This window comes from Glycocaulis abyssi (assembly GCF_041429775.1).
Lineage (GTDB): Bacteria > Pseudomonadota > Alphaproteobacteria > Caulobacterales > Maricaulaceae > Glycocaulis > Glycocaulis abyssi.
On record NZ_CP163421.1, the window covers coordinates 1,631,329 to 2,087,917 of the forward strand.

Genomic DNA, 456,589 nt, shown 5'->3' on the forward strand with positions numbered 1-456,589 from the left:
TCGGGGATGAATTTCGGCACCACAAACAGCGATATACCCTTCACGCCCGCCGGTGCGCCTTCGACGCGCGCCAGAACCAGGTGGATGATATTCTTGCTCATCGGATGCTCACCGGCCGAGATCCAGATCTTCTGGCCCGTGATGCGATAACTGCCGTCGCCATTGGGCACAGCCTTGGTGCGCAGCATGCCAAGGTCAGTGCCGCAATGCGGCTCGGTCAGGTTCATCGTGCCTGACCACTCGCCGGAGATCATTTTCGGCAGGTAGAGCTGCTTCTGCTCGTCCGAGCCGCCCACATAGAGCGCCTGTGCAGCGCCGCCGGTGAGGCCCGGATACATGCCGAACGCCATGTTGGTGGCGGTCACCATCTCGTTGAAGGCCAGGTTCAGATAGTGCGGCAGGCCCTGCCCGCCATATTCGGGATCGGCTGACAGCGCCGTCCAGCCACCCTCGGTCAGCTGGTCATAGGCTTCCTTGAAGCCTTTGGGGACCACAACTTCGCCGTCGGGCTGAAGCTGGCAACCCTCATGGTCGCCCACCTTGTTGAGCGGGTAGAGCACGTTCTCGCAGAACTTGCCGCCCTCGTCGAGAATGGCATCGACAATGTCCGCGCTGGCGTCGGCAAAGCCCGGCAGGTTGCCGTATTGCTGGACGTTGAGCACATCGTTGAGGACAAAGCGCTGGTCACGGATCGGGGCGCGGTAGCTGGGCATGAGGGGTGTCTCCGGGTCGCAAATTGAAAATCATTCAGTCAGCATGGTGCAGGCGGGCTAGTCCGGCGGTCCGACCGACCATTGTACAAGGCGCGCAGCAGCAAGCGCCTCGAAGGCGCGCGCGCGGCGTTTGATGTCTTCGGGCGGCTCGCGGTCATTGAGCCGCTCTTCCATCCACACGACGCCTGCTTCCAGCTCGCCTATCGCGTCATCTATGTCGTCGCGCTGGCGTTTCAGGTCTTCGATACGCGCGCGGAAACGCTCAATGGAGTTTTCCAGATGACCGCGACTGGCGTGCTCTGTCGCCTCAAGATCAAGCATTTCCTTGATCTCGGCCAGCGAAAACCCGACGCGCTTGCCGCGCAGGATGAGGATGAGGCGCGCCCGGTCCGCCGCCGTGTAGAGCCGGGTTGCGCCCTTGCGCTGCGGCGTGATGAGCCCCTGCTGCTCGTAAAACCGCAAGGCACGCGGCGTCACGCCGAACGAGGCGGCGAGATCACGTATCGAATAGAGTGTCTCGGACGGGGGCGTGGCCTTCATGCGCGCACTTTCGATCAAGTTGACGTTCACGTCAACGTCAATTCGAGTTAACGCGCGGCATCCTGCATGCCGCCTTGACCGCGCCCCAATGGCGCGCTTGGCTCTGGCTCGAGACTGCACCGAGGGAATGATACGCCATGCCTGTCAGCACCATACTACTCGCCCTGTCACTGGCGGCAACGCCGCCTGCCGGGCCGTCGCGGCTTGATCCGACCGACATCGAGGCGCTGGAGGCCCTGCTGCGCGCGATGGATGCCGCCGAGGAGGAACAGGAGGCGGCCAGTGATCAGGACGCTGCCGATGAGGCTCTTCCTGTCAATGATGAGCTCGATGACAGCGCCGCGCCCGCAGACGATATCGGGCAGGAAGACGCAGCCGGAGACGACGGGGCCATTGACGAAGAAGCCCGCGACGAGGCCATCGTAGACGAGGAGGCCGTTGAAAGCCCGGCGCAGCCGGATGCTCCCGATGCCGATCTGGCTGACGAAACAGGTGATGAAACAGGCGAAAGCCCGGAGCCGTCAGAGGCTCCCGAGGCCAGCCCGGCTGACGAAATGGACGAAAGCCCGGCCAGTGACGCGCAAGCACCGGATGCCGAAATGGCGGCGGATGATGATGAGGCGGCGCAGCCCGCCTCCCCCGAAGCCAGCGCCATGCCTGCGCTGCGCCGGATGACGCCCCATGTCGGCATGGACCAGTATGAAGCGGTGCGCGGCACGGCTCTGGGCGATGGCGTCGCGCTAAGCTGGAATATCAAGGTCGGGCCGCTGGATAGCTCCGGCGCTCCAGATGCCGACACGCCGCTGGCCAATGGGGCAGGGCTGCGATCGCGCACTTTCATCGCCGGAAACAGCTGGGCGGCGGAGCGCTCCGACAGCGGGACATGGCTTTATGACTTCGAGGCCAACCGCATCCTGACGCTCAATAGCGCCAGCAGCAGCTATAGCAACACATCGATTTACGCCGCCGTCCGGCGCAATGTGGACATCTACGCAGCCCTGTCGCAGGGCGGACAGGCTGAAGAGATCGCGTTCGGGCCGCAGACAAGCTTTCACCGGTTCTGGCTGGAGGCTGCCATGAGCGTGGCCGCCGCACCGGCGGACCTGACGCAAACCACGCGGCCAGCCGAGGCGCATGATGGCGCAACCGGCGACGGCACCGTCACCAGCTGGTATCGCGAAGAAGGCGGTTCGCCCGTGGCCAGCGCGTGGACCGGGTGCGAGGGCGTGGAGCTGAGCCCTGCCCGGCACCGCAATCTCATCACGGCCTTCGCCCACCGGGTGGCTATTCATCCTGATATTGTGGCGGCCTTGCGCGATGGCGGTGAGCCATTGTGCGCGCTGTCATTTGCCGTCATCAGCCCTGAAAGCCCGCAAGGCCGGGTCGAGCACTGGCGGCTGGACAGCACAGAATCGATGGCGTTTGCCGCGCTCGGCTTTGAAGATGCCAGCCTTGGTTCCGGCAATCAGGACCTCATAGATGCAGAGTTGCGCGCTGCCATTGCCTCGGCGCTGAGCGGTGAGCTGGGCGACCCGCCCTCCCCGCCTGATTTCATGGTGGAAATACAGGGCCTGCAGCGCGAAGACGATTTTGCCGGTGCCTTGCTGACGCTCACGCAGGAAACCACCCATTTTGATCTGTGCCCGGCCGAGACGATCGGTTCTGAGCGTCTCGCATGTGCCGGTGCCGAGAGGCTGGCCGCGGCAGGCGTGGGCAATGCCGGGTTCGAGGCCATATCCGAAGCCACGCAGGCCGCCGGCGAAGGCGCGCACCGTCTCGCGGTGGAGCGCCTGCTGCCCTATCTGGACCGTGACGGTCACGCAGGCTCGGCCGCCCGCGCCATGGTGGCCCGCCAGCTGATCGAATGGGGCGAGGAAGGGCTGACCGAACACCCCGATCTCGATCCGGCCGGGCTGCTCACCGAGGCGCTGGCGATGGACCCGTTTGCCGCGAACCTCTACTGGCATCTCGCCACGCGCTATATGGCCGCCGGAGCGCCAGACGAGGCGTGGTTCTTCCTCGACACAGGGCGCGCCCTGCCCGGACGTGCGTCCACACCCACGCTCGACCAGGCAGACAGCCTGGAACGGCGGCTGCGATTGCTTGCTCCGGCTCTGTTCCCCGGCCATGCAGAACAGTGACCGCAATTTAAGGAAACTTTACGTGCCGTTAACCGCATCGCGGGCTCTTGTTAACTGTTAAGGACGGGGGTGGAACGCCCGTGTGCAACGGATAGCTGTGGAAACACCACATATTGCGGTCAGCGATCCGGTTTACACAATATTAACCGTTCCGCTACCTTCGCCCTATCGGGTCGGGAGCGCGTGAGTCGGATGACATCCGGGACACCTTGGAGCGTTAAAGGCATCGACCCGCGCGCGCGGGCGATGGCCAAGACAGCTGCGCGCCGCGAGGGCATGACACTCGGCGAGTGGCTGAACCGCGTCATCCTCGAAGACGGCCCTCTGTCCAGCGACTGGTCCGACCGGCTGAGCGCCTTTCCCGGCTTCACCGCGCCCGATGGTGATGGCGGCGGTGGCGGCGATGATCTCCATGAAATGATCGCGCGTCTGGGTGCCCGCATCGAGGCAGCAGAGTCGCGCGCGCAACTGGCTATCTCTGGCGTCGATCAGTCGGTAAACGGGCTGGCCCGGCGTCTGGAGCGTATCGAGGACGGGCTGGAGGACGAGGAAGAGTCCACCCAGGCGGCCCTCACCCGCATGCGCGCCAGCCAGGACGAGCTGATGGACCGGCTGCGCAAGCTGGAGCGTAATGGCGGCAGCGGTGACACCGCGCCGGTGCGCGCGGTCGAGACGGCGCTGGGCAAGGTGGCCGCGCGGCTTTACGAGACCGAGCGCGATTTCCGCGCCGAGATTGACGGGCTGCTGGACCGTGAGGACCGCCGCAAGGATGGCGCGGAAAAATCGATCCGCACGCTGGCCGAACGCATTGAGGAGGCCGAGCGGCGCACGCGCGCCGAAGAGCAGTCACTGCGCGATCTGGTGGAGCAGCGCCACCGCGACATGACCAGCGCGCTTGAAGGCATGCATGACAGCTCGCGGACCATGCAGCGCCGCCTTGTCGCCGCCGAAAGCGCTACCCATCAGGCCGCCGATGCGCTGGCCAAATCCCATGAGCGTCTGGAAGCGCGCCTTGCCCAGCTGGAGCAGGGCAACAGCTCTGCCATGACGCAGGAACAGTTCCAGCAGCGCTTTGACCGGCTGGCGACCGAGCTGGCCGAAGTGATCCGCGATACCCGCCGGGAGTTTGCCGGACAGCTTGATGCGCTGGCGCGCTCTGGCGGTCAGGGCGGCCGTTTCGAGCAGGCCCTGCAGGCGACCGAAGCGCGCCTGTCTGCCGCTGAAACGCGTCAGGCCGATACGCTGGCGCGCATCAGCCAGGAAGTCTCCCGCCTCGCCCGTGCTATCGACCGGCGCTTCACCGACAATGAAAGCCGGATGGAAGCGCGTCTGCGCGAGGATGAGCAGCGCCGCCACCAGCTGCGCAATCAGGCCGATATCGAAGCGCGCCTTGACGATGTGCGCCGGGAAAGCAGTCATGCTGTCCGGCAGATCGGCGAACAGGTGGCAAAGCTCGGCGAAACGCTGGCCGAGCGCGTCAACAATGCCGAGGAACGCTCTGCCAGGGCGCTGGAGGCCGCTGGCGAACGCATGGCCCGCGTGGTGGAAACACTCGATGCCAATGGGCGCGCACGTCCCGAGGACGATGTGCTTCAGGAGCGCATTGCCGCCTCGGAAGAACGCACCGCCCAGCGTATCGCCGAGGCGATGGAAGGCGTGCACGCCCGCCTCGACGCCGCGCGCAGCGAGACCGCCGACACGCTTTCGCCCGTCCAGCGCGCCATGACGGCGCTCGCCGAGCGGCTGGAAGCCATCGAGCAGAATGCGCTGCACGAACCGCCCCGGCGCAAGATGCCGCCAGCAGCGTTTGAAAAGCGCGCTGAAACAGCAAGCGAACCGGCGCCAGAGGCCGACAGCTTTGCCAGCCCGCTCCAGCCGCCGCCCGGCCAGCGGGACGCGGCCCTGCAGGGCGAGTTCGCCATTAGCGGCGCTGACAGCTTTGTCGTTGCGGTGGAAGACCCGCTCACCAGCACGCAGCGCCAGGATTTCGACGAGCCGGCAGACAGCCACGCAGATGACGATGTCTGGCAGGAAGCGCCGCAGCCCGCGCCGATGCCCGAACCCTCCCGGCGCACGCGCGCCTCGCAAGTGCTGGGCGCTACGGCGGACGCCGAGTTCCTCTCTGCGGCGCGGCGCAAGATCCGCATGGGCGGTTCTGACCCGGCACGCTTTGACTATGCTGCCGCGCAAACTCCCAAGGCTGAAGGGTCACGCAGCCGCTGGCTGCTGGCGGGGGTGAGCCTTCTGGGTTTCCTCGCGCTGGGCGCGGCGGCTGCCTTCGTGCTGACCGATGGCTTTAATCGCGGCACGCAGACGGCTCAGAGCGATATTTCTCCTGAAGCGCTGTCCAGCCTGTTTGCCGATGTGCGCACCGAACCGACCGCACAGGCAGAACCGGCTCCGGCTGAACCTGCCAGCGCGGACGAGAGCGCATCAGCCAGCGGCGATGAGGCAGCGGCGGCGGACGCGCTGGATACGCCGGTCGAGGTGAGCGCGGCTCCGGCACGGCCCGTTCAGACCCCCTCGCCTTCCACGCAGCAGGCAGAAACCCCTGCAACGGCCCAGCCTGCCGCCAATACGCTTCCCGACACCCCTATTACCCTGGAGGCCGCCGCGACCGCTGGCGATCCGGTGGCACGCTACCAGCTGGCTCTCCAGCGGTTTGAGGCGGGCGACACGCAAGGCGGCGTCACCCTGATACGCCGGGCCGCCGAACAAGGCGTACCCGACGCCCAGTTCCGCTATGGCCGCATGCTGGAGCGTGGCGAGGGCGTGACGGCTGATCCTGAATCTGCCCGCCAGTGGATCGTGCGCGCGGCGGAGAACGGCCATCTGCGCGCCATGTACGAGGCTGGCGTGGCGTATGTGAACCTGTCCCCCACACCGGCCAACCAGCAGGCTGCCGCGCGCTGGTTTGAGCAGGCCGCCCTGCACGGCATGGGCGACAGCCAGTTCAATCTGGGCCTCTTGTTTGAAGAGGGCTTTGGCGTGCCGCAAAGCGCGGCTGATGCCTATGCCTGGTTCCTGATTGCGGCAGCGGGCGGAGACAGCGCCGCCTCCGAGCGCGCCGCTGGCCTGCGCCGGGAGCTCTCTGCCGAGGAGCGCGCTGCCGCCGAGGATGCCGCCCGCAATTTCGCGCCGCGCACGCTGGACCCTCAGGCGCAGGGACGCTACCCCGCACAAGCTTGGGAACAGGGTACCAGCCCCCGGCTGATTGCACGGGCGCAGGAATTACTGCTTGCGATGGGTTATGATACCGGTCCGGCTGACGGGGCCTATGGCCCGCGAACCCGAGAGGCAGTGGTGGCATACCAGCGCGCACAAGGACTGGAAGCGAGCGGAGCGATCGACACCGCTCTGGTCTCCCGGCTCGAGCGCGGCCCGTCCCGGTAGGGCGGAGCGATGGACATCTACCTTCCCATCGCGGAAGTCTCGGTAAATATCTTTCTGATACTCGGCCTTGGCCTGGCGGTCGGCTTCCTGTCGGGCATGTTCGGGGTTGGCGGCGGCTTCCTGATGACGCCGATCCTCATCTTCATCGGCATTCCGCCTCCGGTGGCGGTGGCGACCCAGACCAACCAGATCGTCGCCTCGTCCGCATCGGGCGCCCTTGCCCATTTCCGGCGCAAGAGCCTCGATCTGAAGATGGGGCTCTACCTGCTTGCAGGTGGCATTGCGGGGTCGATCGGCGGGGTGCAGCTATTCTCCTTCCTGCAGGCTACCGGCCAGATCAATCTGGTGATCTCGCTGTGTTACGTGGGCTTTCTGGGCATTATCGGCGCGCTGATGCTGGTGGAGAGCGCGGGCGCGCTCTGGCGGCGCTACCGGCAGGGCAAGGCGGGCATCACGCCGCGGCCCAGGCGGCGCAGGCGCGGCCTGATCGATGCCCTGCCCTTCAAGGTGCGCTTTCCCGTCTCCGGCCTTTATATCAGCCTGATCCCGGTTATCGGCATTGGCGCGCTGGTGGGCCTGCTGGCGGCCCTGATGGGGGTGGGCGGCGGCTTCGTCATGGTCCCGGCGATGATCTACATCCTTCGCATGCCGACCTCGGTCGTGATCGGCACCTCCCTGTTCCAGATCCTGTTCGTCACCGCGCTGACCACCTTCCTGCAGGCGGCGCAGAACCAGACGGTCGATCTGGTACTGGCGGCCCTGCTCATCATTGGCGGGGTTATCGGCGCGCAGTTCGGCGCGCGCGCCGGCCAGCGCATCCGGGCCGAGGAATTGCGCGCGGCGCTTGCCCTGATGGTGCTGGCGGTCTGCCTCAAACTCGCCTTCGATCTGGTCTCTGATCCCGCTGACATGTTCGAGCTTATGGAGACCGCCGGAAGGAGCGCGCCATGATCCGCGCCCTGCTGGCCCTGCTGGTGTTTTCCGGAGCGGCGCACGCCGCGCCCGAAGACGAGATCCAGCCTGTCGGCATTGTCGCCGCCCTGACGCAGGAAGTGGTGGAGATACGCTCCAACTTCACCGGCGCGGATTTTCTGGTCTATGGCGCTGTGACGGGTCTGGCCGAGGGCGACGATATCGTCGTCGTCGTGCGCGGGCCGCAGGAGGATTTGCGCGTGATGCGCAAGATCCGCACGCTGGGCATCTGGATCAACCGCGCGCCGATCGCGTTTGAAGACATTTATGGCTATTACGCGGTCGCCTCCACACGGTCTTTAAGCCAGTTTGCCACCTTCTCCTCGCTGCGCCGCGAAGGCATCGGCATGGAGCATCTGCGCCTGTCGGCGCCTGCCCATGTGCGCGAAGAGACCCGCTTTGGCGTAGGCGGCGTGGTCGTTACCGAGCTGGGCGCGGAGATCGTTGATTACCGCCGGGCCATCGTGCGCAACCGCGCGCGCGAGGGCCTGTATGTGGAATCGCCCGGCGGGGTGGAGATACTCGATGGCGGGCTGTTTCGCGCAGGCGTACGCCTGCCGCCCGTCACGCCGGTGGGCGAGTACGCGCTCGACATCTATCTGTTCCGCGACGGCGTACCCATCGCCAGCCGCCGCACCAGCCTGCAGGTGCGCAAGGCGGGGTTTGAGCAGGCCATCTATGATTTTGCGCATGAGCGCGCGCCGCTCTATGGCATGATTGCCGTCATCATCGCGCTCATCGCAGGATGGAGCGCGGCTGAAGTTTTCCGCCGCAGATAGGAATACCGACCATGCTCAGACAACTCAGCGAAGCGCCCGGCACACCGCTCCTTCTGGGCTTTGCCGGCCTTGTCCCCTTCTTTGCCGGTGCGTTCGGCATTGCGCTGGGCGGGCAGGCAGGGCTGCAGGCCGCGAACTTCCTGCCGATCTATGCCGCTGTCGTGCTGTCCTTCCTGGCGGGCGGGCGCTGGACCGCCGAGATCGTGCTGCGCGCCGATGCGCCGCGCACAGGTGTGTTGCTGCTGGCCGTGCTGCTCTCGCTGTCGGGCTGGTTTGCGGTGCTGCTGCAGGTCTGGAACCGGCCCGACCTGCCCTTTGATACCGAGCTGGCCGGATGGGGCATTCTGATCGCCGTTTTCGTCATCCAGTATCTCTGGGACCGGGGCGCGGTGCGCGGCGGCACGCTGCCACGCTGGTATCTGCCCTTGCGGCTGGTGCTGACGCTGGGCGCGGTGATCGGCCTTGGCGCAGCGCTGGCGATACGGGCGATGTGATGAAGACTCTGCGAATTGTAGCCAATATCGCCACGCCGGACGTAGCCGCCGCCAAACGCTTTTATGAAACGGTGCTGGGGCTGGACACGCTGATGGACCATGGCTGGCTGGTCACCTATGGCACCGACGCGGCGGCACGGGTGCAGATCAGTGTGGCGTCGGAGGGGGGATCTGGCACGCCGGTTCCTGATCTGTCAGTCGAGGTGGACGATCTGGACGAAGCCTTGCGGCGTGTCCGGGCGGGCGGATTTGCGATTGAGTACGGGCCGGTGACAGAGCCCTGGCAGGTTCGTCGCTTCTTCACCCGCGACCCTTTCGGGCGGCTGGTGAATATTCTCACCCACCTCTAATCCCCCAGCACGCTTTTACCCGGCACGCGGTAGACCCGCTCCCGGCCCAGCATCCAGACATCGGGCGTGCGTTCAAAGCAGGCGGCAAAGGCATCGTCACGTACATTCAGCCCGCCCGTATAGGCGCCAAAAGCGGGCAGGATGAGGCGGCTGCCATCACTGGCAAAGGCGCGCCGGCGCACCGAGCGGCCATTGCGGCGCACCTTGGCGCACGGGTGGAGGTGGCCCGCCAATTCGCCCGGTGACGCGCCCTCACGCGGCTCATGGCGCAGGGTGAGGCCGTCCAGCTCGATCTCCCCCGCCAGCTGCCCGCCATAGCGCGGCGAAGGCGCGGGATCGTGATTGCCGGCAATCCAGACCCAGCGCTCCACGCAAGCCACCAGATCCTTGAGGAAGGCTTCGTCCTCACCATGCATGCGCGCTTCGGCTGTCTGATCGTGGAAGCTGTCGCCCAGCGCGATGACGGTGCGCGGCTGCAGGCGCACCATCGCATCGGCGAGGCGCGCCAGCGTCGCGCGTGTGTCGTAGGGCGGCAGCATCACGCCCTTGGCGGCGAAGGATGAGCCCTTCTCAAAGTGCAGATCGGCGACGATCAATGCCGCCGCACTTTCCACGAAGGCCACGCCCGAGACATCGGCGAGCACCGGCACGCCGTTGACGTTTATGTGCTGAACGATGGGAGCGGCGGCCTGTAGCATCTGCCCAGACAAGCGCGTTCCCCATCCGTTCGTCAATCACCGTCTTGCAGGGCACGCACATCGCCCGCCCTTAGCGCATTGATATGGCGTGATATTTTCTCCACCGGCCAGTCCCACCACGCAATACGCGAGAGCGCCGCTATAGTGGCGCCGTCAAAGCGCTTCTTCTTCAGCTCCGCCGGATTGCCCGCCACGACGGCGTAGTCCGGCACATCACGGGCCACCACGCTGTGCGCGGCGATGATGGCGCCATTGCCGATTCGCACGCCGGGCATGATGACGGCCCCGCGTCCGATCCAGACATCGTGGCCGACAATCGTGTCGCCCTTATAGCCGCTGTCGAGAGAGCTTTCCTCAAAGCTCTTTTCCCAGCCGCCGCCGAAAATCTGGAACGGATAGGTGGAGAGGCCGTCCAGCGCATGGTTCGCGCCGTTCATTATGAAGGTCACGCCGGTGGCAATCGCGCAGAACCGGCCGATGACCAGCCGGTCGCCGGTGAAATCGTAATGGTAGAGGACGTTGCGGTTTTCGAACTCTTCGGGCGCGTCCGGGTCGTCATAATAGGTGTATTCGCCGACCTCGATATTGGGCCGGGTGATGACGGGTTTGAGAAAGCAGACGCGGTCAAATCCCGCCATCGGGTGCGGGTTCATGGGGGCAGGACCATGCATGGGGTAGTCACCTTTCACGCCCGCACGCCAGATGGCGGGGCGTCTCTGTTGCCAATGAGGGCGGAGAGGGCGCGGGGCGCGCCTTGAAAGGTGCTAGTTCATAATGGCCATGCTTATGCGCTTGGCCGGCATGGCTAGTCAAGCCGGACCGCCTCCTCGATCAGGTCTTCGGAGGCCGCTTCCAGAATAGCCTCATGGGCCTCGCCATAGACCGGCTCGCGCCCGATCTCCAGCATGACCGGAACGGCCAGCGGCGAGATGCGCTCCAGCGCTACCGCATCAATCCGGCCCTCAATGGCGGCGAGACGATCCGACAGGCGGCGAATGTCGAGCAGGCCCGTCGCCGCATCGGCCCAGGCCGCCTGCAACAGGATATGATCCGGCTCATGCTCGCGCAGCACGTTGTAGATGAGGTCGGAGGAGAAGCTGACCTGCCTGCCGGTCTTCTCCAGCCCCGGATGGCGGCGCTCGATCAGGCCGGAGATGAGCGCGCAATGGCGGAAGGTGCGCTGCATCAGCACGCTTTCATTCAGCCACGCATCAAGATCATCACCCATCAGGTCAGCTGAGAAGAGCGCGGCGAAATCGACGCCTGCCATGTCCTCCAGCGCCCAGACCGAGAGCGCATATTCATTGGCGACATAGCCGAGCGGCTTCAGCCCCAGCCGCTCCAGCCGCCGGGTCAGCAAGACGCCTAGCGTCGCATGCGCCAGCCGCCCCTCGAACGGGTAGCAGACCAGATAATGCTTGCCCGCACGCGGGAAGGTTTCCACCAGCAGCCGGTCAGCCTGCGGCAGGCGCGAGCGAAGCTGCTGCATCTCCAGCCATTCGCGCACCTGGTCTGGCAGTTTCGGCCATTGCTCCGGTTCGCTGACCAGCTTGCGCACCCGCGCGGCGAGATAAGTGGAAAGCGGGAACTTCCCGCCCTGCCATGAGGGGACTTTGGGGTCTTCACCGCTCGCCCGGCTGACGAAGAGGTCGGTCTGGCTGGTGCCTTCAAAGCGCAGCACCTGCCCGGCAAAGAGGAAGGTGTCGCCGGGGCTGAGCTGGTCTGCGAACCACTCCTCCAGCTGGCCCAAACGAGGGCCTGCGGCGCGCAGGCTTTTTGCACCGCTGCGCGCGCTGACCACGCGCACATCCAGCATCGGGCTCTCCACGATAGTGCCGATATTGAGCCGGTGACGCTGCGCCACATTGCGGTTGCGCGCCCGCCACAGGCCATCGCGCCCCTTCACGATACGGCAGAAGCGGTCATAGCTGCCTAGCGCGTAGCCGCCGGTCGCGACGAAGGCCAGTACCCGGTCGAATGTCTCTCGCGGCAGGTCTGCAAAGGGCGCAGCGCGGCAGACTTCCGCATAGAGCGTGTCCGCCTCGAACGGATCACCGCAGGCCCGGCCCATCACGTGCTGGGCCAGCACATCGAGCGCGCCGCTTTTCAGCGGTTCACCGTCCAGCGCATGTTCGGCCACGGCATCGCGCGCCGAGAGGCATTCAAGATGCTCAAACCTGTTGGTGGGCACCAGCACGGCGCGTGACACCTCATCGAGCCGGTGATTGGCCCGGCCGAGACGCTGGATCAGGCGCGAGGTGCCCTTGGGTGCACCCAGCTGGACCACTAAATCCACATCGCCCCAGTCGATCCCCAGATCGAGCGTGGAGGTACACACCACCGCGTGCAGTTTCCCCGCCGCCATCGCCCCTTCCACCTTGCGCCGTTGCTCGACGCTGAGCGAGCCGTGGTGAAGCGCGATGGCGAGATTGTCCTCATTGATGCGCCAGAGCTGCTGGAAGGCGAACTCGGCCTGCGAGCGCGTGTTCACAAAGACCAGCGCGGTACGAGCGGTCTTGAGCAGGGCGTACACCCCTTCCATGGCGTGATGGCCCATATGGCCGGCCCAGGGGATGCGCGCATCGGGGGTGAGGATGGAGACCTCGGCTTCAGCCCCCGCAGCGCCGCGCACGATGCGGGTGGTCAGCACGGGACTTTGCGGGTCACGCGACAGCCAGCGTGCATGGCCCTCCACATCCTTCACGGTGGCAGAGAGGCCGACACGGCGCGCAGCGGGCGCATAATGGCTGATCGCCGCCAGCCCCAGCGCCAGCAGATCGCCGCGTTTTTGCGGGGCCAGCGCATGCACCTCATCCACGATCACGGCTTTCAGGTCGGCAAAGAAAGCCGCGCCGTTTTCCTGTGCCACAAAAAGGGCGAGCTGTTCGGGCGTGGTCAGCAATATGTCCGGCGGGGCGGCACGCTGGCGCGCGCGTTTCGATTGCGGCGTATCGCCGGTACGCGTCTCGATGCGCAGCTTCAGGCCCATCTCCTCCACCGGCACCATCAGATTGCGCGCGACGTCTTGCGAGAGCGCCTTGAGCGGCGAGATGTAGAGCGTGTGCAGGGCGTGGGGCCGGTCCTTGCCTGCGCCCTCCACGATATCCGCCAGCTCGATCAGCGAAGGCAGGAAGCCGCCAAGCGTCTTGCCGCCGCCTGTCGGCGCGGTCAGCAGCACGTCCTCGCCCGCCTTTGCCGCCTCCAGCATGGCCAGCTGGTGCGCGCGCGGCTGCCAGCCCCGGCTGGCAAACCAGCGGGCAAAAAGCGGCGGCAGAGTGGGCGTGGGAGACGCGCTATCCATGACGCCAACAGATAGAGCCAATGCCTGTTGCGGTCGACAATTTCGCCCTGCCCGCCTAGGTTTCGGCCCAAACATTCATCATGCAGGAGCGCATCACATGAAGCGTGCAACTCTTCTTTCGCTGGCCAGCATTCTGGTTCTGGCCGCGTGCGGCGATCAGGTTGCCACAGGAGACGGTGACGCCCGCGAGGTGGTCGCTGGCGCGGCGCATACGCAGGATCGCCTTAATTATCCGACCACCCGCGCGGTGGAGCAGACCGATATCTACCAGTCGGCGGCCCATGGCGAGGTGGAAGTGGCCGACCCCTATCGCTGGCTGGAAGAAGATGTGCGGGTAAGCCCGGAGGTCGCTGCCTGGGTCACGGCGCAGAACGCCGTGACCAACCGCTATCTGGAAAACCTGCCCGGACGCCCGGCGATTGCCGCGCGCCTGCGCGAGCTGTGGAATTATGAGCGCATCTCGGTCCCGGCGGCACGCGAAGGGCGCTATTTCTATGCCTATAATGACGGGCTGCAGGATCAGTCTGTCTACATGGTGCGTGAGGGGCTGGACGGCGAGGCGCGTGTCCTCATCAACCCGAACGAGCTTTCAGATGACGGCACGGTGGCGCTGGCCGGCACCTGGCCAAGCCCGGATGGCCGCTACGCCGCCTACATGCTGCAGGATGGCGGGTCGGACTGGCGCATCGCGCAGGTGATCGATGTGGAAACCGGCGAGGCACTCGAAGACCGGATTGAATGGATCAAGTTTTCAAATCTGTCCTGGGCCAAGGACGGGTCTGGCTTCTTCTACTCGCGCTATCCCCAGCCTGAAGCCGGTGAGGAATTCACCTCGCTGAACATGGATCAGGCGATCTATTTCCACGCGCTGGGCACAGACCAGAGCGAAGACCGCCAGATCATGGCCGATCCGGAAAACCCGGAAGTGAGCTGGCGCGCCGGGGTCAGCGATGATGGCGACTATCTCTTCATCTATTCGTCCGCCGGCACTGACGGCAACGCCATCCACATCCTCGACCTGACGCGTGATGACGCCGAGCCGGTCGCGATCTTTGAAGGGTTTGACAACAACCACTCGCCAGTCGGCAATGATGGCGAGACCTTCTTCTTCATGACCGATCTTGATGCGCCCAACCAGCGCATCGTGGCGGTTGATCTCTCCGATCCCTCCACCCTCACCGACATCATCCCGGCAGGCGATTTCCCGATCTCTGCGGCCAGCCATGTCGGCGGGCATCTGATCGTGCGCACGTTTGAGGATGTGCGCTCTGTCGTGCGCGTCCACACGCTGGAAGGCGAGGAAGTGCGCGAGGTGGAGCTTCCCGGTCTTGGTGTTGCCAGCGGCTTTGATGGCCGCCCGGACAGCCCGGAAACCTTCTACAGCTTCACCAGCTTCAACCGGCCTGGCACGGTCTACCGCTATGATGTGGAGACGGGCGAGAGCACGCTCTTCCATGAAGCGCCGCTTACCTTTGATCCCGATGACTATGAAGTCAGCCAGGTATTCTATGAGAGCACGGGCGGGGTGCAGGTGCCGATGTATATCGTCCACCACCGCGACGTGACGCCCAATGGCCAGCAGCCCACGCTTCTGTTCGGCTATGGCGGCTTCAACATCCCGATGACGCCCGCCTTTGATGTGCGCCGTCTGCAATGGATGGAGATGGGCGGCGTGTTTGCGCTGGCCAATATCCGGGGCGGTTCGGAATATGGCCGCGACTGGCATGATGGCGGCCGCCTCGCCAACAAGCAGAACGTCTATGACGACTTCATCAATGCCGCCGAGCACCTGATCGAGCTGGACTGGACCAGCCCGGCCAATATCGCCATCGAGGGCCGGTCCAATGGCGGGCTGCTGGTCGGCGCGGTTGCCAATCAGCGCCCGGACCTGTTTGCCGCCGCCCTGCCGGGCGTGGGCGTGATGGACATGCTGCGCTTCAACCAGTTCACCGCAGGCCGCTTCTGGGTGTCTGACTATGGCAGCCCGCAGGACCCGGACATGTTTGACGTGCTCTACGCCTACTCGCCGCTGCACAACATTCCCGAAGGCGAGGGCTATCCGGCAACGCTGGTGACGACGGCCGATACCGATGACCGCGTGGTGCCCAGCCACTCGTTCAAATATATCGCCGCGCTGCAGGCGGCTGATACCGGCACTGCGCCCACCCTTATCCGCATCGAGACGCGGGCCGGCCATGGCGCAGGCACACCTGTCTCCATGCTGATCGAGGAGACGGCGGACAAGTGGGCCTTCATCGCCTTCCACACCGGGCTGGAGGTCCCCCAGGCGCAATAGAGCGTCTTTGCACGCCTGACTAAAAGAACCGGCAGGGCATCGCGCCTTGCCGGTTTTTTTCGTTAGTGAGACAATGGCGCCATGAAACGCGATGAGCTTCTGGCCCGCCTGCGGGCGTTGAAACCATGGTTTGAGGACCACGGCATCATCCGCGTGCGCGTTTTCGGCTCCCATGCCCGCGACGAGGCCGGCCCTGACAGCGATGTGGACCTGCTGGTGGAGTTTGCTCAAACACCCAGCCTGCTAGGCATGATCGGCCTTGAGCGCTCTCTTGGCGAAAAGCTGGGGTGCCCGGTGGACCTTGCCACCGAGCGTGGCCTGAAGCCGCGCGCGCGCGCCCACGCCGCGGCAGAGGCCGTTGATGCCTGAACGGGGCGATCACGACTGGCTCGCCGACATTCTCGACGAGGCAGCGCTGGCCCGTCAGCTCACCCAATCCATGGACTATGAAGCGTTCGCTGCGGATCCGTTCGCCCAGCGCGCCCTGCTGCATATGCTGCAAACCATCGGAGAAGCCGCAGGCAAGCTCTCGCCAGAGACGCTTTCAGCCCTGCCGGACCTGCCCTGGCCGGACATCCGGGGAATGCGGAACCGCATTGTCCACGGCTATTTCGGAATCGATATGGAGGCCGTCTGGCGGACCGCCAGCGAGGACCTTCCAGAGCTGGAAACGGCTATCCGCTCAAGCGGGCTCGCCGAAAGCCCCTGATTGTCTTGCCGCCTTGGCCTGTCGGTGGGACAATGGCGCCATGAAACGCGATGAGCTTCTGGCCCGCCTGCGGGAGTTGAAACCATGGTTTGAGGACCACGGCATCATCCGCGTGCGCGTTTTCGGCTCCCATGCCCGCGACGAGGCCGGCCCTGACAGCGATGTGGACCTGCTGGTGGAGTTTGCGGAAGACGGTGCGCCGGACCTCTTCAGTTTCTCCGGCATTCGCCTTGAGCTGGAGAAGCGGCTTGGCCGCCCGGTCGACCTGACGACACCGCGCGCCCTGTCACCGCGTATCGCACACCGCATTCAGGACAGCCTGGTCGATGCCTGAGCGAGACAAGGCGCGGGACTGGAGGGTCCTGGTTGCCGACATGATCGAGCACGCTGACTATGCCCGTTTTCATGTAAAGGAGATGGACCGCGACACGTTCTGCGCAGACCTGAAAACCATTCACGCCGTGACGCGCTGTGTGGAGGTTATTGGAGAGGCTGCGCGGCATGTTCCCGACGAGATCAGAGCGCAGGCTCCCGATATCCCATGGGCGCAGATCGTCGGGACACGCCACATCCTTGCTCACCACTATGGCCGTGTTGACCCGGTGCTACTCTGGAATCTGGTCAACACGCGGCTGGAACCGCTTGAGCGGGAGCTTCAGGCGCTGCTCGCCGAATACCCCTAAACGCCCTGCTCGATCATGCGCTTATAGGCTTCGCGGGCGTGGGCGCGTTTCAGCCAGTCTTTGGCGGCGGGCGCGTTATCCAGAAGACCGGATTTCTCCATGCCATCAAGCTGGAAGCCCATCAGGCAGTCCGCCGCCGTGAACATGTCCCCGGCAAACCAGGTATGGCGGACAAGATGGTCCTCAATGGTGGCAATCGCCTTGTCGCGCTCGCCCGTCATCCAGCCAGCAAGTAGCGAGTCCTGCAGCCCCGTAGCGCGGGTGAACACCAGAATGAGACCCGGCAGGAAGGGCGAGCCTTCGGCTGCATGCATCCATTCGAGATAGCGGGCAAATTCCGGGCGTCCGGGCTTGGGGTGCAGGCGGTGCTCAGTGTCGAACACGGCGAGAACGTACTGCGCAATCGCGCCCGTTTCCGCGATGACCTGCCCTTCATGCTCCAGCAGGGGCGCCTTGCCCATCGGGTGAACTTTCAGGAGTTCGGGCGGTGCAAGGCGCGTCTGCGCATCGCGCTCATGGCGAACCAGCGTGTAGGGCAGGCCCAGCACGATAGGCAGAGGCAGGCCCGATTGCTGGATTGCGTTCGCGCCATTGACCGCCGAGATGATCCCCAGATTGGAGAGATTGAACATCTCCACGAAATAGGCCGCCGCGAAGGCCAGCACGAGATAATAGCCCATATCCTTCATGCCACCGGCCATCATCTCCACCGTGTCGCGGTGGTTCTTGATGGTACCCGCTGCCATGCCGTAGGCGATACCGGCCGCGAGGAAGAGCACGAGGAAGCCCGCCACCAGCGAGGTGAAGAAGGGCACCAGCTGCTGGGTCACTTCCAGCGCGGGATCAGGGTTGAACAGGGGCGGGTTACCGCCCCAGACCGAAAGCGCACCGAAACTCACCAGTGCCACCAGATCGATGGTCAGGAACACCCAGATGAACATCACCGCCAGGACGGCGAGGCCCGCATGGGCAAGGCCCTTCTTCTGACCAGCGGTCAGCGGGGCGTCTGCATCGTCGTCAGCAGAATCGCTGCCCGCAACCGCGCCGCCCGTCCATGGGCCGAGGCGCTTTTCGATGATCGCGTCGGTCACAAACCAGATGACGGGCAGGTAGACGACCGTCATGGCGGCGATGAAGTACCAGTTACCGGCGATATTCATCACCCAGTCAGCCACAAGGCTGCCCACGGCTGCCTCGGTAATGCCGAACAGCAGGGCATCAAGCTGGCCGGGGAATAAATTGGCCGAGAAGCCGCCTGACACACCGGCAAAGGCGGCCGCGATGCCCGCGATCGGGTGGCGTCCGGCCGCAGCGTAGATCACCGCTGCCAGCGGGATCAGCACGACATAGGCCGCGTCTGCGGCGAGGTTTGCCAGCATGGCAACCAGCGCGACAGCTGGCGTCAGCAGGAAGCGCGGCGCGTTGCGCACGGCTGCGCGCATGGCCGTACCAAAGAGGCCCGCGCGCTCGGCGACACCCGCGCCCAGCATCACCACCAGCACATAGCCGAGCGGATGGAAGGAGGTGAAAATGGTCGGCATGCGCACCAGCAAGTGCTCGATCAGTTCGGAGCGGAACAGCATGCGGGCCGGTTCGATAACCGGCGAGCCATCCTCCGCGACCCGGACCGGGTGCTCAACCGACACGCCCAGCAGATCGGTGATCACCGAGACAACGATCAGAATGCCGATCAGATACGCAAAGATGATGACCGGATCAGGCAGCTTGTTGCCGGTTTTCTCGATCCAGCCGAGAATACCTTTCTGGTGCTCCTCCACTGCGGGCGCGTCGACCTTTGCCATATTGCAATTCCCCCCTGGCGCGCGGATCGTCCCGAAACGGGCGGCCCGGCCATTTTTCCATACAGAGCAGATCATGCCGCTCCCGAAGGCCCAAGGTTAAGCATTCACGAGGCTTTTAGGGAACCCCGCTTTTTCCGTTCAGGGAAGGGTTCAGACAGCATGGCGCGGTATTGCGCGGCCCGCTCAAACCGGCAATTCGACCTTCCCGCCATTCCATGCTAGAGGCCCGGCACGTTCTGAAATCATTGGGAAAAGGACATCCGCTCATGGAATTTGGCGGCGAGATAGACGGTCAGATCAACACCATGCTGGAATACCTCGCGACGCTGGGCGTTGCGGTCCTCTCCAACATCGCGCTGGCCGCCCTCATTCTGATCGTCGGCCTTTACATGGCCGGCTTCGTCTCACGCCGGGTTCGCAAATGGGCGGTGGACCACCCCAAGATCGACACGACGCTGGCCGTCTTCTTCGCCTCCATGGTGCGTTATCTCATCATTGCGGTGGTCATCATCGCCGTGCTGACCCGGTTTGGCGTGGAGACCACTTCTCTGGTGGCGGCGCTCGGCGCCATGACGCTCGCGGTGGGCCTCGCCCTCCAGGGTACGCTTTCCAACGTCGCCGCCGGGGTGATGATCGTCTTCTTCCGCCCCTACAAGATCGGCGATTTCGTGGATATTGGCGGCGCGGCAGGCACGGTGCGCGACATCACCCTGTTCTATACCGAGCTCAACACGCCCGATAACCGCCAGGTGATTGTTCCCAATGCCCAGTCCTGGGGCCGGGTCATCATCAATTTCTCCGGCTACTCGACGCGCCGTGTCGATTTCACCTTCAGCGCATCCTATGACAGCGACATCGAAAAGGTGCGCAGCACGATCCGGCGTGTGCTGGAAGATGATGAGCGCGTCCTGCCCATGCCGGAAGTCGTGGTGGAAGTGGCCGCCCACGGAGCGTCTTCCATCGACTATACCGCCAGGGCATGGGTCAATAGCGCCGATTACTGGCCCTATTTCTGGGAGAAAACCCGGCTGATGAAGCTGGCGTTCGACGCCGAGGGCATCGAAATTCCCTATCCGCATCAGGTGCATATCAAGAAAGAGGGGTAGAGGCGATTTTCGCCTCACACGTGCCGCAATCTTTGCGTTAATCTCGGCGCCATGAGCGATACACCCACACCCCGCAAGTCCTTCGTGCAACGCGTCATCGCGGTGCGCCTGCGCGACATACTCGTGCTGTTCCTGCTGTGTGTGCTCGCGGGCGTGGTACTGGCGCTGTTCAATATCGACCCGGCCGAGCTGTGGGTGGATTTCTTCGGCACGATTGCGCGGGCCTGGGACCGCTTCTTCCTGATCATCACCGAGTCGCTTGGCTGGTCGGTGCGCTACTTCCTGCTGGGCGCGGTTCTGGTGATCCCGCTATGGATCGTCTGGCGCATCATCTCCGCCGCTGGCCGCCGGTCCTAGGGCCTGTACTCATAAAGGTTTCGGGCCCCGGAGCGAACTTTGGTTCGCTCCGACTCTTTGCTAAGTGAGGCAAGCGGCTTGCAGCCGCTTGCCGGGGCGTAGCGGATTTGGTGCCTGACAAGGAGAGACGACCGCCGTGGAGCATCCCTCCACAAGGGCGGCTCGACGCCGTCAGGGGTGAAATCCGCCGCGCCCCGAAAGGGTATGGCGAAAATCGCCCACTATGGCGTCGCAGTCCCTCGAAAGGGGGAAACCCTTCCATCGGGCCTGCTCCTGATAGTGAACCATTTTCGCGCATATCACGCTCCAAACCCTTTGTGAGTACAGGCCCTCGGCGAACTTACCGGCCATTAACCCTGTCACCGGTTTGCGCGCGAAAACTCCCGCGCCTGCTGCTAGCTTGCCTTTTCAAGGGAAGCGTTGCGCCGGCGGGGACAGCATGAAACTGGACGATATCGAGACCAGCACGCCTGTGCGCGTGCCCGTTTCCGCCAGATGGCAGAACCGGCCCATCCTTATCGTGGATTCTTCCAACTTCCTGCGCCGTCTGATCGCGGACGTGCTGCGTCATGCCGGTGCCGATCACGTCCACACATTCGCGTCCAAGGATGACGGGCTGTCGGCTGCCGTGACCTATGCCCGCCCGATCATCATCACTGACTGGTCGCAGGCCGCGTCCGCTGGGCCATCACTGACGCGTGCGCTTCGCCGCAAGAACCTTCCGGTGCGCCGCGCGCCCGTGATCGCGCTGGGCAATAGCGGGCAGATGCGCGAAGTCGAGCGTGCGCGCGATGCCGGCGTCAATGCCTTCCTTCTGCGCCCCGTAGCCCCTGCCTCCCTGTTTGCCCGGCTGGATGAAACTGTCGCCCGCCCGCGCCCCTATGTGGAAACCGAGAGCTTTGCCGGACCGGACCGCCGCATACGCCCAAACCAGGATGGCCGCATCGCCTGGAAGCGCGGTGTGGACGTTGAATCGGGCCTTGCCACGCCGCTGGAAGCTGCTCTGGCGCAGGCCGACGCGATGGCAGAAGCCATGATGCGTCAGGGCGACATGATCGCGGCACGGGTCGGCCGGTCCCTGCGCCAGTATCTGGAAACGGTGCGCGATGTCGGCCCGCGCGAGACTGAAGTCATCACCCTGCACCGCTCGGCTCTGCGCCGCCTGCAGGAGTTTGAGCACGCGCCCGACGCTCACCGCAACGAGCTCGTGAACGGCCTTGAAGAAATCACTGCCCGCAGGCTGGCCGCCTGACATCGCCCCCCCTGACCGCCCCTCTGGCCTAATCATGCGCTGCCCATTAAACGACAGCTGATGGCTGACGATTTACAGACCCTTCTGGACACCCTCGCCCCGCTATTGGTGGATGGTTCGCCCCATGCGGTGGCGCTTGGCTTCAGGCTGGAGCGCATCGAGCCGGGCATGGCCGAAATGCGCGCGCCTTACCGCGATGATCTGATCGGCGATCCTGATACCCGCGTGCTGCACGGCGGCGTGGTGACGGCGTTGCTGGACCATGCCTGCGGACTGGCGGCGTTTGCCGGCCTTGGCGGCAAGGATGCGACCGCCACGCTCGATCTGCGCCTTGACTATATGCGCCCGGCAGAACCCGGCCGCGATGTTGTTGCCGTTGCCCGCTGCGTGCGCGCGTCGGGGCTTTTCGCCTTTGTCAGCGCCATCGCCCATGACGGGGATGAAACCGATCCGGTTGCGACCGCTGCCGCCGCCTTCATGGTCAGCCGGGTCAGTCAGGAAGCGGCCGCGAAGGCAAGGCGTGCCTTTGGCCAGTCGGCTACACCGATCAGCAAGGTGGAAGAAGAATGAGCCCGCTAGAGCCGCTCCTCTCCAGCCCCTACGTACAGATGATGCGCGTGCGTTTCGACGGTCATGGCGACGAGCTCACCGCCATCCTGCCCTACACGGAAACACTGGTCGGCAATCCGCTGATCCCGGCTTTGCATGGCGGCGCCATTGGCGCCTTCATGGAGATCACCGCCTCTGCCGCCCTGCTGGCCGGCACGCGGCTCGCCGCCCAACCCAAGCCTATCGATGTATCGGTGGACTATCTGCGCCCGGCACGGCCTCAGGACGTGTATGCCAGAGGCATCATCACCCGGCAGGGTGCGCGCGTGGCCAATGTGCGCGTGGAAGCCTGGCAGGACCGCCGGGCTGCGCCCGTCGCCGCCCTGCACGGCCATTTCCTGATCAAGCCAGAGGGTGAAGGCTAGCTCCATCCTCTGTCATCCTCCGACCGCGAAACGATCCGGGGGATCCATGCCTCTTTTAGCTTCGCGACGCACGGATGTGCGGAGCATCAGGAAAAGATGGGATGTCCTCCCCCGTTTACGGGGGAGGTGGTCCGAAGGACCGGAGGGGGGATGTTTTTCTGGACTCCCCCCTCGCCGCTTCGCGGCACTCCCCCCGCAAGCGGGGGGAGACACCATGGGTGGCTAGGTTTTAGCCAGCGCCTGTCCCAGAGCCGCGCCGCTATCCCATGCCAGCTCTGCCCGTCCGCCGAGCCGCCAGTCGCCCGCGCAGCCAACCGTTCCGGTCTCATCAAGGGCAAAGGGTGTGCCGGGCGCCTTTTCGCTCAGCGCGTAGCGCCAGCGATGGGCCGCGCTCCAGGCCGGGTGCGCCGGGAAACCGAAGCGGATATGCGCCTCTTCGAGAAGATTGCGCACCACCGCGTCGGGGCTGGCTTCCAGATTGGCCCGCGACCAGCCGGTTGTTGCGTGCAGTATCCACGCCTCCGGCCCCGTCCGGCCCGGACGTGACCCCATGCGCGCCATCCACGCAAGCGCGCCGCCATAGAGCTTTGCGCCGTCAAATCCCGGATCGAAAGGCGCATCCAGCACCGCCATCACGGCCTGACACGGCCCGATCACGGCATTGTTTCCTTCCGCGATCTGCGCCGAAAAATCGCCGTCCGTGCGCGCCAGCAGATCGGCCATCTGTTCGGGCGGAATGGTGATCGCGACCGCATCGAACGGGCCTTCCCGGCGGCCATCTTCCAGCACGAGCATCCAGGCGCCGGGGCTGCCGGTCAGCCGCACCACTCTTGCTGCAAATTGCACGTCAAACCCGCCCAGCGCGTGCTTTACCAGCGCATTCATGCCCGGCACACCGATCCAGCGGTCTTCCTTGCGCAGCGGCTCCACATTGCCGGCCCGGTCGATGGAGACCAGCCGCGCATCCCATACGGCAGCAGCGCCCGCATCACGCGCGTCCTGCATGAGGGCTGAGAACCCCTCGCCGCGTGCAGTGATGAATTGTGCGCCATGGTCAAAGCCTGCTTCACCCAGCGGCGTCTCCACCCGCCGCGTAGACAGCCGCCCGCCGGGCCCGCGTCCCTTGTCGAAAAGCTGGCAGGTGTGGCCGGCTGCCTTCAGGGCGTGTGCGCAGGCTGCGCCGGCCAGTCCGGCCCCGATAATGGCTATGCGGCGTTTTGCCATGTCTTCTTCCCTGCCCCCCGGCGTCGGCCTAGATAAGACTTCAAATGGACCACAAAACGCAAACACAAGATCAACACACTGCAAACGAACCTGATAATGGTGCGTGTGAGGTGTTTTTCGATGGCAGCTGCCCGATGTGCCGCGCGGAAATCAGCTTTTACCGGCAACAGGGTACAGGCGCCGCGTTTCACGATGTCCACGCATTGCCGGATAACCTGCCAGCCGCTCTGAGCCGCGAAGCGGCGATGGCCCGCTTCCATGTGCGCTGCGCCGACGGGCAGCTGGTGAGCGGCGCGCGTGCATTCGCCGAACTCTGGAAAGTCACGCCAGGCTGGCGCTGGCTGGGCCGGATCGCGGCCGTGCCGCCGCTTGTCTGGGTTCTGGAGCTTGCCTACCGGCTCTTCCTGCCGGTCCGGCCACACTTGCAACGGCTCTGGCGGCGGCTGGCGCGATGAGGCGCAAGGGCGATCTGCCAGAGAAGAAGTGCGCGGCCTGTGGTCGGCCCTTTGCCTGGCGGAAGAAGTGGGAACGCGTCTGGCAGGAGGTGCGCTATTGCTCGAAACGCTGTTCGGGCGAGGCGAAGAAAGCACGGCAGAACGCAGCGCCTTAAATCAAGTTCACGCGCGCGCCATCGAGGCGCAATCTTTCCCGCTCCAGAGTGTGCCTTGCGTGGCTGGCACGACCGGGACGTCAGATCCCGGCACCTGCCCCGCATGGTCGATAGCACACTCAGGAAACAAGGAAACACGCCCCATGAAAGCCCTCCCCCTCATGCTCGCCGCCATCGTGGCGATTAGCGTTTCTGCGCCGTCTTTCGCCGCCGAACCGCCCGTCCGCTCCGTCAGCTTTGATACCTCCGAACTGCGTTCCGCCGAGGGACGCCAGGCAGTTGAGGAAAGACTTGAACTGGCCGCGCGCCAGGTCTGCCGCCAGCCCGGCCTCCATGGCCTTGCCCGCCATACCCATGAGGCACGCTGCCGGGAAAACGCGCTGCAGGATGCCTATGCCGAGCTGGATGCCAGGGGATACCGCGCGGCCAGCGCGCCGGCATCCGCTCACACAGCGCAGCTGACCTCCGCCCGCAGCAGCCGCTAGCGGCCAGCTGCACGCCCTGTTTGCCCGGCTCTGTTTCCCCTTTGCCGAGGCAGTCACTGGCCCTCGCGCCCTTGCGGTGCGGGGGCCATTTTTCGTCACGCAAAGTCGTTTTCCAGCACGATGCGGTAGCGCGGCTTGCCTTCGCGAAGGCGCTGGAATGCCTCGTCAATCTGGCTCATCGGCATATATTCGACATAGGGCGCGATTGAATGCCGGGCGCAGAATTCCAGCATTTTCGCCATTACGGCCGGACTACCGACCGGAGAACCGGAGACTGATTTCTGACCGCCAATCAGGGCAAAGGCCGGTACCGGAATAGGCTCTGAAATGACCCCCACCGTATGCAAGCGCCCCTTGGGTGCGAGCGCGGCGATATAGCGGTTCCAGTCCAGCGGGACAGCCACCGTGGACAGGATAAAGTCGTGACGCCCCGCCTCGGCTCTAAGCGCGTCTTTTGAACGGCTGTCGACGACCCGGTGCGCGCCGAGCGCACGCGCTTCCTCCGCCTTGGATCCTGTAGAGGTAAACGCCGTCACCTCACAGCCCCAGGCTTTGAGGAACTGGACGGCGAGATGGCCCAGCCCGCCAATCCCGATCACGCCCACGCGGTCGGTCGGCTTCACACCAAATTCGAGAATGGGCGCAAACACGGTGATGCCGCCGCAAAAGAGCGGACCGGCGCTGCGCGCATCCAGCCCCTCTGGCAGCTTCACCGCCCAGGCCGCCTGCAGGCGCACAGCCTCGGCAAACCCGCCATGGCGGCCAAGCGCGATGCCTTCGGAGTCCTTGCAGAGATTATGATCCCCGCTCATGCAGTTGTGACAGGTGAGGCAGGAGCGGGACATCCAGCCCGCACCCACCCGGTCGCCGGGTTTGAGATGCGTCACCGAGCGGCCCACCACCGCCACTGTGCCGACCACTTCATGGCCCGGCACCAGCGGAAACTGTGTCTCACCCCATTCCTCATCCAGCAGGGAAAGGTCGGAATGGCAGAGCCCGCACGCCTCCACCTTCACCTCCACCTCATCATCGCCCAGAGGGCCGGGATCGAAGCTGATCTGTTTGAACGCTCCGGCGCGTTCGCTCGCGGCATAGGCACGGATCATGGCTGGGGTCCTTGTCTGGGGCATAGGGCAGTCACACGTCGCAAGCTAATGTGAACACACATCGTTTGCGAGGGGCGGCAATTGGATTTATGCGGCGGTGATGACAGCTGCGCCGCCCCTCACCCGCCGTAAAGTCCTGGCCCTTGCCGTGCCGATCATGGCGGCGAATATCGCAACGCCGCTGGTGGGGCTGGTGGACATTGCCGTCATCGGCCGCACCGGCACAACGGCAGAGATCGCCGCCGTGGCACTGGGCGCGCTGATCTTCAACTTCATCTTCTGGGCGTTCGGCTTTTTGCGCATGGGCATGACCGGCCTGACCGCGCAGGCAGACGGGCGCGGCGATGAGGCGGAAGTACGCGCCAGCCTCTGGCGCGGCATCATTACCGGGCTGGCCATAGGGTGCGTATTGCTGGCGGCCCAGTGGCCCTTGCGCGAGCTGGCCTTCACCCTGTTTTCCACTGAAAGCGGCGTGGAGGCAGCAGGCCGGACCTATTTCGATGCACGCATCTGGAGCGCGCCTGCGGCGCTGGCCGGATTTGCGCTTTATGGCTGGCTGATCGGGCTGGGGCGTACCGGCATGGCGCTCGCCCTGCAGGCGGCGCTGAACGTCATCAATGCCGGGCTTTCCATCCTCTTTGTGGCCGGGTTCGGCTGGGGCGTGGCCGGTGTCGCCTGGGCGAGCACGCTGGCGCTGTGGCTGCATCTGCTGCCCGGCATCGCCATCGTGGCGTGGATACTGCGCAGCCGGATCGCGGCAGCCGTCCCGCTTGCGCTCATTCTTGCGCCCGCTGCCGTCCGCCGCCTGCTGGGCGTCAACCGCGACATCTTCCTGCGCACGCTCGCCCTGCTGGCGGGTTTTGCCTGGTTCAACGAGGCGAGCCTGCGCGAAGGCACCGAGGTCATGGCTGGCAATGCGGTGCTGCTCCAGTTCATCTCCATCATCGCCTATTTCCTCGATGCCTTCGCCCATGTGACCGAGACCGTGACCGGCAAGGCCGCAGGAAAAGGCGACTGGAAGGGGCTTAAACGCGCGCTGCGCCTGACAACCGAACAGGCCGCGGGCTTTGCCGTGCTGGCAAGCCTGATGCTGCTGCTGGCGGGCGAAGCGCTGATCGGCCTCATCACGACTGACCCCGCCACGCGCACGGCGGCGATGGCCTATCTGCCGTTCTGCGCACTGGTGCCGCTGATGGGATTTGCCAGCTGGCAACTTGACGGGCTGATGATCGGAACGACCCGAGGCCCGCTCATGCGCAATGCGATGATCGCCGCGCTATTGATCTATCTGGCGCTGGATTTCGCCCTGCGCCCCGCCTTTGGCGGGACGGGGCTGTGGCTGGCGTTTCTGGGCTATTATTTAGCGCGGGCAGGCACGCTCAGCCTTGGCCTGTCAGGGCTGAAACGCGATATCATCGCTCAGGCGTCAACGCCCACCGCTTCGGCGAGAGAATTATAGCCATCGGCCCTGATGCGCGCGGCGAGACCATCGCGCAAGCGCTTCACAAGTCCCGGGCCTTCATAGACCAGCGCGGTGTAAAGCTGGATCGCGCTCGCGCCTGCGCGGATCTTGGCATAGGCGCTCTCCACCGAATTGATACCGCCCACACCAATCAGCGGCAGGTCCGGCCCGGCGGCTTTGCGCACCTGACGCAGCACTTCGGTGGAGGCATGGGTGAGCGGCTCGCCGGACAATCCGCCCGCCTCGCCTTTATGTTGGCTTTTCAGGCTATCAGGCCGGGCGAGCGTGGTGTTCGACACGATGAGGCCGGAAATACGGTTCGCCATCGCCACGCGCACGATGGATTCAATGCCTGCTGCATCGAGGTCAGGCGCGACTTTGAGGAAGACAGGCTCGGCCCAGCGCGCATCATTGACGCGTGCGAGCAGCGCGCCCAGCGCTTCCTCGCCCTGCATGTCGCGCAGGCCCGGCGTGTTGGGTGAGGAGATATTAATGGTGAAAAAGCTGGCGAGACCTTTGAGCGCCTTGACCAGCGTCACGTAATCGCCCGCCCGGTCCTCGCTATCCTTGTTGGCCCCCAGATTGATGCCGACCACGCCCGGCTTTCCGGCGCGGGCCTCCAGGCGGGTTTTGAGCGCGTCCAGCCCCTCATTGTTGAAGCCCATCCGGTTGATGACCGCGCGGTCTTCGCGCAGGCGGAAGAGGCGCGGCTGCGGATTACCAACCTGAGGGCGGGGCGTGACCGCGCCCAGCTCCACAAACGCAAAACCAGCCGCCAGCAGCGCGTCGGGCGCTTCGCCATTCTTGTCATAGCCTGCGGCCAGCCCGACCGGGTGCGCCAGCTCTATGCCTGCGATGGAGGTCTGTAATACCGGATCCGCATTGGCGGGCAGTTTCGGTCCCAGCCCCGCTGCCAGCGCCTTCAGGCTCATTCTGTGGGCGGTTTCCGGCGGCAGAAGCGTGAGGCTTTTCGCGGCGAGATCAGCAAGCGCCATCACAATTCCTCCGGCATGCGCCAGCCGCCCGTATCGTCACGCCGCAGAATATGTACAGACATAATCGCGGCAAACGGCAGGGGCCCGTAAATATGCGGAAACAGCTCGCCGCCGCGCGATTTTTCCCATTTCAGACTGCCGCCCAGCGCCCTTGCGTCGATCACGGCCAGCGCTACGCGCTCCACGCCCTCAAAATGGGCTGCAAGCGTGCCTTCCAGCTGATGGCGGGCCGAGCAATGGATGAAGCCGTCGGCGCTGTCGTGGGCCTCGCCCTCATAGCTGCCCGACAGCGCAGCCGCGCCCAGCGCGGCCGGATCGGCGAAACGGTAGATCACATCATCGGTCATGGCATCGCTCTAGACCGCCCCGAACGCTCCGGCAAGGGCGGGCCGAAGGGTTGACATTCTTCCCCGGCAAAGGAATAAATTCCTCTTCTATGGTTAAAGGAGGCGCGGCCATGCTCACCCACGCCCAGGTCTGGCGCGGCATTGACCGGCTTGCCCAGCGCGTTGGCACCTCGCCTTCGGGGCTTGCCCGCATGGCGGGGCTGGACCCGACCACATTCAACCCCTCCAAGCGCGTCGCCTCGTCTGACAGCAAGCCGCGCTGGCCCTCCACCGAGAGCCTGGCCAAGGCGCTGGACGCGGCAAAGGTCAGCTTTGCCGAGTTCGCCGGTCTTGCCACCGACTCCATCGCTGGCCGCTCAGTGCCGCTGATCGGCATGGCGCAGGCCGGCAATCAGGGCTTTTTCGATGATGCCGGCTTTCCGGTGGGATCGGGCTGGGAGGAGGTGATCTTCCCCGGCCTTGATGACGAGGCGTGCTATGCGCTGGAAATCTCCGGCGAATCCATGCTGCCGGTTTATCGGCCCGGTGACCGTATCGTGGTCGCCCCCCATGCCCAGCCCCGGCGCGGCGACCGGGTGGTGGCCAAGCTGCGCTCCGGCGAGGTGATGGCCAAGGAACTCGGCCGCACCACGGCGCGCACGGTGGAGCTGGTCTCGCTCAATACCGAGTACGAGACCCGCGTGCTTGATGTCACCGAGCTGGTGTGGATGGCCCGTATCGTCTGGGCGAGCCAGTAACTCAGTGATGCTCCGCACATTCGTGCGTCGTTTCGGGCAAAAGTGCCCGGCGGCCGGTCGGCCTTGCGGACGGCGGAACTCCATCCGAAGAGCGCGAACGCGCGCCCGCGACTTTTCGCGGAACATCGCAACGCGGATGCGTTGCGGAACTAAAAAGCCCCTCACTCTCTAATCCTCGTAAGAGAACACCTCTTCGAGCGGCTTGCCGAAGACGCGCGCCACGCGGAAGGCCACCTCCAGCGAGGGCGAATAGCGTCCCTGCTCCATGGCGATCACGGTCTGGCGGGTGACGCCCACCGCGTCGGCGAGCTCGGCCTGCGTCATCTCGCCGGCGTGAAAACGCTGCTCGCGGATCGTGTTGGCGATGCGGGTTTTGCCCTTGCCCATAGGGTCAACCGACCCGGTAGGCGATGGCCCGCATCACGCTCTTGGCAATTTCGCTTGCCACCAGCGTAAACATCAGCGCATGGGCGATCCAGTAGGGCTCGATATCGGCGAACAGCAGTATCAGCGCCCAGACAATCCCGATGCCGAGCACGACGCCCGAACGCGCCTCGGCCCTGATCTCGATGGAACGGTCGCGCTCATCTGGCTGTTCAGAATCCTTCGGTGCAAACACCGTCGCGGTGATGTGAAACGCCACCATCAGCGCGACCAGCAACAGCACCATGCGCAACAGGCTGCCCCACACCGCATCAAGCGCAGGCGGCGGCGCATCGGAGATGAGATGCCCGGCCACAGTGTAAAAATATCCGCCGAACACGATGGCGAGGATGACCAGCATGGCCAGATTGGTTTTCTCGTGAAACGACATGTCAAAAAAACTCCGCCAACAGGTATGAATTACCTTACACATGGGTGTGTAGGATCACGAGGCTGGCATGTCAAGTTTTTCGTACAAATTGGCGCGAAGCCCTAGCGCTCCATCTCCGCAACGGCGAGGCGGGCAGCATGGGCGGGATCATCCTCAAGCGCACGCAGCAACATGCGGGCGCGGGTGCTAAGCGCGGTATCGAGCGCAGCATCAAGACCCTCGCGCGGTGGCAGCTCAGCCGAGCGGGCAAGCTGCGCGCGGCCCGCATCCATATAGGCCGCCTCACCACTGGCCAGCAGCGCCACGGCGAAGAAATAGGCGATCACCGGATCATCGGGAGCACGCGCGATGGCCTCGCCATAGGCAGCCATGCCCTCTGTCAATGATGCGCCGAGCGCCCGTCCGCCGCCCCGGCGCACCACTTCAAAATGCCACGCGCCCAGCATGGCCGGACCCCAGGGATCATCGCGATCAAGCGTCATGGCCTGCTGGATATGGCTGTGGCCCTGCTGGGGCAGGCGGCGCATGAAGGACCGGAACGTGCCCACATAGCGCCCCTCGAACCCTATTGCTGCGGCCATGCGCAAATGGGCATCGGCCAGCGCATCATCGGCGGTTACCGCGCCGCGGGCATGGGCGAGAAGGCGGGCGGCCGCCGCGCGGCGGTCAGAGGTCTGATCCGCCATCAGAAGCGCGAGCGCTGCCCCGGCGGCGAACGCCTGGCCTTCAGCGGACGGGTCTGCACTGGCAAGGGTCTCCGCGCGGGCAAAATCCCCCGCCGCATAGGCCGCGCGCGCGGCAGGCAGATCGGCCATGGCCGGAGCCGACAAGGCCAGCGCGCACAGCAACCCCGCCAAGCCCCGCAAACCCGCCAATGCGTCGTCCTCCACCGCCTCACGGTGAAAGATTAGCGCGTATCGTGGCAAGGTGAAGGCCCGGCGCCTAACCCTGGCTCAGATCCTCGCCTGCAAGTGCGCGGCGGATAAGGGCAATCGTGCGCGGCAGGCCGTATATCGCCGCAAAGCCGCCAAAGCGCGGGCCTTGCGACTGGCCGAGCAGCACTTCGTAAAGCCCCTGGAACCAGTCACGAAGCTGCTCAAAACCTGCATCCTTGCCGGCTGAATAAACCTCGGTCTGGATTAGCTCAGCATCGCGTTCATCCGGTGACAGCGCCTCAAGGCGCGCCACGAGACCCTCCAGCCCTGCCCGCTCCTGCGCGTTCGGCGCGCGGTAGGATTTGGCCGGTTTCACGAAGTCCTCATAGTAGGCAAGGGCGTAGTCCGCCAGCCGGTCCAGGAAGGGTTCGCTCGCCGGGCTGGCATCGGGCGCATAACGGCCGATAAAGCCCCACAGCGTCTCCTTGCTGGAGGCGTTCGCTGCCGACACCAGATTGAGCATCAGTGCAAAGGAAATGTCCGCGCCGGGGGCTGGCGGATTGCCCGAATGGATGTGCCAGACCGGGTTCTCGATGCGCTTGTCAGCCTCCTGCCCCTGATAGGCCGTGAGATGCTGGCGGTACTCGTCGACGGCCTTGGGGATCACGTCGAAATAGAGCCGCTTGGCGGTTTTCGGCTTCTGGAACATGTAGAGCGACAGGCTTTCGGCCGGCGCATAGCGCAGCCATTCCTCCACCGCGATGCCATTGCCCTTGGTCTTGGAGATTTTCTCGCCCACCTGATCCAGGAAGAGCTCGTAGCAGAACTGCACCGGCGGCTCGGCGCCGATAATGCGGCAGATGCGCGAATAGATGGCGCCATTGACCTGGTGGTCCTTACCATACATCTCGAAATCGACACCCAGCGCCGCCCAGCGCGCGCCAAAGTCCGGCTTCCATTGCAGCTTGGTATTGCCGCCGGTGACGGGCAGGGTCAGCTCCTCGCCATCCTCATCATCAAAGGTGATCGTGCCTGCCTTCGCATCGATGGCTTTCATCGGCACGTAGAGCACGCGGCCCGTCTTCGGGCTTAGCGGCAGGAAGGGGCTGTATGTGGCGCGGCGTTCTTCCCCGAGTGTAGGGAGCATCACCTTCATGATGTCGTCATAGCGCTCCAGCGCCGTGAGCAGCATCTGGTCATATGCGCCGGAGCGGTAAAGCTCGGTCGCGGAGAGAAACTCGTATTCAAAGCCGAACCCGTCGAGAAACGCGCGCAGGCGGGCATTATTGTGATGGCCGAAGCTTTCATGCGTGCCGAACGGATCAGGCACATCGGTCAGCGGGCGCTGCAAATGGGCTTCGAGCTTTTCCGGGTTGGGGATATTGCCCGGCACCTTGCGCATCCCGTCCATATCGTCGGAGACGCAGATCAGGCGGGTCGGGATTTTTCCATCGGTGAGCACCTCGAAGGCATGGCGGACCATGGTAGTGCGCACCACTTCGCCGAACGTGCCGATATGCGGCAGGCCGGACGGGCCATAGCCCGTCTCGAAGACTACCGGTTTTGAATTGTCGCCGCGCTTCTCCACCCGTTTGACGAGTTCCCGCGCAAGCTCGAACGGCCAGGCTTTGGCGTTGGCGGCAAGGGCGGCGTACTCACTCATGGGGCGGGCGTCCTGTCTGTCGTTGAAGGATGGGCTGGCAGGTAGACTTAGCGGGCGGGCGCGTCAATGGAGGCAGGCGCTAGCCTGCGTCATGGCCATCGTCAAAAATCGCCTCGATCGGCTGGCCGAACAGGCGCGCGATTTTAAAAGCCAGCGGCAAAGACGGGTCATATTTGCCGTTTTCCAGAGAGATGACGGTCTGGCGCGACACGTCCAGCTGCTCGGCCAGATGCGCCTGACTCCAGCCGCGCTCCCCGCGCAATTCCTTCAGCCGGTTATTCATTTGACGCGCCGGGTCAGGATACCCGCCACGACACCATAAATCGTGGCAAAGGCCGGGAAGAGGAATATCGCGCCGAATTCAGGCAAGTCCGAGTTCAGTGTCACCAGCGCCCAGAATGTTGCGAGGCACAGCACCGCACCCGCCGATATGGCTGTCGCGGTTATCATCAGCAAGCGGATCATCTCATCGCTCTCGACGATGATGAATATCCAAACGACCACCCATCCGGCAACCAGCCCGATCGGTAGACTCTGAATGAACCCTTTCAGAAAACCGTCAAGACCGGGAACGTAATGAATCGAGGCCATCAGAGCCGCCACATAGGCCATCACCAGACCGGTCTGCAGCGGGATCAGCCAGGCGGCCTTTATCTCATGGCGCGGGGCCGCTGGTGCATTGGCCGCCATTTGCGCGATACGGTTCTCGCGTGCCCAGAGCAGGAAGCTGACGATGGTTGCGCCACAGGTGACAGACAAGGTCACGGGCCCGCCAGCCCGGCCCACGAGCGCGAAGGTAAACGCCACAAACAGGCCGACGGTGAGTAAAAGCAGCAATATGGCCAGCGTGCCCGTTGTCCGGATCGGGTGGCGTACACGCGCCGGGGCGTTTCGGGACGATGTCATGATCCGGTCTCCGGTTCTGACGGGTCAGCGGTAGTAACGGCCGACGAGAAACAGCGAAATATAGTAGCCGGGTACCGCGATAAGTATGACCAGCATCGGGTCAAACCGCACGCCCAGCCCCAGATGAGCGGCGATGCCGCAGATGAAGGCGACATGCACCGCAAGTCCAAAACCTATCGCCCACGCGAGCACATGTATGCGCTGCTGAAGCTCGTCGAGCGAGCGTATCAGCGCGATCATCTCGAATACGACGGCGGCGATAAAGACGATAAGCAATATGACCATTGCCATGTTCAATCCGGCGCGTTCCGGCTGCCCTCCACCCACGCCGTAGAAGACCACGAAGCCCACCAGCAGAGCGGCCACCAGTCCAAGCGTTCGCCAGATATAGCGCCGGCGGGCGGCGGGCGGTGCGGTGTGGGCTTCGGGAATGAAATCGAACATCGTGTCCTCAGGCCTGATGCGCCTCACCACGCTTCCGGGCGCCAGTAAACAGGCGTACCAGCCAGTGGCGGTTGGCAAAAGCTGTCCAGCCCAGAACGAACATGGTCAGCCAGAAAAGCGCCTCGGTCGCCAGGGCCGCTGCAATCAGCGCAACCACAAAGACCGCCCGCGGCGCGTCCAAAAAATACGCGGCCCCCGCACCCGTCCATGCCAGCAATGTTGCCGAACCTGCCAGCACGACCAGACCGATGCGAAGTTTCTTTGAGAAAGTCATAATTCACCTCCGTTGTAAAGCGTGCTTTACGATATAGCGTCAAGCTCGCTTGACGTCAAGGGTGCTTTACAACTTTTTTGCGGAGCGGTGGATCAACCTTCGATGGCTTGAGCGGTGACCCCGTAGGAAGCACCTATAAGTGGTGCTGTGTCGTGAAATGAGTGGCATGGAGCTATGAAGTGCAGCTGGTCCCCGTCGCGATTTAGCTCTCGAACACCCTGAACGCCTTGAAGCTGAGCAACGGCTTCCTCCAACGCCGACTCTCGCAACTCGTCATCGATATTGGGCGCCACTGTGAGGATCATGCGGCAGCATGAGACCTCCGGAGCATCACAGGCCGCCAGAAACATGGCGGCAAGGAAGATCAGCTTTGCGGACGTCCGGATTACATGCGTGCCTTGTCACTCTGACCAGACGCGACTCTTTTTGTTATACAAATAATAACGCCTTAAAAAATGAACAGATAAGCCACAGAACAACAATATAATAAATGATACAAAAATTAATATATATTCGAAATATCCGAAAAACATCATGTGCACAAAAATAACAAATACTGGAGCAATCAGCGAGACATCATACCAATCATTCCACCACCTTAAATTCATTGTTACTACCTCACGAAAAAAATTATGAGCACCGTATACACGAGAAAATATACGAAGAACACAACGGATGCTTTCTTAAATTCTGCTTGTGATTTGCCCATTCGAACAATAACATATATGAATCCCATTGCTGTACACAAAATATAGAGATACATTCCTCTGAAGTCTAAAGCCATTTGTACTGAAACGGCAATTGCAACCAACCCTAGAAGCAGCAACAAGAAAATTCGCATTTTGTAACTACCCAAGACCGTTCATTCGAAACAACTTGCGCATGCCCGCATCCCGTTCAATTTCATCTGCTGCTGAGCTGGCGCATCAGGGTCGCCTTATGCGGCATAAGGGTCGGTCTGGCATGATCTGTTAATCCACTATCGCAACTCACGAATGATCAGCTCGATTTCCGGCCGCTTCAAGTGCGACCCACAAGAAAAAACCGGGCCCCTTTCGGAGCCCGGCCTTTCCGGCATTCCTGCAATGAGTGCGCCTACTTGTTCGGTTGCGGCGTGACGCGCAGGTATGGCTTGATCTTCCTGTAGCCCTTGGGGAAGAGCTTGTCGGCGTCTTCATCGGAGAGGCTTGGCACCACGATCACGTCATCGCCATCGGTCCAGTTCACCGGCGTGGCCACCTTGTAGCCATCGGTGAGCTGCAACGAGTTGATCAGGCGCAGCACTTCGGTGAAATTGCGCCCTGCGCTCGGCGGATAGGTGAAGGTGGCGCGGATCTTCTTGTTCGGGTCGATCACATAGACGGCGCGCACCGTTACCTTGGGATCGGCCTTCGGGTGGATCATCGTGTAAAGGGTGGAGACCTCCTTGTTCACGTCCGCGATGATCGGGAAGTTCATCGCCGTGCCCTGGGTTTCCTCGATATCCTTGATCCACGCCTTGTGCTGGTCGAGCGGATCGACCGACAGCGCGATGGCCTTGGCGTTTCTCTTGGCAAACTCGTCTTTCAGCTTGGCGGTAAAGCCGAGCTCGGTGGTGCAGACGGGCGTGAAATCAGCCGGGTGGGAGAAGAACACCACCCATTTATCGCCGATCCAGTCATGGAAGCGGATAGGGCCTTCGGTGGTGTCGGCGGTGAAGTCCGGGGCGGTATCGCCGAGGAGAAGGGACATGCAGATGCTCCAGATTGTTTGCTGGCGGAACGTTAAGCGCTTTACTTAGGAAGCGGGCTTGGGCGATGTAAGGCCATCGCCCCTCCACCCCTCATTCAGAATTACTGGCGGACCCATTATGCCCAGCCTCATCATCATGCGCCATGCCAAAGCCGTCGACCGGATGGAGGCCGAGGACGATTTCGAACGCGGGCTCACGCCGCGCGGTCACGCAGATGCCGCGCGCGCCGCACAGGAAATGCACAATGCAGGGCTTAGGGCCGATTTCGCACTGGTCTCCCCTGCCCGGCGCACACGCGAGACCTACAAGCCGCTGGCCGCCATCTTCCCCGATGCAGTGATCGAAGACCCGATGGCGCTCTACCATGCCTCACGCGAAATGCTGGAGCGGGCCGTGACCGAAGCGCTGGAAGCCGGCGTGAAGGCTATCGTTCTGGTCGGGCATAATCCCGGCATAGGCGAATTTGCCCACGGGCTTGCGGCGCGGGCCGAAGCGATGGAGGGCGTGCCCTATGGCTGGCCGACCAGCGCCGCCATCGCCTTTGATCTGGCCGATGCCAGCCTGACCCGGCCCACCCGCACCTTCCTGTTCAATCCGAAGGCGTAGCCGGAATCGATTCGCCCTAAGGGTTAATTTGCGTTAACCATACCGGCCGTTTCGCGAGGAACAGGCTGCTATGGGGCATATTGCCGGGCATAGACCGCGTCACGCACCGTCACTGGCGTCCACCCCGGTCAGTGCGATCATGGCCACACGCAGCCATTCGCAGGCATACCGGGCTGCCTACGCCCTTGCAGACCAAACCCCGCAGGCCAGCGCCGCCCATCCGCTGGGTGTGCCTCATGTCCTGTGGGCCGGGCCTGCCAGCTTTCTGGTCATTCTGGAGCTGATAAGTGCAGGCGCCGGGCTGGCCGTGCTGGGCCTGCTGGCGGCCTTCCTGTTTTTAGGGGTTGCCGGCCTGCGCCTGGCCGCTTCGATGCTGCCCGCCCATACCAGCGCGCGCCGCACAGTGCTTACCCATGCCCTGCCCTCGGTAACCGTGCTGGTAGCGCTTCACCGGGAGGCATCTGTCGTTGCCGGTCTGGTAGAGCAGCTGGCGCGCATGGACTATCCGCGCGACCGGATGGACGTCGCCCTCGCCATAGAGGCCGATGACTGGGAGACGTTGCGCGCCGCCCACGCGGCCGCGAAAGCCAATGCCAGCCGCCTGCCCGTGCGCGTCATGGCGGTACCGCCCGTGGGGCCGCGCACCAAACCCAAAGCCCTCAATTTCGCGCTGCAGCGCACGACGGGCGAGCTGGTCGCCGTCTATGACGCGGAGGACGCCCCTGCCCCGCAGCAGCTGCGCGCCGCGGCAGAAGCGTTTGCCGCAGACCCGGCGCTGGGCTGCGTGCAGGCCCCTCTGGGCTGGTATAATCGGTCGGAAAACTGGCTGACGCGCATGTTCGCGCTGGAATATGCCGCACAATTCCATGTTCTGCTGCCGCTTTTCCTGCGGATGGGCTGGCCGCTGCCGCTGGGCGGCACCAGCAATGTCTTCTCGCGCGATGCACTTCTGGTCTGCGGGGGCTGGGACGCCCACAATGTCACCGAGGATGCGGATCTGGGCTTCCGTCTGGCGCGCCATGGCTGGAAGACCGGCATGGTGACGCATGGCACGCTGGAGGAAGCGCCTGTTACGCGCCGAGCCTGGACGCACCAGCGCAGCCGCTGGCTGAAAGGTCATGCGATCAGCTGGTGTGTGCAGATGCGCCAGCCCGGCGGGCTCGTCAGCGAGAGCGGATTTGGCGGACTTGTATCCCTGCAGGCATCACTGGGCATGAATGTCCTGAGTGCGCTGGCGCACGGGCCGGCGGCTCTCTTCGTCATCTGGATGACCGCCAGCAGCCTTGCCGCCGCCAGCCTGCCCTGGATCGTGCTGCCTGCGCTGGCCGGATACGGCGCGGCGATACTGGCAGCGGCCACTGGCGCACGCCGGGCGGGGTTCAAGCCGCTGGCGCGCGATCTTGCCATGCTGCCCGCCTACTGGCTCTTGCAGACGCCCGCCGCCATCCGGGGCTTGCGCGAGATTGGCAGCCAACCTTATGTGTGGGCGAAGACCGAACACGGCATTACCGCCCAGCACAGGATGGCCCCCGATGAGCCTTACCCTCACGCTCATCCTGATGATTGCGGGGCTGGCCCTGTTCGCCTTCAGCGCGTGGCGTAGCGGACGGCCGTGGAACCCGGTGCACGGGCCACGCATGGTGCCGTGGACGCTGATCTGCATCGCTCTTGCGATCTTCCTGCTGCTCTTGCTGGCCCATTTGCTCAGCTTTATCGGCATTGAAACCGGCCAGCGCGTGCGCACCTTCTAGAAAGATAGCGCGATCAGCCAGACAAACAGCGCGGCGAAAAACGCGATCAGCAGCCACCGGCCCCAGCGGGGCAGCCACAGCCAGCCCGCCACGATCCGGTCGCCCACCGCATAGAGCACCAGCCCCATGGCGAAATAGCGCAGGCCCCGCCCCAGCGTGATCGCCAGCGCGAACCACACCCCGCCAACGCCCGCCAGCCCTGCTGCCAGGCTGGTCAGCTGTACCGGCACAGGCGTCAGCATGGCGGCAAACACCGCCAGTGCGCCGCCCGTCTCGATGCGCGCACGCGCGTCTGACAGGGTTGCCGCCGCGCCGCTATCGTCAACGATCATCGGTGCAATGGCATCAAAGGCCAGCCGGGCGAGCGTGTAGACCAGCAGGCCGCCCAGAATCGACCCCAGGGCCGCTGCTGCCGCAGCCGGAAAGACAAAGCGGCGCCCGCGCAGCATCTGGGCGGCCAGCGGCAGGGCGACCGGCCAGGGAAAGATCGTGGAATCGATGAAAGAGCCAACGAAAAGGGCAGGCACGGCCCATTTCCCCCTCGCCGCGCGTATCAGGCGCAAGCGGACCAGCCGCACGGTGCGCGACCACCCTGAGGGGCGCGATCTCGATGCGGGGCGGGTATCGGGCTTGCTCATCACCAGCCGGTCTTTACCCGCTTGGCAGCGGTGCGCAAAAGCGGCCTAACGCCGCTACCCACCCGGCAGGCCGGTCTGGAAGCTTTCCACCAGAGAGCCGGTCACCAGACGCCAGCCATCAACCAGCACGAAGAAGATCAGCTTGAATGGCAGCGAGATGATGATCGGCGGCAGCATCATCATGCCCATCGACATCAGGATGGAGGCCACCACCAGGTCGATAATCAGGAAGGGGATGAAAAGCAGAAAACCGATCTCGAAGGCCCGGCGCAGCTCTGAAATCATGAAGGCGGGCGCGACCACATGCAGCGGCGTGGCTTCAGGCGTTTCCACCTCCACCTGCGCGATGTCGAAAAACAGCGCCAGATCATCCTCGCGCGTATGGGCGAGCATGAACATCTTCACCGGCGAGGTGGTGCGCTCGAACGCCTCCTCGGTTTCGATCTCGCCATCAAGATAGGGCTGGATGCCCTCGCCATAGGCTTGCGTGAACACCGGCGCCATGATGAAGGCGGTGAGGAACAGGGCGAGCGAAACCAGCACCGCATTGGGCGGGCTCTGCTGCAGGCCGACCGCCGTGCGCAGCAGGGACAGCACGACGATAATGCGCACAAAGCTCGTCGTCATGATGAGGATGGACGGAGCCAGCGACAGCACCGTCAACAGGATGACGAGCTGGATCACCCGCTCGGTCAGGCCATCCTCCTCGCCGACATCAATGCTGATTGACTGCGCCTCGGCCATGCCGCCAAACGCCAGCCCGGCCAGCAGCAGGGCGAGCGCGAGGCTCCACAGGAGCGCCGGTCCGGACCGCAACCACGCCATCAGGTTGGATCCTCCGGCGCGGTGCCATCGGCCATGCCCGGCTCTACCGGTTCAAAGCGCGGCGGGGCGGGGCGGCGGTCGAGCACGGTCTCGCCAGCCAACCCCAGCAGAATCACATGCTCCTCATCATCCACGCGCACCAGCACCACGCGGCGGCGCGGATCGAGCATGAGGGTGGAGGCCACTTCCATGCGGCGCGGCGCATTGGAGCGCTGAATGCTGGGCAGAAAGTGAGCCAGCCCTGCCCGCCTCGCCAGCAGTGCCAGCCCGCCAAGCAGGCCCAGCACGAGCAGAAGCGCCGCGAAATAGCGTCCGAAATCCATTACGTCCATCTGGCGCGCTCCCCGGCGGACAGGCGCAGCCCCTCGGCACCAATCCCTTCTTGCGGACTTCAATCGCTAGCGGGAGTCGCGGCTTTGGTTAAGCCACTCTTAACCGCATCAGCACAAGGCTTGGATTGGAGCCTTATGCGCGCCAGAACGGCCAGCGCGAAAACAGGAAGCAAAACGCATGCGTCCGGATGACATTCCAGTCCTTGGCATTCTGCGCCAGGCGCTCGGCTATCACTCCGACCGCCAGCGCGTGATCGCGGAAAACGTCGCCAACGCCAATACGCCCGGCTATGTCCCCGGCGACATTCCGCAAAGCGAGTTCGAGCGCGCCCTGTCCGGCGCGGAGACCACCCGCCGGGTCACGCTGAGCGCCACTGAAGCGGGCCATATTCAGGGGCGGGTCAATTCTGGCGGATCGGGCGCATGGCGCTCCATGGCAACGCCGGATAGCGAAACCACGATCAACGGCAATTCGGTCGTGCTGGAAGAGCAGATGGTGCGCTCCGGCGAGAACCGGATGCGCTTTGAAACCGCGCTGGGGCTTTACCAGAAGAGCCTGTCACTCATCCGCATGGCGGCCAGAGGGCCGGGCGCGTAAGGCAAGGGAAGGATATAAGCCATGTCCAACAACGCATCAGATACCTTGCAGATCGCCGCGGCGGGCCTTCGTGCCCAGTCCGCGCGCATGCGCATCATTGCGGAGAACCTGGCCAATGCATCCTCTACCGGGCGCACGCCGGACGAAGACCCCTATCAGCGCCAGATGCCGGTTTTCCGCGCCGAGCTGGACCGGGTTACCGGGGCCAACCTTGTGCGCATGGCCGACGTGCGCGCCGACGAATCGGATTTCCGTATGGTCTATGAGCCGGGCCACCCGGCCGCCAACGGCGAGGGCTATGTGCGCTATCCCAATGTCTCCAGCCTGATCGAGCTGATGGACATGCGCGAGGCACAGCGCTCCTACGAGGCGAACATGAACATGGTGGAAGGCACGCGGCGCATGATGGAGCGCACGCTGGACCTTCTGCGCCGCTAGAGAATTGACCGGAGACTGAACGATGGATCTTGCAGCCATCCGCGCCTATGCACAGGCCGCCCGCCAGGTGTCCGACCCGAATGCCGCCAGCGCTGCCAGCGCAGGCAATCCGGTCGCATCCGGCTTTGGCGACATGGTAATGAACGCGCTGAGCGAAACGCAGGCCGTCATGCAGGCATCAGAAAGCCTGACCGCGCAGAACGCCGCCGGACAGGCCGAGCTGGTTGATGTCGTCACCGCCATGGCCGCCGCAGAGGTGCAGCTGGAAACCGTCATCGCCGTGCGCGATCAGGTGATCCGGGCCTATCAGGAAATCCTGCGCATGCCGATCTAGGGCAGACCGTCCGTCAAGTCTCAGGACGGCCCCTGCCCCTCGCCTGCCTCGAAGCGGCGTGCAAACCCTGCCAGAAACGCATCCATCGTGCCCCGGCTGGCGAGGCTGGAGACCAGCTCTGTCAGCCGCCGGTCGCCCGGCGCTGGCAGTTCGGTCGTGACAAGGCTGAAGCCCCCGCGATGGCGGGTTGTGGCCATGGCCTCGCCATAGCGCGCCTCGATCCGTTCCAGTGATCCGCTATCGCCTACAAGCGCATAGGCAATCGCCGCGCGCATGACATCACGCGATTCGGTGTCACTCAGGGGGCCGTCCTCGCGCCAACGCGCGCCCAGCACCGCTTCCAGTCCGCGCGCGGCACCCGCCCAGTCGCGCTGCTCCCAGGCGATATCAGCGCGCAGGCGGCGCGCCGGGGCGCTGTCATCATCACCAATCATTTCCAGCGCATGGTCCGCCCGGCCAATCCCGGCCATGGCGCGCGCTTCCAGCAGGCGGCGCTCTGTAACCAGCGCGGATGCCAGCCCGGTCACACGGGTGGCACGCAACGTGCGCAGCGCCTCCTCATGGCGGCGGCCCATCAGATAGATGACGGCCAGATCCGATGCGATGGCAGCGCGCGCCTGCGCGGGCATGGAGCGGTTATCGACCTGATGCTGGAGAAGCTGCGCGGCCGGGTCGAGCAAATCCACCGCCACCAGACGCTCGGCCACGCGGCGCACCATCCGGTCACCATCCGCGCCCTGCGGGGTCAGGGATGCGTACTCGTTGAAGAGCGACAGAGCCTCCAGCGGCGACATGCGCGCGGCCTCATCATCCAGAAACAGCCGGCGGAACAGGGCGTCCATGTCCGAGGCGATGCGCCGCGCCGTGGCGCTGCCCGGCTGGCGCAGACGCGCCTGGCTCATCACTTCGAGCGCCTCGCCATAGCGGCCGGCTTCGGCGTAGAGCGCGCCCAGCTGGCGGGCCGCTTCTAGCTCGGTATCATCGCCGCGCCAGCGCAAGGCGGTGCTGGCCAGCGTATCGGCGGCCTGTGTGGGCGCTATGCGTTCTTCTGCCAGCTCCAGACGCACCTGATTGAGCAGGGACACCGCCTGAATGGGCAGCCACGGGTCTTCAGCCAGAGCGGCGAAACGCCTGATCGCCTCGTCATTGCGCCCGGACAGCGCCGCCACGCGCGCGGCGGCAAATTCGGCTTCGGCGCGCGCCTGCGGATCGTCCAGCTGGGGGTCGATCCCATCAAGCAGACGCAAGGCCGTGCCGATATCGCCCGTCTCGGCTGCGGCGCGGGCATGGGCTGCCTGAATGCGCGCGCGCCAGAGCGGATCGAGGAAGAAGCCCGTTCCTTCGGCGGCATCGAACCGGCGGCGCGCTTCGGCCCAGTCCGACCGGCGTGCGGCTATCAGCCCGCGCCAGGGCTGTACGGCCGGGTCTTCATTGAGGGCGGAGCCGGAAAGAAACACTTCGGCGCGCGGCAGGCGGCCCATCATCAGCATGGCGATACCGTTTATAACACGCAGCTCCACACTGTCGGCCAGCTCGCCATCGCCCTGCGCTGCCAGCCGTGCCGCGCCCAGCGCTTCGGGTGCCAGCTCCCACGCCAGATAGAAGCGGGCCAGATTGAGAAGTTCGTTCGGCTCCCCGCCAGAGGCACGATACAGGGCGCGCGTCAGGCCGCTCTGATAATCTTCGTTCCCCCGCCATGCCACGAGATCAGTAAACGCGGGCGAGGTCGGCATTACCGCATCAGCCATGGATGCCGGCCCGCCAGAGCGCGACAGGGCCATGCCGCCCGGCCGGGACAGCTGCGCGCCGCCCTCCAGCAGGGTCAGTTCCAGATCGTCCGCCAGCGGTTGCACTGCAACGCCGTGCACCGATGGCAATATGTGCGCCTCGACCATGCGGTAGGGCAGAAGAACACCGCTCTTGGCCCCATCGGCGGTCAGCACCAGAAGGCTGTCGCCCATCACGGGATCATCAATCCTGACGGCAGAGCGCGCGCCCTCCTGACCAATGCGCAGGCGGGCCGGTTCGCCGGGCGGCGTCTCGCGCATCAGCACGACCGGGCGTGAGGGCTGGTCAATGCTGTCGCGCAGGCCGACCGTCCAAGTGGCGCCCGCCGCAACAGGGTCAGGCAGGGTGGCTTCGGCCGCTTCGATACGCAGCGCGGTATAATCCTCTCCGGCCACGACCTGATATCTGCGTACATGGCGGCGCGGGGCGTCAGACAGCTCCGACACATCCAGCTCGGCGCGCGCGTCGAACACCAGCCACACGGCTTCGGGGCGGCGGAAAACGGCCAGTCCCGGCAGGTGCGCCCACTCAAAGTGCAAAAGCGCATCATTGCCGCTGCGCGTCAGGCGCACGCGCACAATACCGCTTTCCGGCACCGGGTCCGGGCGGATCCCCGCCACGGCCACCGGTTCCGGCTCGGGCGCTTGCGGCTCGCCGGCGGGCGGCGTCTCCGGCTCAAGCCCGCCCAGCGCGGCCAGCAGGGCTTCAGGCGACACATGACCCTCAGGCAGCACATCCAGCACGATGCGGCGGCCATCCTCATCGTCCCACGCGCGGGCCGAAGCACCCTCGTCGAGGCGCAGCGAGATCGTCAGACCGCCATCCTCGTTGGCACCGCGCAGCTGCCCGATCAGGCGGGGCGGGCTGGCAGAAAGCTGGCGCAGATCAACTTCGCCCGGCGCATCAAAACGCAGGATCGCGCGGCGATTACCGGTTTCCAGCGCATAGCCGGTGGGCGACGGCCATGAGAATTCGATCCGGGTATATTCCGCCGCCTCGCCGGTGCGCACGGCAACATTGGCCGGCGGGGGCGGCGCATTGGCCGCCGCGGCGCGCTCGGCAGCGGCCTGCGCCTCGGCACGGGCGTTGCGCTCGAACTGCGACACGATGGGCGCAGGCGCGGACGCGCCGGGTGCTGTCAGATCAATGGCGATGACATTGTGCGAGATGCTGACATGCGGCTCGGCCTCACGATTCAGCGCAAGGCGCAAGGTGCGGCCATCCTCGTCCAGACGCGCCATGGCCGCCAGCCCGCCAGTCTGGGCGGGAATGGACGGGGCATCGAAATAGACAGGCTGTGAAAAGCGCGCGACGAGCACCGCGCCAGCGGCAATTTCAGCCTCCGCCGACAGATCGCCGCCCATGGATTCAGGATAGGTGATGACCAGACGCGTGCTGGCAGGGGTGCGCTCCACGCCAACGCTGCCCGTCACCTGCGCCCACGCGCCCTGGGTCAGCCCCGCAAGGAGCAACGCCACCGCAAGGATGGCAGGTCTAGCTGTCCCGGCCGGCAAGGCGGGCCTCCACCTCGGTCTGGGTTTCAGGCGGATTGGCACGCGAGCGCAGCCGCAAGGTCAGCTCCGCCGCGAAGCCGGGGTCCATCTCCGCCAGGATCGCCGCATAGCGCCGCGCCTGATCGCGCTGCAGGGATTCAGCCAGCAGGACCAGCGTATCCTCGTCCATGCGCGACATGATCGCGGCTGCGTTTTCCGGCTCCAGCTGGGCGTAGACCGAAACGATCTCGCCAACGCGGCGCTCGCGCTCGGTTTCCAGCGTACCCAGAAGCGTTTCCAGGCTGGTCTCCAGCGCTTCCATGCGCGCGATACGCGCCTCGATGCGCTGTTCGGCAACTTCCAGCAGCGCCTCGCGGGTATCGAGATCCTCCTCGCGCATATCCAGCTCCACGCGCCGGTTCTCCACCAGCTCGCACAGCTGGAACTGGGAGCGCGTCACGTTGAACTCATCGGGTTCAGGTTCAAACACGGGCGCAGGCGTCACGGCTGGCGGCGCGGTTTCAGGCTGGTCTTCCGGCTCCGCGCGCGGGGCCAGCACTTGCGGCTCGTCTGCGCCTTGCGTGCTCATCAGCGCCACGGCGCTGTCGGCCAGCGACACTGATTTGAGCGCAAACATGGCCGCCAGCAATATCGCAATCACGGCAAGGGGACGAAGGCCGGGCATGGATCAGACTTCTCCTAGCGCAGTGTCTTGAGGTGTTCGCGCTCACGCGGATGCTGTGCGCCTTCGCGTTCACGGGGCAGCTCGCTGGCCGCCTGCGGGCGGCGGGCGCGCTCAAAACGGTCAAGACGCGTCTCGCCTGCACTAGTGAGAAGACGCAGCTCATCAGCCAGCGCCCGCGCTTCAACTGTGCGGTGCTCGAGCACCTCGCCAGTTTCTTTCGAGGCCCGGTCCAGCGCGGCGAGGCCAGCGCGCGCGCGGTCCACCGCATCATTGAGCGCAGATACGGTCTCCTTGAGTCCGTCCTGCCCGTCGCGCAGGGCTTTGAGCCGCCGGTCGACGCGCCAGCACATCACCGCGGCGCCCACCAGAAGGACACCGATCAGCGCTTCGAACAGGAAGGCGGCCATGCTCATGTGAACCTCGTCAGGGTGCGCCGTGCGGCGGGTGTCAGCGGCGAATCAAGGCGCACGGCCACGTTATGGGCCAGGCGGCCCATGCGCCCGCGCGTCAGTGGAATGGTGCCGCAGCGCAGCTCGACGGCGCTATCGGGTCCGGCATCAAGCATAATGGTGTCCCCGACCTGAAGTTTCATGATCTCGCCAAGGGGCCGCTGCAATTCGTCAACGACGGCGTGAACCTCCATCTGCGTGGACCACAGCTCGGTCGCGAGGTGGCTTTCCCAGATATTGTCCCGTCCGAACTTCTCCCCCATGAATTGCTGGAGGAGCATTTTGCGGATGGGCTCAAGCGTCGCATAGGGAAGAAGAAGCTCGATTCGCCCGCCGCGGTCCTCCATATCGATGCGCAGCTTGACGAGAATGGCTGCATTGGCAGGCCGGGCGATGGCGGCAAAGCGCGGATTGGTCTCCACCCGGTCGAGGGTGAAGTCCACTTCGGTCAGCGGCGCAAACGCCTGCTTGGCGTCGGCCAGCACCACTTCGATCATGCGCTGGACCAGTGTGCGCTCAATGGTCGTGTAGGGCCGCCCCTCGATACGCATGGCGCTGGTACCGCGCCGCCCGCCCAGAAGCACGTCCACCACCGAGTAGATCAGGTTGGAATCGACCGTCAGCAGTCCGTAATTGTCCAGCTGCTGCGCCCGGAACACCGACAGGATGGCAGGCAGCGGAATGGAGTTGAGATAGTCGCCAAAGCGGATGGAGGAGATATTGTCGAGGCTCACCTCCACGTTGTCGGAGGTGAAATTGCGCAAAGATGTCGTCATCAGCCGCACAAGGCGGTCAAAGACGATCTCCAGCATGGGCAGGCGCTCATAGGAGACGAGCGCGGAGTTGATGATCGCGCGTATGCCGGAGCGCTCGGCTCCGTCCTCGTCCGAGACGGAGAAGCCCAGAAGGCTGTCGATCTCGTCCTGATTGAGGATACGCTCAGGGCCTTGTGCGCCCTGCTGGGGCAGGAAGGTCTCGCCATCGGCGCCGACCATGGCCTCCCATTCAGACGCAAGCGCATCCGAACCGGCAGCATCAAAGTCGGGCTGTTCGGCGCTGGCGGCCGCTTCCCATTCAGCGGCCAAGGCTTCCTGATCTACATCACTCATCGCGCAATCCGGTCTTTATCTCTTCGTGTGAACGGGCTGTATCAGGTCTGGGTTATCAGGATTTCAGTCAGCAGGACGCGGTCCACCTGGGCGGGCGCAATCGCCAGATTGGTCCGGCGCAGCAATTCCAGGCGCAGGCGGTGCTGGCCGGCAGACCCGGCAATATCGTCAGGGGTCAGCTCGCGCAGGAAGCCCTGATACTGGTCGAGAATGCGCTGCATACCCGCCTGCAGGGCCAGCTCCACCGCCGGATCCGTGAACTCGAAGCTCACTTTCAGCGTCAGGATCGGCCGCGTATTGCCCGAGCCGGAAATCTGCACGACCAGCGGCTGCTCGATTTCAAAGCTGTGAAGGTCCGGCCGGATCTCGGCCATCTCCGCCTCGCCCTCGCCATCCAGCGCCTCGTCGTCATCACCGCCACCGCCAAACAGGAAGAGCCCGCCAGCTACCAGCGCCAGAATGAGGATGACGGCCGGCAGACCGATGAACAGCGCCAGCTTCTTGATATCAGGCTTTGATTTGCCTTCGCCCTCGGCATTCTCGCCGTCCGCTGCGTCTTCGTTTTCGTCGTTTTCTTCGGCCATGATGATCCCGCCAGATCGCACTGATTCACGCTTCATCAAGGATTAGGGGGCGTCCCGGTTAACGATCCGTTGGGAAAGTCTCCCGATAGGCAGTTTTTTCCGCATTGAACTGCATTGCCTGCCGGGCCTGGCGGTTTATGCCGCATGACCTTCGACACAACCCATTGTAATTAATCGACATTAACCATGGCACGGCCCTTGCGATGGACCGGCCAGCGCGGCTGGCAAAAGTCCGGTCGTACGCGGCACACGGCCAGAAAGGGCGAGGACGGCGCGATGGACAACATGATGATGATAGGTCTGAGCCAGCAGCAGGTGCTGCGCCGGGCCATGGACATCACTGCCAACAATATCGCGAACGTTTCGACGGCCGGGTTCAAGGCCGAGCAGTTGCTGGTCGAAGCGGACCCCTATACCCGCGCCCGCGCCGAGGATGGCCCTGCCCGCCTGAACTATGTCGCCGAGTGGGGCATGGGCCGCGATTTCAGCCAGGGCTCGCTGGAGCAGACCGGCCGCCCGCTGGACGTTGCCATCACCGGCGATGGCTTCTTCACGATTGATACGCCGCAAGGCGAGCGCTTTACCCGCGATGGCCGGTTTTCCATGGATGCCGCCGGCACGCTCACTTCGGCCAATGGCGCGCCCGTGCTGGGCGAAGGCGGCGCACCCATCACCATCGACCCGGAAGCGGGGCCTGTCACGATCCTTGCCAATGGCGAGGTCAGCCAGGACGGGCTTGTCGCGGGCCGCATCGCCATTACCCGGTTCGAGGATAATGGCCTGCTCTCCAAGATTGGCGACAATCTCTACACCGCCCCGGAGGACGCGCCGCGCGAACTCGCGCTCGAACCGGTCATCCGGCAGGGATTTGTCGAAAGCTCCAATGTGCGCCCGATCATGGAGATCACCTCCATGATGGAAGTGTCGCGCGCCTACTCATCCGTTACCCGCATGCTCCAGCAGGCCGACGAGCTCAGCCGCAAGGCCATCGAGCGTCTTGGCCGGCCCGGCTAGTGAATTACTGACAAGGAAACCCAACTGATGCGCGCACTGTCTACCGCCGCCACGGGAATGGAAGCCCAGCAGCTCAATGTCGAGGTGATCGCCCACAACCTCGCCAACATGAACACGACCGCCTTCAAGCGGCAGCGTGCCGAGTTTCAGGATCTGCTCTACCAGAATATGGGCCAGGTCGGGGCTGCCAGCTCTGATGCGGGCACCATCGTGCCGACCGGCCTGCAGATCGGTCTGGGTGTGCAGGCTGGCTCAGTCTACCGCATCACCGAGCAGGGCAGCCTCTCACAGACCGGCAATGAGCTGGATCTGGCGATTTCAGGGCGGGGTTATTTCCGCATCGAGCTGCCCAATGGCGGCGAAGCCTATACCCGCTCAGGCAGCTTCTCGCGCAGCCCGGAAGGCCAGCTTGTCACCTCTGACGGCTATCTGGTCATGCCGGGCATCGCCATCCCGGAAGAGGCGCGACGGGTGGACGTCAACCAGCAGGGGCAGGTCCAGGTGATGATGGACGGCGATGCCGAGCCTCAAATCCTCGGCCAGCTGGAGCTTATCACCTTTGCCAATGAGGCGGGCCTCGAGGCGGCGGGCGACAATCTCTACCTCGAAACCGCCGCCTCCGGCGCGGCCAATGTCGGCGTACCCGGCCAGCCGGGCTTCGGCATCATCCGGCAGGGTTTCGTGGAAACCTCCAATGTAGACGCCGTCACCGAAATCACCGCGCTGATCCGCGCCCAGCGGGCCTACGAGATGAATGCCCGCGTCATCAGCGCCGCCGACGAAATGCTCGCCGCTTCTGCAAATCTCCGCTAGCCCACACCTGCAAGGCAAGGATAGCCGCCATGATGCGCATGCTCACCGCCGCCCTGATCCTCGCGATCCTCGGCACCGCCTATGCCGCCGCCCAGCAGAACGTGCTTCTGCGCGAACGGGTGGTGGTCGAGGGGGCCGTTGTCACGCTGGGCGATCTGTTCGAAGGGGTCGAGGGCGAGGCGGCACAGGTCACGCTGGCACGCGCACCGCAGCCAGGCGCGCGCACCTTCCTGGACCCGGCCTGGGTCAGCCGTCAGGCCAGCCGGAACGGACTGGAATGGGCAAACGCCACCGGCATTGAACGCGTTGCCGTGGAGCGCGCCTCGCAAAGCCTGTCGGCGGGCGATATTGCCGAGCTGATTGCCGCGCACATGTACCGCGAGACCGGGCGCAGCCATGAAGTCACCTTGTCCAACCGCATGATGTCCATCCACGCGCCGATTGATGCCGCCGCCGCGCCAGAGATTGTCCGTCTGGAGCTGGATGGCCGCACCGGGCCTTTCCGCGCCGAAATCCGCAGCCATGAGGGCGGCGATCCTGTCACCGTGACGGGCCGCGCCGACCCCGTGCTGGACGTGCCGGTACTGGCCCGCCCGCTGGCGCGCGGCGAGGTGATCGAGGCTGGCGATATCGAATGGGTGCGCATGCGCTCTGACCGTATCCGCGCCGACGCCATCACCAGCGAGACCGCCCTTGTCGGTCAGGAAGCGCGCCGCGCCCTGCGGGCCGGTGAGGCGCTTCGCGGCTATGATTTGCGCGAACCGGCCGCCATCACGCGCGGCGAAACGGTGGCGCTGGTCTTCCAGTCCGGCCCGCTGACACTGACCGCGCGCGCACGCGCGCTTGAAAATGCCGCGCTCGGCCAGACCGCGCGCTTTGTGAACCTGCAATCGAACCGCACCGTTGAAGGTGTGGTCGAGGGCCCGGGCCGCGCGCGCGTGACGGGTGCTTCCGGCCACATTTTCTAACCGTCAGGAGACGACGATCATGCCCAACACCCACCTGACGCGCCTTGCCCGCCTTGGCGTCTGTGCGCTGGCCCTGACGGCGATGAGCGCGTGCGCGGTACGTGACCGCGCCAGCTATATCGGCCAGCCCCCGCCTTTGTCTCCGCTGTCGGCGGACGCGGCCATTCGCGGTGTCGGCATTACCGAACAGCATGGCGCGGCAAGCGAGCGCCAGATGGAGGCCCTGCAGGCCGCCATCGCCGCCCGCCAGAACGATACCGGCAATCTGAACTCGCTGTGGCGGTCGAACTCGTCCACCTTCTTTGGTGATCCGCGTGCGGCGCGCGTGGGGGACATTCTCACCGTCAACATCAATATTGCCGATCGCGCCCAGGTGAACAATCAGACCAACCGCTCACGCGTGACAGCCGAAAGCGCCGGCATTCCCAATTTCTTCGGCGGAGAAGCGGCCCTCGACGGCTTCTTCAACGACGCCGTTGACCCGGCGAACCTCGTCAATATGGGATCGAACAGCTCCACGCGCGGCGCCGGGTCGGTCAACCGCTCCGAGACGATCCGCCTGACGGCCGCCGCCATCGTGGTGGACGTTCTGTGGAACGGGAACATGATCGTGCATGGGCGTCAGGAAGTGCGGATCAATAACGAAGTACGCGAGCTTCTGATCTCCGGCATTGTGCGCCCGCAGGACATTGCCTCGGATAACACGATCGACCATTCCAAGATCGCCGAAGCGCGCATATCCTACGGTGGCCGCGGCCATATCTCCGAGATGCAACGCCCGCCGGTCGGCCAGGAGATCTACAATCTGCTCTGGCCCTTCTAGAAGCGCGCCCTGAACCGGAAAATGCTAACACTTTGCTCATCATTCGGCTCCTAGGATAACGCCCGGGCGAAAGCTCGAAGGGGGCCGAATGACTGGGCGTTTCTCATATATTACAAGGATGCTGGAACCCGAACGGGTGATGTATGTCCGCGTCTTTGGCGTCAACCGGCCCGATATAAGCCGTGACCGGGGCGGCATGCTGCTCGACCGGGTTGCCAGGGGCGGCGTCAACGCCGTCATCTTCGACTACCGGCGCATGCTCTACACCCATGACACCTTCCAGATCGGCACGCTCGCCGGACGGGTCGCCGGGCGTCTGCCGGCGGGCTTTCCCGTCGCCTATGTCCTCGCCCGCCAGCATGCCGGCTTTGTCGTCACCCTCATGCGGACGCTGACGCGCAAGGGCATCATCACCGAGCCCTTCGCCAGCCACCGCCCGGCCATCGCCTGGGCAAGCGAACAGGTGAGGATCGCCCAGCTTGCCGCGGTCACACACCATGAAAGCCCGGTCCTGCATGCCCGCAGCGCCTGACGCTTCCGACCTCAACATCGAACGCTTCGAGCTAGAGGACGCAAACGTGTTCTGCGCCCGTCTGATCGGCACTCACCGCGTGAAGGACAGCCTCATCAACGCGCAGCGGCTTTCAGAGCGCGTCGTGCGCGAGAACCGCGATGCCATCATTCTCGACTACACCCAGTGCAAGCTGGAGCATTCGCTGGAAGAGTTCATCAAGATCGGGGAGCTATTCGTCCAGCATATGCCGGCGCATGTGCGCATCGGCTATGTCTACGGCCCATCCAACATGATGCACGCCGCCTACATGACGAAAATGCTGCACAAGGCGGGATTCAAGGCACGCGCCTTTGACAACTGGGACGATGCGGAGCGCTTCGCGCGCGGAATCGACTGAGTATCAGTCGTCGCGATGCACGCGCTCCGAGCGCTCATGGCGCTCCTGGGCTTCCAGGCTGAGGGTCGCCACCGGGCGCGCGTCCAGACGGGCCAGCGAAATCGGCTCCCCGGTCTCGTCGCAATAGCCGTACGTGTCTTCCTCAATCCGGCGCAGGGCCGATTCGATCTTGGCGATCAGCTTGCGCTGGCGGTCGCGGGCGCGAAGCTCCAGCGAACGGTCCGTCTCGGTGGATGCGCGGTCAGCCAGGTCAGGCAGTGCGCCGATATCTTCCTGCAGGGCATAGAGCGTGGTCTTGCTCTCCCGCAGGATCTCGTCTTTCCACGCCATCAGCTTGCGGCGGAAATATTCCTTCTGCCGGGGATTCATGAAGTCCTCGTCCTCGCTGGGACGATACCCCTCAGGCAGCTCGATCTTGGATTCAAACGCGCTCATACGACCGCCTCCATGACGCTCACGCCCCTGCCCATGAGCGCGGCGGAGAATATCGGCGCAACTCATCAAGTCAACGACGCATGACCGTTGCGGCGCAAGTTTGATGCCAATGTGAAAACATTATGACTTACAGGCACTAATGCTCTGAGATGCGCACGGTCAGGCGTCGTATTTGGCCAGCTCGACCGCTGCGCGCGTCTCAACTTCGTCCAGCATGGCTTCCAGACGCGGGTCGGACACCGACTCGCGGCGCGCCTTGAGCACGTCCATGAGGCGGACCAGTTTGGAGCGCGGCACGCCGCCTTCCAGCAGGGCGATTTTCAGATCGTCGAGCACATCGAGCAGGCTGAAGGCACGCTCGGTAGCACGCTGGCGCGCACCGGCCTCGTCGTGATCGCCCTGCAGCGCCAGAAGCGCCTCAACCGATCCGACCGACGCGACCGGCCCAGTGCCGGCAATGCTCGAAGATGCCGGGGCTGGCGCCGGCGAGGCAGGCGCGAAGCTGCCAGACCCGCCTTGCGTGCGGCTGGTGCGCTTCGGGGCGCTGGTGCTCTGGGTCCCGCCAGGACCGGTGATCTTCATCGGTCGAGCCTCTTCGACAGGTTTATCAAACGCAAATTGCTTAAGCTTGCTTAACAGACCCTTAAACCGCTTCGCGCGCCCGGCAAAATCTTCCCGGCAGCCCGCGTGCCGTCATGGTTTTGCCGCCCGCCTGGAAAAGCGGCCTCTTATATATCAGTGCATTAGCGCTACTGAAGCTGGCACGCATTTCGCATGGTTAACGCGCGAACAGACACCCAGGCGGAGAACCGCGCCCGATGATGATCCGGATTATCACTGTCCTTGCCCTCGGCCTGGCGCTCTGCGCGCCGGTTCACGCCAATCCGCGTATCAAGGATATTGCCGATATCGAGGGCGTCCGGGACAACCAGCTGGTTGGCTATGGCCTCGTGGTCGGCCTCGACGGTTCGGGCGATACGCTGCGCAATTCGGCCTTCACCCGCCAGTCGCTGAACTCGCTGATGGAGCGCTTCAACGTCAATATCCGCGATGCGGATTTGCGCACCGGCAATGTCGCCGCCGTGCTGGTGACGGCGCATCTGCCGCCGTTTGCCACGCAAGGTTCACGCATGGATGTCACCGTGTCGGCCATGGGCGATGCCAGCAGCCTGCAAGGCGGCGTTCTGATCGCCACGCCGCTAATGGGCGCTGACGGGCAGGTCTACGCGGTAGCGCAGGGCTCTATCGCGGTCGGCGGGTTCACCGCGCAGGGTCAGGGCGCCAGCATCACGCGCGGCGTGCCAACCAATGGCCGCATCTCCAACGGCGCGATCATCGAGCGCGAGCTGCGCTTTGACCTCGCGAGCCGCGACGAAATCCGCCTCGCCTTGCGCAATCCCGATTTTACCACAGCGCGCCGCATGGCCGACGCCATCAACGCCTATATCGGCACCGGCACCGCCCATGCCAGCGACCCGGCAACCGTCGTGGTCAGCCGCCCAGCAAGCTTTTCCGGCGATATGGTCGGCTTGGTGGCTGATGTAGAGCAGCTGCGCGTCGCCGCCGATATGCGCGCGCGCGTTGTCATTGATGAGAGCACCGGCACCATCGTGATGGGCGAGAATGTTCGCGTTTCCACCGTGGCCATCGCGCAGGGCAATCTCACCATCACCGTCAGCGAGACCCCGATTGCCAGCCAGCCGGGCGCCTTCTCCGAAGGCGAAACCGTGGTTCTGCCGCGCACACAGGTTACCGCCGAGGAAGACTCCATGCAGCTGGGCGTGCTGCAGGGCTCAGTGTCCTTGCGCGAGCTGGTGGACGGGTTGAACGCGCTGGGCGTCTCGCCGCGCGACATGATCACCATCCTGCAGACCATCAAGGCAGCAGGCGCCCTGCAGGCCGAGATCGAGGTGCTGTGATGGATGATTTCCTCGCCAGTCAGGTTCAGGGCGCTTTTCAGACCCGCGAGCCCTCCCTGCCCGGCACCGGCGGCATCACCAATGCCGAACAGGCGCGCCGCGTCGCCGAGGAGTTTGAGGCGGTCTTCCTGGCCCAGCTCATGGAACAGATGATGGGCGAGAGCACACAGAGCGAGATGTTCGGCGGCGGGCCGGGCGAGAGCGCCTTCCGGGGCATGCTCAATGAGGAATACGCGAAAGTAATGGCGCGCGCAGGGGGCATTGGCCTGGCCGATGATCTGGCCCGCGAGATTCTGCGCCTTCAGGAAGCAGGAGCATAGCCATGAGTGAACTGGCCGCCAAAACCCCTGCCGAGCGCGCAACCGCTCTGGTCCGCCTGACGGCGCGCCTGACCGAGCTATTTGATACCGAGACTGCCCATTTCGAGGCGCGCCAGCCGCACAAAGCCTTCGATCTGCAGGACGAGAAGATGCAGCTGGCCAATATCTACCGGCGCGAAACCCAGCTGGCCGCCAGCGATCCGGAACGTCTTTCGGGGCTGGAACCGGCGCTCAAGGCGTCCTTGCGGGCAAACGTGGAAAAGCTGGACGCCGCCGTGCAGCGCAATGGCGTTGTGGTCGAAGCGCTCAAAGACATTACCGAGGGGCTGGTAAAGTCCATTGCCGACGAAGCTGTCCGCCAGAAGGCGCAGAACGCCGGCTATGGCCCGCAATCGGCGCGCGCAAGTCAGATAGGCGCGATAGCCGTCAACCAGAGCGCCTGATGCAAGAAAGCCTCAAGTCTGAGGGGTCAGCCGCGCCTCTGCCTCACTGCGCGACAGGCCGGCAATGCGCACCGTCTTTATCCGCGCGGTATGACCTGAAACCAGCTCCAGCGCGGATTTCGGCACGCCCAGCGTTTTGGCCAGCAATTTGAGAACTGCCATGTTGGCCGCGCCCTTGTCCGGCACGGCGCGCACGCGGATTTTCAGATAAGCCAGCCCGTCGGCGCGGGTCTCCACGCCCTCTATCGTGTCTCTGGAGGCGTTCGGCGTAACACGAAGGCGAAGGATTGCTCCTTCGCCTTCATCGCTTATCCAGTCTGCGTTCAACGCGCTCAGGCCGGGCCGGGCCTGGGCTCCATGCCGCCGGGCGCAGACACTTCATCCTCGTCCTCATCATCGATGACCGGCACCGCACTATCGGGCGTGGTGGGGCCTTCGCCGGAGGCGGGGATGTCGGTATTGCGCACTGGCGGCTTGCCATTGAGCAGATCGGTAATCTCCTCGCCGGACAGCGTCTCGTATTCGAGCAGGCCCTGCGCGATGGCTTCCCAGTCCTTGTTGTACTCGGTGAGGATGCGGCGCGCCTCGTTAAGGCCGCCTTCGACCAGACCCTTCACCTCGCGCTCGATCTTGGCAGCCGTCTCGGCGGACACAGTGCGCGATTGCTGGACCAGTTGCTGGCCAAGAAACACATCGCCCTGATTGTCGGCATAGTCGATGGGACCCAGCTCTTCAGAGAAGCCCCATTGCGTGACCATGGCGCGGGCGAGGCGGGTTGCCTGCTGGATGTCGCTAGCGGCGCCCGAGGTCACATTGTCCTTGCCAAATTTCAGCTCCTCGGCGATGCGTCCACCCATCATGATGGCCAGACGGCTCGTCATTTCCTGATGGGTCATGGACAGCTTGTCGCCTTCAGGCAGCTGCATGACCATGCCGAGCGCACGCCCGCGCGGAATGATCGTCGCCTTGTGCACCGGGTCAGCAGCCGGCACTTTCAGCGCCACAATGGCGTGACCGGCCTCGTGATAGGCGGTGAGTGTCTTTTCCTTCTCGCCCATGACCATGGAGCGGCGCTCCGGCCCCATCATCACCTTGTCCTTGGCTTCTTCGAACTCGGCCATGGAGACAAGACGGCGATTGCGGCGCGCCGCCAGCAGGGCCGCCTCATTGACCAGATTGGCCAGGTCCGCGCCGGAAAAGCCCGGCGTGCCGCGCGCGATGACCTTCGGATCCACATCAGCGGCCAGCGGCACGTTGCGCATATGCACTTTGAGGATTTTCTCGCGGCCCGTGATATCCGGGTTCGGCACAACAACCTGACGGTCGAACCGGCCCGGACGCAGCAGCGCCGGGTCCAGCACGTCCGGCCGGTTGGTGGCCGCGATGAGGATGATGCCCTCATTGGCTTCAAACCCGTCCATCTCGACGAGAAGCTGGTTCAGCGTCTGCTCGCGCTCATCATTGCCGCCACCAAGGCCGGCACCGCGTGAACGGCCCACCGCGTCGATCTCGTCGATGAAGATGATGCAGGGCGCGTTCTTCTTGGCCTGCTCGAACATGTCACGCACGCGGCTGGCACCGACACCGACGAACATTTCGACGAAGTCCGAACCGGAAATGGTGAAGAAGGGCACGCCCGCCTCACCGGCAACAGCGCGCGCGGTCAGCGTCTTACCCGTACCCGGAGGGCCGATCAGCAGCGCGCCCTTGGGGATCTTGCCGCCCAGACGCTGGAATTTGGAGGGGTCTTTGAGAAATTCGACGATCTCGGAAAGTTCTTCCTTGGCCTCGTCAATGCCCGCCACGTCATCGAACGTGACCCGGCCGGTTTTCTCGGTCAGCAGCTTGGCCTTGGACTTGCCAAAGCCCATCGCGCCTTTGCCGCCGCCCTGCATCTGGCGCATGAAGAAAATCCACACCCCGATCAGCAGCAGCATCGGGAACCAGCTCAGCAGGATGCCAAAGAGGTTCATGCCGCCTTCGGCCGGCGCGCGGGCGGTAATCTGGACATTGTTCTGGCGCAGCGCATCGGTCACGCGCGCATCGGCAGGCACTTCGGTGCGGAACGCCTGACCGCCACTCAGCTCGCCCGTGATGGACTGGCCCTCAATGGTAACCTCGCGGACGCGGCCCGCCTCCACATTGTCCATGAACTGGGTGTAGGTAAGCTCATTGGTCTGCGCGGCCGGGCGCGGCCCCTGGAGGATGTTGAACAGGGCAACCAGCAATACCAGCAGGATCGCCCACACCATGATATTACGCAAATTCATCAACTTACCTTTCGCCGGGCCTGCATGCCCGCTTCAAGTCCGGTAACCTCTGCGCCATGTCTGGCACCAAGCATTGACCTCAATATTGGACGGCGTACGCGTTTTCGCCAGCCCTGCGCGGCCAGCTGCCGCACATCATACACTGTTTTCGCCTGCCGTGCCGTTTGCGGACACACCCAGCAATCCCTCCAGCCGGTCTGCAATCAGTGCGCCAGCCGCGCCGTCTCCCGGCGGTGTCTCCAGCCCGGCAATCACGCTGCGCCCTTCGCTCTCGATAACCGCCAGAGATGGCCGCAATCGGGCAGGCACGCCCTCCACGACGCGGTTTTGCTCCAGCAAAGGCTTCACGATCAGGGGCGCCGAGCCTGCGCACACCAGCATCCGGCCATCAAACACGCCGCAATCACCCGGTTTTACATGCAGCGCGCCAACGCCCCGGCGTCCATCGGCGCGCCCCGCCACAGCGCCCGGATCACGCCCGATCACGCCCTCACGCGTCAGCAATACGCCCGCAGCGCTGAACGCGCGGCCCGCTTGCAATGCGTCCAGCAGGCCGGAGACATTGTCCGGCCCCGGCATGGCCTGTTCACCGCTGACCGCCAGTATCAGCGCCTCGCACGCCCGCAAGCCCGCCTCGCGCGGGGCGGCTGCCAGACGCCCGCCATCCAGCGCTGCACCGCCCCAAGGCAGGATATCGGCGATAGCGGCCAGCAGCTGACGTGCTGCGCGGCGTGACGCCCGGTCTGCCGCCAGCGCCGCATCGTTGAGCGCAAGAAGCCTCCGCCCCGCCTGGCTGGCGGGCAGCGGCGCAGCGGCCCGGATGCGGACCCGCTCGAACGCGCGATTGGCGTTGGAGGGGTCGTCCACCCAGTCCACGCCTTCACGTTTGAGATAGTCGCGCAAGGCCGCCCGCGATACGCGCACCAGAGGGCGCGCCAGGCGTACGCCCCGCCCCTGCGGCCAGGCCGGGCTGGGACCGGACTCTCCCATCGCGGCGAGCGCGCGCCAGCCAGCGGCGGTACGCGACAGGCGCATCAGAAGCGTTTCGATAACATCGTCTGCGGTGTGCGCGAGAAACAGGCTGCTTGCACCGAGCTGGCGCGTTGCATCAGCCAGAAGCCCATGGCGCGCGCGCCGGGCGGCGCCCTGTCCGGGGGCGGGTGTATTCCAGACGAGAATGTGCGCTTTTGCGCCCAGCGCCTCGGCCCGCTGAGCCACCAGAGCGGCTTCGTCTGCGCTCTCCGGCCGCAAGCGATGATCTACGATGAGGGTATGAAGTTCGCGGCCTGAACGGGCCGCCTCGCCCGCCATCAGGCAGGCCAGCGCCATGGAATCGCCCCCGCCCGACAGAGCCAGCACCAGCGGACCTGCCGGGCACAGGCGCGAAACCGCGCGTGCGCCCTCGGTAAGGTCAGACTCTAGCGGCACCCTGCCCGCGAACGCTCCCGCTCGGCGCGCTGGCGCGCATCCGCGCCGGCATTGGGGTATTCCTGGGAGAAGGAGCCAAGCACGTTGCAGGCGGCGGCCCGCTGGTCCATCGCCGCCAGTGATGCGCCCAGACGCACCAGCGCATCGGGTCCGCGCTCACCGCGCCGGTCAGCGCGCAGCGAGGACATATAGGCGTCTGCCGCGTCCTGATAATCGCCTTGGGCAAAATGGGTTTCACCCAGCCAGTACCATGCCTGACCGGTCATCGGATGTGCGGAATAGACCTCGACAAAACTGGCAAAACGTTCCTGCGCACCGGCAAAATCACCGTCGAGAAGGCGTGAGCGCGCACGCGCAAACGCTTCATCAGGATCAGACGGGGCAGAGGCCGCTTCGCGGCTGGAGGATTCTGCAGCACCGGAAGACGCGGCCGCAGCCTCCGCGTCTGCGCGTGTGGCCGGCAGATTGCTGCCCTGAAGGCTCAGGGGCCGCGTCGCGGCGGCACGCGCATCCGCATGGGGGTTGTCCGGATCGGTGACGGCCAGTTCGCCATCCTCGCCGGACAAAAGGCGGCGCATGGCGGTGTTGAGCCGGTCGACTTCCTGACGCAGGCGCCGGTTCTCGAAGGTCAGCGTTTCCAGCTCACCGGTCAGGGAGCGCTGCTCGCGCTCCAGCGCCTCGACCCGCATTAGCAGGCTTTCGGCCACCGGATCACCGGCGAGCGATTGCTGCTCCATCTCGTTCAGGCGCGCCTCTATGGCGTCCATGCGCATGGTCAATGCCCGGCTGGACTGGGCATGGGCCGTCCCCGCAAGGAGACCAAAGCCAATCAGGAGAGAAACGAGCCAGCGCATGCCATCACCTCTGGAAAACAAAATCCATCACCAACCGGAATCGCGCGTCAGCCGCGCCCGGTCAAGGGCCAAGCGTGACGAATGCAAGGGGCGAAATTGCGGCATGGCCTGTCTGGCCCGGCCGGTCTGCGCCCCTGCGGGCAGACCCCGGACATAGTAAAGGCCCGCCAGCATGACCGGAAGATCATGCCGGCGAGCCTTTAAGCTCCGCAGTGGCAACGGGGTTACCCGTTGACTAGGACAGGCCCTAGGACACCGCGCCAGAGGTCACGACAGTGATGCCGTTCCGGTTCTGGGCCCAGCACGATTCCGTGGACTGGGTGCAGGACGGACGCTCTTTGCCGTAAGAGACTGTCGAGATGCGCGAGGCGTCGACGCCCTGGCTGACCAGGAAGTCACGCACCGAGTTTGCACGGCGGGCGCCAAGCGCGAGGTTGTATTCACGCGTACCGCGCTCGTCGCAATTGCCGGCGATGAGGATGCGGGTGCCGGGGTATTGGGCAAGCCACGCAGCCTGACGGCGCAGGGTTTCGCGCGAGGCGTTGTCCAGATCGAAGCGGTCGAGACCGAAGAAAACGCGGTCGCCCGCATTCTGTTCGAAGTCCGCGATCGAACCGGGCACAGGGCCGGTGGTGCGGGTGTCGGTGGCGCCGCCAGTATTGGTTTCCGGCACGACCGGGGTTTCATCCGGGCGGCTGGCGCAGGCGGTTACGAGAAGGCTGCACGCTGCCAGAGCAGCGAACGGAGCGAGTTTCATCGGAGCTAAGTCCCTCAATAGTGTCCGTGCAGCACGCCTGCACGGCCTGTTCCTCCATACACCACATTCGAAGGCAAATCGATATGGGTGCGCGAACTATTTTCTGCTGCCAGATCAATCCAGCAGTGGCGACCAGGCAGCATCGGACGCGGCCCCCTGGGTAGGCAGCCGGCGCAGGTTGAACCCGCCCAGATCCACGCTCCAGATCGCGTAGCGCGTCCCGGTCGTGGAATAGTCGCCACGCGTAAACAATAGCATGCGGCCATTGGGCGACCAGGCAGGTGTATCTACAAAATACCCGTCATAGAGAATGCGTTCCTCACCAGAGCCATCGGCACGCATCACGCCCAGCGAGAACATCGAGCCCTGCTGCTTGATGAAGGCGATCAGATCACCGCGCGGAGACCAGACCGGGCTGGTATAGCGGCCCGGCCCGAAGCTGATCCGGCGCTGGTCGGTGCCGTCAGCGTTCATCACATAAATCTGCGGCTGGCCCGAACGGTTTGAGGCGAACGCGATCTGGCGGCCATCGGGCGAATAGGTCGGCTCGGTGTCATCAGACGGATTGCTGGTCAGCTGGCGCAGCGCGCGCGTGCGCAGGTCAAATCCGTAAAGATCATGGCGGCCGCGGCGCTCAACCGACATCACAAGCTCACGCCCATTGGGGTGGAAGCGCGCCGAGAGAGACTGCCCGCCGCCGGTGATGGCTGCATTGCTGCTGTCAAACAGCGCTTCCTGACGGCCGGTCTGCAGATCGTAGAGATAGCTGGTCGCCTGCAGGTCACGGAATGAGACATAGGTGATCTGCTGGCTGGTCGGGGAGTAGTTGGGCAGGAGCGCCATATAGGAGCGGTCAGTCAGAAAGGAGGGATTGGCCCCGTCCTGATCCATGATGACCAGGCGGCGCGTCGGCTCGCCATCCGGCCCCTCGCCTTCGGACACATAGACGATGCGCGTGTCGAAAAAGCCGCTCTCGCCGGTAAGCCGCTCATAGACCGCGTCGGAAACCTTGTGAGCCAGGCGGCGCCAGTTTTCCGGCACCGAGGTGAACTGCATGCCCAGAAGCTGCTGCTCGGCAGCCGTGTCCCAGAGACGGAAAGCCACCAGCAGCCGGCCCTGATCGTCAATGCTGACCCGGCCGACCAGAAGGGCGGAGGCATTGATGAGCCGCCAGTCGGCAAAACGGGGCCTGAGATCGATATTGGTGATGTCCTCGATAAAGGCGTCCTGGGACACGGGCGCAAACAGGCCCGAATTGGCCAGGTTATTGGTCACCACCCGCGCAATGTCGACGCCCGTCTCGGCGCTTTGCGCGTCCTGCGCAATGAAGTCGGTAATCGCGATCGGGAAAGGATCGACATTGCCGTCTGTGACGGTCACGACAAGCGGGCTGCCCGACTGGGCAAGCGCAGGCGCCGCAAGCGCTGCAATCATGGCGAACATGGCGGCTAGGCGGGCCAGAAAACGCATCTGTTAGCTCCTGTCGTTCAGGCGGTTTGTGTTTGTACCATAACTACCGATTGGACGGCTCGAAATTGACCGTAATGCGGCGCCATTGCTGATACTGGCCGGCGGGCATGGTGTAGGGCGCACATTCGATCACGGCGCGCACAGCCCGCTCACCGGCGAGGCGCATATAGGGGTTGGGCGAACCGAGAACGCGGTTGGCATCGACCAGCCTTGGCGGCGCGCTCAATGACCCGTCGCGCTCCAGCTGCACCTCAACCGACACGCGCAAGGAAGCAGGGTCCGGCGCATCGGAGGGTTCACGCCAGCAGCGCGAAGTCTGGCTGCGGAAGAGATCGGACATGGTAGCCGTCATCGCCGTTCCGGCCCCGGCGCCCTGGCGGGTTTCACCCTCGTCGGCGGGCCGGTTCTGCGCGCTCTGCTGGCGCGAACGGTCCACCAGGCTGGAGAGCGCATCCAGATCAAGCCCCTGCTGCTGTTGCGGCTGGGGACGCGGCTGCGGGCGCTGCGGCTCAGGTTGAGGTTCAGGCTGGGGCGGAACGGGGTCGGGTTCCGGTTCGCGTACCGGCTCCGGTTCGGGTTCGGGCTGGGGCTCTTCGCTGGGCGGCAGCGGAATGGGCTCAGGTTCGGAAACCTGCGGCTCTGGCTCTGGTTCGGGCGCTACGGGCTGCGGGCGCTCGATCACTTCCGGTTCGGGTTCCGGCACCGGATCGGGAGCCGCCGCGCGTATATTGGTCGTGTCCGCCAGCGTTACCAGCTCGACGGGAACCAGCACGCTCTCACTGTCGAGCTGGCTGGCAGAACGGGGAAAATAGATGAACGCGCTCGCAAACAGCGAGAGGTGCAGCACCAGCGATAGGATGAAGCTGGCAAACGAGCGCATGACGCTTAAAAAACGCTTTCCTGCTACTGGTTCAACGGATCGGTCACAAGACCGATATTGGCGTAGCCAGCCGATGACACGCGCGCCATCACGCGCATGACCTCACCATAGCCCACCGCCTCGTCCGCGCGGATATAGACCCGCGCCTCAGACCCCGTCCGCGAGATCGCCTCCAGACGCGGCACCAGCTCGTCAAAGCCGACCCGCGTTTCCTGCAGGAAGATCGAGCCATCGGCCTGGATGGTGATGGTCAGCGGCTCTTCCGACGTGGTCATCGCCCGCGCTTCGGTGTCGGGCAGGTTCACATCCACGCCGACGGTCAGCAGCGGGGCTGCGACCATGAACACGATCAGCAGCACCAGCATCACATCGACGTAAGGCACGATGTTGATCTCTGCCTTGGGCTTCCAGCGGCGGCTGCTCCTGCGGCCGCCCATATCGACCGGACCGGCCATCTATCCCTCCCGCGCTGCGAGGGCGGACAGATCGTCGACAAAGCCTTCCAGCCGGACGGCGTATTTGGCGAGCTGGGAGGAGAGCGCGTTGAAGAAAATCACCGCCGGAATGGCAGCCACAAGGCCCAGACCCGTTGCAAACAGCGCCTCTGCGATACCCGGCGCCACGACGGCCAGATTGGTGTCGCGCGATGCGGCGATGGAGCGGAAGGAGTTCATAATCCCCCACACCGTGCCGAACAGGCCGATAAAGGGCGCGGACGAGCCGACAATGGCGAGAATGCCAAGACCCTGCTCCATCCGGGTCAGCTCCCGGTTGGCCTCTGCCCCGCCTGAGCGCGCGACAGAGAAGCTGTCCCAGTCACGCAGCGCAGCGGCCAGCACCCGGCTGAACGGGTCTTTGGGGTTGCGCGCATAGCGGTTAGCGAGATCGTCAATCGAGCCGCCAGCCCAGAAATCGTCCTCGAAGCGGGCTGCCTGCGAGGCCGCCTTGCGGAACTGCAGGAATTTCTCGATGGCCACCGCCCATGACCAGACGGACATGAACAGCAAGATCGCCATCACCGCCTTCACGATGATATCGGCGCGCATGAAAAGGTAGAAAATAGTCAGTTCCTGCGCTGGCTGGGCCAGCTCTACGGCGACGCTATCCATGGCGGTTCCCTCACACTCCCGGCAAACGGATGAGCACGTTGCTTAGCCGCGCGCAAAACACAAGCCAAGCCTGACACGCTCAAAACCCGCCCTCACATGTTCCCGGCGAACTTTCTCTGATCCGATTGGGGCGATTTGAAGGAGGAAGGGTTAAGGGCGCGTTGGAATTTGCAGTGGGGGTGAAAGCAGCCCTCGTCCTTCGAGACGGCCTGACGGCCCCTCAGGATGAGGGCTTTCATTGCGCTTTTCCCTCATCCTGAGGGTGAGCGATAGCGAACGTCTCGAAGGATGAAGGAGTCAGCCCGCCCCCACGCGTCCCAGCGCATCCTTCAGGCCCGCAGGCAAGCGCTTGGGGCGGCCCTCCATATCGATGCAGACCGCTTCCACCTCGGCGCTGGCGAGTAAAACCCCGTCGCGCGTGATCGCCTGCTCGATCTGCATGCGCACGCCGGAGAGGCTGGCGAAACGGGTTTCCACGGTTAGCGCGTCATCGATGCGGGCGGGGGCGTGATACTCCACAATCACCTTGCGCACCGCAAAGCCCAGCGGCGGATCGGCTTTTAGAAGCTCGGCATGACTGAGGCCCGCCGTACGAAGCGCATCGGTACGCCCGCGCTCGAAGAATTTGAGATAGTTCGCGTAATAGACGATGCCGGTAAAATCCGTGTCCTCGTAATAGACCCGGACGGGGAGATAATGCGCGCCGCCCTGCCAGCGTCCGGCCTCCGGCGCGCTCATTTATCGCCCCCAAAGAGGTCCGGCGAAGTGCGCGGCGGCTCCAGCCCCATATGCGTCCAGGCGCGCGGGGCGGCGATACGGCCGCGTGGCGTGCGCTGGATGAAGCCCTGCTGGATCAGGAAAGGCTCGACCACTTCTTCGAGCGCATCGCGCGCCTCGGCACAGGCAGCCGCCAGCGTCTCCACGCCCGCAGGCCCGCCGGCAAAGCCTTCGATGAGGACGCGCAGATACCGCCGGTCGAGGCTGTCGAGACCGACCTCGTCCACCTCAAGGCGTTTCAGGGCCAGGTCGGCGACCTTCGCCGAAATGCTGGTCTCGCCATCGGCCTCGGCAAAGTCGCGCACCCGGCGCAGCAGGCGGCCTGCCACGCGCGGCGTGCCTCTGGCGCGGCGGGCAATCTCTCGCGCGCCGTCTGGCTCTATGGCCGCGCCGAGCTTTCCGGCGGCGCGGGTGACGATGCTGGTCAGTTCCTTCTCGCCATAAAATTCCAGCCGCACCGGCACGCCGAACCGGTCGCGCAGGGGCGTGGCAAGAAGGCCTGCCCGCGTGGTCGCGCCAACAAGCGTGAAGGGCGGCAAATCGATGCGCACCGTGCGCGCGCTAGGCCCTTCCCCGATCACAAGGTCCAGCGCGAAATCCTCCATGGCGGGGTAGAGGATTTCCTCCACCACCGGCAGCAGGCGGTGGATTTCGTCGATGAAGAGCACGTCGCGTTCTTCCAGATTGGTGAGGATCGCGGCGAGATCGCCTGCACGCGCGATGACGGGGCCGGAAGTGGCGCGGAAATTGACGCCGAGCTCTCGCGCCACGATCTGCGCCAGCGTGGTCTTGCCAAGCCCGGGCGGGCCGGAAAGCAGCACGTGATCAAGCGCTTCGCCCCTGCTGGCGGCAGCGCTCACGAAAACTTTGAGATTATCGATGGCCGCGCGCTGGCCGACGAACTCGTCAAAGCTCAAAGGGCGCAGCGCCTTGTCGCGCCCGTCTCCGGGCGCGGGTTCGGTCGAGATGATGCGGTCTGCGTCGGTCATCGCATCCCTCTCTTTCCTCCCCCGTTCACGGGGGAGGTGTCAGCGTAGCTGACGGAGGGGGGAGCTTTCTTGAACAATCCCCCCCTCGGCCTTTCAGGCCACTCCCCCCGTAAACGGGGGGAGAAAAAGCATGTGACGCCCCTCACCGTGCCAGCTCCTTCAGAGCGGCGCGGATCAGCATGGTCTCGCCGGCTTGGGGGTTGGCGGTGATGGCGAGCGCGACCGCGTGGCGCGCTTCACTCTCGCCATAGCCCAGATTGACGAGCGCGCTGATCGCCACTTCGCGGGCATCGTCATCTTCGGTTTCGGGAGCGGCTGCGGGCGTGGCAACAACCGCCGGAGTGTCGCCATCGGACAATGCCTCCACAAGGCTCTCAGAGTCCTTCTGGGAGCGCCGGCGCGCAGGCGGCGCCTTGCCCTTCAATTCCACCGCGATGCGCTCAGCGAGCTTTCTACCCACCCCCTTGGCGCGTTCAAAAGCCGACGCATCGCCGAGCGCCGCCGCGGTCTCGATGCCCGAAGCCGAAACGGCATCCAGCAGCGCCAGGGCGTGCTTCGCGCCAACGCCCTGCACACCCTGCAGGCGCACGAACCAGGCGCGTTCCGCTTCGGTCAGGAAGCCGAACAGCCGGAACGCATCCTCGCGCACATAGGTCTCGATATGCAGGGTGATGCCGGTGCCGAACTCCAGGCGCGAGCGCGCGCGGCTGCCAAGCGAGACGAGATAGCCCACCCCGCCGACATCGATGACGGCATCCTCATCGCCGAGCGCCACCACCACGCCTTTGAGCATCCCGATCATGCGCTCATCCTCGCTATCGAACCGCGATGATGCGCATGACAGATCGCCACCGCCAGAGCATCGGCGGCGTCCGCCGTGGCGCGGCTGCCCGGCAGGATGACGGCGATCATGGCGGCCACCTGCCCCTTCTCTGCCGCGCCTGTGCCGACGACAGACTTCTTCACCAGACGCGGCGCATATTCGGCAACGCTCAAACCCGCCCGCGCGGCAGGCAGGATCGCGGCTGCGCGCGCCTGCCCCAGCTTCAGGGCTGTGCCTGCGTTCGCGCTGACGAACTGGTCTTCTACCGCCGCCTCATGGGGCGTGTACTGCGCCACCAATGCCTCCACGGCGGCAAAGATCGCTTCCAGACGTTCAGGCAACGGCGCTTTCACCGGCGCCTTGATGACGCCGTGGGCCACCAGAGACAGGCGCGTGCCGGTCTGGTCGATCACGCCCCAGCCGGTGGCCGCAAGGCCCGGATCAATGCCAAGAATGCGAATCGTCTGGCTCATCGGGCGAGCATACAGGATTGCCCCCGCCCTTCGAGCGTCAGACCCGCTTGAGCGCTTCCTCGACGACACGCTCCGCCGTGATGCCAAAATGCTCATAGAGCTGTTCGGCAGGTGCGGACGCGCCAAAGCCTGTCATGCCGACAAATCCGCCCTCGCGGCCAATGATGGCATCCCAGCCCCAGCGGATTGCAGCTTCGACGGCGACGCATGGCACGCCGTCCGGCAGGATCGAGGCGCTATAGGCATCATCCTGTTTGAGGAAGCGCTCCAGAGAGGGCGCACTAACCACGCGCGCCTTCACGCCCTTGTCGGCCAGCATGTCACGCGCCTGCACGGCCAGTTCCACTTCGGTGCCGGTGGCGATCAGCACAATTTGCGGCGCACCGCCTTCGGCCTCGCGCAGCACATAGGCACCGCGTGCGGAGAGGTTTTGCGATCCGTCATCCTCGCGCAGATGCGGCACACCCTGACGCGACAGGGCGAGGATGGCCGGGCCGTCATTGCGCTCCAGCGCGCAGGACCAGCTTTCGGCTGTCTCCAGCGCGTCGCAGGGCCGCCAGGTTTCAACACCCGGAATGGCGCGCAGGGCCGAGAGGTGCTCGACCGGCTGGTGGGTCGGGCCGTCTTCGCCCAGCCCGATGGAATCGTGGGTCAGCACATAGATGACGCTCTGGTTCATCAGCGCAGACAGGCGGATCGCCGGGCGGCAATAATCAGAAAAGATCAGGAAGGTGCCGCCATAGGGCGTGATCCCGCCATGCAGGCTCATCCCGTTCATCGCGGCGGCCATGCCATGCTCGCGCACGCCGTAATGGATGTAGCCGCCGGAGAAATCGTCAGACCTGATGATGGCCTGCGAGCTCGCCTTGGTCAGGTTCGAGCCCGTGAGGTCTGCCGAGCCGCCGATCAGCGCGGGATAGTCCGCCGCAATCGCTTCGAGCACCTTGCCGGACGCGGCGCGCGTAGCGAGCTTGGGCTTTTCGGCCACCACTTTGGCAATGTGCGCCTTCAGCGCTTCCTGCGCGGCCTTTGGCACGCCGCCGGCCATGCGCGCGATGAAGGCATCGCGCACATTCGATGCCGCCAGACGGTCATTCCACGCCTTGCGGGCGGCGGCGCTGCGCGTGGCCATTTCCTGCCAGTCGGCATAGATGTTTTCCGGCACCTCGAACGGGCCGTGCTCCCAGCCGAGCGCCTTCCTTGCGCCTTCGATCTCTTCTGCACCCAGCGGCGAGCCGTGCGAACCGGCAGTGCCCGCCTTTTTCGGTGCACCATACCCAATCGTGGTGCGGCAGGCGATCAGGACCGGGCGGTCACTGGCTTTGGCGCGCGTCAGCGCCGCGTCCACTGCTGCGGGATCATGGCCATCGACGCTGAGCGTATCCCAGCCCGCCGCTTCAAAGCGCGTCTTGTGATCGACCGTATCGGAGAGCTCGGTCGAGCCATCAATGGAGATGGAATTGTCGTCCCACAGCACAATGAGGCGGTTGAGTTTCAAATGGCCTGCCAGCGAAATGGCTTCCTGGCTGATCCCCTCCTGCAAATCGCCGTCTGATGCGATCACCCAGGTATGGTGATCGACCAGCGCATCGCCGAAATGCGCATTGAGGATACGCTCGGCCAGCGCCATGCCGACAGCGGTGGAAATGCCCTGCCCCAGCGGGCCGGTGGTGGTTTCGACGCCGGGCGTGTGGCCGAACTCCGGGTGGCCGGGCGTTTTCGAGCCGAGCTGCCGGAAGTTTTTCAGCTCATCGATGGTTACCCCGTCCACCCCGATCAGGTGCAGGATGGAGTAGATGAGCATGGAGCCATGGCCCGCCGACAGCACGAACCGGTCCCGGTCGGGCCATTGCGGATCAGCCGGATCGAACTTGATATGCTTGCCCCAGAGCACCGCCGCCGCGTCGGCCATGCCCATCGGCATGCCCGGATGGCCGGACTTGGCCTTCTCGACAGCGTCCATCGACAGGGCCCGGACCGCATTGGCCATCGGACGGATACGGTCAAGATCAGGAGCGGTCATGGGGATGGGCCTCTGGTGAGTTTCGCGAATATGGCGGCGTCAAAGCCTGAATAGCCGGGCAAGGTCAAGACTGGCACGGTCAAACCGGCTGTGATTACCTTCGAGGAGATCGGTTGTGAGCCGCTTGCCCAGCTCTACCCCCCACTGGTCGAACGGGTTGAGGCCGTAGATCAGCCCCTCGCAGAACACTTTGTGTTCATGGACGGCGATCAGCGCGCCCAGCCCTTCCGGGTCAAGGCATTCAAGCATGATGACAGAGCTGACGCGCCCGCCGGGCAGGGTCTTGTGGGCGGCCAGATCGCCCTCGCCCTGATGTCCGTCCAGAAGCGCCGCCGTCTGGGCCACCAGATTGGCGCCCAGCGCCTTTGCACGCTCATCCCCGCTGGCGTAAAGCGCCTGTACCGCAATGAAATCGACCGGTACTTCGTCCACGCCCTGGTGGAGCCACTGGAAGAAGGAGTGCTGGACGTCAGACCCCTTGCCGCCCCAGACAAGCTGGCCGCCGGAATGCGCGGGCAGGGCCGAGCCATCGAGCCGCACCGCCTTGCCGAGGCTTTCCATTTCCAGCTGTTGCAGATAGGCGGGCAGAAGCTCCAGACGCGTTGAATAGGCGGCGACGCAGCGCGACAGCAGGCCGCGCCCGGCCCGGTTCCACACATCGATCAGCGCCTTGGCCAGCGGCAGATTGTCTTTCGCCGGAGCGGCTGCGAAATGCGCGTCAATCTGGCGCGCGCCTTCGAGGATACGCGCAAACACCTCCGGCCCCAGCACGATCTCAAGGCACAGCCCGGCTGCCGACCAGAAGGAGTAGCGCCCGCCCACGCCTTCCTCGAACGGGAAGATGCGCGCCGGTGCAATGCCAAAGCTTTCCGCCCTGTCGGGCGCAGCCGTGGCAGCAGCCATGCGGGCATTGGCCGCCTCTTCGCCAAGGCTTGCCGCCAGCCACGCCTTGGCCGCGCGCGCATTCATCAGGGTTTCGGACGTGGTGAAGGATTTTGACGTGACACAGACCAGCGTCGTTTCCGGGTCCGCGCCCTCAATGGCATCCTCAAGATCTGCCGGGTCCAGATTGGACACGAAGCGCAGATCGACGCCCTCGCGGCGGAACGCCTTCATGGCGCTGTAAACGAGGCGCGGGCCCAGATCAGACCCGCCAATGCCGATATTGATGATGCGCGTGACCGGCTTGCCGCCCGGCGCATCCGTGCCCTGACAGGCCCGCGCAAAGGCCGCCGTGCGCGCACGCGCCGCCTCGATACGTGCCGCCAGCGCCCGGTCTTTCAGCGCGGAGGCATCACGCAGCGCCGAATGAAGCGCGGGACGCTCTTCTGTCGGATTGACGATATCGCCAGACAGCAGCGCGGCGCGCGCGGCGTCGAACCCTCGCGCCTCAGCCAGTGCGAAAAGCGCGTCCATCGCATCCGTATCAAGGCGCTGATGACGGGCATCGAGCGTCACAGTACCGGCCTGCCATTGCAGGGCCGCGTCACGCTGCCCGCCCGCGCGCACCAGAGCGCCGAGCGGTTCGCCTGCAAGGCGCTTCACATGCGGTGCAAGCTGGCGGGCGATATCCATCGGAGGCGCGCTCATGCCTTCGTCGCCGAACATATCAGCACGGTCAGCCCGCCATCGCGGTTTGCGGCCTCAAGCGGATCGATACCCAGCGGCTGCAGCCCCGCCCCTTCCAGCCAGGCGCGCAACTCTGCCTGCTGGAAGCCCAGATGGGCGTGATGGTATTCGGCGCGGAAACCCTCAAAGTCGTGGGCCTCAAAGTCCGCGAGCAGCAGGAGCCCGCCCGGTGCCAGCACGCGCGCCCACTCAGCCAGCGCACGCTGCGGCTGGGCGATATAGTGGAGGACCTGATGCACGGTGATGAGGTCGGCAGAGCCGGTCTCCAGCGGCAGGGCGGTCGCATCGGCCTGACGCACCAGACGGTTAGCCAGCCCCGCCTCGCTCATCTTGGAGCGCGCGACGGTGAGCATTTCGCGGCTGAGATCGACACCCATGCCGTCCTCCGCCCGGTCGGCGAAAATCTCCAGCATGCGGCCCGTGCCTGTGCCGACATCCAGATGCAGGCGGAATTGACGTTCGCCTGCCGCTTTCAGCATGGCAGCCTCTACCGCCTCTTCGGAGAAGTGCAGGCCGCGGATACGCGCCCATTGTTCGGCGGCGACCTCGAAATATTTCTGCGCGGTCTCGGCGCGCAGGCGGCGCACCTCGCTCAGACGCGCCAGATCGCGCGCGACTTCCACATCATCGCTGCGCTCCATCTCTTCGAGCAGCGCAGCAAGGCGTTCGCCCACGCGTGAACGGGCCAGCCGGTAGAACACCCAGCCCCCTTCGGGATAGCGCTCGCACAGCCCGGCATCGGCCAGGAGTTTGAGATGGCGGCTGACGCGCGGCTGGCTCTGCCCCAGCACCTGCATGATCTCGCTGACCGTCAGCTCGCCGCGCAGCAGCAAGGTGACGATACGCAACCGGGTCGGCTCGCCCAGTGCCTTCAGCTTGGTCAGCAACTCTGCGTGCATCGGCACCCTGTCAGTTGGGAAGACTCATCCGTCCACCGGCCATAGCCAGTCTCGCATGAAAAGTCGATTCAGCCACCCGCGCCCAGCGCTGTCATGGCCGCGATATTGGCGGCGAGGTGCTCTTTGCGGGTCGTGGTCATCACCACGCAGTCAGCCAGCCCGTCAAGGACAGGGTCTGTCAGAGCGTCCGGCATGGCCGCGCGCGGACCGTCCGCCGCCCCCGACCGCAAGCGCCGGGCAAGGGCGTAGAGATCGGACATTTTGCGCGGCGGGCGCAAGGGCGGCGGACCATCGCCAGCGGCCTCAATTCCCATCACAGCGACGCCTGCGCCCCGCGCCGCCCGCAGGCGCGACCGCGCCGCCTCGCCAATGAAAGGATGAACCGGCGCCATTAGGATTGTGAACGCGCCGGTCTCCAGCGCCGCATCCAGCTCGGCGCCCCTTCCGGCCACGCCGAGATGGCGGAAGGCTCCGGCAGATTTCATGTCAGACAGGCGCGCCAGCAGGGCCGGGGTCAGCTCTAAAGGTGCCGGGCCATGCAGGACCAACCCGTCCACGCCCTCGAGGCCAAGCCGGGAGAGGCTGGCGCGGATGGAGCGCTCGATACCATCAGGTGAGAAGTCGCGAACGCGCCGGGCAAGACCGGCACTGGTCACCCCCGCCTTGGTGGTGATGAAAAGCTCGTCGCGTGGCAGGCCGGCCAGCGCCTTGCCCAGCCGCTTTTCCGCTTCGCCCGCGCCGTAGGCTGGCGCGGTATCGAACACGCGCACCCCTCCTGCAAACGCCTGCTCGACAAGCATCCGTGTTGCGCGGGAGGGCAGCAGTGCCGTGCCATGCGGGCCGGACACACCAAATCCGAGGCGGGAGGGTAGCGCTGGGGGCGGCAAAGCGTTCATGACTTCTGGCTATAACGCGGCAAGCGCGCTGCCAACCGCAATTCGCCTCAGCGTGCGGCCTCGACGATGGCGATGGCGGCGCGGATGGCTTCGCCCTCATCCATGTCGGTCGTATCCAGCTCGACCGCATCATCGGCCTTCATCAGCGGCGCATCGGGACGCGAGGCGTCGCGCCCGTCACGCTCGGCAAGCTGGCTCATTATCTGTTCCAGGCTGACCGTCTCGCCGCGCCCGACCAGCTCGTTCCAGCGGCGCGAAGCGCGCACTTCGGCGCTGGCGGTAACGAACAGCTTCACATCGGCGTCAGGGGCAATCACGGTGCCGATATCGCGCCCGTCCAGCACTGCGCCGCCCGGCTGGCGGGCAAAAGCCTGCTGCACGTCTTTCAGGGCCGCGCGCACTTTGGGGTGAGCCGATACGATAGAGGCGGCAGCGCCCGCGCCAGCAGTGCGGATTTTCGCTTCATCAATGCGGGCAGGATCAAGCGCGCGCGCGGCCGCCTCGGCGGCGCCAGCGTCAGCCGGGTCATTGCCTGCATCCAGCACAGCCACCGCGACCGCGCGGTAGAGCGTGCCGGTATCGAGATGGGGAAGGTCGAAGCGTGCCGAAAGCGCCCGCGCAATCGTGCCCTTGCCCGAGGCCAGCGGTCCATCAACGGCAATCAGCATGCCTGTCACTCTCCGTCGCGCGGCCCTCTAGGAGGCGAGCTTGCCCATCTCGTCTTCGGAAATGTCGAAATTGGCGTAGACATTCGACACATCATCGAGGTCTTCGAGCGCTTCCATCAGCTTCATCAGCGTGGCCGCCTTGTCGCCGTCCACCTCGATCAGGTTTTGCGGACGCCAGATGATATTGGCCGACTTGGCCTCGCCAAAGCGGCCTTCCAGCGCCTCACTCACCTCGGCCAGGTCCTCACGGGCACAGAAGATGACGTGTTCGCCCTCTTCATCCTCGCTGCCCTCTTCCTGCGTCACGTCCTCGGCGCCAGCCTCGATAGCGGCTTCCAGAACGGCTTCCTCGTCACCAATGGAGAGGGGGAAGCGTATCTCGCCGACCTGATCGAACATGAAGGAGACAGAGCCGGTCTCGCCCAGATTGCCGCCATTCTTGGAGAAGGCGGCGCGCACGTCAGAGGCGGCGCGGTTCTTGTTGTCGGTGGAGGCTTCCACGATCAGGCCGACACCGGCAGGGCCAAAGCCCTCATAGCGGATCTCGAAATACTCCTCGACATCCCCGCCCTGGCCCTTCTTGATCGCGCGCTCGATATTGTCCTTGGGCATGGACTGGCCCTTGGCGTTGGCGACGGCGAGGCGCAGGCGCGGGTTCATGTCCGGGTCGGGGCCACCCATTTTCGAGGCAATGGTGATTTCCTTGGAGAGTTTGGAAAACAGCTTCGCGCGCGCCTTGTCCTGACGGCCCTTGCGATGCTGGATATTGGCCCATTTGGAATGCCCGGCCATGGGGAACCTCCTGCAAACATGTCTGCCCGCCAGAGCGGGGAGCGCGCCTTCTATCGCATAGGCCGGGCTTGGGCAAACCCGCTGCTGGCAGCGTTGTGAAAAAGTGCCGTCCGGCTTGCCGGACGCCGCTTTTCCCGGCTATGCGTTGAACAGGCTCTCGAAAGGCTTGGCTGATGCGCATCTGGTTGAAGCGGCTGCAATCGCGATTGCAGGACCCCCGCCAGTTCTCCGTACCGAAGATGAAGCGCGAATGCCCGATCTGCGGATATGAAGGCGTGTTTCTGGCGCTGGGGACGCCGCCGCGCTGGGACGGGCGCTGCCCGAACTGTTCCTCGCGCGAACGCCACCGGCTGATCCACCTCTTCCTTGAGCGCGAGCAGATTGATCTCACCCGGCTCGGCACCATCCTGCATTTTGCGCCTGAAAAGCACGTCAAGCGGATGCTGTCGGCCCACCCTGGATACAAGGCCGCCGACATCGTGCCCGGCAAGGCCGACCTGACCATGGACATTGCCGACATCACCCTGCCGGAAGGCTCCGTCGACATGGTGGTGGCCAATCACGTACTTGAGCACGTTCCCGATGACCGCAAGGCGATGGCCGGGATTGGCCGCTGCCTGGCACCGGGCGGGATGGCGATCATCACCGTGCCGCAGAACTGGGCGCGCGAAGAGACGTTCGAGGCCGCGCCCGATATCAGCGAAGCGGAACGCTTTGCCCATTACGACGATACCGGCCATGTGCGCTATTACGGGCGTGATTTCGCGCAGCGCTTTGCCGATGCCAGCGGGCTGGATGTCGAGGTCTGGCGCCTGCCGCCGGAGGAGGAGCCGCGCTGGGGGTTGTTCCGCGGCGATGTGCTCTATATTGGCCGCAAGCCGCAGGCGGCCGCAGCCGCATGAGCGTGATCGCCGTCATTCCGGCGCGCTACGGCTCCACGCGCTTTCCCGGCAAGCCCCTGCACGAGATTGCAGGCGTACCCATGGTGGAGCGTGTGCGCCGCCTCGCGCTCGCCGCCGGCAGCGTGGGCCAGGTGATCGTCGCCACGGATGATGCCCGCATTCTGGACGCCGTTGCCGCGCAAGGCGGGCAGGCCGTGATGACGCCGGAAACCTGCCGCAACGGGACTGAACGCGCCTATGAGGCCGTGAAGGGCTTTGCCAAACCTGATGATGTCATCATCAATCTGCAGGGCGATGCGCCGCTGACCCCGCCCTGGGTGATCGAGGCGGTGGCGGCGGAGATGGCGGCCAATCCGGATCTTGCCCTGGCAACCCCGGCTGTGGCGCTGTCAGAGGGTGCCTACGCGAAAATGGCCGACGCCAAGGCGAAGGGCGAGGTTGGCGGCACAACAGTCGTCTTCGACCGGCAGATGAACGCGCTCTACTTTTCAAAGGCGGTCATCCCCTTCCAGCGCGAAAAGAGTGCCGGTACGCCCGTCTACAAGCATATCGGGCTTTACGCCTATCGCTTTGCCACGCTTGCCCGGCTGGTGGCGATGGAGCCGACGCCGCTGGAAAAGGCAGAAAGCCTGGAGCAATTGCGCGCTCTGGAAAACGGCATACCGATCCGCATTGTACTGACCAGCTATCAGGGGCGCACGCCATGGTCGGTGGACAGTCCGCGCGACGCTGAAATCGCCGCCAGCATCATCGCCGCAGAAGGCGAGATCGTCTGATGCGCCTGATCCTTGCCCGTCACGGCAATACGTTCGGACCGGGAGACATTCCGGTCTGGGTCGGCGCGGCCGAAGATTTGCCACTCACCGACACCGGCCGCGTGCAGTCTGTACAGTTCGGCCTGGCCCTGAAAGAGGCTGGTATCATCCCGGCCCGCATCATCGCCGGGCCGCTGCAGCGCACGGCCAATGGCGCGCAGCTTGCCGCCGCCGAGTGCGGTTTTGACAGCGAGATTGAAATCGATACCCGGCTGCGCGAGATCGACTATGGCAGCTGGGGCGGGCGCAGCGATGCCGAGATCGCCGCTAGGTGGGGCGAGAAGGCCATCGACGACTGGCGTGAACGGTCCATAGTGCCTGCCGGGGCCGGCTGGACGCCGCAGCCCGCAGACATCGCCGCCAATGCACAGGCGGTTCTTCAGGGGATCACGGGCGCAGCCAAAGCCGGAGATACGGTTCTGCTGATCTCGTCCAACGGTATTCTGCGCTATTTTCATGCGCTGCTGGGCGGCGATCCGGGGCGGCCGGAAGCGTCCAAGATGCGCACCGGACACTGGAGTGTTGCAGCCTACAGCCCGGCTGGCTGGGCGCTTGAGGTGTGGAACGCACCCCCGCACCCGGAAGCGCTGGGAGGGGCAGGCTGATGGGCCAGATCCTGCGCGCCGTGCTGAGCGAGGAGAACCGGGCGCTCTGGTCATGGCTCTGCGTCATGGTGCTATCTGCCCTGCTGGTTCCCGCTGGCGGGCTGGGACTGGCATCGGCTGCCGGCCTGTTTGCCATATTCGCCTTTCCGGGCGGAACGCTGGCGGCACAGCTGCGCTCACCGGGCGCGGCCACCCTTCTGACGGCTCTTGCGCTGGTCTGGATGACGGCCAGCTATGCCTGGTCGCCCAACCGCGATCCTGAAGAGGTGCTCAAGCTGGCCCTGCTGACGCCGCTCTACATCATCGTGCCGGTGGCCGCCGCGCGGGTGCGCGCCGCTGACCTGCCGCTTGCCCGCGCCGCGCTCATCGCCTCAGCCGTCTTCATCCTGTGTGTGATGGCGCTCGAGGCCGTGACCGGCGGTGAACTGTCACGCAGCTACAAGCTCGCGGTGGAGGGCTTTGATGATGGCCGCACGGACCTCGACATACGTGTCAACACCACGCTCAGCCGCGCCGCCACCGCGGCCATCATGCTGGCGGGTGTGGCCATCATCATGTTGTGGACGCAGCGCAGTGCGCCCTTGCGGGCGCTGGCGGCTCTGGCCGGCATCATCACCATCGCCATCGCGCTGGATTTCGGCGTCCATGCCAATGCGGTTGCACTTGGCGCGGCCATCATAGTCACCGCACTCGCCTGGCGCTGGCCGACCCTGACGCTCCGGCTATTGCTGGCCGGGCTGGCCATCTTCATCCTGGCCGGGCCTCTCCTGTTTATCGGGCTGCTCGCCCTCATCAGCCCGGAGACGGGCGCAGCCATGCCCATGTCGTGGGAATGGCGGCTGGAGATATGGCGGTTTGCCCTTGAACGGATTGGCGAGGCACCGCTGGCCGGGCACGGGATTGGCGCCGCGCGTGCGATTGACGGGTCGATGGAGCTGCGCGGGTACGAGATCGATCTGCTTCCCCTGCACGCCCACAACGCCGCCCTGACCATCTGGCTTGAAACCGGGCTGGTGGGCGCGGCGCTTGTCGCCTTGGTGCTTGCCGCCCTTGCCCGCGCCCTGCCTTCGGCTGAGACCCTCACCCGGCCTGTGATAATGATGATCGCGTTCGCGGTCACGGTCTGGTCGGTGAACGTAGTGGTCAGCTATGGCGTCTGGCAGGAATGGCATCATGGCGCGCTGGCCCTTGCCATAGCCGCCGCCTTCATCGCCCGCACCCGTCCCGGCGGCTAACCGGCAGGATTCTTGCGTCTTCTGAGCAAAATCCGGTGCAGAACGCGCCGGACTGCCCGGGAGAGCGTGATGGCGTATCAATATGGATCAGACAGCGCCCTGAACACAGCTGGCAAGACCAGCGCCGGCGAGCTCCTGCGTCCTGTCTTGCGGCGCGCAAACGTGCTGCGCGCGTTCGGTTTCAGCGATCTGCTGGCCTTCTCGATCTGCCTTTGCATCACCATGCCCATGGCCTCGCCCCAGCAGGACGATCTGCAGATGCTGCGCCATGCCGGTGCCAGTCTCGCCCTGTTTGGCGTGGTCATGCTCTGGCTACGCTCGCGCGGGCATTATCGCGCCCGTCAGGGCCTCGCCAACCAGATCCGCCCTGTCCTGACCGCATCGCTGCTCGCCCTTCTGGGCGCTGGCACCATCCACATGATGAGCGGCGAGCCGGGCCTGCGGACAGCGACGCTTGTGCTGTGGGTGGCGCTTCCCGCGATGATGATGATTTTGCGCTTTGGCACGCGCGCGGCGCTGGAGGCATCGGGCCAGTGGGAGCAGCCCGTCACCCTGCTGACCGCTGCCGCCCAGCGCACCGAACAGCTGACGATCCTTAAGCGCAATGCCGATCACGGACTTGCCGCTGCCACTGCCGTCCCGCTGGAGAGCCTGCAATCGCTTGACGACACGGCGCTGGCGCGCTGGCTCGATACGCTGGACGACATGCCGGCCTTCCTGGCACCGGACGAGGCAACCCAAGGGGTCGCAAACCGGATTGCCAGCCTGCTCAGCGCGCGCGGCGAATGCTTCTACTACCAGCCGTCGATTGGCCGCATCCCCACGCAGAATATCGACCTGATCGACTACCCGCCTGCCGACGGGTTCGTGTTCCGTATCGGTGACAGCCTGGACCGCCCGCTGGCCCAGCGCGCCAAGCGCGCTTTCGATCTGGCTGCGAGCGCGCTCGGCCTGCTGCTCATCGCGCCGGCCATGCTGGCCTTCGCGTGGGCGATCCGGCGTGATGGCGGCCCGGCCCTGTTTGTCCAGCCGCGTGTCGGCAAGGACGGCAAGACGTTCGGCTGCCTGAAATTCCGCACGATGTGCGTCGACGCCGAGGAGAAGCTGGCCGCAGTACTGGCGCAGGACGCTGAACGCGCCGCGCAGTGGCACACCTTCAAGAAGCTGGATGACGACCCGCGCATTACCGGGACGGGGCACTGGCTGCGCAAGTTCAGCCTTGATGAACTGCCCCAGCTCATCAACGTGTTCAAGGGCGATATGAGCCTTGTCGGCCCGCGCCCGATGACGCTGGACCAGCAGGCCGATTACGGGCCGTCGCTGAGCGCCTATGTGCGCATGCGCCCCGGCATTACCGGGCTGTGGCAGGTCAATGGACGCAACACGACCAGCTTTGCCGAACGCGCCCGGCTGGATGACTGGTATGCCCGCAACTGGTCGCTCTGGCGCGACGCCGTGATCCTGGTGCGGACATTGCGGGAAATCGTGATCCCGTCAGGGCGGTGACAACGGGGACCGGCCATGCCAAAAGAGCGGTCATCGACCCCGTAATTCTGAACGCAAGCCCTGCCTGGGAGGCAGTTCCGGCACCATGATGTCCAGGCTCGCCACACTAGGCCGGATCAATATTCCTGACTGGGCCTTCTATCCGTCAGCCGCCGCGCTGGCCGGCCTGATGATCGCGCTCGCCCTGGTCATGCAGCCGCGCAATGCGGGCGCAAGCGTGAGCGAGCGTGAACTGGTCTTTCAGGGCGCTGCGCTCACTGATCTTGTCAACGGGCCGGGTACCAGTGTCCGCTTCGACCCCGGACATAGCGACGGCCCCGTGACGCGCGCCTCCTCGGCGGCCAGTTTCGAGATGGCCGGCAATATGTCGGCCGGTGTGGCCGCCTTCGTGCCCGACGCGTTCGAAACCCGCATTTCAGGGCGCCGCGTCCGGGTGGAGTTTGAAGTGCGTGCCTCCGGCACAAACGGGCCGGATACGGTCCAGATCGCGTATTTCACGACCGGATATGGTGATAGCGGATGGCGCGAACGGCCCATATCACCGCAATACTCGACGATCTCCTTTGAGTGGGACGCGCCCGTTCACCAGGGTCAGGAATTCAACGAGGCTGTTGGCATCTGGCCCGACCCGCAAGGGGAAAACCGGGAAATCCTGATCCGGCGTATCCGCGTCTTCATCCTCCCTGACAACTCCTAGGGTCCATACTCATGCAGCTTTTCCTCGATACCGCAGATATCTCGCAGATCACCGCGCGCATGGAAGGCGGGCTGGTGGACGGCATCACCACCAACCCGTCCCTGATCGCAAAATCGGGCGCAGACATTATGGAGCGCATCGCGGAAATCTGCGCCGTGGTGCCGGGCCCGGTATCGGCAGAAGTCGTCGCCACGGGCTTTGAGGGCATGCTGGAAGAGGGGCGCCGCCTGCGGGCCATTGCGGACAATGTGGTGGTCAAGCTGCCGCTCACGACAGACGGGCTGAAAGCGTGCCGGACCTTTGCCGATGAAGGCATTCCCACCAATGTCACGCTATGCTTCTCGCTGAACCAGGCGCTGCTGGCGGCCAAGGCCGGGGCCACATTCGTGTCGCCCTTCGTCGGCCGGATTGACGATATGGGCGGCGACGGGCTGGGCCTTCTGGAGGCCATCCGGGAGGTCTATGACCAGTACGGATACGAAACGGGCATTCTTGCAGCCTCCCTGCGCTCTGTTACACATGTGGAGATGGCGGCCAGAATTGGCTGCGATGCGGCCACGCTGCCGCCGGGGATATTCGATTCAATGGTGAACCATCCACTGACCGATAGCGGGTTGAAGGCATTTCTCGACGACTGGAAAAAGACAGGGCGCAGCGGGTTGAGCCAGGGGTAGGCATCCATGATTAAACGCTATTTCGGAACAGACGGCGTTCGCGGCACGACCAACCAGTCGGTGATGACCGCTGAAACCGCCCTGCGTCTGGGCATGGCCGCCGCGCACTATTTCAAGCGCGAGAACGGCCGCCGGCATACGGTCGTGATCGGCAAGGACACCCGCCTGTCGGGCTATATGATTGAATCGGCGCTGGTCGCGGGCTTCACCTCTGCGGGTATGGATGTCTACCAGTTCGGACCGGTGCCGACCCCGGCCACGGCCATGCTGACGCGCTCGCTGCGCGCCGATATGGGCGTGATGATTACCGCTTCGCACAATCTCTTCCATGATAACGGCATCAAGCTGTTTGGCCCGGACGGGTACAAGCTGGACGACGCAGCCGAGCTCGAAATCGAGCGCATGATGGACGCCGATACGGCCGATCATCTGGTCTCGCCCAAACATATCGGCCGCGCCAAGCGCATTGATGACGCCGAAGCGCGCTATATGGAAATCGCCAAGGCCACCCTGCCGCGCGCCATGCGCCTTGCCGGGCTTCGCATCGTGATCGATTGCGCCAATGGCGCCGCCTACAAGGTGGCCCCGAAAGTGCTGTGGGAGCTGGGCGCGGATGTCGTGCCGCTGCACAACAGCCCCAATGGCTTCAATATCAACGAGGATTGCGGCGCTACCGCGCCCCAGGACCTTGCCGAGAATGTGAAGCGCTACCGCGCGGATCTGGGCATTGCGCTCGATGGTGATGCCGACCGCGTCATCCTGTGCGACGAACGCGGCAAGCTTGTTGATGGCGACCAGATTATCGGCCTTCTGGCCACCGCCTGGAAAGCCAGCGGCAAGCTGAATGGCGACACGGTGGTCACCACCCAGATGTCCAATCTGGGCCTTGAGCAATATCTCGAGAAGCAGAAGATCAAGCTGCAGCGCACACAGGTGGGTGACCGCTATGTGGTCGAGGCAATGCGTGCCTCCGGCGCCAATCTGGGCGGCGAGCAGTCCGGCCACGTGGTCTTGAGCGATTTTGCCACGACCGGTGACGGGCTGATCGCGGCGCTGCAGGTGCTCTCCTTGCTTATCGAGTCTGGCAAACCCGCCAGCCAGCTTCTGAAAGTCTTCACGCCCGCACCGCAAATCCTCAAAAATGTGCGCTATACCAATGGCGCGCTGCCGCTGGAGAATACACGGGTGAAAGAGGCGATTGCCGAGGGCGAGACGCGCCTGAACGGCAAGGGCCGCCTGCTGGTGCGCAAGTCCGGCACCGAACCGCTGATCCGCGTCATGGCCGAGGGCGACCGCAAGATGATTGAGGCGGTGGTGAGCGATATCTGCATGGCGCTGGAGAATACCAAGGGGGCTTGAGGTAACACGCCCTCGTGCTTCGAGACGCTTTCTTCGAAAGCCCTCAGCATGAGGGCTTGTGGTGCTTTCCCTCATCCTGAGGGTGAGCGAAGCGAACGTCTCGAAGGATCAGGGAAAAGCCATCTCTCAGGCATGGTTGGCCCGGACACCCGCCTGCGCGGGCGCAGGCAAGCCGGGCCATGACAGTTATCTTCCTCAAACCACCGGCAAAGCTTCCGACAACACGCCGCCAAAGCGGATAGGCTCCACGCGCACCGCAAGCCCGGTGCGGTCATCGGTTTCGACATACACACCGCAAGCGGTTGCCGGGCCGCTGGCCGCCTGCATCCGGCCTGAGCGCATATGCGTCGTGAAGCGGCGCAGCGGCTCTTCCTTGTCCATGCCGATCACGGAATCATAGCTGCCGCACATGCCCGCATCGGTCTGATAGGCCGTGCCGCCCGCGAGTATCTGGTGGTCAGCGGTCGGGATATGGGTATGCGTGCCGACGACAAGGCTCGCCCGCCCGTCGCAGAAATGGCCCATGGCGTGCTTTTCGCTCGTCGCCTCGCCATGCGCATCGACGATGATGGCATCGGCCACCTGCCCCAGCGGCGAGGCCGACAGCGCCTCATCCACGCAGGCGAACGGATCGTCCAGCGGCTGCATGTAGAGACGCAGGAGCACGTTCATCACCATGACGCGCGCGCCTGATCTGGTCTCGTAGAGTCCGGTCCCCCGCCCCGGCGCGGTACCGCTGGGATAGTTGGCCGGGCGAAGCAGGCGCGGCTCACGCTCGATATAGGTCAGCGCTTCGGACTGATCCCAGGAGTGATTACCAAGGGTGAGCACGTCCGCGCCGGCATCAAACAGCTCGATGGCCGTGCGTTCGGTAATGCCAAAACCGCCTGCGGCATTCTCGGCATTGACCACCACGAAATCGAGCTTCAGCCGGTCACGGAAAGCGCTGAGCTCCTCCACCAGCACGTCGCGGCCCGACTTGCCAACCACATCTCCGAAAAACGCCAAGCGCATGGTCTGTTCCTATCCCACAAACGCCTTCTCGACCACAAATGCGCCGGGGCGGGCATTGGAGCCTTCCTCCAGCCCGGCCGCTTCCACGCGCGCCTTGCAGTCATTGATCATGTTGATGGAGCCGCAGATCATCACCCGGTCAGTTGCCGGGTCCAGCGGCCCGCCCGTCTCGTCCCAGAGCTGGCCGGTATCCATCAGCGCGGTGATACGCCCCCTGCGCGGATGATCCTGGCGCGTCAGCGAGGTGTAGTGGACCAGCTTGTGGGCATGTTCGCCCACCAGCGGATCGTCTTTCAGCGATGCCACCAGCTCCTCGCCATAGGCGAGTTCGGCGGCTTCCCGGCAGGTATGGGTCAGGATCACCTGCTCGAAGCGCTCATAGGTTTCAGGATCGCGTATAATGCTGGCAAAGGGGGCTATGCCGGTGCCGGTGGAGAGCAGGAAAAGCCGCTTTCCCGGCAGCAGCGCATCATGGACCAGCGTGCCGACGGACTTGGTCCCCAGAAGGATTTCGTCACCCTCCTTGATGCCCTGCAGGCGCGAGGTCAGCGGACCGTCAGCCACCTTGATCGAGAAAAAGTCCAGCCCGTCATCCCAGGCCGGGCTGGCCATCGAATAGGCGCGCAGGAGCGGCTTGCCATCGACCTTGAGGCCCAGCATCACGAACTCGCCGGAGCGGAAGCGGAAGCTCGCGGGGCGCGTAACGCGGAACGAGAAAAGACTGCCGGTCCAGTGGCGCACCGAGAGGACGCGCTGTTCGCTGAAAGCTGCCATGGGGGAAGAGGTCTCGCATCTGGGCCGGTTGCAAATCTGGTGCGGGATGTAGCGGCTTAGCCCCATTTCGCCAATGCCTGCCGGTGAGATCGGCGGTGTCAGACTGCCCGGTAGCAGCCCGCCTCCGTCACCACATAGTCCAGCGCCACATCATGGCGCCCTGCCGGCACCCTGGCGACGCGCTGGCCCTCATAGGCAAGCCCGACCGCCACCACAGGTCCGCTGGCGCGCAGTGCGCTTAGCGTGCGGTCATAAAAGCCCGCCCCATAGCCGATGCGGTGGCAGCGCGTGTCGAACGCCACCAGAGGCACCAGCAGGAGGGTGGGTGTGAGCACCGGACGTTTCGCCCCCGGCACGTCTATGCCGAACGCGCCCGCCTCCAGCACATCGTCCGGGTGCCAGGCGCGGAACTGCAGGGGTGCATCCCTGGCCATCACCACCGGCAGGGCAAGTTGGGCCTGTTCCAGCAGGAAGGTCTCCATGAGAGGACGCGGATCGATCTCGCCGCGCACCGGCCAGTAACCGGCAACAACCGCGTTCACGGCGGGCCATGCGGCGTCAGGAAAATGGCCGGCGAGCATTTGGCCCGCATCGCCCTGCGCCGCGGCCAGCGCGATCCGGCGCGCCAGCGCCTTGCGCCGCAGACGGTTTTTCTGCCAGCCGCTCAACATGGGCAGGTACAGGCAGGCAAAGGTGTGGCGGCACCAGACGGGCCGTTGGCTATGTAACAACCCTGATGACCCGGACTACCAGGTGGGCGCCGCGTGATGGAGGCCACGGCCAGCATCAGAGGCAGCTCCCGTTCAGAGATGTAAGGTCGCCGGGATGTGAGAGCCTGACGAGAACTCCAGTCACCGCCACAGGGATGAAGATGGGCCTTCACGGGGCTTTGCTCAAGCCTCACTGCCATCTGCCCCTGCAAGCGCTTCCAGACGCTCTGCAGCCTTGACGATGGTTTCCGCTGCACGGGCGCGGTCAGCGCGCCGGCGCGCCTCGCCCTGCGAGATGGTCCCCTTGGCATCCAGCAGGTCGGACTCCAGCGCCTCCACCCTGCCTTGCGCCTCACGCATCTCGTCGGCGACGATCAGGGAGGCCATCAGCAGAAGGCGCAGCTCGCCGATCTGGCCAACCTTCTCGGCCAGGTCACGCACATGGGTATCGAGATGCCCGGCCAGCTCCTTGAGATAGGCTTGCTGGCCCTCTTCACATCCGATGGTGAAGGGGCGTCCGTTGAGGGAGATCGTGACCTTCGACATTAGCGGCCCACCTCCCCGAACAGATCGTCCGGCCCGCTATCGGCAAGCCCGGCACCGGCAATCGCCGCTTTCAGCTCGCTCATCGCCTCTGCCAGCGCTGCGCTGGCTTCGCTGGCGGCTTCGGCCAGCTCCGCTTCGCTGGAGCGCGCGGCATCAAGCTGTTCGGCCAGCCGTGAACGGTCCTCATCGGCATGGCGGGCGGCGCGCGCATCGCCTTCTGCCTCGCCCATGCGGCTGACGAGCTGCCCTAGCCGGGTTTCGACCGCGCTGATGGCGGCCAGCAGCCGCGCCTCGGCCTGGGTGAGAGGATCGCTATCGGGCGTTTCGGCAGGCGGGGTTGTGGTCATGGACGTCAAAATCCGCTCTTGCGCACAAAAGTTCAAGTGTCAGATGAGGTGTGCAGGCGCTTCTATACACCGGGTTTTCAATTCCGTCCCCGTCCACTAGACAGGCCGCGGCGGGATAAGGCCGGTTATTGAAGGGGTTGACGCGTGGGACAGGAACGAGACGGGCTTGCCAAGGCGTTTGCCGATATCTGCCTGAAGGCCGCCATCGAGGTGATGGATGTCTATGAAAGCGGCTTTATCGCTCAGTCCAAGGATGATCGCTCGCCCGTTACCGCCGCCGACACCCGCGCCGAGGCGGTCATTCTTGAAGCGCTCAGACATGTAATACCCGGCGTGCCGGTGCTGGCCGAGGAAAGCTTCTCTGCTGGCGTGCGGCCCGACATTAATGGCGATTTCCTGCTGGTCGATCCGGTCGATGGCACCAAGGAATTCATCAACCGCAATGGTGAGTTCACCATCAATATCGCCCTCGTCTCCGGGCGGGTGCCAATAGCGGGCTGCGTCTACGCACCGGCCATGAAACGCATATTCATTGGCGGGAAGTCAGGCTTTAGCGGGACTTTTCCGCCGGGCGCAAAACTGGACGCAGGCGCGCTGTCTCCCATGCAGGCACGCGCCATGCCGCAATCGGGCCGTATCGCCGTGATGAGCCGCTCGCACGCCGATGAACAGACCCGCGCCTTTGCCGCCGCCGAAGGGGTAAGCGAGACGGTCAGCGCCGGGTCATCGCTGAAATTCTGCCTGGTCGCGGATGGCAACGCAGACCTCTATCCGCGTTTCGGCCCCACCATGGAGTGGGACACGGCAGCCGGTCATGCTGTCGTGCTGGCGGCGGGCGGCAGCGTCACCCGCCCGGACGGATCGCCCTTCCTCTACGGCAAGACCGAGACCGGCTATCTCAATGGCGCGTTTGTCGTACGCGGGCGCCAACCGGCCTGACCAGAGGCCGCCGGGTCAACAAATCCAGCGGGCTATAGGCCAGCATGCGGGCGAAACCTGCTGCCGTGACCTTGCGGTCAGACTGCACCGCCCGGCGCTTGGCCCACAGGCCCGGCAGTCCCTTGAACGCGTTTTTGAGCGCGCGGCCAAACAGGGCAAAATGCCCGAAGCGCGCCGCCGATACCCATAGCACCAGCGTCATCGCCAAGTGTAGCGGCAGGGTTAGAACGAGCAGCGGAAACGGCATGATCTTCACATAGGTCCACAGCCGGTTGCGCGTACCGTGATAGGTGGCAAACACCGAACGCCGCCCGCTGGAACCGTAGCCGACATGATCGACCACCGCATTCTGCACATGGACCGCAGTGTGACCGGCCAGACGCGCGCGGGCGGCCAGGTCCACATCCTCCACATAGCAGAAATAGTCTTCATCAAAGCCGTTCAGGCCCTCGAACACATCGCGGCGGATCATCATGGCCGCCGCGCAGGGTGCGAAAATTTCGCCATCAGGCGGGGAGGCCATCTGGCGTCCATAAGCGCCGCGATAGGGGATGCCGGTAATGTGCCAGACATCGCCCGCCCCATCGAGTACACCCTGATGTCCGTAAGCGCGCTGGGTGGAGCCAAAGAGGCTGGCGTGTGGATAACGCTCCGCCGCCGCCATCAGCTGTGCCAGCCAGTCCGGCGCAGGGAAAGCATCCGGATTGAGCAGGACCAGCCAGCGCGTATCGGCCATCGCCGCCAGCCGGTTATTGCCGCCCGCAAAGCCCAGATTGGTGTCAGAGACGACCAGCTCGATCCCGCCTGGCATGTCAGCCGGGGTCAGCTTGCCGGTCTGCGAGCCGTTTTCCAGCACCAGTATGCGCGCGGGGCGAAGGGACTGCGCAGCGAGGGCGGCTTTGAGCTGCGCCCAGTGCTGCGCGCTCTCATAGGCAACGATCAGGATCGTTACGTCCGCAACCACCGCTAGCCCTCTGCCGGGCCGGGCAGCAGGCGCGCGCGTATCGTGCCGTCCAGCGCATTGATCCGGTCAAGGAAATCTGCCGGCAGATCGCCTTCGAGGTCGGCAAGCGCATAGCCGATCTCGGCATCGGTCTGCAGGAACTGGGCGGCGACGTTGGCGCCTGCCTTTTCGGCGGCATCATTGAGGCGGCGCAGGAAACCCGGCGCGTTGATATGGGGCACCGCCACGCGGGTGCGGCCCGGCTTGATTGGCCCCGGCTCAACCTGCGGGAAGTTCACCGCATGGCCGGTCGAGCCCAGATAGAGATATTTGGCCAGCTTGATCGCGCTGTCCTGACCGATGGCGGCCTGCGCCTCCAGCGTCGAGCCGCCAATGTGCGGGGTAAGAATTACATTCCTGAAGCGCTGCAGTGGCGATTCAAACCGGTCGCCTTTCGCGCTCGGTTCCACCGGGAACACATCCACCGCCGCGCCGGCGATATGCCCGCTTTCCAGCGCCGCCGCCAGCGCATCAATGTCGACGAGATCGCCGCGTGCCTGATTGATAAGGAAGCTGCCCGGCTTCATGGCGCGGATGCGCTGCGCATTCATCAGATTGCGCGTCTGCGCGCTGGACGGCACGTGCAGCGTGACCACATCGCACTCGGCCAGCAGCGCCTCCAGGCTCTCCATGGGCCGTGCATTGCCGTGCGCGAGCTTCGGCTCGACATCGTAAAAATAGACATGCATGCCGAGTCCCGACGCCAGCACGGAGAGCTGGGTGCCGATATTGCCGTAGCCGACAATGCCGAGCTTCTTCTTGCGCACTTCGTTCGAGCCTTCGGCCGTTTTCAGCCAACCGCCCTCATGGATGGCGAACATCTTCTCCGGTACGCGGCGCATCAGCATGATGATGGAGGCAAGCGTCAACTCCGCCACCGAGCGCGTATTGGCAAAGGGCGCGTTGAACACCGGAATGCCCCGGCGCGCAGCCTCGGCCAGATCGACCTGATTGGTGCCGATGCAGAAACACCCCACCGCTTGCAGGTCCGGCGCGGCATCGAGGATGTCTGCATCGATATGGGTGCGCGAACGGATACCCAGCACTGATGCGCCTTTAAGCGCGGCCTTGAGCTCACTCACATCGGGTGAACCTGCCATCCGGGTAATATCCATCGGCCCATAGCTGGTAAGCGCGCTATCAGCATCGGGATGAACATTTTCGACAAGGAGGGCGCTGAATGGAGTGGTGCTCACGGGAGGAACGGGCCTTCATGCTGGAGTTGCTGCACTGCGGCACAAAGCATGCGCCTGCTCTGCGGCAACTTGCAACACCCTTGCTGGAATCAGGAGGGCGGACCGGGCAATTGAACACTCACCGGCTGGCCGTCCACCGTCACCGGCTGATCTGCCGCCTCCAGCCGGTCCACGCGCAGCAGAGCCAGCGCGAAGCCCTGCCCGCCGGACAGTATCTCGCCCAACGGCGTCTCGCCTGCCGTGACGGCAAGGCCGCTGGCAAAAGCACCATCCCCGGTGAGATACACGGTCCGCTTTCTCACCCCACCCTTGCGGTGCATGCGGCTGGCCACTTCCTGCCCGACAAAGCAGCCCTTCTTGTAATTGATCATGTGCAGAAGATCGTGGTTCACATCGGTGGAGAAGACCTCCGCCGGGCCATAATCGTGCGGCATCTCAGTGACGCACGCCGCCGCCTTGGCCGCGAAATAGCCGGCTGTGTCGTCACTGATATTTGCGCTGGCCGGAACGATCGCGCGCATGCCCAGCCCCGGCCCGCGCGGGTCCGGCGCCATGGTCAGCGCGGCTGCTTCCAGTGCTGCAACGGCATCACCACGCGCCGCCGCAACGGCCAGATCATCACGCAAGCCAAGCTCTGCCTTGGCGCGTAGCCGGTAGAGCGTGAAGCGTTTCAGGAGGGCATCGGCTTCACCCGCCGGAACGTCCACGAACAGCCCGCCCTCGCCATCATCAAGGAAGATGAAATCGGCGAGCACCTTGCCTTGCGGGGTCAAAAGCGCGGACCCAAGCACCTTGCCGGGCGTGACGCCCTGCGGACCATTGGTGACGACGCGCTGCAGGAAATCGCGCGCATCCGCTCCGGTGATATGGATCACGGCACGGTGGGAAAGACGGGTGAGGAAGCCGGTGTCTGACATGGCTCCGATGTGGCCTATCTGCGGCCCTGCCGCAAGGGCGTCAGTGGCGTGTCATTTGCCCCTTGCCGCATTATCGGCAATCATCGCCCACCGGCATTGAAGGAGGGGGCGATGTTTGGACGGGGCAAGGACCGCCTGCGCGGTGCCAGAGCCAGCTTTCAGGACGTGCTGACGGCTCTGCCCTACCGGCAGGCGATATCGTTCGATCCCGGCCAGCCCAACCTCATCACGCACCAGCTCAAGCATGGCGACTATCTGGCAGGTGTCGGCACCGATAGTCTCGGCTCGGCCATCGCCATTATGAAAAAATTCCGCGACTGGGCGAGCGTGCGGGCCAGCACGACCCTTTTACGCAAGGTGGAAGCGGTCTGCCCCGACATCCTGTTTGATCTGGAACAGAAGCTCTCCTTCACCAGCAATCTGGTGGAATACTCGCTGGATTTCATGGACTGGGCACAAAAAGCCCTGCAGGCCGTCGAAGATGCGCAGGCCGCAGGCGATGAGCAGCGCACGGCGGACGCGCTTGTTACGCTCATCACCGGCTTTGCCGCCTATATCAGCCAGATCGGCAGCTATTACCATGATTTCCAGAGCTATTTTGGCAAGGAAACCTATGACCGCTACCGGGAAAATCTGAACACGCTGGCCAATGATGACCGGCGGGCCATCCACGCCTTCTACGCGCATTTCGAGGTCGCCGTGGCCAGCATGGGGCGCATATACGGCCAGGAGATTCCCGCCATCCGGGCCATGGGCGAGATACCGCCTGCCTTCATCGTCAAATGGGCGCTCTCGCTCGCAGGCTCGATCCAGAAGCTCTATGGCAGCGCTCTCGATCTGCTGCAGCGCTGACCTGACGCGGCGGCTTGATCTGGCGGGCAGGCCCGCTCTGCGCTAAGCCACGCGCCATGACGCGAATTCTCTTCATCACCGCGACGCGCATTGGCGACGCGATCCTCTCCAGCGGTTTGCTGGACCATGTGCTGCGCACTTACCCTGATCCGCGCGTGACGATTGCCTGCGGGCCGCTGGCCGCGCCGCTCTTCCGCGCCGTGCCTGGTCTGGAGCGCGTGATCGTGATGACCAAGAAAAAGGGCGGCGGCCACTGGTTCGATCTGTGGCTTAACACCGTCACGCATCGCTGGGACATCGTCATTGACCTGCGCGAGAGCGCGACGAGCTGGTTCCTGCTCGCGGGCAAGCGCCATGTGAAGCGCAACTGGCCGGGTGACGGCACGCCGGTTCACCGCGTCGAGGAGGCGGCGGCCTTTCTGGGCGTATCGCCCGCGCCCTCGCCCGTGCTCTGGCTGGATGATCTGGCACACGCGCGCGCACGCGCCCTGATGCCCGATGCGCCAGTGCTGGCGCTGGCCCCGGCGGCCGCCGCACGCTTCAAGGAATGGGCGCCGGAGCGCTTTGCCGGGCTGGCACTGGCGCTGACTGGACCCGATGGCGCGCTGGCGGGGGCGCATGTGGCGATTTTCGGCGGGCCGGGCGATGAGGCGACCGCGCGCGCCGTCACCTCGAAGCTGGACCCTGAACGCACGCACGACTTTACTGGCCAGCTTGATCTGGTGGAAACCGGGGCCTGCCTGTCACAAGCCGCGCTGTTTGCCGGCAATGATAGCGGGCTGATGCATATGGCGGCGGCAGCCGGCACGCCGACGCTCGGCCTGTTCGGGCCGACCGATGAACGCGTCTACGGGCCTTGGGGCCGCAGAACCGCGACCGTACGCGCGGGCGATCAGGCCGATGAGCGCACACGCGACCGGCTGAAAACGTCTGAGACCAGCCTGCTGGCCGATCTGGAGCTTGCGCCCGTGCTGGCAGCGGCAGACAATCTGATCAGACAGGAGAGCACGCCATGAGCGAGACATTCGACACCCTCATCAAGGGCGGCACAATCGTCAGCCATGCCGGGCGCACGAAGGCCGATATTGGCATTCGCGATGGCCGCTTTGCCGCCATGGGCGATCTCTCTGCCGCCAGCGCGGGCGAAGTGATCGATGCGACCGGCCTGCACGTCCTGCCCGGCGTGATCGACACGCAGGTTCACTTCCGCGAGCCGGGCCTTGAGTGGAAGGAAGACCTTGAAAGCGGCAGCCGGGCTGCGGCTCTTGGAGGCGTGGTGTGCGTCTTTGAAATGCCCAACACCAACCCGGCGACCACCACGCCGGAGCTGATGGCCGACAAGGTGAAGCGCGGCCACCACCGCATGCACACCGATTTTGCCTTCTATGCAGGCGCGACCAAGGAAAACGTCCATCTCCTGCGCGAGATGGAGCTGATGGCCGGGTGCTGCGGCGTGAAGGTGTTCATGGGCGCCTCCACCGGCGATCTGCTGGTCGATACCGACGAAGGCGTAGCGGCAGTCCTGAACGTGATCGAGCGGCGCGCCGCCTTCCATTCGGAGGACGAATTCCGCCTCGCGGACCGGCGCGCGCTGGCCCGTCATGGCGACTGGACAAGCCATGTGGAGGTACGTGACGACATCGCCGCCATGCAGAGCACGCAGCGCCTGGTGCGCCTGGCGCGCGCGGCCGGCAAGCGCATCCACGTGCTGCACATCTCCACCGCCGACGAGATCGAATATCTCCAGCACCACAAGGATATTGCCAGCGTGGAGGTGACGCCCCAGCACCTGACCCTGGCTGCGCCGGAATGCTATGAGCGCCTTGGCGCCTACGCCCAGATGAACCCGCCCGTGCGCAACGCAAAGCATCGCGAGGGGCTGTGGCGCGGCGTCGATCAGGGCATTGCCGATATTCTCGGCTCTGACCACGCGCCACACACCGTGGAAGAAAAATCCAAGCCCTATCCGGCCTCCCCGTCCGGCATGCCGGGCGTGCAGACGCTGGTGCCGCTGATGCTGGATCATGTGAGCAAGGGCAGACTGACGCTGGAGCGCTTTGTCGACCTGACGAGCCACGGGCCGCAGCGCGTGTTCGGTCTCGCCAACAAGGGCCGCATTGCCGCCGGCTATGACGCCGATCTGACGCTGGTCGATCTGCATGCGGTGCGCACTATCGAGGAAAGCTGGCTGGCCTCGCGCTGCGGCTGGTCGCCCTTTACCGGCGATACCGTCACCGGCTGGCCGATGGCAACAATCGTGCGCGGCAAGGTCGTGATGCGCGATGACGAGCTGGTCACGCCGTCTGTCGGAGAGCCTGCGCGCTATGTGGAGACGCTAGGGGCGGTTTAGGCAGGTTCTAGCTCGGGGAACTGGGAACCACGGCGTTTATCACCGATCTTCTCAACCGGGTTCCCGGGCTTGCCTGTCCCCATGAAAACGGGGAACCCGGGATCCATATTTTCAGCTATCGAGTATTCCCATGGGTCCCCCGTCGGGGCGGGGGACCCCGGCGGAACAGCCTGTTAGCGCTGGGTTATCCTGCACGAGGTCCCGGATCGCACTACGCGCGTCCGGGATTTCAGCGAAAAAAGCCCTCACCCCAGCTCAATCACCGCATCGACCTCCACCGCTGCACCGAGCGGCAGGACCGGGCAAGCGACGGCGGAGCGGGCGTGACGGCCCGCATCGCCAAACACTTCCACCATCAGGTCTGAACAGCCATTGATGACTTTGGGAATGTCGGTGAAGGCCGGGTCTGCCGCCACGAAGCTGCCAAGGCGCACCACGCGTTTTACCCGGTCCAGATCACCCTCACAGGCGGCGGCAAACTGGGCGATGAGATTGAGCCCGCACAGGCGCGCAGCAGCCTGCCCGGCGGCCACATCCATGTCCTGCCCCAGCGTGCCCTTCACAAGGCCGTCCGGCCCGATGGAGACCTGGCCGGACACGAACACCAGATTGCCGGAGCGCACGAAAGGCACGTAATTGGCCACCGGCGCGACGGCCTGCGGCAGGGTGATGGCGAGCTCTGCAAGGCGTTTGGCGATCTGGGACATGGGGAACTCCTGACTGCGTATGCCCTCTCAAGCCTGTCATCACCCGCTTCATGCGGGTGACCCAGCCCGGAGAGGTTCCGCTTGTACGTTCGTTGCAGGCATGGCTCCCCCGGACCTCGCTTACGCTCGGCCGGGGGATGACACTATTGAGCCTAAAACCGCTCCACAGCCATCGCCGTGGCTTCGCCGCCACCGATGCAGAGCGAGGCAACGCCGCGCTTCTGATCGTGCTTTTCCAGCGCCGCCAGCAGCGTGACGAGGATGCGGGCACCGGAGGCCCCGATCGGGTGGCCGAGCGCGCACGCACCGCCGTTTACGTTGATCACGTCGTGCGACAGGCTCAAGTCCTTCATCGCGATCATCGGCACGCTGGCGAACGCCTCATTGATCTCGAACAGGTCCACATCCTTGGTCGACCAGCCCGCACGCTCCATCACCTTGCGCATGGCCGGCACCGGCGCGGTCATGAAGTAGGCCGGCTCGTGGGCGTGGGCCGCCGTGGCGACGATTTTCGCGATGGGTTTCAGACCCCGGCGTTCAGCCTCTGACAGGCGCATCATCACAAGCGCCGCCGCGCCATCAGAGATGGCCGAGGCATTGGCCGCCGTCACCGTGCCGTCCTTGGTGAAGGCCGCGCGCAGTTCCGGGATTTTCTCGGGGCGTGCCTTGCCGGGCAGTTCGTCATGCTCGACCGTCACATCGCCCTTGCGGGTGGAGATGGTGACGGGGGCAATCTCGCGCTTGAAAATGCCGTCCTCGGTCGCCTTCTTGGCGCGCGAGAGCGTCTCGATGGCGTAGGCGTCCTGGTCCTCGCGGGTGAACTGGTATTCCTGGGCCACCATGTCGGCATAGACGCCCATCGCCTTGTGCTCATAGGCATCTTCAAGCCCGTCGAGCGCCATGTGATCCTTCAACGTGTCGTGGCCATATTTGAAGCCGCCGCGATGGGTCGGCAGAAGGTGCGGCGCGTTGGTCATGGATTCCATGCCGCCCGCCACGATCACGTCGGCTTCGCCAGAGGCGATCATTGCGCGGCCATAGATCGCCGCCTGCATGCCGGACCCGCACACCTTGTTGAGCGTGGTGGCCTGAGCGGATTTCGGCAGGCCCGCCTTGATGGCGGCCTGACGGGCGGGCGCCTGGCCCTGACCGGCGCTCAGCACATTGCCCATGAAGACCATGTTGACATCGTCGCCGGCGACACCGGCTTCGGCCAGAGCGGCCTTGATGGCGATGGAGCCAAGCTCCGGCGCGGCCATGGCCGCCAGATCGCCCAGCAGCCCGCCCATGGGGGTGCGCGCCATGCCCACAATGACGATGGGATCGTCTGCGCTCATGTTTGTCTCTCCTGTTTCAGGATGAAAGGGGTATGCGTTCTAAAAAACTGGCGCGCATGTGAAGGCCCCGCGCCGCGCCGCGTCAAGGCTTTTCGCAGGTGCAATGTCAGGCGCGGTCCAGCGCAACCGCCTCGGCGAGGATGACGGCCAGCCCGTCATCGAGATCATCGCCCGAGTAAATCTTCACATGGCGCATGGCCTTGCCACTGCCTTCCACGCGCACATGACCGGCCAGTTCAGCACCGCGGGAAAACTGCAAATTGATGTGCGCCTTGTGAGGCACGATGGCGCAGACCAGTGCCTCGCCCTGATACCAGGGATAGCCCCATTTGAGTATTTCGGTCAGATGCGGCGCACGCGCCCGGATCCAGCCGCGCAAAGCCCGTGCGAGCGGCGCGCTGGCCTTTTCCCGGTCGAGCTTGTCGAAATAGGCATCTGCGCTCATTCGGCTTTGTCCTCGCTTCTGGTGGCCATGATCCACCCGCCGCCCAGCACGCGGGTATCCTCGTCCACGCTGTAGAAGACGCAAGCCTGACCGGGCGCCACACCTTCCTCGCCCGCCGCCAGCGTCACACTGACAGCGCCGTCTGCACCCACATGCAGGCTGGCGGGGCTGGGCGGCCGTGTGGAGCGCACTTTCACGGCGATCTCCATCCCGTCAGCATCGGCCAGCGCGCCATCGCCAATCCAGTTCACATCGGCAAGCTGGATGGTGCGCACGGCGAGGGCCTCGCGCGGACCGACAATGACCTGCGCCTCGGCGGCATCCAGCCGGATCACGTAGAGCGGCTCGCCGGTGGCCACACCAAGCCCTCGGCGCTGACCTACCGTGTAGTGGATCACGCCATCATGGGTGCCGAGCACCCGGCCATCTTCATGGACGATCTCGCCGGGCCGGGCGGCATCGGGGCGCAGGCGTTTCACGACGCTGGCATAATCGCCATCGGGCACAAAGCAGATGTCCTGACTATCAGGCTTGGCCGCCACGATCAGGCCCAGCGCCAGGGCCAGCTCGCGCGTCTGGTCCTTGGTCAGATGACCCAGCGGGAAGCGCAAGTAATCGAGTTGCTCACGCGTGGTCGCGAACAGGAAATAGGACTGATCCTTGCCGTGATCTTCGGCGCGCAGCAGCACCGGTCCGCCCGCGCGGTCTTCGCGGCGGATATAATGGCCCGTCACCAGTGCAGCCGCGCCCAGTTGCTGCGCCGTGCTGAGCAGATCAGCGAACTTCACAGACTGGTTGCAGCGCACGCACGGAATGGGCGTGGAGCCCGCCAGATAGGTATCGGCGAAGTCTTCCATCACCGCTTCGCGGAAACGGCTTTCATAGTCGAGCACGTAATGGGCAAAGCCCATGGCCTCGGCCACCCGGCGGGCATCATGGATGTCCTGCCCGGCGCAGCACGCGCCCTTGCGGTGGATGGCAGCGCCATGATCGTAAAGCTGCAGCGTCATGCCGACGACCTGATAGCCCGCACGGTGCAAAATGGCCCCGACGACAGAAGAGTCCACGCCGCCAGACATGGCCGCGACAACGCGGTGATCTTGCGGGTTTCCGCCCAGCCCCAGAAACTCGCCGGTCAGGCCGAACTCGGCCATCAGCGCGTCCACACGCGCCTTATCGGCAGCCGGGTTTGCAGAACGGGTGTCACGCGACCCTGCGGGGCGCGCCTGAATAAGGGTCGTCATCTCTCTTTCCTTTCCCGCCGGTTCAAGGCCGGTGGCAATGGGCGTCAGGCGCGGCATATAGCGCATGGACGCGGCAAATAGAAGGCATGGCCGCGCCGCGCGCGCCGTTAGCATGGCGTTTACGATTATTACGGGTTTCGATGGATTTCGGGCGGCCTTGGGCGCATCGTTGTCCCATGAACGCTGCCTTCGCATCCGGTGTTTCGGGCTTTGCCTCTGCCGCGGCTCTTATGAACCGCGCGGCAGACCGGGTGTCCGGCGTTCGTGACCTGACCATCCCCGACCGCTCTTCCCGCGCGGTCAACACTCCAGGCGCGCCTGCCGGTCCTTCCCCTCAAAACCCCGCACCCGGCGGGCGCGTCACTCCTTCCCCCGACTACGCTGCAGCCGCCGTGGACATGATCCAGGCGCGCAATCTCGCCGCTGCATCGTGCGCCATCGTGCGTGCCGCTGACGACATGGTCGGCGCGCTGCTGGATGTGAAAGCCTAGCTTGCACACATCAGGGCTAGGCCCGATGCCCTGCAGCGCATAGTTTGCAGGCCATGAGCGACGTTCAGGTAGATCTTGTCCTTGATCCGGTATGTCCCTGGTGCTGGCTTGGCCATCGCTACTGGCAAGCCGCGCAGGAGCTCGTACCGGAAATCCCGGTGGAGACCGTGCTGCGCCCGTTCCAGCTGGATGCCTCCATCCCGAAAGCGGGACTGCCCTATCAGGACTATATGAGGAAGCGTTTCGGCGGCGATCCGTCCGGGCGCTTCAAGGCCATGCGCGAGCATCTGGAAGCGGCCGGACCCGCGGCCGGTATCGTCTTCAATTTCGATGAAATCACCATGCGCCCCAACACGATGGACGCGCACCGCCTGATCCGCTGGGCGCAAGGCCAGGGCAAGGGGGCAGAGGCCGCCGAGGCGCTGTTCAAAGCGTATTTCGAGGAGCGGCGCGATATCGGCGCGGCCACAGAACTGACCGCGATCGCGGAGGCTATCGGCCTTGACGTCAATCTGGTGGCAGAGCTGCTGGCCACCCATCGCGACAAGGAGGCGCTGGAGCGCGAGGAGAAATTCTACCGCTCGCTGGGCGTGGCGGGTGTGCCCTGCTTCATTTTCAACGGTGCATTTGCCGTCTCGGGGGCCGAGGCACCAGAGGTGCTGGCAGACGCCATCCGCAAGGCCGCCAGTCTGCCACCGGAGGAAGACGCATGATGCGCGCGCTTCCCGCTCTTGCCGCTGGCCTGCTGGCTGCCTGTTCGCCCGGCCAGCGCACGCCGCCGGACGGGGCCGAGCAGGCCCGTTTCATTGCCGTATGCACAGAGCGTTTCGACTATGGCGATGAAGCCTGCGCCTGCCTGTCAGAGCGCGCCGCGCGCCGCTTTGATGCGGTGGCCTACTCGATCCTGATCGACTCCATGACCGGCGAGCCTGTCCGCGCGCGCATGGATGCCGCCGGGCTCAACTCCAGCGTCCAGGGCGCGCTCAGCCGCTTCGTCGCCGAAACCGCCCTCACCTGTTATCCGGAAACCTGATTGCGCCTGCGTCCGGCGCACCCGATAGTGCGCTGCAAAGGCTGAACTCAATCAGCCCTGCGGGAGGGTTATCACCATGACACCAGTGGCCGTCGCCGGTCTCTATATCGGCATCAATCTGCTCATTCTGCTCGCTCTGGCCTGGAACGTCATCGACGGCCGGCGAAGCAGCAAGGTCGGCTTTGGCGATGGTGGTGATGAAAGCCTCGCCCGCCGCATCCGCGTGCATGCCAATGCGACCGAATGGGTGCCGGGCATGCTGATCGGCCTGCTGACGCTGGCGCTACTCGACGCGCATATCTACATCCTGCACGCGCTGGGTATCGCCCTGACGCTGGCACGCGTGCTGCACGCCTTCGGCCTGACGGGCAGTTCGGGCACCAGCTTTGGCCGGTTCGGCGGCGCGCTCATCACCCTCATCGTCTATCTGGCAGGCGGTATTGCCATTTTGTGGTACGCGCTGAGCTGAACGGACTGCGGGCCGTTGCGGGGCAGCAGTCCCGCCGTTATAGCCGGTGGCCATGACCGATAAAAACGCAAACGCTCCCGCCTCGCCCGCCAGCGGACCGGACACCAATGTCCTGTTGCCGCTGGCTGAAAGCCTGCTCAAACGGGCCATGGCCGCTGGGGCGGATGCCGCCGAAGTGATCCTTGGCGAATCCCGCTCACTGGAGGTTTCGGTACGCGAAGGCGCGCTGGAAGATGTCGAGCGCTCTGAGGGGCGCAGCGCGGGCCTGCGCGTCTTTATCGGCAAGCGCATGGCAGGCACCAGTTTTTCCGACCTGACCGACGAGGGCGCGAGCCTGGCGGTGGAGCGCGCCATCGCCATGGCCCGCGTCGCGCCCGAAGACCCGTATTGCGGCCTTGTCGAGCCTGACCAGCTTGCCCGCACCATCCCCCATATCGATCTTTACGAGGATATGGACTGGGACGCGGCCGCGCTGGAGGCCGAAGCGCTGGAAATGGAAGCGGCCGGGCGCGCGGTTGAGGGCGTTGCCATGGTTGCCAGCTCCGGCGCGAGCCTGTCGGCCAGCGCCGCCGTGATCGTCACCTCCACTGGCTTTACCGGTGCCAAGCGCGGCTCCATGGCGTCGCGCGGGATCGCCGCCATCGCAAAATCGGGCGAGACGATGGAGCGCGATTACGACCAGCATTCCATGCGCCAGCGCGCCGCCCTGCGCAGCGCAGCGCAGCTCGGCCGCTCTGCCGGTGAGCGCGCCGTTGCCCGCCTTGGCGCAGAAAAGATGACATCCGGCAAGATGCCGGTTGTCTTTGATGAACGCGTAGCCACCAGCTTCCTCGGCGCGCTGCTGGGTGCGATCTCCGGGCCGTCAATTGCGCGCGGCACATCCTTCCTGCGCGACAAGAATGGCACGCAGATTTTCGCCGAAGGCATCGACATTATCGAAGACCCGCTAAAGCCATGGGGCCATGGCAGCCGCGCCTTTGACGGCGAAGGCATTGCCACACGCCCGCGCGCCATCATCGAGGATGGTGTGCTGACTGGCTGGCTCATGAACGCCGCCAGCGCCCGCCAGCTGGGCCTGCCCCTGACCGGCCATGCCAGCGCCAATCCGGGCGGCCCGCCGGGGGTGAGCGTGTCCAATCTGCACCTCGCACCGGGCGAGCGTTCGCGCGTCGAACTCATCGCTGATGCGGGCAATGGCCTGCTGGTGACAGAGATGTTTGGCGCCTCGCTCAACTCCAATACCGGCGACTGGTCGGTGGGTGTGGCCGGCCACCGCATCGAGAACGGCAAGATCACCGGCGCGATCAGCGAGAGCACGGTGGCCGGGAACATGCTGGATATTTTCGCCCGGCTGCAGCCCGGCAATGATCTGGAATTCTCTGGCCGGATCAATGCGCCGAGCGTGCTGGTGGACGCGCTTTCCGTTGGCGGGCGCTAGCGCCGATCTCGATCTTCTGGCCGGGGCGGCGCGCGATGCCGGCCACCTCGTCATGGAGTATTTCGGTGAAGGCGCGCGCCTTAAGCACTGGGAAAAGCGCCCCGGCGATCCGGTCAGCGCAGCCGACATGGCCGCCGATGCCTTCCTGAAAGACACGCTGCTTAACGCCCGCCCCGATTATGGCTGGCTGTCAGAGGAAAGCCGGGCCGAACCGGGCTCATCGGGCCGCATCTTTGTCGTCGATCCGATTGACGGCACCCGCGCCTTCATCAAGGGGCGTACCGATTTCTGCATCTCGCTGGCCGTCGTGGACAACGGCCAGCCGGTCATTGCCGTGATCTGTGCGCCTGCGCGTGAGGAGTTTTACACCAGCATCAAGGGCGAAGGCGCGCTGTGTAATGGCGACCGCCTGCAGGTCTCGCAGCAAACCGCCATTGCGGGCGCAAAGCTGCTGGGCGATGCCGGAAGGCTGGGTGATCTGCGCGCTATCGGGGCTGAAACGATCCACGTCAATTCTGTTGCGCTAAGGCTCGCCCTCACCGCCAGCGGACAGGCCGACGGGCTGGTGGCGGTGCGCCCGAAAAACGACTGGGATCTGGCAGCGGGCCACCTCATCGTGACGCAGGCGGGTGGACGCCTCTCCTCGCCGGACGGCGCGACGCTCAGCTATGATGACCAAAGCCACCGCCAGCCAGCGCCCATCGCGGCTGGTCCGGCGCTCCATGCTTTGCTATTGCAGCAGCTTGCCGGACGGATAAAGGAATCACCATGAGCCAGCAGCTTCTCCATCTCGTGATCGGCGGCGAACTGACAGAGGTTCGCCCCGATGTCCACGAGTTCAAGGATCTGGGTGCGGTAGAGTTTGTCGGCGCGTTTCCCGACTATGAAAGCGCGCGCATGGCCTGGAAGGCCGCCGCCCAGCGCACCGTGGACAATGCGCATATGCGTTTTTTCATCATCCACGCCCACAAGCTGCTGGATCCCGCCAATGGCGGGCCGCAGGGCTAAGAGGCCAGGACGCTGAGCGATCCCGCCCTTCCGGCAAGGTCCGGCCCGCAATCGGCCGGAACGCTCGCGCTCGCCGCGCGGCTGTTTTCCGGCTGGATCGCGCCCAGATGGCCTTTACTCCTGCTGGGCCTTTTCCTGTCTGCCGTAACGGCCGCCTCTGTAAGCGGCTATGCGCTGGTGGTGCGCGAGATGACAGCGCTGATGGAGCTGCGCGATGCGCGCGTCATCTGGCTGGCACCGGCCATCGTGCTGCCGCTGGTGCTGATCCGCAGCTTAAGCCTCTACTGGCAGACGCTGGCCACCAACAGGCTGGCGCTGGGCGTCATGCGCGATCTGCAGACGGCCATGTATGCCCGCCTGATGGACGCCGACTTTGCCCGCCTGCAGGGCGAGGGCGCAGGCTCCCTCGTCTCGCGCTTCACCAATGACATCACCACCCTGCGCGAGAGCCTGGTGCGCGCCGCCAACAATCTGACCCGCGACACCCTGCAGGTGATTGGCGGGGTGGCGGTGATGATCTGGCTGGACTGGGTGCTGGCCCTTTTGCTGCTGCTGATCCTGCCGCTGGCCGGTGCGCCGGTGCTGCGCCTTGGCGCTATCATCCGCAAGCGCTCGCTCAGCGTGATGAGCCAGATGGGCAATGTGACGAGCTTTCTGGAAGAGACCCTGAGCGGGACGCGCCTCATCAAGACCTTCTCGCTGGAAAACTACGCACGCGGGCGCTCACGCACGGCCTTTCAGGAACGCTTCAGGCTCTTGCAGGCCATGGTGCGTGACCGCTCCAAGATCGAACCTCTGATGGAAATGGCTGGCGGCGTGGCGCTGGCCGGTATTTTTGCTGTCGCGGGCTGGCGCATGGCGACAGGCGATAGCGATGTGGGCCGCTTTCTCGGCGTAATCGCAGCGCTTCTCATCGTCAGCCCGGCCTTGCGCGCGCTCGGCTCGCTGGCCGGTGCGATACAGGAAGGCATGGGCGTGCTGGAGCGTGTCTTCAACCTGCTCGATGAAGACCCGCGCCTGGTGGAGCGCTCAGGGGCAAAGCCGCTGAAACTCAAAGGCGGGGCGATAGCACTCAAAGACGTGCACTTCGCCTATGGCCCGGAGGCCCCGGCCCTCAATGGTGTCTCTCTGGAGGTGCCTGCTGGCAAGACGGTCGCGCTTGTCGGACCGTCCGGTTCGGGCAAGACCAGCGTTCTCAACCTCATCGCGCGCCTGTTTGATCCGCAATCGGGCCATGTGGAGATTGACGGGCAGGACATTGCAGCCGCCACGCTGGCCAGCGTACGCGGCTCTCTGGCGCTGGTCAGTCAGGACACGACCCTCTTTGACGACACCATTGCCGCCAATATCGGCTTTGGCGCGCTGGAGGCCGATCAGGACGCCATCGAGGCCGCCGCAAAGGCTGCCGACGCGCATGACTTCATTGCCAGCCTGCCGGGCGGGTATGAATTCCGCGCCGGGCCGCGCGGCAATCAGCTCTCCGGCGGGCAACGCCAGCGTATCGCCATCGCCCGTGCGCTCCTGAAGGACGCCCCCATATTGCTGCTGGACGAGGCCACGTCGGCCCTCGATGCGCAGTCAGAGGAACGCGTGCAGGCCGCTCTGGAGCATCTGAGCGAAGGGCGCACCACACTCGTCATCGCCCACCGGCTCTTCACCGTGCGCAATGCGGACTGGATCTATGTGATGGATCAGGGCCGGGTGGTCGAACAAGGCCGCCATGACGATCTGGTGGCGGCAGGCGGGCTTTATGCCCAGCTGTGCCGTATCCAGTTCCGCGAGGATGGCGGCGCTCAGGCGACGTAGAGCGTGTCCGCGTCAGCTTCCGAGCGCAGCCAGGCATCGGCTTCGGCAACCGACTCAAAGACGAGGGCTTCATGGCCGGTAGCGCTCAGGCCGCGCCGCCAGACACGGGCATAGGCGCAATCAAGTTCGCGCGCCACGATGGCAACCCGGCTGGCGGGCATTTGCCGGCCACAGGCTTCCGCCAGATGCATGGCCTTGCCGCTGTCGAGCGCGGCGTAGGCGAGCCTTGTGTCAAACAGCACCTTGCGGGCAGGCTGGGAGAGGAAAAATTCGAGGAAGTCGGGCGTGCTCTGTGAATAGGTTGAGGTGTCACGGGCGCCGGAAACGGCGACAATCACAGTTGAGCGGTCCGGGCTCAGTGATATGTGGTGACGGCCCATTTGCCCTCCCAATGGAGAGCCATACTGCCATGGGAAAGGTTAATATCCCGTGGCCCCTGATACCGGTATCATTCCCGGCGCAGCAGGCGTTCTGTGAGGATTGAGCCCCACCAGCTGGCCATGAAGCCGTCATGGCAAGCCTGGCGGTCATACTCGGTCCTGACCCAGGTCAGGAAATCGATGGGTTCTTGCGCATTGCGGTCAAGATAGAGCTGGAAGAAATGGTCCAGCATGCCGGTTTTGCCGTGCTTTACATGGCCGTATCTGAGCGAGAGATGCGAGACCGCCTCTTCCACCGGCTTTCCCTCATGCAGGATGAGGTACATCACGGCGACAATACCCGCCCGGTCGGAGCCTGACTTGCAGTGCATGAAGGCGGGATACTTGATCGTGTTGAACACCTCGGTCAGGCGTTCGATACGCTCCACATAGGGCGCTTCACGTGATCCCCAGCCCAGATCGATCACCGTCAGGCCGTGCTTTTTCGCCGCCCAGTGCTCCAGATCGTAATAGGCCCTGCCGGGCTGCACGCCGCGCAGGTTGAGGATGGTACGAAAGCCCTGCCCGGCCAGCCAGGCTATACGTTCAGGGTCCGGTTGGTTGCCGCGCCACATCTGCCCGCCCACATGGCGGTGATTGTGCCAGGCCCGGCGCAGCACGCCATGATCGTCCCACATCAGGCTACGGCGGGCGCGGGCGAGAATCGCCGGATCGTCAAAATTGGCTGTCATGGGGCGGGACTTAAGCGGTGATGGCGCCACGCGCAACAACACTTGATGCTTGACGTAAGGCGGCGCTCTGGCCAGCAACAGGACATGGCAAGGTCCGTCTTGAGCTTTACGCCTGTCCAGATCGCGCTCGGCGCGCTGATGGGCGGGTACATGTCCCTCGTCCAGCACACCACGCGCTGGGAGGTGCGGCGCAGCGAAGCCATGCGCGAGATTGCTGCGCGCGGCGGCGGTGCCATTGGCGCGTTCTGGCATGGACGCCTGCTGATGAGCATTGCGCTCTGGCCGCCACGCACCCAGCCGCCCGCCATTCTGGTTTCGCGCTCTGCCGATGGCGACATTATCGCGCGCGCCGCCGCCCACCACAAAGTGGCCGGCATTCGCGGCTCGACGCGCAAGCGCCGCCGCGATGGCAGTTTCGACGACAAGGGCGCGATGAGCGCCTACCGCGCCATGGTGCGTCATGTGGAAGATGGCGGCGTGATGGCGATTACACCGGACGGTCCCAAAGGCCCGCGCATGCGGGTGACGCCCGGCGCGCTAAGGCTGGCAGAAGCCACGGGCGCGCCCCTGCTGGCTGTCACCTGGTCGATCCGCTGGCGCAAGGTGTTCAACTCCTGGGACCGCTTTGTACTGCCCTTCCCGTTTTCGCGCGGCGTCATCATCTGGAGCGAGCCCTACCAGCTGCCGGATAATCCCACCGCCGAAGACCGCGAAGCGGCCCGTGTCTGGCTGGAGGAGACGCTGATCGCGCTGACGCGTGAGGCGGACCTGGCCTGCGGTGTGGAGCCGGTTGAACCGGCACCGCCAGGAGGGGCGCGCAAAGCATGACCGGCCTGCCTCCTGCCCTTTCCCTCTATCGCCTTGCATCCGGATTGGCCGCGCCGCTGGCCCCTGCCCTGTTGTCGTCGCGCGCGGCCAAAGGCAAGGAAGATGAGAGCCGGATTGGCGAGCGCCTCGGTCACGCCTCCCTGCCCCGGCCCGATGGCAGCCTTGTCTGGATCCATGGCGCCAGCGTTGGCGAAAGCCGTGTCGCGCTTACCCTTGCCGCTGCGCTGATCGAGGCGCGGCCCGGGCTCAACGTGCTGCTGACCTCCGGCACCATCACCTCAGCCGCGCTTGTGGGCCGCGAAGCACCGCCCGGCGTGATCCATCAATACGTGCCGGCCGACACCCCAAAGGCGGCACGGCGCTTCGCCGCGCACTGGAAGCCGGATGTGGCCGCCTTTGTGGAGAGCGAGCTCTGGCCCAATCTCATCCTCGAAACGGCGCGCTCTGGCGCACGTCTGGCGCTGGTCAATGCGCGGATGAACGCGGCGTCCTTGCGGCGCTGGCAGCGCTGGCAGCGCTCGGGCAAGGCACTGGTCAGCCAGTTTGACTGGATCAGCCCGGCAGATGGGCGCACCGCGCGCGGGCTGGGACATTTGCTGGGCCGCAAGCTGTCTGTCGCAGGCAATCTGAAGCTGGAAGTCCTGCCCCCCATGCCATCCAGGGACAAGCTGGATGCTGCACGGACCATAGTGAACGGGCGGCCCATCTGGGTGGCGGCGAGCACGCATGCGGGCGAGGAGGAGATCGTGCTGGATGCCCATCAGCACCTGCTCGCCCGCCATCGTGACGCCCTGCTGATACTGGTGCCGCGCCACCCCGACCGCGCCGATTCCATTGCCACGCTGCTTGACCAGCGCCAGCTCGAATTCGCCCGGCGCTCCCTTCGCGAGGCGCCGCGCCAGGATGTGCCAGTCTGGCTGGCTGACACGCTGGGCGAAATGGCGCTCTGGTTCGAGCTGGCTCCTGCCGCGCTGATTGCAGGCAGTCTCAAACCGGGCATTGGCGGGCATAACCCGATCGAGGCGACAAGGCTGGGCTGCGCGGCGATTTCCGGTCCCTGGCGCGACAGCTTCTCCGACATTTACGACGCCTATGAGGCGCATGGCGCTGTGACAACGGTGCAGGATGCAGGCGGGCTTGCCGAAGCGGTCCGGCACGTATGGGCCGGTGAAGGAGAAGGTGTGGCGGCAGCTCAGATCGCCCTGGAAGCCCTGACGGGCAATGTGCTGGAGACCACTACGCGCAAACTGCTATCCCTTCTCGATACGCGTTCGGAGGCACGCTGATGCGCCCGCCCGCTTTCTGGAATGACAAGGCTGGCCGCTCCTCCGGCGCGGTCACGCGGGCGCTCCTGTCCCCGCTGGGCTGGGCCTATGCGGCCGCGGGTGCCGCGCGCATCGCCCGCACAACGCCCTTCAAGGCGGACGTGCCGGTGATCTGTGTGGGCAATCTTACCCTTGGCGGCACCGGCAAGACTCCCGTCAGCGCGGCCCTGCTGTCCATGCTCGGCGAGATGGGGGCCACACCGTTTGCCCTGTCGCGCGGCTGGGGCGGGCGGCTGAAAGGGCCTGCAAGGGTCGATCCGGCCCGCCACAGCGCCGATGATGTGGGCGATGAGCCGCTTTTGCTGGCGCGCGTGGCGCCTGCGGTCATCTCACCGGACAGGCCCGCCGGTGCGCAGCTGGCGGCCCGTGAAGGTGCCAGCATCATCGTCATGGATGACGGCCACCAGAACCCCACCCTCCACAAGGATTTTTCCTTCGTCGTGGTTGATGGCGAGACAGGCTGGGGGCCGGGGACGATCTTCCCGGCAGGGCCTTTGCGCGAGCCTGTCAGCGCCGGGCTTGCCCGCGCCGACGCGGTGATCGTGATGATGCCCGATAGCGAGACCTTGCCGGACCTTGCAAAGCTGAAGCTCGATACGCTGGACAGGCCGGTTTTCCGCGCCTGGCTTACCGCCACCGGGCCGGTGCCGCAAGGCAAGCTGCTGGCCTTTGCCGGCATTGGCCGGCCGCAGAAATTCTTCGATGGGCTCAAAGCGGCGGGCGGTGACATTGCCGATGCCATCCAGTTTCCCGATCATCACCGCTTTACCGCCAGCGATCTCAAACGCCTTGCCGATCTGGCAGAGAGCTGGGATGCGCGCCTGATTACCACGGGCAAGGATCATGTCCGCCTGCCCGCCGGGTTCCGCGACACGGTGCTGGACTATCCGGTGCAGGCAGTGTTTGCCGACGAGGCGCGGATCAGGGATTGTCTGGACGCGGTTCGCAGCGGGGTAAAGATGCAGCCATGAGTTCGGTTCTCAAACGTGCGGGCTGGCGCGCGGAAGCGGCCCTGTTCGACGGATATGAAGCGTCGATGCGCGCGCTGGGCATGGAGCGGGCCAGCGATACCGGCTCGGCCATTGTCTCGCGGCTGGGACCGCTGATGCGCCAGCACCAGATCGCCCGGCGCAATATGGAACTGGTGTTTCCGCACGCGAACCCCGGCGAGATCGACGCCCTGCTGGGCGCGATGTGGGACAATATTGGCCGCGTGGCCGGGGAGTTGCCGCTGCTGGGCCGCATGGATCTCAGCGGACAGGGCGAGCAGGTCCGCATTGAGGGGCTGGACATATTGCGTGAGCTGCAGCGCCAGCAGCGCCCCATCCTGCTTTTCGGCGGGCATTTCGCCAACTGGGAAGTGCTGGTGGGTACGGTGGCTACGCAAGTGCCCGATTGCTGCCTGGTCTACCGGCATCTGAACAACCCCTATATCGACGCCCGGCTGCGTGGCCGGCGCGCCTCCATGGGCGGGCATGTCTTTGCGCCCAAGGGAGATGCCGGCGCGCGCATCATCCTCAAATCCATGCAGGAAGCCCGGCCTGTGGCGATGATGGTCGATCAGAAGATGAATGACGGGATCGAGGCGCCCTTCTTCGGCATGCCCGCCATGTGTGCATCCGGCGGCGCGCGCATGGCGCTGCGCTATGACGCCGCCATGATCCCGATGTCGATTGCCCGCACGCAGGGACCAAATTTCATCGTGCGCATACACGAGCCGCTCGCTCCGCCCAAAGCCACCGAGCGCAATGCCGCTGTGACCGAAACGATGACGGCAATGAACCGCTTTATCGAGGAACGGATTCTGGCCACGCCGGCCCAGTGGTTCTGGGTGCACCGGCGCTTTGCCAAGGATGTTTACCGCAAGGCGGAGGGCTGAACGTCCAGCGTGGCGAACGGGTCGACATTGCGCCCGTGCCAGCGGATACGCCAGCACAGGTGCGGGCCGGTGGAGCGCCCGGTCGAGCCGACGCGCGCGATGAGCTGGCCCTGCTCGACCACATCACCTTCTTCCACGAGCACTTCGGACAGGTGCAGATAGGCCGAGTTGAAGCCCTGCCCGTGATCGATGAAAATCAGCCCGCCTTCGAAATACATGTCCGTATCGGCCAGCCTGACGATGCCGCCAGCCGGTGCCAGCACAGGCGTGCCGGTCGGCGCGGCGATATCGACGCCATAATGAGGGGTGCGCGGCTCGCCATTATAGATGCGCTGGCCGCCAAACCGGCTGGAGATACGCCCCTCTACCGGCTGGATGAAGCCTGACAGGAACCCGTCCCCCTCCCAGCGCGAGGCGTGGGCCTGGCCTTTGCGCACGCCTTCGGCGCGAATGCGCTCCAGCACCTCCGGCGGCGGGCTGACCATGGCGGGCGGCAGGCCGTCAATGCGCTGGATGGCATACTCGGCCGGTGCCACATCATAGCGCGCGTCGAACACCCATTCGCCATCGACGCGCACGCGCAGGCGCGTCTCGGCGGGCGCATCGCGGTCATGGCCAAGAATGACCCAGCCCTCGTCATTGGCGCGGGTGTCTACCTCATCCAGCCGGACCAGCGCGCCAGGCGCCGTACGGCAGACCAGCACGCCGCCCTGACGATGTTCACCGCTGCACGCAATCGCGGGCTCAGGGCTGGCAACGGACAGAAGGAGCGCCAGAAGTCCGGTCATGTCTGCATTCCCGGCTCTGAGTGGATTTCCAGCCAGCGTTTGGTCGCGGCCTGTGCGTCCTTGAAGGCTTCCTGCAGCTCGGAGCTCCAGTAGCGCAGCTGGTTCAGGGGGATTTTCTCACCCGTGACCGCGCACAGCACATAGGCACCCGGCTCCAGTATCATAAAGTCGGCATCGCCATATTCCAGCTTGGCTTCGCCGGTGAAGTCGCGGTCAAACCGGTTCATGCTCTCTCCCGCACTGTCCTGATGGTCCTGTCTATCACGGGCGCTGCGCTGCATCAAAGTGGGAGACAGCGCCTTGACCGCAGTGCAACATACGCCATCTGTTCAGGACACCTCCTTTCATCCCTTCATCCGTCCGGGATTTCTCCATGACCAATGCTGCCGCCCTGTTCCAGCCCTTCCAGCTGGGCTCGCTCTCCCTTGCCAATCGTATCGTGATGGCCCCGATGACGCGCTCCTTCTCGCCGGGCGGCGTGCCGGGCGATGACGTAGCGGCCTATTATCGCCGCCGGGCAGAAAATGCGGTCGGCCTTATCATCACCGAAGGCACCACGATTGACCGTGCAGGCGCTAGCTTTGATGCCAACGTGCCGAACTTCCATGCCCCGGAATCGCTCGCTGGCTGGAAAAAGGTCGTCGACGCCGTCCACGCCGCAGGCGGCAAGATTGCTCCCCAGCTCTGGCATGTGGGCCTTGCCCGCCGTCCCGGCACCGGCCCCCACCCTGATGCCCCCTCCGACAGCCCGTCGGGCATTCTTCCCAATGGCAAGACCGTTGGCGAGCCGATGAGCGAGGAGGACATTGCCGACACGATCCACGCCTTTGCCAAGGCTGCAAAAGCCGCTGCCAGCATTGGGTTTGATGCGATCGAGCTGCACGGCGCGCATGGCTATCTGATCGACCAGTTCTTCTGGGAAGGGCTCAACCGGCGCTCCGACCGGTTTGGCGGTGATATGAAGGGGCGTCTTACCTTCGCCGAGGAAATCATCCGCGCGGTACGCGCCGAAATGCCCGCCGCCATGCCGCTCATCCTGCGCTATTCGCAGTGGAAGCAGCAGGATTATGGCGCGCGCCTGGCCGAAACGCCGCAAGAGCTGGAAGCCTTCCTCAGCCCGCTCTCCGACGCTGGCGTGGACATTTTCCATGCCTCGACGCGGCGCTTCTGGATTCCCGAATTTGAAGGCTCTGACCTCAATCTGGCGGGCTGGACGAAAAAGCTCACCGGCAAGCCGGTCATTACCGTCGGCTCGGTGGGCCTCAATTCAGATTTCCTCGGCGCCTTCATGGGCGAGGGTTCTCCGGCGGCGTCTCTGGATGGCCTGCTGAAACGCTTTGAGGATGGCGAGTTTGATCTCGTCGCGATTGGCCGGGCGCTGCTGTCCGATCCGCAGTGGGCCGCGAAGGTCCGCGATGGCCGGTTTGACGAACTGGCTGATTTTTCGGCTGAAGCGCTTAAAGAGCTGGTATAGGCATCAAGCCTGACAACAATAAGGGGAGACAAGGCATGAGCCTTCTGGAGCAGTACGCAAGCCGCATCGGCGAAACCGTCACCTCGGACTGGTTTGAGGTGGATCAGGCACGGGTGAACGCCTTTGCCGACGTGACGCTGGATCATCAGTTTATCCATGTGGACCCGGAACGGGCAGCAAAGGAAACGCCGTTCGGCGGACCGATTGCGCACGGCTTTCTGACGCTCTCTCTGCTCTCCCATTTTGCCGAATCCAGCCTGCCGGCCTTTCCTGACAAGGTGATCGGCATCAATTACGGCTTCGACAAGGTGCGCTTCCTCTCCCCGGTCCGGGTGGGCTCGCGCATCCGGGGCAAGTTCACGCTGGCAAAAGCCGAAGAGCGCAAGCCCGGCCAGATCCAGCTGGTGCAAAGCTGCGCGGTGGAGATTGAGGGCTCGCAGACCCCTGCCCTCGCCGCCGAGTGGCTGAGCCTGGTGGTTTACGGCTAGCGCAAACCCTAGCGCAGGAAGGGCAGGAGCGAGACCTGGCTCATGTCGGAGAATACGAGCGCTGAGACCTGAACGGCGGCCTGTGCCTGTGCCAGGCGGGTCGCGGCCTCCGCCATGTCGGCCTCCTCCAGCCCGGCAATCATGCCGGTGAGATAGTCCGAGCGCTGGGCGTTACTGCGCTGTGCGTTTTCCAGACGTGCCTGCATCGAGCCGTTCTTGCCAAGGGCGACGGAAATATTCTCGAACGCCGCGATGACATTGCCGATCTCGGTGGAGAGGAAGTTCTGCTGCGCCTCGGTGACGGTGCCATCGAACGGGCCGTCCGGGCCGTCATTGAAATCGGCAATGCGGGCGAAAATCTCCATCAGCTCTGTCGCCAGATCACTGGCCAGAAACCCGGTCTCGACCGTGGTGTTCTCCTCGATCCGCCCGGTCTGGGCCTTGGCGGAGTTCTGGAACAGATCGGCTATGTCGGCTGCGCCCTGAACCTGCCCGATCGTGTCAGCGGTAAAGGGAAGCGCATCGGTGCGCGTGCCGCCAAAGATGAAAGAGCCGTTGAACTGCGTGTTTATCGCCGCCGTAAAACGGCTGAAGGCCGACTGCACGTCATTCATCAGGAAGGTGCCGTCATTGGTCGTCAGCGCCAGGCGCAAGTCCTGTACGGCGTCCGACATCTCGTTCAGCGCCAGATCCTGCACATCCAGCCGGCTGGCCAGGCGCTTGCTGGCATCGACAAAATTGTCCGAACGGGCCAGCGCGCCGCGCGCGAACAGGATCGTCTCGGCCTGATTGCCATAGCCTTTCAGGTCCGGCGCCTTCATGCCGGTCGAAATCTGCTGGCTGGATTCATACAGTTCGCGCTGCGCGCGCATCAGGTCCATGAGCGCGGACTGGGAGGCGGCCTGTGTTGAAATGCGCATCGCGGTCAAACCTCCTGGCTATTAGCGGCCCATATTCAGCAATACGTCAGTCATTTCCTTGGACGCCTGGATCATCCGCGCGGCAGCGTTATACGCCTGCTGATAGAGGATCATGTTGGCCAGTTCCTCATCCATGTTGACGCCCTCGACATCCATGCGCTTGCGGTCGGCCGCTTCCTTGACCGACAGGGCGGAATCCGCGGCCCTCTCCGCGCGCGCGGCACGCGTGCCGACATCGCCGGCCAGCCGCGCGCCATATTCCTGCAAATTGGCCGTGCCCGCAGCAAACCCGCCCGCCCCGTCAAAGCGGCGTGAGCTGGAAAACGCGTTGTAAAGCGCCTGCCCGCCCCGCCCGTCACCCTCGGTCAGCACCAGATCGCCCGGCACGGTGCCTGCGCCGATATCCAGCTGCGAGAAAGCGATGGCGGAGGAATTGCTGCGCAGATCATTACGCACCGAGAACGCTTCGGAGCGCGACATGCGCGCCGCATCGCCAATGCCAAACAGCTGTGACAGGGCAAGACCTGTATCGCCGCGCGAGCTGGTGTCGCCGACAAGATCGAAATCGTAATTGGCATAGGCCCCCGACGGGGTGAAGTTGAGCGCGCCATCGCCATTGAGCGACCAGGTGCCAAACCCGCCCATGCCGGTGGCCGGATCGTTCAGCGCGTTGACGAAATCGCCAAGGCTCGCCTGATCGGCCGGAATGGTGATCTCGGTGGAGGAGCGCCCGTCCGGTGTGGAGATGCGGAAGGTCATCTCCTGCCCGGCGCCGGTGCCCAGCGGTGTGGCGGCGCCCAGCCCCGTATCGAAGAAGGATGGCCGCGGCGAGGTGATGATGTCATTCAGGCCGAAAAAGTGCGCAAAGCCCCGTCCGCCGCCGAGATCGGACGGGCTGTCCTCGTCCTGCACCGCGGCAAGCCCGGTTCCCGGCGCGGTGGCATTGATAACCAGACGCCCGCCAGAGAAGCTGGCTGTGCCGTCCCCGCCCAGCGCTGCGTTGAGCTGGGTGACAAGATCATCAACGGTGGTTCCGGCATTGCCATTGACCGTGAAACCACCAGCGGTGAATTCCAGGTCAATCCGGTTCACCAGCTCGCCGCCGTCTGTGACAACGGCCAGCGTGGCCTCGCCTGATCCGCTCAGCAGATCAGTGGCGATCAGCCCGGTATTGCGCCCGTTCATGGTGGAAGGCGGCGGATAGGAGACGGAGTTATTGTGCGCGGCGTTGAGCGCATCGGCGGTGCCGGAGGTGAACTCGGCCAGCTGGGCGGCGATGGCCGGCAGCTCGATATCGCGCATATCCATCAGCGCGCGCAGCTCTCCCGACCGGATCGAGCTGGTCAGGTCAACCGTGGCGCCCGAGGACGAGACCACCGCTGTGATGCGCCCGTAATCGGCACCATAAGCGCCCGTTCCGGACGGCACATAGCTTAGTTGCAGCCGGGCATTGTCCAAAAGGGCCGTGCCGTTCTCGGTGCGTACGAAAAGCCGCCCGTCGGGCTGCACCTCTGCGCGGATATCCATCAGGCCGGACAGCTCATCAAGCAGTTCGGCCTGCCGGTTGGTCACGCCGGTGGAATCCGAACCCGACGCGTTGAGCGTCTGGGCCTGTGTGTTGAGCGATTGCAGCTCGGTGAGGATTTCATTGACGCGTTCCACGCCGCTGCCAATGCGCCGGTCGGTTTCATCGCGCAGCGCGCGTACCTCGGCTGACAGACGGGTGGCTTCATCGAAAAAGGATTGCAGGTCAGAGGCCGCCGAAAGACGGGCAACCTTTTCGGCCGGGTCGACCGCCGCCGCGCCGATGGATTCAAATGCCTTCACCAGCCGGCCATAAAGCGATCCGGCATCATTGGTGCCGCCAAACTGGCTCTGCAGCCGGTCGAGAATGGCGGCGCTGGCCGTGGCTTTTGACGCATCGGAACCGGCGCGCAGGGAGGCCGCCTGCAGGAAGACATCGGCCACGCGCGTAATGCCCGCCACCTGGACGCCCATGCCCATCCCGGCCGCCGAGCGGGCGATGAGATCAACCTTGGTGCGCGCATAGCCGGGCGTGTTGACGTTGGCGATATTGTTGGAGACCGAACGCATCCCCAGCTGGCTGGCCTGGATGCCGGACATCGCATTGCCGAGAATTCCGTTCAGCGCCATGACGCGCCTCCCCTGGCGGTTGCGGCACGCTCAAAGGCCCGCAGATAGGCAAAACCCTCCACAGGGCGGCAAGTCCTGCCGGTGGCAGGGAGTGTCACTAATGACCGCTCCGTCCAGGTTTTGATTGCACAAGCCATTGTAATCACGTGCCTTAAACTTCTTCTGCGCCTGATACGCGAAGCTGAGCGGATCAGAAGCCGTCTCTGTAAGGGGCAAAAGCCGGGCCAGAAGCGGGATGAGGCATCATGCGCCGCTGACGGGCGCGCAACCCGGCAAGACTCGGCACGGTGACAGGGGAATTTTTGCCGCCCGGCAGGCACGCACCGGCGCGCTCTCCATATTATCTAATTGCTTTTATTGATATATCTGAAAACCTTTCACTGGCATGAAGCTTGAAAGCCATGGCCTGACCGGCTCCTGCCCCAAGGGCATGAAACGCCGCCCGCCGCAAAATGCGCGCAACATCCTGATCGTCTTGCCGAAGGACTGCCGCGCCCATGCTGCCTGGCTTTGCCATTGCTGACATGCTGTTTGCCAACCCGGCTACGGGCCGCGGCGATGCTGCGCGCGCCTCTGGCGGCGAGGCAGAAGGGGCAGGCGATTTCGAGGCCCTGCTTGCCGGCGAGGCTGGTGACAAGGCCACATCGGCAAAATCATCTGCCAGTCAGTCAGGCGGCCAGGAGCGGACCGCCACCACTCAGGTAAGCGCTGAAATTCGCGGGCAGGGCGCACCCGCGCCGTCACCGGTGCCGGAGCCTGACGCGCCGGAATTGCTGGCGCCGGAACTGCTGCCCGGCGAGGACGACAGCGAAACCGCCACTGATACCGGCGCTGCCGCCATACAGTCTGAAGACAGCGCGGACCCCGATAGCGGCGAAACCATCCCGGCTGACGAATCCGAGCCGTCCGCTTTCCGCCCCGACAGCCTGTTTGACGGACAGCCCCCGGCTGCAGGCGTGCAGACCGACACAGCTGAAGCTGGCCCATCTGAAAACGACAGCTCAGACGATGCCAGCGATGCGGCCGGCAAGGGCGAAGACGCCAAGAGCGCCGGGGCCGAACCGGCTGCCCCTGCGGCTCCAGCTAAAGACGCCGCGCCCCCGCCCGCCAGCAACGAGCAGCGCCAGACCACCGAGCCGCGAACCCCGCAGGCCGAGCCAGGGCCGACCACGGCTCCGCAAGCTACGGCCCAGCCAGCAACAGGCACCTCCGGGCAGGGCGCAGCCCAGCCAGGACCGGACGCCGCCCAGCAGGGCGCGGCTGAACGCCCGGCTCCGCCGCCTGCACCGGCCAGCGACCAGACAGGCGTCACGCGCACGGCAGAAGCCCAGCAGGCTGGCACCGCGCAAGGCGCGCAGCAGGCAAAAACTGACCTTGCCGCCCAGCCCGCAAAAGCTGACGGCGAGGTCTCCAATGCCGCCGCCATCCGGCGTGAGATGGAGCGCGGCGGCACGCGCGGCGGGGGCGATTTCGAGAATGCCCGCGTGATGGCTGAAAAAGCAGAATCCGCCTCGAAAGAGGCACCTGCGCCCCAGCGCACAGCCATGAGCGCGCCTGCGCTCGCACCGGCTGCTGCCAGCACGCCGCAACCGGCCATCCCTGCCGCCCAGTCGATGGCCGCCATGCTGACCGCCCTGCAAACCGGGCTTCCGGCCCAGGAATTGCCGGACCTGCACCAGAGCAGCGAGGGCGGCGAGATCCGCCTTGAAAGCAGCTCTGCGCTGCTGGCCCGCAATGAGAGCGCCAGCGTGGCTGGCACGCGCACTACATCGGCCATGCCGCATTTGCGCATGGCATCGGGTCATGTGGCCGAGCTTGGCCAGATGATCGCCCGGCGCTTTGCCGACGGATCGCGCAGCTTTGATATCCGCCTCGACCCGCCAGATCTCGGCCGGGTGCAAGTGCGCCTGGAGATCGGGGCTGACCGCTCTGTCCAGGCCATGCTGACGGCCGACAAGCCCGAAGCGCTCGCCGAGCTGCAGCGCAATGCGCGCGAGCTGGAAAAGGCGCTGGCCGATGCCGGGCTGGATCTCGGTGAAAACGCGATCAGTTTTGCCCTGAGCGAAGGCGGCGGGGATGAGGAGCGGTCTGCGGACCGCGAAGAGGACACCTCCGCACCCGAGGCCACCAGCAATTTGACCCTTTCAGACAATTCCACCTCCGCGCCGGCAAGCCGTTACGGCTTTCTCATGGCCGGGCGGGCAGGCGTGGATATGAGGATTTGATACGATGACTGAGCTGAACCCCATCGCGCAGGCCCAGCAGGCGGCCGCCGGCGTCAACCAGACGAACACGGCCTCGTCTTCAGAGAGCCTGACGGAGAATTTCGACACCTTCCTGACCCTGCTGACCTCCCAGCTGCAGAACCAGGACCCGCTAAGCCCGATGGAATCGCAGGAATTCGTCTCCCAGCTGGTGCAGTTCTCCTCCGTCGAGCAGCAAATCCAGTCCACACAGGCCATTCAGGCGCTTCTGAACGTTCAGGCCGCGCTCGCCCAGCTCTCCAGCGTCGATTACATCGGCAAGTACGCGCTGGTGGAAACCACTGGCTCGCTGCTCAATGAAGGCCGCGCCGAGTGGACCTACCAGCTGCCGCAGGACGCCACCTCCACCCAGCTTGTCATCACCAATGAGCAAGGCGCGACGGTTGGCACGATCAATGGCCAGACCGGCGCCGGTGACCACCGCCTGGTCTGGGATGGCAAGGACACGGAAGGCAATGACCTGCCTGACGGCGTCTATCATCTTGAAGTTGTCGCCTATGACGCGGACGGCGAGCGCATCGAGGATGTCAGCGTTCTCGTTGGCGGCCGCGTGACCGGCGTGGAGCTGAGCAATGGCCAGGCCATTGTCGAGGTGGGCGGCATGCAGGTGCCGGCCTCGCGCATTGTCCGCCTGCGTGAGGTACCCCCCGACCCGGTTGAACAACCACCCGTGACCGACCCCATCGATGATGAAGAGGACGAGCCTGAAGCCGTCTCCTAACCCGATACCCGACAGGCCGTCCCAGAAAGGCTCCGGCCAGTAACCCCGCAACGCAGAACGTTCCAGAAAACCAAAAATAAGCAGGAGCAAGACAATGAGCCTCAATTCAGCCCTGGCGGCCGGCGCCTCCGGCCTGATCTCCAACTCCTCCGCCCTGGCGGGGATTTCGGACAATATCGCCAACGTGAACACGGTCGGCTACAAGCGCGTGAACACGAATTTCTTCCCCAACTACTCGCTGACCTCCGGGGCGGGCGATGTGCGCTACGCAGCCGGCGGCACCTCGACGCTCTCCAAGCTGGATGTGTCGACCAGCGGGCTTTTGAACCCGGCCAGCTCCTCCACCGCGCTGGCGATTGACGGCAATGGCTTCTTCGTGGTGCGCCCGAACTCCCAGAACGCGACCGGGTTTGATCCGGTCCTGTTTACACGCTCGGGCAATTTCGAGACGGACTCTGCCGGCTTCCTGCGCAATGCGGCGGGCATGTATCTCTATGGCTGGCCGGTGCAGGCCGACGGCACGGTCAATGCCAACCCGTCCAATCTGGACCAGCTTGAAGCCATCAACCTGTCCAATATCGGCGGCGCGGCCGAAGCGACATCCTCGGTGCGCATCAACGCCAATCTGCAGGCCAGCCAGGAAGTGTCTCCGGCTGCTGCCACCTATGATCCCACCGACCCGACGCTGAACATGGCGTCCGGCGCCGTGACGGCCGACTTCCAGCGCACCATCCAGATCTATGACAGCCAGGGGGGGGTGCGCTCGGTTACGCTATCGCTGCTGAAATCGGCCAATGCCAATGAGTGGCATGCCGAGCTGCACATCGACCCGGCGGCCGACATCACCACAGGCGCTGGCCTGAACTCCGGCCAGATCGCCACCGGTGTGCTTGCCTTCAACACCGATGGGCAGATCGATGTGGGCAACACCACCCTGCCGTCCAGCCTCAACTTCCTGGGGTCGGACAATGCCGCGCCGCTGGGTGCCAATGACTTCCAGTGGGCGGCGGCGACCGGTATCGGTGCGCAGGCGATCCAGCTGGATCTGGGCGCGGCCGGCACGCCGGGCGGCATCACCCAGTATGACAGCCCGTCCACGCTCAACTCCACGCGGGTCAATGGTGCGATATTCGGTTCCTTTGCCAGCGTGGACGTGGACACGCAGGGCTTTGTCTCGGCGCGCTTCACCAATGGCGTGGTGCGCCAGATCTACCAGATCCCGGTGGCTACGGTGGCCAACCCGAACGGGCTGGCAACGGCTGGCGGGTCGGCTTTCTACGTAACGCCGGAATCGGGCGCGTTCACGCTGAACCTTCCCGGTGCCGGTGCTTCGGGCCAGATCGCTCCCAAGGCGCTGGAAAACTCCAATGTCGATATCGCGACGGAGTTCTCCAATCTCATCATCACCCAGCGCGCCTATTCGGCATCCTCGCGTATCATCACCACGGCCGATGAGATGATGGCTGAAGCGATCCAGATGAAGCGGTAGAGTTAAGACCACTTCCGGAGGCTGATTATCACCCCGGTGGCTTCCATCGGGGTGAATCATTTCTAAACCGCTGATTTGTAGAAAATTTACCAAAGCGTTTAGGCCGTCGTTAAAACGTCTCACGTATAACGGTCCCATCAAGAGCGCCATCAAGAGCGCCTTTATGGTGGAAGGACCGGGTTGGATGGAACGTCGTATCAAGAAAGAAAACTATGTGATCGGGCCGGATGGCAGCCCGCTCACGGTGGCTGACCTGCCGGCGGCCAACACCAAGCGCTGGGTCATCCGCCGCAAAGCGGAAGTGGTGGCTGCGGTACGCGGCGGGCTTATCAGCCTGGACGAGGCGTGCGAGCGCTATCGCCTGACCGTCGAGGAGTTTCTCGGCTGGCAGCGCGCGATCGAACGTCATGGCCTGGCCGGCCTGCGCACGACCCGCATTCAGGATTACAGGCACTAGATACCTTATCCTCCCCCACATCCGTGGGGTCGGTTCCGCGAAAAGTCGCGGGCGCGCGTTCGCGCTTTTCAGGCCGCTTTGCGGCCTGCAAGGCCAAGGGCCGTCCGAGCCTATGCGAGGAGCGACGCGCGGATGCGCGGAGCATCAATAAAAAACACGCGCGTTCGCGCTTGCGGCGGCCATAGGCCGCCGAAAAGGGCGACTGCCCGCCCGGCCTCGTGGCCGGAACATTGCAGCCCGGATGGGCTGCGCAGCCAAAGATCACGCGCGTTCGCGCTTTTCAGGCCGCTTTGCGGCCTGCAAGGCCAAGGGCCGTCCGAGCCTATGCGAGGAGCGACGCGCGGATGCGCGGAGCATCAATAAAAAACACGCGCGTTCGCGCTTGCGGCGGCCATAGGCCGCCGAAAAGGGCGACTGCCCGCCCGGCCTCGTGGCCGGAACATTGCAGCCCGGATGGGCTGCGCAGCCAAAGATCACGCGCGTTCGCGCTTTTCAGGCCGCTTTGCGGCCTGCAAGGCCAAGGGCCGTCCGCGCCTATGCGCGGAGCATCAGGAAAAAGCTGGGTCTCCCGTTCCCCGTTTTCACGGGGACAGGCGGTGCGGGAGACCCCGGCTGTGTTGGGGTTCCGCAATATTTCCTCGTCATTCCGGCAGCCGCGAAACGCAGAGCCGGAACCCAGCTTTTATTAGCTCCGCAACGCAGCCCCGGCCCGCGCGGCACAGGCCGTCGCGTGCGGGTGTTTGACGCGTTTCACCGGCGCAAGCCGGTGCCCAGCCCTTCTGGACCCCGACTTTCGTCGGGGAAACGCAAAGGATATTCCCTTCCCCCGTTGAAAGCGCCCTGCTGGCAATAGCGGTGCTTTTCCACAGGCATGGGCTGGGATTTGGTAACTCTCGTTAAACACTCGTTTACGCGGGCAGTGGGAAAAACTTGCCTACCAGTCCGGCAAATCGCCGCGCTGGCCAGAGGGGCAAGGCTTTTCACCCGTGAACGCGCTATTTGAACAACTGGCAAAGTTTGGCGTTGGGCGCCTGACGGCCATTCTCGGCCTGACCATCGGGGCGGCTGCCGCACTGGTCATCTTCACGATGAGCATGAATGGCTCACGCGAGGCATTGCTCTATTCGGGCCTGCAGCCGCAGGACGCGGCTGCCGTCAGCGAGCGCCTCGGCCAGGCCAATATCTCCTATACCTTGCGTGAGGGCGGCACGGCCGTGTTTGTCGACCGCCAGCGGGTGGACGAGGCGCGCCTGCGCGTGGCGCAGGGCGGCGCGCTCGGCTTTGGCTCGGTCGGCTATGAAATCTTCGACGAGACCGACGCGCTGGGAACCACCAGCTTTGTGCAGAACATCAATGCCAAGCGGGCGCTGGAAGGCGAGCTGGCGCGCACCATCAACACGATCGGCGTGGTCAGCGGCGCACGCGTGCATCTGGTACTGCCCGAACGGCGCCTGTTTTCCCAGCAGGTGCAGGAGCCGTCAGCCTCCGTCATCCTGACCTTGCGCGGCCAGATCACGCCTGAGCAGATCGCCACCGTTCGCGATCTGGTGGCAACGGCTGTCCCCGGCCTCGGCGCCGGACGCATCACCATTGCCGATGACCGGGGCCGCCTGCTGGCAAGCCCGTCGGAGGATGGTTCTGTTACCAGCGCCGCTCTGGAGGGACGCCGTTCCAGCCTGGAGTCCGAGCTGCGCGACCGTGTGCGCGACGTGGTGGAGGGCATAGTCGGTCCGGGCGCTGCGCGCGTGGTCGTGACCGCTGATCTCAGCCGGGAGAGCGTGACCGAAAGCAGCCAGACCTATGACCCGGACGGTCAGGTGCGTTCGGGGCGCGAAATCAGCGAGGAATTCACCCGCGAGCCCGCAGGGCGCAATACCGGCGCTGTATCGGTGGCGGAAAACCTGCCTGAGGCGGGCGGCGGCGAGGAGGCTGCGGCCGGCCCGATGGCCGAAACGGGCCGCAACTCACGGGTGGAGAACTTCCTCAACTCCTCCACTACCCGCACGCGCGTCGTGGAAGCCGGCGCGATTGAACGCCTGTCGGTCTCTGTCGTTGTCGACGAGGTGATGACGCGCGGCGAGGACGGTTCGCCCGTGTTCACGCCGCGCAGCGAAGAGGAAATTGCCCGCATCCGCCAGCTGGCCGGTGTCGCAGCCGGGTTTAATGCCGAACGCGGAGACGTGATCGAAGTGGCGCAGCTGCGTTTCTCGCGCCCCGATCTGGATCTGGGTACGCCCGCCAGCTCCGGCTTCTCGCTCAATCGCGGCGACATATTGCGCATTGCCGAGATCGCCGTGCTGTTCATCACCGCCCTGCTGATCGTGTTCATGGTCGCGCGCCCGCTCATCAAGGGGGCGATCAGCGGCCCGGCACCGGCACTGGCTGGCGCAGCTTCGGGCGGTGGCGCGCATGCCCTGCCCTCCCAGCCGCACCAGGCCGCCATCGCGCATTCGGGCGACGGCCAGCTGGCCCTGCCGGATTCCGGGGAGTCTGAGGAAACCATCGATATCGCCCACATTGCCGGTCAGGTGAAAAAATCGTCGGTGAAAAAGGTGTCGACGCTTGTCGAGAAGCACCCCGACGAGTCGATGGCGATCCTGCGCACCTGGATGCACGAGAGTTAGACAATGATTGCAGCCGCTGCAAAACGAAAGCTGATCGACGACCCTTCCTCCCTGGAAGGGCCTGAAAAGGCGGCCGTCATCCTGATGGCGCTGGGCGAGGAGCAGGCCGCCCTGTGGGAGATGATGGATGAGGAGGAAATCCGCATCGTCTCCCAGGCCATGGCGTCGCTCGGCAATGTCTCCTCGCAGGCGGTGGAAAAGCTGATCGTCGATTTTGTCGGCTCGATGTCGACAACCGGATCGATTTCCGGCTCGGTGGAGCGCACCCAGCGCCTGCTTTCCAGCTTCCTGCCCGAAGAGCGCGTCGAAGCCATCATGGAAGAGCTGCGCGGCCCGGCCGGGCGCACCATGTGGGACAAGCTGGGCAATGTGAACGAGATGGTTCTGGCCAACTATCTCAAGAACGAATACCCGCAGACTGTCGCGGTAGTCCTGTCCAAGGTGCGCGCCGAGCATGCCGCGCGCGTGCTGTCCGCCCTGCCGGAGGATTTCGCGCTGGAAGTGGTGCAGCGCATGCTGCGCATGGAGCCGGTGCAGCGCGAGATTCTCGACAAGATCGAGCAGACCCTGCGCACCGAATTCATGAGCAATCTGGCGCGCACCTCCAAGCAGGACAGCCACGAAATGATGGCTGACATCTTCAACAATTTCGACCGGCAGACCGAGAACCGCTTCCTGGCCGCGCTTGAAGAACGCAACCGCGACAGCGCGGAGAAAATCCGCTCGCTCATGTTTGTCTTCGAGGATCTGGGCAAGCTGGACCCGCAAGGCATCCAGACGCTGCTGCGCGCCGTCAACAAGGACCAGCTGGCCCTGGCGCTCAAAGGCGCCTCGGACACGCTGCGCGACCTGTTCTTCTCCAACATGTCCGAGCGCGCCGCGAAAATCCTGCGCGAGGACATGCAGACCATGGGGCCGGTACGCCTGAAAGATGTCGATCAGGCCCAGCAGGCCATGGTCAACACCGCCAAGGACCTCGCCGCCAAGGGCGAAATACTCATCGCCGAAGGCGGCGGTGATGATGAGCTGATTTACTAGGAAGGCATGTTTTGAACACGCGCCACACACCTTTCGGCTTTGACCGTGTCTTCGCATCGGATGGCACGGTGCTGCGCGATGGTGAGCGCGTCAAACGCATGCTCACCCTGTCGGAAGCGCAGGAAAAGGCCGACGCCGCCGCCGCCGAGGCGCTCAAAGCGGACAATGCCGAGGCCGCGCGCATCGCCGCCGAGGCGCTGAAAGTCCTGGCCGGGCGGATACAGGCCATTCTGGCGCGCATGGAAGCGGAATCTGAAGCGATGAGAGCGGATGCAGCCCGCCTGGCCGTGGCTGCTGCCCGCCAGATCGCCGGCGCGGCGCTGGCCGCCCATGGCGAGGACACGGTCCTGGAGTGCGCCCGCTCGATCATGGACGATCTCAGGGCTGAGCCGCGCATTGCGGTGCGCGTGACGCCCGATCTGGCCGACACCATCGCCGAACGTCTGCAGGCCGAAGCAGAGCGCCTCGGTCTTGAAGGCGCCGTCATCGTGCGCGCCGACGAGGAAGTGGCCACCGGAGACTGTGTGCTGGAATGGCGCTCAGGCTCCATTGAACGCACCGCAACAGACATTGAAGCGCGCATAGCCGAGCTGGTTGAACGCTGGCTGGCCACGCCGCGCGATGGCGTAAGCGAAACACAAAACTCAGACGAAGCCGAGCCGCTCAAGGAGCTCAACCATGGCTGATACAACCGATCTGGACCTGCCCGATCTCAATAATGGCGGCGGCGAGGCCGCGCCGGAGGAAACGGCCTCCGCTGATCTGCCATCCCAGTCACTGGTCGATGAGGCCATCCGCACCGCCGTTGATCTCGCGCCTGTCTATGACGTGCCGGTCAATATCTCTGCCGTGCTCGGCAAGACTCATATCGATGTGAACTCGCTATTGAAGCTCACCTCCGGCTCGGTGCTGGAGCTGGACCGCAAGGTCGGCGAGGCCATCGATATCTATGTGAATAACCGCCTCGTGGCGCGCGGTGAGGTCGTCGTCGTCGATGACCGGCTGGGCGTGACCATGACCGAAATCATCAAGGACGGGGACTCCGCATGACCTCCGCCACCCCCATCCCCGCTGCAAGGAGAAACTGAGCCATGCGTGTACTCATAGTCGGCTCGCTCGCAGGGCAATCAGGAACCGCCACCAAGATGGCCATGGACCGGGGCGCGAAAGTCTCCCAGGTCGATACGCCAGCCCAGGCAACGGCCTATCTTCGCGCCGGGCGCGGGGCCGATCTGGTGATGGTCGATGTCGGCCTGGACATCGGCGCCTTCATTGCCGCCAACGAGGCGGAGCGCATCACCGTGCCGGTCGTCGCCTGCGGGGTGAATGTGCGTCCCGAAGCCGCCGCTGCGGCCATACGCGCCGGGGCCAAGGAATTCATTCCGCTGCCCGCCGATGCCGAGCTGATGGCCGCCGTGCTGGAAGCGGTCAGTGATGATGAGCGCCCCATGGTGGCGCGCGATAAATCCATGCTGGCGGTCGTCGAACTGGCCAACCGGATTGCGGCGTCCGATGCCTCGGTGCTCATCACCGGGGAGAGCGGCGTCGGCAAGGAGGTGATGGCGCGCTTCCTTCACCGCAAGTCAAAGCGCGCGGCCAAGCCCTTCGTCTCGGTCAATTGCGCGGCCATCCCTGAAAACCTGTTGGAATCGGAACTCTTCGGTCACGAGAAGGGCGCGTTTACCGGCGCTGTGGCGCGCCGGGTCGGCAAGTTTGAAGAGGCTGATGGCGGCACGCTGCTGCTTGACGAAATCTCCGAAATGGATGCCCGCCTGCAGGCCAAGCTCCTGCGCGCCCTGCAGGAGCGCGAGATTGACCGGGTGGGCGGCTCTGGCCCTGTAAAGGTCAATATCCGCGTTATCGCCACCTCCAACCGCGACCTGCAAAAGGCCGTGCGCGACGGTATTTTCCGCGAAGACCTGCTGTTCCGGCTGAATGTGGTGAACCTTGCCATTCCGCCCTTGCGCGAACGCCCGGAGGACGCGCTGGCGCTGGCCGAGCATTTCCTGAAGAAATACGCCGCCGCCAACGGCCTGCCGCACCGCACGCTCAACGAGGCGGCCAGGCTGCAGATCACCACGCGCAGCTGGACGGGGAATGTACGCGAGCTGGAAAACGCCATGCACCGCGCCGTGCTGCTGGCCTCAGGCACCGAGATCGGACCTGATGCCATCCGCGCGCCGGACGGCTCTGCCTTCCATTCCAGCGGCGGGGTGGCCCGGCAGGCGGCTGAAGCGGCCGATGCGGCCCACCACATGGTCGGGCGCACGGTGGCGGAAGTTGAACAGGACCTGATCCTGGACACGCTGGATCATTGCTTTGGCAACCGCACCCATGCCGCCAACATTCTGGGCATCTCGATCCGCACGCTGCGCAACAAGCTCAAACTCTACACCGATCAGGGCATTCACGTGCCCGGACCCGGTGAGAGCCGCGCCGGGGCGGCGTAAGACGAAGGTTGATGTCCTCCCCCGCCTGCGGGGGAGGTGTCAGCGAAGCTGACGGAGGGGGGAGCTTGTTTCGTGCAATCCCCCCCTCGGCCCTCCGGGCCACTCCCCCCGTGAACGGGGGGAGACAGGAATGGAAGAAGGACAGAAACTCCCTTGGCTGACACACCCGCATCCGGCGCCTCTACGGGCCTCGACTGGCAGAAAATCGGCCAGCGTTTTGCGCGTGGTGATGTCGCCATGGCGGTGGGCGTGCTGGCGATCCTCGTCATGCTCATCCTGCCCATGCCGCGCGCGCTGCTGGACATTTCGCTGGCGATCTCGATCTGCTTTTCGGTGCTGATCCTGATGACGGCGCTGTTCATCCGCACGCCGCTGGAATTTACCGCCTTCCCGGCCATTCTGCTGATCGCGACCATGCTGCGATTAGGGCTGAACGTCGCGTCCACGCGCCTCATCCTGTCGGAGGGCCATCAGGGCACGGCGGCTGCCGGTGACATTATCCAGGCTTTTGGCGCCTTTGTGATGCAGGGCAATTTCGTCATCGGCATCATCGTTTTCATCATCCTGGTGATCGTGAACTTCGTGGTCATCACCAAGGGTTCGGGCCGGATCGCCGAGGTCGCCGCGCGCTTCACCCTTGATGCCATGCCCGGCAAGCAGATGGCGATTGACGCCGATCTTTCTGCCGGCCTGATATCCGAGGACGAGGCCCGCACGCGCCGCAAGGAGCTGGAGGACAAGTCCAACTTCTTCGGGGCCATGGACGGTGCCTCAAAGTTCGTGCGTGGCGATGCGGTGGCAGGCATCCTCATCACCTCGATCAACCTGATCGGCGGCATGATTATCGGCGTGGCCCAGTCCGACATGGCGTTTGGCGATGCGGCCTCGACCTATTCCACGCTGACCATCGGCGATGGTCTGGTCTCGCAGATACCCGCCCTGATCGTCTCGCTGGCGGCCGGTCTTCTGGTCTCCAAGGCGGGCGTTGATGGCGAGGCGGACAAGGCTGTGTTCGGCCAACTCGCCGCCAACCCGACCGGCATGGCGATGGTGTCGGCAGCGGCGATTTCCATCGGGCTTCTGCCCGGCATGCCGCTTTTCCCGTTTGCGGCGCTGGCAGCAGCGGCGGGGACCACAGCCTTCATAATGAACCGGCGAAAGATACAGACCGCCGAGCGTGAGGCCACGGCCATCCAGACCGAGGCCGCCGAGGCGCAGCAGCAGACCGAAGCGCCGATCGAGGACTCCCTGCATATCGACGAGCTGAAGATCGAGCTGGGCTATGCGCTCCTGCCGCTCATCAATGATGTCGAGGGGCGCCGCCTGACCGACCAGATCAAGGCGCTGCGCCGCAATCTGGCGCAGGATACCGGCTTCATCCTGCCCAGCGTGCGCATCATCGACAATATGCAGCTGACGGCGGAAGACTATGTGATCCGCATCAAGGAGATGGAGGCAGGCGCAGGCCAGCTGAAAATGCGCCATCTGCTGGTCATGGACCCGTCCGGCCAGCAGGTCTCCATGCCCGGCGCCCATGTGAAGGAACCGGCCTTCGGCCTGCCCGCCACCTGGATCGAGGAAGAGGGCCGCGAGGAAGCCACTTTCCGCGGCTATACCATTGTCGATCCGGCGGCGGTGCTCGTCACGCACCTGACCGAATTGCTGCGCGAGCACCTGGCCGATCTGCTCTCCTACTCCGAAGTGGAGAAGCTGATCGACGGCCTGTCCAAGGAGCACAAGAAGCTGGTCGACGACATTACGCCGTCCCAGATCACCCGCGCAGGCATTCAGCGTGTGCTGCAGAACCTGCTGCGCGAGCGTGTCTCGATCCGCGATCTGGCGGGGATTATCGAGGGTATCGCAGAAGCCTCCGGCGCGACGCAGAACCTTGATGCGATCACCGAGCATGTACGCACGCGCCTGGCCCGCCAGCTCTGCTTTGCCAATCGCGGCCCGGATGGCGCGCTGCCTGTGCTGAGCCTCTCCCCGCAATGGGAGCAGGCATTTGCCGAGGCGATGATCGGCGATGGCGAACGCCGCCAGCTCGCCCTTGCCCCGACGCGCCTGCGTGATTTCGTGGCCGCTGTGCGCGATGCGTTCGACCGGGCGGGCGCATCAGGCGATGTGCCGGTATTGCTGACCAGCCCCGCCATCCGCCCCTATGTGCGCTCGCTGACCGAGCGCTTCCGCCCGTCTACAGTGGTAATGAGCCAGAACGAGATTCACCCCAGCGCGCGGCTGAAAACCGTCGGCGCGGTCTAGAAAGGCAGCATCATGCGCCTTCGCACCTTCACTGCCGCATCGATCAGCGAGGCCATGGCGCAGGTGCGCCGGGAGCTGGGGCCGGACGCCATCATCGTCGCCACGCAGGAACGCGCCGATGGCGGGGTGAGCATACGCGCGGCCGCCGAGGAAGGTGCGGTGCAGCCCTCCAAGGACTCGCCAAAGCTCGCCGCCAAGCGCCGCGAGGCCGAGCGCACGCGCGGGCGCGGCGATAATGCAGACGGGCTGACCCGTATCGCCCGCGCGCTCGCCTGGCATGATGTGCCCGACAGCGCCGCCGAGGCCATCATGGACGCGGCGATCAGCCTGGAAGATGCCGAGCCGACCGCCACCCTCGCCCATGCGCTGGATGCGCGCTACGCGGTGCATCCGGTCGAGATCATGCCCGCACGGCCCATCCTCTTTGCCGGTGCGCCGGGCGCTGGCAAATCCTCCGTCATGGCGCGCCTTGCCGCGCGCGCGGTCTCGCAAGGAATGACCCCGCTACTGGTCTCTTGCGATCAGCGCGCAGGCGCAGCCGCCCAGATGCAGACCTATGCCAAGGCGCTGCAGCTTGATTTCGAGGCCGCGCCCGGCGCACGCGAGCTGGATCTGGTTCTGGACGGTGCCAATGGCCGCCCGGTCTTCATCGATACCGGCGGGGTGAACCCGTTCGAGCTGGATGCGCTGGAAAGCCTCACTTATCTCGCCGCCACCGCCGATGCCGAGATCATCGCGGTCATGGAAGCGGGCCAGATACCCGCCGACGCCGAAGACGCCGCCGCGCTTTTCACCTCCATCGGGGCGGCGCGCGTGATCTTCACCCGGCTCGATATTGCACGGCGCATGGGCGCGCTGCTGGCGGCCGGAGAGGCGGGGCTTTCCTACGCCCATATCGCCGCCTCGCCCTTTATCGGGTCGGGCCTGGCCCCCGCGACGCCCTTGCGGCTGGCGCGCGCGCTGCTTGAAGACCCGCATGACGATTCTGGCGAAGACGGGCCTGAGGAGGCCGCACCATGAAGCAGTATTTCAGCACCAGCGCAGACGACCAGCCGCGTAAAGCCGGCTCGCTTCTGGCCATAGCCTCCGGCAAGGGCGGGGTCGGCAAGACGGTCGTCGCAGGCGCGCTCGCCAGCGCCTTTGCCGCCCGCCAGGAACGCACCCTGCTGGTCGATGGTGATCTGGGCATGGCCAATATCGATGTGCAGCTGGGCCTGGATCCGCGCGGGGATCTCTCCGGCGTCATGTCCGGTCAGATTTCGCTGGCCGAGGCCGTCTCCTGCGTCGCGGGTGGAGCCGACATGACCGGCGGGTTTGACGTCATCGCCGGGCGTTCCGGCTCAGCCGCGCTGGCGGGGCTCGACAGTGCAGGCGCGGCGCGCCTTGCCGCGGGAATTGCGGCGGCCTCCATGACCTATGACCGCACGCTGATCGATCTGGCCGCCGGGGCCGACCGCGCGACGATCCGCCTTGCGGCGGCAGCAGATGACGTGGTGCTGGTCATGTCCGATGAGCCGACCTCGCTCACCGATGCCTATGCGTTTGTGAAGCTCCTGCGGCTGAGGGATGAGGGGGCGGCCCCCTTCATCATCATCAATAATGCGCCCGACAAGGCGAGCGCGGAGATGGCCTATGCCTCGTTCGCGCGCACCTGCGAGAGCTTCCTCGGCTTCCGCCCGCCGCTGGCCGGCATTATCCGCCGGGACAGCAATGTGCCCAAAGCCATCCGCGCGCAGACGGCGCTCAAAACCCTCGCCCCCGGCACGCCTGCCATTCAGGATATTGAGGCCATTGCCGGACTTCTTGCTGCGGGGGCCGAGAGCGCTTACGCTTGAGCTTTCCGGTGGGGGCCGGTTTGAAAACCGGGGGGAACCATGATCGAAGAATTCGCCACCCGGCTCATCGCCGGGTTCACACCTGCAACGCTGATCCTGTTAACGCTGGTTTCAATCGTGGCCGCGCTCGTCATGCGCCGCTGGAGCCAGCTTTACGCCGCGACGCTCTTTGCCTTCGCGGCTGACTGCGTAGCGCGCTACCTGCTGGAGCTGGGCGCAGCCGACGGCGTGCCGGTCAATTTCGCCATGGAACTCGCCATGACGCGGCTCGACGCAGGCGCGATCAGCGCCATGGCCCGCCCCTTCCTCTATCTCGCCGTCATCGCCGCCCTGTTCTGGGTGAAGAAGCGATATGGGGGGCGGTAGGGGGGTCACAGGGCGCGACGCGATTCAGCTTAGTCAAGCACGCTTGGTGACTAGCGCGAAGGAAGCGGACCCTCGCACAAATGATATTCCCCATTGCGCGGCTCTACACGCCAAACAGAATCCACGACACCTCCAGGCGAATACAGGGCCGTTAGATAAACGTCACAACTTTCTACAATAATCCGGTCAACACACGAGTTGAATGCTGCGAGCTCTTCATTAAGAATTACCGAAAAGAGCGGTCCGCGTTCGTCAGAAAACTCATAACCACTCTGATTTCGCGCCAAACACCCAATAAAAACATACATTGTTCGCTCATTTAACGAACTGCCTTCAATCAGGGATCGTTGGCTTTCAACTGAAAGGTGAATGAAATCATCGTCCTCGGAGCAACCGGTGAAGAGAAACAATAAAGTAACGAGCGCTATAACCGGCGTTTTCACTCCAAATTTATGCATGCGCCGCTCTCCCTGCCCGTAATCTCGCCAGCCGCGTTGGGGTGCCTGATACCAATCGGTCGTCAAACTTGTCCCCTGCATCTTGGGAGAGTGGTTGGGCCATATTCGCCCTCATCTCCCGCCGGTCATCACATTGCCCGGTCAGACACATACTACACCCGTCAGAGACCGGGGTGGATAAGTTTAAGAATGCCGTGTTTGGGAAAGGTCGGGACGCGGTTGCCCCTCTCCGGGTCATGGATCCCGGGTCAAGCCCGGGACCCCTGTGGAGAGGTCAGTGTTAAACTGGCAAGGCAATGGATACCGGCACCACAATCCGGGGCCCCGGCCCCCGAGCCGGGGTCCACATTCAATTTCGTGCAGGGTCTGACCGTCCCCCTCGCCCCCTTCGGGGGCACTCCCCCCGTAAACGGGGGGAGACACCGGCACCCTGACCACTTCTACCCCCCAAGAAACTGCGGCGCGCGTCAGGGCAAACGCGCGCCGCAGCATCTAACCGTCCGATGTAAAGGGACAATCCCTTCAGGGGAGGATATCGGCCGGCTGTCCGTTGGCCGTCACCCGCGTCTCGATGATCGCGGCGGCATTGGCAAAGGCTTCTTCGGTCTCGCGCGCGCCCATGAACACGGCCTGACCTTCAGAGAGGACCGGGCCATAGAGCAGCGTGCCTTCGGCGTCGTCGTCGGCGGTGAAGACATCAGCCAGCATGATCTCGTCCCACGCGGCGCGCACCTCCGCCCAGTAATCGGCGGTAGCGGCCCAGTAGCGGTGGGCGTTTTCCACGCCGCTGAGCTCGGTACGGCGATAGGTGTTGATGCCGTGCTCGCGCACCAGCTCGCGAGGCTCGCCGTCACGCAGGACCAGCTTTGAATTGTCCTGCTCATGGGTCCAGCCCCAGGCGGTGATGGTGTGGCGGTTTACGGCTGCGATCGTGTCATAATCATCGCGCGTGGTGGCATCGCGGCGCGGCAGCGGACGCCATGAAACAGCCGGCGTCCAGGTGGACGCGCCCACACCGTGCTCCCAGCGGGCAAGCCCGGCATAGCGCGGGGAATCGTCCACCTGATAGACGGTCTGCGACCATGCGCCCCGCGCATCCTCCGCGCTGACCGCTTCCATCTCCCAGCTGTTGAAGCCGCGATAGGCCATCAGGCGGGAGGGCTGATACTGCCAGTCCTGACGCCAGTGCTTGATGACCGTCGGGTCTTCACGGTCGCCCACCAGCAGGAGGTGTTGCAGCGAGATGAAGCCCGGCTCGTCGGCGATCACGATCACCACTTCGCGCGCCGGTGTCTCGGTAGACGGGCGCAGCTCATAGCCTTCGGCAATCGGCAGATATTCATTGAAGGCGAAGGTGACGGCGTATTCGCCCTGCATCGCCAGAATGGCCTGACGGTCGGCTTCAGCCGGAACACCGGCCTCGCCTTGCGTCTGCACGCTTTCCGCTACCGTCCCACCCAGCGCGGCGGCCGGTCCGGCCAGCATGGCCAGCGCCAGAAAACTGCCCGTCAGCCCTGTTACCACTCGTTTCACCGTCACATCTCCATCTGTTGCGTTGCTCAGCCCCGCAAGGGCTGCAGCGATCTCTGCCTGCCTCAGGGACGCGTAATTGTGTCCCTTGCGCATGGCCTACTCCCTCAATTGCAGTTTTGCAAACGATTCTGACTTGCATTCCTAAGATTGCCTCGACATAGATGCCGCAATTGAGACTTATTCGCAATAAGGAAGCTGCATCATGTCCTCCCCAATCCACACCCTTTCCCTTTCCGCCCGCGCGAGCCTGCTGGCCAGCGCTGCCGCTCTGGCCCTGCTGCCCGCTGCTGCGTTCGCCAATGATTCCGACACCGCGCAGGTGAACGAGGCGAGCGAGACGATCATCGTCACCGCCACGCGCACCCGCCTGCCCAATTTTGATTATCCCGGCATGGCATCGGTGATTGATCTGGACTGGCTGGAATCCGAGCGCCCTTCAGACCTGAACGACCTTCTGCGCGATACGCCGGGGCTTGAAGTCGCAGGCGGTCCGCGCCGGACGGGCCAGACGCTGTCTCTGCGCGGGTTTGGCCGCGAAAACATTGCGCTTCTGGTCGATGGCGCGCGGCAGAATTTCTCCTCCGCCCATGACGGGGTGATGTTCATCGATCCGGGCCTTCTGGGCCGTGTGGAGACAGTACGCGGCGCAGCCTCCTCGCTTTATGGTTCGGGCGCTTCGGGCGGCGTGATCGCGTTTGAAACCGCCAATGCCGACACCTTCCTGCAGGCCGGCGAGACGCGCGGCGCGCGCGCCTCCATCGGCTACCGCTCCGGCAATGAGGAAACGCGCGGCTCTGCGGCTGTGTTCGGACGCAATGATGCGGTCTCCGGCCTGGTTGCCCTGTCGGCGCGCTCCTCCGGCGATATTGCGCTGGGCTCCGGCAATGATCTGCCGGCTGATGACGAAGTGATCTCCCTTCTGGCCAATGGCGAATGGCGCGTCAGCCCCGGCCTGACGCTTTCTGGCGGCATCCTCTCCTTCCGCAATGAGGCGCGCGAGCCCAATAACGGCCAGGGCGCGCAAGAGGTGACCAGCGGCAATCCGCTGATGGAGAAAGATGTCAGCGCTGACACGTATCGTGTGGGCCTGCGCTTTGCGCCTGAAGCCCAGTCGCTGATCGGGCTGGAGATGACGCTCTACCGCACCGAGGGCGGGGTGGATGAGCGTGACCCGCTCACCGGCCGCTTCATCACGCGTGATCTCACCACGAATGGCATCCGCGCCGAAAACCGTTCCGAGTTCCTGCTGGGCACGCTTCCCGCCGCGCTGACCTTTGGCGGGGAATGGTATGAGGACGAGCAGACCGGCACCGACAGTGACGTCCCATCGGGCCTGCGCGGCGGTGTGCCGAACGGCACCACCACTTTCTACGGCGCCTATGTGCAGGGCGAGACGGAGTTTTCCGCCGGCGGTTTGGGCCGTGTCATCCTGCTGCCCGGCGTGCGCTGGGACCGGTTTGAAAGCGATAGCGATATCGGCGGCGCCAATGAGGACGAGGCCGTATCGGCCCGCTTCGGTGCCACCTGGGCGCCGGTGGAGCCGGTGCGCCTCTTCGCCAGCTGGTCAGAAGCCTTCCGCGCGCCCTCGCTCAACGAGCTTTATCTCGATGGCACGCACTTCTCCCTGCCTCACCCCATCCTTGGCGCGCCGAACTTCATCACCAATGACTTCATTCCGAACCCGGCTTTGCGCCCTGAAAGCAGCGAGACCTTCGAGATCGGGGCGGGCTATACCCATACCGGCCTGTTCACACCTGCTGACCGGCTGGAGGTGAAAGGCGCATGGTTCCGCACCCGCGCCGATGACCTCATCAATCTGGCGGTGGATTTCGCGCTTGATCCCACCTGCTTTGCCCCGCCCTTCTTCGCGCCCTGCTCGGCGGGCACCTCGTTTTCCAGCAATGTGGCCGATGCCGAGCTGACGGGCTTCGAGATCGCCGCTCTCTATCAGAACGGGCCGCTCACCCTTTCCGGCTCGGTCTATGAGGTGGATGGCGAGGATCGCACCACTGGCGCGCCGCTGGGCTCACTGCAACCGGTGCAGGGCTATGTTCGGGGGTCATGGAGCTTTGATCGGGCAGACATAGGCGCGCGCCTGAGCTTCGCCGGTGATTTTGACAATACGAGTGCTGGCAATGAGCGTGACGGGTTTGCGGTGCTCGATGTGTTTGGCAGCTGGCAGCCCTTTGAGGATCGCCGCGTACGCATCAATGCCGGCGTGGAGAATGTGTTCGACGAAAACTACGAGCGCGTGTTTGCGGGCGTCTCCGAAGCGGGCCGCACCTTCCGCATCGATCTGTCCTGGACCGGGGGTTGGTAGGGCGCGATTCCCTCCACTATCCCGGTCTTGGTCCGGGAAGTGACTGAACGCTTCAGTTTGCGTTTCACCGGCGCAAGCCGGTGCCCAGCCCTTCTGGACCCCGACTTTCGTCGGGGAAACGCAGATAGGTTTATCGGAAGTGCTTGCACTCAGGCGTTGAAGGTCGCGCGTCTGTCCGGCAGGACTTGAAAGCACACCCAACACGGCCGGTTGAGGGACTGGCCGCATGAGACCCCCGCACCTGTCCAGAGGGTGCGGGGGTTTTTGTTTCTTCAGCGCCCCTCACCGCTCCTTCTTTTCGTCATTCCAGAAGCCCGAAGGGCTATCTGGAACCTAGAGTTTTTTTCTGGGTTCCGGGTCTCGCAAAGCTCGCCCGGAATGACGAGGGAAAATAGCGGAAAAGCAATCTGGGTCCCCGGTTCCCCGTTTTCACGGGGACAGGCGGGGCGGGGGACCTAAGATGTTTCTGGCGAATGCCTCTCAACCGGGTCCCCGGCCACCGAGCCGGGGTCCATCTTTCCGGCCACCGAGCTTGTCCATGGGTCCCCCGTCGGGGCGGGGGACCCCGGTGGAGAGGGTATCGGTCAAGCTGGCAAGATTTTCAGAATGGCAACACGACCGGAGTCTCCCGCACCGACGGGAGACCCAGCTTTTTTCTGTCCTCCCCCACATCCGTGGGGTCGGTTCCGGCCATGAGGCCGGGCGGGCAGTCGCCCTTTTCGGCGGCCTATGGCCGCCGCAAGCGCGAACGCGCGCCCGAGCTAATGCGAGGAGCGACGGGGCGGAGGCCCCGGAGCATCATTAAAACTAATGCGCCGCCCGGCGCATGCGTCCGGCGATCTCGTCCATCTCGGCCTGTTCGGCGGCGCGTACCGCATCCTCGATGCGCGCCACGCGGCGCTCTTCGAGAAGCTCGTACTTTTTCAGCTCGCCGAACGCCGTCTCCAGCCGCTCGCGCAACTCACCGGCCTGGACCTCCACCTCGCGTTCGGAGGCACGCAGGTTTTCCTTGCGCTGAATGACAGAGCGCGCATAGGAGCCATAGGCCAGATAGCCTTCCTTGCTCTCCGATGCGGCGGCCTGTTCGCCCGGAACGCTGGCTTCGAGACGCTCGATCTGGTCGGCAATGGCCGCGCGGGCGCGATCAATGTCGGCCATCTGCTTTTGCAGTTCTTCCACCTTGAACCGGGCCAGCCGGATCAGCGGGGCATGAGAACGTGTGCTCATGGTTTACTCCTTTCCATCCACCACAATCTCCGACAGGGCTGCGAAACTCTCTTCGATTGAGGAGGTTTCGTCTTTTCCCTGGCGGAGGAACGCTTCTAGCGGGCCGTTAAGCGCAATCGCGCGGTCGACCTCTGTATTGGACCCGGCGGCATAGGCCCCCAGCCGGATCAGTTCTTCCATGTCGGCATAGGCGCTAAGCACGCGCCGTGCCTCGACAATGATCTCAGCCTCGCCGGGCCCATAGACCTCCGGCGCGGTACGCGAGATGGATTTGAGGACATCGATGGCCGGGAAGCGGCCGCGCTCGGCAATCGCACGCGTCATCACGACGTGGCCGTCGAGAATGCCGCGCACGGCGTCGGCAATCGGTTCGTTATGGTCATCGCCATCCACGAGAACGGTGAACAGCGCGGTGATCGACCCGCACCCGTTCTCGCCCGGCCCTGCCCGCTCCAGAAGACGCGGCAGCTCGGCAAAGACGGACGGGGTATAGCCGCGCGTGGTCGGCGGTTCGCCTGCCGCAAGGCCAATCTCGCGCTGGGCGAGCGCAAAGCGCGTCACCGAATCCATCAGGCACAGCACGTTCAGGCCCTGGTCACGGAAATACTCCGCGACAGTGAGCGTCATATAAGCCGCCTGCCGGCGCGACAGGGCGGGCGCATCGGAGGTTTCGGTGATGACAACGGCGCGGGCGCGGCCCTCCTCGCCCAGCACCTCATCGACAAACTCGCGCGCTTCGCGGCCCCGCTCGCCAATCAGGCCGATCACGATCACGTCCGCGCTGGTGCCGCGCGTAATCATGCTCATCAGGACAGACTTGCCGACGCCCGACCCGGCAAACACACCAAGGCGCTGGCCGGTGCGCATCGGCGCAAACGTGTTCAGCGCACGCACGCCCAGATCCAGGCGCGGGCCCAGCGCGTCGCGCTGGTGGGCGCAGGGCGGCGCACCCTTGACCGGATAGGCGGTAGCGCCTTCGGCCAGCTTGCCCTTGCCGTCTCGCGGTTCGCCAAACGCATTGATGACCCGGCCCAGCCAGGCAGCATGCGGACGGATCACCATGCCTTCAGGATCGATCCGGGCAGGCGCACCGGCGCGAATGCCGGACAGATCACCATGGGCCATCATCAGGGCGGTATCGCCCCGGAAGCCCACAACCTCGCAGCGCTGGGGATTTTCGCCTGCGCCGATATAGGCGCTGGCACCGAGGGTAAGCCCGGCACGCGGGCCTTCGGCCTCGATCAGAAGGCCGTTAACCGCCTTCACGCGCCCCTTGAAGGTGCGCGTCTCGATCTCCTCGATACGCTCGATCAGACCTTGCACGGCGGTTCCCGCTTCGCTGTTGTCCGGCATCGTTCTGATACCGGTCTTGCAAGCTTTTAACGCGCGTGCGGTTTCAACGGCGTAAACGACTGTGCAACGCCTCGCTCATACTTTCTCCACAGGCCATTGCAGCAAAAACTCTGCGGTAGCGGCACACGCCGCAGCGTGTTTTATCAATACGTTAACCAGGCGCAGTGCTGGAGGGACTCGATTCCACCGGTCGAGTCAAATCGCTGTTAACTTTCTCGAAGGAATTGTCGCGCCATTCTGCGAAGCACGTTAACCATGGGGACGACGCGCGGGATCAGGTGATTCGCGCGAGCGGCTGCGGAGAGGGACCGATGCGGGTACTGCTCATCGAGGATGATCGCGCGACAGCGCAGGGCATCGAACTGATGCTGAAGTCCGACGGCTTCAACATGTATACGGCCGATCTGGGCGAAGAGGGTGTCGATCTCGGCAAGCTCTACGACTACGATATCATCCTTCTGGACCTGAACCTGCCGGACATGCCGGGTTTTGACGTCCTGAAAACGCTTCGCCTTGCCAAGGTAGATACGCCCATCCTTATCCTGTCGGGCAATGCCGACATTGATAACAAGGTGCGCGGCCTCGGCTCGGGCGCGGACGACTACATGACCAAGCCCTTCCACAAGGAAGAGCTGATCGCGCGCATCCACGCCATTGTGCGCCGCTCCAAGGGTCACAGCCAGTCGATCATCCGCACCGGCGATATCGCGGTGAATCTCGACGCCAAGACGGTCGAAGTGAACCAGCAGCGCGTTCACCTGACCGGCAAGGAATACCAGATGCTGGAGCTGCTCTCCCTGCGCAAGGGGACGACGCTCACCAAGGAAATGTTCCTCAACCATCTTTATGGCGGCATGGACGAGCCGGAGCTGAAGATCATCGACGTCTTCATCTGCAAGCTTCGCAAGAAGCTGGAAGCGGCCACCGGCTCCAAAGCCCCGATCGAGACCGTTTGGGGCCGTGGCTATGTGCTGCGCGATCCCGTCGAGGAAAAAGGCGCGGCGTAACGCCCCGCTGCCTGAACTGACACGGAAAAACCCCGGCCCCCGCGCCGGGGTTTTTCCTTGGGCGCAGTGAGACCGGGGCGCCGCCCGCAAGGACCGATTTGCAATTAACCACACCCGGCGCCCGTGCTATATTGCCTGTGTTACAGGGCAGCCCCGGACGGGGGCTTTGCATCCCCTCACCTGCCCCCGGACGGCTGACAGAACCAAGCGCTCGCCCCTTGTAACAGGAGGTAGAGACATGCGTTTTCTGATCAGCCTTGCCGCTCTCGCCATCATCGCTCCGGCCAGCGCAACCGCACAATCGGTCGTCACTATCGGTACCAGCCAGGCACGTGGCTGCTACGAGGCGGCCATGAGCGTGACCAGCCGCGCCAGCACGGGCCTGGCCCTATGCGAGGCCGCTCTGGCCCAGGACGCGCTATCACGGCGCGACCGCGCAGCCACCGAAGTGAATATGGGCATCTTGCTGATGCACGCAGGCCGCTCCGATGAAGCGCTGGCAGCCTATGACCGCGCGCTGGGCATACAGCCACAGCTGGCCGAAGCCTGGCTCAATCGCGGGATCGCCCGGTTCGCCGCGCGGGAATATGCCTTGGCCGAAGCCGATTTCACCCGTTCGCTGGAGCTGAATATCCGCGAGGCGCATAAAGCCTATTATCACCGGGCTCTGGCGCTGGACGCGCGCGAGCTTTACCCGCAAGCCTATGCCGACTTCCAGCAGGCGCTGGAGCTGGCACCGGGTTGGAACCTGCCCTTGCGCGAACTGGAGCGCTATGAGGTGGTCAGAGCGCCGGTGAACGGGTAGCGGCGCTACGCCACTGCGCGCGCGGCCGCCGGAGCGATCTGCGTGTCAGGCTGGTTGCGCACATAGAGCCCGCGCTGACCGGGAACCGGTTTCAGGCTGTCGGTCAGCCCGACAACCGTTTCAGCTGCGCCCAGCACGAGATAGCCATCGGGCGGCAGCAGGGCGGCAAGGCGGTTGAGAATCTTCGCCTTCGCCTCGACATCGAAATAGATCAGCACATTGCGGCAGAAGATGATGTCCTGCGCGCCATAGCGGGAAAAGTCGTCCAGCAGATTGCCCGGTTCAAACCGGATCATCTCGCGCAGTTCCGGTTTTACCCGCCAGCTATCCCCGCTCTGTTCGAAATGCTGGACCAGGCGCTGGATGGGCAGGCCGCGCTGCACCTCGAACTGGCTGTAAAGTCCGGCCTTGGCCTTTTCCAGAACGTGGGCGCACATGTCTGTGGCGAGGATTGAGGCGCCAAGCCCGCTCGTCTCACGGATCAGCATGGCCAGCGAGTAAGGCTCCTGCCCCGTGGAGGCGGCGGCGCACCAGATCTTCAACGCACGTCCGCCGCGCGCCTGACGCAGGGCCGGCGCCATCACCTCGCTGAACAGCTCGAACGGCGTCTTGTCGCGGAAAAAGAAGGTTTCGTGCGTGGCCAGCGCTTCGGAGGCTGCGGCGCACAGGCGCTGATCGCCGCGCATCATCGCATCAACAACCGCTTCAGGGCCGGACAGGCCCTCGGCGCGCGCCAGCGGGGCCAGGCGGCTCTCGATCAGATAGCCCTTCTCCGGGCCCAGAACGAGACCGGAGCGCTTCTTCACCTCGGCGGCGAGGAATTTGTATTTGGGTTCGCTCAGCATTATCGCGCTCCTGTCAGCCGGCGGGCGAGTTCCGGTCCGATCTGGTTGAGTGGCAGCACAAGATCTGCAAGGCCCGCTTCGGCGACGGCGCCGGGCATGCCCCAGACCACGCTGGATGCCTGGTCCTGCACGATCACGCCGCCACCGGCCTTGCGCACATGGCCCGCGCCGCCGCGGCCATCAGAGCCCATACCGGTAAGGACAAGCGCCAGCAAATTCTTGCCCGCTGCGCGCGCGCAGCTTTCAAACAGCGGATCGACAGACGGACGGCAGAAATTGATCGGCGGGTTCTGGTCCAGCCTGGCGCGGAACTGGCCCGGCGTGCCTTCCACCGTCAGGTGGAAATCGCCCGGCGCCACATAGACATGGCCGGCTTTGAGGGTTTCACCATCGCTGGCTTCACGCGCGGGCAGTCCCTCACGCGACAGATGCTCGGCCAGAATGGCGGTGAACACTTTGGGCATGTGCTGGGCGATCACCACCGGCATGCGGATCGAGGCCGGAAGATTGTTTATCACCTGACGCAGGGCCTGCGGCCCGCCCGTGGACGAGCCGATGGCCAGAAGATCGATGCGCGATGGCAGCTCGCGCCCCGAAGGCGCCGGAACGGCACCGCTCTCGACCGGCATTGCCGCAGCTGAGGTCCGGACAGTGCCAACAGGGCGATGGGGCGCATAACGCGGGGCCAGCACGGCCAGCTTGTCGAGCAGTTCAACGCGGTAGCTCTCCGCCCCGCCCATGCGGCTGGTATCGGGCTTGGGCGCAAAGTCGGCCGCGCCAAGGGAAAGCGCCTGCAGCGTAACCTGCGCACCCTTTTGCGTCAGGGTGGAGGCCATGATGACGCGCGCTTTTGGCGCCGCTTTGAGAATTTGCGGCAGGGCGGTCAGCCCGTCCATGCGCGGCATTTCAATGTCGAGGACAACCAGATCAGGCTGCAGCTCGCCAGCGCGCTTTACCCCCTGCTCGCCATCCGAACAGGTGGCCGCCAGCGCCAGACGCGGATCAGCCTCGATCCAGCGCGCCACCAGCCCGCGCACCACGGCGGAATCGTCCACGACCAGTACACGCGGCAGGGTTCCGGGGGTGGCTCCGGGTGGAAGATTGGCGGCGGCGTTCATTGCGACGGCCAAGCTCACACCAGCCCGGCTTCGGCGAATTTGGAGCCGATAATGTCGCCGTCGAACGGCTTCATCACGTATTCGTCGGCCCCGGCACGCAAAGCCTGGGTGATATGGGACATGTCATTTTCGGTGGTGCAGAACACCACGACGGGGCGCTTGCCATTCTGCTCGGCGCGCAGCGTGACGAGGAAATCAATGCCGTTCATCACCGGCATGTTCCAGTCCAGCAGGATCGCGTCGGGCATGGATTTGCGGCACTGGTCCAGCGCCATCTTCCCGTCCTGGGCCTCTTCGCAGGCAAAGCCGAGATCTTCCACGATTTTACGGGCCACCTTGCGGATCACCCGGCTATCATCGACTACCAGACAGGTTTTCATTGCCCTATTTGCCTTTCGCGCGTCAGGCCGCCATCGCCATGTCGGCGGCGATCAGCCTGTCCATATCCAGTATGGCCAGCAATTCGGTTTCCAGACGGTGAACGCCGGACAGCAAGGCCCGCCAGCGCGGGTCGAGATGAGCGGGTACCGGCTCGAACGTGTCCTGGCCAAGACGCAGCACCTCGCCGACCTCATCGACGAGCACGCCGAACAGTTCCGCGCCCCGCTCCAGCCCCAGTGACATGCACGGCGCGTCGGCCTCGCGCGCGGGCAGGCCAAGGCGGATGCGCGCATCAATCACCGTCACGATGCGGCCGCGCAGATTGAGCAGGCCGGCGATTTCCGGACGCGCGAGCGGTACCGGGGTGATGGCCTGCGGCGCGAACACTTCGCGGATTTCGCTGACCGGCGCGCCGCACAGCTGGCCTGCGATGCGCACCGTCACAAATTCACGGCTGGTCTGATAATCGAGTGCCATGATCGTCTCTCCTAAGCCGCGCGTGTTTCGCCGGAGCGTGCCGCCCGGTCGAGCGCGGCGATCAGCCCGCCCCTGTCAGCCGGGCGCATCACCGCCACCATGCCTTCGCCATGCCCACCGCTCGCGCGGTCGCTGACCCCAAGGCGCGGCACATCGGCCCAGTGGCCTTCGCTGGCCAGCGTGTCGAGCGCCGCCGGATCACCCACCAGCGCGGCGTATTGCGCGCCCATCTGGGCAGCGTCGCGTGCCTCATGCAGGCCGCCCACGACCGTCACGTCATAACCGGCAGCGGCCAGCAGGGGCGCCATCATGCGCCGGGCAAAGGCATCAGGTTCGACCAGCAGGATCGGGTGGCGGCCCGAACGCGCGGGGCGCTGCGGCGAACCAGACCAGGCCCGCTCCATGTGCCAGGCAATGTCGAGCACTTCGGTCGCGCGGCCCTTGATAATGGCCGAGCCGATAACGCCGGGGCGTTCAGAGCCCATTTGCAGGTCGAGCGTTTCTTCCACCACGTCGAGAATTTCATCGACCGCGACACCGGCCGAGCGGTCCTCCTCGGAGAAGACCAGCACGGCCTGGCGGCCTTCGCGCTTGAACTCGTCCACACCCGAAGCGTGGGCCAGCGGCAGCAGGCGGCCCCGGTACTGCACCACGTGACGCGCATCGACGATCTCGATGGTGGAGCCGTCAAACTCTTCAAGCCGGGTAATAAGACTGACCGGCACGGCCTTCACATCGTCCTCGCCTGCGCGCACCAGAAGCAGGCGCTGGCGCGAGGGATCGATGCTGCTGGCGGCGGCGTCCTCGGAAACCTGCGTCTCCTCGGTGGAGTGCGCCAGCTGCTGGGAGAGGCCATTGGGATCGAGAATGATGATGACCGAGCCATCACCAAGCAATGTCGCGCCGGAATAGACCTGTATGCCGCGCAGCTGGGCCGAGAGCGGCTTGACCACGATCTCCTCGGTATCGAGCACATCGTCGACGACCACGCCGAGCTTGCGTCCCGCCGCCTCAATGACCACGACATAGCCGTGGCTGGCATCACTGGACGTTTCTTCGGGCAGGCCCAGAACATTATTCAGGCTGACTACCGGCAGGAGCCGGTTGCGCAGGCGGATCATGCGCGCGCCATTCATCGACTCTATGGAGTGGGCCGAACCCTCACCGGCGCGCACCAGCTCACGCACGGCCAGTTGCGGCAGGGCGAAGCGCGCATCGCCTGCCTTCACGATCAGCGCCGAAACGATGGCGAGGGTCAGCGGAATCTTGATGGCAAAGCTGGTGCCCTTGCCGACCTCGGAGGTGAGATCGATGGAGCCGCCAATCTGTTCGATATTGGTGCGCACCACATCCATGCCGACGCCGCGGCCAGACAGGTTCGTCACCTTGGCGGCGGTGGAGAAACCGGCAGCGAAGATGAAGCGCTGGATCTGCTGCTCGCTCATGGAGCTGAGCTCTTCAGGCGTGGCCAGACCCTTTTCGAGCGCCTTGGCGCGGATTTTCTCCGGGTCGAGACCGGCCCCGTCATCGGTGATCCTGATGATGATCGCGCCGCCTTCATGGTAGGCGGACAGGCGGATCGTACCCTGCTCAGGCTTGCCCGCTGCGGCGCGGACATCAGGCATTTCAACGCCGTGATCGGCGGAGTTGCGCACCATATGGGTGAGCGGATCCTTGATGAGCTCAAGCACCTGGCGGTCGAGCTCGGTCTCCTCGCCCTCCATGATGAGGCGGATCTTCTTGCCCAGATCCTGCTGGGTGTCGCGTACGATACGCGGCAGCTTGCGCCAGGCATCGCCGACGGGCTGCATGCGCGTCTTCATCACCCCGTCCTGCAGCTCGCCGGTCACCGATGACAGGCGTTGCAGCGGGCCTTTCAGGGCGGAATCTTCGGTTTCGCGGACGATCTGGTGCAGCTGGTTACGGGCCAGCACCAGCTCGGACACCGTTGTCATCAGGGTTTCGAGCACATCCACATTGACCCGGATGGTCGATTGCGCGCGCACGCCCTCAGACTTCGGCGCATCAGCCTCCGTTGCAGCTGGCGCCTTGGCCGATGCGGCAGGCGCAGAGGCAAGAGGCGCGGCGGCAACCGGCTCGGCCTCGTCCTCGATATCAGCCTCCTCGTCGTCAGCCGTAGCATTGGCCAGCTCTGGCCCTTCGGCGGACATGAAGGCGGCCTCAAGATCAGCCAGCGACACCTCGCCCGGACGCAAGGGACGGCCCAGATCAGCGTCGAACGCCTCGCCGCCTTCGTCAGAAGCTTCGATAACGGGTTCCGGCTCAGGCTCGGGTTCAGGTTCGGGTTCCGGTGCCGGAGCGGGCGCTGCGCTCTCGCCCATCGCCAGCGCTTCCAGCTCGGCGATCAGCTCTGAATCGTCGCCTTGCGGCTCGCTGCCCGTCTCTTCCAGACCACCCAGCACCAGCTTGATCCGGTCGAGCGATTGCAGGACCAGCGTCACGGCGGCGCTATCGGCAACCAGCGTACCATCGCGGAACTTGCCCAGCAGGGTCTCACCGGCATGGGCAATCGCCTCAAGGCGCGACAGGCCGAGAAATCCGCACGTGCCCTTGATGGTGTGAAGAAGGCGGAAAATATTGTCGAGCGTGGCCCGGTCGGTCGGGTCGGATTCGAACTTCACCAGTTCGACGTCAATCGTATCAAGGCTTTCTGCCGTTTCGGCCAGAAATTCGCCAATCAGCTCATCCATGGTGAACCCGTCCCCTGATTGCCCGCTGGACGCAGGCGCGGTGCGCAAGGCACGCAAGTGTGATCGGGGACAAAAATCACATGGACAGGGTTAACGTATCGTTTGGCTGGCAGACCGTTCGTCAAGGGCCGCCCTGGCAGGGAGGAAATGCGCTCAATCGTCACCGCCGGCGCGCCAGTCGCTAGGCGTAGCGCCGAAGCTTGCCTTGAAGGCCCGCGAAAAATAGCCCAGCTCGGTAAAGCCCCATGCGCTGGCGATATCGGTGACAGACTGGCTGGCGTAGCGCGGGTCACGCAAATCGCGCGCGCAGCGCATCAGTCTCTGGTTCCTGATCCATCCCGTCAGGGTGGTGCCATCGCTCTGGAACAGGCGTTGCAGCTTGCGCGGCGTGATGTTGAACCTTGCCGCCAGCGCCTCCCCATCGGCGCGTACCGGATCAGCAAGCCGGGTGGCAAGATCGGCCTTTATCCGGCCCAGCAAGAGCCGGTCGCGCTCCACGCGGCTGGCGGCCAGAGGTTCCAGCCCGGCATCGATGCTGGCCGCCGTCATGCCGAGAAAATGGGTATAGAGCCGGTTTTCGTGCGGAGCGGGGCCGGCTTCGGCCAGCAGGGCGGTCAAGAGCGCGGCAATTGCCGGCCCGGCTGGCGGCGCGATCTCACCGCCATGGGCCAGTACATGGCGCGGCGTGAGCGCTTCGAAATCCTCCGCCGGGACCATGGCGCTGACAAAGGTGAAGGTCTCGTCGAAATCAAGCGTGTAGGGCGTATCGCCCGACACATAGGTGACCCGTCCGCGATCCACGCCCATCCGCGTGCCATTGGCCACCAGCCAGCCATGGGCGCTTGTCATGGTGGATACGAAACACACGCCTCGCGCCTCGGCGCTGATGAGGTCTGCATCGCGGATGAGGCGCTGGGGTGATCCCGATACCTCGATCAGCATGACCGGGCCGAACGGCCGTACACGCATGCTGGCATGGAAGGGTTTTGCCTCGGCCTCCACCCGCATGGGCAGGGCCATGTCGGCGACATGGCGGCGCCAGGCCTCCAGCGCTGCAGGCCCGTCCAGACCCTTTGTCGACCAGAACCAGCCGCCGGGCAGATTGTCGTTTGCGTCAAGCAGGTTTGTCGCTTCCAGCACAGCAGCAAGGCTCGTGAACCGCTAGCCTCAAGGGACTGATTATAGAGCGCAAAGGTGGGGCGTCACCTTTTGCGGGCAGACGCGCTTTGCGCGTGTCCCAGGTGGGGGGATCACCGGGCCAGTCCGCCGCGCCTCAAGCGGGAGCAAGAAACCATGCCGGATATCATCAAGCCGCGCGCCAACGGTGCGCTGCGCATCAAATGGGCCATCCTGACCACTACAGCCCTTCTGCCGCTGGCGCTGGCGGCAGAGGCGGCCGGGCAGACAGCACAAGAGTGTACTGACGGCACAACCGGGCCGGGCCAGCAGGACGGCACCGGGAATGCTGCCTGCGAGACCAGCGCCAGCGCCTATGGCCAGTTCAATCTGGCAAGCGGCACCTTCAGTAGCGCCTTTGGCTATTCAAACATCGCCAGCGGCAGTTCCAGCAGCGCATTCGGCATGTTTAATGTCGCCAGCGGTCCGACGAGCAGCGCCGTAGGCAGAAATAACCTTGCCAGCGGCGATGCAAGCAGCGCATTCGGACGTTTGAACTCTGCCACGAGCGAATTCAGTAGTGCTTTTGGCTACACCAATTCGGCAAGTACGTCGCGCAGCAGCGCGTTTGGATTTGGCAACAGCGCCAGTGGTCCGCGCGGCAGCGCATTTGGCCACGTGAATTTGGCCACCGGCGCTGACAGCAGCGCTTTTGGCACCCGTAACACCGCCTCGGGTGAATTCAGCGCCGCCTTCGGGGTCCTGAATTCGGCGGATGGGCTTTTCAACAGCGCCTTTGGCGTCCAGAATGAGGCGTCCAATGACGAATCCTCGGCGTTCGGCTTCAGAAACATAGCCGATGCTTGGAGCGCCAGCGCCTTTGGATACAGAAACACCGCTGAAGGGGACAATAGCAGCGCCTTCGGTTTCCGTAGCACAACCGGCGTTGACGCCGTCGGCGCTCTGGCCGTCGGCGGCTGGTATGACCGCGACGGGGACGGGCTCATTGAGCCGGACGACGAGCTGACCTCCGCCCGTGGCCGCTATTCCGCCGCCGTTGGCACGGGCGTGATTGCGGAAGGCGAGGCTTCGTCCGCCTTCGGGGTAGGCACGACCGCAGGAGGCGATTTCGCCAGTGCCTTTGGATTCCTCAATCTGGCGGGCGGCGATAACAGCGTTGCCTTGGGTTACGAAAACACGACGAGCGCGAATTTCAGCAGCGCGGTCGGCTATACGAACACGGCCAGCGGCGAGGAAAGCCATGCCCTTGGCGGCTTTAATGAGGCGCAGGGCTTCCAGAGCAGCGCGGTGGGGTATTTCAACATTGCATCCGGCATTCAGGGCAGCGCCTTTGGCGCGTTCAGCCTGGCCAGCGGCGATTATAGCAGCGCGTTTGGTTACGGCTCCATTGCCAGCGCGGAAGGGGCAACGGCCATCGGCTTCGAGGCCGTGGCGGACCGGGCCTACACGGTGGCGATCGGCTCAACTGGCAATGAGCGCAATCTCATCCATGTAGCGGACGGCACCGAGGACACTGACGCGGTCAATCTGCGTCAGCTCAATCTGGCCCTGAGCTCGGCAGGCGGGTCCGTCCCGCTGGCCCATTTCAACGATCCGGATTTCCCGCGCGCGGCACCGAATGCAGGCGCGGTCGATGCGCTGGCCATTGGCTGGGGTGCTGATGCGGGCGGGCTCGCCAACATCGCGGTCGGCACGCTGGCACAGACGGGCAGCGCCTATGGCTCCATTGCCATCGGGTTTTTCTCCAGCGCCACCGACTGGAACACAATTGCGCTTGGCAATGGATCAGATGCCTCTGGAGACGGTGCCATGGCCCTGGGGAGCTATGCATGGTCGCCGGGGTTCAGCGCCCTGTCGATAGGCACCTATGCGATGGCGACGGGGCCGGAATCGACAGCGCTCGGCTATCTGTCCGAGGCGACGGCGGACAATGCGGTAGCCATCGGTGCGGGTTCAGTCGCCAGCCGGGAGGACAGTGTCTCCTTCGGCTCGTCTGGTAATGAACGCCTGCTGGTCCATGTCGCTGATGGCACGGACGATACCGATGCGGTCAATCTGCGCCAGCTCAATGCAGCCATGGCCGGCGGCGGCGGGGCTGACCTTGCACCCATAGCCGCGGCTCTGGGCGGCGGGGCGAGCTTTGCGGGCGGGGTGTTCGGCGCGCCAGAATATGTGGTGCTGGGCAACAGCTTCAACAATGTCGGCGGAGCCATTGGTGCGCTGAATACACAGGTCGAAGAGAACACCACAGACATTGCCGATCTGAAGTCTTCGGGCGGACGCGGTCCGGGTGGTGGTACGGGCGACCCGGCGCAGGAGGCGCGCATTGCCGCGCTGGAAGCACAACTGGCCGCCCTGCAGGGCGCGCTGCAGGACGCGATGGGCGAGCTGGCCGCTCTCAGCCAGGGCAATGTCACCGGCGGCACCACGAGCGACAACACCAATCTTGCCACTGGTCCCGGCTCTGAGGCGACCGGCCACGGGGATACGGCGTATGGTGTGGGCGCATCAGCGACGGGCGATCCTTCAACTGCCGTAGGATTTCAGGCACAGGCGTCCGGCCAGCACTCCACTGCCATTGGCGGTAATGCCGCAGCCACCGGCAATCTCTCCGTGGCGCTGGGGCAAGCGGCGGTGGCATCGGGCGCTAACAGCATGGCGCTGGGTCAGGGCGCTTCGGCGGCGTTCGACAATTCCATCGCCATCGGTCAGGGCGTGGCCACGACGCGGGACGGGCAAGTGGCCATCGGGTCGGCGTCCAACACCTACACGCTGGCCGGGATCAATTCCGCTGCCAGCCGTGCCGCCCAAAGCGGGACGGCCTACATGGTCACCTCCGATGCGGCGGGCAATCTGGCCACGATGGATATCCAGCCCTGGTTCGGGCGCATTGAGGAGCTGGAGGAAGGCGCGGCACGCACCGATGACCGCTTCCGTACGCAGGCTGATGGTATCGCCGTGGCGCTGGCGCTTGGCGGCGCGCAGGTGATCCAGCCGGGTCAGACCTTCGCAGTCTCGGCCAATCTTGGACACTTCGACGGCTCCAACGCGGTCGGCTTCGGCGCCATCGGCCGCGCGCGCGAGAACATGTTCGTCAATATCGGTGTCGGCACCGGCACGCGCACCGGCGCGGTGGCTGGCCGGGCCGGGGTCAGCTGGGGCTGGTAGCTTACGCCGCTTCGGCCTTGGCCTGCGGGGCGAGCAGAGCGATGTATTCAATGCGCTCTTCTTCCACGCGGGCCTCCACCCGGCCGCCATTTTCACGCGCGACCAGCCCGGCATAATAGGGCTGGATGGAGCGGCCATCATAGCCGTCCTCGCCTGCCCGGCCTGCCAGCGCCTCGATATAGCTGGGGTCAATGCGTGCGCGCGGTCCGGCGGCGACGATGCGCAGACGGCTATCGCCGCCCTCGCTGGCCGATGCCTCGACCGTGACGGTGCCGCCGCGCGGGACATTATCCACCGCCAGCCAGACCAGATTGAGCAGCACGCGCGCGGCCGGCTTGTCCAGGCCCGCCGCCTGCACCTTCCACACCAGCTCCGGCTTGGCGCTGGCAAACATCGCCTCGGCCAGGCGTTTGAGCTCGCTGGTATCGATGCTGCCGGGGCGGGACCCCCCTGCCCCGAAGGCCAGACGCACATATTCCAGCTTGGCATGCGCCTGATTGGCGCCGGTGCGGATCAGCTCGATGGCATCATCGCGCATGTCGGCGGCGTTTTCATCATCCAGCACCGACAGGGCCGCGCCGAGCGCGGACACAGGGCTGACAAGATCATGGCAGAGCCGGGCGCACAAAAGCGCGGCAAGCTCGGTGGCGGAGGGTGTGTTTTGCGTGCTCATGGACGCAGCATTATCCGATTCTCGATCGCGAAAGGGTTAACGCGGATGCGGCACCTCCCGGGTGCCCTAAGGCTCGCGATCATCCTCGTCATAGCCGCGCCGGGACGAGAAAAAGACCAGCGCCATCAGGCCCGCCCCCACCACAAAGGTCAGCACCGCGCCGATGACCAAAGCGGCCCAGCCATGGCCGCCAACTGCATTGTCCATGCTCATCCACAGCCGCGCCGATAGCGCAATTGCGCCAATGAGCATCGCGCCCAGAACCACCGCCAAAAGCCAGGTTTTCATAAATATCCTTCCTGTGCGCCGCGCCGGGATGCATAACATGCATTATGGTTAAGGGAGACATTAACCCTGCCTGGGGCACACATCCCCCCTTGGCAAGACGATTCGTCCTTGTCAGTGTATGTGCCGCTCCGGCACGGTCCGGGAAAGATGACAGCATGTCACGGGGGGTGATGTTGGCCTGCATCTTGCCTTGCTGGACTGGCGGCTGAAAACAACCGCGCGGGAAGAGGGAAATATTACGCATGTCCGGTTTTGACGTCCGCCTCGCTGACGCCCACCGCTCCCGTGCGCTGGTTTTCTTTGCCACGCTGACCATGGCCCTGCTGCTAGTGGCGGCCATACTCATCAGCCGGACCATGACAGGCAGTTCGGCCTCCGCGGCCGCCCCCGATCTGGACCAGCTTGATCCGGCAGGTGCGGCCCTCATGGCCGAAGCTGCTGAAACTGCGCCCACGCTTGATGACATGGTGATGGCCGAACATGCCGTGTTCGCCAACTGCATTGATTGCCCGGTCCTGATGGCGGCGGAAGTGACCGTGCGTTCGGGCCAGACCTTTGCCAGCGTGCTGGCCGAGGCTGGTGCCAGCCGCATTGATGCCGCGCGCGCGATTGCCGCGCTGGACCCGGTCTATCCGGCCCGCTCGCTGCGCGCCGGCCAGACGCTCAATCTCTTTTTCGAGCGCAGCCCGCTACAGAATATTTCCGCTGACGAGGATGACGGCCTCACGCTGACCGGCATTTCCTTCCGTCCTGATAGTGAGCGCACGCTGACCGTGGCGCGCAGCGCTGACGGTCAGTACCGCACCCGCGAGGCGGTGATGACCGTGGAGCGCGAGATCGTGCGCGCGCGCGGCGAGATTTCCTCCAGCCTCTATGCGGCCGCGCTGGACGCTGGGGCCACCGACCGTATCGTCACCGACATGGCGCTCGTTCTGGGTCATGCGGTGGATTTTCGCACCATCCGCTATGGCGACACGTTCGACATCGTGTTCGAGCGCTATACCAACCGCGCAGGCGAGGTGATCCGCACCGGCCGCATCCTCTACATGACCTTCGAGGGGCGCGGGCGTCCGCTGGAGTATTTCCGCTATGAAGCGCCTGATGGCGATATCGGCTACTACACCGCCGAGGGCGAAAGCGCGGCCCGCCTGCTGATGAAAATGCCGATCAATGGCGCGCGCATCTCCAGCCAGTTCGGCATGCGCTTCCACCCGATCCGCCGCACCAACCGGCCTCATAACGGCACAGACTTCGCCGCCCCGACCGGCACCCCGATCTATGCGGCCGGCAACGGCACCGTGGAGCGCGCAGACTGGTTCGGTACGTTCGGCAACTATATCCGCCTGCGCCATTCCAACGGCTATCAGACCGTCTATGCCCATCTGAACGGATTTGCGCGCGGCATCCGTGCCGGCACGCGCGTCACGCAAGGCCAGACCATCGGCTATGTCGGCACGACGGGCGCCTCCACCGGCCCGCACCTGCACTATGAGGTGCATCTCAATGGCCGTCCGCTCAACCCGATGAGCCTGGACCTGCCGACGGGCCGCCGTCTGGAAGCGGATGAGCTGGGCATTTTCAACACCGAGCGTGACCGGATCATCGCCCTGCGCGATCAGGCCCGTCCCGCAGCTGAGGAAGAGCCCCAGCCCGTTCTGGTGGCCGAGCGTGGCGAGGAGCGCCGCGCCAGCGCCGGTTCAGGGGCGAGCGCCCGTCCGTAAACGGCGCGGGTGAGCATTGCCCTACTTCGTGGCCGCCATCAGATAGTTCACGCCCGCATCTGAACTGATGAAGAAGCTGTCTTTGAGCGGATTATAGCTGACGCCGACGGGCGTTTCAGGCGCAAGGCCGGCTGATTTCAGCGCCGCCTCCACCTCCTCCGGCTTTACCAGCCTGGCAAAGCGGTGCGTGCCGCGCGGCAGCCAGCCCAGCACGTATTCCGCGCCGAAAATCGCCGTCACGAAGGCGCGGCTGGTGCGGTTGATCGTGCCGACAATCATTATCCCGCCCGGTTTCACCAGGTTCGCGCAATCGGCAAGGAACTGCGCCGGATCGGCGACATGCTCGACCACTTCCAGATTGAGCACGACATCAAACCGGCCCGGCCCTTCGGCCTCCAGCAATTGCTCGGCCGTGCCGTGGCGGTAGTCGATCTCCAGCCCCGCCTCGCGCGCATGGACCAGCGCCGTCTTGATATTCGGCTCGGCGGCGTCCACGCCGGTCACGCGCGCGCCAAGGCGCGCCATCGGCTCGGACACGAGCCCTCCCCCGCAGCCGATATCGAGCAGTTCAAGCCCCGCCAGCGGCTCGCGCCCCTCACGGGCGAAATGGGCGCACAGGCGCTCGCGTATCCAGGTGAGGCGCGCCGGATTGAATTTGTGCAAGGGCGCGAACTTCGATTTCGGATCCCACCACTCGGCAGCCATCGCCGAGAACTTCTCCACCTCCGCCGGATCGATGGACGGGCTGGACAGCGTTTCAGGCGAACTTGTCTGGGCCATGGTTTTTCCTGCGGTGCGGGAGGGGAGATCGCACCGGCCAATATACGCTGCCACGCGCGGGCGTTAAGGGCCGTGAGTGAGGTGAAATGCCGCCGTCTGAACCGGGCAGGAAAACTCTACCCGCCTGCGCCAGTGCCGTTTGCTGGTGCGCCTTCGGCACGCGCCGCGCGCCAGTTGCGCACGAAAGTGTCCATGGGAAGCGATTCCAGTATCTGTCCGGAATTGCCCAGCACGCCGATATCCTGCGCGCCGGAGCGCACACGCAGCGCACCCGCATCGGTGGCGGAAACTTCAAGCCCGGCCTCGTCGGGTGCGCGCCAGGAGGCTCCGGCCTCCATCTCGCGGGCAAACAGGACACGGCCAGATCCGTCGCGCACTTCCAGCGTCACCGGCGATATGGCGGTGAAGACCAGCGCCTCAGGTGCCGTGGCGGTCGGCAGACCAGCCCAGATCTGGGCCGGATCAGGCGCGCGGCTGGATTCCACCACAGGGCGCGGCGTGGCCAGCAGGCTGGCCGGGTCAGGCGCATCGGCAAACGCGCCTGTGCGGGTGATGTGCACGCCATACCAGCTGGTGGCGGCGAGCACGCTGCCCAGAATGACAACGGCGCCGATAACGCCCTTGGGCAGTTTGAATTCGCGTTTCTTCTTCGGGGCGGTCGGCTGGGCGCGGCCGGTATCGCATTCGACCTCCAGCTTGAACTGGTCCACCACATCAGTGACGTTCAGCTCGAGAAATCCGGCATAGGCGCGCAGATAACCGATCGTGTAGGCGCGTGAGGGCAGCCCGCGCGGATCCATCGCTTCGAGGGCTTCGAGATAATCGCGTTTGATGCGGGTGCGTGCGGCGGCGGAATCGAGCGTCCAGCCATGTTTGAGGCGCGCCTGGCGCAAAATATCGCCGATACTGGCCGGGCCGCATGGGGCCACTGGCGCGTTGGCGAAGACTGCATCCATGGGCACGTATTGACTTCCCGCTACCTGACCGGCCAGCTTTTGCATCGCGTTATGAACCGCTTAACCGCGGTTTCCCCTCACCACCCGCGCCGACTCAACCACTTCTGTGTGACTTTTTGATCGCAGCGCAAGTGGATTAAATCAAAATGCAGCACGGTTATCAACAAGTCGTGAAGAAATTCCGGCTTCTTGCGCAGCCGCGATCAGCTTTTCTCTCAAGGATTTATCCGCGTCCGGAGCACCGGGAGCCATGTGGTGTGCCAGCCAGGTGCCAAGACGGCCCGCATCGCACTCGCCCAGCGCGGCCTTGACCGGGCCAATACTGCCCGCCGACATGGAGAGCCGCCGGTAACCAAGACCGGCCAGAACGCAGGCTTCAAGCGGCTTTCCGGCCAGCTCACCGCATACCGAAACCGGCTTGCCTGCCGCATCGCACGCCTCGCGCACGGATCTGAGCAAGGCCAGCGGGGCGGGGCTCAGCACATCATAGCGATTGGCCACTTGCGGGTTCTGACGATCAGCCGCGAAGAAATACTGCATCAGATCGTTCGCGCCGACGGCGGCAAAATCGCACAAGGCCAGATAGGGTTCGGGCGCAAACGCCACCGCCGGCGTCTCGATCATCAGCCCGGTCTCGACGCTTTGCGGGGTTTCATGGCCATGGCGGCGCGCCAGTTCCAGCTCCGTGTAGAGAAGGTCGCGCGCGCGGGCGAGCTCGCCAATATCGGCCACCATCGGGAACAGGACTTTGAGCGCCTGCCCCGCACTGGCCCGCACCAGCGCGCGCAGCTGGTAACGGGTGAGCGCAGGCCGGTCGAGCCCCATGCGCAGCGCCCGCCAGCCGAGCGCCGGGTTGGGCTCGCGCAGCTCCGGGATGAAGCGCGTCACCTTGTCTCCGCCAAGATCCAGCGTGCGGAACACGACCGGCCTGCCCTCCGCCGCCTTGAGCACCGCCTTGTACATCTCGATCTGGGCGGAGACGCGCGGCAGGGTGTGGGAGATCATAAACTGGAATTCGGTGCGGAAGAGGCCCACCCCGGCAGCGCCGGTTTCGCCAAGGCGCGGCATCTCGATCAGCAGGCCGGCATTCATCGACAATTCCAGCCCCGCGCCATCGGCAGTCACGGCCGGTTCATCGCGCCGCGCCGCATAGGCGAGGTTCGCGCGGGAGAGGCCCTCCATGCGCTCGGCATAGGCGGTCAGCACCTCATCACCGGGGCGCACATGCAGGACGCCGAACTCGCCATCAATTATCAGCGTGTCGCCGTCTTCCACCCGGTCGAGCGCGCCTTCCACCTGGCCGACCATGGGAATGCCCAGCGCCTTGGCGACGATGGCGGCATGGCTGGTGGCAGAGCCTTCCTCAATGGCCAGCCCCGCCAGGCGCGAGCGGTCCAGCTCCATCAGCTCGGCCGGTCCTATCGAGCGGGCCACAAGCACCGCATTGGCCGGCAGATCGGCCATGGCGCGTACCGCTTCGGGTCCGGCCAGATGGCGCAGCAGCCGGTTGGCCAGGTCTTCAAGATCATGCAGGCGCTCGCGGAAATGGGCCTCGCGCGCCTTCATCAGCCGGGCGCGGTGGGCATTGCGCACGCGCTCCACGGCGGCCTCGGCAGTCAGGCCGGAGCGGACTGCCTCGCGCAGCTGGCCGGTCCAGCCCCGGTCATGGGCGAACATGCGATAGGCTTCCAGCACATCGCGCGAGGGCGTGCCGATGGGCGCGCGCCCCGATTCCAGCAATTCATCGAGCCCCCGGCGCAGATCAGCCACGGCCGCGTCGAGACGTGCTTCCTCCGCCTCGGCGTCCTCTGCGATCATGCGCGCGGAATTGACGTGCGGCTCGTGAACCACCGCCACGCCCATGGTGATGCCCGGCGACAGGGCAACACCGGCATAGCGTTCCGGCCCGGATGCGCGCAGTTCGAGATCGGAGAAGGCTTCGGCGCGGACAAGCTCGCCCGACGCCACGATCTCGGCCAGCAGCATGGCGACCGTCTGCAGCGTCTCGATTTCCTCTTCGGTGCTGGGGCGCGCCGATTTGGACTGGGCGGTGAGCACCCCTACCAGACGGCCCCCGCGCAGGACCGGCACGCCGACAAAGCTCTTGAACGGTTCCTCGCCGGTTTCGGGCTTATAGGCAAAGCGCGGGTGGGCGGGCGCATCCTCCACCGATATGGGCCGCGCGCGCTGGGCCACGAGACCCACAAGCCCCTCATCGCGCGCCAGACGCAAGGCGTGAACCGCCTCGGCCTTCAGGCCGTGCGTCGCCGACAGCTCCAGCGCGCCGCTGGGCAGGACCAGATAGATCGAGCACACATCCGAGCCGGTTTCTTCCGCGATGATGCGCGTCAGCCGGTCAAGACGCGCCTGCGCCTGATCCTGCTGGGCCATCAGATCGCGGATACGCTGCAAGAGCCGGCGCGGTCCGCGCAGGCCCGTCCTGTCCAGCATGGGCTTCTCCGGCGTCATGTTTACTAGCAATCCATCCCGTGGCCGCGGGCGGGCAATGTCAGGTATTGCGCGGGGCAGTGGCCCCTTTCGCCCCTGACGTCAAGCTTGGCCGTGTACTCATAAAGGGTTTGCATGCGTGGTATGAGGCAAAATTATCCAGTTCGAGGAGCGAAGCCGAAGGTGGAGCCGTCCTCCATCGAGGTTTCGCGACGTGGAAATGGACGGTTTTGCCCATATCCTTTGAAGACGCGGCGGATTTGGCCCCTGAAGGCGTCGAGCCGTCCTTGTGGAGATCTGCTCCACGGCTGCCGCCTCTCCTGTTCAGATGCCAAATCCGGCTCGCGCCACGCACGAAACCTTCATGAGTACACGGCCGTGTCCAGCCGGTAGGCTGCATGAAGGGCGCGAACGGCGCGTTCCAGCGCATCTTCGTTCACGAGTGCTGAAATCTTGATCTCGGAAGTGGCCAGCATGCGCACCTCGATGGCTTCAGCTTCCAGCACACCATAGAGCGTGCGCGCCACGTCCGCGCGTCCGCGAAGGCCGGTGCCGACCACCGACACCTTGGCCAGGCCGACCTCAGAGCTAAGACCCTCATGCCCGGCCAGCGCCTGCAGGGCGGCGCGCAGATCACGCCCCTCCACGGAAAATTCCAGATTGGAGCCGCCCGAACGCGCCCGGCCCTGCACGATCATGTCGACATGCACGCCCGCCCCCGCCAGCGCGGCAAACACGCCGCCCGGCCCGCTGGCGCTGTCTTCAATGCCCGGCACGGCGATGCGCGCCTGCGCTCTGGCATAGGCAATGCCCGACACCACGCGGCGTTCGGCCAGCGCGCTCTCGCTCAACACTTGCGTACCGGCGCTCGCCCCCGGCGCGGCAAAGCTGGACTTGACCCGCATCGCCACGCCCTTGGCCTTGGCATACTCGACAGAGCGGGTCTGCAGAACCTTCGCGCCCATCGCCGCCAGCTCCAGCATCTCGTCATGGGAGATGCGCGCAAGGCGCGTGGCCGCAGGTTCGATGCGCGGATCGGTGGTGAAGACGCCGTCTACATCGGTGTAGATATCGCACTCGGCCCCTATCGCCGCCGCAATCGCGGCTGCTGACAGATCGGTGCCGCCCCGGCCCAGCGTGACAAGGCGGCCTTGCGCATCCACGCCCTGATAGCCCGCCACGACCGGGATCACCCCGTCGGCCAGCAGGCTTTCCAGCACCTCGCCATCTATGCCGGTAATGCGCGCCGAACCCGGTACGCCGTCCACCTCTATCGGTAACTGCCAGGCTAGGATTGAGCGCGCTTTCAGGCCCAGTTGTTTCAGCGCCAGCGCCATCAGGGCGGCAGCCGCCTGCTCACCGGCGGCCAGCACCGTGTCGGTCTCGATCTCGCCCAGGCCCCCGCCCAGGCTGGTGGCATGGCCCAGATAGCGGTCGGTCTCGCCGGACATGGCCGAGACCACCACCGCAACCTGATTACCCCTGGCCGCCTCTGCCGCGACGATGGAGGCCGAATGGGCAATCCGCTGAGGACTGCCCATGGAGGTGCCGCCAAATTTCAGGACCAGCCGTGTCATGGCCCTTCTCTAGCAGGATTGGTGCCGGGAGAAAGCGGGGGATGTCTTTTCCCTCGTCCCTCCACTTCGTCATTCCGGGGGAGCGCAGCGACACCCGGAGCCCAGCTTTTTATGACGAACTGGGTTCCAGATAAGCGCTTCCGCGCTTTCTGGAATGACGAGTTGAGATGTCAGTTCAACTCACCGGATCCCCGGCCACCGCCTGTCCCCGATGGAGAGGACATCAGTCGTTCTGGCAGAATAACCCGGACGGCAAACTCACCGGGGTCTCCCGCCCCGACGGGAGACCCAGAAAAAGCTGAAACGCGCCTCCTTACTCAGCGCTTCACCAATTTAGGCCGGGGGAATGAAAAACATGGGTCCCCCGTCTGGGCGGGGGACCCCGGTCGAGAGGGCATCGGGGAAGCGTTGCGCAAAGCAGAGACGTTTAGCCGCCTTCACCTCGTCACATCGCTCCTATATGTAGAGGCAGGCGCGAAGGAGCAGGTTTCATGGCGGTCGAGGATCACACCAAGGTCAGGCCCTGGCGGGCGATTGACCGGCGGAGCTCGCGCAAAATCCGTGTCGGGTCTGTCGAGGTCGGCGGCGATGCCCCCATCTCCGTCCAGTCCATGACCAACACGCCCACCAGCGACGCGCGCGCGACAATTGACCAGATACGCGGGCTGGAAGAGGCGGGCGCAGATATTGTGCGCGTCTCCTGCCCGGATGAAGAGTCCACGGCCGCCTTCCGCACGATTGCGCGCGAGGCAAAAGTGCCGCTCGTTGCCGACATTCACTTCCACTACAAGCGCGGCATCGAGGCGGCAGAGGCGGGCGCGGCGTGCCTGCGCATCAATCCGGGCAATATCGGCTCCATGGCGCGCGTGAAGGAGGTTGTTTCCGCTGCGCGCAATAATGGCTGCTCCATCCGTATCGGGGTGAATGCCGGGTCGCTGGAGCGCGAGCTGCTGGAAAAATACGGCGAGCCCTGCCCCGACGCGATGGTGGAAAGCGCCCTCAACCACGCCCGCATTCTCGATGATCTCGATTTCCGCGAATACAAGATCTCGGTGAAGGCGTCTGACCTCTTCCTCACCGTCGCCGCCTATCAGATGCTGGCCGAGGCGACCGACGCGCCCCTGCATCTGGGCGTTACCGAGGCTGGCGGGCTTCGCTCCGGCACGATCAAATCGGCCATCGGCATGGGCTCGCTCCTCTGGGCGGGGATTGGCGATACGATCCGGGTGTCGCTCTCGGCCGAGCCGGTGGAGGAAATCCGCGCTGGCTTTGATATGCTCAAAGCCCTCGGCCTGCGTACGCGCGGGGTGAACATCATCGCCTGCCCTTCGTGTGCGCGGCAGGGCTTTGACGTGATCCGCACGGTGGAGGCGCTCGAAGCGCGGCTTGCCCACATCTCCGAGCCGATCTCGCTCTCCATCATTGGCTGCGTGGTCAATGGCCCCGGCGAGGCGGCCTATACCGATCTGGGGTTCACGGGCGGCGGCAAGGGCGCAGGCATGCTCTATTTTGCCGGCCAGCAGACCGAGAAAGTCTCCAACGAGACCATGATCGAGCGCATCGTCGCCGCGGTGGAGGACAAGGCCGCGAAAATGCGCGCGGAGCGCGAGGCGCTGGCGGCGGCGGAGTAGGGAGCATTTTTCCTGTCGTCATTCCGGGCGGAGCGAAGCGCAGACCCGGAACCCAGCTTTTTGATAGAAACTCGGGTTCCAGATAGCGGCTGACGCCGCTTCTGGAATGACGAATGTGGGGCAGCAAGGCAGATATTCCGGGTCCCCGATCAAGCCGGGGACCCCGGTTGATAGGCCGAAGGCGAAACTGGCAGATTATTCAGGAAGCCAACATTTCCGGGGTCTCCCGCCCCGACGGGAGACCCAGAATAACTATCTAGAAAATTGCCAACCCGGCGTTTCACCGGCGTAAGCCGGTGCCCAGTCCTTTCTGGATCCCGGCTTTTGCCGGGAAAACGCGAGTTCTGAGCTTAAACTCAGAAAATGGATCCCCGTTCCCCGTTTTCACGGGGACAGGCGGTGCGGGGGACCCCGGTTCTTCGACGTTTGAGGGTGCTCTGGCTCTGAGCAGAAAAGAAGGTCCTAAACCCCCAATTCGGCCTGCACAGCCTTCGTCCAGCCCACATGTACCGCGCCGCCGGTAACGATCACGGGCCGCTTTATCAGCGTGCGATGCTCATCGAGCAGGCTGGCGAGTTTACCTGCATCATCAGCCCTCGCCTTGTCGGCGTCGGAGAGCTTACGCCAGGTCATGGAGGCGCGGTTGATGATTTTGGCCTCGCCCACTTCCCTGATCCATCCGGGGATCAGTCCGGCCACGGAAGGTTCGGCGCGAATGTCAACGAAGGCAGGATTTCTCCCGCCTTCGTTCAACGCGGTCATTGCCTTGCGGCAGGTCTCGCAATTTTTCAGTCCGTATACGGTAAGGCTCATACCGAAAGCGCTATCACATTGCGGATGGCGATGACAACGAGGCAGAGCGTGGCCAGCGCGTAGATGCCAAAGCGCAAGGGAATGAAATTGATCGTGGACTGCACCAGCGAGTGGATGATGCGCAGGATCACATAGGTCCAGGCAAAGCCAATATTGATGGCATCGCCGACGCCAACGAGATGGCTGTAGGTGACGAGCGCGTAGAAGATGACCGGCTGCTCGTGCAGATGGTTATGATTGTCCGCAATCTGACGGACGCTGCGCGGCAGCACGTCCATCTCGGACTTTTCCTTCAGCTTGACCGGATCAATGCCGGCCTTCTTCATGGCCGGAATGCGCGTGACATACATCCACACCCACATCACCAGCGTCCAGCACACCAGCGCCAGCAGCGGCACCATCATGGATTGATACATGGCTTGATCTCCTCCCGTCCGGGGTGGCTTTCACCCTCTGGTCAGGAGAGATAAGCGCGACTCTGCCCGGGCGGGAAGGGATTTGAAGTTTCCCCTGTCATAGCCCTGCCTGGTGTCTCCCCCCGTTTACGGGGGGAGTGGTCCGAAGGACCGAGGGGGGGATAACTCAAAACAAGTTCCCCCCTCCGTCAGCTGCGCTGCCACCTCCCCCGTAAACGGGGGAGGACATCACCCTCAGGCACAAGCTCCCGGATAACCCTTTCGGGCTTCCGGGAGTTCAGGAGACCATATTCACTGAACCCCTATTGGATCATGGCCTCCGCCGGTGGCAGGGCGGAGCGGGAGACGGCCTGTCCATTAATGGTCAGCGATCCGGCCTCGGCAGAGACCTTCACCTCGTCGCCATCATTGATGGCACCTTCCAGGATCAGGCGGGCGAGCGGGTCCTGCAGCTCCTTCTGGATCACGCGTTTCAGGGGCCGCGCGCCATAGGCGGGATCATAGCCCTTCTCGGCCAGCCACTGCTTTGCCTGCTCATCGAGAGAGATCGTCATGCGGCGGTCTTTGAGGAGCGCTTCAAGGCGTTTGAGCTGGATGTCCACGATCGCGCCCATGTGCTGCGGCTCAAGGCGCTGGAACAATATGGTCTCGTCGATCCGGTTGATGAATTCGGGCCGGAAGCTCGCCCGCACCGCCTCCATCACCATCGGACGCGCGGCCTCCACCGAGCCGGAGAGAAGATATTCCGAACCGAGATTGGAGGTCATGATGATGAGCGTATTGCGGAAATCGACCGTGCGGCCCTGACCATCGGTCAGGCGGCCATCATCGAGCACCTGCAGGAGCACGTTGAACACGTCCGGGTGGGCCTTTTCCACCTCGTCAAAGAGGATGACCTGATAGGGCCTGCGCCGGACAGCCTCTGTCAGCGCCCCGCCCTCGTCATAGCCGACATAGCCTGGCGGCGCGCCGATCATGCGCGCGACCGAGTGCTTCTCCATGTATTCGCTCATGTCGAGGCGGGTGATCGCCGTCTCGTCATCGAAGAGGAACTCGGCGAGCGCTTTGGTCAGCTCGGTCTTGCCAACGCCGGTGGGGCCTAGGAAGAGGAAGCTGCCGATGGGGCGGCTGGGGTCTTTCAGGCCCGCGCGTGCACGGCGTACGGCGTCGGAGACTGCGGCCACCGCCTCGTCCTGACCGACCACGCGGGCATGCAGCCCCTCCTCCATTTTCAGGAGCTTGGCCCGCTCGCCCTCGAGCATTTTGTCGACCGGCACGCCGGTCCAGCGCGAGACGATGCCGGCAATCTGCTCCTCATCGACCACTTCCTGTACCAGAGCGCCCTTGCCATTGGCCTCGCCTGCCTTTTCAGCCTCGCCAAGCTGGCGCTCAAGGTTGGGGATGCGGCCATATTTGATCTCAGAGGCACGCCCCAGATCACCGCGCCGCTCCGCATTGGCGAGCTCCGCGCGAAGCTGGTCGAGCTGTTCTTTCAGCTGGGTGGAAGAGGCGAGCTTGTCCTTCTCCGCGCGCCAGGCCGCCGTCATCTCCGCAGAGCGCTGCTCAAGGTCTGAGAGCTCCTTGGTGAGCGCTTCAAGGCGCGCCTTGGAGGCCGCATCAGACTCTTTTTTCAGCGCCTCGCCTTCTATCTTCAGCTGGATGATGCGCCGGTCGAGCTCGTCGAGCTCTTCGGGCTTTGAATCCACCTGCATGCGCAGGCGTGCCGAGGCTTCGTCCATCAGATCGATGGCCTTGTCGGGCAGGAAGCGGTCAGTGATGTAGCGGTTGGAGAGGGTGGCAGCCGCCACGATGGCCCCATCGGCGATACGCACGCCGTGATGGACCTCATACTTCTCTTTCAGGCCGCGCAGGATGGAGATGGTGTCCTCCACGCTCGGCTCGTCGATGAAGACGGGCTGGAAGCGGCGGGCGAGCGCGGCGTCCTTCTCCACATGCTTGCGGTATTCATCGAGCGTGGTTGCGCCGACGCAATGCAGCTCCCCGCGCGCAAGAGCGGGTTTGAGGAGGTTGGACGCATCCATCGCGCCATCGGTCTTGCCGGCACCGACAAGCGTGTGCATCTCGTCGATGAAGAGGATAATTTTCCCATCCGCGCTGGTCACTTCGGAGAGCACGGCTTTGAGGCGCTCTTCAAACTCGCCGCGATACTTCGCGCCCGCGATCAGCGCGCCCATATCGAGCGCGAGCAGGCGCTTGTCTTTCAAGGATTCCGGCACATCGCCATTGACGATGCGCAGGGCCAGCCCTTCAGCGATGGCCGTCTTGCCGACGCCCGGTTCGCCGATAAGGACTGGGTTATTCTTGGTGCGCCGGGAGAGCACCTGAATGGTGCGCCGGATTTCCTCATCGCGGCCAATCACCGGATCAAGCTTGCCCTTGCGGGCGACTTCGGTGAGGTCGCGCGCGTATTTCTTCAGCGCCTCATAGCTGTCTTCAGACGAGGCGCTGTCGGCGGTGCGGCCCTGACGCAGCGCATTGATCGCGGTGTTGAGGCTCTGCGGGGTCACGCCCGCCTGCTTCAATATGTCGTAGGGCGCGGTGCCGGGCGTGATCGCAAAGGCCAGCAGCAGGCGCTCGGCCGTCACATACTGGTCACCGGCCTTCTTTGCGGCCTCTTCGGCAGCCGACAGGATTTCGGCCGTCTTGGGCGCGAGATAAAGCTGGCCGGACCCGCCCTCCACCTTGGGCAAGGCATCCACGGCGCGTCTGGCCAGATCAGCGGCGAGGTCTGCACGCCCGCCCGCGGCGTTGATGAGATTGGGGGCGAGGCCCTCTTCCTCCTCCATCAGCGCGCGGAACACGTGCTCGGGGGAGAATTGCTGGTTCTTCGCCTTCATGGCGAGGCCCTGTGCGGTCTGGATCACAGTGCGCGCACGGTCGGTATAGGTGTCGAAATTCATGCCTTCAGGTCTCCTGAAAAAGGGCAGCGAGACTAGGGTCCAGACTCAATCAGGTTTCGGGCGTGACGCGTAGCGGATTTGGTTTCTGACAAGGAGAGACGGCTGCGGTGGAGTATTTCTCCACAAAGGTGTTTCGACGCCGTCAGGGATGAAATCCGCCGCGCCTCGAAGAGGTATGGCGAAAATTGCCCACTCTTGCGTCGCAGTCCCTCGAAAGGGGAGCACCCTTTCATCGGGCCTGCTCCTGATATTAACCCATTTTCGCCGATATCACGCACCAAACCCTGATTGAGTCTGGACCCTTGGGTTGGAGATAGACCGCCCTCTTGGAGGCACGGTCCGCCAACCCTGATGACATGCATGTAGGTGTGGCAACGAGACCACACAAGCAGGAGGGAAATAAATTTGGTGGCCACCATCATTCGTCACCCCCGCGCAGGCGGGGGTCCAGAGATGAAGCGCGAAGTCCGTGCAAGCGGCTCTGGGTTCCCGCCTACGCGGGAACGACGAAGAGAGACCCATTCTGGCGTTTTCCCGACGCAAGCCGGGATCCAGAACACGGCTGGGCACCGGCTTCAAGCCGGTGAAACGCATTAGGGGCTGGAGAAGATGGGTCCCCGCTCGGGGGCGGGGACCCCGGGTGTGTGGACTTTTCCATAGTTCTGCCGGTTTTACCGATGACCCCTCCACCGGGGTCCCCCGCCCCGACGGGGGACCCAGAGATCATGGAGCTACGCTGGGCACCGGCTTCAAGCCGGTGAAACGCGAAGGCATGAAACCCGGACGGGCCAGCATAAAACCCTAAGCCGCTGCGTCGGCATCGCCGCCGGAGGCGGATTTGAGGGCCGCTTCGGCCTCGGCATCGGCGCGGGTGCGGCGCGGACGGCGTGTACGGGCCGGGCGGGGCGCATCGTCACCCGGCTGCTCACTGCCTTGCGATGCGGGCGGGCTGTCACCGCCAGCGGTACCGGGATCTACCATGCGCAGCGGATCGGACCCGGCATTGTCAGCGCCCGCATCCTGGCGGTTTTCACCGCCGGGGCGGCGGCTGGGACGGCGGCCACGCGGCTGGCGCTCGCCATTGCCCTGATTGTCGCTGCGCTCAGCATTGTCGCCATCGCCGCCATTGCGCGATTGCTGATGGGTGTTGCGGCTATCGCCGTCATCCCCGTCATCGCTGTCATCATCGCTATTATTGTCGCGCTCTTCGCGGCGCGGCTGGGTCAGTTGCACGATGCGGAAATAGTGCTCGGCGTGCTGATAATAATTCTCCGCCATCACGCGGTCACCGGAGGAGGAGGCATCGCGCGCCAGCTGGAGGTATTTTTCATAGATGTGGGCAGCATTGCCCCGGATTTTTACATCCGGCCCATTGCTCTCGAAATTGCGATTGCCCTGATTATGACTGGGCTTACGCCCGCGGCCGCGTTGACGCTTCATATCGTATTCTGGTCCTCATGCTGTGACCTTGCCGGCGAAATATCTGTCTGTTTCGGTCTGACCCTGCGGGCGGATGCGCCAAATCGCGTTGCGCCAAGTCACGAAGCACCGTGCCGGTGGTGCTGCGAGTCTCTGCAAGATGAGAGCCGGTATTACAGCAGGGTGCGCTTGCCACTTTTCAGTTGTAACTGCCCCGTTCCGGCGCGCAACAACCGCTGTATCCCGGCGAGTCTAAACTCATCTGCCAGCCATTTCCAAGTTTTTTTCAGTTGCGCAGGGCCAGCACCCGGTCGCGCCCGGCCAGATCGGTGAGGATCGTGGCATCCTCAAAACCCGCCGCGCTTGCCAGCGCCCGCGCAGCCGCGCCCTGATCGTGACCGATCTCGAAGAAGGCATGACCGCCGGGGCTGAGCAGGCGGCGCGTTTCGGCCAGCAGGTGCGGGTAGGGCTCCAGCCCGCCCTGCCCGCCATCAAGCGCCAGACGCGGCTCGAAATCACGCACTTCAGGGTCCAGCGTGTCGATGACTTCCGGCGCGATATAGGGCGGGTTGGAGACGACAAGATCAAACGGGCCGTCCACGCCGTCCGCCCAGTCGGTCTCCAGAAAGACGATGCGGCCTGACAGCTGATTGCGCGCCGCATTGGCTTTTGCGATCTCCAGCGCGGCAGCAGAGATGTCGGTAGCGATGGCTGTCGCGTTTGGCAGCTCGCACAAGAGCGCCAGCGCAATCGCGCCGGAGCCGGTGGCGATATCGAGGATGCGCAAGGGCGCGGCGCGGTCCGGGATTTGCTCCAGCGCGGCGCGCACCAGCGTTTCGGTATCGCTGCGCGGGGTCAGCACATCGCGGGTGACGATGAGGTCCAGCGTCCAGAATCCCACCGAGCCGATGATGTGGGAGAGCGGCTCGCGGGCCGCGCGGCGGGATATCAATGCCTCGAAGCGGGCGGTTTCCTCATCGCTTAAAGGCACGCTCCCCCGCGCAATCATACCGGCCGCATCCAGCCCCAGCGCATGGCGCAGCAGCGCGCGCGCCTCCTCGCGCGCATCCTCAATGCCGGCGGCGGCGAGGCGCTGTGTGGCGGTTTTGAGGGGGGTGGGGGTCATGGCCGGTTTCTCTTTTTCGTTTTCCCGGCGCAAGCCGGGATCCAGAAATAAGACTGGGCACCGGCTTACGCCGGTGAAACGCGATTGGTCAGGCCCTGTCCTCCCCCGTTTACGGCGGGGTGAGACGCAAAGCGACGAACGGCAGCGCAGCTGACGGAGGGGGGACACTTTCCTTTTGCAAATCCCCCCCTCGGCCCTTCGGGCCACTCCCCCCGCAGGCGGGGGGAGACACCGGAAACACCGTGAGAGAGAAAAACCCCTACCCCTCATCCATGGCGGCGAGGCGGGCGGCCTGATCCTCGGCCAGAAGCGCGTCGATCACCTCACCCAGCGCCTCGCCGGAGACGATCTCGGGCAGCTTGTAGAGTGTCAGATTGATGCGGTGATCGGTGACGCGCCCTTGCGGGTAGTTATAGGTGCGGATGCGTTCAGACCGGTCGCCGGAGCCGACCTGGCCCTTGCGCTCTGCGGCGCGGGCGGCGTCCTTCTCGCTGCGCTCTTTCTCGTAAAGCTTGGTTTTCAGCACCTGCATGGCGATGGCGCGGTTCTGGTGCTGGGATTTTTCCTGGCTGATGACGACAATGCCGGTGGGAAGGTGCGTCATGCGCACGGCCGAGTCCGTCTTGTTGACGTGCTGACCGCCCGCACCCGAAGCGCGCATGGTGTCGATGCGGATATCATCATCGCGGATGACGATATCAACATCTTCCGGCTCTGGCAGCACAGCCACCGTGGCGGCACTGGTATGGATGCGCCCGCCAGCCTCGGTCGCCGGCACGCGCTGGACGCGGTGGACACCGGATTCAAATTTCAGCTTGCCGAACACGCCCTTGCCGTTGAGCGAGGCGATGATTTCCTTGTAGCCGCCGACCTCGCTCTCGCTCGCCGACAGCACCTCCACCTTCCAGCCCTGCTTGGAGGCGTGGCGCTGGTACATGGCGAAGAGATCACCGGCAAACAGCGCCGCCTCGTCCCCGCCCGTACCGGCGCGGATTTCGAGGATCACATTGGCCTCGTCATCCTTGTCTTTCGGCAGGAGAAGAAGCTGCAATTCACGCTCCAGCGCCGGGATGCGCTCTTTCAGCTCCGCGCGCTCTTCCTGGGCGAGCTCGGCCATGTCCCTGTCGCCGCCCTCTGCGATGATGGCTTCGGCCTCGGCAAGCCCGGCGCGCGCGGCTTTCAGCTCACGCGCCTTTTCGGTCACCTCTTTAAGCTCGGAGTGCTCGCGCGACAGCTTGACGATTTCCTCGCCATCACTGGCCGCGCCGAGGCGCGCCTCGATCTGGTCGAAGCGGTCGAGAATCTGTTCAAGTTTCTGGTCGGGCAAGCGCATGGGACTGGCGATACACCCTACATGCGCGCGCGTTCAAGCGAAGGTATCATGCCGGGATGGTCATAATCGCCCATGCGGGCGAGCAGATCGGCCACATCGCTACCTGAAAACAGCATGTCACGATGGCGGGCTTGTACAAAACCATCGGCCTGCATCCGGTCGAGAAACGCCAGAAGCCCGTCATAATAGCCGTTCACATTGATAAGCCCGACCGGCTTTGTGTGACGGCCCAGCGCGCTCCAGGTCCAGATCTCGAACAATTCCTCCATCGTGCCAATACCGCCGGGCAGCGCGATGAAGGCATCGGACTCTTCTGCCATCACGTGCTTGCGCTCATGCATGGAAGTGACAACGCGCATGTCAGACACGCGCGGATGGGCGATCTCGCGGTGATGGAGAAAATCCGGGATCACGCCGGTGACAGCCCCGCCCGCCTCAACGGCAGCATCGGCCAGCACACCCATCAGGCCCACCTGCCCGCCGCCATAGACCAGGCGCAGGCCCTCGCTGGCCAGATGGAGCCCCACTGCACGCGCCGTGGCGGCATAGGCCGGATCACCGCCGGGGCTCGCCCCGCAATATACACAAACCGATTTCATGGGGAGGTGTGTAGCGGCAGGGGAGGATTCGGGGAAGGGGTTGCGAGTTCGTCTTTACTGCGTTTCCCCGACGCAAGTCGGGGTCCAGCGGAAGCTTCTACCTAGGCACCGGCTTTCGCCGGTGAAACGCAAAGAGGGGAGTGAAACGCGAAGAGGGCGGTGGAATACGAGAAAGGCTGGGTCCCGACTTTCGTCGGGAAAACGCTGTGGCGGGTTTTCACGCTAACCGTGCGCGCCTAAGCTAAAATCATGCGTGAAGAGCCGTTCCAGCCTTGCGTGTATATCCTCGCCAGCCAGCGCAATGGCACGCTCTATTGCGGTTCCACCTCTACGCCGATCAAGCGCATCTGGGACCATAAAGAGGGTGCCGGCTCTGTCTTCACCCGCAAGTATGGCGTGACACTGCTGGTCTGGTACGAGTTCCATGATCTCATGGCTGCCGCCATCAAGCGTGAGCTGCAAATCAAGGAATGGAAGCGGCGCTGGAAGCTGGAACTGATTGAGGCCGCCAATCCTGAATGGCGCGATCTCTATCAGGACTGGTTCTAATTCCCTATTTGCGTTTCCCTATTACGCGTTTCACCGGCGAAAGCCGGTGCCCAGTCTTTTTTTTCTGGATCCCGACTTTCGTCGGGAAAACGCCGGAATGATGGAAACGCGGGGGCAAAAACTACCCCTGCCTCTCCACCAGCAATTCCTTGATATGGCCGATGGCTTTGGCGGGATTGAGCCCCTTCGGGCACACATTGGTGCAGTTCATAATCGTGTGGCAGCGATAGAGCTTGAACGGGTCTTCAAGGTCATCGAGGCGTTCGCCGGTGGCTTCATCGCGGCTGTCGGCGATCCAGCGATAGGCCTGCAGGAGCGCGGCCGGCCCCAGATACTTGTCCGAATTCCACCAGTAGGACGGGCAGGCCGTCGAGCACGAGGCGCATAAGATGCACTCGTAAAGCCCGTCCAGCTTTTCGCGGTCTTCAATCGACTGGCGCCATTCGCCCTGCGGAGTCGGCGTCACGGTCTGCAGATAGGGTTTGATGCTGGTCAGCTGGGCGTAGAAATTGGTGAGATCCGGCACCAGATCCTTGATGACCGGCTGGTGGGGCAGAGGCGAGATGGTGACGCTGCCCTTGTAGTCATCGATGGCGGCGGTGCAGGCGATAGTGTTGCGCCCGCCAATATTCATCGAGCACGAGCCGCAAATCCCCTCGCGGCAGGAGCGGCGGAAGGCGAGCGTGGAATCGATCTCGTTCTTGATGAAGAACAGCGCGTCCAGCACCATCGGGCCACACTTGTCCATGTCCACCTGATAGGTGTCCCAGCGCGGGTTCTCGCCCGTATCGGGGTCATAGCGGTAGACCTTGAAGGCACGGGTATTGGTCGCGCCCTCCGGCTTCGGCCAGGCCTTGCCTTTTTTGACTTGCGAGTTTTTCGGCAGCGTCAGCTGGACCATGTCAGTCGTGTCCTGTTTGCAGTCGGAACGTTCAAAAGTCAGGCGTTGGCCAGATCGAGACGGCGGTCGATCCGGTCCAGACGGCCCTCGAAGCCGTCGATACGGTGTTCCAGACGCATGAAGTCACGACGCAGACCGGCAGTCTGATCCTCAAGCGAAGAGAGACGCTCGACAACATTGCCGAGGCGCTCTTCCACCTTGGCCATGCGCTGGTCAATCCGGCGCAGGTATTCAAGGACAAGATTTTCCGGTTCGCTGCTCATGCGTTCAGTCTACCACATTTTTCCCTAATACACCCTCGCCTTGGGCTCGATATAGGCGATGTCGTTGGAGAGCGTGTATTCATGCACCGGACGGTCGCCAAGCGTGACCTTGCCGGTCTTTTCCTCATACCAGGCAAGCGTGTGCTTCATCCATTGCTTGTCATCGCGGTCGGGGAAGTCCTCTCGCGCATGCGCGCCGCGGCTCTCGGTGCGCGCCGCTGCCGAGTTCACGGTGACGGCGGCCTGGGCGATGAGATTGTCAAACTCGAGGGCTTCAACGAGATCGGTATTCCAGACCATGGAGCGGTCTTTGATCGCAATATCGCCCGCGCCTGAGACAACCTTGGCGATGCGCTCCACGCCCTCATCCAGCACGTCCTGCGTGCGGAAGACCGCGCAGTTTTCCTGCATGGCGCGCTGCATGTCGAGGCGCAGCTTCGCGGTCGGCGTGCCGCCATTGGCGTTGCGGAAGCGGTCAAGGCGCGCGAGCGTCGCATCGCCTGCATCCTTGGGCAGTTCGGCCTGCGTCGCCCCGCTCTGCGTGGTCTCCGCGCAGCGCAATCCGGCCGCCCGGCCAAACACGACGAGATCGATCAGCGAGTTCGAACCCAGCCGGTTCGCGCCGTGGACCGACACGCACGCCGCCTCGCCCACCGCCATCAGGCCGGGCACGACATGGTCGGGATCGCCGCCCACCTTGGTGAGGACTTCGCCGTGATAATTGGTCGGGATGCCGCCCATATTATAGTGGACGGTCGGCAGGACCGGGATCGGCTCGCGCGTCACGTCCACGCCGGCGAAGATTTTCGCGCTTTCGGAAATGCCCGGCAGGCGCTCGTGCAGCACTTTGGGATCAAGGTGATCGAGGTGCAGGAAGATATGGTCCTTGTTGGGACCGACGCCGCGCCCTTCGCGTATCTCGATCGTCATGGAGCGTGAGACGACATCGCGGCTGGCGAGATCCTTGGCCGAGGGTGCATAGCGCTCCATGAAGCGCTCGCCTTCGGAATTGGTCAGATACCCGCCCTCGCCGCGCGCGCCTTCAGTGATGAGGCAGCCTGCGCCATAAATCCCGGTCGGGTGGAACTGGACAAACTCCATATCCTGCAGCGGCAGGCCCGCCCGCAAGACCATGGCATTGCCATCGCCGGTGCAGGTGTGGGCGCTGGTGGCAGAAAAGTAAGCGCGGCCATAGCCGCCGGTTGCCAGAATGACTTTCTGCGCGCGGAAGCGGTGCAGCGTCCCGTCATCGAGCTTCCAGGCGGTGACCCCCCGGCAGGCGCCGTCCGCATCCATGATGAGGTCGAGCGCGAAATACTCGATGAAGAACTCGGTCGAGTGACGCAGCGACTGGCCATAGAGCGTGTGCAATATGGCGTGGCCGGTACGGTCTGCCGCCGCGCAGGTGCGCTGGACCGGGCCTTCGCCATAGTTGCGCGTCATGCCACCAAAGGCGCGCTGGTAGATCTTGCCTTCTTGCGTCCGCGAGAACGGCACGCCCCAGTGCTCCAGCTCATACACGGCCGCCGGGGCCTCCCGGCAGAGATATTCAATCGCGTCCTGATCGCCCAGCCAGTCGGACCCCTTGACGGTGTCATACATGTGCCAGCGCCAGTCATCCTCGCCCATATTGCCAAGGCTGGCCGAGATACCGCCCTGGGCTGCCACGGTGTGGGAGCGCGTGGGGAAGACCTTGGTGATGCAGGCCGTCTTCAAACCGGCTTGCGCCGCGCCGAGCGCTGCACGCAGGCCCGAACCGCCCGCGCCCACCACGACAACATCAAATGAGTGGTCGATCCATTTATAGTCAGACATCAGCGTCGAACTCCTAGCGCGCGAGCGCGAGTACGGAATAGAGGACAGCGATCCACAGGCCCGCCGCCACGAAGGTGTTGAGGATCAGCAGGATCGCCTTGGTCGCCGGACGGTAGATATAGTCCTCAATGACGACCTGAAGACCCAGGCGCATGTGGTAGAGCGCCGCAGTCATGGCCAGAAGCGTAAGGATCGCGCCAAGCGGCGAGCCGACCCAGGCGGCGGCCTCGGCGTAGCCTGCCCCGGCATTCTTCGCGAGCTTCACGAGAAACAGCGGCATCAGCACAACAAGCGCGATGGCGCTGACGCGCTGGGCGATGAAATGGCCGGTGCCGGATTTGGCCGAGCCCAGGCCGCGGACACGCGCCAGAGGGGTACGAAAATCACCCATTACACCAGCCCTCCCACAATCCAGATGGCGGCGGTGATGATGACCGCGCCGGCAATGATGAGGATGGAGCGCAGGTTCGAGCCCTTGGCGTCAAAGCCCAGCCCCGCATCCCAGGCGAGGTGTCGCAAGCCATTGAGCAGATGGAAGACCACCGAGAAGGTGAAGCCGATAAAGGCGAGCGTGATGAGGACGCCCAGCGGCCCAGCGTTCAGATCTTCCCAGATCGCGTAGGTTTCCGGCCCTGCGGCCAGAAGCACCAGCCAGAGCGAGACCAGCACCGCGCCGATATAGTTCGCGACGCCGGTCGCGCGGTGCAGGATGGAGGAGGCCATGGTGGCGTGCCAGCGCCATATCTGGACATGAGGGGAGAGGGGCTGGTCAGGTCTGGTTGCCATGGGCGCTGCTTTCCGCCTTCGGTTAAGCCGTGTCAGGTGTCTTGCACGCGAAGGAACGGTGCTTTCCTTGACAGCGCCTTAACCGGGCAATCCCGGTATCAGTCATGCCCTGTCAGACCGCCCCTTGCCTGTTCGCGGCCAGACAATAATCCGGCAAGGCGCAAGGTCAATGCGGGCGGGTGCTACGGGGGTGGGCGATTGACCGCGCCCGCCCCGCTTGCCACCGTAAGTGCCGGCAAGGGCGGGAGGCCAAGTAGATGAATGATCTGGTGCGCAGCGCGCTGGTAACGGGGGCATCAACCGGCATTGGCCGGGCCTGCGTGGAGAAATTCGTGGCCGAAGGCTGGCAGGTCTTTGCCAGCGTGCGCAAGGGTGAAGATGGCGAACGCCTGAAAGCCGAGATCGGCGAGGCGGTCGTTCCGCTGATCTTTGACGTTACTGACGGCCCGGCCATTGCCCACGCGGCAGACCAGATGCGCGAAGCGCTGATGGGCGCGACGCTGGGCGCGCTTGTGAACAATGCCGGTATCGCCGTTGCCGGGCCGCTATTGCATCTGCCCATCGAGGAGATGGAAAAGCAGATGGATGTGAACGTGACCGGCCAGCTGCGCGTGGTGCAGGCGTTTGGCCCGCTGCTGGGCGCGGACCGCAGCCTCTCCGGCGCGCCGGGGCGGATCGTGAATATCTCGTCCGTGGCGGGTTTCAGCGCCGCGCCCTTCGTGGTCCCCTATGCGTGCTCGAAATTCGCGCTGGAGGCGTTCACCCAGGGGCTGCGCCGCGAACTGACGCCTTATGGCATTGATGTCGTCGCCATCAATCCGGGACCCATCGCCACCCCGATCTGGGACAAGGCGGAAAGCGTCGATCCCGAACAATACGCCCATACAGACTACATCAAGCCCATACGCCGGCTGGTCAATTACATGCTGGAGCGCGGGCGGGGCGGCCTGCCTCCATCAGCGGTGGCCGATGCGGTCTGGGCGGCGGTAACATCGCCAAAACCGAAATTGAATACCATCGTCACGCCCGAACCGTTCACGCAGTGGTTACTGGGCATCATGCCGCGCCGGATGGCAGACAGGCTGATCACCAAGCGTCTCGGCCTGACGCCGGACGCGCTGGAGCCATGAGGGCAGCCATGCCCTCCAACACACGAACCAACGGGGAAAACACCATGCGCCATCTGATCTGCGGCATCGCCGCCAGCGTGCTGATCGCGGCCGCAGTCCATGCCGCTCAGGCCGACGAGTTCGCCAGCCTGGTCGCCGACTATGAAGCCTGGAGCGAGGCGCAGAATGTGCAGGCGCGCGTCCGCGCCGGTGATCTCGATGCGATGCGCGAATGGCGCGATATCTCGGCTGAAACGCTGCAGCAGCAAGACGCGGAAATTGCCGGGTTTTATGACCGGATGCGGGCGATTGACCCGGCCACGCTGGAGGGCAGCGATACCGCCTCCTACGCCGTGCTGGAACACATATTGCGCCACGGCGTCGCCCTGCCGCGTGTGCAAGGCATGTATTTCCCCTTCACCAACGATTCCGGTTTCCACACCTGGGCGGACTTTGCCGCGATGAGCGTGCGCATCCGCAATGAGGACGAGGCGCAAGCGTGGATTGACCGGCTGGCCGGATACCCCGCCCATCTGGACGCATGGATGGGCTGGCTGGACGAGGCGATTGAGGCCGGCTGGACCCAGCCGCGCGAGATCGTCCCCGGCGTGATTGACCAGATCGCCGCGCAGATTGTCGATGATCCGCGCGAAAGCGCGCTTTACCAGCCGCTCGCCAATCTGCCTGCGAGCATTCCGGCAGAGGCGCGCGAGGCGCTGCAGGCGCGCGGCGCGGCGGTTATCGCTGATACGGTCATGCCCGCCATTGCAGGCCTGAGAGACTATTTCGAGAACACCTATATGCCGGCCGCGCGCGAGAGCATTGGCGTGTCCGAAGTACCTGGCGGGCGCGAATATTACCGCGCTCTGGTGCGCTATCACACCTCGCTGGACCTGACGCCGGAGGAGGTTCACCAGACCGGGCTTGATGAAGTGGCGCGCATCCGCGCCGAGATGGACGATGTCATCGCGCGCACCGGGTTTGAGGGCAGTTTTGACGCATTCACCCATTATCTGCGCACCGATCCGCGCTTCTACGCCCAGAGCGAGATGGAGCTGATGATGCGCGCCTCCTACCTCTCCAAGCTGGCCGATGATGCGATGCCGGCCGTGTTCAACCGTCTGCCGCGCCTGCCCTATGGCGTGCGCCCTGTGCCGCCCGCGCTCGCGCCGAACTATACGACGGGCCGCTACTGGCCGGGTGATGCCGAAACGGGGCGGGCAGGGGGCTATATGGTCAACACCTATGCGCTCGACCAGCGCCCGCTTTACGAGCTGCCCGCCCTCACTTTGCACGAGGCGGTGCCCGGCCATCACCACCAGATCGCGCTCGCCCAGGAGATCGAGGACATGCCGGACTTCCGCCGGCGCGCCTCCATCACCGCTTTCACCGAAGGCTGGGGCCTCTATTCGGAATTCCTCGGCCTCGATATGGGCTTTTACGAAGACGCGTATGAGGATTTTGGCCGCCTCTCCTACGAGATGTGGCGCGCCTGCCGCCTGGTGGTCGATACCGGCATGCATTATTTCGGCTGGACGCGCGAAGAGGCTGAAAGCTGCTTCCTCGACAATTCCGCCCTCGCGCCGCTGAACGTCACCAATGAGGTGTCGCGCTATATCTCATGGCCGGGTCAGGCGCTCGCCTACAAGACCGGCGAGATTCTCATCCGCCGCCTGCGCAGCCAGGGCGAGGCGAGGCTGGGCGAGGATTTCGACCTCGCCGATTTCCACGACACGATCCTGGAAGAAGGCCCCCTGCCGCTCTCCTATCTTGAAACCAGGATGGAAGCCTGGATCGCAGAACGGGAGGGGTAGGGGATTTTCCTTGGACCTCTCCACCTTAGGTCCCCCGCCCCGCCTGTCCCCGTGAAAACGGGGAACGGGAGACCCATGCCGATGAGCGTGAGGGCATTGGGCTTCTCCCTCATCCCTTCACCACGTGGCAACCCAACAACAAGATCAAGGCGCTGGGGAGTAGGGGCACTGCTCTTTACAGGAACATATATAGAACATATGGTGCATTCTGTTAACGAATTCATCTGCGCGTAGGTAGAATCGTTAACCAATTGCGATTCTTCTTCGCTAAAGCGGGACGGCACCATGGCGAGCAAATATACAGCAATCGACTTGTTTTGCGGCGCGGGCGGCCTTTCGGAAGGGCTTCGCCAAGCGGGCTTCCATGTTCTCGCAGGCAACGACTACGATGCCGCCGCCGGGGCGACCTTTGCCCATACCCACCGCGAGGCCAAATTTCTTCCGGGTGCGATTCAGGACATTGATGCGGAAGACTTTCTTCAAGCTGCAGGCTTGAGACGGGGTGAACTCGATTGCCTCGTAGGCGGTCCACCTTGCCAAGCGTTCAGCGTTTACAACCACCAGCGCGGCATGCATGACGAACGGAGCCAGCTTTTTCACGAGTATCTGAGGCTCGTAGAGGGCCTTCATCCACGCTGGGTGGTCATGGAAAATGTCACAGGCATTCTGTCGGCCGGCAATGGCGCAGCCGTCGAGGCGATCACCGACGGCTTGAGGAAGCTTGGCTACAGCAATGTTCAACACCGGACCCTCAAGGCTGAAGAGTATGGCGTTCCACAAGAGCGCCGCAGGGTGGTGTTTATCGGAAATCGCGTAGGCGCACCGATCGTTTGGCCTGAGCCGACGCACGGGCCGGGCAGGCTGCCGTTTAACACGATCAAGGATGCAATTGGTGATCTGCCGTTACTCGAGAACGGCGAAGATCGAGGTGTGACGAACTACGCTGCAGAGCCATGCAGCTACTTTCAGTATCTAGTGCGCGATGGATCGAATGCGGTTCTCAACCACGCGGCACCGCGCTTGTCGTCCATCAATATCGAACGGATGCGCCATATTCCGCCGGGCGGCAGCTGGCGCGACATTCCATTCGAGCTTTTGCCGAACGGAATGAAAAAGGCTCGCCGTTGCGACCACACCAAGCGGTACGGGCGAATGAAGTGGGATGGTCTCTCCTGCACCGTGCTCACCAAGTGTGACGTGCATTGGGGTGCTTACATCCACCCAGAGCAAAACCGTTCGATTAGTGTTCGAGAAGCGGCTCGGCTGCAGTCATTTCCTGATTGGTTCGAGTTCTTGGGTTCAAAAACCGAACAATATGTCCAGGTGGGCAACGCGGTTCCGCCCCTACTGGGCCGCTGCATAGGCGAGGCGATTTTGAAAGCAGACACTTATCACAAGGCCGCTGCCACGCTCGTTGCTGCTGAATAATGCTGATATCAGAAATATTTGGCTTCGGCGTTGACAACCAGAGCCCCGAAGCCCGCTCTTCACGCAGCCAGAAGCGTTGCCCGTTCAGAAGCACCGCCTGCACAAAAGCCAGCAAGTCTGATCCGATCGGCATTTGCTCTCTATCTGACGGCAACGAGGCGGCCTCATTGTGCCCTGTACGTTTTCTGGAAGGCGGGAAAGTGTTCCGCGATGCTGCACACATCGCTTTTGGCGAGGGAGCTGAGATCGCGGTATTTCCGGAAATCCGTATCCTTAAAGTTGTCCAGGAAGGACAAAAGACCCGTAAGATCGGTAAAGTGGACTTTCTAATAGGCAAAATTGAATCAGATAGAGTTGCAGACTTTGCCGCTATAGAAGTTCAAGCGGTATATTTTTCCGGTGGCGAAACAAGATCGCCAATGAAACATTACTTGCAGCACGGCACCTTAGATATCGCAAACTCGGACAGGCGCCCCGACTTCCGGTTGTCGGCACAAAAAAGACTGGCACCTCAGCTTCAGCTAAAAGTTCCTGTTTTCCGTCGCTGGGGAAAGAAATTTTTTGTGGTTGTGGATAGCCACTTTTTCGCCAGTCTGCCGTCTTTCAAATCGACGACCGCAAGCAACAGCGAGGTCACTTGGTTGAGCTATCCGATTGCGAAGTCAGGTGATGATTACACTCTAGGCGCGGCCAACGTCGTTTATTCCGAGTGGGACGAAATTCAGACATCGCTCAGAGAAGGCACTCCACCGGAGCCGGCTGATATAATTCTGGAACTTCAGACCAAGCTGGATTCAAAGAAGCCGCCGCTTCGTATCAAATCCTAGTTGCAGTCCGGTGTGGCAATGCGCACAGCCATCGACGTCGCCATCACGTTCCGCCTCCGCCCCTTCGCCATTCCGGGCGAGCCATCGGCGAGACCCGGAATCCAGCCATTCCCAGAAAACACACTGGATTCCAGACAAGCGCTTCGCGCTTTCTGGAATGACGAGGGAGGCGGCTGGAAAACGGACCCCGGCTCAGAGGCTGGGGACCCGGTGGGTTTGCCTTCCCAAATACCCTGCCAGATTGCGCATATCCTACCCCAACCCGCCCTGCAGGGGGATAACTCCACTCCTTACCCCCCCAATTCCCACGAATAGGGGGATAGATGCCGCCGGCGGGCATCTGTCCTCCTTGTTGCGCTTTGGCAACACGGTGGAATCGGGGCCTTCGAACCGTGGAATCGGGGGGTGTGCACCCCTCATTTCGGGGCTGAAAACCCCTTAAAACGGGGATAGACGCCCTGCCCGCCCTCGCCAAGCGTCAAAAGGGGTGTTATCCGCCCCCCTATCCCCCATGGACAGGTGTGTCATGCCCGCTATCGATCTTGCCCTTCTCTCTGCCGCCTTCGTCACGTTTTTCGTGGTGATCGACCCTATCGGCGTAATGCCGATCTTTGCGGGGCTCACTCAAGGCACCAGCGCGGCCCACCGGCGCAACATGGCCATCAAGTCGGTGGCCATCGCCACCATCGTCCTTTTGGGCTTTGCCTATGGCGGGGAATGGCTGCTCTCGGCGCTGGGGGTGAGCCTTGATGCCTTCCGCGCGGCGGGCGGCGTGCTGCTCTTCCTGGTGGCGCTCGACATGATCTTTGAAAAGCGCACCGAACGGCGCGAGGACCGGGCCGGAAAACTGCATCACGAGGGCGAGCACGCGCCGGAGGATATCTCCGTTTTCCCCATGGCTATCCCCATGCTGGCGGGGCCGGGCGCGATTGCCTCCATCATGCTCTACATGTCCGGCTCTGGCGGGGACTGGGCCACACAAGGCGTCATTCTGGCGGCGATGGCGGCCAATCTCATCGTGTGTCTGGTGCTGTTTCTTGCCGCCGGTCCGCTCATGCGCGTGATGGGGGATACAGTCGCCGCGATGATTACACGTATCCTCGGGGTGATCCTGGCCGCACTGGCCGCCCAGTTCATCTTTGACGGGATCGCAGGCGCCTTGCTGGGCTAGGGTTTATGGTCAATGCGCCGTAAACGCTGCGCTCACTGAAATTTAGCCGGTTTCTGCCATTATCCTGCCTTCAGGGTGCGGGAGAAAATGCGCCATGACACGGTTTCGCATCAGCTTGTGGATTGCCTTTGCCGGCGTGCTGGCTCTGGGCCTGACGGCCGGAGGTTTCAGCCTCGCCAGCGGTATGGTGGATCAGGCGATAGCCTTTACCTGGCCGAGCGCGGGCGCGGCGCTGGCCATCGCCCTTTTGATCCCCGGCGTCCGGCGCGAGTAGAAAACGGCCTTTATTTGCAGTGGCTTAGTTGCGCCCTGCTCCCGGCCCGTCATTCCATACAATGCGGTATAGATCAAAGCGCCGGTCGCGCAAATTGCGCACCGTGCCGGAGCGGCGTGCTTCGGCCAGATCATCGAGGCGCAGATCGGCGACGGCGATTGTCTCAACATTTTCAGATGTTTCTGCCGCGATACCATCACGCGCAAACGGGAAGTCGCACGGCGTCAGAATGGCGCTCTGGGCGTAGTTCACATCCATGTTTTCAACGTCCGGCAGATTGCCGACATTGCCTGCTGTGACTACGTAAAACTGGTTCTCGATGGCGCGCGCCTGCGCGCAATATCGCACCCGCAAATGGCCGGTACGGTTGTCGGTGGCGTAAGGCACGAAGAGGATGCGCGCGCCCTCATCGGCCAGGCGGCGGGCCAGCTCTGGAAATTCGCTGTCATAACAGATGAGTACGCCAATCGGGCCGCAGTCTGTCGGGATGGCGTGAACGAAGTCGCCGCCCTTGATATTCCACCAGAAGCGCTCGTTCGGCGTCGGGTGGATCTTTTCCTGCGCGTGCACCGAGCCATCGCGCAGGAAGACATAGGCCACGTTCTGGATCTCGCCGTCATCGGTCTCGGTGGGGTGAGAACCGCCAACGATATTAATGTTGTAGCGCACTGCCAGCTGGCTCATAAATTCAAGGAAGCGCGGCGTGTGGCGCGACAGGGCGGCGATGGATTCCTGCGGCGAGAGGCGCCGCTTTTCGAGCGATAGCAGCGCCACGGTGAACATTTCGGGGAAGACGCAGAAATCGGCCCGGTAGTCGGAACAGACATCGACGAAATATTCCACATTACGCTCGAACTCGCGCGCGCTTTCCACCGCGCGGGCCATGAACTGGACGGCGGCCACGCGCACGGTCTGCGGGTCGGGACGCCTGCCTGCGCTGGGCATTTCGACGAATTTGGGATTGCGCCAGACCATCAGCGAGGCATGGCCAAGGGAGTCGGTGTCTTCGGGGTAGTAGTTCTTCAGAACGCCGACCGGCTCAAAGCCCATACGCATCTGGAAGTTGGAGACAGAATCCTTCACCTCGCGCGCCTCGATGGCGGCGAGATATTCTTCCGGTGTGGGATAGGCTTTGCGGCGGCGGCGATAGCCGGGCAGGCGCCCGCCAAAGACAACGCCTTTCAGACCCCATGCCTGGCAGAGCTGTTTTCTGGCATTGTAAAGCCGCTGGCCGATGCGCAGGCGGCGGCGTGTCGGATCGACCGCCACCTCCATGCCGTAAAGCCACTCGCCGTCCTCGTCATGGCGCGCCGCATAGCCATTGCCGGTGATTTCCGCCCAGGTGTGCGGGCTCATCGCCAGCGCTTCGCTGATGATGAAGGTCGCGCACCAGCCGACCACATCGCCTTCATATTCCACGAGAAACTGGCCTTCGGGGAAAGCCTGTATCTGACCGCGTATCATGCCGGGCAGGTCTGGCGGCAGGTTGGGATAGGCCCGGTCCTGCAGCGCCAGAATCTCCGGCACATCGGCCAGCGTGGCATTGCGTACGGTCAGGGTCGCGCTCTGGCGTTGTTCGGTCATGTAAAATGGGGTCCGTATAGATCGGTGCGCCGGTCCCGGAAAAAGCCCCAGGCGGCGCGGTGACGGTCAAGAAAGGCACGGTCGAAACGCGCAACCGCCACGCCTTGTTCCGCCCGGTCCAGTTCGGACACCACTTCGCCGGTATGATCGCAGATGAAGCTCGTGCCGTAGAAGAGCTGGCCGTTCTCGTCGCCCACCCGGTTGGCTGCGCCGATGGGTATGACATTGGAGACGGCATGACCCTGCATGGCCCGGCGCCAGCGCGCCGCCGTGTCCAGGCCCGCATCATGGGGTTCAGAGCCGATGGCCGTGGGGTAGAGCAAGACTTCAGCGCCCATCAGCGCCATGGCGCGCGCGGTTTCGGGGAACCACTGGTCCCAGCAAATGCCGACGCCGACGCGGCCGTGGCGCGTGTCCCACACCTTGAAGCCGGTATCGCCGGGGCGGAAATAATACTTCTCCTGATAGCCGGGACCGTCAGGAATATGGCTCTTGCGATAGGTACCCAGCGCCTTGCCGTCCGCATCCAGCATGACCATGGAATTATAGTAGCGCGGACCGTCGCGCTCGAAGATGGAGACAGGGATCACGACGCCGAGTTCCGCGGCGAGCGGCTGCAGCGCGGTCACGCACGGATGCTCCAGCGCCGGGTAGGCGGTGGCAAACCAGTGCTCTTCCTGGCTGGTGCAGAAATACGGGCCCTGAAACAGCTCCGGCGGCAGGATCACTTGCGCGCCCTTGCCCGCCGCTTCGCGCACGAGGCCCTTCACCGTTTCGATATTGGCGTGCATGTCCGCGCCGAACGCGCCTTGCAGCACGCCCAGCGTAATCGTCTCGTTGGTCAAGATCAGTCCTCGTTCAGCTCGTCGAGCCAGTCACCCGGCCCGTCGCCCGTGCGCAGATCCATTACTGTCGGCCAGAGCCGCCACGGGGCTGCGGCATCGGCATTCCACAGCGCTATGTAGGCAAATCCCGTCGCCGGTTCCATGACTATCTGCGCGCCATAGCCAGACAGATAGCCCGAATGGGCAACAAGGGTGCGCTCGCCCCAAGAATAGATGCGCCAGCCGAGCCCGTAATGGGTTTCCTGCACGCGCCCCGGAAAGCGCCGGTCCAGCCCGCGTGTTTCACGCGGGGTCGCCACGTAAGGGGTGAAGATGCGCTCGCGTATGTCCGCCGGGATGCCGCCGGTTTCAGAGATATGGGCCTGCGCCCATGCCATCAGATCTTCCAGCGACACCACGGCCGCGGCCGCAGGCGCAACCGCATCGTAATTGCTGGCCGGGCTGCCGGGCGTGTCTGCGCGGCGCTGCCAGCCCCGGTGGGGCCGCGCCCAGCTCGCCGCGCGCGTCAGGTCGCGTTCGGCAAATCCGGCCGTCGTCATGCCATAGCGTTCAAACAGACGGCGGCGCACATTGCGCTCATAGCTGGAGCCGGTGGAACGGCGCACCACTTCCGCCGCGCCGGAAAACACAATGTTCTGATAGGTATAGCACTCACCGACCGCGCAGACCGGATCGAGCTGGGCGGTGTCGGTAAGGATGGCGTCAATGGCGCGCCCCTCCTCCAGCCGGTTGTCATAGGCATTGCGCGGCAGGCCGGTGCGGTGGGAGACCAGATCGAGCACGGTCGGCTGGCGCGAATTATTGACGCGGATGATCTCCGGTGCCGGATCATCAAGGCGGATACGGCCCTCATGCTCCAGATGGGCCAGCAGCACGCCCGTCATCGTCTTGGTCAGCGAGGCGGCTCGGAACACGGTGCGCGGCGTTATGGGTTCACCCGAGCCGGCCGCCGTCTCGCCGGAGGTGTAGATGAGGGCCGGGCGGCCCTGCTCGATAATGGCAACGGCCAGCCCCACCACGCGGCGCGCACTGGCGGCCTGATTGAGGCGTACGATCACGTCGTCAAGATAGGCCAGGTTTGAATAGAGCGAGACGCGCGGCGCGTGCGGATCGCTCATCTGGGCCAGCGTCTCGGCCTGGTCAACGAGCGTTGGCAGGAGGCGTTCGGGCGCAATCTCCCAGACAAACTCGCCGCCATCGGCCGGCACCGCCACCGGCACCACGCTGCCCTCGCTGACATAGGCCATGTCGAGCGATTCCGCGATGGCCGCCGCTTCGGCCAGCGCCGCCTCCGGGTCCATGTCCGGAGCGCTGGCGATGAAGGGCGCCTCCGCCTCCGCGCCCGCTACGGGCGCAATACGATAGATGGTTTCGCTGTCCGCCTCTGGCGTAGCGGTTTCTTCAGCGCCGGTGCGGCTCTCTGGCAGATAGCGTTCGGGCAGGACGGGCGCGGCGTCCGCATTCGTGCCTGCCATGGCTGCACCCGCGTCAGCGATGGCGTACACCGCCTCACCGCCATCGCTCATTTCAGACACGCCTTCAGCCTCGCGGCGCGCTTCGGCAGCGGCAATCAGCGCGTCGGCCTGCTCCATGGTCAGGCTGGCTACCGGGGATGGCGCATCTTCAGCCGAAGCCAGCGCACTGGCCGTCATCGCACGCAAATACGGCACTGGCGGCGCCGCACTGGATGCGGCCGCCATGGCAAGCGCAGCAAAGGCATAGGCTGTATAGCGCATGGGATCAGACCCGTGGCTGGTTGCACGTCACACAATGAAAGGACCCGCCGCCTGACAGGATATGCGAAGACGGGCTGGCGGCAAGAGTGTGCGACGCAAAGTAAGGTTTCAGGATTGCTAACGCCGCATCGGCGTGCGCGTTAAACGACGGAATTACCACCGTTTTCGGCGAAATCACCCAGTTCATGTGGGAGGCGGCCTTCGGCTCGCCCTCCTCATCCACAACCCGTCCCGGCGAGGGAATGCGCACGATTTCCAGCCTGCGGCCCTTCGCGTCACGCGCATTTTCAAGCTGGCGTGCGATGGCATCGAAGATTTTCGCATTGGGGTCGTCACCGCCGCTGGCGCTCTGGCAAGCCACGATGCCGGGCGCGATGAAGCGGGCGATATTGTCGACATGGCCATCGGTATGGTCGCCGATCAGACCCTCATCGAGCCAGATCACGGCGCTGACCCCCAGCGCCTCTTTCAGCCGGTCTTCCACCTGCGCTTCGGAAAGCGAAGGATTGCGGTTGGCGTTGAGAAGACACTGGCGCGTGGTGAGAAGTGTGCCCTCGCCGTCAAACTCCAGCGCGCCGCCCTCGCAGACCAGATCGATCTCCTTGAGCGCGGCACCGGCGCGGGCAGCGACGGCCAGCCCGATCTGCTGGTCGCCATCAAGCTCATACTTGCCGCCCCAGCCATTGAAGCGAAAGCGAACCGCCTTGAGCTGGCCATTCGAGACGGCAAAGACCGGGCCGGTATCACGCACCCAGACATCGCCATAAGGATTGCGCACAACCTCAACCGTATCGCCCAGGCGCGCACGGACATCGCGGGCCGTTTCCTCACTGGCCGCATGCACGGTGACGGCCTGGCCGCCGCGCACCAGATGGCTGACAAAGCTGGCAAATTCGGCGCGGGCGGGGGCGAGGTTTTCTTCCCACAGATCGCCGTCTGCCGGCCAGCAGGTATGGATCACGCTCTGCGGCGCGGTCTCGTGGGGGATGTGAAGATGGGCGGTCATCGTGTTGGACGCAGCTTTCAGCAGCAGGGACGGATGGCTTTGCCATACCATGCCCGCCAAGGCGTAGCGATGGGGTTAAGCGGGACCGCCAGGCGCCGCGCACACAAAAGAAAAGGGCGGCTCAGCCGAGCCGCCCTTCCCTTAGTCTCAGAGCCGTAAAGGCTGGCTACTAGAACTCGTAGCGCAGGCCGATGCGGACCGACCAGAGCGAGGCCGAGCCCTGACGGCCCTGCACCACACGGTTCGGGTTGAAGCTGCGGTACTCGATCTGGTTACCGCCATTGATCAGTCCGGCGCTGGCAGCTTCGATCGTGCCGGGGAAGCTGGCCTGACGGAAGATGCCCCACTCGTCATTGATGAGGTTGGGCAGGTTGTCGATCACGATGAACGCCGCGCTGCGGTGACCATCGCGAAGACCGGGCAGTTCCTGCTCGATGCGCAGGTCGGCCTTGATCCACCAGTCAGAGTTGAAGGCGTTGCGCGGAACGAAACCGCCCGCATAACCCATCAGACCCTGCTGCTCGAGATAGCTGAAGAAGCCATCCACATCGAAACCGCCGGCAAAAGCGACATTGGGATCGCTCGGACCGGTGGGCACGTAGAGCAGTGAGCTCGCGCCTTCCTGGAAGGGATTGAAGCCCATCACGCTGTTCGACGCAAAGCCGTAGCCGTAGGGACGGCCCTGAGCGGCCTGGCCGAACAGGGTGAAGCGCGTGCGGTATTCCTGCACGAACTCATGCTCATAGTTCAGCAGCAGCGTAAAGCGGTGCGGAACGTTGTAGTTGGACTGGGCGATTTCATCCACTTGCGGGTTGAAGTAGGCCCGGTTGCTATAGTTCGAGAAGGCCACCGAGCTGGTCATCGGCTGGATGTCCTGGGCGTCCGAATAGGAGTAACCGGCAACCCAGCTGAGGCCGAAATCATATTCGCGCTGAACGGTGAGGCCGAAATTGAAGGAGTCGACATCACGCGTGGCGTTGGTCAGCACAAAGGACGGCTCGCGATTGCTCGCAAAGACCGGGATGCCGGCAACAGCCGTGCCAACCTGGTCCAGGTCACCGCGGCGGATAACCGCCGAGTTCTGGGCGCGGTTGAAGAGCAGGTCGGCATTGACGATGTACTCACCGCCCAGGAAGCCGGCCAGCGGCACATCGACAAGCCAGGTGGCGCCCAGCGAGAACTTCCACTCAGCCGGAATGTTGAAGCTCGGATCGAGATAGTTGATCTCGAAATTGTCACCCACGCCCGCAGCAACGCCGTCAACCAGCTCCTGCGGCACCGCAAAGCCCGGTGTCAGACCGTTCGGGTAGACAACATCGGCATCAAACAGCGAACGCGTGCCGTTCGTGTAGCCGAAATTGCGGCCGCGCTGGCCGAACTGGGTCACGTTGTTCGCCGAGTAATTGTTCGACAGCCAGACATTGGGGTTGCCGCCGGAGAACAGGCCGATGCCACCGCGCACGGTGAGCGTGTCGCTAACATCCCATTGCACCGCAAAGCGGGGCTGGATCAGGCCGGTACCGTCAAGCGTCTGCGAGTTCGAGAAGCCGTAATCGGCAACGAAGTCGGGATTTTCCGGCGGAGCATCGCTGGTGGTGTACCAGTCATAGCGAAGGCCGCCCGTGATCGTCAGGTTCGGCGTAACCTGCCACTCGTCCTGCACGAAAACCGTGTTGATCGCGTAACCCCAGTCGGCAGCCGCGTCGGCGGGATTTTGCGAAGGCGCATTGTTGTAATAGATCGCGCTCGGGAAGCCGTTCTCGAAGTCGGCAATGCTGTTGAAGCGGAATTCACCGATCGTGTGCTGAACGAAGAGGTTGTAGATGTCGTACTGCTCACGTTCGTAGCCAAACGAGATCGAGTGGTTGTCGAGCTGGTAGTTACCACGCAGCTGGGCCGACAGGATCGAGTAGTTCAGCTCGTTGGACTGGCGGCTGTCGTCACCCCCAAGGTAGATGGTGTTGCCGCCAACGCGGATCTGGACTTCACCAAACCCGTCCGTGTCGAGCGAGTTCTGGCGATTGACCAGATCAATATAGCTGAGACGCATCTCGGTGGAGAAGTTGTTCGTCCAGTCAGAGAACAGCGAAGCCGTATAGGAATTCAGCTCAGCGCCACGCTCATAGAGGTGATTGGAATATTCGAACTGGCTATTGCCGCCATCGGACTGCGTGATGTTGAAGCCGTCATTGTAATTGTAGACGAAGCTTGCGCGGTGATTGTTATTGATTTCCCAGTCCAGACGCAGAAGGAATTTCTCGTCCGTATTGCCGTAGCTGGACGGGATGCCGCCCGGATCGTAATTGTACACATCACGCGAAATGCGGCGGATTTCCTCGAAATCGGCCAGCGTGAAGCCGGAGATTTCAACTGTTGCGCCGGAACCTTCCGGACCGCGGTCGAACGTATTGGTGCCTTCGCGGCGCTCATAGGCAGCGAAGAAGAACAGGCGGTCCTGGATGATCGGGCCACCGACATTGATGCCGTAGCGGTAATCGTCAAACGGCTCGATGGTGACGCTATTACCTTCCAGGCTGCTGCCAGTCAGGCTGTCACTGGTGTAATCCACGAAGAAGCCGCCGCGGAACTCGTTCCCGCCGGACTTGGTCACAGCGTTGATGTTACAGGCCGAGAAGCCGCCATAACGCACGTCGTACGGGGCCAGCTCGACCGCGACCTGCTCAATGGCATCATAGGAGAAGGGCTGGCTCTCGGTCGGGAAGCCGTTGCTGTTCAGACCGAAACCGTCATTGAGGCGCACGCCGTCGACGGTCAGGCTGTTGAAGCGCGGGTTGGCACCGGCACACTGGATGGCGTCAACGAAGGACTCGTCGACATAGATGCGCGGATCGATACGCACGATATCGCCAAGGCTGCGGTTGATGGCGGGCGCTGCAGTCAGCACGTCCTGGCCGAAGGTCGCGTTCGGGCCGATCGCGGTTTCAACGGTCTGGATGGCCGAACCCGTGACAACGATGACTTCGGTGGCCTGCGATGCCTCCAGAGACTGGTCGAGGCGGAACGTTTCGCCCAGGTTCAGCGAGATGCCTTCAACCTGACGCGGCTGGTAGCCATTCGCCGTGATCGTCACCGTGTAGGGGCCGCCTACGCGAAGGCCGCGGGCAGAAAACACGCCGCCCGCCGAGGTGACGCTGTTCGACACAGAGCCCGAAGGCTGGTGAATAACCTGCACGCTCGCGCCGCTGATCGGCGCGCCGTTCTGATCCGTAATCTGGCCACGAATGTCGGACGTGATCTGCTGGGCGTGTACGGCAGCAACCGGGGCCATCGCGGCGAGCGCGGCCACAGAAGCGCCATAGGCAAACTTCTTGAGGAAAGTCATGGGTAAGGTCCCCCTGGATCGACCAAAATGAAGCGAAGCCCGCCGGAATACGGGCGTTCGGGAGACCGCTTACGGGTGCTGGGAGTCGGTTCGGTGACACAAGTGTGAAGGTTTTATTTCACCGCTACCAACTTATTAACAGACTGTAAGGACGCACACGGAGCATCGGGCGTGCCGTCACCGGTGTAAATTCAACGCAATGCAGCAATTTCCGGCGGCCGTTTGAGCGTATACGCCCTCCTTTCGCCCTTTCGGGGCTGCACCGGGGCTGCGGCTTCATCTGTGATACCGTGTCTTCTGGGCAACGCCTCATGCCGGCCGCGCCTGCGATCAGAGGCGCAAGCCGGATGCGCTGCCGGTGCGGACGTTATATGAAGGGTGAAGACCATTATTCTTCGACGCTGCCCGGCCCGACACACCCCATGACCCCGCCACCCGATTTCAAGACCGCTCTGACCGCGCAAAGGCTTGTCCTGGCGGCGGGCCTCTTCGGCCTGCTATTGCTGAGCGCGCGGATCACCGGGCTGATCGTCAACCCGTCCAGCCTCTATGCCGACGAGACGCAGTACTGGGTGTGGTCGCGTGATCTGGACTGGGGCTATTTCTCCAAGCCGCCGCTCATCGCCTGGATCATCGCTGCCACCACCGCCGTGTTCGGTGATTCGGACTGGGCGATCCGGCTCGCCGCGCCGCTGCTTCATACGGCAACCGCGCTGCTGCTGGCGCTGAGCGCAGACCGATTGTTTGGCCGGGTCGCTGCCGCCTGGACCTTCATCGCCTGGGTCACCCTGCCCTCGGTCTGGCTGTCGGCGGCCGTCATTTCCACCGATGCGGTATTGCTGACCTGCTGGGCGCTGGCGCTTTACGGATTTGTCCGGCTGCGCGAAGGCGCGGGCTGGAGCGCCATTGTCCTGCTGGGCGCAGGCTTCGGTTTTGGCATGCTGGCGAAATACGCCATGGGCTATTTTGCAGCCGGGCTGGTGCTGGCGGCCATTCTCGATCCGGTCTCGCGCCGCGCGCTCATTCGCCCGCGGCTTCTGGTATCGCTGGCGCTGGCCGGGCTGATCCTGGCGCCGAACCTCATCTGGAACTGGCGCAATGACTTTGCGACCGTCTCCCACACGGCGGCTAACGCCAACTGGGGCGCGGACATGTTCAATCCCGGCGAGTCCCTCTCCTTCCTGGTTGACCAGATGGGCGTGTTCGGCCCGGCCTTCTTCATCGCGCTGGTGGCGATCCTCATCGTGCTGGTGCGTCAGTGGCGCACTGGCAGCGCCGACCCGCGCCTCATCGTGCTGGCCTGTTTCTGCGTGCCTGCGATACTGGTGGTGACGGGTCAGGCTTTCCTGAGCCGTGCCCACGCCAACTGGGCGGCCAGCGCCTATGCCGCCGCGACGATTATCGTGATCGCCGTGCTGCTGCAGGGTCCGCGCTGGCGGCGCTGGGTGCTGACCGGCTCGATCGCGCTGCATACACTTGTCGGGATCAGCTTTGCCACGCTGGCCATGAGTCCGGCCCTGACCGAGCAGGTGGGCCTTGCCAACGCCTTCAAGCGGGTGCGCGGCTGGCCGGAAACCGCAACTGCCCTGGCAGAGGCCGTGGAACGCACGGGCGTGGAAACGCTCGTCTTCGATAACCGCAATGATTTCCACCAGATGCAGCGCTATGGCGGCGCCATCAATGCCGGGCTCTTCATCTGGATGCGCTATGCAGGCATTACCAATCACGCCGAACAGGGCTGGGCGCTGCCGGCCGGCTATGAAGGCCCGGTCCTGATCGCGTCAGAACGGCCGCTGGAAGTGCCCGTGATGGCGTATGATTTTGCGCAGATGGAGCACGCTGGCGATATCCGCATTGATCTCGGCGGCGGGCGGGAGCGCCATTACCAGCTCTTCATCGCGCAGAACTACCGGCCCGTGGTCAGGACCGATGCGTTCGAAGAGGCTATCCGCCTGTCGCGAGAGGCCCGCGAAGCGGCGCTTCAGTAGCCGCCCGCCTCATCGCCCCAGATTTCGCGCAGGCGCTGGTCGCGCCGGCAACCAAAGCGATAGCGCTGATAGCGGATCGGATTATTTTCTGCATAGTTCTGGTGATAGTCCTCCGCCGGCCAGAAGGCTTCAGCCTCGCGGATACGCACCGCCAGGGGCTGGCCGAAGCGGGCCTCGACTTCGGCGGCGCTGGCCTCGGCAGCGGCACGCTGCGCGTCATCAAGGGTGAAGATGGCGGGCGCATAGGCCGCCCCCCGGTCACAGAACTGCCCGCCCCCGTCGAACGGATCGACATTGCGCCAGTAATGGGAGAGCAGCGCCTCATAGCTGACGATTTGCGGGTCGTAGATGATCTCCACCGCCTCGACATGACCGGTATTGCCATTGACCACCTGCCGGTATTCCGGGTTCTCCACATGGCCGCCGGTGAAGCCGGAGACCACGTCAATCACGCCGTCGAGGCGTTCAAAATCAGCCTCGGTGCACCAGAAGCAGCCAGAGGCCAGTATCGCGCGGGCCTGCCCGTCAGGCAGGGCGGCGGGTTCGCCAGCCTTCTGCGCGGTGCCGGCCGGGCTGTCTGAACAGGCCATCAGGAAGGCGGCGGCAAGAAGGGCGAGCAGGCGCATGGCGGTATCCTTCGGATCAGCTGACAGTCAGTAAATGACGCAGACTGCCGTCAGGGAAAGCCCCGCGCGCGAAATTGTGACACGTAAGGCCGGTCAGGCGATCCCGCCCAGCTCCTCAAGCCCGGCAGCCAGCGCAAGGTTCTGCACGGCCTGCACGGCAGCGCCTTTCAGGAGATTATCGAGCGCGCAGACCAGCGTCGCATTGCGTCCGCCTTCACCCACAGACCAGCCGCCCACGACTGCGCCGGGAATGTCCTGCCCGTCGCGGACTTCAGGGATGGCGTCGCTGAGGCGGATCAGCTTTTCGCCCTCATAGGCCGCTGCGTATCGGCTTTTGAACGCGTCCAGCGTTACCGGCGCAGCAAAGTTCAACTGTGCGGTCAGGGTGATGCCGCGGAAGAAGGCGGCGACATGGGGGGAGAAGCGCACCTCATGGCCGAGATGACGGCTCATCTCGCGCTCATGCATGTGCCCGGTCAGGGCGTAGGGCATGAGATTGTCGCGCAGCGCCTCGACATCATTCTTGCGGCTGGGCGTCGTGCCGGCACCTGAATAGCCCGACACGCCGAACAGATGTGCCGGACCGGACAGAAGATCACGCACCGGATGCACGCAGAGCTGGCCCGCCGTCGCATAGCAGCCCGGATTGGAGATACGCGTCTCGCCTTTGAGGCGCTCGCGCCCATAGAGCTCCGGCAGGCCGTAGGTCCAGCTGTCGTCAAAGCGGTAATCAGCCGAGAGATCGACCAGAATCGTACCCGGTGCCGCCGCTTCAATCGCCGCCACGTAAGGCGCGGTCTCGCCATTGGGCAGCGCCAGTATCACCGCGTCGGCCCCGCGCGCCGCCACGTCTTCCGGCCCCATCGCCTCGAAGGCCAGCCCATCGCGGGCTTCAGGCGCGAGGTTTGATACCGGCTCACCCGCCATCGCCCGTGAGGACGCGAACACGAGCCGCATATCGCTGCGCCGCGAAAGGATGGCAACCAGCTCCTTGCCGGTATGTCCGCGCGCGCCCACAAGGCCAACTTTCAGCATGGCCCTAGCTCCTCAGCGTCGGCGGCAGGGCCGCGATGCGCTCCACCATGGCCGGAATGCGCGACAGATCGGCTTCTCCGCGCCAGAACACCGTCCAGTGGCCGGTCTTCACCGCGCCATGGCAGGTGGCGAAGTAGAATTCATTGACCGGATTATCGGTGCGCGAGCGCCAGTAGAGGCGCGGCGCATAGGCGATCAGCTTGCGCCAGACCGCCCCGCCCAGCCCCTCGCCGCGCGCATCGTCGAGCACCGCAAACTTGTCGAGATAGATCACATCATCGAGCCTGGAGGTGATGGCCGCCGCCCGGTAACTTTCAGTGACGAAAGCGCGGTCGAAGTCCAGCCGGTCGAAATACCCGTCCACCAGTCGGCGCTCGAAAGCTGCCTCAATCAGCGGGGCGGCGCGCGCGGTATCGAGATCGGCCTTGGCGGTGATCTCCAGCATGCGCTCGCCCTTGCGCACCAGCGTGCCGGACCCGGCATGGGTGAAGAGCTCCTTGGCGAGCTCGCCCGGCGCGGTGATGGAGACCGAGCTGGACAGGGGCAGATCATCAAGCAGGCGCTTGATCTCTTCCATTTTCAGGCGCATCCCGCCCGATACCCAGTCCGCGCTCATCAGCTCGTCAAAATCGGTGGCGAGGTTGATGGCGGACAAGGGCTTGCCCGCTTCATCCAGCAGCGCGCCGGTGCCGGTCAGGAACACGATCTTGTAGGGCTGGAGCGCATGCACCAGCGCGCGCACGGCCGCATCGGCATTGATGTTGACCAGCCGCCCGTCTGCGGTATCGCCAAGGCAGGCCAGGATCGGGGCTTGTCCGGCGCGTGCGGCGGCGGCGACCAGTTCAAGGCGCACTTTCGTGGGATCACCAACGCGGCCCAGCTCGCCCTCGTCCATCAACTCGGCTTCAAAGACACCTGAGGGAATGGCAGCCGCGCGTCCGCCGCAATCGCGGATTGCCTGCACCAGTTCCAGATTCACGCGCGTCAGCGTATCGCGGATCACAGGGATCGCTTCGGGCGGGGTGACGCGCAGGCCCTGCTTGCGCACGGTCTCGATGCCCGCCTCGCTCAAAGCTTTGTCGAGCTGTGGCCCGCCGCCATGCACCACGATAGGGGCCAGCCCCACCGTCTGCAGGAAGGCGAGCGAGGCCGAAAGCGCCTCCATCTCCTCTTCCATCACCGCGCCGCCGACCTTGATGACGGCAAAGCGTTCCTGATCGAGGCGCGAGAAGCGGGTGAGATACTCGCGTATCTCCTTGCCGTCGCGCATCTGGGAGAGAAGCTGGACGATGGCCGAGCGCACCGGCACGGCTGCGCCGCCGCGTTCGCTAGCGTGATGGTCTGCAGGTTTCCCGATCACGGCTCCGCTCCATTGGCGAGGGTTTCCATGATCGCCTTTTGTACGTGCAGGCGGTTTTCCGCTTCGGCAAGGCCGATAAAGGCGGGCGAATCCACGACCGAGTCGGCAATCTTCACATTGCGCCGCATGGGCAGGCAGTGGCTGACGACCGCATTGTCGGTCAGCGCCATCTTGGCATCGTCAATCATAAAGCCTGCACCCTTGGCACGGTAGGGCGCTTCGCCGTCCCACTGGCCGAAAAAGGGCAGCGCGCCCCAGCTCTTGGCGTAGACAGCGTGCGCGCCGCTATAGGCTGCCTTCACGTCGGTGGTGACGGTCAGCGAGGTGCCGGCATCGCCGCAGAATTTCTCCGCCGCATCCATGTAGCGCTGATCGAGGCGGTAAACCTCGTCCGGGATCAGAAGGCGCACATTCATGCCGAACTTGGACGCGATCAGCAGGGCGGAATTGGCCACAGCCGTGTTGAGCGGTTTGGGGTGCGGCACCCAGGTCAGCAGAAACTCCTTGCCGCGCACATCGCCAATCGTGTCCTGCAGGGCCATCATGTGGGCCAGCTCCTGACAGGGATGGACGATGGTCTCCATGTTGATGACAGGCACCGTCGCGTATTTCGCATAGGCCATTATCAGCGGGTCTTCGCGCTCGGCCGTCCAGTTCTCGAACTTCGGGAAGCAGCGGATCGCGATGAGATCGACATAGGAGGACAGCACGCGCGCCGCCTCCTTCACGTGCTCTTCGGCCGTGCCGTCCATGATGGCCCCGTCCTCGAACTCGACCGGCCAGGTGCCGCCGCGCGCATCCAGCACGATGGCATGACCGCCCAGCTGGTGGGCCCCAAGGTCAAACGAGGTGCGGGTGCGCAAGGAAGGATTGAAGAAGACGAGCGCGATGGACTTGCCTTTGAGCGCATCGCCTTGCGGGCTTTCCCGGTATCGGCGCGCACGGTCGATCAGGGCCTGAAGTTCTTGTCTCGACCAGTCGGCGGTAGACAGGAAATGCCGCATCGTTTCACGCGCCTCCCTTGGGCGTTGGAAAGCTCACGCGTTTAGCGCTCCTTGCTGCAATGCGCAAACGGGTGTGTGAGCGGGAATGAGTTGCCGCCCCTCGTCCTTCGAGACGTTCGCTATCGCTCACCCTCAGGATGAGGGGCGGGAAAGACCAGAATCCCTCATCCTGAGGAGCTTTCGACAGAAAGCGTCTCGAAGGACGAGGGATGTATGACAGCCATTTCCTCCACCACGCTGTCCCCACGCGCATCGGCGTCCAGCGCCGTGATCAGGGCGCGGTCGCGATTGTAGATATCGTGGATGAAGCGGGCATTGCCGAACCGGTCGGAGACGACGGTGAAATAGAGGATATGGACCGGGATGTGATGGCGCAGCCAGACGCGGCGCGTGCGCCCGCTGTCGAACGCTTCCTCCATCGCCTCACGGGTCCAGCCCGTCTCGCCCTGCAGCACCCACCAGGCCAGCTCGCGCGGCTCGTCCACCCGGACGCATCCAGACAACTCGTTGCGCTGGACATTGTCAAACAGGGCGCGCTCCGGCGTGTCATGAATGTAGATATTGTGGATATTGGGGAACATGAACTTCACCTCCCCCATCGAATTGCCGGCGCCCGGCACCTGGATGACGCGGTAGCGCCCGTTCGCCCAGTCCGCCTGCGACGGGTTGATCACCGCGCCTGTTGACTGGTCCACCAGCCGGTAACCGGACGCCAGCGCATAGCCCGGATTGGTCTGGAAACGGCGCAGCCACGGCGCACCCAGGCTGGTGGGTGTGTACCAGACCGGGTTGATCTCGATGAAGGTCATGTCCTCGGAGAAAACCGGCGTGCGGTTATAACCCCGCCCGATCATGGAGCGGTGGGTGCGTTCCACCTGCCCGCCTGACCACGCCTCCAGCCGGTAATCGGCCAGATTGACCCGGATATGGCGCTCGCCCAGATCGCGCGGCACCCAGCGCCAGCGCTCCAGATTGGCGCGCACCTGATCGAGCCGGTGGCGCGGCGGCGTGTTCAGCTCGCGCATGGTGGACGGCCCGGCCACCCCGTCCGTCGCCAGGTTGTGGCGGGCCTGAAAGCGGATCAGGGCCGTGCGTAATGTCTCGTCGAAGGGCGCGCCTGCCTCCCCCCTGACAGCCAGCAGCCCCTCCTGAAAGAGGCGGGCGCGCAAGGCATCCACGCGCTCACCGCTATCGCCCTGCTCCATCCACGGCCCGTGCGCGATGGGTGTGTGGGCGCGCAGCAGGGCATGGCGGCGGATCAGCTCCCGGCGCAGCGCCATATAGTCGGGATGTGACGGGCCAAGCCCCTCCAGCGTGTCAAACACCGTGTTCTCACGCAGGGCCGTTGCCAGCACCAGATCCAGATCGGGGACGCGGGCGGGGGCTGTCCAGTCCGGCTCCAGCTGGCGCGGGTCGATGCGCCCTGCCGCCAGATCACGGGCCAGCGCCAGAAAGGCATCGCTGGCCAGGGCGTCGCGTTCCGGCCCTGCCGGCAAGGCGGTCACCTCTTCCGGCGACGGGTAATGACCGGGTGTCAGCCCGTGCGTCCACACCTCGGCCAGCGCGTCGGCCAGATCGGCGGCATGCTCATCGCTCCATGCCTGACGCGCGTGTGCAGCGCCGGCCGCAACCAGCGCCAGCATCAGGACCGGCATCGTTATGAAAAGCGCGCGTGCGCCCATCCTGGCACCTCCCCCTCCGGCGTGAAGTTAACAAGGTGCAGCGGCGTTGAGAACGCCAATTACGCCCAAAACAAAACCCCGGATCGGATGATCCGGGGTTTTGCCAGTCACTCAGACAGCGTAACGAGCCTTATTCAGGCGCGCCGTCTTCCGGGCTTTCCTCAGTGGCCTCTTCCCAAGCCTCTTCGGCATCCTCAGCCCATTCTTCTACCTGATCGGCGGCATCCTCTGCCGCGTCGGTGGTCGCATCCCAGGCATCGCCAGCGGCGTCGGTCGTATCGTCCCACGCCTCTTCTGCCGGGCTCTGCTCCTCGGTGCCCAACGCCTCGTCAATCGCCTCACCCGCTTCTTCTGCCGGACCCTGCTCCTCACAGGCGGCCAGAATCGCGCTTGCGGCGAAAGCAGCCAGAACAAACTTTTTCATCGTCATAATCTCCATCAATGACCTGTCCATCAGAGAGGCCGGCGGCGCGTTTCGTGCCCCGGTTATCAGCAGCCCCCACGGAATAACCGCGAAGGAAAGCCAACAGCTTATTGGCTTGCCGTCAAGCAATAACAGACCTCAAGGCATCAAAATTGCCGTTCGAACCGCTGACAATAAACGCATGGGTGCCGCATTTCGTTGCAGCCCATTTGCCGTAAACAGCATTCACAAAGCTTACACGCCTGTCATGCAGGCATGGTGGACGGCGCGCGCGATGGCCCGCGCCAGACAGTCGGCCGCCAGACTGCCGAGGCCCGCTACGCACAAGGGCGCCGGGCCGGACAGCGCGAGGCGCCCTGTCGAGGCCACGAACACCACGTCACCGTCAAACGGCGTGTGAACCGGGCGGATGGCGCGCGCCATGCCGTCCTGCGCCATGATGGCCATGCGCCGCGCCTGATCGGGTGTCAGCACGGCGTCAGTGGCGATGACGGCCAGCGTGGTGTTGGTACGCAGCGCGGGATTGAACTTCGCCTCGCCCCAGTCCTCCAGATCAACGACAGGGCCGGGCGCGCAGCCAAGTCCGCCAAACTCGCCATCGCGCTCAAACGGTGCGGCCCAGAATTGCTGCGTGCCCGGCACGCGCACCGAGCCGAAACTGTTCACGCAGACAAGGGCTGCCACGGTGTGACCATCGCGCGATTTCGCGCTGGCAGAGCCGGTGCCGCCGGGCAGCGACCCTGCCCGTGCGCCAAACCCGGCCCCTGCCCGGCCAAGCCGGACCGGAGCGCGAAGCCCGGCATTTTCCAGCGCAGCGCGGCCAAGCCGGGCATAGGGCGGGCTGTCGCCCCAGTCCTTGGCGCCGCCATTGGCCAGATCATAGAGAATGGCCGCCGGCACGATGGGAGAGGCCGGCACGCCCGGCTGGGGCATCAGCGCATAACCGCGCCCCTGCGCGCCAAGGCTCGCGCATACCGCATCAGCCGCGCCCAGCCCGTAGACCGAGCCACCCGACAGCACGATGGCATCCACGCCCTCGACAAGCCCGCCGGGACGCAGGACATCGCTTTCCCGCGTGCCCGGCCCGCCACCGCGTACATCAATAGCGGCAATGGCAGGCTCATCGAACACAACCAGCGTCACGCCGGTGCGCACCGCCTCGTCCTCGGCCTGGCCGACGCTGAGGCCGGCAATATCGGTAAGGTTGTTGCGCATTATCCGTCTCTCTGTGTGGTGTGCCGGTCCTCGCTTCGCCCTTGCTTCACCGCATCATCGAACGCCAGGAATGCCGAAACGATCCGGCGATAGCTGGCCTGTGGCAAGCTTCCATGCACACAGCTCTGGGTACCCGGCACCGGTCTGAGATCGTGGCCGGGCCAGCTGAACCGGTTCAGTTCGGCCAGGACTACCCAGTGTTCTGCGTCATCCGGGCCGGCAAGCCGGCACTCGGCAGGCGTTAGCTTGAGATGGGTGATGGCATCGGCCGCCAAAGGTGGGGTGTGCGTAATCGGCAGAACCGATACCCGTCTTGTCTCCGCGCCGGGTGTCTGAACCACCAGAATGATGGCACACGGCCTGTCCTTGCTGCCTTCAATAGCGTCCTGCTGTGCCTCGTGGCTCCAAAGAAAGCTGTAGCGGATGAAAGACCCGCTTCAGGTTCGGGAATGAGCACGCCCGATTACCTGTCTGTTCTGGCCAGCTGCTCGTGCAGTGCGTCCACCAGATCATCAGGCACCTCGCCTGCCCGGATGACTTCACGCTGCTCGCGCTTGAGCCTTTCGTAAAGCTGAAGCTCACGCGGCGACAGGAACCCGCCCACCAGCCGGTTATGGCTGATGACACGCACTACGCCGTGCTCGCGTACATCCTCTTTCACCCGGCCAAACTGGCGGGAGAACTCGGTAGCACTCATTGTCAGCGGGTCAGCCATATCTTAAACCCTGAAATTACGTATTTTTTAAGTTATACGAGAATTCCACAATTTACAATCCCGGCAAAGCCCCCCCCCCGCAAGGCGGGCCTTCCGGCAGGGCTCCACGCTCTGCCCTGCCCGGTCAGCAGCGGGAAGAATATCTAACGGGCGGCGATCCGGGCGCGCGCAGCAATCGACAGATATTGCGCGAGTTTGTAGACAACGGGATTGGAACCACACCCCGAAACGGTCAGGCGGGCATTGTCATGGCATTAGGAAATCTGAACGAGGAAAGCCTGGCTGCAGGCGCATCTCAGGCCCTGTTGCCGCTCAATGCCTTGCGCACGTTCGAGGCGGCGGCCCGGCGCGGCAGTCTTGCTGCGGCGGCCAGAGAGCTGGGTGTGACGCCGGGCGCGGTGTCCCAGCAGATCCGGCTTCTGGAGGATGTGCTGAAAACCCGCCTTCTGGAGCGGACAGGCCAGGGCGTGCTGCTGACCGTGGAGGCTGCAGATGCCGCGCCTTATCTGCACGAGGCTTTTGCGAGCCTGGCCGAGGCCAGCGCGCGTCTGCGCTCTGCTGGCGCTGCGCCTGCGCGGGTGCGTCTGGGGGTTCCCGGTGCCTTTGCTGCCGCCTGGCTGGCCCCGCGCCTTGCCAGAGCCGGGCGCAATGATGTCAGCCTGATCAGCGATCCCGGCACGGACGATCTGGACCGCTTCCGGCTGGATATCGAGATCCGCTTTGGCGACGGGCAATGGCCGGGTTATGCGGTGCGGCCCCTGCTGTCCGACAGCCTGATGCCGGCCGTCGCGCCCGACCTGCTGGAGCAATGCGATGGCGACTGGCGCAAGGCCGTCATGTCCCTGCCCCTCATCCACGATACCACCCCGGCGCGGGACCCCGCCCAGCCTGACTGGCAGGTCTGGCTGGCGCGCCGCGGGCTGAACCGGGCGGACATCGCACAGGGCGATCATGTGAGCGCGCCAGACCATGCCGTACGGGCGGCGGTATCGGGGCGCGGCGTTGCGCTGGTGCGCGCCTCGCTGGCCGAAAGCGCCGTCGCGGAAGGACGCCTCATCACCCTCATCGCCGACGGGGTGACGCCGCTCTCCTGGCGCTATCATCTATTGTCGCCAGAAGGACGCCCGTTGAGCCGCGCCGCGCGCGCGCTCGCAGATTTTCTTGCCGAGGAGGCGCGGCCCTTTGAAACAGCCGGGGTCTAGCCAGACTGCCTCCGGCACCACAATTTGATATCCATACCTTCGACAAGAGAGACCCTCCATGCATCTGAACCGCTTCCTCCTTACCGCCGCCCTGCCCTTTGCCCTGATTGCCTGCAGCGGTGATGACAGCGCGCCGGGAGGTGCCTCCGGCCCGGTGACAGGCAGCGAGGACGCGATGGTCTCCGCTGCCCACCCGCTGGCTGTGGAAGCCGGTCTGGAAGCCTTGCGCCGGGGCGGCGATGCGGTGGATGCCGCCATCGCGGTGCAGATGGTGCTGGGTCTGGTCGAGCCGCAAAGCTCCGGCATTGCGGGCGGGGCCTTCCTGGTGCGCTATGACGCGCAGACAGGCGCGGTCACGGTCTATGACGGGCGAGAGACGGCCCCGGCGGCGGTGAGCGAAGACTACTGGCTGGACGAAAACGGCGAGCCTCTGGCCTATCTTGATGCCTGGCAGAGTGGCCAGTCCACCGGCGCGCCCGGCGCGGTGGCGATGCTGGCCATGGCCCATGAGGAGCATGGCCGTCTGGACTGGTCGGCCGGTTTCGAGGCCGGCATTGAACTGGCAGAAGAGGGCTTTCCTCTGTCGGGCCGCACCTCGTCCATGGCGGCGCGCGTGGCGCAGATTTCCCAATTGTCGCGTCAGGAACCGGCCCGCTCCTATTTCTACGATGAAGAGGGCAATGCCCACCCTGAGGGCTTCATCCGCACCAATCCAGCCTATGCGCAGACCCTGCGGGCCGTCGCGGCTGACTGGCGCAATTTCTACACTGGCGAGATAGCCGAGGACATCATCGCCACCGCGTCGCGTGATCCGCGCGGCGGGCTGCTGACGCTGGAAGACCTGGAAGCGTATGAGCCGATCCGCCGTGAGGCGCTGTGTGTGCCCTATCGGGTTTACCGCGTATGCTCGGCTCCACCGCCCTCATCGGGCGCGGTGGCGGTCGGTGCCATCCTGACCTTGCTGGAAGGGTTCGAGATGAGCGCGTTCGGCCCGGACACGGTCGAGGGCTGGCACCTCTTCATCGAGGCCAGCCGCCTGGCCTATGCCGACCGGGACCAGTATGTCGGCGATCCGGCCTTTGCCGATGTGCCGGTGGAGGGCCTTCTGGACCATGCCTACCTGACCGAACGCCGCCGCCTGATCTCCGTCGATGCAGCAATCCCGGCAATTCGCCACGGCACACCGCCCGGCGCGCCGGAAGTGATCGCCGATACGACGCCGGACGTTCCCGGCACCACGCACTACTCTATCCGCGACACCTTCGGCAATGTCGTCTCCATGACCACCACGGTGGAGTCCGTCTTCGGCAATAACCGGATGACCGACGGCGGCTTCCTGCTGAACAACCAGCTTACCGATTTTGCCTTCGTGCCGCGCGATGCAGACGGGCGCACGCACCCGAACGCGCCAGCAGGCGGCAAGCGTCCGCGCTCGTCCATGTCGCCTACAATCGTGCTGGATGCGGAGGGTGATTTCCTTATCGCCACCGGCTCTCCGGGCGGCAATTCCATCATCGCCTACACGGCCAAGACGCTGGTTGCGATGCTCGACTGGGGGATGACACCGCAGGAAGCGGCAGCCCTTCCCAATATCGTCGCGCGCGGCGATGTGGTCAGCATTGAAAGCGGCTTTGACGCAGAGCTGCTGGAGGGTTTACGCGCGCTTGGCCACCAGATACGCGGCGAGCAGGGCGAAAACTCTGGCATCCACATCATCCGCATGGGTGAGGACGGCACGCTGGAAGGCGGCGCTGACCCCCGCCGGGATGGGGTGACCGGACGGCCTTAGGGGGAAGCCCCATCGTGAACTCCCGGCCAGCAACCTATCCGCGTTTCCCCGACGCACGTCGGGGTCCAGTCTCTTTTTGATGCTCAGCCCATCCGGGCTTCGCTGCGGGCAAAAGTGCCCGGCGGCCGGTCGGCCTCGCAGGCCGCATAGCGGCCTGAAAAGCGCGACTGCGCGCCCGCGACTTTTCGCGGAACATCGCAACGCGGATGCGTTGCGGAACCAAGAAGAAGCTCCCTACCCCGACACCACGCTGACAAAAGCCGGGTCCAGGGAGAGAGACACCGCATCACCGGCCTGTGCCGGGTGGCTGACAGGCGCGCGGGCCGTCACGCGCTCACCCGTCGCCAGCGCGATCAGGAGCACGACCACAGGTCCGGCGGGGCGGCGCGCGAGGATATGGCCCTGAGGCCCGCGCCCGCCGCCCGCCCCGTCTGCGCCGACCAGAATGCCTTCCGGGCGCACCAGCACGGTGACGGCGCTGCCCTCTGCCTGAGGCGCGGCAACCGCGCCCAGCGGCGTTGATGCCTTGCCACCCTCTACCCTGCTGGCAAAGGCTTCCGCATCGCCCAGCATGCGCGCCGCGCTTTCGCTGGCCGGAGCCAGATAGAGCGCGTCAGGCGTGCCGGACTGGATAATGATGCCGCGCTCCATCAGCGCGATCTCGTCGGCGCTGGCCAGCGCATCTTCGGCGTCGTGCGTGATGATGAGCGAAGCCGTGCCGGAGCGGCGCAGCACGTCCAGCGTCATCGCCGAAAGGTCGGCGCGCAGCCGCCGGTCCAGCCCGCTGAAGGGTTCGTCCAGCAGCATGACGGAAGGTTCGGGCGCGAGCGCGCGCGCCAGCGCAACGCGCTGCTGCTCACCGCCGGAGAGCTCGTGGGGATAGGCGCGCGCGCGATGGGTCAGCTCTACGGCCTCAAGGCTTTCCATCACGCGCTTCTTGCGTTCATCGCCGCCTAAATGGCGCAGACCGAAGGCCACATTCTGGATCGCGGTGAGATGCGGAAACAGGGCGTAATCCTGAAACACTACCCCGCAGCGGCGGCGCTCCGGCGCCAGATGCACGCCCGGCCCGCTCCACACATTACCGTCAGAGCGTATCTCGCCCGCATGCAGACGCTCCAGCCCGGCAATCGCCCGCAGCAGCGTGGACTTGCCCGCCCCCGACGGCCCTAGCAGCGCGGTCACCTGACCGGCGCGCAGCGACAGATCGCACCCGCGCACAACCGCGCCATCATCACCGCCAAGGCGTACCTCGGCGCGAGTAATGGTCACGCGGGGGCTATGGTCTGCCATCATGTTCATTCGGCCAGCCCCGGTATCGCTTCAGACGGTGGCACGGCGTCGCGCGCGCGCTCGGTCGCGGTGATGCGCCGGGCGATCCAGATCATCGCCGGCAATGCCGCCACGACCAGCAGCACCGCTGGCAGGGCCGCCTCGCCCAGCCTTTCATCGGCGGCATAATTGTGCGCGGTCACGGCCAGCGTGTTCATGTTGAAGGGCCTTAGGATCATCGTCGCGGGAAGCTCTTTGAGAACCTCCACAAATACAAGCAGGCCCGCCAGCGCGACGCCTGATGAGACCAGCGGCCAATGGACGCGCCGGGCGAGCTCCAGCGGCCTTGCGCCCAGCGAACGCGCCGCTGCGTCCAGCGACGGCGTGACGCGCGACAGCGCGCTTTCGCTGGGGCCGATGGCAGCCGCGATGAAGCGCGCCTGATAGGCAAAGATCAGCGCCAGCGCACTGCCCGTCAGCACCAGCGGGAAGGGCGAGCCGGTGAGGACACGCCAGCTGGTATCCAGCCATCCTTGCAGCGTGCCGAATATGATGAGCACGCCCAGCGCCGCCACGGCGCCGGGTACGCCATAGCCCATGGAGGCGATGCGCGCAGAGGCTCTTCCGGCAAGCTTTCGGGTGCGGATGGCATAGGCCAAGCCCAGCCCGATGACCGCCGCCAGAAGCCCCGATACCCCTGCCAGCACCAGCGAGTTTACCGCCGCATCCATCAGCCCGGTTGCCGCCGGTGTATAGGCTGCCCGCCAGCCCAGCCTTGCCGCCGGAATGACGAGGCCCATCAGCACCGGCAAGAGACAGGCAAAGGCGGCCAGCATCCCGGCGAGCGGGGAGAGGCTCTGACGGCGAAACGCGCGCACATGGCCAGACGCCGCCGTCTGGCGGGCGCGGCGGCGCAAGGCCCGCTCTGCCATGAAGATGAGGAAGGTGATGGAGACCAGCAGCATGGCGAGGCGCGCCGCATCGGGGATGGAGCCCTCGCCCGCCCAGGCGCGCATCAGCGCCACGGTCAGGGTCTGCGCGCCCAAATGACTGACCGTGCCATAGTCTGCCAGTGCCTCCATCACGACCAGCGCAAGACCCGCCGCGATGGCCGGGCGCACCATGGGCAGGGCGGTGCGGGCAAAGGCGGCAAAGGGCGAACAGCCCAGCGTGCGCGCCGCGTCATAGGCGTCGGCGGACTGGGCCGAGAAGCTCTCGCGCGCCAGCAGATAGACATAAGGGTAGAAGACGAGGCCAAAGATCGCGCCCGCGCCCAACGGACCGTGCACGGCGGGGACCCACCCGCCAAGCGGGCCTGCGCCTTGGGTCAGATCATACCAGCCATAGGCCGCCGCATAGGCGGGCATGGCCAGCGGCAGGGCCAGCATCCACTGGAAGAGATTGCGGCCGGGAAACACATAGCGCGTCACCAGCCAGGCCGTGCCTGTGCCGATGACACCGGCAAGCGTCGCCGCCGTCAGGCCGACAATCGCGGTATTGATGAGGAATTCTGCCAGGCGCGTATTGGCGATGTGGATCAGATAATCGCTCCACGGGCCGGACACGCCCAGCCACACCACGGCCAGCAAAGGCGCAGCGCACAAAAGGCCCGCAAAAGCAGCGAGCCAGACAGGATGCAATCCTGTCCGGCCCGTCAGCGTGCGGCGGAGTGTGGCAGTATCGGTTATGGCCATCCCACCCGGTCAAAAATGCGCTGGGCTTCAGCGCCGTTTTCGCCCAGCGCGTTGACGTTCAGATCACGCGCCTGGAAACCGGCAAACCCCTCAAGAACGGTGTTGTCATAGCTGACAGACGGGTCGGCGGGAAACTCATTGGTAAGCTCGGCAAAGGCGCGCTGGGCCCGCTCTGACAGAAGGAAGGCCAGCAACGCGCGCGCAGCTTCAGGGTTGGGTGCACTGGCCGCCAGGCCCGCGCCCGACACGTTCACATAGGTGCCGCCCCGGCCCTGATCGGGGAAGACGATGCCGACAGCCTCGCCCACGGCGCGGTCGGCACTGTCCGAGGCGTTCAGCAGACGGCCAAGATAGTAGTGATTGACGATGGCAACGTCGCACTCGCCAGCTGCCACGGCGCGGATCTGGTCGGTGTCGCCGCCCTGCGGGGTGCGGGCGAGATTCTGCGCGATACCGCGCGCGAAGCTTTCCGCCGCCTCCGCGCCGTCTTCGGCGATCATGCCCGCAACCAGTGACTGGTTATAGACATTGGAGGAGGAGCGCACACACACCCGGCCTTCAAATTCCGGGCGGGCAAGGTCTGCATAATTCTGCACTTCGGACGCATCCACGCGGTCACGCGCATAGACGATGACGCGTGCGCGGGTCGCGAAGCCGAACCAGAGATTATCGGGATGCACCAGCGTATCGGGCACCCGCTCCAGCATGCCGCCCAGATCGCCTGCGGGCTGGAACAGGCCCGCCTGCTCGGCCCGGTGCAGACGCCCGGCATCCACCGTGATGATGACATCGGCCTGCGAACGCTCGCCATCGGCGCGCACCCGCTCGATCAGCAGATCGCCGCTTGCCTCGACCAGATTGATGCGGATGCCGGTCTCCTCGGTGAAGGCGCGGAACACCTCCTGATCGGAGGCGTAATGGCGCGCGGAGAACACGTTGACGACGCTGTCCTGTTCAGGCTGGCCGCAGGCAGCAAGGCCGAGCGTGGCAATGACGGCGCCGACAAGGCCGTAACGGAGGCGTTCTGACATGACATTCCTCTTCCATCTGGGGCCGCCGGACCCGGACATCACACGATGCCGGGCCAGCGGTATGGATGCGTCATGCCAGTTTTGCGAACGCTTCGCAAGAGCAAGTCTGAATTAACTGGTACCCGATGCAGCCGCCAGCGAAGCGTGAGCGTTTCCCAAGGGGAAGACAACATTTCCATGACGGCGATATCGAAAATCGGCGCGCCAATGGTCACTTTAAAGTGATCCGCGCCTTACGGCGTGCCGCTGGCCTTTACGCACGCGCAAACCGGCATCGACTGCCCTTGCAGGCATGGCCTGCAGGCAGTCGAAAATCCGGCATTACACAGATTTAATGAGGAAATCTGGTGGGCGATACTAGGATCGAACTAGTGACCCCTTCGGTGTGAACGAAGTGCTCTACCGCTGAGCTAATCGCCCGGAGGGAGCGGCGTATAGAGGCAAACCACGCATGTGGTCAAGCACTGGATCGCTCAATGAACCGGAATTCGCTGCACGCATTCACTGGTTGGATAACAAATTCGCGAGGACCCCTCTCGTCACACTTCCGTCAAGAAGGCAAAGCATCTATATGGCTCATACCGCCGGGCGCACGACGCGGCCCCGGTATGACACCCGACAGTCACCTAAGCCGGTGCGCTTCAAGGCCCTGAGCGCGTCCGAAGGAGAATAGAGACATGGCCAGCAATGACCTTTGCACGCCTGAAGGCGCGCGCCGCCTGAAAGAACGTATTGAAGCCTACTGGAAAGAGCGCGGTTACGACGTGACCGTTGATCTGGTGGATGCCGGCTTCATGCCCGCCATGCGGTCTGCCCGCACCGATGTGCGTTCCAACCTGGTCAACGGCATGCCCCGTCCGGCCAATGACCGCGGCGAGAACCGCCGCAGCGCGTAAATTCAGGCTGATCGCCTGTGTGCAGCCAGCTCTGCGAGGATAGCCGGCAGATCGCCGTAGGAATCGAAAAGCCGGTCAGCGCCCAGCGTGCTGACCGGCTTTTCGCTGTAACCCCTCGAAAACAGCACACAGGCCGCGCCCGCGCCCTGCGCCGCCAGCGCATCAGGCTCAGAATCGCCCACCAGAGCGATGAAGCGTCCCGGATCGCCCTCACCGGCAGCCGCCAGCAGATGCGACGGGTCCGGCTTCTTTGCCGGCGCATCCTCCGGTCCGGTGATGCGCTCAAACCGCGCCGTCAGGTTCAACGCGTCCATGAGCTGGCGCGCCAGCGCTGACGGCTTGTTGGTGCATACGCTAAGCCGTGCGCCCGATGCGCTGAGCACATCCAGCGCGCGCTCCACGCCCTCGAAGGGGCGGCTGTGCGCGGCGATATCGGCTCCGTAGGTCATCAGGAAGCGTGACAGGGCCGATTCGGCCATATCCGGCTCCAGAACGGCTCCGGCCCGGTCAAACGCCCGCACGATCAGCGCGCGCGCGCCGCGCCCGACCATGGCGCGCACATCTTCTACCGGCACCGGATCAAGACCGTAGGGCGCAATGGATTCGTTGAGCGCCCGCACCAGATCAGGCGCGGTATCCACCAGCGTGCCGTCGAGATCGAACGCGATGGACGCGCCGCGCAGAGCCTCGAAATGCGTCATGGCCAGTCTTCCCCTTCGCAAGTACGCGCCGGATGGGATAGAGCGTATTTTGTTCAACTGGGAGCGGTTTGATGGTGAGTATTTTTTGTGCTGGCGAGGAGAAGACCGCAGCATGATGTGACCATCATGCGAGGATTTCGACAAAGCCGGAACAAAAAAGACCGCCAAGCCGGCGAAAGGCTGTCCCTTGTTTGAGAAAAGCACACCGCAACCGTTTCAGCTGGGTATTTCTTGCCCCGGACGGCGTTGCGCAAAGCTCACGGTATTCACACCGCATCGCTTCACGCGCCTTGCCGGACCATGAAATACCGGCGCTCAAACGATTCCATTTGAACGAAATACGCTCTATAGCGCGGGCGGGCCTGTGATAACAGCGCCCGGCGGCAGGCACGAGGAAGGACAGCTCCATGGCGAAGGCACGCGCAGTCATCATTCTGGCAGCCGGTCACGGCACGCGGATGAAGTCGGCCCTCCCAAAGCCGCTCCATGCCGTCGGCGGACGCTCCATGCTGGACTGGAGCCTGGCGCTGGCAAACGAATGCGGCGCGGAGCAGCAGGTCGTGATCTGGGGCGCGCACGGGCCGGAGGTGAAGACCCGCGCAGAAGCCGCGGGCGCAGCTACCGCCCTGCAGGACCCGCCCATGGGCACCGGCCATGCCGTACTGTGCGGCAGAGATGCACTGGCCGGTTTTGACGGCGATGTGGCCGTACTCTTCGCCGACACGCCGCTCATTCGCGCAGAAACACTTCAGGCGGTGTTTGTCGCTCTCGATTCAGGCGCACACATCGCCGTTCTGGGCTTCGAGCCGGAAGACCCTACCGGCTATGGCCGCCTGATCGAAGACGCGTCCGGCGCGCTCACCGCCATCGTGGAAGAGAAGGAAGCCAGCGCCGAGCAAAGGGCCGTGCGCCTGTGCAATTCCGGCGTGATGGCGGCGCCTGCGCGCGTGCTCTTCGACCTGCTCTCGAAAGTCACCAACGACAACGCGAAGGGCGAATATTACCTCACCGACATCGTCGCGCTGGGCGTCGCTGCCGGGCACACCGCCCGCGCCGTGCGCGCAGACGCGGATGAGGTGCTGGGCGTCAACTCCCGCGCCAATCTGGCTGAGGCCGAGGCCGCTTTTCAGGCCCGCGCCCGCGCCGCCGCGATGGAAGCGGGCGTCACACTGATCGCGCCGGAGACCGTCTTCTTCAGCCATGACACGCACATCGCGAATGACGTGATTGTGGAACCCAATGTGGTCTTCCGCCCCGGCGTGCGCATCGAGACCGGCGCGGTGATCCACGCCTTCAGCCATCTGGAAGGCGCGCACATTGGCGAGAACACGTCGGTTGGGCCCTATGCCCGCCTGCGTCCCGGCGCGGTGCTGGAGACGGGCGCGAAGATCGGCAATTTTGTCGAGGTGAAGAACGCGGTCCTGCACGCCGGCGCGAAGGCCAATCACCTGGCCTATATCGGTGATGCGGATATTGGCGCGAAGGCCAATATCGGCGCGGGCACCATCACCTGCAATTATGACGGCTTCTTCAAGCACCGCACGATTGTGGGCGATGGCGCGTTTATCGGCTCCAACTCTTCGCTGGTGGCACCTGTCACCATCGGCAAGGGGGCCTTTACAGGCTCAGGCAGCGTCATCACATCAGACGTGCCCGACGATGCGCTGGCCTTGTCGCGCGCCAGGCAGGAGAACAAGCCCGGCTGGGCGGCGCGCTTCCGCCAGATGATGCAGGCCCGCAAGGACAAGAAGAACGCCCAATAGACCGGGAAACCGGCCCCACACGCGAAAGGACCTCCCCATGAGTGATTACAAGTCCCGCCTGAAAGATTCCGGCCTTTGGCGCACTGACTCCTGGATCAATGGCGAGTGGGTGAAGGGCAATAGCCGGTTTGACGTCAACAACCCCGCCAATCGCGAAAAGGTCGCTGATGTGGCAAGCGTCGGGGCAGAGGGCGCCAAGCGCGCGGTGAAGGCCGCTGCGGCTGCGAACCTTGCTTGGCGGCGCACCTCGGCGTTCGAACGCTCGCGCATCGTCAATCGCTGGTATGAGCTCATCATGGAGCATCAGGATGATCTGGGGATCATTCTGGCCGCCGAGATGGGCAAGCCGCTGAAAGAAGCCAGGGGCGAGGTTGCCTATGGCGCAGGCTTTGTCCAGTGGGCCGCAGAGGAAGCGCGCCGCGTGCATGGCGAGACCCTGCCCGTGCCGACGCCCGGCGCGCGCGGCTGGACCATCCGCCAGCCGGTGGGCGTTGTCTCGTGCATCACGCCTTGGAACTTCCCCTCTGCCATGATTACCCGCAAGTGCGGCCCGGCGCTGGCGGTGGGCTGCCCCATCGTCATCAAGCCGGCGTCTGAAACGCCGCTTTCGGCGCTGGCGCTGGCCGAGCTGGCAGACCGCGCAGGCTTCCCCAAGGGCGTGTTCAACGTCGTCACCGGCGAAGCACGCGAGATCGGCCCGGTCCTGACCAGTTCCGACGAGGTCGCGATGATCGCCTTTACCGGCTCCACGCCGGTGGGCGCGCTGCTGATGGAGCAGGCGGCCAAAACCATCAAGCGCGTCGCGCTGGAGCTCGGCGGCAATGCGCCCTTCATCATCATGGATGACGCCGATCTTGAAAAAGCCGCTGACGGGCTGGTGCAGGGCAAGTTCCGCGCGGCCGGCCAGACTTGCGTCTCGCCCAATCGGGTCTTCGTGCAGGAAAGTGTGATGGATAAGCTGACCGAGCTTCTGAAAACGCGCGTCGCGAAACTGAAGCTGGGTGATCCCTTCGCGGGCGATACCGATGTCGGCCCGCTGATCCATGAGGAGGCCGTTGGCCGCGTGGCCGAGCTGGTGGACAATGCCGTGTCCAGGGGCGCCAAAGTGCTCGCGGGCGGCAAATCGCGCGTGGACGATATGGGCGGGGCGTATTTCGAGCCGACCCTCATCACCGGCGCGGACCACTCCACCAGTCTTGCCTGCAACGAGATTTTCGGCCCCGTCGCCGCGCTCTACCCGTTCAAGGACGAGGACGAGGTCATCAGGCTGGCCAATGACACGCCGTATGGCCTCGCCGCCTATCTCTACACGCGCGATGCCGGGCGCATTCACCGCATCTCCGAAGGCATTGATTTTGGCATGGTAGGCGTCAACGCGCCCATGGTCGGCTCGCCAGCCACACCGTTTGGCGGCATGAAGCAGTCCGGCATTGGCCGCGAGGGTGGCAAATGGGCGGCTGAAGAGTTCACCGAGCTGAAATTCGTCCTGCTGGGCGGGGTCGATCAGTGAGCGCGCAGAGCCAGAAGGCCAGAGCCGCTGAAGCCGCGCTGGAGTATATCGAGGACGGCATGATTGTCGGCCTTGGTTCGGGCTCCACCGCCGCCCTTTTCGTCAAGGCGCTGGGGCGCCGCTGCGCGGCCGGTGATCTCTCGATCAAGGGCATCCCCACCTCGCGCGAGACCGAACAGATCGCGCTTGAGGCGGGCGTGCCTCTCATCCCGATCGAGCAGGCCGACCGCATTGATGTGGCCGTCGATGGCGCCGACGAGGTTGATGGCGGCTTCCGCCTCATCAAGGGCGGGGGCGGCTGCCTCCTGCGCGAGAAGATCATCGCCGATGCCGCCGATTACATGATCGTGCTGATCGACGAGACCAAGCTCGTCGAGACGCTCGGCGCCTTCCCGCTGCCGGTCGAGATCGATCCGTTCGGCTGGACGATCACCGCCAAGAAAGTGTTCGACGCGCTGCGCCGCGCAGGCGTGGAGCGGCCTCTGGTCGATATCCGCCGCCAAGGCGACCGGGCCGAGCCCTTCATCAGTGATGGCGGGCATTACATTCTCGACTGCGCCTGCGGGGCCATTGAAGACGCCTACAGCGTGGATGCCGAGCTGCTGGCCATACCCGGCGTAGTCGATCACGGCCTCTTCCTCGATCAGGCCCGCGTGGTGATCGTCGGCGAGGATGACGATGTGAAAGTGATGGAGCTTTAGCGCTCTCTTTCCTGACCAGCATTGTCAGCCGGTGGCAGGTATCGCCCCGGCAGGCCCGGCGCTAGGCTTCTTTCCGGTTCAATGATCGCCGGAAAGGGCCTGCCAATGCGCGCGTTTCTCACCGCCCTCGTCATGATTGTGGCCCTGCCGTTTGCGGGCCTTGCCGATGACCGCGCCGAACGCATCGAGGCCGCGCGCAGCTTCGCGCTCACCAGCGGCTTGTGGCAGGCCATCCTCAGCAATATCCCGGATCTCGGCGAGGTCGTGGTTGAGGGCATACGCGAGACGCGGCCAGACCTTCGCGGCGATCAGGCCCGCGATATAGCTGCGCTGCTCAATGCCCGCTTTGAGGCCGAGCAGCCTGCCTTCCTCAATACGGTGTCCGGCGTGCTCGCCAACCACCTCTCAACGGCCGATCTTCAGGCTTTGACGGCCTATTTCGAGAGCCAACCCGGTCAGATCCAGGCCCGCGCGATTGCGCACGGCAACGAAACGAGCGCCGAGGAATTGACCGCGCTGATCCTTGCACTGCCAGCCGAGCAGCAAGCCGCCATCGAAGAGTTCGGCAATAGCGCGGCGGCCCGTAACTGGCTTTCGGTCCAGCCGCGCTTCATCCCGGAAATCGAGCAGGTCTCGGAAAGCTTCGGCGAAAACCTGGTCTACAGCTCCGCGACGGAGATACAGGCGATTCTGGCGCGCTGACCCCCACACAGTGAAACCCCGGAACCGCGAAGCGGTATCCGGGGCCTGTTGCCTCATCGGCAAGCGCTTTTCCCTCGTGCTTCGAGACGCACTACGTGCTCCTCAGCATGAGGGGAAAAGCGCACAAAGCCCTCATCCTGAGGGGCTTCGTAAGAAGCCGTCTCGAAGGACGAGGGCTTAATCCCGCAAAAGCGCGTTGATGCCTGTCTTGGAGCGGGTCTGCGCGTCCACACGCTTGACGATCACGGCGCAGGCAAGCGACGGCCCGCCCTTGGGATCAGGCAAGGTCCCCGGCACCACGACGGCATAAGACGGGATTTCCCCGCGCGTAACCTCGCCGGTCGCCCGGTCCACGATCTTGGTCGATGCGCCCAGGAACACGCCCATGGAGATCACCGCGCCCTCGCGCACGATCACGCCTTCAGCCACTTCCGAGCGCGCGCCGATAAACACATTGTCCTCGATGATGACAGGCGCGGCCTGCAGCGGCTCCAGAACGCCGCCAATGCCCACCCCGCCGGAGATGTGTACATTCGCCCCGATCTGCGCGCAGGAGCCCACTGTGGCCCATGTATCGACCATCGTGCCTTCACCGACATAAGCCCCGATATTGACGAAGGACGGCATCAGCACCGCGCCCTTGGCGACAAAGCTGCCCCGGCGCACGACGCTGCCCGGCACGGCGCGGAAACCCGCAGCCTCGAACTGGCCGGCTGACCAGCCCTCCCATTTGACCGCCACCTTGTCCCACCACGGGCCCGGCACCGGCGCGCCGGGCAGGCCCAGGCGACGATTGGGTTCAAGGCGGAAGGAGAGCAGCACGGCTTTTTTTAGCCACTCATGCACCTGCCAGTCGCCATTACCGTCCCTGGAAGCCACGCGCAGACGGCCAGCATCCAGTTCGCCAAGCGCGGTGTTAACCGCATCGCGCAGCGCGCCTTGTGTCGCGGTGGAAACGCCATCGCGTGCCTCCCAGCCAGCCTCGATCACGGATTTCAGGGCAGCGGTGTCGCTCATGCGGGTCTCTCCTTGAGGGTCTCGACCACTTCGCCAAGGAAGGTATCGAGGCAGTCTACGGCATAGTCTACAAATTCAGGGTGCTCGCCCGGCCCGGCGGTGTGGCCATTGCCGACATTCTCGCGGGCACGCACCAGCACGGTCGCAAAGCCGATCCCGGCAGCGGTTTCGAGGTTGCGCGCACTGTCTTCAAACATCACCGCGCTCGACGGGTTTACGGCGTGGCGCTTGAGGAAGCGGTCAAAGCTCTCGCGCTGGGGTTTGGGCGTGAAGTCTGCCGCGGCGATGTCGAATATGCCCTCGAACAGATGATCGAGCCCCAGCCGCGCCAGCACATTCTCCGCATGGCGCACCGAGCCATTGGTGTAGATGATGCGCGCGCCGTCCAGCGCCGCGATGTGCTCGGCCAGCACCGGGTTGGGCGTCAGCACCGAATGGTCGATATCGTGGACGAAATCGAGGAAATCGCTGGCGGCGATCTTGTGGTTGACCATCAGCCCGTTCAGCGTCGTGCCGTAATCATGCCAGTAGCCATGCTGCACCTTGAAGGCGGCCTCGCGCTCCAGATCCAGAAGCTGCATGACGAACTCGGTCATGCGCGTCTCCACCTGGCTCATAACAGCGGTGTGGGCGGGGTAGAGCGTGTTGTCGAGATCAAATACCCAGACATCGCGCTGGAGGAGGCGTTTCACTGGACGAGATCCTCGAAGTCAGCGTTTTCCAGCGTCAGGCGGGCAACGCCGTCCACCGGCACCGGGCTGGCGCGGAACAGGACCTGGGTATAGCCGCGTTCGGCGCAGTTGGAACGGCCTTCGGCCGTGAAGCGCCCCGGCGCCACGCAGAATGCTTCCACCCCGCGCCGCAAGGGCTCGGAGCGTTCACCATCGGCGGTCTGAGCGTAAACAAACAGCTCGCCGGGCTGCAGCCGGTCTGCGACCACCCGCATGCAAGAACCCGGCTCGATGCGCCACCAGCCGCGGCTCTGCCAGCGCTCATTGCGCTGGCGGGCAATGGCTATGCCTGTCGGGCCGGATGTCTGATTGCACACATTCAGGCCGACCTCGCCGTTACGCTCCAGCGCGGTTTCATGCAGGCGCTCGGCCAGACGCTCGTAATTGCCGCCAAACGACGCGCCGATATCACGCTCGAACGCGGCGATCTGGGCGCGTGAGCGCCGGCCGGCAAAGCCGTCAACGACACGCACCTCATAGCCCAGCGTCTGCAACAGGCGTTGCACGCCCGCTTCCAGCGCCCGGCTGCCAAAATCATCGGGCTCCACCAGTACGGCGCGGGCCCGCTCGGACGGGGCAAGCTGGCGGAACTCGCGCTGCTCCAGCCCCATCGCCTCGCAATCCTGCGCGCCCTCGATCTGGAAATTCTCACGGTCCACGCAGACCGGTGTGCGGCCCAGCCATTCACGCGCGCCGCCGAGATATGCCTCGCTGGTGCGCGCATAGAGAAACTGCGGCACGCCTGCGGGTATGCCGGAAAAACGCACGCAGGAACCCGGCGCAATGCGCTGCCAGCCTTGTGCCGAGAGACCGTTCTCTCCACCCCAGGCTTTGGCCGCATCCACGTAATAGCTGGTCTCGTTACACACCTCGCCCGCGCGCGCCTGCGGGGCAAACATCCCCGCCAGAACCAACGCCGCCAGCACCATCACAGCCCGCATCATGTCTCCTGCTCCGGTATTGCGAGGTCCGCAATATCGGCGCGCAATGCGTCAAGGCCAAGGCGTTTGGAGGAGGATGTTGCAGCGATGACCGGATAGGCCGCGACCTTCTTGGCAATCTGGCCTTGCGTGGCGGCGATCATCGCCTCGCGCTCGGCGGGTTTGAGCTTGTCCAGCTTGGTCAGCGTGATCTGGTAGCTGACGGCTGCCTCGGTGAGCACTTTCATAATGGCTTCGTCAGCCGGCTTGATGCCGTGGCGGCCATCGATCAGCAGGATGACGCGTTTCAGATTGACCCGCCCGCGCAAATAGTCGCGCGTCAGCGCCATCCAGCGCGCGGCCACGTCCTTTGGTGCCTTGGCGAAGCCATAGCCCGGCAGGTCGACAATGCGGATGCGTCCGGCCAGATCAAAGAAATTCAGCTCACGCGTGCGCCCCGGTTCGCCAGAGGCGCGCGCCAGATCCTTGCGATTGGTCAGCGCGTTGATGAGCGAGGACTTGCCGACATTCGACCGGCCCGCAAACGCGATCTCCGGCATGTCGGCAGGCGGCAGCCCGTCCATGCCGACCGCGCCCTTGATGAAGGTCACATTCTGGGCGAACAGGCGCTTTCCGGCGGCCAGGCGGGCCGCCTCTTCCTCGCTTGGCTCGTCAGGCGCGCTCAGTCTTCTCCCTCCGGCCTGGCAGGCGGGGTGCGACGGGTGCCGGGGCGTTTGGCGGCCGGCTTCTTCGCCGGAGCTTTACGCGCGCCCTTGGGCTTCTTCGCTGCCGGGTTGGAGGTTGTCCGCCGGCCCGGCGTGGCGGGTTTGGGCGCAGGCTTGTCCGCTTCGGCTACGCTGCTTTCCACCTGCTCGGTCACATCGACCGGGGTGGAATCGTCCTTGGCACCCTTCGCCTTGCCCTTGGCCGGTTTGACGTCATTGGCTGGCTTGGCCGCCGCCGGCGTCAGGCCCGGCGCGGCGCCGGGCAGGGCAAATTCAGGCACCGGCTTTCCGGTGACGCGCGAATGCAGGCGCGCCGCGATCTTGTCGACTTCGGTGTAGGTGCCGTGACGGCGCATGATGACGTATTGCTGCAGGATCGTCAGGAAGTTGTTCCACGTCCAATAGATCACCAGCGCAGCGGCAAACGGCGACAGGATGAAGGTGAAGACGATCGGCAGAAGCGCGAAAATGCGCCGCTGCATGGGATCGGGCGGCGGAGGGTTCAGCGATTGCTGCGCCCACATGGTCAGACCCATCAGGATCGGCCAGACGCCCAGCGTGTAATCGCCCAGCAGCCACCAGCCCTCGACCGAATAGGGCAATAAGCCAAACAGATTCCACACGGCGGTCGGGTCTGGAGCGGAAAGGTCCTGAATCCAGCCGAAGAAGGGCGCATGGCGCGCCTCCAGCGAGACGAACACCGTCTTGTAGAGCGCAAAGAAGATGGGGATTTGCGGCAGGATCGGCAGACACCCGGCGAGCGGATTGATCTTCTCGCGCTTGTAGAGCTCCATCATCTCCTGGCTCTGTCGCTGTTTATCAGCGGCAAAGCGCTCGCGGATCTCGGTCATTTTCGGACCGACCGCGCGCATCTTGGCCATGGAGGCAAAGGCGCGGTTATTGAGCGGGAAGAGCGGGATCTTGATGAGCACGGTCAGCAAGAGGATCGCGACGCCGAAATTGCCCGTCCACTGGTAGAAAGTGTGCAACAGCCAGAAGAAGGGCCGGGTGAAGAACCAGAAATTGCCCCAGTCCACCGCCATGTCGAGGCGGGGGATGCCCTGCTCGTCCTGATAGCGCTGCAGGATCGGCACCGATTTGGAACCGGCATAGACATGCGACACGCTGGTGATCGAGCTGCCCGGCGCAATCGTGTCAGCGGTGCGCACATAGCTGGATTCAAAAATCGTCTGCCCGCCGGAGGGGCGCGCCTCGAAGCGGGCGCGGATCTCGCCGTCATCGCTGGGCGCGACCGCCGTCAGCCAGTATTTGGAGGTAATGCCCATCCAGCCGCCAGCGCCGGTGCGCTCCATCGAGCCGTCGCGCTCCAGACCGTTATACTTGCGGTCCATCAGCGATGCGCCAACCACCCCGATAGGGCCTTCGTGCAGGATGAAGAAATTGGTGATGTTGTCGGGAATGCCTTCCTGACGCACCAGGCCAAAGCGCGAGAGCGAAACGGACTGCGCGCCATTATTCGTCACCGTATCGGTGACGGTGAAGAGATAATCCTCATCGACCGAGATCACGCGGCGGAAGGTGAGATCACCGGCCGCATGCTCCAGCGTGACCGGGCTGGTGGGGGTGAGCGTGGTGTTGCCGACAACCTGCCAGCGCGTGGAGGGGCCGGGCAGGCCCGAAGGCGCACCGGCCGCGCCCGTCCACCCGTCCACCGCATAGTGCGCCCCGCGTGAGCCTTGCGGGGAAAGCAGCGTCACCGGCTCTTCCGACCCTACCGCCAGGTCATAACGTAAAAGGCGCAGATCATCGAAGCGCGCGCCATTGAGTGCGATGGAGCCTTCCAGCGCAGGCGTACGCACGGTGATGCGTTCAGAGCGCGCCAGCGCATCCTCGCGGCTGGTGAACCCGCCAAGCGCTGCGGGCGTCTCTTCACCGCCAAAGGCGCCGGGCGTTTCGTCGCCGGGCGCCGCCTCGCCGGTCTCTGCTTCCACCGCGGCTTCCTGCGCGGCGCGCTGCTCGGCCATCATCGGTTCCACGATGAAGAGCTGGTAGGGGATGAAGATCGCCAGAACGATCGCCACGATGAGGAGGATATTGCGGGGTTCACCCATGAGCGGGTCAGTCCTTCACGGTGTTTCGGGGCCGGGACGGCGCGGCGAGGCTTAGCAATGCGCTTTTCATATCGTCAAGCAAAGCCTCCCATTCACGCGCAGCCGTGCCGGCGCGCGCGATGAACACATAGTCGGTGCCGGGCAGGCCATGGACGGGGAGAATCTGGCGCGCAGCCTCCTTCAGGCGGCGCCGCGCCCGGTTGCGCTGGACGGCATTGCCCACCTTCTTCGAGGCGGTGAAGCCAGCCCTGGCAGGGCCTTCTAGCGGCTCACGCGCCACCATCTGCACGACAAGGCCGGGCCGGGCGGCAGAGCGGCCGTCACGCGCACGCAAAAAATCGCGCCGTACGCGGATGCGCGCGGCGCGATCGGGATATTGCAGCGCTTTCAAGTCGAGTGGCGATTAAGCCGACAGGCGCTTGCGGCCACGCGCACGGCGGCGGGCGACAATCTGACGGCCGGCCTTGGTGGCCATGCGGGCGCGGAAACCGTGACGCCGGGCGCGGACGAGTTTGGACGGCTGGAAGGTACGTTTCACGGCACTGGCTCCTGAAAAGGCAAACGCGCCGGTCTCATCACGTCCGCGCTCACGCGCGAGAGGACGGGGCAAAGCCCGGCGAAAATCGAGCCGCGGTAACTACCGGCGCGGGGGCCAAGTGTCAAGCGGGGGAGATGATCTGCGCCATGCCATCAGCTTGTTATCGCTGGGTGGCATGGCGGCCTTCCGGGGAAGGTCTTAGACGCGGATCGCCGAAGCGAGAGCCGCTATCGCCCACTAAGATGGCTACTCAGAGCGATTTAGTCAATCCAGCCAAGCCAATTCCAGCCAGAATCGCCTTTCTTATTTTCTTCAAGTCGTCATCTGAAACGGTATCAAAACAATAACGCCTCCGTCCATCTGGGGTCCTTCCGATCCGTATCAGGTCGAGGCGATGAAACCCCACTGCGGCAATCATATCGCCCTTCACCCAAACGTCGCCTGCTTTGAACCTGTCCGGCAACCTGCCGGGCATACCAACGCGGCAATGATATTGCATCACGGGGTCGGGTGCGGTGGTGCTTAGAGCGACGATTGTACAAAGACCTGGTCTGGCCCGGATTTTCGGGCTGACGACAATCACTGGACGCCGCTTAACCATCTCGGGCTCGCGAAACCCAATGTCGAAATCACACATAAGAACTGTGCCGATTTCAGGATGCTCGTTAATAGCCAAACTACTGACCAGCTTTCAAAATGATCATGTCGATACGACTTTACTCGCCAAAACGAGGCATCGCCAAGTCAGGAAAGTCCACCTTGTAACTTTGCGCGTAAGATGAACGAATGACCTCCGGATCGGACATCGCCGCCGCCGGTCCAGCCCGTGCCGCCACTGCCCTCCCCCAGCCACCCAAGGACATGCCATGACCGCTCCCACGCCCCCCGATGCGCCGCAAAAGGCGAAACCCCTGTGGCTGCGCCTCCTGCCGGTGCTCGTTCTGGCGGCGGCGCTGATCACGGTGCTGGCGAGCGGGGTCTGGCGCGATCTGAACCTTGAAACCCTGCAGGAAAATCAGGCTGCGCTGGAGGCTTATGTCGCGGCGAACCTGATCCTGGCGGTGCTGACCTACACAATCATCTACGCGCTGGCGGTGTCGATCTCGGTGCCCGGCGCTATCTGGTTCACCATCGGGGCGGGCTTTCTGTTCGGGCCGATTGTCGGCACCGGGGTTGCGGTTACCGGCTCCACCATCGGCGCGACGATCATCTTCATTGCCGTGCGCTATGCGTTTGCCGACTGGGCGCGAGCCAAATTCGGCAACTGGGTGAAACGCCTGCAGGACGGGTTTTCCTCGGATGCCTTCAGCTATGTGCTGATATTGCGCCTGATTCCGGTATTGCCCTTTTTCGGCATCAATATCGCGACCGCTTTGCTGAACGTGCCGCTTCGCGCCTATGTGCTCGGCACGTTTATCGGCGTCATGCCGCTGGCCTATGTCTACGCGACGGTCGGCTCCACCATTGGCCGGGCCGCAGGCGGCGTGCCGAGCCTTCTCGATCTTCTGACCCCGGAGCTGATCACGGCCATCTGTGTGTTCGCGCTGGTTGGCTTCCTGCCCTTCATCTACAAGCGCGTCACCGGTAAGAAGCCACCCGCCGCCAATGGGGGCGAGGCATGAGCCGGGAAACGATCAGGGCCGATTTATGCATTATCGGCGCAGGCGCGGCCGGGCTCGTCACGGCGGCGGGCGCGGCCATGCTGGGGCGCAAGGTGGTGCTCTTTGAAGCGGGCGAGATGGGCGGGGATTGCCTGAACTATGGCTGTGTCCCGTCCAAGGCGATCCTCTCTGCCGCCCACGCAGCCCACTCCGTGCGCTCGGCGGCGAAGCTGGGCGTGAAGGCGGGTGAGCCACAAATCGATTTTGCCGCCGTGATGGATCATGTCCGCAAGGCGATTGCCGATATCGAGCCCAATGACAGCCAGGAACGCTTTGAGGGGCTGGGCGTGCGCGTGATCCGTGAGTGGGCGCGCTTTACCTCGGCAGACACGGTGGAAAGCGACAGTTTCTGCGTGAAGGCGAAACGCTTCGTTATCGCGTCCGGCACGCGTGCGCGCATCCCCTCCATTCCGGGTCTGGATACCCTGCCCTACCTTACCAATGAGACGATCTGGCAGCTCGATGCCCTGCCCGCCCATCTGTTCATTCTGGGTGCCGGGCCGATTGGCTGCGAGCTGGGGCAGGCGTTTGCCCGCCTCGGATCGAACGTGACCATCGTGGAGGCCGGCACCGCGCTTGGCGCGTTCGAGCCGGAGCATGTGGCGGTCTTGCGCGAGGCGCTGGCCGCCGATGGCGTGCGCCTGATCGAGGAGACGGGCGTTGAACGCTTTTCCGGCGAGGCGGGCGCCATCACCGCGCATCTGGCGGGCGGCGAGAGCATTAATGCCAGCCATGTGCTGGTCGCCGCAGGGCGCGAACCCGTCACCGACACGCTGGGTCTGGAGGCTGCGGGCATTGAGGCCGATGCGCGCGGGATTGTCTGTGACGACAAGCTGCGCACCGCCAACAGGCGCGTTTACGCCGCGGGCGATATCGCCGGAAAGGGCGCGCTGACCCATCTCGCCGGCTGGCACGGCTCGGTCATCCTCAGAAACCTCTATTACGGCGTGCCGACGAAACAGTCCTCCAACCCGATACCAGGATGCGTCTATACCAGCCCCGGTCTGGCGCAGATCGGCCTGACTGAGACCAAGGCGCGCGAGGCGCATGGCGACAAGGTGTCTGTCGTCTCCTGGCCCTTCGCCGACAATGACCGCGCGATTGCCGAGGGCGATACCGCAGGCGGGGTGAAGCTGGTGCTTGGCAAGGGCGGCAAGCTCTTGGGCGTGCATGTGGCAGGCGCGCGCAGCGACGATATCGCCGCGCTGGCCGCCATCACCATGGCCAAGGGCGGCACGGTGCGTGATCTGACCAGTCCCGTCCTTGCCTATCCGACGCGCGGCGAGGCTATAAAACGGGCAGCAGGCAAACATTTCGAGCCTGTGGTATTTGGACCCTTCGCGAAGGCGTGGGCCGGGTTATTGTCCGCGCTGCACTGATTTGCATGCGCGGAGATGGGCTGGCTTGGCCAAAGGGGCAATCAGGGAGGGACTGGCGCGCACCGGGCAGATCGTCCGGGCGGGTACAGGTTCGCTTGGCGGGCGCCTGCTGGCGCTGACCATCGTCTATGTGCTGACAGCCTCGATGCTGATTTTCTTCCCGTCGGCGGCCAATTTCCGCAATAACTGGCTGGGCGAGCGCGCCAATGCCGCGCATCTGGCCGCCATTGCTGCGGAGCTGGCCGAAGACAATCTCTCCGAAGAGGCGGTGCGCGAGCTGCTGGACGGGGCGGACGCCATCGCCGTGGCGCGCATAACCGGCGGCGCGACGGAGCTGGTGCTGGGCGCCGATACCGGCAATGCGCCCCTGCTGGACGAGGACCAGACACGGCGGCGCCCCCTTCGCGAGATGGCCGCCGTAATCAACACCTTCACCGGGCCAGAGGACCGGCTGGTCGTGCTGACCGCCATTCCCCAGACCCGGCCCGATGAGCGCATTCTGGTCATCCTGCCCGAAGCGCCCTTGCGTGAGGCGCTGATCGGGTTTTCCGCGCGCCTGTTCTGGTTTGCGCTGTTTGCCTCTCTGGTCACGGGCGCGCTCATCTATCTGGCGCTGCTTGTCATGTTTGTCGGGCCGATGCGCCAGCTATCGCTGTCCATGACGCGGTTTCAGGAAAACCCGTCCGATGCCGGCCGTGTGCTGTCGCCTAGCCAGCGCCATGACGAGATCGGCGAGGCGGAGCGCGCTCTGGCCGCCATGCAGGCCGATATTCTGGCCGCCATCCGTCAGCGCGAAAGGCTGGCGAGCCTGGGTCTCGCCGTGGCGCGGATCAATCACGATCTCAGGAACGTGTTTGCCTCTGCCCAGCTGGTTTCTGACCGGCTGGCGGCCAGCAAGGATGAGCGCACCGCCGCGATGGGCCAGCGCCTGGTGCGTGCCATCGGGCGCGGCATCCGGCTATGTTCCGATGTGCTCGACTATGGCCGCTCGGCCGAGACCCGGCCCGAATTGCAGCCCGTTGCGCTTGCCCCCCTTCTCGACGAGGTCGCGGGTGAGCTGGTACCGGCAGGCGAAGGCGTGATCTGGGAGAACATGATTGCGCCGGAGATCGCCGTGATGGGCGACCGCGACATGCTGCACCGCCTGTTCGGCAATCTGATCCGCAATGCCATCACGGCCATGAAGGGGCGCGATCCGGCCCGGCTGAGCGTCAGCGCCGAAGTCAGTGGTGATGAGGTGCATGTCACGCTGGCCGATACCGGGCCGGGCATTCCCCCGGCGGTTCAGGCACGCCTGTTCGAGCCCTTCTCCTCCGGCGGTGGCGAGGGCAGTACGGGCCTTGGCCTGTCGATCACGCGCGAGCTCGCCGGGTTGATGGAGGGCGCCATCACCCTGCAATCAACCGGGCCGGAGGGGACGGTGTTTGTGGTCAGCCTGAAGGGTGCGGGCTAGGATTTTATCGGGGACCACAAACCCCTCTTCCTCGTCATGCCCGCGCAGGCGGGCATCCAGAGATCATGAGGCTCAAGCGGTTGCCAGTGGCTCTGGGTTCCCGTCTTCACGGGAACGACGAAAGGGGTAATGCACGAAGCCCTCAGGCCAGAAAGGCGGGGCGCTCTACCGCGTCAAACCGGTTGCGGTGAACAAAGCGCGCGACCGAGCAATGGGCAAAGTCGGCCAGTGCCTCGCCTTCGGGCAGGCTGGGCAGCCCTTCCAGACGCAGGCGCAGGCGCGCGCAATGATCGCCCGGCGCACCGGCATGACTTTGCCACTGTGCCAGTGCCGCCTCGACCGCCGCGCCCTCATCGGCGCGCAGATGGCGCACGCTCGCATTGACGCTCATATCGCTGATCTGGCGCAAATCGGCGACAATCTGGATTTTCAGCACATCGCCAAGGCTCCACAGGCGCATCCGCCCGCCATGGGGACGCACGCCGTGCAGCGGCTTTACAAAGCCCAGCCTCTGCAGCGGGCGGATAAGGCTGGCCGCATCGCCCTCCACCGCCGGATCATACCGGCCCTCGCCGAGCAGCTCGGCGTCGGTGAGTATCTGGCGCGCACGCCAGTCATAAGACAGAAGCGCCTACAGAGCCGACGGATCGCGAAGCGCAAATTCGGCACGTGAAGATGACAGCATGAAAACCCCCGCCCGGAAGTGAACTCAACCCTCGCACTAGTTATTCACTTATTGCGTTAACTGAGTGCGTTTAGTGAACTCATATGACACCGGCTACCTTTATATCGGGTTAACGCCCCCTTTCGCATCGCGCCGCCGGAGCCAAACCGTTTGCCGCGCGTTGTTTACGGCCTAGATCACATGCATCCGGACGGGAGCTCGCCCCATGTACCGCCACGCCCTTTTCGCCTGCCTTGCCGGTCTTTTCGCAGCCGCCTGCCAGCCGCCCTCCGGCCGCGATGCCAATGCCCCGCCCTTGCAGACGGTGGAGAATGTAGAGATCGAGCGCTATCTGGGCCGCTGGTTCGAGATTGCCCGCTATGACCATCGCTTCGAGCGTGGCTGCGCAGGCGTGACGGCCGACTATGCCCTGCGTGATGACGGCCTCATCGATGTCACCAATACCTGCTACCAGGGCGGGCTGGACGGCCCGGTGGAAACCGCCAATGGCCGCGCGCGCATCGCCGACGAGGCAACGAACGCGCAGCTGGAAGTCTCCTTCTTCGGCCCGTTCTGGGGCGATTACTGGATCATCGATCTGGCCGGCGATTATAGCTGGGCCATCGTCTCGGAGCCTGAGGGGCGCTATCTGTGGATCCTCTCACGCACCCCCCAGATAGACGAGGACACGCTTGGCGACCGCCTCGCCTGGCTGGAAGCACAAGGCTTCGACACCGCCATGCTGATCATGGTGGAGCAATGGGAGAGCGCGGAGGATGTGAGGGGGTAGGTTCGGAGCTCTTCCCCGCGTTTCACCGGCGCAAGCCGGGGAACGGGAGACCCAGAAAATGGTTGACTGCGCACAAGTCTGAAAACAGGGATTCCAGGTTACTGAAACCCCGGAAGCGCGAAGCGCTATCCGGGGCCCGTCCCTTCCCCTCGTCATTCCGGGCGAGCCTTTGGCGAGACCCGGAACCCAGAGATCAAAAACGCTGGGTTCCAGATAGCGGCTACGCCGCTTCTGGAATGACGAAAGAAGGGATCACCCCGCCTTGCGGCGGCGGCGCTTTGGCTTGTCCTTGGTGGCGGCAATGACGGGGTTTTTCAGCCGCTCATAGAGCATGAAGAGATGCTCCACCCGCTCGCGGTCAGAGCCGAACGCTTCCCGGCGATAGAGCCGGTCCACGGCGCGGTCATTATCGCGGTGCGCTTTTCGCAAAGCGGGCGGCATAGTGACGGGATCATAGAGATCTGCCAGCGTCGCGTCCGGAAACGCCGCGCGCGCATCGAGTATGGCCTGCCCGGACGCTTCGAGTTGCGCCCTGGCCTTATCGGAGAGGTCCGGCCAAGGGAAGGTGTTGTAGACGATGCCGATGGAGTAGCGATACCGGCTCTCCAGCCGACCGCCTACTTCTCGCAACCATGCCATATGCATGGCGCTCGTCAGGACGGCGAAATGGGCAAGCGTGGCGTCGGCAATCACACGGACGAGATTGCTGGGGATTACAGGAGGCTCCAGCCATCCAATGGGCGCATAGTGGCGCCGCTCCGAACTGACCTCCGGCAGGACGAGAAACGGGCGGTCGGGAATGACATTCACGTGATAAAGCGTTGGCGTATCTGCCAGCTTCTGCGTCGGCAGGCTCTTGGAAGCCAGCCGCGTCTCCCGCACCAGCGCAATACGCTCCATGACCTGCGGCATCGCCTTCAATTCTGAAGGGGATGCTGTGTGCAAGGACAATATCCAGCGCTTGCGCCCATTGATGAATTCTTCCGCCCCCACAAATGGGCGCATGAAGCGCGCTGCTCCGGGCTCGTTGCGCAGGAACGTATCGCGCCCTGCTTCGTCGAAAATGTAGTGGCCTCCATCGATGGGTTTGGAGCCGATAATCACTTTCGGCATGCCCGAAAGCGAGGTTGAGCTTTCCTCCACCACCGTGTGCGGATCGGCCAGACCGCCCGCGTCAAAAAGGTAGGGCGAAAGCGCGCCATGGCGGCTTTCCAGCGGCTCGCCATTGACATGATCATAGCTGAACAGGCGCTTTTCCGCCGGTTCTGCCCCTCGCGGAGCCAGCCCGATAATCACCACATGGACATGGGCTTTACCGGCGGCGTCCGAGCCCCACGCGAAAGTGCGGTGGGCAAAGCTGATCTCCAGCCTGTACCGGTCAAACAGTATGGGCCAGAGCTGGGCCACCTGTTCGCCCTGCGTGATGGAATTGGTAGACACGAAACCGATATGGGCGCGCTTGCCCCCGGCATTCACATAGGCCCCTGCCTTGATGAACCACGCGCACACATAATCGAGCGTGCCACCCGACCCGCCAAGGCCTGCAAGCGCGCGCACCTGCTGGCGCTGCTCTGCGCTCTGGTATTTCGCGCCAATGAAAGGCGGGTTGCCCAGCACATAGTCGCACTGGTCTGGCGGCAGCACGTCTGCCCAGTCCACCTCCAACGCGTCGCCATGGCGGATGACGGGCGATTTCTTCAAGGGAATGCGCGCATAGACCTGCCCGAAGGCCTGGCTGAGCGCATTATTCATGATGTGGTCCATCATCCACATCGCCGTTTCGGCAATGCGGGCGGGAAACTCGAACAGCTCGATCCCGGCAAACTGGTCGACATCCACGCGGGACAGACCCGTTACATCCAGCTTGCGCTGAAGCTGGCCTTCCGCGTCGCGTTCCTCTGCCGCCAATGCCAGCAGCACCTCCAATTCCAGCTGGCGCAGTTCGCGATAGGCGATGACAAGGAAATTGCCGCACCCGCAAGCCGGATCGAGAAAGTGCAGGCTTGCCAGCCTGTCATGGAAGGCGCGCAGGCGCTTTTCCCGCTCGCGCTTCAGCCCTTTGAGATGTTCGAACTGGCTACGCAGATCATCAAGGAAGAGCGGGCCGATCACCTTCATGATGTTCTTTTCGGTGGTGTAGTGCGCGCCCGCCTTGCGGCGCTCCGCCCCATCCATCACCGACTGGAAGAGCGAGCCGAAAATCGCCGGGCTGATCTTCTCCCAGCTGAACTCGCAAAGCGTGATGAGTTCCTCACGCATAGCCGCCGTGAAATACGGCGTTGGCAGGCGCTCTGCGAACAATTCCCCGTTCACATAAGGCAGCTGGTTCAGCTCTGCGCTGATATTGGCCTGCCGCCTGTCCTCCGGCGTGTTGAGCACTTCGAAGGCTTCATTGATGAAGCCGCCGACATTGGAGCCGTCCTCACGGGTGAAATCGCGGATCAGATCCTCGAAAATCCCGCGCTGGAAAATGCCGGTATCGTCGGCAAACAGGCAGAAGAGCAGCCGGACAAGGAATTGCTCCAGATCATGCCCCTCATAGCCATTGGCTTTCAGGGAATCGTGCAGCTTGCCCAGAAGTTCGGCCGCCACGATGTTGACCGGGTCCTGATCTTTGAAGCTGCGCTTCTCCACACCCATGATGAAGCCGAACTTCTCGACATGGCTGGGCAGGTCGGCCAGCGCGAAGGCGGTGTGCTCGCGCGTCTCCAGATCGTAAAGCTCGAACGTCTGGAAGTCCGACAGGAGGATGTAGCGGGGGAACTGCTCCGGCTTCAGCCCGTCACAATAATCCAGCGCCTGCTTGTAGGCCGCTTCCAGCGACCGGCCTGCGCTCTTCTGCTCCACCAGAAGCGTGCCCGGCCAGAACAGGTCAATGAAGCCGCTCTTGTTGTTGAGAAGCTTTACCCGCTCCTCAAAGCTCGCCACGCGGCGGCGGCGAATGCCGAAACTCTCGAAGAACTCATTGTAGAAGGATTGAGTCTCGCCCTTCTCATAATGGGCATCCTTCCATTCACGGGCAAATTCCGCTGCGCGCGCCCGGACCTCGTTGAACTGAAGACGCATGCCGCCTCTCTCCCCTTGTTGCCACACGCTAGCCGTGTTGCGTGGCGAGGGGCAATTGCTCAGTGCTTTGGCGTCATGTCTCCCGCGCTTCACCGGCGCAAGCCGGGAGAAACAAAAAGCATGGGTCTCCCGTTCCCCGTTTTCACGGGGACAGGCGCGGCGGGAGACCCCGGTGGAGAGGTCAGCGGTGAGACTGACAGATATTCAGGAAGGCAACACATCCGGGGTCTCCCGCCCCGACGGGAGACCCAGAAAAAGTTCAATAGCGTGGGAAGGCTGGAAACATGGATCCCGGGTCAAGCCCGGGACCCCGGTGGAGAGGTCGGTGGTAAACTGAGAAGGTTTGCACTAACCAACAATGCCGCCCCCTCGTCACCCCCGCGCAGGCGGGGGTCCAGAGATCATGAGGCTCAGGCGGTTGCCAGCGGCTCTGGGTTCCCGCCTGCGCGGGAACGACGAATTATTGGATACCGTCCGGGCAACCAAAGGCGTTTCATCTGGATAAGCCGGGATCCAGAAACATGGGTCCCCCGTCGGGGCGGGGGACCCCGGTGGAGAGGCCAAAGAAACCACCCCCCTACCCGAAATCGACCTCGTCTTCGGGGTTCATGTTTTCCTTGTCGGTCGCGCGGCGGAACGGCCCCGGATAGCGCGGATCGGTGCGCCGGCGGCGGTCCGGGCCGAAATAGCTGCCCGACTTGATGAAGCGGCGCGGCCGCTCGATCAGCGCCACCATGCGGTTATAGAGATCGACCGGGCGCACGGGCTTTGCCAGATACTCGTTCACGCCCGCATTGATGGCTTCCATGATGCGGGTGCGGTCGGTATGGCCGGTGACCATGATGATGGGCAGGTATTTGTTCGGGCTGTCCGACGCGGTGCGCACCAGCCGGGTAAACTCCAGCCCGTCCACATCGCCCAGCGCATAGTCAACGAGCGCCACATCGGGATTGGCCGAGCGCATGGATTCAAACGCGTCCGCCGCATCGCGCACCTCGATCACGGTGCGCACGCCAAAACCCTGCAGCACCTTGCGCAGGATGGTGGACATATGCGCGTTGTCCTCAACGATAAGGACCCGCACGCGTTCGAAACTGCCTGACATGCCTCGCCCGATGGATTCGCGACTGTAACGGCCATTGTGCACACGCAGCGTTAACCAAAACTTGCAGGCCCGGTGCAACAGCACCCTCGCTTTCAGGCCGGGCGTGTTGCATATATGTTCTCATGGTGAAGCTGACCCGAGACGATACCGCCTACGCCCCGCCGGAGGAGACCGCCCCCGGCGGCGTCGCCGATATGGGCCAGGCGGAGTTTGTGCGCGATGTGGTGCCGGCCGGCATTCATGATGCGCTGAAACTGCCTGCCAACTGGACCCCGCACCGCCCGGACCGGCCCGACAAGTCCGAGGGCGGGCGCACCTTCCAGATGGTCAGCGATTTCGAGCCCTCCGGCGACCAGCCAACCGCCATTGCCGAGCTGGTGGAGGGTTTGAGCCAGAACGAGCGTGATCAGGTGCTCCTCGGCGTAACGGGTTCCGGCAAGACCTTCACCATGGCCAAGATCATCGAGGCGACGCAGCGCCCGGCTTTGATCCTGGCGCCCAACAAGACGCTCGCCGCGCAGCTTTACGGGGAGTTCAAGAGCTTCTTCCCCCACAATGCGGTGGAGTATTTCGTCTCCTATTATGACTACTACCAGCCGGAAGCCTATGTGCCGCGCACCGACACCTATATCGAGAAGGAATCCTCGATAAACGAGGCCATCGACCGGATGCGCCACGCCGCGACGCGGGCGATCCTGGAGCGCGATGACGTGATCATCGTGGCGTCGGTCTCCTGCATTTACGGCATCGGCTCGGTGGAGACCTACACCGCCATGGTGTTCGACCTGAAGGTGGGCGATGTATCCGATCCGCGCGAGATCATGCGCCAGCTCACGAGCCTGCAATACACGCGCAATGACGCCGCCTTCACGCGCGGCACGTTCCGGGTGCGCGGCGATGTGCTGGAGATCTTCCCCGCCCACTATGATGCGCGGGCCTGGCGGGTCAGCTTCTTTGGCGACGAGATCGAGAGCATTGCCGAGTTCGACACCCTCACCGGCAAGGCGGTGGCGGCGCTGGAGAAGGTGCGCGTCTACGCCAACTCCCACTATGTCACCCCGCGCCCGACGCTCAATCAGGCGATCACCCATATCAAGGCGGAGCTGGCCGAGCGGCTGGAATGGATGGAGGCCAATAACAAGCTGCTCGAAGCCCAGCGCCTCGCCCAGCGCGTGCAGTTCGATATCGAGATGCTCGAAGCCACAGGCAGCTGCAACGGCATCGAGAATTATTCGCGCTACCTGACGGGCCGCAAGCCCGGCGAGCCGCCGCCCACCCTCTTTGAATACATCCCGGAGAACGCCCTCGTCTTCACCGATGAGAGCCATGTGACGATCCCGCAGCTCGGCGCGATGTACAAGGGCGACTTCAGCCGCAAGCGCACGCTCGCCGAGCACGGCTTCCGCCTGCCCTCCTGCATGGATAACCGCCCCCTCAAATTCGAGGAATGGGAGGCGATGCGCCCGCAGACCATCCACGTCTCGGCGACGCCCGGCAGCTGGGAGCTGGACAAGACCGGCGGCGTCTTCACCGAGCAGGTGATCCGCCCCACCGGCCTCATCGACCCGCCCGTGGAGGTGCGCCCCGTCGCCAGGGAAGGCTTCAGCCAGGTTGATGACATTATCGATGAGGCCCGCAAAACGGCCGCTGCCGGGTATCGCACCCTCATCACCACGCTTACAAAACGCATGGCCGAAGACCTCACCGAATACATGCACGAGCAGGGCCTGAAAGTGCGCTACATGCACTCTGATGTGGACACGGTGGAGCGCATCGAGCTGATCCGGGATTTGCGCCTTGGCGTCTATGACGTGCTGGTGGGCATCAACCTGCTCCGCGAGGGGCTGGACATCCCGGAATGTGGCCTCGTGGGCATTCTCGATGCCGACAAGGAGGGCTTCCTGCGCTCCGAGACGAGCCTGGTACAGACCATTGGCCGCGCGGCGCGGAATGCCGATGCGCGCGTCATCCTCTATGCGGACAGCGTGACCGGCTCCATGCAGCGCGCGATGGATGAAACCAGCCGCCGCCGCGACAAGCAGATCGCCCATAATGAGGCGCACGGCATCACCCCGCGCACGATTGTGCGCGGCATTTCCGATGTGCTCGAAGGCGTGATGGAGAAGACGGCGGCGGGCAGGGGCTCACGCAGCCGCCAGCGCTCGGCAGATCGCTTGACCGCCCGTGAGGAACAGGCAAAGTTCGAACCCAACAACCTCAAGGCGGTCATCGCCGACCTTGAAAAACGCATGCGCGAGGCCGCCGCCAATCTCGAATTCGAGGAAGCGGCAAGGCTAAGGGACGAGATCAAGGCGCTGGGGGAGTAGGGGATGGACACCGCTGCTAAAATTTATTCGCCAGCCTGCAATTTGGCAGGCCGCAAAATAATCGGAAATATAACCAAGAATACATGGACCGTAAAGGAAAAAACTCCAGCAGAAAGAGGAGAATACTGGCGGCACTTTTTCTGTTCAGTATATCGCTGAGAATGAAAATGGTGACCGTCACTTTGTAAAAGCAACTGACTTGACACTCCTCCAGATAGCGGACGGAGACTCGGCTTTTGAGAGAACTAGAAAGGCGTTTACAGAGCAAGGTTTTGAGAGGGATATACTCTTTCTATGTAAAGACAAAAAATTGGATAAAATCGTAATAGCGCATGACTATGGAGAAATGGAGACATCCGAACGAGGCGTTAGTGAATACGTTTTTTATACAATATTCGAGCTCGCAAACCACGACGTTAGATCAGCGCTCCTATCGGGACGTCGTGGAGACTTAGCTTGGGTGTGCCAGACGGCGCACGACATGGCGGTCGGCGTGTCACAGCTGCACACACAGGAAATTGCCCACAACGATCTTAGGCCCTCAAACGTTTTGTGCTTTTCCGACACTCAAAAAATTGCTGATCTCGGACGCGCGACCTCAGCAAACCACGCCGGCCCGTGGGACCCGCTTATGCATCCGGGAGCCCGCGCGTACCGTCCGCCAGAGTGCTGGGGTTATGGCTACATTCAACCGAGACAGTACGGTCGAGTAACGTTCGATGCACGTGCTCAATCGGACCTATTTCTTCTCGGCGCAATGATGTTGTTTTTGGTTTCAGAGATATCCTACACTCAAAAACTTCGGATATGTTTGCGACCTGAGTATGACCCAGGAAATAATGGCAGGGTCTCATTCGTTGATGCCCTACCACACATAAACGTAGCTCATGCGAAGGCGTTAAGTGATGTAAAATCTGAAATAGAAAGCGCTTTCGATGCAAAGTATTCAGTTGTTTACGATGAATATATTGAACTTTGCAAAATGCTCGTTGATCCTGATCCGAGTGTTAGAGGAGATCCACGGATGCAGCAGATCGGGGCACCAAGAAGTTCTTTGCAGAGGATAATTTCGAGACTAGATTATCTAGGAAAAAAGGCGTCGCTAATTGCAAGAAAGTAAGAACAGAGACCGAAGGGTTTTACCGCGATGGCAGAACGCGCTGCAGATGCATCAAGATTCAATTATAGAGTATAGGGATGAGATAGTTAAAGTCTCGCCGAATCCAGAGTCGGTTGCGCTATACCATGTCTGGCAGAGCCACCCGTCACTTGCGAACGCTTTGCGTACGCTTGACCATATAGAAGTTGGTGGAAGCGTCGATTTATATGTCGGTCCACTAAAGCAGATAATGAATTCGCCTGAAGCGAGCAAGCCTTCTAGACAGCTGGCGCATGATATTTTTCATAAAAAGAGATCAATTCTGGATTGGAATAACAATCTAGTAGAATACAACATAAAGGCACTTAAAAATCTTATACAGGAAAGCCCCAGGTCACCGCTATTTTATATAGAAAAAGCTAGAAACCATTATTTACTCGGGCAAGATTCTAGCGCGAAAGCAGATTTACAAGTTGCCTTAGGGTTGGCGCCATATAGCAGGCAAATTCTGCGCCCCTTCACTCGATTCGCAGCGCACCACAGTGAAGACCTGATGGAGGAGGCGCTACACCGTCTCAGGCACGCCCCTACTCTAAGATTCGACCCATGGTTGATGTCTGCCGAGATATCTCTTTCGAGTCGGTTGGGAGTTGCACCCGAAATGACAGGTGCGGCGCGAAAGATGGCTGACTCCCGTGAAATTTCGGCGAGGAGCCTCACCGAGCTACGTGCCGCAGTTGGCACTTTTGATCTCGTTGACAAACAAAAGCGAAAGGGAAAGCGCTACCTTCGTAGTTCCATTGTTGGCGCAAATGGGAACTCCATATCCCAGTATGCATGGGCCTACCAAAACGGATTAATTATACCAGATGAAGACGGCATTGTTGAAAACTTCTCGCGCGATCACGAGGCGTCATTTTATCTCGCTGTCCGAGAGAAGCGCTGGAACGATGCGCTTTCTTGCTTGAAGGAGTGGCGCAGTTTTGAACCCACGTCAAATTATATAGCAAGCACAGGATCATATATAGCATCTTCAATTTGCGGCAATTATACAGCTGGCTTAGAGTTTTGTGAGCATTACCTACAATACTATCCGGATGATAAGGGCATACTAAACAATAAAGTTGTAGCTCTTTGCCATCTTGGACGTGTAGAAGAAGCTAAACCACTCTTCATCCGATCACAATACCACTCTGATATTCAAAGAGAAAATATTATTTCAATGGCAACAGCAGGATTGATACATTATCGCGCGGGGAATCCTGAGTTGGGAGGGGAGATGTATAAAAAATCGGTGGATTCCGCAATTAAACAAAAGCAAAAAATGCAAGCAGTTAGGGCAAGCATACATTGGCTTTATGAGGAAACACGCGCTTGCGGAGTTATGCTTTCTTATCTCAATGAAACGCTGGATAAGATAGATAAGAAAATAAATAAATTAGTTTCAGTTAAAGGGGATAACGACTTCATTATCGATATATGGAACGCGTATAAAGAAAGGATGCTTGATGGCGCTACTTATACAGAGCGCGGGCGCCCTTCAAAGCAAATTCAAAACTTATCCAACTTGATACAAAGCCTTGATTAAGCCCGCTCACCCCACCTTCCGGTAAATCCCGTCAATCCGCACGTCGCCGTCCAGAATGTCGAGATAGGTTCGTATGACCTGTTCGAGCTGGTCAAGCGTTTCTATCGAGCAGAAGCCTTCCGGGTCGCGAATGATGCCGGCCTCGGCCAAAGCCTCCTCGGTCAGCACATGGCAATCGGGCTGGTGATAGGTGGTCATGTCCTCATAGATGAAGACAATGCCATAGCCGATCCCGTCCTCGCGCGGCCACTGGCCGATATAGATATCGCCCGACAGGCGGCGCAGCCTGGCATTCTGGTGCGGGAAGTTGGGCGCGTCGGAGGTATAGCGCCGCGAAAAGAAGCCGTAATCGATACGGCCCTGCCACGTTACCCCGCCCCATTCCACGCCCTCTGTATCGAACGGCGTATGGGTGTACTCGCCCGGCGGCATGGCGCGCCTGGCATCGCGCGCGCCGATCAGCTCCACCTCGCTGGTAAAGCACCCGGCCAGCATCAAAGCTGGCGCGAGGAGGAGGAGCCGGGCGAGCCTCCTCATACCGGCGCGCAGGCCGCTTTCAGCCAGGCATGCACCTCTGCCTCGTCCGCCACCAGCGGGCCGACTTTCTCCAGCACGTCGGCGTGATAGGCATTGAGCCAGTCACGCTCCTCTGCGCTCATCAGGTCCACATCCACCAGAGCGGTGTGGATGGGCGCGAAGGTGAGCGTTTCAAAGCCCATCATCGGCCGCTCGCCGCCGGGCAGATCCTCCGGCGGGGTGACGACCTGCAGCGTCTCGATGCGGATGCCCCACTTGCCGGTATTATAAAAGCCCGGCTCGTTACTGAAGATCATCCCCGGTTTCAGCGCGATCGTGTTGGGCGCCTTGGCGATGCGGCCCGGCCCTTCGTGTACGGAGAGATAGCTGCCGACCCCGTGGCCGGTGCCATGATCATAATCCATTCCCGCCATCCATAAGGGCTGGCGCGCGAGGGCATCGAGCTGTGATCCGGTGGTACCTTCGGGGAAGCGGATGCGCGCCAGCGCGATATGCCCCTTTAGCACCAGGGTGAAGGCGCGGCGCATGGCGGCGTCCGCCTCGCCGATGGGCACGGTGCGGGTGATGTCGGTGGTACCGTCCGGGTACTGACCACCGGAGTCGACCAGATAGAGCGTGCCGCGCTCCAGCTTGCGCACCGAGTCGGTGCTGACGCGATAGTGCGGCAGCGCGCCGTTCGGCCCGGCGCCGGAAATCGTCTCAAAGCTGATATCGCGAAACTCGGGGAGCGCCCGGCGGAAGATTTCCAGCTTCACCGCCGCGCTGATCTCGTCCTCATGGCCGGACTGTCCTTCGGTATCCAGCCAGTGGAGGAAGCGCACCATGGCCGCGCCATCGCGGATATGGGCCTGGCGTGCGCCCTCCACCTCGACCGCGTTCTTGATCGCGCGCGGCAGGGCCACCGGATCGGCGCCGCGCTTGATGATCGCGCCGGCTTTTTCAAGCTGGCTGAAGACATGGGCGCTGGTGATGGCCGGGTCCACGAGCACGGTTTTTCCGGCGAGCGCGGCGAGCGCGGAATCGAAGCTGTCTTCAGATTCGATGGATACTTTGTTGCCGCCCACAGGATAGAGCTCAGAAACCCCTTTTTCGGGGTCGAAATACCCCGAAATCGACCCGTCCGCACCTAAGATTGCCCGTCCCAGACCTATCGGGGCGCAAGCGACGTCTCCGCCGCGCAAATTGAGGATCCAGGCCACCGAAACCGGGTCTGACAGCACGGCCGCATCGGCGCCGGCCTCTTTAAGTGCCTGAGAAACCTCATCGAGTTTCTCCTCCACGCTGCGCCCGGCCAGGCTGACCGGGTGGGGATAGATTTTGGCTTTCGGGGCCGCGGGGCGGTTTTCCCAGATTCTATCCACCGGGTTCTCGTCAACTATCCGCATGTGGATACCCGCGCGTGAGGCCGCTGCCTCTATCCGCGCAATGGCGTCGGGGCTGTGCAGGCGGGCATCATAGCCGATTGTCTCGCCTTTACGGGCGTTTGCGGCGATCCAGCCCGCGATTCCGGGCTCCGGGAAACCCTCGAAGGCGAAGAGTTGTCCATCAACCTGGTCGCGCACCTGCAGGGTATAGCGCCCGTCGGTAAAGATGGCGGCCCTGTCCCGCATGACAATCGCCGCCCCGGCACTGCCCGTGAAGCCGGTTACCCATGCCAGACGGTCCGCGCTGGCGGGGACATATTCGTTGTTATACTCGTCCTCATGGGGCACGAGAAAGCCGTCAAGGCCAAGGCGCTCCAGCTCTTTTCGTAGCAGTGGCAAGGCTTTACGGCCATTGGCGGGGCCGCCCTTGGGGGTGAAGGTCTGGATGGTCTCGGGGGGGATAATTTGGGTCATGGGGGCAAGCTAATCCCCCTGCTGGCGGCGATCAATCGGGGCGTGCTGCGGGCCATCTATCCGGCGGGGCAATAATGGCGGCCGATTGGCGGGAACACTGATCTATCCCTCAAGAAATTGTCACACACATGCTGGCCTCAGCGCGGTATATCCAGCACTTGCCTGTTGTCGAGGACCCCGCCATGATCCGTTTTCTCAGCATTTTTGCCGCATTTTTGCTTCTGGTTTCGGTGGCTCACGCCGATCCGGGCGCCCGCTTTGCGCAAGATCACACCCGCGCGCCAGAGGCGAACCCCCATGCCGCGCTGGAGGCACAAGTCTCTGATATACTTGACAGGTTCGCTGCCACTCTGGAGCCCGAAGCGCTCGTCGCCCTCACCCCGGAGGCGGTCGCCAGCGCCCTGACGGAGGAAGAAAGAAATTATCTTTCAACGGCTTTCGTCCATTTCTCCATCGATCGCCCGGCCCGCATCTATCTCGCCTATGACGGCATGTATGGCGAGCGGCCTTTCTGGCTTGAGGAATTGGGCTTTGAACGGCGCGACGACATTGATTTCATTGTAGATTTGGAGGATCCGTACGAGCTCTGGCAGCGCGAGTACGAGGCCGGAGAGGTGCGCCTCGGCATCCCTTCCTTCTCCGGCGAGCTGAAGCCCTATATCGTATTCGCCGCGCCTCTGGGTGGCGGTGAAACTATTGAAATCACTCCGCTTGTTGACGGCACAGATGTGCAGATCGCCGCCGAGGGCGGTGAGCCTTTCCTCGACGATAATGACTATTTCAACGCCCTGCCCGCCGAACTCGACGGTCTTCCCGTCCTAAGGTCTTATGAAAGCTGGGAGTTTGTCTCCCGCATGGTCGGCTTCTTCCGCACCACCGACTACCCGTCATCAGCCACGCCCGACCACATCATCCAGACCTGGCAGGGTGATCCGCGCGAGGAGATCACCATCCAGTGGCGCACCAGCGCGGGCGCGGCCAGCGATCCGGTGCTCTGGTATGCACCTGAAAATGAAATGGAATCTGTCTCCTATGCGCGCGCCGAAACGGTGACGCTGCGCAGCCGCCAGATCGTCAATGACCCGGCTGTGGACTTCCACCGCGTGCGCCTGACCGGGCTGGAACCGGGCGGGCGATACGCGTTCGGCGTCAGTGCGAACGGCGGCGAAAACTGGAGCGAGGTGAGGCACTTCCACACCGCCGCCGAGCCGGGCGCGCAGAGCTGGCAGTTTGCCTATCTGGGTGATCCGCAGAACGGGCTGGATGAATGGGGTGATCTCATCCGCCAGGGCTATGAAAGATTTCCGGAAATCCGCTTCTGGATGATAGCGGGCGACCTGATCGACAAGGGTACCGAGCGCGATAACTGGGACCAGTTCTTCGAAGAAGGCTCGGCTGTTTTCGACCGTTCAGCCGTGGTCCCGGCCATTGGCAACCATGACAGCCATGGCGGCCACCCCACCCTTTATCTTCAACAGTTTGCCCTGCCCGATAACGGATCCGAGCATCTCGATCCCGGCCGCACCTATCACCTCACCTATCAGGACATGCTGATCGTGGTGATGGATTCCAACTATGATCTGATCGAGCCGGAAACACAGACCGAATGGCTGGACCGGGTGCTGGGGACAAGCGATGCGCGCTGGAAAGTGGTGATCTACCACCACCCCTTCTATGCCTCGCGCCCCGGCCGCGACAACCAGCCCTTGCGCGATGCCTGGGGCCCGATTTTCGACCGGCACAATGTCGATATCGCCTTCCAGGGCCACGACCACGCCTATATGCGCACCGTGCCCATGAGGGACCACCGCCCGGCAGAACCCGGAGAGCATGGCACGATCTATCTGGTCGCGGTGTCCGGCACCAAGATGTACGAGCAGGAATTGCGTGATTTCGTGGCCTTTGGCACCACGAATGAGCGCACCTATCAGATCATCGATATGGACTCAGCCGCCGGCACGCTCTCCTACCGCGCCATCAACGCCGATGGCGTGGAGATCGATGCCTTCGCGCTGGAAAAGGAATAGCCGGCCGGCACCTGTCGAAACGGTAATACTTTGCAGGCTTGCCCTCTGGCCGGGTTCGGCTAAACCGGCCCGCCCTGCTGATTATGGGCGAGCCTGGCCATGACCACACCTGCCATTGAAACTCGCGCCCTTGTCCGCCGCTTCGGAGAGAAGCGAGCGGTCGATGGCATTGATCTCGACGTGAAGCGCGGCGAGATTTTCGCCGTGCTTGGCCCTAATGGTGCGGGCAAGACCACGCTGGTGCGCATGCTGGCGACGCTGCTGAGGCCTTCGGGCGGCAGCGCGCGCGTGCTGGGCCACGATATCGAGCGCGAGGCGCGCGAGGTGCGCCGCAAGATCAGCCTGACCGGCCAGTTTGCCTCGGTCGATGAAGACCTCACCGGATATGAGAACCTGCTTTTGCTGTCGCGCCTGTCGGGCCTCAAAGGCAATGACGCAAGGGACCGGGCGTCGGGCCTGCTCGCCGCGTTTGATCTGGCCGAAGCTGCCAGCAAGCAGGCCAAGGACTATTCGGGCGGCATGCGGCGCAAGCTGGATATTGCGGCCAGCCTGATCCGCCGTCCGGAGCTATTGTTTCTGGACGAGCCGACTACCGGGCTTGATCCGCGCTCGCGCAATCAGGTCTGGGACATTGTGCGCGGGCTCGCGGCCAGCGGCACGACCATCCTCCTGACCACACAGTATCTGGAAGAAGCCGATCAGCTCGCGGACGAAATTGCGGTCGTGGACCATGGGCGCGTCATTGCGCGTGGCACCAGCGCGGAACTCAAAGCCAAAGTTGGCGGCGGTGTATTGCAGATCAATCTGGCCAGCGCAGAGCGGCGCGAGGAGGCATCCCGGCTGCTTGCCGACATGCTGGTGGGCGAGGTGCGCACGGACGGCAATGGCGTCTCCCTGAATGTGGATGTGGCCGACCCGGATGCGGGTCTGGCGGCGCTCGGCGCGCTGTCGGCGGCGGGCATAGCGCTGACCGGCTATGCCCTCAGCCAGCCGAGCCTTGATGAAGTGTTCTTCGCCCCGACCGGACGTCCGCCAGAACCGGAGAAAGAGGCAGAGACGGAGGCAGCACAATGAGTGAGACTGTGAAACCTCTTGAGCAGGCCGCCGAGAATGCCGTGCTGTCTGCGCCCGCCATTGCGGCGCGTCCGCCCCATGCGGTGTCGGTCAGCCTCACCTATGCGTGGCGGGCGCTGCTGAAGATCAAGCACATGCCCGAACAGCTTTTCGACGTGGTGGTCACCCCCATCATGTTCACGGTGATGTTCACCTATCTGTTCGGCGGCGCGCTGGCCGGTTCCACCGATGCCTATCTGCAATTCCTGCTGCCGGGCATTCTGGTGCAGACAATTGTCTTCACCTCGGTCTATACCGGCTTCACGCTCAATACCGACATTTCCAAGGGCGTGTTTGACCGCTTCCGTTCGCTGCCCGTCTGGTCGCCGGGACCGATTGCGGGCGCGATGCTGGCCGATGTTTTCCGCTTCACCGCGTCGGGCGTCATCGTCTTCATCATCGGCACGCTGATGGGCTACCGGCCCGAAGGCGGCTTCATCGCCGTCATTCCCGCGCTCGCACTGATGAATGCGTTTGCACTGGGCTTTGGCTGGATCTTCACCGCGCTGGCTCTGTCGGTGCGCACGCCCTCTACCGTTATGACGCTCGCCTGGCTGGTGCTGATGCCGCTGACCTTTGCCTCCAACATCTATGTCGACCCGGCAACCATGCCGGGCTGGCTGCAGGCGATCGTGTCGGTCAATCCGGTCTCGCTGCTGGTCACGGCCATACGCGACATCATGGCTGGCACACCGGATGCAGGCGCTATATTGCTGGCCCTGCTCGCCCCCGGCGTGATGGCAGCCATATTCGGCCCCCTCACCATGTGGCTCTACAGACGCGAGCGCTAGCGAAGGAACTCATTGCCATGTCCACACTCTGGCGTCTGCTTGCCATCGGCCCGGCTGCCCCCATGAAGGCCGCCGATGCGGCTCTGGGTGCCATGGAGGACGGGCCGATGCTGTCCTGGTCCTTTTTCGAGGATGGCGGCCCGGAAACCTGGCGGCTGGATGTGCTGTTTCCCGGCCAGATCAATGTGGATGGCTTTCTGGCTGAGCTGGGCCTCGCCCCCGGTGTAGCGGAGGTGCAGTTCGCGCCCCTGCCGGAAGAGGACTGGGTGCGCCTCTCGCTGGAGGGGTTGCCGGAAGTGACCGCCGGCCGGTTCGTCGTCTATGGGGAGCATGCGCGCCGGACGCTGGAGCCCGGCGAGCTGGGCATCGAGATCGAGGCTGGCCCGGCCTTTGGCACCGGCCATCACGGTACCACCAAGGGCTGCCTCATCGCATGTGACAGGCTGGAGCGCGAAGGTCTGAAAGTCGCCCGCGCGCTGGATCTGGGCTGCGGGACGGGCGCGCTCGCCATCGCGGCGACGCTGGTCTGGCCCAATGCCGACGTGCTGGCGACCGATATCGACCCCGAAGCCGTCACCGAGACGGAGATCAATACTGCCAAGAACGGTGTGGCCGACAGAATCCAGGCCATCACCGCAGACGGGTTTGACCATCCCGCCTTCGATGGCGCGGTGTTTGACCTGATCTTCGCCAATATCCTTGCCGGACCGCTGCAGGAGCTGGCGCGCGCGCTGGCTGAGCGGCTGGCACCGGACGGCCGGGCCGTGCTGTCCGGCCTGCTGGAAGAGCAGATTGGCGCGGTGGAGGCGGCTTACAGACAGGCCGGGCTGAAGACCGCCCACACCGACATTATCGATGAATGGGCGATCCTGACGCTGAAAGCGGGCTAGAGGATCACGCCTTCAGGATCAGCTCCAGACAGGCGTCGATATGCGCCTCGATCTGGCGGGCATCGATCGAGTTCTTGCCCGTGAGGATCTCGTATTCCGGGGCCAGCACGATCGGCAGTGAGAACGCGCCTGACAGCACGAACATCAGATGCGTCGGATCACCTGCCGCGATCAGCCCCTCGCCCTGCGCTGACACGATAAGGTCAATGATCTTGTCGTTGAGCGGTTTCTGATGCGTGGCGATCAGCCATTCCAGGCGCGTGGTGCGTTCCGCCCCCTCCTGCAGGAGCAGGCGCATATGCTCCGGATAGGCGGCCAGACTGGCGATATGGGCGCGGATGGCCGCCTTGTAGAAGGGCAGGCCGGTGAGGCCCTTCGTGCTTTCCATCTCGCCGTCCAGATGCGCGTTGACGCGCGCATAGAGCCGTTCAACCGCCGCTTCCCACACGCCCTGCTTGGACTTGAAATGATACATGATGAGCGGCACCGGCGCACCGCAGGCGCGCGCCACATCGCTGACCGAAGCGCCGGCAAAGCCGCGCTGGGCAAATAGCGGTATCGCCGCATCGAGGATGCGGCTCTGCGTCGCCTCTCTCTGGGCCTCGCGTTCATTGATCCGCGCCGGGCGGGTTTGCGTTTTCGTGCTCATGGGCAAAGGTTTAGAGCCATTGTGGCGGAAGGTCGATAGTGTGCGCTGGCAACACGCGCGGCCAGGACCTCACGCCTTCTCGACAAAGCTCGAAACCACCTTCTTCTCACCCGCCTTGTCAAAGGCCACCGTCAGCTTGGCGCCATCGGCCACGAGAATACGGCCATAGCCGAATTTCTGGTGGAAGACCCTGTCTCCACGCTTGAACCCGCCAGCGCCATTGTCCCCGCTCTCGATCAGCCTGGCCTTGCCTTCAATCACGCCGGGATCACGGCGCGAACCGCTCTCCTGGGCTGCCTTGAAGCGCTTCCAGCCGGGGCTGTCATAGGCGGAGCGGAACGGATCGGCAGGCTCTGACACGCCAGCAAAACCGGGGCCGGCATCGTAATATCCCGTCTCGGACTTGGCCTCGGCATGTTCGGGCGGCAGTTCATCGATAAAGCGCGAGGGCAGGACAGACTGCCAGCGCCCGAAGATCATCCGGTTGGCGGTGAAGGAGATGATCGCCCGCTCCCTCGCCCGGGTGATGCCCACATATGCCAGGCGGCGCTCTTCCTCGAGACTGGCCGTCCCGCCTTCATCGAGCGAGCGCTGGGAGGGAAACACCGTCTCCTCCCAGCCGGGCAGGAAGACCAGCGGAAACTCCAGCCCCTTGGCGGCATGAAGCGTCATTAGCGAGACCTCGTCGCCGGTTCCTGCCTGATCGAGATCGGCCACCAGAGAGACGTGTTCCAGATAGGCTTCCAGCGTGTCGAACTGGCCCATGGAGCGGACGAGCTCTTTCAGGTTATCCAGACGGCCTGCGGCCTGCGGGCTCTTGTCCTCGCGCCACATCGCCGTATAGCCGCTTTCATCGAGGATGACTTCAGCCAGTTCGTCATGGCGCATGGCGTCAAGCTGGCCGCGCCAGCGCTCCACATCGCGCAAAAATACCTGCAGGCCCGTGCGCGCCTTGCCGCGTATCTCGTCGGTCTGGACCATGAGCGCAGCCATCTCGCTCATCGAGACACCGGCAGAGCGGGCAGCCGAGGCGATCTTCTGCACGCTGGTCTCGCCAATCCCGCGCTTGGGGACATTCACGATCCGCTCGAACGCGAGATCATCTTCGGGCGAGCGCACAAGGCGCATATAGGCGTGGGCATCGCGTATCTCGGCGCGCTCGAAGAAGCGCGGCCCGCCAATGACCTTGTAGGGCAGGCCCAGCATGATGAAGCGGTCTTCAAACGCCCGCATCTGCCAGGAGGCGCGTACCAGAATGGCGATATCATTGTGCTGGTTACCGGCGCGAACGAACGCCTCGATCTCGTCGGCAACGAAGCGGGCTTCGGCCTCGCCATCCCACAGGCCCCTCACCTGCACTTTTTCGCCGGGATCATCCTCGGTCCACAGCGTCTTGCCGAGGCGCGCGCGGTTGGACTGGATGAGCCCGGAAGCCGCGCCCAGAATATGGCCCGTGGAGCGGTAATTGCGCTCCAGACGGATCACGGTCGCGCCGGGAAAGTCGGTCTCGAAGCGCAGGATGTTGTCCACCTCTGCGCCGCGCCAGCCATAGATGGACTGGTCGTCATCGCCCACACAGCACACATTGCCAGACCCGCGCGCGAGCAGGCGCAGCCAGAGATACTGGCACACATTCGTGTCCTGATACTCGTCGACCAGGAGATAGCGGAAGCGCCTGTGATAGAGCGCCAGCACATCGGCGTTCTCAGTGAAGATCGTCAGATTGTGCAGCAGCAGATCGCCGAAATCGCAGGCATTGAGGACTTTCAGGCGCTCCTGATAGAGCCGGTAAAGAACATCCGCCTTGCCGTCAGCAAACGTCCAGCGATCCTCTTCGCCGAGCTTCTCCGGGCGGATGCCCCGGTTCTTCCAGCCATCGATGAGGCTGGCGAGATGGCGCGGCGTCCAGCGTTTGTCGTCAATGCCTTCGGCCTGCAGGATCTGTTTGATAAGCCGCAGCTGGTCATCGGTGTCGAGGATGGTGAAGGAGGATTTCAGCCCCACCAGCTCGGCATGGCGGCGCAGTATCTGCGCGGCGATGGAGTGGAAAGTGCCAAGCCAGGGCAGGCCCTCCACCGCCTCGCCGATGATCGCGCCGACGCGCTCCTTCATCTCGCGCGCGGCCTTGTTGGTGAAGGTGACCGAGAGGATTTCCCACGGGTTCGCCCGGCCCGTGGCGAGGATATGGGCAAGCCTGGTGGTCAGGACGCGCGTCTTGCCCGTGCCGGCTCCTGCCAGCACCAGAACCGGGCCTTCGGTCGCTTCCACTGCGGCGCGCTGCTCAGCGTTCAAGCCTTTGAGATAGGCGGGCAGGCCGGTCTCTCCGCCTGAGGGCGGACGGGCAGAAGCCTGCTGGGACAAGGGGACAGAATTCATGGCGGCCTTGATGCTGAGCTGTCGATTCGCGGCGGGCGAACAAAACTAGCACGCCATGGGGCAATCGGCAGGGGCGAAGCTCGCGCTGATTACACCCCCGCGCGGTATTTTGACCCGGCTTGAAGCTTGCGGTTAGCGTGGGAAAAGGATAATGCTGTGCATAACACAGGATGGAGTTTAACCGGATGTGACTGGCGCAGGACAGCGCTGTTTCGATTACCTCACGCGGCCAAGGTGCTGCGCAACGTCCGGCTATCTCCCATGTTTCAGAACAACCAAATCTCCAGCGAAGCCGCGAGCGCTCGCTCCACAGCAGCATCCGGACAGCAGCCCGGCCTGATTCTGCGAAAATGTCCGCATTGCGCAAGCGGAGTACACCGGCGCATTCATCTTGAACGCGATCATTGGCGCGTTGTCGAGTGTGCCGACTGTGAGTTTGTGTACCTTGTGGAAGCGCCGCCAGTAACCGAGTTTGCCGCCGAACTGTCATGGGACAAGGCCGTGGTCGAGGAACGATCACGTCGCCGCACTGATCAACCCCTCCTGCAATGGCTCGACGATAAAACCCGTTGGCGCCTGCACCTGTTTGAGCGGCCAGAGACGAGCCGATTCCTTTCGGAACTCGCAAAGCCCGGACAGATTCTTGATCTAGGGTGTGGAAATGGCAAGGCGGGACTGGCGCTGGACGATCACTTCACCCCGTTTGGAATAGAGATTTCGCCGACGCTCGCCGACGCGGCAAACAAAGCATTTATCAAGCGCGGCGGCCGGTGTGTGGCTGCTGATACGCTGTCTGGCCTGCGGGAGTTTCCAGACGCCTACTTCAGCGGAGCAATGCTGAACTCCTATCTGGAGCACGACCCGAACCCTCTCCCGGTCCTGCGCGGTCTTGCACCCAAGATGAAGGCCGGTAGCCCGGTCATCATCAAAGTCCCCAATTACGGCTCATGGAACGCCAAGGTAATGGGTAGAAACTGGTGTGGTATCCGCCTGCCTGATCACGTGAATTACTTTACCCGGACAAGCTTGAAGGCCATGGCGGGGTCTGCGGGATACACGGTGCAGGAACCAGGCGGCGTCAACCTTCCTACCAATGACAATATGTGGATGTTTCTCTACCCCATCACAGGACGCTCAGGGGCGGAGCAATGAATAGCGGCGATCTACAGGCGCTAGAACCCTTGAATAGCGCCGATTACGGCCTCCTTCGCGATTTCTGGTATGTTGCCTGTCCTGCGCGGGAGCTGAAAACCGGGCGCAGCCGGAGCGTGAGTGTTTGCGGCCTTGCGCTTGAGCTCGTCCGCGATACTGGCCCCGGCCGGGCGGTCAGCGGCCAGACCGGAGCGGGCGACAGCCTGCATGTCACCGAGCAGGACGGGCTTGTCTGGGTCTTCATCCCTGAAACGCAGGGTGACGCCCCCACAAGCTCTCCACCCGCGTTTGACGGGCCGGGCGGCGGCAAGGTGCGCTTCGTGGAAGAGGCGCTCCTGCCCTGTCATATTGATGATGCGGCCTATGGCCTGCTGGACCCGGCCCATGGGCCTTACGTCCATGCCAGCCCGATCTGGCGCAGCTCCAAGACGCTCAAGGACAAGGCGAAATCCTATGAGCCGAGCGAGCTGGGCTTCACCATGGTGCCGCATGAGCCGGTTAACTCGAAGCTCTACAACATTATTGGCGGATCGATCCGGGTCTCGATAGCCTTCCGTCTGCCGGGCCTGCGCATTGAACGCATCTGGAATGAGAAGCACACCGTGCTGGGCGTAACCGCGCTGACGCCTATTGACGCGAACCGCACCATCATCCGCCAGATTTTCTACTGGGACACGCCCGTGCTGACGGTGGTTCGGCCGATTGCCCGCCTGGTCTCGCGCCCCTTCCTGCAACAGGACGTTCACATCATGGCGCTGCGCCAGAAGGGGCTGGCCTTCGGCGCAAAAGGCATGCTGATCCGCGACGCCGACCAGCTCTTCATCTGGTACCAGCGCATCAAGAAGGAAATTCTTGATGCGCGTGCACAGGGCCGCGCCTTCGTGAACCCGGTCAAGCCCGCCACCTTGCGCTGGCGGACATAAGCACACGCCTTCACCTCCTCAGCAAAACTTGACACAGCGCCGGTCAGCATTGAGCGTTCGCCCTGCAATAGGCCGGGGAGGGCAAAGAATGACCGATACTGCACTGGATACGGCACCGGGAGACATGCCGGACAACCCGCCTGCACCGCGCTTTTTCTTCTACATGTCGCTGGTCTTGCTAACGCTCGTCTTGGCGGGGTTCTCAAAGACATTTTACCTGCGGGCCTTCTTTGAGCAGGAACCTTTTCTGGCTGACGCGTTCATGACGCGCGAGCTCTATGTCCACGGCTCGGTGATGACCGCCTGGTTTGTGCTGCTGGCCGTCCAGACCTCACTCATAGGGCGCCGCGCCTACCGCATGCACAAAATGCTGGGCGTAGCCGGACTGGTGCTCGCCGTGGCCATGATCGCGACAGGCATTCCGGTAATTACGGGCTTCGCCCCGCGCCTGATCGCCGCCGGGCTGGAGGCGGACATGGTCCTGCCCGTCATTTCGGTGCTGATCTGGTTTGATATTCTCGCCCTGGTAGCGTTCGGCCTGCTGGTGGCCCTCGCGATTGCGTTTCGTCAGACCGGTGCCGTACACAAGCGCCTGATGATGATGGCGAGCATCACCTTCATGCTGCCGGCCACCTTCCGCATCGTGAACGGGTTTGCCCCTGACTGGCCCGCCATGCCGATCGCGTTGGTCGTATCGGTGCTTTTGCTGGCCGCCATGGCCGCCCACGATCTTCACTCCTTGCGCAAGCTGCACCCGGCAACCCTGTTCGGCGGCTCCTTGGTCGCCGCCCTTACCGCACTGGGTTTTGCCATCGGCGCGTCAGGCGCGGGCCAGGGTTTTGTGGCGGGGATGCTGTAACAGAACTCGCGTCCTACCCCCTGAAGCCTAGCGCCACCAGATAGGTTTCCGAGCTGTCGGCGCGGCTGGCGGCGGGCTTGGCGTGCTTCACCTTGTCAAAGCGTGGTTTCAGCCGCGCGAGAATCTCGCTCTCGGTGCCGCCCTGAAACGCCTTGGCGATGAAGGCACCGCCGGGTTTAAGCGTTTCCAGCGCAAAGTCTGCCGCCGCCTCCACCAGATTGACGATGCGCAAATGGTCGGTGCTCTTGTGGCCGGTAGTCCAGGGGGCGAGGTCTGACATGACGAGGTCTGCCGGCCCGCCAAGCGCCTCTTTCACGGCCTCCGGCGCGCCCGGATCGGTGAAGTCCATGGTCATCAGGACCGCGCCCGCGATGTGGTCCATCTCCAGCAGATCAATGCCGACGACATGGCTGGCACCGCGTTTCAGCGCCACCTGCACCCAGCCGCCCGGCGCCGCGCCGAGATCGGCAATGCGCATGCCGGGCCTTAAAAGCCCGAACTTCTCGTCCAGCTCTATCAGCTTGTAGGCCGCGCGCGAGCGATAGCCTTCGGCCTTCGCGCGCTGCACATACGGGTCGTTGAGCTGGCGCTCCAGCCAACGCTGGGAGGAGACTTTGCGCTTCTTGGCGGTCTTTACCCGCTCGTGAAACTGCTTGTCGGCGCGTTTGCTGCCACCGGCCGTAACCGGGCCGGAGCGTCTGCGGCGCTTTTCCTCAGGCGGATCTTCATCCTTGCTGCTCACGATGACGCTCCTGCACTGGTCTTGCCCCGCCCACGCGATTTGCGGCCGCGGCGGCCGCGCTTGCGCCTTGGATAGATCAGATTGAGCAGAAGACCTTCGCGAAGCCCCCTGTCGCCGACCCGCAGGCGCGGTACCGGCCATCCATCCATCACCGATTCCAGTATCGCGCAACCGGCCACAACCAGATCGGCCCGCTCGGTGCCGATACAGCCCTCGCCCGCGCGCCCGGCTGCATCCTTGGTCGACAGCCGGTCACAGGCGGCGCGTGCCTCATGGGCTTCCATCCATGACCCGTCCACCTGGTTGCGGTCATAGCGCACCAGATTGAGATGGACCCCGGCCACGGACGTCACCGTGCCCGATGTACCCACCATATGCGCCCTGCCCTGCTCGAACAGCGGACGCAGGCGGCGCGCGCCTTTGGGAATTCGCGTTTCCTTGCGCACTTCAGCCTTCATGGCCTCATACCAGGCGCGGCGCTCCTCAGGTGTGGCGTTTTCCGGTTCGGGGCAGCGCTCCGACAGGGTGACAACACCCAGCGGAATGGTGGTCCAGCCGCGAATGCCCGGACGGCCGGCATCGGGATAGCCGCCCCGCTCGCGCCACTCGGCCAGATCCAGCCAGCACAGCTCGGTAGAGCCACCGCCAATATCAACCACCACAGCCGCGTCAAAACTGTCATCAAGCAGATCAAGACTGCCCTGCACGGCAAGGCGCGCTTCTTCCTCGGGCGAAATGAGGTCAAGCTTCAGGCCGGTCTCGCGCTCCACCCGGTCAAGGAAGTCCTGACCGTTGGACGCCATGCGGCAAGCTTGCGTGGCGACCGCGCGCAGGCGCGTCACCTTGCGGCGTTCCAGCTTCTGCGCACAGACCGCCAGCGCCTCGACGGCGCGGTCCATGGCCTCGTCGGACAGAACGCCGCTGGCACCCAGCCCCTCGCCCAGCTTCACGATGCGTGAAAAGCTTTCCACCACGCGAAAACCGCGATGGGCGCGCTTGGCCATCAGCATACGGCAATTATTGGTGCCAAGGTCTATCGCGCCATAGATCACGTCATGGCGGGCACGGCCTTTGGACGTATTGCGCGAATCGGTCCCCGGACGGGCGCCGGGGTCATGCGTATCCATGAACTGTACGGTCCTGCTGACCGGACTGACTGGCAAGGCGCGCAACCCTTCGGCGCGCAGCCCGTTACCCGACCAGGCCGGTCTGGTTCGTGTGTTGAATACAATGATAACACGATCGTGACAGGATGACAGATATTAAGCCGCGCATTGTGACATGCAGCGCAAGGCTTGGTCTGGCGGACATATGCCTTACGTCAGGCGTAGGGCATTATGATAAAAGAGGTTATCCCGTGCGCAGCGCGCAATTTGCCATTGGCGATGTGGTCCGGCACCGGCTCTTCCCCTTCCGGGGCGTCGTGTTCGACGTCGACCCGCAATTTGCCAATACGGAAGAATGGTGGCTGTCCATCCCGGAGCGGATACGCCCTCACAAGGACCAGCCCTTCTACCACGTGCTCGCCGAGAACGAGCAGAGCTACTACACGGCCTATGTCTCCGAGCAGAACCTCCTGCCCGACGCCCATAACGGCCCGGTCGGCCACCCGGACGCCGCCCAGGTTTTCGAAGGCTTTGATGGTACACGCTACAAGGTGAAGGCGGAGATCGCGTCGAAAGCGAACTAGCTATTTCTGATATCGCACGACTTCCTGCTCGATGGCACCGAAGATCGACTTGCCATTCTTGTCGCGCATATCGATGCGGATCGTGTCACCCGGCGTCATGAAGGGTGTTTTCGGCTTGCCGTCATTGATCGTCTCGATCATGCGGATTTCCGCGATGCACGAATAGCCCTTGCCGCCTTCGCTGACCGGCTTGCCCGGACCACCATCCTGTTTGTTAGACACCGTGCCGGAACCGACAATCGTGCCTGCCGTCACGGGCCGGGTCTTGGCCAGATGGGCGATCAGTTCTGGAAAGCCAAACGTCATGTCGACGCCGGCATCCGGCTCGCCAAAAAGCTCTCCGTTATACTGCGAGCGCAGGGGCAAGGAGAGGCGCGCGCCGTCCCAGGCTTCGCCCAGTTCGTCAGGCGTTACGGCGATGGGCGAAAAGGCCGTCGGCGGCTTGGACTGGAAGAAGCCGAAGCCTTTTGCCAGTTCGCCGGGAATAAGCCCGCGCAAGGACACATCATTGCAGATCATCACAAGGCGGATCGCCTTTGCCGCTTCATCGGTCGTGCAGCCCATGGGCGCATCGCCGGTGATGACCGCCACCTCGCCTTCAAAGTCGAGACCCCAGGCGTCATCGCCGAGCGGGATGGGCGCGCGCGGTGCCAGGAAGGCGTCCGATCCGCCCTGATACATCAAAGGATCGGTCCAGAAGCTCTCTGGCATTTCCGCGCCGCGCGCTTTCCTGACCAGTTCCACATGGTTCACATAGGCCGAGCCGTCGGCCCACTGATAGGCGCGCGGCAGCGGCGAAAGCGCGTCATGCTCGTGGAAGCGCTCGCGCGGAATCGTCTCGCGGTGCAGCTCTTCGGAGAGGGTTTCCAGCTTCGGGGCAGCCACGTCCCAGTCATCCAGCGCGGCCTGCAGGGTGGGCGCGATATGGGAGGCGTCCGTGCACCAGGCGAGGTCTTTCGAGACGACGACCAGCTTTCCATCGCGGGTGCCGTTTTCAAGGCTGGCGAGTTTCATGTGCGCGCTTCCTTCTTTTTCAGCTCATCTTGTGTGTGGCGGGTCCACCAGCGGACGGGCGGGATAGGGTGATTGGGGAGTCCGCGCTACAGACGCGCTCCAGGCGATAACCGCATCGAAATGGGAATCCATCAGAGGTTTCAGCCCGGCAGGCGCCCGGCGCGAAGCGGGATCAAATGCCTTGCCTGGATTCTTCACGTCGCGGCTCATCAGCGGGCCTGCCGCAACCGTCTGCACGGCTTGCGCATCGAGACCGAGGCCGAGGAACCGGCTGGCCGCGTCAAGCGAGGCTTCCGGACGGGCGAGAAAATCATCACCATCCAGCCAGGCCGTGCGCGCCGGGTCCAGCTTTGCCGAAGCCTCGCGCATCATCGCCAGCTGCGCCTGCCAGACCAGCGCTGCTATCTGGATATCGGTAAGCTGAAACGCCTGTTCGGGCGGAATCTGACCCAGCAGCGACCCGTCACGGGCGAACATGGTGTAAAGCTGGCGGGCAAAAGCCCGGCCCGGCTCACTCTTTTTCAGGATTGATGTCAGAAAGACCGGCAGCTCGGACGTCACGAACAAATGGCGCGCATCAGGCCACAGGGCCGCGCAATCGGAAATCAGTGTATTGGCCGCATTGGTGGGCTTGATGACCACCCGGCCAGCGTCAGCGGGCGGCCTGGCCAGCAGATTCATGTAGAGCGGGAACAGGCGGTTGAACTCTGCGGTGCGCCCATGCCGCTTCAGGCTGGCCAGCGTCGCCAGCCCGGAGGGTTCACTATAAGCGATCGTGCGCCCCTCCACACTCAGGCAGCGTGCCAGCAGGGTTGAAGCGCAAAATGCCGAATGCCAGATGAAAGTCGGCGCTGCCTGCTTCTCAGCGGGGGCAGGCAGCTGATTGAACGCCAGCGCGGCGCGGCGCTTGCCGGTCAGGTCGGCACGCTGATCGAGAAAGGGCGTGGATTCGATAAAGGCGCGATCGGCTTCGACGAACAGAAACTGTCCGGCGCGCAGATCCAGGTCGAAAGGCAACCAGCGCGGATCTTCGAGCAAGGTGCTCGCCGGCAAGGATACAGCCCCGCCGTTCATGACGGGCCGAACCCGGCATCAACAATTTCGAAGCGGCCATCGGCGTTGAGCCATTCCAGCTCGCCATCGGCAATGCCGAAACGTGCACCGTGCAGGACCAGCGTGCCGGATTGCACGGCCTCCGCGATGAAGGGGAAGGACATCAGCCGCTCCAGCGAGCGCTTGATCGAACCCAGCTCCATCGTGTCACACAGATGCTCGGTATCGGCGTCCTCACCCAGCTCGCGCCGGGCCTCGTCGAGTACGGGTTTTAGCGGATCGAGCCAGCGTTCGATGAACTGCGTGCCCGCCGCACCGCCCGTTGCGGCGGCGTGGACCCCGCCACAGCTCTTGTGGCCCAGCACGACGATATGCGCGACGCCCAGCGCCTTGACGGAAAACTCCAGCGCGGCGGAGACGCCATGGTGTGCGCCGTCCGGCTCGTAGGGCGGAACGAGATTGGCGACATTGCGGATGATGAAAAGCTCGCCGGGACCAGCATCGAATATCGCTGCCGGATCAACGCGGCTGTCAGCGCAGCCAATCACCAGCGCATGGGGTGTCTGCCCCTTGGCGAGATTTTGCCAGATGCGTTGCTTGCGCTCGAAGCGCTCGGCGCGGAAGCGGGCGAAGCCCTCATGCAGGCGGGTCGGTATCATGTCTGGCGGTCTAACCTTCGATCAGGTGAGCGGCAAGCAGGCGGGTCAGAAGCGCTCGGCGCGCACGACCTGCACGTCGGACACCATGACGATGCCGATCTGGCGCTCCAGCAGCGCGTAGACGCGCTCCAGCACGGTGTCGAGCATGGCCGGATCGATGACGGCAAGCACCATCATCATGCGGTCCGCATTGGTGATCTGGCCCTCGCGCGACCAGCTACCGTTTGCCCCGCGCCCTGATTTGGCGGGCAGCACGGTCCAGCCCTTCACACCCGCCTTTTCCAGCACGCCCTCAAGGCGCGGCACGGCGGGCATTTCGATAATGATCTCAAGGCGCTTTTTAAGGCTGGTCTGCATCGGTCTAGCCTCCAGTGCCGGTTACAAGCCGGGCAAGCCAGAAATAGAGCGGAATGCCCGCCACCAGATTGAACGGGAAGGTGATCCCCAGCGCCAGCGTGAGCGAGATGGCAGGGCGCGCTTCGGGCAGGGCAAGGCGCAGGGCTGCGGGCACGGCGATATAGCTGGCAGACGCCGCGAGCGTCATCAGAAGGCCCAGACTGCCTGCGTCCAGCCCCACTGCGAGGCCCGTTCCCATCCCCGCCAGTGCGCCGATGAGCGGCATGTAAAGGCCAAAGCCGATGACGCCGGGTTTCAGGACGCGCCAGTTGCGAAGAAGTCCCCTGCCCGCCACCAGCCCCATATCAAGCAGGAACAGGCAGAGCACGCCGCGGAAGATATCGTTGAAGAAGGGAGACACCGCCTCCATGCCGCGCGGGCCGGTCATCCAGCCGATAAAGAACGCGCCGATCAGCAGCACGATGGAGCCGTTGGCGGCGATCTCTTTCAGGACCGAGAGGCGGCTTTCGCCATGCCCCTCCCCGCCATTGGAGGCGCGCGCGGCGGAGCCTGCGAGGATCAGCGCGGTAACAATCGCTGGCGCTTCCATGGCAGCCGCAACCGCCACCATGAAGCCTTCGCCGGGCGTTTCGAGAAAGCGCGCCGCATCGCTGGCGGCGATGAAGGTGACGATGGAGATGGAGCCGTAATGGGCGGCGATGGCGGCTGCATCAATGCGCCCGACCTTCGTGGTCAGCATGAGCATGCCAAAGCCCAGAACCGGCAGGAGCGCGGAGAGCACGATGCCCGACAGGATGGCCCCGCCGACCGACCAGGTGAGGTCTCCGGCGGCCATCTCGGCCCCGCCCTTGAAGCCGATCGCCATGACCAGATAGAGCGAGAGCGCCTTGGCGATAGCCTCGGGGATGGAGAGGTCCGACCGGACAAAAGCCGCGATCAGCCCCAGCACGAAGAACAGGATGGGCGGGGAGATCAGATTGGCTTCAGCCAGCGTGAAAATATCCATGCCCCGCCCCGGTCAGATGTTCGCTACTCAGCCGCCTGTTTCGGCTTCCACGAGTGAACGTAGTCGAGATTCTCGACGCTGGCAGCGCCCTCGCCCACATCCAGCGGATCACGGGTATCGATCATCACGGCATACTCGTCCGTCGCAGGCTTTTTCTGCGTGAACATGTTGGCCAGCGCTTTGGGGTGCGGGCCGTGGGTGAAGCCTGCCGGGTGGAAGGTCATCATGCCCGCATCGATGCCGTCGCGGCTGAAGAAATCGCCCGCGTGGTAGAACAGCACTTCATCGTAGTCATTATTGTTGTGGAAGAACGGCACTTTGAGCGCACCCGGATCAGTCTCGAAGGGGCGCGGGGCAAAGGTGCAGATCACGAACCGGTCCGACAGGAAGGTCGTGTGCGCGCTCGGCGGCACGTGATAGCGATGGCTCATCAGCGGGCGGATATCGCGCACGTTCAGGCGCACCGGATAAAGCTCTCCATGCCAGCCTGCGGCATCGAGCGGATTATACGGGTAGGTGATGCGGCTGACCTGCCCGCGCTTTTTCACGTGGACCACCCATTCATGGTCCTCATCGGCCTGCTGGGCGAAATACGCCTCGTCCATGGCAGGCACGTCCAGCACGGCCGGATCGAAGATCGCATGGGGCCCTAGCAGGCCGCGGTCGGGCAGGGTGAAGTGGGTATTGGTGGCCTCCACCATCAGCACGGAGGTCGCTTCGGACGGCACCAGCCGCCACATCGTCGCGCGCGGCAGGATGATGTAATCGCCCGCCTCATAGGCCAGATGGCCGAAATCGCAGAAGAGCGAGCCCTTGCCGGTATGGATGAAGAGCAGCTGGTCGCCATCGCCATTGCGGGCAAGGCCGCTCATCGGCTTTTCCAGCTTCCACAGGCGTATATCGCAGCTATTGTTGAACAGCACGGACGGGCTCGACCACGGCACGTCGTCCGGGCGGTTCAGCTTGGTCAGATCAAACGCGCGCGGCTGCAGCGGGCCTTCAAACTTCACCCAGCCAGTGGGCGGGCGCTTGTGGTGGAGGAAGGCGGCGGGGCCGAAGAACCCTTCCTTGGACATTTCGCGCTCATAGGGCGCGTGTTCGGGAAAATCGGCATGGGCCTGACGCGAGGCATCGCCTTCGCTGCGGGAGGTGTAAATCCATTTGCGCGCCATGACATGTTCTCCGTTCTGCCGGACCATCAATTTAGTTACATTTGAAACTAAATGAAAGAGGCTTCGCGGCAAGGGGTGTCTGGCGTCGCAGTCTGCCTGAGCGCAGATGGGCTGGCAAAGGGTGAGTGAGGGCTCCTACTGCGCCGTACAGGCGCGAAAAGCCGTCACCGTGTCCTGCCGCGTTTCCAGCGCCTCATAGGCCGGCCAGTGCAGATCCGTGGCGATCATCGCCACGCCCGCGTCGGCAAACGCCGCAAAAATGCTGGTATCACCGCTTTCGAGCACTTCGCCATCGATATGCCAGAGCGTGCCGGCAACCGGCGGGATGCCCGCCTCCAGAAGATGGGCCCAGGCCGCCGGGTTCAGCTCGCGCTGGACGCCGGACCAGCCGATGAGACGGGCCGGGTCGACGCCGGCAGCGCGCAGTGTCTCAAGGCGTTCAGGGTCGGTGAGCTGGATCGAGATCACGACCTCATCGCTGACTGCCGCTGCGCGCAACGCATCCTCAACCTCATAAGTGATGACCATGGCGTAGGAGAGCGCGTCATTGGCGAGGATCGCCTCCACCAGCTCCTCCACCGGCACGGTGCGCTTCAGGTCCAGCTGGACGAAGGCGCGGCCGCGCGCCCAGCTGAGCACTTCTGACAGGCTGGGGATACGATAGGGGGTCAGCTCACCTTCATTATCAACCAGCTGGACAGCCGACAGCTCGGCGAAGGTCAGGTCAGAAATATTGCCGGTTCCGTTGGTGGTCCGGTCAAGGCTTTCATCGTGCATCATCACCAGCACACCATCGGCGGTGCGGCGCACATCCATTTCCAGCAGCATCGGACCACCCGATAGCGTATTGGCGAAAGTCTCGATCGCGTGCTCGGGAAAGCCCGGCTCGACCCCGCCACGATGCGCGCTGATAAGCGTCACATCCCGGTCCGTCAGGCAGCGCAGTACATCGGGGATGGACTGCCCTTCGGGCGCGATCGCCGCCACCAGCGGTTCCGGCAGGGAACTCTGGACAGGCTCCGCATCCGCCAGACGCCGCTCGGCCTCTGAAACCTCGCCGGACGGTTCGGGCATTTCGATCTCGCCGACCGGTTCCGGGCAGGCGGCGAGCATGAGAGAGAGAGTCGAAATGCCGACCAGTTTCAGAACAGCAGGATCAATGAGACGCATGGAAACCCCACGAGGATTGATTGGACGTTGCAGGGCTACTAGCCCAAACAGGCGACAGGGCTGTGACGGCCCGAAACCCTACTCATCACCATAGATGGCCACATACGGCTCGCGCCCCAGCCCCCAGCTGGCCCGGTACATGCCCGGCGTGTTCATCGCCCAGATGGGCTGGCCCACGAACAGCATGACGATACCGCCATCCCCGCCATCGGCCTCAAGGGTTTCCATCATGCGGTCGGCGGCGATCTGTGCGGCTTCCTCAAAGCTGTGCTGCTCGAACATCAGCCGGTTGGCCTCATGGCAGATGGCGGCGGCAACGTTGAAGCGGATGAAATACTCGCCCGTGCCGGTGGCCGAGAGGCCGCAGCGCCGGTCCGCCCAGGTGCCTGCGCCGATGATCGGGGTGTCGCCGACCCGGCCCCATCTTTTGGCCGTGGTGCCGCCGGTCGATGTGCCAGCGACGGTGACACCATGCGTATCCATCACCACCACGCCGACCGTGCCGAAGCGGTGCTCGCGCTCCATCAGGTCCAGCGCGCCTTCACGGATCGGTTCAGGGTCCGGCGCGCCTTCGGGGCGCGGCGGGACGGGCAATCCCATGCGCTCAACCTGGCGTTCCATCGCCTGCCAGCGCCGTTCGGTGAAGAAGAAGGATTGTTCAGCCGTCTCCAGTTCGCGCTCGGCGGCGAAGTTCTCCGCGCCGTCGCCGATCAGCATGACATGCGGGCTGTGCTCCATCACGGCTCTGGCCAGCGAGATGGGATGGCGCACCCCTGTCACGCCCGCCACCGCGCCGGCAGCGCGCGAATGGCCGGCCATGATGGAGGCATCCAGCTCCACCCGGCCTTCGGAGGTAAACACCGCGCCGCGTCCGGCATTGAACTTGGGATCGTCTTCCAGCACGCGGATGACGGCTTCAACCACATCCACCCCGTCCGCGCCGCCGGACAGCAGATTGCCGCCCAGCTCCAGAGCGGCCTGCAAGGCAGCGCGATAGGCGGCCTCGGTTTCGGCGTCCATGGCGCCGCGTTCGATCACCCCGGCCCCGCCGTGAATGATGATGGACCATTCCAGCTCGCCCGATCTTTCCGAACCCGCCTGCGCGGCCGGGACGGCGAACAACAGGGCGGCAAGGGCAAGCAGTGTACGGATCATCATCAACTCCATGACTTGGCGGCAACGGGACATGATAGCGCGGGATCAGAAGGTGAGGATAACTTTGCCCTTCACCCGGCGCTCCATGATGTCGGCAAAGGCTTTGGCAAATTCGTCCAGCGGATAGGCGGCGGAAATGTGCGGCACGATCTTTCCGGTTTCGTAGAGATCGAACAGTTCTTTCATGTTCTGCGCGTTCTCACGCGGATTGCGGCCTGCCCACGCGCCCCAGAACACGCCGAGAATATCGCGGCTGTTGAGCAGGGCCAGATTGAGCGGAACTTTCGGGATCGGCCCGGCCGCAAAGCCGATGACGAGATAGCGCCCACCCCAGCCGGTCGCGCGCAGCGCCGCTTCGGAATAATCCCCGCCGACGGGATCGTAGACCACGTCCACGCCCTTGTTTGCCGTGATCTCGCGCACGCGGGCCTTCAGGTCCTCGGTGGCATAATTGATCAGCTCGTCGGCCCCGCCCTCGCGCGCGATTTCCAGCTTCTCTGCCGAGCTGGCGGCTGCGATCACCTTCGCGCCCATGGCTTTCGCCAGCTGCACGGTGGCAAGGCCAACGCCACCGGCAGCGCCCAGCACCAGCACGGTCTCGCCGGGTTGCAGCTTCGCGCGCTGTTTGAGCGCGTGGTAGGAGGTGCCGTAGATCGTGGTGAAGGCAGCGGCATGCTCAAAGCTCATTGCGTCGGGGATGGGGATTACCTGGGCTGCGGGCGCAACGGCCTGCTCGGCAAACCCGCCCAGCATGGTCGCCACGATCACCCGGTCGCCCGGCTTGAAGCCGGCGGCGCCCTTGCCAAGCTCGGAGACCACGCCGGCGCATTCCGTTCCCGGAATGAAGGGGAAGGGCGGCTGGGCCTGATACTTGCCCTCAACCAGAAGGATATCGGGGAAATTGACGCCCGCTGCCTTCACATCAACCTGCACAAAGCCCTCATTCAGCGGCGGAGCGTCCACCTCGGCGACTTCCAGATTCTCGTAGGGGCCAAATTCCTTGCAGATCAAAGCGCGCATGCGGCGTGTCCTTTTTGCGAACGGGTCGGTTCGCCCAGACCATAGAGGCCAAGGCGCACCAAGGGCAATGCGCGCCTGCCTCACGGCTCCTGGTGCGGCCCTCTGACACTTGATGGCGCTGGCGCTTCGCCGCATAAGGCTTGGGTCACGCCAGCGAGGCCCGCCCCATGTTTCTGCGCAATATCTGGTATTATGCCTGTCCGGCGAGCGATCTGAAGCCGGGCAAGATGCTGCACAAGGTTCTCCTGGGCGAGCCGGTCGTGTTTGCGCGCGGCAGTGACGGCGCAGTGTTCGCCTTGCGCGATCTGTGCCCGCACCGGGGCGTGCCGCTCTCCGCGGGCCGCCTGTGCGCTGCGGGCAGCACGGTGGATGGCAAGACGCTGTCCGAGCCACAGATCGAATGCCCCTATCATGGCTGGCGCTTTGGCGCGGATGGGGCCTGCAAGGCCATTCCGGCGCTGGTCACCGGCCAGGAGATGGATGTCGGCAAGATCCGGGTGCGCCGCTATCCGGTGCGCGAGCTGCAGGGCAATCTGTGGATATGGATGCCGGCCGCCAGTGATGGCCCGGTGCTGGACGATACGGCCGAACCCGATCACGAACCGCCCGTCATGCCGGAGGTGGGCGCGCGCACGCCTGCCCTGATCGAGCGGATGATATTTGACTGCCATGTCGATCACGCCGTCATCGGCCTGATGGATCCGGCGCACGGGCCTTATGTGCACCGATCTGTCTTCTGGCGCTCGGAAAAATCCATGCACGAGAAGGAGAAGGCGTTCGGCCCCAGCGAGCTGGGCTTTACCATGCTGCCGCACACGCCATCGAAGAACTCGCGCTTTTACAAAATCCTGGGCGGCGATCTGACGACCGCGATCAGCTTCCGCCTGCCGGGCGTGCGCGTGGAGCATATCCAGGCCGGCACGCGCGGACATGTGGTGGGGCTGACGGCTGTTACGCCGGTCAATGAAACCACGACCGAAGTGACCCAGAGCTTCTACTGGACGCTTCCCGTGCTGGGCGCGCTCAAACCGCTACTTCGCCCCTTTGCGCGCGGCTTCCTGAAACAGGATGGCGATATGGTGAACATCCAGAAGGAGGGGTTGAGGTTCGATCCCCGCCTGATGCTCATCAATGACAGCGATGTGCAGGCGAAATGGTATTTCCGCCTGAAGGATGCCTGGGAAAAAGGTGGAGGCATGCGGGCCGGATTTGAAAACCCGGTCAAACCCGCCACCCTGCGCTGGCGGAGCTGAAATCAGGGCCAGGGCTGGACCCCGCCAGCCCTGCCGGGCAAGGTAGGCGTTTCCCCGAACAGCTGACGAGTTTGCCCCGTGACAGAAACGAGCCCTGCGACGCGCGCCGGAAAACGCGGTGCCATGACCCGCTTTCTTGATGGTGTGGAGTGGCTGGGCAATCTCCTGCCACACCCCGTCACCCTGTTTGCGATCCTGGCCGGGCTGATGATCCTGGCATCAGGACTGTTCGGCGGCGTGTTGCAGGTCGCGGTGGAAGACCCGCGCCCCGAGGGCGCGGCGGGGCGGGCCGCCGACGGCATGATCCGCGCCGTCAGCCTGATGAACGAGGATGGCTTCCGGCGCATCTTCACGAGCCTCACCACCAACTTCACCAGTTTTGCCCCGCTGGGCGTGGTGCTGGTGGCGATGCTGGGCGTGGGCGTGGCGGAAAAGTCCGGGCTTCTGTCTGCCGCCGTACGCTCCATCGTGCTGGGCGCGAACCGCCACACTGTCACCGTGGCGGTGGTGTTTGCGGGCGTATTGTCCAACACCGCTTCGGAGATGGGTTATGTCGTGCTGGTGCCCCTGGCAGGCGCGGTGTTCTACGCGCTGGGCCGCCATCCGCTGGCGGGTATGGCCGCCGCGTTCGCGGGCACATCAGGCGGCTATAGCGCGAACCTGCTGATCGGCACGATTGACCCGCTGCTGGCGGGCATCACGACCGAGGCCGCCCAGCTGATTGATCCGGGCTATGTCGTCTCGGCACCGGCCAACTGGTACTTCATGGTGATCTCGACCTTTATGATTACGATCATCGGGTCGCTCGTCACCATTTTCATCGTCGAGCCGAAGCTGGGCAAATATGATTCCAGCCGCGCCGACCCGGCCGTGCTCGACAAGAACATGATGCAGCCGGTCTCCGGCGCAGAGAAGAAGGGCCTGATGTGGGCGGGGATCGCCTCGCTGGCCGTGTTTGCTGCGATGGCCTGGACGCTCATGCCGCAGGTTGACCTGGCCGGCTGGCTGCCTGGCTGGGGCGCGCTTCGCAATCCCGATACCGGCTCGATCTTCCAGCAGGCTCCCTTCTTCATAGGGTTTGTGACCTGGATATTCCTGTTTTTCCTGATCGTCGGCTTTGCCTATGGCCGCGCTGCCGGGACGATGAAGAACGACCGCGATGTCATTGACGGCATGGCGTCTGCCATCTCCACGCTCGGCCTCTACATCGTGCTGGTCTTCTTCGCCGCCCAGTTCGTGGCGTTTTTCGGCTGGTCGAATCTGGGCGCGATCACCGCCGTCACCGGCGCGCAATTTTTACAGGATACCGGCCTGACCGGCCCGGCCATCTTCATCGGCTTCATCCTGATGTGCTGCTTTGTGAACCTGATGCTGGGCTCTGCCAGCGCGCAATGGGCCGTGACCGCGCCGATCTTCGTGCCGATGCTGATGCTGGTGGGCTATTCGCCGGAGGTGATCCAGGCCGCCTACCGGATCGGCGATTCATCGACCAATATCATCACGCCCATGATGAGCTATTTCGGCCTGATCCTCGCCTGGATGACGCGCTATGACAAAAAGCTGGGGATCGGCACCGTCATCGCGATGATGCTGCCCTACTCGATTGCTTTCCTTGTGAGCTGGATCGCGCTCTTCTTCCTGTGGACCTTCGCGCTGGGCATGCCGGTCGGGCCCGGTTCGCCCACTTTCTACGAAATGCCGGCGGGCTGATCGGCACGGGCGTTACTGCCGCGCGCCGGTGCCTTCAATGGCGCCTGCGGCAGCAGCAGCCGGTGCCAGAATGATCTCGGTGGCCTGGCGCACCACATTGACCGAAAGGCTCAAAGGCCCGCGTACCGCACCGGCCTGCTGGGGCGCTTCCACCCCGAAATCACGCGTGCCGGCAAACAGGGCGATAAGTTCCGGCGACATGGTCAGCGTGGAATGGCGCAGCGGATCGGCGGTGTTGAAGCCCGATACATCCACGACCGTCAGACGCAGATCCGCCACTTCCTCGACCGAACGCAGTGAACCCAGCCGGTCGGTCTGGCCGCGCAGCACGGCGGAGGCCCGCAAGGCGCGGTCACGGGTGGAGGTGAACACGATGAAATCAATGTCGGATGCGTCACCGATTGTGGCGAGCTGGCTACGGAAAACATCGACGCTGAGATCAGGCGACATCAGGGCCACCTGGCCAATACGCGCCAGCACCTCACTCTCGCCCGCTTCCGACAGGTCACGCAGCGCTTCAAGCGTCAGCATCGAGCCCATGGAATGGGCGATAATCATAATGCGGTCTGCCTGCGCGCGCGCAGCAAGGCGCAGCGTGTCTGCCAGACCGTCCCGGCTGATGAACACGCTGTCCAGATCATAGGCATAGAAGCGCGGGTCGCCCGCGCTCGGCCAGGCAAAATAGAGCGGTACGCCCGGTATCTCGAAATCGTGCATCATCTGGGCAAAACGGAACAGGCCGCTGCCAAAGGTTTCATTATAGCCGTGAACGAAGACGACGAGGATGCGCTCTTCCTCGTCCAGCTGGGACAGCTTGCGGTTCAATCCGCCCAGAAAGGCGTCCTGCCCGTCCAGCGTCTCGGCAAAGGCCAGGGTGAAATGGCGCATCGGGTCCGGCGTCCCGCGCGGATAGCGGATGCGGCCCGGCTCACGCTCAGGCGGAATAGAAACCGTATGCACACCGTAGCTGAGCGCTTCTGAGCGCTCACGGCCAAACAGCGTGGCGTCGTGCACAGGCGCACGGCCGGAAACCGTCAAAATGGGCTGCTGGGCAACCTCGCGGGGGAGTTCGGCAAACTCAGTGACGCTCAAGGTTGGCGCACACGCGCTGGCCGCACCCAATGCCAGCATGACGCCAATTGTCCGGGCAAGCCGGGTCAGCCCTGCCGGGCCCGCATCTGCCGCAAGGCAAAGATATCTGCTGACATCCATCGGAAAAAGCCGCCATCCTCGAGGAAAACCGAGGCGATATTGGTGTCACCCGGCTCGAAGTGGAAGACTTCGCGTAACGCCCGCGAGAAGGCAAGCGCTGGCGCGATCCTGACTGAATGTCCGCGGAAGGCGTCGCGTATCCGCAACGTCTGATCGTCGCTGAATACCTGATTGGGCACGAGCATGATCCGTGGACGATGCCCATTTGCCTGTGCCATGCGCGCAGCCGCCTCTTCCAGCTCCGGCAGATAGGCTTTGGTCGCCATGATGTCGGCGTCTGATACCGCCACCGGGACGAATATCGCATCGGGCTGGATGGCCGGCACCATTGTATCGGCAGGAAAGCCCGCCGGTGTGTCGACAAACAGGACGTCGCTAGCTGAACGGCGGGTGTCCAGCGCAGAGCGCACGGCATCGGGCGCAACCTTGTGCCCCTCGCCGTGCTCGTCAGCCAGATAATAGGATTGCACGCCGGAGCCGGAAAAGCGGCGCACGGCATTGTACGTGGTACGCAGGCGATCAAAATCGATCACACACACACGCAGATCGTATGTCGCGGCAAAATGGATGGCGCTGAGAAAGGCCAGCGTGCTTTTCCCCGCACCACCCTTGGCATTGGCGAACATAATGGTGGTGCAGCTCATCGCCTTACCATCCTGCATCCCTCAACTGACGCTGCCGGTTTGCAGATCAGGATTCGCTGTCGCTGTTGTCGCCGCTATCGCTGGCCGCCGGTGTGTCGGCCGGTTTCGGCGCCGCGCCGGTGTCACGGGCCGATTGCGAGATCGCAGAGCGCAGATTGCTTAAGGACGAGCTGCCCTCGGTGCGCGTGGCACGCCCTTGCGTGTTGATCTGGCCGATCAGCTGGGCGCCTTCATGGGCTTCCAGCGAGCCATAGGTGATCTGACCCTCAATGCGGCCGGCCTCGCGAATGGTCAGCTTGCCAGACAGTACCAGCGTGTCTTCCACACTGCCCATGATATCGGCGGTTTCGCTGGAGATGTCGCCTGCGACATGCCCCTTCTCGCCGACGATCAGGTGTACCGCGCGCAGCTTGCCGCTGAACTGGCCGTCAATACGGGCCGCGCCGTCAACATCGAGGACAGCCCCCTCCACGGAGCATTTTTCGCCCATGAAGAAGGCGAGTTCTTCGCCATTGTCGGGAATGCCAATCTTGGCAGGTTTGGAAGTGGTAGAGGAATTGCTCATGAGGGGACCCCAGCTCTTTTGTGATTTATCGCAGTGCTAGCCGATAGGCGGGTACTTATCCAGCACCGGACTGAGTGCAAGAGCAAGCCCCTGACACCATTATTAACAACTAGGTGGAGTCCCGCCGCCGGCATACGCGTGCCATGCCTGCATCAAAGTCAGGCGCCTGAGCCGGGCAGCGCAGCGCGCGCCCAGGCGATTCCCCTGCCCCGGCTAGTTCACGCCACGCAGGAACTGATTGGCGCTATTGGGAATGCAGGGCTGGCCATTGAAGGCGGAATTGAACGTGCCATAGACCACGCCATAGCTGCCGGGCCGGGTGGTCGAGGTGTAGCCCCGGCCATTATTGGCCCAGGGCGGACACAGATTGCCCGTCTGTCCGTAGACGGGCGATACCGGCGCGGATGAATACTGGCCGGAATGACGGCCCGGACGGCTGCCGGCTGGATGCTCTGCATACCGGCGTATCGCCGCGCGCTGGCGTGCCAGGCAGGCACTGTCATATCCGGCAAAGCTGCCATCGTACCGGTAGACCGAGCACAGCTCGTAATCACCGGCAGACAGGCTCTGGGCCTCAGCCATATCGGCGAACGCTAACGCAGCGAGGCCGATAGCTCCCAGACATAAGCGCAGCATGAGCACGACTCCCAATCCGCTAAACCTGTACTGACGGCGCAGCAGTCAGCGTGAGCGTCAACACATGAACATGCGCTGAACACCGCAGTCTAGGGGGCGCTGGATTCCAGAGCAGCAGAGCGCAGGCAGGCCAAAGCTGCGCGCAGCTGATCGTTCCTTGCATCACCATCGCCGAAAAGCGCCGTCTGCACGTCAATCTCCACCTGCTGCTGCCCGGTGGACGGGCGATGCTGGCCCGAACCGACACAGGTCAAAATCAGACTGCCAGCCCCGGCCGGTTCAACGCGTATGACCATGGGCGCGGGTTCCTGCCAGTGGCCGCGTGCGGGCACATGCTGACGCGCGCAGGCTTCGAAGTCCGCCTCTTCCATGCAGGCGGCAATGTGTCCGTGCGGCACCGCGAGAGGGTGACGAGAGAAAGCACCCATCGTGCTCATATACTGGATCAGCGCATCGCCAATCGCGCGCGCTTCATTGTCTGACGAGACAAGCTGCACGGCATAGGGCGGCGGAATGGAGGCATGAGACGCGTTCACTGACAACACGCCGGCGGCGGCCAGAATAGCGGCAATTCTCAAGCGCATGACAGACCCTCCCTCACCGCTGGAGAATACAGCGCACCCGGCATCGTGAATAGCCACCCGCTTTGGGCCCGGACATCACGTAGTATGGCCAGGAGCCACCGTCAAAGCACCATCATGCGGAGAGAGAAAGCAATGGTGCCCAGGGGCGGAATCGAACCACCGACACGCGGATTTTCAATCCGCTGCTCTACCAACTGAGCTACCTGGGCACACTCCGGCAAACCGGAAGAGCGCGGTTTATAGGGCCGGTTTTTGCCCCTGTCCATGGGGGTTGGCGCATCTTGCGCCCACGCTTTGCACATGAATGCCGGGCACTATGTGAACGCCCGTCACGCCTTGCCCCGCGCCAGTGCCGCTGCTAACCGGCTTGTCCCGACCCGTTCCCTGCCTGACGAGACATACTCCCATGCAAGCCATACTTCGCGGCCTTCTGGCCAGTACTGCCCTGTGCGCCTTCGCGCTGCCTGCCCATACCCAGGACACAGACGCGCCGCGTGAGGTCATCACCATTACCGGTGGCCGGGCACCGGGGGCGCTGGAAGCCGACCGGCCGGTTTCCACGATTGGCCGCGAGGAAATCGACGCGGCGGGCTTTGCCCGTATCGGCGAGGCGCTGGTCTTCCAGACCTTCGTGACGGGGTCGGAGTTCAATGAAGATCCCGGCACGCAAAACGACACCTCTGGCACGTCGAATGTGAATTTGCGCGGGCTGGGTCTTGGCGCGACTCTGGTTCTGGTCAATGGCCAGCGCCAGACCGTGGCGAGCGTCGCAGCTGACGATGGCTCCAGCTTCGTCGATTTCAATGCCCTGATGCCCTCGCTGGCGATAGAACGCGTGGAAATCCTGCGAGACGGGGCCTCGCCGGTGTATGGCGCGGATGCGGTGGCCGGCGTCATCAATGTCATCACGCGCGACCGGTTTGAAGGCGTTGAAACCTTCGCCGAATGGCGCGGACCGACAGAATTTTCCGGCTCCGGCGCAGGATACACGCTAGGCGCCATTGCGGGGCGAGCCTTCGGCAACTGGCATGTTGCCGGCACGGTAGAATGGTTCGACCGCACGGGGCTGGAAGGCTTCGAGACCCCGTTCGCCCCTGGCACCGGTCTCTCCTCGCTCGGCCAGCCCGGCGCCTTCTATATCCTGGCGCCCGGCGGCGGGTTTGAAGTGACCAATGCCAGCGGTGGCCCGGCTCCCATACTCGACCCTGATTGCGTGGCGGCGGGCGGACGGCCCATGGCCACCGGCGCACAGACCGCCTTCGGCCAGACCGGCTTTTGCGGGCTGGATTTTGGCCAGTTCTTCTCGGTGCTGACCGATGAGGAGCGGCTTTCCGGCTTTGCCGCGCTTTCGGGCGATTTCGGCGATACGCGCCTGACATTGCGCCTCGCGGGCAATGCGCAGAATGTGGAGCGGGGCAATTCGCCCTCGCTGGCAAACTTGCGCTTTCCCACCATCTCCGCCAGTCACCCCGCCAACCCGTTCGGGCGCGATGTGGTCTGGCTCGGCCGTCCGCTGGGCGAGCGCGCGGGCGCAGCGCGGCGCGAGTTTGAACACCGCACCTGGCGCGCCGAAGCCAGCCTTGAACACGATATGCAAGCTCTGAACCGCGACTGGACGCTGAGCGCCGATCTGACATATTCGCGCAACAGCTTGCGCGCGACGATCACCGATACGCTGGCCGATAATTTCGATGCCGCGATCCTGGGCTTTGGCGGGGCGGACTGCCCGGTGCGCGCGCCGGGGCAAGGCGTGGCGGCTGGCGATCAGTCGCAGGGCTGTTTCTTCTTCAACCCGTTCGGCTCCGGCGGGCTTGTCACTGACCCGTCCGACCCGCGCTATAATGACCCGACCGTCATCGATTACATGATCGGCGAGAACATCCGCAACTCACACGCCGACCTTGTGACGGCTGAGTTCACCGCCGCAACGGATGCGCTTCTCACCCTGCCGGCAGGCCCGGTCTCGGCGGCGTTCGGCGCGCATCTGCGCCGCGAATCCTACCGTGTTGACCATGGCGATGATTTCAACGCGGACAATTTCCTCTTCATCGTCGGCGGGCCGGACTATGCGGGCGCGCGCAGCGCGCAAGCACTCTTCGCCGATGCGATTCTGCCAGTCACAGAGCGCCTGCGCCTGCAGCTGGCCGCGCGCCATGAGCGCCAGGGTGGTTTTTCCTCTACCGATCCGCGCGTGGCGGCGGCCTTTGACGTGACCGAGGCCGTGACGCTGCGCGCCTCCTGGTCGCGCTCCTACCGCGCGCCGTCGCTGCATCAGGAGGTCTCGGCCACGACCACGCTGCAATCGCTGACCATCGGCACACAGGCCCTGTTCCGCCCGGTGCGCACGGTCGGCAATCCGGACCTTGATCCCGAACGCGCGCAAACCTTCTCGGCCGGCCTGTCTGCACGGGTTTCAGGCGTGAACGCCACCATTGATGGCTGGCGGGTGCGCTATGAGGACCTCATCGTGCGCGAGAGCGCCAATGCGATCATCGCCGCCGATCTGGCTGATAATGGCCAGTTTGACGATCCGCGTATCGAGCTCTCCCCGGCGGGCGATGTGGTGCTGGTGCGCGCCGCCTTCGTCAATGCGCCGCGCGTCGATGCGTCTGGCATTGACCTCGCCTTGCGCGGTGATCCGGTCGATCTGGCGGGCGGAGCGCTCGGTTGGGGCGTGGACGCCAGCTGGATTGGCGAGTTCACCATTGTGGACCCTGTGCTCAATCGCGAGATTGACGCTCTGGGCAATCGCAACTTCACCAATTTCGCCCGTTCGGTGCCGGACTGGCGTGCCAGCGCCTATCTGGACTGGACCAGCGGGGCGTTCGGCGCGCGCGCTGGCGTGCGTCACATCGCCGGATACCGCAATGATGAGGGCGCGGGCAGCGATGTCGCAAGCTGGACCGTGCTCGACCTGCAGAGCCGCTACACGCTCGACCTTTCTGGCACCGCCCTGACCCTGACCGCAGGCGCACTGAACATCACCGACGAGGCCGCGCCGTTTGTACCGACGCCTCTGGGCTATGACACCAAGGTGCATGATCCGCGCGGGCGTGTGGCCTATGTGCGCGTGGGGGCGAGATTTTAGGAATCAGTTCGGCAATACCGCTGCGCTGCTGATCTCGAAGCGAGCCTCCACGCCAGCGGCGGGCTGAAGACCATCACGCCCGCCCGGCTGGCCGCCGCCAACCCACAGCGCCACCGGGCCCGGTTCGATGCGGCGTATGCCGTCAGCCTCGACCAGGCTGAGGGCGCGGTCTTGGAGGGTAAAGCGCACGGTGCGCGTCTCGCCGCGCGCCAGATGCAAACGCTGGAAACCGGCAAGCGAGCGGATGGGGGCATCCGGTACGCCAGGATGGCTGACATAAAGCTGCACCACCTCGTCGGCGTCCATCGCGCCGGTATTGGTGACATCCACCGACACCGTAACGGATTGATCTGCCCGTACCCGCGCGCGCGAGACCTGCGGGCGCGTATAGCCGAAGCTGGAATAGGACAGGCCGTAGCCGAACGGGTAGAGCGCCTCCCCTGTGAAATAGCGATAGGTCCGCCCGGTCATGGAATAGTTTTCGAAGGGTGGCAGCTCATCGACGAAACGGTGGAAGGTCACCGGCAGGCGTCCGGCCGGGCTGAAATCCCCGGCGATAAGACGCGCAACGGCGTCGCCGCCCCGCCCGCCCGGATACCACGCCTCTATGATGGCGGGTACGTGCCGGTCAGCCCAGTCGATGTTGAGCGGGCTGCCATTCATCAGCACAAGGACGACCGGCGTGCCAATGGCGGTCACCTCCTCCAGCAGGCGTTGCTGGGTGGCGGGCAGATCAAGGCTGGTCCGGTCCCCGCCGAGGAAACCCGGCACAGCGATGGGCAGGTCCTCGCCTTCAAGCTGATGGGTCAGACCTGCCACGAAAACCACGAGATCGGCCTCACGCGCCGCCGCAAGAGCCTGTTGCGCACCCGTATCGCTCGGCAGGCTCCACATCAGGCGCTCGTCGCCCCTGTCGGTACGCTGGAAGGCTTCCACGCGGATGGGATAGCTGCGCCCGGCTTCCAGCATGGCTGCGCCCGTCACGAGGGTCGGCCGCCAGTCAACGCCCCAGGCATCGACGATCAGCTCGTCTCCGATCCAGATGCGGTAGCCGCCATTGGCGACATAGCGGAAGCGGTGCTCACCGGTTTCGGACGCGGTGATATAGCCTGTCCAGCGCACTGCGCCGCTGCGCAGCTCGCCTTCCCAGCTCATAGTGGCATTCGTCTCGATACCGGTCGAGACCGGCGCGCCCTCCATCTCCGGGGAGGCAAAATGCGCGACGTCCAGACCGGGCTGGCTGCACCGCGCATCACGGCAGAAGGCGCTGTCAGGGACCGGCTCCAGCACCGGATCGAGCAGGCCAGCCCCTTCGGCGTGGATGATATCAGCGTCCGGGAAACGCCGCCGCAGACCCTCCAGCACCGTGACCGGCTGTGAGGGCGTGCCGTTATAATTGCCGACCAGCGCCTCGTAATTGTCCGCATTAGGGCCGATCACGGCGATGGAGCGCGGCGCAGCGCGCAGCGGCAGCAGACCGCCCTCATTCCTCAAAAGCACCAGCGACTCTTCAGCGACCCGCAGGGACAGGGCGCGGTGCGCGTCGGTGTCATTATCGGCAGGCGTGATATGCGGGAAGACACGCGCGGGCGGATCGAACTGGCCAAGGCGCATGCGCGCGGTGAACAGGCGGCCCAGGGCTGTGTCGAGATCGGCTTCGCTCAAAAGCCCCTGACGCACCGCGCCGAGGATATTGTCGGCCTCTCCGCCACCGCCGCAGACAAGGTCCATGCCCGCCCGGAACGCCACCGCTGCGCCCTCTTCGGACGTCTGCGTATAGCCATGCTCGTGCGCATTATAGATGTTGGCGACCGCCTCGCAGTCGGACACCACATAGCCCTCAAAGCCCCAATCCTCGCGCAGATAACGCTGGAGCAAGGGCGTGTTGGCGCAGGCCGGCACACCATCGACCGCGTTATAGGCACACATGATCGAGTGCGCCCCGCCCTCCATTATGGTGGCGCGGAAAGCAGGCAAATAGGTCTCGTGCAGATCGCGGGGGCTGGGGTGGACATCGTCGCGGTGGCGGCTCGGCTCCGGCCCGCTATGCACCGCATAGTGCTTGGGCGTCGCGACTGTCATCAGGTAGTTCTCGTCATCCCCCTGCAGCCCGCGCACGAAAGCCACGCCCAGCCGCGAGGTGAGATACGGGTCTTCGCCATAGGTTTCCTGCCCCCGGCCCCAGCGCGGATCGCGGAAGATATTGATGTTCGGCGACCAGACGGTGAGGCCGGCAAACCAGTCACTCCCCCCGAAACGGTGACGCGTCTCGACATGCTTGGCCCGGAACTCAATGGCGATGACATCGGCCATCTCGCGGATCAGCGGCTCGTTCCAGGTAGCGGCAAGGCCAATCGCCTGAGGAAAGACGGTCGCAATATCCGCGCCTGCCACGCCGTGCAGGCCCTCATTCCACCAATTGTACTCGCGCACGCCAAGGCGCGGGATGGCCGGTGCGTCATTGATCAGTTGCGCCGCCTTTTCATCGAGCGTCATGCGCGACACCAGATCCGCCGCGCGCGCCTCAGCGCTTAAGGAAGTATCTTGATAGGCGGGCGTATCGCCCTGCGCGAGGGCCGGACTGGCGGCAACAGGCAGCAGAAGGGCCGCCAGAACACTGCCCCGGAGACCAGCCCGCAGCTTCCGCCTCACATGCATCCCGGCGCGCCTGATCATTGTATTCCCTCCCCGGCTGGCATCTGCTGGCCTTGCTGTTGAGGGCAATATTGTCAGACAAATACTAAGCAGCGCAAGTCACATGGGATCAGGCAGGCAGGGGAAAACGGCCTTTCCTGCGTGGTAAAGGACCAGCTGGCCTCGTCAGAAGGCGGCAAATTGACTGATGATTGTTCCGCGTCAAGCCGGAATATGGATCGGATGCCCCAGCGCCGCGAGGGCGGCTTCGGCAAAGCACTCGGTCAGGGTCGGGTGGACATGGATCGTGCCGGCAATGTCCTCAAGGCGTGCGCCCATCTCGATAGCCAGCGCAAACTCGCCCGACAGCTCGCTCACATGCTTGCCGACGGCGTGGATGCCGAGGATCACATGATCGCTCTCGCGCGCGGTGATGCGGACGAAACCGCCATCAGCCCCGCCTTCCATGGAGAGCGCGCGGCCTGAGGCGGCCAGCGGGAACTTGCCGGTGATAACGCTCTCGCCCTTCTTCTTCGCTTCATCGGGTGACAGGCCGACGCCGACAATCTCCGGCTCGGTAAAGCACACGGCAGCGATGGCGTTGGGATCAAAGCGGCGGCGATGGCCGGCGATCACTTCGGCGACAAGCTCGCCCTGGGCGGTCGCCTTGTGGGCCAGCAAGGGCTCGCCGACCAGATCACCAATGGCGTAGACGCCGCGCATCGGCGTGCGGCACTGATCGTCGATCTTCACAAAGGGGCCATCCATGTCGAGGCCCATAGTCTCAAGGCCCCAGCCTTCGGTCACGGGCTTGCGCCCCACGGCGACGAGGATGCGGTCGGCTTCGAGCTTTTCGGCCTTGCCGGAGGCATCCTCGAAGACGAGGAAGGTCTTGCCGTCCTTTTCCTCCACACCCTTGGCGCGGGCTTTGAGATGGACATTGATCTTGTGGCGTTTGAGCCATTGCGTGATCGGGCGCGTCATCTCGCTATCGTAAAGCGGCAGGATGGCGTCAGCCGCCTCAACGAAGCTGACCTCGCTGCCCATCTTGGCAAAGGCGATCCCCAGCTCCAGCCCGATATAGCCAGCACCGACGACGACCAGCTTCTTGGGCAGTTCGGTCAGTTCCAGCGCAGCCGTGGAGCCGATTACCTTGTCACCGAAAGGCAGGAAGGGCAGCTCGGTCTCTTTTGAACCCGTGGCCAGGATCACGTTCTCGGCCTCGATGGTCAGCGTCTTGCCGTCTTCCATCTCCACCGTGCAGGTCTTGGCGTCGGAGAATACCGCCCAGCCGGAGACGGCCTCGACCTTGGCGCTTTTCAGCAGCTGGCCGACGCCCTTCGTCAGCTTGCCAACGATAGTGTCCTTCCAGGCGGTGACGCCTGCCATGTCCAGAACGGGCGCGGTTTTGAGCGATATGCCAAGCGACCCCTCACCCACATGCCCGGCCATGTCCTCATACTTCGAAGCGGCGTGGATGAACGCCTTGGAGGGGATGCAGCCCCGGTTGAGGCAAGTGCCGCCGAGCCCATGCTTGTCCACGATCACCGTATCAAGGCCGAGCTGGCCTGCGCGGATGGCCGCCGGGTAGCCGCCCGGTCCGCCGCCGACAACGAGAACCTGACATTTGCGAATATCGGCCATGGGGCTTCCTCCGTCTGGATGTTTGGCGGGTGTTTAGCGTGGCAAGGCGCATGCGGGAAGGGCGGGGGTGCTTACCAGATGGCAGGACGCCGGAACCTCTTTTGAATGCGTGAAGCTTCCAACCACTTCGTTTTCCCGACGAAAGTCGGGACCCAGAAGAAGTCTGGGCACCGGCTTGCGCCGGTGAAACGCTCTGTATGTGGACAGAGGATAAAACTATGGATCCCGGCTCGGAGACCGGGACTCCGACATGTTACCCCTACTCCCCCTCCTCCGGGGGCAGGGCTTCCGGCGGGACGGGCTCGCCGGGCACGGCGTAGGAATTGGACAGCCATTTCTGCAGATCGAGATCGGCACAGCGTTTCGAGCAGAAGGGCCGGAATTCGTGCACGACCGGCTTGCCACAGATCGGGCATTTCGCCTTGGCGCTCATCACACCCTCCCGGCGGAAAATCCGCGCGGCGGCAGGCGGTCGGAGAGTTTCAGCGTGAAGCGTGCGCCGAGGCGCGAGGCCATCGCCTTGTTCCAGCCCACAGGATCGCGGGAGAGCCAGGCATGCACGTCCGGGCCAGCTTCCAGCACAAGCTGGCTGGCGCGGGCGGACCTGCCTTCGGCCTCCAGCGCGCGCAGGGCAGCGAGGGCTGAGGTCTCGAGGTTTTCCACGCCGAAGCGCTCCCACATCTGTTCATGCAGAGCGCGGCCGAGGCGCTGGCGGGCCAGCTCGACAATGGCAAAGCGCGATGAGGGCGCGATATCCACCTTGGCCGGATCGTTCTTGAAGGCCGATTTCAGCGTTGCCTCAAGCGCCGTCTGATCGCCCTTTTTCTTCAACGGCAAAAAGTCGATGGCCACAACGCCGCCAATACCGCGCAGGCGTATCTGGCGCGCCGCTTCGCGCGCGGCGGTCCGGTTCAGGTCAAAGGCGAAATTACCCTTCCCGCCCGTGCGGCCCGCGGCATCGACATCGATGGCGGTTAGCGCCGTTACCGGCTCGATGATGAGGCGTCCGCCGCCGTTCAGCGGCACATCGGCTTCCAGCGCGGCGTCGAATTCGGCGTCAAGATCAATACCTGCCTTGGCGGCCTGTATGATCGGCGCGTCGTTCAGCCCGGACAGTCGCTCTGCCAGCGGCGGCGCGGTGAGAAGGGCTTCTGGCGCATCGCCGGGTTCCACCTCATGCAGGGTGAGGGTCGGGCCTTTCTCCTGAAACGCCTCGCGGGCGATCTGCACGCCAATGCCGGCGCCTTCATGGAAACCGGCCGGGCGGCCAGCTGCGCCGAAGGGAAGGAAGCCATCGGGGCCGCGCCCGATATCGAGAAACGCGCCATTGAGCTGCGGCTCGATACGGCGCACGCGGGCGCGGTAAATCTCGCCGCGTATGGCACGGGCTTTCCGCTCGCTCCAGCGCTCCAGATGCAGCTCGACCGCGCGGTCGCCCTCAAAGATCGCGGCGCGGGTCTCGCCTACATGGTCAGCGACGATAATGCGCATCAGCCCGCGCCCCCCGGACGGTAGCCAAGGCCGATGAGCAATTGGCGTGTCTCGTAGACGGGCAGGCCCATCACGCCGGTATAGCTGCCGGTGATCTGGATAATATGCGCGCCGAACCGGCCCTGAATGCCATAGCCGCCCGCCTTGCCCTGCCATTCACCGCTGGCGATGTACTCATCGATTTCCTGTGCGCTGAGGCGTTTCACCGCCACGCGCGTCATGGAGAGGCGGCTGGACACCCGGCCATCGGGCGCACGCACCGCCACGCCGGTAAAGACGCGGTGATTGCGCCCGGAAATCAGCGCCAGGCAGGCGCGCGCTTCGTCTTCGGTTTCGGTCTTGGGCAGTATGCGCCGGCCCACGCCGACCACGGTGTCGCTGGCCAGCACATAGGCGTCGTCATGGCCGGTCGCGGCGCTCAGCTTTGCCAGCGTCAGGCGCAGGGCGAGATCGCGCGGCAGCTCTCCTGCATGCTCGGTCTCGTCAATATCGGTGGGGGCAATCGCGTCGGGCGGGAAGCCGATTCCCGTCAGCAGGTCACGCCTGCGCGGCGAGGCACTCGCCAGTACAAGACGCGCATCTGCGGGCATGGCTGCCGCCCTATTTGAAGCGATAGGTGATACGGCCCTTGGTCAGGTCGTAGGGCGTCATTTCAACCAGCACCTTGTCACCGGCCAGCACGCGGATGCGGTTCTTGCGCATCTTGCCGGCGGTGTGGGCAATGATCTCGTGGTCGTTTTCCAGCTTCACCCGGAAAGTGGCATTCGGCAGGAGTTCGGTGACCTCACCGGGAAACTCCAGCAATTCTTCCTTCGCCATGCAGCTCCTCTTGTCTGGCAATGGGCAGGCTTTTTCCTCGCCTTGCCGGAATCAGCCTTCGCCCCCTCGCGGCGCGTGGCGGGCTATATAGTCCCTATAGTGGGCTTACGTCGAGCCTTGGCGCAGTATTGGCTCACAAAACCACAGCATTGATGCGCGATTTCAACGCCTCGCGGATGGCGCGGTAGGCGTCCAGGCGTGCCTCGCGGCTACCTTCGATTTCGGCCGGATCGGCCAGATGCCAGTGCTCGACGCGTGCCTTTGCACGCTGCGCCAGCTCTCTGGCCGCCTCGTCGGCTTCCGGTGCCAGGCACACCACCAGCGTGTCTGGTCCCGCGCTGACATCCTCCAGACCTTGTGGCTCAAACCCGGACAGGTCCGCCCCCTCTTCGCGCATCACGGCGATCATGAACCCGTCGGCACAGCTGGCCGGTTCGATACCGCATGATTGCACACGCGCAGCTTCGCCAAACCGCGCACGCCACAGCGCCTCGGCCATGGGCGAGCGCACAGAATTGCGTCCGCAGACAAAGACGGCCCGAGGCGCGCTCACCCGGCTCTCCGGTGCAGGGCGACAATCAGGGTGAAGAGGCGCCTTGCCGTGTCGAAATCGACATCGATCTTGCCTTCCAGCCGCTCTTTCAGCAGCGAGGAGCCTTCATTATGGACGCCCCGGCGGCCCATATCGACTGCCTCGATCTGGGCGAGCGAGGCATCGCGCACCGCCTCGTAATAGCTTTCGCAGATTAGGAAATAGTCCTTCAATATGCGGCGCAACGGCCCCAGCGAGAATACGAACATGCGCACCGGCGTGCCGTCCTCCGCGCTGACATCAAAGACCAGGCGCTGCTCCTCGATGGCCAGACGCAGCCGGTAGGGGCCGCCCGGCCCGTCTTCAGGCCGAAAGCGATTGGCTTCAAGCAGATCGGCAATCGCCACACGGCGTTCGTGCTCGACGTTTTCCTCCGCCTTGCCGATGCTGGCGGCATCCAGCTCGATCGCGATCAGCCGGTCTTCAGGGGCATGTTCGCTCATGGCGCGCCTTCGCTTTCATGGTCGGGCCGGGCCGACGCCTTCCAGGGCGCGGACACATCGGCGAGCACCAGATCAACGCACTCCACCTCGACTTTGAGCGCGCCGCCACCGGCAAAGGTGAAGACCAGCGTGCCGGACGGGTCTTCCGCCCCACCCGCAGGCTCAAAGGTCAGCGAGAGCAGGGAGACGAAGGCATCCGGCGCGCCCTTGCGCAGGCGCTGGGCCTTTACCGATGTGACCGAACCGATCTGCAGGCCGGAGCGTATGCGCTCACCCTTGCCGGCCGGCTTTTCCCAGCGATAACGCGTGAAGAGGGCCGTGAAGCGCCGGGCGCGCGCCTCGAATTTGAGGTCAGCAATGCGCGCAATCGCATCCTGCAGCGCCGCCGAAACCGGCGCGACATCACCCTCGTCCTGACCGATGAGGCGTAATGGCTTGCTACTCATGCCTCTTCCTTCTCCCGGCGGATATCGGCCCCGCAAGCCGACAGCTTTTCCTCCAGCCGTTCAAAGCCGCGGTCAAGGTGATAAACGCGCGAGACGATGGTTTCTCCCTCCGCCGCCAGCCCGGCGATGACCAGCGACACCGAGGCGCGCAAGTCCGTGGCCATCACCGGCGCGCCTTTCAGGGGCGCAGGTCCGCGCACCACGGCCTCATTGCCGCGCACATCAATGCGGGCGCCCAGCCGGGTCAGCTCAGGCGCGTGCATGAAGCGGTTTTCAAAGATCGTCTCGCGGATGACAGACGCCCCGTCGGCCAGGCACATCAGCGCCATGAACTGCGCCTGCAGATCGGTCGGGAAACCCGGATAGGGCGCGGTCTGCATGTCGACAGCCCTGATCGGGCCATTGCGCACAATACGCACGGAGGTCTCACCCTCCTCGACCGTCACGCCGGCCTCGCGAAGGTCCGCCCACAGCGCCTGATTATGCGCAGGTACCATGCCGGTCAGGGTAACATCGCCGCCCGCCGCAGCCGCCGCCATGGCATAGGTGCCGGTCTCGATACGGTCAGCCACCACCGGCCATACCGTGGCACCCAGCGAAGAGACGCCCTCAATCGTGATCGTGCCGGTGCCCGCGCCGGATACTTTCGCGCCCATGGCATTGAGGCAATTGGCGAGATCCTCGATCTCCGGCTCTCGCGCGCAGTTTTCCAGCTTTGATGTGCCCTTCGCCAGCACGGCGGCCAGCATGGCGTGCTCGGTCGCGCCCACAGAAACAAACGGAAAGACGATATGCCCGCCCTTCAGCCCACCTGCCGGAGCCTCTGCCAGCACATAGCCTTCTTCCAGCGTGATTTTCGCGCCCAGCGCCTCCATGGCTTTGAGGTGCAGATCGACAGGGCGCGCGCCGATGGCGCAGCCGCCGGGCAAGGAGACTTTCGCTTTGCCCTCGCGCGCCAGCAGCGGGCCCAGCACGTTGAAGGTCGCGCGCATCTTGCGCACCAGATCATAAGGGGCGGTGGTGCCTGCAAGATTTGCTGCCGTAAGGCTCAGACGGTTACCTGACTGCTCCTCGGCCTTCACGCCCAGATGCGCCAGGAGATGGGCCATGAAGCGCGTATCAGCCAGGCGCGGCATGTTCTCCAGCAGAAGCTCGCCTTCGGTCAGAAGGCATGCCGCCATCAGCTTCAGGGCCGAGTTTTTCGCGCCGGAAACCGGAATGGTGCCGGAAAGCGGCTGTTTCCCGCGAATGACAATGCGATCCATGAAAACGGTCCTGAAAACGGGTGAGGCGAGGCGGCGATACGCCTGCCATGTAGGATGGGGCTTGCCCCTATCCTAGCCCTGACCGGCAGGCTTTGTGCCAGTCGTTTTTTCAGCGCCGCCTTTGGCCGGTCTGGCGGCTGCCTTGCGCCGGCGCAGATTGGCGCGCAATGCCTCGGCCAGACGCGCCTCGCGGCTGTCTGATCCGGCTGGCGGGCGAGAGCCTTTATCGGATTTTCTGGTCATGGATTGGGTGTGCCTTCAAGCAGGTGGCCGGTCAAGCGGGCACTCCCCTGCGTCGGCTACCACCTGTTTCGTTTTCCCGGCGAAAGCCGGGATCCAGAAAATTGCTGGGCACCGGCTTGCGCCGGTGAAACGCGTGGTGAGTTGTACTCAAAGGCAACAGGCCGCTTTGCGGCCTGAAAAGCGCGATCCCCGGTCAGGCCGGGGACGGGCCTTTGCGCCCAGCGACTGCCTGCCCCCGCGCAGGCGGGGGTTCGCGGAACATCGCAACGCTGATGCGTTGCGAAGCTAAAAGAGTTCCCCCTGCAACAACCGCAAGCGCGCCCTTGGCGCGGCTGCAAACTTGGGCTATACGCCCCGCTCCGGTAGGGCAGGCCGCGCGCCGCCCGGCACCGAAGGCCGCTATAGCTCAGGGGTAGAGCGTTCCCTTGGTAAGGGAGAGGTCGAGTGTTCAATTCACTCTAGCGGCACCATTTTTCTTTCTTCTCCATCCCCCTTCCGCATTGGGCTTTCGCCATTTCCGGGTTAGGTTTGCTGTCAGGCCACCAGCTGACGGAACCCCTCCATGTCCGTGATGCGATTATCCTCTGCGAAGTCCCTGCTGACGCCTGTGCGGCTGTTTTGCGCGGGGCTGATTGCGCTCGGCGCGGTGATGCTGGCCGCAGGCGCGCTGGCGCGGCAGGCCGGGAGCGCGGCAGGCACCGTCCATCTGGTCAGCCTGCAGGGCGCGATAGGTCCGGCGCGGGCAGGCCATGTGGTGCGTGTGATCGAGCGCGCAGCCGGCGAGACGGACGCCGTCATCATAGAGATGGATACGCCGGGCGGCCTCGTCGATGCGATGCGCGACATCAATAACGCGATCCTTGCCTCCTCCGTGCCGGTAATCGTTCATGTCGCACCCACGGGCGCGCGGGCCACCAGCGCCGGGGCCTATATCCTCTATGCGGCCCATGTCGCCGCGATGGCGCCAGGCAGCACGGTCGGCGCAGCAACCCCTGTGACCATGGGCGGCGCGCCGGGCCGTCCGCCTGCCACGCCTGATGAGGACGAAGAGGAGAGCAATGAGCCGGGCAATGCGCTGGAAGAAGCCGCGCGCCAGCGCAGCGAGCCGGCCACCCGTCAGGCACCCGGCAATGACGAGGCCATGCGCAACAAGATGGTCAACGATTCGGTGGCCTATATCCGTGCGCTGGCAGAGTTGCGGGGGCGCAATGGCGACTGGGCCGAGCGGGCGGTGCGCGAAGGGGTGAGCCTGACCTATAGCGAGGCGGTGGCCGAGAACGTTGCGGACTTCGTTGCTGGCTCCACCACCGAACTCCTGACCCTCGCCAGCGGCCGCACGGTGATGCTGGGCGATGGCAGCGAGGTGACACTGGCGCTTGAAGGGGCCGCTATTGAGCGCGTGGAGATGAGCCTGCCAACGCAGATCCTTACCGTCATCACCGATCCCAATATTGCCTTCCTGCTGCTCAATCTCGGCTTTATCGGCCTCCTGGTGAGCTTTTATAACGGGCTGGAGCCGATCACCTTTGTGGCCGGGCTCATCTGCATCATTGTCGGGCTCTATGCGCTCAACACCCTGCCCCTCAACTATGCGGGCGCGGCGCTGATCGTGCTGGGGCTGGGCCTGCTGATCGCGGAGGTGTTCATAGCCTCCTTCGGATTGCTGGCGCTGGGCGGGGTGGTAGCCTTTGCCATTGGCGCGCTGATGCTGGTCGATACCGATGTGGAGGGCCTGCGCATTGACTGGCCGCTGGTGCTGGCGATGAGCGCGGTGATGGGCGTATCGGTGCTGCTGGCGGGCAGCTATGGCCTCGCCGCGCAGGCGCGCAAGGTGGTGACCGGCCGGGAGGGCCTGACGGGGGCCACCGGCACCGTGTTAAACTGGCTCAATGGCGCGGGCCATGTGCTGGTCGAGGGCGAGCGCTGGCAGGCCGTGTCCTCTGATGATCTGCAACCGGGCGACACGGTAAAGGTCGTTTCGGTGGACGGGCTGACTGTAAAAGTGAAATCATCTGGCCGGGGCTAGGCTGCCGGCAAGGCAATAAGGAAGGAGAACGCTGTGGCGGAACTGGGCATGAATATCGGGTTTCTGCTGGGCCTTGCGGCCGTGGCGTTTGCCTTCCTGTCTTCGGCGATCAAGATTTTGCGCGAGTATGAGCGCGGCGTGGTGTTCACGCTGGGGCGCTATTCCGGCACTAGCGGGCCGGGCCTCATCATCCTCATCCCCATCGTCCAGCAGATGGTGAAGGTGGATCTGCGCATCGTGGCTGAGGACGTGCCAAGCCAGGATGTCATCAGCCAGGACAACGTGTCGGTGCGCGTCAACGCCGTGCTGTACTACCGCATTGTCGATCCGCAGCGCGCCATCAACCAGGTCAGCGATTTCCGCGAAGCGACCAGCCAGCTCGCCCAGACCACGCTGCGCTCTGTGCTCGGCAAGCACGATCTTGATGAAATGCTCTCCCAGCGCGACAAGCTGAACGAGGATATCCAGGCCATTCTTGATTCCCAGACCGAGGCGTGGGGCATCAAGGTCTCCAATGTCGAGATCAAGCATGTCGATCTGGATACATCCATGATCCGCGCCATCGCCCGTCAGGCCGAGGCCGAGCGCGAGCGGCGCGCCAAGGTGATCGCGGCAGAGGGCGAGCAGCAGGCGGCAACCAAGCTGGCCGAAGCGGCCCATATCCTGGCCACCCAGGACGGGGCGATGCAGCTGCGCTACCTGGGGACGCTCTCCGACATCGGCCAGAAAGGCACCAACACCATCGTCTTCCCGATGGCCGGTGATCTCATCGCGAACCTCACGGCGCCGCGAAGCGGAGGCCAGAGCTGACCGTACTGACTACCGGCATGCATAGCGCGTTGTTTCCGGATATTGCGGCCCGGGAGGCGGGCCTGCTGCCCGTTTCAGACGGCCATTCCCTTTATTGGGAGCGGTCCGGGCTTGAGGGCGGACGCACGCTTCTTTTCCTGCATGGCGGGCCGGGATCCGGCGCGAATGCGCGCCACCGGCGCTATGCCGACCCGGCGATCTGGGAGACCATCCAGTTTGACCAGCGCGGGTGCGGGCGCTCCGCCCCGCTGTTTGAGCTATATGCCAACACGACCGCGCACCTGATCGAGGATATCGAGGCGCTGCGCGAGCATCTGGGTCTTGAGCAATTTGACTGCGTGATGGGTGCCAGCTGGGGGACCACGCTGGCTCTTGCCTATGCGCAGGCACATCCCGAACGCGCGGGAAGTGTGCTGGTCGAAGGCGTCTTCCTGGCGACACGCCGGGAGCTGGGCTGGTGGCATGGCACGGCCGGAGCGGGCGCGGTCTATCCCGATGCCCATGACTGGCTGATGCACGGCGTGCCGGAGGCGCTGCATGACGATCCGCCCGGATTTGCCCGCTGGGCGCTGGAAGCCATGCAGACGGAGCTGGCGGGCGGTGCGCCCCTGCTGGCAAGACTGGATGATCCTGATGGCGAGGCCGTGCTGAAGGACAGCGTGATATTCCGCTGGATCGCCTATGAGGAATTGCTCTCACATCTGGAAGCGACCCCGCAGAGCGCACTGGCGAACTTACGCGCCAAGGGCCGCGACAAGCTGATCTCAACCGCCCTCATCGAAGCGCATTATTTTTCCAATTACTGCTTTCTGAAAGAAGGCCAGCTGCTGACCCATGCAAACCGCCTCACCATGCCGGTGCATATCGTCCACAGCCGTTATGACATGGTGTGTCCGCTACAATCGGCCTTCGATCTGAAAGACGCGGCGCCGGACGCGCGCCTCGTCATTGTCCCGGCCCATGGACATGCCATGAGCGAGCCCGTCTTCAAGGTTGTGAGGAACGTGATTGCCGGGCTTTAGCGCTGGGCCGCCAGCTCCAGATGGTAGAAGCGATTAAAATCCGTGGACGGATAGTCCGAGAACGGACCACCGGGCAGAAAGCCCCGTTTCAGATACAGCCTCACCGCTGCCTCGAACGCCGGTCCGGTACCGGTTTCCAGGTTCAGCCGCACCATGCCGCGCGCACGCGCCGCCGCAATGATGTGATCGAGCATGGCTGCGCCCGCGCCCTGCCCGGCAAAATCGGGATGGACGCGCATGGACTTTATCTCGCCATGGGTGGCGCTCAGCGCATTTAGCGCGCCTACGCACGCGATCTGGTCACCGCGCCACGCCGTCCAGACGGTTATCTGCGGCTTTTGCAGGCCAGACAGGTCCAGCGCGAACACCGTGCCGGGCGGGGAGCTGGCATGCATGCCCGCCAGATGCAGCGTCAGAAGGGCGCGCACCGCCTGGCCCGACAGATCATCTTCGCGAATTTCGTACATGGCCCGCCTCTCCTGCCGGCCCATCGCTAGCGCCCCGCTGCTCACGGTGAAAGCTCCTGACGGCGTGTCCGGCGCACCCTCTCCACCGCCTGCCTGCCTTTCGCTCACAACTGCTGGATGTTCGGGCTTGCTTAAAAACCAACCGGTTGGTATGTAACGAGCATGAGCACGCAAGACCCGGCAAACAAGACTGTTTCAGCCCGCATCCCGCGCGGGGAGGCGCGCACGCGCCTGCTCGACACCGCCCTGAAGCTGATCCGCCAGCACGGCTTTGCCGGGACCAGTGTGGACGCGCTGTGCAAGGAGGCGGGCGTTACCAAGGGCGCCTTCTTCCACCATTTTGAGAGCAAGGAGGCGCTCGGCGTCGCTGCGGCCGATTACTGGTCTGAAACCACGTCGGCCCTGTTCGCCAGCGCGCCCTACCATGCACCGGAAGACCCGCTGGAGCGGGTCTATGCCTATCTCGATTTCCGCGCGGGGCTGGTAGAGGGGGAGATCCCGGAATTCACATGCCTTGTCGGCACGATGGTGCAGGAGACCTACGATCTCTCCACGCCTATTCGCGAGGCTTGCCATGCCAGCATTGCCGGCCACGCCGCGACACTGGAAGCCGACATTCAGGCTGCCCTGGACGCGCGAGGGCTAGGCGCGCCCTACAACGCCTCCAGCCTGGCACTTCTTACCCAGACCGTCCTCCAGGGCGGCTTCATCACCTCCAAGGCGCAAGGCGGGCCAGAGCCGGTGCTGGACGCGATTGCGCATCTGAAACGCTATTTCACCTTCATTTTCGAGGGCGAGGCGGCACATGAGAGGAGCGCAGCATGAGAACCATCCGTATCATCGAGCACGTCTCGCTGGACGGGGTGATACAGGCCCCGGGCGGTCCTGAAGAGGATGTGGATAGCGGCTTTACCCATGGCGGCTGGGCCTTTCCCCATTTCGACGAGGCAGTCGGCGAGGCAATAGACGCTGCCCACGGCACACGCTTCGATCTGCTGCTGGGACGGCGCACCTATGATATCTGGGCGGATTACTGGCCGCACCAGACCGGCCCGATGGCCGATCAGCTAAACGCCGCGCGCAAACATGTCGCCACCAGCCGGCCGGAGAGCCTTGGCTGGGGACCGGCCGACGGTCTTGGCAGCGATATTGCCGCCGGCATACGCCGCATCAAGGCAGGCGACGGCCCTGATCTCGTCGTGTGGGGCAGCTCCACGCTGACGCCCCTGCTGATCGAGCAGCAGCTGGCCGACGAGGTCGTGCTGCTGGTCTTCCCGGTCATGCTGGGGCGCGGCAAGCGTATCTTTTCGGACATGGCGGCACCCAGTGAACTCACGCTGGTCAGCTCGAAGGCGGCTGCATCGGGCGCCGTCATCAGCACATACAAGCCCGCGGGCGCCATGCGGACCGGCACTTTTGCCGAGACGGCGGAATAACCGCTCACACGTAAAAAAGAGGGCCGCCACCTATGACTGAACTGACCACATCAGTAACCAATCCCGAAACCACCAAGGGAGTCATCCCCTATCTGGATATGGGTGGAAAGGCGCTGGAAGCGGCGAAGTTCTACGAGAAAGCCTTCAATGCAAGGATGATCGGGCATGTGCCCGGCCAGAGCGCCGGACGGGTCGCGCACTGCCAGATCGAGATCAATGGCGGCACGCTGATGATGACCGATCATCGCGACGCGGCTGTGGAGCGCGAGGGCTTTCACCTGCAGATCGTTGCTGCCGACGCGCAGGCGCGCTGGGACCAGGCCGTCAAGGCAGGTTGTGAGGTTGTCATGCCGTTCGAGATGCAATTCTGGGGCGACCGGTGGGGGATGGTGCGCGATCCGTTCGGCGTCCAGTGGGCCTTCAACGAAGCCGCGAGTTAGCGGCGCCTAATCAGTCAACAAACAGGGAGGACAGGACCCATGAGCTATTACGTACAGGGCTTTGTGCTGGCGGTGCCCACCGCCAACAAGGACGCCTTCATCAAGCACGCCAGGGAAGGCGCCGAGGTGTTCAAGGAACACGGCGTTACCAAATACGTCGAGTGCTGGGGCGATGACGTGCCGGACGGAGAGGTGACCTCCTTCCCGATGGCGGTAAAAGCCAAACCCGACGAGACGGTGGTGTTCTCCTGGATGATCTGGCCGTCCAAAGCGGTTATGGAGGCGGCCATGCCCAAGATCATGGAAGACCCGCGCCTGCACCCGGACAATAATCCCATGCCCTTTGACGGCAAGCGCCTGATCTATGCCGGGTTCGTACCCGTCGTGGACGAGTAACCCGGCAGAATCGACAGGAGGACGCGATGACCGTCCAGATTTCGGCCTTCAGCTGGGTGCCGAAGGGTGCCAGGGGCCTCGTCAAGGATTTGCGTGTGCGCTGGGCGCTCGAAGAGAGCGGCATCGCCTATGAGGAGCATCTTACCCTTCCGCGCGGGGAGTGTCCGGATGAATACCGGCAATGGCAGCCCTTCGGACAGGTGCCCGCCTATCGTGACGACCGGGTGGAGATGTTCGAGTCCGGGGCCATCGTGCTGCACATAGCGCGCGATAACCCGGTGCTCTCACCGCCAGACCGGAACGGGCAGGCGCGCATGGAAAGCTGGGTGTTTGCCGCGCTCAGCACTATAGAGCCGCGCCTGCAGGGAATTTTCCTCATTGATGATGCGCTGGCCGCAACGCCAGAGGGCGCTGCGTTCAAGACCCGGATGAGCGAGCTGCTCGCCAACCGCCTCGGCGTGCTCAGCAACTGTCTGGGTGCGAACGAATACCTGCTGGGCCAAATTCACCGCTGCGGACATCATGATGGCAACCGTGCTGCGCGATGTGCGGGCACAAGGCCAGCTGGAGCCCTGGCCGGCACTGATGGCTTATGTGGAACGATGCGAAGCCCGTCCGGCATTTGCACGGGCGCTGGCCGCGCAGATGGCCAGCTTCGCTGACGACGCCGCCTGAAACCACAACACAGCCATGGAGAAACCCATGACCCGCATCAGCGCCTGTATCTGGGCCGACGGCTGGGCCGAAGAGGCCGCGCGTTTCTACGCTAGCCTGTTCCCGGACGCCTCAATCGGTGAAACAGCGTATTTCAGCAAGGAAGGTTTTGAGCATCACGGCCAGAGCGAGGGCAGCGTGATGGTCGTTGAGCTAACTCTTGGCGGGCAGGCCTTCACGCTTCTCAATGGCGGGGCAATGTTCACGCCCAACCCCGCCATGTCCTTCTTCGTCTTCATCAATGACAAAGCCGAAATCAACCGGCTCTGGACCGCACTCATTGATGGCGGCAAGGCACGCATGGAGCTGGGAAGCTACCCCTGGTGTGAGCATTATGGCTGGGTGGAAGACCGTTTCGGCGTCAGCTGGCAGTTGATGATGGCTGATCCGGGCGCGTTGGAGCAGGTGATCGTCCCCGCCCTGATGTTCACGCAAGGCGCTGCCGGGAAGGCCGAGGAGGCCATGGCCCGCTACGGCGAGGTGCTGGGCGGATTCCGGCCGGTCGAGGTCAGTCACTACCCGCCGGGCACGGGCGCCAACGAAGGCCTGCTGATGCACGGCCAGTACAAAATCGCCGGTCAGGCCGTCATCGCGTTCGACTCGCCCATGGATCACGGTTTCGGCTTCACACCGGGGCAGTCGCTGCAGGTCTATCCCGCCGGTCAGGCCGAGACAGACCGCATCTGGGACGCGCTGACCCATGTGCCCGAAGCCGAGCAGTGCGGCTGGCTATGCGATGCCTACGGGCTGAGCTGGCAAGTCATCCCTGATGGCGCCACGGGCTATATCAACGGCCCCGATCCGGCTGGCCGCGCCCGCGCCCGCCAGGCCATGTTTGCCATGAAGAAGCTCGATATCGCTGCCCTGAAGGCGGCATATGAGGGGTAAGGCCTGACCCTCGTCCTTCGAGACGGCCTTTCAGGCCCCTCAGGATGAGGGTCAGAGGCACTTGCCCTCATCCTGAGGGCGAGCGCAGCGAAGCGTCTCGAAGGACGAGGGCAAAGTGGTGCCGGGGTAGCCCCCTACTCCGCGAGCCCTGCCACCGCCTGTACATAGTCGCTGCGCGCCTTGCCCGCATCGATCTGGGCGGCGATGCGCTCATCCTCGTCCTGCAGGGTCTGGGGATCGAGCTCGGCATAGTGCAGCACGCCCATATCCTCGTAAGCCTTGCGGATGCGCGGCCCCCACAGGCCGATATCCTTCACGATAGGCACGATGCGCTGGAAGAGCATGGTGCGGTAGAGCTTCACGATGTCGGAGTTCTCCACATACTCCTTGCATTCCTTCGCCGGCAGGCCGAGCACATCATAAAGCTCGTGGCTCTGGGTCATGCGATCACGCATGAGATAGCACGCCTCGACCAGAAACTCTTCGCGCTCATCGCGCTCTTTCTGGGTGAGCTGGGGGTAGTAATCGCGCAAGGAGAGCCGGCCGAAGGCGACATGGCGAGCCTCATCCTCCATCACATAGGCGTTGACCATGCGCGCGAGCGGGTTCTGGGCGAGATCGCGGATCGTGCCGAAGGCGGCGAGCGCCAGCCCCTCGATCACCACCTGCATGGCCAGATAGGTCACATCCCAGCGGGAGTCTTTGAGCGCATCATTGACCAGTTCCTGCAAGGGATCGGTCATCGGATAGGCGACACCGAACTTGCCCTGCAGCAGACGATACGCCTCCACATGGCGTGCCTCGTCCATCACCTGGGTCGCGGCATAGAATTTCGCATCAAGATCAGGAACGGAGGAAACAATCTTGGAAGCCGACAGAAGCGCGGCCTGCTCGCCCTGGAGGAACTGGGAGATATTCCACGCCTGCGCGTGGCGGCGCAGCTCGATACGCTCGCCTTTGGTCATCTTGTTCCAGACATCCGAGCCGTAGATGGCGACGGCCTCGTCGGGCATCTCCATCGGGTTTTCCGGATCCAGCTCCAGATCCCAGTCGATGCGGGCAAGCGCATCCCACTGCATGTCCTTGCCCTTCTGGTAGAGGTGCATGAGCGTGGTGCGGCCCTCATCGAACTTCCAGTCGAAGACGGCATCAAACTGCTGGGGCACATGCCAGTGATCGTCAATGCCGGGCATGGGGTAAAGGTCGCGCAGTGCGGTCATCAGCAGGCTCTCCTCCGAAGCGGGAGCCGGTGCAGCGCGCTGGCCTCAAGCCGGGCGCTGCCCGGTCCTCGTCTATAGGGATGAACGCCGTTCACCCGATGGACAGAGCATGACTCCGACTATGCCCACCTGTCTACCCCCTGACTGGTCAGTCAGTGAAAAATTCGTCCCTACTCGGCCGGTGCGGCCACCGGCTCGCGGAGCTGGTCCTTGCCGGGCGGGATGTCTGCTCCACCATCCAGGCGCGCCTGCTCTTCGGCCCAGCGTGCCTTGATGATCTTCGAGCTTTCCCGGCTGCCATCAGGCGACCAGCCCGGCGGGCCGAGCCAGTAGCCCAGCGCATCACGCAAGGATTTGGCCGAGGAGACATCCTTCACGATCCCCACCCATTCATGCAGGCAGATACGGATCGGGTTGTGGGTGCCGAGATTCTTCACAATGCCGTAGCGGCATTTCTCCTCGTCCAGCTCAGACTGGAAGGTGCCGAACATGCGGTCCCAGATGATGAACACGCCGGCGTAATTGCGGTCGAGATAAAGCGGGTTCGTCGCGTGATGGACACGGTGATGGGAGGGGGTGTTGAGCACGTATTCCAGCGGGGCGGGCAGGCGCTTGACCGTCTCGGTATGGATCCAGAACTGATAGATCAGGTTCAGCGCCTTGCAAAAAGCGATCATGGCGATGGGAAAGCCCAGCAGCACCATCCAGGTGCCGAAGAACACAAAGCCCAGCGTGAGCGGTGACAGCCAGGGCTGGCGCAGCGCCGTTGAGAGATTGTAGTGCTGGCTGGAATGGTGGACGACATGGTCGGCCCAGAACCAGCGTATGGTGTGCGAGAAGCGGTGCCACCAGTAATAGCGGAAATCGTCGAGCATGAAGCAGGCGATCCACACCCACCAGGCCCAGCCCAGATCGAAGACCTTGAACTGTTCGACGAACACGAACCAGGCCAGCGCGATAAAGCCGAATGCGATGCCCGACACGGTATTGCCAAGCCCCATGGCCAGGCTGGCAGCCGTGTCCCTGGGCTCGAACTGCGCCCGGCCGGTCGCGCGCGCATAGATCATCTCGGCGATGATAAGCGCCACAAAGGCGGGGATGGCGATCATAATAGGATCAGGAAGCTCGGACATGGCCCTCACCCGTGCTGGCGGCCGCGTCCTTCACGAAACGCCGCATGATTGTTTCCCACCCTTCAGCCGCGCTCTCATCAAGGTCGAGCGTGACGCGCGGCAGGGTGAAATCGTTGAAATGGATGTGGAAGCGCGGCCCATCGCCCTCAAGCCGGGCGATCTCGCCGGGGCGCAGGGCGCGCGTCACGCACCGGTCTCCGCGCGCCAGCACAAGGCCCAGCCGGGCCTCGTCCTGCTCCATCACAAGCGCCGCAAGCCCGTTACTGGCGATCACGCCGTCGCCGGAACGAAAGCCGATCACATCCTCTTCCAGACGCTGTGCAGGCAGGCTGACATCCTCAAAGCGGATATCGCTCCAGCCGCCAATGAAGCGGTTGAGAGCGATAAGGCCGCCCACCGCGAGCGCGGAGGCGGCAAGGACGATGAGAAGGGCCAGAGGGCTGTCATCCATGAGGCAATACTTGCTGGCTTTGACCGTCAAACGCAAGCCGCTGAGTGTTCACTCAGTCAGCGGCATCGGCAAAAGCATAGTATTCCCGCGTCCATAGGGCGTACATCACGCGCGGGCCGATGCCGTAGGTCGCCTGCAGATATCGCGACTGGCTTTCATGGATGCGCCAGGCGCGCTGCTTGTCGCGCGCAGGCGATGGCACGGCAAAGTCGGGATCGGGCTGGATATCGGCGATCAGCTGGCCGCGTTCGCCACCAAAGCGGCGAAGACCGGGGCGCGGGGCGAGCACGTAGACAAGGCGCGGCGCATCATCACCCAAGGCCAGCACCGCCTGCCGGGCGGCCTCGCCAATGGCCATATGATCCGGGTGCAGCGAGATCGCGCTTTCGGGGTGGAAGCTGATGACGGTCGAGGGCCGGGTGCGTTCGATCTCCGCGCTGACCCGCTCCACCAGCTGGTCGAAGGGCCGTGCGCGCAGCTGGCCATCGCCCAGATCAAGGACGGTGTGGGAGGCAACGCCCAGCGCAAAGCCGTGGCGGCGCGCTTCGGCCTCGCGCACGACGCCCAGATGCGGCTGGTCCACCACGGGCGGGTATTGCGTGCCGGCCTCGCCGCGCGTGGCGGTGAAGAGATGTACGGGAACACCTTCAGCCACGCCGCGCGCCATCAGCGCATTGGCCGTGATCTCGTCATCGGGGTGGGCAAACACGAAGAGCAGCCCCGCCTCGCCCAGCTCTGCGCGCAGATCGGCAAGACGCGCCACGCCGGGCTCCGCAAAAAGCGAGCGGGCGATCATCAGCGCTGCGAAGGCGGCGACCAGCAGAACGCCAAAAGCGACACCCGCCCCGATGAGAATGATACGCGCCATAAGCTAGCCCTCGTCCCGCCCCGCCTGTCACCTGACTGACACGCCCTGATGCCATATCATACCCGATCAGAATTGCGGGGAGGATAGATGATGCGCGGTGTGCTGATTGTACTGGCGGTTTTGGCAGCAGCCTACGGGGCAGCTCTTGTCTGGCCCGGCCCGGAGCCCGTCTCCCACCCCTGGCTGGACGGGCGGACGGCGGAGCGGGCCGAACGCATCGCCCATGGCGGCGGGCTTGGCCGCGCGCCCGCCAACACGATTGCCGCGCTGGAACAGGCGGTTGCCGACGGCGCGGACGTGCTGGAGGTGGACCTGCAGATGACCGCCGACGGCTATCTGGTTCTGCTGCACGACGACAGTGTGGACCGCACCACCAATGGCACAGGCCGGATCGATGCCTTGCGGCTCAATGATGTGACCGCGCTGGACGCCGCCTTCGGCTATGAGGGCGAACCGGCAGACAGGTTTGCCGGTCAGGGCATCACGATCCCGTTCGTGTATCATGCTTTCGCCGCCTTCCCCGACATGCGCTGGATCGTGGAGATCAAACCGCAGACCGAAGACGCGGCCATGGCCACCTGCATGGCCATAACCGAGACGGATATGGGCCATCCAGGGTTTGCGAACCGGGTACTGGTCGGGTCGTTCCATGATGATGTCCTGCACCATTTCCGCGAAGTCTGCCCCGGTATCGCCACCGGCATGGCCAGCAATGAGGCGCTGAGCTTCTACGTGATGGCCCGGCTGGGGCTGGCGAAATTTCACCCCACACGCGCGGTCGCGGCCCAGCTTCCGCCACGCGCCTCCGGGCTGGATGTGATCCATCCGCGCCTTGTCGATGCCGCCCATGCGCGCGGGCTCGCCGTGCAGGTCTGGACGATCAATGATCCGGACGAGATGGAGGCGCTGATCGCGCGCGGCGTTGACGGCATCATCACCGACCGGATCGATGTGATGGCAGATCTGCAGGGGGAGTGAATTTTCTCCTGACACCTGAAACCCCGGGCGAGCGTTAGCGAGGCCCGGGGCCTGGGGCCTCTATAAGACTTATCCTGCACTAGGTCCCGGATGGCCCTGAAGGGCCTCCGGGAGTTCAAAGCTTGAGGCTTGCGGACGGCGAAACGCCGTCCGAAAAGCGCGAACGCGCGCCCGCAGCGATAGCGAGGTTTGGCGAGCGGCAGGCGAGGACCGGCCCCACGGATGTGAGGCAGGACAAAGAAAAGAGGCCGGGAGGTCTCCCTCCCGGCCCCTGCCGATCCCCCGAAGGAGACCCGTTCTAGAAGCGTGCCCGCAGCGTGAGGCCGTAGGTACGCGGCTGGTTGGCATAGGTCGAGATGGAGCCCGGCTGAAGCGTTGTCGGGAAGCCAGCGGTATAGTACTCGTCACCGTTGAGGTTCCGGCCCCAGAGCAAGGCTTCAAGCCCGTTGTTGAGGTTCACACCAACTGAGGCGTTGACCGTGCTGACCTCGCGGGTGAGCGACGCAGGCAAGCTGTCTCCAAGACCCGTCTCCGATGCGTACTGGTAGTCAGCCCGGACGAAAGCTTCGCCAAAATCAAAGTCGCGGGCGTACTGGAAGCCGAACGAGCCCGAGAATTCCGGAATGCCCGCTACCGTTGCCCCTGACAGATCACCGATACCGTCCGGCACACCGTCCGCCAGGTCCTCCGGGCTACCCCGAACGACCGGAGCTCCAGGGAAGCTGTCATACTCGGCGTCCATCCAGATACCTGACAGGTTGAGTGTCAGGCCGGGAATGGCCGACGGCCTGATGCTGGCGTCAAACTCCAAGCCCAGTGCGCTCTGCTCACCAGCATTGACTACCGCAAACCCAGCACCCTGGAAGATCGATGACTGGAAGTCTGTGATCGTCTGATCGAAGACCGCCACGTTCAGGAAGCCCCAGCTGAACTGGCTCTTGATCCCGATCTCGAACGTTTCAGTGATTTCCGGCCGGGCAAAGCGTTGGTTACCCGCAACACCGAGTGCCTCAGCGGTATTGATGATTGTCGGCTGGCCCAGCGCATTATCAGCGGCGAGCTCGCCGGCGGCACGCAAGGCCGCCACGTCGGCGGTATTCGGCCGGGTATCAGCCGTAAGGTTCCAGGAAGACGCCTTGAAGCCGCGGGCGAACGACGCGTAGACGTTGACATTATCGGTGAGATCGTAGGCCAGACGCAGGGTATAGGGCCAATCTGAATCTTCGGTCCTGCCGTTCTCGACCGAGTTCGGGAATGGCGTAATAGCGCCAAGCGGTTGAAGGCCGCTCTCGAACAGCGTCAAAAGCGGATTTGCCAACGGAGCGCCGCTGCTCGGGAACACCGTCGACGCGCCGGTCGCTGCTGCCTGCAGCGCCGCGAACACAGCCGGGTTGGCTGCAGCGAACGCGCCCACCTGTACCGGGTCTTGCGGATTTGTACCGGTGAACAGCGGGTTGGCACCGATCAAACCGGCGAGTATGAGCGGCTGACCGACGGCTACGAGGTTCAGGTCAGAGAACGGGTTGGTGCGCACGATGTTCGTGAAATCCACCTCCTTCTCACTACGGAAGTAGGCAAGGCCAGCCGTCAGGGTCAACCGGTCGGTGATGTTGAAATCGACCTGGCCGAAAACCTGGAACTGCCTATCAGATTGATCGACCGTGAAGCGGGTACCGCCACCGGGCGCGTAGAACGAGCCGGCCGGGAATCCGGTAGCCGCCTCAATCGCCGTTATGGCACTGGTGGAAGCGTCCGGAATAAACACGCCCGGAGCGACCTGAATGGTGCCCGATGCGGTGAGCAGGTCGACGTAAGCACGCGCATCAGCACCGTAAATGCGCGAATCCGTCACGGTCATGTCTTCGTCGGAGTAGAACGCGCCGAACACGAAGAAAGCGCGGTTGTTCCAGTCACCGGCGAGACGGAGTTCCTGAGTGAAGGTTCCCACATCCAGGCCACGGGTGTTTTCGCCCAGGAGCGCGAGTGTGATGAAATCGCCGTCAAAGTCGACGAAATCATCATACAGTCGGTAAGACGTGATCGAGCTTAACGTCAAATTGTCGTTCAGGTTCCAGTCGGCCTGAAGCGACAGACCGCGGTTTTCGATCTGGTTCTCGTTCGCTACATCAGTGGCGATCCGGTAATTAAAGCCTGTGCCAGCCGAAGTCTGGCCACCCAGCACGTTGCGGATAAGCGGCGCAGTGGCACCATCGATCGCCCGATCGGTGCCGCAGCACTGTTCGTCAATCTCATCCCAGTCGGCGATCAGGCGCAGTGACAGATTCTCGCTCGGCGTGAACAGGAGCTGACCACGCACGGCCCAGCGATCCCGCTCGTTAAAGTCGCCGCCCGGACCGTCATTCTCGTAGTATCCGTCTCGCAAATTGCGGCTACCTGACAGGGAGAAAGCGACATTCTCGGAAAGCGGGCCGGTAAACGAACCACGCACCAGGCGCTGGTTGAAATTGCCGACCGTGGCTTCGACAAGGCCGCCAAATTCAAACTGCGGCTCCTGGGTGATGATGCTCACAACGCCGGCGGTTGCATTCTTTCCGAACAGGGTGGATTGCGGACCACGCAGGACCTCCACACGCTCAATGTCCATCAGGTCAGACAGCGCCGTGCCAGCACGCGCCCGGAACACACCGTCAATGTACACCGCAACCGACGGCTCGATGCCGGGATTGTTTGCCCCGTTGCCCTGGCCGCGGATGATGAAGGTCGCGTTCGAGCTGCGCTCGAGCTGGCTCACCCGCAGGGTAGGCACGACCGACTGAAGGTCCAGCGCATCCACGATCTGCGCGTTCTGAAGCGTTTCCGCCTGGACCACGGTCACGGCGATTGGCACTTCCTGCAGTGTCTGCTCACGCTTCTGGGCTGTAACGGTAATGATTTCGACTTGGGCCTGTGCGGCGGTGCCGACAAGGCCAGCGGCCAACGCGGTCGCACCGAGCACGGCGGCTCTTGAAAAACGCTTCATTGGGTTCCTCCCCCTCTGGGTGTGTCCAGCCTGCGGGTTCATCTGCCCCCTTGGCCTCGGATCGCACTGTAAGCCCGATTTTACAGATTTGTCATCGGGTGTTTAGCGGTCTGTCAGTCAAGTGCGGCATTCGCGTCACACTGGCTTGGAAAATTAACCCTGACGGTTTGTCATCCAGGCGTAGAACACACCCGCAAGCGCGCCGCACACCGCTTGCGAGATTTCGCCGGTCAGGCTGCGCGCGCCAGCGATGACCGGCACACCGAAGAAAACCTCGCGCATCAGCGTCAGCATGACGAACATGCACACCGAGCCGGCCACCGCATAAACGAGCGTGCGTGGCAGCGGAGCAAGGCGAAGCACCAGCGCGCTTGCAGCAAACGCGATTACAAAACCGATCAGGATGAAGACCAGATAGAGCGGGCCCAGCCCGGCAATGTCGGCCAGCGTCATCGACAGGCGATCCGCAGCAGAGACATCAGCCCCGGCACCCGAAAGGGCCGCCAGCACGAACTGGGTCTGCACGATCACGCCGGCCAGCGCCATGAAGATGCTCGCCAGCACCAGCCCCAGCGGATATCTGAACCAGCCCATCAATTAAGCCCTCCCCTGTCCAGGGCTTGCACCCTGTTAGCCAGCCACCGGCTTGCGAACTGTCTTGGTTACCCGCCGATTTGCGGCCATGATGCCTTGCAAAGCGCCGCTTGGCCAATGTCCGTTTGCCAGCGTACGCGCTTTTTTGTCGAAGGAGCGCCCGCCATGGCCATCACCGCCATCTATCGATCCGCACTTGCCGCTGCTGGCCTTGGCCTCCTGGCGGCGGCGTGCGCAGACAATCGCGAAGCGGTTGAGCTGCCTGAACCGGCCACAGGACACGCTGTCTCGGTGGAAACACTCGTGGACGGGCTGGAGCATCCCTGGGGCCTCGCCTTCCTGCCCGGCGGCGACATGCTGGTGACCGAGCGGACCGGCCAGCTTCGCCTGATCCGCGATGGCGCGCTGGTGGAGGCGCCGGTCAGCGGCGTGCCGGAGGTTCTGGCGCTCTCACAAGGCGGGCTGTTCGATGTCGTGCTGGCGCCGGATTTTGAGGAAACCCGCGAGGTCTACCTCTCCTTCGCGAGCGGGACCGCCCGGTCCAACAACACCGCCCTCTACCGCGCGCGATATGAAGACGGTGCTCTGCTGGACGGCGAAGTGATCTGGACCTCGCAGATGGACAAGACGGGCGGCGCGCATTTTGGCGGGCGCATCGCCTTCATGGGCGATGGCACGCTGCTGCTTACCCTGGGGGACGGGTTTGAGTTCCGCGAGGAAGCGCAGAACCTCGCCAATCATTTCGGCGCCATCGTGCGGCTTAACCGCGATGGTTCGCCGGCAAGCGGTAATCCGCTGGCGGGCGAAGATGGCGCGCTGGCCGATATCTGGACCTATGGCCACCGCAATGTGCAAGGCATTGCCATCGATCCTGAGACCGGCGTTGTCTGGGCGCATGAGCACGGGCCGCGCGGCGGGGACGAGCTGAACATTATCGAAGGCGGTCATAATTATGGCTGGCCCATCGTCACCTCCGGCCTCGACTATTCCGGCGCGCGCATCTCGCCCTTTGCCGAGCATGGCGATGAGTACACCGCGCCGGTGCGCGAATGGCTGCCCAACTCCATCGCGCCGTCGGGCCTGGCCATCTATCGCGGCGGGGCCTTCCCCAACTGGAACGGGGACATGCTGATCGGCGCACTCGCCGGGCAGGCCCTGCACCGCGTCGTGATCGCAGACGGCGAAGCGGTGGCGGAGGAAAAACTGCTGGCAGACGAGGGGCTACGTATCCGTGATGTGCGCATTGGGCTGGACGGCCTGGTTTATGTGCTCACCGACCATGCCAATGGCGCGCTCCTGCGCCTCTCGCCAGCGGACTGACATAACGCTCAGTGAAAGGGCTGGCCTTCGGGGCGTGAAAGGTGTTCACTTCTGCCCAAACACAAGGGCCGGGGCGGATTCGCGCGTGACCGGCCACAGAAATTGGGGAGGCGCGCATGAAGCGTATTCTGATCGGCCTGGTGGCCGTAATTATCGTGGCTGGTCTGGCGCTCGGCGGCTGGTATTACCGGCCATGGTCGGACTTTTCGCCCGCCAGCGTGCGCGCGCTCGATGACCCTGAGCAATATGTGACCACCTTCCAGCGCATGGATGAAATCCTGCCCAGCGCCCGCATTGCTGCCACCAGCCCCGACCCCCTGCCTCGCAATCTCCAGCCGCTTGATGTGAGCTATGAGTGGGAGGGCGAGACGCGCACGCTGGATGAATATCTCGAAGCGGCGCGCGCGACCGGCCTGACCGTGCTGCGTGATGGCGAAGTGATCCACCAGCGCTTCTTCCACGGCGCGGACGAGAACACACGCTTCACCTCCTGGTCGGTGGGCAAGAGCTATGTCGCCAGCCTGATCGCGATGGCGCTGGATGAGGGCCTCATCGAAAGCCTTGATGATCCGGCAGAGCGCTATGCGCCCGAATATGCCGGGACGTATTACGGCACGGTGTCCTTGCGTCATCTGCTGATGATGTCGGCCGGGATCGATTTCAACGAGGAATACTCGCCCGACCGTCCTTCCGATGTACGCCCCTTCTTCTTCAATGCCTTTATCATGGGCCAGAGCCCGGATCGGCTGGCCAGCGCCTTTGGCGCCAATGATCTGGTACCCGGCGAACATCTCCACTACGCTTCCACGAACACGCAGGTCCTCTCTGCTGTCGCGCGCCATGTGTTTGGTGGATCGCTGGCTGAAGTGGTGGAGCAGCGCATCTGGACCCCGCTTGGCATGACTTCTGACGCCACATGGTTGCAGCACGTGCCGGGCAATCGCGGCGTCGCCATCGGCTATTGCTGCCTGCAGGCGACCAGCGAGGACTATGCACGCATGGGCCAGTTCTACCTGCAGGACGGAGTGTGGAACGGGGAGCGCCTGCTGCCCGAAGGCTGGGTCACCGAAGCCACCCGCCCGGTCTCGCCAGCCCATGAGGCAGGCGCGACGCCGGCCTATGGCCCGCGCGGCTATGGCCTGCATTTCTGGATCCCCGAAGGCCATGATGGCGAGTATTTCTTCGCCGGTGTCTACGGCCAGTATATCTGGGTCGATGAGCGGCGCGGCGTGGTGATAGCCCAGAATGCCGGTGATCCGGCCTGGGGGCGTCTGGGTTCTGAGGTGTTCACCGTCATGCGCGCGATTGCCGAAACAGTCTCGCCGCTGGAAGTGGAGCCGGAGCCGGTTGAAGAGGTGGACGAGCCCGCTCTTGATGCGCCGCTGGGCGTGGAAGACGAGCCGCTGGACGAGGCGTCAGAAGAGGACAGCGAATAATGTCCGCCGCGTCCGTGTACGATTATGTGATCGCGGGCGCGGGCAGCGCCGGATCGGTTCTGGCAGCCCGTCTGTCTGAAGACCCCTCCGTCACGGTCTGCGTGATCGAGGCGGGCGGCTCAGACAAGAAGGCGATCATCCAGACGCCCATGCTCTTGCAGTTCGCCATTACCGAGCCGTCGATCAACTGGGATTACTGGACCGAACCGCAGAAGAACCTTCAGGACCGCAAGCTCTACTGGCCGCGCGGCAAGACACTTGGCGGCTCATCCTCCATCAACGCCATGCACTATATGCGCGGCGCGTGGGAGAATTACGACGAGTGGGAAACCCGCTACGGCGCCACCGGTTGGGGGCGGGAAGCCGCACTGGAAGCCTTCAAGCGGGTAGAGAATAACGAAAACCATGGCGAGCCCTGGCACGGCAAGGGCGGGCCGCTGAATGTCAAATCCATCTCGCCGCTCAATCCGCTGACCGAGCTCTATTACGAAGCCTGCCGCCGCCGCCAATTGCCGTGGAATGATGATTTCAACGGCGCTGGCCAGGAAGGGTTCGGTGTCTATCAGGTGACGCAAAAGGACGGCAAGCGCTGCTCGGCCGCCGACGCCTTCCTCAAACCCGCCATGACGCGGCCAAACCTGACCGTCATCACCGGCGCACTGGCCCGCAAGGTGGTCATCGAGGAAGGCCGGGCGACGGGCATCGAGATCGAGACCGAAAGCGAGACCTGCACAATCACCGCCCGCAAGGAGGTCATCCTGTCCGGCGGGGCGATCAACACGCCGCACCTGCTGATGCTGTCGGGCATCGGGCCTGCGGATCATCTGCGCGAGCATGGCATATCGGTCGAAGCCGATCTGCCGGGCGTCGGCGCGAACATGCAGGACCATCTCGACATCATGGCCCGCGCCTCTACCCGCTCGGCCAAATCCATCGGCTATTCGCTGAAGAAATTTCCGGCGACCGCCCGCGACGTGCTGCAATGGGCGACGACCGGCACGGGCAATTTCACCGTCAATCCGGTGCAGGGCTGCGGGTTTGTGAAATCCAGCCGCGCAAAAGACCTGCCCGACATCCAGCTTGTCTTCATTCCGGCGCGCGGCAGCCCCCATGGGCGCGAGACCATGACCGGCCACGGCATGATGATCCATGCCTGCCATCTCTATCCGCAAAGCCGGGGCAGTCTGCGTCTGAAAAGCGCCGATCCGCGCGATCCCATCCTCATTGATCCCAATTACATGGATCACGAAGAGGACGCAGAGGTGATGACCGATTGCCTGGAGATTGCACGCGACATCCTCCTGAGCGATGCGTTCGATGGCGAGTTCAAGGAACTGGAACTGCCCGCCAAGACCAATGGCACGCGCGCGGAGCTTCTCGATCATGTGCGCGCCAATGCCGAGACGCTCTACCACCCGACATCCACCTGCGCGATGGGGTCTGGCGAGCTTGCCGTTACCGACCCCCAATGCTGCGTGCGCGGGGTGAAATCCCTTCGCGTCGTCGATGCCTCCGTGATGCCGCGAATTGTCGGCGGCAACACCAACGCGCCCACCATGATGATCGCTACCCGCGCCGCCGACATGATTATCGCTGGCGCCTGAAACCCGTTCGAGACCAAAGCCGAGGAGAGACCCGATGAGTGACGCCGCAGCCCGCCAGATCGAGCGCATGAAATCGGTCTTCGACGCGCAGAAATCCGCCTTCAAGGCCAGCAAGATACGCCCCTATGGCGAGCGCAAGGCAGATCTTGAGAAGCTCGAAGCCATGGTGAAGGAGAAGGCCGATGCTTTCGCCGCCGCCGTGTCGGCAGACTATGGCCGGCGCTCCGCAGCCGAGACCCAGATCGCCGAGATCGGCTTTACGCTGGCGACCGCCAAACACACCCGCCAGAAGCTGAAAAGCTGGATGGCAGACCGCTCGGTTCCGGTGCCGATGACGCTGGCGCCGGGCAAAGCCTATATCCGCCGCGAGCCAAAGGGCGTTGTCGGCATTGTCGCGCCGTGGAACTACCCGATCCAGCTGGCGCTGGCCCCTCTGGTCCCTGCGCTGGCTGCCGGGTGCCGGGTGATGATAAAGCCCTCCGAATACACGCCGCGCGTGGCTGACCTCCTGAAAGAGACGCTTGGCAGCCTCTATTCGGAAGATCATGTCGCCGTCATCACCGGCGGGCCGGAGGTGGGGCAGGCTTTCTGCGACCTGGCCTTCGACCATCTTTTCTACACCGGCTCCACCCATGTGGGGCGGCTGGTGGCGCAGGCGGCCGCCAAGAACCTCACCCCCGTCACGCTGGAGCTGGGCGGCAAATCTCCCACCGTCATCGCGCCCGATTTCGATATCGAGGAAGCGGCCAAGACCATCGCCTGGGGCAAGTACTTCAATGCCGGCCAGACCTGCGTCGCGCCGGACTATGTGCTGACCCCCAAGGGCTCTGAGCAATCCCTCGCCGAGGCGATTATCGGCAATGCAGGCAAGTTCTGGCCCGGCCCGGACAGCAATGATGACTATACCGGCATCGTTTCGGAGCGGCACTACAAGCGCATCACCGACATGGTGGAGGAAGCGCGCAAGGGCGGCGCGACCGTGCTGCAGGTTCCCACCGAAAGCGGCACGGGCGGCAATCACCATGCCTTCCCGCCGACGGTCGTGTTGAATGCGCCGGCAGACTCCAAGCTGATGACGGAGGAGATTTTCGGTCCTGTATTGCCGGTGCTCGGCCATGATGGCCTTGATGACGCCGCGCGCTTCATCAATGAGCGCGACCGGCCGCTGGCGCTTTATGTCTATACAAAATCGAAGACCACCGCGCAGGGCTTTCTCGACAAGACCATGTCGGGCGGGGTGGGCGTGAATGTGCCCATGCTGCACCTGTCGGTCGAAGATTTGCCCTTCGGCGGCACGGGCGCATCGGGCTATGGCGCCTATCATGGTGAGGAGGGTTTTCGCACCTTCTGCCATGAGCGCAGCGTGTTTCACGCGCCCGTCTGGCATCCGATCCGCCTGATGGCACCGCCCTACGGAAAGCTATTTGAATTTTTCAAGAAACTGCAGGCCGGGTAAGCGCTCACCGCTTCCCACGCGCCTTCAGCTTGATAAGCTCGCGCCGCTCCGGGGCGCGGGGCCTGAGTCGGGGGGCTATCATGGTAAAATGGATTGTGCGCGGCGTTATCGGCGTTGTGGCGCTGGTGCTGGTGCTTGTTCTGGCTGTAACCGGCTGGGCGGGCTGGCGGTTCGTGGGGTCACAGCCCCGCACCGAGGGCGAGGTGCGCCTTGAGGGCGTGACAGCGCCGGTCAATGTGGTGCGCGATCAGTATGGCGTGGCGCACATTTTCGGCGAGACCGATGCGGACGTCTATTTCGCCCTTGGCTATACACACGCCGCCGAACGCTTCTTCCAGATGGACCTTTACCGGCGCACCGCGCAGGGCCGCCTGTCGGAGCTGTTTGGCGAGCGCGCCCTGCGCGCCGATATCCGCGCGCGCACTTATGGCTTTCCAGAAGCGTCCCGCCATGCGCTCGCAAACCTGTCTGACGAGGCCCGCCTCATCGTCGAGGCTTATGTCAGCGGCGTGAATGCGCGCCTGGAGCAGGGCAATCACGCCCCTGAATACCTGCTGCTTCGCAGGCAGCCCGAACCCTGGACGCTGGCCGATTCTGCCTCCGTGGTGGTTGTGCTGGCGGATGATCTGGCCGCTGGCGAGGGCGAGGACCGCGAGCGCGCCCGCGCTTCGCAGGTGCTTGATGAGGGACTGCTAGAGCAGTTCCTCTCCGCCTTCCCGGACTGGGCGCCAACCACGCTCAAAGACGAGGATATCAACGCCGCCTTTGGCGATATCCGCCGCCAGACCCTGCCTCCGCCTGCCGGTACGCAGCCCGATAACGAGCCCGGCTCCAATGCCTGGATCGTCTCCGGGGAGCGCACCGAGACCGGCGCGCCGCTGCTGGCCAATGATCCGCATCTGGGCCTGTCCGCGCCATCCATCTGGTATTTCACCCGGCTGAACCTCTCCTTCGGTCCGGTACTGGGCGCATCCCTGCCGGGTACACCCTTCATCACGCTGGGGCGCAATGCCCATGGCGCGTGGGGCTTTACCAATACCGGCTTTAAAGTGATCGACCTTGTGGAGCGCGACAGCGAAACCACACAGACCAATACACGCGTGGAAACCATACATATACGCGGCCAGCGTGCGCCGTTTGAACTCACTGTGACCGAGACCGCAGAAGGTCCAGTCCTCGACCCGCAATGGTTTGATCTGACCGGCTTTGATTCCGATGCGCTGGTGGTGCGCCGCTCCACCGTGTCTGATCCGCGCAACCGGGTGGCCGATGCCACGCTGGCCATCATGCGCTCCACCGGCTGGGACGATTTCGTGGAGGCCGGGCGCGGCTGGACCGCGCCGATGCAGAACATGCACTATGCGGGCGTGGACGGCACGATCGGCTACACCACGGCGGGCCTTCTGCCCATACGCGATGAGGATGGCGAGTGGACGGGCTTTGTCCCGTTCGAGGAGCTGCCTCGCATCGCCAACCCGGCTGGTGGATCGATTGCATCGGGCAATAATTTGCCTGCAGGCGCGGCCTACCCCTACCCGCTGCCGGGCCGCTATGCGGTGCACCGCGCGGTGCGGATCGAGACCATGCTGGCTGAGCGCCGCCGGCATTCGCTGGAAGGCTTCATCACCATGCAGATGGATGTCACCTCTGCACTGGCGCAAGCCATCCTGCCGGCCCTGCTGGCCGCGCAGCCTGAAAGTGAGCTGGGCCTTGAGGCGCTGGCCCGTCTTGAGGGCTGGAACGCCTCGCTGGATGCTGACGCCCCGGAAGGGCTGATCCTGTCGGCCTGGCTGCGTGTACTGACCGAAGCGATCTGGGCCGATGAGCTGGGTCCCATGGCGCGCTATTTCCGGGGCCCCCGGCCGGTCTTCGTGCAGGACGTGCTGACCGGCGATGCGTCCTCGTGGTGCAATAATGTGGAGACCATCCCTGTGGAGACCTGCCCGGTCATTGCCGGACTGGCGCTGGATACCGCCGTGGCAGAGCTGGCGCGCACCAATGGCGGCAATTTGTCCAGCTGGCGCTGGGGCGATCACGCGCAGGGCTATTTCGCCCACCCGATGGACGGGCTGGCCGTGCTGGGCGACATGTTCGGCGTGCGCGTGCCGGTGGGCGGCGATGGCACGACCGTCAATGTCGCCAATTTCAGCTATGCCGGTGAAGGGTTTGATATCGTCCACGCCGCCTCGCTGCGGGCGGTCTATGATCTTGCCGATCTGAATAATTCGCGCTTCATCCATGGACCGGGACAGTCCGGCCATCCGCTATCCCCGCATTATCGCGACCTGGCGGAGCTCTGGTCGCGCGGGGAATATTTCCAGATCCGCGATGACTGGACGCCGGACAGCGCACCGGAAGGATCGCGCGTGCTGACACTGAGACCTCGCTAGGAGCACAATGCAGACCCGCAGGATCGAGCTGGCAGGCAGGGACGTCACCTACCGCGTGCGCCATTCGCGGCGGCGGACTATCGGCCTGCGGATCGATGCGGACGGGCTGACCATCACCCTGCCCCAGCGCACACCGGCCATCGAGGCCGACCGGGTGGCACGCGACCGGGCGGGGTGGATATTGCCCCGGCTGGAGAAGTGGAGCGCGCGGGCAAGGCCGGAATTTACCGGCGCGGAGGGCCAGACAATCGGCTATCTGGGCCGCGAGCTGGACGTCGTGATCGAGCCGCACGCCCGCGCGCGCACGCTGGTCAGCGTGGAAGGCGATGCGTTACGGGTAAGTGTTGATGAGCGCCTGGAGCCATCCTTGCGCGATGCCACCATTTTCAGGGCGGTGAAGCGCTGGCGGAGCGATACTGCGCTCGCCCATTACACGCCGCGTATCGCCCACTATGCCAGGGCGCTCGGCCTGCCTGCCCCGCAGGTGAAAGTACGGGCGCAGGAATCGCGCTGGGGCAGCTGTTCATCGGACGGTGTGATCCGCATGAATACGCGCCTGATCGCCTTTCCCGAGGGCGAGATCGACTATGTGTGCGCCCACGAGGCGTGCCACCTCATCGAGATGAACCATTCGCAGCGCTTCTATGCCCTGCTGGACGCCATCATGCCCGACCACAAAGCCCGGCGGCGGTCGATGCGCGAGCGCACCCCGCCGGGATTTGCCTTCTAGGGTGCGGGCGGGCGCAGGAACGCGTCACGCCGCACCCAGAGCAGGCCGGACATTACAGCCGCCGCGATAGCACCCAGCAGGCTGGCTGCGCCAAGCTGGCCGGCAACTGCGTAGGACGCCACCGAGCAGGACAGGACACCGGCCGTATAGCCGAAACCGAACAACAATACCGGATGGGCATGGCGCACAGGCAGCAAGGCACCGGCTACCAGCAGCGCACAAAGGACCAGATCCGGCACCAGAAACAGATTTTCCAACCGCCACGAATTGTTGATGAACAGGAACGCGAACGTCCCCGCGGCAATGGCAATCGCGACAAGACGGGCAAGCAGGATCATGGAACCCTCCAGGAAAAGTGAACGCCGTTCACTTTTCTGCCCTCTCGCTGCCCCGTCAAGGACAATCCGGGCAACGCAAAACGCCGCGCCGGAAGCTCCGGCGCGGCGTAATGCATGTGCAGTCCCGAAAAGGGGCTGAGCCTAGCGGCGGGCCGTTGCCGTGCGCGGCAGCAGACCTTCGCGCTGGGCGCGCTTGCGGGCCAGCTTGCGGGCGCGGCGGATAGCCTCCGCCTTCTGGCGAGCGCGCTTTTCAGACGGCTTTTCGTAATGGTTGCGGCGCTTCATCTCGCGGAAAGTGCCTTCCCGCTGCATTTTCTTTTTCAATGCCTTGAGCGCTTGCTCGACATTGTTATCGCGCACGACGATCTGAACGATGACTTACTCTCCCAGGTCCTGCAACGGGTCCGGTCTGGCCGGTCACCCAGAATTCTAACACGAAAAAGGCGCAACAGAGCGGTTCTGGATCGCCTGTTCCGCCAGAAACTTTGCGATGAGGCGCGGGTGTTACCAGAGCCGGGGCCTTGTGTCCATACGCATCGCGGCATGCTGACGCGATGACGCGCACACAAATTCACACTAGATTACCGCCATGAGCACATCAAACGCCTCTGACCGCCCCAATCGTTCCCGCGCTGATGCGGCCCGCGCCCGCCTGCTGGACGCTGCCCTGCCCCACGTTCCCTTTGAGGGCTGGTCAGGATCGCTCCTGCGCATGGCTGCGCGCGATGCCGGGATCAGCGATGACGAGGTAGCGCTCTACTGCCCGGAAGGTGTCATCAGCCTGATCGTGTTCTGGTGGCGCGAGATGGATGAGCAGGCGCGCGACGCCATAACAGCGGGAGAATCACCGGCGAAAATCCGCGAGCGTATCCGCCGCGCGGTCGTGCTCCGCCTCGAAGCTGGCAAAGGCCATGAAGATGCACTGTCGCGCGCCCGCGCCCGCCTGCTGCTGCCCGACGGGATTGCTACTGGCGCAGAGCTCGCCTGGAACACGTCCGACATGATCTGGCGGGCGATTGGCGACACCTCGACCGATGCCAACTGGTATTCCAAGCGGGCGATCCTGACCGGCGTGTGGACGTCCAGCCTCGCCATCTGGCTCTCAGAGAGTGACCCGGAAAAGCCCGAAACGCTCGCCTTCCTCGACCGGCGCATCGCCAATGTGATGGAGTTTGAAAAGGTGAAGGCGAAACTGAACAAGCAGCTTGCCGGCCTGCCGGACTTTGCCGCCATGGCGGCGAAAATGCGCTACGGGACGCGGTAACCGTCACATGTTCTGAACTCCCGGCGCGCAGCGCCGCAAGCGCGAACGCGCGCCCGCGACTTTTCGCGGAACATCGCAACGCGGACGCGTTGCGCAAACTAAAAGTATGATCACCGCGCAGCGGGTTTCCTCCCCCGTTTACGGGGGAGGTGTCTGGCTTGCCAGACGGAGGGGGGGAGCTTGTTTCGATAATCCCCCCCTCGGCCCTTCGGGCCACTCCCCCCGTGAACGGGGGGAGAAACCATGGGTGACGCTTACTTCTTCTTGCCTCCATCGGGCGTGTATTTATTGACCTTCTCACGCACCACTACCGCCCCGGCGATGACAATCACGGCCTCACCCAGCGGCGGCTCTGAATAGCGCGCGGCCAGCTCGATGAGCGTGCCGCGATGCACGCGCTCGAACGCCTTGGTCAGCTCAAACGCCACCGCGCCCTGCCGCTCGCCCAGCACTTCGGCCGCATCGGCGAGCGTCTCGGAGAGGCGCTGCGCGCTTTCCATGATGATGAGGGTGGCCGGATCGGCCTTGAACGGCTCCAGCCAGCGCTGGCGCTTGCCGCTCTTGCGCGGGGCGAACCCTAAAAAGGTGAAGCGATCGGTCGGCAGGCCCGATACTGCGACCGCGGTGAGCACCGAGGATGGGCCGGGCACGGCGCTGACCTCAAAACCGGCCTCGATGACCGCGCGCACCACCCGGTAGCCGGGATCGGAGATGGCGGGCATGCCGGCATCACTGACCAGCGCCACGCTCTCGCCCTGCTGCAGCAATTTGACGATACCGCCCGCGCTGCTCTGCTCGTTATGGTCATGGCAGGCGATCAGGCGCGGCGGGGTGATGCCCGCCAGATCCAGCAGGCGCCGCGTAGTGCGGGTATCCTCGCAGGCAATGACGCTGACCTCTGACAGTATGCGCGCCGCGCGGGGCGGCAGATCTTCCAGATTGCCGATAGGCGTACCCACCAGCCAGAGCCGGGGGCCGTCATAGGGCGTTTCAAGATTGGCGCTCATGGCGATGTTCTAGCGCGTGCAGCGCTGCGCGCCAGCCCTCAGCTCTCCGGCATGCGCACGCGCACCCGTGTGCGGGCGCTGCGCCCGGCCTCGTCCACTACCGTCAGCTCGTAAAAGCCCGGCCCTTGCGGCTGCCACAGGGATTGCCCGCCTGCATCGAGCGCCACCGGCACGCCGCGCTGATACCAGCGCAACGCACCCTGCCCACGCGCCGACAGGGCAAATCCGCGTCCGGGCTCATCAGCCCACACTTCCGCGCCATCGGGCGGAAAAACGATGTCAGGGCCGGATACACCCCGCTCAAAGCGCGCCAGCGGCCCTGTGGCGTTGCTGGCTACAAGACTGTCTGTGCGTGACGCGATACCGGAAGGATCGCGCCGGGCGATCACGTCGAAAATGTCAAACAGGGCTGGCAGGGCAGCGTGCCGCCCGGTCTCGCCGGGGCGCGGCGCGCCATCGGCCCGGCCTACCCAGACCACGACCGCATAATTGCCCGAAACGCCCGCCGCCCAGGCATCGCGAAAGCCGTAGGAGGTGCCGGTCTTGTAGGCGATGGCGGGCGCGCCGCTGGTCAGGCGAGCGGGCATACGGCCCGGCGGGGCGGGCGAGCGCTGCAGCACATCGACAAGCGTGGCAGCGGCCAAGCGATCCAGCAGGCGGAAGCCCCGGCTTTGCCGATTGGCCGCAGCCGCCTGCGGCGTCCAGGCGAGCGGCAGTGCCTCACCGCCGGCGCCCAGCGCGGCGAACATCACCGCGATTTCCTCTGCCGTGATGCCAAGACCGCCGAGCGCGATGGCGAGCCCCGCATCACCCTCACTGGAGCGCGGCACAATGGCCCGCCCGCCCGCAAAGCTCATGGCGGCGAGAAAGCGGTTGGCTCCGACCGCATCGAGCACTTGCACGGCAGGCACGTTGAGCGAATGCTGCAGCGCCTCGGCAATCGTCACATCGCCCCGGAAGCTGCGGTCGAAATTCTCAGGGTTGTAGTCGGCAAAGCGGCGCGGCAGATCGGCAATGCGCGTGCCGGGGCCGGCAAGGCCGTCCTCGAAGGCCAGGCCATAAATGAAGGGTTTGAGCACGGAGCCCGGTGAGCGCGCACGCCGCGTCAGATCAATCCAGCCGCCCGGCCTGCGGCGCCCGGCAGACCCCACCGCCGCGCGCACTTCGCGCCCGTCCAGCGAGACGATCAGGGCGGAGGCCTGCACATCGGGTCCGGCCTCATTCGCCAGCGTCTCCAGACGCGTCTCCAGCGCGCTCTGAAGCCGGATATCGAGCGTGGAGCGTATCTCGCCGCCTGCACGGGCAAGGTGCTGCGAGGCATGCCAGGCGCGCGCCGGGAAGGCACGCCGGGAGGGTGCCGGTTCTTCTGCCGCATCAGCCGCGCGGTCCGCACTGATCAGGCCTGCGCGCTCCATGCGCGCCAGCAGGCGCGCCCGGGAGGCCATCGCCGCATCGGGACGCAGATCGGGACGGCGCGCTTCGGGCGCCTGCGGCAGGGCAATCAGAAGCGCGATTTCATCAGGGGTGAGCACGTCCGGCTCATGTCCGAACCAGGCCCAGCTGGCCGCCCTTACGCCTTCCAGATTGCCGCCATAGGGCGCGAGCGTCAGCCAGGCTTGCAGGATTTCATGCTTGGAATAGCGCCGCTCCAGCTGGATGGCGCGCACCATCTCGATCAGTTTGGCACCAATCGTCCGGCGCGGCCGCGGCTCCAGCAGGCGGGCCGTCTGCATGGTGATCGTCGACCCGCCCGACACGATCCGCCCGGCGCTGACAAGCGAGGTGACCGCACGCGCCATCGCCAGCGGGTCGACGCCGTGATGGGAATGGAAGCGCTGGTCCTCGATCTCGATCAGGGCGGCGCGAAACGCCGGATCGACGGCTTCAGGATCAACCGGCAGACGCCAGCGTCCGTCTTCGACCGGGAAGGCACGCAAGGCCCGCCCCTCCCGGTCGGTCACCAGCGCGGAAACCTCCGGCATGGGCGGTGGCGGCAGGGCATGATCCAGCCCCGCGAGCAATACGCCAGCAGCGAGGAGCGAGGCGAGCGGCACGCTCGCCCGCCTTGCCCAAAGTGCCAGCCAGCCGGACATTAGGGGCGGATCGTGACCTGCCCGGCCTCGGAGCGGGCAAACACGTCCGGCCGGTACATGTCTTCGACCACCGTGCCGGGCTGGACAAACTGCCCCGGCGTGACGGCGCGGACCATATAGGCCACCCGCACCGCATCGCGCCCGCGCGTATTGATGGCCGCGATAAAGCGGTCATCACGCGCCTCGGCCACTTGAGTGGAAGCCAGATCACCCAGGAAGGCATAAGGCCCGGTCTCGCCCGCATCGCCTGCGCGCAGAATGCCCTCGATCTCGAAGCCTGCAGGCAGGAGATCGGCCACGATCAGCGGCATGGCGCGGGTCTGCTCAGGCTTGATGGTCAGGCTGACAATGATCTGGTCACCGCGCCTGATGGCTGCTGTGTCGACAGCATTGCCGCGCCGGTCGGTCAGGGAGCGCTCAACACTGACGCCTTCGGAGGCCGTGTCAGGCGCTTCCACCGGCACACCGCGCGCAAACGCCGTCACCCAGACCGGCTGCTGGCCGCTATTGGTCAACTCCCGGCCTTCAGCCAGATCATCGGCATCCAGCGTGACGGATTGACCTTCCAGCGCCGCGCCGCCCCACTCCAGAGACAGGCTTTGCGCATCCCCGGCAAAGGCCCGCGCGGCCATCAGCACATGGGCCTGTTCCTGCGTGGTCATGCGCGAAGCTTCGGGCAGGTCACGCGCCAGCCGGGCCAGCAGACCCTCCACGCGGTCTTCAATGCCTGCCTCGGCCACCAGAGCGGTCACACCGGCCAGATCACGCACCGGCGTCTGGTACCAGTCACCAGCATTATTGTAGCCGAGCACGGAGATCGCGCTGTCAAACGCGCTCACCGCACGGGCACGGTCACCAATGGCGGCCAGCCCGGCCCCGATATGGGCGCGCGCCAGCGGGCTTTCGATCCGGCCGAGCATTTCATCGTGCAGATAGCGAAGCCGCGCCCGGTCGCCCCGGCCCGCACGGGCCAGAAGGTAGGAGGCATAGGCGCTGCTGCGATGATTGATGCGATCTTGCGTATCGCGGCTCCAGCGCGGATCGGGTGCGCTGGTGTCATAGCCATAGGCTTGCCACAGATCACCGCGCGCCACCGGCACCAGCGCATCAAGCGCGCGTGTCAGCGCCGCACGCGGCACGCTGTAACCGGCTTCTGCAGCCCGCATCAGGAAGTCGGTGGCGTAGGCACCCAGCCATGGCGATGCCGCACCATCACCGATGCGCCACAGGCCGATAGCACCATCCTCGCTCTGGCGTGCCAGCACCGATTCAATCGCGCGGCGCACGATATCGTCTGCGTCCGCGGGCGCATCCGCGCCTGACAGCCCGGCCATCTGCCCGGCATAGAGCAGCGGCAAGGCCCGGCTCACCGCCTGTTCGGTACAGCCATAGGGATAGCCCGACAGGGCCTCGTAGATCGCGGCCACATCGATGGGCGTTGCGGCGACAGAGAGACGCAAAGCCCCGCTGCCCGGCGCGAACGCGCCAAGCGCATCGGCTGGCGGCTGCCAGGTTTCGCCCGGCCGCAGGGTGCGCCGCGTGATCGATGTCATCGGCAGGAAGGCTGAACGCACCTCAATCGGATACTCATGCACGACCGCTTCGCCGTCCGGCCCGGTGACCGAGAGTGACAGCTCTGCAATCCCCGGCGAAGCGGCAGAGAGCGCCACGGCGCGGTCGGTGCGCTGACCCGCAGGCAGGCTTTGCGTGAAGGCGGCGTCAGCAAAGCTGACAGGCCCGTCCGCTTCCAGAGCCACCGCATAATCGCCCGGCGCGCCATCGATATTGTCCATGGTCAGCGTGGCCGAGGCCGTATCGCCCGGTGCCAGGAAGCGCGGCAGGATCAGCTCTGATGGCACATCATCGCGCACGGTCAGGGGCTGGCTCGCCGAGCCAATCCCCCGATCCGACCAGGCCACCGCCATCAGGCGCAGCTCGCCATTGAAGTCCGGAATGTCGAAGCTCACTTGCGCCCGGCCCCGATTGTCAAAACTCACCGGGCCGGAGAACAGGGCGACGGTGCGGGTCGGTACCACGGACAGACCCGCAGCCCCGATCTCGTCACCGCCAGAGCGTACCGGTGCCGCCGGTCCCTGATTGGGGTCCAGCAGGCGGCCATAATCATCGAGCAGGTCAACGCCGAGGCGCGCCTTGCCGAAGAACCAGCTTTCCGGGTCCGGCGAGGCAAAGCCCGTCAGCAGCAATATGCCCTCATCGACAGCGGCCACCGTCACATAAGCCTGTTCGCGGGCGGGGCCATCGCTGGCGGTAATCGTGAAATCAAAACGCTCGCGCGGATTGATGCGTTCAGGCGCATCCAGTGTCAGCTCGAATGTGCGGTCCTCGACATTGACCGGCACGTGCAGCACGCCTACCGCGCGGCGCGGGGTGGGACGTGTCACGGCATCACGCGGGGTGAAGACCGAGACCATCACATAGGCGCCTGCGCCCCAGTCGGCGGTGACGGGCAATTCCACTTCGGTAGCACCCTCACCCACTTCCAGCGTGCGCGAGAGAATGACCCGGTCGGTCGCGACCACCAGCTCTGCCTGCCCTGCATAGGGGGCGAAGATGGAAACCTGCGCTGTCTCGCCGGTTTGCGGCGCCGCAGACGGGCCGGACAGGCGCACGCGGTCAGGGGCCGCCTCGCCATCTTCAGGGCGTCCGCCATAGCCCGACCAGAAGCCATAGCTTGCCAGATCCTCGCCATCAGCCGAGACGATGAGGGTGTAGTCGCCCCAGTCGAGCGAAGGCGTTTCAACACTGGCCGGGTTCTCGCCATCAAGGCGCACAAGACCGGACTCGATCGGTACGACGCGCTGCGAACGCCGCCAGCGCCAGTCGCCATTATCGGTGCGGTACCAGTCATACTGCCAGTCAGTGCGGATCAGGCGCCAGTCCGCTTCCATGGCCAGCGCCGCGCCGTCTGCGCCGACACCGATCACGGAGAGGCGTGTGGCCTGGCCACGGCGCACGGTGTCGTCATCGCCTGCCATGCGGATACCGACATAGCGGTCGCGCGGGCGGTAGGGGATGCGCACATCATCACTGACGGCACGCCCGCCGGGCTCTTCCACGGTGATGATCGCGCGCGCGCGCAGGGGCAGCGAGGAATCGCGCCCTGCCCGGCCCGGCGCAACCGGCATGGCCGCATTGCCCTGCCCGTCCGTCATGGTGTCGGGCAGGTCGATTACCTCCTCGGCAAAGCGCTCATCGTGCTTGCCAAAGCGGAAGCCGGAAAACTCCGGGAAGGGATTGGGATCAGGCTGGATGCGGGCCGTACCGCGAAGCTGCAGGCCAGCCCCCGGCGCGCCATAGAGAAAGCGCGTGAAGGTTTCCACCATGCGCGTCTGACCGGCACGGATCGGCGTTTCTGTGTCGGCGGTCAGCGTCAGCGCGACGCGTTGCGGCACGAAGTCCTCAACCGACAGGCTCTGGCTCGCCACTTCACCCACACCGTCCACGCTGATGCTAAGGCGCCAGCGGCCACGGGCCGCTTCGCGCGGCAGCTCAAAGTCATGGAAGATCGCACCGGCCTGCGCGGCGCGCTCAAAACGCACCTCCTCATGGGCGAGGCCATTGGGCGCATAAAGAGCGATGGTGCCCGGCCGGTCAGAGAGCGCCCGGCCTTCGCTATCGCGGATCATGGCCGAGGCGTGAATGGTCTCGCCGGGCCGGTAAATGCCCCGGTCCAGCCAGATAAAGCCATCCGCGCCCTCGGCGCGGTTACGCCCGCCAACCGGCTGGGCAGAGAGATCGACCGGCGCGCGAGCCAGATCCAGCACCGCAAAATCACCCTCCGGCCCATAGGCCATCAACAGGCGCGGCGCATCGCCGTCACGGCCCGATATCAGCGCTTCGCCAAAGCGCACCCGCCCGCGCTCATCGCTACGCGCAGTTGCCAGCACTTCATTGGAGCGGGCAATCAGCTGCACCTCCACGCCGGCCTGCGGCCGGGCGGTCTGAAGCGAGCGGACTATCGCATCAATCCCGTCGCGCCCGCGATAGGCGGTAAAGGCCAGGTCCGTCACGATCAGCCAGCGCGCCGCGCGGGCATATTCACCATAGCGGTCGGTATCGATTTCGGCGAGATTTTCCGCGCGCAGGAAATACGCGCCAGGGCGCAGATTGCCGATGGTTTCAGCCAGCGGAAACACCGTGGTCGTCATCGCATTGGCGTTACCTGGCGTATCCATTTCGCCCTGCCAGACCGGCGATCCGGCGTCGCCAGGCTGTTCTTCTGAACCCAGCCAGTACCAGTCGCCAGACGCGGCATTGAACCCGGAAATGATCTGGCGGAAGGCAAGCGCCCGGTCGGTCACGCGCGTCACCGTCACGCGCACGGCGTCGACATTGACGGTCTCGATGGCTACGCCGTCCGCGTCCACACGCGGCAGGATCACGCCGGTGCCGGCAAAGCCGACATAGGCCGGGCGCGAGGCAAAGCTCAGCGTATCTCTCTCTTCGCTCTCAAGGCGGCGCCCGTCAGCGGACGGCAGACCTTCGCGCAAGATGAGGTTACGCGTCTGACCGAAGCCAAGCCCGCCAATGCACAGGCGCTGGCCATCCACATTGAGGGCGACCGGTTCATCAACCTCTACATAGGCGCTGTAATCGGTATCGGGATCGAGCGGGCCGGAGAAGGTCAGGCACAGGCGCGGCGCATCACCATCGATATCGGCCGCATAGCGCAGATACTCGAAGCGGTCAGAGACGTCCGGTGTGGCGCGCGGCGCGTCGGCAGAGCGTGCCTCAAGGCGCGGGCCTTCATCACGCGCCGCCGGGGCCGGATCATCGCCGCACCCGGCCAGAACCATCGCGCCCGCCATGCCGGCCAGCAGTGCAACGCGCCTCAGGGACGCTGAACCCATCCGGAAACAGTCTTCGGCAAACATCCCCATGACCTGTCCTCCCTGCCTGCCCGTATGCGGCCTGTGCACTTTTGCACGCCGGCGAAGTGAATTCACCCCTTCGGGGCAATTTTTCCAAGGCGGTCAGAGCCGGCGGAACGCCGCTCAGCCCGACGCGATTTCGTCAGTCAGTGGCAGCACATAGCCCTTCAGGCGCTGTGTCTCGATCAGGTCCTCACCCACCACCGCGCGGATCGAACGGCGTAGCCGGGCCACCGCCACATCGATGACATTGATCTGCGGCGGCAAGTTGGGAAAGTCGGTCCAGACTTCCGCCCAAAGCGTGTCACGGCTGACGGGCGTGCCTGCGCGCTCGGCCAGCAGTTTCAATATGTTGAACTCCTGCGGAGACAGCGGAATATGCGCGCCATTCCAGTGGGCGGTGCGCGCCTTCACCCTGACCTCCAGCCCGCCCAGCACGATCACTTCGGGGTTGGCGACAAAACCTGCCCGCCGCGCCAGCGATTTGAGGCGCGCGCGCAGCTCAGCGGCATCAAAGGGCTTGCCCAGATAGTCATCGGCGCCAGCCTCCAGCCCTTCAACGCGCTGATGAGCCTGGCCAAGGCTCGACAAGACAAGGGCGGGCGCAACAACGCCCATATCGCGCAAGCGTGCCAGCAGCTGAAGCCCGTCCGCGCCGTCGGTCTCGATCACCCTGTCCACAATCAGCACGTCAATCGCGCTGGCGGCGGCGCGGGCCAGCGCCTCACGGCCGGTTGCCACCCGTTCCAGCGTCCAGTCCGGCTCGCTGGCGACAGCCTCACCGGCCTTGTCGGCCCAGACATCCTCATCCTCGACCATGAATATGTGCATGCTTAATTTCCCCCTTGCTGGCCAACCCGGCCAGCCCCTTGTCAGAACGGTCCGCCCGCCGCGTCGGCGAATGCGGCATGATCGGGTGCCCGCGCCGCCATGCCCTCATCGAGTGTCAGGGCAATATAGCGGGGCGTAGTGTCGCCGCCACGCAATACCCGCAAGGCGACCTCCCGCCGGGCCAGATGCAGGCGCGCCTCGGCCTCGTCCGGGTCGGACAGGTCAATCGCACCGATGGCCAGCACGCTGTCGCCCTGACGCAAACCCGCCAGCGCCGCCGGACTGCCCGGCGCCACCGATGCCACCGCAACCCCCGCCGCTTCGCTGGCGGCAAAGCTGAGCCCGTAGCCGCGGCGGCTGACGGGCTCGAAGCTCAGTTCCCGGCTCACCGCCTGGCCCTCATCGCCGGGCCGGATTTCCAGCCCGGTCTCGACACGGAACCGGGCCTGACCGTCATGGAGGCTAAGGGAAACCGTATTGCCCGGACGGGCCAGCAGCAGCGCGCGGGCAAGATCACGCGGGACCGACAGCTCGATACCGTTCACCGCCAGCAGCATCTGGCCTGCCCGGATGCCGGCATCGGCGGCAGGGGAGTGCGGATCCACCGCCTCTATCAGCAGGCCACCCCCGCTGGGGCGGCCCATGGCGCTCGCCAGAGCCCCGTGCAAGGCCCGCACCGTCAGCCCCAGATAGCCGCGCTCGACACGTCCGTTTTCCAGTAGTGCATCACCGACCTGACGGGCGATATCAGCGGGTATGGCCAGCGATATGCCGACATTGAAGAACGCCTCCTGCGGGATGGCGGTGTTGACGCCCACCACCCGCCCCGACGCATCGATCAGCGGGCCGCCGGAATTGCCGGGATTGAGCGCGGCATCGTGCTGGATATAGCCAACCGGGTCTGCGCCGTCATAGGCACGGGCGAACCCGCCAACCACGCCGGAGCTGACCGACAGGTGAAAGTCCAGCGGAGACCCGACCGCCAGCACCGGCGCGCCAATCCTGAGCGCGCCATCATCACCCCACTCCAGTACCGGCAGGTCTGCCTGCACCCGCAGCAGGGCGAGATCGGTCAGCGGGTCGGTACCAATCAGCTCTGCGCCTACGCGCCGCCCATTGGCCAGACGTGCCTCTACCCGGCGCGCGCCTGAAATGACGTGAAAATTGGTCAGGACATACCCGCCCTGCGCTATCGCGAAGCCGGAGCCGGAGCGCCACGACCAGCCCTCCTGATCGTCCGTACTGTTGCGCGCGCCCTCGCCCTCGCTTCCCGCCATCACCATCACAGGCTGGCTCACCGCCCGCTCGGCATACACGGTGACAACAGAGCGGGTAATGATCTCGGCATCGGCGCGGGCGGGCGGGCCTGACATACCGGAACCTGCAGCAGCGGGAAGCGGCGCGGCGCGCTCCGGCTGGTGGCCTGCCGCAAGCTGCGCGGCCGCAAGAAGCGCGGTGATGACCGCCGCCGCGATCAGGGCGCGCGTACCGGTATAGGGCATGAAAACGGCTCCAGCATTTCCTCCCTGGAACGCTAGATCAGGCCGAGCCCGGCGCACTACTGACAAGCCCTGTCAGAATGAGAGCCGCCGGACGGGCAGGCTTTCCTGACAAAGACGGACAGTCTCGTTTTGGCGCTTTTCCGGCTGTCAGCATTGGGTTACGGCTAGATCAGACAGCAGGAGAGATGCCCACAAGCGGGGGCCTGACAACACTCACACCTGTTGGCGAAAGCGGGACATTGTTTTTACAGGAGTAGATGAAATGAAACTGTCTTCTTTGCTTGCTGCAACTGCAGCCATCGCCCTTACCGGCTCGGTCATCGCTCAGGAAGTTGACGAGACCGGCACCAATTTTGCCGAAGACCAGCGCAGCGAGGAAACCACCGGCGTCGAACTGCTGGCCCTGTCGCAGGAGCTTTATGCCTACGGCCTGGACGCACGTGATCCGCTGGCGGTTATCGTGGCGGCCCGTATCCGCCAGGGTATCGACGTGGAAGAACGCGAATACGAGATCGCCGAACAGGGCGGTGAGCCCGAAGAGGCGGAGATCGAATTTGCCTCCGCTGCCGACATGCTGGACGAGGCCCGCGTGCTGGCGCGCGGTGACGAGGCGCTGGGCGGCCTTATCGAGGAAGTCGAAGCGGACGCCGCACGTGGCCGCGTAGGTGGTCCGGGCCGGGCAACCGGCTGGGTCGGCGCGCGCAGCGTGACGAGCTACAATATCACCTTCCGCGGCGGCGAGCGCGCGGCGGTCTGGGCCAATGGTCCGGGGCGCACCGATCTCGACATGTATGTCTATGACAGCAACGGCAATCTGATCTGCCGCCATATCGACTATTCCGACCGGATGTCCTGCTTCTGGACGCCGCGCTGGACCGGCAATTTCCGCGTCGAGATCCGCAATCTGGGCGGTGTGGGCGTCAGCTACAACATGGTCACGAACTAGGCGGCCACCGGCTTTCCGGACGCTCCCGCCGGAAACCGGACAAGCGGGCGGTGCAATGGCGGCAAGCCATGCACCGCCCGTGCGCCGTTTTCGCGAGAGTCCGGTCAATAATGACTGTCAGGCTTTGTCAGAAAACACAGGCTCGCGGCCTGGCGCGCGCACGCGGTAAGCTTGCAGCATATGGTTGCAGCCGGGGAGGGTGCGATGCGTGATCTGGTCTGTTCTGCCTTCATGGTGCTCGCTGCGGCCTGCCTGACCGCAGGGGCAAGCGCCGACATGCCTCAGCGCCATGCCCTGCTGATCGGTGCGTCTGGCTATGACGAGGAGCGTATCGGGCCGGGCGTGGAGCTGCTGGGTCCGCGCAATGACGTGGCGCTGATGATCCGCGCGCTGCGCGCCTATGACGTGCCGGACGCCAACATGCTGGTGCTGGCCGACGGGCTCGACCAGACCGGCATTGATTTTACCGCCCATGGCGACCCCAACCGCAGAGAAATCCTGGCTGCCTTCTCCGCCATGCTGGAGCGCGCCCGGCCCGGCGACGAGATATTGATCTATTTTTCCGGCCATGGCTCGCGCCAGCCCCAGCCCGAAGGCGCGCCCGTGCCGGAGGCCAACGGGTTTGACGAGATATTCCTGCCGCTGGATATCGGTTCGTGGGAGGGCGCGCACGGCGACCGCCAGGCGGGCGTGCAAAATGCCCTCATCGATGACGAGATCGGTGAATTCCTTGATGGTCTGAGAGACCGCAATGTCTTTGTCTGGCTGATTGTGGACACCTGCCATTCAGGCGGTGCCAATCGTGGCGCAGGGCCGGGCGGCGAGTTCCGGACCCGCGCGGTGACCGAGGACATGCTGGGCATTCCGCTGGAGGCGCGCACAGCCGCTGAACAGCGCGCGCAGGTTACGCGCTCAGGCGCATCTTCACCGCGTCCGGACTCTGCCATAGCGCTGGGTGAAGGCGGGTTTGTCGCCTTCTATGCCGCCCATTCCGGCCAGCTGGCGCTGGAAGGACTGATGCCGAAAGTGGGCGCTGCGGACGCGCGCGACAATTTCGGGGTGATGACCTTCCACATCGCCAACGGCCTGCTGGCAGGCGGCGTCGCAAGCTATCGCGATCTCGCCTACCGGGTGCTCTCCGGCTATAATGACTGGGGCAGCCGCGCGCCTGCGCCCCTGTTCGAGGGTGATCTGGACCGCGCGCTTTTAGGGCAGGGCGGAGCGGTCCGCTCGCCGCAATGGCACGCCCGCTTCCTCGCCCGCGATACCACCGAGATTGAAGCCGGCTTCCTTGAAGGCGTCGGCGAGGGCGCGGTGTTCGAGATCATCGTGCGCGATCCTGACACGCAAGGCCCGCACCCCGCCTTCCCCGGCCCGTATTATGTCGAGGCTGTGGAGGTGGGCCAGACGGCCACCCGCGCCGTCCTGACCGCATTTGACGGCAATGAGGCGGCCCGCGCCCTGCCGGGCCGTACCGCCTATATGACGGCCCGGCTGGCCGATCCGGGGGTGCGCCTCGCGCTGTCGGTTATCGCCGAGCCGGCCAGCGGCGAGATGAATGCCCGCGAGCAACTGGCCATGGAGGCGCTCTCCCGGCTGGCGCAGGCCAATCCGGAAACGCTGATTGCGCCGATTGATTTTCGTCAGCCCGGCGAACCGGCCGATGTACGCATCCGCGTGCAGGATGACGCCATCTGGCTTCTTCGCGGCGAGCCGGACATCATTGCGACCGGACGGAACCGTTCCGCGCGCATTCTGCTCGACGACGCGTCGAGCGCTGACGCGCTGATGAGCCAGATCGAGGGCGAGCTGCACAAGCTCACGCGGGTGCGCAATATCCTCAACGCCGCGAGCGCACTGCAAGGGTCACGAGGGCTGGAAAACCTGCAATATGAAGCCTTTGTCTGGCAGGCCACGCCGCCGCGCCTGACAGCCGATGCCCGCGCGCCTGATGACTGGGCCTGCTCCCTGCCCGATCCGTCTGCCATCCCGGCTGATGCGGTATCCTTTGAAGAGCTTGGCACCAGTGATCTCAATGCGCTGGAGCTAAGCCATTGCGATATCGTCTATATCCGCCTGACGAATACGGGCGACCGGGCGATTGATGTCACCCCGCTCTATATCGACAGCCAGGCCGGCATTCACCGCCTGCCCTTCCTCGGTGCCAGCACGTCGACGCGCATCGAGCCCGGCGAGCAGCCACGCATTGTCTGGGCCGGGCTTCGCACGTTTGACTGGACGAGCGGCTATCCGGCCAGCGCCGGGCTGGAGCGTCTGCTCCTGCTGGCGGTGGAGCGCGCGCCGGGCGCGGCGATCCCGATGGATTTCAGCTTTCTCACGCAAGCCAGCCTCACCCGCTCCGCCGACGGCATTGCCAGTGATGCCGAGCGTTCGCCGCTGGGCCAGCTGATGAGCATGGCCGCCTATGGCGGATCGGTAACGCGCAGTGCGCGCACCCGCCCCACACTGGATGCGCAGGCCGAGACGGTCCTCTTCCAGTGGCGGCTGATACCGCCGGGCGCGGAGGGCTAGGGCGATGTGGAGCGTTTTCCTGCTGGCAGCGGCGCTCGGCTCACAGACGCCTGACCCGTATGCGGCTCTGGACGGGGAGGCTGCGGCCATTTGCGCGAATGCCGAGCACGCCATGGATGCAGGGCGTCACAAGGAGGCTGTCGCCGGGTTCCAGATGTGTGAACAGGCCGCGCGTCGCGGGCTCGATCTGGAGCGCGGCGAACTGTGGGCCTTGCAGGCGCGTATCAGCCGCCGGCTTGCTGCGGCCCGTCAGGCCGATGGCGATGCCACCGGTGCAGCCAACGCAAGCTATATGGCAGACCGGTACGAACAGCTGGTAAGCCAGCTGCCCGATCTGACCCGGCAGGCGCGGGCCCGCACCCTGTTCGAGGAAGGCCGCTATGCCGAGGCCGAAGCGATTTCCCTGGCCCTTCTGGCCGAAGCGGAAGCTGGCGAGCATCGGGTAGGGGCGCTCCATGACCGGCTGTATTCGCTGGCTAGCGCCCTCCTGCCCCAGGGGCGCGCGCAAGAGGCGATACCGCTGCTTGAACGCGCCGTGGACGAGGCCAGACGCAGCGGGGAAGGCGGCGAGCCGGAAATCTATCTGAACATGCTGGCGGAAGCCTATTTCGACGCGGAGCGCTTTACCGATAGCGCCGAAATCCTGCGCGCGCTCTATGACAGATCAGGCGGGGCTGCGCGGTCCACCTATGGCAATAATCTCGCCCGGGCGCTGGATGGGGCGGGCCTGCACACGGAGGCCGAAGCCCTGCTGCGCAGGGCAGTATCCGATGCCCGCGCCGACGATGGACGCATGGGCTCCAACCCGCACAGGCTGGCGCGCGTGCTGTTCAATCTTGCCCGCAATCTCGCCGCTCAGGGCCGGCATGAGGATGCCGCCAGCCTGTTTGCCGAGTCCGCCGCGCTGACCGTGCAAAGGCGTCCAGCCGGCCATACCGACATTATCGCCGCCCACACCTGGCTGGTGGGCCACACACTTGCCAACACGCGCGATGCGCAGGCCGCACTGGACGGCGCGCGCATACTCAGCGCCAATCTCGACCGGTATCTGGCCTCTGGCGGAGAGGGCGCAGACCGCCAGCGCGCCATCCAGAATGCCGGGGAACCACAGGCCCTGTTCACCCTGCATGTCGAAGCGGCCTGGGCCATGGCATATCAGGGAGCACGGCAATGATCCTGCCCGTCAAACAAAAGGCGGTTGTCCTGGCCGCAGCAGCCTGCCTCGCCGTCTTCACGCTTCCAGCCCCAAACGCCGCCGCGTCCGGGCTTGGCGCCCTGTCAGCCGCCCAGCAGGCGAGTATTCCGCCGCAGGACATCGCCGCGATCGAGCGCCACAGCGCGGCGGGCGAGGCTGCCTTCCGCAGCAGCGATTTTCGCACCGCTACGCGCGAGTTCGAAGCCGCCTTCCTGATCTATCACCGCCATCTGGGGCTCAATCATCCCCTGTCTGTCGTTGCGGGCGCCAATATGGGCATGGCCATGCTGGGTCAGGGCCGGTTTGCCGAAGCGCTCGAAGTGCTGGAGGTCGCGGACGAGATCCTCGCAGAGATTGATCCGGGCAATACCCGCCGGCCGGGCATTCAGCGCGCGATCGCGATGGCCCGCGACCGCCAGAATCCCGGCGCACCGGCTGGCGCGCAGCCGGCACCGCAGCAATCGCCGCAAACTGCATCCCCCCAACCCACATCCGGCAGTTCGGTTGATGCGCTCAACAACGAGGCCGCCCGCGCGTATCAGGCAGGCGACTATGCGCGCGCGGAGACCGGCTTCCTGCAGGTGCTTGCCGCCCATGAGGAGGCAGGTTCCGGGCGCAGCGAAGGCGCAGGCGTCGCCTGGGTCAATCTGGCCGAGGTCTATAACCAGACACGCCGCCACGCCGAGGCGGAAAATGCACTCGCCCGTGCCCGCGCCATTTTCGAGGCCATCTCCCCCTCTCACCGCTATCTGGCGGTGGTGGAGAACAATCTGACCTCCGTTCAGCGCCATCAGGGCGGACCAGAGGCGGTGCTTGCCGGCTACCAGTCCGCGCTGGAGCGCATGCGTTCCACTTTCAGTGCCGACCATCCCAACACCGCCGCAGCCATGGGCAATCTCGCCAGCGCCTATCTCTCGCTGGACCGCCCGGCAGAGGCACGGCCACTGCTGGAAGATGCGCTGGCGATTGAAATAGCCGCCTATGGCCGGGGCGCGCCGGAAAGTGCCGACACCGTCAGCGGGCTGGGCCGGGCCTATCTGGACCTTGGCCGCTATGAAGATGCCATCCGCTTCCAGCAGGACGCGCTCGACGTGCTGGAACAGACCGCCAACGCCAATCCGCGTCACGTGGCCACCCTGCGCCAGCGTCTGGGGCGCGCCCTGCAGATGGCCGGACGGGCAGGCGATGCGGAGCCTGTTCTGCGGCAGGCCCTTTCCGAGAGTGAGGCTGCCTTCGGTCCCGGCACACGCCAGCCGGTTAGCGCGATGAGCTTTCTGGCCTCAGCCCTGTTCGATCAGGGCCGCTACCAGGAAGCCGAAAGCCTGCAAAGGCGCGCCATTGCAGAGGCGCAGCGGCTCGATAATGCCGAGCGCGCGAGCGTTACCGGCGCGCTGGAAAGCAATCTGGCAGGCAGTTTGCGCATGCTGGGCAGACTTGGTGATGCCGAAACGCTCTACCGGGCGTCGCTGGACGCTGCCGAGCGGGAGGGTCAACCGCTCTCCATCGCCATGAGCCTTGAAAATCTGGCCGGCTCCATCCGGGCTCAGGGCCGGCTGGATGAGGCAGCGGCCCTGCAGGTGCGCGCGCTTGATCTTTATCGCGAGACGCTGGGCGCCGACCATCCCGAGGCTGTGCGTGCCTTTGCCAATGCGGGAACGACGCTGGGCCTTGCCGGTGATTATGAGGGTGCTGAACGCCTGATGCGCGGCGGGCTGGACGGGCTGACAGGGCGCATCCCCGAGACGCATACCGCGCTTCTCGTCGCACGTGCGAACCTCGCCTGGCTGTTTCTGCGCCATATGAACCGGCCCGCCGAGGCGCTGCAGCTCTACCGCACGGCCTCCAGATCCATCGTCAGCGCCGCGCTGGATGCTGCCCAGGCGGCTGGCACAGATACGGCTGCGACGGCGCTCATCGTGCGCCGCAACGACATGTTCCAGCTCCACACCGAAGCGGCCTGGGCCGCTGCCCATAATGAAGGGTAACACCATGCACACCCGCAATATTGCGCGCTTTGCACGCACCCTGCTGGTCTCCACCTGCCTTGCTGGCGCGGCCTTAACGGGCAGCAGCTTCGCGCAAGGCTCGCAAGCCTGCCCGGAAGGCTCGATGGCGTATGAGTGTCTGCGCGCGGAAGGATATTGGGCCGCGCAATGGGCGATACAGACCTCTGCTGCCCGTGCCCTGTCGCAGGTCGGCGCGCGCTTTGCCTCCAGCGATGATGCGCTGGGCCTGCTCGTCGCTGAACGCCGCCGTGTGGCCGACCAGCGCAGCGCCGCCGAACGCCGGCTCTATGAGGCGCTGGCGATTGCCGATGCGGCCTCACGCGAGGAAGCCACCGCCGCCGCGCGCGCCACACTGGACACAGCCTCTGGCCGGCTTGGCGAGATTGACACCGCCCTGTCGCGCGACTTTCCCGAATACACTGAGCTCACCAGCCCGCAGCCCCTGACGGTCGAGGCTACGCAAAGCCTGCTGCGCGGCGATGAGGCGCTGATACTGATCCTTTCCGGGGAGCACTCCACCTTCGTCTTTGCGATCGATCAGGAGGGCATTGACTGGGCGCGCGTGGAGGTGACGGCAGCAGAGCTCGGCGAGGCGGTAGACCTGCTGCGCCGGGGCGTCGATCTCGATCACGGGCGCGGCCCCTGGAACGCGGTCGCGGTGCAGGCCAGCTCGGCGGCTGCAAGCCTGCCGGTGTTTGACCGACAGGCGGCGTTCCGGCTCTACCAGCAGCTATTGGCCCCTGTGGAGGCCCGGCTTGAGGGCAAGGCCCATGTCTATGCGGTGCCGTCCGGCGCGCTATCCAGCCTGCCACTGGCCCTGCTGGTAACCGAAGCGCCCACCGGAGCGGACAATGATAGCGATGCGCTGCGCCAGACCGCATGGCTGGGCCGGCGCCATGCGATGACGGTGCTGCCCTCGCCCGCCTCGCTGCGCTCGCTGACGCGCTTTGGCGCCAGCCGGGCCACGCAGCCTTTCCTGGGCGTTGGCGATCCGTGCATTGGCGCGCGCACAGGTGCGGGGTGCGAGCGTGCGCCCGCCAGCTCTGGCGAGCCCCGGCAGCGCGCCGGCGGTGTAACGCGCGGCGTTTTCAATGCCAGCGCCTCAGCTGACGGCGTGTTCCAGGCTGATGTGGAGGCGGTGCGCGCCTTGAGCGCCCTGCCCAACACCCGCCCTGAGCTCGTCGCACTCGCCGAAGCGTTCGGCGCAGAGCCCCGGCGCGATCTGCTGGTCGGCGACAGTGCGACCGAGACCAATCTGCGCAACACCGCCGGTCTCTCCAATCGCCAGGTTATCGCCTTTGCCACGCATGGCCTCATCGCCGACGAGCTGCCGGGTCTGACCGAGCCAGCGCTGGTCCTGACCCCGCCTGCCGAAGCCAGCGATGGTGATGACGGGCTTCTGACGGCTTCAGAAATCGCGCGCGACCTGACGCTGGATGCCGACTGGGTGATCCTGTCGGCGTGCAACACGGCAGCGCCGGGCGGAGCGGGTGCGGAGAGCCTGTCCGGGCTTGCCAGCGCCTTCTTCTATGCCGGCGCGCGCGCCCTGCTGGTCTCGCACTGGGTGGTGGATGACGCCGCCGCGCGGCGTATCACAACCGGCACACTGTCAGCGATGAACGCCGATCCGTCAGCGGGGCGCGCAGAAGCGCTGCGCCAGTCCATGATGTCCATGATGGATGATCCGGACTTCACCCACCCTGCGATGTGGGCACCCTTCGTGCTGGTGGGGCAGAACCGCCCGGCGGAGTAGGGGCGCTAGCCTCCCGTCAGCCGGACGATAAGCTGGCGCACATCCTCAACACGTCCGGCAATGGCCGCGCCGGGCAGCGCGGCCACACTCTGCAGCATCTCCAGCGGCTCGCCGTCTTCGCCACTGCGGCGCAGGGCCGTGATCGAGTATTTGAACACGTCCGGCTCGCACTGGCCGCCCGTGAACGGATCAACCGCATAGAACTGCCCGAACTGGCCGGTATTGGTGTGCAGTATGCAGCGCTCCTCCGGGCTCAAGGACAGCCAGATCAGAGCGCGAAAATCATCCATGGCAGGCCCGGCATAATCCGAATGGCCAAGCCCGGCGCCGCCTGCCGCGCTGGTGTCTATGGTGCTGAGACCGGCCACCACGACCGGATAGGGCGGGCTGGAATCACCCGCGCGCGGATTGCCGCCATTGATCCGGCGTGACAGGCGCAAGGCCCGGTCCCGGCTGGAGGCATACAGCGTCATCCCGCTGGCCAGATGGCCGATTTGCGGGATCAGGGCCATGAATTCTTCGGCGTCGACATCGGGCGAAGCCCACACAACCTGATCAAACAGAGGCTCAGGCGGGCTGGGATAGGCTTGTGCAAAACGCTCCAGCGCGCGGGCGAGGAAGCGGTTGCCCATCGAATGGGCCACAATATGGATGCGGTGCGCATTCGCGCCATTCATCAGCAGGTAGAGATAGTCCACAAGATCGCGGATATTGTCCTCATTCACCTCCCGCCCGTCGGCAAAATAGCCCAGCAGGGAGGCGCGCGAGGGCCAGGAATAGAGGGCCGGCACGCCGTCAATTTCCAGATCGACCGCCAGCTGCGCCGCGCGTTCGGCCGCGCCCCGGAAATCGGAATTGAAGCCGTGAATGAAGACCAGAAGCTCACGCCGCTCTGAGGCGTCCATCGCCTCGCCCAGCGCATCGGTGAAGGCATAGTCGTCGGCAAACGGTTCCACCCGCTCAAGGATGAAATACTCACCGCGATACTGGTCGAGATCGCCGGGATAATCGCTACGGCGCGGGATGGTGCCAATATCGCGATTGCGCGGCACCGACACCGTCACCACGCCAAGGTCCAGCATCGCCGGCGTAACGCCGTAAAAGGCATTGGGGTCTTCAGAGCCGGTGCGCACCCGGTTGGTGCCGTAGAATACCGGCACGATGACATGGTCGGCATCCGCGCCCGCTGCCGGATCACGCGTCAGCGCTTCCTCATCCTCGCGCGCCACTCTGGCGCGCAAAACCGCCAGCTCTGCCTGTGCGCCGGGAAGATCATGGGTCTCGCCAGCGGCCGACGCTGCCGCCTCCACAGCCAGCGCCGTCTCCATCAGATAGAGAAAATCACGCGCGCGCGCCGCACCCGCCTCCTCCAGCACCGCATAGGCGTCATCAAGGATTTCGCGCGCCCGGTCGAACCGGCCCTGCGACATCTCCAGACGCGCCTCGCCAATCAGGCCGTGCGCCCACGCGCCCTCGACCGTATCGGATGCAGCAATCAGCGTACGGGCTGTTTGGTAGGCAATGCGCGCGCGCGCGATATCACCGCATTCTGCATGCCAGTCTGCCAGATCGAAATGGAGGGCGATCTGCCCGGAGCGGTCCAGCTCCAGACCGGCAAGATCAAGCGCTTCCACCCGGCCGGGATCAAGGTCACAGCTCTGCGCCCGGACGGTGCCTGGAGCGGCCAGAACGACCAGCCCGGCAAACATGCATGCCAGCATTCTCATGTGCACTGCTCATCCCTTTTGTCAGAGCATGCCCTGCTCACCCGAAATTCTGCGGCACGCGGCACGCCCTGTCGAGCGCGATAGCGCTGGACTGTCCGTCTTTGTCAGACAACATACCGGGCAAGCGTTTGCCAGCGCGGGCCTGACACGCAATCATGGGCGGGAAGCGGGGCCGGTACGGGGAGGTGGCGGGTTATGGCTTGCAATCATTTGAGGATCTGGGCGCTGAGCCTTGCCCTGCTGGCCGCGCCGCACGGCCTGGCGCAGGAAACGCCGCCACTGGCACCGTCGATCACCGAACCTGACGCCCGCGCCCTTATCGAGGCCGCTGAAGCGATCGACATGGAGCAAGACCCTGCCGGTGCGCGCGCGGCCTGGGAAGCAGCCTACGATACCGCCCTGACGCTGGGCGATGTGGACGCGACCGACCGCGCCGCGATCATCAACCAGCTGGGCTCCGCGATCTTCTATGCGGGCGGGCGCGAGGAAGCGCTGGGCCTGTTCCGGGAGGCGGCGGACATTTTTGCTGAAGCCGGCCCGGACCATGCAGAGGCACTGGAACAGTCGCTGGGCAATGTCGCCTCGATACTGGCAACCCTAGGCAGGCTGGCCGAGGCCGAACAGGTGCAGCGCGAGGTGATGGATATCCGCCGCACGCTCTACCCCGAAATGCACGTCCAGATCGCCCGTTCCTATTTCGAGCTCGGCTCGGTGCTCAATGCGCGCGGCGAGCTGGACGAGGCAGCCAGCCTTGTTGAGCGCTCGCTGGACATCCGCCGCGAGGTTCTGGAGGCGGGGCATCCCCATATCGCCATGACGCAGGTCAGCCTCGCGGCCATCCTGACGCGGGCCTACCGCTACGCCGAGGCGGCAGAGCTGTCGCGCGACGCTGCCGAGCAGCTGGAAGCCAATTTGCCGCCAGGCCATCCCTTTATCAGCTTTGCCCGGTCCAGCTATGCGGGCGCGCTCAATGCCTGGGGTCGGTATGAAGCGGCTGAGCCCCTGCTGCGGCGCATTCTTGACGAGCGCAGGGCGAGCCTTGGCGAAACACATCCCCAAGTCGCTGACACGCTGAACAATCTGGGCGTTGCCCTCTACGCACAGGGGCGCGAGGCGGAGGCCCGCCCGCTCTTCCTGGCTGCGCGGGACATTTACCGCACCGCGGCCGGCGCGACATCGGTCGAGGCGGCGCGCATGCAGATGAATGCCGCCGACGCCGCCATGGCGGCTGGTGATTATGATACCGCCCGCGCCGAATGGCTCGATACGCTGAGCGTATTTGAGGAGACAGGCACGGCGGGTCCGGACCGGATACGGGTGCTGGCCGAGCTGGCGGCGCTGGAAGCGCTGAGCGGGAACGCACCGGCTGGACGGCAGCGTCTGGGAGAGGCGCGCGCGCTGGCCGTGTCCTACCTGCCCGAAAGCCATGCGCGCCGCCATGAGCTGACGATCGACGATGTATGGATTGACGCTGTCACCGGTAACGCCATGCGCGCTGTGCCGCACGCAGTGGACGACGCCGTGATGGCGCTCGCTGCCGAGCTGGACCTGGTGGATGTCGATGCCGCGCGCGACATGGCGCGCAGCCGCCAGCGCGCTTTCCGGCGCGCGCTGGACATAGCCATGGCAGCAACCGACCGCGAGGCGGCGTTCCGCTATATGCAGCTGGTTCACACAACCGGGCTGGCGCTGGCCGCCGAGGCGACCGCCCTGCGCGGACGCGCCGGGGAGGACGGCACTGCGAGCCAGGTCCGCGAACGTCAGGATGGCTGGCGCGCCCTGCGCCGGGCCGAGGACAATTATATCAGCCTGCTGGCCGCCAGTGATGCGGCGGACCCGTCTGAAATCGCCGACGCCCGGCTGGCCTATGAGAGCGCCCGCGAAGAGCTGGCTGCGATGGCCGGGGCCAGCGATACGCAGACCGGCACGGCGCTGGTCAGCCTCGACGCCGTACGGGGCGCGCTTCAGCCGGACGAGACAGTGATCGCCTTTGCCTTCACCGAAGGGGGCGGGGTGGCTCTGCGTATCGGCCCTGACGGCGCGGAAATCGACCGGCTGGCCATCAGCCGCGATGAGGCACAATCGGCAGTCACCCGCCTGCGCGCGGCGCTGGAGGCCGGGCCGTCTGCCAGCCTCTCGCGCGCCTTCCCCGCCGCGCCCGCCCACCAGCTCCATGAGGGCGTCTTCACGCCGCGTGTAAGAGCCGGGATCGAAGCGGGCAGCAGACTTTTCATCCTCGCGGACGGTCCCTACCGCTCCATTCCGTTCGAGGTATTGCTGACAACCGAATACACAGCGCCGATGCACAGCGATGAAGCATTGCGCGGCGCGCCCTGGCTGATCCGTGACCATGGCCTTGCCACACTGGCCTCGCTGTCCAGCCTGACCACGCACGAAAACGCCCCGTCCCGCCCGCCTTTCCTGATCGGTTTTGGCGCTCCGGTATTCGAGGGCGAGCCGGACGCGGCGCCAATGGCACTGGCCGCGCTGTTGCGCAGTGGCACGGAGGGTCTGCGGGCGCTTTCCGCGCTTCCGCCCCTGCCGGGAACGCGCGCTGAGCTGGAAGAGCTGGCCTTGCTGTTCGGGCCGGAGCGTTCCGATGTACGTCTGGGGATGTGGGCCACCGAAGCGGCTGTGAAGACGGCGGAACTTGACCAGGCCAGCGTACTGGTCTTCGCCACGCACGGCCTTCTGCCCGGCGCGCTGGAAACCGTGTCCGAACCGGCACTGGCCTTTACCCCGCCAGCCGAGCCCGGCCCGTTCGATGACGGGCTGCTGACCGCATCGGAGATAGCGCAGCTGCAGCTGCAGGCGGACTGGGTTGTCCTGTCCGCGTGCAACACGTTTGCCGCCGATGGCATTTCGCGCGCGCCGGACCGGCTGGCGCAAGCCTTCCTGTATGCCGGTGCGCGCAGCCTGCTGGTGTCGCACTGGGCCGTGCGCGACGACGTGGCAGCGATCATAACCGCCGAAACGGCCCGCCGCACTCTCGCCGGCGAGAGCCGCGCGGAGGCTTTCCGCAATGCGGTGCTGGGCGTGATGGATGATCCTGCCATACCCGGCGGCGCCCATCCGGGCATCTGGGGGCCGTTCGCCCTGATTGGCCAGTGACGCGATGTCAGTTGGTTATGAGGTAGTAAGGGATCTGGGCGCCGGTCAGGTTGGTGATCTCGATAATGAAGGGTTCCGACCAGACCGGCACCCACTGGCAACTCACCGGGACCGGGCCGGTCAGCGTCTCGCATACCGGCTCGCCGGACGCGCGCCGGATGGACAGGCGCAGCGTGCCCGGCCCGCGTGTCTGCAGCGAAACCCGCGCTATGCGGCCCGAATGGAAGCTGTCACGCAGGACAGCAGCCTCCGCGCTGGCGAGCACGCCATTGCGATAGGCCGGACCGGCAATGCGCCCGCGCGCGGGCGGCACGCTCTCACCCAGCTCCTCCGCGCGCGCAAACCAGCGCCCGGCCAGATCGGCTTCGCCCTCTGCGGGGCGTGCACCGCTGGATTCCAGGAGGCTCGCCGCCGCCAGCAGGGCCGGACCATCGCTCTCCGCCTCACCGCGAAAGCCGATATCGAGCGCGGCGAGAATCTGGCCATCCGGCTCGGCAACAGCCGACAGGACCGGCGCCGCTTGCTGCGATGCACAGCCGGTAAAGGCGGACAGGGCAATTGCCGCCGCCGCGAGGGCGCAGAGATACTGGCGCATCGTGGGAGCCTTCTTCAATGATCTCCGTCACCAGTCTAGACCAAACCCGGACCCGCCCGAAAGGTGTGCCTTTGCGTATCCTGCAATCCACGTTCGGACGCCTTGCCGCCCTTATCGCCACGCTGGTCAGCCTGGCGGCGACGGCGGTGTTCCTGATTGCGTATTTCGCCTTCGCCTTCGTGTCCGACCAGACCTTGCGCCAGCTGGTGGATACCGACGCAGCAGGGCTGGTGGATATCTACTCCATTGAGGGCGAGGCGGGGCTGCGGCGCTCCTTGCAGGACCGGCTCGCCTTACGCCCGCTGGAGGGCGAAGGCCCGGTCTATCTGCTGGCCGACCCGCAAGGCGAGCCGCTCGCGGGCAATCTGGCCGGGTGGCCGGACGCGTTTTCACTCGATGCCAGCTGGGTGAGCGGCGTGTTCACGGTGGATGGAGAGGCGCTGCCCCTGCTCGGCCGCGCCTTTCTCATGCCGCAGGATTTCCGCCTGTTCGTTGGCCGCTCCACGACCAGCCAGGCCGAGGCGCTGGCCCGGCTGCGCACGATCTTCACCGCCGGCTTCTTCATCACGCTGACCCTCGGCGTTGCCGCGGGCCTCGTTGCCGCGGGCTGGATCATGCGCCGGGTAGAACGCCTCAACCGCACCTGTCAGGCGGTGCGTGACGGCGCCATTGACCAGCGTGCGCCGGGCGCGGACGGGGCTGACGAGTTCGGCCTGCTCTCGCGCAATATCAACGCCATGCTGGACCGGATAGAGCGCCTGATAAGCGCGCAGCGCGACGTCTCCGACCTCACCGCGCACGAATTGCGTACACCGCTGGTGCGCATCGACCGCACGCTGGCGGAGGCGGGCCATGATCCTGAACGGATCGAACAGGCCCGTGAGCAGGTGGCGGAGCTGGGCGAGCTCATCAATTCGCTCATGGACATTTCTGCCATCAGCGCGGAGATCGGCGATACGCGCGGGCTGGAGATGCTGGACCTTGCCGCCCTTGCCCGCTCGGTGACACCGCTCTACGCCGATGTGGCGGGCGAAAAGGGGGCGAGCGTGAAGCTGGACGCGCCCCGCCCGGTGATGATGCGCGGCAGTCCGGCCCAGCTGGGCCGGCTGATCGCCAACCTTCTCGACAATGCGGTGAAATTCCTGCCCGAAGGCGGCGAGGTGAAACTGATCGTGCGCGAAGGTCCGGTGCTCATTGTGGAGGACAACGGCCCCGGCGTGCCGCCTGACTGGCGCGAGCGCGTCTTCCTGCGCTTTGCCCGTATCAGCCATGGCGGGCCGCGCGGGCACGGGCTCGGCCTCTCCTTCGTCCACGCCGTCGTGCGCCGCCACGGCCTGACGGTTGATGTCGAGGATGCGCGGCCCGGCTCGGCAAGACCGGGCGCACGCTTCATCGTCCGCCCGGCCGGTGATCCGGCATGAGCGCGCCGCCCTCCCTTGCCAGTCTCGCCCGCCAGTTTGCCCGGATCGGTTTTCTGAGCTTTGGCGGACCGGCTCCGCAGATCGCCATGCTGCACGATCTGGCTGTCGACCGGCAGGGCTGGATCAGTGACCAGGAATTCCTGCGGGCGCTCAATGTCTGCCACCTTCTGCCCGGACCGGAAGCCATGCAGCTCGCCACCTGGATCGGCTGGCGCCTTGGCGGGGTACGCGGCGGTCTGATCGCCGGGGGTTTGTTCGTCCTGCCGGGCGTCATGGTGATTTTCGCGCTATCGGCTCTCTACGCCTATGCGGCAGACCTGACACTGGTCAGCGCCGCTTTCACCGGCGTTCAGGCCGCCGTGCTGGTCATTCTGGCCAGCGCCGTCGCGCGCCTTGGACAGCGGACGCTGAAATCGGCCGGCAGCCTCGCCATTGCGGGCGGGGCGTTTCTGGCCCTGCTGTTTGGCCTGCCCTTCCCGGCCATTGTCGTGCTCGCAGGGCTGGCGGGGCTGTGGCTGACACCCAAAGCCGCCACGCCCGATCAACCCGAAGTGGTCTCAGACCCAGAAAAGCCAGACCAGATCAGGCGCAGCACGATCACCCTCCTGTCATGGCTGGCACTGTGGCTGGCACCGCTGGCACTGGTGTTTGTGATGCTGGGAGGCGAGCATCGCCTGACCGAGATCACGGCCTTCTTCTCCTGGCTGGCGATTGTCAGCTTTGGCGGGGCCTATGCGGTACTGGCCTTCATGGCGCAGGCGGGCGTGGAGCAATATGGCTGGCTGAGCGCGGGCGAGATGGCCGACGGCCTGGCATTGGCCGAATCCACGCCCGGTCCGCTGATACTGGTGACCCAGTTCACCGGCTTTCTGGCAGCCTTCCGGGAGGCCGCGCCCTTCACGCCGCTGGTGGCGGGCCTCATGGGGTCGCTGCTGACGGTCTGGGCGGTGTTTGCGCCCTCCTTCATGGCGATCTTCACGCTCGCGCCATGGATGGAGCGGCTGAACCGGATGCGCACCCTGCAAAGCGCCCTGAACGGTATCTCCAGCGCAGTTGTGGGCGTTATCGCCAGCCTGGCCGTCTGGTTTGCCACGCAAGTGATGTTTGGCGTGACCGGCGAGATCAGCTTTGGGCCTTTCCGGCTGATAACGCTTGATCCGGCCAGCATCAATCTGGCCGTGCTCGCCATTGCAGGCGTGTGCGCTGGTCTCGCCTTCACCTTGAAGCGGGGCGTGATGACACTGGTCGCGGCAGGGCTGGCCATGGGGCTTGCCCTGCCGCTTGCAGGCATTGTCTAGGCGACAACCTCGTCTTTGAGGGTGCGTGCCGCGAGGAAGAAGGCGATGGAGGCAATGCCGCCCACCCCGCCGAATGTCACCATCGACCAGCGTATCCCTTCAGCCGCGCCCATGGTCTGGGCGAAGATATCGCTGAACGTGCCGACCAGAAGCGGGCCAAGCCCGAGACCGATCAGATTGATGATGAAGAGCAGAACCGCCGCCGCCGTTGCCCGCGTCTGCGGATGCACAAGGCTCTGCGCGCTGGCAAAGATCGGCCCGTACCAGATCGCGCCGGCAAAGACCGGCAAAGCCAGGATCAGGAAGGACAGCGCCACATTGTCCACCAGCATGGCCGCGATGAAGGGGATCACCGTGACGAGGCCCGCAATCGCCGGCACGGTGGCGTAGCCAGCCACATTCTTGCGCGCTGCCCGGTCGGCCAGCACACCGCCAAGGAAGGTGCCTGCCGCGCCGCACACCCCGATAATGAGGCCAAGCGCGGTGCCGACAAAGCCTATGGGGCCGAAGCTGACGCCGATCATCTCGTTGACGCTGGCCGCCATTGCGGTGAGGCCCTCGCCGTGATTGCGCAGATAGAAGGAGCCGTAAAAGGCAATATGGCCGTAGCCGACCATGGCGCTTAAAGCCGCGCCGATGGAAATCCACCAGAAGGATTTTTTCGATTTCAGCTCCTTGAGAGCGTCCCCGAAGCTTGGCCCCTTGACCGGGACCACCTTCTTTTCCAGCCCCCGGCGCGGTTCGGGCAGGGTGAGGAAGGCCATCACCGCCAGAATGATGCCCGGCGCACCGGCCACGAAGAACGCCGCGCGCCAACCCCAGACATCGGCGATAAGGCCGCCGAGCGCCATGCCTGCCAGCGATCCCAGCGGAATACCCATCGAATAGATGGCCAGCGCCGAGGCGCGTTCTTCCTTGGGCGTGTAGTCAGTAATGAGCGAGTGAGCGGGCGGTGAACACCCGGCCTCGCCCACGCCAACCCCGATACGCGCCAGCAATAGCTGGGTGAAATTGGCGGCCAGTCCGCAGGCAATGGTGAAGGCGCTCCACACCGCCACAGCCACCGAGATGATCTTCAACCGATCGGCCTTTTCGGCGTAACGCGCAATCGGAATGCCCAGCACGGTATAGAAGGCGGCGAAAGCCAGGCCGGTGAGCATGCCAAGCTGCCAGTCAGCCAACCCCAGCTCAATCTTTATCGGCTCGGCGAGGATGTTGACGATCTGCCGGTCGAGAAAATTGAAAATGTAGATGACGAGCAGCATGCCGATGGCATAGCGGCGCGCGCCGGGCGCAAGCGGCTGGGTCACCGGAATACCCGGTGGCGGGCTGGCAATGGCCAAGGCAGATCCTCCCCTGTGAAAACGCGGGCTTTGCCCGTCTGTTAGAAGAAGAGGTTAGAGCGCGTATCGCCCATGTGAAGCCCAATTCGGCAAACTATCAGCCCCGCGGACAGATCAGCACATTGGCATCAAACACGGCGCCCACCACGAACTGATAGCCGAAGGGCGCGCCAACGCTCGATCCGCTCAACTCCTCGCCATGGGTGTAGAGCACGGTCACGACCCGGCCGGTCTCGGGATCGACCCGGATCACATGGGAGGGTGCCAGCGCGGCTTCGTCCTCGACATGGGCCAGGAAGTCGAACACGCGCGGATGCGCCCCGATCCACAAATCCCCGCTCTCATCGATCTCGATATTGTCCGCGCCGGTGCGAACGGGAATGGAGCGGCGATGACGCAGCACGCCGGTTTCCGGGCTGCGCTCGAATACATTCACGCGGCGGCCCAGAAACTCGGCCACGTAGAGCGTTTCACCGTCAGCCGAGATATTGATGCCGTTGGCGTAGATCATGCCATCAGCGGCAATACGCCCGGTCTCGCCGTCAAAATAGCTGACACCGGCCAGCGGCAGGCCGAAATAGGCTTCCAGCTGCTGCATGATGCCTGACTGGTAGCGTGAATCATTGGTGGCGTAGAACTGGCGCGGGCCCACGGCGACCAGATCGTTGGGCGAAGACAGTTCGGGATAGGCAATGGTCTCGGCGTGGAAGAGCCGCCATTCATCATCAATGTCGAAGATTTCGACCGTATGCCCGCCCGCCAGCGGATGATTGATGACGAAGAGGCGCTGGGCGCCGTCCTCGCCGATATAGAGGCTTATCCCGTGCGGCTGGAAATCGTCCGGCCCGTCGACGCTCGCATAGCGCAGGGTCTGGAACGGATCGGCGATATCAAACGTCCAGATACCGCCCGCTTCCGGGTTGGCAGAGCGCCGGTCCGCCGCTGACACAAAGACGATGCCCGACTGGGGATGAATGGTCACATCCTCGGTGCCGGGCGCGATCTCCAGGCTCTCGCAACGCTCGGCCAGACGTGGCTCGTAAGGGGTGAGCATGCCCGATGCCGGCACGATCATGTAGGCGATGCGCGCCAGCGCGATCAGAACCACAAGCCCAATGGCGATGAGAATAACGCGGATCATGTGGAGCCCTCCCCGGTCGTGTAGACGGTAAAGTTAACGCAAGGCGCGGGAGCTGTCTTGCGGGAAATTGGGGGGGCGTTACCCCCGCTCTCCCGGCCGGTAGGCCTCCACCGCGCTTTCGCGCACCGCCTCGATGCTCATCGGCACGCGGCGCATCACCTCATCGGCAAAGTCCTGCATCTGGCTGGTATAGTGCGGGTCCCCGGGGCGGTTGGACGAGCCGAAATGATGGACCGCCCACAGCGAAAACTCCCCGTCCGCATCCCACTCGGCCAGCATGACGAGGCCGTCGCCCGCGACCATGGAGAGCGTGCCGTCGCCATTGCGCTGGCCATAGACCGCGCGCAGCGTGTCCGGCCCGCCCTGCAGCGGCACCGCCACATCACCGCGCCGGATGAAATTCACCTCCCGCCATAGCGGATCAAGTCGGCCATGATGCTCGGCGAGATATACTACTGCATCGCGGAACGCCTCATCCAGCGGCGGCCCGGCCCGGCCGGCAGCCCGCGCGGTACCCACGGGCTGATAGGTCAGGAGCGACAGGGCCGCGTTGCGATTGTCGAAATCGGCCCGTCCGTCCCATGCCTCGATAATGGCCAGTGCATCGGCCATAAGCGGCTCGTCCGACCAGTCCATACCAAGCAGTTCATCACGCAGTTGCATGGCCTGGCTGTCCTCATGGAAGGAATGGTCCCACTTGATGGCCAGAAGCTCATCGCGGCTGATCGTTTCCAGCGCGGCCAGCGCCGTGGTGGCGACAAGGCCGCGATTGGTCATGTGCGTCTCGATGCCGAATGTGCGCGGGAAATCGCCCTCCCGCGGGTCTTCATCGCCAAGCGTCACCCGGAAGGGGGTGTGGTTGGCGTCCACCACATAGCCCGCCGCCGGATCAACCATGTGCGGCAGGGCGGAGAAGGGCGCAAATTCGCTCCAGACCAGATCGGAGCGGTCACCGGGGAGAATGCCGCGCCAATCGAGGCCCGGCTCATCAAGGCGCAGCGGCATGCGGGCATTGTAATAGCGCGCAATGCGCCCGGCGGAATCGCCCACCACCCGGTTGGTATTGCCCATGGCGAGCATTTCCATGACTTCTTCGTATTCGGCGAGGGTCTGCGCCCGCATCAGCCGGTAGGTCTGCTCCACGCCGCGAAGATCGCCCTGTGTGGCATGACGGATGGCAAAGACGCCGCGCTCGGTGCGCAGCACCGTGCCATGGACAGAGCGCTCAATGGGGCGCGTCACCTGAAACGCGAACGGCCCCCAGACATGGACCAGCATGCGCGCGGTGGAGCGCTCCAGCGGCACGTACTCACCGTCGAGCAGGTAAGTGCGGCCATTGTCGGACAGGGTCAGCTCATAGACATCAATCAGGTCTGGCCGGTTGATGGTCGCGGCATGGGCCATGCCCGGATTGGCCCCCAGATGCAGCACGGGAACGCCCGGAAACGTACCGCCGGCAAAGTTCAGCCCTTCATCCGACATCATGTGGGTTTCATACCACGCGACCGGCCCTTCAACCGGCTGGTGGGAATTGATGACCACGCGAGTCGCCCCATCGTCCGAGCGAGACGGTGCAACCGCAATCGCGTTCGAACCGAGCTCGTGTTGCTCGCCCGGCGCGATGAAATGGACCTGAAGCTCCTGCCCGCGCGCGCCGTCGCGCTCCACATCCGGCGCAAAGAGATCGGTCAGCACATCGCTCATCCCGTAGAAGAGCGGGAAGTAGAAGGCCGCGAGCGCCGCCACATCCCGGCCCGTCACCGGAAAGAGATCACGCACACGCTCGTCCGGGTGCAGGGCCGCATAATAGTTCAGACCCGCCGCATAGCCACTGAGCAAGGCGCGCGTGTCGAGCGTGAGCTGGGTCTCGTACTCGGCTGCGACCAGATCGGTGACGCCCAGCGCCTGTACCAGATAGGCGCCTCTGGCTTCACTCTCGTCAGCGGCCAGCATTTCAGGGCCCAGAGCGGCGCGCAGGGCATACTGGATGGTGGGAAAATCGTCTTCCGCATGGGCGTAAGCCAACGCAAAGGCGGCGTCCCCGTCGGTCGCGCCCAGCACGCGCGGCACACCCCATTCATCGCGGAAAATTTCCGCCTCGAAATGCATGGCGTCGGCCAGCGCCGCCTGCGTATCAAAGCTGCGCACCTCCAGCGGTACAAGGCGCAAGCCGGCCGCAAATGCGCCCGCAACCGCCAGCGCCAGCACCACCGGCACTGCGATGAGAATGATCCGCCCGATGCGCATGAAACCCTCCCCGTTTCGTTTATTGGTGTGTCAGTGTGCACGCCCGCGCGCACGGCGCAATCTCCCGCTTGCGCCCATCCCCGCCGCATCGCACCATCACGCCATGAGCCATATTGATCCCACCCGCGACGCCTTCACCCTGTTCAAGGGCCTCGACCGCACCCAGCCGGTTGAGATGCTGAACCTTTTGCGTTTCCGCGAGATCGCCGCCTATCCTGATGACGGCAAGATCAGCGGAGAGGACGCCTACAAGACCTATGGCCGCGAAAGCGCGCCCGTCTTTGCCCGTGTGGGTGGCAAGATCATCTGGCGCGGCCTGCCGCTGCTCACGCTGATCGGCCCGGCGGAGGAGCGCTGGGACATGGCCTTCATCGCGGCCTATCCCAGCGCGAATGCGTTCCTGGAAATGGTCACGGACCCGCACTACCAGACACATGCCGTGCCGCACCGTCAGGCGGCGGTTGCCGATAGCCGGCTGGTGCGCCATGCACCGCTGCCCGTGGGGGACATGTTCGGCTAGACGCCCAGCAGTTTTGCCAGCTCATCCACGCTGCCTGCATAGGCAGGCGCACGCTGCGCCACCGCTTCGCGGCGCACCACCCCGCCAAAGCCGATAAAGGCATCGGCCCCGCCGCTGGCAAACGCCTCAAAATCAGTGATGCCATCGCCCACCATGACAGCGAGGTCCGCGCCGGTCAGGCTTTTGAGCGCCGCCGCCACTGGCCCCTTGCCGCCAGAGCGCGAGAGCGGGTTGTCCCGGTCGAAATCGGTTACCTTGCCGTCTGCATCGAAGACAAAGCGGTTGGCGCGGATATCGCCCGGCATGAAGCCGAGCGTGGAGAGCGCTGGCCCGAGAAGTTCCAGAAACCCGCCCGATACCGCGAACACGCCATGACCCTTGCCGCGCAAGGCATGGGTCAGCTCGAACATGCCAGGCGTTATCAGCTCTGCCAGCGCCACCGAGGCCGGCATGATGTCATCGCTGGTAAGCCCGGCTATCGCGATGCGCTGTTCCAGCGATTGCCGGAAATCCAGCGCGCCCGCCATGCCCTTGTCGGTGATCGCGGCGAGCTCGGCTGCACGCGCCTCGCCGCCCGGCTGGCTGGCGAGCGCGCGGGCCACGGCGAAATCAAGGCTCTCCACCGACAAAAGCGTGGAATCGACGTCAAAAATGATGATGCGTGCCATCAGCCCCCGTCCCTTGCCGTTACGGAGACTAACCCGCAGCGCTGATCCCGGTACCGATAGGGCAGGTCACGCCCGTGCCGCCAATGCCGCAATAGCCAGCCGGATTCTTGGCCAGATATTGCTGGTGATAGTCCTCGGCATAGTAGAACGGCCCGGCCTCGCGGATCTCGGTCGTGATCGCGCCCTTGCCGGCCTCTTTCAGGGCGGCCCCATAGGCTTTCGCTGATGCCTCGGCGGCTTTTTTCTGGTCCTTGCTGGTCCAGTAGATGGCGGAGCGGTATTGCGTGCCGACATCATTGCCCTGACGCAGGCCTTGCGTCGGGTCGTGGCTCTCCCAGAACACTTTGAGGAGCGTTTCGAAGCTGATGCGTTTTGGATCATAGACGACGCGCACCACTTCAGTGTGGCCGGTGCGGCCCGAGCACACTTCCTCATAGGTCGGGTTGGGCGTGATCCCGCCTGCATAGCCCGCAGCCGTGTTCACCACGCCCGGCAATTGCCAGAATACGCGCTCCACGCCCCAGAAGCAGCCCATGGCGAAAATCGCCTCTTCATGGCCATCCGGCACGGATGCTTTGAGCGTGCCGCCCTTGACGAAATGGGTGGCCGCCGTCGGCACGGACTGGATACGGCCGGGCAGGGCTTCGCCTGCCGGTACCAGCTCGGTTTTCCAGCGCGGGTCAGCATTAAGGGCCATTGCGATCAATCTCCGGAGCATTGTCTTCCAGCATATAGGCGCTGTGGGGGAAAACGCCATCGCCGCGTGACAGAACCCTGTCAGGACTGGTCATCAAGCCACCACTATCGCATCGTTATTACGCAGACGGCCTCCGGGCGCCTGTGACCGGAGCAAGGGGCTTTACGATGACGATCACGATGACCGTCCTGTTCATCGGCGCCGGGCTGGCGCTGCTGGTGGCGGGAGGCGAAAGCCTGGTGCGCGGGGCATCTGGCCTCGCAAGGCGGCTCGGCATCTCGCCCCTGCTGATCGGGCTTGTCGTTGTGGGCTTTGGCACCTCGACACCGGAGCTGACGACTTCCATGGCAGCAGCCTTGCGCGATGCGCCTGAGATCGCTGTCGGCAATGTCATCGGCTCGAACATTGCCAATATCCTGCTGATCCTCGGCCTTGCTGCCCTGCTGCGCCCGATCCGGATCGATCCGCGCCCCTTCCGCCGCGATGGCAGCGCGCTGGCCATCTCAGCGCTTGCAGGTGCCGGGGCACTCGCCTTCATCGGACTGGAGCGCTGGGTCGGCGCGGTGCTGCTGACTGGCCTTGCCGTCTATCTTCTCGTCTCATGGCTGACCGGCAGGGACCGCTCCGCCGCGCAGGAAGAGGCCGCACCCGCCACAAGACCTGCCGGGCGGCTCTGGGTCGAGCTTGCCTTCCTCGGCGCAGGCTTTGCCGGTGTGATCTTTGGCGCGGGGCTTCTCGTTGACGGCGCTGTCTCGGCGGCAACGGCGCTTGGCGTGCCGCAGGCCGTGATCGGGCTTACCATCGTGGCGGTCGGCACGTCCCTGCCGGAGCTGGCAGCCTCGTTGAGCGCTGCCCGGCGCGGGGAGGGCGATATCGCCTTTGGCAATATCGTCGGCTCCAACATTTTCAATATTCTGGGAATTCTGGGCGTGACCGCCCTTGTCTCCCCCTTGCAGGTGACAGGTGGGCTGGCGGGAAGCGACCTTGGGGTCATGCTCGCCGCCAGCGCGCTTTTGCTGGCTCTCGCCATCTGGAAGCAGCGCCTGTCGCGGCTTCACGGCGCGATCTTCCTCGCCCTCTACGCAGCCTATATCGCATCCATGGCACTGGCCTGAGCGGGCCAGATGCGCCATGCACAGCGCCCCTCTGCCAGCGCGCTTGACTGGACCGGGTTCTCAGATAGTTTGCGCCGCCTCGCGGTGAGGTGGCCGAGTGGTCGAAGGCGCACGCCTGGAACGCGTGTAGGCGGGAAACCGTCTCGTGGGTTCGAATCCCACCCTCACCGCCACTGCGCTCATTAGCACATTGATTATTAAGGGCTTTTTGTAAAGTCCGATTTCTACCCACCCCTCTACCCATGCGCGATCCGATGCGTCTCCGAAAGGGGATGCAGGCCGGTCGAACGTGGTGTAATTGTGCCACTGACCAAGTTTGAGCTGCTTCCGTTGAGCTACTAATTGCTGGACTGGCCGCCCAACTTAACGAGCTAGGGCACACGAAGCAAACGAGGCTACGAATGTTTTTAAGTTCTTACATTAGCAGAATTGAAGAACTTCTAGAAAGTGGCGACGCTGACAAATTAACCTATGCGGCGCTTGAAGCTCGGCTCGCGTTAGAACGTATTTGCTACGAAATTCTGAAGATAAATATTCAACATGTTGACGGCAACACGCGTGAAAAATGGCAACCAAAACCTCTTATAAATTCACTTCAAGAAACTGTCGATCCGTATATAACTAGTCCAAAAATAATTAGTATTTCTAAAACGCCTTGCGAAGAAGATAGGAACTTAACCAAAGAGGAGTTTGAACAATACGATTATGTGGAAATTGGCAGAACTGCTGGAATAGACTTAAAGAAATTTAATTCAATTTATCAATCGCTAGGATCCTATTTGCACACTCGAATGCCGCGACCGGAGACCATTGAAATAAGCAGATATCCCGTCAACGATAAAACAAAAGAAAAGATAATCGAAGCATTGTATTTGATTAAACATCACAATGAAGCAACCAATGTCCAAATCGGAGCGTTTGGCGAAACAACTTCATTTAAATGCTTATGTGGCACTGTTAACACGAGAATTATTAATGGAATTAAAAAAAGTCCGGCACTGAAGTGCGTGAATACGGAATGCCTTCACAAATGGAAAGTTACCGTATCAGACGAAGGCGATATCGAATGGAAGACGCCACTTGTAGAACTTGTTTGCAAGAACAACAACTGTAAATCCGTAAACCAAGCAACTCACGGTCAAATATTTGCTATTCACAAGGGTAAGTTTCATTCATGGTCTTGTGGGTCGTGCGGCACGGAGCACCTAGTTGGTTGGGGACTAAGCGTTCAGCAATGGCAATCACCCAAAAAATAACCCCGGCCACCATGGCCGGGGCACCGCACACCCTTGGAAGTTCGCATTAACAAGAGTGCTTGGTAAGTTTTCCCGTGGCGAGGAAGGCATGAAGGTTCACGGGAGTTAGTGTTCAACCCGGCTGTTGCCTTTGTCGGCCAAGCCGGAGTTGTAAAAGGATCGGTGAACGGCCTTGATGATGTCGGGGTATTTCGCGGCGGCTTTCTGAAGTTCCATTGAACCGGCAAAGCAGCCCGCCCCGTCCGGGCAATGCTTCTTGATGAGGTCGCCCGCAATCGAATTGTGCGTATCCTCTGACAGCCCAAGCAGGTAATGCGGTGTGCCATAGAACACGGCGGCGAATTCAAGGTTTTTCCCGGCCATGTCGCGGATTTCCTTCAGGCCGGTTTCCTTCTTGGACAGTTCGCGAATGAAGCCGCGAATGTCGGCATGAATGGGAGTGCGCTTGTCATTGAGCGCGAAGGCCGCTTCGATCTTGTTGAAGCCTTCATCGCTGAGTTCGCTGGCGAGTGCAGTCAGTCCGGCTTGCGCCTTTTCAAGCACACCCGCCACATCGTAAGCGATTTTCTGACCCAGCCCCGTGATCCGGGCCGTGAGTTAGTAGAGTCTGTTCGCCTTTCTTTCTGGGTTGATGTGGTTGGTCAAGGCCCGGTGAGCGGCGCTTGCGCGTAGCTCAAGCGAACCGGGCCGGGGGTGACGTGTTCGCTCGGCGTAGACACAAGGTGCGAGCCCGCCGAGTGCGGTGTGCGGTCTCTCGGTGTTGTAGTCGATCCTCCATGCCTCGATCAGGTCGCGCGCTTCGCCGAGCGAGGAGAACAGGTGTTCGTTCAGGCACTCGTCCCTGAACCGGCCATTGAAGCTTTCCACGAACGCGTTCTGGGTGGGCTTTCCGGGTGCGATGTAATGCCACTCCACACCGCTGTCCTTCTGCCATCGCAGGATCGCGTGACTGGTCAGTTCGGTGCCATTGTCGCTGACGATCATGCGCGGCTTTCCTCGCCGCTCGATCAGACGATCAAGCTCACGGGCCACGCGCACGCCTGACAGCGAGGTATCGACCACGACGGCTAAGGCCTCTCGCGTGAAGTCGTCGACCACGCATAGCGTCCGGAAGCGCCGCCCGTCGATTAGAGCGTCGGAGACGAAGTCGAGGCTCCAGCGATGGTTCGCCGCCGCAGGCAACAGTATCGGGCGACGGGTTCCAACCGACCGCTTGCGGCCACGCCGCCGACGGACCGCCAGCCCTTCTTCCCGGTAGAGCCGGTAGACCTTCTTGTGGTTCGCATAAAGACCCTCCCGTTCCAGCAGGATGCCAAGCCGACGATAGCCGAACCGGCGGCGCTCGCCTGCCAGATCGCGCAAGCGAGCTCGCAAGGCGTCATCACCACCAGAACGCTTCTGATACTGGAACGTGGAGCGATCAAGTTCTGCAAGGGCACACGCCCGACGCTCGCTCAGCCCGTGCCTGGTCACCATGTGGTGCACGGCCTGGCGCTTGACGTCGGGCGTCAGAAGTTTTTTGAGGCGAGGTCCTTCAGGGCCGCATTGTCCAGCATCGCATCGGCCAGAAGCCGCTTCAGCCGGTTGTTCTCCAGCTCCAGCGACTTTAGGCGCTGGGCATCGGATACTGTCATGCCGCCGAACTTCGCCTTGTATTTGTAAAACGTCGCGTCGGAGATGCCGTACTTGCGGCAGACCTCCTTCGTGCTCACACCAGCATCGTGCTCCCTGAGCATGCCGATGATCTGCTCCTCCGAATAACGGCTCTTGCGCATGGTCCATCCTCTTTTCGATGGACTCTACCATTCAATGGCCGGAATTCACGGGGCTGGGTCATTTCTTGCCAACAACGTGCTTTGCGACTTCAGTTCGCGTTTCATCAAAGTGCAGCGCGCCGATCTTGCTGACGCCGTTTTCAAGGGCTTCGTGGGCGCGGTTGACGTGGTTCATCGCGAGTTGGGGAAGCTTCGACGCATCGCCAAGCATAACCTTGCGTCCGGTCGGGATTGTTGCCCGTTCAAAGAAGGCGTTCGTGTCCGGTGTGTTGTTCAGCGGCTTAATGGGTTGAGCGTTAAACATGGCGATGGGCTTTCTCAGTTGTAGAGGGGCTTGGCGTCACGGTTGTTGAGTCCGTCCATGATCGCGTCGAGGGTTCGGCATTCTTCAAGAAGCTGGCGTTGCTGTTCTTCAATCCAGCTATCGACAGCGGCGATTTCATCCGGTTCAACCGGGGCTTCAGGCACCACCATGAAGCTATGGCCGCGCGGCATGTCCCCGAACTGGCGTGTCATGCGGGCCATGGCGTCGGCTTCCGTCTCGCCAAAGCGCACACCCACAACATGCGGCCAGCGAACGCCTGTGTTGGCCTCCATACGGGCGATGCGGCGGGACAGGGCGCGAAGGCTCATTGCAGCGTCCTGCCCTTCTCAAGCGCCTCTACGCGGGCCTCTAGGGCCGATCCCTCAATCATCCGCGACAGGATGGCCAAGATGTTCGCGAGGCGGCTGGCGTCTTCAACCTTCAGGGTGCCGGAGCGCGCGTCCCTGAACAGCCGGGCCGTCTGGTGCGCACAATCACCCACACTCAGCAGGCGCGCCCTGAACGCCTTGCGACGGCCACCCGAAGCGCCGTCACGGGGGGCAGGCAGCGGCATCCCGCTTTCAACCGGAAACTCGTTCTGTTCGACTTGCACGGATCAACACCCTAGGCAGCTCTAACTTGCCCACACGGTGCGGCACCTGCATTTGACACGTCAAACATTATTTTGAGATGCATTGCAGTTTATGTTATTCAATATTATATTAGCCGCTCGGCTTGCATTTCTTGTTTTCATCATACAACTTAAACATCAACTTCATCGCCTCGAACGCCACTTCCCGATCCGGCGAATTCGCCGCTCGCAACAGGCACTCAATCGAGTGCTTCAAAATCCAATTGCGATCTTCACCTTTCGGCTTGAATTCCTCACGGGTGTAAAAAAGCTGAAGCGCGGCAATGGCTGTGGTGCGATCCGACTGGTTCACCCAATGCTTCACCAAACGCTCAAGCGCCTTGAGATAGCTGCGCTCCAAGAGCGCGTTGATTTCTTCATCGGTTGGAGCCGGTCCCGTATCCGGTTTGTGTCCACGCTCCCAAGGTGTTTCATTCCACCAATCGGCTCTAGGTTCGTCAGTCATGGCGTAGTCCTTTCATCAAAAGATGGGTTGAAACGTGGGTATTGCGTCAAATCCGGTCTAAACTTCATCCAGTTCAACGACTTCGTTTGAAACTTGGCGGTTCACCCCTCCGCCCTCCAATCGTGCCACCGGGACATGGACCCCCTCCCCTAAAGGGGAGAGGGGGTGTGGGTGTCCCGTTCACGGGGTGTCACGACGCGGGACATGTCCCGGACTTGTCCCGATGATGTCCCGCTGTCCCGCTTCTCTCAGCCGGGCCGCGATTACTTTTTCCGTCTCGGCGGCGTTCGGGCCTGCCAGCCGGTAAATGTCGTTTGCAACGCTGAGTTCACCCCGCTCCACCAAGGCTTCCCGTGCACGTTGGAACGCCTTCTTCTTGTTGTCATCGTTGTCCGCAGTGCTTTCGCGGTAGAACGCCGGACGCCAATCATTCAGGTGAAGTCCGGCAAATGCGTTGTTCACCAACTGACCGCACTCACCCGCTGCCGTGTGGAAAGTCGAAAGCGCGAGTTTCTGATTGGGCGAAAGCGGCCTTTGCTGCGGTGTGCTGACGGCAACTTCATCCGGTTCAACAACCAGTGAGGTGATCCCTTCGCCGTCTTCATCCCGGCCAACGGTGCAGACCTTTAATACGAAGCCAAATTCCTGCCCGGCTTCAGCGTCCTTCGCCTTATCGACTTTCCAAGTCCGGCGAGTGCCATTGCCCGACACCAAAATCGCGCCATCAAGTGCGGCAAACAGGCTGGAATGTCCGCGTATGCCCTTGGTGAAGTCCTTACCCGTGTGGGCAATGAGAACAACCAAGCCGCCAGTCAGCCGTTGAAGTGCATTCGCGCCTTCGATAACCGCTCCCATGTCCTTTGAACTGTTTTCGTCCAGTCCCGGCGAAGCTGGGGAAAGCGTGTCAATTATGATGACGGGTTCGGAATATCCGCATACGGAACCTAATGCGGCAACGTCTTCAGCGTGGGCTAGGCGAAAGGGTTGCAACAGGAAACGCATTCCAGTCGGGACAGGACGGCCATGAGCTTGTTCCCACGCCAAGACGCGTTGACTGACACCGGCTTCACCTTCAAGGCCAACGTAAAGAACCGGAGCGGGCTTGGTGCGGTGTCCAAACCACGGTTCACCTTCAGCAATCGCGCAAATCATGTCGAACGCGAGAAAGCTTTTGCCGCTCCCGCTAGGCCCGTAGATGATCCCGAAACCTTGCTTTGGAAAGACGCCTTTGACGCGCCATTGCATCGGCGGCAACAACTTTAATTCATCGGGCGTGTAAAGCTTGAAGCGGGGTTGGTTGCCTTCGACTTTCGCGGCGATTTCAGCGGTTAGCTTGCTGCTATCTACCAACGCGAAGTCCCGCCTTGAGTCCATCGCCTTGTTGATTGTCCGTTCACGGTAATCCTGCCGGGATTGCGTCTTTTCGCGTTGACCTAGCGGACTGGCCAACCAAATGCGTTCGACTTGAGCCGGGTTGAAGTTCGTGCGCGGTGCCAGTGCGTTGCACAAGGCTTGATCGGCTGCACTGTGATCCCCGCCATGGCCGCTTAGATCGCCATTCCAGAGGGCGGCTAGGGCCGGATCGGCCATCAGGCGCGCCAACACCTCGCTATCGCCCACAGAAAGCCCCTCAGAGGGCCGCGCGGGTGTTTCGGGTGCCGGAGTGGCCGGGGGAGCGAAATGGGCCTGTAGGGCGTCCAGAGCGGGCCGGAAGCCATCTTGCCGGAAAAGGGTCTTGGCCATGCGCCGGTCGCGCTTCCAATTGACGGTGCCGGGTATCCGCATGATGCGATCAACGTTCGACGCCGCCTTGTCCCCGTTGAACTTGGCAATCAAGGCGCGGTTCACCGCTTCGACGGCTTCAACGTTTTCCGGTGTCGCTTCGATTGGTTCAGGGAAAAGCCAATAGGCATGAATGCCGTTACCGCTATCCACAACAAGGTTGGGGCTGTGCGCTTCAAGCGCGGCGCAAACTTCGGCCTTGTTCAACGTGCCGCCTTTAGGCGGATCAATGTCAACATGGACGCCACGAAGCGCGATAATCTGCTTCTTGCTTGGCTTCACCCCGCAATCCGGTGTGGGAATGTTGAAAGTGAAGTAGCAGTTCAAGCCCGCTTGATTGCGTTCAACAACGTATTGAGTGGCCGCTTCAACGTCCGCACCAAAATAACGTCCACTTAGCGGTTCACCTGTTTTTATACAGCACACATGGACATGCGGATATTGCCAAGCGAGAAATGCTTGCACTTCAACTGAATTTGGGCTAACAAGGTTATTGCCATCGTTACCATTGTTAGCCGTCGCCTCACCGGGGCGGCGGCTTTCGCTTTCCATGGGGCTTACACCGGCATTGCAGCGCGGCGGGCCTCAAGGGACGCGACTAGCACCCGTATCTCATCATCGCTCTTGCCCGCAATGCGGGCCGCGTTGATGGCGGCGATTTCGCTTTCTGGCCAGCCTACAATGCGCTCGCCAAGCTTGACGCCTGACGGGAAGGTGCCTGCCTGAATTCGGGCATAGATTGTGGGGCGTGACAGGCCGGTGACGCGCATCACCTCCGGTATTCTCAACATGGTCATCATTGCGTTCGTCTCCATACGCCGTAAGCGCTTAGGAGACAAAACTGACTGATGCTAAGCGTAGAGCATACGGAAATCAGAGAATTGACTGTAAATCCGGCAACTATATCAACCTTGATATTGTGTCCGGTTGAATAGACAAGTTCAACAAACTCACCACTTGCCTAGAAGCTTCGATTTTACTTAGCCCGGCTTCATGCAGCTTGCGCGCCTCATCAACGGCGTCATCGCGCTTGCCGGTGAACTTGTTCTTTGACCCGGCCTTGCGTCCTGTGGGCGGCACTTCAACGCCGTCTTCAATCACGAAACTCATTGGCCAACTGCCTCGCTGATCGCAACGACATTGCTAGGCTTGGCGAGGTTCGCGCAATAGTTCGCCCAATCCTGCATTAGCGGCGCGCGCTTCGGCAGTGCGGTTTCCCTCGCATACGCGGCCTCTGAATCATCCTTCAGTTGGTGCGCCAGCGCGTGTTCAATGACTTCGCGTGGGTATGACGTAGTTTCGCCAGCCCAATCGCGGAACGTCGAACGGAAGCCGTGAGGCACAACAGGATCACCGCAATTCCCGTCAACCCAACCGGCCTTGCCTGCCTTCAGCCTGTCAGCATGCATGCGCCGCGTGACGGCTGACAGGGACATGTCACTCAACATGCCGCCCCTAGCAGCGGGGAAAACGTAGAGAGGCGCGCCCTTGATCCGGGGAATGTCCTTCAGCCCTTCTAGGAGCTTCACGGCGGCGTCAGACAGGGGAACGCGGTGCTTCTTGTCTGCCTTCATGCGCTCTGCCGGGATCACCCACAGACGGGCCTTCAGGTCGATTTCATCCCAAGTCGCGCCGCGCACTTCACCGGATCGGCTGGCGCACAGAATGGCAAACTCCAACGCCTTCGCAGCCATCCCGTCGCGCTTGCGAAGTTCAGCCATAAATTCACCGACTTGAGCGTATGGCAAAGCAGGGTGATGGCGACGTTTGATCTTCAGCTTACCAAGTTCTTTGAGGCTACCCCTCCATTCGGCAGGGTTGTCGCCTTGCATCAACTTCTTATCCTTCGCGGAGTTGAATACCGCTTCCATGCGGCTCCGAACGCGACGGGCGGTTTCGTGCTTGGTTGACCAAATCGGCTCAAGAACCTTTTTGACGTCATCAACTGTGATGCTGCTTACAGGTTTATCGGCAAGCACGGGATAGGCGTAGGTTTCCAATGACGAACGCCATTGCGCCTTGTGCTTGGGGTTCACAAGTTCCTTTTCCTTCGTTTCAATCACGACTTCAGCGCACTCGCGAAACGTTTTCGACCTAGCGCGTTCAAGCTCAATCGCCATCCGTTCGGCCTTGCGAACCTCAATAGGATCGCCGCCTTCATCAAGAATGCGTCGGCAGTCCGCCGCCTTTTCCCGCGCTCGCTTCAGACTGACGGATATGAATGCGCCAAGGCCCATTTCACGGGTGCGCCCGTTCCGGGTGAACCTGAACACCCACGATTTGCCACCTAGACGGCTCACCTGAAGCCATAGCCCGCCGCCGTCGCCGTAATAGCCCGGCTCGCGCTTGGCCTTCACTGCCGTGTCCGTGAGCTTGTTGATCCCGCCTGCCATGTCGCTACCCAATTTTCTACCCACGTCATAAAGGCAGATTTCGCGAGACCGCGCAAGACGCTATCAGACAATGAGGGGCGAAAAATCGTTATATAGCAGAGGCTTTGTGAGACGCCTTGAAACCATGCGAGACAATACGATGGCGGACACCCTCACCGCCACTATTGCGAAAACTCCAACCCCTTCAAAAGGGTAAGTTTTCAGCGTTTCGCCAGACCGGCAAAACGTTCCAATTCACTGTTCCAATCACTCTGCCAGCGGGTCTCAAAATGAGCGGCCGCCGCATGCAGCATCTGGTGGCGCGGGGTCGTTGCTATCAGCTGCGCTTGCCGATCCCGGTCGATGTCCAACCCCTGCTGGACCGCAAGGAGTTGAGATGGTCGGTACAGACCAGGGACCCTTCTATTGCCAAGGACCGGGTACTCATCGCCACGCTCGCCTTTCGCGAGCTCTGCGATAAGCTACGCCATATGAAGGATATAACTCTCGAGGACGCCCGCGAGATTGCGCAGGCGTTCTACCAAAGCCTCGTGCAAGGTTACCGGTCGCCGCCCGCGGTCGCCGATGAGGCCATTGACCATGATGCGGGTCATCAGGCGGTCATGGCGGATGAGTTCATTTCCGCACTGGAGGTCCAAGTCCAGTCTCGCGCCTCCGGCGCTGCGGTCGTGAAAATGGCGAAGCAAAGGGCTGCCGACGGCGGGTCAACCCACCATCACCGGGTAACGACGCTTTCCGGGCGCTCTGTGAAGGGATCGCCCGCGCTCAGATGGAGCATGCGCGCTTCACCCTGTTCCGGCAGCAGGACTTGCTCAGCGCCTATTCTCCAGATGACACGCTGTTCCAGCCTCTGGCTACGCAGCAACGAGCACCAGCGGACGGATTGCAATCAATTGCACTTCAGAAGGGCCTCACGCTTGCCGAGGCGATCAAGGTTCACGTCAAGGCGCATTCGACCGGGGGTGCGACCTGGGCACCGAAAACAGCAGAGGAAAAGAAGCGCACTTTTGAGATCGTCAAAGCGATCCTGGGCCCGGACCTGCCGATCAAGTCGATCGCCACCGATCACGTTCGAGCTGTCAGAGACTTCCTACAAGGCTTGCGGGCAAGGGGGGAGCTTGACCCAGCCAATCCATCCACCATGCAGGCCGAGCGTGAAGCTGACCGGTTGAACCCGAAGACCGCCTCGAAGTATTTCGGCTATGTCCGCGCGCTTCTGAGGTGGTTGGTGGCCGAGGGCTACCTCGAGGCTGAACCTGGCGCGACAATCAAGCTGGCAACGCCAAAAAGCGGGGCAAAGAAGGCTGTCCGCCCGTTCACCGTGGAGGAGCTGAACGGGATATTCAGCTCACCCCTCTACGCGGGCTTCAAATCAAAGAACCAGCGGCACTTGCCGGGCACCATGAAGCGGCAGGACGGGCTCTACCGGATGCTCTTGCTCGGTCTCCACACTGGGATGCGTGCAGGCGAGCTGCTTCAGTTCAGCAAATCGGATGTACGGGTGCAGTGTCACGTCCCGCACATCGACATCAGGCCTGATCTCGATCTCAAGACGGAGGGGTCGGCCCGGCAGGTTTCGATCCATCCCGACCTGTTCGAGTACGGTCTGGTAGAGTGGCTGGCTAAGCGTCCGAAGATAGCCGAGTAACGCCTGTTCTATGAGATCGGCCTCGGTCCCGAAGGACACCGAGAACAGCCACCTTCCCTTACGAAGACGGGAGCGGGCCACGATCCGTTTCCGGCAGATGCGAAGTCTGCAGAAATTCACCGCCGCCCACGCGTCCGTCCACAACCACTTCAACCATGAACGATCCGTGGAACGCCGCGCCCGCTTCAAAGACCTCCGCAACGCGGCGCTCGCCGAGTGGCGTCAGCTGCTGGCTATATGAGGCTAAGCCTCACGACTTCGGGGACCCGTTCTCGTGCGTCTGACAGCACAGAGCGGCTGGCGATGGCCCGCAATCGGCACAGTGACCTGAGACCAGCTTGGTTCCGCATTTGGATGGAGAGTCTGTCACAAGGCGACTCACTCTGCGCAAGAGCAGGTTCACCTAGGAACAGATCATCGCAATCCTGGCCGAACAGGCCACAGCTCTGGAACCTCGATCAATTCTGAATGCTGACTTATTTGGTCAGCGCGTGCATGGCAGCATCAAATTCGGCCGCTGCTCGTGCCATGTAACGTTCTGAGTCATAAAAGTTCATGATTTTGAAGTGGTTCCAGCCGTACTGCTTGAGTTCGAAACCGCGTGCGATATGCGGATCAGCGGGGTTGTAAGCGTTCCGGTAACGCAACCAGGATGCACATTCAGCGATACGGCTGAAATGATCGAGTGTTGCGCGGCGCAACGATACCAGCTCGTTGTATATTTCGCCTGCCACTGATCGCGAACCGGCGAGCGCATGGTCTGACCAGTAGGCGCGAGGGGAATCGAAGTCGTAGAAATCGAGCGCGTATTCGTCGAACTTGAGAAAATCGTAGCTCTCCTGAATGGCGCGGCGCACTTCTTTCCGGCTTATGCGCAGCCCCTTGACCGATAGGTCTTGCCGGTCTTTGGCTTCGCTCCGCATCTCATTCACCTCCCGATGGACATGGAGGACAAAATCATCCATCGACGTACGCATCTGCTCCACGGTAAAATAGCCAATTGCAGCCAGACGCAGAACAAGTCCTCTATTGGTGCCCTGCTTCCACAGTGCGGCTGGCACTGAGAGTTGCCACGCTGTGTGCCCAATTACAGATTGCATCTCGGCCGCAATGTCATCGACCTCAAGTCCGTAAATGCGGCGGTCACCAGCGACGCGGCTGCTCATTTCTTCGCGTACCAGAGTCATCAGGTGCTCGCATCCGAAATAGACGACGAAACCGGATTGACGTGCGACGGCGCGTGTAGAAGCCGATCCGACAACGAAACGTGGGCCAGCGCCTTCATCCAGATTTTTCAATAGAACGCCGATCAGCGGATCATTGACCTGAAAGGTACTGCTTTGCAGGCTTTCGAAGGCTTTGTTCAGCTTGCCTTCCAGGTCGCCGTTGTAATTCGCGATGCGCGCAGCCGATTGGAGGAAATTGCGTCCGGCCTCGCCGTAAGCCCGGATACTTTCCGCTTTTTCCACGATGACGGCTAATGACTGCTCGATGAGCTCGTGGAACAAGCTCGGCAGGCTTTCGCCCGACTGGTGTGTGCTCTGCGCTTTCCAGATCTTTTTATGAATCTCTTCGATGCGGGGGTCGGCAGGCCCGATGAGGCTATTGCCTACGAAGAGGTTCGTAATCAGGACGTCGCTCCAGTGCCGCGCTTCGTCAATGCGTTGAAACTCCTTATCCTTTGAGCCGGGGAAACTCGACCATTCAGCCGGCACCAGCAGCAGTTCATCGGCGCGCAAATCTCCATTGTCATTCTTGCGGCGCCGCTGCACGATCCGGTCCCGCAATTCTGGCCAGCTTTTGGGAGCCTTTTTGTCTTCGTGTGAGCCCCGGACCGAGCTCAGGGCGGGATCGTCGGCAAACGTAAAGTTCAATCGCTTTGAGAATCCATGTGCTTCGGCGAAGGCGGGTATCTGCCGATCCCAGAAGAAGTCTTCGACCATGACAATGCGCGTCTCGGCGGGCTGTTCACCTTCCGGGTATAAATCCTCGGCTTCCAGCTCCCGTACGCCTTTGGCCGAGCGCATACTCATGCGCATCATGGTCATGGGTGATCGGTTGAAGACCAGATTCCATTTGTGCAGTGCGAGCGCCACTGAATCGTGACCCAGCATTATGGCGTTACCCTCGCGCCGCAATACACAATAGGGCTCATCACACAACGCATCAATCACCGCGCCGACCGGGTTATTGTCGTTCTCGTCGTGGCCCGTGACCAGATGCTTGGCGTTCTCTACCAGCTTGTCCCGCTCAACCCGGCGGGTGACGGCCCGCCCGTCGGCTTCTACCTTGACGAGCTCGCTAGCCAGCATGCGATGGAGCAGGTCCGCAGCTTCGGCGTAACTTATATGCTCGGGCCATTTAACGGGTTTTTGGTTGTCGGCGTCTTGGTTGCCGGGGTTCTGGCAGGCTGCCTCTATGCTTTCCGAGACGTATTCTTCGATCTGCGTGGAAATGTTTCCAATCTGACGCACGTGCTGAAGCGTTATCGGGAAGCGCAAGGCGCTCTTCTCACGATAAAGCAAATGTTTCGGCCGGGCAGCCTTTGCCATACGCCAAAGCCGTCTGCAGGTAACCTGCAAGGTGGGCAGGACACCGCCGGCTGGTACCTCTGAATTGGCCATTTCGTCCGCTAGCGCTTCTGCCACGCCATCTTCAAAGTAGAAGGGATGAAAAGCACCGCCCTCGGCAGCCTCCGGCTGAGTCGGCCGTTCAATCGCGGACAGAATGCCGCCGCGGTCGAGATCACTCAGGAAGAAGCCGCGCAACCTTTCGGCCGGACCGGAACCGCGAGACAGTTCATCATCGAAACGCCCCTTATACTCAGTGCGCAGCGATATCACGATCCTGCAATTGCTTCGCTTCCTGCAAAGGTGGCCCAAGAACTCAAAATATGCACTGAATTGACGTTCATCAGCGGCGATTTTTTTCCTGTCGCGCGTGTCGTCCTCTTGTGCGAGGCGCTTTTCGCGCAATGTGAATACCTCCTCAGCCTGATCGATAACAAATATAGGCGCAACCTCTAGCGATCTCCCGATCAGGTTGAGCATCTCGAAGGCCGGGTGCGGTGTCTCGTAAAGTCTCTCTTCAAGCTCGCGGAACTTATCGAAGCTCTGCCGGAAGGCTTCATGGTCAGGTTCAATGCCGCGCAGCTGCCCAAATTTGGTTTCACCCGCAGCGATAGAATCAACCACTTCGAACATGTAGTCGACGAATTCGCGTAGCGGGTATTGCCCTGAGCGGATTACATTGAAAACAGTGGGGAAACCAACACCATAAGTGCCATGCTCGAGAGCTGGCTTGACTCCTGCACGGAGAAAGCTCGACTTGCCGCAGCCTGACCTTCCGTGCAGCAACAGCACGTTGGAGGTCAGCAAGGTGTCGATGAACGCCCCTGTTTCATTGTCGCGTCCCGCAAAAAGCGCGGAGAAGCCAGGTTCGTAATAGCGAAGCCCCGGATAGGGCGTCTCGTCAGGGATCAGATTGCTGCCCGCCGTCACGCTCATTTCTTCTCCCCTTTCTGTGCCGCCTCAATATACAGATCAATGAGCTCGACGATGTGCTCGGGTGGTGGATCAAGGCGAGCCGTGCTCGGGTCGCAATACACTCCGTACAACAGGCTGAGCGGCCAATGGCGGTCCCGCGCCGCCTCAATCGCGCTGATCATTGGCTCATCACTCAACCAGATATCTCGCGCGATCCGCCAGCCACAGTATTTTAGTTGGGGGTTGGTGATGTCGGTCTCCACCGCAATCAGCCCCGCTCGGCCGTGATCGAGCAATGCCTTGACCCATTCTGCCCCACGCCCATGCCGGATGACCGCATCTCCATCGAGAAAGGTGAAAACAAGCGCCTCGGGGCGCTCCAGCGCCCGGCCAACTTCTTCCATGAAGTCACCGCTTGAGAGCTCGGTGGACTGCATCCGGTAAGAGCCTCGACCCGAAGGATCCGCAGAGAGTGAAAAATAAAAAAATTGATCGCTGCTTCTGTACAGCTGGATAAGCTCTCTGACTTGTGCAGAGTTGCTTCCGATCACAGTTTCTTTGTCGTCTTCTTTATACTTTCCCGTCTGAATCAATTTGTTGATATAGTGGTCGTTCGTCTCCAAAACCGCGACAACTCGCACTTCGGCAACGGGTTCCATCTTGGGTGCGGCGGCCATTTTTTTCTTGTAGGATTCATTCGAACACGACAGCCGGAACATGGAGCACCAGAAGCCGTTCCAGGCCTTCGGGGCCATCGGGCGCGCGTCGAAAGGCGCGTCGTCCTTACCGAGAGGGGCGTGTAGCAGGCCCCATGGCAAGATGGGCTGGGTGTAATCGGAATGGACAAAATGGACGTGCCAGCCTTCAGGATCAGATAGCGGTTCGTCTTCGAGCCAGCTGCGGAAAACTGCCGCTGTGCCCTCTGACGCCTTATCGCCTTCCATTCCGGTCAGCAGCGCATCGTAGAGTTCGGCGCCGGCTTCCGCGAGCGCAGCAAGTACGGCGTCGCACCCGTCTGGAAGTTTATCTGTACCGCGTGACCAGTCCAGTTCACCCTGCAAACGATCAAGAGTACTCCGTACGGATACGCCGCAGGCATGCAATTTTTTTTCATCTACATTATATTTTTTCCAGACCGTGTTGCCACATGACCAGGTGATCTCGATACACCCCTCTTCAGCATAGTTGAGAAATGCTTGAAGGGTGCGTACACTGGTTGTCGCTTCATCAAGCGCCATCCACGCTCTCCTTGTTTTTACGGACAATGCGGACAAGCCTGAGACCCACGCCTATGAACCGGTCGTCCGGTTTCGGGTGGAGCGCCGCAGGTGTTGAAGGTGTCTTGCTGGTGGATGCGCGCGACTCCTGAAGTGCCTTGTTCCAGCGACCGCCAATATGTTTGACGCTCTCAGGTTCAGTGTCGGGTGGTGGCCAGTCGGGTGCCTCGCCGTCGCCATGGATCAGCCACATGGCCACATTTGTCCCGAAGTCGAAGGGCATCCCTTCCGGAGCAGGAAACACGCCCGGCGGCACCGGACCCTCCAGCGTCAGTCCCCGGTGGGGGGCAGGAGACGCACCGCCGCCTGGAGGCTGGTCAGATCGCCACGGAAAGCGCTTGTTGTCAGCGCAAACTTGGCTAATCCGGCGCCACTCCGATTCAGTGGGCAAGCGAACGCAAATATTCTCGCCTTCTTTCTTGTCACGCCACAGTGCGTAGTGCACCGCCTCCACCCATGTCAGATAGGACACAGGCGCCGCCAGTCGCTTGCTCATCATCGCCCATTTTTCGATGGGAGGCCGTCGGCGCCTGAAAGTGCGGCGCACATGCTTGCCTTGCATTGAATGAACGTTGCGTGCGAGTTCATCCAGCCACCCCACCAATGCTTTGTCCGCTGGCGCGACAAGATATTCTTCGTAATCACAGACCAGCACGGGACGCGCGGCAACCTCAAGACGCCCGCCACAATCGCTCTCGACGCCAATGTCAATCCATTCTGGCCGCCGATCCGTCAGCTCGTCTAGCAATTGATGAATTCGCTCTCGCGTCCGCTCGGGCTTGTCTGTCAGCCACATGGTAGCCAGCGCATCAATCGCCTTGACCTTGCGGCTTTCGTCCAGCATGGGCGCCACAGATATGTAGAAATCGATGGCCGCCTGCTCCAGCTCGCGGGCATGCGACTTCGTTTCCTCGTCAACGGGGAAACGCGTGCCGACGCAATAATCGCGAACCCGGCACGCTGCGGCAAACCAGGCCATGGCTTCGCTCAAATTGTCAGCGCCACGCTCCTGGTTCGCGCGTTCAAGCAGGGCGCGGGGAATTTCCAGCGCCTCCTGTCCGCGCAGGGCATCGATGGTATTTAGCGGCAGGCTCATCCAGAAGCCCAGCAATGGTTCAAGATCGGCTATCCGCTCTGGGTTCGGTTTAGGTAGCAACTTCTCAATCTTGCTAGCAGTGCTACCGCCGCGGTCTCCATACACGTGCTCGGCTGCGAGGTAGTCGGCAAGCAGCCGGGGAGCGATCTCGACTTCACCTGCAACGCGCGCTGACCTCACGAAACCAACCTGCACCCGCAATTGGCGGAGTAGATCGCTCGCAGTTATTGTTGGACCTCCCTCGGAGAAAGCTTCGCGCGCACGGGCGTCGTTACTCGCAGCGTCTAGTAGGATATCAGCAGCACTATTTTTCGTAAGCGTCCCGCCAGCTAGGATCATGCCGTAGGCAAGCGCGCGCAGCAGCTTGACCAGGCTGTCCGCCGGGAAGTCGCTTCCAGCCACCTTAATGCCCGCATCCTGCAGCATGCGGTCGACAAGCCGGCGGCAGAACTCTGCGCGGCTATATGCCAAGCCGTCCTGCTCCTCGCGCGCCCGAACCCAGCAATAGGCGTTCAACAGGAGCGGGCTACGCAGTATTTCAGAAGTATCGGCACGCGCCTTCATGCTTTCGGCGTCCTTCAGGAGACGTTTGCGTACCAACTCGCGGCCCGCCTGACCGTCGCTATAATGCTCGGAGAGGTAGGCCCCTATGAACCGCTCAATGTCGTCTTCGCGGGGCCCCTGCAGGTTAAGGACCACTAGCGAGTTTTCTTTGTTTTCTATGGGTAGAGAGGAACGCGTGGTCATTACTACACGCAATGGGGCATTATTGCTGTCTTCCGCGTCATCATCGCCGTCGTCCGTGTGATTCGCTGTCAGATCCTTCAAAATCTGTTTGTGTTGTTCGCCGGCCTCATCCAGGCCGTCCAGCAGAAGCAGGATAGGGCGCCCCCCCATCTGCTGCTCGAACGCCCACTTGTTATACTTCGAAAGATATTCTATCTCGCGGAGCACCGTACTGGCGTTGTGATCTTCGTTGTACGAGTTCCGCGCTCTGAGCTTATCTGCCAGAACGGCTGCGGAGACTGTTACCGGAAGAAAGCGTCGTTTGCGCACCAATGGACCGCATTGATCCAGAAGCTTAGCATGTGTCTGGCTGGCGTTGCGGAAGGCAGTCTCGAATTCGGGTCTGTGTTGCGACGCGGCAAGCGCTGCCGCAGTGGCCAGCGTCGTAGTCTTTCCTGCGCCGGTTGGTGCCTTGATCAATAGCGGCGTCGGCGAGCGTTCGAAAATCGCGTCGAAGACGCTGGTTGGGTTATTGGACGCTGTCGCTTCAGCGGCCAGCGACATGAAGGTCGCGGGGTCATAGGCGAAGGCTTCAGTTTCTTGACGTCCATGGTCAGGCGCCTCGTTGTCCCCACCAGCCAGACGGCCCGTCAGCCAGGCTTCGAAGTGCCTTGGACTGGGCCCTGACTCAGCTTCCCCATCGGTCACCGGCGGGCCAGCCGCCCGGTTTCTGTCGGCGGCCCTTTCTCGCTTAGCACGCTCTTGCTTGGTCAATCCGAGGGCAAGTCGCTGGCCATACTGATCGTGGATATGCCCGGCGAGCCGTTCCAGCTCGCTTTTGTCCTCGCTGGGGTCGGCGCTGAAGCGGAATTGCTGAAGTTTTTCGGGATTCTTAATTGAGGTGAGATGTCGGTTCAGATGGGCGTTCGCTGCCTCCTGGCTGTTAGCGAAGTCCCCGGGCGCAAAAACCAGAAGCGTGTGTGTGGGGCTTTGGCTGCGGCTCCTATGCAGGTCCCGTTTCACCGAATAAGCGATTTCATCCTTTTGGATACATCGCGAGTTGCCATCCGCCGGGTCCAGTCCCGTGTCGGAGCAAATGAGCACCAAGGTTAGCGGCGCTGCATCGATAAGTTGCTCGTACTCCTTTTCGTAGTCCACGCCGCCATTGACATATCGCTCGCCGGCAGGCCCGCCGGTCTCCTTTCCCATCCACGCCGTGACATAGCAGAGTTTGTCCAGTTCCTTGCCAATGGCTTCAGCGAGGGGCTCGGTGCTCTTTCGAATCGAGATGAAGATATCTGGTGTTTGTGTCATAATTCCCCCGTCGCCTTCGCTTTTAACATGACGATGCAGCCCGGCAAGATGCGAACGAATTACCGCTTCACACTTATCTGCGCTGGCTGGTTACATTCGACGTCACGACCTTGCGGTTTGTATCCCGGTCCATTCGACCGAGCTCGCCCGGCATTGCATTCGATAGAGGGCGTTGGCAGTCCTGCGCCGGATCCCCAGCATCACGGACCAGGCTGTTATTTCAGCCCGAAGCTGTAGTGTCTGCTGAGAAAGATGGTGCGTAAAGGCATCCCGTGAACACAACACTTCGCATTGATGTCAGGTAAATAGAAAACAATGTGCTGCATCACCGCTCATTTGCTTATGTGGTGTCGGCGTTTTTCCGGCCTAGCCAGGGAACTTTGCCGGGGCAATACAAACTCCCTGAAGAGGGCCGCCGCTTATCGGTTACAGAAAACCGGCGCGAAGAACCTGGTGCAAGGTAGCGCTCCAGCGCGAAATGCAGCCCACGAGCAAACGGCCATCGGCATATTGCAGCGGTCCTCTAGATTTCTCCCGAAAGTGCATCGACCACTCTCTGGAAGAGCAGGTCCTTGCGTTTTTCGGTGGCCGGCAGCGCCTCAAAAGGCACCATCATGGGATGCGTCCTCAGATGGTCGTTTCGCGTATGACCAAACTGCCAGCCCGACCGGCGTTTCTCCTCCATCCACTGTTGATGTTGGTCCCCGGGAGACGCATCAGGGTTCTCCACCCGAAAGCAAACAGCTGCAAGTGTTGCCTCTACCTGCCAGTCCTCCGCCTCATCCCAAGGCGGCAATGCCGTTTCGCCAAGCGCCTCGCAGTAAGCACGCACGGCTTCGTGGCACACCCGGGCGATCGTCTCGATATCTGTCTTTCCGGACTGGTCTGCCCTCACCCTCACTTCCCCCTGCGCACCGCATTGGTATTCGAACTTTGAGTCCGGTCATGGTAGGCGGCGGTCAATATAATCTGCAAGTTGGCACTGTTGCGAAGTCCGTGGCAGCGCTACCGCGTGACCAGTGGTCACACGGAATAGGCAATTTGACGGTTGTAAACTTGATGCCATTCCCTCAACCTTAACATCACACTGCCACAGGTTTTGAGGTTAGACATGTTTCGCTCGAGTAAAGCTGGCAGGTTTCTCCTGATCGCAGCCATTGTGGTATTGACCATTTTTTTGATCGGCTGGTGGGCATGGTTCGATCACCTTAGCGGTAACGAGGCCGTCTACGGTCAAAACAGTGTCCCTGCACCCTGGCAGGTCGCGCTGGACGCCGCTTACAGCGCGCTGAGGGCATTTGCGGTTGGCGATGAGTATGCCCGGCTGTTTGCAGCGACAAATAATGGTCCGCCTCCCGGAGATTGGAGGCTGGAGTTTGCTCGTTTCGGCGGTATCGCGGTTTTTTATATCGCGATCATTTTCGGCATCCTCACCTTGTTGGCTAGGCCATTGAGGCATTTGCGGGCCCGGTGGCGGCGCAAGCATCTAGTCATACTCGGTGAAACAGAGACCGCACGCCATGTTGCGGAGATGTGGCTGCAACTTTCACCGTCACGCCGTTTTGCTCGCCAGGTAACCTATCATGCGTCGGCGGCGCAGAGCTTGCCGGACAAGGTTCTCGTTCTGCCAAGAACCGAACAACTCTCGGCAAGTGCCATGCTGGAAAGTGTCAAGGGTGCCAACCGCGTAGTGGTTGCAGAGACGCACGACGCGATGACTACCGAGAGCGCGCTCGAGATTGCACGGCATATGCCCGATACGCCAGTGTTTGCCGTCTTGGCCGACCCTTGGCTGGCCCAAAGGGTGCGCCACGGCCTGCAGCCTGATCTGTCACCGTTGAAGAGCCGCAGCGGCAAGCGGGCATCAGGGGATCTGCTGAGCGCCATTAGTTTGAATGCGTGCGCAGCCCGTAGCCTTTTACATCGCCACCCGCCATTTGCGATCGCGATGAAAAATCGCCATCCGCGCGTGCACGCCGTTATCGTTGGGCTTGATGGCCTTGGCGAAGCTATTCTCCTCGATATTTTGAATTCCAGCCTCGTGATCCAGCTGGCTGCCCCGGCAATTACCGTCATCGATATTGCTGCTGAGAAGCGGATCAATGCGTTCAGGGCGCGCCACCCCGGCCTCGACGAGCATTTCAATCTCATTGCCATCCAGGCTGATATTACGAGCCTTGACAACAACGCGATCACAGCCGTCAGGGCGCGTGCCGGGGAGTTCCCGGTAACGGCCGTCTATGTCACCACCTCGGAGAAGTCGCCAGCGCTTAAAGGTGCGATCGCCATCAGGGAAGCGGCTCTGCGCGAAGGCCTGTTCGACGCGCCTGTTTTCCTGCGTGCATCAGAAGGTGCAGGTCTGCCTGAACGCGAAGGCGGTGTGGATTTCCATTCCAGTTGCGAACTGATCTCCTTCGGTTCCTGGAAAGAAATCATGCACGCCACCGGGATGCTGGAAGATCTGCCTGACCGGCTCGCCCGCGATTACCACGAAGCATATGCTGCGCTAACAACATCCAGCCCAGCTTCAACCGCATGGAGCACGCTGGACGAGCTGTCCCGACTTTCCAGCCGTCGGGCTGTCGATCACATACCGGCCAAGCTTGCTAGCCTTGGCTTCGATCTGGAGACCTATCTCCGGCAGCAGAGGTTGGCTTGTTACAACTTACCAAGCATTTCGAAGGATGAGTCACTTTTCAGAAATGCCACTGAACTGGTGAATCTGGCAAAGCTTGAACATGAACGATGGATGTTTGACCGCTGGATGAATGGTTGGCGCTATGGCGCCACCCGCGATGACAAGGCTTTCATCCACGACCATCTCGTCCCCTTCGAAGAGCTAGATGATGAGGTGAAGGTGTATGATGTCCAACTCGTTGACTGGCTTTCATCCCATATCAAGAAAACACGTGATGGTATCCGGCGGCGCGTCGACGCGGCGGACGCACCAATTGAACGGAAAAACGATGTAATCTTGGTCGATAAAGCGCGCCGCCGTACAACAGCGTCGCAAACACTACACTCTTAGGGTGTGCCTTGCTGCGCTGTACGTCTGCAGTGGGGAACTGTCAGAGGAAACCGCTTGAGCCGTCCCGCCCGGCTTCGTAGCGGTCCGGGATCAGCAACCCCTCCCGCTACTTCAAGGGGTCACCAGAGGTAATCCGGCTGGCGGTGATGCAGTGTTTCGGTTTCCGTTATCGCCGCGAAACGTCGAAGACGTGCCCCATGAACGAGGTATCGACTTGAGCCACGAAACGGTGCGGTTCTGATCCAACATCGCCAAAACGTGCCCATTCCCTGTCCCCATCATTCTTCAATGGACAACAAATACAATAACTTATGCGCTATTAATCATGTTCCATAAATCCCACCCTCACCGCCACGACGTTTATTTCCCATATAAATTAATATTTTAAGGCAGTTCGGCCGCCTCCAGTGTCAGCCGCGCCTTCTGTTGCTGCGTGCCGGTGAGTACCGCGCTCTGGCTGCACAACACCGCAAGAACAGGCTTACATTACATCCTATTTAGGATTAAGTTTTCTGATCAGGATTGCTTTTTCATCTTCGCGGTGGTTCCCTGCCGGCCAAGCGCCATGCGCTGTCTGTCTGGAGGGATCAAATGAACCGCTTGCTTGCCTGTGCCTTTCTGGCCTTCACCCTGGTCCTGCCAGCGACAGGCGCGTTTCCAGCCGAAGCGCGTCAGGCTGACCCCGATACCGCCATCGTCCGGCTGGAAAGCGCCATAGATGCCTTTGCCCGCAATTTGCTGGAGGAAGCTCAGGCGCCCGGCCTGTCAATCGGCATTGCCCGCGGCGGCGAGACGCTTCTGATACGCGGCTATGGCTTTGCCAATCTGGAGCATCAGGTGGAGGTGACCGGTGAAACGGTGTTCCGCATCGGCTCTGTCACCAAGCAGTTCACGGCGGCCGCCATTCTCCTGCTGGCAGAAGACGGCCGGCTGAGCCTTGATGACACGCTGGACCAGTATTTCGCCGATTTTCCACGCAGTGATGAAGTGACGGTGCGCCAGCTTCTCCAGCACACATCCGGCATCAGCAATTACACATCATTCGACGGCTTCATGGACACCACTGCGCCGCTGGACCATGACGAGGCGCGCATGGTCGCCTATATCGCAAGCGCTGATCCGCTCTACGATTTCGATCCGGGCACGGGCTGGAGCTACTCCAATTCGGGCTACATGCTGCTGGACTATATCGCCGAACGGGCTGCGGGCGAGCCGCTGGCCGATTTCCTGAAAACGCGCATCTTTGATCCGCTGGGCATGGACGATACCCGCATGGACGATGCCGCCGAGATCGTGCCGCACCGGGCGCAAGGCTATGATGCCGCGCCGGATACGCAGGCCGGTTTTACCAATGCCGGCTATCTCTCGCTTTCGGTCGCGGCCGGAGCCGGCGCCATCCGGTCCACCCCGCAAGACATGTTCGTGTGGACGCGCGCACTGCTGAACGGCGATGTGGTCTCCTCAGACAGTCTGACCTTGATGCTGGAACCGGCGCGCCTGAATGATGGCAGCCTGGCCCGAGACTTCCTGGTGGATCCCCATCCGGCCCTTGCCAATATGGATTACGGCTTTGGCATTATGACCGGTGAGCGCCACGGGCACCGCTTTATCGGCCATGGCGGCTCCATCCCCGGCTTCAATGCCTCACTGAACCATTACCCGGACCAGGACGTCACCATCGTGCTGCTGGTCAACACGATCGGCCCGGCAGCGCGCGGCGCGCCGGTGCTGGCCGAAGCGGTCTTCAGGGCGCTGGCAGATTAATCGCATCAAAAGAATACGAGGGGAGTAAATCCATGACCGCAATCCGTACCCTGCTGATGGTCACATCAGCCGCCGCGCTGGCCATGACACCGGCGGCGCTGGCTCCGGCGATGGCCCAGCCTGCCCCGTCTGCTGCCAGCTTCAACGAGGAAGCGCTGGACACCCTGCCCGCCTTCATTGACGGCGTGATGGCCCAGCAGATCGCTTCGCGCGAGGTGTCGGGCGCTCTGGTCACGGTGGTCCATCAGGGCGAAGTGGTGATGAGCCGGGGCTACGGATTTGTCGATGTCGAGAACCGTATTCCGGTCGATGGCGAGAGCACGCTCTTCAGGCCGGGCTCGATCTCGAAAATGTTCACCTGGATCGCGCTGTCGCAGATGATCGAGCAGGGCCATGTCTCGCTGGACGACGATGTCAACGACCATATCGATTTCGAGATCGAGCCCTTTGACGGCCAGCCGATTACCGTGCGCGACCTGTTCCAGCACACGCCGGGCATGAGCGATATAGGCGGGTTTACGACGACGAACGCCGAAGAGCTGGTCGATCACGCCGAATGGACCCGCAATAATGTCCCGCAGCGTGTCACCGCGCCGGGCGTGGAAGTGGCCTATTCCAACTGGGGCACGTCGCTGGCGGGCTATATCGTGGAGCAGGTGTCGGGCGAGCATTTTGCCGACTATGTCGAGAACCACATTTTCTCGCCGCTCGGCATGACCTCCTCGACCTTCCGCGAGCCTTTGCCTGATGGGCTGGCAGATCGCATCGCACTCGGCCACGATCTTGAGAACGGTCGCTATACCGCCCGGTCATTTGACTATTATTCCATGGTGATGCCTGCCGGGTCGGCCACGGTCAGCGGGCCGGACATGGCACGCTTCATGATAGCGATGCTCAATGATGGCGCGCTGGACGGCCAGCAGGTCTTCTCTGAAGAGCTGGTGGCATTACTGGAAACCAACTCGATTGCCAACGCGCCGCGCCTGCCCGGCATGGCGCACGGCTATCTGGTCTATCGCGAGGAGGGGCCACGCCTGATCGGCCATGCCGGGGCGATGCGCGATTTCCGCTCCAACATGATCCTGTCGCCTGAAACCGGCACCGGCATTTTCCTCTCCATCGTGGCTGCGCCCGCCGGGCGCCCGGCGCAAGGCGAGCTGAGCGCCGCGATCACCGGGCGGCTCTTCCCGCAAGCGCCGGCTCCGCGCTGGAGCGAGGCGGCCGAGGCGGAGCAGTTTGCAGGGCGTTATCTCGTCAACCGGCGCGACCATTCGGCCGAGCCGCACCCGCTGATGCATGCGGAGGTGGAGGCTGTTGGCTCCAACGCCATCACCATCACGGCGATCGGCCAGACGCAGTATTTCGAGCAGATCGGACCGGGTCTGTTTGAGCAGGTAACGGGCCTGCGCGAAGGCGGGCCGTTCGACCGGGTGGAGTTCTATGGCGAGCCGGGCGCCTGGCGGCTCTCATTCGCCAGCCAGCCCTTCATGAACTGGCACTATGTGGGTCCGCTTGAAGACAGTGACGAAGAGGACGGCGAGGCGCGCTAACCCACGCTGGCGGGAAAGTGACAGGCAAGGGCGGGGTCAGATCTGGCTCCGCCCTTGTCCATCTTAAGCCCGCCGGTCTGCGCCACTCGCTGCGGCCACGGCCTGCGCATCGAAATCATCGGTCAGCAGCGCCTCGCGGATGAGTGCTTCAGTACCCCTGATCTCGTTAAGCTCGCTGCTGCTCAGAACGCCCTTCGAGACAGCCTCGTCCAGCTCTGTCTTTGCCCCTTTCAGTTTTTTCAGCAGCTCATCGCGCCGGATGATGGCGGCAAATGCGCGTTCCAGAACGGCAAGCGGATCATCGCCTTCGCCGATATAGACGCCGCGCGTCAGACGGTCGCGGGCGCCGCCCGGCTCCAGCATGCACTGCGCCGCTGCGTTCATCACCGCATCTGAAACAGGCTGCCTGTGCTGACCCAGCGGGCACAGGAACAGGCTTAGCAGGATGCGCCAGTGCAGGCCGGGGAAGTGACGGATCACCTCGCGCAGGCGCTGCTGGACACGATAGAGACCATCTTCAAAGCAGTAGTCGAGCAGGGGCTTGTCAGCCGCCTGGCGTCCTTCCGCCTCGAACCGCTTGAGCACGGCTGACAGAAGGTAGATTTCCGAGAGTATGTCGCCCAGACGGCCAGACAGCGCCTCCTTGCGTTTCAGTGCGCCGCCAAGAACGCCCAGAGCCATCTCCGAGATCACGGCAAGGCGCACCGAGGCATGGGTGAGCTGGCGGTAATAGGGTGCAAGCGCGCCTGCGCCTTCGGGTGCATGCGCAAACCGGCCAAATGTCAGCCCGTGCACGAAGGAGCGGGTGAAATTCCTGATGTCGTGCCAGATATGGGCAAACACCGCATGATCGAAGGCTTTGAGCCCCTCTTCCCTGTCGGGATTACGTACCGCCTCCATCTCGTCGAGCAGGTAGGGATGGCAGCGTATCGCGCCCTGCCCGAAAATGATCAGGCTGCGCGTGAGGATGTTCGCGCCTTCCACCGTGATCGCGACCGGAAGGGAGTTATAGGCCGTCGCGAGATAATTGCGCGGCCCCTCCATGACCAGCTTGCCGCCATGAATATCCATCGCATCATTGACCGCCTGACGCAGGCGCTCGGTCGCATGGCATTTCATGATCGCCGACACGACGGCCGGCTTCTCGCCGGCATCAATTCCGGCAGCCGTCAGCTTGCGCGCAGCATCGATCAGGTAGGCAGAGGCGGCGATGCGCGCGAGGGGTTCACGCACGCCTTCAAAATTGCCGATTGAGAGGCCGAACTGCTCGCGCACCCGGGCATAGGCACCACAGGAAAGCGCGGACAGGGCGGCAGCAGCGCAGCTCATCGAGGGCAGGGAAATACCCCGCCCGGCCGCCAGCGCGCCGGTCAGCATTCTCCAGCCCTTGCCGATATGATCGCGTCCGCCCAGCACATGATCCATCGGCACGAACACGTTCTCGCCGCGCACCGGCCCGTTCTGGAAGGCCAGTCCGGACGGGATGTGGCGCCGCCCGGTATCCAGCCCCGGCGTATCGGTGGGCACCAGCGCGACAGTGATGCCAAGCTCTTCCTCACCGCCCAGCAAACCCTCCGGGTCACGCAGGCGGAAGGCAAGGCCCGCAATCGTCGCGACCGGAGCCAGCGTGATGTAGCGCTTGTCGCATGTGATCTCGATGCCCAGCACGCGTTCGCCGTCGATCTCGCGTTCAACCACCACGCCAACATCAGTCATGGCGCCAGCGTCCGACCCGGCCTCGATGCCGGTCAGGGCAAAGCAGGGAATATCCTCTCCGCTGGCAAGGCGTGGCAGATAATGGGCTTTCTGCTCATCCGTCCCGTAGAGCATCAGCAATTCGCCCGGCCCCAGCGAGTTCGGCACCATCACGGTGACAGCCGCCGTGATGGAGCGCGTGGCAATGGTGCGCACCACCTCTGAATGGGCCAGCGCCGAGAAACCCTTGCCGCCATATTCGGTAGGAATAATCATCGCCAGAAGGCCCTCGCGGATCATCATGTCCCAGACCGGGCGGGGCAGGTCGTGCAGCTCGCTCTCGATCTGCCAGTCATCCAGCAGGGCGCATAATTCCTGGAGGGGACCGTCAATAAACGCCTGCTCGGCCTGGGTGAGCTTGCCGGTCTCCAGCGCGCGCAAATAGGCCCAGTCCGGCCGGCCCGACATGATCTGGGCGTCCCACCACACCGTGCCAGCCTCGATGGCCTCTGCTTCAGTGTCCGACATTTCCGGCATGACGCCTGCATACCAGCGCATGAGGAATTTGCTGATGAGGTTCCGGCGCCATTGGGCCATGCGCACACTCCATTTATCGGGCGTCCAAGGGAAGCTCACACGCGCATTCGCGCCCGTCACCGGACCGGTGCGCGCAAGGTAACGCCTCTTCCTTGCAACGCGTCGAGGTCTCACGCGTTCCCTCGTGATGACCGTCAATCTGCCCCGTTCGTCCTTGCGGGCCATTGCCTGGATCGCTCTGGCGGCACTGGCACTGGCCCTGCCCTTTATTGTACTGCTGACAGGCCAGCGCGCCAGCGGCACCAGCTTCATGTGGGATTTTTCGATGGGGCTGGGCTTTGGCGCGCTGGCCGCTGCGGGCCTGCAATTCGTGCTCACCGCCCGCTTCCAGCCGATCACCCGGCCCTATGGCATCGACATCGTCTACCTGTTCCACCGCTATTTCGCGATTGGCGCGGTAGCGCTGATGCTTGGCCATTTCGCCATTCTCTATATCTGGTTCGAAGACGCGCTGGGCGATCTGAACCCGCTCACCGCAGAGTGGGAGCTGACCATGGGACGCATTGCGCTTGGCGCGTTCGTGCTGCTGGTCATCACGTCTGAATTCCGCAAAACGCTGCGCATCCCTTACGAACTCTGGCGCTATGGCCACATAGCTCTCGCGATCATCGCGTTCGGCGCAGCCGTGGCCCATATTATCGGCGTTGGCCATTTCACCGCCGAGGCCGACAAGCGCATCTTATGGCTGGGTGTGGCGGTGAGCTGGATCGGCCTGATGGTGTGGACACGGGCGATCCGCCCTTTCCGCCTCTGGCACAATCCGTGGCGCATCGTGGAGAATATTCCGCGCGAGGGCGGGGTGCATTCCCTCGTGCTGGAGCCCTTGGGCAGGGGCCTGAAAAACTGGAAGCCCGGCCAGTTTGTCTGGCTGACGCTCGGCGCATCTCCCTTCGCCCTGAAGGAGCATCCCTTCACCATCTCCACCCCGCCAGAGCATGGCCCGAAAGTGACGCTCTCCATCAAGCCGCTCGGCGATTTCAGCGAGTGGGCGGTGCATACCAGCCCAGGCGCGAAAGCGTATCTCGACGGGCCTTATGGCGCGTTCTCCATCGATAATGACCCGGAAGCGAAGGGCTTTGTGATGATTGCCGGCGGGGTCGGCATCACGCCGATGATGAGCAATATCCACGCCCTGCAGGAACGCAATGATCCGCGCCCGGTCATCCTGATCTATGGCAACAAGGACTGGGAGAGCGCCCATTTCCGCCATGAGCTGGCGAAGCTGGAGGAGACGCTGAACCTCAAAGTCGTCCATGTGCTGGAGAACCCGCCGGACGGCTGGGAGGGCGAAACAGGCTTTATCGACCGCAAGGTGCTGGCAGACCATCTGCCCGAAGAGACGCGCCACTGGCCGCACTTCCTGTGCGGTCCCGGCCCGCTGACCGATGCGGCCAAGTCAAACCTGCTCGCGATGGGCGTGCCGCTGACGGCCATCGATTCTGAAATCTTCGATCTGGTTTAGGAGGCGTGCCATGAGACCGATACTCGCCCTCACCATCGCCATCGCGCTGATTGGCTTTGCCGTCGGGCTGGCGGCGGGTTTTGCCTGGCTGGTGAATAGCTAGACGCACGCTTCAAGGAAGAGCACCGGCGCGCCGGTCCAAAGAGTGGAGATGACGGCTGCAACCGTCACCATCACCGCCACGCGGCGCGTGGTATCAGCCGCCGCCCCCTCCCAGCGCCGGGCGATCCTGTCCAGCGGAAACCAGAGCGCCGCGCCCAGCACAGCATGGCCAAGATAGGCGACAAGCAAGAGGATGCGGTTGGCCGACAATCCTGCAATTGCCGTCTCCTCCCATCCCGCCCGGCAGCCGACCGCATGCAGCCCATAGAGCACCGAAAAGCCTGCGGCCCAGACGGTGAAGCCAGCTACAAGCCAGATAAGGTCCGGCCCGCGCACCTTGCGAAGCGCTCCGCTCATCCCATGCCTCCCGGCGCCAGAATGATGAGGGCGAGCGCGCCGAGACCGGTAATGGCGGTGTAAAGCTGCCAGATGGCTGTGCCGCGCATATCGGCTGAGCGCAGGGCCGAGACAAAGCCGGCCCTGCACCGCGCCAGCGCATAGGCCGTGAACAATACGCCCAGCAAGGCATGCAGCATGACATAGCCGATGACCGCCATGGTCACCGCCGCATAGGCGTGGCTCGTCGGCGCGGGCGCGTCGACTACCGCCAGCGCAATAAGGGCGGCGAGCGCGACAAGGCTCGCAACTAAAGACCCGGCCAGATGGATGATGCGCGCACCCGCCCTGCCCGCCTGATTGGCGCGTCTGGCAGTGAAGGCGAACCCCGAAGCGGCGGTGAGACCGATGGCAATGGCGGCCACCAGTACCGGGCTGGCGCTTAGAAACTCCGGCGGCGGCCAGTCCGGCGCGGTCGTCCACAGGAAGAGATAGCCAAAGACCAGCGAGCCGAAGAAGGCCGCATTGGCGGCAAGGAAGTATTTCAGGCCCAACAGGGTCGGCACCGAGCTGACGGCATAATGCACGGGCAGGCTGAGGCCATGTCCGGCATTGATGGGTTCGGGATCAGACTTCGCCCCCAGCGACCAGAGCCAGCGCCAGCCGAATATCGTGGCAAGCACCACACCGACCAGCGAGAACCAGTAGGCGCTGAACAGGAAAGACACGAAGAACACGGCCAGACCCGAAGCCATGAAGAAGGGCGTGTAGTCATTCTTCGGGAAGATCAGCACGTGCTCTGGCTCGCCGGTTGCCATGTCGACGCACAGCGTCTCCATCTCGCCTCTGGGTGCGCCGGGGAGGTATCCTTTACCGGCGGCGATATCCGCGCCAAGGCGCGCATTGTCTTCCAGCGGGTCACGGCCCGTCACCAGCGGCAGGGAGGCGAAATTATAGCTCGGCGCAGGGGTGGGCATGGCCCAGTCCAGCCCCGTACCGCCCCACGGGTTACGGCGGAAGCGCCGCCCGAAGCGGGTCTGCAGCACGATGTCGACCACAAAGAGCGCAAAGCCCGCCGTCATCACGAACCCGCCAATGGAGGAGATGAGATTGGGCAGATCCCAGCCTAGCCCGCCCTCATAGGTGAAGACGCGGCGCGGCATGCCCATCAGCCCGGTAAAGTGCATGATGAGAAAGGTGCCGTGGAAGCCGAGGAAGATCAGCCAGAAGGCGGCTTTGGAGACCTGGAAGACAGGCAGCCGTCCGGTCATCAGTGGCAGCCAGTAATAGGCGGCCGCCAGCATCGGAAACACGAACCCGCCGATCAGCACGTAATGGAGATGGGCGACCACGAAGTGGGTGTCATGGGCCTGCCAGTTGAACGGCACCAGAGCCAGCATCACGCCGGTCAGCCCGCCCAGGATGAAGACCGAAAAGAACCCCATCAGATAGAGCATGGGCAGGGTCATTTGCGGGCGTCCGCGCATCAGGGTGGCGATCCAGGCAAAGACCTGCACCGCCGTCGGCACCGCCACCAGCATGGAGGCCGCCGAGAAGAAGGCGAGCGCCAGATGGGGTATCCCCACCGTGAACATGTGGTGGACCCATAGCCCGAAGCTCAGGAAAGCCAGCGCGATGATGGCCGCCACGATCCACGCATAGCCGACGATTTTCGTGCGCGCGAAAACGGGAATGAGGGTGGAGACTGCCCCGGCGGCCGGCAGGAAGATGATATAGACCTCAGGGTGGCCGAACAGCCAGAACAGGTGCTGCCATAGCAAGGGCGCGCCGCCCCGCTCCGCATCGAAGAACGGCCAGTTGAAGGCGCGCTCGATCTCCAGAAGCACGCTGCCAAGGATGAGCGGCGGGAAGGCGATCAGCATCATCGCGGCGGTGACCAGCAGATACCAGGCCATGAGCGGCATGCGCGAGAGCGCCATGCCTGCGGTGCGCACTTTCAGGATCGTGACCACGATCTCGACCGCCGCACAGATGGCGGAAATTTCCACGAAGGTGACGCCCAACAGCCAGACATCGGCATTGATGCCGGGCGTATAGGTGGCCGAGGAGAGCGGGGTGTACATGAACCAGCCGCTATCGGGCGCGACACCCATCAGCATGGATACGAGGATGATTGTCGCGCCAAAGAGATAGCACCAGTATCCGAAGGCGGAGAGGCGCGGATAGGCAAGATCGCGCGCGCCTAGGATTTTCGGCAGGAGATAAAGCGCGATCCCCTCGATCAGGGGAATGGCAAACAGGAACATCATCACCGTGCCGTGCATGGTGAAAATCTGGTTGTAGGCATCCGCGCCGAGGAAGGGATTTTCGGGCCGGGCGAGCTGGGCGCGGATCAGCATGGCCAGGAGCCCGCCAATCGCGAAATAGATGAAGGCCGTGATGATGAAGCGCCGGCCTACGACGGTGTGATTGACCGCCGACAGCGCCGCGATCCCCTTCGGGGCGCGCCATACCGCGTCCAGCGCGCGGTGCAGGCTGACAGGTGTATCACCGCTCATGGTTGGTCCTGCCCGGCGAGTTCTGCCGCCAACGCTGCCTCAAATTCGCCAGCCGGATGCGCGACGATCTGAAAGCGCATGGTGGCGTGCTCCAGCCCGCAGAACTCCGCGCACATACCGTCATAGATGCCCGGCTCTGGCGCCAGAATCCGCAGCGTGTTGGTCGTGCCGGGTATCGCGTCGACCTTGCCGGCAAGGCGCGGCACCCAGAAAGCGTGAATGACATCGAGCGAGGTAATGGCGACATCGACCGGCTCACCGGCCGGTATGTGCAGCACTTCTGCCGTCATACCCGCCCGGTCCGGATAGCGGAAATTCCAGCCCCACTGGAAGGCTTCGGCCTCCACCGTGTAGACTTGCGTCTCACGCCCTGCCAGCATGGACTGCCCGGCAGGCAATCCCCAGGCGAGCAAGGCAGCCAGCACCACCAGCGGAAAGCCGAGCCCCCCGCCCCAGAGCCACAGCTTTTCGGGAACCTTGCGCGGCTGGTGCCGTTTGAAGAAGGGCCACAGGATGAGGCCCATCATCACGGCGAGGATGAGCAGTGATCCTGCCATCATCACCCACCATACGCCTGCGATGGACTGGGCGGCGGGTCCGGCGGGATCGAGCGTAGACAGAGCGCCTTCGCACCCGATGAGCGCAGGGGCCAGCAACAGGGGAAACACGCCATGGCGAGCACGGACACACGCAAGGACGAGGTGTTTCACAATCCCTCTGCCGCCGATCCGGCCTATCACGACCTCGACAGCCGTATCGCGCTGGCCGGCCATCCGATCCACGCCATGCTGGTCGCCTTCCCCATCGCCGGGACGTTCGCACTGGCCTTCTGCGATGTCGCCTTCTGGTGGACGGGTGACCTGTTCTGGGCGCGCGCGGCGCTGTGGGCCAGTGGTGGCGGCTTTGCCATGGGCTGCCTCGCCGCGCTCGCCGGAGCCGCCGAACTTCTGCTGGTGCCGGGCGTGCGCCGCCGCGCCGCGGCCTGGAGCCATGCGGTCGCCGCCATGGTGCTGCTGGGCGTGATGGCCGCGAGCTGGTCGCTGCGCCTGCAGCAGGGCGCCGACGCGATCCTGCCCTGGGGCCTGATCCTCAGCTGGATGGCCCTCGGACTGGTCGGTATTGCTGGCTGGCATGGTGGAAAGCTGGTGTTTGAACATCAGGTCGGTGTCTCCCTGCCAGAGGAAGAGGACCCGGCGCTGCCCCCATCGGACACGAGCGGCAACTCTGCCCCCTGACCTTCAAGCAGCCAGCCGGGCATCCAGCTTTCGGGGATGGAGGGGCGGCCCAGCACCAGTGCCAGCACGGCCAGAATGGTCACAACCGCGCCCGCCAGAAGCGCCGCGCGCTTCCACGTTGTGGGGTGTGCATCAGGCGATTCCAGCTGGTCGAGCACGCGGCCGATGAGCATGTGGACACCGACCATGCCGGCGACGGCAACCAGTTTGAGAAACAGCCAGTCATCGGCCACCACAAAGAATATCAGCGCCGTACCCGTCGCAATGGCCAGAACCGCCGCTGGCGACACCAGCGCATCATAGGCAAAGCGGGAAAAGTGGTGCAGGCGCACGATAGCGGCCCGGCTGGACATCTCGTCATCGCGGCGCAGAAGCGCTGGCAGCGCTATCAGCCCGCCAGCCCACACCGCTATCGCCACGATGTGGAGCGATTTGAGCGTGATGAGCATCATTTTGCCCGGCCCCGCTCGCCCTCGTTCAGGGCCGATGCCACCGCCAGCCCCAGCGCGATGAGATAGGGCAGCACGCCCGGCACCCACATGATGAGGCCCGCCAGCTGCTGGTCTTCAAGCGCGGAGAGGCCCCATACGGCGGTGCTGGCCGCGTGCGGCGCGTAAAGCGGATCAGGGGCAAAGGCGATCAGCGCGCCCAGCAGCCCCATCTGCGCGGCGAACCCGGCCAGCGTTCCCGCCACCGCCGCCACATCGCGCCAGCGCGCCATCAGCGCCCGCCAGAACCAGACGCCGCTGGTCAGCAAGGTCAGCTGCATCAGCCAGTACACGCCATCATGGCTGAGGGCGGCCGTATAGGGCGAAGGCGCATGCCAGAACCAGAAGATCACGGCGTGCACAATGCTGGCAGCGGTCAGTCCGCCGGTCAGGCGCTTTCCTCCCAGCCCATAGGCCAGCAAGGGTGCCAGTACCGCCACGAGAACGAGATGACTGACCGCGCGCACGGAGAAGAGCGCAACGGCCATTGCGCACAGCGGGGTGACAAAGAGCGCGAAGGCCAGCAGCCACGCACCGAGCAGTGCCGGATTGCGCAGGCCCGCCTTGGCACCGCGCCGCACCGCCAGCACGCCGCCTGCGACAGCAAGGACAAGCAGGGCTGCGATCAGCCACGGATCACCATTCCAGGCCGGCCAGAGGCTGTCAGGCCGGGCTGGCGGGCCGCAATAGGCCGCTGACTGACCGTTCGCCATGAGGGTCATACTGGCGTCCTGAATGATCGTTGGGATAGGAGCATCCCGCCCTCCTGCCCGGTTTGCGTACGCAAGAACAACCCGCGCCGCGCCTGATGGTTCCGCTACGCGCCCGTGTTCTCACGGAACGATTACCGTCCAGACCCTGTTGTCCGGGTATCGGCTTGGCATTGCCGCACGATGACAGGAAGGATGACGATTATGCCCGCAAATTCCAAGGCCCAGCAGAAAGCTGCAGGCGCAGCCTTGGCCGCCAAGCGCGGCGAGACGAAGAAAAGCGCGCTGAAAGGGGCTTCAAAGGAAATGGCCGAAACCATGAGCGAGAAGGAGCTGGAGGAACTCGCCGCGACGCCCCGCAAGGACAAGCCGGAAAAGACCTAACGCTTCCTGCGTCGGGGCAATACGGCGTCCCCACAACAAGACGGAGGTCAAATGTTTGTATTTATTAAAGTATTTGGCATATTACTGGTCATTGCAGGCTTGGCGGTTGCCTGGTCACCCATACCGCTTTGCATCGTCCTGATCCCGATAGGGCTGGCCCTGATCGTGGCCACATCACAGACCGCGCGCGACTGGCTGCACCGGCGCCGGGAAAACAATCCGGGCTTTGACCGCTGGATGAAGAAGATGGAAGGCAAAATACCAGAGCGCTTCTCCGAACCGCTACGGCGCACCGATGCGGAAGACTCATCGAACCAGGGCTGAGCGCTTTACCTCCCGCGCGCTACCGCGCATAAGGTCGGGCAGGATTTTGCGGGAGACCTGCCCTCACCATGAAGCGCGTTCTCATCACCGGTACAGCGGGCTTTATCGGCTTTCATCTGGCGCGCCTGCTGCTGGAAGAAGGCCATCAGGTCCACGGCTATGACGCTCTGACCGATTATTACGACGTCACCCTGAAACAGGCCCGTCACCGCATTCTGGAAGGCATGCCGGGCTTTGGCAAAACCGAAGCCCTGCTGGAGGACGCCGATACGCTGTTTCAGGCCGCGCGCGATTTTGCACCGGACGTGATCGTCCACCTCGCCGCGCAGGCCGGGGTTCGCTACAGCCTTGAGAACCCGCGCGCCTATGTCGAGGCCAATATTGTCGGCACGTTCAACGTGATGGAGATCGCGCGCGAGCTGAAAATCTCCCATCTCCTGATGGCGTCCACCTCCTCGGCCTATGGCGCGAACGAGGAGATGCCTTTTAAGGAAACCGACAAGGCCGACACGCCGCTGACCATGTATGCGGCGACGAAAAAGGCCAATGAGGTGATGGCCCATTCCTACGCCCATCTGTGGGATCTGCCGACCACCATGTTCCGCTTCTTCACGGTCTATGGCCCGTGGATGCGCCCTGATCTGGCGCCGTTCAAGTTCGCCGATGCCATCCTCGCGGGCCGGCCGATCGACATCTATAATCATGGCGAGATGTACCGGGACTTCACCTATGTGGACGATCTGGTGCGCGGCATCCGGCTCTTGATGGACGCCGTGCCGGCGCGCCCGGCGAGCAGCGCAGACATCGCGCCGGGCGACTCCTTGAGTCCCGCCGCGCCCTTCCGCATCGTCAATATCGGCAACTCCACCAGGGTGAAGCTGCTGGACTTTGTCGACATTATCGAGGCGGAGCTGGGGGTGAAGGCGATCCGCAACTACATGGATATGCAGCCCGGCGATGTGCCTGCCACCTGGGCCGATGCCAGCCTGTTGCAGAGCCTTACCGGCTATCGTCCGCAGACCGAATTTCGCGACGGCATTGCCAAGTTCGTCAGCTGGTTCCGCGAGTATTACGGGCGCTAGCGGCGCGCAAATCCTCTTCCACAGCCCAGAGCCGGTCCTGACCCCAATGGGCGGGAAGATTGTTCACGCGGAAGCTGGGCACGCCCCACAGGCCCGCCTCCAGCATGGTGGCGCGATTGGCTTCAGCCTTCTCCCGCCAGCTTTCGTCCGCCAAAGCCGCGCGCATGGCCGCAGCCGGGATGCCGGCGCGCCGGGAAAGCATTTCAAGCCCCTGATCGCTACCGGCATCAATGCCTTCTGCAAACACGCCGCGCAGGAAGGAATAGAGGAAGTCGGCCCCCTTGCCCTGATCCATGGCGGCAAACAGCACCGCAAGCCCGCGCTCGACCGGCGCGCCGACCGGGTCTGACACCTTGCCGAAGGGCAGGCCGAGACGCTCCGCCTCACGCTTTGTATCGCGCATGATGTAGAGACGCTTGGCCAGCGGTACGGGCAGGCCGCGCATCACCATAGGCAGTACAGGGCGCAGGCGCAGCTCCGCGCCGGTTGCCTCGGCCAGCGCCCTCAAGCGCGGAATGGCGATATAGGTGTAGGGGCTGCGCAGGGAGACAAAGGCTTCAATCCGCGTCCCGGCAGGCGCTTTCTTCGCCTCCAGCCGCACCTCGCGCCGCTCGGTAAAGCGCACCCCGCCGGGCCGGATGCGCGCCAGCCGGTCTTCGAGATAGGGCAGGCGGTCGAGCCCCCAATACCACTCGCCCTCGAACTGGAACATGCCGCCGAGATAATGTCCGCGCCGCGCCCTTGCCCCGCGTGCCAGCGCCACACGCACATCACTATCGGACAACGGAATGGCAGACGCCTTGCCGGTCCTGAAGCCACGCTCAATGGCGCTGGAGATGGCAGAGAATACGGTCGCGTCGCGGATTCCCGCCAGCGCGGCCTGCGCGCGCGCCAGCAATTCGGCTGACGGCGCTGAGGTAAAGCTCGCCTCCATCCCCAGCCCTTCGGCCAGTGTACGCGCATCACGCAGCGACCATCCGGCCAGACGCTCCGCATCGGGCGCGGCAGCCTCGTCCGGCGGCGGCACGATATAGGGGATCACTCTTGCCCCCCAGACGGCTTCGAGATGCGGCAGGGCGCGCGCGGCCAGCGCCGAGTAGGGATCATCCACCTGATGAAAATAGCGCACCACAGGCCGCGAGAGATTGAGCCGCCGCCGCATCGCCGCCAGGCCGCGCCGGGCTGAGCGCAGTGTGGGGCTGGTCACGATTTGCGGGACGAGTGTCTTCATGGCTTTACCAGCTCCTGCCCGGCCTTCTGGAGCTTTGAGAGGTCTGGCAAGGGCGGGATGGACAGGCCCTTCAGAACCGGCGGGCGCTGTTCCAGCCGAGCCTTCCAGTCCAGCAGATGGTCAAGCCCGTCCAGCGGCACACCGGCCCAGAAATGGCCAAACACCCAGGGAAAGCAGGCAATATCGGCGATGGAATATTCATCGCCCGCCAGATATGGGGCCTCGGCGAGGCGTGTATTCATCACCTCGTAATGGCGGCGCGTCTCGCCCTGATAGCGCTCGATGGCCAGCGGGATTTTCTCCGGCAGATAGCGGAAGAAGACATTGGCCTGGCCCTGCATCGGGCCTAGCCCGCCCACCTGCCAGAACAGCCACTGGATGACGCGCGAGCGGCCTTCGGCGTTGTCCGGCAATAGTTTTCCTGTCTTTTCGGCCAGATGCATCAGGATGGCGCCGGACTCGAATATCGCCCGCCCGCCCTCATCAGAATCGACCAGCGCCGGGATACGGCCATTGGGATTGATCTTGAGATAGTCCGGCGCTTTCTGCTCGCCTTTGAGAAGCTGCAGCACATGCAGCTGATAGGGCAGGTCCAGCTCCTCCAGTGCGATGGAGATCTTCCAGCCATTGGGCGTCGGTGCGGTGTAAAGCTCCAGCATGGCCTAATCCTCGTAAGCGGCCAGAAGGCCGTGATCGCCCAGCAGTTCACCCACATGTCCGCGATCCGTTTCGGGAAGGGCATCAATGGCGGCTTTGGTGGCAAGGCGGGTATCCTCCACCGGCTTGCGGGTAATCATCCGCACCTCCTGCCCGCTGGAGATCGTGAACCAGGACGATTTCTCACCCGCTTTCAGCGCCGCCCGGTTGGCGATCATGTAGGGCACGAACCCGCCTGCCATCAGCCGGAAGAGACCGGACATGCCGTCAGGCAGCGCATCACCGGCGAGCCAGCCCTCCCCCTCATCGCGCCGCTCCCAGACTTTATCGGTCCAGTCCAGCATGGCCGGAGCGGCACTCGTCACAAAATTGCGCGCGTAATCATCGGCGGCGAAGTGGGCCTTCATGGCGCCCAGCAGGCCCAGATCAGCCATGGAGAGACGCTGGCCGAACAGGCCGCCATCCTTGCCAAGGATAGCCGCACACTGGCGCAGGAAGCTCGCAAACTCGGCGCGCAGACCCTCCTGATATTCGGGGCCCGCCCCCATCACCGTCATCGCCTTGCGGCCCCAGGGCTGGATGAAGGCGGCTGTCGCGGCAACCGATTCTTCCTCCTGCGCCGTCAGCGGGCGGTCATGCGTGCCGCCGCCCATATCCATGGCGATCTTGCGCGCGCAGATGGCCGCATCCTCATCATCAATCCAGCGCAGGTGCAGCGCGGCGCGCGTGAACCATTCATCGATCCAGTCATCCATGAGGCGGCAGGCGATATGTTGCACCGGGCTTGCCGGGATTACCGGGTGGGCCGGAAAGCGCGCGTGTAGCAGCTCGATAATGTAGGTGGAATCGTGGATCACCCACCCTTCAGGCGTTTCCACCACCGGGATCAGATGCGTGCCGGAGCGCGCTTCCAGCCTTGGCGCGACATCGGGTGATTTGGGCTTTGCTGCATGGGGAATGCGCATATAGCGCAGCGCGGCCTCCACCTTGCGGGTGAAGTAGGATGGGTCGGCTCCGTAGACGATATACTCACCCGGCATCATGGCATTTCACTCCCCGCCATATCGTTGTTAGGGCTGGCGCAGCGCGCCGTGCTTGAGCACCGCAATCAGGACATCGGCATAGCGCTCTGCCGTGTCGGGATCCGACAATTCCATGCCGGCCAGCGCGCGCGCATTGGCGCTCTGCGCAAACGGCCCAATGGCCGCATTGGTCGACAGCATGAACAGGAAATGCGGGTCGAACGCGTGGGCGCGGCCTGCCTCCTTTAGCTGGAAGAAAGGCTCCAGCGTGAAGGCCCAGGCCGGGCGCAAATGCTGCTCGACCAGCCTCTCATAGCGCTCCCCGCCCGCCAGCCCTGCCTGCATCACAAACGCCGCCAGCCAAGGGATGCGCGAAGCCGTCAGCACGGTGGCGCGCACCTGCGCCTCCATACGGGCGCGCGGGTTGTTCATGTCCACATTGGCCAGCGCCTGCACCATCGCATCATTCATCTGGCCAAACAGGTCTGCCGCCGCCGCATCCCACAGATCGGCCTTGCTGCCGAACATGTGGCGGATCACGGCGTGGGCGAGACCGGCATCGGCAGCAATGTCGCGCAAGGACGCGCCTTCGAACCCGTGGCGGGCAAAGCGCGCTGCCGCCGCATCGAGAATCCGGCGGCGCTGCTCATCCGGCGCAATCTTGGCCGGACGACCCGGACGGGCGGGCTTGGCAACCGGATTTTCGGGCAGGTCAGGCATCGCGCTTTCAGATTCCGTTGGACAGGAGCCTCTAATATTTTTACAAGTGTATATTAATGAGCTTGCACGACGAGGCAAGCCTGTAAAACGGGGAGGCGGTATCCATGCTCAACAGCACTCCTGGCCGGATCATGCTAGCCGCAGGCGCGGCGCTTGCCGTGCTGGCGGCCGCCGGATACTGGGCGTTCGACCGCTATTTCATCTATCTCCCGGGCCTGGTGCAGGATATCCGCAACCCGATAGGGCCGAACAGGGCTGTGGACTGGCAGCGCGGACCGGATACCGCCCCTGAGGGCGAGCGTCCGCCCAATATCATTCTCATCGTTGCCGATGATCTGGGCTGGAATGACATAACCCTGCATGGCGGGGTGGCGGGCGGTACGGTGCCCACACCCAATATCGACAGGATCGCGCGCGCAGGCGTGCAACTGACCAATGCCTATGCGGCCAGCGGTACATGCGCGCCTTCACGCGCGGCGCTGATGACGGGCCGCTACCCCACCCGTATCGGCTTTGAGTTCACCCCTACCCCGCCCGGCATGACGCAGATTATCGGGCATATCGAGCGCGGGCAGACGGACCGGCGTCCCTTCCTGACCCGTGAGGTGGAAGGCGAGATACCCGAATTTGCCGATATGGGCCTGCCCGCTGACGAGGTGACGATTGCCGAAATGCTGTCGGGTGCGGGCTATCACACCGTGCATATCGGCAAATGGCATCTGGGCAATACGAACGGATCCGACGCGCTCAGCCAGGGGTTCGACGAGAGCCTTGAGCTGGCCGGGCTGCTCTACGCGCCCGCCGGTTCGCCCGATATGGTGGAGGCGCGGCAGGATTTTGATCCCATAGATCAGGTTTACTGGGCGATTGGCCGGGCGGCCGTGACGCACAATAATTCGTCGCGCTTTGCCCCGGACGGCTACATAACCGACTATTTCACCCGCGAGGCGGTGGAAGCGATCGAGGCCAACCGCAACCGGCCCTTCTTCCTCTATCTGGCGCACTGGGCGCCCCATTCGCCCTTGCAGGCCACGCGTGAGGATTATGAGGCCCTCGCCCATATCGAGGACCACGCACTCCGCGTTTACGCGGCGATGATCCGCGCGCTGGACCGTGGCATTGGCGAGGTGCTGGACGCGCTGGAAGCCAACGCGATTGCGGACAACACCATCATCGTCTTCACCTCGGATAATGGCGGCGCGCACTATATCGGCCTTGAGAATATCAACGCGCCCTATCGGGGCTGGAAGGCAACCTTCTTTGGTGGCGGTGTCCGCGTGCCGACCTTTGTCAGCTGGCCGGGCGTCATCGAACCGGGTAGCGAAATGGCAGGTCTTGCCCAGCATATCGATTTTGCGCCGACGCTCGCTAGCTTTGGCGGCGCTGCCACCCCTTCAGACCGGGCAATCGACGGGGTGGACCTGACACCCTTCCTGACCGGCGAGATGGACGGCGAGCCGCACGAGACACTGTTCTGGCGCAGCGGCCATTATGAGGCCGTCATCCATCGCGGCTGGAAGCTGCAACGCACAGAGCGCCCCGACCGGGTCTGGCTGTTTGACCTTTCCAGTGACCCGGAAGAGCGCAACGACCTCTCCGCCGCCGAGCCGGAGCGCGTAGCCGGTCTGATCGCGCTGCTGGACGCGCATGGCGCCACGCAAAGCGAACCACTCTGGCCGTCCGCCGTCGAAATGCCGGTCAGTATCGACCAGCCGCTGGGCCGGCCCGAGAGCGAGGATGATGAATATGTCTACTGGCCCAATTAGGCGCGCCCTTTGGGCGCTTTGCCTTGCATTTGTGCTCAGCGCACCGGCGTCCGGCGATGAGCGGCCCAATATCCTGATCGTTATTCTCGATGATATCGGGTTCACCGATCTGGGCGCCTATGGCAGCGAGATAGCAACGCCGCACATGGACGCGCTGGCGGCGCGCGGCGCGCAGTTCACCAATTTTCACGTCGCGCCCACCTGCGCGCCGACGCGCGCCATGCTGATGACCGGCGCGGATAGTCACCGCACCGGCATTCCCACGCTCGAACACCTTGTCATCCCGGAATATCAGGACCAGCCCGGCCATGAGGGCGAGCTCAATACCGCCGTGGCCACCATCGCCGAACATTTGCAGGCGGCCGGCTACCAGTCCTTCATCACCGGCAAATGGCATCTTGGCCGGTCGTCGACCTCGCTCCCGGCGGCGCGCGGCTTTGACCGCAGCTTCATTCTGGACTCGTCTGGCGCCGACAACTGGGAGCACCGCACCTATCTGCCTCACTATACCCACGCCGAATGGTGGGAGGATTTCGAACCCGTCCAGGAATTTCCCGACAATTTCTATTCGTCCGAGTTTCTGACCGACCGGCTGATCGCCTATATCGGCGACCGGGACGTGAACCGTCCCTTCCTGGCCGTGCTGTCCCTACAGGCCAACCACATCCCCCTTCAGGCCCCGCGCGAATTCACCGAGCGCTATGCGGGCCGCTATGATGCGGGCTGGGACGTGCTGCGCGACGAGCGCCGCAGCGCCGCCATCGCGCTGGGGCTGGTCCCTGAAAGCACCGAGCTGGCAGAGCAACCGCAAGGGCTGCGTGACTGGGAGCAATTATCCCGGCGCGAGCGCGAGTTTGCCATTGCCAGCCGCGAGGTTGCCGCCGGCATGCTGGAAGCGGCTGACCATCATGTCGGACGGCTTCTGGACTGGCTGGACGCGCAAGGCAGGCTGGAGAATACGCTGGTCATCGTGCTGTCTGACAATGGCCCGGAATACAATCATCCCACCGATAACTGGGCTTTTGGCATGTGGCTCGCCATGCAGGGCTATTCGCTTGACGTGGACGATCTGGGCGAGCGGCGCACCTACGCCTTTATCGGCCCGGAATGGGCGACCGCCTCAGCCTCGCCACTCTCCCTGTTCAAGTTTCACGCAGGCGAAGGGGGCTTGCGCGTTCCGCTGATCGTCGCCGGGCCGGGCGTGGAGGCACGCGGCCTGGTCTCCGGCTTCAGCTTCGTCACGGATATCGCCCCGACCCTGCTGGATATCGCGGGCGCCCGCCCGCTTGACGAACGCGAGCCGATAACCGGGCGGTCTCTGGTTCCGGTGCTGACCGGGCAAGCGGACACGATCTATGGCCTGGACGATGCAGTGGGCCTTGAAATGTCGGGCATGTCCGCTCTCTGGCGCGGGGACTGGAAGCTGGTACGCAGCATGCCGCCTTTCGGCGACGGGCAATGGCGGCTTTTCAACCTCGCCACTGATCCGGGTGAGGCTCACGATCTTGCGGACTCAGAGCCGGAAATTCTGGCATCGATGATGGAGGCTTATGCCGCCTACGAGGCGCGCGTCGGCGTAATCCCGGTGCCAGAAGGCTTCAATGCCGCCGAGCGCATCGCCGCGCTGGGCTGGAAAGCCTTCCTGGACCAGCATGGCCTGATGCTGATCGGGCTTGGCATGCTTGTTCTGGCACTGTTGGGCGGCGGCCTCATTCTGGTGCTCACCCGCCAGCGCTGATCAGTCTGGCGCAGGCCCGCGCCAGAGTGTGCGAAAGCCCAGATGCTCGGTGGAGAAGCGCTCGTCTCCCGGTTGGCGCGCCGCCGGGCGGTAGCGGTGGCAATAGCTGTCCGAGCACAGGAATGACCCGCCCTTGATGACGCGGAAGCCCGGCTGCCCCCATTCGTCTTGCGTCCATTCCCAGACATTGCCCGCCATGTCGTAGAGCCCGTACCCGTTGGGCGCATAGCAGCCGACGGGGGCAAGACCGGCATGACCGTCCGCGCCGCTATCTTCCACCGGAAACACGCCCTGCCAGTGATTGGCCATAAAGGCCCCGTCCGGGCGCATCTCATCGCCCCAGACATAGGGCGCGCCATCAATGCCGCCGCGCGCGGCATGCTCCCATTCGGCCTCGCCGGGCAGGTCATGGCCGCGCCAGCGCGCATAGGCCAGCGCATCCTCATAGGCGATCTGGACCACCGGCCAGCTATCCCGGCCCTCAATCGTGCTGGAGCGCCCCTGTGGCTGGCGCCAGCTCGCGCGCGGATCAAAGCGCCACCAGGTGCGGATATCCGACCAGTCGCGCACCTGCACGCCGGGGCCGAACACCCCGCCCCCGCCCACATCCGGGCCATCGCGCTCAGCCAGCGTCACATATCCGGTCGCCTCCACGAAGGCGGCGAACTCTCCATTGGTAACCTCGTGAATGCCGATCCAGAAGCCATCCACTTGCGCGCTGCGCACCGGGCGCTCCTCGGGGAAGAAGTCCTCTGATCCCAGCTGGACGGTGCCGGGGGGCACCCACACCATGCCCGATGCGGGAGATTCAGGGTCGGGCAGGGTCAACGGCAGACAGGCTTCGATAGATGTTTCGCTACCGCCGCAGGCAGAAAGGCCCGCCATCCCGGCCAGCAACACCGCCAGACCCAGCCCATTGTTCTTCATGCGAAAAATTCCCTCATCACCCGTCAACCAGACTTGCGAGCCAGTCGCAATCCATAAAGATTTTCTCTGTTTTGCGCACGCAGCATAAACTTCGACTATACCGTCAATCAGGATAATCGATTTAATTTCGCACGGCCCGCTTGATACACATAGCCTACCGGGCGCTGGGCACGCCCTCTTTGGCGTTGCGCGTCTGCCCCTCAAGACACGCCACCAGTATGGGAGATTCACATGGACGGAAATGATGCGAAGATGACGGGCAAGTGCCCGGTCATGCATGGCGGCAATACCAGCTTCAACACGCACCCTACCCGCTGGTGGCCGAACGCGCTCAATCTCGATATCCTGCACCAGCACGGTGCGCGCGCGAACCCGATGGACGTCGATTACGATCACCGCAAGGCGGTCAAATCGCTCGATTTCAAGGGCGTGTGGAATGATGTCGATGCGCTGCTGACCGACAGCCAGGAATGGTGGCCGGCTGACTGGGGCCATTATGGCGGCCTGTTCATCCGCCTGTCCTGGCACGCGGCCGGTTCCTACCGCCTGGGCGATGGCCGCGGCGGTGCTGGCTCGGGCAATATCCGTTTTGAGCCGCTCAATTCCTGGCCGGACAATGCCAGCCTTGAAAAGGCGCGCCGTCTGCTCTGGCCGGTGAAGAAGAAGTACGGCAATGCCCTGTCCTGGGCTGACCTTCTGGCTCTGGCGGGCACGGTCGCCTACGCGAATATGGGCCTGAAAGTCTTCGGCTTTGCCTTTGGCCGCGAAGACATCTGGGGCCCGGAAATCGACATCAACTGGGGCAGCGACAGCGAGATCCTCGCACCGTCCGACGAGCGCGTAGCGTCGCTGGACGATGCCAACACGATGCAAAATCCGCTGGCGGCCTCCCATATGGGTCTCATCTATGTGAACCCGGAAGGGGTGAACGGTAATCCGAACCCGGCCGAGACGGCCAAGTTCGTGCGCGCCACCTTTGCCCGCATGGCGATGGATGACGAGGAAACCGCGGCGTTGACCGTGGGTGGCCACACCGTTGGCAAGGCCCATGGCGGCACGATGGCCGACAAGGTGGGTGTGGACCCGGCCTCGGCCGATCTGCAATTTGCCGGTTTTGGCTGGGACAATCCCGGTTTCGACGGCAACGCCAACACCGCCCATACTTCCGGCCTTGAAGGCGCGTGGACGTCCAACCCCACCAAGTGGGACATGGGCTATCTCGACCTGTTGTTCAAATACGAATGGGAAGTGAAGAAGTCCCGCGCGGGTGCCTGGCAGTGGGAGCCGATCAACATTGCCGAGGAAGACAAGGTTCCCGACGCCTCCGACCCTTCCATCAAGCACAATCCGATCATGACCGATGCGGACATGGCGATGAAGGTCGACCCGGCCTACCGCGCTATCTGCGAGCGCTTCCACAAAGACCCGGACTATTTCGCCGACACGTTTGCCCGCGCCTGGTTCAAGCTGACCCACCGCGATATGGGCCCGAAAGCGAATTATTACGGCCCGTTCGTGCCGGACGAGGAGCTGATCTGGCAGGACCCGGTGCCGCAAGGCCCGACCGGCTATGATGTGGAGAAGGTCAAGGCGAAGATCGCCGCCAGCGGCCTCAGCGTCACTGACATGGTCAATACCGCCTGGGACAGCGCGCGCACCTATCGCGGCTCTGACAAGCGTGGCGGCGCCAATGGCGCACGCATCCGCCTCGCCCCCCAGAAAGACTGGGAAGGCAATGAGCCCAAGCGCCTGGCCAAGGTGCTCTCCGTGCTCGAACCGATTGCCAAAGAGGCTGGAGCCAGCCTTGCCGACGTGATCGTACTGGCGGGCAATGTGGGTATCGAGAAAGCGGCCAAGGCCGGTGGATACGATGTGAAGGTGCCGTTTGCGCCGGGCCGCGGCGATGCTAGCGCCGAGCAGACCGATGGCGACAGCTTTGAATCGCTCGAACCCTTCGCGGACGGTTTCCGCAACTGGATCCGCAGCGATTACGATGCCAAGCCCGAAGAGGTTCTGCTCGACCGCGCCCAGCTCATGGGCCTGACCGGACCGGAAATGACGGTGCTGCTGGGTGGCCTGCGGGTTATCGGTGCCAATCATGGCGGTACCAAGCACGGCGTCTTCACCGACAAGGAAGGCGCCCTGTCGACCGACTTCTTCGTGAACCTGACCGACATGGCCTACAAGTGGGAGCCGAAAGGCAAGAACGCCTACGACATTATCGACCGCAAGACCGGCAAGACCCGCTGGACCGCAACGCGCGCCGATCTCGTCTTCGGCTCTAACGCGATCCTGCGCGCCTATGCGGAGGTCTATGCCCAGGACGACAACAAGGAGAAGTTCATCAAGGACTTCGTGGCCGCCTGGACCAAGGTGATGAACGCGGACCGGTTCGATCTGGCCGCCTAAGAGAACCTTGCCTGACTAAATGCCAGCGCCCGGATGCTTCCCCGCATCCGGGCGTTTCTTTTTCCCGCTCCAGGACTTGATCCATGCCAAGGCTCCGATAGCGTCACCGGCAAGGGTGCAGTTAAAAAAACGCCCGTCCATCAGGGAGCCGGTATCCATGACATTTCCGAAAAAGGGCCGCGCGGCCGACGCGCTTCTGGCTGAACTTGAAGCGCGCAAGGCCAATGATGTGCGCTGGCAGGAGGGGCGCGTCTTTGCCTATATCTACGATGCCGGCGCCGAGGCCATGGATGTCGTGAAGAAAGCCTATTCGGCCTTTCTGACCGAGAACGGTATCGACCCGACCTCCTTTCCGTCCGCGCTGGAGCTGGAGCGCGATGTCATCGCCATGGCGCTGGACCTGCAGAACGCGCCACCCGGCGCCAAGGGCAGCTTCACCACCGGCGGCACTGAAAGCATCTTGCTGTCGGTGAAAACCGCGCGCGACCATGCCCGCGCCACCAGACCCCACATCACCGCGCCGGAGCTGGTCCTGCCGGAAACCGCGCACCCCGCCTTCTTCAAGGCGTGTGCCTATTTCGACGTGAAGCCAGTCATCACCCCGGTCGATCCGGAGAGCTTCACCGCCCTGCCCGGCGCCATGGACAAGGCGATAACCGGCCAGACGATAATGCTGGTCGGATCAGCCCCCTCCTACGCGCATGGTGTTATCGACCCGATTGCCGCCATCGGCCAGGTGGCGCTGAAAGCGGGCGTGCTTTTCCATGTCGATTGCTGTGTCGGCGGCATGTATCTGCCCTTTATCCGCAAGCTGGGCGCGGATGTGGAGGCCTTTGATCTTTCCACGCCGGGCGTGACGCAGATGTCGCTCGATTTTCACAAATGGGGCTACGCCGCCAAGGGCGCATCGAGCGTGCTCTATGCCAATGGCGAGCTTCGCAAATACCAGATTTTCGCCTGGTCGGGCTGGACCGGCTACACGATCGTCAACCCGACCATCCAGTCTGGCCGCTCCGCCGGACCCATTGCCGGGGCCTGGGCCGCGCTCAATTTCATAGGTGAGGACGGCTATCTGCGTCTGGCCAAAATCACGCAGGAAGCCTCAGCGAAAATGTGCGCGGGCATCCGTGAGATCGAGGGGCTGAAACTGCTGGGTAATCCGCCGGGCAATCTGCTGGCCTTTGCGGCTGAAGGGTTTGACATATTTGCGCTGGCCGACGCGATGAAGGCCAGGGGCTGGTTCCTGCAGGCCCAGTTCGGGCATGGACCTTCTCCGGCCAATCTGCACGTCTCCATCGGCCCGGCCAACGCGCCTCATATCGATGCCATGCTGGACGATCTGCGCGCCGAGACCACGCGCTTGCGCGCCGATCCGCAATATCACGTCGCCACGCCGTCTGCAGACGAGATCGCCGCCATCACGGCGATGGAACCGGCCGACCTTCTGGACGCCATGGAGAGCATGTTTGCCGGAGGCACGGGCGGCATGCCCGGCGAGATGCGGCCCATCAACACGCTGATGGATGCCATGCCGTTCGAGGCGCGCGACCGCATATTGAAGGAATATATCAACCGGCTCTACGCCAAGCCGGCGGGCGCAGCAGCGGACACCTGACGCAGTGCAGCATATCCGCTAGCCTGCCTGCCCGAACCCCTTGCAGAAGGCACCGCCATGACCACCCGATCCGATCACCCGGATACACGCCTGCCGGGCACGCCGGACGCGCTGGCCGCCTACTGTCTTGACGCGCTGAAAGGCGGGTGGGGCGATGACTGGGATGCGCCGCTGAAAAACCCGGTCGGGGATCTGGCCAACGAGATTTTCTCCGGCCTGCATCGCGGCGCGGTATCGGTGGAGGGGCTGGGCGCGCTTGTCCGCGAGCTGGCTGATATGGGACTGGCCGGACGCGCAAAGGCCCTTCGGGCGCTGCACGCTGACGGGCTGTCGGGTGCAGCGCTGGAGGCGGTCAAAGCCCGTCTTGACACGCTGGCGGCCAAGGGCTTTGACGCCTACGCCGAGGCCGTGACCCGCCGCAAGGCAGGCATCGTATTTACCGCCCATCCCACTTTTGCGCTGTCAAAGGCCATGCGCGCCGCACTCGCCAATGCCGCCGTGGACGGTACGCCGGCCAATCCGGACAGGCTGGCGCACGGGCCGGATGAGGATATCTCCCTGTTAAGCGAGCATGACGCGGTGAAAGAGGCGCTCGCGCGGGCCCGCGAAGCTATCACCGAGCTTGACCGGCTCATCCTCGACACCGCCCGCCGCCACTTCCCGGATCGCTGGCACACGCTAAAGCCCGATCTCATCTCGCTGGCCAGCTGGGTCGGCTATGATCTTGATGGCCGCACCGATATTCACTGGGGCCGCTCCATCGCCTTCCGTCTGGAGGAAAAGGCCATCCAGCTGGAGCGCTATGCCCGCCTTGCCGGCGAGGCTGGCAGTAGCGCGCTGGCAGCGCGTCTGGAGCGTGCCGGAGCCCGCGCGCGCGATCATGCGAAACTGTTCGAGGGTGATCTGGAGCGCCCCGCCACCGTGGTACGCGCCGCCAACGCCCTGACCGCGCCGCATGCCGACAGGCTGGTATCGCTGAAAGGCATTATCAGCGAGCTTGATGACGCCATTGAAGCCGCTACCGACGAGAACAGGCCAGCCCTTGCTGCGCTGCGCGCCGAGATGGCATCAGCGGGCCTTGGCGCGGCCCATATCCATCTGCGCATCAATGCAGCCCAGCTGAAAAGCGCGGTCAGGGCCGATCTGGGACTTGAGGAGGATGAGGAGGATTTCGGCCGCCTTGCCCTTGCCCGCGCCGCCGAGCGCGCCCAGAGCGCCGAACTGCACAGTGTCAGCTTTGCATCCGTTTTCGTTGAACAGATGACGGCGCGCCGCCAGTTCATGATGTGCGCGCAATTCCTCAAGCATATCGACGCCGATACACCGATCCGCTTCCTGCTGGCCGAGTGCGAGACACCGGCCACCGTCATGGGCGCGGTCTATCTTGCGCGGCTTTATGGCGTCGCTGACAAGGTGGATATCTCACCCCTGTTCGAGACCCCTGAAGCGCTGGAGCGGGGTGGACGCCTTATCGACCGGCTCATCAGCGAGCCGGCCTACCGCGATTATGTCGAGGCGCGCGGACGGCTGTCCATCCAGCTGGGTTTCTCTGACGCGGGCCGCTTCATGGGGCAGGCGGGCGCGGAGCTGGCCATTGAGCGCCTGCATATCCTCGTCGCCCGCGCGCTGGCGCGCCATGGCGTGAAGGATATCGAGATCGTCGTCTTCAACACGCACGGCGAATCCATGGGGCGCGGCGCGCATCCGGGCAGCCTGGCACAGCGGCTGGATCATTTGCTGACCCCCTGGGCGCGGTCGCGCTTCAAGGCTGCGGGCGTGCCTCTGGTCCATGAGACCAGCTATCAGGGCGGTGACGGCTTCGTGCATTTCGCCCGGCAGGAGCTGGCCGATTCTGTTGTCCTGCAGACGGCGCTGCATGCGCTGGACATACCCGACGGCAACAAGGCCGATCCGTTCTACGCCGAGATCGACTACACCTGGGACATCTACCGCGCCCTGAAAAGCTGGCAGGAAGCGCTGTTCGAGAACGCCGATTACCGCAACGCGATTACCGCCTTTGCGCCAAACATGCTGGTCAAGTCCGGCTCGCGCAAGGCCAAGCGGCCCGGCGCGCCGGGCCAGGCGCTGGACCTCTCCATGCTGCGCGCGATTCCGCACAATGCCGCCCTGCAGCAACTGGCCATTCCGGTGAACGTGTCGGGCGGTATCGGCGCGTCCACCCAGTCTGAACCCGAACGCATGGCGGCGCTGATGGAGCGCTCTCCAAGGATGGCGAACCTCATCGCCATGGTCATGCGAGCGCGCACCCTGACGAGCCTGAGCGCGCTGCGCGGCTATGCGCGCCTGTTTGATGCCAGCGAATGGACCGGGCGCGCTGCCTGGGCACGCTCGCCCGCCATGCAGCGTGCGTTTCTGGATCTCGCCGGGCGGCTGTCAGATCAGTCGCGCCACACGGCGCTTGTACGGCTCGCCAACCATCTCTCTGCCGATCTGATGAAGTTTGACCAGCTGATTGCCGATCAGGGCTGGCGCGATGATCCCGACCGGCAGGCAATCGAGGCGCTGCACGCCGTGCGGCAGGCGCTTATCATGCAGGCTTTCCTCATCATATCGCGCCTGCCGGGCTTCTCGCCGCGCCACGATCTGACGCGCGCTGACCTGATCGATCTGGTGCTGGCCTTGCGCATTCCCGAAGCCGTGGCCGCGCTCGACGAGATATTCCCCGAGGCCAGCGAGGCGCTCAGCGCGCTCGACGCCATTGAGGAGCCGAGCACCACCGATTCACCGGCCTTGCGGGGATATCCTGAGATTCAGGCGCGCATCGTGCGCCCGCTGGAACAGCTCCACCCGCTGATCACGCAAGTGAGCGTGGCGATCAGCCATTATCACCGGGCGATAGGGTAGGCTGACTACCGCCCGTCGGTCTCGATACGCAGGGTCTCGTCGCCGATATTGATTTCCATCGTATTGGTCTGGCTGTCGCGCCACATCGCATAGCCGACAGCGCCGATGACAATCAGCAAAACGGCCACACCGGCATACACAAGCTTCTGGTTGGAACGCATCTGACTACTCCTCTGCCTGCCCCGCCACGGGGGAGCGCCAAGGAGAAACGTTCGTGCTGTCAGCCGGTTCCCTCGCGTCAGCTCCCTGGCGGGGGCGTCTTGGGTTTGAAGCGGCAGTACTCTGCAATCGCGCAGCGCCAGCATTCCGGCTTTCGCGCCTTGCATACATAGCGCCCGTGCAGGATCAGCCAGTGATGCGCGCCTTTGAGATATTCGGGCGGCGTGATGCGCTCCAGCCCCGCCTCCACCGCGTCAGGCGTCTTGCCCGGCGCCAGTTTCGTACGATTGGAGACGCGGAATATATGCGTATCGACGGCTATGGTGTGCTGGCCGAACGCCTCGTTGAGCACGACATTGGCCGTCTTGCGGCCGACACCCGGCAGGCGGATCAGCTCGTCGCGGGTCTGCGGCACCTCGCCGCCAAACTCCTCGATAATCATGCGCGAGAGCGCGATGACATTCTTTGCCTTGTTGCGGAACAGCCCGATTGTCTTGATGTGCTCGCGCACCGCGTCCTCGCCGAGCGCCAGCATCTTTTGCGGCGTATCGGCTACCGCAAACAGGCGGCGGGTCGCCTTGTTCACCCCGACATCGGTTGCCTGCGCAGACAGGGCGACGGCGACGACCAGCGTGAACGGGTTGGTGTATTCCAGCTCGGTCTTCGGTTCGGGCATGATGCGCGACAGGGTTTCAAAGATCGCCGCCGCATCGGCGCGCGGGATCGCACGCGGGACGGGCTTCTTGCGGGGTTTTGGCTTTTCGCTCATGGCAGTGGAGCTAGCGGGAGCGGGCGGCCAGGGCAAGGGTGTACGCTAGACCCGTTCCCGCTCCGGCAGGTAGATCTCGCGCTTTCCGGAGTGATCTGCCGGGCCGATCATGCCCTCATCTTCCATGCGCTCGATGAGCGAGGCGGCGCGGTTATAGCCGATCTGCAGGCGGCGCTGGATATAGCTGGTTGATGCCTTGCGGTCGCGCGCCACCACGGCCACGGCCTGATCGAAGAGATCATCGCCGGAGCCGCCCTCCCCGCCATCAAGGCCGGGAATACCGCCCTCTTCTTCGATGTCCTCTGTGACGGCGTCGAGATATTCCGGCGCGCGCTGCTTTTTCAGGAAGCTTGCGACCTCCTCCACCTCACGGTCGGAGACGAAGGGACCATGCAGGCGGCGTATACGCCCGCCCCCGGCCATCAGCAGCAGATCGCCCTGCCCGAGGAGCTGTTCGGCCCCCTGCTCACCCAGAATGGTGCGGCTGTCGATCTTGGAAGTAACCTGATAGGAAATACGGGTCGGGAAATTGGCCTTGATCGTGCCGGTGATGACATCGACCGACGGACGCTGGGTGGCCATGATGACATGGATGCCGGCTGCGCGCGCCATCTGCGCCAGACGCTGCACCGCACCCTCGATCTCCTTGCCCGCCACCATCATCAGATCGGCCATCTCGTCGATCACCACGACGATATAGGGCATGTGATCGGGCTCGATCGTTTCGGTCTCGTAGACCGGCTCACCGCTTTCCCGGTCAAAGCCGGTCTGGACGGTGCGGCTGAGCATCTCGCCTGCCTCGCGCGCCTCTGCGGCCTTCTCGTTGAAGCCGGCCATGTTGCGCACGCCGACCTTGGACATGCGCAAATAGCGGCTTTCCATCTCGCGCACGGTCCATTTGAGCGCCGCGACGGCCTTTTTCGGATCGGTCACGACCGGCGAGAGAAGGTGCGGAATGCCGTCATAGACGGACAGTTCCAGCATTTTCGGGTCGATCATTATCATGCGGCACTCTTCGGGCGGCAGCCGGTAGAGCAGCGACAGGATCATGGCGTTGATACCTACCGATTTACCTGAACCGGTCGTACCCGCAATCAGCAGGTGCGGCATGCGCGAGAGGTCAGCGGTAAACGGCTCGCCGCCAATGGTCTCGCCCAGCGCCAGCGGCAGTTCGGCGCGGTTCTTCTCAAACCCGGAAGAAGAGAGCAGCGTGCGCAGGAAGACGGTTTCCCGGCTGGTATTGGGCAGTTCGATGCCGATGGCATTGCGGCCCGGTACCACCGCCACCCGGCAGGCGACAGCGGCCATGGAGCGGGCTATATCATCGGCGAGGTTGATGACGCGGCTGGTCTTCACGCCCGGTGCCGGTTCCAGCTCGTAGAGCGTCACCACCGGGCCGGGGCGGACCTCGACAATCTCGCCCTTGACCCCGAAATCGCCCAGCACGGCGGCCAGCAATTCGGCGTTCTGGCGCAGACCATCGGCGTCCACCACATCCTTGCGCGGCGTCGCCCTGGCCAGAAGGTCAAGGCGCGGCATCTCAAACTCGGAGCCAGAGCTGAAAGGCAAGGCGGCCTGCGCCTCGCGCGCTTCCCGGTCGGAGGCTTTCGGCTTGCCCTTGGGGGCGATCTTCACGTCAGGGGCGGTCCGGGCTGCGGTCTCCACATTGCGCCGCGTTGTGGCCATGCCGGCTGCGGGCGCGCGTCCGCCACGCAGAATGGCCGGGGCATTCTCCGCGCGCGCCTCGCCATCTATTTCCAGCGGGCGGTCTTCGGCGCTGCGCCAGCTCGCGGGCAGTTCATCGGCCAGACGTTCGGCCCAGCCGCGCACCGTGTTCCAGACCGTCACCGCAGCGGCGCTGGCTGCGGCAAGGTCATGCGTGTTCAGTCCGAAGCAGAAAAATGTGCCCAGGATTGCCGCCAGCAGGCCCAGCACGGCGGCTATCGCGTTGGCACCGCCGATTTCCGCCTGCATCGCCAGCCCTGACATGCTGGCAAGCAGGCTATCGCCAAGCAGACCGCCAAGGCCCGATGCGAACGGCCAGCTGACCGGCACCGGCAGGGCCGCAACCGCCATGGCAAAGCCGAGCAGCGCAAACCCGCCGCACACAATCCGGAACAGCACCACCGGCCAGGGCCGCCGGCGCGGCCCCTGCAGGGTAAGGATAATGCCCCAGCCCAGCACGATCAGCGCGAGGCCCGCGCCCGCCCAGCCCATTGTCTGCAGGAGCAGGTCAGCGGCGACAGCGCCGGAGGGGCCAGCCAGATTGCTGACACTCTGGCCGGTCGCGGCATTCAGGCTGGGGTCGAGCGGGTTGTGGCTGAAAATGGCAATCAGCGCCAAGGCGGCCGACGCGGTCATCGCGCCGCCAATCACTACCGACCATATACGAGACAGCAATCCGGCACGGGCTGGCAGGGGCGCATCGCGGCTGGCGGCGCGGGATGAGGTGGATGTTCTGGCCATGTCGCGCGCCAGTGTGACGGGCAAATCTTCCCGGCTGGTAAATGCCGGTTAATCAAATACCGGGCGTCAGGGCACCGGCATGAAGAGGATGACCGGATCGCGCCGTTCGCGCTGCGGCGGCGAGCCGTCTTCAGGAAACAGCTCCCACTGCGCATTGGCCAGCACAAACAATCGCCCGTCAGACACGCGCGCGGTGGTGGGCTCATCAAAGTCCGGGTGGCCGGTCAGGACCGGGCGGACCGTCGCCTGCTGCCCCCAGGCGTCCAGCGCGATGTGAAAGACGCCATGCGGCTGCACGCCGTTGCGCACGCCATAAAGCTCGCCATAGCTGTCGATTGTCAGGCCGTCAAAGCCGATCAGGCTGCCTTCGAGCACCTCTACCCGCGAAGCCTCGCGGCTGACCGGATCGATGCGCCACAGCCCCGTGGCATAGTCCACCACCCAGAGCGCGCCCTGCGCTACGGCCAGACCCTGCAGGGAGGCAAACCGGCTGTCTTCGGCGTAAATTTCAAGAACATTGCGCGGCGCGGTCAGCGTGTAGATACGCCCCTCCACACTGTCGCTGGCATAGACGATACCGTCCTGCACCACGACATCGGAGAAACGTCCGGCACCGGCGATTGTATGACGCTCGGAAATCTCGCCAGTGAACAGATCAAACGCAATCAGGGCGGTCTCACGTTCGCCGGGTAGCCCTTCAGGCGTCAGCGCGGTACGCGCGGTGGCGGCGTAGAGAATGCGGTTACGTCCGTCGAGCGCCATGCCGTACACCGAACCCATGCCGTCTTCCGGGCCGGCCAGGCGTTCAGGATTGCGCGGATCGTCAAGACGCACCGCATAGATGGAGGCATCAGCCACGGCACCGAGATACAGCCGCTCGGCATCGATATCGACCGCGAAAGTTTCAACCAGCGCATCGGGCAGCGGCACCGACAGATAGCGCTCGGCCCGGCCTACCGGCACAAGGTTCTGCGCCATCCGTTCGCGCAAGGCCGCAAGCCGGGATGGTGCATGTTCTTGGAGCGCTGCTTCCAGCCCGCGCGCTGCCGCCAGATCAAGGCTGAACCCCGCCTGGATGAGCGCATCGAGCGCATCCAGCGCACCATCCAGATCGCCGCCATTGGCCGCCAGCGCCACCGCATTGGTCAGCAGCCCGAAATGGCCCGGCTGAAGCGCCAGCGCGGCGGCATTGGCTTCCGCCGCGCCTGCCCAGTCGCCTTCAGCCGCCAGCATGCGCGTTTCAGCGCGCAGGGCCTGTGACTGGCCCAGAAGCGAGCCGGGCGCGGGTGTATCGGAAAGAGCGAGCGAGGCCGCAAGGGCAAGAGCAAGTGTGATCATGGGACGGGAGGTTTGCCCTCACCGCCCCTGATGGCAAGCCGCAATGGCTGCTAGTCGTTCTCGCCCAGCACGCGCTTGCGCCGCGCCATCAGCTTCAGGCGCAGGGCGTTGAGGCGGATAAAGCCTTCTGCGTCCTTCTGGTCGTAGACCATGTCTTCCTCGAAGGTGACATGGGCCAGCGAGTAGAGCGTAGCGGGCGAGGACCGGCCGACCACATTCACGCTGCCCTTGTAGAGTTTCAGACGCACCTCGCCGGTCACATGGCGCTGGGAGTGGTCGATGGCGGCTTGCAGCATCTCGCGCTCAGGGCTGAACCAGAAGCCCTCATAGAGCAGCTTGGCATAGCGCGGCATCAGCTCGTCTTTCAGGTGCATCGCGCCGCGATCAAGCGTGATCTGCTCGATACCCCGGTGGGCCATCATCAATATGGTCCCGCCCGGCGTCTCGTAAATGCCGCGCGACTTCATGCCGACAAAGCGGTTCTCGACGAGGTCCAGACGGCCAATGCCGTGAATGCGGCCATACTCGTTGAGCTTCGTCAGCAGCGTGGCAGGCGAGAGCGCCTTGCCATTGATCGACACCGCATCGCCGCGCTCAAACCCGATGGTGATGTATTCCGGCTTGTCCGGCGCAGCTTCAGGGTCATTGGTGCGCTGATAGACAATGTCGGAGGCTTCCTCGGCCGGGTCTTCAAGGATTTTGCCCTCAGAGGAGGTGTGCCAGAGATTGGCATCGACCGAGAAGGGCGCTTCGCCGCGCTTGTCCATGGCCACCTCGATGCCGTTGGCCTCGGCATAGGCGATCAGCTTGGTACGTGAGTTGAGATCCCATTCGCGCCACGGCGCGATGCATTTGAGGTCCGGGTCGAGGGCGGCCACGCCCAGCTCAAAGCGCACCTGGTCATTGCCCTTGCCGGTCGCGCCGTGGGCCACGGCATCCGCGCCGGTTTCATGGGCGATCTCGACAAGCCGCTTGGCGATGAGGGGCCGCGCGATGGAGGTGCCGAGCAGGTACTGACCCTCATAGACGGCATTGGCCCGCACCATGGGGTAGCAGTAATCGCGTACGAACTCCTCGCGCAGATCGTCGATATAGATCTCCTTCACGCCGGCCTTTTCGGCCTTGCGGCGAGCCGGTTCCAGCTCCTCGCCCTGCCCCAGATCAGCGGTGAAGGTGACAACCTCCGCGTCATAATGGTCCTGCAGCCATTTCAGGATCACCGACGTGTCCAGCCCGCCCGAATAGGCGAGGACGATCTTCTTGACGGACTTGGACATGGGCGGGGTTCCTTTCTTCAGGCAGGCTTTGCGGCGGCGCACCATAGTGGGAAGGAGGCTGGCAGGAAAGCGCCCGATGCGTATCGTCCCGCCGCGCGCCGAGCAGCACTGGACAAGCGAGCCAAGCATCGTCACTTTCCGCGCCAACGCGACAGGATAAGGAGTGACCCCCATGGCCCGCCATCTGGTTATCGTAACAGGAGCCTCGTCAGGCATCGGGGCGGCCTTCGCGAGACAGTTTGCCAGCAAGGGCTGGGATCTGGCTCTGGTTGCCCGCCGCGAGGACAGGCTGCGTGAACTGGCCGAGGAGATGAAGGCGCGCTTTGGCGTGGACAGCGTCATCATCGCGGCAGACCTCTCCAAGGCAAACGCGCCCAAGGAGATCGTCAAGGCGGTGGAGGATGCGGGCCGCCAGGTTGACGGCCTCGTCAATAATGCGGGCGCAGGCCAGCCGGGCCATTTCATCGAGACGAAATGGACCGATCAGGCGCGCTTCCTGCAGCTCATGGTCACCAACTATCTCGCCCTTGCCCACCTGGTAGCGCCGGGCATGGCGGAGCGCGGGTTTGGCCGCATCATCAACGTGTCCTCGGTCTCGGCCCTGCTGCCGAGCGCGAACGCCCATACCCGTTTTTCCGGTACGCTATATCCGGGCGCCAAGAGCCTGCTCATCAAATTCTCCGAGGCGCTGCATCTGGAGCTGTCGGGCAAGAACGTGCATGTGAGCGCCGTCGCGCCGGGCTATACATGGTCTGAATTCCACGATGTGAACGGCGCGCGCTCGACCGTCTCGCAAATGCCGAAATTCTGGATGCTGACGGCAGAGGAAGTCGCAACCGCAGGGTATGACGCGGTAGAGCGCGGCATAGTGCTGCGTGTGCCGGGTGCCTGGTACAAATTCCTCACCGCCCTTTCCAAAGTCCTGCCTGACCCGGTGGGCCGGGCCATCATGCGCGCGCAGGAAAAGCGCATGGCAGCGCGGGCGGGAGCGAGCCAGTGAGCGCCGATGCCCGCCTCATTACCGCGCTCGATCTGCCGACCATTGACGGGGCGAAAAAGCTCGTGGCCGCGATTGGCGATGCGGGCTGCTTCTACAAGATCGGCCTGCAACTTTTCCCGCTGGGCGGGATGGAGCTGTGCCGCGAGCTCAAAGCCGCAGGGCACGGCGTGTTCCTCGATTTCAAGCTGCACGACATCTCCGCCACGGTGGAGAAGGCCACACGCTCCATCGCGCCTTCAGGGGCCGATTACCTGACCATCCATGCCGAGCCGCCGGTCATGCGTGCCGCGCACAAGGGCCGCGAGGGGACGGGGCTGAAGCTTCTCGCCGTCACCGTGATGACCTCCTATGACGATGCCATGCTCAAAGAAATGGGTTTTGCCAAGGGCGCGCGCGATCTCGTGCTGATGCGTACCGAGCAGGCGCTGGAAGCGGGCTGTGACGGCGTCATCGCGTCCGCCCACGAGGCCGCAGAGCTGCGCGCCCGCTTCGGCGACGGCTTTGACATCGTCACCCCCGGCATCCGCCCGGCGGGCAGTTCTGCCGACGATCAGGCGCGTATCGCGACACCGGCGGAGGCGATCTCGATGGGTGCCACCCGCATCGTGGTCGGACGGCCGGTCAATGCCGCCCCCGACCCGCGAGAAGCCGCGCTCGCGATCAATGCGGAGATGGCGGGAATTTAGTTTTCCCTCGTCCTTCGAGACGCTTCGCTTCGCTCGCCCTCAGGATGAGGGAAAAGCACGACCCAAGCCCTCATCCTGAGGAGCCACGCAGTGGCGTCTCGAAGGACGAGGGCGTAACCAAACAAAAACCCCGGACGTTTCCGTCCGGGGTTTTTCAATTCCAACAGCGAACAGACGCTAGATCGTCTCGCTGATCCATTCCTCGATCTTGCCCTTGGCCATGGCGCCCACCTTGGTGGAGACCAGCTCGCCATTATTGAAGATCATCAGGGTGGGGATGCCGCGCACGCCATACTTGCCCGGCGTCATCGGATTTTCATCGATATTCACCTTGGCAATCGTGATCTTGCCGGAGTGCTCGGAAGCGATCTGATCGAGCGCAGGCGAAATCTGTTTGCACGGCCCGCACCATTCTGCCCAGAAGTCCACAAGCACGGGGCCACCGGCCTTGAGAACATCGGTTTCGAAGGAATCGTCAGACACCGCTTTGGTCGCCATGGGCTTTCTCCCTTGGAAGGTTTAAGGCCAGCGCCCGCACATCGGCACGCCAGCCAGCCTTGATTGCCAGTACACCTAGGAAGCCGCTCCCCTACGGTCAAGCGCGCCGGGCTGCGCGGCCAGTTCAAGGGCCGCATCCATCGCTGCATCGGGCAATGCCATAAGGCGGGCTGCGTCCGTCCACACCAGCGCGCAATCGACCCGCCTGCCCGGATAAAGTGCACGCAGGAGCGCTCTATAGGCACCCATCTGCGCCAGATAGGCCGGGGCCACGTCGGCGACGTCAGCAGGCGGCGGACGGTTGGTCTTGAAGTCCACCACCAGCACGGCCTCCGGCGTGACCAGCAGCCGGTCGACCTGACCATTGACCCGCACACCGGGCGGCAGGCCCGGCGCCGTGCCGTTTAAGGACACCTCGGCGCGTGAGCCCGGACCGAACAGGGCGGCAAATTGGGGATGATCGATGAGGGTGAGCGTCTCATGGGCAATGGCGTTTCGCTCATCATCGCTAAGCGAAGGCTGGCGGGCGAGAAAATGCTCTGCCGCCTCGCCGCGCCGGCCGGCAGCGATGTCGGGCAGTATCTGCAAGAGCTTATGCACGAGCGTGCCACGCCGGAACCGGTCACGCCCCCCATCGGCCAGCGGCGACAGGCCCGCAGGCTCAGCGCCCGCCTCCAGTCCGGCCAGCAGGCGCGAGGGCGCGATGGCGCGGGCAGTGATGGACTCTGTGGGCGCAGGCGCGCGCAGCCAGGCGGGCTTCTCCCCGCGCTTGTCCTGCCGGTCCGCCTTCTTCTCCTCGGGCTGCGGATCGACGCCATAGCGCCGGGCCTGAGAGGGGCTTTCCCATTCATAATGGGCGGCAATCTCGTCAATCGCCGTGCCGACGCTGCGCCAGTCATCGCCCTGCCAGGCATTGGCCAGGCGGGCATACCAGGAACTCTTGTCCGGCTTAGCGGAATTGCCGTAGGCATGGCCGCACACGATCAATCGGTCGCGCGCACGCGTCATCGCCACATAGAGCAGGCGGGCGGACTCGTTCTCCTGATCCTTCTTCCAGCCTTCGCGCAGCGCGGTGATGATATCCGGCGCGAACGCATCATTCTCTGACCAGAGGAGGCCGCTTTCCTCGTGATCCTCCAGCTGCGGATAGCGGTTGGAAGGCGGGCTGGTCGTGTCCGGCAGGAAGACGATGGGCGCTTCCAGACCCTTGGCCGCATGCACCGTCATCACGCGCACCTCATCACGCCCGCCTTCGGGATCGCGTTTGAGCTGGCTGTCAGAGCGGGTGATGGCATCGATGAAACGGGCGAGCGAGGGCGCGCCTTCGCGCTCATGGGCGATGGCGCGGGAGAGGAACTCCTCCAGCGGATCGCGCGCCTCCTCTCGCAGGCGGGCATAGACGCGCGCTGCGCGGCTCTCGCCCGTGTCAGACGTCTCGCTCAAAAACCGTGCGAAGAAGGCATAAGGGGTCAGCGTATCGACGCGGGCGCGCATCGCCGTCAATGCTGCCCTGGCATCGGCGAGGGCGGGATCATTGCTGCGCAGAAGCGCCTCCCACAGCGTGCCCTTGCGGCCATGGGCGAGGCGGAACAGCACGTCCTCATCAATCGGGGGTGTCTTGGCGTCCAGAGGATGGAAGGCCGGACCCTTGAGCACTTCAGCCAGCGCCAGATCATCGCCCGGCTGCAGGGCAAAGCGCGCAAGCGAGAGCATGTCCTGAACGACCAGCTGCTCGGGCAGCACCATGCGGTCCGCGCCCGCCACCGGCACATCTTTTATTTTCAGTTGACGGATGATCTCGGAAAAAAGCCCGCTGCGCTGGCGCACCAGTATGACGATATCGCCCGGCGTTGCTGCGCGGCGCTCCCAGCCGCCCTTCTTCTCATCCCACACCGTATCACCGCGATCAATAATGCCCTTGATCTCCGTCGCCACCGCTTCGGCGAGCTGGTTGCGCGGGGAGTTGTAGCGGGCCTTGTCGACCGGACCGTCCACCTCCTCGTCAAGGCTGTCTTCCTCGCCCTTGGGCAGTCTGGGCGTGACCGGCCAGATCTCCACGCAGCCCGGCGTGCCGCGCCGTGCCGCCTCATGCCCGCGATAGGCCATGAAGGGGTGGTTGCTGGGGGCCGGTTGCACCGGCCGGTCATCGAGAAACTTCACCTCCGGCGCAGGTGCCGACTCCAGCGTCTCGCGAATATCAGCAAAGGCGAGATCGACCGCGCCGAGCACTTCAGGGGCCGAGCGGAAGGAGGTTTTCAGCTCCGGCCGGACAAAATCCAGCCGCGCGCCTTCGGCGAGCCCAGCAAGCTTGGTCCCCTGCTCGATAAACCGGGCCGGATCAGCGTTCTGGAAGGAATAGATGGACTGTTTCTCATCGCCCACGCAGAACACGGTGCGGGCCAGCTCAGCCGTCCGCTCGCGCCCCTCTCCGGCGAAAAACTCCGCCGACAGAGCATCGATGACATCCCATTGTTCCGGCGCGGTGTCCTGCGCTTCGTCAACAAGGATATGATCCAGCCCGCCATCGAGCTTGTAGCGCACCCAGGCCGCCATATCGGCGCTGCCAAGGAGGCGCGAGGCGCGCACCACCAGATCGGCAAAGTCCACCGCCCGCTCGCGGGCCAGCAGGCGCTCATACTCGGTGATGAAGGCCCGCGCGAGGGTGAGGCTTGCCGATGTAAGCACGTGCAGGCGCGCAGCCGTAACTCTAGCGAACACGTGCTCCATCCGGACGAGTTCGATCCCGCGAGGTTCGTCTGTCCCGAAGAGTGCTTCCAGATCGGAACAGGTTTTAGCCGACGCGTCGTTGAAAAACGTCTTGTAAATCTTGCGCTTCGAATCGAAAAAGAAGTCGCGGTAGGCGTCGTAGGCTGCCTCGAATCTGCTCTCCGAAAGGGCGTCGAGAACAGCATACAGACGGTCTGCGCGTGTCTGGTCTTTTGACTGCGGATTGGCTCGCAATGCCTCAGCGCATCGCGTGAGTGATTTAACGTCAACGGCCTGCATCGCCTCGCGGACCACCGATTCTGGTGTTTCACCGGCTTCCACACCCAGCAGGCGCGCTGCGGCGGCGATCAGCGGACCGTCGCCTTGCGCCTGCTCGAACAGGTCTGACAGCCTATGGCGATCGTGCGCGGCCTTCTTGAACACCGCCTCAAAGCCGGTCGGCCCGGCACGGACGGTAATCTCCTCGATGGCGCGCGCGAGGCGGCCAGCCGGGTCCCGGCGCGCGTCCAGATACACTGCGCGCTCGGCCTCAAGACGCACCCGCGCGCTCTGTGCATCCTCCTGCGTGGAGAAGCCGGGGGGCAGGCCCGCCTCCAGCGGGAACTGGCGCAACAGGCTGTCACAGAAGGCGTGCAGGGTCTGGATTTTCAGCCCGCCCGGCGTTTCCAGCGCGCGCGCGAACAGCTTCCTCGCCTCGGCAAGGCGGCGCGGATCGGTATCGGCGTCCTCCCCGGTCAGGTCTTTGAGCTGAGCCTGAAGCTGCTCATCGCCCATCACCGACCAGTCGCCCAGTTTGCGGAAAAGCCGGGTCTGCATCTCCCCTGCGGCAGCCTTGGTGAAGGTCACGCACAATATGCGGTCCGGTGACACGCCTTCGAGCAACAGGCGCGCCACCCTGTCCACCAGCACGCGCGTCTTGCCCGAGCCCGCATTGGCCTCCACGAACACGCTGGCGCGCGGGTCAGCCGCCGCGCGCTGGGCGGCGGAGGCAAGGGCCGCGATGGCGGGGTCAAAGCCGGGCGCGCTCATGCCTCATCCTCCCCGTTGCCGCTCTCCTTGTCCGGCGCCGTCGACCATTCCTTGCGGCGGGCAAGATGGTCGTAATCGCCATACTCATTGACGAATTTGCGCCGCGGTTGGCTATGATAGGGCGTAGACGGATCATCGAATTTGGCGATATAGCGCCCCAGCCGCTCCAGCGCCGCGTCGGCCAGCTCTTCAGGGTTGCGCGCCGGCTCACCCTTGGGCGGCTGGTCGGTGATGCCGCGAACCTCGCCTGGCTTTTTGGTGCCTTTGACGCCGATATAGGCATAGCCGGCGATCGGCCCGGCCGGAATACCGTCAAATCCGCCGCCCGCCAGTATCGCGCCCTGCAGTGTGAGCTGGGGCGAGAACCCGGCCAGCACCTCCTTGACGCTGGGAATTCTCCCGGTCTTGAAATCCAGGATGTGATATCCGTCAGGACCGCTATCGATCCGGTCGGCTCTGGCCGTCAGGCGGAACGGGCCGCCGGGCGCGCGAATATCGATCCGGCCTTCGGCTTCAACGCCTTGGCCCGCCGGGACGATGCCATTGACGCGGCGTTCAGCCTCCCAGGCCACGACCCAGCTGGCCGCGTGGGAAAAGCGGGGCAGCTCGCTTCCCAGATCGCTTTGGGCAAATCCGGCCTCCAGCAGGGCGGCCTCGCCCAGCGCCACCAGCTCAGCATGCGCGGTTTCGGGGAGTATGGGCCGGTCACCCAGCTGGCGCGTCCATTGTTCCAGTGCCGCATGCCACGCCGTCCCGCGCTCGGCGCCGCCGGGCTCCTGATCCAGCGGATCAAGCACTCTCAGCTTCAATATCCGTTTTGCATATACCGCATACGGATCACGTACCCATGTCTCCGCGCCAGTAACCGGCATTTCGCGGGGCCGGTCGGCGAGAGGCGGGGTGGGCAAGGGCTCCGGAGCGGGCAACAGAACCCTTTCAGGGGCGTCCAGCGCGCTGGCAAGCGCCGCATAATCGGGGTCCGGTTTCAGGGCATCGCCCACATGGTCCGCTCCCAGCTTGCCGCGCGCGAGCGTCTGCAATCGCCACATCCAGCGCGATGCGACCGTGGGCGCACCATCAGCCATGGTGGAGCGTGTAAGGATCACCTCTGCGGTGGAGGCAAGCTCGGCAAAATCGTGGGCGGAAAGGCCCAGCCTGCGTTCGGGCGAGGGCAAGCCGGCTGCCTTGCGCATCCCGCGCGACAGGAAGGGATCGGCGGCCATGGCCTGCGGCCACACGCCTTCGTTTAGCCCAGCCAGGATTACCAGATCAGCGTGAAGCAGGCGCGCTTCGAGCGGGCCGAGCAGAGCCAGTCTTGGATGCGTGCCGGAGCGCGGGCGCACGCGCCGGGCGCGCGCGGTTTCCAGCCATATCCGCGAGAAGGCCCGCAAGGACAGAGCCGGCAGGGCGTCCGCCTCCTCCAGAAATTCCCGCATCAGCCCGGCGGCCTGCTCACCCGCTTCCCCGGCCCAGAGCCGGTCTGCCCCCGCCTGCGCCGCACCGCGCGCCAGCGCTTCGCCGGCCTGCGCCAGAGCAGCTGCCCACACGCGCACAGGCTGTTCACCCTCAAGGGCGAGGAGCGGGGTCAGGCCCTGCTCGATCTCATCGATCAGCACACGCCATATATCCGGGTCGCCATCCTTTATCCGTGCACGCACATCACCCAGCGACTGGCCGGGCCTGCGCCCGCGCAAGCGCTTTGCCTCCAACGCCGTCAGCGCCGCCATCAGGGCGGGCCGCGGCCGTCCAAGCGTGAACAGGGGCGAGGCCCACAAGGCCGTCAGGGCCAGCGCGGAGCCGGGATCGCTCGCAGCTTCCAGCACGCGGACGAGAAAGCTGCCCGGCGCCGTATCGCTCAAGGCTTCGCCCGCACTGTCATCAAGCCGGACATCAAAGCGCGCCATTTCGGTGGTGACACGCCGCGCCAGTGCGCGGTCCGGCGTGACGACCATGGCGGTACGCCCCGGTATTGTCAGTGTATGGCGCAAGGCCAGCGCAATCGCCCGCGCCTCGCTGGCCGGATCACGCGCCTCAATGACCGAGAGGCCGCGCAGCCCCTCCTTCACGATATCGCCCTTCCATTCCTTTCCCAAAGCTGCAAGCCGCAACAGCCAGTCGGCGGTCTGGTCCGCCGGACGCAAAGCCTCCGTTACAAGCCGCGCCCGCGCCTCGGCGGACCGGCCGGGCCAGTATATCCGTTCACGGATTGGCCACTCACGCACTTCCTGCCGGCTGATACCGATGCGCTCGATAAGAGATTTCATCGCGCGTTGCGGATGGCCGTCATCAATCGCGTTCCAGCTGGAGTCGTCCATGAAGCCGGCAAAGCCCGGCAGCACGACCGCGCCCTGCTCAAGCCTGCAGACCGTGGCCAGCAATTCAGCCGCCGCCGGAATGGAGCCTGTGGAGCCTGCCGCGATTACCGGGCCATCGGGCGGCACCTCACGCCAGCGCGCGGCGAGCGCGTTCAGAAGCCCGGAGCGGCGGCGGGCCGGATCCACCAGCCCCAACGCAGCCAGATGCCGGGGCCATGCCTCCAGCACGATGTCCAGGAACATCGCCGCTTCCTGCCGCCCTTGCGGCAGCGCGGCGCGCATAGCCGCGTCCAGACCCGACAGATCGTCAACGCCTTCAGAGGCAAATTCGTCCAGCAGGCCGGCCAGCGTATCGGCCAGCACCAGTGCGCCATCGGCGGCCATCTCCCGGCCTGATGCCGTCTCGCGGGCGATGATGAGGCTGGCCAGTTCAAAGCGCCGCCGCGCCGCGCTGATGGCAGGCAGGGCGAGCGTGGCGAACTCGCCCGGCTCGAAGGGTGGTTCGTCTGCGTCCACATCGCCCAGTGGGCGGATCAGCGGCAATATCGCCGCCGGAATACCTTTTTGCGCCTGTATGGCGCTGAACGCCTCACCGAGCGCCCGGCCCGCCCGGCGCGTCGGCAGCAACACGGTGACACCCGCCAGCGCTTCGGGTTCGGGGAAAGCCTCAGAGAGCGTGCGCGCCAGTGACAGCAGGAAATCAGCCGCCGGAGACAGCGTGAAAACGCGCGGAGCAGGCGTATCAAAGATTATCGGGGCGCTCATGCCCGCGAGCGTAACCGATTCTCGACCTCGCGGTGCGTTTGCGGATCGCCGACATGCATCCAGAACGCGTCCATGACCTGCCCGGTCACGCGGCCCTGCGTCAGCGCCGCATCCCATATCCGGTTGGTGGAAAACGGCTCGATCTCGCGGCCCGCCAGCACGCGCGGATGCATCACCTGCACACCTGCATAAAATAGCGGTTCGGCTCCGGCGGGCGCATCCGCAAAACGTTGCAGGCGGCCTTGCGGGTTCATGGCGAAATCGCCCGCGCCTTCCAGCCCCAGAAGATTCTCCCGGCGCGCGAGCAGCAGGCGGAAATCCATCGCGCCTGCGTCAAACCCGTCTGCCAGCCGGGTCAGCTCCGCGCCGTCCTTATCGACCCAGAAGGCATCGATATTGGCGACAAACACCGGATCACCGCCCAGCAGAGGCGAAGCCTTGACCAGCCCGCCGCCGGTTTCGAGCAGCAGGTCTGTCTCGTCAGAAATATGGATACGCGGCGCGCCATCCCGGCTGGCCAGATGGGTGCGCATGCGGTCGGCAAAATGGTGGATATTGACCACCGCATCGGCGACGCCCGCCCGCGCCAGTGCATCCAGCGTCCAGTCCAGCAGGGCACGGCCACCGACCTCCACCAGCGCCTTGGGCCGGTCATCGGTCAAGGGGCGCATGCGCGTGCCCAGCCCTGCGGCCATCACCATGGCGCGCGACGGCCTCATCGCGCAATCTCCGGCATCGCCTTGCGCACCAGCGCGGCCAAATCACGCAAGGCCGGATGGGCGAGATCATGGTCGAAATGGGCTTTCACGCGGGGGATGAGATCGAGATAGCGCGCCTTGCCATCGCGCTCTGCCAAGCGCACGAAAATGCCCAGGATTTTCGCGTTGCGCTGCGCGCCCAGCACCGCATAGGCCGCGTCAAAGCTCGCCCGGTCATTGAGCTTTGCCGCCTTGAAGAAGCGGTCCTTCAAGGGCTCGGCCAGATCGGGCGATACGTCCCGGCGCGCGTCTTCGATGAGCGAAACCAGATCATAGGCCGGGTGCGCAAAGAGCGCGTCCTGGAAGTCCAGCAATCCGGTGCGCCCTTCCACCTCACGATCGGGCAGCCAGATCAGGTTTTCGGCATGATAATCGCGCAGCGCCAGCCCTGGCGCATGCGCCTCCAGACCGGCAAAAGCCGCCTGCCAGACGCCCTCCCATTCGGCGCGCAAATCGTCCGAAGGCCGGGCCGCAAAGCGGGGCAGATACCAGTCGAGATAAAGCCCGGTCTCGGCCAGCAGTGCCGTCTCGTCGTAGGCGTGCACGCGCCAGGACCGGCCCTGCGCCTCGAACACCGAGGGAAAGCTGGAGCGGTAGATCGCCGCCAGCGTATCGACCGCGCTGGCATAAAGCTTACCCTCATGCGCGCCTGCCGGAATGGCGCGCGCATAAAGCCCCTCGCCAAGATCCTCGATCAGCAGAAGACCCCGCTCCATATCAGCGGCCAGAATTCGCGGGGCAGAAAACCCGCGTTCAATCAGCGCCTGGGCGATACCGGCAAAGGCGGCAACATTGTTTCCCGCGAGCCTTGCGACCGCGTTATAGCCGAGCGCATGGCGGTCCTGCGGGCTGGCATTGTCGGGAGCCAGAGGCGTTTCGGCGGCGGCAGGCGCATCCATCAATATGGCGCGTTCACCGCCCTTGCTGGCACGGAAATAGCGCCGCGTAGAGGCGTCGCCCGGAAAGACGGTGACAGCCGCATCACCCCAGCCTGCACTATCCAGAAATGCGGCGCGCTCGGCAGCGCGGACATCCTCAGACACTGATACGGGCAAGGCGCTCCCCCCAGCTGCCATGCGCGGCGAGGCGCGCTATCCGCCTGTGCTCTTGCCCGTCAACGCCGTCAAAATCCAGTGTGATCTCCAGCCGGTTATCGCTCAAAGCATCATCCAGCCGGTCCGGCCATTCGATGATGAGGACGCCCGTTTGCGCCCCGTCCTCCAGCCCCAGCTCGATCAGCTCTGACGGATCCTCCACGCGGTAAAGATCAGCGTGGAGCACATCAAACCCGGCGCGCGACACATAAGCCTGCACCAGCGTGTAGGTCGGGCTTGGCACCTCCTCCACGCCCGCAATTTCGCCGACAAAAGCGCGCGCCAGTGTGGTCTTTCCCGCGCCCAGAGCGCCAGTCAGCAGGATGACATCGCCGGGCACGGCCAGCCGGGCCAGCGACGCGCCAAGCCGCTGCGTCGCCTCAATACTGTCCAGATGAATCGCAATCTCGCTCATGGCGCGCAGTAAGGCGCGCATTCACGCCCGCCACAAGAGCCGTCAGGCCAGCGCAGGCAGCCCCTTCCCCTTGCAGGCCCGCCGCAAACCGGCCAAGAAAGCAGGCATGAGCACGAAGGCGGGAACGGTCATCATCGGAGCGAGTCAGGCGGGCCTGTCCTGCGCGGCGGAACTACGCCGGCGCAAGTATGACGGCCCGGTGACCCTGATCGGGGCAGAGCCGCACCTGCCCTATCAGCGCCCGCCCCTGTCCAAGGCCTATCTGTCAGGCGAGATGCCGGTGGAGCGCCTGTGGCTGAAACCTGAAGCCTTCTATCCGGCGTCAGACATTACCTGCCTGACGAATGCCAGTATCACCGCGATTGACCGCGATTCGCGCGAAGCCGTGCTGGCCGATGGCCAGCGCATCGGCTTTGAGCATTGCGTCATCGCCACGGGCGGCGAGGCGCGCATTCCGCCAATTCCGGGCGCGAACCTGCCGGGCGTGCAATTGCTGCGCAATCTGGGTGAGGCCGACCATCTGTCCGCCGCGCTGAATGACGCCAAATCGCTGGCCGTTATCGGTGCAGGCTATATCGGGCTGGAAGTGGCGGCATCGGCGCGCAAGCGCGGCCTGAAGGTGACGGTGCTGGAAGCGGCCGAACGGCCCATGGCTCGCACGGCCAGCCCCATTCTGGGCGGCTGGTTTGGCGCCATCCATCGCGGCTATGGCGTTGATCTGCGCGTCAGCACGCCGGTTGCTTCCATCCTTGAAAAGAACGGGCGCGCTGGCGGCGTCGTGCTGGGCGATGGCGAGGAAATCGCCGCTGACAGCGTGTTGCTGGCCGCTGGCCTGGCGCTCAATACGGGGCTGGCCGAGGCGGCGGGGCTGGACTGCGAGAATGGCATTCTGGTCGATACCGCCTGCCGGACGAGTGACCGGTTCATCTATGCCTGCGGTGATGTGGCCCGCTTCCATTCAGCCCTTTATGGCCGCTCGATCCGGCTGGAATCGGTGCAGAACGCCATTGAACAGGGCAAGGCGGTGGCCGCCGCCATTACAGGCGAGGATGTACGCTATGACCCTGTGCCGTGGTTCTGGTCAGACCAGTACGAGCTGAAACTGCAGATCGCGGGCCTGATCGACGGGGCCGATTCCATCGTGCGGCGCGGCGATCCGGAAATGGGTAATTTTGCCGTCTTCCACCTGAAAGAGGGCCGCATCATTGCGTGCGAGGCCATCAATTCAGCGCCCGAATACATGGCAGCGCAAAAACTGATCCGTAGCGGCAAGCCGGTCGATGCCGACGCCTTGCGCAATCTAGATGTGGCGATGCGCGACCTTCTCGCCTAGATAACGCTGCAGACACGCAATCGAACACTTCCAGGACATGACATGACGAAAATCACCTTCATCGAGCATGACGGCACCGAGCACACTGTCGAGGCCGTCAACGGGCTGACCGTGATGGAAACCGCCATCCGCAACATGGTGCCCGGCATCGATGCCGATTGCGGCGGGGCGTGCGCGTGCGCGACCTGCCATGTCTATGTGGATGAAAAGTGGGAAGACAAGACCGGCGAGCGCTCCTCCATGGAGCAGTCCATGCTGGATTTCGCCTCCGACGTGGAAGCAAGCTCGCGCCTCTCCTGCCAGATCAAGGTCAGCGACGCGCTGGACGGCCTCGTCGTGCGCCTGCCTGAACAGCAGGGCTAGACTTTACCCCCTGAAATTCCGGGCGAGCGGCGCGAGACCCGGGACCTGATGCAGGATGAGCGGAGAGAGGCCCCGGCTCTGCGCTACGCTGCGGCCGGGGTTTCAACCTGTTTAGACCCGCTCCACCTCACGCCTCACAATGGCCTGCACCAGCCCTGCCGGGGCGAGCTTGGTGAGTATGTAGACCGCGCGCATTTTCGCGCCGGACACCACAAAGCGCTTGCGTCCGTCCAGCCCGCGCATGACGTCGCGCGCCACCTCGTCGGCTGTGGTGGAGGTGAAGCTGTCGAAGGTACGAAGCCCGTCCATGCCGGCAGCACCCTTGAAGGGTGTGTCCTTTACCGCTGCCGGGCAGACCGTCATGACCCGGACATTGGACCCGGCCTCTGTCAGCTCGCGGTCCAGCGCCAGCGAGTAATGGCGCACAAATGCCTTGGTCGCCGCATAGACTGCCATGAAGGGCACGGGCTGGAAAGCGGAGTTGGAGGCGATATTGGCGATGGTCCCGCCCTTCTTCTCCATCAGAGGAATGAAGGCGCGCGTCATGGCGTGCAGGGCGGAGATATTGAGTGCAATCATTGCCTGCTCGCGCGCCGGGTCGAGCTGCGCTGATGCACCGAAAAAGCCGATCCCGGCATTATTGACCAGAATGTCCGGCGCGGCCGTCTTCTTCACCCATTGGGTGATCCTGTCGATGGCATCGGCTTCGGTCAGGTCCACGCACAGCGCATCAATGTCCGCATCCGGATAATCAGCTTTCAGCGCGTCCTGCGCAGCGCTGATCTCAGCCGGATCGAGGCTGATCCACGATACGTTCCAGCCGCGTGCGAGCGCGCGCCGTGTCAGCGCCAGCCCGATACCGCTGGACCCACCGGTAATGAGGATACGTGTCATTCAGCTGATGTCTCATCCAGGCGGGGCGGCACAGGGAAGGCGTCGACCGTCGGCCGGTCGAGGCCGCCCGTCCATATCTGCCCCTGCCAGGGCACCACGGTGGTCGCGCCCAGCTCGCCCTCGCGCGTCGGCCCGTAGAGCACACGCACCGGCTCGCCCAGACGGTTCACGGCCAGCCCCATGACCGGGCGGGCGGGCAGTTCCGGCTCGCCAAACACGTCGGCAAAGCGGCGCATCAGCCGTTTGAGCAGGGGTCGCGGATGGAAGAACTCCATCAGCTCGCTGCGCAGGGACGGCATGGCGATCCAGAGCAGCTGCTCCTCCTCATCCCAGTGAATATTGTCCGGATAGCCGGGCAGGCCATCGATCAGGATGCGCAGATTTCCCGTAACAGGATCAAGCACATGCACCTGGGCGGCCCAGGTTTCATTGATGAACACATCACCTGATTGCGGATCGTGCGCGACGCCATTGGCAAAGGCCAGATCATCGGCCAGCACGCGGCGCGTGCCATCGGGCGTGTAGGCCAGGATGCGCGCCGTACGCTCACCCTCCCAGAAGCTCTCCATGTATTCGCCATAGCCATAGCGGCCAGACGCGTCGGTGAGGATGATGGTGCCATCTTCGAGAATGGTCAGATCATCGGTGAAGACGAGCGCGGGAAACGCGCCGGGTTCATCGATAACCGTCCACTCGCCATCATCAAGGCGGATCAGGCCGGCCAGCGCATCGGCCACGTGCAACACCCCGTCAGGCGAAAAAGCGAGACCCAGCGGACGCCCGCCCGTATGGGCCACTTCCTCCCAGCCGCCTTCTGCTGAGCGTGCCATGATCCGGCCATCAGCCAGCCCGGTATAGAGCCGCCCGTCCGGACCCGGCTCAAGATCTTCTGCCCCGTACAGGCCCTCCTCGGTCAGGACAGGCTCGACAGGGCTGGCAAACAGCGCCTCAAGCTCCGGGTCTGGCGGCACAGGATTGAAATAGCGCGCATCAAGCGAGCCCGGCCCGAACAGAAGCAATATGGCAAGCCCGAACAGGCCGAACAGAACCGCCACCAGCCGGATAATCCACGCCATCATCGCCCCCTTAAGCGCCCAAACTTATCCCGTCAGCTTCCCTTGAAGGCCCAAGCTTGGCAAGGGCTGAGCCATGCCGGTTCGCCTCAGGTCACCGCGTTGCGCTTGCCAAAACGCGGCTCGGAAAAGCGCCCAGACTGGACAATATCCACCATGATCTGCCCGGCGCGGAAGACCTGCGCGTGGGTAAGGTAAAGCGGCGCGAAGCCGAAGCGCATCACGTCCGGCTCGCGGAAATCGCCGATCACGCCTTCAGCGATCATCGCCTGCACAACCGCATAGCCGTCTTCATGGACCAGGCTGACATGTCCTGCCCGCTGCGCCGAGGGCGGCGAGATCGTCTCAAGGCCGAGCGGCGCGATGGCCGCCAGGAAGGTATCGCCCAGCGCGCGGGCCTTGGCCTCCACCTTGGCCATATCCAGGCCCTCAAAGGCGCTCAGCGCCCCGTGGAGCGCGCTCATGGAGAGGATGGCGGGTGTGCCAGCACCGAAGCGGGAAACGCCTGTGGCGGGCTTGTAGCCATCCCTGAAGGCAAAGGGCGTGGCATGGCCCATCCAGCCCGATAGCGGCTGGGCGAAGCTCTCCACCACATCGCGGTGGCAATAGACGAAGGCGGGCGCGCCAGGGCCACCATTGAGATATTTATAGCCGCAACCCACGGCGTATTTCGCGCCATCGCGCTCCAGCTGCAAGCCGACAAGCCCCGCCGCGTGAGACAGATCCCAGATGATCGTCTTGCCGAGGCGGGCAGCCTCGCGCTCCTCCGCCGCGACATCGACCTTGGCGGCTGTCTTGTAGTGCACCGCGCTCCTGACCAGCACATCATACCCGTCCGGCAGGCCCGCAACGCCCGCGCCCGGCTCGATCAGGGTGAAAGGCGTGCCGGAGAGACGCGCCAGCCCTTCCATCACATAACCATCGGTCGGAAAATCCCCGCGCTCCACCGCCACGCCGCGCGCCCCGCCCATGACAAGGCCGGCGGCGAGCTTGAAGAGATTGACCGAGACGGAATCGCCCGCGATCACGCTTGTCTGATCGACGCCAATCAGGCGGGCAATGCGCGCGCCGGTGCGAAGCGGCAGTCCCATCCAGTCAGCGCTGTTCCACGAGGCGATGAGGTCATGGCCCCATTCCATTTGCGCCGCTTTTGCCAGCGCATCGAGCGCCGGACGCGGCGGCGGGCCCAGCGAATTGCCATCCAGATAGATCACGCCCTGCGGCAGATCGAACAGCCTGGCCGTATCGGCAAACGGGTCATCGCGGTCCAGCGCGCGCGCATCATCAAATTGCATCAGTTCAATTCCCTCAAGACCGCCCGCACCGGCGCAGCATCCAGCCCGGCGAGCTTCAGCGGCAGGGCTATCAGCTCGTAGCGGCCTTCGGCCACATCATCCAGCACCAGCCCCTCAAGAATGCGCATATCGTGCGCAGCCACGCGCTTGTGCGCGTCCATGGTCTTTGAGGTTTCAGGATCGACTGAAGGCGTATCAATACCGATCAGACGCACGCCGCGCGCATGGAGGAGATCGATGGCTTCCGGTGCCATAGCGGTGAAATCACTGTCCCACGCATCTTGAGCCGCCACGTGGCAGGTGCGGATCAGCACGCGCGCAGGCACATCATCACCGCAGACCGCCTCCAGCCGTGCGGCCAGTGCCTCTGCGCTCACTCGCTCGCCAGCATCAAGGCAATGGATGACCACGCAAGGCCCGATGAACACATCAAGTGCCATCGCGGCGGCGTCCTGGCCCTTCGCATCGTAATGCAGCGGGGCGTCCGCATGCGCACCGGTATGGGTTGAGAGGGTCAGCTTGGAGACATTGACCGGCGAGCCCTCACCCATGTCCCAGGTGCGCTGGAAATCAACCGGCGTATCACCCGGCCAGACCGGCAGGCCGGGGTGGATGACAGGAGAGATGTCGATGATGCGGGTCATGGTCTCACGCGCCCTGTGGTTCCGTGTTTCCTCCCCCGTTTACGGGGGAGGTGTCAGCGAAGCTGACGGAGGGGGGAAACTATTTGAACTATCCCCCCCTCGGCCCTTCGGGCCACTCCCCCCGTTTACGGGGGGAGAAACTGTCAGCAGCCTATAACGGCCCCCGGCCCATGATGCCGCCATCGATGACGAGGCACTGGCCGGTCATATAGCTGGAGGCGTCGCTGGCGAGGAAATGGATGGCTGCGGCCATGTCTTCGGGCTGACCGACACGCTGGAGCGAGAAATTGCGCTTCATCATGTCATCAAGGCCCGGATTGGAGGTAAGGGCGCTGGCGAGCTTGGTCTCGGTGAGGCCCGGGCAGAGCGCGTTGACGCGGATCTTGTGGCCGCCCGCCTCCTGCGCCAGCACCTGCGTCATCGAAATCACGGACGCCTTGGTGATGGAATACACGCCCTGGAAGAAGCCGGGGCGCAGACCATTGACCGAGGCGACATTGACGATCGAGCCGCCGCCTGTCTCCTTCATCATGTGGATCGCGCCGGTGGAGAGGAAGAACGGCCCCTTCACATTGACCTCGAACGTCTTGTCGAACGCGTCTTCGGGCGTGTCTTCAACGGGGCCGAAATACGGGCTGGTCGCGCCGTTATTGACGAGGATGTCCAGCCGGCCTTCTTCCTTGCGGATCGCTTCCAGCGCCGCATCGCGGTCCTGCGCGCTGCCCAGATGCAGGGTCATGGCGCGCGCCTTGCCGCCGGCTTCACGGATTTCAGAGGCCACGCGCTCACAGTCTTCAATCTTGCGGCTGGCCGCGATCACGATGGCGCCATTGCGCGCCAGACGCTTGGCCGCAGCCTCACCAATCCCGCGGCTGGCCCCGGCAATCAGCGCCACCTTGCCGTCCACGCGCAAATCCGTCTCGGTCATCATCCGGTCCCCTTGTTGATTGTCTGAAAAATGCCCGCCACCGCCCGTCCATGGACGAGCGGTGGCGGTATATGGGCCGCCTCTTTTGCCTAGTCGGCAGCCAGAAGCGCGTCGTAGTCGAGTTCCGAGGAGGGGATTTCCCCGCCCGGTCCTTGCAGATAATGGCGCATCCAGCCCATCAGCCGGTGGGCATAGTCAAACTGGGCCGCTGCGTTGCGCAGGCCATGGCCCTCGCCCGGATAGGTGACAAGACGCACAGGCGCTTCACCGGCCAGCTTGAGATAGCGGTAGAGGATATAGCCTTGCGAGGGCGCGACGCGGGTATCCACCTCGCCATGCATGACCAATGTCGGCGTGGTCGAGCCGTGCGCATGCATGATCGGGGAATGCCGGAAATACCACTCCCAGTTCTCCCACGGATAATGGATGAAATGGACATCGACCATCTCGACCGGGATGTCAGTATTGCCCATGAAGGACACCAGATCGGTCAGGGCGACGAAGGGTACGGAGGCCGCGAAATGCTCGCTGGCAACCGTCGCGCCCCAGGCAGACGCGAACCCGCCATAGGATCCGCCCGTTATGCCGACGCGGGCCGGATCGATCAGGCCCTGATTGGCCAGATAACCGACACCATCGACAATATCCTCGAACTCCTCGCCCGGCGGGTTGAGGTGATCAAGCTCGATAAAGGCAAAGCCGCGCCCGGTGGAGCCGCGATAATTGGGGTAGAAAATGGCAAAGCCCTCGCCTGCCCCGATCTGGCCGGGCCGCGAATAGCCGGTCAGCCAGCCATTATGATCGTGCGCTTCCGGCCCGCCATGCACCACAGCGATCATCGGCCAGCCGTTTTCGGGCGCTTCGCCCTGCGGGGTGATCAGCACACCTTCCACCTCGACACCGTCACGCGCCGTCCAGCGCACCACGCGCTGATCGCCAAGCGTACGTTCCGCCAGCCACGGATTGAGATCGGCCCAGCGAGCCGGGGCCTCGCCCGGACGGGCGACATACACGTCTCGCGGATGGGCCGGGCTGTCAGCCACGAAGGCGATTGTTTCGCCTGAAGAATCAAGGCTCAGCGAGTGGGCGACATAGCCGCCATGGGCTTCGCGTGAGACTTCCTCGCCCTCGGGCGTGTAGCTCACCCAGGCGCTGTCCTGGCGTACATGGGCGAGCGCGAAAATATGTCCGTCCCGCCATTCAAACGTGCGGATATGCTGTTCGGCATCAGGCGCGATCTGGATGTATTCACCGGTCTGCACATCGGCGACATGGATCGTGCCGGCAGTCGCGTCAGAGCGGTTGATCGCCGCCAGGAAGGCAAACTGCGAACCATCGGGGGAGAAACGGCCGATATCGATCTTGCCGGGCGTTTCAACCGTGCTGATGACTTCGCCGGTTGCGATGTCTGCAAAGCTCCAGCGCTGCTCCATCATGGAATCGTCCACAGACGGGGTCGGCGCCAGTCTCACCGCCAGGACTGATCCGTCCGCGCTCAGCTGAATGGCAGAGGCATGGCCGGTCAGGTCCAGCCGCTCTGCGGCGCTTTCATCATCGCCCAGCCCGGCCCGCCAGACATGGGAAAATGGCTGGTTTTCCTCATAGATATTGGCCCGGAAGCCGCGCTCGCGCAGTTCGCTGTGGTCAGGCTGGTCCGGGTCACGGCCAATGAAATAGATCGAGCTTGCATCCGCGGTCAGGAGATAGCCCTGCACGCCCGTGTCCGGGTGATAAAGCCGCTCCGGCTCACCGCCCGACAGCGCTACCCGGTAGAGTGCAGGACGTTCATCGCCCTCGCGGCGGGCCAGAAAGGTGACGCTCTCGCCATCAGGATGTAGTGCTACGCCGCTAACCGTATCTTCACCGGCAACCAGCGCGCGCAAGGCACCGGGTGCGTCGGCGGCATAAAGGTGCAGGGACGGGGCGCCATCGCTTTCACCGGTACGGATATCGCGCGGAACCGAGACCGTGAACGCCACTGTGCCGCCCTCTGGCGCAATCATCACCTGGCCGGCCTGACGCAGCTGGAACAGATCATTGATCGAAACGCTTCTGGCCTCGGCCTGCTCCTGCGCCAGAGCGGGCGCGGACACGGCCGGCACAGCCATGGCAGCGCCAGCCAGAACGGCGGCCATCAGGCGGTGTCTCATGCGAAATGTCATCGGGTTAGCCTCCCTGCAATCTTGTCATTGCATGGAAAGCTAAAGCGGCAGAGCCCTCACGTCGAGCTTCAGGCCGCAGAAGGCGTCAGGCGATAATGTCGGGATTGAGCTGGTCTTCGATGGCGAAGATCATGTCCTTGAGCATCAGCTTGCGCCGTTTCAGGCGCACCAGCTTGAGCTGGTCGACCACGCCGCAATCCTGTGCGGCGCGCACTTCTGCGTCCAGCGCGCGATGTTCACGGCGCAGCTCGGCCAGCTTGGCCACCAGCGCATCTTCATCCAGATCACCGAACATTCTCAGCCAATACACCTGTTTGGAGTGCAACCAGCCCGCCCGGCCGGGCCGGCTCTGATTGCAAATGCGTGGACATGACCCGTGTTGCGTCCGCGATGGCCGGCAAGCCACGGGAGACGCACATTACCCTTTTTCGAGCGCGGAGAAAACGGCTTCTTTGAAGCGCGTGACGGGCGCGCCGGGCGAACAGCGCGCGCGATATCCGTCCAGCGCGGCCGCCGCTGCATCCGGCCAGTGCGCAGCGCCGGAAAGGGCGGGCGTATCGAGCGCCTGCAGCATGGTTTGCGCCACATGTTCTGCGGCCAGCTCTGCGCCAAGCACGGACTGGCGCAAGGACTGCGCAGCCTCCAGCGGGACCGGCGCAGGCGGGGCTTTCAGCCGGTCACGCACGCCGCGCAAGGGCCCGACCGCCAACGCGTGCCAGTCACCGGCAATGCGCACGGCCTTCTCAAGGGCGAGCAGCGGATCACGCCCCTGCCCGGTGCTCCAGACAAGCCAGAAGGCGATATTCACGTCCAGCCCGGCATCCTGCAGCGCCAGCGCGGAGTGCTTCACCGGCTCATGGTCATAAAGCGCGACGGAAAAATCCCACAGGCTTTGCCCGCGCGTGTCTTGCATCACGCCTTGCCCTTGCGGGCTGCGCCGGGCCGCTTGCCTTCCCTGATGTCCTCGCCCCAGCGCCGGGTCGGCGTCCAGTCAAGACCGAACAGGTCCAGCGCCCGGCCCACGGACTGGTCCACCATGTCATCAAGGGTTTCAGGCTTCGCGTAGAAGGCCGGCAAAGGCGGCATGATGATCGCGCCCATTTCCGTCAGCTGCGTCATGGTGCGCAAATGGCCGAGATGGAAGGGCGTCTCGCGCACCATCAGCACGAGGCGGCGGCGCTCTTTAAGCACTACATCGGCGGCGCGCGTCAGCAGGCTGGAGGTCACGCCGGTCGCGATCTCGCTCATCGTCCTGACAGAGCAGGGCGCGATCAGCATGCCAAGCGTCTGGAAGGAGCCGGAGGCTATTGGCGCGCCGATATCGGGAAACGCGTAGACATGATCGGCGCGCGCGTGGATGTCAGCGGCCTTCAGCCCCATCTCGTAGCCCAGCGTCATCTCGGCAGCCTTGCTGGCCACGACATGGGATTCGATGCCCAGATCGCGCAAGGCTTCCAGCGCACGCATGCCGTAGATCACGCCGGACGCGCCTGACAGTCCGACAATCATGCGCGATGGCAAGGACTTGGCTTCAGACATGGGAAACCCTTCCGCAACACGGACAGTTTTCACCATTGATAGGAAGGGGTGTTTGATGTTTCACTTCCAGTCCTTGATCCAGCGAAGGAGGCTACACATGCCAGCTGAAGCGCGTATCCGTGAGCTTGACCAACGTCACACGCAACTGGAAAGCCGCATCGAGAAAGAACTCAAGCACCCTTCGGCAGATACGCTGCACCTAGCAGAGCTCAAACGACAGAAATTGCGCCTCAAGGAGGAAATTGAAACCCTCCGGCGCCGACATTGACGTTTTTTGCGGCAATTCACCACACATGATGAAGGGCGGGCTGATATCAGCCCGCCCTTTTGCATTTCCTGCCCGCCCGGATGGACCGGGCCGCACTCGCGTGCCTATCATGCGCGGGTCATGCACCCGAACCTGCTGTAGAAGGCCATCCATGCTGACTCTTTCCCGCGCGCTCGTCCTGCTGGCGCTGAGCTGCCTGGCAGCCCCGGTCTTCGCGCAGCCTTCCGGCGGCAACCCGCAAGGTGCAGCGGCCTGCCCTGAGGCCAGCGAGGCGATGGCAGCCGGGAATGCCGAAGACGCCGTTGCCGCGCTTCGCGCCTGCCTGTCGGCGCGCCTGCACCCCTGGCAAACCGAGGCCGAATTGCGCGTGCGCCTGGGCGCCAGCCAGCTGGCCCTCGGCGAAAGCGAGGCTGCGCTTTTCACCTATAATCAGGTGATCGCATTATTGCGCGACAATGGCGGCAATACCGATATCCCCATCGTGCGGCGCAACCGCGCGGTCGCGCTGTTCCAGCTTGATCGCCTCGAGGAAGCACTGGCCGACCTGCTGATCGCAGAGCGCGGCATGGCGCAGGATGATTTCGTCCATATCCTTCTGGGCGGGGTCTATATGGAGCTGGACCGCGGGACCGAAGCCATCGCCGCCTATGACAATGCGATCCGCCTGGCCCCGGATTCGCCCGGCGGCTGGATTGGCCGCTCGGCCGCCTTTATCGAGCTTGATCTGATGGACCGGGCGGTCGAGGACGGGCGCGAAGCGGTGGCCATCGCGCCTGATGACGGATCGGCGCTGAACGCCTTGTGCTGGGCGCTGGTGAAGGCACAGCGGGCCAGCGAAGGCATGGATATCTGCTATGCCGCTGTCGAGGCCGAGCCCGATTCCGGTGCCATCATTCATTCCCTCGCCGCCGCGCTTGAACAGATCGGGGAGCATGAAGAAGCCTATCCGCTCTTCGCCCGCGCGTTCGAGCTGGAGCCGGACAATTCCACCATCGCTGATGATTATGCGCGCGTGAGCGCCGCGTCCGGCGATTAGGGCCTTTCCTTATCAGACACGGAGTTTGCCGCATGGCCGGTTCAGAACGCGTTGCCATCGTCACCGGGGGTGCCAGCGGAATTGGCGCGGCATGCGCCCGGCGCCTGGCAGAGGAGGGCGTGCGCGTCGTCATCGCCGACATTGACAAGAAGGCGGGCGAGGCGCTGGCCAACGATCTGGGAGCGGCCAAGAATCGCGCGCTTTTCGTCAGCTGCGATGTCGCCGACAAGCTCTCGGTCGCCAATCTGATGGCCGAAACCCTGTCGGCCTTCGGCCAGCTCGACATCCTCATCAATAATGCCGCCATACTCGCCAAGGGCGACATACTCTCGCTGGAGCTTGCCGATTTCGACAAGGTCATTGGCGTCAATCTGCGCGGCGCCTTCCTGGTGGCCCGCGCCTGCGCACGCCAGATGACCCGCCAGATCGAGGAGGATGACACGCGCGGCGACGATGCGCGCCGCCGCTATGCCATCGTGAACATGAGCTCGATCAACGCCGTGGTGTCGATTGCCGACCAGCTCGCCTATTCCACATCCAAGGGCGCGCTCAACCAGATGACCAAGTCCATGGCACTGTCGCTGGCCCCCTATGGTATCCGCGTGAACGCCATCGGCCCCGGCTCGGTCAATACCGATATCCTCAAGGCGGTGAACGAGGACAAGGCGGCGATGGAGGCGGTGCTATCGCGTACCCCGCTCGCCCGGATCGCCGACCCGGACGAGATCGCCTCTATCGCGTGGTTTCTGGCCTGCAAGGAGTCCAGCTATATCACCGGCACCTGCATCTATGCCGATGGTGGCCGCCTCGCGCTCAACTATGTGATGAAGCGCGAGGATTACGAAGACTAGGACACAGACTCATAATTTCTGAGCCATATCTGGATAGCGGCGAGTTTGACGAGGGCAAGGTAGTTATCGGCGTGTTTTTCGTAGCGCGTTGCGATGGCCCGGAAGTGTTTGATCTTGCTGAAGAAGCGTTCGACGAGATTGCGGTAGCGATAGAGGAAGGGGCTGAAGCTGGGCGGGTTCTTGCGACGTGAGACCGGTTTGATGCAACCCCATGCACCACGCGATTTTAGGCTGTCGCGCAGGGCGTCGCTGTCATAGGCCCGGTCGGCCAGCAGGATCTGGCCTTCGCCGATCCCGCCGAGCATATCGGTGGCGCTGCGTCCGTCATGGGCCTGGCCGGGCGTGAGCTTGAGTGCGACGGGCAGGCCGTTGGCGTCCACGAGGGCATGGATTTTCGTCGTCAGCCCGCCCCGCGAGCGCCCCATGCATCGGGGGTCAGGAGTGTCTCCGGCGGCGGCGTCCGCGCCCCCTTTTTTGCGTTCGCCCCGTGCTGGTGAACGCGGATCGACGAGCTGTCGATCATCTGGATGTCGCCGTCGTAAGCCGCTGTGATCGCGTCGAATATCCGATCCCAGACGCCCAGCTTGCGCCACCGGACGAAGCGGTTGTAGCAGGTTGTCGCCGGACCGTAGCGCTCCGGGATTTCCGCCCAGGGCGACCCGGTGCGCAAGCGCCAGTAAATCCCGTTGAGCACCTTGCGATCGTCCACACGCGGCACACCGCGCGGCTTGTTCGGCAGCAAGGGTTCGATGATCCACCACTCGAAATCGGTCAACTCGTAGCGGCGACGGCCCATGATCCATATCCTCCTCGCGAAGGTTGAATCAGGCTTCGGCCAAAAACGGAATCCCGTTTATGAGTTTATGACCTAGTCTTCGTCCTGCGCAGGAGCCTTGCCGAACAGCTCGTCGAGCGTGGTCGGGCCGGTGGCCGCAGGCGCGGTTTCCTCGGCGGGTTTGAGCACGTCTTCCTCGATCTTCACCGTGCCGGCGTCTTCCATTTCCTTGCGGCGCTTGGACGCCTTGCGCACCTGTTCATCGAGATCGATCTGGCTGCACAGCCCCAGCGAGACCGGATCGGTCGGCTTGATATTGGCCGAGTTCCAGTGCGTGCGCTCGCGCACCGCCTCGATCGTGGTCTTGGTGGTGCCGACCAGCTTGGAAATCTGGCCATCGGTAAGCTCCGGGTGATTGCGCACCAGCCAGGCAATGGCATCCGGGCGGTTCTGGCGGCGCGAGAGCGGCGTGTAGCGCGGCCCCTTCTTGCGCGCGGTCTCCTGCAGATCAGCGTATTTCGGGCGCGTGGCCTGCATGCGGTAGGCCGGATCAGCTTCGGCCTTCGAGATCTCTTCAGAGGTCAGCTGCCCGCCCGCGATAGGGTCGGCACCGCGCACGCCGGCCGCGACGTCGCCATCGGCAATGCCCTTCACTTCAAGACGGTGCAGGCCGCAGAAATCGGCGATCTGCTCAAAAGACAGGCTGGTATTGTCGACGAGCCAGACAGCTGTCGCCTTGGGCATGAGAATGTCGGACATGGCAATAGGCTCCTTGGTCTAGGGGGAGCGCCGGAGACAAAAGAAAACCCGGCGCGGTCCGCCGGGTTTCGGTCGATCCGACCCGCCAAGGCTGGTGTCGATGACACCTGATATCAATGACGGGGTTTGGCGTGCTTATAGCGTGTGAGCGCGCGCCTTGAAAGGGGGTATTCCCGGCACGCGCGCCATGCCTATGGCACCAGCAATATCTTGCCTGCATGGGCCATGGAATCCATGCGCTCATGGGCTTTTGCCACATCGGCCAGCGCAAAACGGGTATCGATCAGCGGGCGCACCCTGCCCGCCTCCACCCATGGCCAGACATGGCTACGCACGGCAGCGGCAAGGGCCGCCTTCTCCTCATCGGAGCGGGCACGCAGTGTCGAGCCAGTGATGGTCTGGCGTTTGAGCATCAGCCCCATCAGATCAATTTCCACCCGCGAGCCTTTGAGGAAAGCGATCTGCACCAGGCGCCCGAACCGGTTCAGTACGGCGAGGTTCTTTGCCACATAATCTCCGCCCACCATGTCGAGGATCACGTCCGTGCCGCCAGCATCCTTCACGCCCTCCACCCAGTCGTCTTCGCGGTAGTTGAAGACAAAATCTGCGCCGAGCAAGCGGCAGGTTTCGCACTTGTCCGCGCTGCCCGCCGTCGCCATGACAACAGCGCCGTGCGCCTTGGACATCTGGATTGCCGTAGTACCGATACCGCTCGACCCGCCATGGACCAGAAAGCGCTCACCGGGCTTGAGTGCGCCCGCCTCGAACACATTGGTCCAGACGGTGAAGACGGTTTCCGGCAGGCCCGCAGCGGCAACCAGATCAACACCATCCGGCACCGGCAGGACAGAGCCGGCAGGCGCGCGCGCGATATCGCCATAGCCGCCGCCCGCCACCAGTGCACATACCCTCTGGCCAATATCAAACCCGCTCACGCCTCCGCCAATCGCCAGCACGGTGCCGGACACTTCCAGCCCCAACCCCTTCGGTGCGCCGGGCGGTGGCGGGTAAAAACCCATCCGCTCGATCACATCGGGCCGGTTCACACCGGCTGCTGCAACCCGGATCAGGATTTCCCCGTGGCCGGGCGGGGCAAGCGTGATCTCTTCCAGCCGCAGGGCGTCCGGCCCACCGGGCTGCGGGGCGGTGACGATGCGGGTCTTGTAGGGTGCGATCATGGAAACTGATCCGTGTAATGGCGTAATTTGGGGGCGCATCACGCGCCCGTTTACGCTATTGTGCAGCAAGACAGGCGCTCGCAAACCGTCCAGACGCAGCCGCCAGAACAGGGAGGTGATGCCCATGTTTGACGATGAACTGCCGGTCACCCGGCGAGCGGTCATCACACCGGGGGAGGATATTTCCGCCCTGTCCGTCGCAGATCTGCAAGAGCGTATCGAGACGCTGAATGGCGAGATTGCGCGCGCCAAGGCCATGATCGATCACAAGCAGGACAAGCTGGGAGCGGCGGAAGCCTTCTTCAAAAAAGCCTGACTTTTTCGGTAACTGGCCCCGGCCTTGCTTGGAGACGGGTCTAACAGGCATGCTGCGTCCCGATATGGGTGCCGGGTGCTACGGGGTATCAAGGCCAGCGCGTGCAATACGATGCGGCAAATTGCGTGAGGGATGACGGGTTAATGGACACGGAAACCGGCAAGTCCGGCACGAACGACATGGTCAGCGAAGCGGCCGTCCGGGTAGCCGATTTTGCGGCCTCCGAGCATTTCCGCCGCCTGTTCCGCGAAGGCATGGACCTGGTCGAGGAAACCGCCAGCTATCTGGACGGGCCGGGCCGGGAGGACGCCAAGCGGCTTGGCCGCGCCGGTGCGCTCGCCTATGCGGCTGAGTCCATGACGCTGACCACCCAGCTGATGCAGTCTGCCTCCTGGCTTCTGACCCAGCGTGCGGTGAATGAAGGCGAGATGACGCCCTTTGAGGCCGCCGGCGAAAAATACCGGCTTGGCGGCAAATCCCATCCGCGCGACGGCATGTGGCCGGCAGACGATGATCCCTGCCCGCCGCGTCTTGGCGATCTCGTCGCCCGCTCGCAGAGCCTGCACGAGCGTTTGAAACGGCTGGACGACAATCTTTTCCGCGAAGCACCCGGTGGTGCGCCGGGCGAAAACCCGCTGGCGGGCCAATGGTCCGCGCTGGAAAGCGCGTTCGCGGGGCGGGGTTAGCAGCCCTCGTCCTTCGAGACGCTCACTACGTTCGCCCTCAGGATGAGGGCAAGACCGCAATAATCCCTCATGCTGAGGAGCAGCCTTGGCTGCGTCTCGAAGCACGAGGGAAAAGCAAGCTCTCAGGCATGGGTTCCCCGGATGGCTTCGCCACCGGAGAATGACAGGAAGCAAAGCTCTCGCCGGCGTTCTCACCAACCCGCCCATGAAAAAACGCCCGCAGCTGAGGGGAGCTACGGGCGTTCTTCTAAAGGCCCCGGCCGTGTCGAGGGGACACGCGCCCAGGTGAGGGGGGTGGGCGGTTAGACACCGAAGCCTTTGAACTTGTCTTTAAAGCGCGACACGCGGCCCGCGCGGTCAACGAGGGTTTGCGAACCACCGGTCCAGGCCGGGTGTGTGCGCGGATCGATATCCAGCGAGATCTGGTCGCCTTCCTTGCCGTAGGTCGAGCGGGTCTTGAACTTGCTGCCGTCCGTCATCACCACTTCGATGAAGTGATAGTCGGGGTGGATATCCTGTTTCATCTGACGGCTCCCGCCTTCAATGTCCGCCACCCCCAGACCGGCCTTGGCCTCAAGGTTTAGCGGAACAAGTCTGCTAGAAATGAGCCGCGGTGTATATACGTGTGAGAGCTGCGGCGCAAGACCATGCAGAGCGCTGAGAGTCAGTGCGTTTTTCCACAATGACTTAGAGCGCGCCGCTCACCCCAGAATCCTGTGGATATCGTCATGGGCGTGTGACGAAACCTGCCGCACCCGCCCTCGTCCTTCGAGACGCTCACTTGCGTTCGCCCTCAGGATGAGGGCGATTGCACTTTTCCCTCATGCTGAGGAGCGCAAAGCGCGTCTCGAAGCATGCCTGCTACCGCGCTTCCAGCTTCAGCTCGATGCGCCGGTTGCGGGCATGGTCAGCCTCGGTGCGGCCGCGCGATATCGGATAATGTTCGCCCAGCCCCGCCGCCATCAGACGGTTTGCCGGCACGCCCTCGCCCACCAGCCAGTTGATGACCGAGAGAGAACGCGCGGTAGAGAGCTCCCAGTTGGACGAAAACTGCGCGGTCGGCCCCAGCGGACGCACATCGGTATGACCATCCACCCGGATCACCCATTCAATATCATCCGGGATTTCGCGGGTGAGCTGGATTATCGCTGCTGCAATCGGGCGCAGCCCTTCCTGGCCTTCTACGGACAATTCGGCCGAAGCGGAGTCAAACAGCACATCGGTCTCGAACACGAAGCGGTCGCCCACCACGCGCACGCCGGAGCGATTGCCGAGTATCTCCACCAGCCGCCCGAAGAATTCGGAGCGGTATTGCGACAGCCGCGCCACTTCGCTGGCGAGCGCCGCATTGAGGCGTGTACCCAGATTGATGACTTGTGTTTCCAGCTCGGCTTCGCGCGCTTCGGAGGCTTCCAGCGCCGCGTTCAGGCGCGCCAGCTCCATGCGCAATATCTCCATCTGCTCTGACAGCATGGCGATGGTCAGCTGCGCCTCGTCGGAAAGCTCTTCGGCCTCATCCAGCTGCTCGCCCAGCGCCGTGATGCGCGCCGTTGTCGCCTCCAGCTGCTCGGTGAGGCTCTCGTTTTCCGCCGTCAGCGTGCTGACGCGCACGGTCAGGCGGGCATTTTCCGCTTCGGCGAGGTTGAGCTGGTCGGCAAGCTCGGCGAGACGCGCATTAAGGTCTGCCAGCTGCTCATCGCGGCCCGTCAGGGCGGTGGAGAGCGCGTACTGCCCCGTCACGAAGACGGCGAGCAGGAAGACGATGACCAGCAGCAAGGTTGCCAGCGCATCGACAAAGCCCGGCCAGTAATCGCCGTTATCGGCGTCACGCTGGAGGTGGCGCGCAATGGCCATGGCCTACCGCTCTCCATCCCGGCGGTTGAGCCGGGCCTGCGCTTCCAGCGCACGCACCAGCACCTTGATCTCGTCACGCAGAAGGCGCGCAGCCTCCCGGTTGGCTTCTGCCGCGTCATCGGCAAAACGCGAGAGTGTCACTTCGAGCTGGCGCGAATGGCGCTCCATGGTGGAGGCAAGCCGGTCGACCGTATCGGCGGTCTGTTCCAGCAGCGCGCCGACATAGGCGCTGGAACTATCGCCCTCGCCCGCACCCACCGGGCCGGCGGCAGACAGGCGCGAGATGGAGGACAGCCATTCCTCGATCTCGTTGTAGAAACGGTTCTGCGCCCGGCTCGCCTGCAATTCCAGAAAGCCGATAATGAGGGAGCCTGCCAGACCAAAAAGCGAGGAGGCAAAGGCCGTTCCCATGCCTTGAATGGGTTCCTCGATGGCCGCCATCAGGCGCGCCGCTTCCACCTCGCCAGCACCGGAAGAGGTGGCAGAGACTGCCCGTACCGCCTCGCCCACATCAGAAACCACCAGCAGCAGGCCGTAGAACGTGCCAAGCAGACCGAGGAAGATCAGAAGCCGGCCGAAATAGCGGGTAAAGGCACCGCTTTCGGCCATGCGTGCGGCCACCGAATCCAGCACCACGCGGGCCGAGGCTGCCGACAGGCGCGCGCGCCCGTCCGCCGCATCGGTGATGAGGGCGGCCATGGGCGCGATGAGGGCGGGTGGATTGCCCAGCTGGTCCGGGTGGGCGCTGTCACGCAATTTCACCAGCCAGCGTGCGCTGGGGCCAATCGCGAGCGCCTGCTGGAAGGTGTAGAGAATGCCTATCAGGAGGACGCCAAGGATCACGCCATTGATCGCGGCATTTGCCTGAAACGCCGTAATCAGCGGCTCGTGCAGGAAGGCCGCAAGCGCGGCCACCACGGCGAGGAACACCATCATCCAGACGATATACTGGCCGGGGCCGGTAAAGCGCACCTTGCGCGGCTGCGGGGCTTCAGGCGGTAAAGGCAGGTCGCGTGAAGGCATAGGCGGGCTGTCCCTTCTGTTCCGGCACGGGGTCAAGGCATGACCCGTTTGACCATCAGAGACAAGCTTCTTGGCTGTTTTTGGGCGAAGAGCGGCTACTTGCCGACTTGCGACAGACGCTTTTTCAGCTCGCCGAAGACGAACTCGTTACCGGCCACGATATGGCCGGTCTCCAGCACATCGCCGGTACCATCCAGCGAACCGGCATAGCCGCCCGCCTCACGCACCAGCACGATGCCGGCTGCGATGTCCCAGGCTTTGAGATTGCGCTCAAAGAAGCCGTCAAACCGGCCCGCCGCCACCCACGCCAGATCAAGCGAGGCCGCGCCATAGCGGCGGATTCCGGCCGTATGGGGCATGATGGCGTGCAGCTCGGTGAGGAATTTGGCATGGCCGGTCTTGCCCGCGAACGGCATGCCGGTGGCGATCACGCATTCATCGAAATGCTCGCGGCCAGACACGCGCAGGCGCCGGTCATTCATATAGGCGCCGCGGCCCTTTTCGGCGTGGAAGAAATCGTCGGTTGCAGGGTTGTAGACGATGCCGGCAATCAGCTCGCCCTCGCGCTCCAGCGCCACCGAGACCGCAAAGTGCGGCTGTCCGTGCAGGAAGTTCGTGGTGCCGTCCAGCGGATCGACGATCCAGCGGTGGGACTTGTCTGTCCCTTCCACCAGCCCGCGCTCTTCCATCAGGAAGCTGTAGCCGGGCCGGGCTTTTGAGAGCTCCTCAAAGAGAATTTCCTCAGCCTTGGCGTCCGCCGTGGAGACAAAATCGGCCGGGCCTTTTTTGGAGACCTGCAGATGCTCCACCTCGCCGAAATCGCGCGCGAGCTTGCGGCCCGCCTTGCGCACGGCGCCGGTCATCACCTGCATGAGGGCAGAAACTTGCGCCAAATCAGAAGCTTCCCATTTCCGCGCGGCGCACGTAGGAGCCGTCCTCGGTCGCCACCACCACACGCTCGCCCACGCCCACGAAAGGCGGCACGGCGGAGCGGATATTCCCGGTCAGGATAGCCGGCTTGTAGGAGTTCGCCGCTGTCTGGCCCTTGACCACCGGCTCGGTGTCGATGACTTCCAGCTCGACATGCTGGGGCAGCTCAACGCCGATCGGCTTGTCCTCATAGAGCTCGACCACCACCATCATGCCGTCGGTCAGATAGGCGGCGCGCTCCTCGCCGACGAAATCGATGTGCAGCGAGATCTGCTCATAGCTCTCGGTATTCATGAAGACCAGCATCTCGCCCTCGGCGTAGAGATACTGATAATCGCGCTGATCGAGGCGCACGCGCTCCACCTTGTCGGCCGAGCGGAAACGCTCATTGAGCTTGCGGCCATCAAGAATGTTCTTCAGCTCGACCTGCGCGAACGCGCCGCCCTTGCCCGGTTTCACATGGTCGGCCTTCACAGCCGTCCACAGCGTGTCCTGGTGCTTGATCACCATGCCCGGCTTGATTTCGTTACCGTTGATCTTCATCGGAAAACTTCCCACTGACCCCTGCCTGCCAAGGCGGCCGGGATGCCACATCAAATCGGGCGCGGGTGTATCAGCGCCAGCGTCATGCGGCAAGGCTGGTGGGGAGTGCCCCCACAAGGGTTCCCATCAGCCGCCTCGACCAGCCAAGGCCGAATGTGCGGAAATGGGCAAGATTGCCGTAGAGCACCATGCGCCGGGCGGCGATCTCGGTGACAAGGGCTGCGGGCCGGGCTGACGCCACGGCGCCGAGCGTCACCGGGCCGATCCGGCCATCTGACGCAACGCCAACCGTCTCCTGCAGGATACGCACAGCCCGGCTGACCCCGTGATTGACCGCCGCATCAAACACGATAAAGGCCACTGGCCCCGGCAGCTCGTCGCACCGGCAGCTATCCCAGTAGCGCGCCTTGTAGATTTCGCCCGCCTCCCCCTTCGTGAGCGCGCGCACATCGGCTTTTGTCACGCTGCGTCCGCGCCAGCCCTGCAGGGTGGCCAGCGTAATGCCGAAATTGGTCGCGCCGCCGGGATCATCCGGGTGGTCGACATAGCCGCCCTCATGGACCAGCACATGGGCGAGGGCATGGGCGAAAGCGTCAGACATGGGCAGGGCTCCGGCGGGACTGGATCATCAGGCCCGCCAGTATGCGCCCGTTTAGTCCCCAGCCGGATTGAGCCGGTATCTATCGGCCATTCCCGAGATCGCCTCGGCTTCCAGCCGGGTTAGCGTGTCATGGGTAAACAGCTCCTCCAGCTGGGCTTCCAGCCGGTCACGCTGGGGGTTGTCCTCCAGCGAGTTGTCCCGCGGATAGCCGGCTCTGCGTACCCAGACATAAGCCTGTTCCATGTTGCGCAACACGCCCCGGCCCGTGGCCAGCGCGCCCGCATAAAGGAACTGGGCCTGCGCATCGCCTGCTTCCGCGCCGCGCCGCGCCCATGCGGCCGCCTGCTGGTAGTCCCCGCCGCGCCCTTCGGCCTCCTGCATCAGCAGCAGGGCATAATCACCCATGGCGGCGGGCAGGCCCATCTCGGCGGCATGGCGCAGCAGGGTGCGGCCCGCTTCCTCGTCGGCTGGCCCGCCCTCACCGGTAATCAGCATGACGCCTGCAATCGCGGCTGAGGGTGCATCGCCCGCCTCGCCCGCACGGATATACCAGGGACGGGCGAGCGAGGGATCGCCCGGCCCATGCACCCAGTCATCCAGCGCGGCGGCATAGGCAGCCATGGCGCGCGGCATACCTGCCTCTGCCGCCAGCCGCAGCCAGTCCAGCGCCAGATGCGATAGACCCGGATCGCCGGTATCACGCAGGAAGGTGCCAAACTCATACGCGCCGCGCGCATCACCGGTCTCGGCGGCCTGACTTAGAAACTCGCGCGCATGGAACGGCTCCAGCCCGCCCCGGCGCTCGGACGCCAGCGACGCCAGGATCACCAGCGCGTCGATATCGTCGTGCTCGGCGGCCCGGCGCAGCCAGCGCACCGCACCCGCCTCGTCAGCTGTACCAGACAGGCCATGCAGCAGAATATGACCGGCCAGCGTGGCGCCGCGCGGTTCGCCTGCAGCCGCAGCGCGCTCGGCATGGACGCGCGCGCTCAGATAGTCCCCCGTCACATAGGCGGCTGATGCACGCGCCATCGCCTGATCAGACGGGCTGCGCTCTTCAATGGCTTCGCCTGACCGGTCGCGTTCGGCCTCTTCGGCAAGGCCCGGCGGCAAGGCCGGTTCCTGCGCCACGGCCAGCGATACGGCCAGCGACAGCGCGCCTAGCGCGCCGAGAGCAGCGCCCCAAAGGCCCGCACCGCCTCCACCGGACCGGAGGGATGGTTCCACACCCCGCCCGATACCGCGATGAAATCCGCGCCCGCCTCGATCACCGGACTGGCATTCTCCGGCGTTATCCCGCCAATCGCTACGCATGGCACCTCAAAGACTTCACTCCACCACTCGATGAGCTCCACAGAAGCCGACGCCTTGGGCGATTTCGTGGCAGTGGGAAACATTGCACCGAAGGCGACATAGTCTGCGCCTTTTTCCGCTGCTGTCATCGCCAGATGGCGGCTGTCATGGCAGGTCACGCCGACAATGCCGGCCTTGCCCACGGCCGCGCGCGCCTGCGCATACGGCGCGTCCTCCTGACCGATATGGACCCCGTCCATGGCGTAATGGACAGCGAGATCCGGCCGGTCATTCATCAGCACCGATACGCCATGACGCCTGGCGGTCTTCACCAGCGGCGGGATGAGGCCCGGCAGCTGGTTTTCAGGCTGATCCTTGAGGCGTATCTGCAACACGCTTGCCACGCCTTTGGCCAGCACCGCGTCCAGCAGGTCTGTAAATCCGGCATCAATGCGCGGCGGGGTGATGAGATAAAGCTGGCATCGTGACATGGAAGAACCCGATACACGCTTCGAGCCGCCAGCGAAAGCCGGGCCTGCCGGAGCCAACGCGGCACGGGCTGCGGCATACTGTGCATGCGCAAAAATTTCGCTTAGTTCCCTTATAAAAGCCTGCTACCAATCAGGATGTTAGCGGGAAATTTCCTGTCATCCGCTGGCATTGAGGGGGGATGAATCCCCATTGCCTTTATGGAGACTTTCATGATTGTCAGAACTGTTGCCTGCGCCGGTCTTGCCGCGCTGGCCATGGGCGCTGCTGCGTCCGCCCAGAATTACTCGCTGAACCCGAATTTCGGCACGTTTTCGCTGAACGCCGGCTTCCTGCCTGATCCTTACACCGTCAACGTCGTCGCCGGCGGCAATATCAATGCCAGCCGCCTGGGCTCTGGCTGCGTTGGCTCGATCTCCGACGCGCCGGACGTTCGCCTGAACTTCAATGGCGGCCGCATCTCCATCGGTGCTGAATCGACCTCCGACACCACCATCGTGGTCAACGGCCCGGATGGCCGCTGGTACTGCAATGACGATTTCGACGGTCTGAACCCGCGCGTCACCCTGTCCGGCTCCGGCCAGTATGACATCTGGGTCGGCACCTATTCGGGCGGCACGGCCCAGGCGGTGGTGTACTTCACCGAGTTCTAGGTTCGGGTTTTACCCAAACCTGAAACGCGAAAGGCCCGGCAATGCCGGGCCTTTTTTTGTGTACGATGGCAGGAGGCCCTACCCCTCCATGCCCTCATCCCACTCGCCGAGCGCGGCAAGGCCGTTCATGCGGGCGCGGTGATTGAAGGCTTTTTGCCCGGCGGCTTCGTCCTTTCCGCCCCAGGCGGCCAGCGGCGCGGCCTGCAGCGCGCGGCCATAGGAGAAGGTCAGCGGCCAGGGCAGGTCAAAGCCCGCATTCATGATGTTGAGGTGCGCGGTTGCGTCCACATCGGACTGCCCGCCCGACAGGAAGGCGATGCCCGGCACCGAGGCCGGCACGCAATTGGTCAGGCACTGCACGGTCATCTCTGCGACTTCCTCGCGGCTCGCCTGCGCGGAACAATTCGTACCGGAAATGATCATGTTGGGTTTCAGGATCGTGCCTTCCAGCACCACGCCCTGCTCGAACAGTTCGGCATAGAGCCGCTTTAGACCAAACTCGGTCACCTCGTAGCAGCGGTCGATATCGTGGTCGCCATCCATGATGACTTCCGGCTCCACGATCGGCACGATACCCGCTTCCTGGCACAGCATCGCATAGCGCGCGAGCGCGTGCATATTGGTGTTGATGCAGTACTGGGAGGGCACGCTCTCATCGCCGCCAGCGCCGATATTGATGACGGCGCGCCATTTGGCAAAGCGCGCGCCCAGCGCGTCATACTCGGCCAGACGCTCGCGCAGGCCGTCCAGTCCTTCGGTTATCATCTCGCCCGGCGCACCGGCCAGCGGTTTGGCGCCGGTATCCACCTTGATGCCCGGCACCGCGCCGGTCTTGGCGATCAGCCCGGCCAGCGGCGTGCCATCCTTGGCTTTCTGGCGCAAGGTCTCGTCATAGAGGATGACGCCGGAAATGTGCTCACTCATCGCCGGTTCGGTGCGGAACAGCATTTCACGCCAGTCACGGCGGCTGTCCGCGGTCGATTCCAGCTTGATCGTGTCAAAGCGTTTCCGAATCGTGCCGGTGGACTCATCGGCCGCCAGAATGCCCTTGCCCGGCGCGACCATGCGCATCGCGGTTTCGTAGAGCGCATCAATATCCATGTTTCAAACTCCCCCGTATTGCCTGCTGATCGCGTGCGTGTGCGGCACTATTGCTAGGACGCAGTGTCCATATCCGTTTGTGCGGTTTGCCGCAAAACCTCGATGCCGGGAAGGGATTTGCCTTCCAGCCATTCCAGGAATGCGCCGCCGGCCGTCGAGACGAAGGTGAAATCACCCATGACCCCGGCATGATTGAGCGCGGCCACCGTATCACCGCCGCCAGCAACCGCCACCAGCTCGCCCTCGCGCACGCGCTGGGCGGCAAAGCGGGCCGCCTCCGCCGTGCCGGTATCAAACGGTGCCATCTCGAACGCGCCCAGCGGGCCATTCCAGACAAGCGTCTTTGCGCTCTCGATGGAATCGGCCAGCGCATCAATCGTCGCCGGACCGCAATCGAGGATCATCTCGTCGCGGGCGATCTCATCAAGGCCCGCCACGCGCCGGGCGGCCTTGGCTTTCAGTTCGCGCGCCACCACCACGTCTTCGGGAAGCAGGAGCTGGCAGCCGGACTTTTGCGCTGCCGCGATGATCTCGCGCGCGGTGGACAGCAAATCCGGCTCATAAAGGCTCTTGCCGACATCGACGCCCTTGGCGGCCAGGAAGGTATTGGCCATCGCGCCGCCGACAAAGAGCCGGTTCACCTTGGTGACGAGGTTCATCAGAAGGTCGATCTTGGTCGACACTTTCGCGCCGCCGACAATCGCCAGCAGCGGGCGCTCAGGATTGTCCAGCGCCGCGGCTACATGGTCGGTCTCCCGCTGCAGGGCGAGCCCGGCATAGGCGGGAAGCAGGCGCGCCACCCCTTCGGTAGAGGCATGGGCGCGGTGCGCCGCCGAGAAGGCGTCGTTCACATAGACATCGCCAAGCGCGGCCAACTGTGCAGCGAACTCCGCGTCATTGGCCTCCTCGCCCGCGTGAAAGCGCGTGTTCTCCAGCAGCAGAACCTCGCCGCCCTTCAGCTCGGACACGGCCTTTTCGGCCACCCGGTCCACACAGTCACCGGCAAAGCCTACCGGCGCGCCGAGCAGTTCGGACAAGGGTGCGACGACAGGCTTCAGGCTCTGGCCAAGCTCGGGCTTGCCCTTCGGGCGGCCAAAATGAGCCAGCAGGATCACCTTTGCGCCTTTTCCGGTCAGATGCTGGATGGTCGGCAGAGCTGATTTCAGGCGCGTATCATCGCTGACCTTGCCGTCGGCCATCGGCACGTTGAAATCCACGCGCACCAGTACGCGCTTGCCGGAAACGTCTGCATCTTCGAGGCGGGAAACTCTAAAATCTGTTTTGCACACCGCGTTAGCCCTCAAAACAAGCTAAAAAGCAAACGAAATCCTACGCCGATATAGAAGATAATTGCGACCGTAAATATCTGTGAAATATACGTTATTATGATTATTTGGATGCCATCTCCAGCACCCATTTGGAACGCGCGGATAAAGCTAGCTGACCGCATAAAGTAATAAATTATCGAAGCTATTGCGGCAAACAACAGTATAAGCAGTGGACTTGCTCCCATCAGCCCAAACACAAAAACGATTATAATTAGAGCGGTTGCAAGCAAACCTGACATTAAATGCTCCTAGATCAGCCGGCCCATCGCCACCGCCGTATCGATCATACGGCAGGCAAAGCCCCATTCATTGTCATACCAGGTCATCACGCGCGCCAGCCTGCCGCCGATTACATTGGTCTTGTCGATGGCCACGATGGACGAGCGCGGATCATGATTATAGTCGATGGAAACCAGCGGCAGGGTGTCATAGCCGAGCACGCCCTTCATCGGGCCGTCTGCGGCCTCGCGGATCGCGGCGTTGATTTCCTCGATGCTGGTCTCACGGCCCGGCGTGAACACCAGATCGATGACCGAGACATTCGGGGTCGGCACGCGGATGGCAGAGCCATCAAGGCGGCCCTTAAGTTCAGGCAGCACCTCGCCGACGGCTTTCGCCGCGCCGGTGGTGGTCGGCACCATGGACATGGCGGCCGCACGCGCGCGGTGCAGATCCTTGTGATTGCGGTCCAGCGTCGGCTGGTCACCGGTATAGGCATGGATCGTCGTCATGTGGCCGTGTTCGATCCCGATGGCGTCGTTAAGCACCTTGGCCACCGGCGCGAGCCCGTTCGTCGTGCACGACGCGTTGGAAACGATCACGTCGTCTGCGGTCAGGCTGGCATGGTTGACGCCGTAGACGATGGTCTTGTCGGCATTCTTGGCGGGCGCAGAGCACAGCACACGCTTGGCACCGGAGGAGAGGTGCGCAGAGGCCGCCGCCTTGTCATTGAACTTGCCCGTGCATTCCAGCACCAGATCGATGCCCAGATCCTTCCAGGGCAGCTGGGACGGATCGCGGTTGGAGACTTTGGTGATCTTGCCAAAACCGGCATCGAACCCGTCTTCAAACAGCTTGATCTCGCGCGGATAGCGGCCATGTACGCTGTCATAGGTCAAAAGGTGCGCGTTTACCTCCGGCGTGGCGCTGTCATTGATCGCAACGACCTCCACCTCATGCCAGCGCTGATGCTCCAGCACCGCCCGCAGGGCCAGACGCCCGATACGGCCAAACCCGTTGATCGCCACCCGAAGAGCCATGACGCGCTCCTTCAAAAATCCGCTAGAAACTTCTGGAGACCCTGCAGCGGCAGCTCCGCGCCGGGCAATTGCGCACGGGGTTTAGACGCTTCCCCGCGCCGCGTCCATATCCGAGCGGCGATGCTTTGCGGCTGGGGCTGGAACAGTGTAGAATTGCCGTGCATTCGAGGATGATTGATGAGCACACAATTGCTGGACCGGATCACGACAGACCCACAGGTCATGGGCGGCCAGCCTTGCCTGCGCGGCTTGCGCATGAGGGTGGGCGACATACTCGACCTCCTCGCCTCCGGCATGAGCAACGATCAGATACTCGCGGATTATCCCTATCTGGAACACGATGACATTCTGGCCGCGCTGGCGTATGCGGCGCGTCTCGCCAATCATCGCGTCATAGCGGCAGAGTGACCCCGCTATTCTTTCTGGTAGATGTTCAGCTGCCGAAGGCGCTGGCCCGCTGGATCACGGAACAAGGGGCTGAGGCGGTACACGCCCATGATGTTGGCCTCGGACGGGCAACCGATCACGAAATTTGTGAACTGGCACAGACTCAAGGCCGCATCATCGTAACGAAGGATGCTGATTTCCTTGGTCTGTCTTTGCGCTTTGATCCGGCCATCCGGCTGGTTTGGGTGCGCATGGGCAATGTGTCCACCAACGCCTTGCTGGACCGCTTTTCCACGGCATGGCCGCAAATACGCACGGCGCTGAACTCCGGCGAGGCGATTGTGGAACTGTGCTAGACCGGCAGAGGACCGGATGGCAGCGCCGCCCGGCAGGATCACCCGCCGGGTGGCATCGCATGGATCAGAAGGCTACGCGCCAGCTGGCGGCGACCCAGCTGCTCGCGCTTTCGCCGCGCGTTGTGCCATTGGCCATGACCGACAGCGTCGAGCCCGCAATATCAAGCTCGAAACCGGCACCGGCGCGCAGCCAGTCCCGCTGGTAGGCAGCCTGCCCGAGATCAAACCCGCCAAGCCCGATCACCTGTCCGGTCACATTCGATCCGCTACCCTCGAAACGGCGCACACCTTCCAGCGTGCCGACCAGGCGCAAGCCTTCTGTCACAGGCAGGGTTGCGTCAACGCCATACCGCGCCTCGGTGGCCGTATCGCACAGCCTGTTGAAGGCGGCCGGGAACGACCCGCCGGTTTCGCTGTAGGCATCGAGGCAGACGCGCGCATAGGACAGCTCGCCATAGGGTGACACGCCGGGCAACGCGTTTTCCCATTGCAGACGGGTGCGCACGCCATAGCCCTCGACATCGGTACTGCCGGTGGATGTATCGACCAGGCCGCCATTGGCTATGTAATTGCGGCGGATATCAGCCTCGCCCCAAAGCCCGGTGCCGGTAACGGCCAGCCAAAGCCCGCCATTATCTGTCACTTGGAGCGGCGCCAGAACCTCCAGCTTGACATAGTGGGCGTCAACATCGCTGCGCCCGCCAAGCAGCGTGTTCTGCTCCAGCGCAGTGATGCCCAGCACGCCATTCAGCTGCAGGCTGCCAAAGTTGTGACCAAAGCCGATTTCGCCAAGACGCGCATCGCCATCACGCGCGCCATGACTATCCCGGCCCCAGTCGCCGCCGATCCATGCCGTGCTGCGCCCGGGTTCGGCCCGCCGGTCCAGCGGGCGGCTGCCCGCCCCGTTCATTGCCAGGCCGAGCCCGCCCGCCGACATGGCGTTGCTTGCGCCTGTGCCGGACAGGCTTTGTGCCAGATCATCCAATGTAATCATGCCCACCCCGCTCTGCGAGACACGCGCGATGAACATTTCATTGTCATGCGTATCGCCGACGACGACGGTGCCATCACCATTTACCCCACGGGCATTCCAGGTGATGTCTGACTCGATGTCTGCCCCGGCGTCGCGCAGCCAGTCCTCGACCGTCTGCATGCCGGTATCTTCAGTCCAACGAAAGGCGCGGAAGACGTTGTTCTCGTCGCCGTTGGCCGCCGATCCGACAATGACGAGACCGTCATCGGAGACGTCGTAGGCGATGGACAAATTGCCATCATTGAGCATGCCAAGGCTTTCCATGCCGGTTTCCTCGGTCCAGCGGATGGCCGTCTGCTGCTGCGTCTCGCCATCACGCGCCCAGCCGACGATCACACTGCCGTCAAACGAGGCGGCACGCGCCTGGGACTGATCGCTATTGTTGAGCTTGCCAAGCTCGACCATGCCGGTGGCTTCAGTCCAGCGGAAGGCTTCTGCCCAGGGACCGGACGTGCCCGAGCTGGACTCGCCTACAATAACCAGCCCGTCCCCGGAGACACCGAAGGCCGTTGAGCGATTGCCGCCCTCAAGCGTGCCGAGACTGAAAGCCTGACCATCGGCGTTCCAGCGCACGGCAGTGGCCGAATTGTTTTCACCCGTTGAGCTCCCGACAATAACACTGCCATCAGCCGAGACACCGTACGCCAAGGCGCTCACGCCGCCGTCCGGCAGATCAAGCACCTGCAGTCCGCCATCCGTAGTCCAGCGGAAAGCATGGTTGGTATCGTCCTGCGAAACCGAGCCGACAATTACCGTGCCGTCAGAGGACAGCGCGTTCGCCGCCGACGCGGCGTCCGCAAGCTGCTCAAACCCGCCATCGCCGGTCCAGCGGAAGGCACGGTAGCCATCAATCGTGCTCGCACGGCTACGCCCCACGACGACGAGGCCATCGGCTGACACCGCGTTGGCGTAGGTCTCGAACGCTTCATCATCGTGGTAGGTTTCAAGTTCCTGCGACATGGCCGGGGCCATGGCGAGTACGGTGAGAATCGAGGCAAGCGCCGTGCTTGCTGCGAGTGAGCTTTTGATGGTCTGGATCATACTGGCCTTCCCTTGTTGAGGTCGGGCGCAATATCCGTTCGCGGGGCTAAGCCCTTCAACTTACAAGCCCTGTAAGCTTGAATTGTCAGATTTGGGGGGAGCGGGTTCAGACGCTCAGGCGCTGCTCCAGCTTCTTCAGGAAGACCATGCAGGCTTCGAGCTGGCTTACTTCAACAAACTCGTCGGGCTGGTGGGCCTGATCGATATGGCCGGGACCGCAGATCACCGCTGACATGCCGCCATCCTGAAACTGTCCGCCTTCCGTGCCGTAGGAGACGACGCGGGGCGCATTGTCGCCGGTCAGGGCGCGGGCAATGCCTTCGGCCTCACCGTCGGTTTCCGGGCGCAAGGGCGGCACGTTCGACACTTCAGTAATACGGATTGACGCTTCCGGCGCTGTCCGGCGCATATCGGCCTCCACCTCGGCTGCCAGTTGGCGCAGGCGCCGGCCCACGCCGGGGCCATCGTCCCAGGGCGCCGGGCGCATCAGGGCTTCAAACCAGGCGTCTTTGGCCAGGATATTCATCGCCGATCCGCCGCCCATACGGCCAATGGTCAGCGTACCAAAGGGCGGGTCAAACGGGCTGTCGTCTGGAGCCGCAGCGCGCAGGGCCTCGCCCTCGCGGCGCAGGAAATCCATCAGGATCACGGCGTTGGTCACCGCGCAGGCACCGGCATTGATCAGGCTGGAATGGGCTTCGTGGCCAGTGATCTCCACACGCACCGAATAGAGCCCCTTATGGCCCGTCACCACCTTCATGCCGGTGGGCTCGCCCACCAGCACGGCAGAGGGCTTGGGATGCCCGGCGGCAATCGCCCGTATCATGGAGGGCGCGCCCAGGCAGCCCACCTCCTCATCATAGGAGAGCGCGAAATGGACCGGGCGTTTGAGGGGCGCCGCCGCCAGGTCAGGCGCAGCCGCCAGCGCGCAGGCGACAAAGCCCTTCATGTCGCACGTGCCGCGCCCGTAGAGCTTGCCATCTTTCTCGGTCAGCACGAACGGGTCGGTGGACCAGTTCTGCCCATCGACGGGCACCACGTCGGTATGACCGGAGAGCACCACCCCGCCATCGGTTTCCGGCCCGATAAAGGCATGCAGATTGGATTTCTGTCCGTCCGGGCTCGGCACACGCTCGCAGCGCGCGCCCAGCCCGGTCAGATAGTCTTCCACCCAGTCAATGAGGGCGAGATTGGAATTGCGCGAGGTCGTGTCGAACGCGATCAGGCGTTCAAGCAGCGCAATGGCTTGCGGGCTCTGGCTCATTCGCGATCCGGCAGGCCAAGCAGTTCCAGCTGGAAGACCAGCGCCGCGTTGGGCGGGATCGGCCCGCCCGGCGTGCCGCGCGCGCCATAACCCAGCTCAGGCGCGATATAGAGCGTCCATTTCTCGCCGACGCGCATCAGCGGCAGGGCCTCGACCCAGCCGGCAATCAGCCGGTCGGACGGAAATTCTGCCGGTTCACCGCGCGCATAGGAGCTGTCGAACTCGCTGCCATCCAGCAGCTGGCCAGCATAATGCACCCGGACCATATCGCCGCTCACCGGGGAAGGATTATCCGGACCGGCTGCCCGCTCGATGCGGTATTGCAGACCCGATGGCGTGGTGTAGACGCAAGGCTGTTCGACATTGCGTTGAAGGAATTCTTCGGCCATCGCGCCATTGTAATCGGCGCTGGATTCGTCCTCGCTGCGTTCGCGCGGCTCGAAGCGGTGCAGCGGCGCATCACCCGGCTCGCATCCGCGCGCGGCACGCAACTCGCGCTGGAACACGGCCGCCGCCTGATCCTCTTCGCTCATCCCTTCCACACGGGCGCGGAAGACTTCGGCGTCCTCTTCGGGCTCAAGCGGGGAAAGTGTGATCGTCTCCTCACCGGTATCCATGGCAGGCGGCTCAGCGCCCTCTTCCACCGGCGCGGGCGCTTCACGCTCCCCGCAGGCGGCGAGCACAAGAGCGGCGATCGAGGCAGTTATCGCAAGGCGGGTCAGCATGAAATATCTCCTGGGCTGGCCGGGGTCATAACGGGCCAGAGTGCCGGATTCATAGCAGATGAAGCCGATCAGTCACCCGCCGCATCAGTCCTTGCCGACGGCATGGAGGTGAGAACATGCGGCCAGACGCGCTCGAAATAGGTGAAAGCCTCATCCCATGCCTCGCCCTCCCCCCAGCCTGAATGGGTCAGGTTGATTCGGGTACGGGCCTCATCCAGCGTCTCGAACCGCAAGACGAGATGAGTGTGGTGCGGGCGCACCTCGGCCATGTAGGGCGGCATCGCCCAGCTGACCGAGAGCATGCGGTTTTCCTGATACCCCAGAACGATCGTGTCTTCAGAGCCGCGCTGGCCGGGCTCGGCATCGGGTGCGAAGAACAGCTCGAACGGGCCTTGCGGGCGCAGCTCAATATTGGCTGCCGGCGCGAAGAAGCTGGTGACGCCCTCATTCGTGGTCCAGAGCCGCCAGGCTTCAGAGACCGGCAGTTCCACCACCACGCTGGCGGTTACCGCCCGCTCCGGCACGGGCGCAGGCGCGTCCTCCGCCCATGACGGCGCGGCCATGAAAACCAGCAGTGCAGCAGCAGCGGCAACTCGCATCAGTCCAGCTCCAGAACATCCCTCAGAAACAGGGTCTCGGCCTCGCGCTGGAAGTCGCGGTTGGACTGGCGCGCAAAGCCATGCCCCTCATCCATGGCCACGAGATACCACGGATCACCGCCCGCTTCGCGCACGGCGGCGAGAATCTGCTCGGCCTCCGAGAGCGGCACGCGTGGATCATTGGCGCCCTGAATGATGAAGAGCGGGGCCGTGATGCGGTGGGCGTGATTGGCGGGCGAAATGCTCTCCAGAAACTCGCGCACTTGCGGGTCACGCTCATCGCCGTATTCGGCGCGGCGCAAATCCTGCCGGTAGCCGGCCGTGTTTTCCAGGAAGGTCACGAAATTGGAGATGCCGACAATATTGATGCCGCCCGCCAGCCGGTCGGAGTAATGCACCAGCGAAGCCAGCACCATATAGCCGCCATAGGAGCCGCCATAGACAACCACGCGGTTTTCGTCGAGATCGGGCTGGGTGGCGATCCAATCGAGCAGCGCGCCGATATCGCGCACCGAGTTCTCGCGCAGGAACACATTATCCAGATTGACATATTCGTTCCCGTACCCGGCCGAGCCGCGCACGTTTGGCACGACAACCGCCGCGCCCAGCTCGTGCTGCCAGTACTGGAAGGCAGCGTTGAAGCCGGGGCGGGCCTGGCTTTCCGGCCCGCCATGGATGGAGACTATCACCGGATAGGGACCGTCGCCGGGCGGGCGATGGACAAAGGCGGGAACTTCCAGCCCGTCAAAGCTCTCATAGCTGATCAGTTCAGGGGTCTGGAAACGGCTGGTGTCGAGCCCGCCCACTTCGGACTGTGTCCACCGGACCAGCTCCTGCCAGGACAGGTCATAGGTCCACGCGTCACCCGGTGAGGCAGCCGAGCTGTGAGTGAAGCCGATAAGCGAGCCATCCGCGCTGAAATTGATACCGCCGATCAGGCCAACCGGCAGGTCAGGGGCGGGCAGCCGCTCGCCACTGGCCGCGTTGATGATGTAGATTTCCGAGATGCCGCCTTCATTGGTCGTGTAGGCGATGGTCGAGCCATCCGGGGACAGCGCCATGGCCTGCACATCCCAGTCATGCTCGGCAACGATGCGCTTTTCACCGCCATCCAGCGGGATTTCCATGATGCGGCGGAATTCTGACCCTTCGTCGGTTACGACGAAAATGCTGTCGCCACTGGCCGAGAAGCGGGCCGCGCCATATGCATTGGTCTCGTCCGGATTGATCTGGGTAAGCGTGCCCTCCCCGATATCAAGCACGTAGAGCCTTGCCTCGTTGATCGAGAAATACCGCCCGATCAGCAGTTTCGACCCGTCCGGCGACCAGTCCACCGGGCTCATCGCGCCTTCGCCCTGCAGGACTTCCTGCGCGGTCGTCGGGTCGGCCGGATCGGCCATGTAGATGGTGTAATCGGCATCACCCCAGCCGGCCGCCGCCCAGGCAATCATCCGGCCATCGCGTGACCAGGAAAAACCCTGATTGCGGATCTGGTCGGTGGTGAACTGGATGGAGCGTGATTGTTCGGGATCAAAGAGGAAGCCCTGGAAGAACTCGTCCCCGCCGACATCGCGGGTGAAGAGAAACTGGCCTGAGCCATCCGGGCGGATGGTCGCCCCGCTGGTGCGCTCGTCATAGAAGGTGATCTGACGGCGCGCGCCCATGGGCTGAGCGACGTGGTGGATCTGGTCGGTCTCGCCAAAACGCGTGGTGATGTAGATGCCGCCATCGGGGGCAAAATCGGAGAACATCGCTCCGCGCACATTCTGATACTGGCGCAAACGCTCGCGCACCTCGCCGGGAATCTCCGGGATGTTCTCCATCACCAGATTACCGCGTGTCACCCGCTCCGGGGCGCTCTGCGCCAGGGCAGGCGAGGCCAGTATCGCGGCCACACACATCGCGGCGGGCAGAATCATTCTCATCAACACATACTCCCTCTGGCTGTCCGGCGGGCGGGTGCTGCGCCCGTCCTCAGGCTGGATGCGCGGGAGCGCTATTCGCTCCCATCTGCGCTGCGCGGCAGGATCGACACCCGATATGCCTGCTCAGGCGAAAGATACTCTGACGCCAGCGCGGCGATCTCCTCGGCCGTCACCGCGTTATAATCCTCTACAGCCGTGCGCAGCCGGTCCAGACGTTCAGGATAGGTCTGCGAGCGGCTGATCTGGCTCAGCCACATCCTGTTGCTTTCCATGCTCTGGTTCAACCGCTCCAGCACCGGTTGGCGCGCGCGCTGCAGCTCATCCTCGCTGATATCGCCTGCCGCCATCGCGGCGGCCAGCTCATCGGCAATCGCATACATGCGCCCGACATCCTCGCGGTCCACATCCAGTCCCACCCACAAGAAGCCAAAGCCGGGAAAGATGGTGGAGGTCTGACTGGACACGATGGGCGAGTAGGTTGCCCCCTCCCTCTCCCGGAAGCGCTCGGTAGCTTTCAGATTGTAGACTTCAGCCATCAGATCGAGCGCGCGGGCGCGCCGGGGATCGAACGCATCGCCGACAGGCCAGTATATGTTCGCCATGCCGCTATCGGCCTGACCGTTGAACTCCACGACGGCCGGGTCGGCACGCGGGTCCGGGAAGCCGAGCTGGCGGGCCTCGTCATAATCCGGCCAGCTGTCAGCGCGTTGCGGCAGGGCGCCGAATGTGCGCGCCGTCATGGCAATGGCATCATCGCGCGTAATATCGCCGACAATGGTGATCTCCAGCGGTGCCGTGCTGAGCGCTTCGGCCACCAGCAAGCGGGCATGATCCATGGTGAATGCGGCAATTTCCCCGGCTTCGGGGAAACCCCAGCGCGGATCGCCATTGCGCAGCATCCGGCTGACCCGGTTCACGGCGACCTGTACGGCCTGCGCGTTCTGACCCCGGCGCACTTCCTCGGCGATGGAACGGAACTGGTTCAGGCCGTCATCGCGCCAGCCCGGCGCGACCATGAAGGCGGTCAGCACCTGCATCTGCAGCTCGAAATCGTCCGGCGTTGTGGCGGAGGTGAAGGAAAAGCTGTCTGCGCCCACGCCGAGGCCATAGCCGACCGAACGGCCCGCCAGCAGGCGTTGCAGCTCGTCGCGGTCGTGGGCTTCCAGCCCGCCACCGCCAAACACCGCGCCCAGAATGGTGCCTGCGGCCGGTGTCGGCTGGGGCGTGAGATCGCCGGCGCCGAACTCGGCGCGGATGCGGATGATATTGTCCTCGAAATCGGTCTGCTTGACGTTCAGCCGGACACCGTTGGCAAATACGATCTGGTGAAAATCGAGATCCTCGACATAAGAGGCCGAGACCACCTCTCCGGCTGGTCCGAAATCGGTATAGGCAAACTCGTTCGCGTCCACCTCGTCCATCGGATCAACCGGGGTGGACTGCGATTCGCTCCACGCCTCGCGTACCGCCGCTTCCCCGTCTTCAAGCGGCTCGTTGACGGCGACATAGATTTGCGCCGGCGCCGCCGCCCAGATGGCGCGGAACGCGGCCTCGACATTTTCGAGCGTCAGCTGGTCCTCGCTGGCTTCCAGCCATTCGGCCTTCCAGGAAGGATGGTGGAGCGTTGATCTGCCCAGCCAGCCCTGCCAGATACCGTCGGCCAGTTCCGGCGTGCGGCGCGTGCGCGCGGCGTTGACCGAATTGCGCACGCTGGTGCGCAGATTGGACATCTGCTCATCCAGCTCGGCCTGGCTGAAGCCGTGCTCCAGCGCCCGGCGCACCTCCTGCTCGACAACGGCCAGCCCTTCGCGCCAGCGCTCCGGCGACAACACCGCGAACACGCCCGCGCGATGGGCAAGGTCAAAATCGTTCGTGTAGGAGAAGTTTGCCTGCACCAGCGGCGACAGGCCCGAATTGATCTGCGACTGCAAACGGCGCTGCACGATGGCATTGCCCAGCTGACGCAAGGTGGACTCCACCCGCGCCTGCGCACTGTCGGGGCGGGGGACGCCGGGCACAATCACATCATAGGTAATCAGCGTGAAAACTTCAGGATCGTGGAAATAGCCAAAGCGCGGCGCGTCCACCGCGCTGACGGTCCCGATATCGGGATGGGCTGGCGCATCAGCGGGCGCCTGCCAGGTCGAGAAGCCCTCAACCGCGCTGACCTCAAGGCCGGGAAGCTCGATATCGAACCCGTCGCGGATCATCACCTCGATGGCGTCAGCGTCGATATCGCCGGTTACCACCAGAAGCGCGCGCTGGGGCACGTAGAAGTCCTGATAGTACTCCATGAAGGCATCGCGCTGTGCGTTATTGATGACGTCCAGCGTGCCGATAGGGCTGCGCTCGGCAACCAGCGTGTCGGGGTAGAGAAAGCCGTAATAGCTCATCAGGAAGCGCTGGATGGGCGTATCGCGATAGCGCATCTCGCTGCGGATTACGCCGCGTTCTGAGTCAATCGCGTCCTGGTCCATCACCATTTCGGTGGCAGTTTCGCGCATCAGGAACAGGCCGGTCTTGACGATCTGCTCCTCCACCGAGGGCAGATCGAGCTGATAGCCGACCACCTCCTGGCCGGTGAAGGCGTTGGTGTCAGGGCCGAACGCCAGGCCGTAGCGCTCCAGAAGCGGGATCATCTCGCCTTCTGGCACATTGGTGGTGCCGTTAAAGGCCATGTGCTCGATGAAATGGGCCAGCCCGCGCTGATGTTCGGCCTCGGCCAGCGAGCCCACATTGAAGACCAGACGCAAGGCCGCCGTACCGCTGGGCGTCGAATTGGGCATGATGGCGTAGCGCATGCCGTTATCGAGCTGGCCAAAGCGTATGCCCGGATCGGCCGGATCCCGCTGGTAAGATGGGCGAACTCTGTTTCGATACCCCCAGCCGCCGCATCACCGGCTGGCACGTCACCGGTATGGGCCGGGTCATCGGCGCACGCCGCGAGGGCGAGTAGCAGAATACCGGCGAACAGACCCTTGGCGGCGTTGACGGTTTTCATGGTTGTTTCCCGGATTGTTGGCGCGCTCATCATGCACGCGAAACTAAGGCACACTGACCGGGCTTCAAATGAAAAAGGCGTCACAACCGGCTTTGTCAGATATCAGACCGGATCATGTTCGGCGACCCAGTGGCCAGGCGTAACCTCCAGCAATTGCGGCCGGTACTGCACGGCATCGTCGCCATCGACGAGGCGCGATTTCAGGAAGCGCAGCTGCGCGCGGCTGTCGAGCGGGCTGGGAAGGTCGCCGGAAAGCTTGATGCGCTCGCGCTGGCGTTCGATCTGCGGGTCGGGGATCGGCACCGCAGAGATCAGCGCGCGGGTATAGGGATGGCGGGCATCGTCATAGATGGCATCGCGGGTGGCGAACTCCACGATCCGGCCCAGATACAGCACCATCACGCGGTGAGAGACCTCGCGCACCACAGACAGGTCATGCGAGATGAACAGCATGGACAGGCCCAGATCGCGCTGCAGGTCCGCCAGAAGGTCAATGATCTGAGCCTGGATGGACACATCCAGCGCCGATACCGCCTCATCACAGATGACCAGTTTCGGGCTGAGGATCATCGCGCGGGCAATGCCGACGCGCTGGTTCTGACCTCCGGACAGCTCGTGCGGGTAGCGGTTTATCATGTCAGGGTCCAGCCCGACCCGCTTCATCATCGCGCGTACCGCCTCGTCGCGCTCTTTGGCCCGTATACCGGGCCGGAAGGTCAGCAGCGGCTCGGCGATCGACGCGCCAATGGTCATGCGCGGATTAAGTGAGGCAAGCGGATCCTGGAAGACAATCTGCATGTCCTTGCGCGCCTGACGCATGTCGCGCGCATTCTTCTCCAGCAGGTTGGTGCCGATCCAGCTGACGGCGCCGTCAGTGGATTCCACCAGCCGCAACACCGCCCGGGCGAGCGTGGACTTGCCGCACCCGGATTCTCCCACAATACCGATTGTCTCACCGGGCAGGAGGTCAAAACTGACACCGTCAACGGCTTTCAGCGGGGTCATTTTCGGAAACAGGCCCGTTCCGTCAGGCACCGGGAACCAGACCTTGAGGTCCTTTACCTCCAGAACCGGCTTTTCGCCTTCAACCGCCTTGCGGGTCTGGGTGATCGGGCCGGTAATCCGGTCCGGCCGGTCCAGGCGCGGCATCGCATCGAGCAACATGCGCGTATAGGCATGGGCCGGCTCGGCAAACACCTGGTCGACCGTGCCCGTTTCCACATAGGCGCCGTTCTGCATCACCTGCACCCGGTCGGCCATGCGCGCCACCACGCCCATATCATGGGTAATCAGGGCAATGGCTGCGCCGGTTTCGGCTTTCAGCTCATCCATGATGTCGAGCACCTGGGCCTGAACCGTCACGTCGAGCGCGGTCGTCGGCTCGTCGGCGATGAGCAGGTCGGGTTCGCACAGCATCGACATGGCAATCATCACGCGCTGGCGCATCCCGCCTGACAATTCGTGCGGATACTGGCGCAGCCGGCGCGCCGCCTCGGGTATGCGCACCCGGTCCAGCCATTCCATGCAGCGCTTTTCGGCCGCCTCGCCCTTCAGCGAGAGATGGGCCGCCAGAACCTCCTTCATCTGGTCACCGACGCGCATATGCGGGGTCAGCGAGGTCAGCGGGTCCTGGAAAATCATCGTCATGGACTTGCCGCGCACCGCATTGAGCTGTCTGGGCGGCAATCCGAGAATGTCCTGTCCGCGATAGCGGATCGAGCCTTGCGCCTTGCCGTTCGATGCCAGAAGGCCCATCGCGGCCAGAAAGGTCTGGCTTTTGCCCGACCCGGACTCGCCCACCACCGCCAGGCACTCGCCGGCACGGATTTCAAGGTCGATGCCGCGTACCGCATGAACTTCGCCGTCGGGCGTATCAAAGCGCACGTTCAGGCCGCGAACTTCAAGGATCGGCGCAGATGCGTCGGTCAATCCGTCCTCACTTCAATTATCTGCCGGGCAAAAAGCCCAAATTGCTGGATCAGCCGGGACGATAGCCCCTGCTTAATATTCCTTCCATTACTATGCACACAAAGGGCTGATTCGCATCGGCCCGGCCGGAGCGGAACAAGGCAGACAATGGCCAGCGCGCATATGTTTGAACACGCGTTCAACGCGCTGCCAGGCGCATGCCTTTTGCTTGATGATGACGGCCTGATTGTCGCCGTCAACGCGCGCTTCAGGGCCGAATTTACCGCACAGGTCACGCCCGGAACCGGGCTTGCCCAGCTCTATTGCGACCCGCTTGACGGGCTGACGGCGCGATGGAAGCAGTCGCGGACGGCCCATGCCGACGAGCTGGCCGATACCGCCCTGCTGCGCGGCGTTGATGATGAACCGTGCGCGGTACGCCTGCATGTGCGCCGGACCCAGCCAGGCATGCGTCTCGTCACGCTTGAACCGGCTGTCGACATGTCACGCCGCGGGGAGCAGCTGCGCGCGGCGCGCCAGCGCGTCGCCATGGCGTTCGAGGAACACAGCGCCGGTGCCTACAGTGTCGATTTCCGGTCCCGCGAAGTCGTGGTGTCAGGCTTGCTCGAACGCTTTGTCGGGCCGGGCGGCGCGGACCAGCCGGTGCGGCTGGCGCGATGGCTTTCCCTTCTGCACGCGGAGGATCTGGCACGCGCGCGCGCTGTTCTACGGGGCAATCCGTCCAGCGCTGACACGGTCATCAGCTTCCATTGCCGCATGCGCACGCATGATGGCGGCTGGGTGCCGATGCGCCATGATGTGCGTGTCGTGGAACGCGATGCACAGGGCAATCCGGTACGCATTACCGGACTTGTTCACGATGTAACGGCCGATGAACGCGCCGAGGCACGTGCCGGCATCGAACGCCGCAAGATCGCTCTATTGACGGGCGCGCTGGGCCTGAGCAGCTGGACGTTCGACTTCGAGACGCTGAAAGGCATCATGGAGGGGCCGGTAACCCTCGCGCTGGGCATCGGGACTGGCCCCCAGGAGATAAACGAGAACCTGCTGCGCAGCCGGCTGCATCCAGACGATTCTGACCGGGTCTACGCCGCCTTCATGGGCCTGCAGTTCGGCGGGCATTATGACGAGACCTTCCGCCTGCGTACCGAAAGCGGACACTGGTTGTGGTATCGAAGCTGGGGCGAGATGGAGCCGTCCGCTGGCGGCGCGCGGCGCTCCATGAAGGCATTCGGCTTCTGGCACGAGCTGTCTCACGACCGCAAGGATATTGTGGAGGCGCTCGACAGCGATCTTGCCGGCGTTCTCGACCGGGCTGGCCTCAGCAGCTGGTCCTATGACTATGTTGCCCGCGAAGTAACGCTCTCCGGCCCGGTCCTCGCCGCTATCGGACTGGCCGGAAACCAGCTCACCCTGCCGACAGACACGTTCAAGGCACGTATCCACCGGGCCGACCAGCCACGGGTTCGCGATGCACTCCTGGCCATGGCAAACGTGGGCAATACCCATGTGGAGTTCCGGGTACGCACGACCGGCGGACACTGGATGTGGCTGAGCCTGCGCGGCGGTGTCAGCGCACAGACCAGTACCGGCGAGCCCTTACGCGCGTCGGGAGTGTTTGCCGAAACCACACAACGCAAGGAACAGGAACGCCGCCTCGTCGACAGTGAGCGCCTGCTGTCCCATGCCGTTTCCGCTGCCACGCTTGGCGCATGGGAAGTCGACTACAAGGCTGGTCTGTTCCTGCCTCGCGGTGAAATCCGGGCCATGCTGGGGCTGGATGAAACGGAAAGCTGGATTCCGCTCTCACGCTGGCGCGACGCCGTCCATCCTGACCATCGCCGGACGCTGGACCGGTCGGTGGGCGGGATTATGAAAAGCCAGCCCGGCGAGAGCCGGACGGCCGAATACCGCGTCATGGACGGCCGCACTGGCGAGTATGTCTGGGTGGAGGCGCGCGGCAGCCGGCTTGGCCCGGAAAGCCACCGCGCCGACTGTGCCGGCATCGTTCTGGACATTTCGCGGCGCAAGGCGCTGGAAGATAGCCTGGCACACAGCGAGGAGCGGCTTGCCCGCGCATTGGAGAGCGCGCATCAGGGCACGTGGCGGCTGCATATCGCTGATGATCGTGTGGAGCTTTCAGAGTTTGGGCGGCTTCTCATGGGGCTTCCCGCAGGCCATGACGGGCGGCTGAACCTTGATGAATGGCGCCAGCTGATATGCAGTGAAGACCGCCATCTGTGCGAAGCGGGTGTGAGCGGCATGCTGGCGGGCGAACCGCTAAACGCCGTCTACCGGGTTGCGGACGGGCAGGGCGGCTGGCGCTGGATCGAGGATCGCGGCGCCATCAGCGCCTTTGACGAGACCGGCAAGCCTCTGGAAGCCATCGGAACGCTCGTCGACATCACCTCGCGCCGCCTGCTTGAACTGGAACTGGAAGAGCGCGAGAAGCGCCTGAACGAGTCCATGGATGCGGGCCTGTCCGCCATCTGGAGTATCGATCTGGAAACCGGCGTCCAGTCCGTGCGGGGCCGGCTGCTGGAATGGATGGGCCGCAAGATAGGCGACGACACGCTGGACGCGGCTGACTGGCAGCCGATTATTCACCCCGACGACAGCCAGCTGGCCCGCAAGGCGCTCGCCGAGATCATGGCGGGCAGGGCTGCCGGTCCCATTGATTACCGGCTGCGCGACGGGGACAACTGGCGCTGGGTGCGGTCCAAGGGCCAGCCTACCGCCTGGGACGATACCGGCAAGCCGATACGCTCGGGCGGTGTGGTGATCGACATTACGGCGGAAAAGCAGTTCGCCGAAGCGCTCGATATCGAGCGCGAGCGGCTGCGCCAGATTTACGCGACCACGCCCGTCATGCTGGCTTCCGTCGACCCTGCGGGCATCATTCTGGATGTCAGCGAATTCTGGCTCACGTCCACCGGCTATGAACGCGAGGCGGTGATTGGCCAACAATACAATGACTTCCTGACCCCCGCTTCGCGCGCCACGATGGAGCGTCTCGGCGGGATGGACGCCCTGCTCGCCGCTGGCGGCATGGAGCATATTTATACGCAAATGATGAAAGCCGATGGCGGCATCATCGATATTATATCGTCCGCCACGGTTGAGCGCAGTCCCGACGGGACGCCCATTGCGGTCCACGGCATCAGCATCGACGTCACCGAGAAGCTCGCCAAGGACCGGGAACTCCAGCGCTACGCCGAGGAACTTGAGCGCACCAATCGCGAGCTGGACCGGTTTGCCGCTGTCGCCTCGCACGATCTGCAGGAGCCCTTGCGCAAGATTTCTGCCTTCGCCAGCCTCATCAAGCGCCGCCATCAGGGCATGCTGGACAGTGAAACCGACCGCAGCCTGGAGTTTCTGGTCGACGCTGCCGGGCGCATGCGCCGCCTGATCGACGATTTGCTGAGCTATTCACGCGCGTCCAAGCGGGCGCTGGACCTGTGTCAGGTCGATATGAACCGGGAACTGGCCGAGACCCTTGCCGAGCTGGAACTGGTGGTGAACGACGCCAAGGCGAAAATTGAGGCAGGCGATCTGCCGATCGTTGAAGGCGATCCCACGCTGTTGCGCCTGCTCATCCAGAATCTGATGTCCAACGCGCTCAAATACCGCAAGGACAAAGGCGTGAATATCGCCGTCTCTTGCGTCCGCCAGGACGATGAGTGGCTGTTCACGGTCAGCGATGACGGTATCGGCTTTGATCCGCGTTTTTCCGAGAAGATTTTCGCGCCTTTCCAGCGCCTGCACGGACGCGAGGAATACGAAGGCACCGGTATCGGCCTTGCCATCTGCCAGCAGGCGGTAGAGCGCCATGGCGGGCGCATCTGGGTGGAGACCGCGCCCGGCAAGGGCTCCAGCTTCCACTTCACCCTGCCGGTAAAACCCGCCGCCGGTGGATCACGCGCCGCCTGAGGCTTGCGTCCCCTTACGCCCCGTCTTGCGCCGGTGCCATTTCCAGCGCGATGGCGAAACGCTCGTCAGGCGAGAGCGAGGTGCGTGCGCCTGACGGGGCAGGCCCCATACGCACTTCCAGCGCATTGGTGACGGCTTTGAGATCCTCCACCACCGGCCCGATCAGGCTGGCAATGTCACCATCAGCATCGGCGACAATCGTGAGCACCTGTACCGGTGCCTTCATCGAGACCTGGAGCTCGCTCTTCACCTTGCGCACCCCGGCCAGGATCGAGACGAACGCATCACCTTCGGCGCGGAAGCCGTCCTTGTCGGCCTGCTCATCCAGTTTAGGCCAGTTGCCGCGCGCATGGAGTGTACGGGTATCGGCATCGCCCTTACCAGCGAGCACATCGTGCAGCGTATCGGTGACGTAAGGGATGAAGGGCGCAAACAGTTTGAGCTGCATCATGCTGGCATGCCAGAGCGTGTGCAGGGCTGAAAGCTGACCGGCATCGGGCTTGCCTTCAAACCGGGTCCGGCTTTTCACGATCTCCAGATAATTGTCGCAATAGGTGCGCCAGAAGAAATCGTCGGTCACGCGCAGAGCCTGCGCGTACTCGTAGGCTTCAAACGCCTTGGTCGCCTTCTCCACCGTCTCGGAGAGCTCGCCCAGCAGCCATTTGTCCATCGGATGGGTGATGAGCCCGGCCTCGATATCGGCTTTGGGCGAGACAGGCGAAATGTCCGCCTGCTCCAGCGCCATGTGAGCGAGCTTGACCGCGTTCCACAGCTTGGTGACGAGGCGTTTGCCCTGGCTGAGCACGTTGGGCGCAAGCGCCGTGTCATGGCCGAGGCGCGAGGTGCCGGTCCAGTAGCGCACGGCGTCCGCACCATATTCGTCCAGCAGCTTGATCGGGTCGATCACATTGCCCTTGGACTTGCTCATTTTGGAACCGTCACTGGCAAGACACCAGCCGGAAATCGCGATCGTGTTCCACGGCACTGTGTTCTGGTGATGGAGCGCCTTCACGATGGTATAGAAGGCCCAGGTGCGGATGATCTCGTGAGCCTGCGGGCGCACGCTCATCGGGAAGAGGCGCTTGTGGACATCCATGTCCAGCGCGAAATCCTCATTGATCGAGCGGGTGACAAGCTGCGGGCTGACTGAAGAGGTGGCCCAGGTGTCCATCACGTCGCGCTCGCCCTCCACCTCGTCGCGCGTATAGCCGCGCGGCAGATCGACAGTGGGATCAACGGGCAGGTCAGCTACTTCCGGCACGATAACCTTGCCCTCTTCACCCGGACGGCGCGAATACCAGACGGGCAGGGCCACACCGAAATGGCGCTGGCGCGAGATCGCCCAGTCCCATTTCAGCCCTTCAACCCAGCTTTCAAAGCGCTGGCGCATATAGTCCGGCTTCCAGGTGATTTCCCGGCCCTTGGCGAGGATCTGCTCTTTGAAGTCCAGCGTGCGGATGAACCATTGCGGGGTGACGATGATCTCCAGCGGTGCGCCTGAACGTTCCGCCACCGGCACCACCTGATGGGTCGTCTCCTGCTTTAAGAGCACGCCGGTCTCACGCAGCATCTCGATAATGGCCGCCTTGGCCGCTTCCGCCTTCTGGCTGGCCAGCGCCGCGATGGTCGCTTTCGCGCCCTCCACATCCACGCTCGGCCAGTCATCAGAGCCGATGGGCAGATCCGGAATCATCTTGCCGTCCGGCCCGATGACGATGCGCAGGGGCAGCTTGTGCGTGCGGTACCACTGGATGTCGGTGACATCACCGAACGTGCAGCACATCACCATGCCGGTACCCTTTTCAGGGTCCACCGTCTCATCGGCGACAATCGGCACCGGCACGCCGTAAAGCGGCGTGATGGCGCGTTTGCCGATCAGTTCCTTGGCACGCTTGTGTTCGGGATGGATGATGAGCGCGCCGCAGGCCGCGATCAGTTCGGGCCGCGTCGTCGCGATGACGGCCGGCTCACCGCCGCCTTCGATCTCGAAGGCAACATAGTTCAGCTTGCCTTCACGCTCGGTCTCTTCCACCTCGGCCTGCGCAATCGCCGTGCGGTCCGCGGGGTCCCACAAGGTCGGCTCAAGGCGGCGCTCCAGAAGGCCCTTCCTGTAAAGGTCCAGGAAGGACATTTGCGAGACGGTGCGGCTTTCATCCGAAATCGTCTGGTATTCGCGGCTCCAGTCCACCGACAGGGCGAGGCGAGTGAAGAGATCGCGGAATTGCTGCTCGTATTCGGGGATCACCTCGCGGCAGAGCGCGACAAATTCCTCGCGCGCCATCGTGCCGCCACGCACCTTTTTCTTCTTTTCCACCAGCCTCTCGGTCGGCAGCCCGTTATCATCCCAGCCGATAGGGTAGAGCACGTTCTTGCCCGCCATGCGGAAATAGCGCGCCATGATGTCGGCTTGTGTATAGCTGTAGACATGGCCGACATGCAGCGTGCCGGAGACGGTCGGCGGGGGCGTGTCGATCACATAATCGCTCTCTGCGGGCAGAGACGGGTCCCATTTGAAGGCTTCATCCTTCAGCCAGCGCGCATTGCATGTCGTCTCAGCGTCTTGCGGCTTGTAGCGATCAGGAAACGGCTTCATGGGGCGGCCTTCATGTGTAACGGGACAGGCAGTGGAGAGCCGCTTCTCCTAGACGATTTTCGTGTCCCGTCAAACCACGCGGGGGCAGGAGAAAGCCTTGCGCTGCCAGCGCCGACCGGCCATGTCTGTGCCCATAGGACTGACGAAGGACAATGAGCCATGAGCGAAGAGCGCGCCTTTCCCGGCTGGCGGGGCACCACCATTATCTGCGTGAGGAAGGGCAAGGCCGTTGCCATGGCGGGCGATGGACAGGTCTCCATCGGCAATACGGTGGTCAAATCTTCCGCGAAGAAAGTCCGCCGCATTGGCGGTGGCAAGGTGATCGCCGGGTTCGCTGGCGCGACCGCCGATGCCTTTGCTCTCTTTGAGCGCCTTGAAGGCAAGCTGGAGGCCCATTCCGGCCAGCTGGCGCGGGCCTGCGTGGAGCTGGCCAAAGACTGGCGCACGGACCGCTATTTGCGCCGCCTTGAAGCCATGCTGATCGTGGCGGACGATACCGAGACCTTTCTCATCACCGGGGCGGGCGATGTGCTCGAACCTGAGCACGGGATTGCGGCCATCGGATCGGGTGGCAATTTCGCGCTGTCAGCGGCGCGCGCGCTCCTCACCTACGAAGACGACCCGGAAGTGATCGCCCGCAAGGCGATGGAGATCGCCGCCGAAATCTGCGTGTTCTCCAATGGCAATCTGACGGTGGAGCGGCTGGGCTAGCCGGTACGGCTGCCCGCCTCCAACCGCACCTGCAAGCCTTGCCCTGCGGCGCGCCAGCGACTTAGCTGGCCCGCAAGAGATTCACAGGGGAGAGCTTTCATGCTGCGTACACTCATCGCCGGGGCGGCCATCGCGCCTTTCATTGCCGGGGCGGGCTTCGCACAGGAACCAGCCGGGGAACTCACCGAGCTGGAGGTGCGTGAAGTCCATGACCGCATCCTGACCATCGACACCCATGTCGATATCCCCACCGGCTATGCCACCCATCTGATTGATCCCAACACCTGGACGCGCCTGCAGGTGGATCTGCCCAAGATGCGCGCAGGCGGGCTCGATGCCGCCTTCTTCATTGTCTATGTGCAGCAACGCGATCTCGATGAAGAAGGCTTTGCCACCGCCCGTGCGCGCGCCGAGGAGACCTATCAGGCGATCATGCGCATGGTGCGCGCCAACCCCGAACGCATCGCGCTGGCCACCACCGCCGACGAGGTGGACGCGATCCATGCCGAGGGGCGCCTCGTGGCCCTGATCGGCATCGAGAACAGCTATTTCATGGGCGAGAATATCGAGGAGGAAGTGCCGCTCTGGGCTGCGCGCGGCGCGCGCTATGCGGCCCTCACCCATTTTAGAAACAACCAGTTTGGCGGCAGCTCCAACCCGGACCTCTCCGCTGGCGACCCGATGGAGGATCCGGGCCTGACCGATCTGGGCCGGCGGCTGGTCGAGCTTCTCAACGACCATGGCATCATGGTCGATATCTCCCATGTCGGCCCGCGCACCTCGCTGGAGGCGATCCAGATGTCGCGCGCGCCGGTGATCGCCAGCCATTCGGGCGCGCGCGCCGTCTACGACCATCCTCGCAACCTCTCCGACGAACTGCTCGAAGCGATCCGCGATAATGGCGGCGTGGCGCAGATGGTCGCCTTCCGCTCATACCTGCGCGCCATCGATCCGGGCCTGACGGCCGCCATCGCCGAACTGCGCACCGAGGTCGGCCTTGACCAGCCGGGTGGCTGGGAGCGCATGACACCAGAAGACAGAGCGGCTTACCAGACGCGCCTGCAGGCCCTGCGCGCCGAATACCCGGATGCGACCGTCGCTGACATGGCAGACCATATCGACCATGCCGTGGCCGTGGCCGGTATCGACCATGTCGGCATCGTGTCGGACTTTGATGGCGGCGGCGGTGTGCGCGGCTGGGACGATGCGTCCGAAACGCCCAACGTAACCGCCGAGCTCTTGCGCCGGGGTTATTCGGAAGAGGACATCGCCAAGCTGTGGGGCGGCAATGTGCTGCGCGTCATGCGCGGCGTGGAAGCGGCGGCGAGGTAGGCCGGAACACACGTGTCATCCTCCGGTCGCGAAGCGATCCGGGGACCCATGCCTTAGAGTGATGAAAGCCCTCGTCCTTCGAGACGGCTTCTTACGAAGCCCCTCAGGATGAGGGCGTGGGGTGCTTTTCCCTCATCCTGAGGGTGAGCGAAGCGAACGTCTCGAAGGATCAGGGAAAAGCAAGCTCTCAGGCATGGTTGGCCCGGATAAACCGGGCCATGACAGTCTGAAATTCATATCCCCAATCGCCCCCTTGCCAGTCCCGCCCCGCCGGGCGTAGCGTTTTATCGCTGGGGACGGCGGCGTGATGGAGGTGCATCATGCCTGAAATGACAGTGATCCTTGCCCAGGTGCTGGGCGGATACATGCTGGTCATGGGCGCGGCGATGCTGATCGACCGGACGCTCATTGCCCGCCTGCTCGCCAGACTGACCGAGGATATCGGCCTGACCGTCACCATGGGGCTGATCGCGCTGATGATCGGGCTTGTTATCGCGGCCACGCACACGCGCTGGGACAATCCACTGGCCATTATCGTCACGCTCATCGGCTGGGCCGCGATTGCCGAAGGCGCGCTTATCCTCTGGCTGCAGAACCGTTTCATGGGCTTCTTCGCGCCCTGGTTCACAAGCCCCATGGTCTCGCTGATCTGGGGCGGTATTGCCGCGATACTCGGTCTCATCCTGCTGGCAGGCAGTTTCGGCTACTGGTGAGCCTGCGTCCGGCGGGGAAAGGGCGGGGGTTCAACCGCTGGTGCCGATGCCACGCGCACCGCCCAGCGGCCCCGCGCGATCATTCGCCCCCAGGCTTGAAAGGGCCGCTCGACCCACACCCGCAAGGGCCAGGCGAGCGCGACCGAGATGAGCGTCATCAAAACAGCGATGCTGGTCGTGCCCGGCTGCCAGCCGATCTGGCCGGCGAGCACCATCAGCATCAGACCGGCCGGCCAGTGGATGATGTAAATGCCGTAGGAGAGGTCTTCTACGCCCTTGATGCGCTGCCAGATTCGGGTGGCGGGGACTTTCAGATACCCGACCCGCAAAGCGAGGAAGGCCGTCGCCAGAATGTCAAAGCTCTGGTGGAACGCCGTGCCCGCTGTGACGATGGCCGCGCATATGCTCGCCAGCACCAGCGCCCAGCTAAGCCCTATCCGGTCCCGCCAGTCCCACAACACCGCGCCGATCAGAAAGCCGGTGGCAAAGCGCAAGGCGGCAGAGACGCCCTCCGGGTGCGGCCCGGCATAGCCGGTATTGGCGTGGATGACGCTGCCCGCGATGACGGCGGCGAGCGCCAGTGGCAGCACCCACGCGTGGCGCAGGGCACCAACGAGCATCAGCAGGCCAAGCCCCGCATAGCCGATCAGCTCATAGCGCACCGTCCAGAGCGGCGCGTTGGCGCTCTGCGCAGCCTGAAGGCCAGAGGCATCGAACGGAAGCGCCGCCGTGGGGTGAGCCTGAGAGATGACGCCCAGCGCATAGGCCCAGCTTTCCGACCGCGTGAGATAGTCGAGGGGGGCGATGCCGGAGAGCGCCGGACCTACAATCATCAGGGTCAGCAGCGTGACCACGATGAGGAGCGGGAAAACACGGAACACCCGGTTGATCGCGTAGGCCAGCACCGCGCGCGAGGCGCGCAGGCTCGCCAGGATCATGTAGCCGGAGAGGACGAAGAAGGCGTTCAGCGCATGCTGGCCTGCAAAGTCGACCATCTGCGCCCATGGCCCCAGGACCGGCCAGGGCAGCACCATCATCAGCGCATGCGCGTAGAGGACTATCCCTGCAAACGCCATGCGCATGGGGGTGAAGAGATTGTCCTGATCCTCCAGCCGGCCATGACCGGGGGCGAAGAGCGCTTGGGTGTATGTGTCCATTCTTGCGACTCCTGATTGTGTATCAGGTAATGCACGCAAAACGTGTGCCGAAGGGTAAAGCAACTGTTAACCAAGAGCTCACGCTCTTTCAGTTCCCCAACGCATCCCCGGTCGTAGCCAGGGGCAGGCCGCGTTGCGATGTTCCGCGAATGGCCGCCTGCGCGCGAACGACGAAGCAGAACCGCTTACCCCCCACTCAGCTCCCTGTCCCTTTTCGCCGCGAGCGCCGCATCGCTGACCGTCTCGGCGACAAACCGGTCGACCGGCGTTTCAAGGCCGAGGCGGGAGATGGCCAGCTCCTGCGCGGTCCACTGATTGCCCTGCGGCAGGTTCGAGCCCGTCGCGGCAAACGCGCTGACGCGCACATTGAAATGCCCGGTCAGGCAGCGATAGGCCTCGAACGGCCCGTGCACCGCTTCCGGCGCGCCCTCCACCTTTACCGGCACAGCCTCATAGACGACGCCTAAGTCCTCGGTGGCATTCATCAGCGCGTAGTCGCGGGGGCTGAGGAGCGTCGCCCAGGCCGATACGCTGGCACCCGGCTCTTCTGCGAGCGTGGCAGGCACCGAGCCATAGGCGGCGATGCGGTTGGCCCAGGCGATGACATGGCCGGGCAGGCTGACCGCGATGACCGGGATCACCACATTGTCGATATACCGCGCAAACTTCCTTTGAAGCTGCACCGGCGCGGCGTTGGAGCCGACTGCCACCACCGGGTAATACGCGCCCTCATCCAGCCGCGCCGCTCTCTCCACCCCCACCACATCGGCAAGGGAACGGATATGGCCGCCTTCCGCCACCTGCCAGCCACTGATCGGGCCTTTTGTGGACCGGATATCGAGCGTGCGGCCATCCACGAACAGGAAATCGCCCTCCGGCCGTGTGAACGGATAGGAGAGCGCCCATTGCATTTTCAGGTGCAGCGGATCGATCACGCGCCTTGGCCTCTCTTGGCCTCCACCCAGTCGATCAGCATTTTGCTGACATCGATACCGGAAAAGCGGCGCAGCTCCTGCACGCCGGTGGGCGAGGTGACATTGATCTCGGTCAGATAATCCCCGATCACGTCAATGCCGACAAAGACGAGGCCGCGCGCCTTCAATTCCGGGCCGATGATCCGGCAGATTTCCAGATCGCGCTCCGTCAGGTCGGATTTCACCGCCTTGCCGCCGACATGCATGTTGGCGCGCACCTCGCCTTCGGCCGGCACGCGGTTGATCGCGCCCGCAGGCTCGCCATCGACAAGGATCACGCGCTTGTCGCCATTCCTCACATCGGGCACGAAGGCTTGCGCCATCAGCGGCTCGCGGCTGACCTGTGCGAAGAGCTCCAGCAGGGAGGCGAGATTCTCGGCAGACTCCCGGATGCGGAACACGCCCGCCCCGCCATTACCGAACAAGGGCTTCACCACGATGTCGCGCCCATGTGCCTCGAAAAAGGCCCGGATATCGGCCAGCGAAGACGAGATGAGGGTAGGCGGCATCAGCCCTTCAAAGCGCGTGACGAACAGCTTTTCGGGCGCATTCCTCACCTCGGCCGGATCATTGACCACCAGCACGCCGGGTTGCAGCGCCTCCAGCATGTGGGTCGAGGTGATATAGGCCATGTCAAAGGGCGGGTCCTGGCGCAGGAAGATCACGTCCAGATTCGCAAGGTTCAGCACAACCGCCTCCTCCAGCACCACATGCTCGCCCTGCACGCGTTTCAGCTCGCGCACCTTCTGGGCCAGCGCGCGCACCTTGCCATCCTCCATGGCCATGTCCTTGGGCTCATAGACCCAGATTTCATGGCCGCGGGAGAAGGCCTCCAGCGCAATGTCGACGGTGGAATCCGCATTCACATTGACGCCCGTGATCGGGTCCATCTGGAAGGCAATTTTCAGCATGGGATAGCGCTTTCAAGGCTGGCGGGCGGATCAGGCGCTAGAGGTAGGGGATGAGGGGGGAAATGGGAAGGTGGGGTTATTGCTTCAAAGCTTCGGAATTAGCCAACGAGCGCGCCCGTTCCGCCCAAACCGGTTCAAGTTGGGCAGCTTCGTAGAGTCGGCTCTTAAGTGCGTTTACCGCCTTTTCTCTGGCCGGCCCGGCTGAGAGGCACTCAAGTTCCTCAAACGCCTTCTTGATCTTGAGGTGTCGAGGGTGAGGCAATCGGGTGCCTTTCGGCGTTAGGGCGTTGCCCGTGACGACCCGTGGCACACCGGCTGGGAAATAGCGGCACTTGTGAGAGCTCAAACCATGCCGATGGATGATCTGTCTGACGTTAAAAAGTGTCCGGCGAACAGCCTGTTCGCCGCTCAAACACATATCATCCACATAGACGGTGAAGGTCAGATCGAGCTCATTGGACAACTGTGCAATTTCATCGAACATCGGCTTGTGCGCAAAGTAAGAAAGAATGGGGCTGACGGAACTTCCCGTTGCGAGATGCCCGTCCACGGTCAATATCTTCGCAAGCAACATCGAAACGTCAGCGCGACATTTCATATAATGAAGAAAAAACAAATAAACCGAGTGAGTTCTAACATTATTAAAAAATGACTTAATATCCACCTTGATAAGGTCAACGTCTGCTCGATGAGCGCTAGCATTTGTTATATATGAACGCCCACGGATTGCCGAATGGAGGTAATCTGGCGTTTCGATGCGGCTTAGCCACCGGGCAATTTTCTGGTGAATTTTCTTCAGCCGGTCTTTTGGTTCTTGGACAGGTCGCTTCTTGGTCTTCCCAGCGTCGAACCGCTTATAGTTGTCGTAACGATTGGCAAGCTCTTCCAAATCACACAACTCAACCTCAAGCCGCCGGGCAAGGTCCGCTGGCGAAGTTACCTTGTACAGTTGGGATTGGTTGGGAGGGTAGCGCTTCATCCGACCAGCCCGCTACTCGCGTTCATGGCGGGAAATAGACGACACCCAGTCAAGCATTCTTAGCGCCTTATCGGCAACGAATGTTCTCGCCGCTTCAGAAAAGTCGGCATCGACAGTCCGCTCCGCAAAAAGCATGAGCGACGATACCGGTATATCAAAATACTCGGAATATCGTTCCAGCGTATCGATAGTGACTTTCTTGCTTCCACCTTCTAGCTCGGTAATGAAAGACCGAGAAAATCCCAACTCTCGGGCAAGCTCTGCCTTGCTCATGTCGTGGTAAACCCGAACAAGTCTCAGCGCTTCATTCAGCATTTTTCCTCCAAAACAATAGTAACTTAGAGGTTCTCAATCACCCAACGGACAGCGCGAAACATCGCCACAATTGATGTGGCTAGCTTCAGAACACACAGCAAGAAGCTGCGCTTCCAGCGTCCGCGGCGGCTCCACTTCGAGCGCACCGCAGGCGTTACGAGATTGCTTGACCCGGCGACCGGGGGATCCTTGTCAGAAACTGACATAACTGAGTCCTTTCGTCTCAGAGCACTGGACGGGATTGTCCAGCGTCACGCTCTCAGAGACAGGCTCAGGCCAAGCACCTCTAAGCTACCGTGATCGCCCGCTCACGCGGGGCGATCCTTACCGTGCCGCACGCCCGCCCACCGGAACCCGGGGAACGACGCCGCGCCGCCGACAAGAGGAAGAGACCAAAGCCTCCAAGCGTCTATGACGCCGCATCTGCGTGGTGCCTTCCCGGTCGCACACCACATCTAGTGTGCTGTTCGCGCATAGTCAACGGTTGTTCGCAGCACGCGAACATGCGTCCCCCATCCTTGCCCGC

The 456,589-nt window shown here is 63.8% G+C and carries 420 protein-coding genes, 4 tRNA genes, 1 other RNA gene and 3 pseudogenes (1 of these 428 cut by a window edge); 177 read left to right on the plus strand and 251 right to left on the minus strand.

Going from position 1 to position 456,589, the window contains the following annotated elements:
• On the minus strand, positions 1-713 hold the start of the coding sequence (locus AB6B38_RS07920; protein ID WP_371392306.1) for an acyl-CoA dehydrogenase C-terminal domain-containing protein. Its footprint begins 1,078 nt before the window's first position; 713 of the gene's 1,791 nt are visible here — the first part of the coding sequence; its start codon is at positions 711-713; the stop codon falls past the left edge of the window.
• Between the two features lie 57 nt (positions 714-770).
• A complete protein-coding gene (locus tag AB6B38_RS07925) occupies positions 771-1,253 on the minus strand; it encodes a MerR family DNA-binding transcriptional regulator (RefSeq protein ID WP_371392307.1) in 483 nt (160 codons plus the stop codon).
• A 137-nt stretch (positions 1,254-1,390) separates the two neighbouring features.
• Here AB6B38_RS07925 and AB6B38_RS07930 point away from each other — a divergent pair, with 137 nt between their 5' ends.
• The 6 genes from AB6B38_RS07930 (at position 1,391) to AB6B38_RS07955 (ending at position 9,382) form a co-directional block, all read left to right on the plus strand.
• Entirely contained in the window at positions 1,391-3,394 is a 2,004-nt protein-coding gene (locus AB6B38_RS07930) for a hypothetical protein (protein WP_371392308.1), read from the plus strand.
• 192 nt (positions 3,395-3,586) lie between these two features.
• Positions 3,587-6,787 (plus strand): peptidoglycan-binding protein, encoded by a 3,201-nt coding sequence (locus AB6B38_RS07935; protein WP_371392309.1) that lies wholly within the window; start codon positions 3,587-3,589, stop codon positions 6,785-6,787.
• 9 nt (positions 6,788-6,796) lie between these two features.
• The gene (locus AB6B38_RS07940) at positions 6,797-7,738 is read left to right on the plus strand and encodes a sulfite exporter TauE/SafE family protein (protein WP_371392310.1); all 942 of its coding nucleotides are present in this window, start codon (positions 6,797-6,799) and stop codon (positions 7,736-7,738) included.
• A complete protein-coding gene (locus AB6B38_RS07945) occupies positions 7,735-8,538 on the plus strand; it encodes a TIGR02186 family protein (RefSeq protein WP_371392311.1) in 804 nt (267 codons plus the stop codon). The genes AB6B38_RS07940 and AB6B38_RS07945 overlap by 4 nt, the downstream gene beginning before the upstream one ends.
• An 11-nt stretch (positions 8,539-8,549) precedes the next feature.
• Positions 8,550-9,032, plus strand: coding sequence for a DUF3429 domain-containing protein (locus tag AB6B38_RS07950; RefSeq protein ID WP_371392313.1), 483 nt, complete (start codon positions 8,550-8,552; stop codon positions 9,030-9,032).
• Positions 9,032-9,382 carry a VOC family protein gene (locus tag AB6B38_RS07955; protein ID WP_371392314.1) on the plus strand — a complete coding sequence of 117 codons (351 nt, stop codon included), beginning with the start codon at positions 9,032-9,034 and terminating at the stop codon, positions 9,380-9,382. Before AB6B38_RS07950 ends, AB6B38_RS07955 begins: the two co-directional genes overlap by 1 nt.
• Here AB6B38_RS07955 and pdeM read toward each other — a convergent pair.
• From pdeM to AB6B38_RS07970, 3 genes are all read right to left on the minus strand, one after another.
• A complete protein-coding gene (pdeM, locus tag AB6B38_RS07960) occupies positions 9,379-10,092 on the minus strand; it encodes a ligase-associated DNA damage response endonuclease PdeM (protein WP_371392315.1) in 714 nt (237 codons plus the stop codon). The genes AB6B38_RS07955 and pdeM overlap by 4 nt on opposite strands.
• A gap of 20 nt (positions 10,093-10,112) precedes the next feature.
• Positions 10,113-10,751, minus strand: a complete 639-nt coding sequence (locus AB6B38_RS07965; protein ID WP_371392316.1) for a CatB-related O-acetyltransferase — start codon at positions 10,749-10,751, stop codon at positions 10,113-10,115.
• A gap of 134 nt (positions 10,752-10,885) precedes the next feature.
• A complete protein-coding gene (locus AB6B38_RS07970; RefSeq protein WP_371392317.1) occupies positions 10,886-13,381 on the minus strand; it encodes a ligase-associated DNA damage response DEXH box helicase in 2,496 nt (831 codons plus the stop codon).
• Positions 13,382-13,478: 97 nt separating this feature from the next.
• Here AB6B38_RS07970 and AB6B38_RS07975 point away from each other — a divergent pair, with 97 nt between their 5' ends.
• The 5 genes from AB6B38_RS07975 (at position 13,479) to AB6B38_RS07995 (ending at position 17,069) form a co-directional block, all read left to right on the plus strand.
• Positions 13,479-15,677, plus strand: coding sequence for a prolyl oligopeptidase family protein (locus AB6B38_RS07975; RefSeq protein WP_371392318.1), 2,199 nt, complete (start codon positions 13,479-13,481; stop codon positions 15,675-15,677).
• Positions 15,678-15,758: 81 nt separating this feature from the next.
• Complete coding sequence (locus tag AB6B38_RS07980; protein WP_371392319.1) at positions 15,759-16,046, plus strand: nucleotidyltransferase family protein; 288 nt, start codon at positions 15,759-15,761, stop codon at positions 16,044-16,046.
• Positions 16,039-16,386, plus strand: a complete 348-nt coding sequence (locus AB6B38_RS07985) for a DUF86 domain-containing protein (protein WP_371392320.1) — start codon at positions 16,039-16,041, stop codon at positions 16,384-16,386. The genes AB6B38_RS07980 and AB6B38_RS07985 overlap by 8 nt, the downstream gene beginning before the upstream one ends.
• 40 nt (positions 16,387-16,426) lie before the next feature.
• Positions 16,427-16,720 (plus strand): nucleotidyltransferase family protein, encoded by a 294-nt coding sequence (locus tag AB6B38_RS07990; protein WP_371392321.1) that lies wholly within the window; start codon positions 16,427-16,429, stop codon positions 16,718-16,720.
• Positions 16,713-17,069 (plus strand): DUF86 domain-containing protein, encoded by a 357-nt coding sequence (locus AB6B38_RS07995; RefSeq protein WP_371392322.1) that lies wholly within the window; start codon positions 16,713-16,715, stop codon positions 17,067-17,069. Before AB6B38_RS07990 ends, AB6B38_RS07995 begins: the two co-directional genes overlap by 8 nt.
• Here the strand turns inward: AB6B38_RS07995 and AB6B38_RS08000 are convergent.
• A complete protein-coding gene (locus AB6B38_RS08000) occupies positions 17,066-18,871 on the minus strand; it encodes an AbgT family transporter (RefSeq protein WP_371392323.1) in 1,806 nt (601 codons plus the stop codon). The two genes, AB6B38_RS07995 and AB6B38_RS08000, sit on opposite strands and share 4 nt — an antisense overlap.
• A gap of 266 nt (positions 18,872-19,137) precedes the next feature.
• On the opposite strand from AB6B38_RS08000, the gene AB6B38_RS08005 reads away from it, so the two are divergent.
• The 5 genes from AB6B38_RS08005 (at position 19,138) to AB6B38_RS08025 (ending at position 22,560) form a co-directional block, all read left to right on the plus strand.
• On the plus strand, positions 19,138-19,977 hold the full coding sequence (locus AB6B38_RS08005; protein WP_371392324.1) for a mechanosensitive ion channel family protein: 840 nt from the start codon (positions 19,138-19,140) through the stop codon (positions 19,975-19,977).
• A gap of 51 nt (positions 19,978-20,028) precedes the next feature.
• Positions 20,029-20,334: a DUF6460 domain-containing protein gene (locus tag AB6B38_RS08010; protein ID WP_371392325.1), complete on the plus strand. Its 306-nt coding sequence runs from the start codon at positions 20,029-20,031 to the stop codon at positions 20,332-20,334.
• Positions 20,335-20,773: 439 nt separating this feature from the next.
• Positions 20,774-21,586, plus strand: coding sequence for a PleD family two-component system response regulator (locus tag AB6B38_RS08015; protein ID WP_371392326.1), 813 nt, complete (start codon positions 20,774-20,776; stop codon positions 21,584-21,586).
• 60 nt (positions 21,587-21,646) lie between these two features.
• On the plus strand, positions 21,647-22,156 hold the full coding sequence (locus tag AB6B38_RS08020) for a PaaI family thioesterase (RefSeq protein WP_371392327.1): 510 nt from the start codon (positions 21,647-21,649) through the stop codon (positions 22,154-22,156).
• Complete coding sequence (locus AB6B38_RS08025) at positions 22,153-22,560, plus strand: PaaI family thioesterase (protein WP_371392329.1); 408 nt, start codon at positions 22,153-22,155, stop codon at positions 22,558-22,560. Before AB6B38_RS08020 ends, AB6B38_RS08025 begins: the two co-directional genes overlap by 4 nt.
• Before the next feature lie 222 nt (positions 22,561-22,782).
• Here AB6B38_RS08025 and AB6B38_RS08030 read toward each other — a convergent pair whose 3' ends face one another.
• Positions 22,783-23,784, minus strand: a complete 1,002-nt coding sequence (locus AB6B38_RS08030) for an NAD(P)/FAD-dependent oxidoreductase (RefSeq protein ID WP_371392330.1) — start codon at positions 23,782-23,784, stop codon at positions 22,783-22,785.
• A gap of 44 nt (positions 23,785-23,828) precedes the next feature.
• On the opposite strand from AB6B38_RS08030, the gene AB6B38_RS08035 reads away from it, so the two are divergent.
• The 3 genes from AB6B38_RS08035 (at position 23,829) to AB6B38_RS08045 (ending at position 24,879) form a co-directional block, all read left to right on the plus strand.
• Entirely contained in the window at positions 23,829-24,239 is a 411-nt protein-coding gene (locus tag AB6B38_RS08035; RefSeq protein ID WP_371392331.1) for a thiol-disulfide oxidoreductase DCC family protein, read from the plus strand.
• Positions 24,236-24,394 (plus strand): DUF2256 domain-containing protein, encoded by a 159-nt coding sequence (locus AB6B38_RS08040; protein ID WP_371392332.1) that lies wholly within the window; start codon positions 24,236-24,238, stop codon positions 24,392-24,394. Before AB6B38_RS08035 ends, AB6B38_RS08040 begins: the two co-directional genes overlap by 4 nt.
• A gap of 143 nt (positions 24,395-24,537) precedes the next feature.
• Positions 24,538-24,879, plus strand: coding sequence for a UrcA family protein (locus tag AB6B38_RS08045; RefSeq protein WP_371392333.1), 342 nt, complete (start codon positions 24,538-24,540; stop codon positions 24,877-24,879).
• A gap of 95 nt (positions 24,880-24,974) precedes the next feature.
• Here the strand turns inward: AB6B38_RS08045 and AB6B38_RS08050 are convergent, their stop codons facing one another.
• Complete coding sequence (locus AB6B38_RS08050) at positions 24,975-25,985, minus strand: NAD(P)-dependent alcohol dehydrogenase (protein ID WP_371392334.1); 1,011 nt, start codon at positions 25,983-25,985, stop codon at positions 24,975-24,977.
• A 100-nt stretch (positions 25,986-26,085) separates the two neighbouring features.
• Here AB6B38_RS08050 and AB6B38_RS08055 point away from each other — a divergent pair, with 100 nt between their 5' ends.
• Complete coding sequence (locus tag AB6B38_RS08055; protein ID WP_371392335.1) at positions 26,086-27,444, plus strand: MATE family efflux transporter; 1,359 nt, start codon at positions 26,086-26,088, stop codon at positions 27,442-27,444.
• Here AB6B38_RS08055 and AB6B38_RS08060 read toward each other — a convergent pair.
• Both AB6B38_RS08060 and AB6B38_RS08065 read right to left on the minus strand, forming a co-directional pair.
• Entirely contained in the window at positions 27,405-28,442 is a 1,038-nt protein-coding gene (locus tag AB6B38_RS08060) for a quinone-dependent dihydroorotate dehydrogenase (protein ID WP_371392336.1), read from the minus strand. The genes AB6B38_RS08055 and AB6B38_RS08060 overlap by 40 nt on opposite strands.
• A complete protein-coding gene (locus tag AB6B38_RS08065) occupies positions 28,442-28,789 on the minus strand; it encodes a DUF952 domain-containing protein (RefSeq protein WP_371392337.1) in 348 nt (115 codons plus the stop codon). The genes AB6B38_RS08060 and AB6B38_RS08065 overlap by 1 nt, the downstream gene beginning before the upstream one ends.
• 110 nt (positions 28,790-28,899) lie before the next feature.
• Between AB6B38_RS08065 and AB6B38_RS08070 the strand changes: the two genes are divergently transcribed.
• A complete protein-coding gene (locus AB6B38_RS08070; RefSeq protein WP_371392338.1) occupies positions 28,900-29,526 on the plus strand; it encodes a helix-turn-helix transcriptional regulator in 627 nt (208 codons plus the stop codon).
• A 168-nt stretch (positions 29,527-29,694) separates the two neighbouring features.
• Here AB6B38_RS08070 and AB6B38_RS08075 read toward each other — a convergent pair whose 3' ends face one another.
• The 9 genes from AB6B38_RS08075 to AB6B38_RS08115 all read right to left on the minus strand — a co-directional run bounded on the left by AB6B38_RS08075 (position 29,695) and on the right by AB6B38_RS08115 (position 36,233).
• On the minus strand, positions 29,695-29,913 hold the full coding sequence (locus AB6B38_RS08075; RefSeq protein ID WP_371392339.1) for a helix-turn-helix transcriptional regulator: 219 nt from the start codon (positions 29,911-29,913) through the stop codon (positions 29,695-29,697).
• Positions 29,914-29,917: 4 nt separating this feature from the next.
• The gene (locus tag AB6B38_RS08080; protein ID WP_371392340.1) at positions 29,918-30,340 is read right to left on the minus strand and encodes a hypothetical protein; all 423 of its coding nucleotides are present in this window, start codon (positions 30,338-30,340) and stop codon (positions 29,918-29,920) included.
• Between the two features lie 101 nt (positions 30,341-30,441).
• The gene (locus AB6B38_RS08085) at positions 30,442-31,197 is read right to left on the minus strand and encodes a hypothetical protein (protein ID WP_371392341.1); all 756 of its coding nucleotides are present in this window, start codon (positions 31,195-31,197) and stop codon (positions 30,442-30,444) included.
• Between the two features lie 85 nt (positions 31,198-31,282).
• Complete coding sequence (locus AB6B38_RS08090) at positions 31,283-32,878, minus strand: lysine--tRNA ligase (protein WP_371392342.1); 1,596 nt, start codon at positions 32,876-32,878, stop codon at positions 31,283-31,285.
• Positions 32,879-32,957: 79 nt separating this feature from the next.
• A complete protein-coding gene (locus AB6B38_RS08095) occupies positions 32,958-33,161 on the minus strand; it encodes a helix-turn-helix transcriptional regulator (RefSeq protein WP_371392343.1) in 204 nt (67 codons plus the stop codon).
• Positions 33,158-33,784 (minus strand): hypothetical protein, encoded by a 627-nt coding sequence (locus tag AB6B38_RS08100; RefSeq protein WP_371392344.1) that lies wholly within the window; start codon positions 33,782-33,784, stop codon positions 33,158-33,160. The genes AB6B38_RS08095 and AB6B38_RS08100 overlap by 4 nt, the downstream gene beginning before the upstream one ends.
• A gap of 24 nt (positions 33,785-33,808) precedes the next feature.
• Positions 33,809-34,228, minus strand: coding sequence for a hypothetical protein (locus AB6B38_RS08105; RefSeq protein WP_371392345.1), 420 nt, complete (start codon positions 34,226-34,228; stop codon positions 33,809-33,811).
• Between the two features lie 7 nt (positions 34,229-34,235).
• Entirely contained in the window at positions 34,236-34,502 is a 267-nt protein-coding gene (locus AB6B38_RS08110; protein ID WP_371392346.1) for a hypothetical protein, read from the minus strand.
• A gap of 1,095 nt (positions 34,503-35,597) precedes the next feature.
• Positions 35,598-36,233 (minus strand): peroxiredoxin, encoded by a 636-nt coding sequence (locus tag AB6B38_RS08115; RefSeq protein ID WP_371392347.1) that lies wholly within the window; start codon positions 36,231-36,233, stop codon positions 35,598-35,600.
• A 118-nt stretch (positions 36,234-36,351) separates the two neighbouring features.
• On the opposite strand from AB6B38_RS08115, the gene AB6B38_RS08120 reads away from it, so the two are divergent.
• From AB6B38_RS08120 to AB6B38_RS08130, 3 genes are all read left to right on the plus strand, one after another.
• Positions 36,352-36,840 (plus strand): histidine phosphatase family protein, encoded by a 489-nt coding sequence (locus AB6B38_RS08120; protein ID WP_371392348.1) that lies wholly within the window; start codon positions 36,352-36,354, stop codon positions 36,838-36,840.
• A 139-nt stretch (positions 36,841-36,979) separates the two neighbouring features.
• Positions 36,980-38,443: a glycosyltransferase gene (locus AB6B38_RS08125; protein WP_371392349.1), complete on the plus strand. Its 1,464-nt coding sequence runs from the start codon at positions 36,980-36,982 to the stop codon at positions 38,441-38,443.
• Complete coding sequence (locus AB6B38_RS08130) at positions 38,373-38,591, plus strand: hypothetical protein (RefSeq protein ID WP_371392350.1); 219 nt, start codon at positions 38,373-38,375, stop codon at positions 38,589-38,591. Before AB6B38_RS08125 ends, AB6B38_RS08130 begins: the two co-directional genes overlap by 71 nt.
• On the opposite strand, the gene AB6B38_RS08135 is transcribed toward AB6B38_RS08130, so the two are convergent.
• The 3 genes from AB6B38_RS08135 to AB6B38_RS08145 form a co-directional block, all read right to left on the minus strand.
• Positions 38,588-39,229 (minus strand): YqaA family protein, encoded by a 642-nt coding sequence (locus AB6B38_RS08135; protein ID WP_371392351.1) that lies wholly within the window; start codon positions 39,227-39,229, stop codon positions 38,588-38,590. The two genes, AB6B38_RS08130 and AB6B38_RS08135, sit on opposite strands and share 4 nt — an antisense overlap.
• A 54-nt stretch (positions 39,230-39,283) precedes the next feature.
• Positions 39,284-39,973, minus strand: coding sequence for a flagellar type III secretion system pore protein FliP (gene fliP, locus AB6B38_RS08140; RefSeq protein ID WP_371395080.1), 690 nt, complete (start codon positions 39,971-39,973; stop codon positions 39,284-39,286).
• 80 nt (positions 39,974-40,053) lie between these two features.
• Positions 40,054-40,386 (minus strand): flagellar biosynthetic protein FliO, encoded by a 333-nt coding sequence (locus tag AB6B38_RS08145; protein WP_371392352.1) that lies wholly within the window; start codon positions 40,384-40,386, stop codon positions 40,054-40,056.
• 178 nt (positions 40,387-40,564) lie between these two features.
• On the opposite strand from AB6B38_RS08145, the gene flgB reads away from it, so the two are divergent.
• Genes flgB through fliE form a run of 3 tightly spaced genes read left to right on the plus strand, consistent with a single transcriptional unit; the run spans position 40,565 to position 41,756 of the window.
• The gene (flgB, locus tag AB6B38_RS08150) at positions 40,565-40,984 is read left to right on the plus strand and encodes a flagellar basal body rod protein FlgB (protein WP_371392353.1); all 420 of its coding nucleotides are present in this window, start codon (positions 40,565-40,567) and stop codon (positions 40,982-40,984) included.
• Positions 40,985-41,005: 21 nt separating this feature from the next.
• On the plus strand, positions 41,006-41,422 hold the full coding sequence (gene flgC, locus AB6B38_RS08155) for a flagellar basal body rod protein FlgC (protein ID WP_371392354.1): 417 nt from the start codon (positions 41,006-41,008) through the stop codon (positions 41,420-41,422).
• 22 nt (positions 41,423-41,444) lie between these two features.
• Positions 41,445-41,756, plus strand: a complete 312-nt coding sequence (fliE, locus tag AB6B38_RS08160; RefSeq protein ID WP_371392355.1) for a flagellar hook-basal body complex protein FliE — start codon at positions 41,445-41,447, stop codon at positions 41,754-41,756.
• Positions 41,757-41,776: 20 nt separating this feature from the next.
• Here fliE and AB6B38_RS08165 read toward each other — a convergent pair whose 3' ends face one another.
• The 5 genes from AB6B38_RS08165 to AB6B38_RS08185 are packed head-to-tail and all read right to left on the minus strand — an operon-like array spanning position 41,777 to position 47,864.
• Positions 41,777-45,058, minus strand: coding sequence for a hypothetical protein (locus AB6B38_RS08165; RefSeq protein WP_371392356.1), 3,282 nt, complete (start codon positions 45,056-45,058; stop codon positions 41,777-41,779).
• Positions 45,039-45,722 carry a MotE family protein gene (locus AB6B38_RS08170; protein ID WP_371392357.1) on the minus strand — a complete coding sequence of 228 codons (684 nt, stop codon included), beginning with the start codon at positions 45,720-45,722 and terminating at the stop codon, positions 45,039-45,041. The genes AB6B38_RS08165 and AB6B38_RS08170 overlap by 20 nt, the downstream gene beginning before the upstream one ends.
• A 14-nt stretch (positions 45,723-45,736) precedes the next feature.
• Positions 45,737-46,135: a DUF6468 domain-containing protein gene (locus tag AB6B38_RS08175; RefSeq protein WP_371392358.1), complete on the minus strand. Its 399-nt coding sequence runs from the start codon at positions 46,133-46,135 to the stop codon at positions 45,737-45,739.
• Positions 46,132-47,280, minus strand: a complete 1,149-nt coding sequence (gene fliM, locus AB6B38_RS08180) for a flagellar motor switch protein FliM (protein ID WP_371392359.1) — start codon at positions 47,278-47,280, stop codon at positions 46,132-46,134. Before fliM ends, AB6B38_RS08175 begins: the two co-directional genes overlap by 4 nt.
• Before the next feature lie 41 nt (positions 47,281-47,321).
• Positions 47,322-47,864: a flagellar basal body-associated FliL family protein gene (locus AB6B38_RS08185; protein ID WP_371392361.1), complete on the minus strand. Its 543-nt coding sequence runs from the start codon at positions 47,862-47,864 to the stop codon at positions 47,322-47,324.
• Between the two features lie 186 nt (positions 47,865-48,050).
• Here AB6B38_RS08185 and flgF point away from each other — a divergent pair, with 186 nt between their 5' ends.
• The 6 genes from flgF to AB6B38_RS08215 all read left to right on the plus strand — a co-directional run bounded on the left by flgF (position 48,051) and on the right by AB6B38_RS08215 (position 52,393).
• Positions 48,051-48,878: a flagellar basal-body rod protein FlgF gene (gene flgF / locus AB6B38_RS08190; RefSeq protein WP_371392362.1), complete on the plus strand. Its 828-nt coding sequence runs from the start codon at positions 48,051-48,053 to the stop codon at positions 48,876-48,878.
• Positions 48,879-48,905: 27 nt separating this feature from the next.
• Positions 48,906-49,691, plus strand: coding sequence for a flagellar basal-body rod protein FlgG (gene flgG / locus AB6B38_RS08195; RefSeq protein WP_371392363.1), 786 nt, complete (start codon positions 48,906-48,908; stop codon positions 49,689-49,691).
• A 29-nt stretch (positions 49,692-49,720) separates the two neighbouring features.
• Complete coding sequence (gene flgA / locus AB6B38_RS08200; RefSeq protein WP_371392365.1) at positions 49,721-50,659, plus strand: flagellar basal body P-ring formation chaperone FlgA; 939 nt, start codon at positions 49,721-49,723, stop codon at positions 50,657-50,659.
• A gap of 19 nt (positions 50,660-50,678) precedes the next feature.
• Complete coding sequence (gene flgH / locus AB6B38_RS08205; RefSeq protein ID WP_371392366.1) at positions 50,679-51,482, plus strand: flagellar basal body L-ring protein FlgH; 804 nt, start codon at positions 50,679-50,681, stop codon at positions 51,480-51,482.
• 88 nt (positions 51,483-51,570) lie between these two features.
• The gene (locus AB6B38_RS08210) at positions 51,571-52,014 is read left to right on the plus strand and encodes a hypothetical protein (RefSeq protein ID WP_371392367.1); all 444 of its coding nucleotides are present in this window, start codon (positions 51,571-51,573) and stop codon (positions 52,012-52,014) included.
• Complete coding sequence (locus AB6B38_RS08215) at positions 51,998-52,393, plus strand: hypothetical protein (protein ID WP_371392368.1); 396 nt, start codon at positions 51,998-52,000, stop codon at positions 52,391-52,393. Before AB6B38_RS08210 ends, AB6B38_RS08215 begins: the two co-directional genes overlap by 17 nt.
• Before the next feature lie 3 nt (positions 52,394-52,396).
• On the opposite strand, the gene dksA is transcribed toward AB6B38_RS08215, so the two are convergent.
• Positions 52,397-52,828, minus strand: coding sequence for an RNA polymerase-binding protein DksA (dksA, locus tag AB6B38_RS08220; RefSeq protein WP_371392369.1), 432 nt, complete (start codon positions 52,826-52,828; stop codon positions 52,397-52,399).
• A 159-nt stretch (positions 52,829-52,987) separates the two neighbouring features.
• Entirely contained in the window at positions 52,988-53,410 is a 423-nt protein-coding gene (locus tag AB6B38_RS08225; RefSeq protein WP_371392370.1) for a flagellar assembly protein FliX, read from the minus strand.
• A 239-nt stretch (positions 53,411-53,649) separates the two neighbouring features.
• On the opposite strand from AB6B38_RS08225, the gene AB6B38_RS08230 reads away from it, so the two are divergent.
• Genes AB6B38_RS08230 through AB6B38_RS08240 form a run of 3 tightly spaced genes read left to right on the plus strand, consistent with a single transcriptional unit; the run spans position 53,650 to position 55,510 of the window.
• Entirely contained in the window at positions 53,650-54,747 is a 1,098-nt protein-coding gene (locus tag AB6B38_RS08230; protein WP_371395081.1) for a flagellar basal body P-ring protein FlgI, read from the plus strand.
• On the plus strand, positions 54,747-55,067 hold the full coding sequence (locus AB6B38_RS08235; RefSeq protein WP_371392371.1) for a rod-binding protein: 321 nt from the start codon (positions 54,747-54,749) through the stop codon (positions 55,065-55,067). The genes AB6B38_RS08230 and AB6B38_RS08235 overlap by 1 nt, the downstream gene beginning before the upstream one ends.
• Before the next feature lie 2 nt (positions 55,068-55,069).
• Complete coding sequence (locus AB6B38_RS08240) at positions 55,070-55,510, plus strand: flagellar basal-body protein FlbY (RefSeq protein ID WP_371392372.1); 441 nt, start codon at positions 55,070-55,072, stop codon at positions 55,508-55,510.
• 12 nt (positions 55,511-55,522) lie between these two features.
• Here the strand turns inward: AB6B38_RS08240 and AB6B38_RS08245 are convergent, their stop codons facing one another.
• The 19 genes from AB6B38_RS08245 to AB6B38_RS08335 all read right to left on the minus strand — a co-directional run bounded on the left by AB6B38_RS08245 (position 55,523) and on the right by AB6B38_RS08335 (position 74,247).
• Positions 55,523-55,837, minus strand: coding sequence for a DUF167 domain-containing protein (locus AB6B38_RS08245; RefSeq protein ID WP_371392373.1), 315 nt, complete (start codon positions 55,835-55,837; stop codon positions 55,523-55,525).
• Between the two features lie 5 nt (positions 55,838-55,842).
• The gene (ftsH, locus tag AB6B38_RS08250; RefSeq protein WP_371392374.1) at positions 55,843-57,780 is read right to left on the minus strand and encodes an ATP-dependent zinc metalloprotease FtsH; all 1,938 of its coding nucleotides are present in this window, start codon (positions 57,778-57,780) and stop codon (positions 55,843-55,845) included.
• A gap of 135 nt (positions 57,781-57,915) precedes the next feature.
• Positions 57,916-59,208 carry a tRNA lysidine(34) synthetase TilS gene (tilS, locus tag AB6B38_RS08255; RefSeq protein ID WP_371392375.1) on the minus strand — a complete coding sequence of 431 codons (1,293 nt, stop codon included), beginning with the start codon at positions 59,206-59,208 and terminating at the stop codon, positions 57,916-57,918.
• Complete coding sequence (gene ybgF / locus AB6B38_RS08260) at positions 59,199-60,062, minus strand: tol-pal system protein YbgF (protein WP_371392377.1); 864 nt, start codon at positions 60,060-60,062, stop codon at positions 59,199-59,201. The genes tilS and ybgF overlap by 10 nt, the downstream gene beginning before the upstream one ends.
• 247 nt (positions 60,063-60,309) lie before the next feature.
• Complete coding sequence (pal, locus tag AB6B38_RS08265) at positions 60,310-60,819, minus strand: peptidoglycan-associated lipoprotein Pal (RefSeq protein WP_371392378.1); 510 nt, start codon at positions 60,817-60,819, stop codon at positions 60,310-60,312.
• 114 nt (positions 60,820-60,933) lie between these two features.
• Positions 60,934-62,289, minus strand: coding sequence for a Tol-Pal system beta propeller repeat protein TolB (gene tolB / locus AB6B38_RS08270; RefSeq protein WP_371392379.1), 1,356 nt, complete (start codon positions 62,287-62,289; stop codon positions 60,934-60,936).
• Positions 62,290-62,332: 43 nt separating this feature from the next.
• On the minus strand, positions 62,333-63,169 hold the full coding sequence (locus AB6B38_RS08275) for a hypothetical protein (RefSeq protein ID WP_371392380.1): 837 nt from the start codon (positions 63,167-63,169) through the stop codon (positions 62,333-62,335).
• A gap of 23 nt (positions 63,170-63,192) precedes the next feature.
• Positions 63,193-63,624 (minus strand): protein TolR, encoded by a 432-nt coding sequence (tolR, locus tag AB6B38_RS08280; protein ID WP_371392381.1) that lies wholly within the window; start codon positions 63,622-63,624, stop codon positions 63,193-63,195.
• Complete coding sequence (locus tag AB6B38_RS08285; protein ID WP_371392382.1) at positions 63,625-64,278, minus strand: MotA/TolQ/ExbB proton channel family protein; 654 nt, start codon at positions 64,276-64,278, stop codon at positions 63,625-63,627.
• A 297-nt stretch (positions 64,279-64,575) separates the two neighbouring features.
• Positions 64,576-65,016, minus strand: coding sequence for a tol-pal system-associated acyl-CoA thioesterase (ybgC, locus tag AB6B38_RS08290; RefSeq protein ID WP_371392383.1), 441 nt, complete (start codon positions 65,014-65,016; stop codon positions 64,576-64,578).
• Positions 65,013-66,044, minus strand: a complete 1,032-nt coding sequence (ruvB, locus tag AB6B38_RS08295; RefSeq protein ID WP_371392384.1) for a Holliday junction branch migration DNA helicase RuvB — start codon at positions 66,042-66,044, stop codon at positions 65,013-65,015. The genes ybgC and ruvB overlap by 4 nt, the downstream gene beginning before the upstream one ends.
• Before the next feature lie 142 nt (positions 66,045-66,186).
• Positions 66,187-66,846: a Holliday junction branch migration protein RuvA gene (ruvA, locus tag AB6B38_RS08300; protein ID WP_371392385.1), complete on the minus strand. Its 660-nt coding sequence runs from the start codon at positions 66,844-66,846 to the stop codon at positions 66,187-66,189.
• Entirely contained in the window at positions 66,843-67,340 is a 498-nt protein-coding gene (ruvC, locus tag AB6B38_RS08305) for a crossover junction endodeoxyribonuclease RuvC (protein ID WP_371392387.1), read from the minus strand. Before ruvC ends, ruvA begins: the two co-directional genes overlap by 4 nt.
• Positions 67,341-67,377: 37 nt before the next feature.
• A complete protein-coding gene (tkt, locus tag AB6B38_RS08310) occupies positions 67,378-69,363 on the minus strand; it encodes a transketolase (RefSeq protein WP_371392388.1) in 1,986 nt (661 codons plus the stop codon).
• A 39-nt stretch (positions 69,364-69,402) separates the two neighbouring features.
• The gene (gene pgi, locus AB6B38_RS08315; RefSeq protein ID WP_371392389.1) at positions 69,403-70,953 is read right to left on the minus strand and encodes a glucose-6-phosphate isomerase; all 1,551 of its coding nucleotides are present in this window, start codon (positions 70,951-70,953) and stop codon (positions 69,403-69,405) included.
• Positions 70,950-71,891 carry an ArsR/SmtB family transcription factor gene (locus AB6B38_RS08320; RefSeq protein ID WP_371392391.1) on the minus strand — a complete coding sequence of 314 codons (942 nt, stop codon included), beginning with the start codon at positions 71,889-71,891 and terminating at the stop codon, positions 70,950-70,952. Before AB6B38_RS08320 ends, pgi begins: the two co-directional genes overlap by 4 nt.
• Positions 71,892-71,959: 68 nt before the next feature.
• On the minus strand, positions 71,960-72,787 hold the full coding sequence (locus AB6B38_RS08325; RefSeq protein WP_371392392.1) for an aldo/keto reductase: 828 nt from the start codon (positions 72,785-72,787) through the stop codon (positions 71,960-71,962).
• A 47-nt stretch (positions 72,788-72,834) separates the two neighbouring features.
• Entirely contained in the window at positions 72,835-73,455 is a 621-nt protein-coding gene (gene cmk / locus AB6B38_RS08330) for a (d)CMP kinase (RefSeq protein ID WP_371392393.1), read from the minus strand.
• A 27-nt stretch (positions 73,456-73,482) separates the two neighbouring features.
• Positions 73,483-74,247 carry a YebC/PmpR family DNA-binding transcriptional regulator gene (locus AB6B38_RS08335; RefSeq protein ID WP_371392394.1) on the minus strand — a complete coding sequence of 255 codons (765 nt, stop codon included), beginning with the start codon at positions 74,245-74,247 and terminating at the stop codon, positions 73,483-73,485.
• 173 nt (positions 74,248-74,420) lie between these two features.
• Here AB6B38_RS08335 and AB6B38_RS08340 point away from each other — a divergent pair, with 173 nt between their 5' ends.
• The 8 genes from AB6B38_RS08340 (at position 74,421) to glmM (ending at position 82,040) form a co-directional block, all read left to right on the plus strand.
• Positions 74,421-75,149, plus strand: a complete 729-nt coding sequence (locus AB6B38_RS08340) for a methyltransferase domain-containing protein (RefSeq protein WP_371392395.1) — start codon at positions 74,421-74,423, stop codon at positions 75,147-75,149.
• Entirely contained in the window at positions 75,146-75,925 is a 780-nt protein-coding gene (kdsB, locus tag AB6B38_RS08345; RefSeq protein WP_371392396.1) for a 3-deoxy-manno-octulosonate cytidylyltransferase, read from the plus strand. The genes AB6B38_RS08340 and kdsB overlap by 4 nt, the downstream gene beginning before the upstream one ends.
• Positions 75,925-76,569: a histidine phosphatase family protein gene (locus AB6B38_RS08350; protein WP_371392397.1), complete on the plus strand. Its 645-nt coding sequence runs from the start codon at positions 75,925-75,927 to the stop codon at positions 76,567-76,569. The genes kdsB and AB6B38_RS08350 overlap by 1 nt, the downstream gene beginning before the upstream one ends.
• Positions 76,569-77,804, plus strand: a complete 1,236-nt coding sequence (locus AB6B38_RS08355; protein ID WP_371392399.1) for an O-antigen ligase family protein — start codon at positions 76,569-76,571, stop codon at positions 77,802-77,804. Before AB6B38_RS08350 ends, AB6B38_RS08355 begins: the two co-directional genes overlap by 1 nt.
• Positions 77,805-77,873: 69 nt before the next feature.
• A complete protein-coding gene (locus AB6B38_RS08360) occupies positions 77,874-79,310 on the plus strand; it encodes an exopolysaccharide biosynthesis polyprenyl glycosylphosphotransferase (RefSeq protein WP_371392400.1) in 1,437 nt (478 codons plus the stop codon).
• Between the two features lie 85 nt (positions 79,311-79,395).
• Entirely contained in the window at positions 79,396-80,007 is a 612-nt protein-coding gene (locus AB6B38_RS08365; RefSeq protein ID WP_371392402.1) for a hypothetical protein, read from the plus strand.
• Between the two features lie 11 nt (positions 80,008-80,018).
• The gene (gene fsa / locus AB6B38_RS08370; protein WP_371392403.1) at positions 80,019-80,681 is read left to right on the plus strand and encodes a fructose-6-phosphate aldolase; all 663 of its coding nucleotides are present in this window, start codon (positions 80,019-80,021) and stop codon (positions 80,679-80,681) included.
• 6 nt (positions 80,682-80,687) lie between these two features.
• Positions 80,688-82,040, plus strand: coding sequence for a phosphoglucosamine mutase (glmM, locus tag AB6B38_RS08375; protein ID WP_371392404.1), 1,353 nt, complete (start codon positions 80,688-80,690; stop codon positions 82,038-82,040).
• A 195-nt stretch (positions 82,041-82,235) separates the two neighbouring features.
• Here the strand turns inward: glmM and AB6B38_RS08380 are convergent, their stop codons facing one another.
• The 6 genes from AB6B38_RS08380 to AB6B38_RS08405 all read right to left on the minus strand — a co-directional run bounded on the left by AB6B38_RS08380 (position 82,236) and on the right by AB6B38_RS08405 (position 85,431).
• A complete protein-coding gene (locus tag AB6B38_RS08380) occupies positions 82,236-83,054 on the minus strand; it encodes a YmdB family metallophosphoesterase (protein WP_371392405.1) in 819 nt (272 codons plus the stop codon).
• Positions 83,055-83,063: 9 nt separating this feature from the next.
• On the minus strand, positions 83,064-83,828 hold the full coding sequence (locus AB6B38_RS08385; RefSeq protein WP_371392406.1) for a ferredoxin--NADP reductase: 765 nt from the start codon (positions 83,826-83,828) through the stop codon (positions 83,064-83,066).
• Positions 83,829-83,926: 98 nt separating this feature from the next.
• Entirely contained in the window at positions 83,927-84,499 is a 573-nt protein-coding gene (locus AB6B38_RS08390) for a 5-formyltetrahydrofolate cyclo-ligase (RefSeq protein ID WP_371392407.1), read from the minus strand.
• A gap of 26 nt (positions 84,500-84,525) precedes the next feature.
• A non-coding RNA gene (ssrS, locus tag AB6B38_RS08395) (6S RNA) lies at positions 84,526-84,685 on the minus strand.
• Positions 84,686-84,721: 36 nt separating this feature from the next.
• The gene (locus AB6B38_RS08400; RefSeq protein ID WP_371392408.1) at positions 84,722-85,084 is read right to left on the minus strand and encodes a cell division protein ZapA; all 363 of its coding nucleotides are present in this window, start codon (positions 85,082-85,084) and stop codon (positions 84,722-84,724) included.
• Entirely contained in the window at positions 85,084-85,431 is a 348-nt protein-coding gene (locus tag AB6B38_RS08405; protein ID WP_371392409.1) for a DUF4164 family protein, read from the minus strand. Before AB6B38_RS08405 ends, AB6B38_RS08400 begins: the two co-directional genes overlap by 1 nt.
• 144 nt (positions 85,432-85,575) lie before the next feature.
• Here AB6B38_RS08405 and cysQ point away from each other — a divergent pair, with 144 nt between their 5' ends.
• Positions 85,576-86,370 (plus strand): 3'(2'),5'-bisphosphate nucleotidase CysQ, encoded by a 795-nt coding sequence (cysQ, locus tag AB6B38_RS08410; RefSeq protein ID WP_371392410.1) that lies wholly within the window; start codon positions 85,576-85,578, stop codon positions 86,368-86,370.
• Here cysQ and AB6B38_RS08415 read toward each other — a convergent pair.
• The 3 genes from AB6B38_RS08415 to AB6B38_RS08425 all read right to left on the minus strand — a co-directional run bounded on the left by AB6B38_RS08415 (position 86,330) and on the right by AB6B38_RS08425 (position 89,486).
• Positions 86,330-87,334, minus strand: coding sequence for a glycosyltransferase family 2 protein (locus AB6B38_RS08415; protein WP_371392411.1), 1,005 nt, complete (start codon positions 87,332-87,334; stop codon positions 86,330-86,332). The genes cysQ and AB6B38_RS08415 overlap by 41 nt on opposite strands.
• Positions 87,335-87,336: 2 nt before the next feature.
• Positions 87,337-88,569, minus strand: coding sequence for a phosphoglycerate dehydrogenase (gene serA, locus AB6B38_RS08420; RefSeq protein WP_371392412.1), 1,233 nt, complete (start codon positions 88,567-88,569; stop codon positions 87,337-87,339).
• Positions 88,570-88,658: 89 nt separating this feature from the next.
• Entirely contained in the window at positions 88,659-89,486 is an 828-nt protein-coding gene (locus AB6B38_RS08425) for a folate-binding protein YgfZ (protein ID WP_371392413.1), read from the minus strand.
• Positions 89,487-89,597: 111 nt separating this feature from the next.
• On the opposite strand from AB6B38_RS08425, the gene AB6B38_RS08430 reads away from it, so the two are divergent.
• From AB6B38_RS08430 to AB6B38_RS08440, 3 genes are read left to right on the plus strand one after another with little or no spacing between them, the layout of a single operon-like run.
• Positions 89,598-90,338 (plus strand): hypothetical protein, encoded by a 741-nt coding sequence (locus tag AB6B38_RS08430; RefSeq protein WP_371392414.1) that lies wholly within the window; start codon positions 89,598-89,600, stop codon positions 90,336-90,338.
• A gap of 56 nt (positions 90,339-90,394) precedes the next feature.
• Positions 90,395-91,354, plus strand: a complete 960-nt coding sequence (locus tag AB6B38_RS08435) for a glycosyltransferase family 9 protein (RefSeq protein WP_371392415.1) — start codon at positions 90,395-90,397, stop codon at positions 91,352-91,354.
• Positions 91,351-92,688, plus strand: coding sequence for a dihydroorotase (locus tag AB6B38_RS08440; RefSeq protein WP_371392416.1), 1,338 nt, complete (start codon positions 91,351-91,353; stop codon positions 92,686-92,688). The genes AB6B38_RS08435 and AB6B38_RS08440 overlap by 4 nt, the downstream gene beginning before the upstream one ends.
• 245 nt (positions 92,689-92,933) lie before the next feature.
• Here AB6B38_RS08440 and AB6B38_RS08445 read toward each other — a convergent pair whose 3' ends face one another.
• From AB6B38_RS08445 to mnmA, 4 genes are all read right to left on the minus strand, one after another.
• Positions 92,934-93,395, minus strand: a complete 462-nt coding sequence (locus tag AB6B38_RS08445) for a RidA family protein (protein WP_371392417.1) — start codon at positions 93,393-93,395, stop codon at positions 92,934-92,936.
• A 152-nt stretch (positions 93,396-93,547) separates the two neighbouring features.
• Positions 93,548-94,732 (minus strand): acetyl-CoA C-acyltransferase, encoded by a 1,185-nt coding sequence (locus AB6B38_RS08450; protein ID WP_371392418.1) that lies wholly within the window; start codon positions 94,730-94,732, stop codon positions 93,548-93,550.
• Positions 94,733-94,838: 106 nt separating this feature from the next.
• On the minus strand, positions 94,839-95,177 hold the full coding sequence (locus tag AB6B38_RS08455) for a DUF1801 domain-containing protein (protein ID WP_371392419.1): 339 nt from the start codon (positions 95,175-95,177) through the stop codon (positions 94,839-94,841).
• Complete coding sequence (mnmA, locus tag AB6B38_RS08460) at positions 95,174-96,331, minus strand: tRNA 2-thiouridine(34) synthase MnmA (protein WP_371395082.1); 1,158 nt, start codon at positions 96,329-96,331, stop codon at positions 95,174-95,176. Before mnmA ends, AB6B38_RS08455 begins: the two co-directional genes overlap by 4 nt.
• 266 nt (positions 96,332-96,597) lie before the next feature.
• Here mnmA and AB6B38_RS08465 point away from each other — a divergent pair, with 266 nt between their 5' ends.
• From AB6B38_RS08465 to AB6B38_RS08500, 8 genes are all read left to right on the plus strand, one after another.
• Positions 96,598-96,912 carry a hypothetical protein gene (locus AB6B38_RS08465; RefSeq protein ID WP_371392420.1) on the plus strand — a complete coding sequence of 105 codons (315 nt, stop codon included), beginning with the start codon at positions 96,598-96,600 and terminating at the stop codon, positions 96,910-96,912.
• A gap of 53 nt (positions 96,913-96,965) precedes the next feature.
• Positions 96,966-97,625 (plus strand): DsbA family protein, encoded by a 660-nt coding sequence (locus AB6B38_RS08470; protein ID WP_371392421.1) that lies wholly within the window; start codon positions 96,966-96,968, stop codon positions 97,623-97,625.
• On the plus strand, positions 97,622-97,945 hold the full coding sequence (locus AB6B38_RS08475; protein WP_371392422.1) for a hypothetical protein: 324 nt from the start codon (positions 97,622-97,624) through the stop codon (positions 97,943-97,945). Before AB6B38_RS08470 ends, AB6B38_RS08475 begins: the two co-directional genes overlap by 4 nt.
• 76 nt (positions 97,946-98,021) lie before the next feature.
• Positions 98,022-98,414, plus strand: coding sequence for an MAPEG family protein (locus tag AB6B38_RS08480; RefSeq protein ID WP_371392423.1), 393 nt, complete (start codon positions 98,022-98,024; stop codon positions 98,412-98,414).
• 52 nt (positions 98,415-98,466) lie between these two features.
• Positions 98,467-99,852 carry a TldD/PmbA family protein gene (locus AB6B38_RS08485; protein ID WP_371392424.1) on the plus strand — a complete coding sequence of 462 codons (1,386 nt, stop codon included), beginning with the start codon at positions 98,467-98,469 and terminating at the stop codon, positions 99,850-99,852.
• Positions 99,839-100,624, plus strand: coding sequence for a 3'(2'),5'-bisphosphate nucleotidase CysQ (locus AB6B38_RS08490; RefSeq protein WP_371392425.1), 786 nt, complete (start codon positions 99,839-99,841; stop codon positions 100,622-100,624). Before AB6B38_RS08485 ends, AB6B38_RS08490 begins: the two co-directional genes overlap by 14 nt.
• Positions 100,621-100,860: a DUF4170 domain-containing protein gene (locus AB6B38_RS08495; RefSeq protein WP_371392426.1), complete on the plus strand. Its 240-nt coding sequence runs from the start codon at positions 100,621-100,623 to the stop codon at positions 100,858-100,860. Before AB6B38_RS08490 ends, AB6B38_RS08495 begins: the two co-directional genes overlap by 4 nt.
• Before the next feature lie 12 nt (positions 100,861-100,872).
• Positions 100,873-102,666, plus strand: a complete 1,794-nt coding sequence (locus tag AB6B38_RS08500; protein WP_371395083.1) for an ABC transporter ATP-binding protein — start codon at positions 100,873-100,875, stop codon at positions 102,664-102,666.
• Here AB6B38_RS08500 and AB6B38_RS08505 read toward each other — a convergent pair.
• Both AB6B38_RS08505 and AB6B38_RS08510 read right to left on the minus strand, forming a co-directional pair.
• Positions 102,654-103,046: a hypothetical protein gene (locus AB6B38_RS08505; RefSeq protein WP_371392427.1), complete on the minus strand. Its 393-nt coding sequence runs from the start codon at positions 103,044-103,046 to the stop codon at positions 102,654-102,656. The two genes, AB6B38_RS08500 and AB6B38_RS08505, sit on opposite strands and share 13 nt — an antisense overlap.
• A 68-nt stretch (positions 103,047-103,114) precedes the next feature.
• Positions 103,115-103,777, minus strand: coding sequence for a hypothetical protein (locus AB6B38_RS08510; RefSeq protein WP_371392428.1), 663 nt, complete (start codon positions 103,775-103,777; stop codon positions 103,115-103,117).
• An 84-nt stretch (positions 103,778-103,861) separates the two neighbouring features.
• Here AB6B38_RS08510 and AB6B38_RS08515 point away from each other — a divergent pair, with 84 nt between their 5' ends.
• Genes AB6B38_RS08515 through AB6B38_RS08530 form a run of 4 tightly spaced genes read left to right on the plus strand, consistent with a single transcriptional unit; the run spans position 103,862 to position 107,809 of the window.
• Positions 103,862-104,605 (plus strand): lysophospholipid acyltransferase family protein, encoded by a 744-nt coding sequence (locus AB6B38_RS08515; RefSeq protein ID WP_371392429.1) that lies wholly within the window; start codon positions 103,862-103,864, stop codon positions 104,603-104,605.
• Positions 104,602-105,891, plus strand: a complete 1,290-nt coding sequence (locus AB6B38_RS08520; protein ID WP_371392430.1) for a 3-deoxy-D-manno-octulosonic acid transferase — start codon at positions 104,602-104,604, stop codon at positions 105,889-105,891. The genes AB6B38_RS08515 and AB6B38_RS08520 overlap by 4 nt, the downstream gene beginning before the upstream one ends.
• Positions 105,891-106,901 (plus strand): tetraacyldisaccharide 4'-kinase, encoded by a 1,011-nt coding sequence (gene lpxK, locus AB6B38_RS08525; RefSeq protein ID WP_371392431.1) that lies wholly within the window; start codon positions 105,891-105,893, stop codon positions 106,899-106,901. The genes AB6B38_RS08520 and lpxK overlap by 1 nt, the downstream gene beginning before the upstream one ends.
• Positions 106,898-107,809, plus strand: coding sequence for a lysophospholipid acyltransferase family protein (locus AB6B38_RS08530; protein WP_371392432.1), 912 nt, complete (start codon positions 106,898-106,900; stop codon positions 107,807-107,809). The genes lpxK and AB6B38_RS08530 overlap by 4 nt, the downstream gene beginning before the upstream one ends.
• Here the strand turns inward: AB6B38_RS08530 and AB6B38_RS08535 are convergent.
• Together AB6B38_RS08535 and AB6B38_RS08540 are read right to left on the minus strand one after the other, a co-directional pair.
• Positions 107,788-108,597 carry a M23 family metallopeptidase gene (locus AB6B38_RS08535; RefSeq protein WP_371392433.1) on the minus strand — a complete coding sequence of 270 codons (810 nt, stop codon included), beginning with the start codon at positions 108,595-108,597 and terminating at the stop codon, positions 107,788-107,790. The genes AB6B38_RS08530 and AB6B38_RS08535 overlap by 22 nt on opposite strands.
• A complete protein-coding gene (locus AB6B38_RS08540; RefSeq protein ID WP_371392434.1) occupies positions 108,594-108,824 on the minus strand; it encodes a DUF2093 domain-containing protein in 231 nt (76 codons plus the stop codon). Before AB6B38_RS08540 ends, AB6B38_RS08535 begins: the two co-directional genes overlap by 4 nt.
• Positions 108,825-108,970: 146 nt before the next feature.
• On the opposite strand from AB6B38_RS08540, the gene AB6B38_RS08545 reads away from it, so the two are divergent.
• Both AB6B38_RS08545 and AB6B38_RS08550 read left to right on the plus strand, forming a co-directional pair.
• Positions 108,971-110,071, plus strand: coding sequence for an NADH:flavin oxidoreductase (locus AB6B38_RS08545; protein WP_371392435.1), 1,101 nt, complete (start codon positions 108,971-108,973; stop codon positions 110,069-110,071).
• Positions 110,072-110,106: 35 nt separating this feature from the next.
• Positions 110,107-110,559 (plus strand): MaoC family dehydratase, encoded by a 453-nt coding sequence (locus tag AB6B38_RS08550; protein WP_371392436.1) that lies wholly within the window; start codon positions 110,107-110,109, stop codon positions 110,557-110,559.
• A gap of 8 nt (positions 110,560-110,567) precedes the next feature.
• On the opposite strand, the gene AB6B38_RS08555 is transcribed toward AB6B38_RS08550, so the two are convergent.
• Both AB6B38_RS08555 and flgK read right to left on the minus strand, forming a co-directional pair.
• On the minus strand, positions 110,568-111,479 hold the full coding sequence (locus AB6B38_RS08555; protein ID WP_371392437.1) for a flagellin: 912 nt from the start codon (positions 111,477-111,479) through the stop codon (positions 110,568-110,570).
• A gap of 21 nt (positions 111,480-111,500) precedes the next feature.
• The gene (gene flgK / locus AB6B38_RS08560; RefSeq protein ID WP_371392438.1) at positions 111,501-113,633 is read right to left on the minus strand and encodes a flagellar hook-associated protein FlgK; all 2,133 of its coding nucleotides are present in this window, start codon (positions 113,631-113,633) and stop codon (positions 111,501-111,503) included.
• A gap of 497 nt (positions 113,634-114,130) precedes the next feature.
• Between flgK and AB6B38_RS08565 the strand changes: the two genes are divergently transcribed.
• The 13 genes from AB6B38_RS08565 to AB6B38_RS08625 all read left to right on the plus strand — a co-directional run bounded on the left by AB6B38_RS08565 (position 114,131) and on the right by AB6B38_RS08625 (position 129,139).
• On the plus strand, positions 114,131-115,858 hold the full coding sequence (locus AB6B38_RS08565; RefSeq protein ID WP_371392439.1) for a flagellar hook-length control protein FliK: 1,728 nt from the start codon (positions 114,131-114,133) through the stop codon (positions 115,856-115,858).
• Between the two features lie 4 nt (positions 115,859-115,862).
• Positions 115,863-116,618: a flagellar hook assembly protein FlgD gene (locus tag AB6B38_RS08570; protein WP_371392440.1), complete on the plus strand. Its 756-nt coding sequence runs from the start codon at positions 115,863-115,865 to the stop codon at positions 116,616-116,618.
• A gap of 94 nt (positions 116,619-116,712) precedes the next feature.
• Complete coding sequence (locus AB6B38_RS08575) at positions 116,713-118,107, plus strand: flagellar hook protein FlgE (protein WP_371392441.1); 1,395 nt, start codon at positions 116,713-116,715, stop codon at positions 118,105-118,107.
• Between the two features lie 184 nt (positions 118,108-118,291).
• Positions 118,292-118,564: a DUF1153 domain-containing protein gene (locus AB6B38_RS08580; protein WP_371392442.1), complete on the plus strand. Its 273-nt coding sequence runs from the start codon at positions 118,292-118,294 to the stop codon at positions 118,562-118,564.
• Between the two features lie 986 nt (positions 118,565-119,550).
• Positions 119,551-121,188 carry a flagellar basal-body MS-ring/collar protein FliF gene (fliF, locus tag AB6B38_RS08585; protein WP_371392443.1) on the plus strand — a complete coding sequence of 546 codons (1,638 nt, stop codon included), beginning with the start codon at positions 119,551-119,553 and terminating at the stop codon, positions 121,186-121,188.
• A gap of 3 nt (positions 121,189-121,191) precedes the next feature.
• Complete coding sequence (gene fliG, locus AB6B38_RS08590; protein ID WP_371392444.1) at positions 121,192-122,226, plus strand: flagellar motor switch protein FliG; 1,035 nt, start codon at positions 121,192-121,194, stop codon at positions 122,224-122,226.
• 11 nt (positions 122,227-122,237) lie between these two features.
• Complete coding sequence (locus tag AB6B38_RS08595; RefSeq protein WP_371392445.1) at positions 122,238-122,912, plus strand: FliH/SctL family protein; 675 nt, start codon at positions 122,238-122,240, stop codon at positions 122,910-122,912.
• Positions 122,905-123,276 carry a flagellar motor switch protein FliN gene (gene fliN / locus AB6B38_RS08600; RefSeq protein WP_371392446.1) on the plus strand — a complete coding sequence of 124 codons (372 nt, stop codon included), beginning with the start codon at positions 122,905-122,907 and terminating at the stop codon, positions 123,274-123,276. Before AB6B38_RS08595 ends, fliN begins: the two co-directional genes overlap by 8 nt.
• 41 nt (positions 123,277-123,317) lie before the next feature.
• Entirely contained in the window at positions 123,318-124,676 is a 1,359-nt protein-coding gene (locus AB6B38_RS08605) for a sigma-54-dependent transcriptional regulator (RefSeq protein WP_371392447.1), read from the plus strand.
• Positions 124,677-124,829: 153 nt separating this feature from the next.
• A complete protein-coding gene (gene flhA, locus AB6B38_RS08610) occupies positions 124,830-126,938 on the plus strand; it encodes a flagellar biosynthesis protein FlhA (protein ID WP_371392448.1) in 2,109 nt (702 codons plus the stop codon).
• Between the two features lie 12 nt (positions 126,939-126,950).
• A complete protein-coding gene (locus AB6B38_RS08615; protein WP_371392449.1) occupies positions 126,951-127,958 on the plus strand; it encodes a flagellar biosynthesis-like protein (FlhF) in 1,008 nt (335 codons plus the stop codon).
• Complete coding sequence (locus AB6B38_RS08620; RefSeq protein ID WP_371392450.1) at positions 127,955-128,773, plus strand: AAA family ATPase; 819 nt, start codon at positions 127,955-127,957, stop codon at positions 128,771-128,773. The genes AB6B38_RS08615 and AB6B38_RS08620 overlap by 4 nt, the downstream gene beginning before the upstream one ends.
• A 39-nt stretch (positions 128,774-128,812) precedes the next feature.
• Positions 128,813-129,139 (plus strand): hypothetical protein, encoded by a 327-nt coding sequence (locus AB6B38_RS08625; protein ID WP_371392451.1) that lies wholly within the window; start codon positions 128,813-128,815, stop codon positions 129,137-129,139.
• Between the two features lie 50 nt (positions 129,140-129,189).
• Here the strand turns inward: AB6B38_RS08625 and AB6B38_RS08630 are convergent, their stop codons facing one another.
• Both AB6B38_RS08630 and AB6B38_RS08635 read right to left on the minus strand, forming a co-directional pair.
• Complete coding sequence (locus AB6B38_RS08630) at positions 129,190-129,663, minus strand: hypothetical protein (RefSeq protein WP_371392452.1); 474 nt, start codon at positions 129,661-129,663, stop codon at positions 129,190-129,192.
• A gap of 456 nt (positions 129,664-130,119) precedes the next feature.
• The gene (locus AB6B38_RS08635; RefSeq protein ID WP_371392453.1) at positions 130,120-131,223 is read right to left on the minus strand and encodes a DUF6607 family protein; all 1,104 of its coding nucleotides are present in this window, start codon (positions 131,221-131,223) and stop codon (positions 130,120-130,122) included.
• 109 nt (positions 131,224-131,332) lie between these two features.
• Between AB6B38_RS08635 and AB6B38_RS08640 the strand changes: the two genes are divergently transcribed.
• Positions 131,333-133,450, plus strand: coding sequence for a TonB-dependent receptor domain-containing protein (locus AB6B38_RS08640; RefSeq protein WP_371392454.1), 2,118 nt, complete (start codon positions 131,333-131,335; stop codon positions 133,448-133,450).
• A gap of 807 nt (positions 133,451-134,257) precedes the next feature.
• On the opposite strand, the gene AB6B38_RS08645 is transcribed toward AB6B38_RS08640, so the two are convergent.
• Both AB6B38_RS08645 and fliI read right to left on the minus strand, forming a co-directional pair.
• A complete protein-coding gene (locus AB6B38_RS08645; protein WP_371392455.1) occupies positions 134,258-134,677 on the minus strand; it encodes a flagellar FliJ family protein in 420 nt (139 codons plus the stop codon).
• A 3-nt stretch (positions 134,678-134,680) separates the two neighbouring features.
• Complete coding sequence (fliI, locus tag AB6B38_RS08650; protein WP_371395084.1) at positions 134,681-136,000, minus strand: flagellar protein export ATPase FliI; 1,320 nt, start codon at positions 135,998-136,000, stop codon at positions 134,681-134,683.
• A gap of 341 nt (positions 136,001-136,341) precedes the next feature.
• On the opposite strand from fliI, the gene ctrA reads away from it, so the two are divergent.
• Complete coding sequence (gene ctrA, locus AB6B38_RS08655) at positions 136,342-137,037, plus strand: response regulator transcription factor CtrA (protein WP_371392456.1); 696 nt, start codon at positions 136,342-136,344, stop codon at positions 137,035-137,037.
• A 238-nt stretch (positions 137,038-137,275) separates the two neighbouring features.
• Positions 137,276-137,842 (plus strand): tetratricopeptide repeat protein, encoded by a 567-nt coding sequence (locus AB6B38_RS08660; protein ID WP_371392457.1) that lies wholly within the window; start codon positions 137,276-137,278, stop codon positions 137,840-137,842.
• Between the two features lie 5 nt (positions 137,843-137,847).
• Here AB6B38_RS08660 and AB6B38_RS08665 read toward each other — a convergent pair whose 3' ends face one another.
• The 6 genes from AB6B38_RS08665 to AB6B38_RS08690 form a co-directional block, all read right to left on the minus strand.
• Positions 137,848-138,687 carry a protein-glutamate O-methyltransferase CheR gene (locus tag AB6B38_RS08665; RefSeq protein ID WP_371392458.1) on the minus strand — a complete coding sequence of 280 codons (840 nt, stop codon included), beginning with the start codon at positions 138,685-138,687 and terminating at the stop codon, positions 137,848-137,850.
• Positions 138,687-139,805, minus strand: coding sequence for a chemotaxis response regulator protein-glutamate methylesterase (locus AB6B38_RS08670; RefSeq protein ID WP_371395085.1), 1,119 nt, complete (start codon positions 139,803-139,805; stop codon positions 138,687-138,689). Before AB6B38_RS08670 ends, AB6B38_RS08665 begins: the two co-directional genes overlap by 1 nt.
• A gap of 14 nt (positions 139,806-139,819) precedes the next feature.
• The gene (locus tag AB6B38_RS08675) at positions 139,820-140,185 is read right to left on the minus strand and encodes a response regulator (protein ID WP_188452733.1); all 366 of its coding nucleotides are present in this window, start codon (positions 140,183-140,185) and stop codon (positions 139,820-139,822) included.
• Between the two features lie 22 nt (positions 140,186-140,207).
• Complete coding sequence (locus AB6B38_RS08680) at positions 140,208-140,663, minus strand: chemotaxis protein CheW (RefSeq protein WP_371392459.1); 456 nt, start codon at positions 140,661-140,663, stop codon at positions 140,208-140,210.
• A gap of 11 nt (positions 140,664-140,674) precedes the next feature.
• The gene (locus tag AB6B38_RS08685; RefSeq protein WP_371392460.1) at positions 140,675-143,374 is read right to left on the minus strand and encodes a chemotaxis protein CheW; all 2,700 of its coding nucleotides are present in this window, start codon (positions 143,372-143,374) and stop codon (positions 140,675-140,677) included.
• A 153-nt stretch (positions 143,375-143,527) separates the two neighbouring features.
• On the minus strand, positions 143,528-144,514 hold the full coding sequence (locus tag AB6B38_RS08690) for a helix-turn-helix domain-containing protein (RefSeq protein ID WP_371392461.1): 987 nt from the start codon (positions 144,512-144,514) through the stop codon (positions 143,528-143,530).
• Positions 144,515-144,667: 153 nt separating this feature from the next.
• On the opposite strand from AB6B38_RS08690, the gene AB6B38_RS08695 reads away from it, so the two are divergent.
• Complete coding sequence (locus tag AB6B38_RS08695; RefSeq protein ID WP_371392462.1) at positions 144,668-147,679, plus strand: YadA-like family protein; 3,012 nt, start codon at positions 144,668-144,670, stop codon at positions 147,677-147,679.
• A gap of 1 nt (position 147,680) precedes the next feature.
• Here the strand turns inward: AB6B38_RS08695 and chpT are convergent, their stop codons facing one another.
• Positions 147,681-148,352, minus strand: a complete 672-nt coding sequence (gene chpT, locus AB6B38_RS08700; protein ID WP_371392463.1) for a histidine phosphotransferase ChpT — start codon at positions 148,350-148,352, stop codon at positions 147,681-147,683.
• 66 nt (positions 148,353-148,418) lie between these two features.
• Entirely contained in the window at positions 148,419-148,640 is a 222-nt protein-coding gene (locus AB6B38_RS08705; RefSeq protein WP_371392464.1) for a hypothetical protein, read from the minus strand.
• Positions 148,641-148,882: 242 nt separating this feature from the next.
• Here AB6B38_RS08705 and AB6B38_RS08710 point away from each other — a divergent pair, with 242 nt between their 5' ends.
• The gene (locus AB6B38_RS08710) at positions 148,883-150,361 is read left to right on the plus strand and encodes a peptidoglycan DD-metalloendopeptidase family protein (RefSeq protein ID WP_371392465.1); all 1,479 of its coding nucleotides are present in this window, start codon (positions 148,883-148,885) and stop codon (positions 150,359-150,361) included.
• A 21-nt stretch (positions 150,362-150,382) separates the two neighbouring features.
• Here AB6B38_RS08710 and ubiG read toward each other — a convergent pair whose 3' ends face one another.
• From ubiG to AB6B38_RS08730, 4 genes are all read right to left on the minus strand, one after another.
• Positions 150,383-151,141 carry a bifunctional 2-polyprenyl-6-hydroxyphenol methylase/3-demethylubiquinol 3-O-methyltransferase UbiG gene (gene ubiG / locus AB6B38_RS08715; RefSeq protein ID WP_371392466.1) on the minus strand — a complete coding sequence of 253 codons (759 nt, stop codon included), beginning with the start codon at positions 151,139-151,141 and terminating at the stop codon, positions 150,383-150,385.
• A 116-nt stretch (positions 151,142-151,257) separates the two neighbouring features.
• Positions 151,258-152,097 (minus strand): helix-turn-helix domain-containing protein, encoded by an 840-nt coding sequence (locus AB6B38_RS08720; RefSeq protein ID WP_371395086.1) that lies wholly within the window; start codon positions 152,095-152,097, stop codon positions 151,258-151,260.
• A 141-nt stretch (positions 152,098-152,238) separates the two neighbouring features.
• On the minus strand, positions 152,239-154,548 hold the full coding sequence (ptsP, locus tag AB6B38_RS08725) for a phosphoenolpyruvate--protein phosphotransferase (protein WP_371392467.1): 2,310 nt from the start codon (positions 154,546-154,548) through the stop codon (positions 152,239-152,241).
• A gap of 359 nt (positions 154,549-154,907) precedes the next feature.
• Entirely contained in the window at positions 154,908-156,122 is a 1,215-nt protein-coding gene (locus tag AB6B38_RS08730) for an aspartate kinase (protein WP_371392468.1), read from the minus strand.
• A 491-nt stretch (positions 156,123-156,613) separates the two neighbouring features.
• Between AB6B38_RS08730 and ispG the strand changes: the two genes are divergently transcribed.
• Complete coding sequence (gene ispG, locus AB6B38_RS08735; RefSeq protein WP_371392469.1) at positions 156,614-157,753, plus strand: flavodoxin-dependent (E)-4-hydroxy-3-methylbut-2-enyl-diphosphate synthase; 1,140 nt, start codon at positions 156,614-156,616, stop codon at positions 157,751-157,753.
• 462 nt (positions 157,754-158,215) lie between these two features.
• Here ispG and AB6B38_RS08740 read toward each other — a convergent pair whose 3' ends face one another.
• From AB6B38_RS08740 to AB6B38_RS08770, 7 genes are all read right to left on the minus strand, one after another.
• Entirely contained in the window at positions 158,216-158,566 is a 351-nt protein-coding gene (locus AB6B38_RS08740; protein ID WP_371392470.1) for an ArsC/Spx/MgsR family protein, read from the minus strand.
• Complete coding sequence (locus AB6B38_RS08745) at positions 158,563-158,982, minus strand: MAPEG family protein (RefSeq protein WP_371392471.1); 420 nt, start codon at positions 158,980-158,982, stop codon at positions 158,563-158,565. The genes AB6B38_RS08740 and AB6B38_RS08745 overlap by 4 nt, the downstream gene beginning before the upstream one ends.
• Before the next feature lie 302 nt (positions 158,983-159,284).
• Positions 159,285-161,903 (minus strand): ATP-dependent chaperone ClpB, encoded by a 2,619-nt coding sequence (gene clpB, locus AB6B38_RS08750; protein ID WP_371392472.1) that lies wholly within the window; start codon positions 161,901-161,903, stop codon positions 159,285-159,287.
• An 801-nt stretch (positions 161,904-162,704) separates the two neighbouring features.
• Positions 162,705-163,343 (minus strand): DUF4167 domain-containing protein, encoded by a 639-nt coding sequence (locus AB6B38_RS08755; RefSeq protein ID WP_371392474.1) that lies wholly within the window; start codon positions 163,341-163,343, stop codon positions 162,705-162,707.
• A gap of 265 nt (positions 163,344-163,608) precedes the next feature.
• A complete protein-coding gene (gene prmC / locus AB6B38_RS08760) occupies positions 163,609-164,448 on the minus strand; it encodes a peptide chain release factor N(5)-glutamine methyltransferase (protein WP_371392475.1) in 840 nt (279 codons plus the stop codon).
• A gap of 259 nt (positions 164,449-164,707) precedes the next feature.
• A complete protein-coding gene (gene prfA, locus AB6B38_RS08765) occupies positions 164,708-165,781 on the minus strand; it encodes a peptide chain release factor 1 (protein ID WP_371392476.1) in 1,074 nt (357 codons plus the stop codon).
• A gap of 17 nt (positions 165,782-165,798) precedes the next feature.
• Positions 165,799-166,380: a TIGR00730 family Rossman fold protein gene (locus AB6B38_RS08770; protein ID WP_371392477.1), complete on the minus strand. Its 582-nt coding sequence runs from the start codon at positions 166,378-166,380 to the stop codon at positions 165,799-165,801.
• 249 nt (positions 166,381-166,629) lie between these two features.
• Here AB6B38_RS08770 and AB6B38_RS08775 point away from each other — a divergent pair, with 249 nt between their 5' ends.
• Positions 166,630-166,929, plus strand: a complete 300-nt coding sequence (locus AB6B38_RS08775) for a GIY-YIG nuclease family protein (RefSeq protein WP_371392478.1) — start codon at positions 166,630-166,632, stop codon at positions 166,927-166,929.
• 121 nt (positions 166,930-167,050) lie between these two features.
• Here the strand turns inward: AB6B38_RS08775 and AB6B38_RS08780 are convergent, their stop codons facing one another.
• Genes AB6B38_RS08780 through sdhC form a run of 5 tightly spaced genes read right to left on the minus strand, consistent with a single transcriptional unit; the run spans position 167,051 to position 170,694 of the window.
• The gene (locus AB6B38_RS08780; RefSeq protein WP_127568328.1) at positions 167,051-167,830 is read right to left on the minus strand and encodes a succinate dehydrogenase iron-sulfur subunit; all 780 of its coding nucleotides are present in this window, start codon (positions 167,828-167,830) and stop codon (positions 167,051-167,053) included.
• Between the two features lie 38 nt (positions 167,831-167,868).
• The gene (locus tag AB6B38_RS08785) at positions 167,869-168,093 is read right to left on the minus strand and encodes a hypothetical protein (RefSeq protein WP_371392480.1); all 225 of its coding nucleotides are present in this window, start codon (positions 168,091-168,093) and stop codon (positions 167,869-167,871) included.
• Positions 168,094-168,117: 24 nt separating this feature from the next.
• Positions 168,118-169,908: a succinate dehydrogenase flavoprotein subunit gene (gene sdhA / locus AB6B38_RS08790; protein WP_371392482.1), complete on the minus strand. Its 1,791-nt coding sequence runs from the start codon at positions 169,906-169,908 to the stop codon at positions 168,118-168,120.
• A 13-nt stretch (positions 169,909-169,921) separates the two neighbouring features.
• Positions 169,922-170,299: a succinate dehydrogenase, hydrophobic membrane anchor protein gene (gene sdhD, locus AB6B38_RS08795; RefSeq protein WP_371392483.1), complete on the minus strand. Its 378-nt coding sequence runs from the start codon at positions 170,297-170,299 to the stop codon at positions 169,922-169,924.
• On the minus strand, positions 170,299-170,694 hold the full coding sequence (sdhC, locus tag AB6B38_RS08800) for a succinate dehydrogenase, cytochrome b556 subunit (protein ID WP_371392484.1): 396 nt from the start codon (positions 170,692-170,694) through the stop codon (positions 170,299-170,301). The genes sdhD and sdhC overlap by 1 nt, the downstream gene beginning before the upstream one ends.
• Before the next feature lie 257 nt (positions 170,695-170,951).
• Between sdhC and AB6B38_RS08805 the strand changes: the two genes are divergently transcribed.
• The 6 genes from AB6B38_RS08805 to AB6B38_RS08830 all read left to right on the plus strand — a co-directional run bounded on the left by AB6B38_RS08805 (position 170,952) and on the right by AB6B38_RS08830 (position 177,317).
• Positions 170,952-171,824, plus strand: coding sequence for an SDR family oxidoreductase (locus tag AB6B38_RS08805; protein ID WP_371392485.1), 873 nt, complete (start codon positions 170,952-170,954; stop codon positions 171,822-171,824).
• 44 nt (positions 171,825-171,868) lie between these two features.
• Positions 171,869-173,617: a DUF885 family protein gene (locus tag AB6B38_RS08810; protein WP_371392486.1), complete on the plus strand. Its 1,749-nt coding sequence runs from the start codon at positions 171,869-171,871 to the stop codon at positions 173,615-173,617.
• A 285-nt stretch (positions 173,618-173,902) separates the two neighbouring features.
• The gene (locus AB6B38_RS08815) at positions 173,903-175,045 is read left to right on the plus strand and encodes a DNA cytosine methyltransferase (protein ID WP_371392487.1); all 1,143 of its coding nucleotides are present in this window, start codon (positions 173,903-173,905) and stop codon (positions 175,043-175,045) included.
• A complete protein-coding gene (locus tag AB6B38_RS08820) occupies positions 175,045-175,872 on the plus strand; it encodes a NotI family restriction endonuclease (RefSeq protein ID WP_371392488.1) in 828 nt (275 codons plus the stop codon). The genes AB6B38_RS08815 and AB6B38_RS08820 overlap by 1 nt, the downstream gene beginning before the upstream one ends.
• A gap of 526 nt (positions 175,873-176,398) precedes the next feature.
• Positions 176,399-177,043, plus strand: coding sequence for a MarC family protein (locus AB6B38_RS08825; RefSeq protein ID WP_371392489.1), 645 nt, complete (start codon positions 176,399-176,401; stop codon positions 177,041-177,043).
• Between the two features lie 94 nt (positions 177,044-177,137).
• Entirely contained in the window at positions 177,138-177,317 is a 180-nt protein-coding gene (locus AB6B38_RS08830; protein ID WP_371392490.1) for a hypothetical protein, read from the plus strand.
• Positions 177,318-177,341: 24 nt separating this feature from the next.
• Here AB6B38_RS08830 and AB6B38_RS08835 read toward each other — a convergent pair whose 3' ends face one another.
• The 5 genes from AB6B38_RS08835 to AB6B38_RS08855 form a co-directional block, all read right to left on the minus strand.
• A complete protein-coding gene (locus AB6B38_RS08835) occupies positions 177,342-178,901 on the minus strand; it encodes a GNAT family N-acetyltransferase (RefSeq protein WP_371392491.1) in 1,560 nt (519 codons plus the stop codon).
• Entirely contained in the window at positions 178,898-179,746 is an 849-nt protein-coding gene (aguB, locus tag AB6B38_RS08840) for an N-carbamoylputrescine amidase (RefSeq protein ID WP_371392492.1), read from the minus strand. The genes AB6B38_RS08835 and aguB overlap by 4 nt, the downstream gene beginning before the upstream one ends.
• A gap of 2 nt (positions 179,747-179,748) precedes the next feature.
• The gene (locus AB6B38_RS08845; RefSeq protein ID WP_371392493.1) at positions 179,749-181,482 is read right to left on the minus strand and encodes a serine hydrolase domain-containing protein; all 1,734 of its coding nucleotides are present in this window, start codon (positions 181,480-181,482) and stop codon (positions 179,749-179,751) included.
• Between the two features lie 4 nt (positions 181,483-181,486).
• Positions 181,487-182,539 (minus strand): agmatine/peptidylarginine deiminase, encoded by a 1,053-nt coding sequence (locus AB6B38_RS08850; protein WP_371392494.1) that lies wholly within the window; start codon positions 182,537-182,539, stop codon positions 181,487-181,489.
• Positions 182,540-182,657: 118 nt separating this feature from the next.
• Positions 182,658-185,831, minus strand: a complete 3,174-nt coding sequence (locus AB6B38_RS08855) for a TonB-dependent receptor domain-containing protein (protein WP_371392495.1) — start codon at positions 185,829-185,831, stop codon at positions 182,658-182,660.
• Between the two features lie 422 nt (positions 185,832-186,253).
• On the opposite strand from AB6B38_RS08855, the gene AB6B38_RS08860 reads away from it, so the two are divergent.
• Positions 186,254-187,819: an ArnT family glycosyltransferase gene (locus AB6B38_RS08860; protein WP_371392496.1), complete on the plus strand. Its 1,566-nt coding sequence runs from the start codon at positions 186,254-186,256 to the stop codon at positions 187,817-187,819.
• Here the strand turns inward: AB6B38_RS08860 and msrA (AB6B38_RS08865) are convergent.
• The 9 genes from msrA (AB6B38_RS08865) to AB6B38_RS08905 form a co-directional block, all read right to left on the minus strand.
• Positions 187,813-188,445 (minus strand): peptide-methionine (S)-S-oxide reductase MsrA, encoded by a 633-nt coding sequence (gene msrA / locus AB6B38_RS08865; protein WP_371392497.1) that lies wholly within the window; start codon positions 188,443-188,445, stop codon positions 187,813-187,815. The two genes, AB6B38_RS08860 and msrA (AB6B38_RS08865), sit on opposite strands and share 7 nt — an antisense overlap.
• 93 nt (positions 188,446-188,538) lie before the next feature.
• Entirely contained in the window at positions 188,539-189,480 is a 942-nt protein-coding gene (gene argC, locus AB6B38_RS08870) for an N-acetyl-gamma-glutamyl-phosphate reductase (RefSeq protein ID WP_371392498.1), read from the minus strand.
• Positions 189,481-189,484: 4 nt separating this feature from the next.
• Positions 189,485-190,840, minus strand: coding sequence for an acetylglutamate kinase (locus AB6B38_RS08875; RefSeq protein WP_371392499.1), 1,356 nt, complete (start codon positions 190,838-190,840; stop codon positions 189,485-189,487).
• On the minus strand, positions 190,837-191,844 hold the full coding sequence (locus AB6B38_RS08880) for an N-acetylornithine carbamoyltransferase (RefSeq protein ID WP_371392500.1): 1,008 nt from the start codon (positions 191,842-191,844) through the stop codon (positions 190,837-190,839). The genes AB6B38_RS08875 and AB6B38_RS08880 overlap by 4 nt, the downstream gene beginning before the upstream one ends.
• A 164-nt stretch (positions 191,845-192,008) precedes the next feature.
• Positions 192,009-193,526: a murein L,D-transpeptidase gene (locus tag AB6B38_RS08885; protein WP_371392501.1), complete on the minus strand. Its 1,518-nt coding sequence runs from the start codon at positions 193,524-193,526 to the stop codon at positions 192,009-192,011.
• A gap of 130 nt (positions 193,527-193,656) precedes the next feature.
• The gene (locus AB6B38_RS08890) at positions 193,657-193,950 is read right to left on the minus strand and encodes a hypothetical protein (protein WP_371392502.1); all 294 of its coding nucleotides are present in this window, start codon (positions 193,948-193,950) and stop codon (positions 193,657-193,659) included.
• Between the two features lie 234 nt (positions 193,951-194,184).
• Positions 194,185-195,165, minus strand: a complete 981-nt coding sequence (locus AB6B38_RS08895; RefSeq protein ID WP_371392503.1) for a P1 family peptidase — start codon at positions 195,163-195,165, stop codon at positions 194,185-194,187.
• Positions 195,165-195,506 carry a hypothetical protein gene (locus AB6B38_RS08900; RefSeq protein ID WP_371392504.1) on the minus strand — a complete coding sequence of 114 codons (342 nt, stop codon included), beginning with the start codon at positions 195,504-195,506 and terminating at the stop codon, positions 195,165-195,167. The genes AB6B38_RS08895 and AB6B38_RS08900 overlap by 1 nt, the downstream gene beginning before the upstream one ends.
• A gap of 122 nt (positions 195,507-195,628) precedes the next feature.
• A complete protein-coding gene (locus AB6B38_RS08905) occupies positions 195,629-195,880 on the minus strand; it encodes a hypothetical protein (protein ID WP_371392505.1) in 252 nt (83 codons plus the stop codon).
• 248 nt (positions 195,881-196,128) lie between these two features.
• On the opposite strand from AB6B38_RS08905, the gene AB6B38_RS08910 reads away from it, so the two are divergent.
• On the plus strand, positions 196,129-197,082 hold the full coding sequence (locus tag AB6B38_RS08910) for a LysR substrate-binding domain-containing protein (RefSeq protein WP_371392506.1): 954 nt from the start codon (positions 196,129-196,131) through the stop codon (positions 197,080-197,082).
• A 58-nt stretch (positions 197,083-197,140) separates the two neighbouring features.
• Positions 197,141-198,871: a gamma-glutamyltransferase gene (ggt, locus tag AB6B38_RS08915; protein WP_371392507.1), complete on the plus strand. Its 1,731-nt coding sequence runs from the start codon at positions 197,141-197,143 to the stop codon at positions 198,869-198,871.
• Positions 198,872-199,105: 234 nt separating this feature from the next.
• Here the strand turns inward: ggt and AB6B38_RS08920 are convergent, their stop codons facing one another.
• The 4 genes from AB6B38_RS08920 to AB6B38_RS08935 form a co-directional block, all read right to left on the minus strand.
• Positions 199,106-200,173, minus strand: a complete 1,068-nt coding sequence (locus AB6B38_RS08920; protein WP_371392508.1) for an ABC transporter ATP-binding protein — start codon at positions 200,171-200,173, stop codon at positions 199,106-199,108.
• Positions 200,170-201,837, minus strand: a complete 1,668-nt coding sequence (locus tag AB6B38_RS08925) for an ABC transporter permease (RefSeq protein WP_371392509.1) — start codon at positions 201,835-201,837, stop codon at positions 200,170-200,172. Before AB6B38_RS08925 ends, AB6B38_RS08920 begins: the two co-directional genes overlap by 4 nt.
• Positions 201,828-202,868: an extracellular solute-binding protein gene (locus tag AB6B38_RS08930; protein WP_371392510.1), complete on the minus strand. Its 1,041-nt coding sequence runs from the start codon at positions 202,866-202,868 to the stop codon at positions 201,828-201,830. The genes AB6B38_RS08925 and AB6B38_RS08930 overlap by 10 nt, the downstream gene beginning before the upstream one ends.
• A gap of 345 nt (positions 202,869-203,213) precedes the next feature.
• A tRNA-Val gene (locus AB6B38_RS08935) sits at positions 203,214-203,288 on the minus strand.
• A gap of 257 nt (positions 203,289-203,545) precedes the next feature.
• Between AB6B38_RS08935 and AB6B38_RS08940 the strand changes: the two genes are divergently transcribed.
• Positions 203,546-203,764 (plus strand): phosphoglycolate phosphatase, encoded by a 219-nt coding sequence (locus AB6B38_RS08940; protein WP_127568383.1) that lies wholly within the window; start codon positions 203,546-203,548, stop codon positions 203,762-203,764.
• A gap of 2 nt (positions 203,765-203,766) precedes the next feature.
• Here AB6B38_RS08940 and AB6B38_RS08945 read toward each other — a convergent pair whose 3' ends face one another.
• Positions 203,767-204,465, minus strand: coding sequence for an HAD hydrolase-like protein (locus AB6B38_RS08945; RefSeq protein WP_371392511.1), 699 nt, complete (start codon positions 204,463-204,465; stop codon positions 203,767-203,769).
• Positions 204,466-204,872: 407 nt separating this feature from the next.
• Between AB6B38_RS08945 and glmU the strand changes: the two genes are divergently transcribed.
• The 4 genes from glmU (at position 204,873) to AB6B38_RS08965 (ending at position 209,141) form a co-directional block, all read left to right on the plus strand.
• The gene (glmU, locus tag AB6B38_RS08950; protein WP_371392512.1) at positions 204,873-206,228 is read left to right on the plus strand and encodes a bifunctional UDP-N-acetylglucosamine diphosphorylase/glucosamine-1-phosphate N-acetyltransferase GlmU; all 1,356 of its coding nucleotides are present in this window, start codon (positions 204,873-204,875) and stop codon (positions 206,226-206,228) included.
• 37 nt (positions 206,229-206,265) lie between these two features.
• Positions 206,266-207,738, plus strand: a complete 1,473-nt coding sequence (locus AB6B38_RS08955; RefSeq protein ID WP_371392513.1) for an NAD-dependent succinate-semialdehyde dehydrogenase — start codon at positions 206,266-206,268, stop codon at positions 207,736-207,738.
• Complete coding sequence (rpiA, locus tag AB6B38_RS08960) at positions 207,735-208,439, plus strand: ribose-5-phosphate isomerase RpiA (RefSeq protein WP_371392514.1); 705 nt, start codon at positions 207,735-207,737, stop codon at positions 208,437-208,439. Before AB6B38_RS08955 ends, rpiA begins: the two co-directional genes overlap by 4 nt.
• A gap of 105 nt (positions 208,440-208,544) precedes the next feature.
• The gene (locus AB6B38_RS08965; RefSeq protein WP_371392515.1) at positions 208,545-209,141 is read left to right on the plus strand and encodes a hypothetical protein; all 597 of its coding nucleotides are present in this window, start codon (positions 208,545-208,547) and stop codon (positions 209,139-209,141) included.
• 177 nt (positions 209,142-209,318) lie between these two features.
• Here AB6B38_RS08965 and dapD read toward each other — a convergent pair whose 3' ends face one another.
• The 8 genes from dapD to AB6B38_RS09005 all read right to left on the minus strand — a co-directional run bounded on the left by dapD (position 209,319) and on the right by AB6B38_RS09005 (position 215,820).
• The gene (gene dapD / locus AB6B38_RS08970) at positions 209,319-210,158 is read right to left on the minus strand and encodes a 2,3,4,5-tetrahydropyridine-2,6-dicarboxylate N-succinyltransferase (RefSeq protein ID WP_371392516.1); all 840 of its coding nucleotides are present in this window, start codon (positions 210,156-210,158) and stop codon (positions 209,319-209,321) included.
• Complete coding sequence (locus tag AB6B38_RS08975; RefSeq protein ID WP_371392517.1) at positions 210,155-210,850, minus strand: pyrimidine 5'-nucleotidase; 696 nt, start codon at positions 210,848-210,850, stop codon at positions 210,155-210,157. Before AB6B38_RS08975 ends, dapD begins: the two co-directional genes overlap by 4 nt.
• Entirely contained in the window at positions 210,847-211,833 is a 987-nt protein-coding gene (locus tag AB6B38_RS08980) for a DUF1036 domain-containing protein (protein ID WP_371392518.1), read from the minus strand. The genes AB6B38_RS08975 and AB6B38_RS08980 overlap by 4 nt, the downstream gene beginning before the upstream one ends.
• Positions 211,830-212,435, minus strand: a complete 606-nt coding sequence (gene yihA, locus AB6B38_RS08985; protein ID WP_371395087.1) for a ribosome biogenesis GTP-binding protein YihA/YsxC — start codon at positions 212,433-212,435, stop codon at positions 211,830-211,832. Before yihA ends, AB6B38_RS08980 begins: the two co-directional genes overlap by 4 nt.
• A 56-nt stretch (positions 212,436-212,491) precedes the next feature.
• On the minus strand, positions 212,492-214,606 hold the full coding sequence (gene yidC / locus AB6B38_RS08990) for a membrane protein insertase YidC (protein WP_371392519.1): 2,115 nt from the start codon (positions 214,604-214,606) through the stop codon (positions 212,492-212,494).
• Positions 214,607-214,613: 7 nt separating this feature from the next.
• Positions 214,614-214,997, minus strand: a complete 384-nt coding sequence (rnpA, locus tag AB6B38_RS08995) for a ribonuclease P protein component (RefSeq protein WP_371392520.1) — start codon at positions 214,995-214,997, stop codon at positions 214,614-214,616.
• A gap of 12 nt (positions 214,998-215,009) precedes the next feature.
• A complete protein-coding gene (rpmH, locus tag AB6B38_RS09000; RefSeq protein ID WP_371392521.1) occupies positions 215,010-215,144 on the minus strand; it encodes a 50S ribosomal protein L34 in 135 nt (44 codons plus the stop codon).
• A gap of 250 nt (positions 215,145-215,394) precedes the next feature.
• Positions 215,395-215,820, minus strand: coding sequence for a type II toxin-antitoxin system PemK/MazF family toxin (locus tag AB6B38_RS09005; RefSeq protein ID WP_371392522.1), 426 nt, complete (start codon positions 215,818-215,820; stop codon positions 215,395-215,397).
• A gap of 190 nt (positions 215,821-216,010) precedes the next feature.
• On the opposite strand from AB6B38_RS09005, the gene AB6B38_RS09010 reads away from it, so the two are divergent.
• The 3 genes from AB6B38_RS09010 to AB6B38_RS09020 are packed head-to-tail and all read left to right on the plus strand — an operon-like array spanning position 216,011 to position 219,637.
• Positions 216,011-216,766 carry a TVP38/TMEM64 family protein gene (locus AB6B38_RS09010; protein ID WP_371392523.1) on the plus strand — a complete coding sequence of 252 codons (756 nt, stop codon included), beginning with the start codon at positions 216,011-216,013 and terminating at the stop codon, positions 216,764-216,766.
• Positions 216,763-218,184 carry an NAD(P)/FAD-dependent oxidoreductase gene (locus tag AB6B38_RS09015; protein WP_371392524.1) on the plus strand — a complete coding sequence of 474 codons (1,422 nt, stop codon included), beginning with the start codon at positions 216,763-216,765 and terminating at the stop codon, positions 218,182-218,184. The genes AB6B38_RS09010 and AB6B38_RS09015 overlap by 4 nt, the downstream gene beginning before the upstream one ends.
• A gap of 25 nt (positions 218,185-218,209) precedes the next feature.
• Positions 218,210-219,637 (plus strand): sensor histidine kinase, encoded by a 1,428-nt coding sequence (locus tag AB6B38_RS09020; protein WP_371392525.1) that lies wholly within the window; start codon positions 218,210-218,212, stop codon positions 219,635-219,637.
• A 142-nt stretch (positions 219,638-219,779) separates the two neighbouring features.
• Here AB6B38_RS09020 and AB6B38_RS09025 read toward each other — a convergent pair whose 3' ends face one another.
• On the minus strand, positions 219,780-220,187 hold the full coding sequence (locus AB6B38_RS09025; protein WP_371392526.1) for a hypothetical protein: 408 nt from the start codon (positions 220,185-220,187) through the stop codon (positions 219,780-219,782).
• A gap of 340 nt (positions 220,188-220,527) precedes the next feature.
• Between AB6B38_RS09025 and AB6B38_RS09030 the strand changes: the two genes are divergently transcribed.
• Positions 220,528-221,091: a lipocalin family protein gene (locus AB6B38_RS09030; RefSeq protein WP_371392527.1), complete on the plus strand. Its 564-nt coding sequence runs from the start codon at positions 220,528-220,530 to the stop codon at positions 221,089-221,091.
• A gap of 252 nt (positions 221,092-221,343) precedes the next feature.
• Here the strand turns inward: AB6B38_RS09030 and AB6B38_RS09035 are convergent, their stop codons facing one another.
• Together AB6B38_RS09035 and AB6B38_RS09040 are read right to left on the minus strand one after the other, a co-directional pair.
• Positions 221,344-224,157 (minus strand): DNA methyltransferase, encoded by a 2,814-nt coding sequence (locus tag AB6B38_RS09035; RefSeq protein ID WP_371392528.1) that lies wholly within the window; start codon positions 224,155-224,157, stop codon positions 221,344-221,346.
• Positions 224,158-224,734: 577 nt separating this feature from the next.
• Complete coding sequence (locus tag AB6B38_RS09040) at positions 224,735-225,208, minus strand: response regulator (protein ID WP_371392529.1); 474 nt, start codon at positions 225,206-225,208, stop codon at positions 224,735-224,737.
• Between the two features lie 248 nt (positions 225,209-225,456).
• Between AB6B38_RS09040 and uvrB the strand changes: the two genes are divergently transcribed.
• The 3 genes from uvrB (at position 225,457) to AB6B38_RS09055 (ending at position 230,276) form a co-directional block, all read left to right on the plus strand.
• Positions 225,457-227,589 (plus strand): excinuclease ABC subunit UvrB, encoded by a 2,133-nt coding sequence (gene uvrB, locus AB6B38_RS09045; RefSeq protein WP_371395088.1) that lies wholly within the window; start codon positions 225,457-225,459, stop codon positions 227,587-227,589.
• A gap of 199 nt (positions 227,590-227,788) precedes the next feature.
• Positions 227,789-228,709, plus strand: coding sequence for a hypothetical protein (locus AB6B38_RS09050; RefSeq protein ID WP_371392530.1), 921 nt, complete (start codon positions 227,789-227,791; stop codon positions 228,707-228,709).
• A gap of 46 nt (positions 228,710-228,755) precedes the next feature.
• Positions 228,756-230,276: a tetratricopeptide repeat protein gene (locus tag AB6B38_RS09055; RefSeq protein ID WP_371392531.1), complete on the plus strand. Its 1,521-nt coding sequence runs from the start codon at positions 228,756-228,758 to the stop codon at positions 230,274-230,276.
• A gap of 6 nt (positions 230,277-230,282) precedes the next feature.
• Here the strand turns inward: AB6B38_RS09055 and AB6B38_RS09060 are convergent, their stop codons facing one another.
• Positions 230,283-230,813, minus strand: a complete 531-nt coding sequence (locus tag AB6B38_RS09060) for a hypothetical protein (protein ID WP_371392532.1) — start codon at positions 230,811-230,813, stop codon at positions 230,283-230,285.
• Complete coding sequence (locus AB6B38_RS09065; protein WP_371392533.1) at positions 230,810-232,651, minus strand: aminopeptidase P family protein; 1,842 nt, start codon at positions 232,649-232,651, stop codon at positions 230,810-230,812. Before AB6B38_RS09065 ends, AB6B38_RS09060 begins: the two co-directional genes overlap by 4 nt.
• A gap of 182 nt (positions 232,652-232,833) precedes the next feature.
• On the opposite strand from AB6B38_RS09065, the gene AB6B38_RS09070 reads away from it, so the two are divergent.
• The 4 genes from AB6B38_RS09070 to AB6B38_RS09085 all read left to right on the plus strand — a co-directional run bounded on the left by AB6B38_RS09070 (position 232,834) and on the right by AB6B38_RS09085 (position 237,472).
• A complete protein-coding gene (locus AB6B38_RS09070; protein ID WP_371392534.1) occupies positions 232,834-234,678 on the plus strand; it encodes a fibronectin type III domain-containing protein in 1,845 nt (614 codons plus the stop codon).
• Positions 234,679-234,777: 99 nt separating this feature from the next.
• Complete coding sequence (locus AB6B38_RS09075) at positions 234,778-235,752, plus strand: ATP-binding cassette domain-containing protein (protein WP_371392535.1); 975 nt, start codon at positions 234,778-234,780, stop codon at positions 235,750-235,752.
• On the plus strand, positions 235,749-236,582 hold the full coding sequence (locus tag AB6B38_RS09080) for an ABC transporter permease (protein ID WP_371392536.1): 834 nt from the start codon (positions 235,749-235,751) through the stop codon (positions 236,580-236,582). The genes AB6B38_RS09075 and AB6B38_RS09080 overlap by 4 nt, the downstream gene beginning before the upstream one ends.
• Before the next feature lie 17 nt (positions 236,583-236,599).
• On the plus strand, positions 236,600-237,472 hold the full coding sequence (locus AB6B38_RS09085; RefSeq protein WP_371392537.1) for a 50S ribosomal protein L11 methyltransferase: 873 nt from the start codon (positions 236,600-236,602) through the stop codon (positions 237,470-237,472).
• Positions 237,473-237,476: 4 nt separating this feature from the next.
• Here AB6B38_RS09085 and AB6B38_RS09090 read toward each other — a convergent pair whose 3' ends face one another.
• Positions 237,477-238,121: a TetR/AcrR family transcriptional regulator gene (locus tag AB6B38_RS09090; RefSeq protein ID WP_371392538.1), complete on the minus strand. Its 645-nt coding sequence runs from the start codon at positions 238,119-238,121 to the stop codon at positions 237,477-237,479.
• Between the two features lie 69 nt (positions 238,122-238,190).
• On the minus strand, positions 238,191-240,497 hold the full coding sequence (locus AB6B38_RS09095; RefSeq protein ID WP_371392539.1) for an ATP-dependent helicase: 2,307 nt from the start codon (positions 240,495-240,497) through the stop codon (positions 238,191-238,193).
• Positions 240,498-240,758: 261 nt separating this feature from the next.
• Here AB6B38_RS09095 and AB6B38_RS09100 point away from each other — a divergent pair, with 261 nt between their 5' ends.
• The 3 genes from AB6B38_RS09100 (at position 240,759) to AB6B38_RS09110 (ending at position 243,431) form a co-directional block, all read left to right on the plus strand.
• Positions 240,759-241,649, plus strand: a complete 891-nt coding sequence (locus tag AB6B38_RS09100; protein WP_371392540.1) for a class I SAM-dependent methyltransferase — start codon at positions 240,759-240,761, stop codon at positions 241,647-241,649.
• Positions 241,646-242,572, plus strand: a complete 927-nt coding sequence (locus AB6B38_RS09105; RefSeq protein ID WP_371392541.1) for an aromatic ring-hydroxylating dioxygenase subunit alpha — start codon at positions 241,646-241,648, stop codon at positions 242,570-242,572. The genes AB6B38_RS09100 and AB6B38_RS09105 overlap by 4 nt, the downstream gene beginning before the upstream one ends.
• 88 nt (positions 242,573-242,660) lie before the next feature.
• Positions 242,661-243,431 carry a hypothetical protein gene (locus AB6B38_RS09110; RefSeq protein ID WP_371392542.1) on the plus strand — a complete coding sequence of 257 codons (771 nt, stop codon included), beginning with the start codon at positions 242,661-242,663 and terminating at the stop codon, positions 243,429-243,431.
• A gap of 13 nt (positions 243,432-243,444) precedes the next feature.
• Here the strand turns inward: AB6B38_RS09110 and AB6B38_RS09115 are convergent, their stop codons facing one another.
• Both AB6B38_RS09115 and AB6B38_RS09120 read right to left on the minus strand, forming a co-directional pair.
• Positions 243,445-244,173 carry an RlmE family RNA methyltransferase gene (locus AB6B38_RS09115; protein WP_371392543.1) on the minus strand — a complete coding sequence of 243 codons (729 nt, stop codon included), beginning with the start codon at positions 244,171-244,173 and terminating at the stop codon, positions 243,445-243,447.
• Positions 244,170-245,300, minus strand: coding sequence for a Ppx/GppA phosphatase family protein (locus AB6B38_RS09120; protein WP_371392544.1), 1,131 nt, complete (start codon positions 245,298-245,300; stop codon positions 244,170-244,172). Before AB6B38_RS09120 ends, AB6B38_RS09115 begins: the two co-directional genes overlap by 4 nt.
• 230 nt (positions 245,301-245,530) lie before the next feature.
• On the opposite strand from AB6B38_RS09120, the gene hspQ reads away from it, so the two are divergent.
• A complete protein-coding gene (gene hspQ, locus AB6B38_RS09125; protein WP_371392545.1) occupies positions 245,531-245,863 on the plus strand; it encodes a heat shock protein HspQ in 333 nt (110 codons plus the stop codon).
• Here the strand turns inward: hspQ and AB6B38_RS09130 are convergent, their stop codons facing one another.
• The 9 genes from AB6B38_RS09130 to AB6B38_RS09170 all read right to left on the minus strand — a co-directional run bounded on the left by AB6B38_RS09130 (position 245,864) and on the right by AB6B38_RS09170 (position 254,469).
• A complete protein-coding gene (locus AB6B38_RS09130; protein ID WP_371392546.1) occupies positions 245,864-246,877 on the minus strand; it encodes a fumarylacetoacetate hydrolase family protein in 1,014 nt (337 codons plus the stop codon).
• Between the two features lie 24 nt (positions 246,878-246,901).
• Positions 246,902-247,915: a hypothetical protein gene (locus AB6B38_RS09135; RefSeq protein ID WP_371392547.1), complete on the minus strand. Its 1,014-nt coding sequence runs from the start codon at positions 247,913-247,915 to the stop codon at positions 246,902-246,904.
• A 32-nt stretch (positions 247,916-247,947) separates the two neighbouring features.
• A complete protein-coding gene (locus tag AB6B38_RS09140) occupies positions 247,948-248,589 on the minus strand; it encodes a carbonic anhydrase (RefSeq protein WP_371392548.1) in 642 nt (213 codons plus the stop codon).
• 45 nt (positions 248,590-248,634) lie between these two features.
• Positions 248,635-248,946 carry a P-II family nitrogen regulator gene (locus AB6B38_RS09145; RefSeq protein WP_371392549.1) on the minus strand — a complete coding sequence of 104 codons (312 nt, stop codon included), beginning with the start codon at positions 248,944-248,946 and terminating at the stop codon, positions 248,635-248,637.
• A 4-nt stretch (positions 248,947-248,950) separates the two neighbouring features.
• Complete coding sequence (locus AB6B38_RS09150; RefSeq protein ID WP_371392550.1) at positions 248,951-249,952, minus strand: sodium-dependent bicarbonate transport family permease; 1,002 nt, start codon at positions 249,950-249,952, stop codon at positions 248,951-248,953.
• A gap of 23 nt (positions 249,953-249,975) precedes the next feature.
• Positions 249,976-251,124 (minus strand): homogentisate 1,2-dioxygenase, encoded by a 1,149-nt coding sequence (locus AB6B38_RS09155; protein ID WP_371392551.1) that lies wholly within the window; start codon positions 251,122-251,124, stop codon positions 249,976-249,978.
• A gap of 135 nt (positions 251,125-251,259) precedes the next feature.
• Positions 251,260-252,294, minus strand: coding sequence for a glycerophosphodiester phosphodiesterase family protein (locus AB6B38_RS09160; protein WP_371392552.1), 1,035 nt, complete (start codon positions 252,292-252,294; stop codon positions 251,260-251,262).
• 78 nt (positions 252,295-252,372) lie between these two features.
• Positions 252,373-253,452, minus strand: coding sequence for an isoaspartyl peptidase/L-asparaginase family protein (locus AB6B38_RS09165; protein WP_371392553.1), 1,080 nt, complete (start codon positions 253,450-253,452; stop codon positions 252,373-252,375).
• 42 nt (positions 253,453-253,494) lie between these two features.
• Positions 253,495-254,469 (minus strand): NADPH:quinone oxidoreductase family protein, encoded by a 975-nt coding sequence (locus AB6B38_RS09170; protein WP_371392554.1) that lies wholly within the window; start codon positions 254,467-254,469, stop codon positions 253,495-253,497.
• Positions 254,470-254,636: 167 nt separating this feature from the next.
• Between AB6B38_RS09170 and AB6B38_RS09175 the strand changes: the two genes are divergently transcribed.
• Positions 254,637-255,722 carry a Rieske 2Fe-2S domain-containing protein gene (locus AB6B38_RS09175; protein ID WP_371392555.1) on the plus strand — a complete coding sequence of 362 codons (1,086 nt, stop codon included), beginning with the start codon at positions 254,637-254,639 and terminating at the stop codon, positions 255,720-255,722.
• Positions 255,723-255,845: 123 nt separating this feature from the next.
• Complete coding sequence (locus AB6B38_RS09180; protein WP_371392556.1) at positions 255,846-257,432, plus strand: AbgT family transporter; 1,587 nt, start codon at positions 255,846-255,848, stop codon at positions 257,430-257,432.
• A gap of 12 nt (positions 257,433-257,444) precedes the next feature.
• On the opposite strand, the gene AB6B38_RS09185 is transcribed toward AB6B38_RS09180, so the two are convergent.
• From AB6B38_RS09185 to AB6B38_RS09210, 6 genes are all read right to left on the minus strand, one after another.
• On the minus strand, positions 257,445-258,644 hold the full coding sequence (locus AB6B38_RS09185) for an alpha/beta hydrolase (protein ID WP_371392557.1): 1,200 nt from the start codon (positions 258,642-258,644) through the stop codon (positions 257,445-257,447).
• On the minus strand, positions 258,590-259,288 hold the full coding sequence (locus tag AB6B38_RS09190; RefSeq protein ID WP_371392558.1) for a ParA family protein: 699 nt from the start codon (positions 259,286-259,288) through the stop codon (positions 258,590-258,592). Before AB6B38_RS09190 ends, AB6B38_RS09185 begins: the two co-directional genes overlap by 55 nt.
• Positions 259,289-259,334: 46 nt before the next feature.
• Positions 259,335-259,853, minus strand: coding sequence for a polymer-forming cytoskeletal protein (locus AB6B38_RS09195; RefSeq protein ID WP_371392559.1), 519 nt, complete (start codon positions 259,851-259,853; stop codon positions 259,335-259,337).
• Positions 259,854-260,066: 213 nt separating this feature from the next.
• The gene (locus AB6B38_RS09200) at positions 260,067-260,489 is read right to left on the minus strand and encodes a hypothetical protein (protein ID WP_371392560.1); all 423 of its coding nucleotides are present in this window, start codon (positions 260,487-260,489) and stop codon (positions 260,067-260,069) included.
• 89 nt (positions 260,490-260,578) lie between these two features.
• On the minus strand, positions 260,579-261,073 hold the full coding sequence (locus AB6B38_RS09205; protein ID WP_371392561.1) for a hypothetical protein: 495 nt from the start codon (positions 261,071-261,073) through the stop codon (positions 260,579-260,581).
• A gap of 133 nt (positions 261,074-261,206) precedes the next feature.
• A tRNA-Phe gene (locus AB6B38_RS09210) sits at positions 261,207-261,282 on the minus strand.
• 197 nt (positions 261,283-261,479) lie between these two features.
• Between AB6B38_RS09210 and AB6B38_RS09215 the strand changes: the two genes are divergently transcribed.
• Positions 261,480-264,161, plus strand: a complete 2,682-nt coding sequence (locus AB6B38_RS09215) for a TonB-dependent receptor domain-containing protein (protein WP_371392562.1) — start codon at positions 261,480-261,482, stop codon at positions 264,159-264,161.
• A gap of 3 nt (positions 264,162-264,164) precedes the next feature.
• Here AB6B38_RS09215 and AB6B38_RS09220 read toward each other — a convergent pair whose 3' ends face one another.
• The 11 genes from AB6B38_RS09220 to AB6B38_RS09270 form a co-directional block, all read right to left on the minus strand.
• On the minus strand, positions 264,165-266,819 hold the full coding sequence (locus AB6B38_RS09220; RefSeq protein WP_371392563.1) for a glycoside hydrolase family 3 C-terminal domain-containing protein: 2,655 nt from the start codon (positions 266,817-266,819) through the stop codon (positions 264,165-264,167).
• A 198-nt stretch (positions 266,820-267,017) separates the two neighbouring features.
• Entirely contained in the window at positions 267,018-268,439 is a 1,422-nt protein-coding gene (gene lpdA, locus AB6B38_RS09225) for a dihydrolipoyl dehydrogenase (RefSeq protein WP_371392564.1), read from the minus strand.
• A gap of 259 nt (positions 268,440-268,698) precedes the next feature.
• The gene (locus AB6B38_RS09230; protein WP_371392565.1) at positions 268,699-268,875 is read right to left on the minus strand and encodes a DNA gyrase inhibitor YacG; all 177 of its coding nucleotides are present in this window, start codon (positions 268,873-268,875) and stop codon (positions 268,699-268,701) included.
• Positions 268,872-269,930 (minus strand): ribonuclease E/G, encoded by a 1,059-nt coding sequence (locus AB6B38_RS09235; RefSeq protein ID WP_371392566.1) that lies wholly within the window; start codon positions 269,928-269,930, stop codon positions 268,872-268,874. Before AB6B38_RS09235 ends, AB6B38_RS09230 begins: the two co-directional genes overlap by 4 nt.
• Positions 269,930-270,520 (minus strand): nucleoside triphosphate pyrophosphatase, encoded by a 591-nt coding sequence (locus tag AB6B38_RS09240; protein WP_371392567.1) that lies wholly within the window; start codon positions 270,518-270,520, stop codon positions 269,930-269,932. The genes AB6B38_RS09235 and AB6B38_RS09240 overlap by 1 nt, the downstream gene beginning before the upstream one ends.
• A 10-nt stretch (positions 270,521-270,530) precedes the next feature.
• Positions 270,531-270,749: a translation initiation factor IF-1 gene (gene infA / locus AB6B38_RS09245; RefSeq protein ID WP_019961978.1), complete on the minus strand. Its 219-nt coding sequence runs from the start codon at positions 270,747-270,749 to the stop codon at positions 270,531-270,533.
• A gap of 133 nt (positions 270,750-270,882) precedes the next feature.
• Positions 270,883-271,302 carry a low molecular weight phosphatase family protein gene (locus AB6B38_RS09250; RefSeq protein ID WP_371392568.1) on the minus strand — a complete coding sequence of 140 codons (420 nt, stop codon included), beginning with the start codon at positions 271,300-271,302 and terminating at the stop codon, positions 270,883-270,885.
• Positions 271,299-271,784: a UPF0262 family protein gene (locus AB6B38_RS09255; RefSeq protein ID WP_371392569.1), complete on the minus strand. Its 486-nt coding sequence runs from the start codon at positions 271,782-271,784 to the stop codon at positions 271,299-271,301. Before AB6B38_RS09255 ends, AB6B38_RS09250 begins: the two co-directional genes overlap by 4 nt.
• Positions 271,781-272,230 carry a DUF2948 family protein gene (locus AB6B38_RS09260; RefSeq protein ID WP_371392570.1) on the minus strand — a complete coding sequence of 150 codons (450 nt, stop codon included), beginning with the start codon at positions 272,228-272,230 and terminating at the stop codon, positions 271,781-271,783. The genes AB6B38_RS09255 and AB6B38_RS09260 overlap by 4 nt, the downstream gene beginning before the upstream one ends.
• The gene (gene murA, locus AB6B38_RS09265) at positions 272,227-273,495 is read right to left on the minus strand and encodes a UDP-N-acetylglucosamine 1-carboxyvinyltransferase (RefSeq protein ID WP_371392571.1); all 1,269 of its coding nucleotides are present in this window, start codon (positions 273,493-273,495) and stop codon (positions 272,227-272,229) included. Before murA ends, AB6B38_RS09260 begins: the two co-directional genes overlap by 4 nt.
• Positions 273,496-273,567: 72 nt before the next feature.
• Positions 273,568-273,738 (minus strand): hypothetical protein, encoded by a 171-nt coding sequence (locus tag AB6B38_RS09270; RefSeq protein WP_371392572.1) that lies wholly within the window; start codon positions 273,736-273,738, stop codon positions 273,568-273,570.
• 395 nt (positions 273,739-274,133) lie between these two features.
• Between AB6B38_RS09270 and AB6B38_RS09275 the strand changes: the two genes are divergently transcribed.
• The 4 genes from AB6B38_RS09275 (at position 274,134) to AB6B38_RS09290 (ending at position 277,596) form a co-directional block, all read left to right on the plus strand.
• Positions 274,134-274,208 (plus strand) — tRNA-Thr (locus AB6B38_RS09275).
• Positions 274,209-274,300: 92 nt separating this feature from the next.
• The gene (locus AB6B38_RS09280) at positions 274,301-275,764 is read left to right on the plus strand and encodes a nodulation protein NfeD (RefSeq protein WP_371392573.1); all 1,464 of its coding nucleotides are present in this window, start codon (positions 274,301-274,303) and stop codon (positions 275,762-275,764) included.
• Positions 275,765-275,806: 42 nt separating this feature from the next.
• A complete protein-coding gene (locus AB6B38_RS09285; RefSeq protein ID WP_371395089.1) occupies positions 275,807-276,574 on the plus strand; it encodes a slipin family protein in 768 nt (255 codons plus the stop codon).
• Between the two features lie 17 nt (positions 276,575-276,591).
• Complete coding sequence (locus tag AB6B38_RS09290) at positions 276,592-277,596, plus strand: alpha/beta fold hydrolase (RefSeq protein WP_371392574.1); 1,005 nt, start codon at positions 276,592-276,594, stop codon at positions 277,594-277,596.
• On the opposite strand, the gene AB6B38_RS09295 is transcribed toward AB6B38_RS09290, so the two are convergent.
• Positions 277,593-278,063, minus strand: coding sequence for a GNAT family N-acetyltransferase (locus tag AB6B38_RS09295; RefSeq protein WP_371392575.1), 471 nt, complete (start codon positions 278,061-278,063; stop codon positions 277,593-277,595). The genes AB6B38_RS09290 and AB6B38_RS09295 overlap by 4 nt on opposite strands.
• 162 nt (positions 278,064-278,225) lie before the next feature.
• Between AB6B38_RS09295 and AB6B38_RS09300 the strand changes: the two genes are divergently transcribed.
• The 6 genes from AB6B38_RS09300 to AB6B38_RS09325 are packed head-to-tail and all read left to right on the plus strand — an operon-like array spanning position 278,226 to position 281,937.
• Entirely contained in the window at positions 278,226-278,888 is a 663-nt protein-coding gene (locus AB6B38_RS09300; protein ID WP_371392576.1) for a TetR/AcrR family transcriptional regulator, read from the plus strand.
• On the plus strand, positions 278,885-279,499 hold the full coding sequence (locus AB6B38_RS09305) for a dihydrofolate reductase family protein (protein WP_371392577.1): 615 nt from the start codon (positions 278,885-278,887) through the stop codon (positions 279,497-279,499). The genes AB6B38_RS09300 and AB6B38_RS09305 overlap by 4 nt, the downstream gene beginning before the upstream one ends.
• 32 nt (positions 279,500-279,531) lie before the next feature.
• On the plus strand, positions 279,532-279,939 hold the full coding sequence (locus AB6B38_RS09310) for a VOC family protein (protein WP_371392578.1): 408 nt from the start codon (positions 279,532-279,534) through the stop codon (positions 279,937-279,939).
• 39 nt (positions 279,940-279,978) lie between these two features.
• Positions 279,979-280,335, plus strand: coding sequence for a DUF1428 domain-containing protein (locus AB6B38_RS09315; protein ID WP_371392579.1), 357 nt, complete (start codon positions 279,979-279,981; stop codon positions 280,333-280,335).
• Between the two features lie 26 nt (positions 280,336-280,361).
• On the plus strand, positions 280,362-280,997 hold the full coding sequence (locus AB6B38_RS09320) for a glutathione S-transferase family protein (RefSeq protein ID WP_371392580.1): 636 nt from the start codon (positions 280,362-280,364) through the stop codon (positions 280,995-280,997).
• A 40-nt stretch (positions 280,998-281,037) separates the two neighbouring features.
• Positions 281,038-281,937, plus strand: coding sequence for a VOC family protein (locus tag AB6B38_RS09325; RefSeq protein WP_371392581.1), 900 nt, complete (start codon positions 281,038-281,040; stop codon positions 281,935-281,937).
• Positions 281,938-282,071: 134 nt separating this feature from the next.
• On the opposite strand, the gene AB6B38_RS09330 is transcribed toward AB6B38_RS09325, so the two are convergent.
• From AB6B38_RS09330 to AB6B38_RS09345, 4 genes are all read right to left on the minus strand, one after another.
• A complete protein-coding gene (locus AB6B38_RS09330; protein ID WP_371392582.1) occupies positions 282,072-283,157 on the minus strand; it encodes a ferritin-like domain-containing protein in 1,086 nt (361 codons plus the stop codon).
• A 170-nt stretch (positions 283,158-283,327) separates the two neighbouring features.
• Positions 283,328-284,290 (minus strand): sterol desaturase family protein, encoded by a 963-nt coding sequence (locus AB6B38_RS09335; RefSeq protein ID WP_371392583.1) that lies wholly within the window; start codon positions 284,288-284,290, stop codon positions 283,328-283,330.
• On the minus strand, positions 284,274-284,741 hold the full coding sequence (locus tag AB6B38_RS09340; RefSeq protein ID WP_371392584.1) for a hypothetical protein: 468 nt from the start codon (positions 284,739-284,741) through the stop codon (positions 284,274-284,276). Before AB6B38_RS09340 ends, AB6B38_RS09335 begins: the two co-directional genes overlap by 17 nt.
• 52 nt (positions 284,742-284,793) lie before the next feature.
• A complete protein-coding gene (locus tag AB6B38_RS09345) occupies positions 284,794-285,609 on the minus strand; it encodes a PIG-L deacetylase family protein (protein WP_371392585.1) in 816 nt (271 codons plus the stop codon).
• Between the two features lie 87 nt (positions 285,610-285,696).
• Between AB6B38_RS09345 and AB6B38_RS09350 the strand changes: the two genes are divergently transcribed.
• Positions 285,697-286,587, plus strand: a complete 891-nt coding sequence (locus tag AB6B38_RS09350) for a glycerophosphodiester phosphodiesterase (RefSeq protein ID WP_371392586.1) — start codon at positions 285,697-285,699, stop codon at positions 286,585-286,587.
• Between the two features lie 298 nt (positions 286,588-286,885).
• Here the strand turns inward: AB6B38_RS09350 and AB6B38_RS09355 are convergent, their stop codons facing one another.
• Both AB6B38_RS09355 and AB6B38_RS09360 read right to left on the minus strand, forming a co-directional pair.
• Positions 286,886-289,567, minus strand: a complete 2,682-nt coding sequence (locus AB6B38_RS09355; RefSeq protein ID WP_371392587.1) for a TonB-dependent receptor — start codon at positions 289,565-289,567, stop codon at positions 286,886-286,888.
• 153 nt (positions 289,568-289,720) lie between these two features.
• Positions 289,721-290,161, minus strand: a complete 441-nt coding sequence (locus AB6B38_RS09360) for a hypothetical protein (RefSeq protein WP_371392588.1) — start codon at positions 290,159-290,161, stop codon at positions 289,721-289,723.
• A gap of 165 nt (positions 290,162-290,326) precedes the next feature.
• Here AB6B38_RS09360 and AB6B38_RS09365 point away from each other — a divergent pair, with 165 nt between their 5' ends.
• The 6 genes from AB6B38_RS09365 to AB6B38_RS09390 all read left to right on the plus strand — a co-directional run bounded on the left by AB6B38_RS09365 (position 290,327) and on the right by AB6B38_RS09390 (position 299,097).
• On the plus strand, positions 290,327-291,481 hold the full coding sequence (locus AB6B38_RS09365; RefSeq protein ID WP_371392589.1) for a PQQ-dependent sugar dehydrogenase: 1,155 nt from the start codon (positions 290,327-290,329) through the stop codon (positions 291,479-291,481).
• A gap of 116 nt (positions 291,482-291,597) precedes the next feature.
• Positions 291,598-292,917, plus strand: a complete 1,320-nt coding sequence (locus AB6B38_RS09370) for a serine hydrolase domain-containing protein (RefSeq protein ID WP_371392590.1) — start codon at positions 291,598-291,600, stop codon at positions 292,915-292,917.
• Entirely contained in the window at positions 292,917-294,521 is a 1,605-nt protein-coding gene (locus tag AB6B38_RS09375; protein ID WP_371392591.1) for a GMC family oxidoreductase, read from the plus strand. The genes AB6B38_RS09370 and AB6B38_RS09375 overlap by 1 nt, the downstream gene beginning before the upstream one ends.
• A 34-nt stretch (positions 294,522-294,555) precedes the next feature.
• A complete protein-coding gene (locus AB6B38_RS09380; RefSeq protein ID WP_371392592.1) occupies positions 294,556-295,977 on the plus strand; it encodes a coniferyl aldehyde dehydrogenase in 1,422 nt (473 codons plus the stop codon).
• A gap of 80 nt (positions 295,978-296,057) precedes the next feature.
• Entirely contained in the window at positions 296,058-298,367 is a 2,310-nt protein-coding gene (locus AB6B38_RS09385; protein ID WP_371392593.1) for a penicillin acylase family protein, read from the plus strand.
• A 7-nt stretch (positions 298,368-298,374) separates the two neighbouring features.
• On the plus strand, positions 298,375-299,097 hold the full coding sequence (locus AB6B38_RS09390; RefSeq protein WP_371392594.1) for a M48 family metallopeptidase: 723 nt from the start codon (positions 298,375-298,377) through the stop codon (positions 299,095-299,097).
• On the opposite strand, the gene AB6B38_RS09395 is transcribed toward AB6B38_RS09390, so the two are convergent.
• On the minus strand, positions 299,094-299,435 hold the full coding sequence (locus AB6B38_RS09395) for a hypothetical protein (protein ID WP_371392595.1): 342 nt from the start codon (positions 299,433-299,435) through the stop codon (positions 299,094-299,096). The genes AB6B38_RS09390 and AB6B38_RS09395 overlap by 4 nt on opposite strands.
• 141 nt (positions 299,436-299,576) lie before the next feature.
• On the minus strand, positions 299,577-299,810 hold the full coding sequence (gene rpsU, locus AB6B38_RS09400) for a 30S ribosomal protein S21 (RefSeq protein ID WP_036514953.1): 234 nt from the start codon (positions 299,808-299,810) through the stop codon (positions 299,577-299,579).
• A gap of 214 nt (positions 299,811-300,024) precedes the next feature.
• On the opposite strand from rpsU, the gene AB6B38_RS09405 reads away from it, so the two are divergent.
• Positions 300,025-300,699: a COQ9 family protein gene (locus AB6B38_RS09405; RefSeq protein ID WP_371392596.1), complete on the plus strand. Its 675-nt coding sequence runs from the start codon at positions 300,025-300,027 to the stop codon at positions 300,697-300,699.
• A 254-nt stretch (positions 300,700-300,953) separates the two neighbouring features.
• Here AB6B38_RS09405 and rsmI read toward each other — a convergent pair whose 3' ends face one another.
• The 5 genes from rsmI to AB6B38_RS09430 form a co-directional block, all read right to left on the minus strand.
• A complete protein-coding gene (gene rsmI, locus AB6B38_RS09410) occupies positions 300,954-301,706 on the minus strand; it encodes a 16S rRNA (cytidine(1402)-2'-O)-methyltransferase (protein WP_371392597.1) in 753 nt (250 codons plus the stop codon).
• Between the two features lie 38 nt (positions 301,707-301,744).
• Positions 301,745-303,799 (minus strand): penicillin-binding protein 1C, encoded by a 2,055-nt coding sequence (pbpC, locus tag AB6B38_RS09415; RefSeq protein ID WP_371392598.1) that lies wholly within the window; start codon positions 303,797-303,799, stop codon positions 301,745-301,747.
• Positions 303,799-308,700, minus strand: coding sequence for an alpha-2-macroglobulin (locus tag AB6B38_RS09420; RefSeq protein ID WP_371392599.1), 4,902 nt, complete (start codon positions 308,698-308,700; stop codon positions 303,799-303,801). The genes pbpC and AB6B38_RS09420 overlap by 1 nt, the downstream gene beginning before the upstream one ends.
• A 114-nt stretch (positions 308,701-308,814) precedes the next feature.
• A complete protein-coding gene (locus tag AB6B38_RS09425) occupies positions 308,815-309,522 on the minus strand; it encodes a response regulator transcription factor (RefSeq protein WP_371392600.1) in 708 nt (235 codons plus the stop codon).
• 41 nt (positions 309,523-309,563) lie between these two features.
• Positions 309,564-311,024, minus strand: a complete 1,461-nt coding sequence (locus tag AB6B38_RS09430; RefSeq protein ID WP_371392601.1) for a trypsin-like peptidase domain-containing protein — start codon at positions 311,022-311,024, stop codon at positions 309,564-309,566.
• 262 nt (positions 311,025-311,286) lie between these two features.
• Here AB6B38_RS09430 and AB6B38_RS09435 point away from each other — a divergent pair, with 262 nt between their 5' ends.
• The 5 genes from AB6B38_RS09435 to AB6B38_RS09455 all read left to right on the plus strand — a co-directional run bounded on the left by AB6B38_RS09435 (position 311,287) and on the right by AB6B38_RS09455 (position 319,456).
• Complete coding sequence (locus AB6B38_RS09435) at positions 311,287-311,970, plus strand: hypothetical protein (RefSeq protein ID WP_371392602.1); 684 nt, start codon at positions 311,287-311,289, stop codon at positions 311,968-311,970.
• Positions 311,971-312,174: 204 nt separating this feature from the next.
• The gene (locus tag AB6B38_RS09440; protein ID WP_371392603.1) at positions 312,175-314,502 is read left to right on the plus strand and encodes a caspase family protein; all 2,328 of its coding nucleotides are present in this window, start codon (positions 312,175-312,177) and stop codon (positions 314,500-314,502) included.
• Between the two features lie 4 nt (positions 314,503-314,506).
• Positions 314,507-315,676 (plus strand): tetratricopeptide repeat protein, encoded by a 1,170-nt coding sequence (locus tag AB6B38_RS09445; protein ID WP_371392604.1) that lies wholly within the window; start codon positions 314,507-314,509, stop codon positions 315,674-315,676.
• The gene (locus tag AB6B38_RS09450; protein WP_371392605.1) at positions 315,673-317,682 is read left to right on the plus strand and encodes a tetratricopeptide repeat protein; all 2,010 of its coding nucleotides are present in this window, start codon (positions 315,673-315,675) and stop codon (positions 317,680-317,682) included. The genes AB6B38_RS09445 and AB6B38_RS09450 overlap by 4 nt, the downstream gene beginning before the upstream one ends.
• 4 nt (positions 317,683-317,686) lie before the next feature.
• On the plus strand, positions 317,687-319,456 hold the full coding sequence (locus tag AB6B38_RS09455; protein WP_371392606.1) for a CHAT domain-containing protein: 1,770 nt from the start codon (positions 317,687-317,689) through the stop codon (positions 319,454-319,456).
• Between the two features lie 5 nt (positions 319,457-319,461).
• On the opposite strand, the gene AB6B38_RS09460 is transcribed toward AB6B38_RS09455, so the two are convergent.
• Positions 319,462-321,183 (minus strand): alpha/beta hydrolase, encoded by a 1,722-nt coding sequence (locus AB6B38_RS09460; RefSeq protein WP_371392607.1) that lies wholly within the window; start codon positions 321,181-321,183, stop codon positions 319,462-319,464.
• A gap of 195 nt (positions 321,184-321,378) precedes the next feature.
• Between AB6B38_RS09460 and AB6B38_RS09465 the strand changes: the two genes are divergently transcribed.
• Positions 321,379-324,294 (plus strand): CHAT domain-containing protein, encoded by a 2,916-nt coding sequence (locus AB6B38_RS09465; protein ID WP_371392608.1) that lies wholly within the window; start codon positions 321,379-321,381, stop codon positions 324,292-324,294.
• A gap of 7 nt (positions 324,295-324,301) precedes the next feature.
• Here the strand turns inward: AB6B38_RS09465 and AB6B38_RS09470 are convergent, their stop codons facing one another.
• Positions 324,302-324,889: a hypothetical protein gene (locus tag AB6B38_RS09470; RefSeq protein ID WP_371392609.1), complete on the minus strand. Its 588-nt coding sequence runs from the start codon at positions 324,887-324,889 to the stop codon at positions 324,302-324,304.
• A gap of 65 nt (positions 324,890-324,954) precedes the next feature.
• Here AB6B38_RS09470 and AB6B38_RS09475 point away from each other — a divergent pair, with 65 nt between their 5' ends.
• Together AB6B38_RS09475 and chrA are read left to right on the plus strand one after the other, a co-directional pair.
• Positions 324,955-326,310 carry a sensor histidine kinase gene (locus AB6B38_RS09475; RefSeq protein WP_371392610.1) on the plus strand — a complete coding sequence of 452 codons (1,356 nt, stop codon included), beginning with the start codon at positions 324,955-324,957 and terminating at the stop codon, positions 326,308-326,310.
• Positions 326,307-327,608: a chromate efflux transporter gene (chrA, locus tag AB6B38_RS09480; protein ID WP_371392611.1), complete on the plus strand. Its 1,302-nt coding sequence runs from the start codon at positions 326,307-326,309 to the stop codon at positions 327,606-327,608. The genes AB6B38_RS09475 and chrA overlap by 4 nt, the downstream gene beginning before the upstream one ends.
• On the opposite strand, the gene AB6B38_RS09485 is transcribed toward chrA, so the two are convergent.
• The 3 genes from AB6B38_RS09485 to AB6B38_RS09495 form a co-directional block, all read right to left on the minus strand.
• Positions 327,605-328,951 (minus strand): spinster family MFS transporter, encoded by a 1,347-nt coding sequence (locus AB6B38_RS09485; RefSeq protein WP_371392612.1) that lies wholly within the window; start codon positions 328,949-328,951, stop codon positions 327,605-327,607. The genes chrA and AB6B38_RS09485 overlap by 4 nt on opposite strands.
• 97 nt (positions 328,952-329,048) lie before the next feature.
• Positions 329,049-330,092, minus strand: coding sequence for a strictosidine synthase family protein (locus AB6B38_RS09490; protein WP_371392613.1), 1,044 nt, complete (start codon positions 330,090-330,092; stop codon positions 329,049-329,051).
• A gap of 78 nt (positions 330,093-330,170) precedes the next feature.
• On the minus strand, positions 330,171-332,339 hold the full coding sequence (locus AB6B38_RS09495; protein WP_371392614.1) for a penicillin acylase family protein: 2,169 nt from the start codon (positions 332,337-332,339) through the stop codon (positions 330,171-330,173).
• Positions 332,340-332,442: 103 nt separating this feature from the next.
• Between AB6B38_RS09495 and AB6B38_RS09500 the strand changes: the two genes are divergently transcribed.
• The gene (locus AB6B38_RS09500) at positions 332,443-332,859 is read left to right on the plus strand and encodes a DUF1330 domain-containing protein (RefSeq protein ID WP_371392615.1); all 417 of its coding nucleotides are present in this window, start codon (positions 332,443-332,445) and stop codon (positions 332,857-332,859) included.
• On the opposite strand, the gene AB6B38_RS09505 is transcribed toward AB6B38_RS09500, so the two are convergent.
• Together AB6B38_RS09505 and msrA (AB6B38_RS09510) are read right to left on the minus strand one after the other, a co-directional pair.
• Entirely contained in the window at positions 332,856-333,527 is a 672-nt protein-coding gene (locus AB6B38_RS09505) for an HAD-IB family phosphatase (RefSeq protein ID WP_371392616.1), read from the minus strand. The genes AB6B38_RS09500 and AB6B38_RS09505 overlap by 4 nt on opposite strands.
• Before the next feature lie 28 nt (positions 333,528-333,555).
• Complete coding sequence (msrA, locus tag AB6B38_RS09510) at positions 333,556-334,224, minus strand: peptide-methionine (S)-S-oxide reductase MsrA (protein ID WP_371392617.1); 669 nt, start codon at positions 334,222-334,224, stop codon at positions 333,556-333,558.
• Positions 334,225-334,391: 167 nt separating this feature from the next.
• Between msrA (AB6B38_RS09510) and AB6B38_RS09515 the strand changes: the two genes are divergently transcribed.
• The 3 genes from AB6B38_RS09515 (at position 334,392) to AB6B38_RS09525 (ending at position 336,595) form a co-directional block, all read left to right on the plus strand.
• On the plus strand, positions 334,392-335,339 hold the full coding sequence (locus tag AB6B38_RS09515; RefSeq protein WP_371392618.1) for a calcium/sodium antiporter: 948 nt from the start codon (positions 334,392-334,394) through the stop codon (positions 335,337-335,339).
• A gap of 83 nt (positions 335,340-335,422) precedes the next feature.
• A tRNA-Ser gene (locus tag AB6B38_RS09520) sits at positions 335,423-335,512 on the plus strand.
• A gap of 228 nt (positions 335,513-335,740) precedes the next feature.
• Positions 335,741-336,595 carry a hypothetical protein gene (locus tag AB6B38_RS09525; RefSeq protein ID WP_371392619.1) on the plus strand — a complete coding sequence of 285 codons (855 nt, stop codon included), beginning with the start codon at positions 335,741-335,743 and terminating at the stop codon, positions 336,593-336,595.
• Between the two features lie 105 nt (positions 336,596-336,700).
• Here the strand turns inward: AB6B38_RS09525 and AB6B38_RS09530 are convergent, their stop codons facing one another.
• The 10 genes from AB6B38_RS09530 to AB6B38_RS09575 all read right to left on the minus strand — a co-directional run bounded on the left by AB6B38_RS09530 (position 336,701) and on the right by AB6B38_RS09575 (position 343,946).
• The gene (locus AB6B38_RS09530; RefSeq protein WP_371392620.1) at positions 336,701-337,147 is read right to left on the minus strand and encodes a hypothetical protein; all 447 of its coding nucleotides are present in this window, start codon (positions 337,145-337,147) and stop codon (positions 336,701-336,703) included.
• A gap of 45 nt (positions 337,148-337,192) precedes the next feature.
• Positions 337,193-338,370, minus strand: a protein-coding gene (locus AB6B38_RS09535; RefSeq protein ID WP_371392216.1) for an IS3 family transposase whose coding sequence is annotated in 2 segments (ribosomal slippage) — positions 337,193-338,118 and positions 338,118-338,370 — 1,179 coding nt in all. Because the reading frame shifts where the segments join, the coding sequence is not laid out codon by codon here.
• A gap of 58 nt (positions 338,371-338,428) precedes the next feature.
• Complete coding sequence (locus tag AB6B38_RS09540; RefSeq protein WP_371392621.1) at positions 338,429-338,674, minus strand: hypothetical protein; 246 nt, start codon at positions 338,672-338,674, stop codon at positions 338,429-338,431.
• 14 nt (positions 338,675-338,688) lie between these two features.
• Positions 338,689-339,003: a hypothetical protein gene (locus AB6B38_RS09545; RefSeq protein WP_371392622.1), complete on the minus strand. Its 315-nt coding sequence runs from the start codon at positions 339,001-339,003 to the stop codon at positions 338,689-338,691.
• Positions 339,000-339,287 carry a hypothetical protein gene (locus AB6B38_RS09550; RefSeq protein ID WP_371392623.1) on the minus strand — a complete coding sequence of 96 codons (288 nt, stop codon included), beginning with the start codon at positions 339,285-339,287 and terminating at the stop codon, positions 339,000-339,002. The genes AB6B38_RS09545 and AB6B38_RS09550 overlap by 4 nt, the downstream gene beginning before the upstream one ends.
• A gap of 109 nt (positions 339,288-339,396) precedes the next feature.
• Positions 339,397-339,771: a hypothetical protein gene (locus AB6B38_RS09555; RefSeq protein WP_371392624.1), complete on the minus strand. Its 375-nt coding sequence runs from the start codon at positions 339,769-339,771 to the stop codon at positions 339,397-339,399.
• 180 nt (positions 339,772-339,951) lie between these two features.
• Positions 339,952-342,105: an AAA family ATPase gene (locus AB6B38_RS09560; RefSeq protein WP_371392625.1), complete on the minus strand. Its 2,154-nt coding sequence runs from the start codon at positions 342,103-342,105 to the stop codon at positions 339,952-339,954.
• A gap of 5 nt (positions 342,106-342,110) precedes the next feature.
• The gene (locus AB6B38_RS09565; RefSeq protein WP_371392626.1) at positions 342,111-342,353 is read right to left on the minus strand and encodes a helix-turn-helix transcriptional regulator; all 243 of its coding nucleotides are present in this window, start codon (positions 342,351-342,353) and stop codon (positions 342,111-342,113) included.
• A 100-nt stretch (positions 342,354-342,453) separates the two neighbouring features.
• Positions 342,454-342,663 (minus strand): hypothetical protein, encoded by a 210-nt coding sequence (locus tag AB6B38_RS09570; RefSeq protein ID WP_371392627.1) that lies wholly within the window; start codon positions 342,661-342,663, stop codon positions 342,454-342,456.
• Positions 342,660-343,946, minus strand: a complete 1,287-nt coding sequence (locus AB6B38_RS09575; RefSeq protein WP_371392628.1) for a tyrosine-type recombinase/integrase — start codon at positions 343,944-343,946, stop codon at positions 342,660-342,662. Before AB6B38_RS09575 ends, AB6B38_RS09570 begins: the two co-directional genes overlap by 4 nt.
• 284 nt (positions 343,947-344,230) lie before the next feature.
• Here AB6B38_RS09575 and AB6B38_RS09580 point away from each other — a divergent pair.
• Positions 344,231-344,353: pseudogene (locus AB6B38_RS09580) on the plus strand (DUF6538 domain-containing protein); the annotation flags it as partial.
• Between the two features lie 54 nt (positions 344,354-344,407).
• Here the strand turns inward: AB6B38_RS09580 and AB6B38_RS09585 are convergent.
• Positions 344,408-344,539, minus strand: coding sequence for a hypothetical protein (locus AB6B38_RS09585; RefSeq protein ID WP_371395111.1), 132 nt, complete (start codon positions 344,537-344,539; stop codon positions 344,408-344,410).
• Between the two features lie 176 nt (positions 344,540-344,715).
• Between AB6B38_RS09585 and AB6B38_RS09590 the strand changes: the two genes are divergently transcribed.
• The gene (locus AB6B38_RS09590) at positions 344,716-345,594 is read left to right on the plus strand and encodes a phage integrase SAM-like domain-containing protein (protein ID WP_371395113.1); all 879 of its coding nucleotides are present in this window, start codon (positions 344,716-344,718) and stop codon (positions 345,592-345,594) included.
• A 40-nt stretch (positions 345,595-345,634) separates the two neighbouring features.
• Positions 345,635-345,835: pseudogene (locus tag AB6B38_RS09595) on the plus strand (IS6 family transposase); the annotation flags it as partial.
• A 235-nt stretch (positions 345,836-346,070) separates the two neighbouring features.
• Here AB6B38_RS09595 and AB6B38_RS09600 read toward each other — a convergent pair.
• From AB6B38_RS09600 to AB6B38_RS09615, 4 genes are all read right to left on the minus strand, one after another.
• Positions 346,071-349,100 carry a hypothetical protein gene (locus tag AB6B38_RS09600; RefSeq protein ID WP_371392629.1) on the minus strand — a complete coding sequence of 1,010 codons (3,030 nt, stop codon included), beginning with the start codon at positions 349,098-349,100 and terminating at the stop codon, positions 346,071-346,073.
• Positions 349,097-350,317 (minus strand): hypothetical protein, encoded by a 1,221-nt coding sequence (locus tag AB6B38_RS09605; protein ID WP_371392630.1) that lies wholly within the window; start codon positions 350,315-350,317, stop codon positions 349,097-349,099. The genes AB6B38_RS09600 and AB6B38_RS09605 overlap by 4 nt, the downstream gene beginning before the upstream one ends.
• The gene (locus AB6B38_RS09610) at positions 350,307-353,492 is read right to left on the minus strand and encodes an NACHT domain-containing NTPase (RefSeq protein ID WP_371392631.1); all 3,186 of its coding nucleotides are present in this window, start codon (positions 353,490-353,492) and stop codon (positions 350,307-350,309) included. The genes AB6B38_RS09605 and AB6B38_RS09610 overlap by 11 nt, the downstream gene beginning before the upstream one ends.
• Before the next feature lie 523 nt (positions 353,493-354,015).
• On the minus strand, positions 354,016-354,387 hold the full coding sequence (locus AB6B38_RS09615; RefSeq protein ID WP_371392632.1) for a RyR domain-containing protein: 372 nt from the start codon (positions 354,385-354,387) through the stop codon (positions 354,016-354,018).
• Positions 354,388-354,603: 216 nt separating this feature from the next.
• Here AB6B38_RS09615 and AB6B38_RS09620 point away from each other — a divergent pair, with 216 nt between their 5' ends.
• The 4 genes and pseudogenes from AB6B38_RS09620 (at position 354,604) to AB6B38_RS09635 (ending at position 359,834) form a co-directional block, all read left to right on the plus strand.
• Positions 354,604-356,520 (plus strand): RyR domain-containing protein, encoded by a 1,917-nt coding sequence (locus tag AB6B38_RS09620; RefSeq protein WP_371392633.1) that lies wholly within the window; start codon positions 354,604-354,606, stop codon positions 356,518-356,520.
• 89 nt (positions 356,521-356,609) lie between these two features.
• A pseudogene (locus AB6B38_RS09625) lies at positions 356,610-356,758 on the plus strand (IS6 family transposase); the annotation flags it as partial.
• Between the two features lie 353 nt (positions 356,759-357,111).
• Positions 357,112-358,284 (plus strand): serine hydrolase domain-containing protein, encoded by a 1,173-nt coding sequence (locus AB6B38_RS09630; RefSeq protein WP_371392634.1) that lies wholly within the window; start codon positions 357,112-357,114, stop codon positions 358,282-358,284.
• Positions 358,285-358,316: 32 nt separating this feature from the next.
• Positions 358,317-359,834, plus strand: a complete 1,518-nt coding sequence (locus AB6B38_RS09635; RefSeq protein WP_371392635.1) for a serine hydrolase domain-containing protein — start codon at positions 358,317-358,319, stop codon at positions 359,832-359,834.
• 63 nt (positions 359,835-359,897) lie between these two features.
• Here the strand turns inward: AB6B38_RS09635 and AB6B38_RS09640 are convergent, their stop codons facing one another.
• Positions 359,898-362,126, minus strand: coding sequence for an acyl-CoA dehydrogenase (locus tag AB6B38_RS09640; RefSeq protein ID WP_371392636.1), 2,229 nt, complete (start codon positions 362,124-362,126; stop codon positions 359,898-359,900).
• Between the two features lie 127 nt (positions 362,127-362,253).
• Between AB6B38_RS09640 and AB6B38_RS09645 the strand changes: the two genes are divergently transcribed.
• Positions 362,254-363,588 (plus strand): ferric reductase-like transmembrane domain-containing protein, encoded by a 1,335-nt coding sequence (locus AB6B38_RS09645; protein WP_371392637.1) that lies wholly within the window; start codon positions 362,254-362,256, stop codon positions 363,586-363,588.
• A 99-nt stretch (positions 363,589-363,687) separates the two neighbouring features.
• Here the strand turns inward: AB6B38_RS09645 and AB6B38_RS09650 are convergent, their stop codons facing one another.
• Genes AB6B38_RS09650 through coxB form a run of 3 tightly spaced genes read right to left on the minus strand, consistent with a single transcriptional unit; the run spans position 363,688 to position 367,255 of the window.
• Positions 363,688-364,047: a hypothetical protein gene (locus tag AB6B38_RS09650; RefSeq protein WP_371392638.1), complete on the minus strand. Its 360-nt coding sequence runs from the start codon at positions 364,045-364,047 to the stop codon at positions 363,688-363,690.
• Entirely contained in the window at positions 364,044-366,545 is a 2,502-nt protein-coding gene (gene ctaD, locus AB6B38_RS09655) for a cytochrome c oxidase subunit I (RefSeq protein ID WP_371392640.1), read from the minus strand. The genes AB6B38_RS09650 and ctaD overlap by 4 nt, the downstream gene beginning before the upstream one ends.
• Positions 366,542-367,255, minus strand: a complete 714-nt coding sequence (coxB, locus tag AB6B38_RS09660; RefSeq protein WP_371392641.1) for a cytochrome c oxidase subunit II — start codon at positions 367,253-367,255, stop codon at positions 366,542-366,544. The genes ctaD and coxB overlap by 4 nt, the downstream gene beginning before the upstream one ends.
• On the opposite strand from coxB, the gene AB6B38_RS09665 reads away from it, so the two are divergent.
• Positions 367,217-367,780 carry a DUF2231 domain-containing protein gene (locus tag AB6B38_RS09665; protein ID WP_371392642.1) on the plus strand — a complete coding sequence of 188 codons (564 nt, stop codon included), beginning with the start codon at positions 367,217-367,219 and terminating at the stop codon, positions 367,778-367,780. The two genes, coxB and AB6B38_RS09665, sit on opposite strands and share 39 nt — an antisense overlap.
• Here the strand turns inward: AB6B38_RS09665 and AB6B38_RS09670 are convergent.
• Both AB6B38_RS09670 and AB6B38_RS09675 read right to left on the minus strand, forming a co-directional pair.
• Complete coding sequence (locus tag AB6B38_RS09670) at positions 367,702-368,232, minus strand: CopD family protein (RefSeq protein WP_371392643.1); 531 nt, start codon at positions 368,230-368,232, stop codon at positions 367,702-367,704. The genes AB6B38_RS09665 and AB6B38_RS09670 overlap by 79 nt on opposite strands.
• On the minus strand, positions 368,229-368,990 hold the full coding sequence (locus AB6B38_RS09675; protein WP_371392644.1) for a cytochrome c oxidase assembly protein: 762 nt from the start codon (positions 368,988-368,990) through the stop codon (positions 368,229-368,231). Before AB6B38_RS09675 ends, AB6B38_RS09670 begins: the two co-directional genes overlap by 4 nt.
• 192 nt (positions 368,991-369,182) lie before the next feature.
• Between AB6B38_RS09675 and AB6B38_RS09680 the strand changes: the two genes are divergently transcribed.
• From AB6B38_RS09680 to AB6B38_RS09690, 3 genes are all read left to right on the plus strand, one after another.
• Positions 369,183-369,362: a DUF3008 family protein gene (locus tag AB6B38_RS09680; RefSeq protein ID WP_371392645.1), complete on the plus strand. Its 180-nt coding sequence runs from the start codon at positions 369,183-369,185 to the stop codon at positions 369,360-369,362.
• Between the two features lie 51 nt (positions 369,363-369,413).
• Positions 369,414-369,686: a hypothetical protein gene (locus tag AB6B38_RS09685; protein WP_371392646.1), complete on the plus strand. Its 273-nt coding sequence runs from the start codon at positions 369,414-369,416 to the stop codon at positions 369,684-369,686.
• Positions 369,687-369,754: 68 nt separating this feature from the next.
• A complete protein-coding gene (locus AB6B38_RS09690) occupies positions 369,755-370,768 on the plus strand; it encodes a GDP-mannose 4,6-dehydratase (protein ID WP_371392647.1) in 1,014 nt (337 codons plus the stop codon).
• On the opposite strand, the gene AB6B38_RS09695 is transcribed toward AB6B38_RS09690, so the two are convergent.
• Genes AB6B38_RS09695 through AB6B38_RS09710 form a run of 4 tightly spaced genes read right to left on the minus strand, consistent with a single transcriptional unit; the run spans position 370,737 to position 374,398 of the window.
• Positions 370,737-371,999 carry a DsbA family protein gene (locus AB6B38_RS09695; protein ID WP_371392648.1) on the minus strand — a complete coding sequence of 421 codons (1,263 nt, stop codon included), beginning with the start codon at positions 371,997-371,999 and terminating at the stop codon, positions 370,737-370,739. The genes AB6B38_RS09690 and AB6B38_RS09695 overlap by 32 nt on opposite strands.
• Complete coding sequence (locus AB6B38_RS09700) at positions 371,996-372,658, minus strand: glutathione S-transferase family protein (protein WP_371392649.1); 663 nt, start codon at positions 372,656-372,658, stop codon at positions 371,996-371,998. The genes AB6B38_RS09695 and AB6B38_RS09700 overlap by 4 nt, the downstream gene beginning before the upstream one ends.
• A gap of 3 nt (positions 372,659-372,661) precedes the next feature.
• The gene (locus tag AB6B38_RS09705) at positions 372,662-373,699 is read right to left on the minus strand and encodes a glutathione S-transferase N-terminal domain-containing protein (RefSeq protein ID WP_371392650.1); all 1,038 of its coding nucleotides are present in this window, start codon (positions 373,697-373,699) and stop codon (positions 372,662-372,664) included.
• Between the two features lie 27 nt (positions 373,700-373,726).
• Complete coding sequence (locus AB6B38_RS09710) at positions 373,727-374,398, minus strand: TetR/AcrR family transcriptional regulator (RefSeq protein WP_371392651.1); 672 nt, start codon at positions 374,396-374,398, stop codon at positions 373,727-373,729.
• Positions 374,399-374,502: 104 nt separating this feature from the next.
• On the opposite strand from AB6B38_RS09710, the gene AB6B38_RS09715 reads away from it, so the two are divergent.
• Entirely contained in the window at positions 374,503-376,164 is a 1,662-nt protein-coding gene (locus tag AB6B38_RS09715) for a sulfatase (protein WP_371392652.1), read from the plus strand.
• A 31-nt stretch (positions 376,165-376,195) separates the two neighbouring features.
• Complete coding sequence (locus tag AB6B38_RS09720) at positions 376,196-377,902, plus strand: sulfatase-like hydrolase/transferase (protein ID WP_371392653.1); 1,707 nt, start codon at positions 376,196-376,198, stop codon at positions 377,900-377,902.
• Here the strand turns inward: AB6B38_RS09720 and AB6B38_RS09725 are convergent, their stop codons facing one another.
• Positions 377,903-378,694 (minus strand): formylglycine-generating enzyme family protein, encoded by a 792-nt coding sequence (locus AB6B38_RS09725; RefSeq protein WP_371395091.1) that lies wholly within the window; start codon positions 378,692-378,694, stop codon positions 377,903-377,905.
• A gap of 366 nt (positions 378,695-379,060) precedes the next feature.
• Between AB6B38_RS09725 and katG the strand changes: the two genes are divergently transcribed.
• From katG to AB6B38_RS09740, 3 genes are all read left to right on the plus strand, one after another.
• Entirely contained in the window at positions 379,061-381,238 is a 2,178-nt protein-coding gene (katG, locus tag AB6B38_RS09730; RefSeq protein WP_371392654.1) for a catalase/peroxidase HPI, read from the plus strand.
• A gap of 157 nt (positions 381,239-381,395) precedes the next feature.
• Entirely contained in the window at positions 381,396-382,853 is a 1,458-nt protein-coding gene (locus AB6B38_RS09735; RefSeq protein WP_371392655.1) for an aspartate aminotransferase family protein, read from the plus strand.
• Between the two features lie 57 nt (positions 382,854-382,910).
• On the plus strand, positions 382,911-385,718 hold the full coding sequence (locus tag AB6B38_RS09740; RefSeq protein ID WP_371392656.1) for a phosphoenolpyruvate carboxylase: 2,808 nt from the start codon (positions 382,911-382,913) through the stop codon (positions 385,716-385,718).
• A 5-nt stretch (positions 385,719-385,723) separates the two neighbouring features.
• Here the strand turns inward: AB6B38_RS09740 and AB6B38_RS09745 are convergent, their stop codons facing one another.
• The 5 genes from AB6B38_RS09745 to AB6B38_RS09765 all read right to left on the minus strand — a co-directional run bounded on the left by AB6B38_RS09745 (position 385,724) and on the right by AB6B38_RS09765 (position 391,727).
• A complete protein-coding gene (locus AB6B38_RS09745) occupies positions 385,724-385,879 on the minus strand; it encodes a hypothetical protein (RefSeq protein ID WP_371392657.1) in 156 nt (51 codons plus the stop codon).
• 77 nt (positions 385,880-385,956) lie between these two features.
• Positions 385,957-386,646 carry an endonuclease III gene (gene nth, locus AB6B38_RS09750; RefSeq protein ID WP_371392658.1) on the minus strand — a complete coding sequence of 230 codons (690 nt, stop codon included), beginning with the start codon at positions 386,644-386,646 and terminating at the stop codon, positions 385,957-385,959.
• A gap of 45 nt (positions 386,647-386,691) precedes the next feature.
• Positions 386,692-389,112: a DNA translocase FtsK 4TM domain-containing protein gene (locus AB6B38_RS09755; RefSeq protein ID WP_371392659.1), complete on the minus strand. Its 2,421-nt coding sequence runs from the start codon at positions 389,110-389,112 to the stop codon at positions 386,692-386,694.
• Positions 389,113-389,178: 66 nt separating this feature from the next.
• Positions 389,179-390,450: a hypothetical protein gene (locus AB6B38_RS09760; RefSeq protein WP_371392660.1), complete on the minus strand. Its 1,272-nt coding sequence runs from the start codon at positions 390,448-390,450 to the stop codon at positions 389,179-389,181.
• 50 nt (positions 390,451-390,500) lie between these two features.
• Positions 390,501-391,727 carry an argininosuccinate synthase gene (locus AB6B38_RS09765; RefSeq protein WP_371392661.1) on the minus strand — a complete coding sequence of 409 codons (1,227 nt, stop codon included), beginning with the start codon at positions 391,725-391,727 and terminating at the stop codon, positions 390,501-390,503.
• A 172-nt stretch (positions 391,728-391,899) separates the two neighbouring features.
• Between AB6B38_RS09765 and AB6B38_RS09770 the strand changes: the two genes are divergently transcribed.
• Positions 391,900-392,727, plus strand: coding sequence for an SDR family NAD(P)-dependent oxidoreductase (locus AB6B38_RS09770; protein ID WP_371392662.1), 828 nt, complete (start codon positions 391,900-391,902; stop codon positions 392,725-392,727).
• Entirely contained in the window at positions 392,724-393,413 is a 690-nt protein-coding gene (gene pyrF / locus AB6B38_RS09775; protein ID WP_371392663.1) for an orotidine-5'-phosphate decarboxylase, read from the plus strand. Before AB6B38_RS09770 ends, pyrF begins: the two co-directional genes overlap by 4 nt.
• Positions 393,414-393,590: 177 nt before the next feature.
• Here pyrF and trxA read toward each other — a convergent pair whose 3' ends face one another.
• The 6 genes from trxA to tsaE form a co-directional block, all read right to left on the minus strand.
• A complete protein-coding gene (gene trxA / locus AB6B38_RS09780) occupies positions 393,591-393,911 on the minus strand; it encodes a thioredoxin TrxA (protein WP_371392664.1) in 321 nt (106 codons plus the stop codon).
• 75 nt (positions 393,912-393,986) lie between these two features.
• Complete coding sequence (gene addA, locus AB6B38_RS09785) at positions 393,987-397,667, minus strand: double-strand break repair helicase AddA (protein WP_371392665.1); 3,681 nt, start codon at positions 397,665-397,667, stop codon at positions 393,987-393,989.
• On the minus strand, positions 397,664-400,747 hold the full coding sequence (gene addB, locus AB6B38_RS09790; RefSeq protein ID WP_371392666.1) for a double-strand break repair protein AddB: 3,084 nt from the start codon (positions 400,745-400,747) through the stop codon (positions 397,664-397,666). The genes addA and addB overlap by 4 nt, the downstream gene beginning before the upstream one ends.
• Positions 400,744-401,466 carry a nucleotidyltransferase family protein gene (locus AB6B38_RS09795; protein WP_371392667.1) on the minus strand — a complete coding sequence of 241 codons (723 nt, stop codon included), beginning with the start codon at positions 401,464-401,466 and terminating at the stop codon, positions 400,744-400,746. Before AB6B38_RS09795 ends, addB begins: the two co-directional genes overlap by 4 nt.
• Positions 401,463-402,560, minus strand: coding sequence for an aminoglycoside phosphotransferase family protein (locus tag AB6B38_RS09800; protein WP_371392668.1), 1,098 nt, complete (start codon positions 402,558-402,560; stop codon positions 401,463-401,465). Before AB6B38_RS09800 ends, AB6B38_RS09795 begins: the two co-directional genes overlap by 4 nt.
• Positions 402,541-403,035, minus strand: a complete 495-nt coding sequence (gene tsaE, locus AB6B38_RS09805; RefSeq protein WP_371392669.1) for a tRNA (adenosine(37)-N6)-threonylcarbamoyltransferase complex ATPase subunit type 1 TsaE — start codon at positions 403,033-403,035, stop codon at positions 402,541-402,543. Before tsaE ends, AB6B38_RS09800 begins: the two co-directional genes overlap by 20 nt.
• On the opposite strand from tsaE, the gene AB6B38_RS09810 reads away from it, so the two are divergent.
• The gene (locus AB6B38_RS09810; protein WP_371392670.1) at positions 403,013-404,347 is read left to right on the plus strand and encodes an NAD(P)/FAD-dependent oxidoreductase; all 1,335 of its coding nucleotides are present in this window, start codon (positions 403,013-403,015) and stop codon (positions 404,345-404,347) included. The genes tsaE and AB6B38_RS09810 overlap by 23 nt on opposite strands.
• 42 nt (positions 404,348-404,389) lie before the next feature.
• The gene (locus AB6B38_RS09815) at positions 404,390-404,710 is read left to right on the plus strand and encodes a 2Fe-2S iron-sulfur cluster-binding protein (protein WP_371392671.1); all 321 of its coding nucleotides are present in this window, start codon (positions 404,390-404,392) and stop codon (positions 404,708-404,710) included.
• A 111-nt stretch (positions 404,711-404,821) separates the two neighbouring features.
• Here the strand turns inward: AB6B38_RS09815 and AB6B38_RS09820 are convergent, their stop codons facing one another.
• From AB6B38_RS09820 to AB6B38_RS09860, 9 genes are all read right to left on the minus strand, one after another.
• Positions 404,822-405,604 carry an SDR family NAD(P)-dependent oxidoreductase gene (locus tag AB6B38_RS09820; RefSeq protein ID WP_371392672.1) on the minus strand — a complete coding sequence of 261 codons (783 nt, stop codon included), beginning with the start codon at positions 405,602-405,604 and terminating at the stop codon, positions 404,822-404,824.
• Complete coding sequence (locus AB6B38_RS09825) at positions 405,601-406,680, minus strand: SMP-30/gluconolactonase/LRE family protein (RefSeq protein WP_371392673.1); 1,080 nt, start codon at positions 406,678-406,680, stop codon at positions 405,601-405,603. Before AB6B38_RS09825 ends, AB6B38_RS09820 begins: the two co-directional genes overlap by 4 nt.
• Positions 406,681-406,766: 86 nt before the next feature.
• Positions 406,767-407,972 (minus strand): aminotransferase class V-fold PLP-dependent enzyme, encoded by a 1,206-nt coding sequence (locus AB6B38_RS09830; RefSeq protein WP_371392674.1) that lies wholly within the window; start codon positions 407,970-407,972, stop codon positions 406,767-406,769.
• Complete coding sequence (kynB, locus tag AB6B38_RS09835) at positions 407,972-408,616, minus strand: arylformamidase (RefSeq protein WP_371392675.1); 645 nt, start codon at positions 408,614-408,616, stop codon at positions 407,972-407,974. The genes AB6B38_RS09830 and kynB overlap by 1 nt, the downstream gene beginning before the upstream one ends.
• Before the next feature lie 151 nt (positions 408,617-408,767).
• Positions 408,768-409,544, minus strand: a complete 777-nt coding sequence (locus AB6B38_RS09840) for a glucose 1-dehydrogenase (RefSeq protein ID WP_371395092.1) — start codon at positions 409,542-409,544, stop codon at positions 408,768-408,770.
• 89 nt (positions 409,545-409,633) lie between these two features.
• Positions 409,634-411,694 (minus strand): prolyl oligopeptidase family serine peptidase, encoded by a 2,061-nt coding sequence (locus AB6B38_RS09845; protein WP_371392676.1) that lies wholly within the window; start codon positions 411,692-411,694, stop codon positions 409,634-409,636.
• A 97-nt stretch (positions 411,695-411,791) separates the two neighbouring features.
• Positions 411,792-412,001, minus strand: coding sequence for a YdcH family protein (locus tag AB6B38_RS09850; RefSeq protein WP_371392677.1), 210 nt, complete (start codon positions 411,999-412,001; stop codon positions 411,792-411,794).
• A gap of 123 nt (positions 412,002-412,124) precedes the next feature.
• The gene (locus AB6B38_RS09855; RefSeq protein ID WP_371392678.1) at positions 412,125-412,619 is read right to left on the minus strand and encodes a TIGR02444 family protein; all 495 of its coding nucleotides are present in this window, start codon (positions 412,617-412,619) and stop codon (positions 412,125-412,127) included.
• A complete protein-coding gene (locus AB6B38_RS09860) occupies positions 412,619-413,245 on the minus strand; it encodes a UbiX family flavin prenyltransferase (RefSeq protein WP_371392680.1) in 627 nt (208 codons plus the stop codon). The genes AB6B38_RS09855 and AB6B38_RS09860 overlap by 1 nt, the downstream gene beginning before the upstream one ends.
• A 97-nt stretch (positions 413,246-413,342) precedes the next feature.
• Between AB6B38_RS09860 and AB6B38_RS09865 the strand changes: the two genes are divergently transcribed.
• The 3 genes from AB6B38_RS09865 (at position 413,343) to AB6B38_RS09875 (ending at position 415,400) form a co-directional block, all read left to right on the plus strand.
• On the plus strand, positions 413,343-413,513 hold the full coding sequence (locus AB6B38_RS09865; RefSeq protein ID WP_371392681.1) for a YdcH family protein: 171 nt from the start codon (positions 413,343-413,345) through the stop codon (positions 413,511-413,513).
• A 151-nt stretch (positions 413,514-413,664) separates the two neighbouring features.
• Positions 413,665-414,549 carry a tetratricopeptide repeat protein gene (locus AB6B38_RS09870; protein ID WP_371392682.1) on the plus strand — a complete coding sequence of 295 codons (885 nt, stop codon included), beginning with the start codon at positions 413,665-413,667 and terminating at the stop codon, positions 414,547-414,549.
• 32 nt (positions 414,550-414,581) lie between these two features.
• On the plus strand, positions 414,582-415,400 hold the full coding sequence (locus tag AB6B38_RS09875) for an SDR family NAD(P)-dependent oxidoreductase (protein WP_371392683.1): 819 nt from the start codon (positions 414,582-414,584) through the stop codon (positions 415,398-415,400).
• On the opposite strand, the gene AB6B38_RS09880 is transcribed toward AB6B38_RS09875, so the two are convergent.
• The 3 genes from AB6B38_RS09880 to AB6B38_RS09890 form a co-directional block, all read right to left on the minus strand.
• A protein-coding gene (locus AB6B38_RS09880; protein ID WP_371392684.1) for an IS5 family transposase occupies positions 415,397-416,196 on the minus strand; the annotation gives its coding sequence in 2 pieces (ribosomal slippage) (positions 415,397-415,858 and positions 415,861-416,196; 798 coding nt in all). The genes AB6B38_RS09875 and AB6B38_RS09880 overlap by 4 nt on opposite strands.
• 72 nt (positions 416,197-416,268) lie before the next feature.
• Positions 416,269-416,934 (minus strand): DUF1013 domain-containing protein, encoded by a 666-nt coding sequence (locus AB6B38_RS09885; protein WP_371392685.1) that lies wholly within the window; start codon positions 416,932-416,934, stop codon positions 416,269-416,271.
• Positions 416,935-417,125: 191 nt separating this feature from the next.
• Positions 417,126-418,112: an NAD(P)H-quinone oxidoreductase gene (locus AB6B38_RS09890; RefSeq protein ID WP_371392686.1), complete on the minus strand. Its 987-nt coding sequence runs from the start codon at positions 418,110-418,112 to the stop codon at positions 417,126-417,128.
• A gap of 124 nt (positions 418,113-418,236) precedes the next feature.
• On the opposite strand from AB6B38_RS09890, the gene AB6B38_RS09895 reads away from it, so the two are divergent.
• Together AB6B38_RS09895 and AB6B38_RS09900 are read left to right on the plus strand one after the other, a co-directional pair.
• Complete coding sequence (locus AB6B38_RS09895) at positions 418,237-418,428, plus strand: DUF1192 domain-containing protein (RefSeq protein ID WP_371392687.1); 192 nt, start codon at positions 418,237-418,239, stop codon at positions 418,426-418,428.
• A 143-nt stretch (positions 418,429-418,571) separates the two neighbouring features.
• Positions 418,572-419,114, plus strand: coding sequence for a DUF1465 family protein (locus AB6B38_RS09900; RefSeq protein ID WP_371392688.1), 543 nt, complete (start codon positions 418,572-418,574; stop codon positions 419,112-419,114).
• Positions 419,115-419,416: 302 nt separating this feature from the next.
• Here the strand turns inward: AB6B38_RS09900 and rpmE are convergent, their stop codons facing one another.
• The 8 genes from rpmE to thiE form a co-directional block, all read right to left on the minus strand.
• Positions 419,417-419,638, minus strand: a complete 222-nt coding sequence (rpmE, locus tag AB6B38_RS09905) for a 50S ribosomal protein L31 (protein ID WP_371392689.1) — start codon at positions 419,636-419,638, stop codon at positions 419,417-419,419.
• Positions 419,639-419,975: 337 nt separating this feature from the next.
• Positions 419,976-420,968: a peptidoglycan -binding protein gene (locus AB6B38_RS09910; RefSeq protein WP_371392690.1), complete on the minus strand. Its 993-nt coding sequence runs from the start codon at positions 420,966-420,968 to the stop codon at positions 419,976-419,978.
• A 3-nt stretch (positions 420,969-420,971) separates the two neighbouring features.
• Positions 420,972-421,991 (minus strand): hypothetical protein, encoded by a 1,020-nt coding sequence (locus tag AB6B38_RS09915; RefSeq protein ID WP_371392691.1) that lies wholly within the window; start codon positions 421,989-421,991, stop codon positions 420,972-420,974.
• A 95-nt stretch (positions 421,992-422,086) separates the two neighbouring features.
• Positions 422,087-422,863, minus strand: a complete 777-nt coding sequence (locus tag AB6B38_RS09920; protein ID WP_371395093.1) for an inositol monophosphatase — start codon at positions 422,861-422,863, stop codon at positions 422,087-422,089.
• Positions 422,864-422,885: 22 nt separating this feature from the next.
• Positions 422,886-423,464, minus strand: coding sequence for an elongation factor P (efp, locus tag AB6B38_RS09925; protein WP_371392692.1), 579 nt, complete (start codon positions 423,462-423,464; stop codon positions 422,886-422,888).
• An 82-nt stretch (positions 423,465-423,546) separates the two neighbouring features.
• Entirely contained in the window at positions 423,547-424,065 is a 519-nt protein-coding gene (locus AB6B38_RS09930) for a glycoside hydrolase family 108 protein (protein ID WP_371392693.1), read from the minus strand.
• 51 nt (positions 424,066-424,116) lie between these two features.
• A complete protein-coding gene (locus tag AB6B38_RS09935) occupies positions 424,117-425,292 on the minus strand; it encodes a tetratricopeptide repeat protein (RefSeq protein WP_371392694.1) in 1,176 nt (391 codons plus the stop codon).
• The gene (gene thiE, locus AB6B38_RS09940) at positions 425,226-425,849 is read right to left on the minus strand and encodes a thiamine phosphate synthase (RefSeq protein ID WP_371392695.1); all 624 of its coding nucleotides are present in this window, start codon (positions 425,847-425,849) and stop codon (positions 425,226-425,228) included. Before thiE ends, AB6B38_RS09935 begins: the two co-directional genes overlap by 67 nt.
• 210 nt (positions 425,850-426,059) lie before the next feature.
• Between thiE and AB6B38_RS09945 the strand changes: the two genes are divergently transcribed.
• On the plus strand, positions 426,060-426,500 hold the full coding sequence (locus tag AB6B38_RS09945; RefSeq protein ID WP_371392696.1) for a peptidase S1: 441 nt from the start codon (positions 426,060-426,062) through the stop codon (positions 426,498-426,500).
• A 78-nt stretch (positions 426,501-426,578) separates the two neighbouring features.
• Here the strand turns inward: AB6B38_RS09945 and AB6B38_RS09950 are convergent, their stop codons facing one another.
• The 3 genes from AB6B38_RS09950 to gap form a co-directional block, all read right to left on the minus strand.
• Entirely contained in the window at positions 426,579-427,601 is a 1,023-nt protein-coding gene (locus AB6B38_RS09950; protein ID WP_371392697.1) for a class I fructose-bisphosphate aldolase, read from the minus strand.
• A gap of 53 nt (positions 427,602-427,654) precedes the next feature.
• Positions 427,655-428,890: a phosphoglycerate kinase gene (gene pgk / locus AB6B38_RS09955; protein WP_371392698.1), complete on the minus strand. Its 1,236-nt coding sequence runs from the start codon at positions 428,888-428,890 to the stop codon at positions 427,655-427,657.
• Between the two features lie 287 nt (positions 428,891-429,177).
• A complete protein-coding gene (gene gap, locus AB6B38_RS09960) occupies positions 429,178-430,188 on the minus strand; it encodes a type I glyceraldehyde-3-phosphate dehydrogenase (protein WP_371392699.1) in 1,011 nt (336 codons plus the stop codon).
• Positions 430,189-430,365: 177 nt separating this feature from the next.
• Here gap and AB6B38_RS09965 point away from each other — a divergent pair, with 177 nt between their 5' ends.
• Positions 430,366-430,596 (plus strand): DUF433 domain-containing protein, encoded by a 231-nt coding sequence (locus AB6B38_RS09965; protein WP_127568720.1) that lies wholly within the window; start codon positions 430,366-430,368, stop codon positions 430,594-430,596.
• The gene (locus AB6B38_RS09970; protein ID WP_371392700.1) at positions 430,593-430,931 is read left to right on the plus strand and encodes a DUF5615 family PIN-like protein; all 339 of its coding nucleotides are present in this window, start codon (positions 430,593-430,595) and stop codon (positions 430,929-430,931) included. The genes AB6B38_RS09965 and AB6B38_RS09970 overlap by 4 nt, the downstream gene beginning before the upstream one ends.
• Before the next feature lie 64 nt (positions 430,932-430,995).
• Here the strand turns inward: AB6B38_RS09970 and AB6B38_RS09975 are convergent, their stop codons facing one another.
• The 7 genes from AB6B38_RS09975 to AB6B38_RS10005 all read right to left on the minus strand — a co-directional run bounded on the left by AB6B38_RS09975 (position 430,996) and on the right by AB6B38_RS10005 (position 442,448).
• Complete coding sequence (locus tag AB6B38_RS09975; RefSeq protein ID WP_371392701.1) at positions 430,996-433,005, minus strand: autotransporter domain-containing protein; 2,010 nt, start codon at positions 433,003-433,005, stop codon at positions 430,996-430,998.
• A gap of 106 nt (positions 433,006-433,111) precedes the next feature.
• On the minus strand, positions 433,112-434,269 hold the full coding sequence (gene argE, locus AB6B38_RS09980) for an acetylornithine deacetylase (protein WP_371392702.1): 1,158 nt from the start codon (positions 434,267-434,269) through the stop codon (positions 433,112-433,114).
• A complete protein-coding gene (locus AB6B38_RS09985) occupies positions 434,266-434,994 on the minus strand; it encodes an FKBP-type peptidyl-prolyl cis-trans isomerase (protein WP_371392703.1) in 729 nt (242 codons plus the stop codon). The genes argE and AB6B38_RS09985 overlap by 4 nt, the downstream gene beginning before the upstream one ends.
• Positions 434,995-435,062: 68 nt before the next feature.
• Positions 435,063-435,593: an SRPBCC domain-containing protein gene (locus AB6B38_RS09990; RefSeq protein ID WP_371392704.1), complete on the minus strand. Its 531-nt coding sequence runs from the start codon at positions 435,591-435,593 to the stop codon at positions 435,063-435,065.
• A complete protein-coding gene (locus AB6B38_RS09995; RefSeq protein WP_371392705.1) occupies positions 435,593-437,518 on the minus strand; it encodes a prolyl oligopeptidase family serine peptidase in 1,926 nt (641 codons plus the stop codon). Before AB6B38_RS09995 ends, AB6B38_RS09990 begins: the two co-directional genes overlap by 1 nt.
• A gap of 71 nt (positions 437,519-437,589) precedes the next feature.
• The gene (locus AB6B38_RS10000; protein ID WP_371392706.1) at positions 437,590-440,319 is read right to left on the minus strand and encodes a M16 family metallopeptidase; all 2,730 of its coding nucleotides are present in this window, start codon (positions 440,317-440,319) and stop codon (positions 437,590-437,592) included.
• 302 nt (positions 440,320-440,621) lie between these two features.
• A complete protein-coding gene (locus AB6B38_RS10005) occupies positions 440,622-442,448 on the minus strand; it encodes a dipeptide ABC transporter ATP-binding protein (RefSeq protein ID WP_371392707.1) in 1,827 nt (608 codons plus the stop codon).
• Positions 442,449-442,595: 147 nt separating this feature from the next.
• Between AB6B38_RS10005 and AB6B38_RS10010 the strand changes: the two genes are divergently transcribed.
• Positions 442,596-446,378: a PAS domain-containing protein gene (locus AB6B38_RS10010; RefSeq protein WP_371392708.1), complete on the plus strand. Its 3,783-nt coding sequence runs from the start codon at positions 442,596-442,598 to the stop codon at positions 446,376-446,378.
• Positions 446,379-446,391: 13 nt separating this feature from the next.
• Here the strand turns inward: AB6B38_RS10010 and AB6B38_RS10015 are convergent, their stop codons facing one another.
• The gene (locus tag AB6B38_RS10015; protein ID WP_371392709.1) at positions 446,392-448,971 is read right to left on the minus strand and encodes a valine--tRNA ligase; all 2,580 of its coding nucleotides are present in this window, start codon (positions 448,969-448,971) and stop codon (positions 446,392-446,394) included.
• 159 nt (positions 448,972-449,130) lie between these two features.
• Here AB6B38_RS10015 and hslV point away from each other — a divergent pair, with 159 nt between their 5' ends.
• The 3 genes from hslV to AB6B38_RS10030 all read left to right on the plus strand — a co-directional run bounded on the left by hslV (position 449,131) and on the right by AB6B38_RS10030 (position 451,727).
• Complete coding sequence (gene hslV / locus AB6B38_RS10020; RefSeq protein WP_371392710.1) at positions 449,131-449,682, plus strand: ATP-dependent protease subunit HslV; 552 nt, start codon at positions 449,131-449,133, stop codon at positions 449,680-449,682.
• A 99-nt stretch (positions 449,683-449,781) separates the two neighbouring features.
• Positions 449,782-451,014: a dipeptidase gene (locus tag AB6B38_RS10025; RefSeq protein ID WP_371392711.1), complete on the plus strand. Its 1,233-nt coding sequence runs from the start codon at positions 449,782-449,784 to the stop codon at positions 451,012-451,014.
• Positions 451,015-451,334: 320 nt separating this feature from the next.
• Positions 451,335-451,727: a hypothetical protein gene (locus AB6B38_RS10030; RefSeq protein WP_371392712.1), complete on the plus strand. Its 393-nt coding sequence runs from the start codon at positions 451,335-451,337 to the stop codon at positions 451,725-451,727.
• Here AB6B38_RS10030 and AB6B38_RS10035 read toward each other — a convergent pair.
• The 5 genes from AB6B38_RS10035 to AB6B38_RS10055 all read right to left on the minus strand — a co-directional run bounded on the left by AB6B38_RS10035 (position 451,718) and on the right by AB6B38_RS10055 (position 456,063).
• Positions 451,718-452,884 (minus strand): acyltransferase family protein, encoded by a 1,167-nt coding sequence (locus AB6B38_RS10035; RefSeq protein ID WP_371392713.1) that lies wholly within the window; start codon positions 452,882-452,884, stop codon positions 451,718-451,720. The genes AB6B38_RS10030 and AB6B38_RS10035 overlap by 10 nt on opposite strands.
• 185 nt (positions 452,885-453,069) lie before the next feature.
• Entirely contained in the window at positions 453,070-453,819 is a 750-nt protein-coding gene (locus AB6B38_RS10040; RefSeq protein WP_371392714.1) for a hypothetical protein, read from the minus strand.
• Positions 453,816-454,769, minus strand: coding sequence for a glutathione synthase (gshB, locus tag AB6B38_RS10045; protein ID WP_371392715.1), 954 nt, complete (start codon positions 454,767-454,769; stop codon positions 453,816-453,818). Before gshB ends, AB6B38_RS10040 begins: the two co-directional genes overlap by 4 nt.
• A gap of 76 nt (positions 454,770-454,845) precedes the next feature.
• Positions 454,846-455,748, minus strand: a complete 903-nt coding sequence (locus AB6B38_RS10050; RefSeq protein WP_371392716.1) for a reverse transcriptase family protein — start codon at positions 455,746-455,748, stop codon at positions 454,846-454,848.
• A gap of 12 nt (positions 455,749-455,760) precedes the next feature.
• Complete coding sequence (locus tag AB6B38_RS10055; RefSeq protein WP_371392718.1) at positions 455,761-456,063, minus strand: helix-turn-helix domain-containing protein; 303 nt, start codon at positions 456,061-456,063, stop codon at positions 455,761-455,763.
• Between the last annotated feature and the right edge of the window lie 526 nt (positions 456,064-456,589).

Coding starts and splice junctions, on each gene's coding strand:
- AB6B38_RS08625 (WP_371392451.1), top strand. CDS start 128,813: ATGATCGAAGAATTCGCCACCCGGCTCATCGCCGGGTTCACACCTGCA.
- AB6B38_RS08605 (WP_371392447.1), top strand. CDS start 123,318: ATGCGTGTACTCATAGTCGGCTCGCTCGCAGGGCAATCAGGAACCGCC.
- fsa (WP_371392403.1), top strand. CDS start 80,019: ATGCAGCTTTTCCTCGATACCGCAGATATCTCGCAGATCACCGCGCGC.
- AB6B38_RS08810 (WP_371392486.1), top strand. CDS start 171,869: ATGCGCCATCTGATCTGCGGCATCGCCGCCAGCGTGCTGATCGCGGCC.
- AB6B38_RS08380 (WP_371392405.1), bottom strand. CDS start 83,054: ATGCGCTTGGCGTTTTTCGGAGATGTGGTTGGCAAGTCGGGCCGCGAC.
- gshB (WP_371392715.1), bottom strand. CDS start 454,769: ATGCTGAAAATTGCCTTCCAGATGGACCCGATCACGGGCGTCAATGTG.
- prmC (WP_371392475.1), bottom strand. CDS start 164,448: ATGACCCCCACCCCCCTCAAAACCGCCACACAGCGCCTCGCCGCCGCC.
- AB6B38_RS09630 (WP_371392634.1), top strand. CDS start 357,112: ATGAACCGCTTGCTTGCCTGTGCCTTTCTGGCCTTCACCCTGGTCCTG.
- AB6B38_RS08520 (WP_371392430.1), top strand. CDS start 104,602: ATGACCGGCCTGCCTCCTGCCCTTTCCCTCTATCGCCTTGCATCCGGA.
- AB6B38_RS08470 (WP_371392421.1), top strand. CDS start 96,966: ATGAGCGACGTTCAGGTAGATCTTGTCCTTGATCCGGTATGTCCCTGG.
- AB6B38_RS10030 (WP_371392712.1), top strand. CDS start 451,335: ATGCCTGAAATGACAGTGATCCTTGCCCAGGTGCTGGGCGGATACATG.
- AB6B38_RS08910 (WP_371392506.1), top strand. CDS start 196,129: ATGGCATTAGGAAATCTGAACGAGGAAAGCCTGGCTGCAGGCGCATCT.
- pal (WP_371392378.1), bottom strand. CDS start 60,819: ATGAAACTCGCTCCGTTCGCTGCTCTGGCAGCGTGCAGCCTTCTCGTA.
- dapD (WP_371392516.1), bottom strand. CDS start 210,158: ATGAGCGACACCGCTGCCCTGAAATCCGTGATCGAGGCTGGCTGGGAG.
- fliN (WP_371392446.1), top strand. CDS start 122,905: ATGGCTGATACAACCGATCTGGACCTGCCCGATCTCAATAATGGCGGC.
- AB6B38_RS09760 (WP_371392660.1), bottom strand. CDS start 390,450: ATGATCACACTTGCTCTTGCCCTTGCGGCCTCGCTCGCTCTTTCCGAT.
- AB6B38_RS09425 (WP_371392600.1), bottom strand. CDS start 309,522: ATGCACATATTCATGGTCGAGGATGAGGATGTCTGGGCCGACAAGGCC.
- AB6B38_RS09670 (WP_371392643.1), bottom strand. CDS start 368,232: ATGATGCTCATCACGCTCAAATCGCTCCACATCGTGGCGATAGCGGTG.
- AB6B38_RS08390 (WP_371392407.1), bottom strand. CDS start 84,499: ATGTTGAGCGGCTGGCAGAAAAACCGTCTGCGGCGCAAGGCGCTGGCG.
- yidC (WP_371392519.1), bottom strand. CDS start 214,606: ATGGGTGAACCCCGCAATATCCTCCTCATCGTGGCGATCGTTCTGGCG.
- AB6B38_RS07945 (WP_371392311.1), top strand. CDS start 7,735: ATGATCCGCGCCCTGCTGGCCCTGCTGGTGTTTTCCGGAGCGGCGCAC.
- AB6B38_RS09075 (WP_371392535.1), top strand. CDS start 234,778: ATGACCACACCTGCCATTGAAACTCGCGCCCTTGTCCGCCGCTTCGGA.
- AB6B38_RS08015 (WP_371392326.1), top strand. CDS start 20,774: ATGAAACTGGACGATATCGAGACCAGCACGCCTGTGCGCGTGCCCGTT.
- AB6B38_RS08465 (WP_371392420.1), top strand. CDS start 96,598: ATGAACGCTGCCTTCGCATCCGGTGTTTCGGGCTTTGCCTCTGCCGCG.
- AB6B38_RS09605 (WP_371392630.1), bottom strand. CDS start 350,317: ATGGCGCTTGATGAAGCGACAACCAGTGTACGCACCCTTCAAGCATTT.
- AB6B38_RS09705 (WP_371392650.1), bottom strand. CDS start 373,699: ATGATGCCGGGTGAGTATATCGTCTACGGAGCCGACCCATCCTACTTC.
- AB6B38_RS09360 (WP_371392588.1), bottom strand. CDS start 290,161: ATGGGCTGGTTCAGATATCCGCTGGGGCTGGTGCTGGCGAGCATCTTC.
- AB6B38_RS08355 (WP_371392399.1), top strand. CDS start 76,569: ATGGGCCAGATCCTGCGCGCCGTGCTGAGCGAGGAGAACCGGGCGCTC.
- AB6B38_RS08660 (WP_371392457.1), top strand. CDS start 137,276: ATGCGTTTTCTGATCAGCCTTGCCGCTCTCGCCATCATCGCTCCGGCC.
- fliE (WP_371392355.1), top strand. CDS start 41,445: ATGGATCTTGCAGCCATCCGCGCCTATGCACAGGCCGCCCGCCAGGTG.
- AB6B38_RS08965 (WP_371392515.1), top strand. CDS start 208,545: ATGCGCGCGTTTCTCACCGCCCTCGTCATGATTGTGGCCCTGCCGTTT.
- AB6B38_RS08130 (WP_371392350.1), top strand. CDS start 38,373: ATGAGCCTTACCCTCACGCTCATCCTGATGATTGCGGGGCTGGCCCTG.
- AB6B38_RS09715 (WP_371392652.1), top strand. CDS start 374,503: ATGCTCAACAGCACTCCTGGCCGGATCATGCTAGCCGCAGGCGCGGCG.
- AB6B38_RS09340 (WP_371392584.1), bottom strand. CDS start 284,741: ATGGATGACAGCCCTCTGGCCCTTCTCATCGTCCTTGCCGCCTCCGCG.
- AB6B38_RS09710 (WP_371392651.1), bottom strand. CDS start 374,398: ATGCCTGACCTGCCCGAAAATCCGGTTGCCAAGCCCGCCCGTCCGGGT.
- AB6B38_RS09745 (WP_371392657.1), bottom strand. CDS start 385,879: ATGCGTTCCAACCAGAAGCTTGTGTATGCCGGTGTGGCCGTTTTGCTG.
- nth (WP_371392658.1), bottom strand. CDS start 386,646: ATGAGCGAAAAGCCAAAACCCCGCAAGAAGCCCGTCCCGCGTGCGATC.
- dksA (WP_371392369.1), bottom strand. CDS start 52,828: ATGAGCGCGTTTGAATCCAAGATCGAGCTGCCTGAGGGGTATCGTCCC.
- AB6B38_RS08705 (WP_371392464.1), bottom strand. CDS start 148,640: ATGAAAACCTGGCTTTTGGCGGTGGTTCTGGGCGCGATGCTCATTGGC.
- AB6B38_RS09770 (WP_371392662.1), top strand. CDS start 391,900: ATGGCCCGCCATCTGGTTATCGTAACAGGAGCCTCGTCAGGCATCGGG.
- AB6B38_RS08425 (WP_371392413.1), bottom strand. CDS start 89,486: ATGTCAGACACCGGCTTCCTCACCCGTCTTTCCCACCGTGCCGTGATC.
- clpB (WP_371392472.1), bottom strand. CDS start 161,903: ATGAATTTCGACACCTATACCGACCGTGCGCGCACTGTGATCCAGACC.
- AB6B38_RS09525 (WP_371392619.1), top strand. CDS start 335,741: ATGTTTTTAAGTTCTTACATTAGCAGAATTGAAGAACTTCTAGAAAGT.
- AB6B38_RS09860 (WP_371392680.1), bottom strand. CDS start 413,245: ATGTCTGAAGCCAAGTCCTTGCCATCGCGCATGATTGTCGGACTGTCA.
- AB6B38_RS09060 (WP_371392532.1), bottom strand. CDS start 230,813: ATGAGGAGGCTCGCCCGGCTCCTCCTCCTCGCGCCAGCTTTGATGCTG.
- AB6B38_RS08125 (WP_371392349.1), top strand. CDS start 36,980: ATGGCCACACGCAGCCATTCGCAGGCATACCGGGCTGCCTACGCCCTT.
- AB6B38_RS09180 (WP_371392556.1), top strand. CDS start 255,846: ATGACCCGCTTTCTTGATGGTGTGGAGTGGCTGGGCAATCTCCTGCCA.
- AB6B38_RS07930 (WP_371392308.1), top strand. CDS start 1,391: ATGCCTGTCAGCACCATACTACTCGCCCTGTCACTGGCGGCAACGCCG.
- AB6B38_RS08175 (WP_371392358.1), bottom strand. CDS start 46,135: ATGAGCATGGCCGCCTTCCTGTTCGAAGCGCTGATCGGTGTCCTTCTG.
- AB6B38_RS09675 (WP_371392644.1), bottom strand. CDS start 368,990: ATGACCCTCATGGCGAACGGTCAGTCAGCGGCCTATTGCGGCCCGCCA.
- sdhA (WP_371392482.1), bottom strand. CDS start 169,908: ATGTCTGACTATAAATGGATCGACCACTCATTTGATGTTGTCGTGGTG.
- AB6B38_RS09420 (WP_371392599.1), bottom strand. CDS start 308,700: ATGGGGATGTTTGCCGAAGACTGTTTCCGGATGGGTTCAGCGTCCCTG.
- ctaD (WP_371392640.1), bottom strand. CDS start 366,545: ATGAGCGGTGATACACCTGTCAGCCTGCACCGCGCGCTGGACGCGGTA.
- AB6B38_RS09190 (WP_371392558.1), bottom strand. CDS start 259,288: ATGAGCTGCACCACCATTATGTTCGCCAATGCCAAGGGTGGTGCGGGG.
- AB6B38_RS09450 (WP_371392605.1), top strand. CDS start 315,673: ATGATCCTGCCCGTCAAACAAAAGGCGGTTGTCCTGGCCGCAGCAGCC.
- AB6B38_RS08335 (WP_371392394.1), bottom strand. CDS start 74,247: ATGGCCGGGCATTCCAAATGGGCCAATATCCAGCATCGCAAGGGCCGT.
- AB6B38_RS09090 (WP_371392538.1), bottom strand. CDS start 238,121: ATGAGCACGAAAACGCAAACCCGCCCGGCGCGGATCAATGAACGCGAG.
- AB6B38_RS09575 (WP_371392628.1), bottom strand. CDS start 343,946: ATGGCAGGCGGGATCAACAAGCTCACGGACACGGCAGTGAAGGCCAAG.
- AB6B38_RS08770 (WP_371392477.1), bottom strand. CDS start 166,380: ATGAAATCGGTTTGTGTATATTGCGGGGCGAGCCCCGGCGGTGATCCG.
- AB6B38_RS09105 (WP_371392541.1), top strand. CDS start 241,646: ATGAATAGCGGCGATCTACAGGCGCTAGAACCCTTGAATAGCGCCGAT.
- AB6B38_RS08675 (WP_188452733.1), bottom strand. CDS start 140,185: ATGAAAACCTGTCTGGTAGTCGATGATAGCCGGGTGATCCGCAAGGTG.
- fliG (WP_371392444.1), top strand. CDS start 121,192: ATGATTGCAGCCGCTGCAAAACGAAAGCTGATCGACGACCCTTCCTCC.
- AB6B38_RS09825 (WP_371392673.1), bottom strand. CDS start 406,680: ATGGCGTGGATTATCCGGCTGGTGGCGGTTCTGTTCGGCCTGTTCGGG.
- ybgF (WP_371392377.1), bottom strand. CDS start 60,062: ATGCGCTGGCTCGTTTCTCTCCTGATTGGCTTTGGTCTCCTTGCGGGG.
- AB6B38_RS09390 (WP_371392594.1), top strand. CDS start 298,375: ATGCAGACCCGCAGGATCGAGCTGGCAGGCAGGGACGTCACCTACCGC.
- tolB (WP_371392379.1), bottom strand. CDS start 62,289: ATGCGTTTTCTGGCCCGCCTAGCCGCCATGTTCGCCATGATTGCAGCG.
- AB6B38_RS09140 (WP_371392548.1), bottom strand. CDS start 248,589: ATGATACCGACCCGCCTGCATGAGGGCTTCGCCCGCTTCCGCGCCGAG.
- AB6B38_RS09235 (WP_371392566.1), bottom strand. CDS start 269,930: ATGCGCATTATCGTCGCTGACCATGTAGGCGAGACCCGCGCCGCGATC.
- AB6B38_RS08745 (WP_371392471.1), bottom strand. CDS start 158,982: ATGTATCAATCCATGATGGTGCCGCTGCTGGCGCTGGTGTGCTGGACG.
- AB6B38_RS08050 (WP_371392334.1), bottom strand. CDS start 25,985: ATGATCCGTGCCTATGCCGCGAGCGAACGCGCCGGAGCGTTCAAACAG.
- AB6B38_RS09500 (WP_371392615.1), top strand. CDS start 332,443: ATGAGCCATATTGATCCCACCCGCGACGCCTTCACCCTGTTCAAGGGC.
- AB6B38_RS09590 (WP_371395113.1), top strand. CDS start 344,716: ATGGAGCATGCGCGCTTCACCCTGTTCCGGCAGCAGGACTTGCTCAGC.
- cmk (WP_371392393.1), bottom strand. CDS start 73,455: ATGCTGATTGCCGTTGATGGACCGCTGGCCTCGGGCAAGGGCACGATT.
- AB6B38_RS09205 (WP_371392561.1), bottom strand. CDS start 261,073: ATGCGCTTGAGAATTGCCGCTATTCTGGCCGCCGCCGGCGTGTTGTCA.
- AB6B38_RS08325 (WP_371392392.1), bottom strand. CDS start 72,787: ATGAACGCTTTGCCGCCCCCAGCGCTACCCTCCCGCCTCGGATTTGGT.
- AB6B38_RS08080 (WP_371392340.1), bottom strand. CDS start 30,340: ATGTCGTTTCACGAGAAAACCAATCTGGCCATGCTGGTCATCCTCGCC.
- AB6B38_RS08240 (WP_371392372.1), top strand. CDS start 55,070: ATGAGTGAACTGGCCGCCAAAACCCCTGCCGAGCGCGCAACCGCTCTG.
- AB6B38_RS08535 (WP_371392433.1), bottom strand. CDS start 108,597: ATGACCGGACTTCTGGCGCTCCTTCTGTCCGTTGCCAGCCCTGAGCCC.
- addA (WP_371392665.1), bottom strand. CDS start 397,667: ATGAGCGCGCCCGGCTTTGACCCCGCCATCGCGGCCCTTGCCTCCGCC.
- AB6B38_RS09085 (WP_371392537.1), top strand. CDS start 236,600: ATGTCCACACTCTGGCGTCTGCTTGCCATCGGCCCGGCTGCCCCCATG.
- AB6B38_RS08785 (WP_371392480.1), bottom strand. CDS start 168,093: ATGAGCAGCGAACCGGAAAATCTTGTCCTTGAATACCTGCGCCGGATT.
- flgA (WP_371392365.1), top strand. CDS start 49,721: ATGATGCGCATGCTCACCGCCGCCCTGATCCTCGCGATCCTCGGCACC.
- AB6B38_RS08340 (WP_371392395.1), top strand. CDS start 74,421: ATGCGCATCTGGTTGAAGCGGCTGCAATCGCGATTGCAGGACCCCCGC.
- ruvB (WP_371392384.1), bottom strand. CDS start 66,044: ATGACCGACGCAGACCGCATCATCTCGACCGAACCCGCGCCCGGAGAC.
- AB6B38_RS09290 (WP_371392574.1), top strand. CDS start 276,592: ATGCATAGCGCGTTGTTTCCGGATATTGCGGCCCGGGAGGCGGGCCTG.
- AB6B38_RS08075 (WP_371392339.1), bottom strand. CDS start 29,913: ATGGGCAAGGGCAAAACCCGCATCGCCAACACGATCCGCGAGCAGCGT.
- AB6B38_RS09635 (WP_371392635.1), top strand. CDS start 358,317: ATGACCGCAATCCGTACCCTGCTGATGGTCACATCAGCCGCCGCGCTG.
- AB6B38_RS08695 (WP_371392462.1), top strand. CDS start 144,668: ATGCCGGATATCATCAAGCCGCGCGCCAACGGTGCGCTGCGCATCAAA.
- AB6B38_RS08000 (WP_371392323.1), bottom strand. CDS start 18,871: ATGGCAAAGGTCGACGCGCCCGCAGTGGAGGAGCACCAGAAAGGTATT.
- AB6B38_RS09505 (WP_371392616.1), bottom strand. CDS start 333,527: ATGGCACGCATCATCATTTTTGACGTCGATTCCACGCTTTTGTCGGTG.
- AB6B38_RS08555 (WP_371392437.1), bottom strand. CDS start 111,479: ATGCGCATTTCAACACAGGCCGCCTCCCAGTCCGCGCTCATGGACCTG.
- AB6B38_RS08350 (WP_371392397.1), top strand. CDS start 75,925: ATGCGCCTGATCCTTGCCCGTCACGGCAATACGTTCGGACCGGGAGAC.
- AB6B38_RS09335 (WP_371392583.1), bottom strand. CDS start 284,290: ATGTCCGAGCTTCCTGATCCTATTATGATCGCCATCCCCGCCTTTGTG.
- AB6B38_RS08035 (WP_371392331.1), top strand. CDS start 23,829: ATGGACCACAAAACGCAAACACAAGATCAACACACTGCAAACGAACCT.
- AB6B38_RS09405 (WP_371392596.1), top strand. CDS start 300,025: ATGAGCACATCAAACGCCTCTGACCGCCCCAATCGTTCCCGCGCTGAT.
- AB6B38_RS09830 (WP_371392674.1), bottom strand. CDS start 407,972: ATGCAATTTGATGATGCGCGCGCGCTGGACCGCGATGACCCGTTTGCC.
- AB6B38_RS08040 (WP_371392332.1), top strand. CDS start 24,236: ATGAGGCGCAAGGGCGATCTGCCAGAGAAGAAGTGCGCGGCCTGTGGT.
- AB6B38_RS09160 (WP_371392552.1), bottom strand. CDS start 252,294: ATGCGTCTCATTGATCCTGCTGTTCTGAAACTGGTCGGCATTTCGACT.
- AB6B38_RS07955 (WP_371392314.1), top strand. CDS start 9,032: ATGAAGACTCTGCGAATTGTAGCCAATATCGCCACGCCGGACGTAGCC.
- AB6B38_RS08855 (WP_371392495.1), bottom strand. CDS start 185,831: ATGACTTTCCTCAAGAAGTTTGCCTATGGCGCTTCTGTGGCCGCGCTC.
- ftsH (WP_371392374.1), bottom strand. CDS start 57,780: ATGAATTTGCGTAATATCATGGTGTGGGCGATCCTGCTGGTATTGCTG.
- AB6B38_RS09990 (WP_371392704.1), bottom strand. CDS start 435,593: ATGCGAGTTGCCGCTGCTGCTGCACTGCTGGTTTTCATGGCCGCGCCG.
- AB6B38_RS08020 (WP_371392327.1), top strand. CDS start 21,647: ATGGCTGACGATTTACAGACCCTTCTGGACACCCTCGCCCCGCTATTG.
- lpxK (WP_371392431.1), top strand. CDS start 105,891: ATGCGCCCGCCCGCTTTCTGGAATGACAAGGCTGGCCGCTCCTCCGGC.
- AB6B38_RS09640 (WP_371392636.1), bottom strand. CDS start 362,126: ATGGCCCAATGGCGCCGGAACCTCATCAGCAAATTCCTCATGCGCTGG.
- argE (WP_371392702.1), bottom strand. CDS start 434,269: ATGAGCCAGAGCCCGCAAGCCATTGCGCTGCTTGAACGCCTGATCGCG.
- AB6B38_RS08095 (WP_371392343.1), bottom strand. CDS start 33,161: ATGAATAACCGGCTGAAGGAATTGCGCGGGGAGCGCGGCTGGAGTCAG.
- AB6B38_RS08930 (WP_371392510.1), bottom strand. CDS start 202,868: ATGTCAGAACGCCTCCGTTACGGCCTTGTCGGCGCCGTCATTGCCACG.
- AB6B38_RS08730 (WP_371392468.1), bottom strand. CDS start 156,122: ATGACACGGCTGGTCCTGAAATTTGGCGGCACCTCCATGGGCAGTCCT.
- AB6B38_RS08065 (WP_371392337.1), bottom strand. CDS start 28,789: ATGACCGATGATGTGATCTACCGTTTCGCCGATCCGGCCGCGCTGGGC.
- AB6B38_RS08575 (WP_371392441.1), top strand. CDS start 116,713: ATGAGCCTCAATTCAGCCCTGGCGGCCGGCGCCTCCGGCCTGATCTCC.
- AB6B38_RS09735 (WP_371392655.1), top strand. CDS start 381,396: ATGACATTTCCGAAAAAGGGCCGCGCGGCCGACGCGCTTCTGGCTGAA.
- AB6B38_RS09240 (WP_371392567.1), bottom strand. CDS start 270,520: ATGCCCGCAGATGCGCGTCTTGTACTGGCGAGTGCCTCGCCGCGCAGG.
- AB6B38_RS08320 (WP_371392391.1), bottom strand. CDS start 71,891: ATGCACGCAGAGTTGCTGACCAAGCTGAAGGCACTGGGCGAGCCGACC.
- AB6B38_RS09995 (WP_371392705.1), bottom strand. CDS start 437,518: ATGAGAATGATTCTGCCCGCCGCGATGTGTGTGGCCGCGATACTGGCC.
- AB6B38_RS08905 (WP_371392505.1), bottom strand. CDS start 195,880: ATGGCTGACCCGCTGACAATGAGTGCTACCGAGTTCTCCCGCCAGTTT.
- AB6B38_RS08120 (WP_371392348.1), top strand. CDS start 36,352: ATGCCCAGCCTCATCATCATGCGCCATGCCAAAGCCGTCGACCGGATG.
- AB6B38_RS09200 (WP_371392560.1), bottom strand. CDS start 260,489: ATGCTGCGCTTATGTCTGGGAGCTATCGGCCTCGCTGCGTTAGCGTTC.
- AB6B38_RS08430 (WP_371392414.1), top strand. CDS start 89,598: ATGTTTGGACGGGGCAAGGACCGCCTGCGCGGTGCCAGAGCCAGCTTT.
- AB6B38_RS09815 (WP_371392671.1), top strand. CDS start 404,390: ATGACGAAAATCACCTTCATCGAGCATGACGGCACCGAGCACACTGTC.
- tolR (WP_371392381.1), bottom strand. CDS start 63,624: ATGGCCGGTCCGGTCGATATGGGCGGCCGCAGGAGCAGCCGCCGCTGG.
- AB6B38_RS08515 (WP_371392429.1), top strand. CDS start 103,862: ATGGCAAGGTCCGTCTTGAGCTTTACGCCTGTCCAGATCGCGCTCGGC.
- AB6B38_RS09875 (WP_371392683.1), top strand. CDS start 414,582: ATGGCCGGTTCAGAACGCGTTGCCATCGTCACCGGGGGTGCCAGCGGA.
- AB6B38_RS08450 (WP_371392418.1), bottom strand. CDS start 94,732: ATGAGCGCAGACGATCCCATCGTCATTGTGGGCATGGCGCGCACCCCC.
- AB6B38_RS08720 (WP_371395086.1), bottom strand. CDS start 152,097: ATGGATGCAGTCTTCGCCAACGCGCCAGTGGCCCCATGCGGCCCGGCC.
- AB6B38_RS08400 (WP_371392408.1), bottom strand. CDS start 85,084: ATGTCGAAGGTCACGATCTCCCTCAACGGACGCCCCTTCACCATCGGA.
- ybgC (WP_371392383.1), bottom strand. CDS start 65,016: ATGAGCGCGCCGGAGGCCGGACGCTGGCAGGGCGGCGCGCATTATCTC.
- thiE (WP_371392695.1), bottom strand. CDS start 425,849: ATGTCACGATGCCAGCTTTATCTCATCACCCCGCCGCGCATTGATGCC.
- efp (WP_371392692.1), bottom strand. CDS start 423,464: ATGAAGATCAACGGTAACGAAATCAAGCCGGGCATGGTGATCAAGCAC.
- AB6B38_RS08780 (WP_127568328.1), bottom strand. CDS start 167,830: ATGGTCCAGCTGACGCTGCCGAAAAACTCGCAAGTCAAAAAAGGCAAG.
- AB6B38_RS07950 (WP_371392313.1), top strand. CDS start 8,550: ATGCTCAGACAACTCAGCGAAGCGCCCGGCACACCGCTCCTTCTGGGC.
- AB6B38_RS09395 (WP_371392595.1), bottom strand. CDS start 299,435: ATGATCCTGCTTGCCCGTCTTGTCGCGATTGCCATTGCCGCGGGGACG.
- AB6B38_RS08845 (WP_371392493.1), bottom strand. CDS start 181,482: ATGCGCTATACAGCCTATGCCTTTGCTGCGCTTGCCATGGCGGCCGCA.
- murA (WP_371392571.1), bottom strand. CDS start 273,495: ATGGATCGCATTGTCATTCGCGGGAAACAGCCGCTTTCCGGCACCATT.
- AB6B38_RS09850 (WP_371392677.1), bottom strand. CDS start 412,001: ATGTTCGGTGATCTGGATGAAGATGCGCTGGTGGCCAAGCTGGCCGAG.
- katG (WP_371392654.1), top strand. CDS start 379,061: ATGGACGGAAATGATGCGAAGATGACGGGCAAGTGCCCGGTCATGCAT.
- AB6B38_RS07985 (WP_371392320.1), top strand. CDS start 16,039: ATGCCTGAACGGGGCGATCACGACTGGCTCGCCGACATTCTCGACGAG.
- rpmE (WP_371392689.1), bottom strand. CDS start 419,638: ATGAAACAGGATATCCACCCCGACTATCACTTCATCGAAGTGGTGATG.
- AB6B38_RS08100 (WP_371392344.1), bottom strand. CDS start 33,784: ATGACATCGTCCCGAAACGCCCCGGCGCGTGTACGCCACCCGATCCGG.
- AB6B38_RS09215 (WP_371392562.1), top strand. CDS start 261,480: ATGCAAGCCATACTTCGCGGCCTTCTGGCCAGTACTGCCCTGTGCGCC.
- AB6B38_RS08640 (WP_371392454.1), top strand. CDS start 131,333: ATGTCCTCCCCAATCCACACCCTTTCCCTTTCCGCCCGCGCGAGCCTG.
- AB6B38_RS07990 (WP_371392321.1), top strand. CDS start 16,427: ATGAAACGCGATGAGCTTCTGGCCCGCCTGCGGGAGTTGAAACCATGG.
- ptsP (WP_371392467.1), bottom strand. CDS start 154,548: ATGCTGGACAGGACGGGCCTGCGCGGACCGCGCCGGCTCTTGCAGCGT.
- AB6B38_RS09055 (WP_371392531.1), top strand. CDS start 228,756: ATGCATCAAGATTCAATTATAGAGTATAGGGATGAGATAGTTAAAGTC.
- AB6B38_RS09755 (WP_371392659.1), bottom strand. CDS start 389,112: ATGGCCAGAACATCCACCTCATCCCGCGCCGCCAGCCGCGATGCGCCC.
- AB6B38_RS08805 (WP_371392485.1), top strand. CDS start 170,952: ATGAATGATCTGGTGCGCAGCGCGCTGGTAACGGGGGCATCAACCGGC.
- AB6B38_RS09545 (WP_371392622.1), bottom strand. CDS start 339,003: ATGAGCCTTCGCGCCCTGTCCCGCCGCATCGCCCGTATGGAGGCCAAC.
- AB6B38_RS09700 (WP_371392649.1), bottom strand. CDS start 372,658: ATGCTGGAGCTTTACACCGCACCGACGCCCAATGGCTGGAAGATCTCC.
- uvrB (WP_371395088.1), top strand. CDS start 225,457: ATGGGCCAGGCGGAGTTTGTGCGCGATGTGGTGCCGGCCGGCATTCAT.
- AB6B38_RS09305 (WP_371392577.1), top strand. CDS start 278,885: ATGAGAACCATCCGTATCATCGAGCACGTCTCGCTGGACGGGGTGATA.
- AB6B38_RS08485 (WP_371392424.1), top strand. CDS start 98,467: ATGACCGATAAAAACGCAAACGCTCCCGCCTCGCCCGCCAGCGGACCG.
- AB6B38_RS09985 (WP_371392703.1), bottom strand. CDS start 434,994: ATGCTGACCCGCCTTGCGATAACTGCCTCGATCGCCGCTCTTGTGCTC.
- AB6B38_RS09680 (WP_371392645.1), top strand. CDS start 369,183: ATGCCCGCAAATTCCAAGGCCCAGCAGAAAGCTGCAGGCGCAGCCTTG.
- AB6B38_RS08025 (WP_371392329.1), top strand. CDS start 22,153: ATGAGCCCGCTAGAGCCGCTCCTCTCCAGCCCCTACGTACAGATGATG.
- AB6B38_RS07995 (WP_371392322.1), top strand. CDS start 16,713: ATGCCTGAGCGAGACAAGGCGCGGGACTGGAGGGTCCTGGTTGCCGAC.
- flgF (WP_371392362.1), top strand. CDS start 48,051: ATGGCACGGCCCTTGCGATGGACCGGCCAGCGCGGCTGGCAAAAGTCC.
- ggt (WP_371392507.1), top strand. CDS start 197,141: ATGCATCTGAACCGCTTCCTCCTTACCGCCGCCCTGCCCTTTGCCCTG.
- flgH (WP_371392366.1), top strand. CDS start 50,679: ATGCCCAACACCCACCTGACGCGCCTTGCCCGCCTTGGCGTCTGTGCG.
- AB6B38_RS09195 (WP_371392559.1), bottom strand. CDS start 259,853: ATGAGCAATTCCTCTACCACTTCCAAACCTGCCAAGATTGGCATTCCC.
- AB6B38_RS08860 (WP_371392496.1), top strand. CDS start 186,254: ATGACCCCGCCACCCGATTTCAAGACCGCTCTGACCGCGCAAAGGCTT.
- AB6B38_RS09895 (WP_371392687.1), top strand. CDS start 418,237: ATGTTTGACGATGAACTGCCGGTCACCCGGCGAGCGGTCATCACACCG.
- AB6B38_RS07965 (WP_371392316.1), bottom strand. CDS start 10,751: ATGCATGGTCCTGCCCCCATGAACCCGCACCCGATGGCGGGATTTGAC.
- sdhC (WP_371392484.1), bottom strand. CDS start 170,694: ATGGCAACCAGACCTGACCAGCCCCTCTCCCCTCATGTCCAGATATGG.
- AB6B38_RS08230 (WP_371395081.1), top strand. CDS start 53,650: ATGATCCGGATTATCACTGTCCTTGCCCTCGGCCTGGCGCTCTGCGCG.
- AB6B38_RS09255 (WP_371392569.1), bottom strand. CDS start 271,784: ATGAGCGAACATGCCCCTGAAGACCGGCTGATCGCGATCGAGCTGGAT.
- AB6B38_RS09385 (WP_371392593.1), top strand. CDS start 296,058: ATGGTAAAATGGATTGTGCGCGGCGTTATCGGCGTTGTGGCGCTGGTG.
- AB6B38_RS08895 (WP_371392503.1), bottom strand. CDS start 195,165: ATGCGCAACAACCTTACCGATATTGCCGGCCTCAGCGTCGGCCAGGCC.
- AB6B38_RS09095 (WP_371392539.1), bottom strand. CDS start 240,497: ATGAATTCTGTCCCCTTGTCCCAGCAGGCTTCTGCCCGTCCGCCCTCA.
- AB6B38_RS08440 (WP_371392416.1), top strand. CDS start 91,351: ATGAGCGAGACATTCGACACCCTCATCAAGGGCGGCACAATCGTCAGC.
- AB6B38_RS09325 (WP_371392581.1), top strand. CDS start 281,038: ATGACCCGCATCAGCGCCTGTATCTGGGCCGACGGCTGGGCCGAAGAG.
- AB6B38_RS09375 (WP_371392591.1), top strand. CDS start 292,917: ATGTCCGCCGCGTCCGTGTACGATTATGTGATCGCGGGCGCGGGCAGC.
- infA (WP_019961978.1), bottom strand. CDS start 270,749: ATGGCGAAGGAAGAATTGCTGGAGTTTCCCGGTGAGGTCACCGAACTC.
- AB6B38_RS09465 (WP_371392608.1), top strand. CDS start 321,379: ATGGCTTGCAATCATTTGAGGATCTGGGCGCTGAGCCTTGCCCTGCTG.
- AB6B38_RS09620 (WP_371392633.1), top strand. CDS start 354,604: ATGTTTCGCTCGAGTAAAGCTGGCAGGTTTCTCCTGATCGCAGCCATT.
- AB6B38_RS09280 (WP_371392573.1), top strand. CDS start 274,301: ATGTCCGTGATGCGATTATCCTCTGCGAAGTCCCTGCTGACGCCTGTG.
- AB6B38_RS09930 (WP_371392693.1), bottom strand. CDS start 424,065: ATGTCTGACGCTTTCGCCCATGCCCTCGCCCATGTGCTGGTCCATGAG.
- AB6B38_RS08815 (WP_371392487.1), top strand. CDS start 173,903: ATGGCGAGCAAATATACAGCAATCGACTTGTTTTGCGGCGCGGGCGGC.
- AB6B38_RS09315 (WP_371392579.1), top strand. CDS start 279,979: ATGAGCTATTACGTACAGGGCTTTGTGCTGGCGGTGCCCACCGCCAAC.
- AB6B38_RS10015 (WP_371392709.1), bottom strand. CDS start 448,971: ATGAAGCCGTTTCCTGATCGCTACAAGCCGCAAGACGCTGAGACGACA.
- AB6B38_RS10050 (WP_371392716.1), bottom strand. CDS start 455,748: ATGAAGCGCTACCCTCCCAACCAATCCCAACTGTACAAGGTAACTTCG.
- AB6B38_RS09565 (WP_371392626.1), bottom strand. CDS start 342,353: ATGATGACCATGTTGAGAATACCGGAGGTGATGCGCGTCACCGGCCTG.
- AB6B38_RS08455 (WP_371392419.1), bottom strand. CDS start 95,177: ATGAGCGCAGATGCCTATTTCGACAAGCTCGACCGGGAAAAGGCCAGC.
- hslV (WP_371392710.1), top strand. CDS start 449,131: ATGAGCGAAGAGCGCGCCTTTCCCGGCTGGCGGGGCACCACCATTATC.
- AB6B38_RS09690 (WP_371392647.1), top strand. CDS start 369,755: ATGAAGCGCGTTCTCATCACCGGTACAGCGGGCTTTATCGGCTTTCAT.
- AB6B38_RS08185 (WP_371392361.1), bottom strand. CDS start 47,864: ATGGCCGAAGAAAACGACGAAAACGAAGACGCAGCGGACGGCGAGAAT.
- AB6B38_RS08275 (WP_371392380.1), bottom strand. CDS start 63,169: ATGCGCTCGTTTGCCAGCTTCATCCTATCGCTGGTGCTGCACCTCTCG.
- AB6B38_RS09040 (WP_371392529.1), bottom strand. CDS start 225,208: ATGTCCACCATCCTGCGCAAGGTGCTGCAGGGTTTTGGCGTGCGCACC.
- AB6B38_RS09470 (WP_371392609.1), bottom strand. CDS start 324,889: ATGCGCCAGTATCTCTGCGCCCTCGCGGCGGCGGCAATTGCCCTGTCC.
- AB6B38_RS09695 (WP_371392648.1), bottom strand. CDS start 371,999: ATGAAGACACTCGTCCCGCAAATCGTGACCAGCCCCACACTGCGCTCA.
- AB6B38_RS08685 (WP_371392460.1), bottom strand. CDS start 143,374: ATGGATGAGCTGATTGGCGAATTTCTGGCCGAAACGGCAGAAAGCCTT.
- mnmA (WP_371395082.1), bottom strand. CDS start 96,331: ATGGCCGAGTTCGGCCTGACCGGCGAGTTTCTGGGGCTGGGCGGAAAC.
- msrA (WP_371392617.1), bottom strand. CDS start 334,224: ATGGCCCTTAATGCTGACCCGCGCTGGAAAACCGAGCTGGTACCGGCA.
- AB6B38_RS08530 (WP_371392432.1), top strand. CDS start 106,898: ATGAGTTCGGTTCTCAAACGTGCGGGCTGGCGCGCGGAAGCGGCCCTG.
- AB6B38_RS08890 (WP_371392502.1), bottom strand. CDS start 193,950: ATGAAAAAGTTTGTTCTGGCTGCTTTCGCCGCAAGCGCGATTCTGGCC.
- AB6B38_RS09665 (WP_371392642.1), top strand. CDS start 367,217: ATGGCGAGCACGGACACACGCAAGGACGAGGTGTTTCACAATCCCTCT.
- AB6B38_RS09120 (WP_371392544.1), bottom strand. CDS start 245,300: ATGGATACGCATGACCCCGGCGCCCGTCCGGGGACCGATTCGCGCAAT.
- AB6B38_RS09645 (WP_371392637.1), top strand. CDS start 362,254: ATGACCGTCAATCTGCCCCGTTCGTCCTTGCGGGCCATTGCCTGGATC.
- AB6B38_RS09725 (WP_371395091.1), bottom strand. CDS start 378,694: ATGGTGTGGGTGCCCCCCGGCACCGTCCAGCTGGGATCAGAGGACTTC.
- AB6B38_RS09380 (WP_371392592.1), top strand. CDS start 294,556: ATGAGTGACGCCGCAGCCCGCCAGATCGAGCGCATGAAATCGGTCTTC.
- AB6B38_RS09820 (WP_371392672.1), bottom strand. CDS start 405,604: ATGACACGTATCCTCATTACCGGTGGGTCCAGCGGTATCGGGCTGGCG.
- AB6B38_RS10025 (WP_371392711.1), top strand. CDS start 449,782: ATGCTGCGTACACTCATCGCCGGGGCGGCCATCGCGCCTTTCATTGCC.
- ctrA (WP_371392456.1), top strand. CDS start 136,342: ATGCGGGTACTGCTCATCGAGGATGATCGCGCGACAGCGCAGGGCATC.
- AB6B38_RS09915 (WP_371392691.1), bottom strand. CDS start 421,991: ATGCCTTCACGCGACCTGCCTTTACCGCCTGAAGCCCCGCAGCCGCGC.
- AB6B38_RS09965 (WP_127568720.1), top strand. CDS start 430,366: ATGAGCACACAATTGCTGGACCGGATCACGACAGACCCACAGGTCATG.
- AB6B38_RS08550 (WP_371392436.1), top strand. CDS start 110,107: ATGAGCCTTCTGGAGCAGTACGCAAGCCGCATCGGCGAAACCGTCACC.
- AB6B38_RS08030 (WP_371392330.1), bottom strand. CDS start 23,784: ATGGCAAAACGCCGCATAGCCATTATCGGGGCCGGACTGGCCGGCGCA.
- AB6B38_RS09975 (WP_371392701.1), bottom strand. CDS start 433,005: ATGATCCAGACCATCAAAAGCTCACTCGCAGCAAGCACGGCGCTTGCC.
- AB6B38_RS08680 (WP_371392459.1), bottom strand. CDS start 140,663: ATGGCACTCGATTATCAGACCAGCCGTGAATTTGTGACGGTGCGCATC.
- AB6B38_RS09600 (WP_371392629.1), bottom strand. CDS start 349,100: ATGAGCGTGACGGCGGGCAGCAATCTGATCCCTGACGAGACGCCCTAT.
- AB6B38_RS09185 (WP_371392557.1), bottom strand. CDS start 258,644: ATGGATGTCAGCAGATATCTTTGCCTTGCGGCAGATGCGGGCCCGGCA.
- AB6B38_RS09030 (WP_371392527.1), top strand. CDS start 220,528: ATGTACCGCCACGCCCTTTTCGCCTGCCTTGCCGGTCTTTTCGCAGCC.
- fliP (WP_371395080.1), bottom strand. CDS start 39,973: ATGGCCGAGGCGCAGTCAATCAGCATTGATGTCGGCGAGGAGGATGGC.
- AB6B38_RS08775 (WP_371392478.1), top strand. CDS start 166,630: ATGCGTGAAGAGCCGTTCCAGCCTTGCGTGTATATCCTCGCCAGCCAG.
- AB6B38_RS09145 (WP_371392549.1), bottom strand. CDS start 248,946: ATGCAGACCAGCCTTAAAAAGCGCCTTGAGATCATTATCGAAATGCCC.
- fliM (WP_371392359.1), bottom strand. CDS start 47,280: ATGAGTGATGTAGATCAGGAAGCCTTGGCCGCTGAATGGGAAGCGGCC.
- prfA (WP_371392476.1), bottom strand. CDS start 165,781: ATGCGCTTGCCCGACCAGAAACTTGAACAGATTCTCGACCGCTTCGAC.
- AB6B38_RS08955 (WP_371392513.1), top strand. CDS start 206,266: ATGAGTGATTACAAGTCCCGCCTGAAAGATTCCGGCCTTTGGCGCACT.
- AB6B38_RS09920 (WP_371395093.1), bottom strand. CDS start 422,863: ATGCAGGTGATGACCGGCGCCGTGCGCAAGGCGGGCCGCAAGCTCGCG.
- AB6B38_RS09490 (WP_371392613.1), bottom strand. CDS start 330,092: ATGATCCGCGTTATTCTCATCGCCATTGGGCTTGTGGTTCTGATCGCG.
- AB6B38_RS09155 (WP_371392551.1), bottom strand. CDS start 251,124: ATGGCGCGCAAATGGATTTACACCTCCCGCAGCGAAGGCGATGCCTCG.
- AB6B38_RS08360 (WP_371392400.1), top strand. CDS start 77,874: ATGGCGTATCAATATGGATCAGACAGCGCCCTGAACACAGCTGGCAAG.
- AB6B38_RS08645 (WP_371392455.1), bottom strand. CDS start 134,677: ATGAGCACACGTTCTCATGCCCCGCTGATCCGGCTGGCCCGGTTCAAG.
- AB6B38_RS09035 (WP_371392528.1), bottom strand. CDS start 224,157: ATGCGTCTTCAGTTCAACGAGGTCCGGGCGCGCGCAGCGGAATTTGCC.
- AB6B38_RS08565 (WP_371392439.1), top strand. CDS start 114,131: ATGCTGCCTGGCTTTGCCATTGCTGACATGCTGTTTGCCAACCCGGCT.
- AB6B38_RS08830 (WP_371392490.1), top strand. CDS start 177,138: ATGACACGGTTTCGCATCAGCTTGTGGATTGCCTTTGCCGGCGTGCTG.
- AB6B38_RS08620 (WP_371392450.1), top strand. CDS start 127,955: ATGAAGCAGTATTTCAGCACCAGCGCAGACGACCAGCCGCGTAAAGCC.
- kdsB (WP_371392396.1), top strand. CDS start 75,146: ATGAGCGTGATCGCCGTCATTCCGGCGCGCTACGGCTCCACGCGCTTT.
- glmM (WP_371392404.1), top strand. CDS start 80,688: ATGATTAAACGCTATTTCGGAACAGACGGCGTTCGCGGCACGACCAAC.
- AB6B38_RS09260 (WP_371392570.1), bottom strand. CDS start 272,230: ATGAGTAGCAAGCCATTACGCCTCATCGGTCAGGACGAGGGTGATGTC.
- AB6B38_RS09100 (WP_371392540.1), top strand. CDS start 240,759: ATGTTTCAGAACAACCAAATCTCCAGCGAAGCCGCGAGCGCTCGCTCC.
- AB6B38_RS09165 (WP_371392553.1), bottom strand. CDS start 253,452: ATGATGATCCGTACACTGCTTGCCCTTGCCGCCCTGTTGTTCGCCGTC.
- AB6B38_RS09015 (WP_371392524.1), top strand. CDS start 216,763: ATGAGCCGGGAAACGATCAGGGCCGATTTATGCATTATCGGCGCAGGC.
- AB6B38_RS09330 (WP_371392582.1), bottom strand. CDS start 283,157: ATGACCGCACTGCGCGACCTTTACCCCATGCCCGGCATTGACGATCAC.
- AB6B38_RS09065 (WP_371392533.1), bottom strand. CDS start 232,651: ATGACCCAAATTATCCCCCCCGAGACCATCCAGACCTTCACCCCCAAG.
- chrA (WP_371392611.1), top strand. CDS start 326,307: ATGAGCGCGCCGCCCTCCCTTGCCAGTCTCGCCCGCCAGTTTGCCCGG.
- AB6B38_RS08940 (WP_127568383.1), top strand. CDS start 203,546: ATGGCCAGCAATGACCTTTGCACGCCTGAAGGCGCGCGCCGCCTGAAA.
- AB6B38_RS09910 (WP_371392690.1), bottom strand. CDS start 420,968: ATGGCCATTGCGCGCCACCTCCAGCGTGACGCCGATAACGGCGATTAC.
- AB6B38_RS09310 (WP_371392578.1), top strand. CDS start 279,532: ATGACTGAACTGACCACATCAGTAACCAATCCCGAAACCACCAAGGGA.
- pbpC (WP_371392598.1), bottom strand. CDS start 303,799: ATGTCCGGCTGGCTGGCACTTTGGGCAAGGCGGGCGAGCGTGCCGCTC.
- AB6B38_RS08835 (WP_371392491.1), bottom strand. CDS start 178,901: ATGACCGAACAACGCCAGAGCGCGACCCTGACCGTACGCAATGCCACG.
- AB6B38_RS08285 (WP_371392382.1), bottom strand. CDS start 64,278: ATGGATAGCGTCGCCGTAGAGCTGGCCCAGCCAGCGCAGGAACTGACT.
- AB6B38_RS08665 (WP_371392458.1), bottom strand. CDS start 138,687: ATGCTGAGCGAACCCAAATACAAATTCCTCGCCGCCGAGGTGAAGAAG.
- AB6B38_RS08060 (WP_371392336.1), bottom strand. CDS start 28,442: ATGGCGCTTGCTGATCTCGCCGCGAAAAGCCTCACGCTTCTGCCGCCG.
- AB6B38_RS08090 (WP_371392342.1), bottom strand. CDS start 32,878: ATGAGTGAGTACGCCGCCCTTGCCGCCAACGCCAAAGCCTGGCCGTTC.
- AB6B38_RS08135 (WP_371392351.1), bottom strand. CDS start 39,229: ATGAGCAAGCCCGATACCCGCCCCGCATCGAGATCGCGCCCCTCAGGG.
- AB6B38_RS07940 (WP_371392310.1), top strand. CDS start 6,797: ATGGACATCTACCTTCCCATCGCGGAAGTCTCGGTAAATATCTTTCTG.
- AB6B38_RS09495 (WP_371392614.1), bottom strand. CDS start 332,339: ATGCGCATCGGGCGGATCATTCTCATCGCAGTGCCGGTGGTGCTGGCG.
- AB6B38_RS09460 (WP_371392607.1), bottom strand. CDS start 321,183: ATGAGAATGCTGGCATGCATGTTTGCCGGGCTGGTCGTTCTGGCCGCT.
- AB6B38_RS09685 (WP_371392646.1), top strand. CDS start 369,414: ATGTTTGTATTTATTAAAGTATTTGGCATATTACTGGTCATTGCAGGC.
- addB (WP_371392666.1), bottom strand. CDS start 400,747: ATGAGCGCCCCGATAATCTTTGATACGCCTGCTCCGCGCGTTTTCACG.
- AB6B38_RS09610 (WP_371392631.1), bottom strand. CDS start 353,492: ATGACACAAACACCAGATATCTTCATCTCGATTCGAAAGAGCACCGAG.
- AB6B38_RS09840 (WP_371395092.1), bottom strand. CDS start 409,544: ATGACCGAGACGGATTTGCGCGTGGACGGCAAGGTGGCGCTGATTGCC.
- AB6B38_RS09370 (WP_371392590.1), top strand. CDS start 291,598: ATGAAGCGTATTCTGATCGGCCTGGTGGCCGTAATTATCGTGGCTGGT.
- ispG (WP_371392469.1), top strand. CDS start 156,614: ATGGCGGTCGAGGATCACACCAAGGTCAGGCCCTGGCGGGCGATTGAC.
- AB6B38_RS08820 (WP_371392488.1), top strand. CDS start 175,045: ATGCTGATATCAGAAATATTTGGCTTCGGCGTTGACAACCAGAGCCCC.
- argC (WP_371392498.1), bottom strand. CDS start 189,480: ATGCTGAAAGTTGGCCTTGTGGGCGCGCGCGGACATACCGGCAAGGAG.
- AB6B38_RS08570 (WP_371392440.1), top strand. CDS start 115,863: ATGACTGAGCTGAACCCCATCGCGCAGGCCCAGCAGGCGGCCGCCGGC.
- AB6B38_RS09300 (WP_371392576.1), top strand. CDS start 278,226: ATGAGCACGCAAGACCCGGCAAACAAGACTGTTTCAGCCCGCATCCCG.
- AB6B38_RS09515 (WP_371392618.1), top strand. CDS start 334,392: ATGACGATCACGATGACCGTCCTGTTCATCGGCGCCGGGCTGGCGCTG.
- AB6B38_RS08475 (WP_371392422.1), top strand. CDS start 97,622: ATGATGCGCGCGCTTCCCGCTCTTGCCGCTGGCCTGCTGGCTGCCTGT.
- AB6B38_RS08920 (WP_371392508.1), bottom strand. CDS start 200,173: ATGAACATGATGGCAGACCATAGCCCCCGCGTGACCATTACTCGCGCC.
- ubiG (WP_371392466.1), bottom strand. CDS start 151,141: ATGGCCCAGACAAGTTCGCCTGAAACGCTGTCCAGCCCGTCCATCGAT.
- AB6B38_RS08980 (WP_371392518.1), bottom strand. CDS start 211,833: ATGATGCGGGCTGTGATGGTGCTGGCGGCGTTGGTTCTGGCGGGGATG.
- AB6B38_RS08210 (WP_371392367.1), top strand. CDS start 51,571: ATGACTGGGCGTTTCTCATATATTACAAGGATGCTGGAACCCGAACGG.
- AB6B38_RS09010 (WP_371392523.1), top strand. CDS start 216,011: ATGACCGCTCCCACGCCCCCCGATGCGCCGCAAAAGGCGAAACCCCTG.
- AB6B38_RS08880 (WP_371392500.1), bottom strand. CDS start 191,844: ATGCGGCATTTCCTGTCTACCGCCGACTGGTCGAGACAAGAACTTCAG.
- AB6B38_RS09320 (WP_371392580.1), top strand. CDS start 280,362: ATGACCGTCCAGATTTCGGCCTTCAGCTGGGTGCCGAAGGGTGCCAGG.
- chpT (WP_371392463.1), bottom strand. CDS start 148,352: ATGAGCACGCAAAACACACCCTCCGCCACCGAGCTTGCCGCGCTTTTG.
- AB6B38_RS09170 (WP_371392554.1), bottom strand. CDS start 254,469: ATGCGCGCTTTGATCTGCAAGGAATTTGGCCCCTACGAGAATCTGGAA.
- AB6B38_RS09555 (WP_371392624.1), bottom strand. CDS start 339,771: ATGACTGACGAACCTAGAGCCGATTGGTGGAATGAAACACCTTGGGAG.
- AB6B38_RS10000 (WP_371392706.1), bottom strand. CDS start 440,319: ATGCGCTACGCCATCATGCCCAATTCGACGCCCAGCGGTACGGCGGCC.
- AB6B38_RS09795 (WP_371392667.1), bottom strand. CDS start 401,466: ATGAGGCCGTCGCGCGCCATGGTGATGGCCGCAGGGCTGGGCACGCGC.
- AB6B38_RS09440 (WP_371392603.1), top strand. CDS start 312,175: ATGCGTGATCTGGTCTGTTCTGCCTTCATGGTGCTCGCTGCGGCCTGC.
- AB6B38_RS08405 (WP_371392409.1), bottom strand. CDS start 85,431: ATGACCACAACCCCGCCTGCCGAAACGCCCGATAGCGATCCTCTCACC.
- AB6B38_RS08755 (WP_371392474.1), bottom strand. CDS start 163,343: ATGAAGCGTCAACGCGGCCGCGGGCGTAAGCCCAGTCATAATCAGGGC.
- AB6B38_RS09855 (WP_371392678.1), bottom strand. CDS start 412,619: ATGCAAGACACGCGCGGGCAAAGCCTGTGGGATTTTTCCGTCGCGCTT.
- AB6B38_RS07975 (WP_371392318.1), top strand. CDS start 13,479: ATGAAGCGTGCAACTCTTCTTTCGCTGGCCAGCATTCTGGTTCTGGCC.
- sdhD (WP_371392483.1), bottom strand. CDS start 170,299: ATGGGTGATTTTCGTACCCCTCTGGCGCGTGTCCGCGGCCTGGGCTCG.
- AB6B38_RS08385 (WP_371392406.1), bottom strand. CDS start 83,828: ATGGCAGCTTTCAGCGAACAGCGCGTCCTCTCGGTGCGCCACTGGACC.
- AB6B38_RS08740 (WP_371392470.1), bottom strand. CDS start 158,566: ATGAGCCTTACCGTATACGGACTGAAAAATTGCGAGACCTGCCGCAAG.
- AB6B38_RS07980 (WP_371392319.1), top strand. CDS start 15,759: ATGAAACGCGATGAGCTTCTGGCCCGCCTGCGGGCGTTGAAACCATGG.
- AB6B38_RS10055 (WP_371392718.1), bottom strand. CDS start 456,063: ATGCTGAATGAAGCGCTGAGACTTGTTCGGGTTTACCACGACATGAGC.
- AB6B38_RS09885 (WP_371392685.1), bottom strand. CDS start 416,934: ATGTCCGACATTCTCATGCCCAAGGCGACAGCTGTCTGGCTCGTCGAC.
- AB6B38_RS09585 (WP_371395111.1), bottom strand. CDS start 344,539: ATGACCCGCATCATGGTCAATGGCCTCATCGGCGACCGCGGGCGGCGA.
- AB6B38_RS09435 (WP_371392602.1), top strand. CDS start 311,287: ATGAAACTGTCTTCTTTGCTTGCTGCAACTGCAGCCATCGCCCTTACC.
- AB6B38_RS09950 (WP_371392697.1), bottom strand. CDS start 427,601: ATGGATATTGATGCGCTCTACGAAACCGCGATGCGCATGGTCGCGCCG.
- AB6B38_RS08365 (WP_371392402.1), top strand. CDS start 79,396: ATGATGTCCAGGCTCGCCACACTAGGCCGGATCAATATTCCTGACTGG.
- AB6B38_RS08885 (WP_371392501.1), bottom strand. CDS start 193,526: ATGGGCGCACGCGCGCTTTTCATAACGATGCCGGTCCTGATGCTGGCG.
- AB6B38_RS08045 (WP_371392333.1), top strand. CDS start 24,538: ATGAAAGCCCTCCCCCTCATGCTCGCCGCCATCGTGGCGATTAGCGTT.
- AB6B38_RS09365 (WP_371392589.1), top strand. CDS start 290,327: ATGGCCATCACCGCCATCTATCGATCCGCACTTGCCGCTGCTGGCCTT.
- AB6B38_RS09345 (WP_371392585.1), bottom strand. CDS start 285,609: ATGGCGCGTATCATTCTCATCGGGGCGGGTGTCGCTTTTGGCGTTCTG.
- AB6B38_RS08145 (WP_371392352.1), bottom strand. CDS start 40,386: ATGGACGTAATGGATTTCGGACGCTATTTCGCGGCGCTTCTGCTCGTG.
- AB6B38_RS08710 (WP_371392465.1), top strand. CDS start 148,883: ATGTCCGGTTTTGACGTCCGCCTCGCTGACGCCCACCGCTCCCGTGCG.
- AB6B38_RS08105 (WP_371392345.1), bottom strand. CDS start 34,228: ATGTTCGATTTCATTCCCGAAGCCCACACCGCACCGCCCGCCGCCCGC.
- AB6B38_RS08670 (WP_371395085.1), bottom strand. CDS start 139,805: ATGAACGCCGCCGCCAATCTTCCACCCGGAGCCACCCCCGGAACCCTG.
- AB6B38_RS09945 (WP_371392696.1), top strand. CDS start 426,060: ATGATTGTCAGAACTGTTGCCTGCGCCGGTCTTGCCGCGCTGGCCATG.
- AB6B38_RS08110 (WP_371392346.1), bottom strand. CDS start 34,502: ATGACTTTCTCAAAGAAACTTCGCATCGGTCTGGTCGTGCTGGCAGGT.
- AB6B38_RS09560 (WP_371392625.1), bottom strand. CDS start 342,105: ATGGAAAGCGAAAGCCGCCGCCCCGGTGAGGCGACGGCTAACAATGGT.
- AB6B38_RS09845 (WP_371392676.1), bottom strand. CDS start 411,694: ATGAGACACCGCCTGATGGCCGCCGTTCTGGCTGGCGCTGCCATGGCT.
- flgC (WP_371392354.1), top strand. CDS start 41,006: ATGTCCAACAACGCATCAGATACCTTGCAGATCGCCGCGGCGGGCCTT.
- pgi (WP_371392389.1), bottom strand. CDS start 70,953: ATGAGCGCGCCTCCGATGGATATCGCCCGCCAGCTTGCACCGCATGTG.
- flgB (WP_371392353.1), top strand. CDS start 40,565: ATGCGTCCGGATGACATTCCAGTCCTTGGCATTCTGCGCCAGGCGCTC.
- AB6B38_RS08225 (WP_371392370.1), bottom strand. CDS start 53,410: ATGAAGATCACCGGTCCTGGCGGGACCCAGAGCACCAGCGCCCCGAAG.
- flgG (WP_371392363.1), top strand. CDS start 48,906: ATGCGCGCACTGTCTACCGCCGCCACGGGAATGGAAGCCCAGCAGCTC.
- AB6B38_RS09355 (WP_371392587.1), bottom strand. CDS start 289,567: ATGAAGCGTTTTTCAAGAGCCGCCGTGCTCGGTGCGACCGCGTTGGCC.
- AB6B38_RS09890 (WP_371392686.1), bottom strand. CDS start 418,112: ATGATCGCACCCTACAAGACCCGCATCGTCACCGCCCCGCAGCCCGGT.
- AB6B38_RS08445 (WP_371392417.1), bottom strand. CDS start 93,395: ATGTCCCAGATCGCCAAACGCCTTGCAGAGCTCGCCATCACCCTGCCG.
- AB6B38_RS09070 (WP_371392534.1), top strand. CDS start 232,834: ATGATCCGTTTTCTCAGCATTTTTGCCGCATTTTTGCTTCTGGTTTCG.
- AB6B38_RS09810 (WP_371392670.1), top strand. CDS start 403,013: ATGGCGCGCAGTAAGGCGCGCATTCACGCCCGCCACAAGAGCCGTCAG.
- AB6B38_RS09650 (WP_371392638.1), bottom strand. CDS start 364,047: ATGAGCGGAGCGCTTCGCAAGGTGCGCGGGCCGGACCTTATCTGGCTT.
- AB6B38_RS09865 (WP_371392681.1), top strand. CDS start 413,343: ATGCCAGCTGAAGCGCGTATCCGTGAGCTTGACCAACGTCACACGCAA.
- flgK (WP_371392438.1), bottom strand. CDS start 113,633: ATGGCGCTGAACGGAATTCTCGGCAATGCGATGTCCGGCATCCAGGCC.
- AB6B38_RS08850 (WP_371392494.1), bottom strand. CDS start 182,539: ATGGTATGGCAAAGCCATCCGTCCCTGCTGCTGAAAGCTGCGTCCAAC.
- AB6B38_RS08580 (WP_371392442.1), top strand. CDS start 118,292: ATGGAACGTCGTATCAAGAAAGAAAACTATGTGATCGGGCCGGATGGC.
- AB6B38_RS08070 (WP_371392338.1), top strand. CDS start 28,900: ATGCTCACCCACGCCCAGGTCTGGCGCGGCATTGACCGGCTTGCCCAG.
- AB6B38_RS08545 (WP_371392435.1), top strand. CDS start 108,971: ATGACCAATGCTGCCGCCCTGTTCCAGCCCTTCCAGCTGGGCTCGCTC.
- AB6B38_RS09350 (WP_371392586.1), top strand. CDS start 285,697: ATGATGCGCGGTGTGCTGATTGTACTGGCGGTTTTGGCAGCAGCCTAC.
- AB6B38_RS09445 (WP_371392604.1), top strand. CDS start 314,507: ATGTGGAGCGTTTTCCTGCTGGCAGCGGCGCTCGGCTCACAGACGCCT.
- AB6B38_RS08480 (WP_371392423.1), top strand. CDS start 98,022: ATGACACCAGTGGCCGTCGCCGGTCTCTATATCGGCATCAATCTGCTC.
- AB6B38_RS09175 (WP_371392555.1), top strand. CDS start 254,637: ATGTTTCTGCGCAATATCTGGTATTATGCCTGTCCGGCGAGCGATCTG.
- AB6B38_RS08215 (WP_371392368.1), top strand. CDS start 51,998: ATGCCCGCAGCGCCTGACGCTTCCGACCTCAACATCGAACGCTTCGAG.
- AB6B38_RS08505 (WP_371392427.1), bottom strand. CDS start 103,046: ATGGGCCGTCACCACATATCACTGAGCCCGGACCGCTCAACTGTGATT.
- glmU (WP_371392512.1), top strand. CDS start 204,873: ATGGCGAAGGCACGCGCAGTCATCATTCTGGCAGCCGGTCACGGCACG.
- lpdA (WP_371392564.1), bottom strand. CDS start 268,439: ATGGCCGATATTCGCAAATGTCAGGTTCTCGTTGTCGGCGGCGGACCG.
- AB6B38_RS09110 (WP_371392542.1), top strand. CDS start 242,661: ATGACCGATACTGCACTGGATACGGCACCGGGAGACATGCCGGACAAC.
- trxA (WP_371392664.1), bottom strand. CDS start 393,911: ATGGCGACCAAAGCGGTGTCTGACGATTCCTTCGAAACCGATGTTCTC.
- AB6B38_RS09765 (WP_371392661.1), bottom strand. CDS start 391,727: ATGTCCAAGTCCGTCAAGAAGATCGTCCTCGCCTATTCGGGCGGGCTG.
- AB6B38_RS08055 (WP_371392335.1), top strand. CDS start 26,086: ATGACAGCTGCGCCGCCCCTCACCCGCCGTAAAGTCCTGGCCCTTGCC.
- AB6B38_RS09150 (WP_371392550.1), bottom strand. CDS start 249,952: ATGGATATTTTCACGCTGGCTGAAGCCAATCTGATCTCCCCGCCCATC.
- AB6B38_RS09455 (WP_371392606.1), top strand. CDS start 317,687: ATGCACACCCGCAATATTGCGCGCTTTGCACGCACCCTGCTGGTCTCC.
- AB6B38_RS08235 (WP_371392371.1), top strand. CDS start 54,747: ATGGATGATTTCCTCGCCAGTCAGGTTCAGGGCGCTTTTCAGACCCGC.
- AB6B38_RS10035 (WP_371392713.1), bottom strand. CDS start 452,884: ATGGACACATACACCCAAGCGCTCTTCGCCCCCGGTCATGGCCGGCTG.
- AB6B38_RS08945 (WP_371392511.1), bottom strand. CDS start 204,465: ATGACGCATTTCGAGGCTCTGCGCGGCGCGTCCATCGCGTTCGATCTC.
- AB6B38_RS07925 (WP_371392307.1), bottom strand. CDS start 1,253: ATGAAGGCCACGCCCCCGTCCGAGACACTCTATTCGATACGTGATCTC.
- AB6B38_RS09570 (WP_371392627.1), bottom strand. CDS start 342,663: ATGAGTTTCGTGATTGAAGACGGCGTTGAAGTGCCGCCCACAGGACGC.
- ruvA (WP_371392385.1), bottom strand. CDS start 66,846: ATGATCGGGATGCTCAAAGGCGTGGTGGTGGCGCTCGGCGATGAGGAT.
- AB6B38_RS08540 (WP_371392434.1), bottom strand. CDS start 108,824: ATGAACCGGTTTGACCGCGACTTCACCGGCGAAGCCAAGCTGGAATAT.
- AB6B38_RS07935 (WP_371392309.1), top strand. CDS start 3,587: ATGACATCCGGGACACCTTGGAGCGTTAAAGGCATCGACCCGCGCGCG.
- AB6B38_RS09430 (WP_371392601.1), bottom strand. CDS start 311,024: ATGCCCTATACCGGTACGCGCGCCCTGATCGCGGCGGCGGTCATCACC.
- AB6B38_RS09220 (WP_371392563.1), bottom strand. CDS start 266,819: ATGCATGTGAGGCGGAAGCTGCGGGCTGGTCTCCGGGGCAGTGTTCTG.
- AB6B38_RS08115 (WP_371392347.1), bottom strand. CDS start 36,233: ATGTCCCTTCTCCTCGGCGATACCGCCCCGGACTTCACCGCCGACACC.
- AB6B38_RS10010 (WP_371392708.1), top strand. CDS start 442,596: ATGGCCAGCGCGCATATGTTTGAACACGCGTTCAACGCGCTGCCAGGC.
- tkt (WP_371392388.1), bottom strand. CDS start 69,363: ATGACCGCTCCTGATCTTGACCGTATCCGTCCGATGGCCAATGCGGTC.
- AB6B38_RS08010 (WP_371392325.1), top strand. CDS start 20,029: ATGAGCGATACACCCACACCCCGCAAGTCCTTCGTGCAACGCGTCATC.
- ruvC (WP_371392387.1), bottom strand. CDS start 67,340: ATGAGCCAGACGATTCGCATTCTTGGCATTGATCCGGGCCTTGCGGCC.
- AB6B38_RS08495 (WP_371392426.1), top strand. CDS start 100,621: ATGAGCCAGCAGCTTCTCCATCTCGTGATCGGCGGCGAACTGACAGAG.
- gap (WP_371392699.1), bottom strand. CDS start 430,188: ATGGCTCTTCGGGTGGCGATCAACGGGTTTGGCCGTATCGGGCGTCTG.
- AB6B38_RS08635 (WP_371392453.1), bottom strand. CDS start 131,223: ATGCGCAAGGGACACAATTACGCGTCCCTGAGGCAGGCAGAGATCGCT.
- AB6B38_RS09130 (WP_371392546.1), bottom strand. CDS start 246,877: ATGAAACTCGCCAGCCTTGAAAACGGCACCCGCGATGGAAAGCTGGTC.
- AB6B38_RS08510 (WP_371392428.1), bottom strand. CDS start 103,777: ATGACAGCCAATTTTGACGATCCGGCGATTCTCGCCCGCGCCCGCCGT.
- AB6B38_RS08925 (WP_371392509.1), bottom strand. CDS start 201,837: ATGGCCATAACCGATACTGCCACACTCCGCCGCACGCTGACGGGCCGG.
- AB6B38_RS08615 (WP_371392449.1), top strand. CDS start 126,951: ATGCGCCTTCGCACCTTCACTGCCGCATCGATCAGCGAGGCCATGGCG.
- msrA (WP_371392497.1), bottom strand. CDS start 188,445: ATGCGCCTGCTCGCCCTTCTTGCCGCCGCCTTCCTGATGGCCTGTTCA.
- rsmI (WP_371392597.1), bottom strand. CDS start 301,706: ATGAGCGCCAATCTTGAAACGCCCTATGACGGCCCCCGGCTCTGGCTG.
- AB6B38_RS08170 (WP_371392357.1), bottom strand. CDS start 45,722: ATGCCCGGCCTTCGTCCCCTTGCCGTGATTGCGATATTGCTGGCGGCC.
- AB6B38_RS09740 (WP_371392656.1), top strand. CDS start 382,911: ATGACCACCCGATCCGATCACCCGGATACACGCCTGCCGGGCACGCCG.
- AB6B38_RS09080 (WP_371392536.1), top strand. CDS start 235,749: ATGAGTGAGACTGTGAAACCTCTTGAGCAGGCCGCCGAGAATGCCGTG.
- AB6B38_RS08005 (WP_371392324.1), top strand. CDS start 19,138: ATGGAATTTGGCGGCGAGATAGACGGTCAGATCAACACCATGCTGGAA.
- AB6B38_RS08435 (WP_371392415.1), top strand. CDS start 90,395: ATGACGCGAATTCTCTTCATCACCGCGACGCGCATTGGCGACGCGATC.
- AB6B38_RS09540 (WP_371392621.1), bottom strand. CDS start 338,674: ATGTTTAACGCTCAACCCATTAAGCCGCTGAACAACACACCGGACACG.
- AB6B38_RS09870 (WP_371392682.1), top strand. CDS start 413,665: ATGCTGACTCTTTCCCGCGCGCTCGTCCTGCTGGCGCTGAGCTGCCTG.
- AB6B38_RS07970 (WP_371392317.1), bottom strand. CDS start 13,381: ATGGATAGCGCGTCTCCCACGCCCACTCTGCCGCCGCTTTTTGCCCGC.
- AB6B38_RS08825 (WP_371392489.1), top strand. CDS start 176,399: ATGCCCGCTATCGATCTTGCCCTTCTCTCTGCCGCCTTCGTCACGTTT.
- kynB (WP_371392675.1), bottom strand. CDS start 408,616: ATGACCCGCATCATCGACATCTCTCCTGTCATCCACCCCGGCCTGCCG.
- AB6B38_RS09295 (WP_371392575.1), bottom strand. CDS start 278,063: ATGTACGAAATTCGCGAAGATGATCTGTCGGGCCAGGCGGTGCGCGCC.
- AB6B38_RS09270 (WP_371392572.1), bottom strand. CDS start 273,738: ATGACCAGAAAATCCGATAAAGGCTCTCGCCCGCCAGCCGGATCAGAC.
- AB6B38_RS09900 (WP_371392688.1), top strand. CDS start 418,572: ATGGACACGGAAACCGGCAAGTCCGGCACGAACGACATGGTCAGCGAA.
- tsaE (WP_371392669.1), bottom strand. CDS start 403,035: ATGCGCGCCTTACTGCGCGCCATGAGCGAGATTGCGATTCATCTGGAC.